Source organism: Pseudomonas sp. R3-41, from assembly GCF_054161485.1.
Window position 1 is genome coordinate 3215071 of the sequence record NZ_CP096421.1, and the last position, 461373, is coordinate 3676443.

Here is a 461373-nt window from a genome sequence, read left to right on the forward strand (position 1 = left end):
GGCTGCTCAATACCTGCTTGGCGGTCTCCACCACGATGCCTCGCTCGTTCGGGTCGCCCTGGAGCAGGGTCGAGGCAAACTTCTTCGCCTGTTCCAGCTTGATGTGCGGCGGTAGCGGCGGCACGTCGGGGTCGGTGCGAAATTCGATCAGCACCGGACGATCCGCCGCCAGCGCGGTTTCCCAGGCCGTGGCCACGTCGTCTTCGTGCAACACGAGGATGCCCTTCAAGCCAATGGATTCGGCGAACAGGTGGTAGGGCACGTCGGGAATGTCCTGGGAGGCTTCGAATTTTGGATCGCCCTCCATCACCCGTTGTTCCCATGTCACCTGGTTCAAGTCCCGATTGTTGAACACTGCACAGATCCAGGTGCCGTTGGCCCAGGTGCGCCAGTATTTGGCGACGGTGATCAGCTCGGCCATGTTGTTCATCTGCATGGCGCCATCGCCTACCAGGGCGATCACTGGGCGCTGCGGATGGCAGAACTTCGCCGCGATGGCGTAGGGCACGGCGGCGCCCATCGACGCCAGGCCACCCGACAGCGAACACATCATGCCGCGCCGGATCTTCAGGTCGCGGGCGTACCAATTGGCGCAGGAGCCGGAATCGCAGGTGATGATGGCGTGCTCTGGCAGTCGCGGCGACAGCTCGAAGGTGACTCGCTGCGGGTTGATCGGTTTGGCGGCTACCAAGGCGCGTTTTTCCAGCGTGCGCTCCCAGCGTTCCCGCCAATGCTCGATTTTCTTGCGCCAGGTGCGGTCGGTTTTTTCTTCGATCAGCGGCAGCAGGGCGCGCAAGGTATCGACGCTGTCGCCGTGCAGGCTGACTTCCATGGGATACCGCAGGCTGAGCATGTCCGCTTGAATGTCGATCTGCACGCCCCGGGCCTGGCCTTCAGGGGGCAGGAACTCGGCATAGGGGAAGCCGGAGCCGATCATCAGCAGCGTGTCGCAGCCGGCCATCAGGTTGTCGCTGGGCTCGGTGCCAAGCAGGCCGATGGTGCCGGTGACCCAGGGCAGGTCATCGGGCACGGCGGCCTTGCCCAGCAAAGCCTTGGCCACACCGGCACCGAGTTTCTCTGCGATGGCGATGACTTCGTCGGTGGCGTGCAGCGCGCCGGCACCGACCAGGATGGCGACTTTCTTGCCGGCATTGAGCACCTCGGCGGCTTTGCGCAAGTCCTCTTCGTAGGGGACGACGCTGGGCTTGCGGTAGCCGACGCCGGAGTGAACGGTCCCGTGCTTGTGGCGCGGCGCGGTGTATTCCATGTCCTGGAGGTCGTTCGGCAGGATCAGCGCCGTGACCCGGCGTTCGCCCACCGCCGTGCGTACGGCGCGGTCGAGCAGGTGACGCACCTGGGCGGGTACGCTGGCTTGCTGCACGAACGCCCCGGCCACGTCCTTGAACAGGCTCACCAGGTCCAGTTCCTGCTGGTAATGCCCGCCCAGCGCGGCGCGGGCCTGCTGGCCGCTGATGGCGAGCACCGGCATGTGGTCCATTCGGGCATCGTAGAGGCCGGTCACCAAGTGGGACGCGCCGGGTCCGGAAGTGGCGATGCAGACCCCCAGTTCGCCGGTGAACTTGGCGTGGGCGCAGGCCATGAACGCGGCCATTTCCTCGTGGCGCGCCTGGATGAAGCGGATTTTTCCCTGGGCACGGTTCAAGGCGCCAAACACGCCGTTGATGCCATCGCCCGGATAGCCATAGATGCGGCGAACCCCCCATTCATAAAGACGTTCCACCAGGAAATCACCGACGGTCATGCTCATGTCTGTCCCTCGTTTCGGGCCGCGGTCGCTCGGCGCGACGTGCAGCGGTTGACGTTCATACAGGACTTGACCGGTGCACGCCGTCCAAGGTTTCGATTTTTTCAACGCCAGGCGCGCGGCGTCAGCCTTGGGCCTGGCAATGTCAGGACGAACGACATCGCGGGCAAGCCTTGCTCCCACAGGGTTGATGCTCGAACTCAAAATACGCTGTTCACAGCTGATCCCTGTGGGAGCAAGGCTTGCCCGCGATGAGGGACGGCGTGTATCGCAGTGTGTACCGCGCAGGCCCGGATACATCTGCTTGACGAAGGACCGGGCCGGCGACACAGGCCGGATACACACCACCGATTAACTACGCCAGCCAGCCGGCCCCGAGCCTCGGTGCCGGTGACTGGCGGATTAATCGTCAATCGTCAGAGGAATACCTCATGCTCAACTTCTCCCGTCATTCATCCCTTGCACTTGGCCTGGCTTTGGTCGGTGGCCTGGGTCTCTCCACGGCGGCTTCGGCCTTGACCATGAACGACCTGGCCCAGGGCTACACCCTGGCGGCCGCCGATACGGTGAAGAAACCCGCCGAAGGCAAGTGCGGCGAAGACAAGTTCGCCAAGACCGATAAAAACCACGATGGCCAGGTCTCGCGCGACGAATTCATCGCCGCCGCACCGGAACGAGCCGCTGAGTTCGACAAGATCGACGCCAACCACGACGGCGGTATCTCGTTGCCGGAAGCCAAGCAATACCTGTCGGCCCAGGCGAAGACCGCGGAAGGCAAATGTGGCGAAGGCAAGTGCGGGGCGGCTATCGAGTCCTGATTCGCCCCCGGTGGTGAGCCTGATGCCTTGATGCCAGCCCACTGAAGCGGCGTCGAACAAAGGCCCCGTGGCGAGGGAGCTTGCTCCCGCTGGACCGGTCCGACGCTTCGGGCGCAGCAGGCCCAAAAAGCTGGGGCCGCTGCGCGACCCAGCGGGAGCAAGCTCCCTCGCCACGGGTGTTCGTCTTCCTGGCGTGCGATTGATGGTCTCATGAGGCTCACCACATCTCGTTTCCCCAGGAGATGTGTCATGTTGAATCTACCCCAACCCTCGGCAGGCCTTGGCCTGCGCCGGGCCTTGCTCGCTGAACTGCGCCAGGCACCGCCCGGGGATTTCGACTTTCTTGAAGTCGCTCCGGAAAACTGGATCGGCATCGGCGGCCCCCATGGCGCCGCCTTGCATTCGTTGGCCGAACGTTATCCGTTGACGTGCCACGGCCTGTCGTTGTCCCTCGGTGGGCCGGTGCCGCTGGACCTGGCGTTTCTCGGCCAGGTGCGTGCTTTCCTCGAGCGTTTCAAGGTGCCGGTGTACAGCGAGCACTTGAGCTACTGCGGCGACGAGGGGCATTTGTATGACCTCTTGCCGCTGCCCTTCACCGAAGAAGCGGTGCATCACGTGGCGGCGCGGATCCGTCAGGCCCAGGATGTGCTGGGACGCCGCCTGGCGGTGGAAAACGTCTCTTATTACGCCGCCCCCCAACAGGACATGAGCGAGCTGGAATTCACCCGGGCGGTGTTGCGCGAAGCCGATTGCGACCTGTTGCTGGACGTCAACAACGTCTACGTCAACTCGGTCAATCATGGCTTCGATCCCCAGGCATTCCTGGCGGGTCTTGAGCCGGGGCGGGTGGTCGCGATGCATGTGGCCGGGCACTATGACGAGTCCGACACGCTGAAAATCGACAGCCATGGCGCGCCCGTCAAGCCGGTGGTCTGGGCGCTGCTGGCCGAGGCTTATGCACGTTTCGGCGTACAGCCGACCTTGCTCGAACGGGACTTCAACTTCCCGCCTTACGCCGCCCTGGTGGCCGAACTGCAGACGATTCGCCAGTTACAGCACCAGGCCGTCACCTGGCAGGCGGTGACCCATGGCTGAGGCCCGGCAGACGCTGCATCAGCAGCAACAAGCGCTGACCCGCTACCTGCGCGACCCGGATCACTGCCCGATCCCGTCCGGCATGGACGCGGCGCGGGCCCAGGTGTATCGCGACCTGATCTTCGAGAATATGCGTGCGCTGCTCAGCGGCACCTTTCCCGTGTTGGTGAACCTGCTGGGACAGCACCCTTGGCGTGCCTGCGTGCGCCGATTCCTGCGGGAACATCGCTGTACCACGCCCAAGTTCGGTGAAATCGCCGGGGAATTCGTTGGCTACCTTGCAGACCATCCTTCGCCGGACTGGCCGCCGTTCGTGGCGGAGCTGGCGCACTACGAGTGGGTCGAGATGGCGCTGCTGCAATCCGAGGCCGAGCCGTTGCCGTCCCATGACGAGACGTCCTTGCTCGACTCGCCGCTGCGAGTCTCGCCCTTGGCCTGGCCGCTGGCGTACCAATGGCCGGTGCATCGCCTGGCGCCGAGTTATCAGCCCTCGGCACCACCGGCGCAACCGACGCTGCTGCTGGTGCGGCGAACGCCTGGTTTCGAGGTGCGTTTCTCCGAACTCAGCCCGTTGGCCTGGCGACTTTTGCAGCGCATCGAGGCCTATCCAGGGTTGACGGGGCGAGGGCAGTTGCTGGCGTTGGCGCGGGAGGCGGGGGTGGATTCGGCAGAATTCATGGACAACGCCGTGGCGCTGTTGCGGCGGATGCAGGAGGAAGGGGTTGTTGGCGTAGCGTTGTAATCTGCCATTGAAATGCTAACCCCTGTGTGGGCCTGCTGTGGGAGCAAAGCTTGCTCGCGATGGGTCGTCCTCGGTCTGACTGATTGACCGAGTCGTCTGTATCGCGGGCAAGCCTTGCTCCCACAGCAAGCTCGCTCCCACAAGGTTTTTTGTCAGGCCTTGTTTCGGCGATGCAGGCCAGCCCTCAGCACCGCATCCACACTCAACTTCCCAGCCCCTTGCAACAGCAACGGCAGCAAGGCCACCAGGTAGATCAGCGGCAGCTTGAAGTTGCCGTGTCCCTTGTTGGTAATCGCATAACCCTGGGCCAGTTCGCTCAAGCTCGACCAGTCCGCCGGCCAGTGCACGGCAGCGGTCGCCACCACGGTGACGACGATCAGCACCAGGGCCCAGAAGCGGGTACCCAGGCCGATCAACAGGGCGATGGCGCCGATCAGCTCGGCCCACATCGCCAGTTCCCAGTTCCATTGGGCCGGCACATGGTTGAACGGGAACGGGAAGGCAGACTGGATCTCGGCGAACCAGTTCGCGCCGTTCCATTTCTCCATGCCGGATTCGAAGAACTCCCAAGCCAGGAACAGGCGCAGGCCCAGCGGCGCCAGCCATGTCCCGAGGTTCTCGAGCGGCGTATGCAGTGTTTTCAAGGTATTTGCGTACATGATCGATCTCCCTGGGCTCAAGCCGCGTGTTGCGGCCGTTGGCGACGCTGGGTGGCCTGGGCCAGCTTGCCTACCAGGCGGACGGCGGTGGCGGCGCAGATCAGGCCGAAGGGCAGCACGTACCAGTCGCTCATGGGGATGCGTTTGAAGTTGGAATAGGCAAAGATCGCCGCCAGCACCCACATGCCGGTGACATGCAGGCGCTTCCAGGCCTTGAAACCGATCAGGCGCGTGGTGCTTTTGAACGAGGTCAGCGCCAGCAGCAGGATGAATACATACCCCACGGTGCCGGGCACGTTGCCGAGGGTGGTGCGGCCGGGCCAGAACTCGGTATTGAGCTGGCCGTAGGTGTAAATCAGCACGGCGTGGACCAGGTGGGAAAAGGCAAAGGCCAGTCCGATGAAGCGCCGTTCACGCACCAGCGCCCGGCTCAGGGGCGAGGGCACCAGCACCGCGAATGCCGAGGCGGTGAAGGCCAGCAGGAACAGGATGAACGACGAACGAGCCGTGGCGCGAATGGCGCTGCGCACGCCTTCGGTCAGGTCCGGGTTGAGTATCAGGATCAACCCGGTCATCAACAGCACCAGGGCGGCGAGCAGGCTGAACAGCGACCAGCCTTGGTAACGAAAGGGGGATGCGGTAGGGGTAGGCATTTGAAGGCTCCTTGGGTGTCGGGGGCCCGGTCGAGATAGTGCCGGGGTTGCGAGGGAGTCTTTCAAACCGGTGTAAGCGGGGTGTGTCCGCGGCGCAGCATTGTGCAAGTTCGTGTATGCCGATCATCCGCAGACACACTGGTATACAAACCGCTATCGCGAGCAAGCCCACAGGGGAGTTTGGGTAAGGCATCCCTATTTGCAACGTCACAGAACAGTGTGGGAGCGAGCCTGCTCGCGAATGCGTCAGGTCAGTTGAATGATGCTGGCTGACACACCGCTTTCGCGAGCAAGCCCGCTCCCACAGGGGGAGTTTGGGTAAGGCACCCCTATTTGCAGCGCTACAGAACAGTGTGGGAGCGAGCCTGCTCGCGAAGGCGTCAGGTCAGTTGAATGATGCTGGCTGACACACCGCTATCGCGAGCAGGCTCGCTCCCACAGGGGGAGTTTGGGTAAGGCATCCCTATTTGCAGCGCCACAGAACAGTGTGGGAGCGAGCCTGCTCGCGAAGGCGTCAGGTCAGTTGAATGATGCTGGCTGACACACCGCTATCGCGAGCAGGCTCGCTCCCACAGGGGGAGTTTGGGTAAGGCACCCTATTTGCAACGCCACAGAACAGTGTGGGAGCGAGCCTGCTCGCGAAGGCGTCAGGTCAGTTGAATGATGCTGGCTGACACACCGCTATCGCGAGCAGGCTCGCTCCCACAGGGGGAGTTTGGGTAAGGCACCCCTATTTGCAGCGCTACAGAACAGTGTGGGAGCGAGCCTGCTCGCGAAGGCGTCAGGTCAGTTGAATGATGCTGGCTGACACACCGCTATCGCGAGCAAGCTCGCTCCCACAGGGGGAGTTTGGGTAAGGCACCCTATTTGCAACGCCACAGAACAGTGTGGGAGCGAGCCTGCTCGCGAAGGCGTCAAGTCAGTTGAATGATGCTGGCTGACACACCGCTATCGCGAGCAGGCTCGCTCCCACAGGGGGAGTTTGGGTAAGGCACCCTATTTGCAACGCCACAGAACAGTGTGGGAGCGGGCTTGCTCGCGAAGGCGTCAGGTCAGTTGAATGGATGCTGGCTGATGCCCCGCTTTCGCGAGCCCGCTCCCACAGGGGTTGTGTCAGCTTGTGAGTGCCAGGCGCAATTCGGCGCAGAGCCCGCCGCCGTCGCGGTTGCTCAGGGTCAGTGAGCCACCCATGGCGATCGCCAGTTGCTGGGCGATGGCCAAGCCCAGGCCGGTGCCGCCGGTCTCCCGGTTGCGCGAGCTTTCCACCCGGTAGAACGGCTTGAGCACTTCGGCCAGTTCCTGCTCGCTGATCCCGGGGCCACGGTCCAGTACCTGGATCGCCAATTGCCCGTTGTCGGCCGGTTGCACCTGGATCTGCGCTGCGCCGCCGAATTTCAAGGCGTTGTCCACCAGGTTGATCAGTACCCGCCGCAGGGCATGGGGACGGGTGTCGATGACGGCGGCGTTTTTCCCGGACAGTTGTACGTCCTTGCCGGTGTCCTGGTAGTCGAACACCAGGCTGTCGAGGAACGCATCCAGGCTGATCCGGCAACTGGCCTCGGTGGCGCCGTGGATGCTGCGGGCATAGGCCACGCCTTCACGCACCAGGTGCTCCATTTCGCTCAAGTCGCTCCACAATTTGTCCCTTTCGATCCCTTCGTCCATGAATTCGGCGCGCAGCTTCATGCGCGTGATGGGGGTCTGCAAATCATGGGAAATCGCCGCCAGCAACTGCATGCGCTCCTTGAGGTAGGCGGCGATCCGGTCCTGCATGGCATTAAAGGCCTTGGCCGCATGCACCACTTCGGTCGGGCCTTTTTCGTCCAGGCGCACGCTATGGGCGTTCGGGTCGAGGGTTTCCACCGCCTGGGCCAGTCGGGTCAAGGGACCTACGGCGATGCGCACGGCCAGCCAGGTGCAGCCGATCAACAGGGCCAACTGCCCCAGCAACACCATTGGCAGCCAAGGGGAGAGGGGCGCCATTGCCGGGCGTACGTCGATGGTCAGCGGGCTGCCGTCCCCCAGGCGCAGGTGCGCCTGGTAATGCATGTTCGGCCCGGGAATCTGCTTGAAGGTCAGGCCATAGGCCTGGCCGATGGCTTCCTGGATCGAACTGACCGAGATCGGCGCGTCGGCCAAGTCCATCGGTTGGCCGGGCTGGCCCTCGTCGAGCAAATAGCCATAGTTGCGCCGGGCGAGTTTCGGCAGCCAGGCCTGGCGTTCGGCGGCAGGCAGGCGGTCGAGAATCGCCACGGAGGTCGAGACGTCGGTCTCCAGGTTGCCGAGCATGGTCGACTTGGCGCTCTGGTAGCGCTCGTAGTACTGGACGCCGAAAGACAGGCCCTGGGCCAGGATCAGGCCGATCAGGAAGATCAGCGACAGCCTCGAGGCCAGGGTCCGCGGCCAGCGAAGCGGCAGGTTCATACCGACGCCTCGAGGATCTCCACCGGCAGCGAGAACACGTAGCCTTCGCTGCGCACGGTCTTGATGTAGGCCGGTTCCCGGGCGTCGTCCAGCAGGCGCTGGCGCAGGCGGCTGACCAGTAGATCGATGGAGCGATCGAACAGGTCGGCGTCCCGGCCCTGGGTGAGGTTAAGCAACTGGTCGCGGTTGAGTACCCGTTGCGGATGATCGAGGAACACCCGCAACAACCGATACTCGGCGCCGCTCAAGGCAACCATGGTGCCGTCGGTGTCCAGCAGGTGGCGGGCGGTGGTGTCCAGGCGCCAGCGTCCGAACGCCAGCAGGCGACCGCTTTCGGTGACCACCAGATTGGGCGGCAACATGCGGGTACGGCGCAGCACGGCGTTGATCCGCGCCAGCAGCTCACGGGCGGCGAAAGGCTTGACCAGGTAATCGTCGGCGCCCATTTCGAGGCCGATGATGCGGTCGGTTTCGTCGTTGCGGGCGGTGAGCATCAGCACCGGCGTGGCCTTGTGCTTGCCGGCACGCAGTTCCCGGCACAGCACCAGGCCGTCATCGCCGGGCATCATGATGTCCAGCACGATCAGGTCCACCGGGGTGGTTTCCAGGAAGGCGCGCATCTGCCGGCCATCGGCGACAACGGTAGTGCGCAGGCCATTCTTCTTCAGGTAGTTGCCAACCAGCTCTCTGATCTCGCGATCGTCATCCACTATCAGCACGTGATCGACATGATCCATGGTGTCCCGCTCCTCGGCGTTTCGTTGTGAGCAGTCTACAGGCCCCGGCCAGCCCGGCTCGCGGCGGTTTGTATTGCAGTGTATCTGGCGCCTGACGGATACACAGCGATGCAAAAAGCCACCGGGCTCGATACAGACGCGATACCTGCGGGGCATTCAATGGCATCCATCGAGGCACACAACAGGCCTCGGCAGATAAAACCCCATTGAATCGAGGAATCGCCATGAACACCAAAGCCGTCTACGCCGCCTGCCTTTTTGCCGCGCTGAACATTTGCACCCTGTCGGCCCGGGCCGAAAGCAACGTGCAACCGCACACCTACACCTACGGCAGCCACCTGGACATCCAGAAGGTGCTTTCCCTCACCGAAGACACCGAGCCGACCTGCGGCGTGGTCAACGCCCACATGACCTACCTGGATTCGGCAGGCCACCAGCAGGCGCTGGACTACCGCAAGTTTTCCGATCACTGCAGCAACCAGAACTGACCTGCTTTTGTGGCGAGGGAGCTTGCTCCCGCTGGGCTGCGAAGCGGCCCCAAAAAAGCCGTGACAAACTCGGTGTGTCAGGCAAATACGGGGGGCTGCTGCGCAGCCCAGCGGGAGCAAGCTCCCTCGCCACAGGGGCTATGTAGGCCTTTTATTTTGAGGTGTTGCCATGCTTTTGATCGCTTTTCTCGGCGGGATCCTGACGATCCTCAGCCCCTGCATTCTTCCGGTGGTGCCGTTTCTGTTCGCCCGGGCCAATCGCTCCCGCAGCTCGGTGCTGCTGACCCTCGGCGGCATGGTATTGACGTTCGCCCTGGTCTCCAGCCTGGCGGTGGTCAGCAGCGAATGGGTGGTGCGCGCCAGCAGCGTCGGTCGGCAAGTCGCGTTGGTAGTGATGGGGGTGTTCGCCCTGTCGTTGATCTTCAGCCGGGTTGGTATCTGGCTGGCGCGGCCGCTGGTCAACTTGGGCAATCGCCTGGACGCTGGGGCCGGGCGGATGGCCGGGCCGGTGGGCTCGGTGCTGATCGGCGTTGCAACCGGGTTGCTCTGGGCTCCGTGCGCCGGGCCCATACTCGGGGTGATCCTGACCGGCGCCATGCTGCAAGGCGCCAGCGCGCAAACCAGCCTGTTGCTGCTCGCTTACGGCCTGGGCAGTGCCTTGTCCCTGGGCACGCTGATCCTGGCCGGGCGTGGTCTGGTCGGGCGCCTGAAGCTCTCGCTGCCGATGACCACCTGGCTGCGCCGTGGCACGGGGCTGGCGGTGTTACTGGCGGCCGTGGCGATCGGCACTGGGGCGGATGACCGCTTGTTGGCGGCGACTTCCTCCCAACAGTCCACCAGCCTGGAAAAAAGCCTGCTGGAGAACGTGCCCAAGGCCATCGACTACGTGGTGAGCAAGGCCGGCGCCAGTGCCATGCCGACCCTCGACGCCCAGGGCGCAATGCCTGCGCTGGACGGCGCGGTGCAATGGCTGAACTCGCCGCCGCTGAGCAGCGAGTCGCTGCGGGGCAAGGTGGTGCTGGTGGACTTCTGGACCTACGACTGCATCAACTGCCAGCACACCTTGCCCTATGTGAACGACTGGGCGAAAAAGTATGAAAAGGATGGGCTGGTGGTGATCGGTGTCCACACCCCGGAATACGGCTACGAGAAGATCATCGACAACGTCCGCGAGCAGGTGCGCAAGCTGGACATCCACTATCCGGTGGCGATCGACAATCAGTACGCGATCTGGCGCGCCTTCAACAATCAATACTGGCCGGCCCATTACTTCATCGATGCCAAGGGGCAGGTGCGCTACAGCCATTTTGGCGAAGGGCGTTATGGCGAGCAGGAGCAGGTGATCCAGCAGTTGTTGGAGGAGGCGAAGGCTAGCCGGATTGTTAACTAAACTCTTTAATTTCAATTGATTGAGATAATTTCTTCTGCTTGTTTCTAGTTTGGCGCGTCACTTGTGGACGAATGTCGCAGATGGCGAAGGCAAGCCGTCCCCGTGGCGAGGGAGCTTGCTCCCGCTGGGCTGCGAAGCGGCCCCAAAAAAGCCATGACAGACTCGGTGTGTCAGGCAAATACAGGGGGGCCGCTGCGCGGCCCAGCGGGAGCAAGCTCCCTCGCCACAGTGGGTTGCATGCGGATTCGATAATGGCCTGCAAATACTGGCCCCTTGCTCATCTGCAGAGAGGCAAACTTCTTTCCTTTCAGAAAGTTGGGCGACAAACCTATGCGTATTTCTATGTGGGTCGTAGCGACGTTTCTCTTGGCCGCCGTCTCGCTCGAGGCCCAGGCCAGGGCGCTGACGCAGAACCAGCAGTCAGTGTGCCGCTGGGGTTCGGACATCGCGGCGGGGGCGCAGGCGTCAAAGCTCTCTGGCGTCAGCCTGTACGGCGCACGCAAGAAGCTGCAGGTGCGCAAGTTTCCCCGGCCCTGGATGCGCATGACCGCCCTGGGCATTACCGAGCAGACCTACAACAGCGCTTCGCGTCTCAAACCCGCGGCGGTCAAGCAGACCTACTACGAGCAATGTGTCCGTCATGAGCTGGCGCGCCGCTAGGTGCTCAGGCGGGGCTGCGGCCTGGCATCTCGATGCCGTGCTGGTGTACCCGTCGATACAGGGTCGCCCGGGAAATGCCCAGGGCCCGGGCGGCGGCGGTGGGTTTCCAGCGGTGGCGCACCAAGGCATCGAGCAACGCCTGGCGTTCCGGGCTGGCGCTTGGCTCCGGCCCCTGATCGACGGCATGAGTGCAGTGCAACGACTCGGGCAGATGGCTGAGCTGGATCACGCTGGCTTCGCACACCGCGCAGGCATAGCGCAGCACATGGCGTAACTGGCGGACATTGCCCGGCCAGTGATAGCCGAGCAGGGATTCCAGGGCAGCGCCGCTCAACTGCACGGTTCCCCCGCACAGCGCGGACTCCTCGGCAAGAATCCGATTGATCAGCGCGAGCCGGTCGCTGCGGTCACGTAACGGCGGTAGCTGGAAACGCGCACCGCCGAGGCGGAAATACAAATCCTCGCGAAACTCGCCGGCGGCCACCAGCGTCTCCAGGTCGCGGTGGGTGGCGCAGATCACCTGAATGTCGACGGCCTTGCGGCGGGATGCGCCCAGCGGCGCCACTTCACCCTCGGCCAGTACCCGCAGCAGACGGGTCTGCAAGGCCAGCGGCATGTCGCCGATCTCATCCAGGAACAAGGTGCCGCCATCGGCCTGTTGCAACAGGCCCTGCATGCCTTTGGCCGAGGCGCCGGTGAACGCCCCGGCGACGTAGCCGAACAATTCGCTTTCGATCAGGCTTTCGGGAATGGCCGCGCAGTTCAGCGCCACGAAAGGGCGCTCGCGGCGCTGGCTGGCCTGGTGCAACTGGCGAGCGAAGACTTCCTTGCCGGCACCGGTTTCGCCCTGGATCAGCACCGGCAGGTTGCGATCCTTGACCCGCACCGCCAGGCGCAGGCTGTCGGCCAGGCGTGGATCGATTTCCAACGGGGTCATCGCCACCCGCGAACGTGAAACGGCCCGCTGGCGAGGCGCGCTCAAGCGTCCGTGCAGGGCGTGATCGAGCAAGCAGAGGCTTTCGTCCCGGGCACGGTGCAGCCGTTGCTGCTCGAACACCTGGCCGATGTGTTGCGGCACCTGCCCGTACTGTTGCAGCAGGTACTGGCGGGCAGCCGGGTTCAAGGCTTGCAGGCAACCGTCGTCATCCCAGGCGAACAGGAAGTCCGGCTGGCTGTCGACGTAGCCAGGGTTGCGATGGGCCCGCAGCACCCAATAGCCCTGGGCGCTGCTCATGAAAAACGCCTGTTCGATCTCCCGGGCGCTCTGCACCACCATTTGCCGGATCAGGTGCTGCGAGCGGCGATCATCCGGCGAGCGCACCGCCGAGACGTCCAGCACCCCGAGCAATTCACCCTGGGGGTCGAAGACCGGCGCGGCGGAACAGGTCAGGCCAATGAACGCCGCGCGGAAATGGTCGCGCTTGTGCACGGTCACCGGGGCCTTGGCCGTGAGCACCGCCGCCACGCCACACGTGCCTTCTTCGCCCTCCGACCAACAGGTGCCCAGGTACAGCCCGGCCTTGCGGCAGTCATTGCGGATCGAGGTTTCCACCCGGTAGTCGATGGTCTGGCCCTGGGCATCGGTCAGCAGTACGCAATAGTCGGCGTCGCGTACCCGGCCATGGAGGCGGGCCACTTCTTCGCTGGCGATGTTGAGGAACAGCTCGGAGCGCTCGCGGCATTGCTTGAGCACGTCCTGGGAGAGGATGCGCGGGCCCTGCAGCGAACCCGGGTCCAGGTGATGTTGCTCCAGGGAACGGCGCCAGGAGTCGAGGATCAGGTCCGGGACGGGCAATTGTGGCAATTGGCTCGCGTTTTTCACCACGCGGCTGACGCAATCCACGTGCGCCCGGGAGTGAGCGGAAAGCATGGGGCCTCCGATTCAGCTTCTTGTCGTTGTGCGCACATTAAGCGCCGTTCGCCGGGTGCAGACAAGCTCGACGGGTTGTCCGGGTGGCGTGAGACGCCACGTCTCAGTGTCTCGCCGCAACCTCGTGCAGGCTGACATGGGGCGTCTCACCGGGGCTCGGTCCGCTGCTTCGTCAATCACCTCGGGACCGCTCTGGTTCGGCCTTCTTGTAGGTTTTTCCCTCAACTGGCACCGCCCTTGCTCTGTCCCTGGAGCCCGCCCGACGGGCCTCCAATAATAACAACGAGGTGTCTATGTCTTCCTGCCCAGGCCGTTTGCCCGCACCGTCCACGGTGGCGCCATGAGCCGCCGACCCCTGACCGTGGGCATCATCGCCAACCCCGCCTCGGGCCGCGACGTGCGGCGCCTGACCGCCAACGCCGGGCTGTTTTCCAGTACCGACAAGGTTTCGGTGATCCAGCGCCTGCTGGCCGCGTTCGGCGCCACCGGCATCGAACAGGTGTTGATGCCCACCGACATGATCGGCATGGCCGCCGCCGTGCTGAAGAACAGCCATAGCCGCCAGGCCCGCAGCAGCCACTGGCCGGCCCTGGAATTCCTCGACCTGACCCTGCGCCAGACCGTCGAAGACACCCGCCGGGCCGCGCGCTTGATGGCCGAGCGCGAGGTGGCGCTGATCGCCGTGCTCGGCGGCGATGGCACCCACAAGGCGGTGGCCGCCGAAGTCGGCGACATCCCGTTGCTGACCCTGTCCACCGGCACCAACAACGCCTTTCCCGAGCTGCGCGAGGCCACCAGTGCCGGGCTGGCCGGTGGGTTGTACGCCAGCGGCCGGATCCCGGACGCGATCGGTTTGCGCCGCAACAAGCGCTTGCTGGTCTGCGACGCCGGACGTGGCTTGCGCGAAGTCGCCCTGGTGGACGTTGCCGTGTCGCCGCTGCGTTTTGTCGGCGCCCGGGCCATCAGCCGGGCCCAAGACCTGGCCGAAGTGTTCGTGACCTTCGCCGAACCGCAATCCATTGGCCTGTCGGCGTTGTGCGGCTTGTGGTTCCCGGTGTCCCGCCAGGCACCGGGCGGGGCCTGGATGCGCCTGGACCCGCAATCCCCCGAAGCGCTGCTGGTGCCGCTCGCCCCGGGCCTGTTGCAAGGCTGTGGGGTGCTCGCCGCCGGCCCTTTGGAACCCGGCGTCGCCCATGGCTTGTCGCTGTCCAGCGGCACCTTGGCCCTGGATGGCGAACGGGAAATCGAATTCAACGCCCACGACCGGCCCACGGTCACCCTCGATGCCGGCGGTCCGCTGAGCATCGACGTCAACGCGGTGCTGGCCTACGCCGCGCAACAACGCTTGTTGGCCATCGGCCGCGAGCACCCGCAACACCCTCTGAATCTTCAAGAAGACACCCCAGGAGAATAAAAATGTCGACACCGCTCACCCACGATCAACTGCTGCACGCCTACCAGGTGATGCGCACCATCCGCGCCTTTGAAGAGCGCCTGCACGTAGAGTTCGCCACCGGCGAGATCCCCGGTTTCGTCCACTTGTATGCCGGCGAAGAAGCGTCGGCCGCCGGCGTCATGGCCCACCTGGGCGATGACGATTGCATCGCGTCCAACCACCGTGGCCACGGCCATTGCATCGCCAAGGGCGTGGACGTCTACGGAATGATGGCCGAGATCTATGGCAAGAAAACCGGCGTCTGCCAAGGCAAGGGCGGCTCGATGCACATCGCCGATTTCGAGAAAGGCATGCTCGGTGCCAACGGCATCGTTGGCGCCGGTGCGCCACTGGTGGTCGGCGCGGCTTTGGCGGCCCGGCTCAAGGGCACCGACAGCGTCGCCGTGGTGTTTTTCGGCGACGGCGGCTCCAACGAGGGCGCGGTGTTCGAAGCCATGAACATGGCCTCGGTGTGGAACTTGCCGTGCCTGTTCATCGCCGAAAACAACGGCTACGCCGAGGCCACTGCTTCCAATTGGTCGGTGGCCTGCGATCACATCGCCGACCGCGCCGCCGGCTTCGGCATGCCCGGCGTGACGGTGGACGGCTTCGACTTCTTCGCCGTGCATGAAGCCGCCGGTGCCGCCGTCGAGCGCGCCCGTGCCGGGGAAGGACCGTCGCTGATCGAGGTCAAGCTGACCCGCTACTACGGCCACTTCGAAGGCGACGCCCAGACCTATCGCGCACCGGACGAGGTCAAGCATTTCCGCGAAAACCAGGACTGCCTGATGCAGTTCCGCGAACGCACCACCCGGGCCGGTTTGCTCACCGTCGAGCAGTTGGACCAGATCGACAAGGAAGTGGACCTGCTGATCGAAAACGCCGTGTACAAGGCCAAGTCCGATCCCAAGCCCTCTGCAGCGGACCTGCTGACCGACGTCTACGTCAGCTATCCCTGAACGCCCTCCTAAAACAAGAACAGAGAAATTCATCATGGCGAGAAAAATCAGCTATCAGCAGGCAATCAACGAAGCCCTGGCCCAGGAAATGCGCCGCGACGCCAGCGTGTTCATCATGGGGGAGGATGTGGCCGGTGGCGCCGGCGCCCCCGGTGAAAACGACGCCTGGGGCGGCGTACTTGGGGTGACCAAGGGCCTTTACGACCAGTTTCCCGGGCGCGTGCTGGACACGCCACTGTCGGAAATCGGTTACGTCGGCGCGGCGGTCGGTGCTGCCACCTGCGGCGTGCGCCCGGTGTGCGAACTGATGTTCGTCGACTTTGCCGGGTGCTGCCTGGACCAGATCCTCAACCAGGCGGCGAAGTTTCGCTACATGTTCGGCGGCAAGGCCTCCACACCCCTGGTGATCCGCACCATGGTCGGCGCCGGCCTGCGCGCCGCCGCCCAGCATTCACAGATGCTCACGTCGTTGTGGACGCACATCCCGGGGTTGAAAGTGGTCTGCCCATCATCGCCCTACGACGCCAAGGGCCTGCTGATCCAGGCGATCCGCGACAACGACCCGGTGATCTTCTGCGAGCACAAGTTGCTCTACAGCATGCAGGGCGAAGTGCCGGAAGAGCTCTACACCGTACCGTTCGGCGAGGCCAACTTCCTGCGCGACGGCAAGGACATCACCCTGGTGTCCTACGGGCGGCTGGTCAACACCGCGATGGACGCGGCGCGCAACCTGGCCGGGCGCGGCATCGACTGTGAAGTGATCGACCTGCGTACCACCAGCCCGCTGGACGAGGACAGCATCCTGGAAAGTGTCGAGAAGACCGGGCGCCTGGTGGTGATCGACGAGGCCAACCCACGCTGTTCCATGGCCACCGACATCTCGGCGCTGGTGGCGCAAAAAGCCTTTGGCGCACTCAAGGCCCCGATCGAAATGGTCACCGCGCCCCATACGCCGGTGCCGTTCTCCGATGCCCTGGAAGACCTGTACATCCCTGACGCGGCGAAAATCGAACAAGCCGTGCTCAACGTGATCGAGTGGAGCAAGCGCTGATGAGCCAGATTTTTACCCTGACCATGCCCAAGTGGGGCCTGTCGATGACCGAGGGCCGGGTCGATGCCTGGCTCAAGGAAGAGGGGCAGGCCATCACCAAGGGCGAGGAAGTGATGGACGTCGAGACGGACAAGATTTCCAGCAGCGTCGAGGCGCCGTTTTCCGGCATCCTGCGCCGGCAGATCGCCCGCCAGGACGAAACCCTGGCGGTTGGCGCCTTGCTCGGCATCGTCGTCGAAGGCGAGGCCAGCGACGCCGAGATCGACGCGGTCATCGAGCAGTTCCAATCCAACTTCGTGCCTGGCGACGCGGCTGATGAGGACAGTGGTCCGAAACCACAGAAAGTCGAGTTGGACGGCCGGGTGATCCGCTATTTCGAGCGCGGCGAGGGCGGTACGCCGCTGGTGCTGGTGCACGGTTTTGGCGGCGACTTGAACAACTGGCTGTTCAACCATGAAGCCCTGGCGGCCGGGCGACGGGTCATTGCCCTGGACCTGCCGGGCCACGGCGAATCGTCGAAGACCCTGCAACGCGGCGATTTGGACGAGCTGAGCGGCGTGGTGCTGGCCTTGCTCGATCACCTGGACATCAACGCCGTGCACCTGGTGGGACATTCCATGGGCGGGGCAGTATCGCTGAACGCTGCGCGCCTGATGCCCCAGCGGATACGCTCCCTGACCTTGATCGGCAGTGCCGGCCTGGGTGCGCAGATCAACGGCAGCTACCTGCAAGGGTTCGTCGAAGCGGCCAACCGCAACGCCCTCAAGCCGCAACTGGTGCAACTGTTCTCCAATGCCGAGCTGGTCAACCGCCAGATGCTCGACGACATGCTCAAGTACAAGCGCCTGGAAGGTGTGGACGCGGCGCTGCAGCAATTGTCAGCGACGTTGTTCGCCGACGGTCGCCAGCAGGCGGACCTGCGGGAAGTGGTGCAGGCCGGCCACGTGCCGACCCTGGTGATCTGGGGCAGCGACGACGCAATCATCCCGGCGTCTCACGCCGAAGGGTTATCAGCGCGGGTCGAGGTGCTGGCGGGCCAAGGCCACATGGTGCAGATGGAAGCGGCCGAGCAGGTCAATCGATTGGTTCTTGAGTTCGTCGGACAGCACTGACCAAGCGGGCGGCGCTTGCATCGTCGCCCTATAAAAATTCTGGAGGCAACGCTATGAACGTTTCTATCAAGCCGACCCGCAGCATGCGCGCCGCCGTCTGGCATGGCCGCAACGACATCCGCGTCGAAGACGTGCCCCTGCCGGTTTCGCCCCCCGCCGGTTGGGTGCAGATCCGCGTGCAATGGTGCGGCATCTGCGGCTCCGACTTGCACGAGTACGTGGCCGGGCCGGTGTTCATCCCGGTGGACGCGCCACACCCGCTGACCGGGATCAAAGGCCAGTGCATCCTTGGCCATGAGTTCTGCGGTGAGATCGTCGAACTGGGTGCAGGCGTCGAAGGTTTCAGTGTCGGCGAGCTGGTGGCGGCGGACGCCTGCCAGCACTGCGGCACTTGCTACTACTGCACCCATGGGCTCTACAACATTTGCGAGAACCTGGCGTTCACCGGGTTGATGAACAACGGTGCGTTCGCGGAGCTGGTCAACGTCCCGGCGAACCTGCTCTACAAACTACCGGCCGATTTCCCCGCCGAGGCTGGTGCGTTGATCGAGCCACTGGCGGTGGGCATGCATGCGGTGAAAAAGGCCGGCAGCCTGCTGGGCCAGAACGTTGTGGTGGTGGGCGCCGGGACCATCGGTTTGTGCACGATCATGTGCGCCAAGGCGGCTGGCGCAGCCCAGGTGATTGCCTTGGAAATGTCCGGTGCACGCAAGGCCAAGGCCCTGGAAGTCGGGGCCAGCCATGTGATCGATCCGAACGAGTGCGACGCCTTGGCCGAAGTCCGTCGCCTGACCGCTGGCCTGGGGGCCGATGTCAGCTTCGAGTGCATCGGCAACAAGCACACCGCCAAGCTGGCCATCGACCTGATCCGCAAGGCCGGCAAGTGCGTGTTGGTGGGGATTTTCGAGGAACCGAGCGAGTTCAACTTCTTTGAGCTGGTCTCCACGGAGAAGCAAGTGCTGGGCGCGCTGGCCTACAACGGTGAGTTCGCCGACGTGATTGCCTTCATTGCCGACGGACGCCTGGACATCTCGCCGCTGGTGACGGGGCGCATCCAGTTGGAAGAGATCGTCGGGCAGGGCTTCGAGGAGTTGGTCAACAACAAGGAGCACAACGTGAAGATCATCGTGTCTCCCGCACGGATCTGAGGGCGCCCGGGTGGGCGATTTGGCGATGGCCGGCAATGGCCATCGCTTCTTTTTCAGGTGTGGTTCAGGTGTAGGCCAGCAGGCGGCCGCAGAGTATGACCACGATCCATAGGACGATGGAGACCATTGCCTGGGCCTTGGCCAGGCCGGGTGCCTTATGGCCGGTGTTCCATTGCTGGACGGAGCGGTAGGTGCCAACGTGGAACAGCAGGGCGTTAAGGCCCGCTGCCGCGATCAGGTACAGCTTGAGGATGAAGACGTTGTTGCCGGCAAAGTCATGGGGATGAGCACTGAACATCAGCAACCCCGCAGGCACGATCAGCAGCAGGGCCGCAATCGCCCAGGGCAGCAAGTGGCGGGCCAGGGCGGTCACGGCGATGCCCTTGGACAGCCCGAGCACGCGCAGGTCGAACATCACCACCGCGCCCACCAATATCGAAAAGCCGATGATGTGCACCACTTCCACCAGCGGATAGAGCCACAGCTCGCTGCGCATGGCCAACGCCAGGGACGAATCGCCCAACTGGTCCATCCAGCCTTGGGGCGCGCCTGCCGGGGAGGCCTGCATCAGCGCAACTCGGTGGTCTTGCCGTTGATGGTGATGCGTTCGGCGCGCAATTCGTCGGGTTTGTTGCGGTTTGCATAGCCGACCACGGTGGCACTGTTACCTGCTTTGAGCATGTCCTTGCCCAGCCCGCGATTCTCCATGCGGGACGGCGGGGCCAGCACGACGGTCCAGGTTTTGTCGGTGGTTTGCAGGCGCACGTAGCCATGGGGATGGGAATAACCGGCTTCCTTTATCGTGCCGTCGAGCGTCAGGGGATTGCTGGCGTCGTATTCGCTCCAGCCGTGGTGGGCAAGGGCCGCCGTGGTGATCAGCATCAATGCCAAACCGATGCTACGAAGAATGAAATTCATGGCAAGGTCTCCTTTGAGGGGGGCGGATCAATCTGGCAGGTATTCGCGCCAGACCCGCCGTTCATCCAATTGAAGCAGTTGTTCCTCGTCGGTGCGAAACGGCCGGTCGCAGTCGAGAAAAAACTCATCGAGTTGTGGCGGCGCGACGTGGGTGGCGCTGAGCATGCCGTGGACCTGTCCACGATGATGGATCTGATGCTCGAACAGGTGCAACAGCAGCCGGTCGATTCGTTCACGCACTTGGCCGTCGGCTCGTACCAGGTCGACGGAGCGGGCCAGGTCTTTCTCTCGCAGGGCTTCGCAGAACGCCACCAGCCGCTGGTCGGTCTGGGTCTGGTTGTGCATCAGTTGGGTAAAGGCCAGGGTCTCGGAGAAGTCCTTGATCTGGCCGTCACGGTCGCCTTCCAGGGCGGTGAGGTAATAGCGGTCCACTTCCAGGATGTGGCAGAGCGTGGCTTGGATGGACGGGAAGAATCCCGTGCGCGGCGCCGCGTAGTCGGCCTCGCTCAACTGCGCGCAGGCGCCGAGCAGCCTGTGGTTGGCCCATCGATTGTTCAGGGCCTGGGCCAGGAAATAGTTCATGGGAACCTCCCTATCATCCGCCACAAACTCTGTGGGAGCGGGCTTGCTCGCGAAGACGGCGGTACATCCAGCATAGCCATGTCAGATAGACCGCTTTCGCGAGCAAGCCCGCTCCCACAGGTTGAGTCGCATGAGCTCACTATTGTGTATTCACCACAAGTCCCTGTGGGAGCGAGCTTGCTCGCGAAGACGGCGGTACATCCAGCATAGCCATGTCAGATAAACCGCTTTCGCGAGCAAGCCCGCTCCCACAGGGGGATCCTCAGATGCCTTGCGGGGTAGGTCAGGCCTTAAAGCCCCACATCCGGCAACACCGGCCGATTGGCCAGGGCCTTGGCCATGATCTGCTCCACATACACCCGGTCCGCGTCCGGCAGGGCCAGGCGCGGTGGGCGGGTGAGGGCGCTGCCGCGGCCGGCGATGGCTTCGCACAGTTTGATGCATTGCACCAGGTCGGCCCGGGCGTCCAGGTGCAGGATCGGCATCAGCCATTCGTAGATCGGCATCGCTTCGGCGAACCGTCCGGCGCGGGCCAGGCGGAAAATGGTCTCGCCTTCCTGGGGGAACACGTTGGACATGCCCGAAACCCAACCTTCGGCGCCCACGGCAAGGCTTTCCAGCACCACGTCGTCGAGACCGGCGAACAGCACGAAGCGATCGCCGACTTCATTGCGCACGTCGATGAAGCGCCGGGTGTCGCCGGAGGAGTCCTTGAAACACACGACGTTGTCGCAATCGGCCAGGGAAATCAAAATGTCCGGCGTCACGTCATTCTTGTAGATCGGCGGGTTGTTGTAGACCATCAGCGGTACGTCGGCATGGCGGGCCACGTAGCGGAAATGCTCGGCGGTCTCGAAGGGCTTGGAGCCGTAGACCAGCGCCGGCATCAGCATCACCCCGTCGACACCGACCTTGCGCACCGCGTTGGCAACCTTGGCGGCCTGCACGCTGGTGAACTCGGCCACGCCGCAAATCACCGGCACCCGGCCCTGGGAGGCGTCCACCGCGACTTCGGTCACGGCGATTTTTTCCTCGGCGCTCAGGGAGGTGTTTTCCCCCACCGACCCGCAGACCACCAGGCCGGAAACGCCATCGCGAATGACGTTGGAAATCACTTGGTGGGTTTTTTCCAGGTTGATGGAAAAGTCATCGTTGAATTGGGTGGTGACGGCAGGGAAGACGCCGCTCCAGTTGATGCGTTTGCTCATGGGTTGTCTCCGGTTATGGTATTTCATATACGTAGATAGAGTTGAGTCGATTACAGAGCTTTTGTGGCGAGGGAGCTTGCTCCCGCTGGGCTGCGAAGCGGCCCCAATGACTACCTGGCAACTCGGTGTGTCAGGCAAATCCAGAGGGCCGCTTCGCGCCCCAGCGGGAGCAAGCTCCCTCGCCACAGGGGGATGTGCAACGCTCAAGAAGTCATGCTCCGGGCCAGGTGTCCGAAAGCCGGTAGCCCTGGGGCCACGGATCGGCCGGGTCGAGCAGCAACTGATGGGTCCCGGTGATCCACGCTCGTCCGGCGATGCACGGGTAAATAGCCGGGCGTCCGGCCACCTCGGTCAGTGAGTCGATACGGCAATGGAATTCGGAACCGATGATCGAGCGGCCGATAAAACGCTCGCCTACCTGCATCAAGCCCTTGGCCTGCAACACCGCCATGCGCGCCGAGCAGCCGGTGCCGGTGGGGGAGCGGTCGATCTTGCCGGGCTGGATCACCACGGCGTTGGCGCCCGTGGCGATGCCGTCCTCACGGACAATGGGTGCGGCGATCTGGCAGAACGAGATGTGCGACCAGTCGGGGTTCAGCGGGTGCACGAAGCCCAGTTGTTCATTGGCGGCGCGGGTGATCTTCAAGCCCACGGCCACCAGTTCGGCGGCTTCATCGGGGCGGATGGCAAAACCCAGGCGCTGGGCATCGACGATGACAAAGCTGTCGCCGCCGTAGGCGGTGTCCACTTGCAACGAACCCAGGCCCTCGACTTCGATCCAGGCATCGAGGCGGTCGGCGAAGGAGGGTACGTTCTTGATCTCGACCCGTTGCACCTTGCCGTCGCGGCAGTCGGCCACGGCTTCGATCAGGCCGCCCGGGGCTTCCAGCACCAGGCGGGTCTGGGGTTCGGTCATTGGCAGGATGCCGCTGTCCAGCAACACGGTGGCGACGCACAGCGAGTTGGAACCGGACATCGGCGGCGTGTCGGCCGGTTCCATGATGATCCAGGCCATTTGCGCCCGCGGGTCCTTGGCCGGCACCAGCAGGTTGACGTGGCGGAACACCCCGCCGCGGGGCTCGTTGAGGACGAAGTTGCGCAGGGTCTGGTCCTGGGCGATCCAGCGTGACTGCTCCCACACCGTGGCGCCGGGGGGCGGCGCGACACCGCCGACGATCACATCGCCGACTTCGCCTTCGGCGTGGCAGCTGATGACATGGATGATTCTGGATGAGCGCATGGATCAAATCCTTGTGTTGTCTTGTAGGGCCTCATCGCGAGCAGGCTCGCTCCCACAGGGTTCTGTGGTGGACACTGATAGCAGGCCATTCCCATAGGAGAGGTGGCATACACAAAACCCATGTGGGAGCGAGCCTGCTCGCGATAGGGCCATCCGCTATTTCACCGACTTGAGGAACGCCGCCGTCTCCGGCTGCACCGGATTACCAATCACCTGGTCCGGCGGCCCGATCTCATGGACCCGGCCATTGCAAAAAAACGCCACGCGGTCGGACACGTCCCGGGCGAAGCGGATCTCGTGGGTCACCAGCACCATGGTCATGCCGTCTTCGGCGAGCATGCGCATGGTGTCCAGCACTTCGCCCACCAGTTGCGGGTCCAGCGCCGAGGTGGCTTCGTCGAAGAGCATGTAGTCCGGCGACATCGCCAATGCCCGGGCGATGGCCATGCGCTGTTGCTGGCCGCCGGAAAGCTTGCCGGGGAAGGCCTTGAGTTTGTCCCCCAGGCCCACGTGCTCAAGCTGTTTCACCGCCAGGGCCTCGGCGTCCTGTTTGCTTTTGCCCAACACCTTGCGCGGCGCCAGCATCACGTTTTCCAGCACGGTGAGGTGGGGGAAGGCGTTCCATTGCTGGAAGACGATGCCGATCTTTTGCCGCAGGCGATTGAGGTCGGTGGCGCGGTCATGGACCTCGATGCCGTCCACGCGGATGCTGCCTTTCTGGATCGGCTCCAGGCCGTTGATGCACATCAGCAGGGTCGACTTGCCAGAGCCGGAACCGCCGATGATCGACACCACTTCACCCTTGTCCACGGTCAGGCTCACACCCTTGACCACTTCCAGGTCACCGAAGGACTTGTGCACGTTCTCGATCTCAATCATTTTCCTGCCACCTTCTTTCCAGGCGTGCGCCGAGGCGGGCGACCACCAGGCTCATGACGTAGTAAATGAGGCCCGCGATGCACAGCACCAGCAGGGGTTCCTGAATGCGCGTGACGATGGTTTGCGAGGCCCGCAGCAATTCGACGATGCCGATCCACATCACCAGGGCAGTGTCCTTCATCACACCGAGCACGAGGTTCAGCCAGCCGGGAAACGCCACCCGCGTGGCAATCGGCAGGACGATGAAGCGCAGGTCCTGCCCATAGCTCAGGCCCAGCGATCGGCTGGCCCGGCGGGTGCTCAACGGCACCGCCAGCACGCCACCGCGGACGATCTCGGTGAAGTACGCGGCGGCGTAGATCCCCAGGACAATGCAGCCGACGGCAAACGCGCTGAGGTTCAGGCCGACGATGCTCTTGAGGGAGTTGAACAACACGAACTGGATCAGCAGCGGCACGCTGCGAAACACGTCCAGCAGCCAGGCCAGCGGCAGGCTGGCCCGGGGCAACAGCGCCCGCAACAGGCCGAACAGCAACCCGGCGAAGGTGCCCAGCAGGATCGACCACGCGGTCAATTGCACTGTGACCCAGGCCCCCTCAAGCAGATACAACACGTCGTTAACGGTAAGGCTTGTAGAAAACATGACCCGCCCTCAATAACGGAACAGCCGCCAGGACAACAGCCGGGCCAACCCGACGATCAGCTTGGCGATCAGGTAATACAGCAGCGCCGCGAGGGCGAAGTATTCGAAGGTGCGGAAGGTCTTGACGTTGTATTCCTGGGTCACGCCGGTGAGGTCGTTGTTCAGGCCGACCACCACCCCCAGGGACGTCATCAGCACCGCCCAGACCATCTGGTTGGTCAGCGGGTAGAAGACGATGCGCAACAATTGCGGGACGATGATCATCCGGTAGGCCTGGAAGGCGCTCATTCCCAAGGAGCGGGCGGCGCGCATTTGCGTACCGGGCACGGCCTTGAGGCCACCGCGAAAGTTTTCCGCCAGGTAGCCGGCGTTGTTGAAGGTGATTCCTGCCAGCAAGGCCAGCCAGGAACTGACGTGCAGCCCGAGGGAGCCGAGGCCGAAGTAGAGGATGTAGATCTGGAACAGCGAGGGCGTGTTGCGAGCGATGGACACCCAGCCATTGCCCACGCCCCGCAGCAGGCGATTCGGGGCCTGGCGCATCACCGTCAGCACCAAGGCGATCAGCACGCCGAAAATCATCGACAGCGCGGCGGTCTCGAAGGTCACCCAGGCCCCGGCGAGCATGTCGGGCAGGGCGCGCAAGGCCGGGCGCCATTGGAAGCTGTAGTCAAACATGGGTCGGACTCCCCGTGCGGGCAGTGGGTTGCAGCCACGTCGGCGGCTGGCCGTGGGTCGCGGCAGTGCAGGCGGCCTCGACGCAGTCGGCGAGGGCGGCAAAATGCACCCCGCGACCGACCAGGCCCGGTGCGTAGTGGGCGTATTTGCCGGAGTTGGTCATCAACGTGGTGGCGTGGGGCGGGATCACCGGCTCACCCAACATGCACCAGCAGGTGTCGGTCACCAGCACCGCGCCGAAGGCTTCGATGGCAGTCAGGTATCCGGCTTTGCGCGCTTGTTCCAGCACTGCTCGGCCGCAGGTGATGGCCAGTACCACATACGGATGCTTGATCCGGCCCGCACACAAGTTCGCGAGGGCGGCGAATTCGCTGAGGGAGAAATGCGGATTGCCCAGGGAGACCACGTCCACCCAGTTGTCCCGGGCGCTGTTGAGCTCGCGCCAACTGGCAAGCAGGCTTGCGGCATCGACGCTTTCCTGCGGCAAGGTAACGTCCTTCTCCAGGACATCGGCAGGGTCGAGGGCTTCCGGTGTGACCCCGGCGATGTGGAACAACGGTGCGGCGCTGGTGGTGGCGAACGCGGCGCCGAAGGCCTTGAGATCGTCCAGGGTGGGCGCGGCGTGTTCCAGCCCACGTATCAGCGGAATACGCCGGCCCGCCAGGTTGCCGATGTGATAGCCCAGCAGCGGATAGAAACTGTCATCGACCTGACCCAGCGTCGGCACGTCGACGATCAGATGGGCCTTGCGCGAGTCGTCGAGATGGCAGCCGATCAACGGTGCCCGTCCGCACAGGGCGATGCAGATGTCGAGGAAGTCCGGGTACTTTTGCGTGCGCGCCCCCAGCACGCTGTTGGCGTAGACCACCGCGTTGGACTCGGCCCAGACGATTTGCTCGCCGGCCTTTGGTGCGGTCTCCAGCAGGTAGGGGGCGCAGGTGAAACTCAGTTGCGCGCCCATCGCCATGTAGGCATCGCCCAAGGCACTGGCCGGTTCGCCCAAGGCCGGATCGAAGCCCAGTTCCCGCCAGCGCCGCTGGTCCACGGAAATGGCGTTGAGGGTGGTGGGGACGCGCACCTTCGCCCCCCACTGCACCAGTTGTTCGGCAAAGCGCAGGCTGGCCGGGCCGGTATAGATGCAACCGTCGATGTGAGCCTGGGTCACGTCCAGCAACTGCGTGGCGCCCTGGATCTCGGCCATGCGCAGCACGATGTGCATCGCCACTTGGGCCGCCTTGCCGTGGGTACCGTCGAGCAATGCCCGGTCCTGTTCGCTCAGGTCCAGGGTTGAAAAAGTGGGTGGCGCCGACGGTGCTTGCGAACCTTGCCATCCGTCGTTCGGGCGGCGCCCGGTGAGGGTCAGGACGTCGCCTTCGAGGCGGACAAAACCCTGGCCACGCAGCCCATTGAAGGCCTCGTGTCCCACGCACAACACCGGCAGGGACCGCTGGAAAATCACCTGCGCCACCAGCACGCCCAGGGTCAGGATTTCATCGGCTTCGGCCAACACCAGTGCGGCGGGTGCGTGGCCGTTGCTGATCAGTTCCATCAAGACGCTGCTGCCGGTGCAGGAGCCGCGTCCGCTGGGAATCGCCAAGACGCGCCCGGCCAGGCGCTCGCCGCTCAAGGGGTGGTGGCGGTCGATGACCTCGCCACTGGCCGGATCGACCCCGCCCCAGAAACTCAGGCCCACCTCGGCGAACAGCAGGGCGCCCTGGGCGGCACCCTCCACCAGGCTGCGGCCTTTCACACGGACAGGCGTGCTTGGCATGGGCCGATCCTCAGTAGTAGACCTGGGGAACGGTCAGGTTGGCCGGCGGGATGTCGGTGCCGACCCATTTGACGAACAGCTCGTTGTAGCGACCCGTGCGCACCTGCTGATTGACGAAGAGGTTGAGGTAGTTGAGCAGGCCGTACTCGCTGCGTTTGGCGCCGAGGGACACGTAGTCGATGACGTAGGGGGCGTCACCGGCAATTTTCAAGCCCTTGTATTTGCCCGACTTGAGGGTCGCGGCGGCGACGGTGTTGGTCACCACGGTGGCATCGATGTGTCCCTGGGCGACGGCCAGCAGGGTGTCGTTCTGCGATTGATAGGCGCGAAAGCTGCCGCTGCCCCAGCTCTTCTGGTCCTTCTCCAGGGCGATGGCTTCGTAGGTGCTGCTGGTGTTGCCCAGGGCTTTGCCCTTGAGGTCGGCGTAGCTGTTGATGCCGGTGTTGTCGCGGGTCAGCACCACCATTTGGAAGGCGAAGTAGGGCACGGTCAGGCCGACGGTCTTGGCCCGTTCCAAGGTGTCGGAGGTGGAGGCGACGATGACATCGGCGCGGCCGGACAGCAGTGCGGGGATGCGGTCGGAGAACGGGGTTTCCACCACTTCGGCATCGACACCGAGGACCTTCGCCAGGTCGTGGCAATAATCCACGTCGAACCCCGCCGGTTTGTTGCTTTCATCGCGAAAGCCCATGGGTGGGAAGTCCAGGGTCACGGCGCAACGTAGCTTGCCGGAGCCGATGATGTCGTCGAGCTTGTCGGCGTGGGCGGGGGCCATGAAAAGCGGGGTAAAGACAACGCTGAGGGCTACGGCCAATGCAGGGTTTTTCATAAATGCCTCGCTGTCGAATAAATGCGGTGAGATATCGTATTGAGGATTTCGTATACGATATTAGATAAGCAATCAGCATGCCTGTTTTGACGTGAGGCGCGGTAATGGCATTGGAGGGGTTGATCTAGAGGCGTTTTCGCCGAGCGGTGGTGCATCAGGGAAGGTTGCTACGTTGGCCTGGGGTGTTACAGATGGGAGCAGCCATGGGATCTGACGCCCCATCAGCGAACACGATCAGCGCTGATTTTCACGGTATTGGCTCGGCGACAGGCTGGTCAGGGCCCGGAACTGGCGGCTGAAGGCGCTGTGGTCGGTGTAGCCGCAGCGCAGGGCGATCTCGGTGATCGGCAGGTCGTGGTCGAGTAACAGTCGCGAGGCTTCCTCCAGGCGTGCCTTGTGGATCATCTGCCGAGGCGTGAGTTGGAAGATGCGTTTGCAGTGCCGCTCCAACTGCGCCACCGACAATTCAGCAATGGCGGTCAGCTCGGCAAGGCTGATGGAGCGGGCGAAGTGCTGCTTGATATGGGCGTCCACCGCCGCCAGTTTGTGAAACGCCGGGTGGCTCGATTGCGGCAGTTGCAGGTCGCGGGAAATGCCGGCCAAGCCGACGATCTGGCCGCTTGGGTCGTGCAGGGCGAGCTTGTGGGTCAGGCACCACACCGGTTGGTTGCCGTAATACAAATGCAGTTCGAGCTGGTCGGCCAACTCCCGCCCGCTGGCCAGCACCCGGCGATCCTGTTCGGTGTACAGCGGGCCGAACCGCTCGGGAAACACCTGCTCGGCAGTGAGACCGAGCAGGCCGCCACTGTGTTTGAAACCGCAGCGCCGGGCCAGGGTCTGGTTGACGAAGGCGTAGCGGGCCTGCCGGTCCTTGATGAAAAACACCACGTCGGCGAGGGTGTCCAGCAGCGGGGCGATGGGCTGCAGGCTGCGCAACAGGGTGTCGAGGTCGCAGGGGGCGAGGGAGGTGAGCGAGGGGTACATGGCGCCAGGTTCCTGAGGGGACTCAGGGATCATAGGGGCAAAGTCATCGAGGCAGGAAGCCCAGCTCCAACGCATTCTACTGTGGGAGCGGGCTTGCTCGCGAAAGCGGTGGATCAGTTAGCATCGATGCCGGATGTGCCGACGCATTCGCGAGCAAGCCCGCTCCCACATGGGGCCTGCGGGTGCCTGCAAAGTTGAAGTTCACCTCAAATCCCTGTGGGAGCGGGCTTGCTCGCGATGACGGCGGCACAGTCAACATCATCGCAAGCTGACTCACCGCTATCGCGAGCAAGCTCAGCTCCCACAGGGGATTTGTGGTGGGTGCAGGTCAGCGTGGGATATGTGTCGGGGTTGTCAGCTGGGAGGGGTTTCTTCCAGCTCCAGCAGGGTCTCGATTCGCGCCGGGCTGAAGGGCGGGCGAGGTGCCGGTGGTGTCCAGCCGAACAGGTGTTCCAGTGCGGCGCCGCACACTCGGCCTTGGCAGGCGCCCATGCCGCAGCGGCTGGCCAGTTTCGCTTCGCGCCAGTTTTCGTGGCCAACCAGTTCGCCATAAGGCACGTCTTCACAGCGGCAGACCAGGGTGTCGCCGCGGGCCAGGGACTTGAGCCGTGGATCGAGGGCGAAGGCCGTGTTCAAGGCCCGGGCGAAACCTTGCCAACGCGCGCGGCGAGGCCACAGCTGCTGGGCGGCTGCGCTATTGCCGACGGCGGCATGGCCGGCAATGGCGCCTTCCACCAGTGCCAGTTCGCTGCCGCCAAAACCGGTGCATTCGCCTGCCGCGTAATGTTCACGGCGAGTGGTCGCTTGCCAAGCGTCAACCGCCAGCGCCTGGTCTTCAACCGCGCAGCCCAGGGCCTGGCCTAATTGGGTATTGGGAATCAGCCCGAAGCCACAGGCGAGCCGGTCGCAGGCCAATTCAATCGTCTTGCCTTGCTGATGCAGGCGCACGCCCTCCAGCCGTTCCCGACCGAGCGCTTCCACCACATGGGTGTCGGTGCGGTAGTGCCGGTCGAACAGACTGAACGATTGGAACAACTTCCCCGGCCAGCGCGGCAGTTGCCCGGCGAAACCGGCGACGGCGCCGAAGCGGGCTTGCTCGGCGATGCGCAACACCTGTGCGCCTTGATGCTTCGCGGTGGCGGCGCTGGCCAGCAGCAAGGGGCCGCTGCCGGCGATGACCAGCCGTTCGCCGCGCACCGGCAAACCGCCCTTGATCAGCGCCTGCAAGCCGCCAGCACCGGTCACGCCGGGGAGGGTCCAGCCGGGGAACGGCAGCAGCAACTCACGGGCGCCGGTGCAGAGGATCACGCGTTCGTAGCGGATCTGCCAGCCTCGCTCGGCATCTTCCACCAGTAAGGTTTTATCCGCCGCGCAGGCGATTACGCGAGTGCCGGCATGGCAGCGGACGTTGGCACAGTTTCGCAGTTGATCGCGCAGGTGCCGGACTGCGCTGGGCAGGTTGGCCTGGGGACCGTCGCGCCAGATTTGCCCGCCCGGCAGTGGGTTGTCATCCAGCAACACGATGTGCGCGCCGCTGCTGGCCGCGGCGAGGGCGGCAGCCATGCCGGCGGGGCCGGCGCCGATGATCAGCAGGTCGGTGGTTTCGTTCATGGTCGGGTCTGCACCTGCATGCCATCGAGGCACAGGGTCTGGCAGGCCAGGCGGCGCCGGCCATCGATCAGCACCCGGCATTCCTGGCAGGTGCCCATGCCGCACAACGGCGCTCGACGCTGGCCGCTGACCGAGGTGCGACTGCAACCGTCCGCGCCCAACGCCAATGCCGCCGCGACGCTGGTGCCGTTGGCGACTGACAGCGGGCGGCCATCCAGGAACACTTCAGGCATGGGTCCAATCCTCCTTGGCTAAGCGAATGTCTTGAGCACACCCAATACCTGTGGCGAGGGAGCTTGCTCCCGCTCGATTGCGTAGCAATCGCAAAAATGTCGGGTCTGCTGCGCAGCCCAGCGGGAGCAAGCTCCCTCGCCACAGGGGGGCAACCCAATCCCCGGCGCAAACAGGTAACGTGTGTCGGGCTTCAGGCATGGGCGGGTTCCCCCAGGAAACGCTGCGGCAGGTAAGGCTGCGCGGCCAGTGGCGAGGTTTCGTCGAACAACTGCGCCACCAGCAGGTCGGCGGTCGCGGGTGCCGTGGTGACGCCCAACCCCTCGTGACCCACCGCCAGCCACAGCCCCTTGCGCTGCGGATGTTGGCCCACCAGCGGCAAGCCGTCGGGGCTCGCCGCGCGAAAACCGGTCCAGGCCCTGATGCCGTGCAGATGCGCCAACCCAGGCATGTAGTCGACGGCGCGCTTGAGCATCTTCGCCAGCATCCAGCCTTCCACCTGCGGGTCGACGGTGCCGAACTGTCGCGAGGCGCCGATGAATAATTGCCCGGTCGGGCGCGGCTGGATATTGCACGCCACCGACGGCCCGCTCGCGTTGTGGGCGCTGGTGACGTAGCCCAGCTCCACCAGGGTGTGGGTGACGGTGGCGGGGTAGCGGTCGGTGATCAGCAGGTGGCCCTTTTTCGGCTCGATGGGCAGTTCCGGGCACAACTCGGTGGCGTGGATACCATTGGCGAGCACCACCGCATCGGCGCTCAACCAACGCCCGTCGTCGAGGCGCACGCGAGTCCCGTCGACTTCGCTGACGTGTGCCCGCTGCTGGCGAATCCTGGGCGCGTCCAACATCCAGCGCGCGGCGGCCGGGGCGTAGAGGATGCCGTCGCCCTTGATCAGCAACCCGCCTTCCAGCCCTGGGCGCAGTTCGGGTTCACGCTGGCGCAGGGTGGCTTGGCCGATCAGTTCACAGGCTTCGCCATGGGCCAGCAGGTTCAGGTATTTGCTGTGGGCCACCGCCATTTCCTCGGCATTGGTCGCCAGCCACAAGGTGCCGTTATTGCGCCAGGCACAATCGGCGGGCAGGGCTGGCGCCAGTTCGCGCCAGCGCTGCAGGGAGTATTGGCTGAGGGCCAGTTCCGCCGGGTTGTCATCCAGCACCAACAAATGCCCCATGCCAGCCGCCGTGGCGCCGTGCCAACCGGCGTCCAGCACCAACACGTTGACGTTGCGCCGGGCCAATGCCTGGGCGCAAGCCGCACCGATGATGCCCGCACCGATGATGATCACGTCGGCGACATGGCCCTCGCTCACAGACGAATGCCCCAGGCGAACGGGTCATCCGCTTCGATGATCAGGGTGGTTTCGGCGCTGATGTAGGCGCGACCGCGAATGGTCGGCACGATGCGCTCGCCCGCCTGTTCGTAGGAGCCTTCGAACTCGCTGCCAATGACACTGGCCTGGCGCCAGATCTGCCCGGGTTGCAGTTTTCCATCGGCCGCCAGGCACGCCAGTTTGGCGCTGGTGCCGGTGCCGCACGGGGAGCGGTCATAGGCCTTGCCCGGGCAGAGCACGAAGTTTCGGCTGTCCGCTTGCGGGTCGTCGGCGAACAGTTCGATGTGGTCGATCAGGCCGCCGTCCTCGCCGCGAAAACCCTGTTGCTCCAAGGCTTGCTGCACGGCGTAGGTGTAGGCGGTCAACGCGTCGAGGTTATCGCCGGCGACACGCTGGCCATGCTCGGCGATCAGGAAAAACCAGTTGCCGCCCCAGGCCACGTCGCCCACCACCGGGCCGATGCCGGGCACCTCCAAGGCCAATGCCTGGCGGTAACGGTAGGCCGGCACGTTGCGCACGCTGACCGAGCGGTCTTCGTGCAACGTGGCCTGTACCGTGCCCACCGGGGTTTCGATGTTGTGCACGCCGGGGCCGATCCTGCCCAGGTGGGCCAGTGACGCCACCAGGCCGATGGTGCCGTGGCCGCACATGCCCAGGTAGCCGCTGTTGTTGAAAAAGATCACGCCGGCACAGGCGCTCGGGTCCACCGGCTCACAGAGCAGCGCCCCCACCAGCACATCGCTGCCCCGGGGTTCGAGCACGCAGGCGCTGCGCCAGGCGTCGAACTCCGTGGCCAGGCGTTGCTTGCGCTCGGCCATGCTGCCCTGGCCCAGGTCAGGAAAACCGTCGGTGACCAGGCGGGTCGGTTCGCCGCCGGTATGGGAATCGATCACGGTGATGCGTTTCATGGGAGGGCCACGTCCGTTCAGATGAGTGACGGTAAGCGTGGCCCGCGCCAGGGGATGACGGCTTGAGGGTTTTAACTATCGCCGATGACGAAATCGGCACAGTACCAATGCATCAATGGCTGGAAGGCAGGAACTTGAACAAGGTTTCGCAGACTCCGGCGATGTGTTCGTCCAGCAGCGCCACGGCGCGCTCGACATCACCGGCGCGGCAGGCCTTGATGATTTCCCGGTGCTCGTGATCGGCACGGTCCTTACCGGCCGACAGGCTCATCTGCATGCGCAAGTACCGCTCCAGCTTGTCGTGCACCGAGCGGATCAGGCTCACCATGAAAGGCCGTTGCGCTGGTTCGTAGAGGCAGGCGTGCAGTTGCCAGTTCAGTTCGGCCCAGCGCCCGACGTCGTCTTCACCGATGAACTCCTGGCAGATGCTTTCGGCGCGGGCGAAGGTGTCTTCGGTCATGTTGGGAATCGCCAGGCGCAGGACTTTGTCTTCCAGGAGCATGCGCACTTCGAACATCTGCGCCAGTTCCGCCTCGGAAATGCGCGTCACCATCGCCCCGCGATTGCGCTGGAACATCACTAGGCCCTCGGCCTCCAGACGCTTGAGGGCTTCGCGCACGGGAATCTTGCTGACGTTGAACTGCCGGGCGATGTCATCCTGGCGAATCGGCTCGTCCTCGGCAAAATGCCCGGCCACGATGGCATCGCGCAGGTGGCGGGTGATGATTTCCGAGGTGGACGGGGTGTTGCCCAGGTCAGGCAGGTTGAACTTGGATAAAGTCACGGCAGCGGGTCGTTCGGCTTAGGTGGGGATATGGTATACGACTTTGCCGGGTGCGGTGTCGAGCTGTCCCAGGCTCCCTCAATCCTCCAGCCAGCCCCCTGTGGCGAGGGAGCTTGCTCCCGCTGGGCTGCGCAGCAGACCCGGGATTTTGCGATTGCTGCGCAATCGAGCGGGAGCAAGCTCCCTCGCCACAACGGTTTTTTGTTCAGCCATGGGAAAAGTGGGCCATATCAGCCTCGGTCCGGACGATGCGCCATCCCGTGACAACCGCCCCCGCCAGCAGCGCCAGGCCGAACACGATCAACGCCACGTCAGCGCCAAAAGCGTCAGCCAGCAACCCGGTCACCACCACCGGGATGCTGAACCCGACATAGGCGAACAGGAAAAACCCGGCACTGACCCGGGCCTTCTGCGCTCCAGCCATGGCCGTGATGGCCGACAGCCCGCCCAGGTACAGGAAACCGTAGCAGGCGCTGCTGGCTCCCAATGCCCCCAGCAACACGGCGAACAGCGAGCCGACGCTCGCGCCCCAGGCCAGCAACGCGTAGCTCGCGGGCAGGATCAACAGGCCCAGGCACGTCGCCCTGGCCGGTTGCAGGCGGCGCACCCAAGGCTGGAAGAGCAAGCCGCAACTGATGACCGTGAAGGTCGACAGGCCAGACCAGCGCTGCAAATCGTGGGTCGCCAGCACGGACGGCAATAGGGCGATGACCAGGCCCGACGTCGCCCAGGCCAACAGCATGGAAAAACTGTAGGGCAGGCTGCCAGCGGGAAACAACGGCAGGCGCAGCAGCGGCGCGTCTTTGGTTTTCAGCGCCGGGTCCGGGAGTCGCCAGACCACGACGATCGCCAGGGCGGCCAACGCGAGCTGCAACCAGAAGCTGCCGGGCGTGGCACTGTGGTGGACGAACAGGAACAGGCTGGTCAATGCTGCCCCCAGGCCAAAGCCCAGGGAGGTGCTGGCGGTCACCCGGTTGGCCGGTGCGCGGGTATCGCGGGTTGCCATGAGCTCGGCCATATAGGCGGTCGACGTGGCCGAGGCCAGCCCGGTGCCGACCCCCATCATCAGGCGCGCCACGCCCAGCGCCACCAGGTTCGGCCAGAGCAGGGTCACCAGCGTCGCCAGCATCGACAGCCCGAGGGCAACCAGGATCAACGGTTTGCGGCCGACCCGGTCGGCCAGCCCGCCGAACGCCAGCAGCACCGGGAGCACGCCCAGCACATAACCGGAGAACGCCACCGCCGTGGCCCCGGCCCCATAGCCGGACAACTGCGCATAGGTGGTGTACAGCGGTGCCTGCAGGTTGACCGCGAGGGTGATCAGGCAAAGACCGAAGGCCAGCCCCCAGGAATGTCGATGCGATGGGTTCAAGGGTGTTCCTTAAAGGGGGTGCAAGAAGTCCCGGGGACTATCACTGCCGGGCACAACGCAAACAAGGAACAGCCGCCAGCCATTTGTGTTTAACTGTTTTTCGGAAAATCGAGAACACTTGACCAAGAGTGCCCACCGTGGACCTGAAGATTGATCGCAACGTTGCCGAGCCGGTGATCCGCCAGCTCGTGACGCACCTCACGGGTTGGATCGACGCCCATGGCATTCGCCCCGGCGCACGGATGCCGTCGATTCGCCAACTGGCCCGGGAAAATAGCCTGAGCCTGTCGAGCGTGATCAAGGCCTATGACCAACTGGTGGCCAGCGGGGTGCTGGAGTCTCGGCATGGCGCGGGCTTTTTTGTCGCGCAACAGTTGGCCCGGCCGGTGCAACCGCCACCTGATACGGATAACCCGTCGTGGCAGTTGTTCGACAATGAATCGACCCAGCTCAAGCTCGGTTGCGGCTGGCTGCCCGACGCCTGGCGCGACGACACCGACCTGGGCCAGGCGATCCGCCAAGTGGTGCGCAGCGACAACCACGCATTGTTCAACTACAGCACCCCGTTGGGCTCGCCTCATCTGCGCCTGCACCTGCAAAAGCGCCTGGGCCTGATCGACATTCACGTCGACCCGACACAGATCATCACCACCCAAGGCGCCAGCCAGGGCCTCGACCTGCTGGTGCGAACCCTGCTCAAGCCCGGTGACCTGGTGCTGGTGGAAAGCCCCGGCTACTACAACCTGTTCAATTTGCTGAAATTGCACGGGGTGAAGACCGTGGCCGTGCCGAGAACCGCCCAAGGCCCGGACATCGCCCGCCTGGAACAGTTACTCGGCGAGCACAAACCCTCGTACTTCTTCATCAACAGCATGTACCAGAACCCCACCGGCACCAGCCTGGCGCCGAGCGTGGCCTACCGCCTGCTGCAACTGGCGACGGCCCATGACTTTCGCCTCATCGAGGACGACATCTACGCCGATTTCCAGAATGGCCCGACGTCGCGCCTGGCTTCCCTGGACGCCCTGGACCGGGTGATCTACCTGGCGAGCTTTTCCAAGACGCTGTCCAGCTCGCTGCGCATCGGTTACGTGGTGGCCCAGCCCGACATCATCCAGCGCCTGGCCGAGGTCAAGATGGTGACCGGCATTGGTTGTTCATTGCTGGCGGAAAACGTAGTGGCGACGTTGCTGGCCAACGGTGCCTACCGCAAGCTGATCCAGCGCTTGCGCCAGCGCCTGAACAAGCAGATGGCAAGTACGCTGCGCCAACTGGACCCGGCCCACTGGGAGATCTTTGCCGAGCCGATGGGGGGCCTGTTCATCTGGGCCAGACCGCGCTGCCTGGCGGCGCAGCGGGTGCAGCAGATCGCCCGGGAACTGCACATCCAACTGTCCCAGGGCTCGACGTTCCTGCCGCAAGGGGAGGTGTGTGATTGGCTGCGGTTGAATGTGGCTTATACCCAGGATGTACGTGCGCAGAGGTTTTTCCAGCGGGTCGAGGAGGAGTCGATTGCGCTGGGTCAGTAGGGTTTTGGGGAGATTGTCCTGGCGCCATCGCGAGCAAGCTTTGCTCCCACAGCGCAGAGCAGGGGCCAATCCCAAGACTTGTATCCACTAAAGATCCCTGTGGGAGCAATGCTTGCTCGCGATGGCTGACTAAGCAGTCACAAAAACATCCGTCGTTAATGGGAATAGATATCAAACAACAATGAGTTACTGTATCTTTCGCGACACATTCTTGTCAGCCTCCCGATGTGGAGGCTTTTTTCCATTAGGATTGTGCATCGATGCGTCGGATTCTCGTTTCACTGTGTGTGCTCCAAGCTTATTCCATTCCCACCTGGGCCGAAGAGCCAATCCCTGCCAAGCCGGCCTCCCTGGAGTTGCAAGCCACCGATATCGTCGGCAATTCAGACTATGAAACGGCGCAGGGCCCGGTGAAGGGCTATCACGCCACCCGCTCGGCCAGTGCGACCCGTACCGACACGGCGATCCATGAAACCCCACAATCCATTTCCGTCGTTTCCCGCGATGTCGTTGAAGACCTCAGTGCCACGCGCCTGCAAGACGCCCTCGATTACGCCGGCGGTGTAGGCCGGGCGAACAACTTCGGCGGCCAGGGCCTGACCACCTTCACTGTCCGCGGTTTCACCACCGGCGAGTTCTACCGCAACGGTTTCCCGATCAACCGTGGCTACCCGAACATGCCGGACGCCAACACCATCGAGCGCCTGGAAGTCCTGCGTGGCCCGGCCACGATGCTCTATGGCCGCGGCGACCCGGGCGGTACCTTCAACGTGGTGTCCAAGCAGCCGTTGGCCGAGCGCACGGTGACCCTCGGCAGCCAGGTCAGCGACCAGGGGATGCGTCGCGGCACGCTCGATGCGTCCGGTCCGTTGGACGAAGAAGGGCGCCTGGCTTATCGCCTGAACGTGGTGGGTGAGGGCGGCGATACGTTCCGCGACCACGTCGAGACCGAGCGTTACGGCATCGCGCCGGTGGTGAGCTGGCAGGTCAACGACACCACGCGCCTGACCTTCGAAGGCGATTTCATGCGCAACAATGCGCCGCTGGACCGTGGCTTGACCCATTACGCCGGCCAGCGTGGCACCGCGTCGCGGGATACCTTCTTCGGCGAGAAAGACGTGGGCAAGCTGCACAACGACAACAACATGCTGCAGGTGCGTTTCGAGCACATGCTCAACGACGACTGGACCCTGGCCGGCGGCACCCAGTGGCTCGACGGCACCTTGCAGGGCAATGCCGTGGAGGGCAACAGCATCGGCGCCGATGGGCGTACCCTCAGTCGCAACTTCAACTACCGCAAGCTGGAATGGACCGACCGGGACACCCAGCTCAACCTCACCGGGCATTTTTCCACCGGCGGGTTCGAGCACACGTTGCTGACGGGGATCGAGTACGAAGACTACGATTACCAGTCGATCATTCAGCGCTCCTCTGGTGCCGCCGGTACCTACCCGATCGATATCTTCGATCCGGTGCATGGCCAGCCACGCCCGGCATTGACGCGCAAGCCCACCGATGACCAGGAAAATCTCAAGACGTTTGGTGTGTTTGTCCAGGAACAGGTGGCGTTGACTGAGCGCCTGAAGGTGTTGGCAGGGGCGCGTTTCGAACATTTCGAGCATGAGTACGAATCCTTCGTCCCTCAGACTCGGCCCGGTAGCCGTAACTGGGACAAGACTGAAAATGCCGTCACTCCACGCCTGGGGGTGATCTACGATCTGACCGATACCGTGGCGGTCTATGCCAATACCGCCCGCTCGTTCAAACCCAACACCGGTGCCGCCCTTCAAGGCGGGGGATTCAAGCCGGAAGAGGGCAAGTCCTACGAAATGGGCGTCAAGTGGGAAGCCCTGGATCGTCAGTTGAGCGTCGACGCGGCGGTCTACCAGATTGAAAAGCGCAATGTGCTCACGCCCGACCCGTTGGATCCCACCTTCAACCTGGCCGCCGGGGAAGTGCGCAGCCGTGGCTTTGACCTGAACGTGGCGGGCAACCTGACGCCAGAATGGCGCGTGATCGGCGGTTATGCGTATGTGGATGCCGAAGTGACCAAGGACATCAATATCCCGTCCGGCACCCGTTTGCTCAACGTGCCCAAGAACTCCTTCAGCCTGTTGAACGTCTACGAGTTCCAGGACGGCGGCCTCAAGGGCCTCGGCCTGGGCCTGGGCGCCAAGTACGTCGATGAGCGGGCCGGCAATACGGCGGCCAGCACCTTTACCATGGACAGCTACACCGTCGTCGACCTGCTCGGCTACTACAAGGTCAATGAGCGGATCCGCCTCAACCTGGACCTGAAGAACCTGTTTGACGCCGACTACGAAGAAGGTGCATTCGGAGGCGTCTACGCCTACCCAGGCGCACCGCGAACCGTGCAGGCTGGTATCTCCTACTCGCTCTGAATCCTTTGCGTCACGAAAACCCCGAAGGCCTGGCCTCCGGGGTTTTTGTTTTTTGACACTTGCCTGTTTACCACTTGCCTGTGCTCATCCCGCCGTCCACCGGCAGTATCGCGCCGGTCGTGAAATCAGCACCCGCCAGGTACAACACGGCCTCGGCAATTTCCTCGATGGTGCCCACACGACCGGCCGGGGCCAGGTGGTTGAGGAAGTCGCGGTGCGCCGGGTCGTGCATCGGGGTGTCGATAATGCCAGGTGCGACGGCGTTGACCTTGATGTTGTGGGGCGACAGTTCCAGGGCCAGGGCGCGGGTCATCTGGTTGACGCCGCCCTTGATCAGCACCGGCAGTGCTGCGGGCACCTGGATGTTCGGTTGCAGGGCCACGGCAGCTGAAATGTTGATGATGAAGCCTTGCTGGCGCCCGATCATGTGCGCGGCAGCGGCCTGGCTGGCAAAGACGAGCCCCTTGAGGTTGGTGTCCAGCAGCGCGTCCAGGTCTTGGGGGCTGTATTCGACGAAGGGTTTTGGCAGGAAAAAACCGGCGTTGTTCACCAGCCCGTCAACGGCGCCGAACGCCTCGACGGCTTGGCTGATGAGGGCGGTTGAGGTGGCCGGGTCGGAGATGTCGCCAGCCACGCCGAGGAAACCGGCCGGGTGACCGAGCTCGGCGGCGGCAGCGTCCAGGCCGGACGGGGAGCGGGCATTGCCCACCACGTTGTAGCCCCGAGCGAGGAATGCCTTGACCAAGCCCAGGCCGATACCACTGGAAGCGCCGGTGATGATGACGGTTTTGTTGAGGCTCATGATTGACTCCTGATCACATTGAGTTGAACCGGTGCGCCTGTGTTGGCGGTGGTTGAGCTCAGGGTATTGATGCGCCAGGGTTTGATAAATAAGGCGTCTGGTACTTGAGTTGATACGTCATGTAATCAATCTCGAGCACCCATAAATCCCTGTGGGAGCGGGCTTGCTCGCGAAGGCGGTGTGTCAGCTACAGAGTTCTGACTGAAACTCTGTCTTCGCGAGCAAGCCCGCTCCCACAATGTTCCCGGCTGATCGCAAAATCCGCGTTCGCCAGCAATCCCTTGTGGGAGCGAGCCTGCTCGCGATAGCGTCAGGCCAGTCAGTATTGATATTGACTGACACACCGCTATCGCGAGCAGGCTCGCTCCCACAGGGTTGACGGGTTGGCAGGCAGAAAAAAGCCCGGTCAATCGGACCGGGCTCGCAAAGGTGGGGCCTTACTCCTTGGGAAGACTTCGATACTCAGTCGTCGTCATCCCCGCATATCCCCAATTATCCGTGTCGACTTCTTCGATCACGATATGGGTCAAATGCGGGTCCTTGCCCAGCACGCGCTGGAGGGTTTCGGTGATTTCGGAAATCACCTGGGCTTTCTGTTCACGGGTAACGCCGTCTCGGGTAATTCGCACATTGACGAAAGGCATGGTGCACTCCAGCGGGTGGGAAATGGACGCGGGACAACGCCCGCGTATTGCAAGGCCACTGTATTTATACGCCACGGACTGATAAACAGGCATTTGGAAACTTCAGTTGATACGCGGTGTAACGAATCATGAAGCGTCATTTCGAAGACCTGCAGTTGGGCAGCATAGAACTGTTCTGCCTCGCGGCGGAGGCGGGCAGTTTCACCGCGGCGGCGGCGCAGTTGGCAGGCGTTACGCCTGCGGCGGTGAGCCGCTCGATCTTTCGCCTGGAAGAGCGCCTGGGCTCACGGCTTTTCGTGCGCACCACCCGCAGCATCCGCTTGACCGAAGCCGGCAGGACCTATTTCGAGCAATGCCGACAAGCGCTGACGCAACTGGTCGAGGCGCAACAGGAAATGATGGGCGCGCAATCGGTGCCGTCCGGGCAACTGCGCATCAGCCTGCCCACCACCTACGGTCACCATCGCATCCTGCCCTTGCTCCCGGCTTTTCGGGCGCTGTACCCGCAAGTGACGGTGGACCTGCACCTGAGCAATCGAAACATCGATTTTGTTGCCGAAGGGTATGACCTTGCCATCCGAGTGCGGGCCCAGCCCGACTCGTCGATGATCGCCCGGCTGCTGGAAGACGCGAAACTGGTGGTGGTCGCCTCCCCGGAGTATCTGCGCAAGGCTGGCACGCCGCAGGTGCTTGAAGACCTGGATGACCACGAGTGCATCCAGTTCGAACTGCCCAGCAGCGGGCGACGGATTTCCTGGCTATTCAATGTCGAGGGCAAGGAGAAGGAAGTGTTCGGGCAGGGCGGGTATTGCTGCTCGGATGATGTACTGGGCGGGGTGACGTTGGCCAAGCATGGCGCAGGATTGTTCCAGACCTACAAATTCATCGTGGAGCAGGAGTTGACCAGCGGGCAGTTGGTGGAGGTGCTAATGCCTTTCGCGGGACGTTCGCGTCCGTTCACCTTGTTGTATCCCCATGGGCGGTACGTGCCGCAGCGGGTGCGTGCGTTTGTGGATTTCCTGTTGCAGTACCGGGAGCAATGGGCCGCGACTTGAGGGAATACAAGCGGCGAGGGCAGCAATCCGTGGCGAGGGAGCTTGCTCCCGCTTGAGTGCGAAGCGCTCACAGAAAGGGCCGCTACGCAGCCCAGCGGGAGCAAGCTCCCTCGCCACGGGAATCACAGCAGCCTCAAGTGAACAGAGTTCCGCTTGCCACAGAGGTCTTCCCGGTCAACCCGCTATCAGAACCGAAACGCCTGACGCCCGATCAGCAGCCACTTGCCATTCTTCTGCTTCTGCCAGATCTGGAAGTTCTCGATTTCCGTCGGCACCACTTCAGTGCCCTTGAGCGCCTGGGCCGAGAAGTGATTGCGCACCAGCGCCACATCACCGGACAGAGTAATTTTCTGGTTCTTCATTTCCAGGGTCTTGAACGCACTCTTGCCCGTTTCGATGTCGGCGATGAAGGCTTTCTTGTCCTGAATGTTGCCGCTGGAGTGACCATAGGTCAGGTTCTCGGCGGCCAGTGCCTGGAGCTGGGGGATGTCTTTGTGCAGCATGGCTTGGGTCAGGTGGTCGACCGCCTGGGCCACTTCCTGCTCGGCCGACGAAGGGGCTGCCGCTGCGTAGCCGCTGAACAGGCACAAGAAGCTAATGACCAATGTCGCTTTTTTCATGGGATTTCCTTGTTGTTGTAGGTATTAGGAACGCGAGCGATGCGTGCTCGTCGGTCATCGTACAACTTGAAGTGAGGCGTTGGCAAACCAGCCGGTCGCACGGCTCAAGAGCGCTGACAATGTGGCGAGGGAGCTTGCTCCCGCTGGACTGCGCAGCAGCCCAAAAAACCTGCTCCCCATAAACCTGGCACACCTCGGTGTCAGCACCAGGGGCTGCTTCGCAGCCCAGCGGGAGCAAGCTCCCTCGCCACGGGTTTCACAGGCCACAGCTTTTGTGTAGGCCTTAAAGTCCTTCTCGAACCGCCCCCCGAATCCCTTCCAGCAACATGGTAAACGCCGGGTTGTCGTTATCCTCCCGCCACACCAGGTGCAACTCGCTCTGCACCCCTTCGCCCAAATCGATCTCGCGAAACACCACTTGCTTGAACACCACGCTGCTGGCGCAACGCGGTACCAGGGCCAGGCCCATGCCGGCGTTGACCAGGGCCAGGATGGTCAGCGACGACCCCAGCCATTGCACGAATTGCGGCGCGACCCGGGCCGAGCGGAGCATGCCGGTGAGCAGTTCGTTGAAGGGCGGGTAGGCGGCGTGGGAGTACATCAGGAACGGTTGCGCGTCCAAGTCGTGGACGCTGACGGATTCGGCGCTGGCCAGCGGATGACCGGCGGGCACCGCCAGCACGAAAGGTTCGCGCACCAGGCATTCGGTGGCGTAGCCGGTTTCCAGCAGCGGCGAGCGGACGATGCCCAGGTCGATGCGCCGGGCGCGCAGGGCTTCGTGCTGTTGGTAGGTGTTCATTTCCGCCAGGACGATTTTGACCTGGGGCTGTTTCAGCCGGGCCTCGGCAATCACCTTGGGCAGAAACTCGTACACCGCGCTGCCGACGAAGCTGATGGTCACCGAGCCGATGTCACCCTTGGCAAAACGTTTGGCGGCCTCGGCGGCCTGTTGCGCCTGTTCCAACAGGTTCTGCGCTTCGACGAAAAACGCCCGGCCGGCGGCGGTGAGCGCCACGCTGCGGGTGCTACGGGTGAACAGTTCGACCCCCAGGTGATGCTCCAGCAATTGGATCTGCCGGCTCAGCGGTGGCTGGGTCATGTTCAGGCGTTCGGCGGCACGCCGGAAGTTGAGTTCGGTCGCCACGGTGGTAAAGCAGCGCAACTGGGCCAGTTCAAACATTGATTCAATCCAGGTATCAATCAAGAGCCAAGTTAGATTAGACGGGAACAATTCGCCGCGTCCATCATCGTCCCTTTCCTCAACACTGATTGGGAGCCGCTATATGAAGATCAAACGCGTCACCGTCACCCCCATCGCTTTTCGCGACCCACCCTTGCTTAACGCCAGCGGTATCCATGAACCGTTCGCGCTGCGCTCGATCATCGAGATCGAGAGCGACAACGGCTATATCGGCCTGGGGGAGAGCTATGGCGATGCCCCGGCCCTGGCGATCCAGCAGCAATTGCAGAACCAGTTGATCGGCCTGGACCCGTTCAACCTCAACCAGTTGCGGGCCATCGTCCAGGCGACCGTCGCTGCGCAGAAGCCGGCCAGCGTCAGCGGTGCCGAACTGGCGCCGGGCTCCCACGCGAGCAAGGCGGTGAGCAATGCCTATTCGGCGTTCGAAGTGGCGTGCCTGGATTTGCAGGCCCATTACCTGAACGTGCCGTTGGTGGACCTGCTGGGCGGCGCGATTCGCGACGAGATTCCGTTCAGCGCGTACCTGTTTTTCAAGTACGCCGAGCACATTGATTCGCCGTACCCGGCCGACAATTGGGGCGAGGCGCTCAACGAAGAGCAGATCGTCGCCCAGGCCCGGCGGATGATCCAGGACTATGGTTTCAAGAGCATCAAGCTCAAGGCTGGCGCCCTCGATCCGGAGTATGAAGTCGCCTGCATCAAGGCGCTGAAACAGGCGTTTCCCGGCTACCCGTTGCGCATCGACCCCAATGGCAACTGGTCCCTGGAAACCTCGATTCGCATGGCCGAACTGCTGGGGGATGACCTGCAGTATTACGAAGACCCGACGCCGGGACTTGCGGGTATGTCCGAGCTGCACAAGCGCACGGGGTTGCCGCTGGCGACCAATATGGTGGTCACCGATTTCGATGAGTTCCGCCGCAGCGTGGCCCTGGACAGCGTGCAGATCGTATTGGCCGACCACCATTACTGGGGCGGCCTGCGGGACACCCAGGTGTTGGCGAAAATGTGCAGCACTTTCGGCCTGGGCGTGTCGATGCATTCCAACTCGCACCTGGGCATCAGCCTCATGGCCATGGCCCACGTCGCGGCCGCGGTGCCGAACCTCGACTATGCCTGCGACACCCATTATCCGTGGCAGGAGCCGGATGAAGAAGTGATCAAGGGCGGCAAGCTGCCGATTGTCGACGGCTGCGTGAAGATCACCCGGGCGCCTGGGCTTGGCTTGGAGCTGGACCGGGATCAGTTGGGTAAGCTGCATGAGCAATTTCTCAGTTGCGGCATTCGCCAGCGCGACGATGTGCGGCAGATGCAGCGTTACCGGCCGGATTGGAAGACCGTCAAGCCGCGGTTCTGAGCCGAAGGCGAGGGGCCTGCTGCGCAGGCCAGCGGGAGCAAGCTCCCTCGCCACAAAAGCAACACGGTGCAAACCCTGTAGGAGCAAGTTTCTTCATCACAAAAGCTGGATCTGACTTCAATTTTGAGTGTGGGTGCGACCCCTGTGGCGAGGGAGCTTGCTCCCGCTGGGCTGCGCAGCAGCCCCAAACCAGCCAACTCACTATGACTGCCCAATGGGTTGATCCCTCCCAAGCCACCTTGCGGCCCACACCCAAAGTACCGCACCCGCCAGCCTCGCCGTCTTACACCCAAACTGCCGCGCCGGGCCGGCGCTGCCAAAGCATCCGCCAATCGCTCCCAAGGCAGCGTATGACGCGCCCTGGCGCCTTTCGATAATCGCCTCCGACATCCCGTCCCCTGTTGCGGAGCGCGCCATGCACAACAATAAAAATACCCGCCAACGTTTTTTGCCTGCGGTCATCGTAGGTGTTTCGAGCCTGGGCCTGACGCCTTGGGCCAACGCCGAAATCATGCTGTACGACAAGGACCAGACCACCTTTTCCACCGACGGCTACATCAACGCCTTTTACGTCAACAGCGACGTCGACCGCGCGGGTGAGCAGTACGACCGTCGGCAGGCGCGGGTCAAGATGGGCTTTTTGCCCAACTACCTGGGTTTCAACATGGGCAAGCAGGTCGATGACCTCAAGCTCGGTGCCCGGGCCTCGTTCTGGGTAACCATCAACGACAGCGAAACCAACGGCACCGACACCGCCATCGACGTGCGCCAGTTCTACGGCACCGTGGCCAACCCGGAGTGGGGCGAAGTGCTGATCGGCAAGGACTTCGGTCTGTTTGCCCGCTCCAACATCCTGCTGGACGAGCTGCTCGCCGGTTATGGCCAGGTCAGCGACACCCTGGGGCTGGTGGACGGCGGTGGCGTGTCGTTCGGCAACATTGGCAGCGGCTATCCGTACCCGTTCCCGACCTCGCAGATTACCTACCGCACGCCAGTGATGGATGGGCTGCGGGTGGCGGTGGGGATCATGGACCCGGTGGACACCAACGACAACAGCGCCACCGGCAAGGCCTATCAGGAAAACCCGCGCACCGAGAGCGAGATCACCTACCAGTTCGACCTGGGCGGGGCGAAGATCTACAGCTGGCTCAACGGCAGCTACCAGACTTCGGACAACACCGATTCCACGGTCGAGTCAGTGACCTCCAAGGGCCTGGGCTACGGCGTGCAGGCCAAGATGGGCGGGCTGTCGCTCACCGGTTCGGGGTTCCAGGCCAAGGGCATCAACCCGTTCTTCACCAACAACGCCGGTGAAGCCACCCTGCGCAATGTCGACAGCAAGGGCTACCTGTTGCAGGGCTCCTACAAGCTGGGCAAGAACCGCTTGGCGCTGTCCTACGGCAAGACCGATGACGACGGCAACGGCGTGGTGGGCAGTGGTGCCGATTACGAAACCCGTGGCATTGCACTGTTCCATGACATCAACGACAACCTCAAGCTCGTGGCCGAGTACAACCAGTTCGAAATCAATGGCCACGATACGAGCGCCCAGAACGAAGACACCGACACGTTTGCGGTGGGGGCGGTGCTTACCTGGTGAGGGGAAAGTCCCTTTGGGCCTGGCACCGGGGTGGGTCAGGCCTGTTTTGGGGCTGCTGCGCAGCCCAGCGGGAGCAAGCTCCCTCGCCACAGGGTTGCGCTCGTACTCAAAAATGAAGTCGACCCCTGCTTTTGTGGCGAGGGAGCTTGCTCCCGCTGGGGCGCGTAGCGGCCCTGAGACCTGACACCCAGGTGTCTCAGAGCGGTTGATATTGGGGGCTGCGCATCAGCCCCTTTTTTTCAGTGCGACGTCCCCTCGGCAAACTCGATCTTGTTGCCGACGTTGTACTTGCCCGAAGGCTTGTTCATGGGCAGTCGCTTGATTTCCTTGAGTGTGTTGCTGTCGTAGACGATCAGCGCGCCATCGCTATCCCAGATGCTCAACAGCAAGTAGCGGCCATCGCGGGTGAACTCGACGTGGGCGGCGGTCTTGCCGGGCATGGGCCGCAGGGTGTGGGCGATTTCCAGGGTCTGTTTGTCGATCAGGTGGATGGCATCGTTGTCCGGGCCGAAGAACACATCGGTCCAGGCGTAGCGGGAGTTGGCGTGGCTGCGCAGGAAGAAACCCGGGCCCAGGGTGGGGATCTGCTTGATGACTTTCCAGGTGTCGAAATCGATCACCGAGATCAATCCCTTGCTGATGTTGGGCGTGGCGAACACCCAGTGCCCATCGCGTTTCCAATAGGTCCCCGAGCCCAGGTGCGGCATGCCCGGCAGCGCGATGTCAGTGACGATCCGCCCGGTGTCGAGGTCGATCACCTGGCCGCCCTGGGCCTTGCGGGAGGTGGCGAGCAACTGCCGGTAATCGGGCGAGAAGGAAAAATCATCGAGGTAATCCTCGGCCTCGATCCGTCGGGGCACGAAGTCCGGGTTCGGTCCGCTGGACAGTTCCCAGACCTCTTTCACGTCTTTCAAGGCCACGATGAAGCTGTTGCGCGGCGGCGCGGTATACACCGCACTGACCCGCGACGGCTGGCCGTTCAGGCCCACCGTTGCAACGGTCTTGACCAGTGACAGATCGCGGGCATCCAGCACCACCACATTGCCCGGCAGGGTGTTGCCCACCAGCACCCAGCGCCCGTCCTTGCTCACCGCCAGGTTGCGGGTATTGAGCCCGGCCCGCACCTCGGCGATCAGCGTGAGGTTGTGCAGGTCATACAGGCTGATCCAGCCGTCCCGGGAGGCGAAATAGACGAAGCGTCCGTCCGGGGAAAATTTCGGTCCGCCATGCAGCGCAAAGTGTGAAGCGAAGCGCGCCAGGACCTCGAAGCGATCACCGTCGACAATATCGACGTGATGATCGCCAGCCTCCACCACCACGAACAGGTTCAGCGGATCAGCGTGATGCTGGGGTTTATCGGGCAGGGTGGCGACATTCGCCAGCAAGCGATGACTGCGGCGGGTGTCGTCCTCGCTCCAGGTCGGTTCAACGGCGGGCGGACGTTGAAGGTAGTGGGTCAGGCCATCGATCTGCGCAGACGTCAGCACTGCGCCGAACGCCGCCATCTGGCTGGCCGGGCGTCCATGGGTGATCACCTGGCGGATTTCGTCGGGCTTGATCCGGCTCAGGCTTTGCGGCAACAGTGCCGGCCCGGCAGCACCGATGCGATTGACCCCGTGGCACTGCTGGCAGTGTTGCTGGTAGGTCTGTTCGGCAGACGCCAGGTCCGGTTCCGGCACCGTGGCGCCGTGGACAGTGCCGATCCACAGCAATGGGGCAAGCCAGCCGATTCTCATGAGGCGACCCTCGCGATATTTGGCTGGAGCGGTAGGGCCGGGTGCAGGCGGGCCGGATGCTCCAATACCTGATGGGCAAACAAGCCAACCACCTTGCCGATCACCGTCAAGGTCGGCAGGCCTTCGGCGCACGCCTGCGCCAGCTCCGGCAGTTGCTGGAGAGTACCGCGCAGGACCTGCTGGTCGGGGCGCGTGCCGTTGCTGATCAACGCCGCCGGCGTATCAGCCGCCAGGCCCGCCGCGATCAACTGCGTGGCAATGGTGCCGAGGTTCGACAAGCCCATGTAGAACACCAGGGTCTGGCTGTCATCCGCCAGGCTTTGCCAAGGCAAGTTCAAGTCGCCTTCGCGTTGCAAATGACCGGTGATGAAACGGCAGGAATTGACCAGGTCGCGATGGGTCAAGGGAATGCCGGCGTAAGTGCTGCACCCGGCAGCGGCGGTGATACCAGGCACGATTTGGCAATCGATACCCCGCGCCAGCAGATACTCCAGTTCCTCGGCGCCGCGACCGAAGATGAACGGATCGCCGCCCTTGAGCCGCACCACCCGTTGTCCCTGGTCGGCCAGGTCGGCCAGCAGTTCGTTGATCTGTGGTTGGGGCAGGCTGTGGCAGCCGGCCGCCTTGCCGACGTAATGCCGGGCGCACGTGAGTGGAATCAGACTGAGCAATTGCGCGCTGATCAAGCGGTCGTAGACCACCGCGTCGGCCTGCAGCAACAGGCTCCAGGCGCGCAAGGTCAACAGGCCCGGATCACCGGGGCCGGCGCCGACCAGGGCGACCTCGCCTGGTCTGAAGGGCGATTGCAGGGCAGCGGGCAAAACGATGGAGACAGGCATGGGACTTCCTTGGTTCGGTATCAGGTTCGCCGTCGGTTCATCAGGCGCAGGGCAGCGCAACGCTGGGGATCGGGTGCAGGCCAATTTCGTCATCGCTGAGGTGGCAGCCGGGGTCCTGGCCCCACAGGTCGCCGTCGGCCCAGGCGCGGGTGCGGGTATTGCCGTTGCAGATGTCCAGCCATCGGCATTGCCCGCAGCGGCCGCCCACGGCCCGGGGGTGTTCGCGCAGCTTCGAGAGCAGGGCATCGGGGCGCTCTGACCAGAGGGTCTTGAACGCTGTCTGGCGCACGTTGCCCACCGAGTGCTGCCACCAGTAGGTATCGGGGTGGACCTCGCCGGTATTGTCGATGTTGGCAATGCCGCTGCCCGAGGCATTGCCGCCCCAGGCCCGCAGCATCTGCTCCAGTGCGGCGTAGTGCTGGGGCAAGCGCCGGGATACCCAGTGCAGCAAGAGGATCGCATCGGCATCGTTGTTGCCACTGACGAAATCACTGTCGCGGCCCTGTTCGATGTCGCGCCAGGCCCGTTCGAAGATCAAGTCCATGGCCTCGCGGCTCATCTGCTGCTGGGCATCGAGCTTGCGACTGCGCTTGCCGCGGCCGCTGTAGTTGAGGTGCGACAGGTAGAATTTCTGTACGTCGTATTCATCCATCAAGTCCAGCAATCGTGGCAGCTGGGCATGGTTTTGCTGGGTGAGGGTGGTGCGCAACCCGACCCGGATCCCTTGTTCGCGGCAGAGCCGGATGGCCGCCATGGAACTGGCGAAACTGCCCTTGAGCTGGCGGAATTCATCGTGGGTCGCTTCCAGGCCATCGATGCTGATGCCGACGTAGTCGAAGTTCGCCGCGGCAATCAGTTCGATGTTGGTGGCGTCGATCAATGTGCCGTTGGTGGACAGGGCCAGGAAAAAACCTTTGTCGCGAGCATAGGCGCTGAGCTGGAACAGATCGTCGCGCAGCAGGGGTTCGCCGCCGGACAGGATCAGCACGCGCACACCGGCATCATGCAGGTCATCGATGACCTGGAGCGCCGCCGCTGTGTCCAGTTCATCGCGAAACACGCTGTCGGCGGATGTTGCGTAACAGTGCTTGCAGGTCAGGTTGCAACGCCTGAGCAAGTTCCAGATCACCACCGGCGGGCGCTGGCTGCCCGGTGGCGCGACGCGTGGGGCGGGGCAATGCCCGGCCAGGGCCCGCAGGTAGTGGCTGATCCTCAACATAAGTCGCTCCGTGGGAGCAAGGCTTGCCCGCGATGAAGCTGATGCCGCTCTTCAGAAACCGACGCCCCTGTTTCGCGAGCAAGCTTTGCTCCCACAGGCGACAGCCGCAGGCCGGTTTTTTTCAGGATACGGCTGCTCACCAGCATGTCGTCGGCGGCGCAGGCGTCCCCCAGCAAATAGCGCAGGTGTTCGCGGTAGCGGTCGATTTCGTCGCGGCTGCGGCCGTGGACCATGGCGAACAGGTTGTAGCGCCAACCGGGTCGGCGCGGGCGCCGATAGCAGTGGCTGACAAAGGGCTGTGCTCCCAGCAGGGCGCCGAGGCGTGCGATATCGGCATCGGCCACGTCCCACACCGTCATGCCGTTGTGGCGATAACCCAGGCGATAGTGATTGGGCACGGCGGCGATGCGCCGGATCGCGCCTTCGGCCTGCAGGCGCTTGAGCAGGTCGAGGGTGGATTCCACGCTCAAGCCCAGTTGTTCGGCCAGCCAGGCCCAGGGGTCTTCGAGCAAGGGCAGGCCGGCCTGGGTCAGTTCCACCAAACGCAGGGCCAAGGGCGTTTCATCCAGCCATGGCGGCGCTTGCCACAACGACTCAGACGGGGAAGTACAGGCCGACATGGTAGGTCTCCTCTTTGGGCAGGTTCAGCGGCACCAGGCCGGTCAGGTGCTCGATGCGCAGCAGGGTGTCGTTGATCGCCTGTTCGCTGGGGCAGGCGAGCACGAACCACATGTTCCAGATGTGTTCGCGGCGGTAGTTGTGGGCGACTTCGGGCATGTCCGCGAGCAGCTCGGCGATGGTTTCGAAGCGCGATTCGGGCACCGCCAGTGCCGCCAGGGTGAACGCACCGCCCAGGCGATCGATGTCGAACATCGGGCCGAAGCGGGTCAGCACGCCGTCGTTGAGCAGTTCATGCAGGCGGTCGAGCAGTTCGGTCGCATTGCTGTCCAGTTCCTCGGCCAGGGCCTGCCAAGGATGACGGACCAGTGGCAGGCCCAATTGCAGGCGATTGATCAGGCGCCGGTCGAGGTCATCCATCGCTGCGGGCTCCGACCGGTGCGGCGAAACGTCCGCCGCATTGCTTGAACAGGTGCGTGCTGAACAGCAGCTGGTGGGGCAGGTCGTCCAGCAGGTGTTCTTCCAGCAGCGCCTGGACCTGGGCCTCGACGCGGTCACGCTGGCGCCCGTGGATCATGCAGAACAGGTTGTATTGCCACTGGGGCAGGCGCCGTGGACGCTGGTAGCAAAGGCTGATGCCCGGGGCCTGGCCGAGGCGCCGACCGACTTCATCGACCAGGGCGTCCGGCACATCCAGCACCAGCATGGCGTTAGCGGCAAACCCCAAGGCGCGATGGTTGACCACCAGGCCGACACGACGGAACAGGCCCTGTTCATGCCAGCGCTGCACCTGTTCGAGCACTTGTGGCTCGCTGGCCTCGATCTGTTCGGCCAAGGCCTGGAAGGGACGAGATGTCAGGGGCAGGCCGGTTTCCAGCAGGCGGCGCAAGGCCAGTGACTGTTGTTCGCTCAGGGTGAGGTTCATGGGGTGGCCTCCAGGGCAAAGCCCAGGTCGATGCGGTAGGCGGTGAGCATGGGCAGGTCCAGGGGCGTGAGACCGGTGTCGTGTTCCAGTTCCTGGAGGATGTTGTCCAGGTGCGCCCGGTTGGGGCCGGTCAGCACGAACCAGAGGTTGTAGCGATGTTCCCGGGCATAGTTGTGATTGACTTCCGGGTATTGGCTGACGCGTGCCGCCACCTGGTGCAGGCGGTCTTCGGGCACGGCCAGGGCGACGAGGGTGCTGGCCCCGGCGCGGGTGTGTTCGAACACCGGGCCGACCCGCGATAAGGTCCCGGCCACGTGCAGGTGGTGCAGGCAATCGATGACCTGGGCTTCGCTGCAGCCCAGGGCCTCGGCCATGGCCCGATAGGGCTCGGCGCACAATGGCAGGCCATGCTGGAATCGATCGATCAGGCGCCGGGCCAGTGAGCTGGGTGTCATGGTCAGTACCCCGACTTGTGTGCGCGACTGCTGAAGAAAATGCCGCTCGGGCTCAGGGCCGGTAGGCTGCCCAGGCGTTCGAGCCGATACGGGTTCCAGACCTGGACCTCGCCACCGTCCCGGGCGGACAGCCACAACTGGTCACCCCGTGCGGTGAATTCCATGTGCAGCACCGCCGGGCCTGGCCGTAGGTCGGCGACGATGGCGTGGGTCTGGGTGTCGATGACCTGGACGCGGTCGTTGTCCGGATAAGCGAAGTTGACCCACAGTTGCCGGCCATCCGGTCGCGCCGTGACGAACACCGGTTGGCCGGCCACGGCGATGGCGTCGGTCTGCTGCCAGTCCTGGGCATTCATCACCAACACCTGGTGATGCCCGACGGCGGGTACGAAGGCTTGTTGGTCGGCCATGGCCCAGCCTTCCAGATGCGGCATCTTGTACACCGGCAACTTGTCCTGGCCGCGTCCGTAGTGCCCGAGCAGCCGTTTCACGCCGCGCTCCGGGTGCCAGAGGTCGAGCTGGGCCATGCCGTCCTCGCCGAACAGCCCGGCCATGTAATAACGCCCGTCGGGGGTGATCAGGGCGTCGTAGGGTTGCTGGCCGATGGCGGTGAAACGCTCGATGCGCGGGGTAAGGCCCTGGCTGAAGTCGGCGGTCCAGATCTCGCCGGTGTCGAACAGGCTGAACACGAAGCGTTGTCCCGGTGCATCCACCAAGCCGACCACGCGTGAACGTTTCTGGCCGCCGGGCAATGGCGTGGCCGGGATGTCGGCGACCTGTTCCAGGGTCTGGGCATCGAATACCTTGACGCCGCCGGGCTCGTAGTTGGAGACAGCGATCAGCTTGCCGTCCTGGCTGATTGCGCCGCCGATGCTGTTGCCGCCCTGGATGATCCGCCGCTCGATTTGTGCGCCCAGCAGGTCGACTTTGCTCAGGCCACCGTCGCGACCGAACACATAGGCGTAGCGCTGGTCGCGGGAGAACACCACCGAGGCGTGGGACAGGTCGCCTAGGCCTTCGACACGGCCCAGGGCGGTGCAGGTGTCACTTTCGATGATTTGCAGGCTGCCGCTGGCGCGTTCCACCACCACGCCCAAATCGCCGGTGCCGCGCAACGGTGTCTGGGCGCAACCGCAGAGCAGCAGGGCGATGGCCGTGGAGGACAGGAGAGAACGGATCATGGGGCGGGTTTTCCTTGAAGGAGCCGGTCCACCAGCCAGCGGATGTCGTCGGGTTCGAGCAGCGCGGCCCAACCGGGCATGGCGCTGCCGGGCCGGCCGAGGGTGACGGTGGCGATGAGGCTGTCGCGGGATTTTCCGGCCAGGGCTTCGTGGGTCAGGGGCGGGCCGAGGCCACCGGTCAGGTACAGGCCGTGGCAGGCGCCGCAATCCTGGTCCAGCAGGTGTTGCAGTTGGGCCTGGCGCTGGCTGTCGGGAGCGGCCAGCACACAGGCGGAGAAAACGAAGAGGAGGGCGGTTATCGAGGTGGTGAAGTGGTGTCGTTCCATGACGTCCTCCTGAACAAAATTGCACGGCTTTTGTGGCGAGGGAGCTTGCTCCCGCTGGGCTGCGCAGCAGCCCCTTGGGTTTGCCTGACACAGCGAGTCGTCAGGTTGCTATTTGGGGCCGCTTCGCAGCCCAGCGGGAGCAAGCTCCCTCGCCACAGGCATCAGGCAGATCCTGCCCAGTTATTTAAGGGTCAAGACCCACGCCGCGAGGATCTTGGCTTCTTCCTCTGTCACCGGGTTGGCCGGCATCGGCATCGGTCCCCAGTTGCCTTGCGTCCCTTCCTTGATGTGTTTGGCCAGTACCGCCTCGGCCCCCGCGACGCCGGCGTTTTTCGCCGCGACTTCCTTGAGCGCCGGGCCCACCACCTTGGTGTCGATGGAGTGACAGGCCGCGCAGGGCTTGCTCTTGAACAGGGTCGGGCCGTCTTGCGCCAAGGCCGGCAGGCTGTAGGCGGCGGTCAAGGCCAGTGCAATCAGAATAGGCTTCATGGTTTTTCCTCTTATTGATGGGGCTCAATAGATGTCGTGTTGGGTGTTGTAGACGTTGAATTTTCCGGTGGGGGTGATCAGGCGCTTGTCCTTGATCACGTTCTTGACCTTGAGGGTCTTGTCGTCGATCACCACCAGTGCCGACTCGTCTTCCTGGCCGCTCCAGACCGAGAACCAGACCTCGTCGCCGGCCTTGTTGTATTCCGGTTGCACCACGCGCAACGCGCCTTTCTTGATGCCGGCGTACTCGGCAATCGGCAGCACGGTGTAGCCGGCGTCAAGCTTGTCGATGTTGAACACCGCCACCGACTGGCTGAGCTTGGCGTCGGGGCTGAGGGTGGTGTCGACATACAGGTGGCGCGACGCGGGGTGGGTCTTGATGAACAGCGAACCGCCGCCTTGGCCTTGGAGCGAAGCGACCTGTTTCCAGGCGTATTGCGGATGCTTGACCGGGTCGGTGCCGATCAGCGAAACCCCGGCGTCACCCAAGTGACTGGTGGCCCACACCGGTCCATAGAGTGGATGGTTGAAGTTGGCGCCGCGGCCTGGGTGCGGGGTCTTGCCCACGTCCACCAGGGCGGTGAGCTTGCGTTCCTTGGAGTCGATCACCGCGACCTTGTTGGAATTGTTGGCGGCCGTCATGAAGTAGCGATGACTGCTGTCCCAACCGCCGTCATGGAGGAACGGTGCGGCGTCGATGCTGGTGATGGTGAGGTTCTTGATGTCCTGGTAGTTGACCAGCATCACCTTGCCGGTTTCCTTGACGTTGACGATGAACTCCGGCCACTCGTGGGAGGCGATGATCGCCGCGACGCGCGGCTCGGGATGGTATTGCTGGGTGTCGACGGTCATGCCCCGGGTCGAGACGATCTGCTTGGGCTCCAGGGTCTCGCCGTCCATGATGGTGAACTGCGGCGGCCAGTACGAACCGGCGACGGTGTACTTGTCCTCGTAGCCCTTGAATTTGGAGGTTTCCACCGAACGGGCCTCGATACCGACCTTGATTTCCGCGACCTTGGTCGGCTCTTTCGGCCACAGGTCGATCATGTCGATCTTGGCGTCCCGGCCGATCACCAGCAGGTAGCGCCCCGACGCCGAGATGCGCGAGATGTGCACCGCGTAACCGGTGTCGATCAGCTTGACGATTTTCTTGCTGTCACCGTCGATCAAGGCAATCTTGCCGTCGTCGCGCAGGGTGACTGAAAACAGGTTTTGCAGGTTGAGGTTGTTGAGCTGCTTGGTCGGGCGGTCCTCGGGTTTGACCAGGACCTTCCAGGTCTTGAGGGTTTCGGCCATGCCCCATTCCGGCGGCGTCGGCGGGGTGTGCTGGATGAATTTGGCCATCACCGTGATCTGGTCTTTGGTCAGGGCGTTGGAGGTGCCCCAGTTCGGCATGCCGGCGGGCGAGCCATAGGTGATCAGCGCTTCCAGGTAAGCCTGGCCGCGGGACTGGGTGATGTCGGGTGTCAGCGGCTTGCCGGTGGCGCCTTTGCGCAGGACCCCGTGGCAGCCGGCGCAGCGTTGGAAATAGATTTCCTTGGCCGAGTCGAAGTCGGCCTGGCTCAGGTCCGGCGCGCCTTCGGTCTTGACCACCCGGGGTGACTCCGGCGTGGTGGGTTGGTCGGCGAAGGCGTAGGGAGCAACCAGCGCTGTACACAGCGCCGTCACCCTCAGGGCCCACGTTTTTTTGTGGCTGATCAGCATTCCATTTCTCCTCAGGCATGACCCGCGCTGCGCTGTAAATGACGTTTGGCGCGCAGGTTCTTGGTGCGATGCAAGGCTATGCCCAGGGCGGTGGTGAGCCGCTTGACGGCGATCAAGTTTGCCGGCCGCCGCCCTTGCCAGGTTGTCGCAGGGCACCGTAGCGTGGCCGGCAATCGTGTTGTCTGATCAGGCCCTCGCCATGAACGCTATCCACACTTTGCAGCACCCCGACGAACCCTTTTATCAACCCCAGGACAACGAACAGGCGATGTTCGAACAAGCCTGGCATCACGGCATGCCGGTGCTGATCAAAGGCCCCACCGGCTGCGGCAAGACCCGTTTCGTCCAGCACATGGCCCACCGCCTGAAACTGCCGCTGTACACCGTCGCTTGCCACGATGACTTGAGTGCGGCCGACCTGGTGGGCCGTCACCTGATCGGCGCCCAAGGCACCTGGTGGCAGGACGGGCCCTTGACCCGGGCCGTGCGCGAGGGCGGCATCTGTTATCTGGATGAGGTGGTCGAGGCGCGCCAGGACACGGCGGTGGTGCTGCACCCCCTGGCCGATGATCGGCGTCAGTTGTACCTGGAGCGCACCGGCGAAGTGCTGCAGGCGCCGCCGTCGTTCATGCTGGTGGTGTCGTACAACCCCGGTTACCAGAACCTGCTCAAGGGCATGAAGCCCAGCACGCGCCAGCGTTTCGTGGCGATGCGCTTTGGCTATCCGGCGGTGGCCGATGAAGAACGCATCGTCGCCCGCGAGGCGGGGGTTGATCTGGCCCTGGCGGCCCAGGTGGTGCGATTGGGGCAAGCGCTGCGCCGGCTCGATCAGCATGACCTGGAGGAAGTCGCCTCGACGCGCCTGCTGATTTTCGCCGCGCGCATGATCGGCTCGGGCATGGACCCGCGCCAAGCCTGCCTGGCCTGCCTGGCCGAGCCGTTGAGTGACGACCCGCAGACCGTTGCCGCGTTGATGGATGTGGTCGATGTCCACTTCGGCTGAAACCGCTGGCGTGTTCCGGCGGTTGCCCGGGGATCTGGCGATGTGGTTTTTCATCCTCGCCGAGTTGTCGGTGTTCGCGCTGTTGATCCTGGCGTTCACCGTTGCCCAGGCGTTGCACCCGCAGATGTTCAGCGAGGGCCGGCAGTTGCTGGACCGGCCCACGGGCCTGGCGATGACCCTCAGCTTGCTCACCGCCGGCCTGTTCGCCGCCCTGGCCCAGGAGCAAGTCAGGCAGGACCGGCCGCGTCGAGCCGCGCTGTTGTTGTGCGGGGCGTTGTTGCTCGCTTGCGGTTATGTGGCGATCAAACTCACGGAGTATGCCCATCTCTTGGCGAACGGGCTGGGGATGGAGCACGACACGTTCTTCACCTTGTACTGGATCCTCACCGCGTTTCATTTCCTCCATGTGTTGCTGGGCATGGTGATTCTTGCCTGGCTGGCCGAGGGTTGCCTACGTCGGCGCTACGGTGCGCAGGAACACAGCGGGTTGGAGTCCGGCGTGTTGTATTGGCATATGGTCGATCTGGTCTGGGTGCTGTTGTTCCCAGTGGTCTACATCCTTGATTGAGCGGAGGTGCTCATGTCGGCTTCCCGTGTCTTGATCGCCTGCTGGATGGCGCTGGCTGTGCTGAGCAGCGGCACCGTCGCCCTCGGTCAGATCGCCGCCAGCGGGCTGGTGTCCATCGCCATCCTGGCGGTCGCGGTGACCAAGGCCTGGCTGATCGCCGACGGTTTCATGGAGCTGCGCCATGCGCCGCGGTTGTGGCGGTGGTTGGTGTTGAGCTGGGCGGTGGTGCTGGCGATTGCGATCTCGTTCGCGCTCTGACGCCCGACATTCCCCCCTGTGGCGAGGGAGCTTGCTCCCGCTGGGCTGCGAAGCGGCCCCAACAGCAACGACTCAATCCATCTGACACACCGCGCCAGCAGGTTTTAGGGTCGCTTCGCAACCCAGCGGGAGCAAGCTCCCTCGCCACAAAAGCTCATCTGCCTTTCTGGCAGTGTTGGAACACCCCAGCAAAACACAAAAGCTCACCCGCCTTTTCGGGCGGTGTTGGAACAACCCACCAAAACCATCGGAGATTCTTGATCGCCATCAAGCGGTTCCGGACCCCTGGCTTCCTAGAATGGTCACGCCAAGCAATGAGGAAGTGACCATGTCAGATACCTTCACCAAAGGCATGGCCAGGAATATTTACTTCGGGGGAAGCATCTTCTTCTTCCTGATATTCCTGGCCCTGACCTACCACACGGAACAGACCTTTCCCGAACGCAGCAACCAGGCGCAATTGACGGAATCGGTGATACGCGGCAAGGGCGTCTGGGAGCGCAACAACTGCATCGGCTGCCATACCCTGCTGGGCGAGGGCGCGTATTTCGCGCCGGAGCTGGGCAACGTGGTCAACCGGCGCGGTGGCGACGAGGCTTTCAAGCCATTCCTGCAGGCCTGGATGAAAATGCAGCCGCTGAACGTTCCGGGTCGTCGGGCCATGCCGCAGTTCAACCTGAGCGAGCAAGAGGTCGACGACATCGCCGAGTTCCTCAAGTGGAGCTCGAAAATCAACACCAATGGCTGGCCGCCAAACAAGGAGGGCTGAGAGATGAGCATGGCTAATCCGCATCTGAAATTCGCCTCGCAGGCCGTCGCCAAACCCTACTTCGTGTTTGCCCTGATGCTGTTCCTCGGGCAGGTGCTGTTCGGTTTGATCATGGGCTTGCAATACGTGGTCGGCGACTTCCTGTTCCCGCTGATCCCTTTCAACGTGGCCCGCATGGTCCACACCAACCTGCTGATCGTCTGGCTGCTGTTCGGCTTCATGGGCGCGGCGTATTACCTGATCCCGGAGGAGGCCGATCGCGAACTGCACAGCCCGAAACTGGCACTGTTGCTGTTCTGGGTATTCGCCGCCGCAGGCGTGGCGACGATCCTGGGCTACCTCTCGGTACCTTATGCGACGCTGGCGAAGTTCACCGGCAACGACTTGCTGCCGACCATGGGGCGGGAGTTCCTGGAGCAGCCGACGATCACCAAGATGGGCATCGTCGTGGTGTGCCTGGGGTTCCTCTACAACATCGGCATGACCTTGCTCAAAGGTCGCAAGACCACCGTCAGCATGGTGATGATGACCGGCCTGATCGGCCTGGCGGTGTTCTTCCTGTTCTCCTTCTACAACCCGGAAAACCTCGCCCGCGACAAGTTCTACTGGTGGTGGGTGGTGCATCTTTGGGTGGAAGGCGTCTGGGAATTGATCATGGGTTCGATGCTTGCCTTCGTCCTGATCAAGATCACCGGCGTGGACCGGGAAGTGGTGGAAAAATGGCTCTACGTGATCATCGCCATGGCACTGATCACCGGCATCATCGGCACCGGTCACCACTTCTTCTGGATCGGCGCGCCCGAGGTCTGGCTGTGGGTCGGTTCGATCTTCTCGGCGATGGAACCACTGCCGTTCCTGGCGATGGTGGTCTTCGCCTTCAGCATGGTGAAGAACCGCCGTCGGCATCACCCGAACCGCGCCGCGACCTTGTGGGCCAAGGGCACCACCGTCACCGCGTTCTTCGGCGCAGGGGTCTGGGGTTTCCTGCACACCCTGGCGCCGGTCAACTACTACACCCACGGTTCGCAACTGACCGCGGCCCACGGTCACCTGGCCTTCTACGGTGCCTACGCGATGATCGTGATGACGCTGATCAGCTACGCCATGCCACGCTTGCGCGGCTTGGGCGAAGCGGCGGACGAACGTTCCCAGCGGCTGGAGATCTGGGGCTTCTGGTTGATGACCCTGTCGATGGTGATGATCACCTTGTTCCTCACCGCGGCCGGTGTCGTCCAGGTCTGGTTGCAACGTTGGATGGAGGATGGCAGTGCCTTGCCGTTCATGGCGACGATGGATCATCTGAAGCCGCTGTTCTGGGCGCGACTGGTCAGCGGCGTCGGGTTCCTGGCCGGGCTGCTCTGCTACCTGTTCAGCTTCCGTCAACGTGGCCGCGCGGCCCTGCGTGCACCGGCGGCGGTGGTGCCTTCTTGAAAAGCCACCGCTGAACTCGTGGCGAGAGAGCTTTTGTGGCGAGGGAGCTTGCTCCCGCTGGGCTGCGCAGCAGACCCTTTTTGACGGGCGCTTCGCACCCAAGCGGGAGCAAGCTCCCTCGCCACAAAAGCAGTATGAGCCAGTCTCTTCACTGCAATGGGTTGATAGGAGAGTAACCATGGCATTCACCCTGGAGCTGGAAGAATGGGTCGGCAGTGTCTGGCACCGTTTCATCACCCGCCGGGCCAGTGCCGATTTTCCTGAAGCACGGGTCGAGCTAATCCCGCGGCAACGCTCGCTGCAGGTGCTGTTTCGCGCCACCGGCGGTGCCCCGCACCTGGGGCTGGAAGCGGTCAGTGACCGCGACCTGCTGCTGCGGCGCAACCTGATGCAGCAGATCGCCGGCACCTGCAAGCAAGTGCCCCTGGCCTGGTGCGACGGCGACAATCTGCGCTTGCCGGCGAGCCTGGCGGCGTTCCCCGATGTCGAGCTCAACCAAGAGTTGTATCGCTGGCTGGCCTTGCTGGCCGCGCAGTCGGGACCGATGAAGCATTGGGGTCGGGACAATCAGCGCTGGACCCTGGCGGTGTTGAAGCGCTACCCGGCGCTGCGCCCGCGCTACCGGCGACTGGTGGACGCGCACCTGTCCCTGCGCCCCGATCCGGCGACGCTCAACCCGGCCGAAGCCGCTTTGGAGCGGGCGTTGTGCCAAGCCTTGCGCGAACCGGGCAGCGTCGAACATTTTCCCCGCAGCGAGCGGGCCGCCTGGCCGTTGCCACTGTGGCTCTACCCACCCCAACACCTGGCCAATCCCCAGGCCGCCAACCTCGAGGAGTCCGAGCAATACCTGGCGACACCGCCCGGCGAACAACAGGGCGGCCGCAAGCGCGCCGAGCGAATCGATGACACCAGCCGTGACGGTGGCCTGCTGATCGTGCGCCTGGAAAACCTGTTCAGCTGGACCGAACATGTCGACCTGGATCGCTGGGCGGATGACCGCGAAGACCCGGACGCCGCTCGCGTCGCCGAGGACTTGGATCAGTTGACGCTTTCCCGCACCCGCGTGCGCAAGGGCGGTGGCTTGAAGCTGCACCTGGACCTGCCTCCGGCCGATGTGGACGACATCCCGTTGGGCGCGGGCATCCTGTTGCCGGAATGGGATTATCGCAAGCAACGCCTGCAGGACGACTTCGTCAGCCTGCAAACGTTCACCCCCCGCGATTGTCAGCCGCAGCCGCTGCCGGCACGCTTGCGAACCTCGGCCCAGCGCCTGCGTCGCCAGTTCGAACACTTGCGCAACGACCGCCAATGGTTGCGCCAGCAAACCCAAGGCTCGGAACTGGACCTGCAAGCCTGGCTGGATTTTCACGTCGAGCGCCAACATGGCCAATGCAGCGAACGCGGACTGTTCATGGACCAGCGCCAGACTCGCCGCGACCTGGCCTGCCTGCTGCTGGCCGACCTGTCGATGTCCACCGATGCCCACCTCAATGACGAGCACCGGGTGATCGACGTGATCCGCGACAGCCTGTTGCTGTTCGGTGAAACTCTGTCGGTGCTGGGGGATGACTTCGCGTTGTACGGGTTCTCGTCCCTGCGTCGCCAGCAGGTGCGCCTGCATGAACTCAAGGCCTTCAACCAGCGCTACGACGATCACACTCGCGGACGGATCCAGGGCCTCAAGCCCGGTTACTACACGCGCATGGGCGCAGCGATTCGCCAGGCCACGCAACGGCTGGCGGGCTGCAAGCGCCGGCGCAAATTGTTGTTGCTGCTCAGTGACGGCAAGCCCAACGACCTGGACCTTTACGAAGGACGCTACGGTGTGGAAGACACCCGCCAGGCAGTGCTGGAAGCCCGGCGCCAAGGGTTGACGCCGTTCTGCATCACCATCGACCGCGAAGCGGGGGATTACCTGCCGTACATGTTCGGGGCCAACGGCTACACCTTGATTCGCCAGCCCGAGCAACTGCCGCTGCGTCTACCGCAGTTGTACCGGCAATTGACTCAGGATTGAGGGTTCAGGCGATGCTGCGAGGCAGCCAGAAGAACATGACGATGCAGAAGATCGTCAAGCCGACACAGAACCAGGTGAAGCGCCGCAGCCGACGCTCGCCGGCCATCGCTGCTTCGGCGGGCAGGGGCATGCCGCACTGGCGACATTCGGTCGCATCGGCGGGATGGGCCTGTTGGCAATACAGGCAAGTGGGCTGCGTGCTCATTCGAATTGTTCCAGGCGCAGGCGATCGAGAATGGCGATCTGGCGACCGTCCTGGGTGATGATCTTTTCATCGATCAGGCGCCGGATGATCCGTGAAAAGGTTTCCGGCTGGATGGACAAGTGCCCGGCGATCAACTGCTTGGCCATCGGCAGTTCGAACTGACTGTCGACGGTTTGCAGGCGCACCAGTTGCGTCAACAGATAGCGCACCACGCGGTGCGTGGCGTTTTTCAGCGACAGGGTTTCAATCTCGTTGACCCGTTGGTGCAAACGCACGCAGAGCTTGCCGAGCAGGGCGAAGGTCAGCCGGCTGTTGCTTTGCAGCAGACGCATGTAGGTGGCGTTGGACAGCCGATATAGCTGGGTCGGGCCGACGGCTTCGGCGGACGCGACGTAGTTGGGCGTGTCCATCAACATCATGGCTTCGGCGAAGGTCTGGCGCTCGCCAATCACTTCGAAGACTTTTTCCTGGCCGTCCGGGGTTAGCCGGTAGATTTTCACCGCGCCGGAAATCACGAAGTAAAACGCCTGCGCCGGCTCTCCCTGACGGAACAGCGGATCGCCCCTGTCGATGCTCAGCAGTTGGCTGTTGCTCATCAATTCGTCGAGCTGTTCTTCGTTCAACGGCTCGAACAGATGATGGCTGCGCAGAATCTGGTGATGGACGCGGTGGAGCACCATGGCGTGGAATCCTTGTAAAGGCGAAAGAGGTGATCGGGGTCAGACCAGGCTCAGGGACAGGCCGCTGGCAAGCGCCACGACGCAGGTGAGCACGACGAACCAGGTGAGCGGCAGGACGACGGATTTCATGGAGGACCCCGGCAAAGAAAGGTGATGCCGTGCCTGAGCAAGAGCCGGGCCAGGCTTGGGGGCTTTGATTCATGGGGCGTTGGGGCTGGGTAGGGTAGAAATGACCCTGGGTCAATAGGGTAAAAATAACCGCGAAAGGGTCTTAAATACCCCGTTCAGCTACAGTCCCTGTGGGAGCACCATGCGGTACACATGAAAAATGATGGACCTGTGGCGAGGGAGCTTGCTCCCGCTCGGCTGCGAAGCAGTCGTAAATCGGCGGGTGCGGAGTGTCTGATGCTCTGCATTTGGCGGCTTTAGGGGCCGCTTCGCGGCCCAGCGGGAGCAAGCTCCCTCGCCACAGGTCTATTGAACAGCATTACTGAACTCCAACACTGACCCACTTCGGCAAGCCCCTTGCAAGTGCCTGTTCGAGACGGGAGGTCGCCGATGCGCTGGCTTGATCTGAGACAAGGCCGGCCGGCGTCGATAGCCGATCATTCGAACCCTGGTTTGTCGTCCCTCGCTGGCTGTCTGGCGAGGCAAAGGAGTGGTGTATGCAAGTGCTTGACCGTCGCAAGGCCATGGCCATCGCGCCGCTGTGGCGCCTGGCGTTTCGGCCGTTTTTTCTGGCCGGTTGTGTGTTGGCGTTGTTGGCCGTTCCTTTCTGGCTCGCGGCGTTTACCGGGCGGTTGTCGGCCTGGCAGCCGGCCGGCGGCTGGTTGGCCTGGCACCGGCATGAGCTGTTATTCGGTTTCGGCTTGGCGATCATCGCCGGGTTCCTGCTGACCGCGGTGCAAACCTGGACCGGCATCCCGGGGCTCAGCGGCAAGCGCCTGGCAACGCTGGCGTTGTTGTGGCTGGGCGCGCGGCTCGCCTGGCTGGTCGATGCGCCTTGGCCGTTGCTGGCGCTGCTGGAGTTGGGTTTTGCCCTGGCGGTCGCGGTGTTGATGGGCGTGATGTTGTGGCGCGTGCGGCAGAAGCGCAATTACCCGATTGTGCTGGTGTTGCTGCTGTTGGCCGCCGCCGACGGGTTATCCGTGTACGGCCTGGTGCAGCACAACGAGGGCTTGCAGCGCCAGAGCGTGCTCACCGGCCTGTGGCTGGTGGCGGCCATGATGGGCTTGATTGGCGGCCGCGTGATTCCATTCTTTACCCAGCGCGGCCTCGGTCGGGTCGAAGGCGTGGCCCCTTGGCCGTGGCTCGATCGCCTGTTGCTGGCGGGTGCGGCGCTGGTGGCGTTGTTGTATGCCTTCGGCCCGGCTCTGGCGGCCAGCGTCTGGGTTGGCCTGTTGTTCGCCGCGTTGGCGGTGGGGCACGGGATTCGACTGGTGCGTTGGCATGATCGGAATTTGTGGAGGGTGCCACTGCTGTGGTCGTTGCACCTGGCCTACGCTTGGCTGGCGGTGGCCTGCCTGGGCATGGCGCTGTGGCATTTCGGTGTGCCGGTGAGCCCGAGCCTGGCGGTGCACAGCCTGACCATCGGCGCCATGGCCGGTTTGATCCTGGCGATGATTGCCCGTGTCAGCCTGGGCCATACCGGGCGCCCCCTGGAGCCACCGGCGGGCATGACCCTGGCATTCATCCTGCTGAACCTGGCGTGCCTGAGCCGGGTGCTGTTGGTGTTGCTGTTGCCGTTGGCCGGGCTGTGGCTGGCGGCGCTGTGCTGGACACTGGCGTTTGGTTTATACGCCTGGCGCTATGGGCCGATGCTGCTCAAGGCCCGGGTGGATGGGCATCCGGGATGAGCCGGTTGGGCAGAGGGAATCGATAATGTACGGGGTCTTGCTTGTCACGCACCTGTTGGCGGCCATCGCCTTCATTGGCACGCTGTTTTTCGAGGTGTTCATCTGGCATGCCGCGCGCGGGCCTTTGACGCAGATCGTCAGGGACGGCGCTGACCAGGCGATCGCCCGGCGCTCGCGGCATGTGCTGCATGGCGTGGTGCTGGTGTTGTACGGCGCCGGCATGGCCCTGGCCTGGCAGCATCGCGGCGCATTGAGCCAGCCGTGGAGCAACAGCTTCGGTCTGTTGCTGAGCCTGAAGATTCTGTTGGCGCTGAGCATCATCGGGCATTACCTGTGGCTGGCGTACTGGCTCAAAAGCGGACACCTGACACCCAGCCGCGCCTGCTGGCTGCGGCGCAGTATCCTGGGGCACATGGTGCTGATCGTGGTGTTGGCGAAGGCGATGTTCTATTGGCAGTTTTGAGCAGAAGAGACAGCACTGAACCTCTGTGGGAGCGGGCTTGCTCGCGAAGACGGTGGATCAGTCAGTATTGATGTTGACTGACACGCCGCCTTCGCGAGCAAGCCCGCTCCCACAGGTGTGGTGTGCTGTTTGAGGTTAGTGAGCAGCCTTCATCGCATTGACGAACAACACATTGTTCTCCAGATGGATGTGCTGCATCAGGTCATCACGAAACTCCACCAGCCCGCGGTACAGGGCGCGCCAGGTGTTGCAGGCGTCGGAGGGTGGGGTGATCTGGTCGGTCAGGGCCAGCATGGTTTCCAGGGCGTCGCCGTGCTGGTCGTGTTCGTAGCGCAGTACCTGGATCGGCGCCGAGGCGCGTTCGCCCAGGCCTTGTTGCAGCATCGGGAACAGCACCTGTTCCTCCTTGAGCATGTGGCCTTCGAGTTCCTGATACATGTCCTGCAAGTGATCGGCCAGGCCGTTGGGGCAACTGGCCCGGGCGCCATGGACCGTCTCGACGCGCCGGGCCAGGCGGATCAGTTCCGGCAGTTGTTCGCGATGACGCGCGTGGTAGCGTTCCAGGATATGGGCGATCAACAATGCCTGGGGCTCGTTGCGCCAGTCATGGCCCAGCTCCCCGGCCGCTTGCAGGGTGCTGAGGGCGTCGGCGATCAGCAACGGATTCAAGCCTTTGCCCAGCGCCGCTTCGCGCAAGGATTTTTGCCCACCGCAACAGAAGTCGAGGTTGTAATGATGGAAGGTACGGGTTGCACCAGGAATGTCGCAGGCCAGTTGGCCGAGGCTTTGTTCCAGCAGATCGAGGTTCATCATGTTTCCTTGGGTTGAATCCCGGGAGGGACAGATGAGCGCTTCTTTGCAGCCGGCATGCCAGATTCAACTGATTGAAAACAAAGCACTAAATTATTGACAGGGTGATTGTCACCCTGACTGTGAAGGGTCAAACGAACCCTGGAGGGTCATCACTACCATGCTGCGTGAAAGCCTGGCCGCCGACCTGATCGTCGAGCTGCCCAATGCGGTGCGATTGCAGCGCCTGGTGCAGACCCTGCGCGAGTACTTCAACAGTGGCGCCGTGGGGCTGCTGCGCCTGGACGACGACAGCCTCAGGCCCGTGGCTACGGTGGGCCTGGTCCACGAAGCGCTGGGCCGGCGTTTCGTGATCGCCCAACATCCGCGCCTGGCGGCGATCATGGCCTCGCGCGAACCCACTTGGTTCGAGCCGGACAGCCGTTTGCCCGATCCGTATGACGGCTTGCTCGACCACCACGTCGGCGAGCCGCTGCCGGTGCATGACTGCATGGGCGTGAGCCTGTACGTGGAAGGCCGGCTCTGGGGCGCGATCACCCTGGATGCGCTGCACGCCGGCACCTTCGACAGCCGCGCCCGGGAGGAACTCAAGCGGTGTACGTTGCAGATCGAGGCGGCGGTGCGCGTCACCCGTCTCGAACAGGAAAACCGTAGCCTGCGGGCATCGCGCAGCGACCCGGCCGACTTGCGCCTGCCAGCCGAGGAGGGTGAGATCCTTGGGCGCAGCGAAGGCTTGCAGCAATTGCTCAACGAGCTGGATGTGCTGGCCGATTCCGAATTGCCGGTGCTGTTGCTGGGTGAGACTGGCGTGGGCAAGGAGTTGTTCGCCCGGCGGCTGCATCGCCTGTCCCGGCGCGGTCATAAGCCATTGGTGCAGGTCAACTGCGCGGCGTTGCCCGAGTCCCTGGCCGAAAGCGAGTTGTTCGGCCACGTCAAAGGCGCGTTTTCCGGGGCGACCACCGACCGCGCCGGACGCTTCGATGCGGCCAATGGCGGCACGCTGTTTCTCGATGAGGTCGGTGAGTTGCCGTTGAGCGTGCAGGCCAAGTTGCTGCGCACCTTGCAGAACGGCGAGATCCAGCGCCTGGGGGCGGACAAGCCGCTGCACGTCGATGTGCGGATCATCGCCGCCACCAACCGGCATTTGCCCGACAGCATTCGCGATGGGCTGTTTCGCGCCGACCTGTATCACCGGCTCTCGGTCTACCCGGTGCCGATCCCGCCGCTGCGTGAGCGCGGCCACGATGTGTTGATGCTGGCCGGGCACTTTCTCGAACTGAACCGCACGCGCCTGGGCTTGCGCGGCTTGCGCCTGTCACCGGCGGCCGAACAGGCGTTGCTGGCGTACAGCTGGCCTGGCAATGTGCGCGAGCTGGAGCATGTCATCAGCCGCGCGGCGTTGAAGCAACTGAGTCGTGGCGCCAGTCGCAGCCTGATCATGACCCTGGAGCCGCAGGTGCTGGACCTGGATGTCAATGCTAGCAGCAGCTCTGCACAGACGCTGCCGGAACAGGCCCTGCAAGCGTTGGAGGCGCCCGTGCAGCCCTTGAGCGAGGCGGTCGATGGTTGCCAGCGCCAGGCGATCCTCAAGGCCTTGGAACGTTGCGGGCAGAACTGGGCGGGGGCGGCGCGGTTGTTGGAGGTTGACCCGAGCAATCTGCATAAACTGGCGCGGCGGTTGGGGCTTAAGTAGCGGCAGACCGGATTGCCGCCTTCGCGAGCAAGCCCGCTCCCACATTGGATCTGTGATTGTCTTCAGTTTCCTGATCACCCCCAATCCCCTGTGGGAGCGGGCTTGCTCGCGAAGAGGCCGGCACATTCACCGCAAGAGCCCGCATTGACAACGATCAAGGCCAACCACCGCAGTCGACTCCACACTGGCCCAAACCCACAGTGGAGATCCCCCTCATGCCTCTTTCCCTGGCCAAGATGCGCCGCCAGTACACCCGCGATGGCCTGGACGAAGCCCAGGCACCAGACGATCCCCTGGCCCTGTTCGCGCTCTGGATGCAACAGGCCCGCGATACCGAAAGTCCGCCCGTGGAAGCCAACGCCATGGCCCTGGCGACGGTGGACGCCCAGGGCCGGCCTCACTGCCGGGTGTTGTTGCTCAAGGGGTTCGACGCCCAGGGCTTTTCGTTTTTCGGCAACTACGACAGCCTCAAGGGCCAGGACCTGGCGGCCAATCCCTGGGCCGCCATGACGTTTTTCTGGCCGGGGCTGGAACGGCAAGTACGCATCGAAGGACCGGTCCACAAGCTTGATCCTGCGCTGTCGGATGCCTATTTCGAATCCCGTTCCGTAGGCAGTCGCCTGGGGGCCTGGGCGTCGCCACAAAGCCGCCCATTGCCGGATCGGGCCGCGCTGGAAACCTTGCTCACGCAGACTGAACGACGCTTCGCCGATCAGCCTGTGCGGCGCCCTGGGCATTGGGGCGGCTATTGCCTGCAACCGCAGCGGCTGGAGTTCTGGCAGGGCCGCGCCGACCGTTTGCATGACCGTCTCGACTACCGCCTGCAGGATGGCGCCTGGCAGCGCAGCCGCCTGGCACCCTGAATAGGTGCCTTTGTAGGAGCTGCCGAAGGCTGCGATCTTTTGATCTTTCGCTTGAAACTCAAGCGGCCCGGGAAAGATCGCAGCCTCGCTTCGCTCGTCAGCTCCTACTGGGACAGGATCGTTCTTGCATGAGGTGCCAAGGGAGGTACCTCCAAGGAGGAATAGGCCCGGCAACGATTGCGGTTCAGGCTGGGCCATCTTTTCTGACAGGACGGCTGATCATGGCCCATCTGACGCAACGCCACTTTCAACCGCTGAACATCGCGGTCCTCACCATCAGCGACACCCGCACCTTTGACACTGACACCTCGGGCCAGACCCTGGCGGACCTGCTGCAAACCGCCGGGCACGCGCTCATTGACCGGGGGCTGGTGAAGGACGATATCTACCAGATCCGCGCCCAGGTCTCCCAATGGATCGCCGACCCCAAGGTCCAGGTGGTGTTGATGACTGGCGGCACCGGTTTCACCCCGCGGGACAACACGCCCCAGGCGGTGGCACCGTTGCTGGACAAACAGGTGGACGGTTTTGGCGAGTTGTTCCGCCAGGTGTCGCTGGCGGAGATCGGCATGTCCACACTGCAATCGCGCGCCTTGGCGGGCATGAGCAATGGGGTGCTGGTGTGCTGCTTGCCGGGTTCGCCGGGGGCGTGCCAGACCGGTTGGGAGCAGATCCTCGCCGGGCAATTGGATAGCCGCACCGGCCCATGCAATTTCACCCCGCACCTCAAGCCCCAGGACGGCATCGCCCCGACGGCGTGCGAGACGCGCTCGTGAGCGGCCGGGTGTGCGACAGCGGCGTGCTGATGCCGGTGGATGAAGCGATCCGGCATCTGCTCGACCAGGCGCCGCCGCCACCGCCCGTGCAACGGGTCGCCCTGGACCAGGCCCTGGCGCGTGTGCTGGCTGCTGACATTATCTGCCCGATGAACCTGCCGGCCTGGGACAACAGCGCGATGGACGGCTATGCCCTGCGGGCCGCTGACCTGCCGGTGGAGGGCGGCCACCTGCTGTTGGCCGGGCGCATCGCCGCCGGTGACCAGCCGGGCGAGACGTTGCAGGCCGGGCAGGCCGTGCGGATTTTTACCGGCGCGCCGCTGCCACCGGGTGCCGACACGGTGGTGCCACAGGAAAGCTGTCGCGTCGATGGCGAGCGGGTCTGGTTGCCGTCGGTCAATGGCGGCGACCATGTTCGCAAGGAAGGCGAGGAGCTGCGTCGAGGCGACCGGCTGCTCGAAGCCGGTACGCGCTTGCGCGCCCAGGAGTTGGGTTTGCTCGCCGGTGCCGGCGTCGGCCAGGTGGACGTTTATCGCCCCTTGCAAGTGGGCTTGCTCAGCAGCGGCGATGAGCTGCGCGAACCGGGCGAGCCATTGGCGCCAGGACAGATCTACAACAGCAATCGCCACAGCCTCGCCGCGCTGTTGCGCGGCTGGGGTGTCGAGGTGCATGACTTCGGGGTCATGCCCGATCGGCTATTGGCCAGTCGACAGGCATTGCGCCTGGCCGCAGCCGAATGCGATGTGCTGATCACCTCGGGTGGTGTCTCGGTGGGGGAAGAGGATCACCTCAAGCACGCTATCGAAACCTTGGGCAGCATCGACCTCTGGCGCCTGGCGATCCAGCCGGGCAAGCCCCTGGCCTTTGGCGATGTGGAAGGCAAGCCTTGGATCGGGCTGCCGGGCAACCCGTCGGCGGCGTTGATTACCGCGCTGATCGTCGTGCGGCCGTTCCTGTTCCGGGCCCAGGGCATGAACGATGTCCTGCCGGTGCTGTTGCAGGTACCGGCCGGGTTCGACTGGCTCAAGCGCAACCGTCGCCGGCAATACCTGCGAGCCCGATTGGTTGCAGGCATAGATGGCCAGTTGTGTGTCGAACTGCATCCCCAGCAAAGTTCAGCGATGCTGACCGCCGCCTGTTGGGCCGATGGCCTGGCTGTGGTCGAGCGTGAGGCGCTGGTGCACAAGCACGACCGGGTGCTGTACCTGCCGTTCGCGAGCCTGATGCATTGACGGCAATTGATTGCCGTCAAGGTCGCCGCCGGCTGGCTGGCTAGACTGGCGGCGCCCTTAGTTTTCTCACGAGGTTGCCCCATGCAACTGGTTTGCCCGGCAGGGAATCTGCCTGCCCTCAAAGCGGCGGTGCGCCAAGGCGCCGATGCCGTCTATGTTGGCTTTCGCGATGACACCAATGCCCGGCACTTCGCCGGGCTGAACATGGACGACAAACAGTTCGATGCGGCTGTCGCACATATCCGCCAGCACCAACGCAAGCTGTACGTGGCGGTCAATACCTACCCGCAACCCAAGGGCTGGGAGCGCTGGCAACGGGCCGTGGACCGTGCCGCCGATTTCGGCGTGGATGCCCTGATCGCCGCCGACCCCGGCGTGCTCAGCTACGCCAGCCAGCGCCATCCTCGGTTGGCGCTGCACCTTTCCGTACAGGGCTCGGCCACACACGCAGCCGCCCTGGCTTTTTACGCCCAGCGCTACGACATCCGCCGTGCGGTACTGCCGCGGGTGCTGTCCCTGGCCCAGGTGCGGCAGGTGGCGGCGGGCAGCCCAGTGCCGATCGAAGTCTTCGGTTTCGGCAGCCTGTGCATCATGGCCGAGGGCCGTTGTCATTTGTCTTCCTACATCACCGGCGAATCGCCGAACCTGTGCGGCGTCTGTTCGCCCGCCAAGGCCGTACGCTGGAGCGAAGACGCCCAAGGCTTGAGCGCGCGCTTGAGCGAAGTGCTGATCGACCGCTACACCCCTGAAGAACCGGCCGGTTATCCGACCCTGTGCAAAGGCCGCTTCCTGGTCGGCGGCAAGCGTTTCCACGCCCTGGAAGAACCCACCAGCCTCGACACCCTCGACCTGCTGCCGGAACTGACGGCCATCGGCGTCGAAGCGGTGAAGATCGAAGGGCGCCAACGCAGCCCGGCCTACGTCGAGCAAGTGACCCGGGTCTGGCGCGCCGCACTGGACGCCCACCAGGCCGCGCCGCAACGGTTCCGCGTGCGGGAAGAATGGCGCCAGGTGCTGGCCGGTTTGTCCGAAGGCAGCCAGACCACCCTGGGTGCCTACCATCGATCATGGCAATGAAGGAGGCCAGATGAAACTCAGCCTGGGACCGGTCCTGTTTTACTGGGACAAAGCGCAACTGGGGAATTTCTACGCCGAGATGTCGGCCTTGCCGCTGGACGTGATTTACCTGGGGGAAACCGTGTGTTCGAAACGCCGGGCGTTCTCCCTGGATCAGTGGCTGGGGTTGGCGCGCGAGCTGCAAGCGTGCGGCCAGGCACAGATTGTGTTGTCGAGCCTGACGCTGATCGAAGCGGCCTCGGAGCTTTCTTCGCTGCGACGCCTGTGTGACAACGGCCAATTGTTGGTGGAAGCCAACGACATGGGCGCGGTGCAGTTCATGGCCGAACGCAAGCTGCCTTTCGTTGGCGGCCCGGCGCTGAACTTGTACAACGGCCACGCCCTGGGGCAATTGCTCGACAGCGGCATGATCCGCTGGGTGCCGCCCGTGGAGTGCTCGGCGGCGCTGATCGGCGACGTGCTGGAGCAAGTGCGGGACATGGGCCGTGAAGTGCCCGAAGTGGAGATTTTTTCCTATGGTCATCTGCCCCTGGCGTACTCGGCGCGCTGCTTTACCGCCCGGGCCGAGAACCGACCCAAGGACGACTGCCAGTTCTGCTGCATCAACTACCCCGACGGCCTGGCATTGAGCAGCCAGGAAGGCCAACAGTTGTTCACCCTCAACGGCATCCAGACGATGTCCGGCGAGGTGACGAACCTGCTGGCCGATTACACCGCGCTGCAGGCCTGTGGTGCCGACGTTCTGCGCCTGAGCCCGCGCGCCCAGGGCATGGCCGAAGTGGTCACGGCTTTCGACAAGGTTCGCCAGGGCGAAGCACCACCGTTGTTCGTGGAAGGATGCAATGGTTACTGGCACGGCCATGCCGGCATGTTGAAGGTAGAGGAGGCGGGCTTGTGTTGAGTCCGAAGAAGTGGGTGCTCAAAGGTGCTGATCGCTTGCTGCCGCTGGTGGGCAAGGTGCCGTTCGTGGTGCAGCGACTGGCGTTGCAGCAGGCGCTCAATCGCTGCCTGGCCGAGCCGTTGCGCGACGGTGGTTTCGATGTACTGCGTGGGCGCTGGTTGTGCCTGCGCGTGCCTGACCTGAAGTTGTGCTGGTACCTGACCCTGGCCCGGGATGGGTTGCGCATCGCCGAACGGGCCGAGGCCCAGGTCACCATCAGCGGCAACTGGCGCGAGTTCCTGTTGCTGGCCAGCCGTCAGGAGGATCCGGATACGTTGTTCTTTCGTCGTCGGTTGGTGATAGAGGGGGACACCGAGTTGGGGCTGGCGTTGAAGAACTTGATCGACAGTCTTGATCCGGAGGTGTTGCCGCCGTGGCTTTGGCGCAATCTGGAAAGGGCGGGGAAGGGGTTGGCGGCGGTCTGAGAGGTTGAGTTGCTTTGATCGACGCAGATCCAGTGTATAGCTTGCCTGCGATATAGGTGGCCTCATAGCCGGCCTGGCTCTTGCGGATGTACCCCATCCATGTGGGAGCCGAGCTTGCTCGCGATGGCGGCCTGACAGCCGACCTGTCTCTTGCGGATGTACACAGATCTCCTGCGGAGCTGCGGCTGTGATCTTTTGATCTTGGTACGGCGAGGCACGTCAGTGCGCAAACGCTTTAGGGTATTTGTCCAAATAGGCATCATTGAGCTGCGTATCCTGGGAACGCATGAAAGTTTTAAAGTCGGGTACCAGAAAGACCAGCAAAGACAACAGCAGTACCATGGCGCCCAGCAGCGTGATTGTCAGTGCAACCCCCAAAGAGGCGATCAGGGTGTTCATCGCGAAACTGCCCAAGGGGCTGGCCGCCGCAGACAGAAATGAAACCGTTGCAAAAATCCGGTTGCGATGGAGCTTTGGCGTTGCCAGCAACCTCACAGCGGAAGTGGGGATGTTAATCAACATCAGGCCGACGCCGCCGCAGAAAAAGGCCGCGGGCACGATGAACGACGATGAAACGGTCCCGACCACTACAAGGTTGCACCCCAGCAATGCGAAACCTGCGGACACACACATGTCACGGGGGACCCGATCGGATAACCAGCCGATGATCTTGTAACTGCCCGCCAGAATGCCCAGCCCGAAGCACGAATCCAGAAGACCGATGTAAGTGACCGGGTACTGGATGACTTCCTTTACATACAGTGGGATCAGGATGGTGAAGAACGGAAACAGGGCAAAGTTGATCAGCATTGCAATGATGGCCAGGTAAAATTCGACTTTCACTCCGTAAACTACTTTGAAGCCGGAATAGATCATGCTAAAGCCGCTGGCACCCGGGGCTTTTTCGCCTTGGTCAGTGGCGCCGATGGGGCTCGGGATGGTCGCGATCAATGCCCCGGCGATGAGAATTGCAAAAAAATCGGCGGCAAAGGCGAACGTGATACCGAATCCGTAAATCAACCCGCTGGCCAGTACCGGTCCCAGCAGAATGGAAAAGGACGACATCACGCTTTTGGTCCGAAAGGCCAGGGAGACTTTATCGTCGTCTGCAAACAAAGGAATGATCGAAGCCTGGAGAGGGTCGCGTACGCCGACAATCGCACTGCTGATCATCATCAGCGCGCCAACCGTCCAGGGGTTGAACGACCCCGTGGCGGACAGCACCACCATCAACAGCGCTGCTAGCAGGCTGATCCATGAGGCCAGCTTGATGATCAGGATTTTGTTGTACTTGTCCCCCAGCCATCCCAGCAGGGGTTTGGCTAACACCTCCGTCGCGATGGAACAGGCAATCATGTTGGCGAAATAGAGCGCAGAGCCTGTTTCCTGCAAGGTCCACCAGGCCACCGCCAGTTGATTGCACCTTCCCCCGAGAACCATCAACAAAAAGCTGAACTGCACTTTCAGAAGACGCCGGTCGATGCCGGGAAAGCCCCACGTAATGCCTGAAAAATTTGCACTCATTGACGTACCTTTGATCCTCCGGAATTCCAATACGGTCCTACCAAGTTGTGTCTGTCACTCGGGTAATACCCAGGCGTGGGCTATATCGTTGACGATGATTTTTTGCAGGTGGTGGAGATCGCGCCAACTGAATATTACTTTCAAGATGTTGCGGCTTTACATCATCGCGAAGAGGTGGCGATTTTTCTGAAATGTTAGTCGTGCTGGTTGTGGGAATGAGCTTACTGATCCTTAGGAAAGGTATGTTGTTGTCGCAGGATGGATCTTGGAAGTTTCTGTAAGTTATTTCTGAAATATATTAAGTTCTTGGCGCGTTGTCTCAGACAAGATTAGGTTTGCAGTATCAGTTGAGCTGATTTCAAAAAATTGAATCAGCAAGTGCGTTCTAACTGACATACGGAGGCTACAGGTTTTAGGACCGCTCGCGGTCCAGCGGGAGCAAGCTCCCTCGCCACAGGTTTTGGTGTTCGACACTAGAACCTGTTCGCCTTCTCAAGCCGTCTCGGTGGCTTCGATCATCTGGCTTTCAATCAGCCGCTTGATCTCCTCGAACAACTCGTCACTCTGCTCCTCGGTACAATCCTCGCCGTTGCGTTTGCGCAAACCGTGGTGACTGAAGATCAGATGCACATCGGCGTGCAAGTCGTGCTGGTTCAGGCAGCTTTCGACGCATTGCAGCGGGCAGCCATCCAGCGCCAGGATTCGCCGTCCCGAGCGCGCTTTTTTGACCAGCGCTGCCACATGTCCGCCGACCCCGACGATGCAGGACATTTCGGCCAGGCCGCTGCGATCCAGGCGCAGGGCCAGGGTATTGGCCAACTGCGCGACATTCGAGCAGCCGGAGCAGGAGTAGACCAAGGGAAGGCTTGAATTGGACATGGGGGTTCTTCTCTGATAGACGCTGCCAGTGTGCGAGGCCGGCAATAGCACGCCTTGACCATGGTCAAATCTGAGACTGGCTCGGCTACTGTTGGTAAGCAGTCAGCTCTTCTTCAGCTAGGATACGAATGTTGCGCCGCTCCATAGCAATCAACCCCCCATCCACCAACCGATGAAGAATCCGCGAAAACGTTTCCGGCTGAATCCCCAGCTTGGAAGCCACCAGCCGCTTCGACACCTGCAACACCACCTGACCATCCCTTGGATCTCGCTCCTGCAACAGGAAATTGATCACCCGCCGACTGGCACTGGCCAAGGTCAAGTTATCGATATCCTTGAGCCGCTGGTGCAAATGGATACTCATGCTCGCCAGGATCGCCAGGCAAACCTTGGGCTGGTCCTCCAGGGCCTTGCGATAATGCGTGCCCTCGATACTCACCAGCACACTGTCCTTGATCGCCGACGCGCTGACCGGGTAGCAACGGGCCTGGCTGAACAGCAGGGCCTCGGCGAAGGTCTGGCCGGGCTGGATGATTTCCACCAGGTTTTCCTGGCCCTCGCCGGTGACCCGGAACAGCTTGATCTGGCCACTGACCAGCAAGAAAAAACGCTTGGCCGGATCGCCCTGGTGCATGAGCGTGCTGTTGCAGGCCAGGCGCTTGAGCACGGCCAGGTTGCAGACGTCCTCGAATACCCGCTCCGGCAATTGGCTGAACAGGTGATGACGACGCAACAGTAAAACGATGGAAGGGTGGGTCAGCATGGCGTACCTCCGCGTGCCGTCATGGTAGAGCCCAAATCGCAGTCGGCCTATGCCTCGGCAGGCCTACCTCGGAAGAGGGATGGGGAGCGGCCATGCCAGTCAAATCAATGCCTGCAGAACACAGATCCTGTGGCGAGGGAGCTTGCTCCCGCTGGGCTGCGTAGCAGGCCCCAAAAAAACAGGGCCGCTGCGCGCCCCAGCGGGAGCAAGCTCCCTCGCCACGGGTTGTGTGTTAATTCATGGGTTCCAGGGGGCTCAGCCCGCCCCGCGCAAATGCTCCATCGCCCACACCGCCGCTTCCACCCGCGAACGCAAGCCGAGCTTGTGCAGCAGGTTCTTCACATGGACCTTGACCGTGCCTTCGGTGATGCCCAGCTTGTGGCCGATGACCTTGTTGCTGTAGCCGCCGGCGATGGTCTTGAGGACCTGGCGTTCGCGTTCGGTCAGTTCCACATCGGCCTGGCGCGGTGGCGAGCGCAGGGCCTGGGCCATGACGCGGGTCAGGCCGGGGCTGATCACCAGGGCGCCGTTGAGGGCGTCGCGGATGTACTGGATCAGCAACTCAGGCTCCATGTCCTTGAGCAAGTAGCCGTTGGCGTCCAGGCGCAGGGCGTCGCGGATGTCGTCCTCGGCATCGGACACGGTGAACAGCAGCACCTTGCCGGTGTAGTGCATGGCGCGCAGGCGGCGCAGGGTCTCGATGCCGTTCATCTGCGGCATGTTGTTGTCCAGCAGCACCAGGTCGGGCTGGAGCGGTTCGATCAGGCTCAGGGCTTCTTCGCCGTGGCTGGCTTCGCCGACGATGTGCAAATCGTCTTCGAGCTCAAGCATCTGGCGGATCCCGCGACGCATCATCGGGTGATCGTCGACCAGGAGCAGGGTGTGGCGCAGGGGGGCGTTCATGTTGCGAGGCCTTCGGTGGGGTGGCCCAGGAATTCCGGTTGGAAATGCACCTGGATACGGGTGCCCTGGGGTGTACGTGAATGAATCTGCAGTTGGCCATGCAGGCTGCGGGCCCGTTCGTTCATGATGTTCAGGCCATGGTGCTCGCGCTGGTCGACCTCGCCGCTGAAACCACGGCCATCGTCTTCAATCGACAACCGCACGGTCTCGCCTTCCTGGCGCAGTTCGAGCCAGGCGTTTTCGGCATGGGCATGGCGCAGGCAGTTGGACAGGGCCTCGCGGGTGATCTGCAGGATGTGGATCTGTTCGCTGGCCGACAGCTCGAAGGCCAGGGTGTCGATGAACAGGTGCACCTGGAAATCCCCGCGGTTGGAGAATTCCTCGGCGGTGTCCTTGAGTTCCTGGACCAGGCCGTCATCACGGATCTGCAGGCGGAAGGTGGTGAGCAGCTCACGTAATTGCCGATAAGCGTTGTTCAGCCCCTCGCGCAGCTCGCCGGTGACAGTCTCCAGGGTCTGCACCGGTTCGCCGCGACGCATCAGGGTCTGCATGCGGCTGACTTGCAGTTTCATGTACGACAAGGCCTGGGCCAGGGAGTCGTGCAGCTCCCGGGCGATGATCGTGCGCTCGTCGAGCAGCAGCAGGCGATGGTCCTGTTCGCGCTGGCGCTTGAGGGACAGCGAGGTGCCGATCAGGTTGGCCAGGGCCTGGATCAACGCAGTTTCCCAGGGTTGCGCCGCGTGGCCATCGACGAAATGCGCCTTGAGCTCACCCAGTTCGGTACCCTGGTTGCTGATGCTGAAGGCCTGTGGGCGCGCGGCGTTGTGTTTGTGGCAACTGGCGCAATCGCTGCTGGCGCAAACCTGGCGGCTGGCGGCGCCGTGCAAGGCCAGCAGGTGCTTGGCCGGGGCCTGCAATTGCCCTTGCAGGCACAGCGTCAGGCGCAACCCCGGCAGGCGCTGCTGGAAGCGCCGGATCAACTCATCCAGGCCTTCGGCATTGGCCTGGCGCGTCGCCAGGCTGCGACTGCTCTGGTAGAGCAATTCGAGGGCGGCATTGGCCTGTTGCAGGTTCAGGGTCTTTTGTTGCACCTGGGCTTCCAGGGTGCGGTGGGACTGCTCGATGGTCTCGGCCATGGTGTTGAAACTGGTCGCCAACTGGCCCAGTTCATCCTCGGACTGATGGTTGACCCGCACCTGGAATTCGCCACGACGAAAGCGCTGGGTGGCGTCCACCAGTTCCTGCAAGGGCGTGACCACGCCGTACTGCAATTCATACAGGCCGATCAGCAGGATGATCATGGTGCTGAACAGCGCGATGCCCTGGATCGCCTGCTGCCAGCCTTGTTTGTGTTCGCTCTGGCGTTGCAGCAGGGTGACGAACTGGTCCAGCTGCTCCACGAAAGAGCTGGCGCTGCTTTGGAAAAACGCTGAATCGCCACGTTCGATGGCCGGACGCAAGGTCTGGTTCCAGCGCTGCATGAGGTCGCGATAGCTCTTGTGCAACGAGGTTTCCGGCCCGTCTTCCAGCACGGCGCGCAGGGCCGGGCTGTCGAGGCGTTGTTGCAGGCTGGCGATGATCGCCGGGATGTCGTCGTTGGCCCCAGCCGCCAGTTTCCAGCTCAGGTGGTAGGTTTCCATGCGCACGGAACCGGCGGTGTTGATGGCGGCAGCGTCGCCCTGGCTGAACCAGGCGATCAAGCCGGCGCTCAAGGAACTGGCCAGGGCCAGGATGGCGATCAGGATCACCGCCAGCCCGGCGCGAGCGGGCAGGGAACTGCGCAGCCAACGCATCATTGACGCGGGCCTGCGGGGCAAAACGTTGAAGCGAGCATAGCGGGCGCCCTGGACCTGGGATGTAGCAGCCGATCCTGGGCGCACTACCTCTAAAGAGTTGTCGGCCGTTCCGTTTCCATAAAAGCCTCGGCCAACGTCATCAAGATATTGATAAACAAAGGGTTTCATCGATATCAAGGACTACCTCCTTGGAGGTAGACGGGCCAAGCATAGGCCTGTACCGCCCCGGGGCACGTTGACCCAGGTCAAGTTTTCGCAGGGTTCGTATCACTAGGCTGCGCTCATCGAACTGACGGAGTGCCTCGTAATGCGAGCACAAGTGCAACAAGGGCTGGTACTAGGGATGAGTACCTTGGCCTTCACCGTGTGCTTCATGGTCTGGATGATGTTTGCCGTGCTCGGCGTTCCGATCAAGGAATTGCTGGCCCTCAACGAAACCCAATTTGGCCTGTTGGCCGCCACGCCGGTACTCACCGGTTCTCTGGTACGTTTGCCCCTGGGGCTTCTGACCGACCGCTTTGGCGGACGGATCGTGTTCTTCCTGCTGATGCTCGCCTGCGTGTTGCCGCTGTACCTGATCACCCTGGCCACGGCCTATTGGCAGTTCCTGGTGCTGGGTCTGTTCGTCGGCCTGGCCGGCGGCTCGTTCTCGGTGGGCATCGCCTACGTCGCCAAATGGTTCGACAAACAGAACCAGGGTTTCGCCATGGGCGTGTTCGGCGCCGGCAACGCCGGTGCGGCAGTGACCAAGTTCCTCGCCCCAGCCCTGATCGCGTTCGGCACCTGGCACCTGGTGCCGAAGGTGTTCAGCGCGATCCTGTTCATCACGGCATTACTGTTCTGGTTTCTCACCGCCGAGAAAAAAGAACACCAAAGTGCCGGCGGCGCCACGCTGCGTGAGCAACTCAAGTCACTGAAAGATCCTGCGGTGTGGCGCTACTGCCAGTACTACTCGATCGTGTTCGGCGGCTACGTGGCCCTGGCGTTGTGGATGACCAAGTACTACGTGCAGGAATACGGCTTCAGCCTGCAAAGCGCGGCGCTGTTGGCGGCGTGTTTTTCCTTGCCCGGTGGCGTGCTGCGGGCCGTCGGTGGCTGGATGTCCGACCGTTGGGGCGCCCAGAGCGTGACCTGGTGGGTGCTGTGGGTGAGTTGGATCTGCCTGTTCCTGCTGTCCTATCCGCAAACCCAGCTGCAAGTGCAAACCGTCAACGGCATCGTTGATTTTCACATCGGCCTCAACGCCACGCTGTTCACCGTGCTGCTGTTCGTGATGGGCATCGCCTTCGCGTTCGGCAAGGCCTCGGTCTTCAAGTACATCGCCAACGACTACCCGCAGAACATGGGCGCGGTGTCCGGCATCGTCGGCCTGGCCGGCGGCCTGGGTGGTTTCGTGCTGCCGATCATGTTTGGCGCCCTGGTGGACCTCACCGGCGTGCGCTCGTCCTGCTTCATGTTGCTGTACGGCGTGGTCTGGGTCTCGTTGATCTGGATGTACCTGAGCGAAGTGCGCAAGCGCCCGCTGCTGGGTAAACAACCGCCGGCCAGCCAATCCCCGTTTTCCAGCATTGCCCAAGGAGAAGAACATGTCCGTTCTGCAAACGCCTGAAAAGGGCCCGGTCATTCATGACTGGCGCCCGGAAGACCCGGCCTTCTGGGGCCGCAGCGGCAAACAGACCGCCCGGCGCAACCTGTGGATCTCCATCCCGGCGCTGCTGTTGGCCTTCGCCGTGTGGATGGTCTGGAGCACGGTGATCGTGCGCCTGAACGCCATCGGCTTCAGCTTCAGCACCGACCAGCTGTTCTGGCTGGCGGCGTTGCCGGGGCTGTCTGGCGCGACCTTGCGCATCTTCTACTCGTTCATGGTGCCGATCTTCGGTGGCCGTCGTTGGACCGCGCTGAGCACCGCATCGTTGCTGATACCGGCCTTGTGGATGGGCTTCGCGGTGCAGGATTCGGCCACGCCTTATAGCGTGTTCGTGCTGATCGCATTGCTCTGCGGTTTCGGCGGCGGCAACTTCGCCTCGAGCATGTCCAACATCAGCTTCTTCTACCCGAAATCCCAACAGGGCACCGCCCTGGGCCTGAACGCCGGGCTGGGCAACCTGGGTGTGTCGGTGATGCAGTTCAGCGTGCCGCTGGTGATTTCCTTCGGTGTGTTCGGCTTCATGGGCGGCCAACCCCAAGTGCTGGCCGATGGCAGCTCGCTGTGGTTGCAGAACGCCGGTTTCATCTGGGTGCCGTTCATCCTCGCCGTGACCGTGATTGCCTGGTTCGGCATGAACGATTTGTCCAGCGCCCGGGCTTCGTTCAGCGAACAGGCGGTGATTTTCAAGCGCAAGCACAACTGGCTGATGTGCTGGCTGTACCTGGCGACCTTCGGCTCCTTCATCGGTTTCTCTGCCGCGTTCCCGCTGCTGATCAAGACCTCGTTTCCTGAAGTGATCGCCCTGAAATTCGCCTTCCTCGGCCCGCTGGTAGGCGCCTTGGTGCGGCCGCTGGGCGGCTGGCTGGCGGACAAGCTCGGCGGTGCGAAAGTCACCCTGTGGAACTTCGTGTTGATGATCGTGATGGTGTTCGGCGTCTTGCACTTTCTGCCAAAAGGCGGCGAGGGCGGCAGCTTCTACGGCTTCCTGGGCATGTTCATGTTGCTGTTCATCACCACCGGCGTGGGCAACGGTTCGACCTTCCGCATGATCCCGGTGATCTTCCGCACCCTGCATGAGAAAGCCGCCCTGGGCAAAAAGCCCGAGCAGCGCGAGCAGGCCCTGAAGAATGCCGGCAAGGAATCGGCTGCCGTGCTGGGCTTCAGCTCGGCCATGGGCGCCTTCGGAGCCTTCTTCATCCCCAAATCCTTCGGCACTTCGATGGCCCTGACCGGCGGCCCGGAGATGGCCTTCTACATGTTCGTCGGCTTCTACCTGAGCTGCATCGTGGTGACCTGGTGGTGGTACGCCCGCAAAGGCGCGGCGACCCCCTGCTAGACGAATTCAACTATTGCGTGGGCGGGGCGCAGACCCCGCGGAGCAAGCCTGAGAGGAAGACATTGTGAGTCATTTACTGGATCAACTGCGGTTCTTCAACCGCAAGCAAGGCGAGTTTTCAGACGGCCACGGCGAGACCCGCAAGGAGTCCCGCGACTGGGAAAACGTCTACCGTTCCCGCTGGCAGTACGACAAGATCGTGCGTTCCACCCATGGAGTGAACTGCACCGGTTCGTGCTCGTGGAAAATCTACGTCAAGAACGGCCTGATCACCTGGGAAACCCAGCAGACCGACTACCCGCGCACCCGCAACGACTTGCCTAACCACGAGCCACGCGGCTGCCCTCGTGGCGCCAGCTACAGCTGGTACATCTACAGCGCCAATCGGCTCAAGTACCCGAAGATCCGCAAGCCGTTGCTCAAGCTCTGGCGCGAAGCCCGGCAGACCTTGTCGCCGGTGGAAGCCTGGGCCAGCATCGTCGAGAACAAGGCCAAGGCCGACTCGTACAAGAGCAAGCGCGGCATGGGCGGCTTCATTCGTTCCAACTGGGAAGAAGTCAACGAGATCATTGCCGCGGCCAACGTCTACACCGTCAAGGAACACGGCCCGGACCGGGTGGTGGGCTTCTCGCCGATCCCGGCCATGTCGATGGTCAGTTACGCCGCCGGCTCGCGCTACCTGTCGCTGATCGGTGGCGTGTGCCTGAGCTTCTACGACTGGTACTGCGACTTGCCGCCAGCGTCGCCGATGGTCTGGGGCGAGCAGACCGACGTGCCGGAATCGGCCGACTGGTACAACTCCAACTACATCATTGCCTGGGGCTCCAACGTCCCGCAGACCCGTACCCCCGACGCGCACTTCTTCACCGAGGTGCGCTACAAGGGCACCAAGACCGTGGCGATTACCCCGGACTATTCGGAAGTCGCCAAGCTCACCGACCTGTGGCTCAACCCCAAGCAGGGCACCGACGCCGCGCTGGCCCAGGCCTTTAACCATGTGATCTTCAAAGAATTCCACCTGGACAAGCCGAGCGCCTATTTCACCGAATACGCCAAGCGCTACACCGACCTGCCGGTGCTGGTGATGCTCAAGCCGATGCTCGGCGCAGCGCCGGGCGCCGGTTACCAGCCGGACCGTTTTCTGCGGGCCAGCGACCTGACCGACAACCTCGGCCAGGACAACAACCCGGAATGGAAAACCATCGCCCTGGATGCCGCCGGCGAACTGGTGTCGCCACAAGGCTCCATCGGTTATCGCTGGGGTGAGAAGGGCAAGTGGAACATCCTGCCCCGTGAAGGCGGTGAGGGACGTGAGATCGACCTCAAGCTGAGCTTGATCGGCGGCGACGTCGCCGAGGTGGCGTTCCCGTACTTCGCCGGCGAAGCCCAGGAGTACTTCCAACACGTGGCCGGCGACGCGGTGCAGTTCCGGCGGGTGCCGGTGCACAGCGTGGTGCTGGCCGATGGCAGCGTAGCGAAAGTCGCCACGGTGTTCGACCTGTCGGCGGCCAACCTGGCGATCGACCGTGGCCTGGGCGGCGCCAACGTTGCCAGGGACTATGACGACGCCTCGGTGCCCGGCACCCCGGCCTGGCAGGAGCAGATTACCGGTGTGAGCCGCGAGAAGGCGATCCAGATCGCCCGCGAGTTCGCCGACAACGCCGACAAGACCCGTGGACGCTCGATGATCATCGTCGGTGCGGCGATGAACCACTGGTACCACATGGACATGAATTACCGCGGGCTGATCAACATGCTCATGCTCTGCGGTTGCGTTGGCCAGACTGGCGGCGGCTGGGCCCACTACGTCGGCCAGGAAAAACTCCGTCCGCAATGCGGCTGGCTGCCCCTGGCCTTTGGCCTGGACTGGAACCGTCCGCCACGGCAGATGAACGGCACCAGCTTCTTCTACGGCCACAGTTCGCAATGGCGCCACGAGAAGATGAGCATGCACGATGTGCTCTCGCCTCTGGCCGATAAGTCGCAGTTCCCCGAGCACGCCCTGGACTACAACATCCGCGCCGAACGCGCCGGCTGGTTGCCCAGCGCGCCACAGCTCAACACCAACCCGCTGAACATCTGCCGCGATGCCGCCGCCGCTGGCCTTGATCCGAAAGACTACGTGGTCAAGTCGCTGCAGGACGGTTCACTGCGTTTTGCCTGCGAGCAGCCGGACAGCCCGGTGAACTTCCCGCGCAACATGTTCATCTGGCGTTCCAACCTGCTCGGGTCTTCGGGCAAGGGCCACGAGTACATGCTCAAGTACCTGCTCGGTACCAAGAACGGCGTGATGAACGAAGACATCGGTCATAGCACCGAGTGCAAGCCCACCGAAGCCGAATGGGTCGACGAGGGCGCCATTGGCAAGCTCGACCTGGTGACCACCCTGGACTTCCGCATGTCCTCGACCTGCGTGTATTCCGACATCGTCTTGCCGACCGCCACCTGGTACGAAAAAGACGACATGAACACCTCGGACATGCACCCGTTCATTCACCCACTGTCGGCCGCCATCGATCCGGCCTGGGAATCACGTTCGGACTGGGAAATCTACAAAGGCATCGCCAAGGCGTTCTCGGCCATGTCGGTCGGTCACCTCGGCGTCGAGAAAGACCTGGTCACCGTACCGTTGATGCACGACAGCGTCGGCGAACTGGCCCAGCCGTTTGGCGGCACCGACTGGAAGAGCGCCGGCGTGGCCCCGCAACCGGGCAAGAATGCGCCAAACCTGCAAGTGGTCGAGCGTGACTACCCGAACATCTACAAGCAGTTCACCTCCCTGGGCCCGATGCTGGAAAAACTCGGCAACGGCGGCAAGGGCATCAACTGGAACACCGACACCGAAGTGAAATTCCTCGGTGAGCTGAACCACAAGGAAGTCGACGCGGGCATCAGCCAAGGCCGGCCAAAAATCGACAGCGCCATCGACGCCGCCGAAGTGATCCTGTCCCTGGCCCCGGAAACCAACGGCCATGTCGCGGTGAAAGCCTGGGCAGCATTGTCGGAATTCACCGGCATCGACCACAGCCACCTGGCGGTGTCGAAGGAGCACGAGGCGATTCGCTTCCGTGACATCCAGGCCCAGCCGCGCAAGATCATCTCCAGCCCGACCTGGTCCGGCCTGGAAGACGATCACGTGAGCTACAACGCCGGCTACACCAACGTTCATGAGTCGATCCCATGGCGCACCATCACCGGCCGCCAGCAGTTCTACCAGGATCACCCGTGGATGCAGGCGTTCGGCGAGCAACTGATGAGTTACCGGCCGCCGGTCAACACCCGCACCATCGAAGGCGTGAAGGGCAAGCGCAGCAATGGCGAGACCGAGATCGTCCTGAACTGGATCACCCCGCACCAGAAGTGGGGCATCCACAGCACCTACAGCGACAACCTGTTGATGCTGACCTTGAGCCGTGGCGGACCGATTGTCTGGCTCTCGGAGATCGACGCCAAGCGCGCCGGGATCGAGGACAACGACTGGATCGAATGCTTCAACGCCAACGGCGCGCTGACCGCCCGGGCGGTGGTCAGCCAGCGGGTCAAGGAAGGCATGGTGATGATGTACCACGCCCAGGAACGGATCGTGAACGTGCCGGGTTCGGAAACCACCAAGACCCGTGGCGGCCACCACAACTCGGTGACCCGCGTGGTGCTCAAGCCCACCCACATGATCGGCGGCTACGCCCAACAGGCCTACGGCTTCAACTATTACGGCACGGTCGGTTGCAACCGCGACGAATTCGTCGTGGTGCGCAAGATGGTCAAGGTCGATTGGCTCGACGGTTCCAGTGGCGATGATTTGCCGCGTCCACTGCCGACTGATATCGAGGAGAACTGAGATGAAGATTCGCTCACAAATCGGCATGGTCCTGAACCTGGACAAATGCATCGGCTGCCACACCTGCTCGATTACCTGCAAGAACGTCTGGACCAGCCGTGAAGGCATGGAATACGCCTGGTTCAACAACGTCGAATCGAAGCCGGGCATCGGCTATCCCAAAGAGTGGGAAAACCAGGACAAGTGGAAGGGCGGCTGGGTGCGCAACGCCGACGGCTCGATCAACCCGCGCATCGGCGGCAAGTTCCGCGTGCTGGCGAACATCTTCGCCAACCCGGACCTGCCGAGCCTGGACGATTACTACGAGCCGTTCGACTTCGACTACCAGCACTTGCACACCGCACCGCTGGGCGAGCACCAACCCACCGCGCGCCCACGCTCGGTGGTGTCGGGCAAGCGCATGGAGAAGATCGAGTGGGGCCCGAACTGGGAGGAAATCCTCGGTACTGAATTCGCCAAGCGGCGCAAGGACAAGAACTTCGACAAGATCCAGGCGGACATCTACGGCGAGTACGAAAACACCTTCATGATGTACCTGCCGCGCCTGTGCGAGCACTGCCTGAACCCGGCGTGCGCGGCATCGTGCCCGAGCGGTGCGATCTACAAGCGCGAGGAGGACGGCATCGTCCTCATCGACCAGGAGAAATGCCGCGGCTGGCGCATGTGCATCAGCGGCTGCCCGTACAAGAAGATCTACTTCAACTGGAAGAGCGGCAAGTCGGAAAAATGCATCTTCTGCTACCCGCGCATCGAAGCCGGGATGCCGACCGTTTGCGCCGAAACCTGCGTCGGTCGGATTCGCTATCTCGGTGTGCTGCTGTATGACGCCGACCGCATCAGCGAAGTGGCGAGCACCGCCAACGAGCAGGACCTGTACGAGAAGCAACTGGAGATCTTCCTCGACCCGAACGACCCGGCGGTGATTCGCCAGGCCCTGGCCGATGGCGTGCCGCAGTCGGTGATCGATTCGGCCCAACGTTCGCCGGTCTACAAAATGGCCGTGGACTGGAAACTCGCACTGCCGCTGCACCCGGAATACCGCACCTTGCCGATGGTCTGGTACGTGCCGCCACTGTCGCCGATCCAGAACGCTGCCACGGCTGGCACGGTGGGTATGAACGGTGTGATCCCGGACGTCGACAGCCTGCGGATCCCGCTGCGCTACCTGGCGAACATGCTCACCGCCGGCGATGAAAAGCCGGTCAAGCTTGCGCTCAAACGCTTGCTGGCGATGCGCGCCTACAAACGGGCCGAGCAGGTCGACGGCGTGCAGGACCTGCAAGTGCTGGCTGACGTCGGCCTGAGCGTTAACCAGGTGGAAGAGATGTACCGCTACCTGGCCATCGCCAACTACGAAGACCGTTTCGTGGTGCCGAGTGCCCACCGCGAAGACGCCATGAGCGACGCGTTCGCCGAGCGCTCCGGTTGTGGTTTCAGTTTCGGCAGCGGTTGCAGCGGCAGCTCCGACACCAACATGTTCGGTGGCAAGAAAGCCAACCGCCGCGACGTGATCAAGACCGTACAGTTGTGGGAGGAATGAGCATGCGCATTCTCAAGGTGATTTCGTTGCTGCTCGATTACCCGACCGAGACCCTGGTGGCCGGTCGCGACGAGCTGGAGCAGGCCATCGTGCAGGCGCGGGAAATCAGTCCCGCCCAGCGTGCCGGTTTGTTCGAGTTGCTGGAGCTGGTCTGCGGCCAGGACCTGATGGATGGCCAGGAGCACTACGGTGCGCTGTTCGGCCGCGGTCGTTCACTGTCGCTGCTGCTGTTCGAACACGTCCATGGCGAGTCCCGCGACCGGGGCCAGGCCATGGTCGACATGATGGCCCAGTACGAAGAAGCCGGGTTCGCCATCGGCGTCAAGGAACTGCCCGACTACATCCCGCTGTACCTGGAGTTTCTCTCCACCCGCGAAGACTTGGAGGCCCGCGAGGGCCTGGCCGATGTGGCGCACCTGCTGGCCTTGCTCGCGGCGCGCCTGGAGGAGCGTGAAAGCGCCTACGCCAGTTGCTTCCGGGCCTTGTTGCAGATCGCCGGGACAGAACCCCAGGCGGCGGTGGCCGAGATGCTCGAACAGGTGAAGGCCGAGCATCGGGATGACTCCCTCGAAGCCCTGGACAAGGTCTGGGAAGAAGAGGCCGTGGATTTCATGAAGGCCGAGCAGCAGGACCGCTGCAGTTCGATGCCAAGCGCGCCGGGCAAGGCCCGGGACGAAAGTGCAGTGCCGCTGCACTGGGTGGATTTTCAGCATGAAGGGCGGGCCGCAGCGCCTGCCGGGGAGGTGGGCAATGTCTAAATGGGATCTGTTGTTGTTCGGGGTCTACCCCTATGTCGCTTTGGCGATTTGCCTGCTCGGCAGTTGGGCACGCTTTGATCTGTCCCAGTACACCTGGAAGGCCGGTTCGAGCCAGATGCTGAACAAGCGCGGCATGCGCGTGGCCAGCAACCTGTTTCACATCGGTGTGCTGTTCGTGCTGGCCGGGCATTTCGTCGGGTTGCTGACGCCTTCGGCGGTTTATCACCACTTCCTGAGTACCGAGAACAAGCAGTTGCTGGCGATGGTTTCCGGCGGTTTCTTCGGTGTGCTCGGCCTGATCGGTTTGCTGATGCTGCTCAACCGGCGCCTGACCGACCCACGGGTGCGCGCCACCTCCAATGTGTCGGACATCCTGGTGCTGGTGGTATTGCTGGTGCAGTTGGTGTTGGGGCTGATGACCATCGTCGCATCCACCGCCCATATGGACGGCTCGGTGATGGTGATGCTGGCCGACTGGGCCCAGAACACCGTGCTGTTGCGCCCGGTTGAAGCCGCGACCTCGATCGCGCCGGTGGGCCTGGTCTACAAGCTCCACGTGGTGCTGGGCCTGACGCTGTTCGTGCTGTTCCCGTTCACCCGTCTGGTCCACATCGTCAGTGCGCCGGTCTGGTACCTGGGGCGTCGTTATCAAATCGTTCGGCAGAAGTTCTGAGGAGAAGATCATGGCGAGTGGATGCGGATGTGGCGGTGGTAGCGGGGGCGGTGGTTGCGGTTCCTCGGCAAAAGTGCCGCCGGTGGTTGATGTGGAGCCGGTTGGGGCGGTGCAGTTCGAGCCGGCCCAGGCGGGGCCGGTGGCAGAGGATGAAGCGCCACAGCTGATCGCCAGCAGTGAGCAGGAGTGGCCGATCATCAGAGTCAACGGGGTGTCGATCGCCCCGCAGGCGATGGCCCAGGAGCTGCAATATCACCCGGCTGACAGTCGCGAGGAGGCGGTCTACCAGGCCGCTCGGGCGCTGGTGATTCGCGAATTGCTCCAGCAGCGCATCGCCGAGCTGGGCCTGGCGTTGCAGGTCGGTGCCGGAGAAAACGAAGAAGAAGCGGCGACGCGGCTGTTGCTGGAACGTGAGGTGCAGGTGCCGCAGTGCGACGAGGCCACCTGCCTGCGTTACTACGAAAGCAACCGCGCTCGCTTCCACAGCGCGCCATTGCTGGCGGTGCGGCACATCCTGCTCGAATGTGCGCCGGACGATGCCGAGGCCCGCAGCCTGGCCCATGTCCAGGCCGAGCTGCTGCTGGAACGGTTGGACCAGTTCCCGGGCAGCTTCGCCGAGCTGGCACTGAAGTATTCGGCGTGTCCATCCAAGGAGCAGGGCGGCTCGTTGGGGCAGATCAGCAAGGGCCAGACCGTGCCGGAGCTGGAGCGCCAGTTGTTCACCCTGCCGGCGGGCCTGGCCAGCAAACCGCTGGAAAGCCGTTATGGCTGGCACGTGATCAGCATCGACCAGCGCATCGATGGCCAACCATTGCCGTATGAGGCGGTGGCGACGGCGATTCGTACCCAGTTGCAGCAGGGCGTTTGGCAAAAGGCGCTGGTGCAGTACCTGCAAACCCTGATCGGTGCGGCGGACATTCGCGGCATTCACCTTCAGGGCGCCGACTCGCCGCTGGTGCAGTGAGCACGGGCTCAATCGGGAGATTTACATGAACGCGGTGTTGCAGGACGGGTTTGGGCGCCAGATCGATTATTTGCGGATGTCGGTGACCGATCGTTGTGATTTTCGCTGTGTGTATTGCATGGCGAAAAACATGACCTTCCTGCCGCGTCAGCAAGTGTTGACCCTGGAGGAATTGCAGCGCCTGGCGCGGCTGTTCGTCGGCCTGGGGGTAAAGAAAATCCGCCTGACCGGTGGCGAGCCGCTGATCCGTCCGGGCATCGTCGGGCTGTGTCGCGACATCGCGGCATTGCCCGGCCTGCGGGAACTGGTGATGACCAGCAATGGCTCGCAGCTGGGACGATTGGCCCAGCCCCTGGTGGACGCTGGGGTCAAACGCATGAACATCAGCCTCGACAGCCTGGACGGCGAGCGTTTTCGGGCGATCACCCGTAACGGCGATCTGGACCGGGTGCTGGCCGGCATCGACGCGGCGAAGGTCGCTGGGTTCGAGCGGATCAAGCTCAACTGCGTGGTCATGAAAGGGCGCAACTTCGATGAAGTCCCGGCGTTGGTGCAGTACGCCATCGATCAACGCATCGACATCAGCTTCATCGAGGAAATGCCGTTGGGTGAGGTGGGCCGTTCCCGAGGCGAGTCGTTCTGTTCCAGCGATGAGGTGCGGGCCGAGATAGCCCGTCATCATCGTTTGCTCGACAGCGCCGAGAGCAGCGGCGGACCGGCGCGTTATGTGCGCCTGGCGCATCATCCGCAGACCCGCATCGGTTTCATTTCGCCCAACACCCATAACTTCTGCGCCAGTTGCAATCGCGTGCGCATGACCGTCGAAGGGCGCTTGCTGCTGTGCCTGGGGCAAGAGGACTCCCTCGACCTGCGGGGCTTGCTGCGGCGTTATCCGCTGGACGATCAGCCGATCATTCAGTCGATCAAACAGGCACTCAAGGGCAAGCCCTTGCAGCATGACTTCAGCCCTGGCGGGGAAGTACAGATCGTCCGGTTCATGAACATGAGTGGTGGTTAGCAGAAGGGGGGCTGTTATGAATAGAAATCCCACAGTTACCCCGAAACTCCTGTGGGAGCGGGCTTGCTCGCGAAGGCGGTGGGTCAGCTTGCATGGATGTTGAATGTGCTGGCCTCTTCGCGAGCAAGCCCGCTCCCACAGGGGGATTTTGGGTGAATTCAGATCCTGCAGTCACTCCGAAACCAATGTGGGAGCGAGCTTGCTCGCGATGACGGCGGTCCAGTCAACATTGATGTCAACTGATCCACCGCTATCGCGAGCAGGCTCGCTCCCACAGGAGATTTTTGGTGCCCATAAAATGACCTTTCAAGGCTGATGGCAGTCGCTCCCGATTCTTGATGCCGATCAATTGCAACCCTGCGTTTTGTCCGTACTCTTCACTGCATATTGTGTTCATAGATCTCAAAAAACCTATATGTAGTGTCTGGAGCCAAAATGCAGAGCACGTTGATCTCAGTAGGCTGTAACCGCTTGCACAAGCGCGATGGCAGTGTGGTCGCCTTTGATGCGGACAAGATCCGCCAGGCGTTGATCGCCGCTGGCAAGGCTACCGGCGAATACGCCGAAGCCGAGGCCGAAGGCTTGCTTGAGGCGGTATTGGCGCGGTTGGAAGGGCAGACTCGGTTGAATGTCGAGCAGATCCAGGACCGGGTCGAGCGTGTGCTGATGGACGCCGGGTACTTCCTGTCCATGCGCGCCTACATCGTCTACCGCGAGCAGCACGGACGCCTGCGTCGGGATCGCCGTACGCTGGTGGAAGTCGCCACGTCGATGAACGAATACCTGGATCGTGAAGACTGGCGCGTGCAGGCCAACGCCAACCAGGGTTATTCCCTGGGCGGGCTGATCCTCAACGTGTCGGGCAAGGTCACCGCCAACTACTGGCTCGACGAAGTCTACAGCCAGGCCATCGGCGAGGCGCACCGCGAGGCAGACCTGCATATCCACGACCTGGACATGCTCGCCGGCTACTGTGCCGGTTGGTCCTTGCGCACCTTGCTGCACGAAGGTCTCAACGGCGTGCCCGGGCGGGTCGAGGCTGGGCCGCCCAAGCACTTGAGCAGTGCCCTGGGCCAGATGGTGAATTTCCTCGGCACCCTGCAAAACGAATGGGCCGGTGCCCAAGCGTTCAGCTCGTTCGATACCTACCTGGCGCCCTATGTGCGCAAGGATCAGCTCAGCTACGACGAGATTCGCCAGTCGTTGCAGGAGTTCATCTACAACCTCAACGTACCGTCGCGCTGGGGCACGCAAACCCCGTTCACCAACCTGACATTCGACTGGGTCTGTCCCCAGGACCTGCGTGAGCAGATCCCGATCATCGGCGGCGAAGAAATGCCGTTCGCCTACGGTGACCTGCAAGCGGAAATGGAGTTGATCAACCGCGCCTACATCGAGGTGATGCAGGCCGGCGATGCGAAAGGCCGGGTCTTCACTTTCCCGATCCCAACCTACAACATCACTCACGACTTCCCGTGGGACAGCGAGAACGCCGACCGGCTGTTCGAAATGACCGCCCGCTACGGCTTGCCGTATTTCCAGAACTTTCTCAATTCGGACATGCAACCCAACCAGGTGCGCTCGATGTGCTGCCGCCTGCAACTGGACGTGCGCGAGCTGCTCAAGCGCGGTGGCGGCTTGTTCGGCTCCGCGGAACAGACCGGCTCCCTGGGGGTGGTGACGATCAACTGCGCGCGCCTGGGCTACCTGTACAAAGGCAACACCAGTGGGTTGCTGCAACGCATCGATACCCTGATGGAACTGGCGAAAGAGAGCCTGGAGGTCAAGCGCAAGGTCATCCAGCATCACATGGATGCTGGCTTGTATCCCTACACCAAGCGCTACCTGGGCACGTTGCGCAATCACTTCTCCACCATTGGCGTGAATGGCCTTCACGAAATGCTGCGCAATTTCACCGATGACCAGGAGGGCCTGCACACCGAACAGGGCCGGGCCTTCGCCCTGAAACTGCTGGACCACGTGCGCGCCACATTGCTGCGTTTCCAAGAGGAAACCGGCCACCTCTACAACCTCGAGGCCACGCCCGCCGAAGGCACCACGTACCGCTTCGCCAAGGAAGACCTCAAGCGTTACCCGGATATTCTGCAGGCCGGCAGCTCGGTCGCACCGTACTACACCAACTCCTCGCAACTGCCGGTGGGCTTCACCGAGGATCCGTTCGAAGCCCTGGAGCTGCAAGACGAACTGCAATGCAAATACACCGGCGGCACCGTGTTGCACCTGTACATGGCCGAGCAGATTTCCTCCACCCAGGCCTGCAAGCAACTGGTGCGCAAGGCCCTGGGACGTTTCCGCCTGCCGTACCTGACCATCACGCCGACCTTTTCCATCTGCCCGGTGCACGGCTACTTGGCTGGCGAACACGAGTTCTGCCCGAAATGCGACGAGGCCTTGCTGCTGCAACAGCAGTCGGCAGGCAGCGTTCACTGATCCGATCCATCGACCGTTAGGAGCTTTACCCATGAGCGCAGTACAAACGACTCCACAGGCACAGCGTCAACGTTGCGAAGTCTGGACCCGGGTGATGGGTTATCACCGCCCGGTGGCGGCCTTCAACCCGGGCAAGCAGTCCGAGCACCGCGAGCGGGTGCACTTCACCGAACGCGCGGCCGGGCGTCCATGAGTCGAGTGCTACGGGTCGGGGGCATGGTGCCCCTGACCACCCTCGATTACCCGGGCCAACTGGCCTGCGTGCTGTTTTGCCAGGGGTGTGCCTGGCGTTGTCGTTATTGCCATAACCCGCAACTGATCCCGCCGCGCGGTAGCGAAGAGGTGGATTGGTGCCGGGTGTTGGCGTTTCTGCAACGCCGGCAGGATCTGCTCGACGCCGTGGTGTTCAGCGGCGGCGAGCCAACCTTGCAGGACGGCCTGGGGCCGGCCATGGAAGAAGTGCGGCAGATGGGTTTTCGCATCGGCCTGCACAGCGCTGGCATCAAGCCGGCGGCCTTCGCCAAGGTGGTTGGGCAAGCCGATTGGGTGGGCTTCGACGTCAAGGCCTTGCCCGAAGACGCCCTGGACGTGACTCGGGTCGAAGGCAGCGGCGCCGCCAACTGGCGCAGTCTTGATCATTTGCTGGACAGCGGCGTGGACTATGAATGTCGCACGACGGTGCACTGGCATCTGTTCGACCCCGAACGGTTGCTGACCCTGGCCCGGCGCCTGAACGAGCGTGGCGTCAGCCGCTTTGCCGTGCAACTGGTGCGCACTGCCCGGATGCTTGATCCCCATCTTTCCAGCGTCTCGGCGCAGGCCTTGCAGCCTGAGCTGTGGGCGGCCATGCGCGAGTTGTTTCCTTCGTTTGTGTTGCGCAGTTGAGTGGTGGATAGCGGTGGGTCTGCTGGCAGGGATGTCGTCTGACACGCCCCCTTCGCGAGCAAGCTCGCTCCCACAGGGATCTGTGGTGAATACAAATTCAACAATCACCCCGAAACCATTGTGGGAGCGGGCTTGCTCGCGAAGGCGGTTTGTCAGTCAATGTATATGTAGCTGACCCGACGCATTCGCGAGCAAGCCCGCTCCCACAGGGGAATTGTGGTGGGGATGGCTTTTGTGATCCCCCGCAATCCCTCGATCACCAACCCCAGAATTGCAACCACCAGCCATACCCCACCCAGCCGCTGGCCAGGACCAGGCAGGCCATGGCGGGCAAGCGTCGGATCGGCGATGCCACGCTTGCCTGCAGGCGCTTCCAGCCCAGCCACAGGCTCCAGGCGATCGCTGCCGTTAAAAGCGCGGCCCGGGCCGGCGTTACCCACTCCAGCAACAGGCCTTCATAGCGCAACAACTTGACCGTGGTTGCCGACAAACCGAGGAACAACCCGGCACCGCCAAGGGGCGTCAGGGTGAGGGCCAGGGGCTGGTAGTTTGTCGTGTCGCCTGAGAGCCATGCGGCCAGGCGCATGAGAAACAGCAACGAAGTGCCCATCAGCAGCGCACTCAGGCCCAGGTACGCGACGATGCAACAGCCGTCGAGCCAACTGAAACTGTCATTGAGGTGCGGGTAGTGGGTCAGCAACCACCAGGGCGCGTTGTCCTGGAGTGCCCAGAGCCAATCGTGACTCACCAGCCATTGGGCCAGGCTTTGCTTGAGGTTGATGAACCAAGGGCTGACGGTCCACTGGAACGCGCCCATGGCCAGGCCGATGACACCGAACAGCAGCAGGCGAGCGTCCCAGGGGGAAAGTGTGTTGGCCGTCGCCTGGAGAATTTCCGCGTTGCTGGAGCGGGCAATCAGCCGTACCGCGTCGCGCTGGCCGCTGCAACGACCACAGGCGTGGCAATCGGCTGCGCCGCGCAGGCGACGGATGTCCAGCAGCGGTGCGCAGTTGGGGGGCGGGCGCCGGGGCGGCGGGTTTTCCAGCCAGCGTTGTTCATCCACCTGAAAGTGCACCGGCGCCAGGCGAGCGAGCAGGGCAAACACACCGCTGACCGGGCACAGGTAACGGCACCACACCCGCTTGCCCCGGGCGAACAACAGGCCGACGATCACTGCGGCGACGGTCGAGCCGCCGAGGATCAACAGCGCTGCCTGGGCATAGTCGTACACGCTGATCAACTGGCCGTAGACCGTGGTCAGGCAGAACGCCAAAGTCGGCCAGCCAGCCCAGCGCACCCCGCGCGGCACCCCGAGGCCCTTGCCGTACTGGCTGGCCCATTCGCTCAAAGCGCCTTCCGGGCACAACACGCCACACCAGAGGCGACCGAACAGCACGATCGACAGCAACACGAACGGCCACCAGATGCCCCAGAACAGGAACTGCGCCAGCAGCGTCAGGTTGTCCAACAGCCGCGCCTGGCTATTGGGCAATGGCAACATGGCCGGCACCACCAACAGCACCGCGTAGAACAGCACCACCGCCCATTGCACCGCACGAATTGCCGAGCCATGGCGACGCATGCCGTCGCCCAGGCGTTGGAGCCAGGGGTTCAGGTCGGGCATGGCAGGGTTTCCGCCTTACGTGGTCGCAACCAACCCGCGACCACTCCCCAATAGCCCAGCCACACCAGCAACGTCATCGCACTCGGACTGGCGCGATACCCAGCGAAATCCGCCAGGAACCCACCCAAACCGTGGCCGTCGTCGAGGAGCGCACTGCTGTCCCACAGCGCGTCGCCAATGCCGCGATACACCGCCTCGGGCCAATCCATCGCCAGCAATTGCCCGCCGACCCGCTCGAAGGCGCTGACCAGCAGTGCCGCGCCCAACAGCAGCAGGATCGTTTCGCTGATGGCAAAAAAACGCGGCCACGAGATGAACCGGCGACTGCTGTGCAGCAGGGAGACGGTCAGCAGCGACAACACCAGCCCGGCCAGTGCGCCCACGGCGAACAAGCCCAATGGCGGCCCCTGCAGGCGCGCACCGGCGCCATACAGGAAGACCACGGTTTCACTGCCTTCGCGGCTGACGGCGAGCAAGGCCAGGACCAACAGGCCCAGGCCACCCTGGCGGCCCAGGCGCTGGTCGGCGTGGCGTGTCAGGTCATGCTTGAGCGTCCGTGCGTTTCGGTGCATCCAGCCGACCATCTGCACGATCAGCAAGCTGGCGACCAAGGCCAACGCCGCCTGGAACCATTCACTGGTGGTACCGCTCATGGCCTCGCCGGCGAGCAGGATCAGGCCGGCCAGCACGCCGGAAAGCAGCAAGCCCAACGCCGCGCCGGCCCATACATAACGTCGCAGTTGGCTGGCCTGTTGCTGCTGGCTGACCCAGGCCTGGAGAATCCCGATCACCAACAATGCCTCGACGCTTTCGCGCCAGACAATAAACATCGATTGAGTCATGCTAACGCCTCCTGCTGGCCGATTACCGGGCGAGAATCCCGCCCTCGGGCAGTTGCGGATTGAATTCGTCGAAAAACGGGTAGTGCCCAGGGCGCAGCGGATGAATGACCACGAACGTCGTAACACCGGGCGAGAGCACTTTCTCGACGCGCAATGGCGTGCTTTCGAACTCCGCCGGGCCCTGGCCGACATTTTTCAACACGATCTTGAAGCGTTGCCCGGCCGGTACTTCCAGTTGCGGCGGCGTAAAATGCCCGTCGCGGATGCTCAATTCATAAGTGGGCAGTTCGGCCTGGGCGATGGATGGCAGCAGCAGACCGACCAGCGTCAGCCAGGCTAGGCAGGACAGCCAGGATCGGTGGCTCATGTTCAGTACCCGCCTTTTTTACCGACCCCGGCGTAGACGAATTCGTAGTGCAGTTCGCAGCGTTCGAACCACGGCGCCACGCCGGTTTCCTTGTCGGTATGACGACCGAGGGAGGCGTGGCCGCCCGGTGGCAGGACGGTGAAGGTCAATTGATATTTGCCAGGGCCGAGCAGCTTGACGTTGTCGCCGTAGTGCGGCCCGTCGTTGGCGACCATGGCGTGGAAGTCGCCCTTGAGCGCGGTGTCGTTGCCTTGTTTCTTCAGTTGGAACGACACGTTCAGATAAGGCACGAAACTGCCTTCCTGGAAGCCTTGCTGGTTGTCCGCGGTGGCGCGGATGTCGGCTTCCAGGTGCACGTCGGACTCGGCCGTGGCGCGCATCATCCCGGCGGGGGCCATTTCGATCGGTTGCAGGTACACCGCGCCGACTTCCAGCCCCGGGCACAGTTGCGGTTCGCCGATGGGGTATTCCTTGGCCTGGGCTAATGTTGGCAGCAACAGCAGGGCGAGGGACAACGGAGCAAGGGTACGCATGATGACTTCCTGGTTGGCTAAAGGATGGCGCCGAGTCTAGGAAGCTTCGCTGCGAATAATAATGATTCTTGTCAATTTTCAGCGTGAATTTTTGATCGGTGAACGTCAGTTCGTTCCCGTGCGGCTGTTCTTGATCAGGATCAAGGGCGGCAGTGGCCCGCCGGAGTAGGGTACGGGTACACCCATTGGTTATGCGGGGGCCTCATGGCAAAGCCGTTTCCCATCAGTCCCAAGCATCCCGAGCGCATTTGCTGGGGGTGTGATCGTTACTGTCCGACCAGTGCGCTGGCCTGCGGCAACGGTGCCGATCGCACGATGCACCCGGCCGAGATGATCGGCGAGGACTGGTACCTGCATGGGGATTGGGGGCTGGAGTTGGTCGACGTTACCGCGAAGGTCATCGATCCAAGCGCTACTCACCTGAAGGAATAAGGTGAAGGAATAAGGGTAAACCTGTGGCCAGAGATTGCTCCCGCTGGACTGCGCAGCAGTCCCAAAAAACTTGCGGTCGCTGCGCAACCGAGCGGGAGCAAGCTCCCTCGCCACAATGATCACCCACAGGCCTTGATAACCGTCTCGCTCAGGGCCGATCAGAGCTTCGGCAACTGCCCGATCCGCCCCATCATCTCGGTCACGATCTGCAAGTCCAGCAGGAACTGCTCCACCGTCTTGAACTCATTGTCGTTGTGCCCGGTGTACTTGACGTTGGGCATCGCCAGGCCGAATTGCACGCCGTTGGGCAGGTCATGGACCGAGGTGGCGCCGGCGGAAGTGCCGAACGTGTGTTCCATGCCCAGGTTCTCCGTGGCGACGGCCAGTAGCGCCTTGACCCATTCACCTTCGGGATTTCGGTACATCGGTGCGTCGATAGTGTTGTCGAAGGCTACGGCGACCTGGGACTTCTTGGCCCAGGCGGAGAGCTTATCGTTGATTTCAGTCTTCAGCGTTTCGGTTGGCTTGCCCACCGGCACCCGCAGGTTGACCGCCAGCTTGAAGGTCTGCTCATCCATGCCGACGTAGGTCAGGGACGCGGTCAGCGGCCCCATGAATGCATCGGAGAAGCCAATCCCCAGCTTGTTGCCCAGATAGTCCAGCCCCCAGTTGTCGGCGGCGTAGCGGGCGGCGTCGGTGATGTGGTTGTGCTTGAGGGCGACCTTGCCGTCGAGACCGTTGATGAACACCAGCATTCTGGAGACCGGGTTGACGCCTGATTCGGGCTCGGAGGAGTGGGCCGAAACGCCAGTGAAGGTCAGCTTGACCGCGTTGTCGGCCACTGCGCTTTTTACCTCAAAGTCGCCGCCATTGGCCTTGGCGAATTCGGTGCCGGCCTTGAGCAGGTTCGCTGCCAGATCTGTGGGCTTGTCGGTCACGAAGGTCGCCACCGAGGTCGACGGGATCTGGTTGGTCGCCATGCCCCCCGTCAACGCGATGATTTCGGCGCCCTTGCCCTGGGCCGCGCGGCGAGGGAAGTTGGCCATGACCGTGCCGTAGCCTTTCTCGGCGATCACCACGGGGTAGCCGCCATCCAGCGCCAGGTTGTAATTGGGCGTCGGGTTGCGTTCGAAATAATAGGGGATGGCGTCGCCGGTGGTTTCTTCGGTGGTGTCGACCAGCAGCTTGAAGTTGCGCGCCAGCGGCAGTTTTTCTTCCTTGATGATTTTCATGGCGTAGAGCGTCACGACGATACCGTTCTTGTCGTCCTCGGTACCGCGGCCATACATGCGATCACCCACCAGGGTGACCTTGAACGGATCGAGGCGCGTACCGTCTTTCAACACCCAGTTCTCCGGCGTGACCGGGACCACGTCGGCATGGGCGTGGATGCCAACGACTTCATCGCCGCTGCCTTCTAGGGAAATCTCATAGACGCGGTTGTCGATGTTGCGGAAGTCCAGGTCGAAGGATTCGGCGAGGCGCTTGATCTCGTCGGCGATCTTGAGGAATTCCGGGTTCTCGTGCTGGGCAACGCCGTCCTTGCGATAGGTCGGGATGGCGACCAGTTCCTTCAGCGTCTCGGTGGCGGCTTCGCCGTATTTCACCCGAGCGTAAAGGCCCAGCAAGCGGTGGATTTCGTTCTGTTGTTCAGCGGTCAGCGTCTTGTTGTCTTGGAAGGCGCTGATGGCCGGGCCGAGGTCGGCGGTTTTGGCCAGGTCGCTCTTGGCGACCTCTCCAAGGAAGTGCCTGAAATCCTTGACGGAGGTGTCGGAGAAGGTTTTGACGATGGCCGCGCTTTGTTGTGCGGTGATGTTGGCGCTGGCCGACATCGCGAATGACGGCAGGCTGGACAGTATGAGGGTGGCAATGGCAAGACGCTTGAACGGGAAGTTCATGGTGGCAGGCATTCCTTTGCAGGGGAGAAGTGTCGTTTGATGGAAACAATCACTTACAACCTAACACCATGAGCGCGCGGCGGGGGAGCCCCTTGAACACGATTTGTCGCCCGGAAAAGCGAAAACGACGTAGAAATGAAACATCCATTCCAAGCACCGATACTCTGTGTGGGAGCGGGCTTGCTCGCGAAGAGGCCAGCACATTCAACATCATCGTTGACTGTTATGCCGCCTTCGCGAGCAAGCCCGCTCCCACAGGGACCTGTGGTGGATGCATGTTTTGTGAACGCCCGAAACCCAATGTGGGCGTGCTATTGCTTAATGCGGTGCGCGCGGGATCGTCTTGAGCAGGTCTTCCGGGCTGATATGGCCTACCACGGGCTGCGCCGTGCTGCCGGGCAATGGCAGGTCGAGGATGTGGCCCTTGATCTTGCCGACCACGTGCATCTCGCAAGGTTTGCAGTCGAACTTCAGCGTCAGCACTTCATCACCGTGGATCAGCTGCATCGGCGCGACCTTGGTGCGCACGCCGGTGACGCCCTTGGCCTGCTTGGGGCACAGGTTGAACGAGAAGCGCAGGCAGTGCTTGGTGATCATCACCGGCACTTCACCGGTTTCCTCGTGGGCCTCGAAGGCCGCGTCGATCAGCTTGACCCCGTGGCGATGGTAGAAGTCCCGGGCCTTCTGGTTGTAGACGTTGGCCAGGAACGACAGGTGCGACTCCGGGTACACCGGTGGCGGGCTGGTCTCGGCCTTGCGGCCACCGCGTGGGTGGGCCTTGATGCGGGCGGCGGTCAGGGCTTCGATGGCTTCGCGGCGCAACGCCTTGAGCTGCGAGTTGGGGATGAAGAACGCCTGGGGCGCATCCAGCTCGATGGCGGTGGCGTGGTATTCGGTGGTGCCCAGTTGACCGAGCAGGTCGTGCAGTTGCTCCAGGGCCTGTTCCGGCTTGTTCGCCAGGCCGAACGGCCCATCGAGGGCAACACTGGCGCTAATGCCTTCTTCGCTGGTGGCGGTCAGTTCCAGGCGTTCTTCACGCAGGCACGCCACCCAGGCCAGGCCGACCCGACGCTCGGAAGAGGTCTTGAGCAATGCTTGCTGCCAATTGTGGTCCAGGTTGCGGCTCAACGGATGGTTGGGGCGCAACTGGTACATACCGGCTGGCATCTCGTTGGGTTCGACGCGGTAGCGGTAACGCTTCTGGCCATCCTCTTCGAACTCACCCTTGGGCTCGGCGATGTTGGCGCGGAAACCGACGACTTCGCGCTTGACCAGCACGTTGAGGCCGTCGCCGTTGGACAGTGGATCGAAGGTCACCACTTGCAAGTCGCGCTTGCCGACTTTTTCCACCACGCCCACCGGCACGCCGGTGAAGGTCGGCGAGTCGAAGGCGCCGATGTCGATCTTGCGCTCGCTGACGAAATAGTCGGTGCTGCCACGGTGGAAGGTCTTGTCCGGGTCGGGAACGAAGAAGTGTGCGGTGCGGCCGCTGGACGCACGGGCCAGGTCCGGGCGGTCTTCAAGGACATCGTCCAGGCGCTGGCGGTAATAGGCGGTGATGTTCTTCACATAGCCCATGTCCTTGTAGCGCCCTTCGATCTTGAACGAACGCACGCCGGCTTCGACCAGGGCGCGGATGTTGGCGCTCTGGTTGTTGTCTTTCATCGACAGCAGGTGTTTTTCATAGGCGACCACCCGGCCCTGGTCGTCCTTCAAGGTGTAGGGCAGGCGACAGGCCTGGGAGCAGTCGCCACGGTTGGCGCTGCGGCCGTTCTGGGCGTGGGAGATGTTGCACTGGCCGGAAAAGGCCACGCACAACGCGCCGTGGATGAAGAACTCGATGGCCGCATCGGTCTCGTCGGCGATGGCGCGGATCTCCTGCAGGTTCAGCTCACGGGCCAGGACCAGTTGCGAGAAACCGGCCTGGTCGAGGAACTTGGCCCGGGCCAGGGTGCGGATGTCGGTCTGGGTGCTGGCGTGCAGCTCGATGGGCGGGATATCCAGCTCCATCACCCCCAGGTCCTGGACGATCAACGCGTCGACGCCGGCATCGTACAACTGGTGGATCAGCTGGCGGGCCGGCTCCAGTTCGTTGTCGTGCAGGATGGTGTTGATGGTCGTGAACACACGGGCGTGGTAGCGGTGGGCGAATTCCACCAGCCGGGCGATATCGCCCACCTCGTTGCAGGCGTTGTGACGTGCGCCGAAACTCGGGCCACCGATGTACACGGCGTCGGCGCCATGCAGGATGGCCTCGCGGGCGATGGTCACGTCGCGGGCGGGGCTGAGCAATTCCAGATGATGTTTGGGCAAGGACATTTGTTTTTAGTCAGGCTGGTCACGGTCGAAGCGCGCATTGTAGCCGCCAGGCGCCTCGCCGGCACCTGTGGACTTGGGTTTGCACGATTCTGACCGATGCGCGGCGCTCTCGCGGCGTTCACCCCGACGTCGTGCCAGCGCTGCACCAACGGTTTCGCCCGGTGTTTTTCGCCAGGTACAAGAAGGCGTCCGCGGCCTTGATCAGCACCGCCGGGGTTGCATCCTCGTCGCTCGGCTGGCTGGTGGTGATGCCGGCGCTGATGGTCACGATGCCCAGGGGATGATCGCCATGTTCAATGTTCAAGGCCCTGACGGCTTCGAGGATTTGCTGCGCGACCTTGGCCGCCCCGGCACTGTCGGTGTTGGGCAACAACACGGTGAACTCTTCACCGCCGTAGCGCACCGCGAGGTCGCCCGGCCGCTTGATGGTCTGCCCGATCGCGTCCGCAATCGCCCGCAGGCAATCGTCGCCGGCGGCATGGCCGTACCGGTCGTTGAAACGCTTGAAGTAATCCACATCCAGCATGATCAGGGCCAGGGATGAGCCCTGGCGCCTGGCCAGGCGTAGTTCATCGGCCAGGGCGATGTCCAGCCGCCGGCGGTTGCCCAGCCCGGTCAGGCTGTCGGTCAGCGCCATGTCGCGCATGGCCTGGTGGGCACTGCGAATCTGCTTTTCCATGGTCATGCGGTAGCGCAGCTGGCTCAACACGATGAGCCCGAAGCCCACCAGGATCGCAATGAGGAAAATCAGCACCAGGCCGGTCTTGAGCAGGTCCCGGCGCCAGGGCGCGATGATCGACTCGCGGGACAAGCCGGTTTCCACCACCAGCGGATACGTGGTCAAGGCCCGGTAGCCATACAGGCGCTCGGTATCGTCGACGACGGCCCTGGCTTCGGCAACCCCTTGGTTGGAGGTGGGTAAATGCTCCCTGAAGATCACGCTGTTGACGAGGCTCTTGCCAATCACCGAGGCGAGGAAGGGACGTCGGACCAGGATCGTTCCGCTGCGCTTGGCCAGGACCAGCGCGCCTTTGCCATCGATTTTGAAGTCGCCGTAGTAGTCGACGAAATAGCTGACCTTCACGGTCCCCAGCATTACGCCGGCAAACGAGCCATCGGGGTTGTTCAGGCGGCGGGAAATAGGAATGATCAGGTCGTGGGTGGAACGGCTCTGGACCACGTCACCGATGCGCACGCCTCGATCCTCATGGGTGCGATGGTATTGGAAGTAGTCACGGTCGGCGTTGTTCGCCATTTCCGGGATGACTTTCTTGTCCGTCACCAGCCATTGGCCGTCCGGGCCGTAGATAAATAGCCCGTGCAATTGCGGCATGATCGCGGCCTGTTGCACCAAGAGCTTATGGATGCGCGGGACGTCCATGTTCTGCAGGCCATCGCCCTCCACCCGTTCGGCGAGGGCGGCGGTGACCACATCCACTTGTCGAATGGTGTCTTCGGCGTGCTGGGCCGTCGCCCGTGCCAGGTTCGTCACCGAGTCCCGGGCAGACGCAAACGCGGCACGGTAATCGCGCCAGGTTCGCCAGCCTTCGACGGCCAGGAAGGCGATGACGACCACCAGCATGAAACTCACCGTCAGCCGAAATGCAGCTCCGGCCCGCACAGCCTGCTGGGAGAAGGCTTCATCCGGGCTTTCGATCTTGGGCTCTGGCTGCTTGCGTCCGAGCATTCACATATCCTTTCCACGACGGGTCTGCGCCTTTCCAGGCGTAGCCTATCCTATTCGATTTCAGCACGTTAGCTAACTGCGACGAGTCAGGTATAACCGGCGACACACGATCGAGGAGAAAGGTTTCGTGAAAATTGGCGTGATTTCGGACACCCACGGCCTGCTGCGCCCTGAAGCGCTTGCGGCGCTGCAAGGCTGTGAGCGGATCATTCATGCGGGTGATATCGGCAGCCCGGAAATCCTCGATGCCTTGGCTTCCATTGGCGAGCTGCAGGTGGTGCGTGGGAACAACGATCTGGACGCCGAATGGGCGGGACACCTTGCCGATTGCCTGCAATTCGACTTGGAGGGATGGCAGGTCCTATTGGTCCATGACATCGCGGACGTGCCGGCGCCACTCGACCCGGGCGTGCGGCTGGTGATCACCGGCCATTCCCATAAGCCGCTGATCGAGTGGCGTGGCGAGCGGCTCTATCTCAACCCAGGCAGCGCCGGCCGGCGACGGTTCAAGTTGCCGGTGACGCTGGCGCTGCTGGAGGTGAGCGAACAGGCGATCGAGCCGCGGATCGTGCCATTGCTCCCGTGACGGTCTACCTGAAGTACTTGTCCACGTAGGCCTGTATTTCCTTGCGCATGAAACGCCCGGATTCGTCCGCCCGTTCTTCCCAGCCGAACACGCATGCGGTGACGATGCCGTCGAAGCCAGTCTTGGCCAGTTCGCTGAAAAACAGGTCCCAGTCGATCTCGCCCTGGTGCATGTCCATGTGTTGGTGGACGGTGACCTTGGCGCCCGGGGGGTTGACGATGTAGCGCAGGCCGGACGAGGCCTTGTGGTTGTAGGTGTCGGCGATGTGGACATGGGCGATCATCGACCCGGCCTCGGCGATCATGGCTCGCATGTCGTCGCCGAAGTAGAAGGTGTGCGGCGTGCAGTACAGGAACTTGACGTTGTCCGAACCAATGGTCTTGAGCATGTCGAGGGCCGGGTGCAGGGTTTCGCACCAATCCTCCGGGTGAGGCTCGACGTTCAGCGTGACCCCCTCGCTTTCCAGGATCGGCACCAGTTCCTCCATCGAACGCCACCACGCCGCTTCGCTCGATTCGTGGCTGTGCACGCCACCGCAGCAACTGACTTTATGCCCACGATCAGGCGACGGCCCACGGCCAAACTCCGAATTCATCGTCGTGCAGCCCATGTCCACGGCGACCTGGATCGCCTCCTTCCAGTAGTTCACCGCTGCCCGGCGTTCGTCTTCATGGGGGCTGGCCCAGCGGTACATCGGCAGCAGCGAGGCCAATTGCAGGTCGTGGTCGCGCAGGGCTTTCTTGAACTCGGCGATGCGCTCCTTATGGGCGCGGGGGCGTACCCACCAGGGCAGGAAGTCCTCCCGTGGCGATAGTTCCAAGTACTCGAAGCCGAGCTCGGCGGTCTTGCGGCACAGGTCCGGCAGGCTCAGGTGGCGATGCATGTAGGGGTCGAGGGCGATTTTCATTGTTGTTCTCCATTGTGCAACGTTCATTACCTGTGGCGAGGGAGCTTGCTCCCGCTGGGGCGCGAAGCGGCCCCCTTTTTGGGACTGCTGCGCAGTCCAGCGGGAGCAAGCTCCCTCGCCACAGGGGTATTGCGTTGACTGAATTACCGGGATCAATACGCGACCCAGGCGGCATCGTTGTTGGCGGACTCCACACAGCGCTCGACCCAGCGCACACCTTCCACACCCGCATTGATGTCGGGGTAGCGCAGGGCGGCCAGCGTCTCGGCATCACCGCGGTTGGCTGCATCCATGGCCAGGGCGAAGCGGCGATAGAGGTTGGACCAGGCTTCGAACAGCCCTTCGGGATGGCCGCCACCGATGCGGTCGTCCTGCCGCGCGTCGGGGTGCAGGTAGCCCATGCCGCGCTCCAGGATCTGCGCGGGTTGGCCCTGGATCTCGACGCTCAGTTGGTTGGGCCGCTCGTCCCACCATTCCAGGCTGGCACGGGCGCCGATCACGCGGATCTTCTGCCCGTGCATCGAACCGGCATTCACCGCGCTGGACCAGACCATGCCCATGGCGCCGCCTTCGTATTCCATCAAGGTGTAGGCGTTGTCTTCCAACGGCGCGCGGCTGGCGACGAAGCTTTGCCGGCTGCACATCAAGCGTTTGATCTTCAGATCAGGCAGCATCACCTTGGACAAATACAACGGGTGCGTGCCGACGTCACCCAGTACGTAGCTGGGCCCGGCCTGGCGCGGGTCGACGCGCCACTGGGTCGCCTGGTTCCCGGCCTCCACCGGCGCGCTGTGAAAACCATGGGCGAACTGCATGTGCACCATGCGGATCTCGCCCAGCTCCTGGGCCGCGATCATCGCCCGGGCCTGTTCGATCAACTGGTGCCCGGCGTAGCCGTAGGTCAAGCCAACGATGCGCCCCTTGGCGTGCGCCAGGCTGCGCAGGGCCTCGGCCTGTTCGAGGGTAAAGCACAGCGGCTTTTCACAGACCACATGCAGCCCGGCTTCCAGGGCGGCGCGGGTGATGGCGTAGTGGGTGCCGTTGGGCGTGGCGATCGACACCGCTTCAATCCCATCGGGACGTTGCGCTTCCAACTCGAACAGGCTGAGGTAGTCCGGATAACAGCGTTCGGGGTCGATGCCCAATTGCTGGCCAAAGACTCGGCCCCGGGTGGGATCGATATCCAACGCCGCGGCGACCAATTCGAAGTTCCGGTCGCGCAGGGCGGCCGAGCGATGGATGTAGCCGATCTGGCTGTGTTCGCCGCCACCGACCATGGCCCAGCGGATGGGGCGCGTGAGGGTTTTGCTGCCGTTGATCATGTCGTTGTCCTTGTGTGATCAGAAACCAATGCCGGCCAGGTAGGCGCGGCTGGCGGCCACGTCGTCGAGGCTGCTCCCGGCGTTGCGTGGGTCGCGTTCCTGTTCGACGGTGATGCAGCCCACATAACCCAATTCATGCACGAGGCTGTGCAGCGCCTGGTAATCGATGACACCGCGCCCGATAGGGCACATCACGCCCCGGGCGCAGGCGGCGAAAAAACGGAGGTGTTCGTTCAGGACCTGATCGAACACCATAGGGTCGATGTCCTTGAAGTGCAGGTAATCCAGGCGATGGGCGTAGGTGCGCAGCGACGCGACCGGGTCCATGCCGGCGTAGTACAGATGCCCGGTGTCCAGGCACAGCCCGGCGACTTCATGGGGTATGTCGTCCACCAGGCGCGCCAACTCGTCGGCGAACTCGATGTATCCACCCGCGTGAGGATGGATGACGGCGCGAATGCCGTATTGATGCCAGGCGATGTCGGCGATGGCGCGGATGTGCGCCATCATTGCGTTCCAGCGTGCATCGTCCAGGCGCGGGGCGCGGTCCGAATGGCCGGCTGCGTAGTCGCGCACTTCGTGGCCCCAGTCGATGATCACCAGATAGGGCCCGGCATGGCGCTGGCCGGCTTGCTGTTCCATGGGCGGCAGTTGTTTGAGCAGCGTGCAGATTTCATGGGTCTGGCGCAGCAGTCCGGGCAGGTTGGCGGGGCTGACGAGGTCGTCGAAGATCGTCCCGGCGACCACCTGCAGACCCTGTTCGAACAAGGCGGGGCTGACGGTTTCGGCGTCTAGCGGCAGGTAACCGTACGGCCCCAGCTCGATCCCGCGATAGCCGGCCTCGGCCGCATCCCCAAGCACCCGCCGCCACGGAGGCAGGAAAGGGTTCTTGACGTCGTCGACGCCCCAGCAGCAGGGCGCGGTGCAGATATGGATCGTCATGGGGCACTCCGGCTGTGTTTGTTTTTATGTGCTTGGCCTGATGCTATTGAGTTGTCGGAAAGGGGGCCATGGGGCGATGGCTTAATCTGTCAAAACCCCTCATGATGCCGAACAGAGGTGTCAAAACATGTCAGAACGCCGCCGTAAACTGCGTCCCACCATGGCCGATGTCGCTCGGGAGGCGGGGGTCAGCCTGTCCACCGTCGACCGGGTGCTGAACCTTCGCGCCGATGTGCGTGCCGATACCGCCCAACGCATCGCCGCGGCTGCCGCGCGGTTGGGGTTCCATGCCAAGGGTGTGATCGAACAACGGGTGCTCAACGACCGCCCGACCTTGCGGCTTGGCTTCTTGTTGCAAAAAAGCGGCGTGCCTTTTTACCAGGGGCTCGCCCATGCGCTATCGAACGCCGCCGCGACCTGCACGCGAGCACGGATCCGCGTGGTCATTGGTTACCTGGACGATCTCGACCCGGTCATCGTCGCGCAACGCATCCTGGCCCTGCGTGATCAAGTGGACGGCCTGGGCGTGGTGGCAGTGGACCATCCACGGGTTCGGGAGGCGGTTGCGAAATTGCGCGAGACGGGCGTTTCGGTGGTGGCGTTGCTGTCGGAGCTGTCCAGCGCCAGCGGCACGGGGTACGTCGGGTTGGACAATCGACTCACCGGTCGCACGGCAGGCTGGTTCATCAGCCGCTTGGCGAATCGACCTGGCCCCGCGGCCGTCATGCTCAGCAGCCAGCGTTTCCAGTGCCAGGAACTCTGTGAGCTGAGCTTTCGCAGTTACCTGGCCGAGCATTCCAGCGAATGGGAGTTGCTCGCGTCGCGCTTGACCCTGGAGGACGATGAATTCGCGTATGGCAATACGCTGGATTTGCTGACAGCCGAGCCCGACCTGGCCGGGCTGTATGTGGCCGGTGGCGGCATCGCCGGCGTGTTGCGTGCCTTGCGCAGCCTCCAGGCGCAGCAGCTTCGCCTGCCCGTGGTGGTGTGCCACGACCTGACGCCGTTGACACGCGAGGCGTTGAAGACGGGGTTGGTTCAGGCGGTGCTGTCTCATCCTGTCGTGACCATGGCCGAACAGGCGGTAGAAGCACTGGTCGAGGCGGCGACAGCCACGCCACCAGGCTCGGCGCCGAGACGGGTGGTGCCGCTTCAGATTGATGTGTCGGAAAGCACTTGAGTGCCCGCTGCATTCTGAGCCGCCCCTATCTCAACATCATTGTTGACTGACATCCCGCTTTCGCGAGCAGGCTCGCTCCCACAGGGGATTGGTGGTGAATGCAGGTCTTGCGGTCAACCGGAGATCTTGTGGGAGCGAGCCTGCTCGCGAAGGCAATTCAAAATTCAACATAGTTGTTGGCTGACATTCCGCTTTCGCGAGCAAGCCCGCTCCCACAGGGGATGGGTGGTGAATGCAGGTCTTGCGGCCAACCGGAGATCTTGTGGGAGCGAGCTTGCTCGCGAAGGCAATATCAAATTCAACATCATTGTTGACTGACATCCCGCTTTCGCGAGCAAGCTCGCTCCCACAGGGGTTGGCGGTGAATGCAGGTCTTGCGGTCAACCGGAGATCTTGTGGGAGCGGGCTTGCTCGCGAAGGCAATATCAGATTCAACATCATCCTTGACTGACAATCCGCTTTCGCGAGCAAGCCCGCTCCCACAGGGGTTGGTGGTGAATGTAAATTCTGCGGTCAACCGGAGATCTTGTGGGAGCCTGCTCGCGAAGGCAATATCAGATTCAACATCATCCTTGACTGACAATCCGCTTTCGCGAGCAAGCTCGCTCCCACAGGGGATTGGTGGTGAATGTAAATTCTGCGGTCAACCGGAGCTCTTGTGGGAGCGAGCTTGCTCGCGAAGGCAATATCAGATTCAACATCATCCTTGACTGACAATCCGCTTTCGCGAGCAAGCTCGCTCCCACAGGTCTCGGGCATTACGCCTCTTGGCCTGCTTGAGCCCCGGCCAAAGTCGGATAGTCCGTATAACCACGCTCGTCGCCCTGATAGAACGTCGAGGCGTCAGGAGTGTTCAGCGCCTGGCCCTGTTTGAACCGTTCCACCAGGTCCGGGTTCGCCAGGAACGGCGTGCCGAACGCCACCAGGTCCGCTTCGCCACGGCTGATGGCCGTGGCGGCGCGTTCGGCGCTGTAGCCGCCATTGGCAATGTACGTCCCGCCGAAGCGACGCTTGAGTTCCAGGAAGTCGAACGAGCCTTCGCCCAATTCCACGATGTGCAGGTAGGCCAAGCCATAGCGGCTAAGCATCCTGGCCGTGTAGTCAAATGTTGCTTGCGGGTTGCTGTCGCTCATCGAGAAGTAACTGAAGATCGGCGACAGGCGTACGCCGACACGGCTGGCGCCGAAGACTTCGATCACCGACTCGACCACTTCCTTGAGGAAACGGGCGCGATGCTCGACCGAACCGCCGTAGGCATCGGTGCGTTGGTTGGTGCCGTCACGCAGGAACTGATCGATCAAATAGCCATTGGCGCCGTGGATCTCCACGCCGTCGAAACCGGCCAGCTTCGCGTTGACGGCGGCCTGGCGGAAGTCGGCGACCACGCCGGGGATTTCATCGAGTTCCAGCGCCCGTGGCAGTTCGTAGGGCTTGGGGCCTTCGGGGGTATAGATCTCGCCATCGGCCTTGATCGCCGAGGGGGCGACGGGTTGGGCGCCGTTGACTTGCACCAAAGGATGGGAAAGACGGCCCACATGCCAGAGCTGCAAAAAGATCTGCCCACCCTCGGCATGGACCGCATCGGTCACCTGTTTCCAGCCGGTGATCTGCTCAGGGGTAAAGATCCCCGGCGTTCTCAGGTAACCCTTGCCCTGGGCCGACACCTGGGAGCCTTCGCTGATGATCAGGCCGGCGCTGGCCCGTTGGCTGTAGTACTCGGCCATCAAGGGCGTGGCGGCATCGCCAGCGCCTGCGCGGCTGCGGGTCATCGGCGCCATGACCATGCGGTTTTTCAGGGGCAGCTTGCCGACTTGAGTACGGGACAACAGAAGATCGAGACCGATGTCAGTCATGATTCACCTCTAAGGGATCGGGTATGAATGAGGGATTGAGTCGAGGGTCGGTCAGGCCAACCGACCCTCTTGTTGCAAAAGGGCGCCGATGCGCTGGATTTCTTTCTCGCCTTTTTCCAGGGCGGCCTCGCTGGTGTGCACCGAGTAGTAGCCCATCACCAGGCCATGGGGATGCTTGACCGCCGAACCGAGCACAAAGGAAGTCGCGCCCCGGGCAACGATGTCGATGGCCGCGCCGGATTCTTCGAACACCACCATTTCCCCGGCATTGACCTTGCCGTTGGCGCTGAGGCCGCCGCTGTTGACCGCCAGCCAGGCGACGGTATGCCCGGCCGGCGGCGTGTAGCGCCAGTGCTCGTTGTCCTGCAACTGCACGGCGAGGTAATTCATGCCTGCCGGGGAGGCGACGCTGCTGCGGGCTGCGCCGTATTCGCCAAGCAACACCAGCGCCGGACCTTCACGGGGAATCTCGGAAGGGGCCAGGTAGACGCTGCGGGCCGGAGAATTTTCTTCTGCCGCCGGCAGCGCAACCCAGAGCTGGAAGCCTTGGATCGGCGAACCCGCAACCGGTCGAGCGGTGTGCCATACGCCGTTGCCGGCCTGCATCCACTCCATGCCGCCGCTGGGCAGGGTGCCGGACTGGCCGGTGGTGTCTTCGTAGATCACTTGGCCTTCGATCATGTAAGTCAGCGTGGCGATCCCGGAATGCGGATGCATGCCGAAACCTCTTTGCAGGGCATCGGCGTTGAAGGCGAAGTGATCGAGAAACACGAATGGCTTGCAGAGCTGGCCCAGGTCGCCGGGGCTCATGAGCCGGGTGATTGGCCCATGGCTGCTGCCAGCAGTGCGATGGACGATGGCGCGGGGTGGCGCTGCGACGATGCTGTTCATGGGATTTGCCTCCGAATCATGGGCGTTGGGCCTCGATGGGCGAAGGATAAGTGCCTGCCAATGGTTTGATTAGTCGATACAATCGGATTGAACTCATCCATAAATCGAAGGAATGTGCGCGCCATGCTCGATCTCAACGATGTTGCGCTGTTCGTCCAGGTGGTTCGCAGTGGCAGCTTCGCTGAAGCGGCCAGGCGGCTGGGCATGCCTTCGAACACGGTCAGCCGACGGGTCCAGCAGTTGGAGGCGCAGTTGGCGTCACGACTGCTGCAGCGCTCGACCCGTAAGCTCACGTTGACCCATGCGGGCCAGGGGTTCTATGAGCGTTGCGTGGACGCTGTGGACGGCTTGATGGACGCAGGGCAGGAACTGATGATGGGCGGCGAAGCGCCTAGTGGCCTGGTGCGCATTGCGGCGATGGCGGATTTCTTCGACTTTTTCCCAATGGAGTGGGTCGCCGACTTTTTAGCCGAGCATCCTCGGGTGCAGCTCGACTTCGTACTCAGCGATGCCCGGGTCGACCTGATTGCCGACCGCATCGACGTGGCCTTTCGCGGCGGTCCGTTGCAGGACTCCGGGTATGTCGGTCGCCAACTGCTCGGCAATGACGGCGACGGCATGGTTGCCAGTCCTGCCTACCTTGCCGCACGTGGCGCACCGCGTTCGCTGCAGGACCTGGCTCACCACGACGGCGTGAGCTTCGCCCAGCCCAGCGGCTTGACCGACTGGCGATTCGTCGGTCCGGGCGGCATCGAGGAGCACGTGCAGATCGCCAGCCGATTCCACGCCAACACCGCCCAAGCGTTGCGCCGGGCGACCGTCGCCGGCCTGGGCATCGCCGTGTTGCCGGGGGCGCTGAGCCGCCTCGACCTGGAAGCCGGAAGGCTGGTGCGGGTGCTGCCGCAATACCAACGCATCGGCTTCGGCCTGAATGTGCTCTATCCGAGCCGGCGGCAGTTGCCGCTGGCGGTTTCGGCATTCATCGGGTTAGTGATGGAAAAGCTGGAACTCAAGGCGTTTCCGGCGCGTATGCAGTGAGTGAGTCACTCAGGCCGGCGTCGTGGGGGGATAAGCCATTGTCTGCCGCACCGGAGTACCGTGGCGAGGGAGCTTGCTCCCGCTGGCTGCGCAGCAGCCTAAAAAAGCTGAACGCTATCCGCCTGACTGGCCGCGGTGACGGGTTTGGGGCCGCTGCGCAGCCCAGCGGGAGCAAGCTCCCTCGCCACAGGTTCCCGTTATCAAGTCCAAATGAGACGCGCCTTGTTGCCGTGACCATCCCACCCGCGCAGTAGCCCATTTTTTTCCTTCCCAGCAACGACAAAAACCCTCGTTTCGCAAATCCCCGCCTGCCAACACAATCGCCTCGACACCTCATCTCGATCATCGCAACCGCAGAACAACAAGAAAACCAAACCCGAGGCGGCGCCATGCCCGCCTGAATCAAACCTACTGCCGGAAGTGCACAGACATGCCCGATGAAACCCTACGTATCGATACGCTTGTGATAGGCGCCGGCCAGGCCGGCGTGGCCATGAGTGAGCACTTGAGCCGTCAAGGCGTGCCTCATCTCGTCGTGGAGCGAAGCCGCATTGCCGAGGCCTGGCGCACGGCGCGTTGGGATTCCCTGGTGGCCAACGGGCCGGCCTGGCATGACCGCTTCCCAGGGTTGGAATTCGAAGGGCTCGACCCGGATGCCTTCGCGACCAAGGACCAAGTGGCCGATTACTTCGAAGCCTATGCCCGTAAGTTCAACGCACCGATCCGTACCGGCGTGGAAGTCAGGGGCGTCGAGCGCAATGTCGGCCGGCCGGGCTTCACTGTCGAAACCTCCGAAGGCCAGATCGAAGCGATCCATGTGGTGGTCGCCACCGGGCCTTTCCAACGGCCGGTGATTCCACCGATTGCGCCGGATCTGACGTCGGTCACCCAGCTTCACTCGGCACAGTATCGCAACTCCCGGCAATTGCCCGAAGGGGCGGTGTTGGTGGTGGGTGCCGGGTCGTCCGGTGTGCAGATCGCCGATGAGCTGCAGCGCGCCGGCAAGCAAGTCTATCTCTCGGTGGGAGCCCATGACCGTCCGCCCCGGGCCTATCGCAACCGCGATTTCTGCTGGTGGCTGGGCGTGCTGGGCGAGTGGGATGCGGAGGCGGTCAAGCCGGGCAAGGAGCACGTCACCATTGCGGTGAGCGGTGCCCGTGGCGGCCATACCGTGGATTTTCGCCGGTTGGCCCACGAGGGCATCACCCTGGTGGGGCTGACCAAATCGTTCAACGGCAGCGTGGTGACCTTCGAACCGAATCTCGCCGAAAACATCGCTCGTGGCGACGAAAACTACCTGGCGCTGTTGGATGCCGCCGACGCCTACATTGCCCGCAACGGCCTGGACCTGCCCCTCGAACCTGAGGCCCGTCACTTGCTGCCCGACCCGCAATGCCTGACCCAGCCGATCCTGGAACTGGACCTGTTGGCCGCCGGCGTGACCAGCGTCATCTGGGCCACCGGCTACTCGGTGGATTACAGCTGGCTGAAGGTCGACGCCCTCGGCGCCAATGGCAAGCCTCGCCATCAACGCGGCGTTTCCAGCGAGCCGGGCCTGTATTTCGTCGGCTTGCCCTGGCTGTCACGTCGAGGCTCGGCGTTCATCTGGGGTGTCTGGCATGACGCCCGGCACATTGCCGACCACATCGTGAAGCAACGCATTTACCTCGCCTACCAAGATGCCGCCCAGCGCCAGGCCCCGGCACTCGGTAGTGATTCGCACCGTTCGAAAACCAGTCTCTCGGGAGTCCGCTGATGCCTACTCACACACGTATTCGCATGTTCAACACCAAGGACACCTACCCGAACCAGACGCTGGACAACGACCTGTGCCAGGCCGTGCGCGCCGGCAACACCGTCTACGTGCGCGGCCAGGTTGGCACCGACTTCAACGGTCAACTGGTGGGCCTTGGCGATCCCCGCGCCCAGGCCGAGCAGGCCATGCGCAACGTCAAGCAATTGCTGGAAGAGGCCGGCAGCGACCTGAGCCACATCGTCAAGACCACGACGTACCTGATCGATCCGCGTTATCGCGAGCCGGTGTACCAGGAGGTCGGCAAGTGGCTCAAGGGCGTGTTTCCGATTTCCACCGGGTTGGTGGTCAGCGCCTTGGGCCAGCCACAGTGGCTGATGGAAATCGACGTGATCGCGGTGATCCCTGAATAAGGAGCGGAGCATGACCTTTTCCATCGTTGGACGCTGTGCCGAAACCGGCCAGTTGGGCATCGCCATCAGCTCCTCAAGCATTGCCGTCGGCGCCCGGTGCCCCTGGTTGCGAGCGGGGGTCGGCGCGGTGTCGAGTCAGAACATTACCCTGCCGGCCCTGGGGCCGCAGGTGCTCGATGAACTGGCCGGTGGCCAGGTGGCGCAAGCGGCGCTGGAGCGGATCCTGGGGCGTAACGGCTACAGCCAATACCGCCAGGTGGCGGTAATCGATGCCGAGGGCCGCACGGCGATGTTCAGCGGCGAACATACCTTGGGCACTCACAACGCCGTGGCCGGTGAGCAATGCGTGGCGGCCGGCAATCTATTGGCCAACGCTGCGGTGATCGAGGCCATGGTCACCGCCTTCGAGCAGGGCGGTGGCTGCCTTGCATCACGCTTGATGAGTGCGTTACAGGCCGGGCAGGCGGCGGGCGGGGAGGCTGGGGCGGTGCATTCGGCAGCGCTGTCGGTGGTCGATGACCTGACGTGGCCCGTCGTCGATTTGCGGGTGGACTGGGCCGAGGAAAACCCCATCGGCGAGTTGGAAAAGCTCTGGCTCGCCTATCAGCCGCAACTGCAGGATTACCTGACCCGCGCGCTCAACCCGACCCTGGCGCCGAGTTATGGAGTGCCGGGTGATGAGTGAGCTGCGCAGCCGGGCGTTGCTCGAACGGTTGGTGGGCTTTGCCACGGTCAGCCGCGATTCGAACCTGGCCTTGATCGAGTTCGTGCGCGACTACTTGCAAGGGCTGGGCGTGGATAGCGAGCTGATCTACAACGCCGAGGGAACCAAGGCGAACTTGCTGGCGAGCATTGGCCCGTCGGTGCCCGGTGGCGTGGTGTTGTCCGGGCACACCGATGTGGTGCCGGTGGACGGGCAGGCCTGGACGGTCGATCCGTTCCGACTGACCGAGATAGACGGCAAATGGTTCGGGCGCGGTACGGCGGACATGAAGGGATATCTGGCTTCGGTGCTGGCGGCGGTGCCGATGTTTCTGTCCAGCCCGCTGAGCCGGCCGGTGCACCTGGCGTTTTCCTATGACGAAGAGATCGGTTGCCTGGGCGTGCGCAGCCTGTTGGAGGTGTTGCCACAACGCATCCCTCAACCGGCCTTGTGCCTGATCGGCGAACCCACCCAACTCCGACCGGTGTTGGGGCACAAAGGCAAGTTGGCGATGCGTTGCCATGTTCGAGGCGCGGCCTGCCATTCGGCCTATGCACCTTACGGTGTCAACGCCATCGAGCAGGCCGCGCGCCTGATAGGTCGACTGGGCGAGATCGGTGCAGAGCTGGCCGAGCCGTCACGGCACGACCCACGCTTCGACCCGGCGTTTTCCACGGTGCAGGTCGGGGTGATCCAGGGCGGTACGGCATTGAACATTGTTCCGGCCGATTGCCGTTTCGACTTCGAAGTGCGCGCCTTGCCGGATTTCAATCCGCACGTGGTGGTCGAGCAATTGCAAGGTTATGCGCGACAGACCCTGCTGCCGGCGATGCAGGCGGTGGCGGGGGATACGGCGATCCGTTTCGAGCCGCTGTCGGCCTACCCGGGCCTGGCCACTTCGCCTGAAAGCGCGGCCGCCCAACTGGTTGCGCGACTGTGCGGCAGCGACGCTTTCAGCACCGTCGCCTTTGGCACCGAAGGCGGCCTGTTTCACCAGGCCGGCGTGCCGACGGTGGTCTGTGGCCCCGGCAGCATGGACCAGGGGCACAAGCCCGACGAGTACGTGAGCGTTGAACAAATGGCTGCCTGCGATCGCTTGATGGATCGGTTGGCGAGCTATCTCAGTGAACCCAATGGTCCGTGACCAGGAGATGCCGAGGTGAACGATTTCCGTTGCAGGAAAATGCTGGCGGCCCGTCATGCCGCCATCAACGAATGGGCCGACCAGAGCCTTATTGCTGTAGACCACACCGCCCGCGCTTACGGCCACCCTTGAGTCCCGTCGCCGGCTCGTGCGGGCGAGCCGGCATTTTCGAGGAACCGCTCCATGTCCAGATCCTTGCGTTGCAATATTGCGTGTGCATTGGCGTTGTTGAGTTCCAGCGTCATGGCCGCGCCCCAGAGCTTGACCGTGATTTCCTTTGGCGGTGCCACCAAGCAGGCCCAGGACAAGGCCTACTTCCAACCCTTCAACGCCAGCGGTGCAGGAAGCATTGTGGCCGGCGAATACAACGGTGAGCTGTCGAAGATCAAGGCGATGGTCGCGGCCGGTCACACCAGTTGGGACGTGGTCGAAGTGGAAAGCCCGGAGCTGTTGCGGGGCTGTGAGGAAGGCTTGTTCGAAAAGCTCGACCTGACAGGCCTTGGCGACCCGGCGAACTATGTGCCGGGTGCGCTCAATGAGTGTGGTGTCGCCACCTATGTGTGGTCGATGGTCCTGGCCTATGACCAGACCAAGCTCGCCAAGGCACCCAGGTCCTGGGCGGATTTCTGGAACGTCGCCGAGTACCCGGGCAAGCGCGGCCTGCGCAAGGGGGCCAAGTACACCCTGGAGATCGCCTTGCTGGCCGATGGGGTCAAGTCCCAGGACTTGTACAAGGTGTTGAACACTCCCCAAGGCGTATCCCGGGCCTTCGCCAAACTGGACCAGATCAAGCCGAACATCCAGTGGTGGGAGGCCGGCGCGCAACCGGCGCAATGGCTGGTGGCGGGGGACGTGGCGATGAGTGCGGCCTACAACGGGCGTATCGCGTCGGCGCAGAAGGAAGGCATGAAGTTGAGCATTGTCTGGCCCCAGAGCCTGTACGACCCGGAGTACTGGGCCGTGGTCAAGGGCACCCCGAACAAGGCCCTGGCCGAGCAGTTCATTGCCTTTGCCAGCCAGCCGCAGGCCCAGAAGGTATTTTCGGAAAACATCCCTTATGGGCCGGTGCACCGCAAGACACTGGCGTTGTTGCCGACGGCGGTACAGGAACAGTTGCCCACCGCCGAGGCCAACCTGGCTGAAGCCCAAGCCGTGGACGCGGAATTCTGGGTCGATCATGGCGAGGAACTGGAACAACGGTTCAATGCCTGGGCGGCTCGCTAGACAGCGAACCGCGCTTTTGACGAGCCCCGCTTTGTGTATGGCGGGAGAGTGGGTGGGGCATTCAAACCCCATTCACTTGCAAAGACCGACCTGTGGCGAACACAGCCTTTTTGTGGCGAGGGAGCTTGCTCCCGCTGGGCTGCGCAGCAGCCCCAACGCGTTCACCGCGGTGTGCCAGGTTGATTGGGTCAGCTTGTTTTGGGGGCGCTTCGCACCCCAGCGGGAGCAAGCTCCCTCGCCACAGGGTCTAGTGTTTGACTGGGCGGTGGTGTGGGTTATTCAAAATCCATTATTGGCGACCACCAACCTGTGGCGAACCCCGTTTTTTTGTGGCGAGGGAGCTTGCTCCCGCTGGGCTGCGCAGCAGCCCCAGCGCGTTCACCGCGGGGGGGCAGGTTGATTGGGTCAGCTTGTTTTGGGGGCGCTTCGCCACCCCAGCGGGAGCAAGCTCCCTCGCCACAGGGTCTGGTGTTTGACTGGGCGGTGGTGTGGGGCATTCAAACCCCATTCACTTGCAAAGACCGAACCTGTGGCGAACACAGCCTTTTTGTGGCGAGGGAGCTTGCTCCCGCTGGGCTGCGCAGCAGCCCCAACGCGTTCACCGCGGTGTGCCAGGTTGATTGGGTCAGCTTGTTTTGGGGGCGCTTCGCAGCCCAGCGGGAGCAAGCTCCCTCGCCACAAGGATTAATGTCTGGCGGGGTGGTGGCATGGGCATCAGGCCAGCCATTGCTTGAACTGTTCTTTGCAGTAATCCACGAACAGTTGGGCCGGTTTGGTCAGGTGGGCGCGCTTGAGCCAGCCGGCCACCAGCGCCGAACCGGTCACGTCCTCGGCGATGTCGACGCACACCAGGTGCTGCCCGTCGTAGGTGCAGGTGGAGTGCGGGCGGGTCACCAGTACGGCGAAGCCGAAGGACTGGCCGACCATGCCTCGGACCATCTCGATGGACGGCGAGCTGAACACAATGTTGGGCGTCAGGCCCAGCTCTTCGAAGATGCTCACGAAGTAGGTGCGACTGGGCTGTACGTCCAGCAGGATCATCGGTTCGAGGGCCAGGTCACGCAGCGACACCTGGGCCTGATCGGCGAAGCGATGGCCCGCCGGCAACAGCGCATAGGGGCGTTGCGGTGCCGTCAGTGCTTCGGTCTCGATGGTGCTGTCGAGGTCGTGTTCATAGAAGATCGCCAGGTCGAAACGCCCCCCCGTCAGGCCTTGTACCAGCTCCTGTTGTTCGCCATCCTGTACGCGAATTTCCACCCCGGGAAAGCGCTCGCGGAAACCGGCGATCAGCCGCGGCAGGTAGAGCGGGGCGACGGTTTCGAAGCAGCCGATGTCGATCTGCCCGCTGACCACGTCGTTGTCGGCCAGCGCGTTCTGCTCGAACTCCCGGGCCATGCGCAACAGCTCCTGGGCCTTGCGGTAGAAACGCGCGCCACCGGGCGTCAACGATACGCCCTGGGCGTGATGACGAATGAGCAGTTGCACGCCGAAACTGTCTTCCAAGCCCTTGATGGCGGTGGCGATCGACGGTTGGGCGATGTACAGCTTGCGGGACGCTTCAGCGACGCTGCCACATTCGACGGTGGTGACGAAGTACTTCAGCTGACGCAAGGAATAGGACGCCACGGCACACCTCGATCCGGATGATTTCTGCCTACCTTACCTTGTGCACAAGGCGTAAGGGGCGGGCATTGCTACGGATTTTGCTGGGCAGTGACGATATTCAACCTGGCTTGGGGACGTGCGCCTAAAAAAAACGCCTGCCCAAGTATCGTTGGCAGGCGTCCGGGAAAGACCGGCGCAGAAAGGAGGGACTGGCCGGGGTCGGATACGGGGCTCAGGCCACCGGAATCGATGGGTCGGCCGCGGCCAGGGCGGCCGCGCGATCAGCCGCCGGCGGATAGATCCACACGGTGTTGATCTGGGTCTTGAGCTCCTTGGCTTCTTGCCCGACCAATTTGAGTTGGCGATCCCAGCCTTCGGTATACACCGCGCCCCAGGCACCGAGGTCCAGGCAGGTCACGTACTTGGGTTGGCTGTAGGCTATCGGCGCGACGCCCAGCAAGTCGGCCGCGACGTTATTGCCGGCATAGCGGCCCAGGGCGATGGCGTGCTGGCAGGACATCGCGGCGTAGTTGCCCAGGGTGTCGGTGGCGGCGTAGGCCACGTCACCGGTGGCAAATATGTCGTTCTGGCCCAGGACTTTCAGGTTGGCATCGACGTGCAGGCGACCCTGGCGATCACGGGTGCCGGGAACCTGCTGGGTCAGCGGACTGGCGCGGAACCCCACGGTCCAGATCACGGTATGGGACTCGATACGCTGGCCGCTCGACAGGGTAACGCCACCGGCATCCACCGACTCGACCGAGGCGTTGAGGACCCATTCGATACCCAGGTGCTCGGACGCTTCGACAATGGACGGACGAATACCGTCGCCCAACGCTGCGCCGATCTGCGGTCCGCGATCCACCACGATGACACGGATGTCCGCGTCCTCGCCGAGGACAGCGCGCAGGCGTGCGGGCATTTCGGTGGCGGTTTCGATCCCGGTAAAGCCGCCGCCAGCCACCACCACCGTGTTGCGGGCCGGGCTGTCTGGCAGATTTTTCAAGGATTTGAGGTGGGCCTCGAGACGGGTGGCCTGTTCGATTTCATCAACGTCGAAGGCGTGCTCGATCATGCCTTCGAGGTCAGGGCGAACCAGTTGGCTGCCCGCCGCGAGCACCAGGCGGTCGTAGCCCAGGGTGCCCTGGGTGCCGAACACATCCACGTAGCCAACCCGCTTATTGTCGACATCGATACTGCTCGCCGAGCCTTGGACGAATTTCACGCCCACCGCGTCGAACAGGTCACCCAGCGGTGCGGCCATGGTATGGACGTCTGGCTCGTAGAAGCGAGGTCGGATGCGCAGTTCAGCCTGGGGGGCCAGGACGCTGATCTGCACGTCATTGCGATCGTGTTGGTCCAGTAGGCGGGCGGCGCTCAATGCGCTCCAGACTCCGCCGAAACCTGCGCCAACAACCAGAATATGTTGTTTCATGATGAGCTCCCGAAGACAAAATCGATACGTTGATTTGTTTAACTGTTTCAGCGTGACCGTGTCGCGAACTACTCCAAAAATGCCGGGCTTCAATGAATTGATATCGAGCACATTCAGTTTCGGTTCGCTGTGGGAAAGCTTATTGGCAGGACCTGTGTTTAACACTTCTACATAAGGTCATCGGGGCTATGCCTGGGTAGGGGTGATCTATACGAAGGTATGAAGGGGCGCAGTGGTCAAGCAGACCGGGTGAGTACCGACTCGATGCAGGCGATCAACTCAGCGCAGTCAAAGGGTTTCGGGAAAAATGCCACTGGCTTGGGTGCAGCAACGCTGACACGAGGGGGGACGCCGGGATATCCAGTGATGAAGATGATCGGGATAAGAATGCCCAGGGTCGCCAATCGATCGTACATTTGAATACCGGTCATGCCGGGCATTTGAACATCCGATATCAGGCACGCCGTGCTTTCAAGTTCACCAAAAGATAGAAAATCCAAGGCGCTGGCGTATGTTTTAACTTGGTAACCATGGGAACGTAACAAGCCATCCAATGCAATTCGAACTGACTCATCGTCATCAATGATTGAAATAATTGCCGTGTTGGACATGTCGATACCTGGAGGTGATATCAGGTAGCCATAAAGGCGCCCGTGTCACTGCAAGATACGCCGTCCGATGGTTCCGCCAAGTATACGTGGGTATGAACTTTCTAATGCTTGCCGCGCAGTTCCAACACCTGGGCCATGCGCACCAGATCGGCGAACGAGCGCGCGCACATCTTGCGCATGGCCTGGCCGCGGTGAATTTTTACGGTGATTTCACTCAAGCCCAGTTCCCCGGCGATCTGCTTGTTCATCAGGCCCGACACCGCCAGCGCCATGACCTGCTGTTCCCGGGGCGTCAAGGTGGCGTGACGGTCAAGCACTTGCCGATGGCCGCGTTCGGACTCGCGCCGCTGGCGGTCCTGGTGATGGGCGGCGGTCACGGCGTCGATCAGGTCTTGTTCGCGGAACGGTTTGGCGAGGAAGTCCACGGCACCGGCTTTCATCGCCCGCACGGTCATGGCGATGTCACCGTGACCGGTCATGAACACGATCGGCAATAGAACATTGGCGGCGGCCAGCTGCCGTTGGCAATCCAGGCCGCTGGTACCTTGCAGCCGGACATCCAGCACCAGGCAACTGGGCACGTCTGGCCTGGGATGGCCCATGAACTGCGCGACCGAACCGAACAGATGGACCTGCAGGCCGATGGAGCGCAGCAGGCTACCAAGGGATTGGCGCAGCGGTGCGTCGTCGTCAACGATATAGACGATGGGGCCGTTGTCGATGACCGGGCTCGTTATGGCGTTCATTGGCTGCTTGCCGACAGAGCGGTGCAAGTGAGCCGTGGCAGCGCGAACCTGAACGAGGTGCCTTGGTCGGCCTCGCTGGTCGCCCAGATCCTGCCGTCATGGAAGTCGATGATGGAGCGGCAGATGGAGAGGCCCATCCCCAGGCCGTTTTCCTTGGTGGTAAAAAACGCATTGAACAATGACGGCAGGACCTCGGGCGCGATGCCGGTTCCGTGGTCGGTCACCTCCAGCAGCACTTCGTCATTCTCCGTCCAGGTGCGTATGTGCAGAGTTCGTTCGTGGACCTTGACCCCATCCATGGCGTGGCAGGCATTGATGATCAGGTTGATGATCACTTGCTGCAGTTGTACCCGGTCCGCGCTGATCCGGCCATCGGGCGCTGCCAGGTCCACCTTCGTCCGGACTTTATGATGCGCCATTTGCTGCTGGACCAGGTTCAGCGTCTCGCGAACGATGTCGTCCAGTCTCTCGGGTTGGCGCAACGGATCGCACTTGCGCGACAGCGCCCTGATACCGCTGATGACCTCGCTGGCGCGACAGCCGTTGGCGACGATCCGATCGAGACAATCCAAGGCTTCCCCAAGATCCGGCTCGGGACGTTCGAGCCACCGGCGGCAGGCCTCGCCGCTGCTGGTGATGGCCGTCAGCGGCTGGTTGACCTCGTGGGCAATGGACGCGGCCATTTCCCCCAGGGAGGTCAAGCGCGTGACGTGGGCCAGTTGGCTCTGGGCGCGGAACAGCGCTTCTTCGGCCTGCTTGCTGGCCGTCACGTCCATGAGTGCGCCGAGGTACTGGCATCGGCCGTGCTGGAGCAACAGGGGGCTGGCGATCATGTGGATGTGCTTGATGCGTCCATCCGGCATCAGCAGGCGTAGCTTGACCTCGATCTGCGGTTCGCCAGCGGCGGCCTGTAGGAAAACCCCACGAGCCAACTCCAGGTCTTCAGGGTGGGTGCGCTCGAGCATCATCGACACTGTCGGTGTCTTGTTGGGCGGGTACTCGAAGATCCTTGCCGACTCTAGCGACCAGGACAGCGCTTGCCGATCACCGCGAAAGCCCACGCTGCCGGTCTGGCTCAGGCGCTGGGCGCCGATCAGGTAGGCCTCGTTGTGCCGTAGATTGTCGCAAGCCCGCTTGCTGCGCAGGGCCAGGAAGGCGATCGCCGACAATGCAGTCAGGCAGCGGAAGAAGCCGGTGGTCGATTCCCAGCGGTGATAGCCGCCGTTGTACAAGAACATCGCGGTGAGCAGGCCCATGCACATCAGCGCGACGGTGATCACCAGGTTGATGGAAAACAGGTTGGCTGCCATTAACAACAAGGTGATGTACAGCAGGGTCGGGGCCAGGTCGGAATGGGTTTCGGAATTGATGATGAAAATCCCGCAGGCCACCACCAGGCCCACCGCCCAGCCCAGGGCATTGACCAGTGGGTGGGTGCTGATGCCCATCGACGGCCGAGACCCACCCTGGCTTGGCGTGTATCGCAGGCTGTCATAGACATGCTTGAGCATCGCGGAGGGTAGGGGCACGCTGGCAGACCTTCTGTTATTACATGGTCTCGCTCTGGGATGTCGGGGGCAGAGCATCGGTTCGTATCTTACGAAGCGCCGCTTTGCTTGAGGTAGGACATAAAACCCTGAAATCCCGCCAGGCCGTGACAAAGAGGGGGCCGCTGCGCGGCCCAGCGGGAGCAAGCTCCCTCGCCACAAAGTGCACTGTTCGCCACAGGTCGGGGGCGCAAATAATGGGATTTGAACAGTCCACGCCATCGGCCAACAAAACACAAACCTGTGGCGAGGGAGCTTGCTCCCGCTGGGGTGCGAAGCACCCCCAATCCAAGCGGACTGGATCAACCTGGCACACCGCGTTGACAGTGTTGGGGCTGCTGCGCAGCCCAGCGGGAGCAAGCTCCCTCGCCACAAAGGCAGGGGGCGTCCGGCGTGGGTGTATACCGAAGTATCAATGACGTGGCCCAAAGGGTGAGACGAGTGTCCCCACGTACAACAGACCGGGTGCGCCGCGGGGATTACGCTTTCAACACCTCGTCGCCGCAGGCCTTGATGGAGGACGCAGGCGATGAACGTGTCCACTCCTGACTCAATGGCCTGGTGCCTGGGGCGACGACTATGATGAACAGAAATGACCTGCGTCGTGCTGACATCAACCTGCTGGTGGTCTTCGAAACCATGATGCACGAGCGAAACGTGACCCGCGTCAGCGAAAAGCTGTTTCTCGGTCAGCCAACGATCAGCAGCGCCCTGGCGCGGCTGCGGTTGATGTTCGATGACCCCTTGTTCATCCGTTCCGGACGGTTGATGGAGCCGACCTCCCGGGCGCGGGAAATCTTCTCCAATCTGTCACCGGCCCTGGACGGCATCGCCGCTGCCTTGAGCCGTTGCCAGGCATTCGAGCCGGCCACCAGCGAGGCGACCTTCCATGTCGGCCTTTGCGATGACGTCGAGTACGCGTTGCTGCCGGAGCTGTTGCGCCGCCTGCGGGTCGAGGCACCTGGCACCACCTTGGTGGTGCGCCGGGCCGATCAATGGCAGGTATCCCAACTGTTGGCCAGCGGCGAGATTTCCCTGGGCATCAGCCCAACCCTGGAACTGCCGGCCAATGCCCGGCGCAAGACACTGCGGCCAATTCGGCCGATGCTGTTACGCGCCGACTCGCAGCCCGGCGAACTGACCTTGGACGAATTCTGCCGTCGGCCCCATGCCGTCGTGTCGTCCATGGGCAATGTCATCGATGATTCGGACCGCGCGTTATGCCTGATGGGCCGCCAGCGCCGGGTGGTCTTGACCGTGCCGCAGTTCAGCGCCTTGCCCATGCTGTTGGCCGAGAGCGATATGATCGCCATCGTGCCGGATTACGTTGCCCACGCCATGGCTGTGACGACCGGCATGCGCGCGCAAGCGGCCCCGATCTGCTTGCCCCAGCACGCGCTTTCCATGGTCTGGCGCGGCGCCTCGCACAATGATCCGGGGGAGCGTTGGTTGCGTTCCCGTTGCAGCGCGCTCCTGGCCGAGCAGGGCGAGTCGCAGGAGGGATCCAGGCAAGTGGCCTGACAGGACGACGCCGCAGGGCTCGCGCTCAGCGGGAAAACCGGTTGCGATACTCCCGGGGCGAAATCGACAGGTGGCGCTGGAAGGTGTGGCGCATTCGTTCCTCGTCCCCGAAGCCGCAGGCGCAGGCAATCTGGTCGATGTTTCGCTGGGAGTCTTCGAGCATTCGACGCGCGGCTTCAAGGCGGAACATTTCCACGGCTTTGGCCGGGGTTCGCCCGGTGTGGCGTTTGTAGACCCGGGCAAAATTGCGTGGGCTCATCCTGGCTTGGCGGGCCAACCGCTCGACGGTGAGGTCATTGTCGTCCAGGTGTTCGGAGATCCAGACGTGCAACTCGTCGAACCCGGCGCTCTCCTGCATCTGCAATTGCAACAGTTGGCTGAACTGCGCCTGCCCGCCGGGGCGCTTGAGAAACACCACCAGCTCACGGGCCACCTGCAAGGCCACGTCGCGACCGCAGTCGGCTTCGACCAATGCCAGGGCCATGTCGATGCCGGCGCTGACCCCGGCCGAGGTCCACACGTTGCCCTGCTGGATGAAGATCGCATCGAGGTCCACCTCGATCGACGGGAACCCACTCTTGAGCATCTCGCACATGGCCCAATGGGTGGCGGCCCGGCGTCCGTCCAACAACCCGGCCTGGGCCATGAGGAAGGTGCCACTGCACACCGATGCGGTGCGCCTGGCCTGGGCCGAAGCATCGCGCAGCCATTGCACCAGGTCGACACAGTCGATCATTGCCTGCCGTATGTCCGGTGCACCGGGGACGATCAGGGTGTCGATGAGCGTCCCATCAAGTTCATGCAGGGCACGGGTAGCCACGACCAGGCCCTCGGCGCTTTGCATCAACCCGCCTGCCAGGCTGGCGGTGTGCATGGCGTAGCCGGGCAGGCCGCGTTCGGTCATGGCTTTGGTGGCGGCCCAGAACACGGTCTGGGCGCCGGTCAGGTCCAGCAGGCCCATCTGCGGGTAGGCGAGGAATACCAAAGTGCGCGGTTGGCAAATGGACTCGGCGACGATGCCGATATCCAGGGTCATTTCGTTCATGATCGCTTCGCGCTGGATTTTTGTCAGGAGAGGTGAAGGAGTCTATCCGTTTTCGGCACAATTGAACGAGTGGCCTGCCAGGCGGAATGGAACTTGCCTGGGTTTGATCCATAAGCCCTGGAATCATCAAAGGTCGGGTCAATGAACAATGACAACATGGCGCAGCCCGTGGTCTCGTCGGATGGGTTGCCGATGCTGCCGATCAATCGGTTTCGCACCACGGACATCGACGAGCACGCCCGGAACATGGGCGGTTGGCAGGTTTGCTATGACCAGTTGACCCCCGGGCGCTTCGACGGTGAATTGATCGAGTTCCGCTCGGAGTGGATGCAGCTGGTGCGCGACCGCTCTAACCAGGCCCTGACCAAGCAAGGCATGGCCTGGGAGGGGTCCATCACTTTCAGCGTGCCGCTGAGTGCGGACGGGCCGGTCTTTTGCTCCGGGCACCCGATTGTCGAGTCCAGCCTGTTGGTTGCCCGTGGCCATAACCTGCCTGAGCTGCGCACGCCTCAACATCTGGACCTGCTCGGTGTCGCCATCGACGAGCAGGCGTTGGAGCATGTGCTGGAACGACAGGGCAGTCGCTTTCGAATTACCGATCTTCCCAAGTGTTACCGTCTCGGCAACTCGACGTTGCCCGCCGAGCTTACGGCGTTGTTCGATGAGCTTGAAGGCGGCGAGCAGGGGCGTGACTCGTTACTGGGTTACGAGTCGATCCGCCGTGGCCTGCGTGACACGGTGATGCTGCACATACTGGAACTGGTGGCACCGGATGAGGCGCCGCCGCTCAACCCCACGGCGCGCAAGCGCATGGTCGACCGCGCTCGGGAATATGCCTTGACCCATGTCGATGAGCCGCTGTCGATCCTCGACCTGTGCAACCACATCGGTGCCAGCCGGCGAAAACTGCAGTATTGCTTCCAGGAGACGCTGGGCATCAACCCCGTGGCCTATTTGCGGGCGTTGCGCCTCAATGCCGTGCGTCGTGAACTGCGCAGCGGCGGCCATGCCCAAGGTGTACAGGAGGTGGCGGCACGGTGGGGCTTCTGGCATTTGAGCCGGTTTTCCAGCGACTATCGAGTGCTGTTCGGCGAGACACCTTCACAAACCCTGCGTCGCACGCATCTGTGCTGAAAACGGATAACGGCTGACTGGCCGGCTCCCTAGGATGACCCCTACACCACATGGTCGGGAGGGGCATTCGATGAATCAGAAGAATAAAACCAACGTCTTGCGCTGTACTGGGTTAACCCTGGGATTGATCGCTGTCTGTAGCGCTGCCCATGGCACCGAAAACGGTGCGCCGACCACGGCGTTCGGGGTCTACGACTTCGGCGCGGGGATGATGCCGCCGGCCACGCCCTTTGGCACCGTCGGCCTGCGCACCGCGTTCTACTCGGCCAACGTGCAGAAGGATCGTCACGGTAAGTCCGTGGACAACAATTTGTCCCTGGATATCTTGTCCCTCGGCGTCGCCTACATGCACATGACCGATTACACCGTGCTGGGCGCCAAGTACGGCTTCGGCGCCGTCGTGCCGTTCTTCCAGATGGACGCCTCGGTACGGGTGCAGACACCCATCGGCCCGCTGGACCTGGAAGCCGATCCGTTCCGCATGGCCGATATACAGGTGCTGCCGGTGATCCTGCAGTGGACCTTGTCGCCGAACCTGTTCGTCAACGCCCAGTTCCAGATCCAGGCCCCCACGGGCGACTACGACAAGGATCGCTTGATCTCACCGGGTCTCAACCACTGGACCTTCTCACCGATCCTCAACGCCACGTACATCTCCGACAGCGGTTTCGAGGTGTCTTCGAGCTTCGAAGCCGACATCAATACGCGCAACCACGCCACCGACTACAAGAATGGCGTCGAGTACCGTCACGAATTCGCCGTGGGCCAACACGTCGGCCCATGGACCGTCGGCGTGGGCGGTTTTTACTACCGGCAATTCACCGACGACGATGCGCCGGGCCTGGAAGCGGGCAATCGCGCCCGGGTGTTGGCGGTCGGGCCGGCGGTTAGCTACTTCAAGCCCGGCATACCCCCGGTGTGGCTGCACGTCTACAAGGAGCTCGATGCGCGAAACCGCGCCGAGGGCTACACCACGGCGCTGCGTATTTCTCACAGTTTCTAAAAGAGGCTCGCCATGAACCAGTCAAATTCCGTTTCACCGGCGGCCACTCCGTCGCGCCAGGCCGGTTGGCGCGAAGGCGGGGTGCTGATGCTGGGCAGCAGCCTGACGATCATGGGCGCGGTGATGGTCACGCCCATCCTGCCCAGGTTGGGCGCCGAATTCGGCCCCTTGGAACCGCGGGCCGATCTGCTGGTGCCGTTGGCGATCACCGGCCCGGCCCTGGCGATTGCCGTGTGCGCGCCTTTGGCGGGCTGGTTGGCCGACCGGGTCGGGCGCAAGGCCTTGCTGGTGATTGCCACGGTGCTCTACGCCTTGCTCGGCGCGTTGCCGGCCATGCTCGAGAGCCTGCCTTCGATTGTGGGCGCGCGGCTGTTGTTCGGCTGCACGGAGGCGGCGGTGATGACCTGCTGCGCGACGCTGATCGCCGACTATTGGCAGGGTGAGGAGCGGCTGCGCTACGTCAATCGCCAGGTGGTGACCATCGGCCTGGTGGGCGCGCTGTTTTTCGTGGTGGGCGGTGTGCTCGGCGAGCATTCGTGGCGCGCGCCGTTCCTGCTGTATCTGCTGCCGTTGCTGCTGGTGCCGGCGATGCTGAAAGTGCTCTGGGAACCGCCGGTGGCGAAGCCACAACTGACCGAGCCGCGCGTCGACGCGTCGGGGCCGGCCAAGGTTGCCGTGCTGCCACTGCTGGCCGGCTACCTGATGATCCTGGGCGGCATGGTCCTGACGTTCGTCATGCCGATCCAGGCGCCGACGCTGTTGGTCAGCCTGGGCATCACCTCCAGCACCATGATCGGCCTGGCCGCGGGACTGAGCCTGCTGGCGACCTTGGGCGGTTCACTGATGTGGCCGTTGCTGCGCCGGCGTTTCGGCATTGCCGGTTGCAACGCGCTGCTGCTCGGCCTGATGGGGTTGGGGCTGTGGCTGCTGATGCGCGGGCAAAGCTACAACGACGTGCTGGTGGCGGTGTTCGTCCAGGGCCTGGGGGCGGGGTTGCTGGTGCCCAACGTGATGGCGCCGGTGATGAATGCCTTGACCGCCAGCACCCGCGGCCGGGGCATGGGCGGGTTTACCTCGTGCCTGTACATCGGCCAATTCGTCAGTCCGCTGGTGGTGGCCTTGGTAATTGTCTTCGCCGGCGACCTGCGTCATGCCATCCAGTGGCTGGCCCTGAGCAGTTTTGCCTTGGCGCTGCTCTGGGTCGTTGTCGGCCTGCGGAGAAGGGCTCAGGGACAAGCAAGCACCGTCGGCTCACATCAATCGTCGTGACATAAGGAACCTGAAACATGGGTATGCAAGACATTCACCAAATGATGGACAGTGAAGATGCCACGGCGCTGGCCGAGTGGGTCAGGCGTGGCGAAGTCCAGCCCGGCGAACTGCTGGAAACCGCCATCGAGCGCCTGGAACGGGTCGAGCCACAGCTTAATGCGGTGGCCGAGCGCTTGTACGATTCGGCCCGGCAGGCGGCGCGCACGCCACAGGTTGGCCAAGGCCTGCTGGCCGGTGTGCCGACCTTGATCAAGGATCTGTTCTCGCCGGTGCTTGGCGCGGCGATGACCAACGGTTCGCGCGCGCTGGGCGACTGTCGGGCGGATTTCGAATCGGAAGTCGTGACGCGTCTGCGCCGTGCCGGATGCCAGGTGATGGGCACCAGCACCTCGCCTGAGTTCGGCACGTCGTATTCCACCGAGTCCGCGCGCTTCGGTGCCACCCGCAACCCCTGGAGCCACGCACACAGTGCCGGTGGCTCCAGCGGCGGCGCTGCCGCGTTGGTGGCGGCCCGCGTGGTGCCGTTCGCCCATGGCAACGACGGCGGCGGTTCATTGCGCGTGCCGGCGTCCTGTTGTGGTGTGTTCGGGTTCAAGCCCAGCCGTGGCCTGATGCCGTCGGGGCCGGTAATGGGCGAGGGCTGGGCGGGGATGGGCACGCCGCATGCGATCACGCTGTCAGTACGCGACAGTGCGGCACTGCTGGATGCCACCGCCGGGATGGACCTGGGCGCGCCCTATGCCGCGCCGGTCCAGGCGTTGCCCTATGTGATGGCGGTGCAGGCGGATCCCAAGCCGCTGCGCATCGCCCTGGTCGAGCAGCTCGGGCCTTGGCCTACGTCACCACAGAGCCTTCAGGCAGTGGGCGAGGCGGCCCGGTTGTGCGAGGTGCTGGGGCATCGTGTCGAACCGGTGAGCCTGCCGGTGGGGTTGCTGGAGTTTTTCGACCATGTGTTCACCATCATTGGCGCGAGCTCTCGTCACTATGTCGATCTGCTGGGCCAGATGCGCGGGTTTGCCGTGCAGGCGGAAGAGCTGGAGGTGCGTACCCGGATCATCTTGCGGGACAAGGGCAACGTCAGCGGCGCCCAATATGCCGCGGCGGTGGGATGGATTCATGCCCTCGGCCGGCAGTTGGCGGTATTCATGCAGGATTACGACGTGATCCTGAGCCCGGTGCTGACCCGCGAGCCGGTGCGGATTGGCGAGCTGGACCTGCAGGATGTGTGCATGAGCCTGGACCAACTGATCGAGCGCTACCACAGTTATTCGCCATTCACTGCACTGTTCAATGCCAGCGGCCAACCGGCGATGTCGGTGCCCTTGTCCTGGAACGCCAATGGCTTGCCGATGGGCGCGCATTTTGCCGGGCGCTTTGGTGAAGAAAACACCTTGCTGGCCCTGGCCGCCCAACTGGAACGCGCCCAACCCTGGCGCGGCCGAGTGCCGCCGGTCAACGCCTGCCGGCGGTGAAACGGTGGGAGTGGGCTTGCTTGCTATGGCGTTGGGGCAGTGGGCTCATCATTGACTGACCCTCCGCTATCGCGAGCAAGCTCAGCTCCCACAGTGGTTCCGAGGCGTTCAAGAAATCGGAATCCACCGCCGACCCTTGTGGGAGCGAGCCTGCTCGCGATAGCGTTGGGTCAGTTTGCACTGGGATGGATTATGCCGCTTCTGCCGCCATCGCCGCCCGGACGCTGGGACGTGCCGCGATTCGGGCCATGAACGACGCCAGTACCGGCCAGTCGCCGATCGCGATGTTGAACAACGGCAACCAAGTCAAAACGGTGAATAGATACGCGTCGGCCAGGCCGAAGCGGCCCATCAGGTAATCCTGTTGCTCAAGGGCCTGGCTGAGGTAGTCCAGGCGCTTGAACAGTCTTGCCTTGAAGATTGCCTTGGTTGACTCGGCGATATCGGCATTGAACAGCGGGGCACAGCCGCTGTGGGTCTCGGTGCTGATGAAGTTCAACCATTCCTGCAGACGAACTCGCTCCCAAGTGCCATTGGCCGGCGCAAGTGTATTTCCGGGGACCCGATCGGCCAGATACTGGACGATGGCGGGCCCCTCGGTCAGGACCTCACCGTTATCCAGCACCAAGGCGGCCACGTAACCCTTGGGGTTGATGCCAAGGAAGTCGCGGCCGTCGGCGGTGCGCTTGGTCTTGTTGTCGACCCGGATCAATTCAAAGGGCAAGCCCAATTCCCGCAACACGATGTGCGGGGACAACGAGCAGGTCAGGGGCGCGAAGTACAGTTCCATGGTTTCCTCAAGAATGGGGGATATGCCGGCAGAATCCGTGAAGACCGGAACATTTTCAAAGGACATCTTCAGTGCTAGCGTATGACAAAATCTCATGAGTACGTCCCCTCGCCATGGCCGACAGAATCCCATCCTTGAACGGCCTGAAAGCCTTCGAATCGGCAGCTCGACACATGAGCTTTACCAAGGCTGCCGAAGAGCTGAACGTCACCCAGACAGCGATCAGTCATCAAATTCGTCGGCTCGAAGAGGAGCTGGGTGTGCGCTTGTTCTTGCGGCTCAAGGACGGTTTGGCCCTGACAAACGAAGGCCAGGCCTATTTCCCCGGCGTTCGTTCGGCCTTCCATGAGTTGCGCTATTGCACGGAGATGTTGCTGGAGAGCCGCAACAACAGTGTCTTGACGATCAGTACGCTGGTTTCATTTGCCTCCAAATGGCTGCTGCCGCGGCTGGCGTCGTTCCAGCAGGCGTGTCCCACTATCGATGTGCGCGTCACGGCGTCCACTGAACGGGTGGATTTGCGCAAGGGCGGCATCGATGCGGCCATCCGTTACGGTGTCGGCGACTGGAAGGGCGTGCGTGCCGACTGGCTGATGGCCGATGACATCTTCCCGGTGTGCAGCCCCAGGTTGCTGCACGGTCCGACCGCGTTGCGGACCCCGGACGACCTGGCCCAGCACACGTTGTTGCAAATCAGCGGGGTGACCAGCGGCGATTGGAGCGCGTGGCTGAGCGCCGCCGGCCAACCCACAAAACTGGCCGAAGGCAGCCGGCTGACATTCGACCTGGCCATGATGGCCGTACAGGCAGCAGTGGACGGCCTGGGTGTGTGCATCGGTCGCTCAACCTATGTCGAGGATGACCTGAGGGCTGGACGACTGGTAGCCCCCTTTGATCTGCGATTGAGGTCCGACCTGGGCTTCTATTTCGTCACCCCTCATGAACTGGCCGATTCGCCAAAAGTGCAGGCCTTTAGAAGCTGGTTGATGGATTCGGTGGGTTTTGGCGCCGAAACATAATTACGCCGTACCGTTCAGCCCCCAGCCAACCCGCCGATATGAATAGAAGGTCCGGTCACTTTCAGGGTTCACCGAGGGTACGTCATGTTTAATAAAACACTAAAAAACGAACTGACGGCTAGGACGGCCGAATTGACAACCTACAAAGGACTGGTCGGCGCCCTTGAACGGTCGATGGCGGTTATCGAATTCAGTCCAGACGGCAAGGTGCTGCGGGCGAACGAGAACTTTCTGAAAACCATGGGCTACCGTGCGGAGCAAGTGACCAGCCTGTCCCATCGGGATTTCTGCACCCCGGCGCTGGCGGGCAGCGCCGAATACCGTGAATTCTGGAACCAGTTGCGCGCCGGTCAATTCGTGTCCGGCACGTTTCAGCGCCGCAGTGCTTCAGGCCAGAACGTGTGGCTGGAAGCCAGCTATAACCCGGTACTCGATGAACAAGGCCGCGTCGCGAAAGTGGTCAAGTACGCACTCGATGTGACTGTCAAAGTGGCCACTGAGGCCGAAACCCGTGGCCGGCTGGCGGCCCTCGACCGGGCCATGGCGGTGATCGAATTCGACCTGGGCGGCAACATCCTGACCGCCAACGACAACTTCATGAATGTGATGAATTACTCACTGGCTGAGCTCAAGGGCAAGCACCACCGGATGTTTTGTGAACCGAGCCTGGTGGGCAGCTCGGAGTACAGCGATTTCTGGCGTCGTCTTAACGCCGGTGAGTTTTTCAGCGGTCAATTCAAGCGCCTCGGCAAGAACGGCAGAGTCGTCTGGCTGGAAGCCAGCTACAACCCGGTCTACGACGCCGAAGGCAAGTTGTGCAAAATCGCGAAGTTCGCCAGCGACATCACCGAGCGGGTGGAGAAATTCGAAGAGGATTCCCGCGGCGCGTCCCGGGCTTACCACATCTCCGCCGAGACCGAGCGCGTGGCTGAACAGGGCGCTCTGGTGATCCATCAAACCGCCAAGGAAATGCGCGAGATCGCCGACAACATCGGCGCCTCCGCGCGCCTGGTTGGGCAACTGGGAGCGCGTTCGGAAGAGATCACCGCCATCGTCAACACCATTCGCGGCATTGCCGACCAGACCAACCTGCTGGCCCTCAACGCGGCCATCGAGGCGGCCCGAGCCGGCGACCAGGGGAGGGGCTTCGCGGTGGTGGCCGACGAGGTCCGGCAACTGGCCGGGCGCACCAGTCGCTCCACGTCGGAGATTGCCGAAATGATCGGCATGATCCTCTCCGAAACCCGCGATGCCGTCGCGAGCATGAACGTCACCCATGAGGGCGCCTTGCGTGGCGTCACCCTGGCGGACCAGGCTGGATCGGTCATCGTGCAGATCCGGAACGGGACCACCGATGCCCTCGATGCGGTGAGTATGTTTGCGTCCAAGCTCGACGAGTCCGAGGTGATTCCCAAGACGGCTATCGGCTGGGTGGGTTGATGTGAGCTGAGTCCACGCCCTTGCGATCCATGCGCTTGACGAGCTCGAGCAATACCGCTCGCAGCTCCGGCGGCCGCACGGGCTTGGCCAGCACCGAGATGTTCAGGCTGTGCAGCGATTGACGTATCCGCTCGATCTCATGCCCGGTGATGACCAACGCCGGGACTTGCCAGCCGCGCTGCTCGCGTATCGCGGCAATGCACTCGGCGCCCGAGACTTTCGTGCCCAGGTCGAAATCGGCGATGACAATGTCGCCATCGCTGGTCAGTCCCTCGCCGTCGCTGTGGGTTTCAACCTCGCAACCCCATTTTTCCAGAAGTGCCGACGTCGCCATCAGAACGTTGGCGTCGTCCTCTACCAAGCACACCCGTAATCCGTCCAGACGATGCTGGACGGGCGTCACCTTGGGCTCCATGGCCCTTGGCGCCGCCAGCTCCAGGCCGCTGATCGCCACTTGGGTGCCTTGGCCGACCTTGGAGCGGATGTGTATATCGACGTCGAGTATCTGGCTGATGCGCTTGACGATGGACAGGCCCAGGCCAAGGCCCTCGACATCCTTGTCTCGGACATGGCGCACGCGGTAGAACTCCTTGAACACTTCGGGCAAATGTTCGGCGGCGATGCCACGGCCCTTGTCGTAGATCACCACGGCCAGGCGCTTGCCCCGGCGCCGTACGCCAATCAACACCGGCTGGCCAGGCGCGTATTTGAGGGCGTTGGACAGCAGGTTCTGGACCATTGTGGTCAGCATGCCTGGATTGACGTTGACCCAATGAGGGCAGGTGCGCAGGCGCAGTTCGACCCCGGCCCAGCGAGCTGCCTCGGTGTTCTGCTTGACCACTTCTTGCAATAGAGTCCCTAAGTGAATGGTGTCGGCCTGCGGTACGAGCTTGCCGTGGTCCAGGGTGTAGATATCGAGGATCGAACGGAACAACTGCGAGACGGTGTGCAGCGAGCGGTCGATATTGTCCACTAGCCGCAGTTCTTCCATGCCCAGCCTGGCGTCACGCAGGCAGGCGGTGAACAGGCCGATGGAGTGGATCGGTTGGCGCAGGTCGTGGCTGGCCTGGGCGAGGAAGCGCGACTTCTCCTGGTTCGCGGCAATCGCCTCTTCCGAAGCGATACGGGTACGGGTCAGTAGGATATGCGCATAGGCTGGCACCACGATGGTGGTGACGATCAGCATGAGGAACATGTAGGGCTGGGTACGCCAGAAGGGCTGAAGGCAGAAAATCACCACCAGGGTCGCCAGCGCGATAGCGGTTGCCAGCGCCAGGTAGCGCGAGCCGAAACGCATGCCATTACCCAAGGTTACCCAGAGCAGTGCTGCGTAGATCGGCAGTGCAGTTTCACCTCCCAGCACCATGGCGAACGCGATGCCCGTGTAGTCATGCAGCATCGTGAACAGGCGTCGCCAGAAGAAGTGTCCTGCCCAGCGCTTGATGATCATGCGCAGGAACACCGAGACGAAAATGAACGTGCCGATGTAAATAATGATGGGCACGTAGCTGGCGGCGTCTTCTGGATACAGGCCGGCCAGGATGCCGATATACACGAGCGCACAGGCGCTGACGGTCAGGCGTAACGTGGCCTGGTCGAGTTCACTGTTCTTTTCCACCGGCTTTGGCATCTCATGACTTTTGATGCCTCCAAGCGTAGCTGCTAGCCTCGGTGAAAGTTGGGGGCAGGCTGGCGCTGTCCCCAACGGATGGCGCCATTGCGTCAGTAGACCCTGTAGTACTTCACGACATCGTCGATGAAATAGATGGTCAATACCGAACCCTGGGTCTGGCTTTGGCCTGTTTTCGTGCCGGTCACGCTGCTGACGTCGTTGGCCACGGTTTGTGCCTTGGCCAGTTGTGCCGAGGTTTCATACATCTTCAGGCTCGTTTCGGTCGACACGTACTTATGGGCCAGCTTCATGTACTTATCGAGGCCCTCATCATTCTTTTCATAGGTCCAGTTCGACTCGTTGCTGGTGCTGGTCGAATTGAGTTCCTCGTTGGTCGGCGCACCGAACATCTGCGTGATCTGGCCTTTTGTCGTCTTGCCCGGAATGATCGTTTGCTTGAGGTAGGTGACGTCGTACTTCTGGGTTCCCTGGTTCAGGGTGTTCATCAACTTACCCAAGTCCCCGGTGTTTGCACAGCCGTTGAGTACGCCCGCCAGCACGCACAGTGCCAATCCATTTCCAAGTGTTTTTCCATAGTTGAAGGACATAATGACTTTCCTTGAGTTGATGTCAGGACCCTTCCACTTCAACCGGGCAGACGGTGAAGTTGATCCAGCATTGCGCCGCCGAGCGATTTATTTAATCCACGGGCTTGGCACGCCGTAACTTTTCAATAGGCACAGTGATACGGCACGGCGTCTGTATGGCGCGTTGGTTTTGTTTTATGTTTGGCTGTTCGAGCCGCTTTTTTCAGAGCGTCTTCAGCTTAGGGGGAGAGTACGGAGCGAAGCTATAGTACAAGTGTGCTATGGCCTTGGCGGCGGGCAGGGGGGATAACGCTCAATGATTATTCACGACGTCATACCTTCACGTCTGCGGTTTGCCCAACCATCGGCCATCGCCTGGAACGTTGGGAAATTGCGCCGCAGCCGCTGAACGTGTGGGAACACCCAGGGATTTGAGCAGGCTTGAGACATGGATGCGTACCGTGAAGGGGGAAATGCCCAGCGCCCGGGCTATTTCCTTGTTGGTCTTGCCGGCGGCGATCAAACCAAGCACTTGTCGCTGACGAGCGGTCAGTTGCGAAAGTGCATCATCGAGGATGGCGTTTTCCGCCTGATACTTGACCACTACTTCGCCTTCGCGAATCGCCATGATGGCGTCGGCGATATCGGCGGGGTCGATATTCTTACCGATGAAACCGTCGGCACCCAGCGCCATGACCTGGGAAATAACATCCCTGTCATCCACCATCGAAACCACAATGATCGAGGTGCGTTTGAATTCATGACGCAACTGGCTTATGACCTGCAGCGATTTAATACCGGGGAAGCGCAAATCCAGCACCAGGGAGTCCACTTCGATGCCGGACCGCGCCAGAGCCAGCACTTCGTCCAGGTTGCCAGCTTGTTCTATGGTGGCCGTCGGCAGAAGCCGTTCGATGGTTCTCAACATACCTTCACGAAACAAAGGATGGTCATCGGCCACAATAACTCGGCAGGTCATGCTTCAGATCCTTCTGAGTTCAAGTTCGCGCATCGTAACCTAAACTGCTCCCTCGGGTTTCAAGTTTGAAACAACCTTTCGTGTGGAATAATCCTGTGGTTATGACGGAAAAGAATAGCGAGCTTGATCAGGCGACGTTGAGGTTGACGGTCGGTGCCTGCACCGCGCTCTACATCATTGTGGTGGCCTGTCTGGCCAGTGATTTCGAAACTTATGTACCGATCCTGTGGTACATGGCCTTTTTCTTTGGTGCCGCGGTCCCGCTGCGGATGGCGATCAAGCGTTGGCCCGGGCACTTTTTCCTGCGTCGTCTTTTTGCGATGACCCTGGATTATGCAAGCCTCGCCTTCGCCTTGATCGTGGGTGGGGAGGGACTGCTACCGGTGTACGCTGCATTGCTCTGGGTCACGTTGGGCAATGGCATGCGTTTCGGCTCGCGCTACCTGGCGCTGGCAACCGCTATCGCCCTGGCGACCCTGGTGGTGATTTTCCTGCTCACGCCGTTCTGGCGTGGCCAGCCCTACCTGTTCCTGATGCTGATCGTCACCACCATTGTGGTGCCTGCCTACGCGCATATCCTGCTGACCCGTACCCGCATCGCTTCGGAAGAGGCGATTGCCGCGAACCAGGAAAGATCCCGCTTCCTGGCCCAGGCCAGCCATGACTTGCGCCAGCCGATTCACTCGATCGGTTTGTTTACCGCTTGCCTGCGCGATGCCCGGCTGGGGCAGGAAGAGTTGCGACTGGTAGACAATATCGACCGCTCGTTGCACATCGTGTCGCAGCTGTTTCGTTCGATCCTGGATACCTACACCCTCGATAACGGCCAACTTGAACCGCAGGCCGAACCCGTGCACCTGGGCACGTTGCTCCAGGACGTGGTCAAGCAGAACACCGAAGCCGCCCGCTGGGCCGGTGTCGAGTTGCGCCTGCGGCCTTGTCGACACTGGGTCAATGTCAACGCCGGGCTGTTGGCGACCATGGTGCAGAACCTGATCTCCAATACCCTCAAATACGCCCCCGGCCAACCGGTGTTGATCGGCGTGCGTCCCAGAGGCCGTGGCGTCGCCATTGTCATTTACGACAAGGGCCGGGGCATTGCCGCCGAGCATCTGCCCGAGGTATTCAAGGAGTTCTATCGGGTACGCCACGTCCGGGACAAGGACGTCGAAGGGCTGGGCCTGGGGTTGTCCATCGTCAAGCGCATCAGCCAGTTGATCAACCTGGACATCCGGCTGGACTCCCGGCTGGGCAAGGGTACACGCGCGATGATCCAGGGGCTGGAAACGGTCGCGCCAAGGGTCGCGGCACACAGGCCGGTGCCCACGCAAGGCCGTTTGCAAGGTTTGCGGGTGTGCCTGGTGGAGGACGACGCCAACGTGCTGATGGCAACGTCAGCGCTACTGGAAAAATGGGGCTGTGAAGTGGAAACCCACAGCGACGGGGTCGGGGTGACCAGTGACTGCGACATCATCATTGCCGACTTCGACCTGGGTACGAAGGTCTCCGGTTCCGAATGCATCGCCGCGATTCGGGAACAACGGGGCTGGGAAGTCCCCGCCATGATCATGACCGGCCATGAAATCGAAAGAATTCGTCATTCGTTGCACCATATGAACATTTCAATCCTGGCCAAGCCCGTGCGACCTCCGGAGTTGCGGGTGACCCTGCTCGAATTGACCAAGCATTTCGCCCGTGTCAGGACCTGAGCCCACCGTTCCATTTTATGAAACGGTGGATTGCAGTTTGTGCGTATTCCTGCGCAGCCGCTTTGGGCAGAAGATGACGCCAGCCACTTGCACGCCCGTGCAGAAGCTGGCGGAGAGTCCTTAACCATAGCGCACTGGCGCAGGCATTCATGCTGCGGGTGCGAGGAGTCGCTGATGGACGAAGTCGTGAAAGCCCAAACCTCGCCCTGGCACGAAGGCGAGCTGACCCTGCAGCGCGCCGTCGGGGCCGTCGACATGATGGCCAGTGTCGGCCAACGGCAACTGGCCCGCACGTGGATGCCGGACCAGCACCGGGCGTTCTACGCCCAGTTGCCTTTCGTGGTGCTGGGTGCGGTGGATCGCCAAGGCGATGTCTGGGCGACCCTGCGCGCAGGACAACCGGGCTTCATGAACTCGCCCGATCCGCAGACCCTGCACATCAACCTCGAGCCCGAGCCGAACGACCCGGCCCAGGAAGGCATGGGCGAGGGCGATGCCATCGGCATGCTGGGGATCGAATTGCACACCCGGCGACGTAATCGCATGAACGGCGTCGTGTGCCGTCAGCTTGCCCCAGGGCTGGAGATTGCCGTGAGCCAGGCCTACGGCAACTGCCCTCGCTACATCAATCTGCGTCAGTACCAATTTGTCGATGCGCAGGCTGTTGCGCCGCGTCAATTGACCGTCTCGGACCCGTTGGTGCGGCGCCTGGTGACGGCGGCCGATTCGTTTTATATCGCCACCTATGTGGTGCGTGACGGCGAGCGGCAGGTCGATGCCTCTCATCGCGGCGGCAAGCCGGGCTTCGTACGCATGGACGAAGACGGATCGCTGACCATCCCGGACTTTTCCGGCAATCTGTTCTTCAACACCCTGGGCAATATCCTGCTCAACCCACGGGCTGGGCTGGTGTTCGTCGATTTCCAGACCGGCGATCTGCTGCAAATGAGCGGTTCGGCGCAAGTGCTGCTGGACGATCCCGAGATCAGTGCCTTCCAGGGCGCCGAGCGGCTGCTGCGCTTCACGCCGCAGCGCATCGTCCATCGCCCGGCCGCCATCGCGCTGCGTTGGAAGGACCAGGACGAGGGCGACTCGCCCAATTCATTGATGACCGGCAGTTGGGAGCAGGCCGCCGAGCGCTTGCAGGCCGAGGCGCTGCGCAGCCGTTGGCGTTCGTTGCAAGTTGAGCGGGTGGTGGACGAGAGCCCCGACATTCGCTCGTTCTATCTACAGGCGAGCGATGGCTTGGGTTTGCCCCGGTTTGAAGCCGGGCAACATGTGCCCGTGCGGATTTTGTTGGAGGGGCACAAAACCCCGTCGATCCGGACCTATAGCGTCTCCAGCGCACCGTCGGATGATTTCCTGCGCATCAGCGTCAAGCGCGATGGATCGGTGTCGTCCCATCTGCATGAACAGGTGCGGGCGCTGCATGAGATCGAAGCGCGGGCGCCCCAGGGCCACTTCACGGTCCAGCCCACCGAGCGCCGTCCGTTGGTGTTGCTGGCTGCGGGGGTGGGCATCACGCCGCTGTTGTCGATGTTGCGCGAGGTGGTTTACCAGGGGCAGCGCATCAGCCGCATGCGCCCGGTCTGGCTGGTGCAAAGCGCCCGCTCGGTGGCCGACCTGGCGTTCCGTGAAGAGATCGACGAGCTGGCCGCCCGTGCCGGCGACAAGCTGCAGGTGCTGCGCATGGTCAGCCAACCGCCCACCGAGGCGGGGGCAGGTGAAGGCTACGATCTGGCAGGCCGGATCGATGTGGAACTGCTCAAGCGGCTGCTGCCGCTCAACGACTACGATTTCTATCTGTGCGGGCCGGGCAGCTTTACCCAGGCGCTGTATGACGGGCTGCGTAAATTGCGCATTCCTGACGACCGCATCCATGCGGAAACCTTCGGGCCCTCCACCCTTGTGCGGGATATCGAAGTCAGTGTCCCGGCGCCCCAGCAAGTACCGGCCGCGAGCGAGGCGGTGAAGGTCTTGTTCGCCAGTTCCGGCAAGGAAGCTCGTTGGGAGCCTGGCAGTGGAACGCTGTTGGAGCTGGCCGAAGCGCGCGGCCTGACCCCGGAATTCAGTTGCCGCGGCGGTTCCTGCGGCACCTGCAAAACCCGCTTGAGCCGTGGCCAGGTGCATTACCTGAGCCAGCCGGCCGAACCGGTGGGCGAAGGTGAAGTGCTGATCTGCTGCGCCGTGCCGGCCCAAGGGAGCGAGCCGTTGGTGCTTGAGGTTTAGATCCCTCGGCGCAACGAAGGCGGTGTGTCAGTTTGCGGTGATGTTGGATGGGCCGGCCTCTTCGCGAGCAGGCTCGCTCCCACATTGGATACTCAGTGAACACAAATCTTGTGCCCGACCCCAAATCCCTGTGGGAGCGAGCCTGCTCGCGAAGGCGGCGTGTCAGTTTGCGGTGATTTGGATGGGCCGGCCTCATCGCGAGCAGGCTCGCTCCCACATTGGATACTCAGTGAACACAAATCTTGTGCCCGACCCCAAATCCCTGTGGGAGCGAGCCTGCTCGCGAAGGCGGCGTGTCAGTTTGCGGTGATTTGGATGGGCCGGCCTCATCGCGAGCAGGCTCGCTCCCACATTGGATACTCAGTGAACACAAATCTTGTGCCCGATCCCAAATCCCTGTGGGAGCGAGCCTGCTCGCGAAGGCGGTGGTTCAGTCACCTGGATTTCACGCAGCAAGCTCCCCTCCTAAGCGGCTGGCCGACGCATTGCCAGGATGGCCGCGCCGAAGCCGATGAAGGTCGAGCCGACGAGCCGGCTGATCCACACGGAAAATTCGGGCCGTCTCAACACGCCTTTGGCCTGGGCGGCAATGGCTGCATACAGGCTCAAGGACACCAGCGACAAGCCGGCGAATATCGATGTCAGAATCAGGAACTGCGGCAGCAGCGCGGCGCTCTGGTCGATGAATTGCGGGAACAGGGCGGTGAAGAACATCGTCGCCTTTGGGTTGGTGATGGCCGTCAGGAACGCCGACTTGTACAGTTTTGAACGCGATGGCTTGCGGGTCGTGCCATCCACTTGCACATCCGGGGTGAGTATCGGGCTCTTCTTGAACAACTGCTTGGCACCCAGGTAGAACAGATAACCGGCCCCCAGGACTTTCACCGCATTGAACAGCCATTCGGAGCTGGCGAGCAACGCGCCGAGGCCCAGCATGGCGGCGGCCGACAGGCAGAACAGCCCGCTGGCGTTGCCCACCGATGACCACACCGCGTAGCGCGGGCCGTAGGCCAGGCTGTTATTGATCGCCATCAAGGTGGCAGGTCCAGGGCTGGCGATGGCGATGGCCGCGACCAGGGTAAAGGCGAGAATCGAGTGCAGTTCCATTGTTCACATTCGCGACTGATTGACAGGGTGAGCATCCTACAGGAGAACCTGGCGTCGCCGCTCCAGTCTTCCAACATGCCCTATAGGTCGTCCGCCATCGGTGCTACAGTCCAGCCTTTCAGGGAGAGCGAGCGTCATGCGGATCGTAATAATGACTTTGATCATGGCGCTGCTGGCAGGCTGTGCGACGGCCAACGAAACCTTTGGCATGGGGCAACTCTGCGGCCGCCAGCCATACTGCGGTGCGGCCACCGATATCGAGATCATCAAGGGCGCGACGAACGACAACGACGTTTACTCACGCGCGCTGGCGCCGTTTGCAATCATTGACCTGCCTTTCAGTATCATCGCCGATACGTTGATCCTGCCTTATACGATTTTTCATATGAGGCCTGCCGAGGAGTAGGTCTCTCCAAATGATTCGGACCCACTCCCTCGCGCCAGGGGATCAAACCCCGGCGACGGCCTCGCGAACGAAGTCTTCGTAGGTCCGCAACGGGCGTCCGAGGATCGCCTGCAATCGTTCCACGGTTCCTTCGGCCGCCTGCATGCCAAACGTCTGGATGCCAGCCATCATCAGGCGCATGTCATAAGCCAGCCACGCGGGACCGTACGCGGCCAATTGCGCTTCGAAGGCGGCCACATCGTCACCGCCATAGGCGACTTCGCGACCCAGGGCGGCACTCCAGATCTTCGCCACGGCGGCACCGGTCAGTACTTGCGGGCCGACCAGGTCCAGGGTGATCCGATCCAGGGCCGAAGGCGCCCTGTCGCGGCGCAGCAGCTCGGCGACGGCGATGTCGGCGATGTCGCGGGCATCGATCATCGACACGCCCACCGAGCCGATCGGCATCGGGTACACCGAATAGTCCCGGATCGTCTGCTGGACCATCGATTCGTTCTGCATGAAGTAAGCCGGCCGCAGGATGGTCGCCGGGATGTCGAGGCTTTCGATCATGCGCTCGACCGTGTGCTTGCCGGTGAAGTGCGGCACATAGGTGAACTTGTCGGCATGGATCACCGACAGGTAGACGATGCGCTCGATGCCGGCTTCGCGAGCGAGGTTCAAGGTGATGAGGGCTTGCGTCACCTCGTCGGGGGTCACGGCGTTGAGCAGGAACAGCGTCCGTGCCGACGCCAGTGCATTGCGCAACGAAGGGACGTCGGTGAGGTCGGCAACGACTTCAGCGACGCCCGCCGGGAACGTGCCTTTGCCGGGCTGGCGCACGAGGGCGTTGACCTCGGCGCCCGCACCGGCGAGGCGTTGAATGATGAGTGATCCGAGGGTGCCCGTGGCGCCGGTAACGAGAATGCTCATTTTGAATCTCCTGCAAAAGGGTAGGTGAGTCAGAGTCCGCTACGGCCTTGTCGGTCCGTGGCGATGGACAAACGATATTGTGTTGCAGGAGTAAAACGAAGACGCCAGGATGTAGACACTCCGTTGCATAAGTGGAACAGCATGAACCTGAACGCGTTGACCGATTTCACCCTCGTGGCCACCAACGAAGGGTTGGGCAAGGCCAGCCGTGCCAGCGGCATATCCAAGGCCACCTTGTCGCGTCGTATCGCCGACCTTGAGGAGCAATTGGGTGTCCGGCTGATCGAGCGCAGCGCCCGCGGCTTGAAGCTCACCGAGGCCGGCGCGCTGCTGCTGGCCCGGGCCGAGGGGCCATTGGCCGAAGTGGCGGAAGCCATGGCGGCGGCGAAGGAGGGCGTATCGACGCCGCGCGGACGCTTGCGTGTCGCTGCCCCGGTCCTGTTCTCGCAGCTCGCGATGGGACGCATCGGCGCCGAGTTTTGCGCGGCCTATCCTGACGTCACGATCGAGGCCATTGCCGAGGACCGTGTGGTTGATCTCGTCGAGGAACAATTTGACGTGGCGATCCGGATCAACCCGAGCCCGGACAGCGATCTGGTCGGCCGCTGCTTCGCCAAGGACCGGCTGGTCGTCGTGGCTGCGCCTGAAGTACCCAAGCCTGCGCCCGGCGCTCTCCGTTCGGTTCCCGGCATTGTGGTGTCGAGTTTCGAGCCTGCCCATTGGACACTCGATGGCGGTCACCTGGTCCTGGAGCCGATCCCCAGGCTGCGTTTCTCTTCGTTCCTGATGATCCGCGACGCGGCCATCGCCGGTGGTGGGGCGGCTCTTCTCCCACAGTCGATCGCTTGGAACCCGTTGGCCAGTGGCGAGTTGGTCCAGTGGGGCACGGTAACGGGCAAGGAAGCCGAACTCTGGGTCCTGCACACGTCCCGGCGGCTGGCTGCGCCGAAGGTGCGGGCCTTTGTCGAATTCATGTGTGCCAGGTATCCGGACCTGTCGCTGGTGTTGCAGGGATAAAAGCGCTCACGTTGGGTTGTCGGCCATGAGCCTCACCCTGTGACAGTCGGTCGGGCTGAGTTTCTGGCCACTTGAGGAACGAACCTCCATCGGCATGAGCGCCTGGCCGGAGGCGTTGTCCAGCAGCACGGAGCGCGTTTCTCCCGGCTCGAACAGGAAGCGTTCACCCCATTGCCGCAGGCTGACCACCACCGGAAAAATCTCCCGTCCTTTCTCTGTCAGGACGTATTCCTTGTAGGCGCTTCCATCCGAGGCGGGGCGAACGTCGAACACGCCGACCTCGACCAAGGCTTTGAGCCTCGATGCCAGGATGTTCTTGGCCACGCCCAGGCTTTTTTGGAATTCACTGAAGCGGCGGATGTCGTCGAAGGCGTCGCGGATGATCATCAGCGACCAACGATCGCCAATCACGCCGAGTGTCCTGGCGACCGGGCATTCGTTGTTTTGCGTTGAAGCGGTTTCCATTTTTTGACCCTTTGGAAAGCAATGCCAAGTTGGTCGGCATTTGTGGTTGCAAATAAAAACCTGATCGGGCAACAATTCAATCAGGTTTTTAATTGAAACTAGTTTAGCGCCAAGGAGACATGCATGACAGCAGAGGCCGATGGTTTCACCTCGCAGTCTTCGGAAGCCCAGCGTGGCGAGGGAGCTTGCTCCCGCTTGAGTGCGAAGCGCTCACAAAAGGGGCCGCTTCGCAGCCCAGCGGGAGCAAGCTCCCTCGCCACGGGTTCCTTGAGTGCGCAGCAGTGCCCGGGCCTTTCGCCGTCGCTCACGTTACTGTTCTCCGTGACCTGCGCACTGGCCGTCGCCAACGTCTACTTTGCCCAGCCCTTGCTCGCGTCGATGGCCGAGAGTCTGGGCGTCGCTTCAGGGTTGATCGGGGTCGTGGTGACGGCCACCCAGGTGGGTTACGCGCTGGGGTTGCTGTTCATCGTCCCGCTGGGGGACAAGGTCGACCGTAAACGGTTGGTGTTCGCCCAATTGGTGTTGTCTGCGATTGTGCTGGCGGCCGTCGGCGCAGCCCAGCATTGGTTGGCGTTGCTGGGCGCCCTGATTGTGATGGGGCTGCTGGCGGTGGTCGTCCAGGTGCTGGTGGCCTATGCCGCCGCGCTGTCCTCGCCCTCCCAACGGGGACAGGCCGTGGGAACCGTCACCAGTGGCGTCGTCCTGGGGATTCTCCTGGCGCGGTTCATCTCTGGAGTGATCGCCGATCTGGCGGGCTGGCGTGGGGTTTATTTCGTTTCCTCGGGCTTGATGCTGATCATCGCAGCGGTGTTCTGGGCCGTGGTGCCTGCCGCCGTGTCGCCCCGCAACCGGGAGCCCTATCTGGCGCTCATCCGTTCGCTGTTCATGCTGTTCGTGACCGAGCCGATGCTACGGACCAGGGGGCTGCTGGCCTTGCTGGTCTTTGCCGCTTTTTCGGTGTTATGGACGGCCATGGTGCTGCCGTTGAGCGCCGCGCCGCTGGCGCTTTCCCACACCACCATCGGCCTGTTCGGCCTGGCTGGCGTCGCAGGAGCCCTGGCGGCCAGAAGCGCCGGACGTTGGGCTGACCAAGGTTTTGGACAACGGGTGACCGGCTGGTCCCTGGGGCTCCTGACGCTTTCCTGGCTGCCCATCGGGTTGACCGAGACCTCCCTGATTGCGCTGGTCTGCGGTGTGGTGTTGCTCGACTTCGCGGTGCAAGCCGTGCACGTCACCAACCAGAGCCTGATTTTCGCTGCACGGCCTGACGCCCAAAGCCGCATGGTCGGCGCCTACATGTTTTTCTACTCGGTGGGCAGTGCACTGGGCGCGATGGCCGCGACCCAGGTCTATGCGCTGTGGGGCTGGATGGCGGTCAGCCTGCTGGGCGGCTCAATCAGCCTCGCCGCGCTGGTGGTGTGGCGGCTCTCGCTTCATTGCGGCCACTGTTCAAGCAGGATCGAGACGAATTTCTCCGCGGCCGGGGAGAGCGATGCGCCCCGGCGGTAGACCAGGCCCAGCGAGCGGTTTACCACCGGCTCGATCAGCGGCACGCTGACCAGCGTTGGATGGTCCCCGGCCGGCATCGCCAGGCTGGGCATCGCCGACACGCCCAGGCCAGCCTCCACCAATCCCAATGACGTGGACAAGTGCTGTACTTCGTAAAACCACTGGGGGCGCCAGCTCAGGCCCGACAGCGCGTGGTCCAGCAGCATGCGGTTGCCGCTCAGGCGGCCAACGCCGATCAACCGGTAATCGCTGAGTTCCGACCAGGTGACCGCGCTGCGTTCAGCCAACTCATGGTCGCGCCGGCAGGCCAGCACAAAGGGTTCGTTGACCAGGGGCACGAACTCGATGTCCGGGTGCTGGCCGCTCATCATGTTGATGCCGAAATCGGCTTCGCCGCGCAACACCGCTTCGAGCCCTTCATTGGCGCTGAGGTCGAGCAGGCGGATGCGGATTTTCGGGTAGCGCTCGTTGTAGAGGCGGATCACCGAAGGCAGGAAATAGAACGCCGCCGTGGGGATGCAGGCCAAGGTCACCCGGCCGATCTGTCGCTCCGCCAGCTCGCGGATATTGAGGATCGAGTCGTCGAAATCATCCAGCAGGCGTCGCGCCTTGGGCAGGAAGTCACGACCGACGCTCGTCAGACTGACCTTGCGGGTGGTGCGATCGAGCAAAGCGGTCCCCAAGCCTTCCTCGAGTTTCTTCATCCGCCGGCTCAAGGCGGGTTGGGACAGGTGCAATGCATCGGCGGCCTCGTGGAAACTGCCCAGTTCAGCGATTTTCACGAAAGATCGTATGTCCTGCAGTTCATATTCCATGTTTTCTCTCGCTGGGGAAGGGCGGTGAGCCCTGGGCGAATCCTAGAATAATTCTTTTGTGAAACGCAATAATGGCGACGATATTTGCATTGGAAACACTTTTTAAACCCTGCCACTCTTGTGTCCAGAACATCAATTATCCAGATTGATCAACAAGAGTTAATGTTCATGAAGCGAATTCCTTGTGTGCTGATGCGCGGCGGTACGTCAAAAGGCCCGGTGTTTCTCGCCTGGGATCTGCCGGTCGCCATCGCCGAACGTGACGAGCTGCTGATCAACCTGATGGGCTCCGGCCACGAACTGGAAATCGACGGCATCGGCGGCGGCAGCCCACAGACCAGCAAGGTGGCGATCGTCAGCCCATCGCTGCACCCGGAAGCCGACGTTGATTATCTGTTCGTTCAAGTCATGGTTTCCCAGCGTCGGGTCGACACCGCGCCCAACTGCGGCAACATGCTCTGCGCCGTCGGCCCGTTCGCCATCGAGCAGGGGCTGGTCAAGGCTACCGGCGAGCTGACCCGGGTGCGCATTCGCAACCTCAATACCGGGACTTTCGTGAATTCCGACGTGCAAACCCCGAAAGGCAAGGTCAGCTACGAAGGCGACACCGCCATCGATGGCGTGCCCGGCACGGCCGCCCCGGTGCAACTGACCTTCCTCGATGCCGCGGGCAGCAAGACGGGGAAGCTCTTCCCAACCGGGCAACCCCTGGACATGATCGACGGCATTGCGGTGACCTGCATCGACATGGCGATGCCGATGCTGATCGTCGAGGCCAGCCAACTGGGCAAGCGCGGTGACGAAGGCCCCGCTGAACTGGACGCCGACAAGGCCTTCATGCAGCGCCTGGAATCCTTGCGGCTCAAAGCCGGCCGGGCGATGGGCCTGGGTGACGTCAGCGACATGGTGATCCCCAAGCCAGTCCTGGTGTCGCCGGCCAAGTCTGGCGGGACCCTCCAGGTGCGCTACTTCATGCCCCACAGCTGTCACCGCGCCTTGGCAATCACCGGCTCCATCGGCCTGGCGACGGCTTGCGTGACCCACGGCAGTGTCGCGGCCAACCTGATCGGTGGCGGCAGCGAGCCTCGTTTGCAGCAGGTTCGCATCGAGCACCCTAGCGGCGGTATCGATGTCGTGTTGTCCTACACCGGCGAAACGGGTGAGACCATTCGAGCCTCGGTAGTACGCACCGCCCGCCGCCTTTTTTCAGGTTTTGTATACGCCACGGTTTCCCGGCGCCTGGCCGGTTAGCCAGGCAGACCTCGTCATTGCATCAGCGACTCAATAACAACAAGAGATCTGACATATGCTCGCTTTACTTGGCTTGGCCATGGTGGTGGTCTTCACCTTCCTGATAATGACCAAACGGCTGTCGCCCATCGTCGCCCTGACGGTGGTGCCGATCGTCTTTGCCGTGCTTGGCGGCTTTGGCGGGACCACCGGCAAGATGATGCTGGATGGCCTGAAGATGGTCGCGCCGTCAGCGGCACTGCTGTTGTTCGCGATCCTGTTTTTCGGCCTGATGATCGACGCCGGCCTGTTCGACCCGCTGATCCGCAAGATCCTCAAGCGGGTCAATGGCGACCCGATGAAAATCGCCGTTGGCACTGCGCTGCTGTCGCTATTGGTGGCGCTGGACGGTGACGGCACGACGACGTACATGATCACCTGTGCCGCGATGCTGCCGCTGTATAAGCGCATCGGCATGAACCCGATGATCCTGGCGACCGTTTCCATGCTCTCCTTGAGCATCATGAGCGGCATGACCCCTTGGGGCGGCCCGGCGACCCGTGCCATCGCAGCCCTGGGCCTGGATGCCGGTGAGTACTTCGTGCCGTTGCTGCCGACCATGATCGGTGGGGCCGCATGGGTGGTGTTCACGGCGTTCCTGTTGGGCCGTGCCGAGCGCAAGCGCATCGGCAATGTCCAGCTGCAAAGCGGCGGTGGTAATTGCTACATCAACGCGATCATGGAAGACACGCCACACAAACGTCCGAAACTGGCCTACGTCAACCTGCTGTTGGTGGTCGCGGTGATGGTCGCGCTGGTGATGGGGCTCATGCACTCGGCGATCCTGTTCCTGATCGGTTTTGTCCTGGCGCTGATGATCAACTATCCGCAGCTGGATATTCAGAAGGAACGCATTCTCGCCCATTCGGGCAACGCCATGACCGTGGTCCTGCTGGTGTTTGCCGCGGGCATTTTCGCCGGGATTTTCTCCGGGACGAAGATGGTCGATGCGTTGGCACAAACCCTGGTGGACTGGATTCCGCCGTCCTGGGGCCATCTGTTCCCGTTGGTGGTGGCGATTACCAGCATGCCGCTGACGTTCGTGTTGTCCAACGATGCCTACTACTTCGGTGTCGTGCCGATCCTGGCTAACGCCGCGGCGGCCTACGGGATCGATCCGGTGGAAATTGCCCGGGCGTCCATTCTTGGCCAGCCGGTGCACCTGATGAGTCCGCTGGTGGCCTCGACCCTGTTGCTGGTGGGCATGGTCGACCGCGACCTGGGCGACTTTCAGAAAGCCACCATCAAATGGGCGGTGCTCACCTCCCTGGTCATTACTGCATTGGCCCTGCTGACCGGGGCGCTGACGCTGTTCTCCTGATTCATCCGCCGCACTTTTAGCTGCCTGCCTGACACGCCCCGCAAGGGGGTGTGCGCCGGCCTGCACGCCCAATAACAACAACGAGTAGCTCGACATGACCACTTTGCTTACCCGCGGGGCTTTGTTTCCACTCCTTGGCCTGTTGCCCCTGGCCTCGGCCAGCGCCGAAGGTTTCATCGACGACAGCAAGCTCAAGCTGCAATTGCGCAACGTCTATTTCAACGAAAATTTCCGCGATGAGCACGGCATGAGCGCACGGGCGGCGAGGACGGCCAAGAGTGAGCGCACCGAATGGGCCCAGGGTTTCCTGCTGGATTACCAGTCAGGCTTTACGCCGGGCACGATCGGTTTCGGCGTCGATGCCCTGGGCCTGCTCGGGGTCAAGCTCGACTCCGGGCGCGGCCGCAGCGGCACCGGCCTGCTACCGGTGCATGACGACGGTCGCGCCGCCGACGAGTTCGCCAGCGCGGGCATGACCGCCAAGGCCCGGTTCGCGAAGACCACGCTCAAGCACGGCACCTTGCTGCCCAAGACCCCAGTGCTGATCTACAACGATGCGCGGCTGTTGCCCCAGACCTACCAAGGCACCCAGATCAGCAGCAGTGACATCGATAACCTCACCCTCACCGGCGGGCATCTGGAGCGTTTCAAACTGCGGGATTCGAGCGACAGCATGCCCATCGTGCCCGACGGCTACGGCGGCGATGAGTCCGGTGACTTCAGCTATGCCGGCGCCGACTACAAGCTGGGTAAAAATATCCGCCTGAGCTACTTCTATGGCGAGCTGGAGAATTTCTATCGACAGAATTTTGCTGGTATCCAGCATGATCTGCCCTTGGGTGCCGGGGTACTGACCAGCGACCTGCGCTATTTCAACAGCGTCGATTCGGGTTCGGCCTACGGCAGCAAGATCGACAACGACATGCTCAGCGGGTCGCTGTCCTACGCCGTTGTCGGCCATACGTTGAGTGCCGGTTACCAGACCCTCAGCGGCGAGGCGGGCCTGCCTTACATCAGTGGCGCCACGGTGTATTCCTTCAGTAACGTCGGGATCGGCAAGTTCATCGAGGAAGACGAGAAGACCTGGATGCTCGGTTACGGCTACGACTTCGCGCGCCTCGGTGTGCCGGGCCTGACGTTCTCCACCCGCTATCTGAGCGGTAACGACGGCAAGTCCGACACCACGGTCAAAGAGTGGGAACGTGACGCGGAGATCGCGTACGTGGTGCAGCAGGGTACGTTCAAGGGGCTGGGGGTGAAGGTGCGGAACTACGTCTATCGCTCGGACTTTTCACGGGGGCGTGACAGTAATCGGATCTACTTCACCTACGACATCGCGCTTTGGTAGGGCGTGCAGTTCATTTAAGAAACAACGACGGACCTGTGGCGAGGGAGCTTGCTCCCGCTCGGCTGCGAAGCGGTCGTGAGCCGGCGGGTGAGGTGTGTCTGTGTTACGCGTTCGGCAGGTTTTGGGGCCGCTTCGCGACCCAGCGGGAGCAAGCTCCCTCGCCACGGATTTATCAGCGCTCTTAAGTGAACAGTACACCCTTTTGGTAGGATGCTTTGCGCGCCCCGTCACGCAGCGTTGGTGACGCAGGGCGCAAACCGTCGTCTCGTGTGACCGTACACCTTGGCGCCAATCATCTTTGGGCAAAGCCCTCGTCGAGGCCGTTGTGGATTGCAACCGAGACCGACGTAACAACCTTTCCCTGGATGGCCTGAATTTTTTCCTCGCGGATGTCCGCGATGGTTTGGGCCCGTACCTGGCGATCTATCTGTTGGCGGTGCATCGCTGGGACCCGGCCAGCATTGGCGTGGTGATGACGGTGGCGGCGATGGCCGGGCTCGTTGCACAGGCGCCCGCCGGAGCGCTGATCGACCGGGTGCGCAGCAAACGTGCCGTGGTGGCTGTGGCCGCCTTGATGGTGACGCTGGGTTGCCTGGTGCTACCGTTCACGTCTTCGTTCGGCCTGGTGGCGCTGACCCAGGCGCTTGGCGCTGTGGCGGCCTCGGTCTTTGCGCCGGCTATTGCCGCCATCTCCCTGGGCATTACTGGCGCCAAGGCCTTTACGCGGCGCACTGGGCGCAACGAGACATTCAACCACGCGGGCAATGCCTGCGCAGCGCTGCTGGCGGGTGGGTTCGCCTGGCTGTTCGGTCCCATTGCGGTGTTCTACCTGATGGCCGCGATGGCCTTGGCTAGCATCGTGGCGGCCAGTTGCGTGTCCGCCGAGGCCATCGACCATGACGTGGCCCGAGGGCTGGAGGCGGGGCAGGTGGTCCACGGCCCGGTACCTTCGGCGTTGCGGGTGTTGCTGGATAACCGCACGCTGCTGTTGTTCGCCATGTGCTGCGGGCTGTTCCACCTGGCGAACGCGGCGATGCTCCCGCTGGTCAGCCAGAAGCTCGCCCAGGCCAACGTGCACCTGGCCACGCCGCTGACGTCGGCCTGTATCGTTGCGGCGCAGCTGGTCATGGTGCCCATGGCGTGGCTGGTGGGGGTCAAGGCCGATGCCTGGGGCCGCAAGCCGTTGTTGCTGGCCGGCTTCCTGATCCTGCCCATCCGCGGTGTGCTGTATGTGCTCTCGGACGACCCTTACTGGTTGGTGGCGGTGCAACTGCTGGACGGTATCGGCGCCGGACTGTTTGGCGCGCTGTTTCCCCTGGTGGTCAAGGACCTGACCCATGGCACCGGGCGTTTCAACGTCAGCCTCGGGGTGTTGTCGACAGTGTTCGGGCTGGGCGCCGCGTTGAGCAACAGCCTGGCCGGCTTCGTGGTGCAGGGGGCTGGCTACAGCGCCGCATTCCTGACCCTGGCAGCGATTGCCGCCTTGGCGTTCGGCCTGTTGCTGGCGATGCCCGAGACTTTCCGGCCAAGCCGCGCTCCACAGCCCGGCACGCTTGCGGTGCCTGACGGCGGGATTGCCTGAGGCGGCGTATCACCCCTGTGGGAGTGAGCTTGGCCCAGTCAAAGTGGATGCAAGCTGACCCACCGCTTTCGCGAGCAAGCCCGCTCCCACAGGAGGACTTGCTTACAACAGGGGAAATCGAAACGCCCGGCAATCAGAGCCTGGGTACCGGCCGTTCCACCACGCTCCAATAGGACGACGTGTCGATGAGGCTCAAGACGCGCCCTTGTTCCATGTCCTGGTTCAGCACGCCCCGGGTCAGATCGCCGGCCAACCAACTCGCCGTATTGGCGGCCAGTACTCGGCCCTCGGCATTGAGCAATAGTGCTTCATTGCTGACTCTCATCAGGCTGCGAACGAGCAAAGGTTCCAACGAGTGCAGGGAGATGTCGGCGGCGGCGACGCCAATGAAGCGATCATCGAAAAAAATCGGCACGGAAAAGGCGACGATGTACTGCTCGGTGCCGTACAAGTCGACGAAAGGACCGTCTATGGAAGGCTGGCGAGTCTGCTGCGGACGGGTGTACCACGGCATGTGCAAGTAATCGTAGAAACGATCGCTACGGCTATCGAGATTCAGCTGCAAAGGCTGGATGTGTTCGTTCTGGGTCCGGCACCACCACTGCAGGTGCATCTCGCAATCTTCCAGTTCACCGGGGGCGAAGACCACGCCGGCGCCATGAAACTTGAGGCTTTCGGAATCGAGAATCTGCCGGACGCCAGCCAGCAATGGCTTGAGGTCGCGTTGATTGGGTCGCTTGGTCTTGCTCCGTTGCCGTTCCCAAATGCTCGATACCTGGGCGCCCAGGTTGTTGAGACCCTTGAAGACGTTACCAATGGAAGCGTTGATCAACGTTGCGCATTGGGATAACCCATTTGCTGACATTTCGTTATCCATGGCTCTAACTCATGCCTCGGAAGGGACAGTGCGGTGTTTGCTGGCGACACGAACGGGCTGTCGGGCGGTGTTTGGAGTCAGTTGTTCAGCAAGTTCTGTTCCAGTCATCAGGCATCCTGCGCCATCTGCTGCAAGCGTATGGCGGTCAAGCGCCGGACGCCGCGAGCGACATGGGCTTCGGCCAGGGCCCCGGCCAGATTGGCATCGTTCGCAATAATGGCCTCCAGAATCGCCCGGTGTTCCCGCTCGATCACTTGGGGATCCGATTGCTCATCAAATGGCAACCATAACAACTCCCCCAGTTCCGCCTGCAAGCGGGCCTCGCTGTGGGTCAGCCGCACCGACTGCGACGCCACGGCAATTTCGATGTGGAACCTGGCGTCGGCACGTCGGCGCTCCAGCCGTTCTTGTGCCTTGGCCAGCGCATCGATGTAGCCACCCAGCCGCGCATGTTGCTCAGGGCCGGCACGTTGGGCTGCCAAGCGAGCGGCAGCGCCGGAAATGGCTGCGTGCTCGTCGGCCAGGTCACGCAATTCAAGCGTGCTCATTTCACGCAATTGGTCGAACAAGGCTTGATCGGTGGTTTGTGGGGCGGCGCAGATAAAGCTGCCGCCGTTGCGCCCACGGCGGGTTTCGATGACCCCGCGTTCTCGCAAGGCAGCCAACGCATCGCGCAGAGTGACCGTGGCGACGCCGAGTTGGGTGGCCAGGATACTTTCGCTGGGGAGCTGTTCACCTTCGACCAGCAACCCCAGGTCAATCATTTCAACCAGGCGGCGGGTGACCGATTCCGTTTTCCCTTCCTGATTGAGGCGTATGAGGCTCGATGTAGGACTCATGGTCGTTTCATTCATTGGCGGCGCCGTCGACGCCTGGATTCAAAAATTCTATTTCATAGTTCAAAGGCATTTTCAGGGGCCATTGGCGCGGAATTCTAGGGATGAAAAGGCGTTGAAGTCAAAACAACCTGGTTGAATTTGGTTTTCCTGGGGTTCTCATGGGTTAAAAGATATGGTTCCATATGTTTAAGCGAGCCGAGATCGCATTCATCCGAACCCAGGAGCACTTCAATCATGAGTCACTTGACCCGAGCAGAGTGGGAAGCCAGAGCCAAGGCGCTGGACATCGAGGGCCGTGCCTTTATCGACGGGCAATACAGGCCTGCCAGTTCAGGCGCTACCTTCGAATGCGTGAGTCCTGTGGATGGGCGATTGTTGGGCCTGGTTGCAAGTTGCGATGCCGCGGACGCCGAGCTGGCCGTGACCAGCGCCCGGGCGGCATTCGAGTCTGGCGTTTGGTCGCGTCAGGCACCGGCTGCGCGCAAGGCGGTCATGTTGCGTTTTTCCGACCTCTTGCAGTCCCATGTCGAAGAGCTGGCACTGCTGGAAACGCTGGACATGGGTAAACCGATCGCCGACTCGCTGGCGGTCGACCTGCCCGGCGCCATCGACAGCATTCGCTGGTGCGGTGAAGCCATCGACAAGATCTACGATGAAGTGGCCGCGACGGCTGTGGATCAGCTTGGGCTGGTGACGCGGGAGCCGGTCGGGGTGGTCGCTGCCATCGTGCCGTGGAATTTCCCGTTGATGATGGCGTCCTGGAAATTGGGGCCGGCATTGGCGAGCGGTAATTCGGTGATTCTCAAACCTTCGGAGCGTTCGCCGCTGACGGCCATTCGTATCGCACAACTTGCCCTGGAAGCAGGGTTGCCGGCCGGTGTGCTCAATGTGCTGCCAGGCTATGGGCACACGGTGGGCAAGGCCCTGGCCTTGCACGGTGACGTTGATGTGCTGGCGTTTACCGGTTCCACCCGAGTGGCCAAGCAACTTCTCGTGTATGCAGGCGAGTCGAACATGAAGCGGGTCTGGCTGGAGGCGGGGGGGAAGAGTCCGAACATTGTCTTCGCCGATGCCCCTGATCTTCAGGTAGCCGCCGAAGCGGCAGCGGCCGCCATAGCTTTCAATCAGGGCGAGGTGTGCACCGCCGGTTCACGTTTGCTCGTCCAGGCTTCCATCAAGGCGCGTTTCGTGCCGATGGTGGTCGAGGCCATGAAAAGCTGGAAGCCAGGCCATCCATTGGACCCCGACACCAATGTCGGTGCACTGGTGGATGCGCGTCACCTGGAAGGCGTGTTGCACCACATTCGGCAAGGACAGGATCAAGGCGCCCAGTTGTTGCTGGGAGGACACGTGGCGCTGGCGGACAGCGGTGGCAGCTACGTGGAGCCGACGCTATTCGATAACGTCAGCAATTCGATGAACATTGCCCGGGAAGAGATTTTTGGCCCGGTGCTGTCGGTGATCGAGTTCGACGAAGCCGAGGATGCGGTGCGCATCGCCAACGACACGCCTTATGGGCTGGCGGCAGCCGTCTGGACGGCCAACCTGTCGCGCGCCCACACCATGGCCCGGGCTCTTCGCGCCGGAAGTGTCTGGGTCAACCTGTATGACGGCGGCGACATGATGGCGCCGTTCGGTGGCTACAAACAGTCCGGCAATGGCCGCGACAAATCCCTGCATGCTTTTGATAAATACACCGAGATCAAGGCCACCTGGATTCAGCTCTGAGGCATTTCCGGTGAACCACGTTACGGGCGGGATGGCTCTGCCTGCTTGACGCTTACTCAAACGAATTCCTTTTTGAAGGATGGCGCAATGAACAGCTCGATAAGCTCCACGGCAGCCGTGGACCAGGACGCGGAGCAACTCCGTGCCCTGGGGTACACCTCGAATTTCGAACGTAGCATGAGCCTCTGGCAGAACTTTGCCCTCGGTTTTACTTACTTATCGCCAGTGGTCGGCGTCTATACGTTGTTCGGCCTGTGCCTGGCAGCGGGCGGGCCGCCGATGTTCTGGTCCTACCTGCTGGTGGGGTTCGGGCAAATGCTGGTGTGCCTGATTTTTTGCGAAGTGGTGTCCCAGTACCCCATTTCCGGCGGTGTCTATCCGTGGGCTCGCCGCCTGGTGGGGAAAAAATGGGCCTGGATGGTCGGCTGGATCTACGCCATCTCTTTGTGCGTGACCATTGCTGCCGTAGCCCTGGGCGCTGGCCCCTACATTGCCAACCTGCTGGGTTTCGAGTCGTCGCCGGTCACTAATACCTTGGTTGCGCTGGTCCTGACCGCCGCCGCGACGGTCCTGAACCTGAGCGGCACCAAGCTGCTGGCGCGGGTGGCGATGTTCGGTTTTCTGTGTGAGCTGGTCGGGGCTTTGTTGATCGGCGGCTATTTGCTGATTTTCGAGCGCCACCAGCCCTTGAGCGTGTTGTTCGACACGTTCGATATTTCCATCGATGGGGAATACTGGCCGGCCTTCCTGGCCGCGTCACTGGCGGGGATGTTCCTCTACTATGGTTTTGAAGCCTGCGGCGATGTCGCCGAGGAAACGCCCAATCCTAGCCGCCAGGTCCCCAAGGCCATGCGAATGACGATCTGGATCGGCGGTGCTGCTTCGATCTTCGCCGCCCTGGCCTTGATCCTGGCCGTGCCTGATATTGCCGCCGTTGTTTCCGGGCAGGACAAGGATCCCATGGCCACGATATTTGGCGCGGCGTTCGGTCCGGTCATGTCCCGTGTGGTCATGGCGGTGATCACAGTCTCGTTCGTTTCCTGTGTGCTGAGCTTGCAGGCATCCGCCAGCCGCTTGTTGTATGCCTACGCTCGAGACGAAATGCTCATGGGCAGTGGTGTGCTGAAGAAACTCTCCCCGACGACCCATGTGCCGACTGCCGCCCTGATGGTCTGCGGGGTGCTGCCGGCAATCATCGTGTGTGTCGGCTTTTATCTTCAGAACGCCATCGCGCTGGTGGTGAGTTTTGCCGCCATCGGTATCTACCTGGCGTTCCAGATGATTGTCGGGGGAGTGATGTATGCCCGTCTCCGGGGCTGGACACCCAAGGGCCAGTTCACCTTGGGACGTTGGGGCTGGCCGGTGAACATCGCTGCGCTCTGCTATGGCTTGTTCGCCATCGTCAATATGTCCTGGCCGCGTACGCCAGATGCGCCTTGGTACGTGAACTACGGCATCGTGTTGGTCGGCGCCATCGTGATTCTCGTCGGCCTCGTCTACATGGTCGTGTTTCGTCCCTACGAGAAGGGTACCGCTCCGGCGTCCGATGCCTGGAAAAAAGCCTAGGAACATGACGGCCTGCCGCCGGGCGCGGCAGGCAAATTCCTCTGATGAGAAAAGGTGAACATTTTATGACGTCTCGAATCCATTCGATGCTGTTTGGGTTGCTCCTGATTCTGGCCAGCCATGGGGTTTTGGCGGCCAGTCAAAACGATACCCTGGGCGTGATCCATGACTACATGAAGGCTTGGAACGCTCGTGATGCGGAGGCTGCGGCGAAGTACTTCGCCGAGAACGGTGAGTTTCTCGACGCCTCGGTGGGAACACCGCAGGTCGGCCGGGAAAATGCCAAGACCCAGGTGATCGAAGTGTTCATGCGCGCAGTGCCGGATCTGCAATGGACGATGCTGGGCGAGCCGATCATCAACGGTGACAGCATTGCCTTCGAATGGGAGTTCAAGGGGCACAATACCGGGCCTTGGAGCACCGAGACGCCGGCCACCCAGCGCCCCCTCAGCTTCAAGGGGGTGAGTTTCATCCGGCTCAAGGAGGGCAAGATTCTCACGCAGCACGACTACTATGACGCCCTGGGTTTCAACAAGCAGCTCGGCTGGTAGTTCCATGTTTGGATGCTTACCGTTATCTGTCGAAAACTTGATCCTGATCAAGGCAAATAAACATTCCCGCTTCATGACCGTTATAAGTGCCAAGCGGAGCAATAACAGGGGTGATGGCTATTTGGTATTGCGTTAAGATCGCCCCACGTCAGCGTGTATAACAACCCTCATACAACAAGTTCACGCGTCATTAATTCAATATGAAATGAGGCTTGAACGGAAATGCTCAGGAATGCACCGCTGCGTCTGAAACTTTTATTGATCCTGCTACTTCCCCTGTTGGGATTCTTGTCCTTGGCCGGCGTCTTTATCGTGGACAACTACAAGACCCTGCGCGATATGGACGCCACGGTCGCCGCCAGCGCCACGGCACAGAAGTTGAGTCAACTGATCACGGTATTGCAGCGCGAGCGCGGCGCCAGCGGGGTTTTCCTGGGCAGCGGCGGCAAGTCCATGGGCGAACGGATGGCCCAGGCGCGCCAGGACTCCAATGCCTCGGCCAAGGTAGTGCGTGGGTTGTCTGCGTCGGACAGTGCGCAATTGGACAATGTTCTCCAGGCATTGGACCAGTTGCCCGTCATTCGTGGGCAAGTGGATAAGTTGGGTATCAGCAGCACCGAGTCCGGTGTTCGTTATACCGAGATCATTCAAGCGCTCATGGGCTACACCCACTCTTTGGAAGCGACGATCAACAACGCCACCATTGTTCATGCGCTCAATGCCCTCAATCAGTTTATCGAGATGAAAGAACGGGCCGGACGCGAACGGCTCGTGCTGGGCCTGGTATTCAGCCAGGATCGTTTCGATGAGACCTTGTTGTCGCGCTTTAGCCGTAATCTTGGTGAGTTCTCTGCGTATTCCGACGCGTTCCGCCGCCAGGCCCAACCAGTCTTGCTTCAACAGTTCACCGAGCAGATGCTCAAGCCCGCTGCGGTCGAAGTCGGTAAGTTGCAGCGCCTGGCTTTCGAAGTGCCATTGGGCCAGTCGCTGGGCATCAAGCCAGAGGCCTGGTTTGAACTCTCCACTCAGCGCATCGATATGATGAGCCAGGTGGAAGACGCCCTCGGCCAAAGCATCAGCCGCCTGGCGATTCACGGCCGCGATGAAGCACACCGTGCGTTGTGGCTGACCGTCGCTGCGGTCGTCGTGGCGCTGCTGGCGGTGTCGGTGTTGTCGTATGTGATCATCCGCCTGATCGATCTGGCGGTGCGCGATGTGAATCAGGCCCTGAACGGCCTGGCACAGCGTGACCTCACCGCCAGGGCCACCTACGAAGGCCGCGATGAGTTCGGCCAGATCTCGCGCAACCTCAATCGCATGGCGCAGGAGATCAGCGAGATCGTGCAGGAAATCGGCAACGCCACGGCGCAAGTGGCGACCGCCGCGCAAGAGTCTTCCACGGTGACGGTCCAGACCAGCATGAGTGTCGAGCAACAGCGCCAAGGCACCGAGCTGGTGGCCACGGCGATCAATCAGATGAGTGCTACGGTGCGCGAGGTGGCGCAAAGCACCAACGATGCGGCGCACATGTCGCAACAGGTCAACCTCAGCACGGCCCAAGGGCGCGTGGAAATCGAAAGTACCATCGGGCTGATCCGCCAATTGTCCGGGCAGGCCGAGGAGACCGCGCAAATCATTGGTGACCTCAAGCTGGAAAGCGATGCCATTTCCTCGGTGCTCGATGTGATTCGCGGCATTGCCGAACAGACCAATCTATTGGCGCTCAATGCGGCGATTGAAGCGGCGCGGGCCGGTGACCATGGCCGCGGTTTTGCGGTGGTCGCCTCCGAAGTGCGCACCCTGGCACAAAAGACCCAGGAGTCCACGGGCAACATTCAACAGATGATCAGCAACCTGCAGGCCGGTTCGGATCGCGCGGCGCTGTCCATGCAGCAGACCCTGGACAAGGCCCAGGACGGGGCGAGCAAAGTCGAGCGCGCGGGGGAGTTGCTGGTGGAGATCGCCGAGGGGGTGGCGACGATCAGCGACCGTAACATCCAGATCGCCTCCGCGGCAGAAGAGCAGAGCGCGGTGTCCGAAGACATCAATCGCAACGTGAACGAGATCAACGACCTGGTGATCCAGGTGAGTGCCGGCGCCGAGCAGACGGCCATCACCAGCCAGGAACTGGCGCGCCTGGCCGAGCACCAGCAACAGTTGGTCAATCGCTTCAAGGTCGCCTAGGTCCTGCAACCTCGGGCCTTCGACGCAAGGCCCGGGTGTGCGCTCAGACGATATCGTCGATCAGGATATGGCGCTCGCCGCGGCTGCATTGCTCGATCCGCGCCTCGACCTTGTAGACCTTGCGCAGCATCGATTCGCTGATCACCTCGGCGCTTGGGCCGCTGCCCTGGGCGGTGCCGTCGGCGATGACCAGCACCTGGTCGGCAAAGCGTAGGGCCTGGTTCAGGTCATGGATGGCGATGAACACAATGACCTGGCGTTTGCGTGCCAGGGCCCGCATGAAGTTCAGCACCTGGACTTGCCGGTGCATGTCCAGGGCGCTGGTCGGTTCATCCATCAGCAGGATTTCCGGTTCGCGCACCAGGGTCTGGGCGATCGACACCAGTTGCTGCTGTCCGCCGCTGAGCTCGCCTAGATTACGGAACGACAGTTCGGTGATGCCCAGCGCGGCGAGAATGTCATCCACCAACTTCAGTTCATCGTCGTGGACGACCCAGCCCGGCGTGAGCTGCTTGCGCGCCAGCAACACCGACTCGTACACCGTCAACCGGGCGCTGGCGTTCAAGCCCTGGGGCATGTAGCTGATGCCCTGGGGTCCCTTTTTCGAGTCCTCCAATACCACTTGCCCGGGGCCGTCGATCAAGCCGGCCATGCGCTTGAACAAAGTGGATTTGCCCGCCGCGTTGGGGCCGACCACCGCCACCACCTGGCCGCCGATAAAGGCTGCCGTGGTCACGCCGTGAATGACCGTGCGCTGGCCGTAGCGTGCGCCGAGATTCTCCAGCCGGATCGTTACCATGAGTTTTTCTTTCCGCCGAGAATCAAGGATATGAAGAAGGGCACGCCGATCAGTGACGTCACCACGCCGATGGGGAAAATGGCCCCGGGGATCAGGGTCTTGCTGATCACCGAACTGGCGGACAGAATCAGTGCGCCGGTCAGCAGGGACGCCGGCAGGAAGAACCGCTGGTCTTCACCGATCAGCATTCGTGCGATGTGCGGTCCGACCAGGCCGATGAAGCCGATGGTGCCGACAAAGGCCACCGGGAACGAGGCAAGCAGGCTGACCATGATCAGCGTCTGAAAACGCAGGCTGCGCACGTTGATGCCGAAACTCGCGGCCTTGTCGTCCCCCAGGCGCAGGGCGGTCAAGGCCCAGGCACGCCGGGCGAAAATCGGCAGGGTGACCAGGATTACCAGGCAGATCACCCCGAGCTTGGGCCAGGTGGCTTTGGTCAGGCTGCCCATCGTCCAGAACACCACGGCGGCCACGGCTTGCTCGGTGGCAAAGAATTGCACCAGCGCCAGCAGCGCGTTGAAGGTGAACACCAGGGCGATGCCGAGCAGCACGATGGTCTCGGCGGTGACACCGCGTCGCAGGCTCAGGAAGTGGATCAGCAAGGCCGACAGCATGGCCATGATGAACGCGTTCAGCGGCACCATGTACTGCGCCGCCAACGGGAACAAGGCCACGCCAAACGCCAGGCCCATGGCCGCACCGAAACTGGCGGCGGCGGAAATGCCCAGGGTGAACGGACTGGCCAGCGGGTTGTTGAGGATCGTCTGCATCTGCGCGCCGGCCAGGGACAACGCCGCACCGACCGCAACGGCCATCAGCGCCACGGGCAGGCGGATATCCCACATCACCACGCGGACCTGGGGCGATGCGCTGTCCGGTGAAAACAGCGCGCCGAGCACTTCGTCGAGGCTGTAGCGCGCCGGCCCGAGGGCCAGGTCGAGCAGCACGCTGCAGATCAGCAACAGCGCGAGTCCGCCAAGGATAAGGCGCTTGCGCAGCACCAGGCGCCGGTAGGTGTCACGTTGCATCACCAGGGTTTCGTTCAGCGTGGTCATGGCTTGTCCTCGGCCCGGCGCAGGCTGACGGCGTAGCCCGGTTCATAAGGGACCGGCAGGAACTGCTCGTGCAATTGGCGGAACGAGGCGTCCGGGTCCAGGTCGGCAAACAACGTCGGGTGAAACCATTTGGCCAATTGCTGGATGGCGACGAACTGATAGGGGCTGTTGTAGAACTGGTGCCAGATGGCGTGGAACGCCTGGTCGTCCTGAGCCTTGATGCCGGCATAGGCCGGCCGCTGGGTGTACCACGCCAGTTTTTGCCTGGCTTGGGCCATGTCCGCCCCCGGGCCGACGCCGACCCAATGGCCGCCAGGGGCAAAGGCTTCCCAGTTGGCACTGGTGACCACCACCTGCGCCGGGTTGGCAACCACCACTTGCTCGGCGTTCAACTGGCCGAACGTGGTGGGGATGATGCCTTTGGCAATGTTGTCGCCACCGGCCATTTCGACGAACAGGCCGAAGTTCTCGTTGCCGAAGCTCAGGCAGCAATCATCGGTGTAGCCGCCGATGCGTTCGATGAAGACCTTTGGCCGGGCCGGGTGGCGCGCCTCGATGACGTCGGTGACGCGTCGAATCTGCTGGTTGCGAAAGTCGATGAACGCCTCGGCCCGGGCTTGCTTGCCGAACAATTGGCCGAACAGGCGCATGGTCGGCTCGGTGTTCTGCATCGGGTTGTTGCGAAAGTCGACATAGACCACCGGGATGCCCAAGGCGTCGAGCTTTTCGATGTAGCGCGCATCCTCGGTGGCGTGCTGGGCTTCGATATTGAGGATGATCACATCCGGACGCTGGGAAATCGCCTGCTCGATGTCAAAGGTGCCGTCCTCGAATCCACCGAAGGTCGGGATCTTGGCGATGTCGGGATATTTGCGCAGGTAGGCGCCGTAGGTGTCCGGATCGGACTGGATCAGGTCCTTGCGCCAACCAACGATGCGTTCGATGGGGTTTTGCGTGTCCAGCGCCGCCACCAGGTACAACTGGCGACCTTCGCCGAGGATCACCCGCCGGACCGGGAGGTGCACCTTGACCTGGCGCCCGAGCAGATCGGTCACGCTGCCCAGGGCCGGATCCGTCTCGGCGGCGACAGCGTTGCGTGGCGCCAGGGAAAACAACGACAAACCGAGCCACCCGGCGAGCAGCAGGGTGGCGAGCGTGTGATGACGCAAAACGGTAACCATGGTTCAGGCCTTTACAGAAGCCGACCGGGACAACGGCGCAAACCGCCAGCCCGGCCCGCGGGTTTCAGAAATCAACGGTGGCAGACAACAGCAGCGTGCGCGGTGCGCCTTGGGAAAACGCACCATAGGAGGCGACCCCCGACCAGTAGGCGCGGTCAAACACGTTCTGCACCGTGGCGCGAAAAGTCGTGGGCCGCTCGGCGATGCGCGTGGCATAGCGGGCGCCGACATCGAAGCGGGTCCAGGCATCCAGTGCCTGGGTGTTGGCCTGGTCGACGTACTGGCTGGCGGTGTAGATCGCGCCGCTGGTCAACGTCAGCCCGTCGATGCCCGGGGTGTCCCACTCGGCCCAGAGGTTGGCCTGGACCTTGGGGACGCCCACCGGTGTGTTGCCGCGATTGGCGGCCACGGCAGTGCGGGTCAACTCCCCATCGAGCAGCGTCACGCCACCGAGCAGGCGGGTGCCTCGGGCCACCTCGCCGGACAGGTTCAGTTCCATGCCACGGTTGCGTTGCTGGGCCTGGACCGAAAACACCCCGTTCGACAATTCACCGCTGGGTTTCTGGATCTGGAACAGCGCCAGCGTGGCCATGAAACGGTCGTAGTCGAGCTTGATGCCGATCTCCTGCTGGCGGGAGATGTAGGGTGAGAAAACCTCATCCGCGTTGGTTGCAGCGGACGGCGCAATGTCGCCCTTGCTCAGGCCTTCGATGTAGTTGTAGTACAGCGCGACATGGTCCCAGGGCTTGGCAACGATACCGAGCAGCGGCGTGGTTTTGCTTTTGTCGTAGGGCGCAACGGTGGTGCTGAAGTTTTCCGATTGGACGTTCTGCCTGCGCAGCCCGAGGGTGACTTGCAGGCGTTCATCGAGCACCGACAGGGTGTCGGCCAGGGCGACGCCGGACAATTGGCTCTCGGAGACTTTCGGGGTGTTGGGTTCGGCGAGGTTGGGCCGGGGCCGGTCGATCGGGTGATAGATGTTCGAGAGGATGGCGGGGCCGGAAATAATGCCCCGGGACAACTCGTCGCGATAACGGCTGACTTGCAACACCGCACGGTGGCTGACCGGCCCGGTGTCGAAGCCCTGGCGCGCGCCGGCGTCGACGGTGTAGCGCCGGACCTTGAATTGGTAATAGCCGGGATCTGATGACGTGTCGCCGGCCGCGTTGATGATGGTCGGGGTCTGGTCGGACATGCGCTCGACCTCGGATTTTCCGCCACCGGCGTGGGCAAACAGCGTCAGTTGGTCGCTGAGGTCATATTCGCCACTCAGCAACGCCGACTTGTCCCGGGCTTGGGAGCGGCCCCAATCCTGGCTGACACTGGTCCGGCCGTTGGCGGCCGAGGGAATCTGCACGCCGGGGGCGATCCTGAAGGGCCGCGATGCGGCGTCGAACGCTTCCTTTTGATTGATCAGGTCCAGGCTCGTGCGCAGGCGATCCCCTTGGTAATCCAGGGAGATGGCGCCGGTACCGACCTCTCGGGACTGCTTGTCGATGGCCGTGTCGCCCTGCTGCAGGCTGCCGTTGAACCTGATCCCGAACCGGCGCTCTTCACCAAAACGCCGGCTGACGTCGAGGTGGCCGCCCAGTTGCGAATCCGTGGCGTAGCGGCTGGTGAATCGGGTCAGGTCCTCGTCGAGGGCACGCTTGGGGACCACGTTGATCACGCCGCCCACTGCGCTGTTGGGTGACATGCCATACAGCAGGGCGGCAGGCCCCTTGACCAGTTCGATACGCTCGGCGTAATCGGTGAACACCCGGTAGTTGGACGCCACGCCATACACACCGTCGAACGCCAACTCCCCGAGATTGCCTTCCCCCAGCGGAAAACCGCGGATGAAGAATGAGTCGACGATGCCGCCCGCCTGGCCAGTGGCGCGCACCGAAGCATCGCGCTCCAGCAAATCGCCCACGGTGACCGCCTGTTGATCGTTGATCATCGTCGAGGTGTAGCTGCTGACGCTGAACGGCGCATCCATCACATCGGCGTTGCCCAGCAGACCGAGGCGTGCGCCGCGGGCGACCTGGCCGCTGGCGTCGGTGAGTGGCAAGTCGGTGCTGGGTCTGCCGGCGGCACCGACGTTGATCTCCGGCAGGGACACTTGGCGCAGCACCAGGGTATAGCTGCCATCGTCGCGGGCAATCATCTCCACACCGCTGTCACCCAGCAGGCGTGTGAGCGCTTGCGCTGCCGGATAAGTCCCGGACAGTCCCGGGCTGAGCAGCCCCTCGGTGATCGACGGCTGGAACGACAAGGCAATGCCAGCGGTGATCGCAAAGCTCGACAGGGCGGCGCCGAGCGGCCCGGGGGCGATGTCATAGGCCCGGGGGGCAATGGCTTCCAGTTGCGCGGGCACGGCGGCCAAGGCGAACGACCCGGTGACCGTGCCCAAGGCAAGGCTCAACAGCACACTGCGCATGACGAGCTTGGACGGACGATCCGAATGCAGGGGCCGTGCAACGAGCATGGATGGATGACCCTATGGACGAGATGAAATGGTTATTCCTTTCTTTGCCAGTTGAGATCAAAAAAAGTATCACCAAGGGCAGCAAATTTTTTTGTGGGGTCAGGCAGGGGAGAGCGTCACCCAATAACCGCTCAAATGGCCGCTGACCAGGATCGGGTAGGTTTGCGCCAGCATATTGAGCGTGCGCTGGGTATCGCTGATGGGAAAGGCGCCGGAAACCCGCAGTTCGGCAATGGCCGGGTCGCAACGCACGAAGCCCCGGCGATAGCGGGTCAGCTCGGCGACGAAGTCCGCCAGGCGCATCTTGTCGGCCATCAGCATGCCTTGGGTCCAGGCGCCGACGTTGCGGTCTGCCGGGCTCAACGGGCCGAAGGCCTGTGCCGAGAAGTCAGTGCGCTGCCCGGCGTTGACAACGAGCGGCGCGGCCTGGCGAGCATCGGCCAATTCAATCCGCACAGCGCCTTCGAGTACCGCCAGATGGGTGGTCGATGGCAGTTGGCGCACGGTGAACCGCGTGCCCAGGGCCTGCATCCGCCCCTCACGGGTACTGACCAGGAACGGTCGCGCCTGGGGTGAAGCATCCGGTGCGGTCTGCACCAGGATTTCCCCTTCACGCACCTGGATGAGCCGCTGCTGGGTGTCGAACCGCACGTCGATGGCCGTGTCGGTATTGAGGGTGATGTGGGAACCGTCGGCCAGGGTCAGCTCGCGACGCTCGCCCACGGCGGTGCGATAGTCGGCGGACCATTGCTGCGATTGCGCCAGTTTCCAACTGCCCCAACCGGCAGGCACCACGGCCAGCAGCAACGCCAGTTTGCCAAGGGCCGTGCGCCGTTCGGGGCTGCTCGGGCGATCCAGCGCCGACATCGCCAGCGAGCGTGGCAAACCGCCGAGCTTGCCTTGCAGCACTTGCGCACGGGACCAGGCCCGGCCGCGCTCGGGGCTGCTGGCCCTCCAGCATTCCCACTCGGCACGCTCGCTGTCGCTGAGGTCGCGCTCACTCAAGCGCATCAGCCACTCAGCGGCTTCTTCGAGGACCTTGGGATCGAGCGGCGGCTCATGACGTCGGGTGAGCATTCATTCCACCAGCATCAGGCACTGCACGAACGCCTGCTTCATGTAGCGCTTGACTGTGATCAGCGAGACGTCCAGCTGTTGGGCGATGTCGTCGTATTTCAGGCCGCCGATCTGCGACAGCAGGAAGGCCCGTTTGACCGGCGCCGGCAGCGTGTCGAGCATGGCGTCGATTTCGTGCAGGGTTTCCAGCACCAGGAAGCGCAATTCAGGAGACGGTACTTCCTGGGCCGGCAAATGCGCGAGCGCTTCCAGGTAGGCGCGTTCCAGGGCCTTGCGCTGATACCAGTTGATGAGAATGCCCTTGGCGACGCAGCTCAGGTAGGCCCGGGGCTGGTCAATGACGGTGACTTGGGAGGCGAGAATGCGGGTGAAGGTGTCTTGGGCCAGGTCTGCTGCATCCATGGCGTTGCCCAATTTCTTCTTCAACGTGGCGTACAGCCAGCCATGATGGCCGGCGTACAGCGCTTCGATCACGCGCAGATGATGGTCGTTGTTCGCGGGCAGGGTTTCGCTCATGGCTGCGTTTTTTTGCAATTGAGAAGTATTCCCAATGCTAAAGGACAACTTGTCCGGGACGCAAGCGGCATTCGACAACCCTGCTTCAGGTAGGCGACGGGTTTATCGGCCAGTATCGCAACGCGACGACGGGAATCAGTGCCAACCCATAAGCCAGGCAAACGAACAGGTAGGTGTACTGCAAGCCGTAGACCTGGCTGAGCAACCCCCCGGCGGAAATGCCCGCGATCGACGCAAATTGGGCGGTGCCCTGGGCAATGCCCAGCACGTGGCCTTGTCGCGAGCTGTCGGCGGATTTCGAGATCAGCGCCATCAGCACCGGCGTGGTGGCGCCCAGCAGCACCCCCCAGATGAAGTAGGCGACGACAAAAACGATGGCGTTGCGCGTAGTCCCTGCCAGGGCGGTCAGGGCGATGCACCCGAGCACGACGTAGAGGAGGCGATGCAAGGTGTCCTGCTGGGTACGGTGCTCGAAATAGCGCGACCAGGCCGTGGCCGAGAGAATGAAACCCAGCGCCAGCAAGCCGTAGCAGAGGCCGACCACCGAGTGGCTGACGTCGAACACCGAGCTTACGTACAAGGAGAATGACGTCTGCGGCAGCATCCGCGCCAACAGCAGGATGCCCATGACGCACAGCAACGACAGCAACGGTGTGCCTTGCCAGACGCTGTCGGTACGACGGGTCGCTGCCGGGGCTTGGCCGGTCGCGGATTTCGTCACCGGTGGCACGTCCGGCAAGGTCATCGCGGCGACCACCGTGCACACCGCGCACAAGGCCGAGGCGATGATGTTGATCCAGAAGAACGTGGCGTAGTCGAGGATCAGGCCGCCGACCACCGCGCCGAGCAATGAGCCGACGTTGGTGGATATCTGCAGGATCGCAAACAGCCGCGCTCGACGTGACGGGGCTTCGATGCTGACGCCGTAGGCCTGCGCCGGGGCGATGTAACCGGCAAAGGCGCCTTGCAGGAAACGCAGGATCAGGATGACCCAGATATCACTGCTCAGCGCCAGACCGAGCTGGGTCAGCGACAAGCCCGCCAGGGCGCGGATCATCATCAGCTTATGACCGTAGCGATCGCCGATACGGCCCCAGAACGCACTGGTCAAAATGATGCCCAGCATTGGCCCGACATACACGGCGATGCTGGCGAAGCTGAAAACCGACTCCGAAGACGTCAGCCCGCGCAGGTGCACCGGCCAGAACGGCCCGCTCATTTCCATCGCGCCCATGGAGATGAGCTGGATCGCGAACAGAAGGGAAACCAGGATTCTGACGTTCGAACCCTGGAGGGCACCTGCGTGGGACATGACTCGACCTCGGTGGTTGATCGCTGGCAAGCGGGTGGGTGTGCTGCGGGCGATGACTCGGTCGGCAAGATGCCCGGCTGCACGAAAGGTTGCAAGGCGTCGATAGCACTGCGGCGGTTGTGTGCCCGAGCGTTCGGGGGCTGCCTGAAAAAATAACCGCCGGGGGGTGATACTTTTCCGCAGGTCGACTGGCAATAGGAGTGATTACCATTTTCTCTCGTCGGAAAGGATCCTTAAGCCATGTCTGTTGCACGTCGACCTTGTGGTGAGTTTGCGTTATCCCTCGCGATTCGTACCGCCACCCTGAGTTTCATGCTGGTCGCAGGAAGCGCCACCACCTGGGCGGCAACCCCCGGGCAAAAGCCCGCCGCCGAGCAAACCTCGGATGTCCCTGCGGTCGACAACGGCCCAGGCTTGACCCTTGATGCCACCAACATCACCGGCACCCACGACAACCCGAGCGCACTGCCGGCCGAGCTGGCCGGTGGTCAAGTGGCCCGTGGCGCGCGCCTGGGGATGATGGGCAACAAGGACGTGATGGACACGCCATTCAGCGTGACCAGCTACACCGCCAAGACCCTGGCCGACCTGCAAACCGTGACCGCGGCCGATGCCTTGCAACGCGACCCTTCGGTGCGCTCGACGGGCCAGGTGGGCGGTATCGTCGATTCGTTTTTCATCCGTGGTTTTCCCATCGGCGAGGGCAACCTTGGCGAACTGGCCTACGACGGCGTCTACGGTGTGGCGCCCAACTACCGGGTGTTCACCGACTATGCCGAACGGATCGAAGTGCTCAAGGGACCGGGTGCGCTGATGTACGGCATGTCGCCCAACAGCGGCGTGGGCGGGGTGATCAATATCGTCCCCAAGCGGCCGCTGGACGAAGACCTGACGCGCTTTACCGGCAGCTATGCGTCTGATTCCTACGTGGGCGGGCACCTGGACGTCAGCCGCCGATTCGGCTCGGAAAACCAGTTCGGCGTGCGCTTCAACGGCAGCCTCCAGGGTGGCGACACGGCCGTCGATGATCAGGAGCGCGAGCTCAACATCGGCGCCATCGCCTTCGATTATCGCGGCGAGCGCCTGCGCTTGAACCTCGACTTCATCAGCCAGAAAGAAAGCTTCGAAGGTGCTTCGCGGCCCTTCACCGTCGCGCCTGGCGTGGAGATTCCATCGGCCCCCAACGGCCGCACCAACGCGTCGCAGAAATGGGGTTGGTCGGACACCAAGGAGCAGTCGGCATTGCTGGGTGGCGAATATGACCTGACGGACTCGGTCACGGTGTTCGCCCATGCCGGTGGCGGCCGGTCGGACGTCAAGCGGATGTCGGACCAGGTGCCGAGGATTCTTAACAGTGCCGGTGATATCAGCAACAGGCCGGGGTACTACAAATTCAACGTGGATCGTTCGACAGCCGACGTGGGGGTACGTGGTGTATTCGACACCGGCCCCGTCACTCACACGACGACGCTGATGGCGAGCACTTATCAGGATGAGCTGTCCCGGGGCATCACCAACGGGTCGGATGTCCCCTCGAACATCTATCACCCAGTGGACAGGCCCAAGCCCGCCATCAACGCGCCCAAGGTGTTGCGTGTTTCCGAGTCGCAGCTGTCCGGCTTCGCCTTGACCGACACCTTGTCGGCATTGGATGACCGTGTCCAACTGACCCTGGGTTTGCGCCGGCAAAACGTCAAGTCGGAAAACTACAACACCACCGTGATCACTCCGTCCTACGACAAAAGCAAAACCACGCCAATGTTCGGTGTCGTCGTCAAGCCCTGGGAAGACGTGTCGCTCTACTACAACTATGTCGAGGGCCTGAGTAAAGGTGACACCGCGCCCGCCAACGCGATCAATTCCAACCAAATGTTCGCACCTTATGAATCCAGGCAACACGAGATGGGCGTCAAGTATGAGCACGGCACGTTCATGACCACCCTGGCACTGTTCCAGATCGAGAAACCCAGTGGCGAGCTCGATGCGAACGATGTCTTCTCGGTGCAAGCCGAACAACGCAACCGCGGCGTGGAGTTGAGCGTATTCGGCGAAGTGGCCCCCGGAACCCGCTTGATGGGTGGCGTGACACTGCTCGACGGCGAACTGACGGATTCCGCCACCGCGGCCAACCGTGGCAATAAACCGGTGGGCGTGCCAGACGTCCAAGCCAACCTGTGGGCGGAATGGGACACCCCGTGGGTGGAAGGCTTTACCCTCACCAGCGGTGCGATCTACACCAGCAGCCAATACGTGAACCAGGCCAACACCCAGGAGCTGGATGCCTGGACCCGCTTTGACGCGGGTGCTCGCTACGCCACCAGGATCGAGGGTCGACCGACGACGTTCAGGGCGACGGTCCAGAACGTCTTTGACCGTGAATACTGGTCGGGCGTCGCTTCGTATGGTGCTTTCTCGCCAGGCTCTCCGCGTACCTTGCAGTTGTCGGCCACGGTGGATTTCTGAGGCGGGGCGAGGGGCTCAAGCACAGGACCAATCCTTTATATAGGAGGGTGCTATTCACTCAAGAAAAACGATGAACCTGTGGCGAGGGAGCTTGCTCCCGCTCGAGTGCGAAGCGCTCGCAAAAAGGGGCTGCTACGCAGCCCAGCGGGAGCAAGCTCCCTCGCCACAGGGGTTCAGGCAAGCCTTAAGTGAACAGCATCATTGTCTTTTGGCCGGCAGCCCCATCTTTTCCAGCGTCAGCGTTTCATCGGCGCGCCCCCAGCCACCGTCTGCCACCTCTTCCACCAAGACCATGGTGAACGGACGAACCCCTTCGCCGAAGTATTCGACGAACATCTCCGTGGTGCGGTGGATGATCTCTTCCTTGCGCGCGTGGTCCAGGATTCCTTCGGGAAATTTGTAGTTGGCAAATGGCATGGATCGACTCCGTGGGTGTGAAAAATTCGGCAGGGGCGAGGGCCCCTGGCGCGCATCTTTCTCCTTTCGGTCCGTGGAATAAATCCCTCTGGGTTGGCATCTGCATTCAACGTAACTGAACAATCGGCCACTCAGTGCGAATGACGCGGCTCACCACTACGAGCAATCACCCGCAGGTGCAACGTCGCCGGCTCCAGGCAACCCCCCGTGGAAAGCTGTCCCACCAATTGCCGATACAGTTCCTGCCAAGGGGTTTGCGACGGCGGGATGTTCGGCGTCCACGCGAGTCGGCGCCGGGCCATTTCTTCGTCGTCAATCAGCAGGTTCACCGTGCGGGTGTTCAGGTCCACTTTCAGCCGGTCGTTGGTTTGCAGCAACGCCAGGCCGCCACCGACGGCTGCTTCAGGCGACATATTGAGGATCGATGGGCTCGCCGAGGTGCCGCTCTGGCGACCGTCGCCCAGGCAGGGCAGGGAGTCGATGCCTTGTTTGATCAGTGCGGCTGGCGGGGCCATGTTCACCACCTCCGCGCTGCCGGGGTAGCCCACCGTGCCAACGCCGCGAATGACCAGGATGCAGCGCTCGTCGATGTCCAGCGCCGGGTCGTCGATGCGGGCGTGGTAATCCTCCGGTCCTTCGAAGACGATGGCCCGGGCTTCGAAACTGTTCTCGGCGCCCGGCTCAGACAGGTAGGTCTTGCGAAACGCCTCGCCCACCACCGACATCTTCATGATTGCGCTGTCGAAGAAATTGCCGCTGAGTACGATGAAACCGGCACGGTGCTTGAGCGGCGTCTCAAAGGGATGGATCACATCGGCGTTGCTGGTCAGGCTGTCGCTGACGATTTCGCCGATGGTCCTGCCGCTGACCGTGGCGCAGTCTTCGTGCAGGCGTCCGGCTTTTTGCAGTTCATGCATGACCGAGGGCACGCCGCCGGCACGATGGAACCCTTCGCCCAGGTACTTGCCCGCCGGCATGCAATTGACCAGCAGCGGCACGTCTTCGCCAATCCGTTGCCAGTCATCCAGGTTCAGTTCGACGCCCATGTGCCGGGCGATGGCGATCAGGTGCGGCGGGCAATTGCTCGAAGCGCCGAGGGCGGAGGCGACGGCGATGGCGTTCTCGAAGGCCTGGCGGGTCATGATCTGGGAAGGGCGCACGTCCTGGAGCACCAATTCGCAGATACGCTTGCCGGTGGCGTAGGCCATTTGCCCGCGCTCGCGATAGGGCGCCGGGATGCTCGCGCAACCGGGCAGCGACATGCCCAGGGCTTCGGCCAGGGCGTTCATCGACAAGGCGGTGCCCATGGTGTTGCAGTGACCCACCGAGGGCGAGGCCGCGGTGGTCATTTCCATGAAGCCTTCGTAGTCGATCTCGCCGGCGGCCATCAGGTTGCGCGCATGCCAGAGCACGGTGCCGGAGCCGATCAGTTCACCCTTGTGATGGCCGTCGAGCATCGGCCCGCCGGACAGGACAATGGCGGGCAGGTCGGTGGTCGCCGCCGCCATCAGGCAGGCGGGCGTGGTCTTGTCGCAGCCGGTGGTGAGCACCACACCGTCCAATGGGTAGCCGTGAAGGATTTCCACCAGCCCCAGGTAGGCCAGGTTGCGGTCCAGGGCAGCGGTGGGGCGTCGCGACTGTTCGGCGATCGGGTGCACCGGGAATTCCATGGGGATGCCGCCGGCATCGCGGATGCCGGCCTTGACCCGTTGGGCCAGTTCCAGGTGATGGCGGTTGCAGGGCGTCAGGTCGCTGCCGGTCTGGGCGATGCCGATGATCGGGCGTCCCGATTGCAGCTCTTCGCGGGTCATGCCGTAGTTCATGTAGCGTTCGACATACAGCGCGGTCATGTCCGCGTGGGCCGGGTCGTTGAACCATTGCTCGCTGCGCAGGCGGCGTTTAGGCGTGTCACTCATGATTCATGTCTCTCTTGTAATTGGATGAATCGGTCACGGTCGTGGTCTCAGCGGCCCAGCAGTCCTCGGGCGGCGAGGTTACGGATCAAGGCACTGACGCCGAAGGTCCAGGGGGCGGCGTCGCAACTGTGGGTGACCTGGTTATGCAGGCTGCCTAGCAAGGGGCTGCTGATGCTGACCACGTCCCCGCGCTTGTGGGTGAAACCGCTGCCGGGATGGTCGCGATCTTCGGTGGGGGCGAACAGGGTACCGAGAAACAGCACAAACCCGTCCGGATATTGGTGGTTGGCGTTGAGCGTCTGGCCCGCCAGGTCCTGCGGGTCACGGCTGATCTGGCTCATGGAACTCGAACCGTGCAGGCGGTAGCCATCTTCGCCTTGTACCTTGAGATCGACCACGCAAGCGCGAACGTCATCCAGGCTGAAGTGTGCGTCGAACAGGCGAATGAACGGGCCGATGGCGCAGGACGCGTTGTTATCCTTGGCCTTGCTCAGCAACAGCGCACTGCGGCCTTCGATGTCCCGCAGGTTGACGTCGTTGCCCAGGGTGGCGCCGTGGATCTGGCCACGGCTGTTCACCGCCAGCACCACTTCCGGTTCCGGGTTGTTCCATTGCGAGATCGGATGAATGCCAATGTGGCTGCCGCTGCCCACGGCGGCCAGGACCGGTGCCTTGGTGAAGATTTCCGCATCCGGGCCGATGCCGACTTCCAGGTATTGCGACCACATGCCCTGTTCAATGAGCAAGGCTTTCAGGCGCATGGCTTGCTCGGACCCCGGCACGATGGCCCGCAGGTTGTCGCCGATCACGCTGTGCACGGTGGCACGGACAGCCTCGGCCTTTGCCGCGTCACCGCCGGCCTGTTCCTCGATCACCCGTTCGATCATGCTGGCGGCGAAGGTCACGCCGGCGGCCTTGATCACTTGCAAGTCCAGGGGCGGCAAGAGGAACGGCTTGGTCGGGTCGGCATGAATGCCGGTATTGGCCAGCAACGCTTCGACGCTGGCGATGAAGGTACCGGGCGCCTGCCTGACAGCGGCCAGGGGGGATTCTGTTTCCAGCAAGTCGCTCAATGTCGCAAAACGCTCCGACAGGTCGAACACCCCATCACTGCGCAGCACCACGGGTGAAGGGCCAGCGATCCGGCCTGGCACCCAGGCACGACCAATCAGGGTGCCGGCGACGCCATCGACGGGCAGGGTGTTCTCGGGAGTCAGCATCAGCGACATGGGCAGTCTTCCTGGTGAGTAAAGCGTTCAAGCTAGGGCGCGCTGTTGATGAACTCCAATGAGATATATTCAGTATCTGATAACGTCCGGTTATTGCATCGTCGAGGATTGCCCATGTCCGACCTGTCTTTCTCCAGCTTCTGCGGCTGGCTCAAATTTCGCCATCTGCTGCTGATCGATACCTTGGGGCGCACCTGCAACATGCATCTGGCGGCCGAGCAGATGAACCTCAGCCAGCCGGCCGTGAGCAAGATGCTCAAGGAAATCGAAAGCCTGCTCGGCTTTGCCCTGTTCGAACGCCGCCCCCGGAGCATGCCGCCCACCGCACTGGGCGAACATGTGCTGCGTTACGCGCAGATCGCCTTGAACGACGCCCGTTCGTTCGTCGAGCAAATCAGCAGCCTGCGCGAAGGCGGCCATGGCTACCTCAAGGTCGGCGGTATCTTTGCCGCGACGGCGGTGGCCTTGCCCGAGGCGATCCTGCAGATCAAGCAACGCTGGCCCTTGCTGTCCATCGAGGTGGTGGAGCAGACCAGCAACCATCTGATGAAGATGCTTGAAGAAAAGAAACTTGACCTGGCCGTGGCGCGGTTTACCGAGCAAAGCCAGCAACAGCGCTACGATTTCCAGCCCCTGGCCCCAGAGCCGTTCTGCATCGTGGTCAACGACCGCCACCCCCTGGCGAACGCGGGGCCGACCTCCTTGCAGCAACTGGTGGACCAGCCGTGGATTCTCTACCCGGTCGGCACGCCGATCCGCGCCCGCATGGAACTGGCCTTCGCCGAAGCCGGGGTGGGAATGCCGCGCAACACCATCGACACCATTTCCATGCAGACCTTCCTCCAGGTCCTGCAACGCGGCCCCATGATCGGCATGCTGCCCAATGCCATGGTCGATCCGCTGCTCGAAAGCGGCCAGCTCAAGACCCTCGATACGCCGCTGCACCTGGTGCCGCAGGATTACGGGATCCTGACGCGAAAGGATGAGCCGTTGGTGGGCGCGGCGCTGGAGTTCGCCGAGATCCTCAAGGACAACGCCCGCCTGGCCGCAATACTGGACACTTAGGGGGCTCGCTGACTCCATCCTGCGGAGGGCTTAGGTTGGCAAGGTCGCTTTTGTGGCGAGGGAGCTTGCTCCCGCTGGGCTGCGTAGCAGACCCAAAGCTGTGAACTCAACTTGCCTGGTACACCGAGTTGCCTGGTTTCAGGGCCGCTGCGCGCCCCAGCGGGAGCAAGCTCCCTCGCCACAAAACTCATACAAACTTAAAGCATGCTGCCACGACCGGGGGGGGCGGCGGCATTGGAGAGAGCCGACGGCTATCTCGATAACGTCTCGTTATCAACTAATCCAAAAATGCCATTGGGAAAGAATCGATCCCCGACAGTAGAGTCCTCGTTCAATCGCCGGATGACTCGTTCATTCGACGTGACCCAATAAAAACAATCAGGGGTTACTTATGCAAACCATCTCCGAGCAGTTGCCCGCCCAGGCGCAAGCTGGCGAGCTCGACTTCGAAGACCGGACCTACCGCAAGGTCATCTGGCGCATCCTTCCCGTCCTGCTCCTGTGCTACATGGCGGCGTACCTCGATCGGGTGAACATCGGGTTCGCCAAGCTCGACATGCTCAACGAGCTGCAATTCAGCAACACCGTGTATGCCTTGGGCGCCAGTATGTTTTTCTGGGGCTATTTCCTCTTCGAAGTCCCCAGCAACCTGTTGCTGCATCGCTTTGGCGCGCGGTTCTGGATCGCCCGGATCATGCTCAGTTGGGCGGTGATCTCCATGGCCGTGGCCTACACCGTGCCGCTGGCGGCGTTCTTCCACCTCGAATCGAGCACGATGTTCTACGTGCTGCGTTTCCTGCTGGGGATCTGCGAAGCGGGCTTTTTTCCTGGCGTGATCCTCTACCTCAACTACTGGTTCCCGACCCACCGGCAGAGCCGGGTAATGTCCGGGTTCCTGCTGGCGTTGCCAGTCAGCCTGACCCTCGGTGGCATCCTCTCCGGCTGGCTGATGAACAGCATGCAGGGCGTCCACGGCATGTCCGGTTGGCAATGGATGCTGATCATCGAAGGCATTCCGTCGATCATCATGGCGTTCGTGGTGATCGTTTGCCTGGCCGACAACATCGACAAGGCCAAATGGCTCTCCGTCGCGGAAAAAGCCCTGCTCAAGGCCAATCTGCAAACCGACAACCAGGGCAAGGCCACGCGCTTGAGCGAGGTATTTTTCAACCCTCGGGTATGGTTGCTGGTGTTGATCCTGCTGACCTTCAACACCGGTTTCTATGGCCTGGCGTTCTGGATGCCGTCGATCATCAAGAGCACCGGCATCACCAATAGCCTGCATATCGGTTTGCTCACTGCCATTCCTTACTCGGTGGCGGTGGTGGCGATGCTGCTCAACGCCCGTCATTCCAACCGTACCGGCGAGCGGCGCCTGCATGCGGCGATCCCGGCCTTCATTGGCGGTGTCGGGCTGATCCTCAGCGCGTTTTTCGCCGATAACCTGGTGCTGTCGGTCCTGTTCCTCAGTGTCTCCGCCTCGGGGATCCTCAGCCTGATGCCGATTTTCTGGACCCTGCCGGGCACCGTGCTGTCGGGCGTTGCCGCCGCGGCCGGGATCGGCATGATCAACGCCTTCGGCAACCTGTCGGGCTTCACCGGTTCGATGATCACCGCCGTGGCGGAAACACTGACGGGTAATATCAATAACGGTACTTACGTGTTGGCCTTGTGTCTGTTGGTCAGCGGTGGATTGATCCTCGCGATCCCTGCCTCGATGCTCGGCAGGACGCCCAAGACCGCGCCCACGGCAGCGCAACTGGAGACCGCATGAGTCTGCAAAACAAGCGAGTCCTGGTGACGGCGGCCGGGCAAGGCATCGGCTTGGCTAGCGCGGTGGCCTTCGCCCAGGCCGGCGCCGAGGTGTTTGCCAGCGACATCGACATTCGCGCACTGGCGGGCATCGATGGGGTCACGCCGATGATCCTGGATGTCACCTCGGCCGATGCCATCGACGCTGCTCGCGACCACATCGGCGGGCTGGACGTGCTGTTCAACTGCGCCGGTTATGTGCACAGCGGTAACATCCTGGAATGCGATGAAGCGTCCTGGGCACGTTCGATGGACCTCAATGTCACGGCCATGTACCGCATGATCCGGGCGTTCCTGCCGGGCATGCTGGCCCGTGGCGGCGGCTCGATCATCAACATGTCGTCGGTCGCGTCCAGCATCAAGGGCGTGCCCAATCGTTTCGCCTATGCTGCCAGCAAGGCGGCGGTGGTGGGGCTGACCAAATCCGTCGCCATCGACTTTGTCGGCCAGGGCATTCGCTGCAACGCCATCTGCCCCGGCACGGTGGACTCGCCTTCGCTACGCCAGCGCATCGCCGACCAGGCTGCGCGACAAGGTGTCGAAGAAGCAGAGGTCTATCGGCAGTTTCTCGACCGCCAGCCCATGGGACGTATTGGCCACACCGAGGAAATCGCGCAATTGGCGTTGTACCTGGGCAGCGACGCGTCCGCCTACACCACCGGGACGGTGCATGTGATCGATGGCGGCATGAGCCTCTGAATTTTCACTTGAGCAGGAGCACTTCATGAAACTGTTGCGTTACGGCGAAAAAGGTTCGGAAAAACCCGGGCTGTTGGATGAAGACAAGCAGATCCGCGACCTGTCGGGCCACGTCGCGGACATCGCCGGGCAGGCCTTGGGCCCGGAAAGCCTGGCGCGACTTGCCGCCCTCGACCCCCGCAGCCTGCCGCTTGTTACCGGCCAGCCGCGCATCGGCGCCTGTGTCGGCCAGGTCGGCAAATTCATCTGCATCGGCCTGAACTACGCCGACCATGCCGCCGAGTCGAACATGGACGTGCCGAAAGAGCCGATCATTTTCAATAAATGGACCAGTGCCATTTGCGGGCCGAACGACGAAGTCCAGATCCCCCGTGGCTCGCTCAAGACCGATTGGGAAGTCGAGTTGGGCGTGGTCATCGGCAAGGGCGGGCGCTACATCGACGAAGCCAATGCCATGGAGCATGTCGCCGGTTATTGCGTCATCAACGATGTGTCGGAGCGTGAGTGGCAGCTGGAGCGCGGCGGCACCTGGGACAAGGGCAAGGGCTTCGACACCTTCGGCCCCCTTGGACCCTGGCTGGTGACCCGGGACGAAATCGCCGACCCCCATACGCTGGATCTGTGGCTGGAAGTCGACGGGCATCGCTATCAAAACGGCAATACCCGGACGCTGATCTTCAGCGTGCCGCAACTGATCGCCTACCTGAGCCGCTGCATGAGTCTGCAACCGGGGGATGTGATTTCCACCGGGACGCCCCCGGGTGTTGGGCTGGGCATCAAGCCCAACCCGGTGTTCCTGCGCCCGGGCCAGACCATGCGCTTGGGTATCGAAGGCTTGGGCGAACAGTGTCAGGTCACGGTGCAGGCGGACTGATCGTTGGGCTTGCGGCCGTCTTCGCGAGCAGGCTCGCTCCCACAGAAGGACTTCCGATACACGCGGATATTGTGCCTGCTGAAGATCCCCTGTGGGAGCGGGCTTGCTCGCGAAGGCGGCATCACAGTCAATAAAGATGTTGAATGTGCCGACCTCTTCGCGAGCAAGCCCGCTCCCACAGTTTGTCCCGGGCGATCGCCGGATAGGCGTTCAACTCAAATCCCTGTGGGAGCAAGCCTGCTCGCGAAGGCGGCGTCACAGTCAATAAAGATGTTGAATGTGCCGGCCTCTTCGCGAGCAAGCCCGCTCCCACAGTTTGTCCCGGGTGACCGCCGGATAGGCGTTCAACTCAAATCCCTGTGGGAGCGAGCCTGCTCGCGAAGGCGGCGACACAGTCAATAAAGATGTTGAATGTGCTGGCCTCTTCGCGAGCAAGCCCGCTCCCACAATTGTCCCGGGGTGATCGCCGGATAGGCGTTCAACTCAAATCCCTGTGGGAGCGAGCCTGCTCGCGAAGGCGGCGTCATCGTCAATAAAGATGGTGAATGTGCCGGCCTCTTCGCGAGCAAGCCCGCTCCCACAATTGTCCCGGGGTGATCGCCGGATAGGCGTTCAACTCAAATCCCTGTGGGAGCAAAGCTTGCTCGCGATAGCAGTGGCCCGGCCTGGCCTTATTTTGAATCAATACGCCTGACACGCTTCATCACCACCACGAAAAACACCGGCACGAACACCACCGCCAGGGTGGCGGTGATCATGCCGCCGATCACCCCGGTGCCGATGGCCTGCTGGCTCGCCGAGCTGGCACCGGTGGCGATTGCCAGCGGCACCACGCCGAGGATGAACGCCAGGGACGTCATGATGATCGGTCGCAGGCGCAGGCGGGCGGCCTGGAGCGTGGCGTCGATCAGGTCATGCCCATCGTCGTACAGGCTCTTGGCGAACTCGATGATCAGGATCGCGTTCTTTGCCGACAGGCCGATGATGGTGATCAGCCCGATCTTGAAGAACACATCGTTGGGCATGCCGCGCAACGACACGGCCAGCACCGCGCCGAGCACACCCAGCGGCACCACCAGCAGCACCGAGGTCGGGATCGACCAACTCTCGTACAGCGCCGCCAGGCACAGGAACACCACCAGCAGCGACAGGCCCAGCAGGATCGGCGCCTGACTGCCGGACAGACGTTCCTGCAAGGACAACCCGGTCCATTCCTGGCCCAGGCCCGTCGGCCCTTGGGCCACCAACCGTTCGATTTCAGCCATGGCTTGCCCGGTGCTGTAGCCCGGGGCCGGTTCGCCGGAAATGCTCACCGCCGGATAGCCGTTGTAGCGGGTCAATTGCGCTGGCCCCTGGGTCCAGCGGGCCTGGACGAAGGCCGACAACGGCACCATTTTCCCGCTGCTGTTACGCACGTGAATCTTCAACAAGTCCTCGACCTGGCTGCGCTGGTCGCCCTCGGCCTGCACCACCACCCGCTGCATCCGCCCTTGGTTGGGGAAGTCGTTGATGTAGGCCGAACCCACCGCCGTGGACAACACACCGCCGACATCGGCGAAGGAAATCCCCAGGGCATTGGCCTGCTTGCGGTCGACTTCAAGTTGCACTTGCGGCGCCTCCGCCAGGGCGCTTTCGCGGACATTGATCAGCATCGGGCTTTTTTCGGCGGCGGCGAGCAATTCGCTGCGGGCCTGCATCAGCGTGGCGTGGCCGAGGCCGCCACGGTCCTGCAAGCGGAACTCGAAACCGCTGGAGGTGCCCAGGCCGTCCACGGGCGGCGGCAACACCGAGAACGCCATGGCGTCCTTGATCTGACTCAGTGCCAGGTTCGCGCGGTCGGCGATGGATGCCGCCGAGTCCTCGGCGCCGCGTTGCGACCAGTCCTTGAGGGTGGTGAACGCAAGGGCCGCGTTCTGCCCGCTGCCGGAGAAACTGAAACCGAGGATGACCGTGCTGTCGCCGACCCCCGGCTCACCGGCGTTGTGCGCCTCGATCTGCTCCACCACCTGCACCGTCCGGTTTTTGCTCGCGCCCGGTGGCAGCTGGATGTCGGTGATGGTGTAGCCCTGGTCTTCCACCGGCAGGAACGAGGAGGGCAGGCGACTGAACAGCAGGCCCATGCCCACCAGCAGCACGCCGTAGATCAGCAGGTATCGGCCGCTGCGTTTCAGCGCGTAGGCCACCCATCCTTGATAGCGGTCGCCGAATCGGTCGAAACCACGGTTGAACCAGCCGAAGAAACCGTTTTTGCCGTGGTGATCACCTTGGGCGACCGGTTTGAGCAAGGTCGCGCAAAGTGCCGGGGTCAAGGTCAGGGCGAGAAAGGCCGAGAACAAAATCGACGTCGCCATCGACAGCGAGAACTGTTGGTAAATCACCCCCACCGAGCCCTGCATGAACGCCATGGGAATGAACACCGCCACCAACACCAGGGTAATGCCGATGATCGCACCGGTGATTTGCCCCATGGCCTTGCGCGTGGCTTCCTTGGGCGACAAGCCTTCCTGGGCCATGATTCGCTCGACGTTCTCCACCACCACGATGGCGTCGTCCACCAGGATGCCGATGGCCAGCACCATGCCGAACATGGTCAGCACGTTGATCGAGAACCCCAGCGCCAGCATCGTCGCGAAGGTGCCCATCAACGCCACCGGCACCACCAATGTCGGGATCAGCGTGTAGCGAATGTTCTGCAGGAACAGGAACATCACCGCGAACACCAGCAGCATCGCTTCGCCGAGGGTATAGATCACCTTGGTGATCGAGACTTTGACGAACGGCGAGGTGTCGTAGGGGATCTTGTATTCCACGCCGGCCGGGAAGTAGCGCGACAGCTCATCCATCTTGTTGCGCACCAGGGTCGCGGTGTTCAACGCGTTGGCGCCCGGTGAGAGTTGCACCGCCACGGCAGTGGATGGCTTGCCGTTCAGGCGCGTGGAAAACTGGTATTCCTGGCTGCCGATTTCCACCCGTGCCACGTCGGCGATGCGCACCGTCGAGCCATCGGGGTTGGCTTTGAGTACGATGTCGGCGAACTCTTGCGGCGTATTGAGCTGGCCTTTGACGACGATGGTCGCGGTGATTTCCTGGGTGCTGCGGCTCGGCAGATCCCCCAGGCTGCCGGCCGACACCTGGGCATTCTGCGCCACGATGGCGGCGTTGACGTCGGCGGGGGTCAGGTTGAAACCCACCAGTTTCCGGGGGTCGATCCAGATCCGCATGGCCCGCTCGGCGCCGTACAGCTGGGCCTTGCCGACACCGTCCAGGCGCTTGATCTCGTTCATCACGTTGCGCGCCAGGTAGTCGCTGAGGGCCACGTCGTCGAGCTTGCCGTCGTTGGAGGTGAGGGTGATCAGCAGCAGGAAGCCGGCGGAGACTTTGTCCACCTGCAAGCCTTGCTGCGTGACCGCTTGCGGCAGGCGCGACTCCACCGCCTTGAGGCGGTTCTGCACATCGACCTGGGCCAGTTCCGGGTTGGTCCCAGGCTGGAAGGTCGCGGTGATGGTCGCGCTGCCCAGGCTGCTTTGGGATTCGAAATACAGCAGGTTGTCGGCGCCGTTGAGTTCTTCCTCGATCAGGCTGACCACGCTTTCGTCCACGGTTTGCGCCGAAGCGCCCGGGTACACGGTGTAGATCTCGATTTGTGGCGGGGCCACGACCGGGTATTGGGCCACCGGCAGTTGTGGAATGGCCAGGACACCGGACAACAGAATGAACAAGGCGACGACCCAGGCGAACACCGGACGGTCGATGAAGAATTGCGGCATGGCTTAGTGTCCTGCCTGTGGCCCGGGAACCTGGGCGAGGGGAAGTGGGGAGTCGTCGACCCGGACTTGCTCGCCGGGACGGGCGTGTTGCAGGCCTTCGATGACGATGCGGTCGCCGGGTTTCAAGCCGTGGGTAACGACCCAGCGATCGTTTTGCGCGGCGCCCAGTTGCACCGGTTGCTGGCTGACCTTTTGCTCGGCGTCCAACAGCAACACCTGGGCGACCCCGGCGCTGTCACGCAGGATGGCCCGTTGCGGCACGGTGATGCCTTGGCTGTTGACCGCTTGTTCGAGACGCACGCGGATGAAACTGCCCGGCAGCAGGTCCAGGTCGGGGTTGGGAAATTCGCTGCGCAAGGTGATCTGGCCGGTGCTCGGGTCGACACTGAGGTCGGTGAACAGCAACTTGCCGGGCAACGGGTAAGGGCTGCCGTCGTCCTGGATCAAGGTGGCCTTGGCCTGGCCCTGGCCGACTGCTTGCAACTGACCTGCGCGAAAGGCGCGGCGCAGGTCGTTGAGTTCGCGGGTCGATTGCGTGAGGTCGGCGTGGATCGGGTCCAGTTGCTGGATCAGCGCCAACGGCGTGCTTTCGTTCTGCCCCACCAAGGCACCTTCCGTCACCAGGGCGCGGCCGATGCGCCCGGAAATCGGTGCGGTCACCGTGGCATACCCCAGGTTCAGTTTCGCCCGTTCCACCGCGGCCTTGCTGGCGGCGACGTCAGCGGCCGTCTGGCGCACGTTGGCCCGGGCGTTGTCGTAGTCCTGGCCACTGATCGCCTTGTCATCGATCAACTGGGCATAACGCTGGGCTTGCAAGCGGGCCTGGAACGCATTGGCCTCGGCCTTGCGCAACGCCGCCTCGGCACTGTCCAGGTCGGCCTTGAACGGCGCCGGATCGATGCGAAACAGCACCTCGCCCTGCTTGACGTCGCGGCCCTCATGGAACACTCGCTGCAAGACCACGCCGGCCACCCGCGCCCGGACTTCGGCGACCCGTGGCGCGGCGATCCGCCCGCTCAGTTCGTTGCTGATCGACAATGGCCGGGCCTGGACGGTTTCCACACGCACACTGGGCAGCGGGGCGGAGGCTTGCGGGTTCGAGGCGCTATCACAACCACTGAGCAGCAGCGCGCCGACCAACAGGCCCAGTGTGACGAAAGGAGTCTTGGACATGGTGCTTCCCCACGATTGAGCCGCCCATGGTAGGGACCGAGGCCTGCGGCAGGGGTGAAGCTTTGTAGGCGCTCTGTGAAATTGTGTAATCAGATCCGAAAATGCCCCACCAACTGCTGCTGGTGGTTGGCCATGGCATGCAACGAGTGGCTCGCCTGCGAGGCTTCCTCCATGCGGCTGGTCAAGGTTTCACTGATGCCGCGAATGTCACTGACGCGATGGCTGATGTCTTCCACGACAGCGCTTTGCTCCAGGGCCGCGCTGGCGATCTGCTGGTTCATGTGTTCGATCACTTCCACGGCATCGGTGATGCGCTGCAGCGCCGCCTGGGTCTTATCGACTTGAACGACGCTGTCCCTGGCCAGCTCGCGGCTCGACTGGGTGCTGTGCACGACGTCCTGGCTCAGTTGCTGCAACGCTTCGATCACCGAGCGTATTTGTTCGACCGAATTCTGCGTATTGCTCGCCAGATGCCGGACTTCGTCGGCCACCACCGCGAAGCCACGGCCCTGTTCGCCAGCGCGGGCGGCCTCGATGGCGGCATTCAATGCCAGCAGGTTGGTCTGCTGGGCAATCGCACAAATCACATCCAACACCTGGCCGATGTGCTGACTGTTGCCGGCCAGTGCCTGCACTTGCTCGAGGGTGGTTTCCAGGCAGCGGTCGAGGCTGTCGATGCTGTTGACCGCGTTGGCGAATAGTTCCCGCCCTGATCGGCTAGCGTTTTCGGCGACGGTGGCGGCATCGGCCGCCTGGTGGGAATGGCGCGCCACTTCCTGGGCGCTGGTGCTCATTTCATGCAAGGCGGTTGCCGCCAGTTCGACTTCCCGGTACTGCGTGTGCATGCCCGCGCTGACTTCCCGGGCCACCTGCGCCGAGGTGTCGGCGGTGTTGCGGGTGTCCAGGGAGGCTTGCTGGATATCGCGGATGATGGGCTGCAGTTTATCGAGAAAACGATTGAAGCCCTGGGCCAGATGGCCCAATTCATCGTGACGGTCGTCGGGCAGGCGCTGGGTGAGATCGCCGTCGCCGTCGACAATCGCATCGAGCATCTGCGCCACCCTCAGCAGTGGCCGGGTCACGCCGTAGGCGGTGAGCCAGATGAGTAACAGGCCCAAGCCGGCAGCCAGCAAGCCCAGGCTGAGATTGAACCAATTGGCCTGGCGATGCTTGTCGTCCAATTGGGCCTGCATGTGCAGGGCCGGCGCTTGTACCAGCGTTTCCGGCACGCGTATCTGCAATTGCCAAGGGGCGTTTGCCGGAGCGGTTTGCACGGCTTGCTGCACATCGACAGACGTACCCGCCACGGTGCCGCTGTGGCCAGCAATTTGCCCGGATGGGGAAAGGATATTGATTTCGCTGTGGCCGGGGTACAGGTCGTTGGCCAGGCTGGCGGCGAGCTGCTGGAGGGTATCGAGGCTGATGTCCATGCCGACGACACCGATGACTTTGCCCTGGTCCAGCAGCGGTATGGAGATGCTGCTCATCAACGTCTTCTGCCCTTCGACCTCGATCGCATAGGGCTCGGTCACGCAGGTGCGCCCTTGGGTCTGGGGGCAGACGTACCAGGCGTTGGCCGGCTCGCTGCCCGGTGGCGCGGTGTTGGCACTGATCTGGGCTTCGCTGAGCACTTCTTGCACCAGATGGCCGGGTTGGCTTTGCGACCAGTACAGGGCAAAGCGACCTGTTTCATTGCCGGCCAGATCCCGTTGGCCGGTGAAACCGGCATCTTCACCGACCAGCGCGTCGGGAAGCAGCACCACGTAGAAGCCCAGCACTTTTTCGCGGTTCTGAAGGGCCTGGCGGGTCGCGGCGATCAAGTCCCGACGCAGTTGCCCCGGTGTCAGTCGCCCGTTCCACGCCTGGGCGCGCAGTTGCAGGACTTGCTGGGCAAAACCTTCCCCATAGATCGCCGTTTCGCTGAAAAACCGTTCCACCCGCTGACCGTGGGCCAGACCCTGTGCCTGCAAACCTTCCAGGGCCGAGCGCCCCAGCAGTTGACTGCTTTGCTGCTTGAGCAGCGTTGCGCTTTGCTGGCTCTGATACAGCGAGGCACCGGTCAGTGCCCCGACGACGGCCAGCAGGCACAGGCCGCTCAGGAGCGTGATCCGCCATTGGATAGAGAGACGAGTGAAGGACATGCTGAGGTTTTCCTGCGTGAGGATTTTTATTGTTCTGTGCCCAGCACGGTTTGAGCGGTGGGCGAGGTTATCTTGCGGCAGGAGGCTCTTTCCCGTTATCCCGAATCGGCAGCGGTTGTGCTCCGGCATAGGGCAATGCGGCTCCGCCAAGAAGACACAAAACCTGTGGCGAGGGAGCTTGCTCCCGCTGGACTGCGCAGCAGGCCCAGAAAAGACGGGCCGCTTCGTGACCCAGCGGGAGCAAGCTCCCTCGCCACAGGGATGTCGTTGGTCCTAAGTGAATAGGATTACAGCTGGGTTGACCTGTTTTGGGGCAGCGCTTCGGATGCTGCCGTTTTGGGATAGCGAAGGGTTTTGGTCAGGGCCTAGCATCGAATCCAGCGTGCAAGCAGAACAATAAGCGCTTGAAAGTCGGCGAAGCTGGCGTCTGCGGTCCAGCAACAACTGCCTCATACAATAAGGTCAAGAACAATGAGCGTATCTTTCCCGATCAGCAGCTCGACGGAGTTGAAGCGCGGTGCCCTGGGTGTCGGCTTCATCATCTTCTTCGTGATTTCGGCGGCGAGCCCCTTGAGTGTCATCGCTGGTGGCTTCCCCATTGGCATCATGCTGGGCAACGGCGCCGGCACACCGGCGTTGCTGCTCCTGGCGCTGTTGGTGTTGTTGGCATTTTCGGCGGGCTACACCGCCATGTCCCGGCACATGACCAATGCCGGTGGTTTTTATGCGTTCACCTCTCGCGGCCTGGGGGGCTTGGCCGGAGGCGCGGCAGGGGTGCTGGCGATGTTTGCCTATAACATCCTGCAGATCGGCCTGTACGGCATGTTCGGCGGCGTGGTCAGCGGCACGATGGCCAGCGTCTTTGGCCTGGACTTGCCGTGGTGGACCTATTCGCTCCTGGCGATGGCGAGCATTGCGATTCTCGGCTATCGCAAGATCGACCTGTCGGCCCGGGTGCTGTCGGTGGTGGTCATTGCCGAATACCTGGCGATCCTGACGCTGGATTTCGCCATCCTCAAGACCGGTGGCGACAGCGGCATCAACCTCGATTCGTTCGATCGCAGCCATGTGTTCAGCGGTACGCCATCCATCGGCTTGCTGTTCTGCTTCGCGGCGTTCATTGGCTTCGAGGCCACCACCATCTACGGCGAGGAGGCCAGGAATCCGCACCGTACGATTCCCATCGCCACCTATAGCTCGGTGCTGTTGATCGGTGGTTTCTATGCCTTGTCGGTCTGGGCCATGGTGATTGGCGTAGGGGCGGACAAGATCGTGCCGACCCTGCAAGCGCTGCAGGATCCCACCACGTTCATCTACGGCATGTCCGACCACTTTGTCGGTCCGCACCTGACCCAGGTCATCCGCGTGCTGTTCATGGTCAGCATCTACGCCGGGCTGCTGGCGTTCCACAATGCCGCGGCCCGTTACTTCTATGCCATCGGGCGTGACGGTTTGCTGCACAGCCGCTTGGGCACCACCCATCGCGTGCATCAAAGCCCGCACATGGGCTCGGTCCTGCAAAGCCTGATCGCCGCGGTGGTGGTGCTGATCTTCGCCGCGCTGGATGCCGATCCGATCCTGCAACTGTTCGCCTGGTTTTCCAACCTGGCCACGCTGTGCGTGATCCTGCTCATGGCCCTGACCTCGGCGGCGGTATTGGTTTATTTCCGCGCGCACCCGGAGTTGAAGCTGGGGCTCTGGCGCGGTCGGATTCTTCCGGGCTTCTCGTGCCTGGCCTTGTTGGCGGTCCTGGCCCTTGCGGTGATTCATTTCGACGTGCTCACCGGCGCCAGCCAGCTTTTGTCCTACGGACTTTGTGCGGTGATTCCCGTCGCGCTGATCGTCGGCGTGTACCTCGCCGCCCGATTGCGCAAGGCCTCGCCCGAGCGGTTCATGGCGTTGGGCAGCCACAAGCTCTAGGGCACCGCGCGACCCCATCAATCTACCCAGACAATAAATCCGCTGCCGTTCGGGACGGTCCGGCAGCGCGCGAAAGGAAGGTGTCATGCACGATTATCAAATGCTCATCGATGGAACTCGGGTCGACGGCGAGAACGGCCACTTCGATGTGCTCAATCCAGCCACCGCCACGGTGTTCGCCCAGTGTCCGGCCGGTTCCCTGACCCAACTGGACCTTGCCGTCGAGGCGGCGCAAGCGGCCTTTGTCGAGTGGCGCCACAGCACCCATGAAGATCGCCGCCAACGCCTGTTGGACATCGCGGCGGACATCGAGCAGGACGCCGAGTCGTTGGCCCGGCTGATTGTCCTGGAGCAGGGAAAACCGCTGGAGCTGGCGTTTTCTGAAGTGATGGGGGCGGTGGCCTGGACGCGCTACGCCGCCGAGCAGCAGATCCCTGTGGAATTGGTGGAAGAAACCCCGAGCCAGCGCATTGAGCTGCACCGCAAGCCGTTGGGCGTCGTCGCGTCGATCACGCCCTGGAACTGGCCGTTCATGATCGCCGTCTGGCACATCATGCCAGCGTTGCGGGCCGGCAACTGTGTGATCAGCAAACCGTCAAGCCTGACGCCCCTGAGCACCCTGCGCCTGGTGGAGATCATCGCGCGCCATGTGCCTCGAGGGGTGATCAATAGCGTGACCGGCGAACAAGGTTTTGGCAGCGCGATCACGGCCCATGCCGGTATCCAGAAAATCGTCTTCACCGGTTCGACCGCCACCGGCCAAAGCGTGATGCGCGGTGCTGCCGGCAACCTCAAGCGCCTGACCCTGGAACTGGGCGGTAACGACGCGGCCATCGTGCTGCCCGGAACCCCGGTGGAGGCGGTGGCCGAAGACATTTTCCAGGCGGCTTTCCTGAACATGGGCCAGACCTGCGCGGCCCTCAAGCGTTTGTACATCCACCAATCCCAGTACGAAGCCTTTGCCCAGGCCCTGGCCCGGATCGCCCAGCGTCAGGTGGTGGGTGACGGCTTGGCGCCTGGGGTCACGTTTGGCCCGGTGCAGAACCTCGAACAGTTGAAGCTGGTTGAGGAGCTGGTGGCCGATGCCCGCGCCCATGGAGCGCGGGTGTTGTGCGGCGGTGCCCGTCTGGACCGCCCGGGCTTTTTCTACCCGCCGACGTTGGTCGCCGATGTGACCGACGGGCAGCGCCTGGTGGACGAGGAACAGTTCGGCCCGGTGTTGCCGCTGATCGCCTACCAGGATGTCGAGGACGTCCTGCGTCGCGCCAATGCCGGCGACATGGGCCTGGGTGGATCGGTCTGGGGCCGCGACAGCGAGCAGGCCCAGGCACTGGCCAGTCGCCTGGAATGCGGCATGGCCTGGGTCAACTGCCATGCGCAGATCCAGCCGAATACGCCGTTTGGCGGCAGCAAGATGTCCGGGTTCGGCGTCGAGTTCGGCCTTGAAGGGTTGCTGGAGTTTACCGGCCAGCAACTGCTGTACGTACGCAAGCGTGAAACAGAATGAGGACTGCAACCATGTACGAGCACTACAAGACAGCACAGAAGAAGTTCTGGCACCCGATGAGTTCTTCGGCGCCCGCCAACCGCTCCAAGACGTTGATCATCGCCCGGGGCGACGGCAACTACATCACCGATATCGAGGGGCATCGCATGCTCGACGGTGTCGGCGGCCTGTGGAACGTCAACGTGGGCCATAACCGGCCTTCGGTGAAGGCGGCCATCGCCGCGCAGATGGACGAACTGGCTTATTACCAGACCTTCGACGGCATTGCCCATCCACGGGTGTTCGACCTGGCCGAGCGGCTGACGTCGATGTTCGCCCAGGAAAACATGGCGCGGGTGCTGTTCAGTTCCGGTGGTTCCGATGCGGTCGAGACGGCCCTGAAAATGGCCCGCCAATACTGGATCGCCAGCGGCGAGCCAGGGCGCACGCGTTTCCTGTCGTTGCGCAATGGCTACCATGGCGTGCACATGGGCGGCACCTCAGTGGGTGGCAACGGCGTGTATCACTACAACCATGGGCCGCTGTTGGCCGGCTGTCATCTGCTCGATACGCCGTGGTTGTACCGCAACCCCTGGGACTGCCGCGATCCAGAGGAGTTGACCACTCACTGCATTCGCCAGTTGGAAGACCAGATCGCGCTGCTCGGCCCGCAGACCATTGCCGCGTTGATTGCCGAACCGGTGCAAGGCGCCGGTGGCGTGATCGTGCCGCCGGCGCATTACTGGAAGCGGCTGCGGGAAGTCTGCGACCGCCACGGCATCCTGTTGATCGCCGATGAGGTGGTCACCGGGTTCGGCCGCACCGGCTGCATGCTCGGCAGCCGGGGCTGGGGCGTCGCGCCCGACGTGCTGTGCCTGGCCAAGGGCATCACCGCCGGTTATATCCCCATGGGCGCCACGGTCTTCAACCAGCGCATCGTCGATGCCATCGAAAACGGTCCGGGTTTCAGCAACGTGATCATGCACGGCTACACCTACAGCGGACACCCGACGGCGTGTGCGGCGGCCCTGGCGGTGCTGGACATCGTCGAGGCCGAGGACTTGCCGGGCAATGCCGGGAAAGTCGGTGCCCAATTGCTGAAGCAATTGCAGCCGTTGACCGAACGTTACGCGGTGGTGGGCGAAGTGCGCGGCAAGGGCTTGATGATCGCCGTGGACCTGGTGGCGGACAAGGTCACCCGCGAGCCGCTTGACCCCGCTAACGGCCTGGCCTCGCGCATCGCCGAGCAAGCGCGTCGGGCCGGCGTATTGGTGCGCCCGATTGGCAACAAGATCGTGATGTCGCCGCCGCTGACCCTCACCAGCGACGAGGCCGCCCTGATGGTCGGTGCGTTGGACGGTGCGCTCGCCGACTGCCGCTAATTTGTAAGCCGGCGCGGTATGCCGTGCCGGCTCCCTGAATATAAAAACAGCCTTCAAAAGGCGCAGCACAAGGAGCTCCAGCCATGCGGAACCTATCGCGTATGGAAATTTTCGGCAGTGGCCTGGCCTGTACGCTGGCGCTTTGCGCCGCGACTCAGGTCCAGGCCTATGAGTTGTATGCCGATGACGACACGCATTTCAACGCCGACCTGCTGGCAGTGTTCGGCCATTTCAACAGTCGCAAGAACTACGACGGCAGGCCCGGCGGTTCAACCTGGCGCGAAGGTTTCATCAAGTATGGCGTCAGCGGCGACCAGGGCCTGGCCGGCCATGGCACCGCCTACGGTGCGTTCAGCCTGGTCAGTTCCGCCACCTGGGGCGATGGCGACGCGGCCGGCAATTCGCTGGGCAGCGAACGCACGACGAAGATCGAAGACGCGTACCTGGGGTGGCGCTCCGCCGACCTGTTCCCCGTGCTGGGGCAGGACGGTGTCGATATCTCCGGCGGGCGGCAGGTGGTCAAGCTGGGCAGGGGCTTTTTGATCAACGATGACGGGCCGAACCTGGGCAAAGGGCCTGCCGACGGTCGCTTGAATCGCGGTGGCGCCTATTACCTGGCGGCCCGGCACGCGTTCGATCAGACTGCCGTGTTGCGCCTGGGCGGGCAGGAGGGGCTGCATGGCAGCGTGGTGTGGCTCAAGTCCGACAACCGCGCCCAGGCCGAAACCGAACTGGCCGCCGGCACGCTGGACTACACCGCCAAGGCCGGGACCTTGGGGTTGACCTGGATCCACGGCCTGGATGTGAACGACCGGTGGGCCAGCGATTTCCAGCGGCAACGCAAGGGCATGGACGTCTACAGTATTCGCGGTGAAGGCGACGCCGGCATTGAAAATGCGAGCCTGGCGTTCGAATACGCTTGGCAAGACAAGGACGCCGGCCCGCAGAACGCCTGGTACGCCGAGGCCGGCTACACCTTTGCCGATCTCGCCTGGGCCCCCAAGCTGACGTACCGCTACACCCGCTATTCACAGAAGTGGGATTCGCTGTTCACCGGGCAGAGCACCGGTTATGGCACCTGGTTCCAGGGCGAAGTCGCGGGTAATTATGCCGGGCCCTTCAACAGCAACACGGGCATTCATCATGTCGGCCTGACAGCCAAGCCGTTGGAGAACCTGACCCTCGGTGCGCTGTACTTCGACTACAACACCGTGCGTAAAGACAACGCGCTGAACCTGGATGCCCGCGAGTTGGACCTGTACGTCGAATGGGCGGTGAACGAGCATTTGATCGTCACGCCGCTGATCGGCCTCTACAAGCCGGATCGGGACGCAACGACGGGGGGCAATCAAGTGAGCGGCAATGGCACCAACGTCTACAGCCAGGTGACGGTGGCTGTGCCGTTCTGAGGCCAGGGCTGTTCGATAAACCCTGTGGCGAGGGAGCTTGCTCCCGCTGGGTCGCGCAGCGGCCCCTCTTTTTTGGGCCTGCTACGCAGTCCAGCGGGAGCAAGCTCCCTCGCCACAGGGACAGTGTTTCTCTTGAATGAGCAGTGCCCCTGCTTTCTAGCAGATGGCAGGCGGATTCTGCATCCGCTCGGCAATCCGCCGGGTCGTGTCCATCACCATTTCAATCACGGTTTCCTGGCGCAGCAGCTTGAAGCTGTCGGTGCTGCCGACGGCCGACAGGCTGCCCACCACGTCGTCGAGTTCGGGGTTGACGATCGGCGCCGCGATACCGGTGAGCCCCAGGTTGAGTTCGTCGTGGGTCATGCAATAGCCGTCCTTGCGGATCTTTTTCGCGGCCTTGGAAAAGCTTGCCCAGTCATAGCTGCCGTGGGGGTCGTTGGCCAGGTGCTCTTCGAACAGGCGTTGCAGGCGTCGACCCTTCTGGAAAGCGATCAACACCTTGGATTGCGCACCGCGAAAGAACGGCAGCGGCTGGCCGCGGCCGAATGAGAACTGGTAGGTGTCGCTGGGTTCGGCGATGTAGGTGTTGATGATGCGGCCGTCGTAGAAAACGCTGGCAAACACCGCCAGGCCAGTGGCATCGGACAGCTCGTGCATCAACTCGCGGCCGGCCACGAGGATCGGGTCGTACTGCCGCATCATCCAGTCCAGCTCAATGATGCGTGGCCCCAGGCCGTAGCTGCCGGCATCCACCCGAACCAGCAGGCCGGCATCGCACAAATCCTTGACGTAGCGGTACACGGTCGCTCGTGACAGGCCCATGCGCTCGGCGATGGTATCGGGGTCGATCTTCAGCGTGGCCGGGCCGAAAAGGTCCAGCACGCTCAGCATTTTGCTCAGACTGCTCATTTCGCTCCTAAAGGGGGAATGGCGCGTAGGGGGGGCGTTGGGTGAGCACTATAGGTAGCCGCGGCGGTGATGAAAAGCCCGCGCATGCCCTCAGGAGCGCGTTGTCACGATAACCGAACGCGTGAGAAATGCAATCTTATTCCAGGTCGTTTTATCTTCAATAATACGCATTTATCTCAATATATGATTTAAATGCAGAAAAATAGCTTGTTTTGTCGATTAGGCTGTGTGATAAATCTCAGCCACTGCAAACGCTCGATGAAGAGGGCTGGAAATGAATGGTGCGCAACTGATAGTGAAGGCGGCGGTGGCAAGCGGAATCGAATACTGCTTCGCCAACCCCGGAACGACTGAAATCCCCCTGGTGGCAGCCATGGCCAGCGCGCCAGCCCTCAAGCCGGTACTGTCCTTGTTCGAAGGGGTATGCACCGGTGCAGCGGACGGCTACGGCCGGATTGCCGGCAAGCCGGCGATGACTTTGACGCACCTCGGTCCCGGCTTTGCCAATGGCATCGCCAACCTGCACAACGCCCGTCGCGCCAACACCCCGATCGTCAACGTCATCGGCGATCACGCGTCCTGGCACGTCAATTACGATCCGCCGTTGGCCAGTGATATCCAGGCCTTGGCCGGCAGCGTTTCCACGTGGGTACGTACCTCGCGCACGGCATCGGGCGTTGGTGAAGATTTCCAGGAGGCGGTGCGTGCCGCCTGGAAAGCCAACGGCCAGATCGCCAGCCTGATCCTGCCGATGGACCTGCAAGCCAACACGGTGCAGCACGAGAAAGCCTTCACCGCATTGCAGGCCCCGGTCCGGCGTTTTGCCGGTGACCGGATCGAGGCGGTCGCCCAGGCACTGCGCGACGGCCGGCGCCTGGTGTTTATCGTCGGCGACCAAGGCTTGTCCGTCGCCGGACTCGAAGCGGCGGGGCGTCTGGCCCGACTGCCGGGCGTGCGCCTGTTCGCCGAAACCTTTCCCCGCGTGAGTTATCGCGGTGGTGGCCTGCCGGACCTGGATCGCCTGCCTTACTTCCCTGAAGTGGCCATCGAGATCCTGGATCAATATGACGCGGTGGTCTGCGCCGGCGTCCCCGAACCCATCAGCTATTTCGGCTACGAAGGCATTGCCTCGCGGCTGGCCGAGCGCGAACGCCTGCTGTGCCTGGCTGAGGTGGGGGACGACGTTGCCGGGGCGCTCACTGCGCTGGCCGATGCCCTTGAAGCACCGGCTTATGTGCCCACGCCAAGCGGTATCGAACTGCCGCCAAGCGAAGCCACGTTGACGCCCCAATCCGTGGGCCAGGTGTTGGCCGCGTCGCTGCCGGACGACTGCATCGTGTCGGTGGAAGGCGGGACGTGCGGCTATCCGTTCTTCACTGCCTCGGCCCATGCCGCACGGCATCGGGTCTTGACCAATACCGGTGGGGCCATCGGCCAGGGCATCCCGGTGGGCTTTGGCGCCGCCATGGCCGAGCGTGGCAACAAGGTGTTCTGCCTGCAATCGGACGGCAGTGCCCAGTACACGATCCAGACCTTGTGGAGCATCGCCCGGGAGCAATTGCCGGTGGTGATCCTGATCGCGGCCAACCATCGCTACGCCATCCTGCAAAACGAACTGCGCCGCTTCGGCATGACCGAGCTGGGCCCCGAGGCCCTGAGCCTGACGGTACTGGACCGTCCTCGCATCGATTGGAAGGCCCTGGCCAAGGGATACGGCTTGCCGGCCAGCACCGTGCACACCAACGGCGAGTTGCAGCGCGCCCTGGCCAACGCCAAGGCCGATGGCGGCCCTTGCCTGATTGAAATGGCGCTGTGAAGGAGGGGATATGAACCAGATTCAATTGTTACCCGCGGTCGAGAAGTTCCTGTCGTTACCCGGGCGCCTGTTTATCGGCGGCACCTGGCAGGACGCCGCCGATGGTCGCCGGTTTGCCGTGGAAAACCCGGCCACTGAACACACCCTGGCCGAAGTCGCCGAAGGCGGCGAACGGGACGTGGATGCCGCCGTCGCTGCCGCCCGCGCGGCCTTCACCGGAGCTTGGGCGCAGCAGTCGCCGGCCCAGCGCGGGTTGCTGCTGTTTCGCCTGGCGGAACTGCTCGACCAGCATCGCGAAGAGCTGGCGCAATTGATCACCCTGGAAAACGGCAAGCCGATCGCAGCGGCTCGGGGCGAAGCGGCCAGCGCCGCGAATATCATTCGTTACTTCGCCGGTTGGCCAACCAAGATCGAAGGCAGCACGCTGCCGGTGTCGCCCGCCAGTGGCGCGCCGATGCTCAACTACACCTTGCGCGAGCCGGTGGGCGTCTGCGCGTTGATCGTGCCGTGGAATTTCCCGCTGACCATGTGCGTGTGGAAGCTCGGCCCGGTGCTGGCGACCGGTTGTGTTGCGGTGCTCAAGCCCGCCGAACAGACGCCCCTGGTTGCCATTCGCCTGGTGCAATTGATCGAGGCCGCCGGTTTCCCGGCCGGGGTGGTCAACCTGCTCACCGGCCTCGGCGCGCGCACTGGCGCACCGCTGGCCCAGCACCCGGACGTGGACAAGATCGCCTTCACCGGTTCGACCCAAGTGGGCCGGCTGATCGCCCAGGCGGCCACCGGCAACATGAAGAAGGTCTCCCTGGAGCTGGGTGGCAAGTCCCCCAACATCATCCTGCCGGACGCCGACATCGTCCGGGCCGCCAAAGGCGCCGCCGATGGCATTTTCTACAACCAGGGCCAGGTCTGCACCGCCGGTTCGCGTCTGTACGTGCACGCCAGTGTCCTCGACCAGGTGCTCGAAGAGCTCCAGCGCCACGCCGCCGCCCATGTGTTGGGGCCAGGCCTGGATCCGGCCAACAGCATGGGCCCGCTGGTCTCGGCCCGGCAATTGGGCACGGTGCGTGGCTACCTGCAACGGGGCCAGGAAGAGGGCGCCGAACTGATCTGCGGCGGTGATCGTCCCGACCATTTGGAGCGCGGCCACTTCATCCGCCCCAGCGTGTTTCTCGACCGCGCCGAGCGCGCCTGTGTCGCCCGGGAAGAAATCTTCGGCCCGGTGCTGACCGTCATGAGCTGGACCGAAATCGACGAGCTGGTGCTGCGTGCCAACGACTCGCCTTATGGCCTGGCGGCCGGACTGTGGACCCGTGACTTGCGCTCAGCCCATCGCGTGGCGGCGCAGTTGAAGGCCGGCTCGGTGTGGATCAACTGCTGGAACGTCGTCGACCCGGCCTCGCCCTTTGGTGGCTACAAGCAATCCGGCTGGGGTCGGGAAATGAGCAAGAACGTGATCGATGCCTACACCGAAACCAAAAGTGTCTTCGTCGATCTGGCCTGAGCCGAATAATCACAAGAGGAACTGCTATGGATCTGGAATTGCAAGGCCGCGTGGCGATCGTCACCGGCGGTGGTATGGGCATCGGCAAGGAAGTCGCGCGCTTTCTGTCCCAGGAAGGCTGCAAGGTGGTGATCTGCGCGCGGCGCATGGAATACCTCCAGCAGGCCGCCGAGGAAATCAGCGCAGAGACCGGCAACGAAGTGCTGCCACTGTTCTGTGACACCAACCAGATGTCGGCGGTGTCCGACATGGTCGAAGCGGCCCACAAGCACTTTGGCCGCATCGATATCCTGGTCAACGGCGCGGCGGCCCCGTCCGGCGTGGTGCGCAACGACATCGAACATGCCGGCGACGATGAACTGCTCTCGGACCTCAACACCAAGGTGATCGGCTATTTCCGTTGCGCCAAGGCCGTGACCCCGCACATGAAGGCCGGCGGTTTCGGTCGCATCATCAACATCGGTGGCCTGACCGGGCGTGGCAGCAAGGTGCTCTCGGGCATGCGCAACCTGGCCATCGCCCACATGACCAAGACCCTCTCCGACCAACTCGGCCCGTCCGGCATCACGGTCAACCTGATCCACCCCGGCGTGGTCGACACCCCGCACATCCAGGAGCTGTACGAGCGTGAAGGGGTCAAGCAGGGCAAGACGCCCGAGCAGGTGGAGCAGGGCTACATCGACGCGACGCCGATCCGACGCACCCTGGCCCCCATCGAAATGGGCTGGCTGATCGGTTTCCTCGCGTCCCCCAAGGCCGGTGCGGTGACCGGGGAATCGATTGGCATCGACGGCGGCTTGACCCGTGGCATCTTCATTTGAGGAGCAGCAGTGATGAGTAACGGAACCCTTTTGGTCGCCACCGTCGGGCAAGCGCTGATCCGCAGCGCCGACGATGGCCGTACCTGGCATCGCCTGGGCCTGGGCCAGGACCTGGAATTCGATGCGATCACCCGGTCCCTGAGTTTTCATCCGGGCACGCCCGAGGTGATCTACGCCGGCACCGAAGTTGGCCTGTGCGTCAGCCGTGACACTGGCGGCCACTGGCAGCGGGTGGATTCGCCGTTCAATGGGCAGACGGTCTGGAAGGTCGCGGTGGATCCCCAGGATGCGCAGCGGATTTTCGTCGGCACCGGCGCGCCGTCACGCGCCGTGCTGTGGCGCACCCTCGATGGTGGCCAGAGCTGGGATCGGGCCCCGGTGGAAATCCCGGAATTCTGCGACGGCGTCAGTCGTCCACGCTTGCTGGCCTTCGCCTACGACCCGACAGACCGCAACCAGCTCTGGTTCGGCCTGGAAGAGGGCGGGCTGTTCCACAGCCGTGACGGTGGCGACAGCTGGACCCGCGTCGACGATCGCTTGCTGTGGGACTACAACTCGGACGTGCACAACATCGTGGTCCTGCCCAATCACGGGCAAAAGGTCATCGTCGTGGTGTGCGTCAACGCCGTGTACCGCAGCCTCGACGAAGGGCAGACCTGGACTGGCATCGTCGCCCGGGAAACCTTCGGCCTGTACTACGTGCGCGCCATGAATGCGGCGTTGGGCAGCGAGGATACGCTGTACCTGAGTATCTCCGACGGCACCCCAGGCACCACCAGCAAGGTGCTGGTCTCCCGGGATGCCGCCGTCAGTTGGGAAGTGCTGCCACTGCCGCAACAACCCAACTCCTGTGTCTGGGCGATTGCCTTGAACCCTGCCGACCCTCGCCAGATCGTCGCCGGTACCAAGTACGGGCACCTGTTCACCTCCGAGAATGGCGGTGACGGCTGGCAGAAGCAGTGGCGCGAGTTCAGTGAAATCGCTGATGTGCTCTGGACGCCCGCCGTGGCGCAAATCAAGTCCGGGCATCAATCCATCATCAAGAAAAACTGAGGGACCGTGCGATGAAAGTCGAAGTCGTTCGTACTCACCTGTCGTTGTTCGTGCGCGACCCGGAAGTGTCGGCACGCTGGTACGCCGACGTGCTGGGCATGCATGAAAGCGCCCGGGGTGAAAGCTGGATCATGATGGCGTTTGGTGCCAAGCATCACGACATCGCGTTGCTCCGCGCCGAGCCTGGGGCCCACCAGGGCGGCCTGGGATTGCAGCACTACGGGCTGGAGATCGCGGGCGACATGACCACCCTGCGCAAGCTCTACGGCATGTTGCTGAACAAGGGCGTCGAGGTGGTGAAGATCACCGACCACGAGATCGGCAACGGCGTGTATTTCAACGACCCCGATGGCAATCGCATGGAATTTTTCCTCGAGTCCGAACACGACGACGCGCTCGGCAAGGCCCGCTTCAAGGCCGCTGGCGCCCCCAGCCGGCATTTCGATCTCGACCCACTTTGAATGAGACTGCTCTTATGAAAACCGCGAATTTCGCCAGTTATCACATCCGCAAATGGTACAGCTTCGTCGAGGAAACCCTGGCCAACGAAACCGGCCAGTTGGCCGATGGCGAGCCGTTGTTCAAGTACGCCATTGGCGCGGTGATCGCCAACCCTTACGCCGGCCGTTTCAGTGAAAGCCTGGCGGAGTTGATAGAACCGTCGCCCTTGCTGGGCCAGGAGTTTGGTCGGCGCATTCGCGTACTGGCGGGCCAGCGTGAGATCGTCAGTTATGGCAAGGCCTGCCTGGTAGGCAGCCAGGGCGAGTACGAGCACGGCAATGCGTTGCTGACCAACCCGGCGGCGGATCCGATCCGTGTCGCGTTGGGCGGCGGCAAGTCCTGGGTGCCTTCCACCGGCAAGCGCGGCGGGCCTGGCGTGACCATCGACGTGCCGCTGGCCCACAAGGACGCGCTGTATGTCCGTTCCCATTACGACAGCATTTCCCTGTCGTTCGGCGATGGTCCGGCGGCCGACGAGTTGATCATCATCTGGGCCTTCGCCACGCGCGGGCGTTTGCATGCGCGCCTGGGTGGTCTCCAGGCGGCTGACGTCAAGGGCAATGACGACCTGTATTGAGGGGCGCTGATCGTGGGAAGCCAACGAATGTCTGCAAACAGCCAGTTCTTCACCAATCGTTCGAGGATGCGCCTGCACTATCTGTCATGGGGCGATGCGTCAGGCATTCCCGTGCTGCTGCTCCATGGGCTGCGCTCCTATGCCCAGACCTGGGATGGCCTGGCCAATGCGTTGGGCGAGCGGTACTGCTGCTATGCCCTTGACCAGCGCGGTCGCGGCTACAGTGACTGGGCGGATGCCTCCAGTTACCGGACCGAGGTCTATGTCAACGATCTTGAAGACCTGGTGGCGCACCTGGGGCTGCAGCGTTTCGTCCTGGTGGGGCATTCTCTGGGTGGCACCAATGCACTGGAGTATGCGCGGCTCCATCCGGGACGACTGCAAGCACTGGTGATCGAGGACATCGGCCCGGGTTCTTCGGTCAGCGGTGACGGCGCCGCGCGGATTCGGCGCGAGATGAGCCAGACACCGCTGTTGTTTCCTGACTGGGAGAGCGCCGCCCAGTTCTGGCTGCAAGCGCGACCTGGTCTCTCTGAGGAGGGACTGGCCTCCAGGTTGATGTATTCGATGAAGGAAACCCCGGCTGGAATCGAATGGCGTCACGACCAGCAAGGCATTGCCCAGGCGCGCCTGAGCATTACCCCGACCGACTTGTGGCCGGCGGTGCGGGCGCTGGATTGCCCGACGCTGTTCATTCGTGGCGCCCGTTCCGACTTCCTGCCCCTGGCGACCCTCGAGTCGATAAAGCAGGCCAACAAGTGGGTGAACACAGAGGAAATCGCCGACGCCAGCCATTACGTTCATGATGACCAGAGCGCAATGTTCAACCTTGTCGTCATGGACTATTTGTACGACCAATGCCTAAAACCACAACAACAAAGCGGTGAATAGCGATGAAGCAGGAGAAAACCCAGGTAGTCATCGTGGGCGGTGGCCCGAACGGGATCACGGCCGCTCATTACATGGGGCTGTACGGCATCGACTGCATCGTCCTCGAGTTGGCTGACGGCGTCCTGCCGTATCCCCGTGCGGTGGGCATGGATGACGAGGCGCTGCGGGTGTTGCAGGGCATCGGCATCGCTGAGCTGGCCGCGCGCGACATGATCTGCAACGTGCCCCTGCGTTACTACAATGCGCGGGGCGTGTGTTTTGCCGAGGTCAAGCCGAGCACGGCGAACTATGGCTGGCCGATGCGCAACATCTTCATGCAGCAGTTGCTGGAAACGACGCTGCGCGAGCAGTTGGGCAAACACGCCAGTGTCGAGTTGCGCCAGGGCCATGAAATGCTCGATCTGGAGCAGGACGCCGAGGGCGTGACCTTGCAGGTGCGCGATGCCCAAGGGGAGCTGTATCAGTTGCAGGCGCAGTACGTGATCGGTGCCGATGGCGGACGTTCCAGCGTGCGCAAGAAACTCGGCATCGAACTGCTGGGGCTGACCCATCCGCGCAAATGGGTGGTGATCGACACGGCCAACGACTCCCTGGATGCACCGTACACCGCCCTGCATGCCGACCCTCAGCGACCCTTTGTCTGCATCTACCTGCCGTATCAGCAGCGGCGCTGGGAGTTCATGCTCCTGGAGGGCGAAGACGAGGGCAAGATGTGCGAAGAGGCGACGATTCGGGACTTGATCCGCGGGCATATCGGCGAGGCGGTCGATCAACTGGAGATCATCCGGATCCGCGCCTATACCCATAATTCCCGGGTCGCGGCGCGCTTTGTCCAGGGCCGTGTGGCACTGGTGGGGGATGCGGCGCATATTTCCCCGCCCTGGGCCGGGCAGGGGCTCAATTCGGGCCTGCGTGATGTCGCCAACGTCAGCTGGAAGCTCGCCGCGATTCTCCAGGGGCGGGCGGCGCCGGCGATTCTGGCCAGTTACGACCAGGAGCGCCGCGGGCACGCGACCGATCTCATCGCGTTGGCCGACAACATGGGCGCGGTCCTGGGGCTGACCAACCCGTTGATGGCCGGGGTGCGGGACTGGTTGTTCCAGGCAGTCAACAGCGTCGACAACCTGCGTTCGCATTTGCTGGAATTCAAGTTCAAACCCAAGGCGACCATCACCAAAGGCCTGGTGTATCACGAGCGTGCCGAGCTACATGAGGATGATCTGGTTGGACAGCTGTTCATCCAACCGTCCATCGAAGATGCCCAAGGCCAGCGTCGGCGCCTGGACGAGGTCCTGGGGCATTCCTATGCGGTGCTGGGGTATCGGGTCAATCCGAGCGAACAACTCAGCGAGCAGACCGCTGCTTATTGGGCGCGCTGGGACACGCGTTTCATCCAGATCAATCGCTCGCGCAGTGGCGTGGGGCGCAATCAACCCTTGTCGGCCAGCGGTGCCATTTGCGTCGAAGACGTCGATAACCGCCTGGGGGAATGGTTTGCCAAGGTGCGAGATTGCGTCGTGGTGGTGCGGCCGGATCGGTTCGTTGCGGCGATCACCACCCCCGAGCGACTCGAAGGCGTATTGCGCAAACTGGCGGAGCAACTGTCATGAGGCGCGAAGAGGATCTGCTGGTCCGGCTTCACGATGCCGGGCAGGCCATACACGCCTTGCCTTCGTTGGAACCCGAGGCCGTCGATTTGCCGACGGGCTACACCTTGCAGCGCGAGGCACTGCGTCGGCGCCAGGTCGGCGGTGAGCGGCTGACCGGATGGAAAGTGGCCTTCGCCGGCCGCGCCGCCCAGGATCGTTTCGGTATCGATGAGCCGGTGTTGGGGGCGCTGACCGATGCCATGGTCGTGGAACCTGGACGTACGGTATCCCTCGCACGGCTGATCCAGCCGAAGTTGGAAATCGAGCTGGCGTTTGTCCTGGGGCGCACGCTGGTGCCCGGTTTCTATAGCGACGAGGACATTCTCGCCGCCATTTCCGAGGTCGCGCCGGCGTTCGAGATCGCCGATTGCCGTTGGCAAGGCTGGCGTTTCGGCGTCGGCGCGTTTCTGGCCGACAATGCTGCCGCGGCGCTGTATTGCCTGGGGTCGCGGGTCAGGTTTCATCCGGGGCAACTGGCCCACGTGAACTATCGCCTGGAATGTGACGGGGTGCCCTGTGGCGAGGGCAATGCCCAGGCGCGGGAGGACACGCCCCAGGCCAACCTGTGCTGGCTGGTCCGGCGCTTGCTGGCCGATGGGCAGTGTGTCGAAGCGGGGCAGGTGGTGCTGTCCGGGGCTTTGTTGGCGCCTCTGGACATCAAGGCTGCCGAGTACCGGTTGCACATGCTTGGCATGGAACTGGCTTTGGATTTCCGGTAGTCAGCACTGTTCACCCAAATGAAATGATGAACCCGTGGCGAGGGAGCTTGCTCCCGCTGGGCTGCGCAGCAGACCCATTTTTGTGAGCGCTTCGCGCTGGAGCGCCAGCTCCGGTCAAGCGGGAGCAAGCTCCCTCGCCACGGGGCTACCGACTTGCTTGCATAACCGTACCAGGCAGTAAGCACAGCGCCACCGAGGAACAATGATCATGTTCGCCGAAGTCCGTACCTTCAATGATCCTCAGCAACACGCCGGCTCGATCCTGGGTTGGCAACAAGTCTATGACCAGCTCGGGCGCGGTTGCCTGTCCAGCGAGCTGCGGCAGGTGTGCGCCGAGCGTTTCCAGATTTTCCAGGAGGTGCTGGATAAACGCGTCGTGCAGCGCGGTTGCGCGCCAAAAGGACGCTTGTGCATTGCCATGTCCTTGGGTGGTGCGCCGGTGGTGCAGGGGCACCAGGTGGGCGCCCACAGCGTCGTGCTGTTGCGCGATGGAGAAGATTTCGTCCTGCACGCCCCGGAAGGCACGCATTTCTTCGCGGCCAATGTCGACACGGTGCGGTTTGCCAAGCTCGCGGCCTACGAACTGTCGAGCGAACAGCTCAAACGCTTGAAAAGCGTGTCCCAGGTCAGCGTGGATGAGGCGGTACTGCGCCGGGTGCAACAGCGGATCCACCCACTGTTTCGTCACCTTTTGGAACAGACCGATGCGGTCAATCCCGCCGCGGAGAAAATCCTCGAAGACGTTTTGCTCAACGCCTTCCTCGACCTGTTCAGCCACGCCACGGACGAGGTGCGCGGCCGGCGCGGCAATTTTGCCGTCAGCGCCTACCTGGTCAAGCGTTGCCAGGAACTGGTCGTGGCCAGCGCCGATGTGCCCTTGAGCATCCTCGATTTGTGCGAGCAATTGCGGGTCAGCCGCAGGACCCTGCAGAACAGTTTCCAGGCCGTCACCGGCATGCGTCCGGTGGAGTACCTGCGTAACCTGCGGCTCAATGCGGTGCGCCGCCGATTGATCACGACCCGTGCGGCCGCGCTGAACGTCAGTGAAATCGCGGTGGCGATGGGGTTTTTCCACCTGAGCCATTTTGCCGTCCATTACCGGGCGCTGTTTGGCGAGTCACCCTCGGACACACCCAGGGCATCGGCGTGATGAGTGGCCTCCTGCGGTGTTACCGAAGCGCCTTCCTGCACCGATAAAAGGCAGCCGCTGAGCTGTTTGGTAGCACACCCGTACCACCCTGGGCCAGAGACGGGCAGTCGTTCTCCTCGGCAACTTCCTTTAAATCAAACCCTTGCACGATAACGCGTGTGGTTGGCATACATTCTGCTTTTATGAATCCATGGATAATTGGATACAAAAATGCAGAAGGTGCTGCCATGCAATTTGCTCCGACGTACGCTGAACGCCCGCCCATGACGGCCGAGGAGGAGGCCTACAACTTCCTGCTCGATGCCATTTGTGGCGGTCGGTTACGCAAGGGCGAGCGGCTGATTGCCGAGGACATCGCCAACGAGATCGGCATGAGCCGCATGCCGGTGCGCGAAGCCTTTCGCCGTCTGGATGCCCAGGGCCTGGTGACCTTGCGGCCCAATCGCGGGGCGGTGGTCAGCGGCCTAGACATCGATGAGTTGCACGAAGTCTTCGAAATGCGCAGCGCCCTCGAAGGCCTGGCGGTGCGTGTCGCGACGGCGAAGATTGGTGAGCGCCAGCTGGCCGCCCTGGAGCGCTTGCTGGACGAGATGGACGATTACCGCGAGGAAAGCGCCGAGTGGGTCAGCCGCCATCGCGCCTTCCATGAATACCTGTGCAGCCTCAGCGGTCGCCCGCGATTGCTCAAGCAGATCAGCGCGCTTTACTCCCTGATCGAAGCGCCCATGCGCCTGTGGCTGCAGCATGTGGAAAAGCCCCTGAGTGCGCGTCAGGAGCACATGCTGATCCTCGACGCCCTGCGTGCGGGGGATGCCGAGAAGGCCGAGGCGGTGGTGCGTGCGCACATCGAAGGCACCGTCCCTGAATTGATCGAGTTCCTGCAATCGAAAAAATAACGAGAGCGGGTCACTTAGAGCCTGCCCCGTGTTTTGACTTTGAGTACTGCCCGTCATTAATGAACTGGAGTGTCTGGTCATGCATAAGCCTCGCCTGTTGGTTGCCGCTTTATCCTTGGGTTTCTGTGCGCAATGGGCGGTTGCCGCGCCCGTTGTCCCGGAGCGTTTGCTCAAGGCCGATAAACTCGTCTACTGCTCAGGCATGGATTCGCCGCCGCTGGTGTCCTTCGATGAGGCGCAGAAACCCAAGGGATTGACCGTGGACCTGGGGCTGGAAATCGCCAAGCGCCTGGGTGACAAAAAGGTGGAGTGGCGGGTGATCCCGTTTTCCGGATTGCTCCCGGCGCTGTTGGCCCAACAGTGCGACATGATCGTCGACCAGCTGTTCGACAAGCCCGAGCGCCGCGAGGTGATCGACATCGTCAACTACATGTATTCCAGCCAGGCGGTGGTGGTGCCCAAGGGCAATCCAAAGGGCCTCAAGACACTGCCGGATCTCTCTGGTCACAAGGTCGCGGTGCTCAACGGCTCCACCATCAAGACCCTGCTCGACGCCGAGAACGCAACCCTGGCCAAGGCCGGCAAGCCGCCCATGAAACTGGTGGTCTACAACTCCGACACCGATGCCTTCCAGGCCCTGCGCATCAGCCAGGTCGACGCCTACGGCACCACCGTGGAAACCGCCGGTTACTACGCCACCATGGCCCCCGACCTGTTCGAGGAAGGCGTGCCGGCCTTCAGCCGGATTCTCACCGGCCTGGGTATTCGCAAGGACGATCCGCAGCTGACCGCCGCCGTGCAGCAGGTGATCGGCGATATGCGCAGCGATGGCAGCTACAGCCAACTGCTCGGCAAATGGCATGTCTCCAGTGACACCCTTGATTGAGGTGAACCGTCGATGAATTTCAATTGGGATGTGTTCTGGCAGTACCTGCTCCAGCCCAGTGGCGTGTACCTCACCGGGCTCTGGCTGACCTGCCTGATCAGTGTGCTGGCGATGTTGCTGGGCTGCATGCTGGGGCTGGCCGCCGCGCTATTGCGGTTGTCGAAGAACCCGTTGCTGCATGTGCCGGTGCGCTTTTACGTGTGGCTGATGCGCGGCACGCCGTTGCTGGTGCAGATCGTCTTTCTCTACACCGCGCTGGCTGCCGGCGGGATTTTCCGCTTCGAAGACATCGACCTGTTTGGGCTGGTGATTCCCGGCAATATCCAGGCGGCGATCATCGCCCTGGGCCTCAACGAGGGCGCCTACATGGCCGAGATCATCCGCGCCGGCATCGGCGCGGTGGACAAGGGTCAATACGAGGCCGGACGCTCCCTGGGCATGACCTTCGCCAAACTGATGCGGCGCATTGTCTTGCCCCAGGCGTTTCGGGTCATCGTTCCGCCGTTGGGCAACGAGTTCAACGTGATGCTCAAGAACACCACGCTGGTCAGCGTGATCGGCGTGCAGGAATTGTTGCTCAGTACCCAAATGGTCACCTCGGCGACGTTCCGGGTGTTCGAGTTGTACCTGGTGGTGGCGATCTACTTTCTGTTGCTGACCACGCTGTGGGGCTTTTTCCAGCGCTGGCTGGAGGCCCGTTTCGGCCAGTCGGACCGGCCTTCGTCGCCACCGCCGGCGTCGACGCGGATGTTCGGCCGCAGCACCCTGAACCTGCTGAGGGCACGTTGACCATGGCGCATAAAAGCGAAGAGTTGATCATCGAGGCGCTGGACGTTCACAAGTCCTTCGGCGAGTTGCAGATTCTCAAGGGCATCTCGTTGCAAGTGCGGCGCGGCGAAGTGGTGGTGCTGATCGGTGCGTCGGGCTCGGGCAAGACCACGTTCATCCGTTGCATCAATCTGCTGGAAGACATCCAGGGCGGACGCATCCGCGTCAATGGCCAGCCCATGGGCTATCGCGAACGGGCCGATGGCAGCCTGGTTCGTGAGTCGGAGCGCAACATCGCCCGGCAGCGGCGGGACATAGGCATGGTGTTCCAGCGCTTCAACCTGTTTCCCCACATGACCGCCCTGGAAAACATCATCGAGGCGCCAATCCAGGTGCTCGGTGTGACTCGCGCCGCCGCGTTGGAACAGGCCCGCGGGTTGCTGGAGCGGGTCGGCCTGGCGGACAAGGCCGATCACTACCCATCGATGCTCTCCGGCGGCCAGCAACAGCGGGTGGCGATTGCCCGGGCCCTGGCCATGAAGCCCCAGGCCATGCTGTTCGATGAACCCACCAGCGCCCTCGACCCGGAAACCGTCGGCGAGGTGCTGCAAGTGATGAAGGAATTGGCCGAGGAGGGCATGACCATGGTCGTAGTGACCCACGAAATGGGCTTCGCCCGGGAAGTGGCGGACCGTGTGGTGGTGCTCGACCAGGGCGAGCTGATCGAGCAAGGGCCGCCGGAGCAGATTTTCTGTCATCCGATTCATCCGCGCACCCGGGCTTTTCTCAGCCGCGTGCTGTGACGTTTCCCGGCCACCGAATTCCTGTCTTGAAGAGTTTTTGCCATGCTTAAATTTTCTGCCCACGAGTACCCTTATCCGTCGCAGCGCCAGAGCGTCTTCGCCCGCCGGGGCATGGTCGCCGCGTCCCAGCCCCTGGCGGCCCAGGCGGGCATCGAGATCATGCAAAAAGGCGGCAATGCCATCGACGCTGCCATCGCCACGGCGGCCGCGCTGACGGTGGTGGAGCCCACGGGCTGCGGGATCGGCGGTGACGCCTTCGCGCTGGTCTGGTGCAAGGGCCAACTGCATGGCCTCAACGGCAACGGCCATGCGCCGGCGGCCTTGAGCATCGAGGCGGTCAAGGCCGCTGGCCATGAAAAAATGCCGGTCTATGGCTGGACGCCGGTGACGGTCCCGGGCTGCCCATCGGCCTGGGCCGAGCTGTCCCGACGCTTTGGCAAGCTGCCTTTCGCCGAGCTGCTGCAGCCGGCCATCAGCCTGGCCCGGGACGGCTTTGCGCTGTCGCCGGTGGTTGCCCATCAATGGCAGATAGCCGTGGACGAGTTCGCACCCCATCGCGATGCCGTCCTGGAGGCCTGGTTCGAGACGTTCCTGATCGACGGCCGGGCGCCACGGGCCGGGGAGATCTTTCGCAACCCGGCCCAGGCGCGCACGCTCCAGGAACTGGCCGACACCGCCTGCGAAAGCCTTTATCGCGGTGCCCTGGCTGAGCGCCTGGACGCTCACTCCCGGGCCAGCGGCGGCTACCTGCGCGCCTCGGACCTCAAGGATTATCGCGCCCAGTGGGTCGACCCTATTCACGTCAACTACCGAGGCGTGGATGTCTGGGAAATCCCGCCGAGCGGGCAGGGCCTGGTGGCCTTGATGGCCCTGAAGATTCTGGAAGGCTTCGACTTTGATCAGCGCGACAGCCAACAGACCTGGCATCGTCAATTGGAAGCGATGAAATTGGCCTACAGCGACGGCCTGCACTACATCACCGACCCCCTGCACATGCGCGTGGCGGTGGCTGACCTGCTCAGCGATGACTACAGCGCCCATCGCAGAGGGCAGATCGGCGAGCAGGCCCAACCGCCCGCGCCCGGCGACCCCCACGCCAGCGGCACGGTGTACCTGGCGACCGCGGATGGGGAGGGCAACATGGTCTCGTTCATCCAGAGCAACTACCACGGGTTTGGCTCTGGCGTGGTGCTGCCCAACAGCGGTATTGCCTTGCAGAATCGAGGGCAGGAATTCAGCCTCGATTCGACCCACGCCAACTGCCTGGCCCCAGGCAAGAAGACCTTCCATACCATCATTCCCGGTTTCCTCACCCGCAATGGCGAGGCCCTCGGCCCCTTCGGGGTGATGGGCGGCTACATGCAGCCCCAGGGACATGTGCAGATGGTCATGAACCTGGTGGATTTCGGCCTGAACCCGCAAGCGGCACTGGATGCACCGCGCTGGCAATGGCTGGGCGACATGAAGGTCGGGATCGAGCACGGGGCCTCACGGGACCTGGCCAATGCCCTGGCGCGCAGGGGGCATGAGGTTCAGATCGCCAGTGACCTGACCGACTATGGTCGCGGCCAGATCATCCTGCGCGACCCATTCAGCGGTGTGCTGTGCGGCGGGACCGAACCCCGGGCGGATTCGCACATTGCGGTGTGGTGATGAACGTAGGCTAACGGGTTTCACTCATCGGTCATTCCTGAGTGAATCCTGATGACGACCTTGCCTTTCGAACGACTTTGTTCGACATAACCCAAGGCATCGGCCGTCGCGTCGAAAGGGAAGGAACGGTCAATCACCGGCTTGAGGTTGCCGGCCTCGACGAGCGTGGTGATCTCGCGCAGTTGAGGACCACTGGCGCGCATGAACACGAAGGCGTAGCTCACGCCCTGTCGGCGGGCCTTGCGGCGGATGCCGCTGCTCAACAGGCCCATGATCAGCCGCAGCGGCCAGGAAAATCCCTGGGCCTGGGCGAACTGCGGGGAGGGTGGTCCGGAGATGGAGATGAGCTGGCCGCCGGGCTTTAGGATCTTCAGCGACTTCTCCAGTTCATCGGCGCCCAGGCTGTTCAACACGACGTCATAGTCCTGCAGGACGCTGGAGAAATCCTGCTGCTTGTAATCAATGACAACGTCGGCCCCCAGCGCTTTGACCCAAGGCACATTGGGGGTGCTGGTGGTGGTCGCAACGAAGGCGCCGAGGTGTTTGGCAAGCTGGATGGCGAGGGTGCCGACGCCCCCTGAACCGGCCTGGATAAAGACCTTTTGCCCTTTCTTCAATCCCGCGGTTTCCACCAATACCTGCCAGGCCGTCAGGGCGACCAAGGGCAGGGCGGCTGCGTGTTCCATGTTGAGGTTTGCCGGTTTCAGGGCCAGGGCATTTTCGTTCACTGCAATTTGCTCGGCAAAGGTGCCGATGTGCCCATCCGGGGCGCGGGCATAGACTTCATCGCCCGGCTTGAACTGTTGGACACGGGACCCCACCCGCATTACGACCCCGGCTACGTCATGCCCCAATGTCAACGGAAACGAGTAGGGCAGGATCAGTTTGAATTCGCCTTTGCGGATCTTCGAATCCAGGAGGTTGACGCTGGCGGCGTGGACGCGGACCAGAACGTCGTGGTCAGCCACTTCAGGGGCCGGTACCTCGCCGATACGGCCACTGTGCTTGCCGTAGCGGTCGATTAGAAATGCCTTCATGGTGCTTGGTTCTCATAAGGGGGCAGCAGGCTGGGCAGGCGTCGAGCCATCCGGCGCGTTCCTTCGCGCCGGCGCCCGCTAGACGTCGATCACGCCAGGTCTTGATAGCGCTCGGCAACCTGGGACTGCTTGATTTGCCCGAGCAGGCCCTGGCGCGCCGCCTGCAAGGCATCCCAGCGCGCCTCTTCCTGCAAGGGCGGGATGGTGACCGGCTCGCGACGATCGAAGCCGACCAGCGCGGCATCGACCAGGTCACTGACTTCCATGATTTCGTTCAAGGTGTTGATGTCGATGCCCGCGCGCTCCCAGATCTCGGTGCGAGTGGCCGCTGGCAGGACAGCTTGAACGTAGACGCCTTTCGGGGAGAGTTCCAGGCTGAGGCCCTGGGAGAGAAACAACACGAACGCCTTGGTCGCGCCGTAGACCGACATGCCGAACTCCGGTGCCAGGCCAACGACGGAGCCGATGTTGATGATCGCCCCGTCACCCGCCTGGACCAGGCGTGGGGCGATGGCGCTGGCCAGCCGGACCAGCGCGGTGGTGTTGAGCGACACGAGGTGCGCGACGCTGTCGGTCGACTGTTCGATGAAGCTGCCGGACTGGGCGGCACCGGCGTTGTTGATCAGGATGCCGATGCTGGCGTCGTCCCGTAGGCGGGCTTCGACGGTGGTCAGGTCGCTGATCTGGGTGAGGTCGGCCTGGAGAATGTCGATGGCAACGTTGTGTTCGCTGCGCAGCTTGACGGCCAGCGCTTCAAGGCGAGTGCTGTCGCGGGCCACCAGGACCAGATTGTGCCCGCGTTGGGCAAAGCGCTGGGCATAGACAGCGCCGATGCCGGTGGAGGCGCCAGTGATGAGAACGGTTGTGCGAGTGTTCATGGGTGATTCTCTTTTTCAGGGAACGTTAGCGCGCTGTTTTCCAGGTGCGCCGATGGGTTCTGGTCAGGATTACCGCGCGCTGGATTCAGCGAGCGTCGGGTAGTCGATGTAGCCCGCCGCACCGCCGCCGTAGAGCGTGGCGGGATTGAAGGCCGACAATGGCGAGCCGGTCTTGAGCCGTTCGACCAGGTCCGGGTTGCCAATGAACGGCCGGCCGAAAGCGATCAGGTCAGCCTGGTCTTCGACGAGCCGCGCGGTGGCCAGGTCCAGGTCGTAGCCGTTGTTGGCGATGTAGGTGTTCCTGAAGCGCTGGCGCAATGAGCCGAAGTCGAAGGGCGCAACGTCGCGCGGCCCGCCCGTCGCGCCTTCGACCACGTGCAGGTAAACGATGTCCAAGGCATTGAGCTGATCGACCAGGTAGTCGAACTGGGCCTGGGGCGCGCTGCTGGACACGCCATTGGCCGGCGAGACGGGCGAGATGCGCAGGCCGGTGCGTTCGGCCCCGATTTCTTCCACGACGGCCGCGGTCACTTCCAGCAGCAGGCGAGCGCGATTTTCAATCGAGCCGCCGTAGGCATCGGTGCGCACATTGGCGCCGTCCTTGAGGAACTGGTCCAGCAGATAGCCGTTCGCGCCGTGGATTTCTACGCCATCAAATCCCGCCGAGATGGCGTTCGCCGCCGCCTGGCGAAAATCGTTGACGATCCCCGGCAACTCGTCGATGTCCAGCGCTCGCGGTTCGCAAACGTCCTCGAAACGGTTGTTGACGAACACCTTGGTCGCCGGACGCAAAGCGGAGGGGGCCACAGGGGCGGCGCCGTTTTCTTGCAGGTCGACGTGGGAAACCCGACCGACATGCCACAGTTGCAGGAATATCCGCCCACCTTCGGCATGCACGGCCTCGGTGACTTTGCGCCAGCCGTCGATCTGCGCCGGCGTGTAGATCCCGGGCGTGTCCTGATAACCCTGGCCCTGCCGGGAAATCTGTGACGCCTCGGAGATCAGCAGGCCGGCGGACGCTCGCTGGCTGTAGTAAGTGGCCGCGAACTCGCTCGGTACAAAACCTTGCCCCGCACGGTTACGTGTCAGCGGTGCCAGGACCACTCGGTTGGACAGTGTGAGGTTACCCAGCGTGTAGGGCGTGAACAGGTTCTGGTCGGTCATGGTGTCTTGTTTCCGTATGTTTGGATAAACGTTGCGCACAGCCTGCCGACGTGAGCGGGCTTTTCATTAGGATGATGACCGAAATCTAAACTGTCAACGAATTTGATTATGCTCGACATCTATGTATGATGTGAGCATGATTTTGAGCAGCACGAGGGAGTGAAAAATGCGCGTAACCAAGGCCCAGGCCCAGGCCAATCGGGAGCACATCGTCGAGACGGCCTCTGTCTTGTTTCGTGAGCGAGGCTTTGACGGCGTGGGTGTGGCGGATCTGATGGCGGCCGCCGGGTTCACCCATGGCGGTTTCTACAAACATTTCGGCTCCAAGGCCGACCTGATGGCCGAAGCGGCCGCGAACGGCCTGGCGCAATCGCTGACCAACAATGTGGGTATCGGCGTGCCTGAGTTCGTCAATGTCTACGTGTCCAGGGAGCACCGTGACGCCCCTGGCGGCGGTTGCACCATGGCGGCGCTGTGCGGGGATGCTGCCCGTCAACCGCCCGAGCTGAAGGCGACCTTTGCCAACGGCATCGAAAACACCCTGGCGGCGCTTGAAAGCCAGTACGACACCGGGCAAGAGGCGCCGCAGCAAGAGGTGAGGGCGAAGATGCTCGACATGTTGGCCCATGCCGTCGGCGCGATCATGTTGTCGCGGTCCTGCCCGGACGATTCCGCCCTGGCGGATGAAATTCTCGAGGTGTGCCGCGCCCGGATCATCGCGTCGTTGCCGCCAGCACCCGCGCAGCAGCCTGCCGTGGACACCGAATCATAAGCACCCGAGATCAATGTGGGAGCCGAGCTTGCTCGCGATGACGGCGGCACATACAACTTCAATGCAGCCTGACCCACCGCTATCGCGAGCAAGCTCAGCTCCCACAGGGATTGGAGTGATCATGATGCTGTTCACTTAAGCAAAAAAAGGTGCATCTCTGGCCACAGGTTGCAGGCGGCCTTATAGCGATGCCCTGATCACCAGCGGGCAATCCACCGGTTGAGGGCCCGATACCTCAAGGGTCTCGATCAGGTGTCGGGCCGCCTGGCGACCGATCTCGTAGTAAGGCAGTTGCACCGTGGTCAATGGCGGCATGAACAGTTCGGCGATGCCGATCATGTTGTCATAGCCGAGCACCGCGACATCGCCGGGAATTTTCAAACCGCGGCCCAACAGCCATTGATAGGCACAAAAGGCGATGCGGTCGTTGCCGCAGACCAGGATGTCGAATTGCGGACGGCCGTCGACGATATGCCGGTCGAGAATGGCGGCGGTTTCACCGTAGGCATCGTGATCGGAAAGGTCGTATTGCAGGAGCGCATCCGGCGCCAGCCCGAAGGCCTGGCAGGCGCGTTGCAGGCCCTGCTGACGCAGGCGCCAGGCCACACTTTTCCTGGGCAGATTGATGCACAGCGGGCGCCGATAGCCTTGGCTCAACGCATGATGCACGGCGCGATACTGCCCGGCTTCATCATCCGGCACATAGCTGACCAACTGGTGGTCATCGGCCAGGCAATTGGCGAGCACCAGCGGTTTGCGCTTGAGTCGCTCGGGAATGCTCACCTGGCGCAAGCCCATGGCACTGAAGATCAAGCCATCGGGACGGTGCGACAGCATCAGGTCGATGTTCTGGTCGGTGGGCGGGTTGCTCAGCAGGTTGAGGATGAACACATTCCAGCCCGCCTGCTGCGCGGTCTGCTCGATGGACAGCAGCAACTCGACGGCGAACGGCGTGGTCGCGGTGTCCAGTGCGAACACCCCGATGGTGCGTGCTTGCAGGTTGTCGCCGCGCATCCGGCGCGCCGACAGGCTCGGTACGAATTGCAGTTCATCGATGGCGCGACGGACCCGCTCGAGGGTTTCGGGGCTCAGTTTTTCCGGCGTGTTGAGCGCTCGCGAAACCGTCATCAGGGATACGCCGGCCAGCTGTGCAACGTCTTTCACGGAAGTCATGCGAAGTGCGGCCAGTCAGGTTGACGCCGAATCATGCCACAGCGCCCGCGCTTCTCGCGACTCGGATGACGTGACTCATAGCCAACCCGAGCCCAGCGGCCAGGCGTTGGCAATGGCGACGCGCCCGCCAGTGCCGTTGGCCAACAGTTTCACCCCGAGGCTGTCGGGCCGGGGATAGAGGCGACTGCTGAGGCTGAAACGGCCATTGTCCTCGAACACCTCGATGGACGAGCGATCGAGAAACACCCGTAGGTGCAGTTGCGTTTGCGCCTGATCGATCGACACGCTGCGCTGACCGCTCACTTGCGCACCCGAGCGGCTGCGATCGAGCACCAAGCGTTGCAGGGTCGCGTCGTAGTAAAGCAGCGTCTGTTCCCGCTCATCGGCACTGCAGCGCAAGGCGATGCCCAGTTGGCCTTCGCTGCAACCGAGCAGATCCAGGTGCACATGGATTTCCAACCGGTCGCCTGTCACCTGCGGCACCCAGCGGCTGCCGGACTCAGCCCATGGCGCGACGCTCGGCAACGGCGCCTGGCGCAGCGCCGTCAGCTCTCGGGCCGGAAACACGCCAAGGCGATCGCCCTGCAATTCCAGCTCGCGGGGCAAACCGAGCATGCCGCACCAGTGATGGGCCTGGCTCGGCATCGGGCTTTCCCACATGTCCAGCCAGGCCCACACCAGGCGCCGACCATCGGCGGCCACCAGCGTTTGCGCGGCGTAGAAGTCGTGACCGTTATCCAGCTCGATGAACGGCCCGCCGCTGAAGTGCCAGTCGCTGTCGAGCTGGCCAATGCGATAACCGGTCTGGTACTTGTTGAGCCGTTCATAACCTTCGGGCTTCATGCCTTGCGGGGAATACAGCAGCACATCCCGTCCGTCCAGGCGAAACAGATCCGGGCATTCCCACATATAGCCATCGCCCTCATTGCCGCTGGACACGTAGTCGAGAAATTCCCAGGTGTGCAGATCGGCGGAGCGGTACAGCGGCAGCAGCGGCGTGTCGCCCAGGCGTGCGCCAGCAATCAGGTACCAATAACCGTCTTCCTGCCAGACCTTGGGGTCGCGAAAGTGCATGATTGCCGCTTGCGGTGCGTGCTCGATGACGGCGCCATGCTTGACGAACCGGACGCCGTCGACACTGGTGGCCAGGCACTGGACCTGGCGGATGAAGCGTTCGTCACCGACATCTCCCAACCAGGTGTGCCCGGTGTAGATCAGCGCCAAGGTGTCGCCACACACCACCGCGCTACCGGAAAAACAGCCGTCGCGGTCGAAGTCGTCGCCGGGTGCCAGGGCGATGGGCAGGTGCTGCCAATGGACCAGGTCGGCACTTTTGGCATGGCCCCAGTACATCGGGCCCCATTTGGCGTCGAAGGGGTGGTGTTGGTAGAACACGTGGTACTCGCCACGAAAGAACACCACCCCGTTAGGGTCGTTCATCCAACCCGTTGGCGGGGCCAGGTGATAGTCGGGTCGATAGTCATGGATCAGGTGAGGCAGGTTATCGATCAGGGCCTGCTGGGCCCTTTCGAGAGAGGCTGGCGTTGGGTTGTTCATGTTCTTCAAGGACAAGGTCATAGGGCGCCCGCAGATGCCGGGCGTGGAGCGACGCCAGCAGGCAGGCTGTCGATGGTGCGGCGCTTCAACGCCGTGCCGTGGGCGTCGAATACATGCAGGTTGTCGATATCCAGTTGCAGCTCGACCCGGTCACCCACCCGCCATCCGGCGTTGACCTCGCAACGACAGACCATGGGTTCGTCCTGGCCAGTGTCGAGGTGCACATAGGTTTCACTCCCCAGGTATTCGACCGCGCTCACCACGAGGCCGGTCGTTCCCTGTGCCGCCTTGAGGGAGAGATGTTCCGGGCGAATCCCCAGGCTCAGTTGGGTATTCGCCGCCAGGCCCGAGCTGTCGACGGGCAGGGACGTCATGCCCAGCACCAGGCTTTCCACCTGGCTGGTTTCGCCCGGCGTATGCAGGAACGCGGCAATGAAATTCATCCGGGGTGACCCGAGGAAGCCAGCGACAAAACGGCTGGCCGGACGCTCATAGAGTTCCCGTGGCGAGCCGACCTGCTCGATGCACCCGCCATTGAGCACGACAATCTTGTCGGCCAGGGTCATCGCTTCGACCTGGTCGTGGGTCACGTAGATCATCGTCGAACCGAGTCGCCCATGCAGGCGAGCGATTTCGTTGCGCATCTGCACGCGCAGGGAGGCGTCGAGGTTGGAGAGTGGCTCATCGAACAACAGAATGTCCGGTTCCCGCGCCATGGCCCGGCCCATGGCCACGCGCTGGCGCTGGCCGCCCGACAGTTCCCGTGGCTTGCGTTGCAGCAGCTTGTCCAACTGCAGGATTTGCGCGGTTTTCAGCACCCGCTCGCGCAGGCTGGTCTTTTCGGTCTTGGCCAACTTGAGGCCAAAGCTGATGTTGTCGTAGACGCTCATGTGCGGGTACAGCGCATAGGACTGGAACACCATGCCGACGCCACGCTCGCGCGGCTCCAGGTCGTTGACCCGGCGACCGTCGATCAGCAGGTCGCCGCCACAGATCGAATCCAGCCCGGCGATCAGGCGCAGCAGGGTCGACTTTCCGCAGCCCGAAGGGCCGACGAAGACCACGAACTCACCGGCCGAGATTTCCAGGCTGACGTCACGAAGAATGCGCGCGCCACCCAATTGTTTGTTCACGTTGTCCAGCTTCAACTTGATCACGATGCGGTTCCTTTCTTATTTGTGTTGGGCCTCAACCCTTTAACGCACCGGCAGTGAGGCCGGAAACGATGCGGCGCTGGAAGATCAGCACCAGAATCACCAAGGGCACCGTGACCAGCACCGACGCCGCCATCAACAGGCCCCAGGGCAACTCATGGGGGCTGCCGCCGGAAATCAGCGCGATGGCCACCGGGACCGTGCGTTGCGAGTCGGTCAGGGTGAAGGTCAGGGCAAACAGGAACTCGTTCCACGCGGCGATGAAGGCCAAGAGGCCAGTGGTGACTAGTGCCGGCCAGAGCAGCGGCAACAGCACCCGGGTCAGGGTGATCCAGGGTGAGGCACCGTCCATGATCGCGGCCTCTTCCAGCTCATGGGGCAGTTGCCCCATGAAGGTGGTCAGCACCCAGACGGTGAAGGGCAGGGTGAAAATCGTGTAGCTCAGGATCAACGCCCAAGAGGTGTTGTACAGGCCCAGGAAACGGATCACCTCGAACAGTCCCGACAGCACCGCGACTTGGGGAAACATCGAAACACCGAGGACCATCATCAACACCGGACCGCGCCCGCGAAACTTCACCCGACCCAAGGCATAAGCGGCGGTCAGGCTGAGGAACAGCGCCAGGGTGACCACGCACAGCGCCACCACCAGCGAGTTGCCGATGGCCCGCAGGAACGAGGCCTGGTTGAGCACGGCGGCATAGTTGGAAAAGTCGGGATTGTCGATCCAGTAGCTCACCTGGAACAGGGCACTGGACGGCTTCAGCGACGTCACGATGGCGTAGTAGAACGGGAAGACCGCATACACCAGCAAGATTCCGATCAGGCACCAGAATCCGAGGCGCAACAGGGCTTTTTTCAGCAGGCGCGGGCTCATGAGCGCACCTCCAGCTGACGGCGTCCGAGGTACAGATAAGCCATGGCAATCACCGCGACGACCAGGAACAGCAAGGTCGAGGCGGCGCTGCCGTAGCCGACGTCCTGGAATTCCACCAGGTGCTGGCGGGCATACACCGACATGCTCATGGTGCTCGACGAGTTCGAGGTCAACACATAGATAACGTCGAAGACCCGCAGGGAATCGAGGATGCGGAAGATCGCTGCCACCAACAACGCCGGCATCAGCAGCGGCAGGGTGACCCGCCAGAACACCCTGACCGGGTGAATGCCATCGACCCGGGCGGCTTCGTAGCAATCGCTGGGCAGCATTTGCAAGGCCGCCAACATCAGCAGGGTAACGAACGGCACGGTCTTCCAGACGTCGACGATGATCACCGCCCACATCGACAGGTCCGCGTCGGCGGTCCAGGCCAGGGGCGCGTCGATCAGGCCGAGGCCGAGCATCAGGTGATTGATGATGCCGAACTGGTCGTTGAGCATCCATGACCAGATTTTCGCCGAGACGATGGTCGGGATCGCCCAAGGGATCAGGATCAACGCCCGCACCAGGGCGCGTCCGTTGAACTGGACGTTGAGCAGCAGCGCCACCAGCAACCCCAAGACCATTTCCAATCCCACCGAGACCACGGTGAAATGCAAGGTGTTGCGCACCGCATTCCACCACTGTGGATCGACCAGGATGCCTGACCAGGCGGAACCGCTATAAAACAGGTAGTTGCTCAATCCGACAAAGGTCGCGTCGCCGGTGTCGGCCAGGCTGGCGTCGGTCAGGCTGAACCAGAACGTGCGCAACAGCGGCCAGGCCGCCACCAGGGCCAGGCACAGCAGCATCGGGGTCAGGAACAGCCAGGCAGCGCGAACGCGACGGCGTTGTACCGGCGTTTCCCGGGTGAGCAGGTACTCGTCGTCAGGGGCGAGTGTGGTGGAGGCAGACATGGTGATTTCCTTCCTTGTGGCTTACCAGTTCCGGCGTTTGATTCGTGTGAGTTCGCTTTCCAGCTCGGCCAGGGCCTGATCCACCGGCCGCTCGCCCGCCAGTACGCCATGCACTTGATCGAAGAACGCATTGGAGACCCGTGGATAGCGGTCGGCGGTGATCGAGGCGGGGCGCATGACCCCATCGTTGAGAATGCTGTGCAGTTGGCTGTAGTAAGGCATGGCCGCGAGCAACTCGGGATCTTGGTAGAGCGACTCGATCACTGGGTTATAGGCGCCTACCAGGGCGCGGTGTTTCTGCTGTTGGGCGCTGCTCAGGTAGCTCACCAGTTCGGCGGCGAGCTTGGGGTTGGCGCTGTAGCGCGACACCGCCAGGCCCCAGCCGCCGAGTGTGGATGCGTGGGTGCCCGTCGCGCCGCCGCGGGGCAGGGGCGCGACGCCGACCTTGTCCTTCACGGCGCTGTCCTGGCTTTGCACCAGGGCCCACACATACGGCCAGTTACGCATGAACAGCGCATTGCCCGACTGGAACACACCGCGTCCTTCTTCCTCGGTGTAATTGAGCACGCCACGGGGGGCGATGTCGCCGACCCAACTTTTGGCCAAGGTCAACGCCGCCCTTGAGGCCTGGCTGTTAACCACGATGTCGCCTTGGGCATTGACCAGGCCGCCTTGCGGTTGGCTGCTGATCCATTCCAGCGCATTACAGGTCAGGCCTTCATAGGCGCGCCCCTGGAACACATAACCCCAGGCGTTGGCGTTCCCGGCATCGCGCTCGGCTTGCTGGACAACCCTGGCGGTGGTGGTCATTTCTTCCCAGGTCTGGGGCACGGGCTTGTTGTATTTCTCGAGCAAGTCCTTGCGGTAATACAGCAGCCCCGAGTCGGTGAACCACGGCATGGTGACCAGGCGCCCGTTCACCGTGGCGTTGTCCACCTGGGCCTGGAAATAACCTTGGGTCGCATTGGCAGGCAGCACTTCGCGCAGGTCCATCAAGTGTTTGGCCAGCATGCCCGGCCACACCATGTCGATCTGGATGATGTCGATATCGCTGGATTGCGCGCTGAGGATCTGTTGGTAGAACGACAGCCGCTCGGTCGCCGAGTTAGGCGTGGATACTACCTCGACGCTGTTGCCGGTCTGCTTCGACCAGGCCTCGACAGCCTCCTTGCACAGTTGCAATTCCGCGCCCACGGCGCCGCAGGAAATCGTCAGGTTGGCGGCCATCGACAGGGTTGGAAACCCGACGCAAAGACCGAGCAACGCCGCTGGAAGGAACGATTTGAGCTGTTTCATAAAGCCCTCTTTATTTTTGTTTTTAGAAAAGTTAACGTTAACATCGCCAAATGTAGCAGTGTATTTGCGCTGAGGCATCCTTTTTTTCCTTCGGTTAGACAATTCATAACCTGGGCGAAAAAGGCCGTTCGCGGCAACAGAACAATAAAAACAAAACAGGGAAAATCCACATGCAGAAAGCATCAAGCTGGCTACTCGCAAGCGTGCTCGGCGTCTCGGCGACCACTTCTCAGGCCGCGACGCTGGAAGAGCGCATGGCCGCGTTCGAGGCCCGTGCCAGCGCAGCGGAAAAACGTGCCGCCGCCGCCGAACAGCAAACCCAGGCACTCGCCAGGGAATTGCAGCAGATCAAACTCGCCACGCCACCGGTTGTCGCCGCCGTTGCGACGCCAACGGTCGATGCCCGCCTGGCAAAACTCGAGGCCAGTCAGCAAGGCACGGAAAAGCCGGGCAGTGGCGCACACCTCACCGACGGCTTCAGCTTCAAGGGCTACGCCCGTTCCGGCTTGCTGATCAACGATGGGTTGGGCGGCGGTCGTGGCGGTCCTTACACCACCCCGGCCGGTTCTGTCGGCGGCGCCGTCGGGCGGCTCGGTAACGAGGACGACACCTACATGCGCATCGACCTGTCGAAAGAGCTGTATGCGCAGAACGGCACCCGCTCCAAATTCACGGTGTCCATCGCCGATGGCGTGGAGAGTTCCAACGACTGGACCGCCGAGGAAAGCAACCTGAACGTGCGCCAGGTATTCACCGAACTCGATCACCTGGCGGCATTCAAGGGCAATTCGATGTTCGAAAACGCCACCCTATGGGCCGGTAAGCGCTTCGACAGGGACAACTTCGACATTCACTGGCTGGACTCGGACGTGGTCTATCTGGCCGGCACTGGCGGCGGCATCTATGACATACAGATGACCAAGGACTGGCGCTCGAACTACTCGTTGATCGGTCGTAACTACGGGGATTTCAGCGAGGGCGGCGTCAATGCCGATGTGGAAAGCTACATCCTGACCTCCAATCAGTTTTTCGACGGCGGGCAGTGGCAGTGGATGTTCAACGCCATCGGCTCGAAGAAAAACGACGTCGGCACCCGCGTCAACGAAGCAGGGCTGACGCCGGCCGATTCCGGCTTGCACAGCATGGTTGCCAATCACCAGAAAAACTTCTTCGGTCGCGAAGGCTTCTTCAAGACGGCGCTGCTCTATGGCCAGGGGTTGGGGGCGGAGGTCAAGAATGTCGGCGCCGACGGCGAACTGATCGACGACGCCCGTGCGTTGCGTCTGGCGCTGTACGGCGAGACGCCGCTGGCGCCCAACTGGCGCATCGGCCCAAGCCTTCTGGCCGAGCAAAGCAAGGACCGCTACGTCAAGGGCGACGACTACCGCTGGATGACCCTGAACGTGCGGTTGGCCAACGAAATCAACAGCAATTTCGAGATGGCCTACGAGATGAGTTGGCAAACCATGCAGCTCGACCCCAAGGGCTACCTGCAACGTAATGCGGTCGACGGCAACTTCTGGAAATTCACGGTCGCTCCGACTTTCAAGCCCGACCTGGGCGATCTGCTCACCCGCCCTGAGCTGCGCCTGTTCGCCAGCGTCATGAACTGGTCGTCGGACCTGGACAGGTACAGCACCACGGACGCCTTCGGCAAGACCGACTTCAACGCCGGCGGCACCTGGCAGTACGGCATCCAGATGGAAACCTGGTTCTGAGGCCCGCCCAGTGAAACCTGCAAGCTGAATGCAAGGCTCATGAGCACCCCACATCCCTGTGGGAGCGAGCCTGCTCGCGAAAGCGGTGGATCAGATTGCAATGATGTTGGATGTGCCGACACCTTCGCGAGCAAGCCCGCTCCCACAGGTTTTGCGGTACACATGAATTTTGTGCCTGCTGAAGATCCATTGTGGGGCTTGCTCGCGAAAGCAGAGGGTCAGCTTGCAGTGATGTTGGATGTGCCGACGCCTTCGCGAGCAAGCCCGCTCCCACAGGTTTGCGGTACACATGAATTTTGAACCTGCTGAAGATCCATTGTGGGAGCGAGCCTGCTCGCGAAAGCGGTGGATCAGATTGCAATGATGTTGGATGTGCCGACGCCTTCGCGAGCAAGCCCGCTCCCACAGGTTTTGCGGTACATATGAACTTTGAGCCTGGTGAAGATCCATTGTGGGAGCGGGCTTGCTCGCGAAAGCGGAGTGTCAGCTTGCAATGATGTTGGATGTGCCGACGCCTTCGCGAGCAAGCCCGCTCCCACAGGTTTTGCGGTACACATGAATTTTGAACCTGCTGAAGATCCATTGTGGGGCTTGCTCGCGAAAGCAGAGGGTCAGCTTGCAGTGATGTTGGATGTGCCGACGCCTTCGCGAGCAAGCCCGCTCCCACAGGTTTTGCGGTACACATGAATTTTGTGCCTGCTGAAGATCCATTGTGGGAGCGGGCTTGCTCGCGAAAGCGGAGTGTCAGCTTGCATTGATGTTGGATGTGCTGACGCCTTCGCGAGCAGGCTCGCTCCCACAGGTTTTGCGGTACACATGAACTTTGAGCCTGGTGAAGATCCATTGTGGGACTTGCTCGCGAAAGCAGAGGGTCAGTTTGCAGTGATGTTGGATGTGCCGACGCCTTCGCGAGCAAGCCCGCTCCCACAGGTTTTGCGGTACACATGAATTTTGAACCTGCTGAAGATCCATTGTGGGAGCGGGCTTGCTCGCGAAAGCGGAGTGTCAGCTTGCATTGATGTTGGATGTGCTGAGGCCTTCGCGAGCAGGCTCGCTCCCACAGGTTTTTGCGGTACACATGAACTTTGAGCCTGGTGAAGATCCATTGTGGGAGCGGGCTTGCTCGCGAAAGCGGAGTGTCAGCTTGCATTGATGTTGGATGTGCTGACGCCTTCGCGAGCAGGCTCGCTCCCACAGGTTTTGCGGTACACATGAACTTTGAGCCTGGTGAAGATCCATTGTGGGAGCGGGCTTGCTCGCGAAAGCGGAGTGTCAGCTTGCATTGATGTTGGATGTGCTGACGCCTTCGCGAGCAAGCCCGCTCCCACAGGTATGCGGTTCACTTAAGAACAGCGACGGACCTGTGGCGAGGGCCATCAGTGCCCATGCCAACCCAACTGACTTGAAATCTGTTGGGTGGCCTGCATCAGTTGCTTGACGTAGTCCTGCTTCAACTCTTCCCGGAAGCGAAAGCACGGGAATGAAACGCTCATCCCGCCGATCACATGGCCGAAACGGTCGCGGATTGGCGCGGCCAGGCAACGCATGTTGTCTTCGAACTCTTCATGGTCCTCGGCATAGCCTTGCTGGCGAACGGTCTCCAATTCCAGCAGGTACGCCTCGACGCTGGTCAGGGTGTTGGCGGTACGGCGCTCGAAGCTTTCCAGCGCCAGGTGGGCAAGCAGTTCGTCTTCTTCGAGCCAGGCCATCAGCACCTTGCCGATGCCGGTGCAGTACAACGGCGCCCGCCGGCCGATCCGCGAGTACATGCGCAGGTTGTACTTGGAGTCGATCTTGTGCACGTAGACGATGCTGCCTTCGTCGAGAATCCCCAGGTGCACGGTCTCGCCCGTCAGCTCGTTGATCCTGCGCATCCCGGGCTCCGCTTCCCGGACGATGTCCAGGTGGGGCAGGGCCTGGGCGCCCAGTTCGAACAGCCGGACGCTGAGGCGATAACGGTCCTCGGCGTCCTGCACCACATACCCACGGGCCTTGAGCGACTGGAGGAAGCGATAGACCGTGGCCTTGGACATGTCCAGCTTGTTGGCGATTTCCGACACGCCGCTTTCTTCCGGATGCTCGGCCAGTGCCTCAAGCACGGCCATGGTCCGGCCCACCGCCGACACCAGATCGTTGTTTGGAATGACGCTGTTGTCCATGAAGGCTCCAACGTGAAAGTAAAACCCAAGGATATACGCTAGCAGAACAAAACGCTGTTTCATTTTTCCTTGACGAGGGCGGAAATCTGACTAGACTCGGGCCTTGAGATAAAAATGAAACGCCGTTTTAAAAATAAAGAAAAGGCGCGTAATGATGGATTTGACGCATAACCATGGCTCCGAGACCCGCTTCACTCGCCCGCTGAAGGTGGTGCTGGTGGGGGAATGCATGATCGAGATGCGCGGTGAGCCGGGTGCCGCGATCACCCAGACGTTCGGTGGCGATACGCTCAACACCGCGGTCTACCTGGCCCGATTGAATCCCCGTGGCGCTGTGGCCGTGGACTACATGACGGCCGTGGGCAACGATGCGTTCAGCGTCGCCATGGGCCGGTCCTGGCTGGCCGAAGGGATCGGTGACGCCCATGTCCGCGTGATCGAAGACGCGCTGCCCGGGCTGTATTTCATCCAGACCGATCCACACGGCGAGCGGCGTTTCCACTACTGGCGCGGGGAAGCAGCGGCGCGACGCATGTTCGAAGGTCCCGAGGCCGACACCATGCTCGAGGCACTGGCCGACTACGACTACGCCTACCTGAGCGGCATCAGCCTGGCGATCCTCACGCCAGCAGGGCGCCAACGCTTGATCGACGCCGTGCACCTGGCCCGCCGGGCCGGCACGCGCATCGTCTTCGACAACAACTACCGTCCCCATCTTTGGCCCGATCCTGAAACCGCCCGGCAGGCCTACCGCGACCTGTTGCACCTGACCGACCTGGCCCTGGTCACCTGGGAAGATGACGCGGCCCTGTTCGGCTATCGCGACCCGGAGGCCTTGTTCAGTGCCTATGCAGAGCTGGGCGTGCGCGAAGTCGCCCTCAAGCGTGGCGCCGCCAGTTGCTTGATCCAGTGCCCGACGGGGCGTTTCGACGTGCCCGCGCAAACCGTTTCCCATGTCGTCGACACCACCGCTGCCGGTGATTCGTTCAGCGCCGCCTACCTGGCCTGCCGCCTGCGCGGCGGCGATCCGGAGCAGGCCGCCCGCTGGGGTCATCGCCTGGCGGCCCAGGTCGTCCAATACCGGGGTGCGCTGATTCCCCACGCAGCGATGCCGAACATGGGCGCGTCCTCACTTCCTTCTGTTGCACAGGTCTGATTTATGAAAATCGTTGAAGCGCGCGTCATCGTCACCTGTCCGGGCCGCAACCTGGTCACTTTGAAGATCGTCACCGATGAAGGCATTTACGGCATCGGCGATGCCACCTTGAATGGCCGCGAACTGGCGGTGGTCGCTTACCTGGAAGAGCACGTCCTGCCCGCGTTGATCGGCCGCGATGCCCACCGCATCGAGGACATCTGGCAGTATCTGTATCGCGGCGCTTACTGGCGTCGGGGGCCGGTGACCATGACCGCTATCGCGGCCGTCGACGTGGCGCTGTGGGACATCAAGGCCAAGGCCGCGGATATGCCCTTGTACCAACTGCTCGGCGGCAAGAGCCGCGAGCGGGTGATGGTCTATGGGCACGCCACCGGCAAGGACATCGAAGGGTGCCTGGACGAAGTCGCCCGTCACATCGAGCTGGGCTATAAAGCCGTGCGTGTGCAATGCGGCGTGCCCGGCATTGCCACCACCTATGGGGTCGCCAAGCGCAGCGGCGAGCGTTATGAGCCCGCTGACAGCGACCTGCCTGCCGAGCACGTGTGGGACACCGCCAAATACCTCAACTACGTGCCCAAGCTGTTCGCCGCCGTGCGCGAACGCTTTGGTGAAGACCTGCACATTCTTCACGACGTGCACCACCGTCTGACCCCCATCGAGGCCGGGCGCCTGGGCAAGGCCGTGGAACCCTACAACCTGTTCTGGCTGGAAGACTGCACGCCAGCGGAGAACCAGCAGAGCTTCCGGCTGATTCGCCAGCACACCACCACGCCGTTGGCCGTGGGCGAGGTGTTCAATTCCATCCATGACTGCCGCGAGCTGATCCAGGAGCAGTTGATCGACTACATCCGCACGACCCTGGTGCATGCCGGCGGCATTACCCATGTGCGCCGTATTGCCGACTTCGCCGCGCTGTTCCAGGTGCGCACGGGCTTTCACGGCGCCACCGACCTGTCGCCGGTGTGCATGGGCGCGGCCCTGCATTTCGATACCTGGGTGCCGAACTTCGGCATCCAGGAACACATGCCTCATGAAGAACGCATCGATGAAGTGTTCCCCCATGCCTATCGCTTTGAGGACGGCCACTTCACTCCGGGCGAAACACCGGGGCATGGCGTCGACATCGATGAAGACCTTGCTCGCCAGTACCCCTACAAACGCGCCAGCCTGCCGGTCAACCGTCTCGAAGACGGCACGCTCTGGCATTGGTAAAGCAGTTCCAACCCTTTGAGGAAACGGGGCGAAAACGTCCCGCCAGGAGTGACCCGATGAAAGCGTTCCAGGTAAGAGCACCCTTCGAGTTCGGGCTGGCCCAGGTCGACCGACCCGAGGTCGCCCAAGGCGAGGTCCAGGTCGATGTGGCGTATGCCGGCATCTGTGGCTCGGACATGCACATCATTCATGGGCAGAACGCATTCGTGCGTTTCCCCCGGGTCACCGGTCATGAGTTCTCCGGGGTGATCCGGCAAGTCGGTGAAGGCGTCGAACACCTGCAGGTGGGCGACCGGGTGTGCATCGATCCGGTGATCAGTTGCGGCACCTGTTATCCCTGCCGCATTGGCCGGCCCAACGTCTGCACGCGGCTGCAAGTGATCGGCGTGCACCGCGACGGTGGCTTCAGCGAACAGGTCTGCGTACCAGCCGAGAACGCCCATCGCCTGCCCGATTCGATGTCCCTCAGCCACGGCGCCTTGGTCGAACCTTATTCCATTGCCTTGAACGTGCTCGATCGCATGCAGCCGCAACCGGGCGACAGCGTGTTGATCTACGGTGCCGGAGTAATCGGCCTGACCCTGGTGCAGATGGCCAAGGCGTTGGGATTGACCGACATCACCGTCACCGATGTCATCGACAGCCGCCTGGAGACGGCGCGAGCGCTGGGCGCCAGCCGGACCCTCAACGGCCAGCAAGTCGATGTCGAAGCGCTGATGCGTGAGCACACTCAAGGCGAAGGCGTGCCGTTGATTGTCGATGCCGCCTGCATACCGGCACTGATGCCGCAGATGGTGCGCCTGGCCTCGCCGGCCGGGCGTATCGGATTGCTGGGCTTCAATGCCACGCCCAGTGACCTGGTGCAGTTGGAAATGATCAAGAAGGAACTGACCCTGGTGGGCTCACGGCTGAACAATCGCAAATTCCCGCGGGTGATCGAACTGATCGCCAGTGGCAAGTTGCAGGTCCAGGACTTGATCAGCCATCGCGTCACCTTCGACGAAATGCCCGGCGCCATCGACCTGATCGAACAGCACCCCGAGCAAACCCGAAAAGTGCTGGTGGAGCTGACGAACGCCCATCACTGAGCCGTCGCTACCACCGGTTTCACCGTGCCTGTCATGGGCACCCTCACCGAATAAACACAACAAGCGGGAGGTTCCACCATGTTTGGTCAAGGACGTAGCTTAATCATCATCATGCTGTTCCTGGCCGGGGTCATCAATTACCTCGACCGGTCGGCATTGTCTGTGGCGGCGCCTTTCATCCAGAAGGACTACGGTCTGAGCACGGGTGAGATGGGCATGATCTTCAGCAGCTTCTTCGTCGGCTATGCCGCCTTCAACTTCATCGGTGGCTGGGCCGCCGACCGTTACGGCGCCAAGACCACGTTGCTGTTGGCCATGGTCTTGTGGTCATTGTTCAGCGGCCTTACGGTGCTGACGGTGGGCTTCGCTTCACTGGTGCTTATCCGGATTTTGTTCGGCATGGGCGAAGGACCGTTGAGCGTCACCACCAGCAAGATGGTGAACAACTGGTACACCCCCAAGCGCAGGGCGCGAGCCATCGGCGCATCGATGTCCGGTACGCCGCTGGGTGGCGCGATTTCCGGTCCGGTGGTGGGTTTTATCGCCGTCACCTACGGCTGGAAGGTGTCGTTCATTATCATCATGCTCGTCGGCCTGATCTGGGCGGCCGTGTGGTACAAGTTCGTCAAGGAGCGGCCAGAAGGCGAGGGCGCCGACGCTATTCTCCAGGCGGAGGGCCAAAGCGAGCTGGCGGCACAACCGGTGTTCCCGCTGCGGTTCTACCTCAAGCAGCCCACGGTGCTGTTCACCTCCCTGGCGTTCTTTTCCTATAACTACACCTTGTTCTTTTTCCTGACCTGGTTCCCCAGCTACCTGACCATGGCCCACGGCCTGAACGTCAAGGACATGAGCATCGCCACGGTCATTCCCTGGGTGCTGGGTTTCCTCGGCCTGGCCCTGGGCGGCTTCATCTCCGACTTCGTGTTCAAGAAAACCGGAAAAATGATGTTCTCCCGCAAAGTGGTGCTGGTGACCTGCCTGCTGGCTTGCGCCGTTTGCATCGCCTGTGCCGGGATGGTCAGTACCTTGTATCCGGCGGTGATTCTGGTCGCCTTGGCAGTGTTCTTCCTGTACCTCACCGGTGCCATCTACTGGGCGATCATCCAGGACACCGTCCCCGCTGCGCGAGTGGGTGGCGTCAGTGGTTTCATGCACTTCCTGGCGAACACCTCCGGCATTGTCGGCCCGACCCTGACGGGCTTCCTGGTGCAGTTCACCGGTTCGTTCACCAGTGCCTTCCTGCTGGCGGGGCTGTTGACCGTGATCGGTGCGGTGTGTGTGGCGCGCTACGTTAAACCGCTGTCGGTGGCGGATACCGGCCACGCGGCGGCGCAAAGCCCGCAACCCGCCTCGGCCCTGGGCCGTTCCTGAACAGAAGGAGTGAGTCGATGCCTGTTGTGAACCGTGTACCTAGCACCGGCACTGCAACGCAGATCGGTATCGTGCACTTGGGCCTGGGGGCGTTTCATCGCGCGCACCAGGCGGTCTACCTGCAACGCCATCTCAATCGCCATGGCGAAAGCGATTGGGGCGTGTGCAGCGCCAACCTGCGCTCCAATCGCATTTTGGTCGAGCAGTTGCGCACACAGGACGGTCGCTACCACGTGGCCGAGTACCGCGACCGCGAGCAGGTGACGCTGCGCGAGATCGGGGTGTTGCGCCAGGCCTTGTTCGTGGGCGAGGGCGGCCAGGAACTGGAGCAGTTGCTGCAACGCATGGCCGCGCCGCAAACGCGGATTGTCACGCTCACCGTCACCGAAAAAGGCTACTGCCTGAGCCCGTCATCCGGGCAATTGCGCCGGGAAGACCCGACGATTGCCCATGACATCGCCCATCCACACACGCCACGCTCGGCCCCCGGCATTGTCCTGGAAGCCCTGCGTCGCCGTCGCGCCGCAGGCGTCCCGGCCTTCACGGTGCTGTGCTGTGACAACATGCCCGACAACGGCCAGCGCACCCGCCAGGCGGTGAGCGCATTGGCGGCGTTGCAGGATGAGGCGCTGGCGCGGTGGATCGAGCAACAAGTGGCCTTTCCCAGTTGCATGGTCGACCGCATCGTGCCGGCCATGGACGACGAATCCTTCCGCCGGCTGGAACAGCAACTCGACTGTCACGACCGTGCGGCAGTCGTTTGCGAGCGCTTCAGCCAGTGGGTGATCGAGGACCACTTTCCCCTCGGCCGCCCGGACTGGGAAGTGGAAGGCGTGCAGATGGTGGACGACGTGGGCCCTTTTGAGACGATGAAGCTGCGCATGCTCAATGGCAGCCATTCGTTGCTGGCCTACGTGGGGCTGCTGGCCGGTCACGAGTCGGTCTTCGAGGCCGTCAACGACGGGAGGCTGGCGCGCCTGATCGAGCGCTACATGGCCGAGGAAGCCACGCCGACCCTGGACATGCCGGCCGGGATCGATCTTTCGGTCTATGCCAACGACCTTCTGGCGCGCTTTGCCAACGACAGCCTGCAACATCGCTTGCGCCAGATCGCCATGGACGGCTCGCAGAAACTGCCGCAACGCTGGCTACTTGGCGCACAGCAATTGCTCGACCAAGGGCGCGGCATCGACTGCACCGCCCTGGGCATCGCGGCCTGGATCCACTACTGCACGCAGCCGTTGCCCGGTCGTCCGGCCCACGTGGTTGACGACCCGCTGAGCGCGACCTTTGCCGACCTTGCGGGACGCCTCGAGGGCGCCTCGCGGGTGAATGCCGTCCTCGATCTGCAGGAAGTCTTCCCGCCGCCGCTCTCGGCTCGCCCAGCATTTCGCGACGCCGTGCACCGCGCCTACGACGCTCTGACGCGCGATGGCGTGGATAGCCTGTTGCACACCCTTGCCGCATCCAACTGATAAAAAGGAGAGAAACATGGAACAGACATGGCGTTGGTTTGGCCCCAAGGACCCGATCTCCCTGGCGGACATTCGCCAGACCGGTGCGACCGGCATCGTCACCGCGCTGCACGAAATCCCCAATGGCCAAGTGTGGCCGGTGGACGCCATCGCGGCGCGCAAGCAGATGATCGAAACGGCCGGCTTGAGCTGGTCGGTGGTGGAAAGCATTCCGGTGCACGAAGACATCAAGCGCGGCTGCGGACGGCGCGACGAATACATCGCCAACTACCAGCAAAGCGTGCGCAACCTGGCGAGCTGCGGCATCGATATCGTCTGCTATAACTTCATGCCGGTGCTGGACTGGACCCGTACCGACTTGTCCTTTGAGCTGGCGGATGGCGGCTGGGCCTTGCGTTTCGATCAAACCGCGTTTGCCGCCTTCGACCTGTTCATCCTCCAACGCCCGGGGGCGCAGGCCGAATACAGCGCCGAGGACACCCAGCAGGCCCAGGACTATTTCGAACAACTGACGCCAGCCCGGCGCGAAACCCTGGTCAACACCCTGATCGCGGGCTTGCCCGGCGCCGAGGAACACTACAGCCTGGACAACTTCCGGGACTTGCTGCGCACCTACGCCGACATCGACGAGGCCACGTTGCGCGAACACCTGGGGTATTTCCTGCGCGCGGTGATCCCGGTTGCCGAGGAGGTGGGCGTGCGCATGGCGATCCACCCGGACGACCCGCCCCGGGCATTGCTCGGCTTGCCGCGCATCCTCTCCACCGCCGAAGACGCCCAATGGCTGCTGGACGCCGCGCCCAGCCCGGCCAATGGCCTGACGTTCTGCACCGGCTCCTATGGCGTGCGTGAAGACAACGACCTGGTGGCGATGGCCAAGCACTTTGCGCCGCGCATTTACTTCACCCACCTGCGTTCAACCCGCCGGGAAAGCGACCCACGCAGCTTCCATGAAGCCCATCACCTGGACGGCGACGTCGACATGGTCGGAGTCATCAGCGCCTTGGTGGCCGAAGAGCGCCGACGCGAACGCGAAGGCGGTCCGCGCTTGCCGTTGCGCCCGGACCATGGGCATCAACTGCTCGACGACCAGCACCGCAAAAGCAACCCCGGCTACTCACTGATCGGCCGCCTCAAGGGCCTGGCGGAAATCCGCGGGGTTGAATTGGCCGTGCGCCGACAACTGGACCGAGTAGCACAGTAATCCTGTGGCGAGGGAGCTTGCTCCCGCTGGGCTGCGCAGCAGCCCTAAAACCCGGCACCTCGGTGCATCAGGTCGATCGCATTCAGGCGGTTTGGGGTCGCTACGCAACCCAGCGGGAGCAAGCTCCCTCGCCACGGGAGGTAAACTCCTGAGAAATGCTCGGGCTAACGCCGTTCCCCTGTGGGAGCGGGCTTGCTCGCGAAGACGGTTTAACATTCAGCAGTTAATGTGACTGACACTCCGCTTTCGCGAGCAAGCCCGCTCCCACAAAATGGCTCAGCCTTCGAGCCCGCGCCGCTCGATCACGCCGAACACATCCGCGACATCCTGCACCAGGATCCGCGCGACATTGGTGAGGGTGTTGAGGTCGCTGGCCGCTGAATCACGCAGGCTGCTGCAGGCCACCAAGGTCAGGTAATCGAGCGTGGCGTGCAGGCGCTCGCTGGCACAGGCATGGAGTTCGGGGAGTGGGGCTTGGGTGTCGATCAGCAGGACGGGATGGGTGGTGGCGGTTTGGGTCAGGGGGGTGAAGCGTTGATCCAAAGTATTCTGGCGCATAGTTATTCATTCCTCATATCAAGAAAGATAGCTACTGCAATTCGCTGCGAAACGAACGGGTGGTAGCTGCATGTGGGTTCGCAGACCGAGGATACGAGGAACTCGGCAGACCCGAAGATCTCCCACACACAGCCACCATAAGTGACGTTGAACGCCAAACGCGCCCATTGTTACTTTTATGATGCCTGGTTGCCAGCGTATCTATCGGGCTGCGAAACCCAGCCACCGGCCAAAGCCAGCGACGCCCCAACTATAGAAGCCGATCCCGGCACCCACAACCGACCTGTAGGACGCCCCCGCACCCTGTGGCGAGGGAGCTTGCTCCCGCTCGACTGCGCAGCAGTCGCAAAACCGGTGCCTGCGGTGTACCTGGCGAAAAGAGGCACCTGGTTCGGGGCCGCTTCGCGCCCCAGCGGGAGCAAGCTCCCTCGCCACGGGAAGTAAATTCCTACGAGATTTTCGGACCGCCTCTTGCCGCTACCCCTGAAGTGCGCGGATCTCTGTGGGAGCAAAGCTTGCTCGCGATGCAGGCGCCTCGTTTCCCCGGAAGACCGCGTTATCCTCATCGCGGGCAAGCCTTGCTCCCACAGATCAAAGCGGACACAGGGCTCGCTCAGTCAATGATCGGGTGGGCAAGTGATGGGCTGATGGACCTGATTCAACAACCAATCAACAAAAACCTGCGTCTCAGCCACCGCACTCCCGGAAACGCCGTAGTAATAACGAGCCAGCGGCATGCGCAACGCCGGCAGTGGGCAGGCCAAGCGCCCGTTGGACAAATCCCGACCCAACAGCGAAGCCGGACACAACGCCACGCCCAGGCCATCGACGGCCGCCTGCAGCACGAGGTGCATGTGATCGAATTGCAGGGTCGGCGGGTTGCTCAATGGATCGATCCCGGCGTGTTCCAGCCAATCTTGCCAATCGCTGCCGCGCGTCCTGCCCGTCAACAAGGTGTGCCGGACCAGGTCGTGGATGCCTTCCAATGGCACGCTTTGTAGCAACGACGGGGCGGCGACCAGTAGCAGGTCGTCTTCCAGCAACACGGTGGGCTGTACATCGGCCGACCAGCCAGCGTGCCCACGACGAATGACCACGTCGAACCTTTCCCGTGAGGGCTCCGGGGGCCGGGTGCTGGTGACGACGTCGGGCTTGATGTTCGGATGGCGCGCCATGAAGTCCGGCAGTCGAGGGATGAGCCAGCGCACTGCGAAGGAGGGGCGCACGTTGATGGTCACTTTGCGCTGGGCCGCATTGCGCGTCAGTGCGGTGGCGGCGTTGGCGATTTGCGTCAGGGCTTCGCTGACCTGCTCGTAGAAAACCCGACCCGCCGGGGTGAGCAAGGATTGCCGGGTTCGACGTTCGAACAGCAAAACGCCCAGGCGCTCTTCGAGCAACTTGACGTGACGGCTGACGGCGCTGTGGCTGACGTGCAGCTCTTCGGCGGCGCGACTGAAGCTCTGGTGGCGAGCGGCAGCGGCGAAGGCGCGGACGGCGTTCAACGGGGGGAGGTTGGCGATCATGTGTCTAATTTAGTCACATATGCGGCGCAATTAAAGCGTTTGTCAGTCCCCACGCGCCACGCCACCCTGAAGGCCACAGCAATTTGCCTTCAATGTGGAGTGATGCATGGCCGGTTACGGACTTTTTCTGATCCTGGCGACCCTGACGGTGCTCAGCCCGGGCCCAGGCGTGGTGCTGACGCTATCCAATGCTCTACGCCATGGCTGGCGCGGCGCGCTGCCGGGTATCTTCGGGATCGCGACGGGCGCGTTTATCGTGGCTGCTATTTGCGCCAGCAGCTTGGGGTTGATCCTGGCGGCCTCGGCGACGGCTTTCACGCTGCTCAAATACATCGGGGCGGCATACTTGCTGTTCCTGGGCATCAAGATGTGGCGTACACAGCGCTTTATTCCTGAACTCAAAACTACTTCGCAGCGCCCGTGGCGGCGATTTGGCGAGGCACTGTCGATCCAGTTGCTCAACCCCAAGGCCGGGTTCTTCTTTCTGGCCGTGTTCCCTCAGTTCATCAAGCCGGAGGGCGATTACTACCGCCAGTTTTTCTTGTTGGTGTCGTCCTATAGCGTGCTTGTAGTTCTGGTGCATTCCAGCTATGCGCTGATGGCCAATGGCGCCAGGGGCTGGCTCTCGTCGAGCCAGGGCGCCAGGGTTGTCGGCAAGCTGTCGGGCATCACGTTCCTGGGCTTTGGTGTGTTGATGGCGTCCGCCAGCAAATGACGGAGCCCATCACCGCCGCCCAGTGCGCGTACTCACATCCACCCACACCGCCAGCACCAGAATGCTGCCTTTGACGATCATCTGCCAATAACTGTCGACGTCGAGCATGGACATGCCATTGTCCAGGCTGGTGATCACCAGCGCACCGAGAAGAGCGCCGTAGACCGTGCCGGAACCGCCGCGCATGGAGGTGCCGCCGATGAAACACGCAGCGATGGCGTCGAGTTCGCCCATGTTGCCGGCCGAGGGTGAACCGGCGGCCAGGCGGGCGGTGTTAACCACGCCGGCGAGGGCGCACATCACGCCCATGATGCCGAAGATCCACAGCTTCACCGCTTGCACGTTGATGCCGGACAGGCGCGTGGCTTCCATGTTGCTGCCCACCGAGTAGACGCGGCGGCCGAACACGGTCTGGCTGGTGACGTAGCTGAACACCCCCAGCAGGATCAGCAGGAGCAGTACCGGCACCGGAATGCCGTCGTAACTGTTGAGGGTGTAGACGAAGCCGGCCAGCACCGCGCCGATCAATGCCACGCGCAACCCATCACGCACCAGGGAGTGGGCTGCCAGGCCATGGAGGGCGCGGTTGCGCCGCTGTTTCCAGGTGAGGAACAGGGTCAGGGCGAACAGCAGGATGCCGAGCCCGGTCCCGACCGTATGCGGCAAATAACCCTGGCCGACATAGACCAGCTCCGGTGACACCGGGGCAATGGTGGTGCCGCCCGTCACGCCCAGCAGGATGCCGCGAAACGCGAGCATGCCACCCAGCCCGACAATGAACGACGGGATGCGCAGGTAGGCGGTCATGTAGCCGTTGCCCAAGCCGATCACCAAGCCGCACAGAGCCACCAGGCTCAGGTTCGCCAGCAGCGGGATGTGATAGACCACATCGAGGATCGCCGCCAGCCCACCCAATAGCCCAAGCAACGAGCCCACCGACAAATCGATCTCGCCGCTGATGATCACCAGCACCATGCCGCAGGCCAGGATCCCGGTGATGGACATCTGCCGCAGCAGGTTGGACAGGTTGCGCGGGGTCAGGAACCCACCGTCGGTCTGCCAGCTGAAGAACAGCCAGATCAGCGCCACGGCGATCACCAGCGCGAGCATTTTGTAGCGGGAAAACAGCTGTTTGACCTGATTCATCTACGCGGACTTCCGATCATTATTGTTATGGCCATCGGGGTGGCTGAGCGCGGCGGCGAGCACCTGTTCCTGGGTGAGTTCGTGGTTGATGAAGTCGCCGCGCAACTGGCCTTCGCCGATCACCAGGACGCGGTCGGAAACCCCCAGGACTTCGGCGAGCTCCGAGGACACCATGATGATCGACACGCCTTCGGCTGCCAGCGCGCCCATCAATTTGTAGATCTCGTATTTGGCGCCGACGTCTACGCCGCGGGTGGGCTCATCGAGAATCAGCACCCGGGGTTTGGTCAGCAGCATCTTGGCCAGCACGGCTTTTTGCTGGTTACCGCCGGAGAGGCTGGTGATCGGCAGGAACGGGCTCGCGGTCTTGAGGTGCATGCGCGCGATTTCCTTGTCGATGCTGCCCAGTTCGGCTTCGGCGTCGATGCGGGTCAGTTTTGCGTAGTTGTCCAGCACCGCCAGGGTGATGTTCTGGCCCACCCCCAGGTCAGGAATGATGCCTTGGCGCTTGCGGTCTTCAGGGACCATGCACAGGCCGGCGCGGATCGACTTGAGCGGCGTGCGCGTATCGATGGGTTGGCCGCCCAGCCAGACTTCGCCTTCGTAGCGACCGGGGTAGGCGCCGAACAGCGCGGAAACCAGTTCCGTGCGACCGGCGCCGACCAGCCCGGCGATGCCGAGAATCTCCCCGCGTTTGAGAACGAATGAAATGTCGTCGACCCGCTTGCGCTTGGGGTTATCGACGTCGTAGCAGGTGACGTGGCGCGCCTCGAAAATCACCTCGCCGATGTCATGGGGTTCGGTGGGGTAGAGGTTGCTCATTTCCCGTCCGACCATCTGGGTGATGATCTTGGGAATGTCCATGTCCGCCATGGCGGTGGTGGCGATGTGTTTGCCGTCGCGTATCACCGAGATGGTGTCGCACACGGCGGCCACTTCATCGAGCTTGTGGGAGATGTATACGCAGGCCACGCCCTTGGCCTTGAGGTCGCGGATGATGTCCAGCAGCACCTCGATTTCCGAGCGAGTCAGGGCTGAAGAGGGCTCGTCGAGGATCAGCAGTCGCGCCTGCTTGTTCAGCGCCTTGGCGATTTCCACCAACTGCTGGTAGCCACCGCCGTACTGGGAAACCGGCAGCGAGACGTTCATGTCCGGCACCTTGAGTTCGCGCATCAGGGCCTCGGCGCGGTGGATCATCGCCGGGTAGTTCATGCGCCCGCCGGGCAGCGTCAGCTCGTGGCCCATGAAGATGTTTTCGGCCACCGACAGGTCGGGGACCAGGGTCAGTTCCTGATGAATGATGACGATCCCGGCGGCTTCGGTCTCGCTGATGGACTGCGCCTTGAGCGGCTGGCCGTCCCAAATGATCTCGCCTTCCCAAGTGCCGTAGGGATAGACCGCCGACAGCACTTTCATCAGGGTGGATTTGCCCGCGCCGTTTTCACCGCACAGGCCAACGCATTCCCCGGACCGGACCTTGATGTCGATGCCGTTCAGGGCTTTGACACCGCCAAAGGTTTTGACGATGCCGTTCATTTGCAGCAGGTAGTCGGACATGGCAAGGGCTCATGAAAAAGGGCTTACACATCGGCGGGGAGGAAACAGCCTCACCCTAATGCCAAGGTCAGGCTAAGTCCCTGTGGGAGCGGGCTTGCTCGCGAAGGCGGTATGTCAGGCACCATCAATGTTGACTGGTGCACCGCTTTCGCGAGCAAGCCCGCTCCCACAGGTCTCCCAGGGTTGCACTCAGATCACTGCCCGGCGATCTGCGCCTTGGTGTAGAACCCGTCCTTTTCCAGCAGGTCGATGTTGTCCTTGGTCAACGGCGTCGGGGTGAGCAGGATGGTGTCGACTTTCTTGCTGCCATTGTCGTACTGCGAGCTGAAGGTCGGTTTCTCGTTGCGGGCCAGTTGCACCGAGAGCTTGGCGGCTTCGGAGGCGATCAGCTTCAGCGGCTTGTAGACGGTCATGGTCTGGGTGCCATCGATCACGCGCTTGACCGCCGCGAGATCGGCGTCCTGGCCCGAGATCGGCACCTTGCCGGCCATTTTCTGCGCGGCCAGGGCCTGGATGGCGCCGCCGGCGGTGGCGTCGTTGGAAGCAACGATGCCATCGATCTTGTTGTTGTTCCGGGTCAGGGCGTTTTCCACGATGCTCAAGGCTTCGGTGGGGTTCCATTCCTTCACCCACTGCTGGCCGACAATCTTGATGTCACCCTTGTCGATGGCCGGTTGCAGCACTTTCATCTGGCCTTCGCGCAGAACCTTGGCGTTGTTGTCCGTGGGCGCGCCACCGAGCAGGAAGTAGTTGCCCTTGGGCGCGGCTTTCAGCACGCCGCTGGCCTGCATCTCGCCGACCTTTTCGTTATCGAAGGAAATGTAGGCGTCGATATCGGCGTTGAGGATCAGTCGGTCGTAGGAGACGACCTTGATCCCGGCCTTCTTGGCTTCGGCGACGGCGTTGGTCAGCACGGTGGCGTTGAACGGCACGATGACGATCACATCGACGCCACGGGAGATCAGGTTTTCAATCTGCGAGATCTGCTTCTGCTCGTTGGCATCGGCGGACTGGACGAAGACCTTGGCGTCGAGTTTTTCCGCCGCCGCGACGAAGTAGTCGCGATCCCGCGACCAGCGTTCCAGGCGCAGGTCATCGATGGAGAAACCGATTTTCGGATGGGTCGCATCGGCCATGACCGGAAGCGAGAGCAGGGCGAGGGCGCCGGCGAGCAGGGTACGTTTGAATCTTTTCATGTGGTGCGTCCTTTTATTGTTGTTTGAAAGACACTGCCTGACGATGAGCGTGATACCGGGTAGAACTGTAGAGCGTTGCAGGGCGCCGTGGGCACAGATTTGTCGCGAGAATGTAACAGCCGCTGTGCCCCCACTTTTGCCCGTTGTCAGGAGTAGATAAACCGATTGACCACGTTCTCGAGCATCTCCTGGCGACCGCTGACGGCCTGGGGATTCAGGTCGTTGGTAAAGGCGTGCTCGGCCAGCGATTCCAGGCTGAAGTCGCCGGCTAGGACCGCTTGGCCGAAGGGTTGTTGCCAGCCGGCGTAGCGCTGGTCCTTGAATGTCTGCAACTGATCGTTCTGCACCATGGCCGCCGCGCGTTCCAGGGCGAGGGCGAGCACGTCCATGGCGCCGACGTGGCCGTGGAACAGATCGATTTCGTCCAGGCTCTGGCGTCGGACCTTGGAATCGAAATTGAACCCGCCATTGCCGAAGCCACCGGCCTTGAGGATTTCATAGGTGGCCAGGGTCATTTCCTCGACGCTGTTGGGGAACTGGTCTGTGTCCCAGCCGTTTTGCGGATCGCCGCGGTTGGCGTCGATGCTGCCGAAAATCCCCAGGGAGACGGCCGTGGCGATCTCGTGGTGGAAACTGTGACCGGCCAGGGTCGCGTGGTTGGCTTCGATGTTGACCTTGATCTCGTTTTCCAGGCCGAACTGCTGCAGGAAGCCGAACACCGTGGCGCTGTCGTAATCGTACTGGTGCTTGGTCGGCTCCTGGGGCTTGGGTTCGATCAGCAGGTCGCCCTTGAAGCCGATCTTGTGCTTGTGCTCGACCACCATGCGCATGAAGCGGCCCAGCTGTTCGCGCTCGCGTTTCAAGTCGGTATTGAGCAGTGTTTCGTAGCCTTCACGACCGCCCCATAGCACGTAGTTGGAGCCTTTGAGGCGCTGGGTGGCGTTCATGGCGCTGAACACTTGGGCGGCGGCGCAGGCGAACACTTGCGGGTCCGGGTTGCTGGCGGCGCCGGCGGCAAAACGCGGGTTACTAAAGCAGTTGGCGGTGCCCCATAGCAGCTTGATCCCGGTTTGTTCCTGATGGCGTTCCAGGTGGTCGATCATCTGGGCGAAGTGGTTGCGGTACTCCTTGAGCGAATTGCCTTCCGGAGCGACATCGGTGTCGTGGAAGCAGTAGTAGTCGATGCCCAGCTTGGAGAAGAACTCGAAAGCCGCTTCGGCTTTGCCGATGGCCACTTCCATGGGATCCCCAGCGTGCTGCCACGGACGCTTGAACGTGCCGGCACCAAACACATCCGACCCGGGCCAGACGAAGGTGTGCCAGTAGCAGACCGCCATGCGCAGGTGCTCGCGCATGGGTTTGCCGAGCACCAGTTTGTTGGCGTCGTAGTGACGGAAGGCCAACGGCGAATCGCTGGCGGGGCCCTCGTAGCGAATCGTGTCGACACCGGGGAAGTAGGGCATGTGCAGGTTTCCTTTTTATTCTTGGCGGTGTCCCGATACTAACGCCGGCCCCGTGGCTGCTGATTATGAAAATCACCAACGGGCAGTTCGATTTTGAGTATTGAGATTCGCCGTGTGCGCGCCTAGTCTGTGTCGATCGGCACAGGGTTAAACCAATGAAAACCGTTCCGCCCGTTCACCGCATTGCGTTGCTGTTCAATGGCAGCAAGATCTACGACCGCGGCATCATCAGCGGCATCGGCAACTACCTGAGCAGCACGCGTGCGTCCTGGGACTTGTTTCTCGAGGAGGATTTTCTCTGCCGCTTGAAAGGCATCGAGCGCTGGCAGGGCGACGGCATCATTGCCGACTTCGACGATCCGCTGATCGGCGAGGCGCTGGCCGGGATCAAGCTGCCGGTGGTGGCGGTGGGCGGTTCCTATCAGGATGAGCGCGCCTACCCGAAGGGCATTCCCTACGTCGCCACTGACAATGATGCGTTGATGAGGTTGGCCTACGAGCACCTGATCGAAGCCGGGCTGACCCGCTTCGCCTGTTTCAGCCTGCCCGAGGCACAAGCCAATCGCTGGGCCCAGGAGCGGGAGAAGGCCTTCCGCCGGCTGCTGCAGCGCGATGGCCTGCACGCCGAGGTCTATCGCGGCATGGGCACCAGCGCACCGCTCTGGGACAGCGCCGTCGAACAGCAGATCGCCTGGCTGCAAAGCCTGCCCAAACCCATCGGTATCATCGCCGTCAGCGACGCCCGCGCCCGGCAACTGCTGCAAGCCTGCCTGACCGCCGGCATCGCCGTGCCGGAGCAAGTGGCGTTGATCGGCATCGACAACGACCCGCTCACCCGCAGCCTGACACGGGTGCCGCTGAGTTCGGTGATCCAGGGCACCGAAACCATGGGCCGCACCGCCGCGCGGCTGCTCCACCAGATGCTGCACGGCATGCCGTCCACGGGCACGCAAATCCTGGTCCCGCCTGATGCGATCAACGTACAGGTATCGAGCCTGCATCAACCGTTGGGCAATCCTTATGTCATGCAAGCCCTGCTCTTCATCCGCCAATACGCCTGCCAGGGCATCAAGACCGCCCAAGTGGCGGCTTATGTCGGGATATCGCGCTCATCGCTGGAAGCGCATTTTCGCAAGGAACGGGCCTGCAGCGTCCACGACGAAATCCTGCGCTTCAAACTCACCGCTGCCGCCAGCGGACTGGAAAACACCGACGCGCCGATTGCCGACATCGCCCAGAGCTGTGGCTTCAAATCGGCGCAATACCTGCACACCGTGTTCCGCCGCGAATTCGGCTGCACGCCACGGGAGTATCAGCAGGGGACAAATGCGACCACCCACTGACCCTCTGCCGAACCGCTCTTGATGAACTGACCCACCACCGAACCGCTCTTGTGGCGAGGGAGCTTGCTCCCGCTGGGGCGCGCAGCGGCCCCCAAAACCTGACACCCTGGTGTGCCAGGCTAATTGAATTGACGACATGGGTCTGCTGCGCAGCCCAGCGGGAGCAAGCTCCCTCGCCACAAAGGCAACAGCCTGCACCTGTTGAACTGCCCCACCACCGAACCGCTCTTGTGGTGAGGGACAGCCTGCACCTGTTGAACTGACCCACCACCGAATCGCTCTTGTGGCGAGGGAGCTTGCTCCCGCTGGGGCGCGAAGCGGCCCTGAAACCAGGCACCCTGGTGTGTCAGGCTAATTGAGTTGACGACATGGGTCTGCTGCGCAGCCCAGCGGGAGCAAGCTCCCTCGCCACAAAGGCAACATCCTGCGCCTGTTGAACTGCCCCACCACCGAACCGCTCTTGTGGTGAGGGACAGCCTGCACCTGTTGAACTGACCCACCACCGAATCGCTCTTGTGGCGAGGGAGCTTGCTCCCGCTGGGGCGCGAAGCGGCCCTGAAACCAGGCACCCTGGTGTGTCAGGCTAATTGAGTTGACGACATGGGTCTGCTGCGCAGCCCAGCGGGAGCAAGCTCCCTCGCCACAAAGGCAACATCCTGCGCCTGTTGAACTGCCCCACCACCGAACCGCTCTTGTGGTGAGGGACAGCCTGCACCTGTTGAACTGACCCACCACCGAATCGCTCTTGTGGCGAGGGAGCTTGCTCCCGCTGGGGCGCGAAGCGGCCCTGAAACCAGGCACCCTGGTGTGTCAGGCTAATTGAGTTGACGACATGGGTCTGCTGCGCAGCCCAGCGGGAGCAAGCTCCCTCGCCACAAAGGCAACATCCTGCGCCTGTTGAACTGCCCCACCACCGAACCGCTCTTGTGGTGAGGGACAGCCTGCACCTGTTGAACTGACCCACCACCGAATCGCTCTTGTGGCGAGGGAGCTTGCTCCCGCTGGGGCGCGAAGCGGCCCTGAAACCAGGCACCCTGGTGTGTCAGGCTAATTGAGTTGACGACATGGGTCTGCTGCGCAGCCAGCGGGAGCAAGCGCCCTCGCCACAAAGGGACAGTGACCCACCGCTGGGGGTACACCACCGAGTCTTTCTTGTGGCAAGGTGCTTGCCTCATCGAATATTTAGGGACGGATGGAATGACGCTCAGGGTCATGGTGGTCGGTGGGTATGGGAATTTCGGCAGTATCGTTTCCAGGCATCTGGTGGTGATGCCAGGCGTGCAATTGGTTATTTCCGGGCGTGACGCCCAAAAACTGCAGCGCAAAGTCGATGAGTTGAACACTCAATCGAACTCGGTGTGTGAAAGTTGGTGCGGCGACGCCATGGGGCCGGGCTTCAAATCCGTCCTTGGCTCGATGAACATCCAATGGGTCATTCATACCGGCGGCCCCTTTCAAGGGCAATCCTATGCAGTCGCCGAGAGCTGCATCGACGCGGGCGTGAACTACTGTGACCTGTCCGATTCAAGAGCCTTTGTCACCGGCATTGGCGCACTCGACGCCAGGGCAAAACAGGCAGGCGTGGCGATCCTCAGTGGTTGCAGCTCAGTGCCGACGCTCTCGGCCGCCCTTATCGATCAGCAGCGGTATCGATTTAAACGCATCGACACCATCGAACATGGCATTTCCTCTTCGGCCAAGATGCCGGGGTTGTCCACCGTCGAAGGCGTCCTCGCCTATGCGGGCAAGCCGATCAAGCAACTCAGGAATGGCCGGGTGCATGAGGTCCTGGGATGGCAGGATCTGACGCTTCGCAGATTGCGGCACATGGGGACCCGGGTATTGGCCAATGTCGACGTGCCGGACATGGATATCTTCGCCAGCCGCTATGGTGCCCGGAACCTGAGCTTCAAGGCCGGCGCAGGCCTGAAGCTAGGCGGCATCGCCAACTACCTGCTGGCCCAGGCAATGCGGATGGGGCTGGTGCGTGATCATGTTATTTGGGCCGCCAGGCTACATCGGTGGGGGCTCTGGTTCGAACGATTTGGCGATGGCAAAAGCGCAATGTACATCGACGTCCATGGCATGGGGGCCAATGGCGAACCGTTGTCGATGAACGTGCAACTCACCGCCATGAACGACAAGGGCCCGGAGATTCCCAGCTGTGCAGCCGTTGCGTTGGCGGCAAAAGTCGCCCAAGGGTATCTGCCCGAACCCGGTGCTAGGGCCTGCGTGGGTGAAATCAGTGTCGACGAATACATGGCCGCCATCAACGACCCCGAAAACTTGAGCCTGTCTGTACACTTCTCTGACGAGCAGGGCTGACAGATGCTCTATCTTTGCCTGAAGTACCTCCACATCATTGCTGCCGTTTTTCTCTTCGGCTTCGGCATGGGGTCCTATCTCTACCTGATCGCGGCCAGCCGCACCGCCAACCCTCAGGTCATTGCCCACGTGGCCAGGACGGTCGTTCAGTTCGACACTTGGATTACCACGCCCGCGGGCTTTATTCAGATAGGGACGGGCTACCTGCTGCTGAGGCTGGCCGGACTTCCCCTTACCACTGAATGGGTCATGACGTCGCTGATCATCTTTTTTTGCGTGGGCGCGCTCTGGCTTCCGGTACTGGTGCTTCAGAAGCGGCTACATGTGATGGCTTCGAACGCGGTTGGGGACGGGCGGGCGCTCGATGATCGATACTCATCCGTGTATCAAAAGTGGTTCTGGATGGGTGTTTTTGGATTTTTGGGAATGTTTGTCATTGTGCTGATCATGGTGACGAAGATGGCGCCACGTCAGTGGATCGAGCTATTGACGGGCTAAGTACCGATCCGTTCCACCGGATTGCTCTCAGGCGCGGGCGCCTTCAAAAACCGTCGCTCATGATCCGGATCCGGCAAAAGGCACACGTCGTACCTGCCAAACAGCCGGTATCGATTCAGGGCAATGCGATCGTAGGCCCAATCCCGAAACACGCGGGGGACGTAACGCAGCAGTTGCACCGGACGCCAAACCCAGGGCAGTAGGGCAACCACTTCAAGAATCGCCTCCGAGCGCACCCAGTAATGTTGGTCGCGGACCACGGCCATGGTGTCGAACTGCTGCAAGGGCAAGCCCGCCCAGGCCAGCAACGCTTGTCCTTCAGGCGACTGGACGGAGGCCAACCGCACGCGTCGGTCGCGGTCATGGCGGATCAGGAACTTCGCCCAGCCATTGCACAGTTTACAAACGCCGTCGAACAGGACCACTGTCTCGCCTGGCTTGAGCAAGGGCGCGGGTGAAGGGCGGGTCTGGGAGATGGGCATGATTGGGGGTCTACACGGCGCTTGGTTACCCGGATAATACGCCTGTTCCAGCGTCAAAGGGCGTCCCGAAGGGGCGCTCGACCATGATGATTTCAAGGGCATGATCCGATCCATGAGCGATGACATCTACAACCTGTTCACCCGCTTCCAGACCCCCGATCCTGGTATCGGCCCACGGGAGCGGGCGCCGATGCTGGCTCAGGAACTGGCCTGGGCGCACGAGCGTGCGACGATGCATCGCTTCAGTTGGGTCGTGGTGCTGGTGCCGCCGTTGTGCCTGGGCCCGGTGTTGCCGGGCATCGTGTTTCTGCTGGGGCTGCTGGCCTATCAGGGGTTATCCGCTCCAGGCGTTGACCTTGACCGGATCATCGGGGCCTCCTTTGGCTGGCTTGTGCTCGCCACCTTGCTGTTCATGGCGGCGTGGATCGTGCACAACGTCTGGCGTGATACGCGCGACCCGACCAAGCGTTATTGGGCGTCGATGCCCGATCAAGGGCTGGTCGAGCTCGAACACCATACCCTGGTTTCCGGCATCTGCCTGTGGTCCAACGACTATGACCCGGATTGCAACACCCTCATGCAATGGTCCGACGGCAAAGTGAAGTACGTGCAGGACAGCGGTGTGTCGCAATGGATCCTGGCCCGGACTGCGGCGGGGCATTGGCTGGTGCTCAAGGAGCAGTTTTCGGGCGACTTCAGCTACGGTCGGGTAGGGCAAATGCCGGCGTCGGACAAGCTGCTGCAACCCCGTCAGGAACTGGCGATCGCTCTCGCCCCCGGTACGAACCTGCCGCTGGGCCGGCGTTTCGACGGTGCGCCGATGCCATTGATGGATACGCCGTACTGGCTGTCTGCCGATGAACTCAAGCGCCTGGACGAGACCGCCCATCACTGGAATTTCTTACCGCCGAACCGCTATGGGGTGGTCAATGACCAGGATGCCGCGTGGGTGCAACGGCTGGTGGACAGGGTGCAAGCCAGTGTCGGGCCGAGGCGGCAAGAGGACTGCTGCGCAGTCCAGCGGGAGCAAGCTCCCTCGCCACAATGAATCGAGCACATTCCACGAAGGCCTGCCTGTCATTGGCCGGGCGCTAAAGCCACGTATCCACCACCCGCCGATCCAGCTCCTCCCAATCCGCCATGCCCAATACTCGCGTCGTGTTCAACCCGCGCAGATAGCCGCGCAGTTGATGGGCCGTGGCCTGCTTGAGCTCCGGGTCGGCTTCTGTATTGCTCAACAGCACGCTTTCGTACTGGCCCAGATAGTCCGCCACCCGCTCACGGAAGTCGGGCAATACCGCGTCGCGGATCAGATCAAACGTTCTCATGGATAGACCTCATCAATCTGTCTGGGCTTGCAACTATTGCTAGGAGTAATAGTGACCATTACCAAATGCAAGTTCTGCTTTGCCGGCAATCATTGGAAAATCAGCGCCATCGAACACGCAGCCCCGTATTTTTATTTTCAGGACCCTGACCCATGCGCCGTTTATTTTTGCTTTCCCTGGCGTTTTCCCCGTTGCTGCTGGCCGGTTGTGCCTCGGCACCGAATGACCCGACGCTGACCTTGCAGACCAGCAAGACGCCGGCCCAATACGCCGAGTGCGTCGTACCGAAGTTGCAAGGCAATGCCTTGAACCCGTTGGTCTCCCAGACCCAGCGCAGCTACCGCATCGTGGTGCCGAGCAAGGTGTCGGCGGACAACGTGCTGGAAGCCTACAAGGCAGGCAGCGGCGGCAAGGTGTTCATCTACGAGCGCCACCTGCTGGCTTCCAATCTCTTGCCTTCAAGTTTTGAACGCGCCGCACAGGAATGCATCTGACCGGCCCGTAAACGTTTTTCACCGTGCTCCTTTGGTTGGCCGCAACCAACCAATTCCCTTGCCCCGCACCGTCTTCGGTCGCGGGGCTTTTTTTTTGCCTGGCGGTTTCAGGTTAGCCAATTTTGCGCCCGGATGAATTCGATGAGCGCTTTCAGGGCCGGCGGCACATGGCGTCGGCTGGGGTAGTAGAGAAAAAACCGGCTTGGCGGCGCTTTCCATTGCGCAAGCAGTTCCGTGAGATGCCCGTTGCGCAGGTCATCGCACGCCAGCTCCTCGTACACGTAGGCAATGCCGGCGCCATCTTTTGCCGCCTGGATCATCAGCGCATCGTCTTCAAGGATGAGTGGACCGGTGACGGACAACCGGATCGGTTGCCCCTCGGCCTGATACTCCCAGGCGTAGAGCTTGCCACTGGGAAAACGCCGGGCGATGCAGGCATGGTCGAGCAAGTCCCGTGGCGCCTGAACGATCCCCTTCGCGGCCAGATAGGTTGGCGCCGCCACGGTCACGAACGATTGAGGGAGCCCGACAGGGACGGCGATCATGTCGCCGGCCAGGCTTTCGCCAAAGCGCACACCAGCGTCAAACCCGCCGCTGACGATATCGGTCAGGCCATCATCGGTGACCAGGTCCAGTTGAATGCGCGGGTACCGGGCCACGAATGGCCCGAGCACCTTGGCAAAGACCGCGCGCGCCGCCGGACGCGCTACGTTGAGGCGAAGCTTGCCGGCGGGCACGTCCTGCAGCGAGGTCAACTGCGCCAAGGCATCGGCAACCTGCTGCAGGGTCGGGGCCAGCGTTGCCAACAGCTGATGGCCGGCCTCGGTCGGGGTCACGCTGCGCGTGGTGCGGTTGAGCAGCCTGACACCCAGGCGTGCTTCCAATGCACGCATCGCGTGGCTCAATGCAGAAGCCGAAACGCCACGCTCGTCGGCGGCCTTGCGAAAGCTGCGATGGCGAGCGACGGCGGCGAAGGCATCCAGTTCGGACAGATCGGGGTGCTGACTCATGAATACCGTTCAGTAGTTCAGATACGATTACCCATCTTATCGTCATGAGATCCCTCGCGGATACTGGCCACATCATCTGTGGAGAACGCACTATGCAAAAGAATCGTCTTGGATCATCGGATTTGCTGATTTCGCCCATTGGTCTGGGAACCTGGGCCATCGCCGGCACCGGCTGGGCATACAGTTGGGGCGCGCAGGATGACGAGGACAGCCTTGGCGCCCTTGAATATGCCGTCGAGCGCGGGGTGAACTGGATCGACACGGCGGCGGTTTATGGCTTGGGCCATGCCGAGCAATTGGTCGGGCAGTTGTTGCGTCGGGTACCGGCTTCGCGGCGTCCGTTGGTGTTCACCAAGGGCAGCCTGGTGTGGGACCCGGTCAGCCAGTTGATCTCACACTCGCTGAAGCCTCAGTCGTTGCTCGCCGAGGTCGAGGCAAGCTTGCGTCGACTGCAAGTCGAAACCATTGACCTTTATCAGATCCACTGGCCGGCCTTTCCTGCCGACGGCAGCAGTGAAGGGATCGAGGAGGCACTTTCGGCCTTGGCCACTGCCCGCGAACAGGGAAAGATTCGCGCTATCGGCGTCTCCAATTTCGATGTTGCGCAACTCAAGCGGGCCCAGGCGGTGACCGAGATCGTCTCACTCCAGCCGCCGTATTCGGCCTTGATGCGAGACATCGAGGACGACGTCCTGCCATTTTGCGAGCAGGCGGGAATGGGGGTCCTGGCCTATTCCACCCTTCAATCGGGACTGCTTTCCGGCAGCATGACCCGCGAACGCATCGCCCAATTGCCCGACGACGATTGGCGCAAGGCGCGAAGCGCGGACTTCCAGGAGCCTCGCTTGAGCGCGAACCTGGCGCTGGTGGAGATCTTGGCCGGTATCGGCGAACGGCACGGGGTCAGCGCGGCGGCAGTCGCCATCGCCTGGGTGCTGCGCAAACCGGTGGTGACCGGCGCCATCGTCGGTGCCCGCCGGCCCGGCCAGGTCGATGGGTTGATTACCGGTTCACAGCTGCGCCTCAGCGCCGAGGAAATCGACGAGATCCAACCCTTCCTGCCATTGGGCATGGGCACCAATGTCCCTGGGGGCGCTTGACGTTTACCACGTGAGCGCTCGGGTTTGACGCTTCGCTGCATAACCGGCACTATTTGCTCGCTTGTGATAATTAGTGCTCGTTTATGCAGGTTGCAATGTCATGACAACTCCTCACGAAGCGTTCCCCGGTGAACGCCAGCAACTGATCAGCCAGCGTCTCGCCCGGTATGGCCGGGTGATCGCGGCTGACTTGGCCAGCGAATTCAAGGTTTCCGAACACTCGATCCGGCGTGACCTGGGCGCGTTGGCAGCGGCGGGGGTGTGCAAGCGCGTTTATGGTGGCGCGATTCTCGTGCCCGCGGCCGAAGGGTCGATGGAGGCGCGTGTGCGCAAAGACCCGGTGCGCAAGGGCAGCCTCGGCCAAGCCGCCGCTGCGCTGTTGCGCGCGGGCCAGCACGTGTTCATCGACGCCGGGTCGACCAACCTGGCGATTGCCTGCGCCATCGATCCGCACCTGCCATTGACCCTCACCACCAACTCGCCGTTGATTGCGGTCCAGTTGATGAAACTGCCCCGCGCCGAAGTCATCCTGCTGGGCGGCCGCTTGAACCCAGTCGCCGGTGGTGTGATCGGGTTGACGGCTGTCCAGCAATTGCGCCAGTTCAGTTTTGACCTGTGTTTCCTCGGCGCCTGCGCCATCGATCCCGATAATGGCGTTACGGCGTTCGGCCTGGATGACGCGGAGTTCAAGCGCGCGGTGGTCGCGGCCAGTGGACAGGTGATCGCGGCGGTGACCAATGAAAAGCTGTCCAGCGTTGCCCACTACCAGGTGGCCGCCTGCGAAGAAGTCGCCGCCCTGGTGGTGGAGCACGACGCGCCGCGTGAGCGACTCGAACCCTTCTTCGGCCGGGTGACCAACGTCGTGACGGCGGACCGTGCACAGCGACGGGCCTGAAGTATTTCCCCAACTGGGCGGGGCAATCGAATAGATACTGCACGACCCCCATTGTCCGCCAGGCGATTTGCGTCTAGTTTGCTGGCCGATCACAAGTACAAAAAATCAGGAGTCATCGATGCAACCGATTCGTCTCGGCCTGGTGGGCTACGGCAAGATTGCCCAGGATCAACACGTTCCAGCCATCCACGCCAACCCCGCGTTCCAATTGGTGGCGGTCGCCACGCAAGGACAGCCTTGCGCCGGGGTGGAGAACTTCCGCTCCCTGGGCGAGCTGCTGGAAAACGGTCCGCAGGTCGATGCGATTGCCTTTTGCACACCGCCGCAAGGTCGATTCGCACTGGTGCAACAGGCGCTGGCGGCCGGCAAGCACGTCCTGGTGGAAAAGCCGCCGTGCGCCACGTTGGGTGAAGCCATGGCCTTGGTGGAGCAGGTTCGCGAGCAAGGAGTCAGCGGCCTGTTCGCCTGGCATTCCCGTTACGCCCCGGGTATCGAAGCCGCCCGTGACTGGCTGGCCAGCCGCACCTTGCAAAGCGTGCAGATCGATTGGAAGGAAGACGTGCGCAAGTGGCACCCGGGCCAGGCGTGGATCTGGCAACCCGGTGGCCTGGGCGTGTTCGATCCGGGCATCAATGCCTTGTCGATCGCCACCCATCTGCTGGCACTGCCGTTGTTCGTGGAATCGGCCGAGTTGCGCGTGCCGGACAACTGCCAGTCGCCGATTGCCGCCAGCATCAAGATGGCCGACGCGCGTCACCTCGATATCCGTGCGGAGTTCGACTTCGACCATGGTCATGACGAGCTCTGGAGCATCGAGATTCGCTGCGCCGAAGGCGTGTTGCGCCTGGACAACGGCGGTGCGTTGTTGAGCATCGACGGCGTGCGCCAGGCGGTATCCGAGGAGGGCGAGTACGCGGCGGTGTACCGGCATTTTCAACAACTGATCAACGACAAAGCCAGCGACATGGACCTGCAGCCACTGCGCTTGGTCGCCGACAGCTTCTTTGTCGGCAGTCGGACGGCGGTCGAGCCGTTCTACGATTAACCCAGGGAATTGCAGTTGAACGAACACACATTGTCCATGCGCCTGGAGCGCGTGGCGGCGCACATGCCGGCGGGCGCGCACCTGGCCGATATCGGCTCGGATCACGCTTACCTGCCGGTGGCCTTGCTGCGCCGTGGCGTCATCGCGACGGCGGTGGCCGGTGAGGTGGCACTGACGCCATTGCGCGCCGCCGAACGCACGGTGGTCGAAAATGGCCTGGAGCAGCGGATCAGCGTGCGCCTGGCCAACGGCCTGGCGGCAATCGAGCCGGAGGACGGAATCACCGCGATCAGCCTCTGCGGCATGGGCGGCGAGACGATCCGCGACATCCTGGACAGTGGCAAAGCGCGGTTGAGCGGTCGGGAGCGCCTGATCCTGCAACCCAACGGCGGCGAACAACCGCTGCGCCAATGGCTGATGGAAAACCACTACCGCATCCTCTGCGAGGAAGTGCTGCGGGAAAACCGCTTCTACTACGAGATCATCGTGGCCGAGCGCGCCGGGCCGGTAGCGTACACCGCCGAGGAGCTGTATTTCGGCCCGCTGCAGTTGCAAGCCCGAACCCCGGTCTTCCTGGCCAAGTGGCAGCGCCTGTTGCGCCAGAAGCAGAAGACCCTCATCAGCTTGGCCAAGGCGCGGCAAGCCGTGCCCGAGGAGAAGCTGCAAGAGATTGCCCGGCAGGTTCGGTGGATCAGCGCGCTGCTGGCTTGAGTGGCATTGAGATTGGATGTGCCGACGTCATCGCGAGCAGTCATCTCACCAAATTGAGCAACGCCCCGGTCCGGTCGCCCGCTTATCGACCCACCACCGGGTAGTGCTTGATACGACACGCGTACGAATTACCGTCGCCTTTACAGATGCCATCCAGGTAACGGTAGTCCACCCGTACCGACTGCCCTTTCCCGGGCCATTGCCGGCGGGGGAGCGTAGCTTGGTAGTCCGGGGTTTCCGGGGTGAAGGTGAGCAACGAGCCTGGCTGCAGGCATTCCACCGAGGCGGATTTCGGCCTGACTTTTACCACCTGCGCCTGAAGCTGCGGATAGGGTCGTTTCAGCACCTCGACGACACGCAGCTCCATCTCACAGATCTGCCATGTGGAGGCCTGGACGGGCTCGCACAGCAAGGGAAGCGTCAGGGCAAGCAGTCCGAGGCATGTTGCGTGAGTGTTCATCGTTGCCCTTGTTTGAAATGCTGGTGTTCGCAAAATCATAGCGCGGCATGGCGCCTTCGCCTGACTCAACCGTAAAGCCCCATCAACGAGAAAGACTTGTCCGTGGTCAGTGCGACAATCTCGGCCAGCGAATGCAGGAGCACCGGCACCAGCAGGCCACCGCTGGCCACTCTGGCGACGGCGAATACGCCGCCACAGGCGAAGATCAGCACGACCGTCAGCCAGTTTCCGTATTGGATGTGCATGCCGGCGAAGATGGCCGACGTCACGATGATCGCGATCCATGTCCAGGCACGGCTGTTCTCGTAGGGAAACAGCCGGAGCATGTAGTGGCGGAAGAATAATTCTTCGGCGATGGGCGGCAGCACGATCAGCGAGGCGATCTTGATCGTGGCCTGCCAATTGTTGAGCCCGTCCAGAAGCTCGGCCATGAACACTTCACGCGGCAACCCGAGTACGAGGACGGCGACCCCGAAAAGCAGGTAGGCCCCGATGGTGCCCATCGCTCCCCATTGCAGGGGTTTGCGGATGGAGCGACCTCGCCACTGTGAACGTAAATCGGCGCGATATTGCAAGGCGAAAAGGACGAGGAGAAGGAGCGCGGTGATACCAGAGGTGGTCGTGAACGTCAGGTAGGCCTGCATGTCTGCCGGGACGAAAAGGACCTCGGGCATCGCCGCCAGGAAGACGACCACGGTGGCCAGCACAAACATCCCGAGCCGGGGAAAGAAGCGGTAAGGCGATAGAGTGGAGGCGGGTGCAAACTCAGGGGTGGCACTTAGATTCGTCACAGTCACTCCATGAGTGCAAGGAAAAAGGCATGATGCCAGTGTTTTGATCGGCTGGGATGAGTTCCTATCGGCTTTGTGAAAAAGTCGGCAATTGGATCTGGTGGATACATCTGGACCGCCGCTATCGCGAGTAAACTCGCTCCCACACTGGATCTTCAGCAGACACAAAACTCATGTACAACACAGAACCACTGTGGGAGCGGGCTTGCTCGCGAAGGGGCCAGCACATCCAACCTCACCGCAAACTGACACACCGCCTTCGCGAGCAAGCCCGCTCCCACACTGGATCTTCAGCAGACACAAAACTCATGTACAACACAGAACCACTGTGGGAGCGGGCTTGCTCGCGAAGGGGCCAGCACATCCAACCTCACCGCAAACTGACACACCGCCTTCGCGAGCAAGCCCGCTCCCACACTGGATCTTCAGCAGACACAAAACTCATGTACAACACAGAACCACTGTGGGAGCGGGCTTGCTCGCGAAGGGGCCAGCACATCCAACATCCATGTAACTGACCCACCGCCATCGCGAGCAAGCTCGCTCCCACACTGGATCTTCAGCAGACACGAAACTCATGTACAACACAGAACCACTGTGGGAGCGAGCCTGCTCGCGAGAGGCCAGCACATCCAACATCACTGCAAACTGACACACCGCCTTCGCGAGCAAGCCCGCTCCCACTGGAGGAGCGCGGTCTAAGCCGCCGTTACCGCAGCAACGGATATACACACGGACCCAAAGCACTCAGACCTGCTTCGCCCCCCCACCAATCTGCCAGACATACGGCGGTTCCGTCCCATTGATTTCCCAATCCCCAATAATCCGCTCCTTGTAGATCAACGGATTGTGCGAAGCGGCGGTACGGGCGTTGCGCCAGTGGCGGTCGAGGGCCTTGCTAGTGCTGGTGGCTGAGGCGCCGAGGGCATTGAACAGGTCGCTGGTGGCGCGTAGCACCAGGTCGGAGATCACCACCTGGGCCTGGGCGGACTCCAACTCGGCGGCAATGTTGGCGGTGTGTTCGGTCTCGGCGTTCTGGCTGAAGCGGCTTTCATAGGCGCGTTGGGAAGCGCTCGCGGCTCGCAGGGCAGTGGCCTCGGCGGCATAGACCTGGGCCGAGGCCCGGCCGACCACTTGCTGCACCTGCACGTCCTGGCTCACTTCGCTGGCATTGCCGGTGCTGAAGACCCGGGTGCGTTTGCGCACTTGCTCGGTGATGTCATGGACCGCGGCACGGCCGGCGCCGGTCAGCACGGCGAGCAAGACCAGTTGATAAAACGCGGTCTGGTATTTGAAGCGGGTGGAGAAGTCGATGAGGTTTTGGGCCTCGACCAATGCGTTCTCGAACAGCGATGTTCCGCTGCCGGTGGTGCGTTGGCCAAAACCGTCCCAGTCATCGCTTTGCTTGACGCCCGGCTGGTGCACGCGTACGGCGGCAATCACGTCGGCACCGTTGTCGTCACGCTGGGCATACACGTCGATCCAGTCGGCGAAAATACTGCCGGTGCTGTAGTACTTGGCGCCATTGACCACCCATTGATCGCCCTGGCGGGAAACCCGGGTGACGACCTCGCCGATTTTCACCGCGCCGACTTCCGTCCAGGCGTTGCCCACCAACTCACCCTCGACGAAGCGCTTGAACCAAATGTCCTGCGGGCTGCTGGCATGGGCATTGAGGCGGTCCTCGACGAATGCAAAGTGCCCGCGCAGGGCCTGGGGCAAGTTGGAATCGGCTTCGGCCAGTTCGATCAGCAGTTGCAATAGCTGCGGCAACGAGGCGCCGGCACCGCCATATTCGAGCGGTACGCGGATAGCGCCAAAGCCGGCTTCCTTCAGCCATTTCACCTGTTCAAAGGGCAGGCTGCGGGTCTGCTCCCGCTCCAGGGCGCCAGCCTGGATGCGCGCAAAGATCGGCCGGAAACGTTCGGCCAAGGGTTCGTAGTCGGTGCCAGTGGAAAGGATTGGCGGCAGGTGTTGTTGCTGTGCGGTCATGTTGATGTTCCTTCTTGATGGCGAGTAAGCGGGCAGGGGAAAAACCTGCCAGTGCCAAGGGCCTTTGCACAGTCCATGCCCGGCCCGCGACGTCCATGAATGCGGGGTCTGTACGACGCTCGTCGGTGATAGGGCTGTCCTGGCTGCGGACAATCTGTTGCGCAACTGTATGCCCGGCAACAGTTGTTGCGACAGGCATCGAAACGCAGGTGTTCACCAGGCAACAGTGGAACAACAGCTTGCCCGTCGAGCGACAGTGAAGTGATTAGGCGGTACTTCTAACGCATTGATTATTAAAGATATAGGAACGTGGCACGGTTGCTGCTCTACACCCTGTGCAGACGCTGAGGTGGCGTCTCCAGGCATGGGGTAAGTGATGAGCAAGCAATTCAAAGTGGTGGCGGTGTCAGGCAGCGTGCAGCACCCGTCACGCACCCTGGCCCTGCTCCAGGCGATAGTGGACAGGCTCGCGCAGCAACTGCCGATCGAGGTGCGCTTGATCGAACTGGCCAAGGTCGGTCCGCAGTTTGCCGGGGTGTTGCGTCGCGAGGCGTTGCCGGCTGCGGTACAGGACGACCTGCACGCCATCGAGTCGGCCGATCTGCTGATCGCCGCCAGCCCGGTCTATCGAGCCTCGTACACCGGCTTGTTCAAGCACCTGTTCGATTTCGTCCATCACGAAGCCCTCAAGAATGTTCCGGTGCTGCTCGCCGCGACAGGGGGCTCGGATCGCCATGCCTTGATCATCGATCACCAGTTGCGGCCGCTGTTCGGCTTCTTCCAGGCCCTCAGCCTGCCGGTGGGTGTCTATGCCAGCGAAACCGATTTCAGCCAATACCGCATTTCCAGCCCACAGGTGCTGGACCGTATCGAGCGCGCCGTCGAATCGGCGCTGCTGAGCCTGGTCCCGAGCGCCCGACGCGACGCCAGTGCCGCCTGATCCCTTTTCCCTTTCAAAACGAGCCGTGGAGTACATGCAATGAGCCAGGACACGATCAAATTTGCCTACTGGGTGCCCAACGTCAGCGGCGGACTGGTGGTCAGCAAAATCGAACAACGCACCGACTGGGGCATCGACTACAACCGCAAGCTGGCGCAGATCGCTGAAGCGGCCGGCTTCGATTACGCCTTGTCCCAGGTGCGCTTTACCGCTGGCTACGGCGCCGAATACCAGCACGAGTCCGTAGCGTTCAGTCATGCCTTGCTGGCCGCCACCACGCGCCTGAAAGTCATCGCCGCGGTGTTGCCGGGGCCGTGGACGCCGTCGGTGTTGGCCAAGCAGATCGCAACCATCGATCACCTGACGGGTGGCCGAGTGGCGGTCAACATCGTGTCGGGCTGGTTCAAGGGCGAGTTCACGGCCATTGGCGAGCCGTGGCTGGAGCACGACGAGCGTTATCGCCGTTCCGAAGAATTCATCACCGCCCTCAAGGGCATCTGGACCACCGACAACTTCACGTTGCGCGGTGACTTCTACCGCTTCCACGACTACACCCTCAAGCCAAAACCCCTGCAGCAGCATCCGGAAATTTTCCAGGGCGGCAGCTCACGTGCGGCTCGGGACATGGCCGCCCGGGTATCGGACTGGTACTTCACCAACGGCAATACCGTGGAAGGGGTCAAGGCGCAGATCGATGATCTCCAGGCAAAAGCCGCGGCCAACCACCACAAGGTCAAGGTTGGCGTGAATGCCTTTGTCATTGCCCGCGACACCGAAGAAGAGGCGCGGGCGGTCCTTGCCCAAATCATCGACCAGGCCGATCCCGAGGCCGTCAATGCCTTTGGCGACGCGGCGAAACAGGCCGGCAAGTCCAGCCCGGAAGGCGAAGGCAACTGGGCCAAGTCCAGCTTCGAAGACCTGGTGCAGTACAACGATGGCTTCAAGACCAACTTGATCGGTACCCCGCAGCAGATCGCCGAACGCATCGTCGCGCTCAAGGCCGTGGGTGTGGATCTGGTGCTTGCCGGGTTCTTGCACTTCCAGGAAGAAGTCGAGTATTTCGGCCGTAAGGTCCTGCCGTTGGTGCGTGAGCTGGAGCAACGCAAAGTGACGGCCAAAACGGCGGCGGTCGCCTAGGCGCGGGAGGCAGCAGGGCGGACGAGGGGCGAACAAGGTGCCGGGATTTAAGCACCGCGCCCCATGAATGGGCCATCGCCGAACCGCTTTTGTGGCGAGGGAGCTTGCTCCCGCTGGGCTGCGCAGCGGCCCCAAAGCCGTCACCGAGGTGTATCAGATGGATGTCATCCGCCTCAATGGGGGCGCTTCGCACCCCAGCGGGAGCAAGCTCCCTCGCCACAAAAGTCTGGGCGTCAGGTCGACAGGTTGACTACCCGGCCATCCCGAGTGTCCAGTGCCGGGCGGCGTCGATTGACCACCAACTCGCCAATCCTGATCAGCAACGTGCGGGTGACGTTGCGGCTCAGGCCCAGCAGGCTTGCGGTATGGACTTGATTGCAATTGGCGTATCGGTAGGCGGTGCGCAATAACTCGGCCTCGACCTTTTCATACACATCGCCATGCCCTTGCTCGAGCAGTTTCTCGAAGGCTTTCTGCAAGAGCGCCTCTGCACTTTGGGGTACAGGTTGCGGCAAGTTGTCCTGGCGTTCGATGCGCAAGTTCGACAGGTGCAGCTCCTGCTCACCAATCACTTTGTTACGGCAAATCAGCAGCGTGTGGTGAATGACGTTTTCCAGCTCGCGGATATTCCCCGGCCAGGAATAATCGAGCAACTTGCGCTGCGCCTGGGCATCCAGCGTCACCTCGCCGTGACCGAGCCTGTGGCTGTATTGCGCAATGAAATGGCGTATCAGCGGCAGAATGTCGCCGGGACGTTCGCGCAGCGGCTTGAGCAACAGGCTGACCACGTTCAAGCGGTAATAGAGGTCTTCGCGAAAATGCCCGGCATTGATGGCTCTTTCCAACTGTACGTTGGTGGCCGCCAGCACGCGGACATCGATCTTGATGCTTTTGCGCGAACCCAGCCGGACCACTTCGCGTTCCTGCAGTACCCGCAGCAACTTGACCTGGATCGGCAACGGTAAATCCCCGATTTCATCGAGGAACAGGGTGCCGCCGTCCGCTTCCTCGAACCAGCCGGCCTTGGCTGTCAACGCGCCGGTAAAAGCGCCTTTTTCATGTCCGAACAGCTCTGCCTCAACCAGGCTCTCGGAAAACGCCCCGCAGTTGACCGCGACGAAGGGCTTGTGGCGACGGGCGCTGAGGTTGTGGACGTGGCGCGCCACCAGTTCCTTGCCGGTCCCGGTCTGGCCGATGATCAATACGCTGGCTTCACTGGGCGCGACTTGTTGCAGGTGAGCCAGCAAGGCGCGGGAGGTGGGGTCTTCGAAGACTTGGGCGGTGGCACGGATCGAGGTGGCCAGGCCGGGGGAGGGAGGTAGTGTTAGAAGCTGCATGACGGTGGCCCGTTAATGTGATTGCCGTGACTGAAGGTGGATGAATGGCAACATTTCCTTGAAAGCATTTCCGCGAAGCCATTGGGCTTAAGGCTTAATCTAAATGATCTAAAAAACTGATAATAAATAACTTTAAGTTATTTGCTTAGGCGACTGTGGGAGCAAGCCTCGCTCCCACAGTTCGGGGCTTGGCATTTATCCATCAATGCGGATATGCGGGGTCACGGACATCCCCACTCGCAGTTTCGCCGCGGCGGGTTGGTCGGGGTCGATGCGAATGCGCACAGGCAAGCGCTGGACGATCTTGGTGAAGTTGCCAGTGGCGTTGTGCGGCGCAATGGCTGAATAGCTGACGCCGCTGGCAGGTCCCAGGCTTTGCACGGTGCCGAGCAGCGACTCGCCCGGCAACGCGTCGACCGTGATGTCCACAGCCTGACCCATCGCGACGCGCGCCAACTGCGTCTCGCGGAAGTTGGCGGTGATGTAGACGGCGTCGAGCGGCACAATCGCCAGCAACGGTTGCCCGGTATTCACGAATCCGCCGATGCGCACGGATTTCTGTCCGATGGTGCCGGCGATCGGTGCCGTGATGCGGGTATAGGACAGCTTCAGTTCCTCGATGGCCTGCGTGGCTTGGGCATGGGCGAGAGCGGCCTGGGCTTTTTCCAGATCGGCCCTGAGGACATCCACCTGCTGCCGGGCCGCCTGCAGACCCGCCTCACTCCTGTCCCGGCGCGCCCGTTGGATGCTCAATTGCGCTTCGGCCTGTTGTCGCGCTTGCACGGTGCCCGAGCCATCGTGGGCCAAATTGCGATACCGCGCTTGATTGGCACTGGCCAGTTTCAGCGCCGCCTCGTCCGCGGCCACCGCTGCTTGAGCCTGGCGAATGGCGGTTTGCTGCCGGCTCAGGTGCGCTTGCAGGCTGGCAATGCTGGCCCGGGCACTGGCGACCTGGGCGTTGGCCGCGTTCACGGCGGCGACGAAATCACGGTCATCCAGTGTCGCCAACACGTCGCCTTTCTCGACCCGCTGGTTGTCTTCGATCAACACCGTCTCGATCGTACCGGACACCTGCGGCGCGACTGTGGTGAAGTCCGCGTGGACATAAGCGTCATCCGTTGACTGCGTCGATGCGCTGGATTCAGGGCGATTGGCGTAGAGCACTCCGGCGACTGCCACGGCGAGCAGCACGACACTGATGATCTGGGCTTTCTTCGGTAAGGCCATGATGAATTACCCATGTGAGGATGAGGATGAGGCGGCCTGCCTGGCAGGTGCCGGGATGTAGGCCAGCCGCAGCACGAGGGGAATCAGCAGCAGTGCCAGCAGGCCCAACGCGCGATAGGCATCGGCGATCGACAACACCAGCGACTGCTGGCTGACGATGCCCAGCAGTTCTGAGGGGAGCGGCGCCGAGGCCAGGGTATTGCTTGCCAGGGCCGCCTGGTCCAGCAACATTTCCCCATGGAAGCGGCCGCGCACGACCACGAGCTGTCCGACCAGCGCCGCGCCGAACAACGACCCGAAGGCGCGCAGGGTATTGATGGTGCCGGACACATACGGACCCTCGACTGGCTGCACCACGCTGGTGATCAGAAACAGCATCGACACCACCGCCATCGGTTGTCCAAAGGCCTGTAGCGTTTGCGCCACGACGAACTGCTCGCGGTTCCAGTCGCTGGTCAATTGCGCGCCGCAAAGGCAGGCCAGGGCGATCAGGCACAGTCCCAACGCGAACATGAAGCGCGCATCAACCCATTTCTGGTACAGCAGCAGCGCCACCAGTGCCCCCAGGAGTAACTGCGGCAGCGCGACGATCAGCCCGATCGCGGCCATCTGCAACGGGCGATAGTCCTGCAGCGGCCCGAGGTAACTGGCCGGTAGCAACGAACTGGACAGCAGTACCACCAGCAACGAGACGAACAGGATGCAGCCCAGCCCCAGGTTGCGACGCCCGAGGATCTGCAACTTGATGAACGGCGAGGGATGAAACCATTCGGTCAACAGGTAGATCGCCAGCAAGGCCAGGCCCGCGAGCAGGGACGAGGTGATCAACGGTGAGTGAAACCAATCCAGTCGTATGCCTTGATCCAGGGCGACGGTCAGCAAACCAAGCGCCGGGACACCGCAGGCCATGCCGGCCCAATTGGCCTGGCGAAAACGTGGGAACTGGATCGGTTCCCGTGGCAGCCCCCAGGCGATCAAGCCGGCAGCGACCACGGCCAGAGGAACGATCTGCCAGTACACCCAGCGCCAGTCCTGCAGTTCGTCTGTCCAATGCCCCGCCAGCCAGATGGCCAGGTTGGGCGCGAAGGTCGCGGTCATCGCGTACATCGCCAGGCCGTACAACCGTATGGGTGGCGGCAGGAATTTCAGGGCCGCCATCATCAGCAACGGAATCGTCGTGCCGCTGGCGATGCCTTGCACAAAACGCAGGCCCAGGAGCAGATCGAGGTCATGGATGAACGGCAGGAGCAGTGCCAGCGACGTACACGTGGCGAGCGTCAACAGCTCAAGGCGCCGGAGCGAGAGCGTCAGGGCAAACCACGCGGCAAAGGGCATGGCAATCAGCTCCCCGGCGCTATACGCCGTGGTGAGCCAGGACGCATCGTCCAAGCCAAAGCCCAGTGCGCCTCTTACGTCCGCCAGCGCTAACGCGCCAACCCGGGTGTTCAGTCCCGCCATCATGGCCGCGAGGAAAATCCCGGCCAGACCGACCAGCTGGCGTTTCGACGACGTGGCCAAGGGGGCCGCGCGAGGTGCGACCTGGGTGGTCGACAACGCGATGCTGTTCATGGTTGCGGCTCCGGGTCCCAGCCGCCACCCAGGGACTTATAGAGATTGACCACGGTTAGCGTGGCGTTGGTGGCGCTGGCATTGAGACTGGTCTGGCTGGCGAGCAGGTTCAGTTGCGCCGTGAGAACGCTCAGGTAGTCGGCGGCACCTTGCTGATAGCCGCGTTCGGCCGCGTGCAATGCCTGCCGGTTCTGCTCATACGAAACCAGCAGCTCGTCGTGTTGGCGCTGTTGCGCGGCCCAGGCGTCCAGGGCATCGTCCACTTCGTGCCAGGCGCGCAATACGGTGTGCCGATAGGCCAGGGCGGCGGTCTTTTGCCGTGATTCGTTCAAGGCCAGGCGCTGTACCAGGCGCCCGCCCTGGAAGATTGGCAGGTAAACCGTCGGCCCGACGGAAAAGAAGCGAGCGTCCCAATTGGGCAGGTCGCCGCTGTCGAAGGCTTCCACACCGATTCGTCCTTTCAGGCCGATACGTGGGTAGAAGTCGGCCTTGGCTACGCCGATGGCTGCGGTCGCGGCGTGGAGCTGCGCTTCGGCGCGCAGGATGTCGGGACGTCGCTGGGCCAGTTCAGACGGGACCCCGACCGGCACCCGAGTGGGCAGCGAAGGCAGGGGCATGGCCTGGCGCAGTTGTGCGTCGAGGGTACGAGGTGGTTCGCCCATCAACAGCGCCAGGGCATTCATTTGGGCATTGCGACGCCGGGCCAGTTCGGGAAGCATGGCCTTGATCGTCGCCAGCTGCGCCCGTGCGGAGGAGGTTTCGAAGCGTGTCGCCACGCCATTGCGCTCGCGACTTTCGGCCAGGCCCAGGGTGCGCTCGGCGATCGTCAGGTTCTGTTGGGCGATGTCCAGTTGGGCCTGGGTGCCACGCAGTTGCAGGTAGGTCCGTGCCACTTCGGCGGACAGGGCCACCCGAGCGGCTTCGCGCTCATGGACCGTCGCCTCCAGCGTCGCCGCCGCACCTTCGCGCGCGCGGCGGGCCCGGCCCCACAGGTCGATTTCCCAACTGGCATCGAAACCCATTTGCCAGAAGTTGCTGGGGGCCGTCGGGGCGCCCAGCGCGGCGAACTTGCCATGTTCACTGAGCGCCTCCCGGGCGTAACTGGCATTGGCGCCGACGCTGGGCAGCAACTGCGAAGCGGTAATCCCCAGTTGCGCTCGGCTTTGATCGATGCGTTCGGCGGCTATCTGCAAATCAAGGTTGCCGGCATGTGCCTGTGATTGCAACTGAGTGAGCAGCGGGTCGTTGAATAGTTGCCACCATTGGCTGGGAACGGCGCCGGGGAGCAGGGAGGCGTCGCGTCCATGCTCGGGGCGGAGCGTCAGTTGCGCGGCGTCAAGTTCGTTCTTGGGTTCCATGAAATCGGGGCCCACCGCGCAGCCGGTGAGGGCCAGTGTTGTGAGCACGACCATGGGTTGCAAGCGGCGTTGAAGTAGTTCGAAAAAAGCCGGCATGGGCCGTTCCCCACAAGGTTGCAGCGCCGCTGCGCGAGCGTGCGCCTGGGCTTGTCGATCCTTGGATAGCGAGTCGTCCGCTGTGGGGTCATGGTATTGAGCGGTTGCGGCGAGGGCACTTCTACATCGGTTCAGCCAAGTCATACCTCGGTGGCGGGGGATGTATACGAAGGTATGTGTTGAGCCTGGGGGTATGGTTTCTTAGCTGGGGATGGGGTGTATATCCATCAGATCGGTGGGAGCAAAGCTTGCTCGCGATAGCGGTGGCTCAGTCAATGAAGATGTTGGATGTGCCGGCCTCTTCGCGAGCAAGCTTTGCTCCCACAGAGTCCTGCGGCGTATTCGCATTTTGTGGCTACCGAAAAGCCAGTGTGTCGGGCTTGCTCGCGAAGGCGGTGGCTCAATGTGCCGGACGCAAGGCCGTCTCGATGCACTCGAGCAGCTTGTCGGTATCACAAGGCTTGGGCAAACAGGCGACCAACCCCGGCGTATGCGCCCCCAGGTCCGGATAAGCGGTAATGAAGATAGTGGGAATCCGCAAGCCCATGGCTCCGAGCTGTTCATGCAGCTCCAGGCCACTCATGCCCGGCATCTGGATATCGGAAATCAGGCAATGGGTACTGGCCGGGGCATTGGCGTCCAGGAACTCGATGGCACTGCAATAAGTTCGAACCTTGTAGCCACTGGAACGCAACAGGCTATCCAGGGCTGTCCGAACGGATTCGTCATCGTCAACAACGGCGATAATCCTCGTGTTGCGTATCTGCGTGGCTTGCGTCATAGGGGTCGCTCGTAACAGCGCCTGTCGTGACTACACGATACGCGGTCTCATAGGGGGCAGAAGTATACCTGCGTATAACGGCCTAAGACCTAAGGGTCGGTGCCTTGTGCCTGGTGCAGCACCAGGCCATGAAAAAATTGTGAAGCGCTTTCGTGAGGCGCTAATCTAAAGAGCGCAACACACCCCGTCCTGGATCCCGGCACATGCTTCACCCTCAGGCATCCAGCGCAGCCACGGAAGTCGCCTCCTGGTGACGACATCGGCAAGTGCAACATGACACTGGACGACAGCCGACGGCAAAGTGCGGCAGACCAAACAAAATAGTGCTCCTGTGCCGATGGAATAACAGCATGCAAATATTATGGGACGATGGTGAGCGTATCTTCTGTCGGGAATTGCGCTCGGGTGTGGACGGCGACGATACGGTCCTGGTGGCCCGGCCCGCGACCGAACAGCCTCGCCCTGGTTGCCTTGACCGGCTCGTCCATGAGTTTGGCCTGAAGGATGAACTCGATGGCGCCTGGTCGGTACAACCCCTCGACATGGTGCGCGAAGGGCCCCAGGTGCAACTGGTGCTCGCGGATCCCGGCGGCGTGCCGCTCGTGCAACTGTTGATCGCACCGATGGAAACGACGACGTTCCTGCGCCTTGCGGTGAGCATTGCCGTGGCGCTGGGCAAGCTCCATCAGCGCGGCATCGTCCACAAGGACATCAAGCCCAGTCACATCCTGGTGAACTGCGACGATGGCCAGGCACGGCTCACCGGGTTCGGCCTGGCCTCGCGGCTGCCGCGCGAGCGCCAGGCCCCCGAGACCCTGGCCGGCACGCTCGCCTACATGGCCCCCGAGCAGACCGGCCGAATGAATCGCTCGATCGATTCGCGCAGTGACCTGTATTCCTTCGGCATAACGCTCTATCAGATGTTGACGGGATCGCTGCCGTTCACTGCGTCCGACCCGATAGAGTGGGTCCACTGCCATATCGCCAAAATGCCTTCGCCGCCCAGTGTGCGGCTCGAAACCATCCCCGAGATACTGTCCCAAATTGTCATGAAACTGCTCGCCAAGACCGCCGAGGAGCGCTACCAGACGGCCGCGAGTGTCGAACATGATCTGCGCCGTTGCCTGGCGCATTGGACACAATCGCGGCACATCGATGCCTTTGCCCTGGGCGAACAGGGCGCCTCCGATCAACTGTTGATCCCTGAGAAGCTCTACGGCCGTGAGCGTGAAGTCGAGACGCTGGTTACCGCGTTCGGTCGGGTGGTCGAAACCAGCGCGCCGGAACTGGTGCTGGTGACGGGCTACTCCGGTATCGGCAAGTCCTCGGTGGTCAATGAGCTGCACAAGGTCCTGGTTCCGCCGCGCGGCCTCTTCGCCAGTGGCAAATTCGACCAATACCGGCGAGACATTCCTTACTCGACCCTGGTGCAGGCCTTCCAGAGCCTGGTGCGCACGTTGCTGGGCAAAAGCGACACGGAACTGGCGCATTGGCGCGAGGCGTTGCTGGATGCGCTGGATGCCAATGCGCGGCTCATGACCGATCTGATTCCCGAACTCAAGCTCATCATCGGCGAGCCGCCAGCGGTCCTGGCACTTGACCCCCAACAGGAGCAACGCCGCTTCTTACTGATATTCAGGCGCTTCATCGGTGTGTTCGCCCGCGCCGACCATCCGCTCGCCCTGTTTCTTGACGACTTGCAGTGGCTGGACGCGGCGACGCTCGACCTGCTGGAGGATCTGCTGACCAGCGCCGATGTGCGCCACCTGATGCTGGTGGGGGCCTACCGCAGCAACGAGGTGGACGCCACGCACCCGTTGACGGGCAAGCTCAAGGCTATTCGGAGCGCTGGGGGCAAGATCAGCGAGATCACCCTGGCGCCCCTCGTCAAGGTGCACGTCGAGCAGTTGATCGCCGAAGCCCTGCATGACGCCCTTGATCGTGTCGAGCCGCTGGCGCAACTGGTGCTGGACAAGACCGCGGGCAACCCATTCTTCGTGATCCAATTCCTGCAGGCCCTCGCTGACGAGCGATTGCTGACTTTCGATCACGAGGCGCGGCAGTGGTGGTGGGATCCGCAGCGCATTCACGCCAAGGGCTACACCGACAACGTCGTCGACCTGATGGTTGGCAAATTGGTCCGCTTGCCCGCCGACACGCAGCAGGCATTGCAGCAACTGGCGTGCCTGGGCAACGTGGCTGGGCTCAAGGCGCTCTCCACCGTTCTGGACATCTCCCCGACTCAGGTCCGGGCGGTTATGTGGCAGGCGGTCCGCCAGGAACTGGTCGAGCGGCTGGACGATGCCTATGGATTCGTTCACGACCGCATTCATGAGGCTGCTTACTCGCTGATCCCCCAGGCTGCGCGTGCCGAGACGCACCTGCGCATTGGACGGTTGCTCGCGGCACAAACGGACGCCCAAGCGCTTGAAGAGGCGATCTTTGAAATTGCCGGCCAGCTCAATCGTGGCGCGGCATTGCTCACCGACCGGGCTGAGCGGGAGCAGTTGGCTGAATTCAACCTGCTGGCCGGCCAGCGGGCCAAGGCCTCGACGGCCTATGCTTCGGCACTCAACTACCTGGCCACCGGCGTGCAGTTGCTGGATGAGGACTGCTGGACAGGGCGTCATGACTTGATTTTCGGGTTGGAATTGAACCGGGCCGAATGCGAGTTCCTTACCGGACAACTCGGTGCCGCGGACGAACGCCTGAAGGCCTTGGCCGACCGCGCCGTGACGGTGATCGAGCGGGCCAACGTGGCGTGCCTGCTGATGGACGTCTACCTGCTCCTGGATCGCAGCGACGGTGCGGTGGCGGTCTGCCTCGACTACCTGCGCCATGTGGGGATCGAGTGGTCGGCCCACCCGAGCGACGACGATGTGCGTCACGAGTACGAGCGCATCGGGGAACTGCTTGAAGGCCGGGCCATCGAGGACTTCATCGATCTGCCGCTGATGGTGGACGCCACCTCCCTGGCGACGCTCAACGCACTGGGTAAGCTCTTTGCGCCGGCCTTGCAGAGTGAAGCGAACCTGGCGGACCTGTTGATCTGCAAGGCGGTCACCTTGAGCCTGGAGCAGGGCAACTGCGATGCGTCCTGCGTGCTCTACGCCAATCTGTTCCGAGTCGCCGGCCGGCGGTTCGGTGACTACCAGATGGGATTCCGCTTTGGCCAGCTTGGTTGCGACCTCATTGAAAAACGCGACCTGCGGCGATTCGAGGCCAGTACCTACCTCTGTTTTTCATGCTTTGCCGTGCGTTGGATGAAGCCCGTGGGGCAATGCCGGGACCTGTTGCGTCGTTCGTTTGCGGCGGCGAATCGGATCGGTGACCTGCCGTATGGAGCCTACGCCGGCAACAACCTCACCGCCGATCTGCTGTTCGCTGGCGAGCCGTTGATCGATGTACAAGAAGAAGCCGAGCGGGGCCTGGCCTACGCCAAGAGGGTGCACTTCGGGCTGGTGACCGATTTTATTATCGCCCAGCTGGCGCTGATCCGAATGCTTCGGGGCGTGACGCTGACGTTCGGCTGCCTGGACGACGGCCAGTTGAACGAGCCGGCCATCGAAACCCACTTGTCCGGCAACCCGGATCTGGTCCTGGCTGATTGTTTGTATTGGGTCCGCAAACTGCAGGCCCGCTACCTGGCCGACGATCCTGAAGCGGCCATGGCGGCCGCTGCCAAGGCCCAGGGTTTGCTCTGGGTTTGCCAGTCGTTCTTCGAGGAAGCCGAATACCATTTCTATGGCGCCCTGACGCGGGCCGCCTGCTGCGACCGTGTGCCGGTGGACGCGCGCGAACCTCACTGGGTGGAGTTGGCGGCCAATTACCGCCAGCTCCAGACATGGGCACAGCAGTGTCCAGAGAACTTCGCCAGCCGCACCGCGTTGGTGGGTGCCGAAATGGCCCGGGTCGAAGGGCGTGTGATCGATGCCGAGTCGCTGTACGAGCAAGCCATCCATGCCGCGCAGCAAAGCGGTTTTGTCCATATCGAGGCGCTGGCCAACGAGCTTGCAGCGCGCTTTTACGCTGCCCGTGGTTTCGACAAGATCGCCCGCGTCTATCTCCAGGATGCTCGTTACGCCTACCAGCGTTGGGGCGCTGAGGGCAAAGTGCGGCAGTTGGAGCAGACCTATCCATTGCTGAGGACCGAAGCGCCTGTGCCCGGACCAACGACGACGATGACGACGCCGGTCGAGCACTTGGACCTGGCCACCGTACTCAAGGTCTCCGAGGCGGTGTCGGGGGAAATCGTGCTGGATAAGCTGATCGACATGGTCATGTGCACGGCGATCGAACAGGCCGGCGCCGAACGCGGGTTATTGATCCTGTCCAGCGACGGCGAGTACCGAGTCGCGGCGCAGGTGACCACCGGCAACCACGTAACGCAAATCCACAATGCCCCGGTGAGCGCGGCACTGTTGCCGGAGTCGATTCTCTACCACGTCCTGCGCACCGGGGAGAGCGTTTTTCTTGACGATGCCCTGATCGCGGCGCCGTTTGCCGCGGACCCGTATATCCGCCAGCAGCGTGCCCGCTCGATTCTCTGCGTGCCGTTGCTGAACCAGGCCAAGCTCGTCGGCGCGCTCTATCTGGAAAACAATCTGGCTGCCCATGTGTTCAATCCGACCCGTATCGCCGTGTTGAAACTCTTGGCGTCCCGTGCGGCCATCTCTTTGGAAAATGCCCGCTTGTATCGCGAAGTCGCCGAGCGCGAAGCGAGGATCCGGCGCCTGGTGGACGCCAACATCATTGGCATTCTGTTTTGGAATGCCGATGGCGACATTATCGAAGCCAACGATGCCTTTCTGCGCATGGTCGGCTACGAGCGCGAAGACCTGGTCTTGGGCCGCCTGGGCTGGCGGGACCTGACGGTGCCGGAGTTCCGCGAACTGAGCGAACGCTCCCTGGCCCAGGCGTTGCTCACCGGGCACGCCCGGCCTTATGAAAAGGAATATTTTCGCAAGGATGGCAGCCGCCTGCCGGTCATCGTCGGCCTGGCGCTGTTCGAGGCCAATAGCAGGGAAGGGGTCGCCTTCGTGGTGGACCTGACCGAACGCCGGCAGGCGGAAGAAAAGATCCGCGAAAGCGAGCGACGTTATCGCGAGGTGCAAACCGAGCTGGCCCACGCCAACCGAGTCGCGACCATGGGGCAGTTGGTGGCTTCGATCGCCCATGAAGTCAACCAGCCGATTGCCGCGACGATCCTCAATGCCGATGCCGCCCTGCGTTGGCTGAACACCCAGCCACCCGAGATCGAGGAAGTCCGCCAGGTATTGGGGCGCCTCATCTACGACGCCAATCGGGCGGCGGACGTGTTGGGGCGGATCCGTGGGCATATCCGCAAGGCGCCGCCACAAAAAGGCCCGGTGGACATCAACATTGCCATTGGCGAAATGATCGAGTTTACCCGCGGCCAGATCATCAAGAGCGGCGTCTCGATCCAGACGCACCTGGCCGACGGTTTGCCGCTCATCCAAGGTGACCGGGTCGAGCTGCAACAAGTGCTGCTCAACCTGATCATGAATGCGCTCGAAGCGATGAGCTGCGTCAACGAGCGCGAACGGCAGTTGTGGATCTGCGCAACGTCAGAGGGGGCCGATTGGGTGCTGGTGAGTGTGAGCGATTCGGGGCCGGGGTTCGCCTCGGAAAACGTCGACCAGGTGTTCACGTCGTTCTACACCACCAAACCCACCGGGCTGGGCTTGGGGTTATCGATCTGTCGTTCGATCATCGAGTCCCACGGCGGTTGCCTGAAGGCCTGCGTCAATCAGCCTCGCGGCGCTACCGTTCAATTCACGTTGCCCATCGTCCAGGGGGAAACGCCTGCCTGAGGACTCGACAGCGTTCGATTCATACTTAGGTTTAAAGGCTGCATATCAATAGATCACCGATTCCACTCCCACGTACAAATGCAACGTCGCAACCCGGGCGATAGATTGGCCTCACGGGTTGCGGAGTGTGAGCCATGATCGATTTAACCCACCGGGCAATGGATGGACTTTCTGCGCTTCGTTCGGTCGCGCTGGTTTTGATGGCGCTCGTCACGGCGAGCGCTTTCTATCGCCTGGGTACGCCGATGCTGGACGGGCAGGGGTGCGCAGCGGCCCGCAATCGCGGTCTGTCTGATATCGCCTTGAAATGGGTGCATGTCGAACGGTCTGGGGCCACGTTGCCGATCGGCGCGCACCTGATCAGCCCACGGGGGTTCTATCTCCATCACGGGATCTACCTGGGCGACCTGAAAGTCGCCCACTACTCCGGCTTCAGCGGTTCGCTGAGATCCGGCCCCATCGAAGTGATCGACCTTGAACATTTCGCCCATGGCAAACCGGTCTGGATAGCACAGGAACCGTATGAATTTTCCAATGATGAAGTCGTCAGGCGGGCGCTTTCACGGCTCGGTGAGAACCGCTATCGGATTCTGTCCAACAACTGCGAACACTTTTGCAACTGGTGCATCAGCGGAAAACACTACAGCGCTCAGGTCGACGCTTATTTCCAGCGTCCCCGTGATCTATTCGCTTTGATTTCGACGCTGGAGCCGCAGCTGATTGCCTAGGTACAGCGCAGGCTGGACAAGGTCGCTGTGCTACACTTTTTTTTCGTTTCGCTCGCCGGAAGGGTCGTGAATGAACGGTAATGCTTCATCCAATGAGGCGGGTCTCAAAGGTTCTATTGTGTTCGTGGTGGATGACGATGCCTCCATGCGCGATGCGTTGAGCAACCTGCTGCGCTCGGTCGGGATCCGCGTCGAGACGTTCGCCTCCACGGCGGATTTTCTTCGGCAGCCGAAGACCGAGTGCCCCAGTTGCCTGGTCCTCGATGTACGGTTGCAAGGCGCCAGTGGCCTCGACTTCCAGGCGCAGTTGGCGGAGTCGAATACGAATATCCCGATCATCTTCATCACCGGCCACGGCGACATCGAAATGTCGGTCAAGGCGATGAAAGCCGGTGCCGTGGATTTCCTGGCGAAACCTTTCCGTGAACAGAACCTGTTGGATGCGGTGTCCGCCGCGCTTCAGGCGGATGTCCGGCGACGGCAGGTCGAACAACAGTTTGCCGATCTGCATGCCCGCTACCAGACGCTCACCGCCCGTGAAAAAGAGGTCATGGGTTTTGCGGTCACCGGGCTGATGAACAAGCAGATCGCCGGGCAAATGAACCTGAGCGAAATCACGGTGAAGATCCATCGCGCCCATGCGATGAAAAAAATGTGCGCCAGGTCGTTTGCGGACCTGGTCCGGATGGCCGAGGCGTTGGGCTCCGGGCAGAGTCGGTGAGCGTTCTCAACGGCTGCGCAGCCGAGCGGGAGCAAGCTCCCTCGCCACGGGGGCAGCGTTGTCTGGGCTGACGCCATCGCGAGCAAGTTCGCTCTCACAGGGGAGTTACCCTTGGAATGCAAAAAGCCCCGTCACAGTGGACGGGGCTTTTGACTTGCCGCTTGAAGCTTACAACTCGGGGCTGCCCTTAGAACACCACACCCTGGCTGCGCAGGTAGTCGTCGTAGGTGCCGCTGAAGTCGACCACGCCGTCGGCGCTCAGCTCGATGATGCGGGTGGCCAGAGACGATACGAACTCTCGGTCATGGCTGACGAAGATCAGCGTGCCTGGGTAGTTTTCCAGCGCCAGGTTCAGCGCTTCGATGGACTCCATGTCCAAGTGGTTGGTCGGTTCGTCCATCACCAGCACGTTCGGCTTTTGCAGGATCAGCTTGCCGAACAGCATGCGGCCTTGCTCACCACCGGAAATGACCTTGACCGACTTGAGGATCTCGTCGTTGGAAAACAGCATGCGGCCCAAGGTGCCACGCACCAGCTGCTCGCCACCCTGGGTCCACTGGCCCATCCAGTCGAACAGGTTGACGTCGTCTTCGAAGTCATGGGCATGGTCCTGGGCGTAGTACCCCAGTTCCGCGGCGTCGGTCCATTTCACCGTGCCGGCATCCGGTTCCAGTTCATTGACCAGGGTGCGCAGCAAGGTGGTCTTGCCGATACCGTTCGGGCCAATGATCGCCACGCGCTCGCCGGCTTCGACGGTGAAGCTGAAATCCTTGAACAGCGGCTTGCCGTCAAAGCCCTTGGCCATGCGTTCGACGATGACCGCCTGGCGGTGCAGTTTCTTGGTCTGCTCGAAGCGGATGAACGGGCTGACACGGCTCGATGGCTTGACCTCGGCCAGTTGGATCTTGTCTATCTGCTTGGCGCGGGAGGTGGCCTGCTTGGCTTTCGAGGCGTTGGCCGAGAAACGGCTGACGAACGATTGCAGTTCGGAGATCTGGGCTTTCTTCTTGGCGTTGTCCGACAGCAGTTGCTCGCGGGACTGGGTCGCCACGGTCATGTACTCGTCGTAGTTGCCTGGGAACAGGCGCAGCTCGCCGTAGTCCAGGTCCGCCATGTGGGTGCAGACACTGTTCAGGAAGTGACGGTCGTGGGAGATGATGATCATCAGGCTCGAACGCTGGGTCAGCACGTTTTCCAGCCAGCGGATGGTGTTGATATCCAGGTGGTTGGTCGGTTCGTCGAGCAGCAGCACTTCCGGGTCGGAGAACAGTGCCTGGGCCAGCAGTACACGCAGTTTCCAGCCAGGCGACACTTCACTCATCGGGCCGAAATGCTGTTCGATGCCAATCCCCAGGCCCAGCAGCAGTTCACCGGCGCGGGATTCGGCGGTGTAGCCGTCCATCTCGGCAAATTCGGTTTCGAGTTCGGCCACGGCCATGCCGTCTTCTTCGGTCATTTCTGGCAGCGAATAGATGCGATCGCGCTCGGCCTTGACCTTCCACAGCTCTTCGTGACCCATGATCACGGTGTCGATCACGGTGAATTCTTCGTAGGCGAACTGGTCCTGGCGAAGTTTACCCAGGCGCACGTTCGGCTCGAGCATGACCTGGCCACCGGACGGCTCGAGGTCGCCACCGAGGATTTTCATGAAGGTCGACTTGCCGCAACCGTTGGCGCCGATCAGACCGTAGCGGTTGCCCGCGCCGAATTTGACAGAGACGTTTTCGAACAGTGGCTTGGCGCCGAACTGCATCGTGATGTTAGCTGTAGAGATCAAAGGTTTATCCTGCGGAACATTCAGAGTAGCTAAGGGTGCGGCAGTACCTGTTCAGTACCTGTTTGCGCACGTCCCGACCGCGCAAAGGCGTCGCGGTCGCAAGCGCAAGGGTCCATCCGGCATAAGAGGACAGCAGCATACGGAGCGCCCGGCCCGGGTAGACGTGCGCCGAAGCCGCGGTTTGCGGCATCGGCCAAAGGGAGCGCGTGATAATTGGCGGCGATTGTACTGATCTGGCCGCATTAACGATAGGGTATTGCCCGGACAAGACAGTTTTTCACAACTTCAGGATAACTTTTGGTTACAAACTCTGGCTAAAATGCCACCTCACCCAATGCTATCTCCCTTGCCGCTTGGTTGGCCCGGAGACGCAGCCTGTTCACTCCCTGCATTGTGACGGACTTTCGTGAAGCTCATCATTGTCGCGATCTACCTCCTCTCCATCGGCTACGTTCACCTGCGTGGACGCGTGCGCCACAAGGTCGGACGCCAGTTGAGCGATCACTCGTCTTTTCTCGCACCGATCAATTGCCTGCTTTACCTGTGCTCGAAACTGCCCAACAGGCCTTTCCTGAGCCCGACGCAGTTCCCGGACCTGAGTCCGCTGCAGGCTCATTGGGAAGAAATCCGGGCCGAAGGCCAGAGCCTGCTGCGGGCGGGGGAGATCAAGCGTTCCAATCAGTACGACGACGTGGGCTTCAACTCATTCTTCAAGACCGGCTGGAAGCGCTTCTACCTGAAGTGGTACGGCGACAGCCATCCGTCGGCCATGAAATTGTGCCCACGCACCACCGAATTGGTGCAGAGCATCGGGTCGATCAAGGCGGCGATGTTTGCCGAGTTGCCGCCGGGGTCGAAGTTGGTCCGGCACCGCGACCCCTATGCCGGGTCCTATCGCTATCACTTGGGCCTGGAAACGCCCAACGATGCCGGCTGCTACATCAATGTCGATGGCGAGGCTTATCACTGGCGTGATGGCGAAGCGGTGATTTTTGACGAAACGTTCATTCATTATGCCGAGAACACCACCGACCAGAACCGCATCATCCTGTTCTGCGACGTGGAGCGGCCGATGAAGTTTCCCTGGGCCACGGCGTTCAACCGCTGGTTCAGCCGCACCGTGATGGCGGCGGCCGGCGCGCCCAACGACGCGGGCGACAGGACGGGCGGCCTGAACCGGGCATTCTCCAGGCTCTACAAGATACGTTTGCAAGGCAAGGCCCTGAAAAAGCGCAACCGCAGGTTGTACTACCTGCAGAAGTGGGCATTTTTCGGTGGATTACTGGCGATCTTCGTCTGGATCTGAGCGCGAGATTCGTCCTCATGCCTCGGGTTTTTGCGCATCCAGCTGCTCCCACATCCTGGCGGTAATCCGCTGGCGGTGGTTATAACCTTCCCAAGGATCGGCGCCCAAGCCCCTGGCCCGCTCCAGCGCGGTATAGATATCCCATTGCTGGGCGTTGCGCAGGGTCGACAGTTCGGCGCGGGCAATGGGCACCGAGACCGGCAGGCCTGGCCTGGCGCGCACTGAATAAGCAGTCACCGTGCTAGCCCCGCGGGCGTTGCGCAGGTAGTCGACGAATATTTTCCCGACGCGATTCTTCGGTCCCATGGTGGCGGTGATGCGCTCCGGCGCTTGCCGGGTCAGGAACTGGGAGATGGCCTTGGCAAACGCCTTGGTGGTGTCCCAGCCCTCGTTTCTCGCCAATGGCACGATCACGTGCATGCCTTTGCCACCGCTGGTCTTGAGGAAGGCCTGCAAACCCAGCTCGTCCAGCACCGCCAAGGTCATGCGGGTCGCCTCGATCATCGCGCTCCAGGGCAGTGACGGGTCCGGGTCCAGATCGAGGACAAACAGGTCAGGCGTCTCGATCCGGTCGTGGGTCGCGGTCCAGGTGTGCAGTTCCACCGCGCCCATCTGCGCCGCGCCCACCAGCGCGTGGACGTCGTCGATTTCCATCAGGGCGGCATGACCCGGGTCCAGATGCGGATCCAACTGTTTGATGTGGGGAATCTCCAGTCGATCGGCGTGTTTTTGAAAGAACAGGTCTTCACCGATACCGTCCGGTGCCCGCAGCAGCGCGACCGGACGCAGCTTGAGGTGCGGCAGGATCCAAGGGGCGATGTCCAGGTAATACTGGGCCAGCTCGGCCTTTTGCACGCCGCTGACACTGTCGATGACCCGATCAGGGTGGGTGATCGTCACACCGTCCACCTTGGCCGCGCTGGCTTTGTGACGACGCTGAGGTTTTGGCGCAGTGGGTTTTATCGGCAGGGGCTGCTCACGAACAACCTTGCTGGCGGGCGTATCGGGCGGCAAGCCCAGGAAAATAGCCTGCCGCACCTGGTTGTCGCGGGTCCACTCGGTGAATTCGATTTCGCAGGTCAGGGTCGGCTCGACCCATTGCACGCCGCGCCCCTGTGTACCGTTGAGCGGCTCAGCCAGTGGTGGAGTATCGCGCTGCTGGGTACACAGTTGCTCGTGCAATTGCTTGATCTGCGCCTGGCTGAACCCGGTGCCGACCCGGCCGGCGTATACCAGCCCCGTTGGCCCGTTGACGGCCAGCAACAACGCGCCGAAACCGCTGCGTTTGCCTTGGGGGCGGGTGAATCCGACGATGACAAAGGCTTGGCGCAGCCGACACTTGAGCTTTACCCAATCGTCGCTTCGCCTGGAAACGTAAGGACTGCCCAGGCGCTTGCCGACCACGCTGTCCAATGAGAGCGCGATGGCGCTTTCGAACATATCGTGTTGGCTGGCGGAAAATGATTCGGAGAAGCGCAGGCGCTTGCTGGCGTTGTTGCCGAGGGCTTTTTTCAGCGCCGCACGGCGTTCTTCCACCGGCGCCTGACGCAGGTCGACGCCATTGAGAAAGGGCGCATCGAACAGGAAATACACCATGTCGACGGTGCGGCTGATCTCGAAGGCCACGCGCAGGGCAGCAAAATCGGAATGGCCGGTCTCATCGAGCAGGACCAGTTCGCCGTCGAGCCAACTGTCCCCCAGGTTCAACCCGGCCAAGGCGTCGGCATGCAACTTCAGCCGATCGGTCCAGTCCTGATGATTGCGGTTGTATAACCGGACTTCGCCGTCTTCGATGCGGGTCAGCAATCGATAACCGTGGAATTGGACTTCGTAGCGCCATTCACCGGTGGGGGGCTCCTCCACGGGCGTGGCCAACTGCGGCGCCAGGCGTTCGGGCAGGGCTGTCGTTGCGCCTTGGCCAGGGTTGCGGGGCGTCGTTGCGTCCGACTCGGCATTGGACAAACGAGCAGATTCACTCTCGGCGTTGGCCATGACAGATTCCCTTGTATTGCACACGCCGGGGAGTTAACCCCGGGAGGCCTTGGTGGCTTTTTTGGCAGGAGCGGATTTGCGGGTTTTCGCAGGTTTTGCCGGGGCTTTCCCGGCTGATTTATCGGTAGCCTTGCCCTTGCCGCCGAGGCTGCGCTTGAGCAATTCGGTAAGGTCGATGACATCGGCGGTCTTGCGTTGTTCTTCGCCAGGATCGGTTTCCACCGCTTCGAGCCGCCCCTCGTTGGCCTTCTTCTCCACCAGTTCCATGATTTTGTCCTCGAAGCTGTCGCGGTAAGCCTGGGGCTCCCAGTCGCCGCTCATGTCTTCCACAAGGCGCTTGGCCATTTCCAGCTCGCCCTTGGCCAGGGTCGGGTTCGTCACCTCGTCGCCCAGCTCCAGGACATCCAGCTCGCGTACCTCGGCGGGCCAGCGCAGCATCACCAGCACCAGCGCCGTTTCCAGGGGCATGAGGGCGGCCAGGTGCTGGCGGGTATGCAGCACCACATGGGCCAGCGCTACTTTGTTGGTCTTGACCAGTGTTTCGCGCAGCAAGGCATAGACTTTGCCGCCGCGTTTGTCGGGCGCCAGGAAGTAGGGCTTGTCGATGTTTTGCAGGGGAATTTTTTCGCTGTCGACAAAGGAAAAGATGTCGATGGTCTGGGTGGACTTGGGGTGGGCGGCGCGGATCTCGTCTTCGCTGATGAGCACGTATTGGCCTTTCTGGTATTCCACGCCTTTGACGATATCTTCCTTGGTCACCTCCTTGCCGGTGACCTTGTTGACACGCTTGTAGCCCACCGGGTCCATGCTGCGCTTGTCCAACCAGTCGAAATCCACGCCTTGGGATGCGGTGGCCGATACCAGCGCCACGGGAATGTGGACCAGCCCGAAACTGATTGCGCCTTTCCAGATTGCCCGTGCCATGGAGGTGTTTTCCTTGCCGGTGAGTGTCTCTCTGGTGACCTTCGGGCCTTGGGAAAAGTTTCCCCTGTGGGAGCGAGCTTGCTCGCGATGACGCCGGTACAGGCGCCATTGATGCAAACTGACCCACCGCCATCGCGAGCAAGCTCGCTCCCACAATGGTTCGGAGACGCTTGGTTACATCTTCACCGGCACATTTCGCTTAACAGCGTCGAACCTGCGGCGTAGCGTGCTTTCGATATGCCAGAACTCAAGGAGGTCTGCGAATGAACAGGCTGATGATTGCCATCATGACGCTACTGCTGAGCGCCACTGCCCAGGCCGCCACGCCCAACGATGGCCCGATGGTCCTGGCCCAGAACCTGCCGGGCAACAACAATCCCTATAACAGCCCGACGCGTCGGGCCAATCCCAACAGCATGCAGGGCACCCGGCCCAACGTGCCGACGATTCATGACAATCCGACCGTGCCGGTGCCACGGCCTCCGACCCTGGAAAACGGCGGCATCGGCAATGGCTACCCCCGGTCCGGCCAGCCGTCGGGTTCGCCGCGGCCGACCATCGAGTCTCCCACGCCACCCCGCAACAGCCAGAATGGCAATCGCTAGGCGCTGGAGCTTTTCTTTCAACACCGCAGAAGGAAATGTGCATGTTGCGTAAAACACTCTTGGCCGCATTCTGCGCCAGTGCTGTCCTGACCCTTGCCTCGCCGGCCATCGCCGTGCCAACCCAGTCATTCAAAAGCGAAGAGGGCACCCTGGAAGTGACCACTGTGGTCAAGGGGCTGGAGCGCCCTTGGTCCGTTGCATTCCTGCCTGGCCAACAGGGCATGCTGGTGACGGAGCGAGAGGGCAACCTGCGCGTGGTCAGTCCCGACGGTAAGTTGTCCGCGCCCCTGAGCGGCGTGCCCGAGGTGTGGGCCAAGGGCCAGGGCGGCTTGCTGGACGTGGTGCTGTCGCCGGACTTCAAGCAGGACCGCACCGTCTACCTGTCCTATGCCGAGGCGGGCGCGGACGGCAAGGCCGGCACCGCCGTGGGACGCGGGCAATTGTCCGAAGACCTCAAGAGCCTGAAAAACTTCGATGTGGTCTTCCGCCAGCAACCCAAGTTGTCCACGGGCAACCACTTTGGCTCGCGACTGGTCTTCGACCGCGACGGCTATCTGTTCATCACCCTGGGGGAGAACAACGACCGACCCACCGCCCAAGACCTGGACAAGTTGCAAGGCAAGGTCGTGCGCATCTACCCCGACGGCAAGGTTCCCGACGATAATCCCTTCGTCGGCCAGAAAGGCGTCCGTCCCGAGATCTGGTCCTACGGCGTTCGCAACCCCCAGGGTGCTGCCCTCAATCCGTGGAACGGCACTCTGTGGGAGAACGAGCATGGGCCCCGGGGCGGTGATGAATTGAACCTCATCGAGCGTGGCAAGAACTACGGCTGGCCGTTGGCGACTCACGGCATCAATTATTCTGGCGCCCCGATTCCCGAAGCCCAGGGCAAGAGCATCGAAGGCGGCGTTGACCCCTTCCATGTCTGGCAGGTGTCTCCCGGGCTCAGCGGCATGGCATTCTACGACCATGAGCGCTTCAAGGCCTGGCAACACAGTGTGTTCATCGGGGCCCTGGTGTCCGGTGAACTGATCCGGCTGCAGTTGCAGGATGACAAGGTCGTTCATGAAGAGCGCCTGCTGGGCGAACTCAAGGCGCGAATCCGCGATGTGCGCCAGGGGCCGGATGGGTACCTGTATGTGCTCACTGATGAAGACGACGGGGCGTTGTACAAGGTCGGACTCAAGTAACGCAACGCCGGCGCTTTTGTGGCGAGGGAGCTTGCTCCCGCTGGGCTGCGCAGCGGCCCCCGGAATCTGTCGTCGCGGTATCAGGTTGATTGCCGTTAGCTTTGGGGTCGCTTCGCAACCCAGCGGGAGCAAGCTCCCTCGCCACAAGAGCGGATAGCATTTGATCTTTGCCATTGACTTGCCGCCAACGCACCGCTAATTTCCAGGCATGAATTCAACCGTACTGCGTAGCCAGCCAAGCATTATTACCGCCATTCCTTATTTGGCGGGCTAGCTGACGGCTGCACCGAACCCGCCCTGGAGGCGGGTTTTTTCTTTCTGTCTCCTAGGCTCCGACCGAACCAGGAGATCGCCATGACCGCAGTCCACACCGAGCAAGCCCTGCTTGAGCACTACGTCAAGAAAATCCTCGCCGCGCCGGTCTACGAACTGGCGGTGCGCACGCCGCTCCAAGCGGCACCTGCGCTGTCCGAGGCCCTGGGCAACCGGATCCTGCTCAAGCGCGAAGACCTGCAACCGACCTTTTCCTTCAAGATCCGCGGCGCCTACAACAAGCTTGTGCACCTTACTGCGGAGCAGCGGGCCCGTGGCGTCATCACTGCCTCTGCCGGCAATCATGCCCAGGGCGTCGCGCTGGCGGCACGGGAACTGGGTATTTCGGCCAGTATCGTCATGCCCAAGACCACCCCGCAGTTGAAAGTGCTGGGGGTGCGCAACCGCGGTGCCGAGGCGCTGCTGCACGGGGACAGTTTTCCGTTTGCGTTGGCCCATGCGCTGGACCTGGCCGAGCAGACCGGGCGGGAGTTCGTCTCGCCTTTCGATGACCCGGATGTGATTGCCGGGCAGGGCACAGTCGCCATGGAGATCCTGCGTCAGCATCCTGGCCGGCTGGACGCGATTTTCGTCCCGGTCGGCGGCGGGGGGCTGATCGCGGGCATCGCCGCCTACGTCAAATACCTGCGCCCGGAAGTTCGCATCATCGGTGTCGAGTCGCAGCACTCTGCCTGTCTCCAGGCCGCGCTGGCCGCTGGGGAGCGGGTCACCTTGCCCGAGGTGGGAACCTTCGCCGACGGCGTGGCCGTGGCCCAGATCGGCGCCCATGGCCTGGATATTTGCCGATTCTGTGTCGATGAGGTGATGACGGTGACCAACGACCAACTGTGCGCTGCGATCAAGGACATCTATGACGACACCCGTTCCATCACCGAACCCTCAGGCGCATTGGCGGTGGCCGGGATCAAGCAATACGTCGCGCGAACGGGCGTGCGAGGCGAGACCCTGGTGGCGATCGATTCCGGTGCCAACATCAACTTCGACAGTTTGCGCCATGTAGCGGAGCGGGCGGCAATAGGCGTAGCGGACAGTGCCGCTTGACCTACCGCCATCGCCAGCAGGCTCGCTCCCACAGGGCGCGGTGGCGAATCCAGATCCAATAGTCACCCCAAAACCAATGTGGGAGCCGAGCTTGCTCGCGATGGCGATGGTTCAGTTTGCATTGATGTTGAATGGGTTGGCCTCTTCGCGAGCAGGCTCGCTCCCACAGGGAGCGGTGGTAAATCCAAATCCAACAGTCACCCCAAAACCAATGTGGGAGCCGAGCTTGCTCGCGATGACGGCAGTCTATTCAACATCTATGCAAGCTGATCCACGGAGAGCACGAGCAAACCCGCTCGCGTCGAACATTTTTTGAACAAGGCGACGGGCGCCCGCCCAGGTGCCTGCAATTGAGGCTACTCTAGCTTTCGACACACTCATCACGATTGCACTTTGCATGGAAAAACCGCCGTTTCCTTGCATTTTGCACGAGGGGGGCCGCCAGGTATCGATGCTAAGTGATTGATTTGTATCAATCACCCATCTCGTCAAGACAGGCATATTTTTTGCGGGATTATCAGGGGTTTCAATCAGGAGTCCGTTTCACGAGCTCAATGATAGAAACGCCAAAAAAAGAACGAACGGCACGGTATTCGTAGTCCCAGTCCGCAGGGAAGAAAACGGACGAAAATACCGCCGTCGTGAACATAAGTTGGCCGCCTCAACAGGAGAGAGTCGCCATGTTTTTATCTGCCCTCGAAATGCGAAACATCATTGAAAGCAGCTTGCTGCCCAAGCGCTCGCAATGCACGTTGTCACCTGAGCTGACGATGACGATCAAGATCTTCGATGACCACAAGACCGATCACGTGGCCTTGGTCAAGACCGACATCGATGCCAGGAAACTCACCGGCTGCCGGGCCATCAACGACCTGATCGCCGAGTTGCGTACCGAGCTTGACCACAACCCTGCCGCTGGCAATCATTTTCATCAGCAACACCAGCGGATGACCGGGCGCTGAGTACGGCCTTGTCCTTGTCAGTCTGACGCCCGGGTCCGGCGATGTCCGAACCCGGCGTACAGTGCTCCAGCGGCCCTGCTTACCTCAGCCCAGTTGCTGTCGGTAAGGCAGGTCCGGACCGGTTTTGCTGCACGTCAGGGCGGCGGCTCGAATAGCGAACTCCAGCATTGCGCTGATCTGCTCCCGGGTCAGGGTGTGCAAGCCCTCCACGGAATCCAGTTGCTGTTCGGTCAGCCACGCAATCAGTGCGGCCTGGAAGGTGTCGCCCGCACCCACGGTGTCGGCTATTTTCACCGGGCACGCCGGCAGCGACCATGTACCGTGTTGGCGACTGAAGACCGTAGCCCCCTGGCCGCCACGGGTCAGGAAGACCATTTGGCAACGGTGCCCCAGCCAACCTTCGATGACCGCCTGGGGCTCGATGCCTGGATAAAGCAGGTCCAGATCTTCGTCACTGACCTTGATCAGGTCGGCGAATTGCACCAGTGTCGCGATTCGCGAGCGCCACAGCTCAATGTCTGGCTGCGGGTTGAGCCGCACGTTCGGGTCGAGGCTGATCAGGCGCCGGCCACTTTCCCGTTGCACCAGGGCCAGGAGCGTGTCCGCAATGGGCTGGACCACCAGCGAGAACGAGCCGACATGCAAGCCACGCACGTCAGGGCCGAGGTCCGGTAGATCGGCGAGGCTCAGTTGTCGGTCGGCACAGCCTTCGCCACGAAAGCTGTAGTGGGGCGAACCGTTGGCGCCTACGGCGACCATCGCCAGGGTGGTCGGCGCGTCGAAGTCCACCAGGTATCGAGCGCTGACTCCTTCGTTGAGCAGCACCTGCTGCAGGCGGCGGCCCAGGTAATCGGTGGACAGGCCGGCAAAGAGTGCCGATTCAATGCCCAGGCGGCGCAATCCCACCGCCACGTTGAACGGCGAGCCGCCGGCAATCGCCTTGTAGTTCACCTGCGAGGCAGGGCCATCCGCGTCGGTCCCACTGAAAAAATCAAACAGCGCTTCACCACACACCAGATACATAGTTGCCCGCTCTCAAAGGGTTGCGACGTGTTGTCGATAACGTTCATAAGCCTGCTGGGACGCCGCGACATGGGCGGCGACTGGCCGGGTTTCGCTGGCCGGGTCGAGCTTGACGCAGCGCTCGCACAGTTCGGCCAGGCTGTCTTGTTGGCCTGAATGGCACCACGCTGCCTGGATCGCCGCACCCAACGCCGCTGCTTCGCTTTGTTCGGTACAAATGACGGTGGTGTCCATGATGTCGGCGACGACCTGCCGCCACACCGGGCTCTTCGAGCCGCCGCCGATCAGGCGAATGCTCTGGGCCTTAAGCCCGTTGGCACGCAACAGGTCCAAGCCATAGCGCAAACCGAAGGTCGTGCCTTCGACCACGGCGCGGCACAGGTTGGCCCGGGTCAGGTTGGTGGTCGTCAGGCCCAGCAGGCTACCCGTGGCATGGGGCAGGGCAGGCACCCGCTCGCCGTTGAGGAACGGCAGCATCGACACACCTTCTGCGCCAATCGGGGCCTGGACCACCAAGGCGTTGAAGGCGTCGATGTCCAGGTCCAACAGTTCGCGGATCGCTCCGGTGGCGTTGGTCAGGTTCATGGTGCAGATCAGCGGCAGCCAGCCACCACTGGAAGAACAGAACGTCGCCACTGACGGTTGCGGGCTGACCGTGGGCTCGGCGGCATAGGCGTAGACCGTGCCGGAGGAACCGAGGCTCATGGTGATCACGCCGGGCTGGATATTGCCGGTGCCGATGGCGCCCATCATGTTGTCGCCGCCGCCACTGGCCACCACTGCGTCGGGGTTGATGCCCAGGTGCTGGGCAATGGCCGGCAAGATGCGTCCCACCGGCTGATGGGCCTCGATCAGCTCCGGCAGCGCCGCTTGCAAGCGTCCGCTGGGGTCGATGTGTTGCAGCAACGGCACGTCCCATTGGCGGGTGCGCACGTTGAAGTAGCCGGTCCCCGAGGCATCGCCGTATTCGCTGCAATGGCGACCGGTGAGCCAGTAATTGAGGAAGTCGTGGGGCAGCAGGACGCTGGCGATGCGTTCGAACACCTGAGGATGTTGCTCCCGGGTCCAGAGCAGCTTGGAAACCGTGTAGCCCGGCGCGATCACCACGCCGAGGCGTTCGAGGCTGCCGTCTTCGCCGCCGAGGTGGGTCAGGAGCCGATCGTTTTCCGGCGTCGTTTCGGTGTCGCACCACAGCTTGGCCGGGCGCAGGACCTGGCCCTGGTCGTCAAGCAACACTAGACCGTGTTGCTGGCCGGACACGCCGATGCCGAGGATCGCCTGGCCATCGACCCCGGCGGCGGCCAAGGCCTGGTGCGTCGCTTGGGTGAATGCATCGAGCCATTGCTGGGTGTCTTGTTCGCGGCGACCGTTGGCCCCGCTGATCATGCTGTGGGCAGCGGCGCCCTGGCCGAGCACCTGGCCGCTGAGCGCATCCAGGATCAGCGCCTTGGTGCCTTGGGTGCCGCAGTCGATGCCCAGGAACAGTTGTTGGTTTGCCATGGAAATCCTCGGTCGTCAGAACCAGCAGGTAATAGCAGTTTGGTCAGCAACCACACGATCTGTGGCGAGGGAGCTTGCTCCCGCTGGGCTGCGCAGCAGCCCCAAGTCCAGGCAACGCGGTGAGCCTGACATACCCTGGGGGTCGCTGCGCAACCCAGCGGGAGCAAGCTCCCTCGCCACAAAAAGCGGATCGCGCCGAGGGTTAGTTCGCCTCGGCCAGTACCCGCTCAAGTGTTCGCGTGACCCCGTGCTCGCGCAAGCTGTTGCAGCACCATTCAAATGCTGCCACGAATTCCGGGGAGCGGGGGATCGCGGTGCCAAAGATTTCCTCCACCTCCAGCACCCGCTGGGTCACCAGCGCATCGTCGGCCACCAAGGCCTGGCAGAACGCCGCCCGAGGGTCCGGGATCGAGTACGTCACGCCTTTCTCGTCCACGCCCTTCAAGTACACCGCCCAAGCCGCGACGACCAGCGCCGCACGGCGAGTTTCGCCGCCGTCGGCGATCAAGCGGTTGATGGTCGGGACGGTGAATTTTGGAAACTTCGACGAGCCGTCCGAACAGACCCGTTCCAACTGGTCGGCAATCGCCTGGTTGGAAAAACGCTCCACCAGGGTGTTCTTGTAGTCGGTCAGGTCGATGCCCGGTACTGGCGCCAGTTGCGGCGTCACGTCCAGGTCCATGTAGGCGCGCATGTAACGCACGAACAGCGGATCGTTCATGGTCTCGTGAACGAAGCGATAACCCTTGAGAAAGCCCAGGTAGGTCAGCGCCAGGTGACTGCCGTTGAGCAGCTTGATTTTCATTTCTTCATAGGGGGAAACGTCATCGGTGAACTGCACGCCGACCTTTTCCCAGGCCGGGCGGCCGCTCACGAATTTGTCTTCCAACACCCATTGCACGAACGGTTCGCAGACCACCGGCCAGGCGTCGTCGATGCCGTGTTCGTCATGCAGCTGCAAGCGATGGGCGCCGCTGGTCATCGGGGTAATGCGATCGACCATGGCGTTGGGAAAGCTCACGTTCCCGTCGATCCATTGGCCCAGTTCCGGGTCGCGCAGCGCGGCAAACGCCAGCAGTGCCTTGCGAGTGACGGCGCCGTTGTGGGGCAGGTTATCGCAGGACATCAGCGTGAACGCTGGCGTCCCCGCGGCGCGGCGCTTGGCCAGGGCGGCACAGAGGAAGCCGAAGACAGTCTTCGGTGCCTCGGGGTGGGCCAGGTCGTGCTGGATCTGCGGCAGGTGGGCCATGAACTCGCCATTGCTGTCGTCGATGCAATAGCCACCTTCGGTGATGGTCAGCGAGACGATGCGGATCTGCGGCTCGGCCAGTTTGTCGATCAGCGCCTGTGCACCATCTTCGGCCAGCAACATGTCATTGATCGCGCCGATCACGCGGACTTCGGTGTCATCGGTATCGCCCAGTTCGTACAGGGTGAACAGGTAGTCCTGGCTGGCCAAGTCATCCCGGGCACGCCGGTCCTCGGCCCGCAGGCCCACGCCGCAGATGGCCCAGTCCAGGTCAGTGCCGGTGTTCATCAGCGCATCGGTGTAGTACGCCTGGTGCGCTCGGTGGAAACCGCCGACGCCGATGTGGGCGATGCCCTGGCGGATATCGCTCAAGGGGTAGGCCGGCAGGGCGACTTCAGGGTTGAGGTTGTGCAGGTTTTGTCGGTTGAGTTTCATCGCAAGTCTCGGCAATCAGGCGGCGGCGCGCAGCGCGCGGTTCACCGCGACGCCCTCGGCATCGAATAAATGGCAGTGTTCAGCGTCCAGGTGCAGGCTCAACTGCTCGCCGAAACGGCTCGCCAGGTCGCCGCGGACGCGCATGGTCAAGGCTTCGCCGGAGGCCGTGACGACGTGGCAGAAGGTGTCGCTGCCCAGCCGCTCGCTGACGTCTGCGGTGACTTGCAACGTGCAATCGCCCGGTTGCGCCAGGTTCAGGTGTTCCGGGCGAATCCCGAGGGTCACCGCAGCGCCGACGCTCAGGTTGGCGCCGTTGCGCGGCAGATTGATGCGCGTACCGGCGTCCAACAGCACTTCGCAACCCTGGCTGTCCAGGGCGGTAACCTTGCCTTTGAGGAAGCCCATTTTCGGCGTGCCGAGGAACCCGGCGACAAACAGGTTGGCCGGCTGGTGATACAGCTCCAGCGGCGAGCCGACCTGCTCGATGCGCCCGCCGTTGAGCACCACCACCTTGTCAGCCAGGGTCATGGCTTCGACCTGGTCGTGGGTCACGTAGATCATGGTCGCCTGCAACTCTTTGTGCAGGCGCGCCAGTTCCAGGCGCATCTGCACCCGCAGGGCCGCGTCGAGGTTGGACAGCGGTTCGTCGAACAGGAAGATTTTCGGGTTGCGCACGATGGCCCGGCCGATCGCCACGCGCTGGCGCTGGCCGCCGGACAATTGCTTGGGCTTGCGCTCGAGCATCGGCCCCAGTTCGAGGATACGCGCCGCTTCGTTGACCTTCTTTTCGACTTCGGCTTTGGGCACTCCGGCCAGATCAAGGGCGAAGGACATGTTCTTGCGCACGCTCATGTGGGGGTACAGGGCGTAGGTCTGGAACACCATCGCCAGGTCGCGCTTGGCCGGGCTGACTTCGGTAATGTCCCGGCCATCCAGTTCGATGGTGCCGTCGCTGACCTCTTCCAGGCCGGCGATCAGTCGCAGCAGCGTGGACTTGCCGCAGCCCGACGGGCCGACGAAAACTACGAACTCGCGGTCGTTCACCTCAAGGTCGATGCCCTTGATGATGGAGAAGCCTTCGAAACCCTTTTGCAGATTCTTGATTTTCAGGTTGGCCATGATGATGGGCCTCCACTTCTGATTATTGTGTAGGGCGCGTTACTTCACCGCGCCGAAGGACAAACCACGCACCAGCTGTTTCTGGCTGATCCAGCCAAAAATCAGGATCGGCGCGCAGGCCAGGGTCGAGACGGCCGACAATTTGGCCCAGAACAAACCTTCCGGGCTGGAATAGGAGGCGATCAGCGCTGTCAGCGGGGCGGCCTTGGAGGAGGTGAGGTTCAGCGACCAGAACGCCTCGTTCCAGCACAGGATCAGCGACAGCAACACGGTGGACGCCAGGCCGCCCTTGGCGATGGGCAGCAGCACGCGGACCATTTCCTGCCAGAGCGTGGCGCCATCCAGACGTGCCGCTTCGAGGATGTCGCGAGGGATGTCCTTGAAGTAGGTGTAAATCATCCAGACCACGATAGGCAGGTTGATCAAGGTGTAGATAATGATCAGCGCGATCCGCGTGTCCAGCAGGCCAAATTGCTTGGCCAGCAGGTAGATCGGCATCAGCACACCCACCGGAGGCAACATTTTTGTAGAGAGCATCCACAGCAACGTGCCTTTGGTGCGCTGGGTTTCATAGAACGCCATGGAGTAGGCCGCCGGCACCGCGATCAGCAAGCACAGGGCGGTGGCACTGAAGGAAATCACCACCGAATTCCAGGCGAAGCTGAAGTAATTGCTGCGCTCGTTGATGTGCAGGTAATTCTCCAGGGTCGGCGCGAAGATGAACTGCGGCGGCGTGGCGAACGCGTCGATTTCGGTCTTGAAGCTGGTCAGCACCATCCAGAAGATCGGAAAGAAGATCACGATCGCGATGGCCCAGGCCAGCGTGCCCAGCAACAGGCTTTGCAGGCGACGGGATTGTTGAAGAGTCATGGCGACGGCCTCAATGCTTGTCGGTGAGGTTTTTGCCGATCATCCGGACCAGGATGATGGCGGCGATGTTGGCAATGACCACGGCAATCAGGCCACCGGCAGACGCCATGCCGACGTCGAACTGCACCAGCGCCTGGTTGTAGATCAGGTACGCCAGGTTGGTGGAGGCGTAGCCGGGGCCGCCGTTGGTGGTGGTGAAGATCTCGGCGAACACCGACAACAGGAAAATTGTCTCGATCATCAGCACCACGGCAATCGGCCGGGCCAGGTGCGGCAGGGTCAGGTGCCAGAAGATCGCGATGGGGCCGGCACCGTCCAGGCGGGCGGCTTCTTTCTGTTCCTGGTCCAGCGACTGCATGGCCGTCATCAGGATCAGGATCGCGAAGGGCAGCCATTGCCAGCTGACGATGATAATGATCGACAACAGCGGGTAATGGGCCAACCAATCCACCGGCTGGGCGCCGAACAGCTTCCAGACCGAGGCGAGGATGCCCGACACGGGGTGGAAGATCAGGTTTTTCCAGATCAGCGCACCGACCGTGGGCATGATGAAGAACGGCGAGATCAGCAGCACACGGACGATGCCGCGACCGAAAAACTCACTGGCCTCCAGCAGCGCGCTGATCAATACCCCTAGGACAATGCTGATCAACAGCACGCTGCCCACCAGCAGCAGGGTATTGGTGGCGCCGGGCATGAAACCCGAGTCGGTCAGGAAATAGGTGAAGTTCTCCAGCCCGACGAATTCGTTTTCGCCGGGGTAGAGCAGGTTGTAGCGGATCATCGAGAAGTAGACGGTCATGCCCAGCGGCACGATCATCCACAGCAGCAACAAGGCCACCGAAGGGCTGACCAGAAACCAGCCGGGGTTGGCCAGGCGGATCTTGCGCACCGGCGGCGGAGCGATCTCGATGGGGGCTTTGGCGGTTGTAGTTGAGCTATTCATGGCATTGAACCGATTTTTGCGGGGCCTACAGAAATCCCCTGTGGGAGCGGGCTTGCTCGCGAATAGGGCGGCACATCCAACATCAATGTGACTGACAGATCGCTTTCGCGAGCAAGCCCGCTCCCACAAAAGGGCAGAGCGGCGACGTGGATTACTTGGGATACCCAGCGCGTTTCATCTCGCGTTCGGTGGTGGACTGCGCGGCGGTCAACGCCTGGTCCACGGTCTGCTGGCCGGTCAGCGCGCCTGAGAAGAACTTGCCCACCTGGGTGCCGATGGCCTGGAATTCGGGGATGGTCACCAACTGAATGCCGATGTAGGGCACAGGCTTGAGGGTAGGGGCTTTCGGGTCGGCGAGTTTCAACGATTCCAGCGTCACTTTGGCAAACGGCGCGGCCTTCATGTATTCGTCGCTGTAGGTCGAAGTGCGGGTACCCGGTGGTACGTTGGCAATGCCGTCGGTCTTGGCGACCAATTGGTTGTACTCCTTGGACGTTGCCCAAGTGGTAAAGACCTTGGCCGCGTCCTTGGCTTTGGAGCTGGTCGGGATGGCCAGGGACCAGGAGTACATCCACGAGGTGCCTTTGTCGGTTTTCTCGTGGGGGGCGAAGGTGAATCCGACGTGATCGGCCACCTTGCTCTGGGTCTTGTCGGTCACGAACGAGCCGGCGACGCTGGCGTCCACCCAGATGGCGCACTTGCCGCTGTTGAACAGCGCCAGGTTTTCGTTGAAACCGTTGCTGGACGCACCCGGCGGGCCGGATTTCTTCATGTTGTCGACGTAGAAGTTCAGGGCATCCTTCCACTCCGGCCCGTTGAACTGCGGCTGCCACTTCTCATCGAACCAGCGCGCGCCAAAGCCGTTGGCCAGGGTCGTGACCAGCGCCATGTTCTCGCCCCACCCGGCCTTGCCCCGCAGGCACAGGCCATATTGCTCCTTGGATTTGTCGGTGAGCTTTTGCGCGAACTCACCGATCTGGGTCCAGGTCGGGTGTTCGGGCATGGTCAGCCCGGCGTTCTTGAACAGGTCCGTGCGGTAATAGGTGATCGAGCTTTCGGCATAGAAAGGCAGGGCGTACAGCGAGCCCTTGACCGACAAGCCATCGCGCACGGAAGGGAAGACGTCATCGAGGTCGTAGGAGGCCGGCAGGTCTTTCATCGGCTCCAGCCAACCCTTGGCACCCCAGAGTGCGGCTTCGTACATGCCAATGGTCAGCACGTCGAACTGTCCGCCTTGGGTGGCGATGTCGGTGGTCAGGCGTTGACGCAGGACGTTTTCTTCAAGCACCACCCAATTGAGCTTGATGTCCGGATGCTCGGCCTCGAAGGTTTTCGAGAGCTTTTGCATGCGGATCATGTCGCTGTTGTTGACGGTGGCAATGGTGAGGGTCTCTGCGCCGAAGCTGACGCTGCTGAGGGTCATGCAGGTGGAGACAAGCAGAACTTTTACCGAAGGTTTCATCGCGCACTCCTTTTCCGCGCCCGAAGGCTGCAGAAGGACAGTTATTGTTTTTGTGTCTTCCGGATGAAGGGAAGAATGTGCGCTGATTACAGCCTTCTATGGACGGCGTGACAAATCATCCGTCGCACTTTGACTGATACTATTTTGCACTGAAGAGGGTGAGGGGCAATCGAAGAACCCTGTGGCGAGGGTGCTTGCTCCCGCTGGGGCGCGTAGCGGCCCTTGTTTTTTAGGTCTGCTGCGCAGCCCAGCGGGAGCAAGCTCCCTCGCCACAGAGGCGGTGTGTCAGGGCAAAAAGGTCAGCCCTGATTCTGCTCGGTCAACCGCTGCACCGCCAGCCGCCGGTAGTGGGACGGGGTCATGCCCTTGAGCTGCTGGAAGCGCCGGTTGAAGTTGGAGATGTTGTTGAAGCCCGATTCAAAACACACGTCCGTCACCGGTTTGTCGCCGTCGGCCAGCAGTTCGCAGGATTTGCTGATGCGCAGGCGATTGACGAATTCGATGAAGCAGCGGCCAGTGGCCTGTTTGAACACCCGGCTGAAATAGGTGGGTTTCATGCCCAGGTGCTCGGCGACTTCTTCCAGGGGCAGTTCCCGGGCGTAATGGGCAAAGATGTAGTCCACCGCACGGTTGGTGCGGTCGATGCTGTGCTCGTCCGCCGTTTGCGGGGCGTTCGTGCCGGACAGCAGTTGGTAGTCATCCGTGGCGGCCAGCAGCTCCATCAGGATGAAAAAGTGCCCCAGGCGGCTCATGCCCTGGGAGTCGGCGATGCGCTGCATCAGGGTCATGGCCTGGCGGATGGTGCGCTTGCAACGGAACTCGATGCCGTATTGGGCACGTTCGAGCAACGGCGCGACCGTCTTGAGCTCGGCGAATACCTGATGGCCGCTTTCGAACAACTCGTCGGTGAAGTTCACCAGCATGTCGCGCTTGGGCACCACTTCGTCCTCGGCCACCTGGCTGATCCAGTTGTGGGGCAGGTTGGGGCCGGTGAGAAACAACGACTGGGGGTAGAAGTTGCCGATGTAGTCGCCAATGAACACCTTGCCGGAACTGGCGACGATCAGGTGCAGCTCGTATTCCTTGTGGAAATGCCAACGTACCAGCGGGCAGGGGAAACCGTGCTGGCGGTAGATGATGGACAGCCCGTTATGGTCGTCCATCAACTCGTAGGAAGGGTCGGTGACTCTGGCTGTTCGGGTCATGGGCCTGGCGCTTTTATTATTATCGCCGCTGAATAATGCCCCCTTCGCCAGGCAGGTGCCACCCTGGTGTCTAACCGTTGCGGTTTTTTTCTTCGATCCACTGGGACATGTATTGGGTGCTTTTGTGCTGGTGGTGACGCAGCATGCTGCCGGTGAAATTGTCCCGGCGTCGTTGCGCCAGGTCCGCCCGGCAAGCGTTGAGGCTGTCGATCAGCGCTGGCCCATGGACCTGTCGCCGGTAGCGGCTCGCCAACAGCGACAGGCCTGCGTCCCGAGCCTGAGCCCAGCGCTCCGGGTCGCTGTACAACTGCACGGCCTCGCGGGCGATGGCTTCGGCACTCTGGGCAATCGCCCCGGGCCAGGGCAGCTCGCCGTGCATGGCTTCGGCCCCCACGGGCGTGGTGACGTTGGGGGTGCCGCAGAGCATGGCGTCGATCAGCTTGCCTTTGATACCCGCGCCGAAACGTAATGGTGCCAGGCAGATGCGTGCGGCCGACATGACCTGCAAGGCGTCTTCGGCCCAGTTCATGATGTGAAAGCCTTGGGCCGGGTTGTGCAGCGCGGCGGCCTTCGGCGGGGTATAGGCGCCATACAGGTGCAGTTGCGCGCCGGGCAGTTGTTGGCGGATCAGCGGCCAGATGGCGTTTTTCATCCAGAGTACGGCGTCCCAGTTCGGCGCGTGGCGAAAGTTGCCAATGCTCAGGAAATGCGCCCGGTCCGCGAATGGCACCGGCGGGTCGCTGGGCAGGTCCAGCATCAACGGGCACCAATGCAGCAGGTTGCGGGGCAGCTTGAAGTGCTCCACCAACAGTTCGATTTCAACCTCGGACACCATCAGGTTGAGGTCGCAGCGGTACAGCGCGGCGATTTCCCGCTTGGCCAGGTCGGTATCGGCCATTCGTTGGAATTCCTCGTCCAGGGCCGGGGCGAAGAGGTCGCTGAAATTCTCGCTCGCGTCATCGCGCTTCAGGCGCTCCTTCAGGCGCTGATGCCGGGCGTGGCGCAGGCTTTGCAGGTCGGAGGTCTCCAGCACCCGCAGGGCACCGGGGCAGTGCTTCTCGACCCGCCAGCCGAATTGTTCTTCCATCATGAACTGGTCGAACAGCACGATGTCCGGCGCAAGAGTATGGATGAATTCGTCGAAGCTGCTGCTATTGAGTTCGATGGGCACTTCGCGGATGCCCAGCGCAACCAGGTCGGCACGCTGCTCGCCGGGGCCGGCCGGGCTGCTGAAGGTGATGTCCCAGCCTTGGCCAAGGAAGGTGTCGAGGATCTGCATGACGTGCCCACTGGCAGCCGATGAGCGTGGCTCGGGCCAGACATAGCCGATAACCAGGACCTTGGTGGCGGTGGGGTGATGCATGAGCGGGGAGTTCCTTGGTACAGATCAGGCGCCATCGGCGCGCGGGGCGCCGATAGTGACCAAGAATGCGTTCCGGCTCAAGAAAGAATGCGTTTGACCTTGTCCCGCAACTGATCGATGGAGAAGGGCTTGCCAATCACCGACATCCCTTCAGGTACATCGATGCTTTCGGCATAACCGCTGGCAAACAGCACCGGCAGTTTCGGCCGAACGAGTCGAGCCTGCTTGGCCAATTCCCGTCCGTCCATTACCGGCAGGCCGACGTCGGTCATCATCAGGGCGATATCCTGTTGGTCGTCGTTCAGAAACTCCAGCGCTTGCTCGCAACCGTCCGCCTCCAGCACCTGATATTCCAGCTCCTCCAGCACGTCGACGATTAACATCCGCACGATGTCGTCGTCTTCGACTACCAGGATGGTGGGCTGGGTGGCGGCATTGGCGGTGGACATAGATACATTCTCAAAAGATGGGAGCGGGAGGGGGCATAAAAAAAACGGCCTCTTTCATGAGCCTCTTTTATGAGTAAATGCCGAGGCAGCACAAGTTCCCTAGGTTGTACAAGAAAGGATCTATAGTACAAGAGCTGACAAGGATAGTCGCTTCCTTGCTACAAGGCAGGCCGTCGCGGGATCTGCGCCTTTGACTCGTCAGAAAATGTGGATCCAAGCGCGGTTTTTCGGGCAAACTCCACGGTTTTCAACTGTCCACCAAGGCCCTTTTCCATGACTCCTTCGTCTTCGGTTGACGAACAAAGTTTTCGCAAACTCCTGAGCCGCAATATCAGCCTGCCGCTGGGCATGGGCGCGCTCAGCGCGGTGTTTTTCATCATCCTTATCACGTACCTGCTGTCGGTGATCCAATGGGTCGGCCACACCGACAGGGTGATCAATAACGCCAACGAAGCGCTCAAGCTGAGCGTGGACCTGGAAACCGGCATGCGCGGCTACCTGTTGAGTGGGGACGAGCATTTCCTCGACCCCTACGAAGTGGCGAAGCCACGGATCGCAGTGGCACTGGACACTTTGCTGGAATTGACAGCCGACAACCCCGTCCAGGTCGACCGCCTGCACAAGATCCAGGCACTCCAGACGGAGTGGTCCAATTACGCCCAGGGCATGATCGACCTGCAGCGCAGCAGTGGCGATTACCGGGGCGCGGTGAAGGCCGGGCGCGGTAAGCGTCTGACTGACGAAATTCGTCAGTCCTTCGAAGAGGTCGTCGAGACCGAGCAGCAGTTGCGTGCGGCGCGTAACCAGGATGTGCGCACCACGACGGTCTGGAGCATTGCCCTTTACCTATTGTTTGTCGCGGCGGTCAGCGGATTGCTGGCCTACGTCGGTCGCCGGGACCTGTTGAACCTGTCCGAGAGCTACAGCGCCAGCCTGAAAGTCCAGCAGCGCAGCGCTTTGCACCTGGAGAAGCAAGCTTGGCTGCGTAATGGCCAGACGCAACTGGCCGAGCAAGTCCTGGGACAACTGTCGCTGAACCTGCTGGGTCGCAACATCCTGCAGTTCTGCGCGAAATACCTGGACGTCGCTGTCGCGGCGCTTTATGTGCGGGAAGAGAACGGTGTCCTCCGGCGCGTCGCCGCCTACGGCCTGTCCCGGGAGGATGAAGAACAGCAGCAGGTGATCGTCGCCGGTGAAGGCATCGCGGGCCAGGCCGTGCAACAGGGGCGCCTCATCCGCCTGGACGACGTGCCGGACGACTACCTGAAAGTCAGCTCTGGCTTGGGACAGGGCCTGCCCAACAGCGTGTTGGTGGTGCCTACAAGTGACGATGACCGGATCAACGGTGTCGTCGAACTGGGGTTCCTGCGGCCGTTGACCGAGCGGGACGTCGAGCTGCTGGAGCTGATCGCCGGCAATATTGGCACTTCCATCGAGGCCGCCCGTTATCGTCAACGCTTGCAGGAAGTGCTGGCCGAAACCCAGCAGTTGAACGAGGAACTGCAAGTCCAGCAGGAAGAACTCAAGACCGCTAACGAAGAGCTGGAAGAACAGTCGCGCATCCTCAAGGAATCCCAGGCCCACCTGGAAGCCCAGCAACAGGAGCTGGAGCAGACCAATGAGCAATTGGCCGAGCAACGCGACGCCATGGACCAGAAGAACAGCGAGCTGAACCTGGCCCAGATCCAATTGCAGGAGCGCGCCGAAGAGCTGCAGCGTTCGAGCAAGTACAAATCCGAATTCCTGGCCAACATGTCCCACGAGCTGCGCACGCCCCTCAACAGCTCGCTGATCCTGTCCAAGCTGCTGGCAGAGAATCCGCAACAAAACCTCAGCGAGGAGCAGGTCAAGTTTGCCGAGTCGATCTATTCCGCCGGCAACGACCTGCTGAACTTGATCAACGACATTCTCGACATCTCCAAGGTCGAGGCCGGAAAGCTGGAAGTGCGCCCGGAAAACACCAGCGTGCAGCGTCTGGTGGACGGGTTGCGGGATATGTTCGAGCCGTTGGCGGCTGACAAGGGCCTGGGTTTCGAGGTGCACGTGCAGCCTGATGCGCCGGCGATGCTCTACACCGACCGCCAGCGCTTGGAGCAGGTGATCAAGAACCTGCTGTCCAACGCTGTGAAGTTCACCGAGCAAGGCGCTGTCAGCCTGTCCGTGGCCGGTCAGCCGGGCTCTGGCATTGCTTTCATGGTGCGCGACTCTGGAATCGGGATCGCCGCCGACCAGCAGCAAAGCATCTTCGAAGCGTTCCGCCAGGCCGATGGCACCACCAACCGTCGCTACGGCGGCACGGGCCTGGGCTTGTCGATTTCCCGGGACCTGGCCACGCTGCTGGGCGGCTCGATCTCGGTTTCCAGCGAGCCGGGGCAGGGCAGCGTCTTTACCCTGGTATTGCCGGAACGTTACGTCGAGCCCGGGGACACGCCGCTGGAGCCGATGACCTTTACCCCGACAGCCACCGCGCCAGCGCCCGTTGCACCCAAGGCCGCCCCCGCGCCGCTGATTGCCGAGGTGGACACGCCGATTGCCCGATTCGCCGACGACCGTGACAAGGCACCGTTCGAAACCCGCTGCATCCTGGTGATCGAGGACGAGCCAAAGTTTGCCCGCATCCTGTTCGACCTGGCCCATGAACTCGGTTACCAATGCCTGGTGGCCCACGGTGCCGACGAAGGCTTTGACCTGGCGTTGCAACTGGCCCCCGACGCGATCCTGCTGGACATGCGCCTGCCGGACCATTCCGGGCTGACGGTGCTGCAGCGGCTCAAGGAACAGGCCCAGACCCGGCATATCCCGGTGCACGTGATTTCCGTCGAAGACCGGGTCGAAGCCGCCATGCACATGGGCGCCATCGGTTATGCCGTCAAGCCGACCACCCGCGAAGAACTCAAGGACGTGTTCGCCCGCCTGGAGGCCAAGCTGACCCAGAAGGTCAAGCGGGTGCTGCTGGTGGAGGATGATGACCTGCAACGCGACAGCATCACTCGCCTGATCGGCGACGATGACATCGAGATCACCGCCGTTGGCCTGGCTCAGCAAGCGCTGGACCTGCTGCGGACCAATGTCTACGACTGCATGATCATCGACCTCAAGTTGCCGGACATGCTCGGCAACGACCTGCTCAAGCGCATGTCCAGCGAAGACATCTGTTCGTTCCCGCCGGTGATCGTCTACACCGGGCGCAACCTGACCCGGGACGAAGAAGCCGAACTGCGCAAGTATTCCCGCTCGATCATCATCAAGGGCGCCCGTTCGCCAGAGCGCTTGCTGGACGAAGTGACACTCTTTCTGCACAAAGTCGAATCCCGGTTGTCCCATGAACGGCAGCGGATGCTCAAGACCGCCCGCAGCCGCGACAAGGTGTTCGAAGGCCGCAAGGTGCTGTTGGTGGATGACGATGTGCGCAACATCTTTGCCCTGACCAGCGCGCTGGAGGCGAAAGGGGCGATCGTGGTCATCGGCCGCAATGGTTTGGAGGCGATCGATCGCCTGAATGAGTTCGACGACATCGACCTGGTGCTGATGGATGTGATGATGCCGGAAATGGACGGTTTCGAAGCCACCGCGCTGATCCGCAAGGACCCGCGCTGGCGCAAGCTGCCCATCATCGCCGTGACGGCCAAGGCCATGAAGGATGATCAGGAGCGCTGCCTGGCGGCGGGTTCCAACGACTACCTGGCCAAGCCGATCGATCTGGATCGTCTGTTCTCGCTGATTCGCGTGTGGTTGCCGAATATGGAAAGAATTTAGTGGACCGTGACACTGACATTGAATTGCGTTTGTTGATCGAAGCGATCTACCTCAAGTACAGCTACGATTTTCGCGATTATTCCGGCGCTTCCATCAAGCGCCGGGTCCACCATGCGCTGAGCCAGTTCGAATGCAAGACCATTTCAGCCTTGCAGGAGCGCGTATTGCATGACCCGGGCGCGTTCATGCAGTTGCTGCAACTGCTGACGATCCCCGTCAGCGAGATGTTTCGCGACCCCTCGCATTTCCTGGCGATCCGCGAGGAAATCGTGCCGCTGCTCAGGACCTACCCTTCGATCAAGATCTGGATTGCCGGTTGCAGCACGGGGGAGGAGGTCTACTCCATGGCGATCCTCCTGCGCGAAGAAGGCCTGCTGGACCGCACGTTCATCTACGCCACCGACATCAACCCGCGCTCGCTGGAAAAAGCCAAGCAGGGGATCTTCTCCCTGGACAGCGTGCGCACCTATACCCAGAACTACCAGAACGCCGGTGGACGGCGGTCATTTGCCGATTACTACACCGCCGCCTACGATTATGCGATGTTCGACAAAACCCTGTGCGAGAACGTGACCTTTGCCGATCACAGCCTGGCGACTGACAGCGTTTTCTCAGAAACTCAATTAATTTCATGCCGCAATGTATTGATATATTTCAATAAAAAATTGCAAGATCGTGCGTTTGGACTGTTCCATGAGTCCCTTTGTCACCGTGGTTTCCTGGTGTTGGGCAGTAAGGAGACATTGGATTTTTCGGCTTACGGCCATCGATTCGAGCCGTTGGTCAAACAGGAACGGATCTATCGCAAGTTATGAACCAGACGAAGGACAGATCCAGGCCGGCCATCGAGGCCATTGTCGTCGGCGCATCGGCCGGCGGTGTCGAAGCATTGCTCAGGGTGTTTGGACACCTGCGCAAAGGTTTTGGCGTGCCCGTCCTGGTGGTGTTGCATTTGCCGGATGAGCGTGACAGCCAATTGGCCTCTGTGTTCGGCCATCGCCTGGCGGTGCCGGTAGAAGAAGCCCGGGACAAGCAGGACATCGCCCCGGGCACCTTGTACGTCGCCACGCCCGGTTATCACTTGTCGGTCGAGGCCGACCGCAGCCTGTCGTTGAGCCTGGAGGCCCCCGTACACCATTCGCGACCGTCCATCGACGTGCTGTTTGAATCGGCCGCCGATGTCTACGGCGAGACGTTGCTGGCCGTGGTGCTGACCGGTGCCAACGACGATGGCGCCCGGGGCCTGGCGAGGGTCAAGGCCCTGGGCGGGATCACGGTGGTCCAGGACCCCGTGGAAGCCCAGGTCTCGACCATGCCCGAAGCCGCGCTGGCCCTGCACGAGCCCGACCATATCCTTACTTTGCAAGGCATCGGCCAGTTGCTGGCCGGGCTGGAATGAACCACATGCCAAGAGATATTCAAGCCAAATTGCTGATCGTCGACGATCTGCCTGAGAATCTGTTGGCCCTGGAAGCATTGATCAGGGGAGACGACCGCGAGGTCTTCAAGGCCCTGTCGGCGGACGAAGCACTGTCCCTGCTGCTGCAACACGACTTCGCCCTGGCCATCATCGATGTGCAGATGCCGGAGATGAACGGTTTCGGGCTGGCCGAGCTGATGCGCGGCACGGAAAAGACCCGCAGCATCCCGATCATTTTCGTCAGCGCCGCCGGGCGTGAGCGCAACTATGCCTTCACCGGTTATGAAAATGGCGCGGTGGACTTCCTGCACAAGCCGCTGGACACCCAGGCCGTCAAGAGCAAGGTCAATGTGTTCGTCGAGCTGTATCGCCAACGAAAGGCCATGAAGGAACAAGTCGTGGCCCTCGAACAGAGTCGTCGCGAGCAGGAGGTCCTGTTGCAGCAGCTCGAGGCCACCCGTGGCGAGCTGGAACAGGCGGTGCGCATGCGAGACGATTTCATGTCCATCGTCGCCCACGAGGTGCGCACGCCCCTCAATGGCCTCATCCTCGAGACCCAACTGCGCAAGATGCACCTGGCCCGGGACAATGCCGCCGCCTTCAGCCTGGACAAGGTGCGCGCGATGGTCGAGCGCGACGAGCGCCAGATCAAGAGCCTGATCCGGCTGATCGAGGACATGCTGGATGTGTCGCGGATTCGTACCGGCAAGCTGTCGATCCGGCCGACCCGCTTCAACCTGACGGCATTGGTGGAAAACCTGCTGCGCAACTTCCAGCCGCAGATCGCCGTGGCCGAGTGTTCGTTGACGTGCATGGTCGAGCCGGCGGTGGAGGGGCTTTGGGACGAGTTTCGCATTGAGCAGGTGGTCTCGAACCTGTTGACCAATGCGCTGCGCTACGGCGGCAAGGGGCCGATCGAAGTGCGCGTCTACAAGACCTCCGATCACGCCTGCATCGAGGTCCAGGACCACGGCATCGGCATCAGCGAGGAGAACCAGGAACGTATCTTCCAGCAGTTCGAGCGCGTATCGTCCAAGGCCGCCGCCTCGGGGCTCGGGCTGGGGCTGTTCATTTCCGAGCAGATCGTCACGGCCCATGGCGGGACGATCACGGTGGACAGTCGGCTCAATGAAGGGGCGTTGTTTCGTGTTTGCCTGCCCTTGCAGAAAACTGTCTTGGACAAAACCGCCGAACAGACGCAACCTCTGAGAGACCCCAAGGTCGTATCAGCAGCTATTGATCGAACAAAGGCTTCTCATGAGTGAAGATGCGCAAGATGTTGTATTGATCGTCGAGGATGACCCGTCGATCCTGATGGTGCTGTCGGCCTACCTGTCGGGCGAGGGATACCGGGTGCTGCAAGCCGAAAGCGGCGCCCAGGCGTTCGAGATCCTGGCGAGCAAGCCGCATCTGGACATGATGATTACCGACTTCCGCCTGCCGGGCGGTATCTCTGGGGTGCAGATTGCCGAACCCGCGGTCAAGTTGCGCCCCGAGCTGAAGGTGATTTTCATCAGTGGCTACGCGCAGGAAGTGCGCGACACGGACAGTCCGATTACCCACAAGGCACCAATCCTGGAAAAGCCGTTCGACCTGGATGAACTGCAACGCATCATGCAGTCGATGTTGTCGTAGGCAGGAGACATCCCGGCAGATCAGGCGCCCCCCTGTGGCGAGGGAGCTTGCTCCCGCTGGGGTGCGGAGCGCCCCCAAAACCCGGCACCTCGATGTGTCAGGTTCATTGAGTCGACTTTATTGGGGCTGCTTCACAGCCCAGCGGGAGCAAGCTCCCTCGCCACACTGTGTTGTAATGCCCAAGCTCAAACAGCGCTCATCACCTCAAATCTGGATCATTTCCCGCACCTTCGCCGTCAACAAGTCAAACGTGAACGGCTTGGTGATCATCTGCATCCCCGGGTCAAGGAAGCCGCCGCGCACCGCCGCATGCTCGGCGTAGCCGGTGATGAACAGCACCCGCAGGTCCGGGCGGACCTGCCGGCCGATCTCCGCCAGTTGCCGACCATTCATGCCGGGCAGGCCAACGTCGCTGATCAGCAGGTCGATGCGCTGGCTTGACTGGAGGATCGGCAACGCGCCGTTGGCGTCGGCCGCCTCCACAAAGGCATAGCCCAATTCGCTTAATACCGCGCTCACCAACACCCGCACCGCCGGATCGTCCTCGACGATCAGCACGGTCTCGCCATCCTGCGCATACGGCGCGTGCTGGGTGGCAACCTGGGGCTCGTGGATTTCTTCACCGACGAAGCGTGGCAGGTAGAGGTTCACGGTGGTGCCTATGTCGACTTCGCTGTCGATGGTCACATGGCCACGGGATTGCTTGCTGAAGCCATAAATCATCGACAGGCCCAGCCCGGTGCCCTGGCCGATCGGCTTGGTGGTGAAGAACGGATCGAAAGCGCGACTGATCACCGCTTCGGGCATGCCGCAACCGGTGTCCTGCACACTCAGCACCACATAGTCACCGGGCGCGAGGTTGGAGTAGGCCTCGGTGAAGTCGGCATCCAAGTGCCGATTGCGAGTCTGCACCACCAGGTTGCCGCCGTTGGGCATGGCATCCCTGGCGTTGAGCACCAGGTTGAGCAGGGCGCTTTCCAGTTGGTTGGGATCGGCTTCGGCGACCCAGAGTTGTTCGTCCAGTTGCATGTCCAGGCGAATGCTTTCGTTGAGGCTGCGCTGCAACAATTCACCCATGGACAGCACCAGGGTATTCATCTGGACCGCCTTGGAGTCCAGCGATTGCCGGCGTGAGAACGCCAGCAGGCGATGGGTCAGGCCGGCGGCGCGGTTGGCCGAGGTCACGCCCAGGTCGATCAGGCTGTCCAGGTCCTCGGTACGGCCCCGGGCCAGGCGACGGCGCAACAGTTCGAGGCTGCCGATGATCCCGGTGAGCATGTTGTTGAAGTCATGGGCGATGCCGCCGGTCAGTTGGCCAACCGCTTCCATTTTCTGCGACTGGCGCAGGGCTTCTTCGTTGTGGCGCAACTGGGCGGTACGCTCCTCCACCTGCTGTTCGAGGGTTTCGAGGGTGGTTTGCAGGCGCAGTTCGCTGTTGCTGAGATCGATCAGGCGGTCGCGGGCTTCGTACTGCCTTCGACGCCCGCGCAGCGCGGTGGTGACCAGGCTGATCAGCGTAACGGGGTGGAAAGGACGCTCGAGGAACGTCACGTTGCCCAACTGCATGCCGATCCGCGCCGCCGGGTTCTGTTCCGGCCCACCGTGATGGGTCAGCAAGACAATGGGCAGGTCGGACCAGGCGGGCTGCTGCTCGATTTGCAGGAACAGCGTTTCCAGGTCAGGCCCGACCAAGGCCTCCGACGAGATCACCAGCAGGCCGGCACCGCTTTCCAGCTCTTCGCATAAATGACCCAGGTGGCGACAGATGAGGCCGGCAAAACCGGCTTCATTGAGGATCATCAGGGCAATCTGGCTGTCCCGTCCCAGCGGCGCGAGAATCAGCGCCCGCTCGGACAGGGGCTCGGCCAGCGTCACCGGTGTTCATCCTTGAGCAGCGGGTTGCTCTCGCCCATGTAGGTGGGGACCCCGCGCAAGACACCCTGGAATGCTTCCAGTGGTTCGCCAATGGTCATGCCCGAGCCGCTGATGCGGTATTCGCGGATGGTCGACTCGTGGCTGCCGGTGCGTTTCTTGATGATGGAAATGGCCCGGCGAACCTTGCCCAGTGCTTCGAAATAACGCAACAGAATCACCGTGTCGGCCAGGTAAGTAATGTCCACCGGGGCTTGCATGTCGCCGACCAGGCCGTGCTGGGCGACGGTCATGAAGGTTGCCGCGCCCTTGCGGTTGAGATAGAGCAGCAATTCATGCATGTGCAGTACCAGGGCGTTCTCTTCCGGCATCGCCGCCTGGTAGCCGTTGATGCTGTCGATGACCACGGTCTTGATGTCTCCTTCATCGACGCAGCGACGTACGCGGTGGGAGAACTCGCCGGGGGACAGCTCGGCGGCGTCCACCTGTTCGATCAGCAGGTTGCCGGTCTCCTGCAGGGCCTGCAGGTCGATGCCGATGTTTTTCATGCGCTCGAACAGCAAGCCCAACTCTTCGTCGAAGATAAACAGCGCGGCCTTCTCGCCACGCTGCACGGCGGCTGCGGCGAAAATCATCGCGATCAGCGACTTGCCAGTTCCCGCTGGCCCCAGGATCAACGTGCTGGAGCCGGTCTCGATACCACCGCCCAGCAGCAGGTCCATTTCGCCGATGCCGCTGGAGAGTTGTTGGCGCAGGTACTGGCCGCGGTGTTCGGCGGCCACCAGGCGCGGGAACACGTGCACGCCGTCGCCCATGATGGTGAAGTCATGGAAACCGCCGCGGTATTTCTGCCCGCGATACTTGACCACCCGGACCCGCCGCCGTTCGGCGCCATAGTTGGGGGTCAGTTCTTCCAGGCGCACCACGCCGTGGGCGACGCTGTGCACGGTTTTGTCCAGGGATTCGGTGGTCAAGTCGTCGAGCAACAGGACCGTGGCGTCGTAGCGCACGAAATAATGCTTGATCGCCAGGATCTGGCGACGGTAGCGCAGGGAGCTTTGCGCCAGCAGGCGGATCTCCGACAGGCTGTCGAGCACTACACGGGTCGGCTTGAACCGTTCGACCACTTCGAAGATCTGCCGGGTCGCTTCGCCCAGCTCCAGGTCCGAGGAATACAGCAGGCTTTGCTGGTGCTCGGCATTGAGCAGGCTTTCGGGCGGGGTCAGCTCGAAAATATGAATGTTCTCATCCAAGGTCCAGCCGTGGGAGGCCGCGCCCTGACGCAGTTCACGCTCGGTTTCCGAGAGCGTGATGTACAACGAGCGCTCGCCAGCCTTGGCGCCGGCCAACAGAAAATGCAGCGCGACCGTGGTCTTACCGGTCCCCGGTTCCCCTTCGAGCAGGAACACATGGCCGCGGGACAAACCACCGGAGAGGATATCGTCCAGACCCTCGATACCGGTGGCGGCTTTTGCACTGATCAACTCGTTAGATGTAGACAAAAATAGCCCTCTCATGACTAGGGAAGTAGGCAGCAGGCGGGGTAACGCCTGAAATCGACTGCCTGAACACTTGACCTTTGGCGGTGATGGCGGTTCCGCTTACATCGACAAAACGCGGGGTACTCCACAACTTTTCGGTATGCGACGACGGCCCACAGACCCATGCTAGTCAGCTAAGCGAAATGAAGCCGAGCAGTCATCCTGTGGCGAGGGAGCTTGCTCCCGCTGGGTCGCGAAGCGGCCCTGTCTTGGGGCTGCTGCGCAGCCCAGCGGGAGCAAGCTCCCTCGCCACGGATTGTGTGTTTACCCAAGGTTCCACTTAACGGCTAGTCCGCTTACAAACCCTGTTGCAGGGCCGGGTCATCGGGGTTCAGCTGTTCCAGTTGCGCCAACAGGATCTGAACGTTCTGCAACTGGCCGGTCTCCTTCCAATAGTTGATCAGCAACACCCGGGCCTTGCGGTCGGCGGGGTAGCGCTGGACGATTTCCTGCAACTGTTTCTGCGCGGCTTCCACTTCCTGTTCAGCATGCAGGGTGGTTGCCAGGTCATAGCGGTAATGCCGGTTTTCGGGTTCCAGTTCCACGGCTTTTGCCAGGCCGAGCACGGCATACTCGCTCTGGCCGTGTTGCAGCAGCCACATGCCCAGCGCATGTTGCAGATAAGCCGACGCTGGCTGGGTTTGCAACTGTCGGGCGAGTAATTGTCGGGCGGCATCGCCCTGGCCCTGTTTGTCCAGCACTTCGATCTGCATGACCAGCGCTGGCAGGTTGTCCGGTTGCAGGCGCAAGGCCTGCTCAAGGGCCAATTGGGCTTTCTTCAATTCGGCGTTGTGCAGGTGCAGCCGGGCGAGTTGGTAGTGGGACTCAGCGGTTTTCGGGCCGTCTTCGAGCATCTGCTCCCAAGTGTCGATGGCGATCTGCATCGCGCCGAAATACAAGCCGAGATCATCTGGCGACAGGCCCAGCAGCGCGTTCACGGCGGCGAACCGGACGTTCGGGTCGTCATCGTCCAGAAGCGGGCCGAGCAACAGGCTGCGTTGGCCTGTCGGGACCAGCCCGACGACGCTGCCAATGGCGGCCCGGCGCACGTCCGGCGACTCGCTGTGCAGGTCGGCGTCCGCCAGTTTCAGGGCTTGGGGGCTGGGGTAGTTGGGCAGTTCGGCGTGCAGCCACACGCGGCGCTTGGGCGAGAGATCCGGACGTCCCAGTTGCTGGTAAAGCATCCGCGCCGCCCCCGGCTGTCCGTTGCGGGCGCTTTCCAAGGCTTCGCTGTAGCCACGCTTGATTGCCTCGGGGATCTGCGGCGTGGTGCTGCGCAGCCACACCGCGACAAGACCGATCAACAACAGGACACAGAGGCTGAGGAGCAGATAGCGGCGGCGAGGCGAGGGCATGCAGGGAATCCATTACCAGAAGCGTGAAATGCCGCAAGCTTCGGTCAGGTGGCGGCCTGAGTCAAACCTTGTGAGTTATGCGCATTTAACCCTGTGGGAGCGGGCTTGCTCGCGAAGGCGGCTGCACCTTCGACATATCTTCAAGCTGATCCACCGCTTTCGCGAGCAAGCCCGCTCCCACAGTAGAGCAGCGGTGAACCTCTTGTTCAATGTCTCCCCAGGGGCCGGAACTAGTAACAGCCAAAAAAAAGCCCCGCGTCCAAATGAGAAGCGGGGCAAAAATTTGGCTGGTTGCGGCCAACCAAAGGAGCTCGGTTGAGCCGGGTGGGTCAATTGCTGGCGACGGTTTCCGGTTGCCAGCCGCCACCCAGGGCCTTGTAGATCGCGACGATGCCGCGGTACAGGTCCACTTCGGCCTGGGCCTGGGTGTCTTCGGCCGCCAGGCGTTCACGTTGGGCGTCGAGCAGCACGAGGAAATCCACGGTGCCTTCGCGGTAGCGAATCTCTGCCAGGTCGGCGGCGGCGCGGCTCGATTCGCTCTGGCGGATCAGCGAGATCAGCCGCTGCTGACGCTTGCCATAGTCACTGAAGGCATTTTCCGACTCTTCCAGGGCCAGCAGCACTTGCTGTTCGTAGTTCGCCAGGGCACCGTCCGCCTCGGCGTCGGCACCGCGCAAGCGCGCCCGCACGCTGCCCAGGTCGAAAGCGGCCCAGGTAATGCTTGGGCCCAGCGCCCAGGCGTTGGCGGCAGAGGAACCGATCTGCGAACCGCGTCCGGCGGTGAAACCGAGGAAACCGCTCAAGCTGACCCGTGGGAACAGGTCGGCCTTGGCCACGCCGATGCGCGCCGTGGCGGCGGCCAGTTGGCGTTCGGCACTGAGGATGTCCGGGCGCCGTTGCAGCAGTTCACCCGGGTCGCCGATGGGCAGGGCCTTGGCGATAGCCGGCAACTGTTTCGGGCTCAGGTCGACGCTGAGTTTGTCCGGGCGTTCGCCCAACAGCGTGGCGATACGATTGCGTTGGCGCGCCTGCTCGGCCTGCAGCTGTGGCACGCTGGCTTCCACCGAGGCCAGGCGCGCATCGGCACGGACCACGTCGAGCTGATCGCCGACGCCGGCATCACGCAGGCTTTCGGTGATCTTGCGCGAATCCTGCTGGTTCTTCAGGTTGGCCAGGGCGATCTTTTCCCGCAGTTGTGCGCCGCGCAGTTGACCATAGGCATCCACCAGCTCGGCGATCATCGTCACCTGCAACTGATAGAGATCGGCTTCGATGGCCTGTTGATCGGCATCGGTGGCTTCCAGGTTGCGCTGGATGCGCCCGAACAAATCCAGTTCCCAGGCCATGTCCAGGCCCAGGTCGTAACGCTCGGAGTTGACCCGCTCGTCAGTCTGCCCCATCGGGTTCTGGCCTTTGCCCAGTTCGCTGCTGGCACGGCTGGTAATGGTCGGCATGGCGTCATTGCTGGCGTCATCGCGAATCGCCCGTGCGGCCCGCAAGCGGGCGAAGGCCACGCGCAACTCGCGGTTGCCGTCCAGGGAACGGGTCACCAACGCGTTGAGGGTCGGGTCGTCGAACTGCTGCCACCAGACGCCTTCGAAACGGGCGCGGTCGAAGTTCTTCTGGCCGGCAGCGCCGTCGGTGGCGGTGGTGATATTCGCCGCCTCCGTTTGCGGTGCCTTGTAGTCAGGGCCTACGGCACAGGCACTCAATGCCAGGACCAGCAAGCTCGGCACGAACGCTTTCAAACTCATTGTTGCGCCTCCAGTTTCAAAGCCCGGGCCGCCTTGCGGGCCTCGCTGCGTTCGACGAAGTTGCGGATCAGTACATAGAAGACGGGGGTGAGCAGCAGGCCGAAGAAGGTCACGCCGAGCATCCCGGAGAACACCGCCACACCCATGGCATGGCGCATTTCCGCACCGGCGCCGCTGGAGAACACCAGGGGCACCACGCCCATGATGAAGGCGAAGGAGGTCATCAGGATCGGCCGCAGACGCAGGCGGCACGCTTCGAGGACCGCCGCCAGCGGGTTCATGCCTTCGAGCTGTTTATCCTTGGCGAACTCGACGATCAGAATCGCGTTCTTGCAGGCAAGCCCCACCAGTACGATCAAACCGATCTGGGTAAAGATGTTGTTGTCGCCACCGGAGAGGATCACCCCGGTAATCGCCGACAGCAGGGTCATCGGTACGATCAGGATCACCGCCAATGGCAGGCTCCAGCTTTCGTACTGTGCCGCGAGCACCAGGAACGCCAGCAGTACGCAGAGCGGGAACACGAACAGCGCGGTGTTGCCCGAGAGGATCTGCTGGTACGTCAGGTCGGTCCACTCGTACGTCATGCCGTTGGGCAGTTCGTCCTTGAGCAGTTTCTCGATGGCTTTCTCGGCCTGGCCGGAGCTGTAGCCCGGGGCGGCAGCACCGTTGATTTCAGCAGTGATGAAGCCGTTGTAGTGCATCACGCGGTCTGGGCCCGAGGTGTCGCTGACCTTGATGAAGGTCGCCAGCGGGATCATCTCGCCACGGTTGTTGCGCACCTTGAGCTGGCCGATCTGGTCCGACTCGAGACGGAACTGCTGCTCGGCCTGGACGTTGACCTGGTAAGTACGGCCGAAGCGGTTGAAGTCGTTGGCATACAGCGAACCCAGGTAAATCTGCAGGGTGTCGAAGATGTCGCTGACGGCCACGCCGTGGGTCTTGGCTTTTTCACGGTCGATGGCGGCATCGACCTGGGGTACGTTCACGGTGTAGCTGGTAAACAACCCGGCCAGTTCCGGCACGCTGCGGCTCTTGGTGATGATGTTCATGGTTTCTTTGTACAGCTCGTCGTAGCCCAGGTTGCCCCGGTCTTCGATCTGCAGGCGGAAACCACCGATCGTGCCCAGGCCCTGTACCGGCGGCGGCGGGAAGATCGCCATGTAGGCTTCCTGGATCTCCGAGTACTTGCCGTTCAAGGCACCGGCGATGGCGCTGGCCGACATGCTCGGGTCCTTGCGCTCATCGAAGGGCTTGAGGGTCACGAACACGATGCCGGCGTTCGGGCTGTTGGTGAAACCGTTGATCGACAGGCCCGGGAAGGCCACGGCGCTTTCAACGCCCGGTTGCTTGAGCGCCAGGTCGGACATGCGCTTGATCACATCTTCGGTGCGATCCAGGCTCGCGGCGTCCGGCAGTTGAGCGAAGGCCACCAGGTATTGCTTGTCCTGGCCGGGCACGAAGCCGGTCGGGGTAGTGGAAAAACCGAAGAACGTCAGCACCATCAGGCCTGCATAAAGTACCAGGGCGATGCCGCTGCTGCGGATAACCCGCGCGACGGTGCCCACGTAGCCATGGCTGGCGCGCTCGAAGAAGCGGTTGAATGGACGGAACAACCAGCCGCCGAAGAGCTTGTCGAGGAACTTGGAGAAACGGTCCTTGGGCGCGTCATGGCCTTTGAGCAATACGGCAGCCAGGGCAGGGGACAGGGTCAGGGAGTTGATCGCCGAGATCACCGTGGAGATGGCAATGGTCAGGGCGAACTGTTTATAGAACTGACCGGTCAAGCCACTGATGAACGCCGCAGGAACGAAGACCGCGCACAGCACCAGGGCGGTGGCGATGATCGGGCCGGTCACTTCGCCCATGGCGCGCTTCGTCGCCTCCACGGGGGTGAGGCCCAGTTCGATGTTTCGCTCGACGTTTTCCACCACCACGATGGCGTCGTCCACCACGATACCGATCGCCAGGACCAGGCCGAACAGTGACAGGGCATTCAACGAGAAGCCGAACAGGTGCATCACTGCGAACGTACCGATCAGCGAAACCGGCACCGCCACCAACGGAATGATCGAGGCGCGCCAGGTCTGCAGGAACAGGATTACCACCAGCACCACGAGGATCAAGGCTTCGAACAGGGTGTGGACCACCGCTTCGATGGAGCCGCGGACGAAGATCGTCGGGTCATAGACGATGCTGTAGTCCATCCCGGCCGGGAAGCCTTTCTTCAGCTCATCCATCTTCTCGCGAACGTCATTGGAGATCTGGATGGCGTTAGAGCCGGGACGCTGGAAGATCGGGATCGCCACCGCCGGTTGGTTGTCCAGCAGCGAACGCAAGGCGTACTGGCTGGAGCCCAGTTCGACCCGAGCGATGTCCTTCAGGCGAGTGATTTCACCGTTGGCGCCGGAACGAATGATGATGTTCTCGAACTCTTCCTCATTGACCAGGCGCCCCTGGGTGTTGATCGACAGCTGGAAGGCCTGGGCATTCGGCGCCGGCGGCGCACCCAGGGCACCGGCCGCCACTTGACGGTTCTGCTCACGGATCGCGGTGACCACGTCGGTGGCGGTCAGGTTGCGCGAGGCGGTCTTGTTCGGATCCAGCCAGACGCGCAGGGAATAGTCGCCCATGCCGAACAATTGCACATCACCCACGCCGCCCAGGCGCGCCAGCTCATCCTTGATGTTGAGCAGGGCGTAGTTGGACAGGTAGAGCATGTCGTAGCGTTGGTCCGGCGAGGTCAAGTGCACGACCATGGTCAGGTCGGGCGATGCCTTGTCCACCGTGATGCCGATCCGGGTCACTTCTTCCGGCAGCTTGGGCTCGGTCCGGGTGACGCGGTTCTGCACCTGCACCTGGGCGTTGTCCAGATCGGTGCCGAGGGCGAAAGTGATGGTCAGGGTAATCTTGCCGTCAGCGGTGGACTGCGAGGACATGTACAACATGTTCTCGACGCCGGTAATGGCCTGCTCCAGGGGCGCGGCCACGGTTTCGCCGATGACCTTGGGGTTGGCGCCCGGGAAGTTGGCGCGTACGACCACGGTCGGCGGCACGACTTCCGGGTATTCGCTGATCGGTAGCTGGAACAGCGAGATGGCGCCGGCGATCAGGATCAGCAGCGAAAGCACTGCTGCGAAGATCGGCCGCGAAATGAAGAACTGGGAAAATTTCATCTTGGATTCAGTCCCTTAGTCGCGTGGGGTCGCAGCGGCCAGTTTGCCTGCCGAGCCTGACGCCGCCTTGGAGGGCGCGACTTGGGGCAGGTTGCTGGCTTCGAGCGCTTTACGTTGTTGTGCCAGGGCGGCAATGGTTTCTTCGCTGGCCATCGGCACGGTTTCAGGCGTAACCGGTGCGCCCGGACGGGCGCGTTGCAGCCCCTTGACGATGATGGTGTCGTCCTTGTTCAGGCCGCTGCGCACGATGCGCAGGCCTTCGATCTTCGGCCCCAGCTCGACGGCGCGGTAGGCCGGCTTGTTTTCGGCGTCCATCACCAAGACGAATTTCTTGCCCAGGTCGGTGCCCACGGCTTCGTCGTTGATCAGCACGGCGGCGTAGGTGCCGCTGCCCACCAGCTTCAAGCGGGCGTACAGGCCTGGGGTGTAGGTGCCATCTTTGTTGTCGAACACCGCGCGGCCACGGATGGTGCCCGTCTGTGGGTTGACCTGGTTGTCGACGAAGTTCATCTGGCCCTGGTGCGGGTTGCCGTCCTCGTTGGACAGGCCCATGTAGACCGGCGTGGCCTGGCCGCGCTGGCCCTGGCGGGCGAGTTGGGTGTACTTGAGGAAGACCCGCTCGTCGGCGTCGAAGTAGGCGTAGACCTTGTCGGTGGACACGACGCTGGTCAGCGGCGTGACATCGGCGGTCACCAGGTTGCCGGCGGTGATTTCCGCCCGGCTGACGCGACCGCTGATGGGCGAGGTAACGCGGGTGAAGCTCAGGTTCAGTTTCGCCAGGTCCAACTGCGCCTGGATGGCTGCGGCGGCGGCACGGGCTTCCTGGGCGGCGCTGGTGCGCGAATCCGCCAGCTCGGCGGAAATGGCATTGCTCAAGCGCAGGCGTTCGCCACGTTGGGCTTCATTCTCGCTGCGGGTGGCGGTGGCGCGGGCCTGGGCCAGTTGCGCTTCGAGACGACGGACTTCAGCCTGGAAGGGGCGTGGGTCGATCTGGAACAACAGATCGCCCTTCTTGACCAACGCGCCTTCGGTGAAGGCCACTTCGTCGATCTGCCCGGAAACCCGCGGGCGGATCTCAACGGTTTCTGGCGCTTCGAGGCGACCGGTGAATTCATCCCATTCGTTGACAGGCTGCTCCAAGACCTTGGCAACACTGACTTTGGCCGGCGGCATGGACGCTGCCGTGTCGGGAGTCTTGCCGCAAGCGCTCATCACCAGCACCGCCAGCAGCGCGAGGGGAAAACGCAGTTTTGAAAGTGAATGTTCCATGGATAGCATCCGCCAATGTATTGAGAATGGGCGGATGATGCGTGGCGCAAGACACCGGAACGAATCGAATGAAGCAAAGGTAACTATCATTCAGAATGATATAAGCCATCAATGAGACCTCTAGTCCGGGTAATGCGCCGCATTTTTTGGGAACCGATGGGCCCGTGGCGAGGGAGCTTGCTCCCGCTGGGCTGCGCGGCAGCCCCAAAACCAAGCACCGCGTAGCGTCAGGCAGATCGCATGCAGCTTATTGGGGCCGCTTCGCGCCCCAGCGGGAGCAAGCTCCCTCGCCACGGGGTTGAGTGCTCGGCATCAAGTCTGGAAACACCCGAGTCCCCCTGTGGGAGCCGAGCTTGCTCGCGATGACGGCTGTCCAGCCGACATCACCGCCAACGGACCCACCGCTTTCGCGAGCAGGCTCGCTCCCACACGGAAATTGGCGGTGGACACAAACCTTGTGGTCACTCGAGAACCCAGTGGGAGGGCCATAGGGTTTTGTAGCCTCAACCAAACTGCCTTTGTGGCGAGGGAGCTTGCTCCCGCTGGGCTGCGCAGCAGCCCCAAAACCAAACACCGCGTGGCATCAGGCAGATCGCATGCAGCTTATTGGGGCCGCTTCGCGCCCCAGCGGGAGCAAGCTCCCTCGCCAGGGGGTTGAGTGCTCGGCATCAGGTCTGGAAACACCCGAGTCCCCCTGTGGGAGCCGAGCTTGCTCGCGATGACGGCTGTCCAGCCGACATCACCGCCAACGGACCCACCGCTTTCGCGAGCAGGCTCGCTCCCACACGGAAATTGGCGGTGGACACAAACCTTGTGGTCACTCGAGAACCCAGTGGGAGGGCCATAGGGTTTTGTAGCCTCAACCAAACTGCCTTTGTGGCGAGGGAGCTTGCTCCCGCTGGGCTGCGCAGCAGCCCCAAAACCAAACACCGCGTGGCATCAGGCAGATCGCATGCAGCTTATTGGGGCCGCTTCGCGCCCCAGCGGGAGCAAGCTCCCTCGCCAGGGGGTTGAGTGCTCGGCATCAGGTCTGGAAACACCCGAGACCCCCTGTGGGAGCCGAGCTTGCTCGCGATGACGGCTGTCCAGCCGACATCACCGCCAACGGACCCACCGCTTTCGCGAGCAGGCTCGCTCTCACATTGGTTTCGGCAAGTCTTGAGTGAGTGGGTTGCCCACGAGCGGGCTTTGCTTTCTTGTGATCAAACTTATTGATGGCCGCCGGGTGAGCTTGACTCAAGCCTAATGCGGCAGATACAGGTCATGGACACGCTTGACGGTCCCATCCGCGCGAAGCGCTTCAACCGCTTCGCGCAAATGCTCGACCATTTCTGGCGAGCATTGCTTCGAACAGGCCAGGTAAAGGTCGGCGCTGCTGCCGACCTTGCTCATGAGCAGTTTGCGCTTGGACACCTTCGGCCAGATGTATCGACTCTCCGGCACGCCGTTGAACCAGGCATCGATACGCCCCATCAACAGCATCTGGGCGGGATTGTCGCCAATGGCCAGCGGGTAGATCTGTTCATCGCTGAAGCCTTCGGTGCGCAGGATATCTTCCTGTGCACTGCCCAGGCCGACGCCGATCTTGCGGTAGGTTTCCTTGGCCTGGGCGAAGCTGCTCACCCGTCGTTCAAGGCTGAAAAAGGCGCGCTCCATGGGCATGATCGAGGCGATCCAGGTGAAATGATCCTCTCGGGTGGGAATGCGCGAAAGAGGCGCGATCAGGTGGTCATGCTCTTCACTGACATGTTTCTGCGCCCGGGCCCAGGGAAGCACATGGATCTTTACCGTGTAGCCAGCCTTGGTCATCGCTGCCGCTGCGACATCGCCCACGATGCCGTAGCCCCTGGGATCGTTGACGAACGTCAGCGGCGGTGCGTCGAGAATGTGCAGTTCAATTTCCAAGGCTTCAGCGCCGGCGTTGTGCACGACCAGCAACGGTATCAATAGACAAAGCCTGGATAGCGCCTTGGTGGGAACATTCAAAACGCGTTTGCTGAGGCTCATGGTCGGTACTTCAGGCATTGGACGGTGGGGCGCATTCTACGGGGCGGCGCCGGAAACAGCGTGTTGCAGGCCAGTTTTATGTGATGCGGTGCACCCAAAGCGGGTTCGCCACAGTCGTTTTGTCTGGACACGCCCGTCTGTTGCATTGGCCTGACTGCGTGTATCTGAAGGTATAGATCATTGCGTCGACAAAAGCCTTGAGTCTTGCAACTTGATGCCGGATCACGGTGGTTGATCCAAAGGCCCTGAATGCCCAGGCGGATGGTTGGACTGCCTGCCCGGATTATTTATCGGCAAACCGCTCAAGTAACGGAGGAGCGGGTCCGTTACCTCTGACGAGGGCGCTGTGGCGAGGTAGCTGCAAGCCGGTCCTGAGGCCAAGGGGGAATTCGAGCAGCGGCTGACGAACGTCATCGGCGCGGTGTAAAGGTCCCGAAATTCCAGTGCTTGGCGGCGTGTATCTGTGCGTGTATTTGGCGGTATAAAACATTCGTTCAGCAATATCTTGAACTTTGTCTTTTGTTATCGGTTCCCAGAATGAGATCGCAAACAACGTTTCATTGTATTTGGTTTTGTATCTGTAGTTTCTTTCCTACATATCCGAGGGCTCGACCATGCATTCGCATGGATGAGCGCCGTTGTAGGCGGTGTCTGTAAGCGTCCTACTTGCTCATTGTAGGCTTCTTCTTTTTTAACGACGGCCACCCACTTTAAACCTATCTGGCTCTCTACCGGGTCGCTTACAGTCGTACTAAATCTACGAGCAGGAAGCAGGGCAATAACGATGGTCGACGCTTGGTGGAAACAAAGTAATCCGCAGCCCAGCCTCCGACGAGCTTGCGCACAACGCCTGAGTGGCGTGCTGAAGGAGTACGGCATCCCTGCCTCGGGTTTTGCCGAGGTACTGCGTATAACCCCTCAATGTTTGTGCTACTGGAAAAGACGAGGCGTACCTCGGTTACGGGTGGAGCAGCTGGCGCGTTTGTTGAGTATCAGTGAGGTGTGGCTGGCGACTGGGGAGGGCGAGCGGGCAAGCGGGCTATATCGGCGGTGGGAGCAAGATCAAATAGACGGTGCATGAGCCGTCTCAGGTGCGGCAATGGCCGTTGAAACCAAGGAGCAAAGGACATGACTTCAAACAGTTTCCAAAACGAGGTGCCCAAGGCCCGGGTCAACATCAAACTCGACTTGCACACCGGTGGTGCGCAGAAACAAGTCGAGTTGCCACTAAAATTGATGGTGATGGGCGATTACAGTAACGGCAAGGAACATCGTTCATTGTCGGAACGGGGCAAGATTGATATCAACAAAAATAACTTTGATAACGTCTTGGGTGAGTTTTCTCCAGAGCTGAAACTTCAAACGCATAACACCTTGGCTGATGATAAGTCCGATGTGTCTGTGGAATTGAAGTTTCAAAGCATGAGGGACTTCGAGCCGGAGCAGGTAGCACGGCAGATTCCGCAATTGCGCGCACTGTTGGCGATGCGCAACCTGCTACGCGACCTGAAGTCGAACTTGTTGGATAACGTGACCTTTCGTCACGAATTGGAGCGCATCCTCAAGGATGATGCGCTCAGCGATGAGTTGCGAGCCGAGTTGGCGGCATTGGCGCCGTAAATCGTTCGCTAATTAAAGTTATCGCCAAGCCAGAAGAGAAAATTAACTATGTCTGTTGAGAGTTCTAACGTGCAATCGCGCGGCGCTACAGTATTGTCCGAAGATAATGGCGTCTACGCTGCGCTTTTCAGCAAGATCAATCTGAACCCTGTCGCAGCGTTGGCAGATATTGAAACTTTTCAGCACGCCGAGGCTTTGTCAGAGGCCTCGACTGATGAGCGGGTTACTGCCGCTGTCAGCGTGTTCTTGAAATTGCTCAAGCAGTCGTCGCAGAAAGTAGAACGACTGGACAAAGTACTGCTTGATGAACACATCGCTTCGCTGGACATGCAGATCAGTCGCCAACTCGATGCGGTGATGCATCATCCTGACTTTCAACGCGTCGAATCAACCTGGCGTGGCATTAAGTCACTGATAGAGCAGACAGATTTTCGTCAGAACGTGCGTATCGAATTGCTGGACATCAGCAAGGACGATCTGGTGCGAGATTTTGAAGACGCCCCCGAAATCGCCCAGAGCGGTTTGTACCTGCATACCTATACCCGGGAATACGATATGCCGGGTGGCGAGCCGATTGCAGCGGCTATTTCCAATTACGAGTTCGACCGCAGCCCACGGGACATCGCGTTGCTGCGCAACATCTCGAAAGTGTCGGCAGCGGCGCACATGCCGTTCATTGGTTCGGTGGGCCCGGCGTTCTTTGGCAAGAAATCCATGGAGGAAGTGGCGGCCATCAAGGACATCGGTAACTACTTCGATCGGGCCGAATACATCAAGTGGAAGGCATTTCGCGAAAGTGACGACGCGCGCTACATCGGCCTGACCATGCCCCGGGTGTTGGGTCGTTTGCCCTATGGGCCGGATACGATTCCCGTGCGCAGCTTCAACTACATCGAGAGCGTCAAGGGCCCGGACCACCACAAGTATCTTTGGACCAACGCGTCTTTTGCCTTCGCTGCCAACATGGTCAAGAGCTTTATTGCCAACGGCTGGTGCGTGCAGATTCGTGGGCCGCAGTCCGGCGGCGCGGTTACGGATTTGCCGATCCATTTGTACGACCTGGGTACCGGTAACCAAGTGAAGATTCCTTCGGAGGTGATGATTCCGGAAACCCGCGAATTCGAATTTGCCAATCTCGGTTTCATTCCGTTGTCGTATTACAAGAACCGTGACTACGCCTGCTTCTTCTCCGCCAGCTCCGCGCAAAAACCAGCGTTATACGACACGCCGGATGCCACCGCCAACAGCCGAATCAATGCACGCCTGCCTTATATCTTCCTGCTTTCGCGTATTGCCCATTATTTGAAACTGATCCAGCGCGAAAACATCGGCACCACCAAGGACCGTCGTTTATTGGAGTTGGAACTCAATAAGTGGATCGGCGGGTTGGTCACCGAGATGACCGACCCGGGCGATGACCTGCAGGCATCCCATCCGCTACGTGACGCGAAAGTGACCGTAGAAGACATTGAAGACAATCCCGGTTTCTTCCGCGTGAAGTTGTATGCGGTGCCGCACTTTCAAGTCGAGGGTATGGACGTCAATTTGTCATTGGTTTCGCAGATGCCCAAGGCAAAAGCCTGACTCACGCCCAAGGAAACGACGCCATGAAAATCGATCGTCCCTTGTGGACATCCGGCACCCTGTTGTCTGCGCAACAGTTCCAGCAGCAGGCGCGCTGGGAAGCCTGGGCCAACGAACAGCTTGCTCACCTGGCCTTGGCACACCCGTGGGGGGTGAAGGCTGTTGCGTTTGACCTGGACGCATTGCGCCTGGGCAAGCTCAAGGCAACCCGGCTGAGTGTGCGCATGCCCGACGGAACCCTGCTCGATAGCGAAAGGGTGGATCGCCTGCCACCGGGGCTGGAGTTGGCACGGCGGCTGCCTGAAGACATCCAGCAAACGCTCGTGCTGCTGGCTTTGCCCTTGGAGCAGGCCAACGGCAACAACTGCCTGTTGCAGGAAGGCCGGGCTGATCGGCCGACCCGGTATCGCCAGGACTGGCGAGCGGTACAGGATCTTTATGCCGACGAAGTGCAGTCGATCGGCGTACTGGAGCACGTGCTGAGTCTGCGCCTGGACAGGGACGACAATGGCGATTACCTGACTTGCCCCATCGCGCGCCTGGTGCGCGACGGGCAGGACGGGTGGAGCCTCGATCCGGCCTACGTGCCGCCGCTGCTCAGTTTTGCCGCGCATCCGAGGCTCCTGGCCCAGCTGGATAACCTGCTGACTCAGTTGTCCGCCAAGCGGCAGCGACTGATGGGCATGCGGCGGGAAAGCAATCAGCGCATGGCCGATTTTGCCGTGGCCGATGTGTCGTTGTTCTGGCTGCTCAATGCCTTGAATACCTACCAGCCGGTGCTGGCGGACCTCAAGGCATATCCGCAGCGGCCCCCCGAGCAGGTCTACCTGGAATTGATCAAGCTGGCCGGCAGCCTGCTGACGTTCTCGCTGGAACACGATATCGACAAAATTCCCGACTATCGGCATGAGCACCTGGAAACCGTGTTCTCACCGCTGATACGCACCATCTCCACCTTGCTGGAAGCCAGCCTGCCGTCGCGGGTCATTGCCTTGGTACTGGAGAAGAAGGGGACCAATCGCTGGGAGGTGAAGCTCAACGATGAGCGCCTGCGTGAAGCGGGCGGTGCGGACTTCTACCTGTCGGTTCGCAGCCCCTTGCCGGCGGCGCAATTGCAGGATCAGTTTCCACGCCTGTGCAAGGCCGGTGCGCCGGACGATGTCGATGCCCTGATCAACGCCGCACTCGACGGCATCCCACTCAAACCCCTCAGCCATGTGCCGGTGGCGATTCCTCTGCGCCTGGAGAACCAGTACTTCGCCCTAGACCTCGGTCATCCCAAGGGACAGGCCATGTTAGCCACGGGCACCTGTGCCTTCTACGTGCCCAGCACGCTGGCGGATGTGCAACTTGAACTGTTTGCGGTGCTGCGCACATGAATCTGATCACTTCGAAAAAACACAACGCAACGACGCTGGACATCGATGACCTGCTGCAGGGCACCTACCTGCTGGTGGTCGAGTTGCGCCAAGGCGCTTTGGTACTCGATAGCGAGGCATTGATAGACCGTTGCGTGGCCCAGGTCGAGCAAGTTCGACAACGGCTCGAACAGACGGGGTTGAGCCCGCGTAGCATCGATCACATCAACCATGCCCAATGCGCGCTGCTGGATGAGACAGTGCTCACTTGCGCAAAAGAGGGTGCACGTACCGATTGGGCCAGGGAGCCATTGCAGGCGAGGTTTTTCAATCGGCACCAGGCGGGTGAGTTTCTTTACGAGGATATGCGGGAGGTGTTGCGCGAAGCCGCGCCGGACCAGGCGGTGCTGACCGCGTTTCAACGGATACTGACGCTCGGTTTCCGGGGGCGTTACCAGGATCCATCCGATCCGGAGCGCGAGCAGATTCTGGCCGCCTTCAACGCACAGGTGGCGCCCTTGGCGCTCAATCAACGCCTGACTACGCAGGGGGCTGGTGGCGAGCTGATCGAAAGACTGCGTCGGTTCGGTTCGCCCTTGATGCATACCCTGGCGATTGTCCTGTTGTTCGCTGGGGTCTGGTGGGCAATGGACCATCTGTTGAACGGCGTGATCGCCTCACTTTTGCCCGATAGGGCGTGAGGCGCAAATGACGCTCAAACTGCAACGAGTTCTCTGGCTGTGGGCGGGCACGCTTGCGCTCGCCTTAATCCTCATCATTGCGCTTGCCACCTGGGCACGCGTCGTCGCGATGCTGGTGGTGGTGGGCTGTGTTTGGTTGGGCTGGATACTGTCCAGCCGCCGCGTTGCGCGCCGGCTTGGATCGGCGGGCCTGGCCGCAAACGCGTCCTTGCCCGCGGCTTCATTTCGTCGACCGGTCGTACTGGTTTGCGGCGATGACCAGGAGGCTTTGTTCGGCACCATTCCATTAGAGCAAACGGCCCTGCGCGTGAGTGCCCAAGGGTGCTACATCCGAGTGTCGGAACTGGAACAGTTACCGACCGTCACCGAAAGCATCCTGGCCTTGCGCCCGGATTGGGGCAGCCAACTCAGCGTGATGCTGGTCGTCAATTCCGGCTCGCACGCAGAGCCTGGCGTCCTGGCCGGGCACCTGCGCGCCTTCCGCTACCAATTCGCCCAGGCGCGAAACTACGGGGGCGCACTACCGCTGGTGCTGGTGAGCTATCTACAGACATCGCAAGGCGAAGATCCCTGGTTCTGTTGGGCAAACGGTCAGCCCAGTCCCCGGATCCGTAATGCCGGCGCCTGCGTCAGTGTGGCCGACTGGCAGTCGCAATCCGTTGATTCGTCGTTGCAAGCCATACGGGTCCACACCGTCGTGCAACTGCGCAGCGCTGCCGCCTGGCTGCATGAGGCGGTCCTGCCACACTTGCGGTTGGATGATGTTGTTGGCTCAGCATTTATTTGCGCTATCAAACCGGTACGGGCGTTGCCCCAACTCGTGGAAGAAAATTTGTGGCGGCAATGGCTACGCCACAAAGTAGCGCTGGAGGACAACAGGCAAGCATTGGCAGGTGCCCGGTTGCCGTTCCCGGACCCTGTATTGAACTTGATCCCACGGCGCGTCCAACGCCTGCAGACACAGCGCGCCACTGTCGCCGGCTTGTGGATGTTCGCGCTGACCGGCGTACTCGCGTTGTTCAATTCTGCGTGGCAGAACACCTTGTTGGCACGTCAAGTCAGTGATGACCTGCATCGCTACACGTCCCTCTCGGCGTTGGAACAACGTGATCAGCAGGCCGTTATCCGGCGTGAAGGCACAGCGCTGGTGCTCCGTCAGGCAGCTCAACGCCTGGACAGGTATTACCGACACGGCGAGCCGCTGTCGCTGGGCCTGGGCCTGTATCGCGGCGAACGCTGGCGCGCGCCGCTGTGGGCGGTGCTCACCAATCACCGCGAACCGCCGCTTTCAACGCCCCTGCAATCACCCAGGCCGGTACGCCTGGACAGCCTCTCGCTGTTCAGTCCGGGCAGCGCCCAACTCAAGCCGGACTCGACCAAGGTACTGATCGAGGCATTGGTCGGTATCAAGGCCCAACCCGGCTGGCTGATCGTGATCGCCGGGCACACCGATGCCACCGGCGATGAGTCCCGGAACCTGCGGCTGTCCCGCGCCCGGGCTGCCGCCGTGCATGACTGGATGCAACACATGGGCGGCCTGCCTGACAGTTGCTTCGCGGTGCAAGGGTTCGGCGCCAGCCAGCCGATCGCCAGTAATGACACCGAAGCAGGGCGCGCCGCCAATCGTCGTGTCGATATCCGTCTGGTACCTGAAGTGGGGGCTTGTGCCTTTCCCACCGCAGGTCCGGACACGCCACCCCCAGTCGCATCCCGCGACTATTAACGTTAAAAACAGGAGCTTCCCATGGCAATTCCCATTTATCTCTGGCTGCACAAGGACGCAAACGAGGCCATCAAGGGATCGGTCGATGTGCAGGAGCGCGAGGGCAGTATCGAGGTGCTCGCCCAAGACCACAGCCTTGCGATCCCCACGGATAACAACACCGGAAAATTGACCGGTGCGCGGATGCATGCACCGTTTGTGTTTACCAAGGAAATCGATGCTTCAACCCCTTATCTCTACAAGGCCGTGACGAGCGGGGAAACCCTGGAGAGTGCCGAATTCAAGTGGTACCGCATTAACGATGCCGGGCAGGAAGTCGTGTACTTCGTCACCCGCCTGGAAAAGGTCAAGGTGGTGAAAGTCGCGCCGAAAATGCACGACATCAAGGACCCAGGCAAGGAAAAGCACAATCACCTGGAAGAGATCGAGTTGCGCTACGAGAAGGTCACCTGGACCTACAAGGACGGCAACATCATCCATTCCGACGCCTGGAGCGAACGCCAGAGCGCCTGACACGTAAGTAGCGGTGTGTTGGGTTGAGCGTCCGTTCGCGGGCGCTCAGCCAAGCACATCTGCTCTCAATCCTCGCTTGCCCCAACACTGAAACCCGCACAAGGACGCCCCTCATGGCACAGAGCGCCACTCGTTTGCTTCGTCGTCTGAATCCCTACTGCGCCCAGGCACTGAGTGACGCGGCGTCGCTGTGTCAAAGCCGTGCCCACGGACATATCACCATCGAGCACTGGTTGCTCAAGTTGCTGGGGCAGGGCGAGGGCGACCTGACCGTCATCGCGCGCCGTTACGCGTGGGACCTGGAGGCGCTGTGGTGCGGCCTGCTCAACCACCTCGACAGCCTGCCGCGCAGCGTACAAGGCAAGCCGCAGTTGTCGGAGCCGTTGCAGGAACTGATCAGGAATGCCTGGTTGCGTGCTTCGCTGGATGACGACAACGACCGGCTGCGTTCCGCGCATCTATTGGGGGCGCTGATGGACGCGCCCGAACTGCTGGTTTGCGTAGAGGCCTGGCCATTGCTCAGCCTCAGCGAGACCCAATTGCAGCGTTTATTTGCCTTGCTGGATCAAACCTCCGAAGAGCGTCCCGAAGTGCAAGAGCACGTCGCGATGTGCGAGCCCACTGCCGTCCCCGAGAGTGCCAAACCCGATGCACGGCAGGCGCTGCTGGACAGATTCACCCAGGACCTGACCGCCCGGGCGCAGGAAGGGCAGATTGACCCGGTGTTCGGTCGCGACGATGAAATACGCCAAGTCATCGACATCCTCAGCCGTCGACGCAAGAACAACCCGATCCTGGTCGGCGAACCGGGCGTGGGTAAAACCGCGCTGGTGGAAGGCTTGGCGCTACGCATTGCCCAGGGCGACGTGCCCGACAGCCTCAAGTCGGTCAGCGTGCGGGCGCTGGACCTTGGCTTGCTGCAAGCCGGAGCCGGGGTCAAGGGTGAATTCGAACAGCGGCTGAAGAACGTCATCGAAGCCGTGCAGCAGTCCGAAACCCCGATCCTGCTTTTTATTGACGAAGCCCACACGCTGATCGGCGCCGGCAACCAGGCGGGCGGGACCGACGCGGCCAATCTGCTCAAGCCCGCACTGGCCCGTGGCGAACTGCGCACGATCGCCGCCACCACCTGGAGCGAATACAAACAATACTTCGAACGCGATGCGGCATTGGAGCGCCGTTTCCAAAAGGTCAAGGTCGACGAACCGGACGACGCCAACGCCTGCCTGATGTTGCGCGGCCTCAAGGCACGCTACGCCAGCCATCATGGCGTGCACATCCAGGATGGGGCGGTACGGGCGGCCGTCAGCCTGTCGCGGCGCTACCTCACCGGTCGCCAATTGCCGGACAAGGCGGTCGACCTGCTGGACACGGCCAGCGCACGGGTGCGCATGAGCGTGGATTGCGAGCCGCAGGCTTTGGTCCGCCTCAAGGCGCGGCAGGTTGCCCTGGAGCTGGAGCGCCAAGCGCTGGAAGAAGACCAGGGCCTTAGCGGCAACGTTGACACGGAGCGCCTGGCGCAAATCGCGGCGCAACACACTGAGTTGGAACATCAGCGAGTTGAGCGGGTGCGCGAATACATGCAGGTGCTCGATTTGTCCCAGCAACTGCTTGATGCCCGCGAGGCTGGAGTATCGCAGCAGCAAACGTGCGGGCAGTTGCAGCGACAGCTGGATGCAATCCAAGGCAATCGACCGCTGTTGTCCCTGGACGTCGACGCACGCAGCGTGGTTGAAGTGATTGCCGATTGGACCGGCGTACCCTTGGGCAGCCTGCTCAAGGATGAACAAGCCAACCTGCTGGAACTGGAACAGCAACTGGGCGAGCGCGTGATCGGCCAGGCCCCGGCACTTAATGCAATGGCCCAGCGCCTGCGTGCAGCCAAGGCCGGGCTTGCCGATGACAAGGGGCCCTTGGGTGTTTTCCTGTTGGTGGGCAGCAGCGGGGTCGGCAAGACCGAAACCGCCCTGGCCCTCGCCGACAGCCTGTTCGGTGGCGAAAAATCCCTTATCACCCTCAACCTTTCCGAGTACCAGGAAGCCCACACCGTCAGCCAACTCAAAGGCTCGCCACCGGGTTACGTCGGCTATGGGCAGGGCGGGGTGCTGACCGAAGCCGTGCGCCAGCGGCCCTATGGCGTCGTGCTGCTGGACGAGGTGGAAAAAGCCCACCGCGACGTTCTCAATCTGTTCTACCAAGTCTTCGATCGCGGCTTCATGCGTGATGGGGAAGGGCGCGAGATCGATTTTCGCAACACCGTCATCCTCATGACCTCCAACCTGGGCAGCGACCCATTGCAGGCCTGCTTGCAGGCGCAACCCGACGCGCCGGACAGCGTGCTGCATGAACTGATGCGACCGATCCTGCGTGAACATTTCCAGCCGGCCTTGCTGGCACGCTTCCAGACTCTCATCTACCGCCCCCTGCAAGAGGATGCCCTGCAACGCATCGTCGCGATCAAGCTGGGGCAGGTCGCCAAGCGTTTGCAGCGCCATTACGGTCTGGACTGCCAGATCGACGACGCTCTCAACCGGGCCCTGGTCGCCGCCTGCCTGCTGCCCGACACCGGGGCGCGCAACATCGACAGCCTGCTCAACGAACAGATCCTGCCGGTGCTGAGCCAACAGCTGCTGCAACGTCGGGCAGCGCAGTTGCGCACGCGGGGAGTGCACCTGGGTTATTGCCAGGAGGAGGGGATTACCCTGCGCTTCGTCGATGCTGCGGATGCCGCCGCCACGGAGGTCGCGCAATGAATACCGCCGTGCGCACCTTCTTCGACCACAGCCGCCACACCCTCAGCGTCTACGACCTCAAGGCCCGCCTCGACGTCCTGGCGTTCGTCGGCGAGGAGCACCTGAGCCGCCCCTACCATTACCGCATCGAGTTCACCTGCACCGAGCACGACCTGGTCCCCACCGACCTGCTCAAGCGGGACGCCCATTTCAGCCTGTACCCGATGCCGCCACCGCCGACACCGAAGGGCTTCAAGCCCCCGGTGATCAAGCCGCTGCGCACCTTCCACGGTGCGGTCACCGAGTTCAAGCGCCTGTCCGGTTCCCACGACGAAGCCCGCTACGAAATCACCCTGCAACCACGTTTCGCGCTGCTGGACCGGGGCAAACAGTTCCGCATCTACCAGTACCAGTCGGTGCCGGAGATCGTCGAACACATCCTGCGCACGCGCCACGATTTCCTCGGCCAGCACTTTTATTTCAATGTGGTGCGCAAATACCCTCGCCGCGAACAGGTCATGCAATACGACGAAAGCGACCTGGCGTTCATCGAGCGCCTGCTGGCCGAGGTCGGCATCTGGTATCGCATCGTCAGCGACGATCGCCTGGGCATCGACGTGGTGGAATTTCACGACGACCAGCGCCATTACCAACGCGGCGTCAAGTTGCCGTGTCGCCCTCCATCGGGTTTGACCAGCAACGGACAGGACGCGGTCTGGCAGCTGCAAACGGCCCACCAGGTGGTGGAAAAGAACATCAACTTTCGCGCCTATAACCACCGCGAGGCCTACGCGTTTCTGGACGGCGAAGTCGACCACACCCGAGGCGCCAAAGGCACCTACGGCGAGGCCTATCACTACGGCGAACCCTACACGGTGCTGGGCGAGCGCTACGCCCTGGACGAAGACCTGCAAAGCGAAAGCGGTTTTTTCTACGCCCGCCTGCGCCACGAACGCTACCTCAACGACCAGGTCCGCCTCAGCGGCACCACCACCAGCGCCACCCTGGCACCGGCGCAACTGCTCAAGATCACCGGCGGCGCACCCCAGGCCTTTGACCCCGGCGCGGTGATCGTCGGCCTGCGCACCGAAGCCGCCCGCGACCGCAGTTTCATCGCCACCTTCCAGGCCATTCCCTACTCGGAAACTGTGTGCTTTCGCCCAGCGCTGCTGCCCAAGCCACGCATCAGCGGCACCATTCCCGCCCGTATCAACCACCCGGAAACCAACCCGCCGTACGCCGACCTCGACTTCGAAGGCCGCTACAAGGTGCGCTTTCTGTTCGACCGCGACACCTGGGAATCCGCCCGCTCAAGCGCCTGGCTGCGCCTGGCCCGGCCCTATGGCGGCGATATCCACGGCCTGCATTTTCCGCTGCAGGCCGGCACCGAAGTGGCCGTCGCCTTCGAACAAGGCGACCCCGACCGCCCCTACATCGCCCACGCCCTGCACGACGACCGCCATCCAGACCTGGTCACTGCCCGCAACGAACGCCGCAACGTGCTGCGCACCCCGACCAACAACAAGTTGCGCATGGACGACACGCGGGGGCAGGAGCACGTCAAGCTCAGCACCGAGCACAGTGGCAAGAGCCAGTTGAACCTGGGGCATCTGGTGGATGCCGAGCGTAAGAAGCGGGGGGAAGGGTTTGAGTTGCGCACGGATGGCTGGGGGGCGATTCGTGCTGGCAAGGGGGTGTTTATCAGTGCGGATGAACAGGTCAAGGCCAAGGGCGACGTCCTGAGCATGGACCCGGCCAGCGCCCAGGTCGAAGGCGCCAAACAACAGATGGCCGACTGGCAAGACATCGCCCAGGCCCATCACAGCCGCAAGCCCGACCTGGGCGGCTTGCAGCAACTCCAGACCGACGCCAAAGACCTCAAGGCCGCCGCCATTTTGCTCAGCGCCCCCAAGGGCATCGGCGCGGTCACCCCGGCCAGCCTGCTGCTCAAAAGCGGTGACGCGTTCTACCTGCAAAGCCAGGACGAAATCAATCTCGCCGCCGCTAAACGTCTGTCGGCCCATGCCAACCAGGGGATTTCGCTGCTGGCCCAGCAGGAAGGCATGCGGCTGGTTTCGGGTAAGGGGCCGTTGGAAATCGAATCCCACGGTGATGTGTTGGATTTGAAAGCCCAGCAGGACATCAGCGTGCAGTCGGTGCAGGGGCATGTGCAGGTGACGGCCAAGAATGGGATCACCCTGGGGTGTGGGGGTGCCTATATCCGCATCACGCCTCAAGGCGAAATCCAGATCCATGGTCCTGGCCTGATCAGCATCAAAGGCAAGCACAGGCTCAACCGGCCAAGCAGCGAGACGTTCCCGCTGCCTGAGCTGCCCGGTTCAGTGTGCAAGGAGTGTTTGAAAAGGGCCCAAGCCGCCGCTCAAGGATTCATGCCCAGGGAGGTATCAGCATGACAACCATCCAACGCCATGCCTGGCTCGACTTGCTGGAGGTGTCTTGCGCCAAGGGCGGCATCAACCATCTCGACGTCATCGTGGATCAGGCCGCGAGCAACGCCCCGATATTACCCAGCGTGCTCAGCGTCGAGCCGCCGTTGCAGTGGCATTCGCTGTTCACCGGCCTGCCCGAGGAAGGCGCCGCCGAACTCGCGCCGCTGTTGCTGCGTGTCGAGCTGGCGCAGCCACTGCAACGGCAATGGCTGGGTGGCCTGATGCACGAGGCGCGCGGTCGTTCGCAACTGCTGGTGCTGGCCTCGCCCTGGCCGTTTCTGGCATTGGCCGAACACCTCGGCCGCTGCCTGGAAGCGACCAACGGTGGCTACACGGGGCTGCTGCGCTATTACGACCCGCGGCTGTTTGCGCTGCTGTTCAGCCATGTGCTGGAACCCGAACAGCAGCAGCTGTTGCTGCGTCCGGCGGTGTTCTGGAGTTGGCTGGATCGTGACGGCGTGCCTGGGCATTTGCCTGGCGTTCCGGGCGAGCCCTTGGACCCCGAGGACTTTTGCCTCTTGGACCTTAGCGACGACCAGTTGGAGGTTCTTGGCTGTGCCAGTGACGCGACCTTGGCAACGAGCAAGCTGCTTGCCGCACGTGCGCCGCATTGGGGTGCGGAAGAATATTTTCAACAGTGTTACGCCGCGATGCTCGCGGCCACCGAAGCGGGATTGCTTCTGGGGCCCGAGCGTGAGGCTTTTGTTCTTGAACGATTGCTGGCGCCTGAATGATGGGTCTTCAACGAAAGGGAAATGGCCTTATGCACACATTTTCGAGAGCCAGGCGGCCTGTTGCGATTGCCGCTGGCATGGCTGCAACTTTATTCGCTTCAGGTGCGCTGGCGAGCACCTTGGAAGCGATCAATCACACTCATTGGGCGATCAATCGTTTCAGTGTGGATGGTCGTTCGGGGGTCGACAGTATTGGGCCTTATCAGGGCGGAGGCGGAGGGTGTTGTTATGTCGCCCCTGCGCGTTGGCAGCCGGGTATGACAGTGCGGGTTGATTGGGAAACGGGAGTTGGTAGTTCAGCGGGGTATCCAGGTAGTGGCGATGAGGCCAAGTACGATGCCTGGTTTGACAATATCGATGCGCAAAAACGCCAGCACTCTAAACAAGTGGCTGTCCCGGACTACACCGGCAAAAAAGTCTGCGGCTTGACCGTGCATTTCCTCCCTTGCGACGACATCCGAGTCACCACGTCCTGCTACGCCTATGGCAGTCCGGAATACCCAATCAAGACCCCGCTTACTTTGCCGGAGCCTACGTCATGTCCGAAGTGAAACTATCCCATATTTACTACCCACCACCATTTCCGGTTAGAGACCGTTTGCCCAGCCGCGCCCAACAGGTTTATCAAAATATCAATCGCCAATGCGCCTTGGAGCAGGATTATCACGACGCCCTGTGCGTCGCCGCCGGGCGCAGGGTGATGCCGCCATGCTGCAAGACCGTGCACATCAGCCTGTTTTTCGACGGCACCGGCAATAACCTGAACAACGATTTGTACGAATCCGCGACGCCCCACCCGACCAACATTGCCCGGCTGTTTCGCGCCAGTATCGGCGCCGGCCATGCCGGCGGCACCGCCCACAGCGACCAGGCCGAACGCCTGGTCGACGCGGCGGGCACCGGCAACGGCCAGTATTTCAAGTACTACATGCCCGGCGTGGGCACCCCATCCCCAGAAGTCGGCGACCTCGATTACGGCGAAATGGGCTTGGCCACCGCCTGGTACGGCGAAGAGCGGATCAACTGGGGATTGATGATGCTCATCGATGCCCTGCGCCGCACGTTGGGCCAACCTCGCCTGGATAACACCGCGCTGCGAGCGTCGGTTAAAGCTATGGGCACGGCCCTGGGCCTGGGTTGGGGAACCGGTCACGCCAATCGCAGCCGCGAATTTCGCAAACAGCTGGAGGCATTGGCCAAACCCCTGCACCTGGCCCTGACCCAACCGCAGCCAGGCCAAGTCAAGCTGCTGGGGCTCAAGTTGTACGTTTATGGGTTTTCCCGTGGCGCGACGGCGGCGCGGGGTTTTGTCAGTTGGCTGGACCGATTGTTGTCCGACTCGGCGCTGACGCTGCCGATGTTGGATTTAAGGCTGCCCCTGAGCGTGGAATACCTGGGGTTGTTGGACACCGTGGCCTCGGTGGGCATCGCCGATATCATGCCCGGCGCACAGGGGCACATGAGCTGGGCCGATGGCAATCAACAACTGCCGGACAGCGGGCTGGTCAAGCGTTGCCTGCATCTGGTGGCGAGTCATGAGCAGCGGCTGTGTTTTCCGTTGGAATCCATTCGGCGTGAAAACGGTGAGTATCCGGCCAATAGCCAGGAGGTGCTGTATCCGGGTGTGCATTCGGATCAGGGTGGGGGGTATCCGCCGGGGGATCAGGGGAAGGCGATTGGTAGGGATGACCGTTTGCTACTGTCGCAGATTGCTCTAAACGATCTGTATGCCGATGCTTTTAATCACGGAGCTCCCTTGAAGGTTCCGGAGGATGCTCTACCGGTAGAGTTGCGTCATGAGCTCTGGCGTGCAATGTCCCCCGAAGTTGTTCGGGCGTTTGCAACGACGTCGACTCTCGCTGATCGCTTCAACGCTTGGCGCCAAGTCACCTTGGACCTGCCCGCTACAATCCAACCACTGCCCATCGAACAAATCGAAAACTATCAGCCTCTGCCAACCAACGTGAGCCTGGAAGAAGCCCTGTGCACGCAGTTGGACTGGATCACCGCCTGGCGCATCGACCGCTACGCCTTCGCCAGCCTCAAGCAGACACCCTTCTACCAACAAGCGAGCGATAAAGAAGCCGACCAAGCTGTTCGCCGTAAGGCGGAAGAAGATCGTGACAAACGACAACTGGCGATCGAACGAGAGCGCCTCCAGCAAAACGCCGCCGAACGCGTCCACCGTCTCCCAAAAAAACCGCTGAAACCCGGCGTCAAGGACTTCGACGCCGACATGGCGAAAACCCAGTTGCGCGAAGCGGCCGAAGAATTTGCGCAAGACTACCCGGGCGACGGTCGCCGGGCGCCGTTGGCCGTGCAGGTGCTGAGCCTGGCGCTGGTTGCCGACCAGGTGCTGTTCTGGGCCACCGCCCAGATCCGCGCCGAGCGTGAACGGATGAAAACCGCCGGCAAAAAGCTGGTCAGCCGGCTGTTCCCACCGCCCCAATCCCAGGTGAACCACCAGAACGAAACCTTTCGCGGCAACGTCGACGAAAGCCGCAACGCCAAGCAACCCGAAGGCTTATTGCGTGCGCTGTTCGACGACCACGTGCACGACTCACGTGCCTGGTTTCTCTATTCGTTCGGACGTGAACCCGGGGGCAGTTTCCTGCGCGACCGCATGGTGTTCTTTGGCGAAGCCAACAGCCGGGAAGTTGCGCTGTACAGCGAAAACCGCAAGGGCGAGTTGGCGCGGGTCACACCCCCCGCCAGCGACCCGGTGCCGTTGGTCATGGATGCCGAGCGCCTGGCACAAGCACAAAAGGACATCAACGAACTGTGGAAGGATTTTTATGCGCAGGCCAAGGAGACGAACGATGCGCCAAGCTGAACCTTTGCTTCGTCACGCTACACAAGGCGATTCTTCAGTGCCCCATTTCACTCCGAGGCATGCGCTGCTCGGCGCTTGTTGTGGCTTGCTCGTGGTGCTCGCATCCGGCGCCCAGGCCAGCACGCTCGAAGCCATCAATCACACCCATTGGGCGATCAATCGCTTCAGCGTTGATGGGCGCTCGGGAATCGACATCATCGGGCCCTATCAAGGGGGGGGGGGGCGGTTGCTGCTATAACGCGCCATCACGCTGGCAACCAGATATGACTGTGCGGATCGACTGGGAGACCGGTGTGGCTTATTCCTACGACAATCCTGGTCTTGCCGATGAAGCCAAATACGATGCCTGGCTCGACAAGATCGACGCGCAAAAGAAGCGGCACAGCAAACAAGTCCCCATCCCCGACTACACCCACCAAAAAGTCTGCGGCTTGACCGTGCACTTCCTGCCCTGCGACGACATCCAGGTCACCACGTCCTGCCACACCTACGGCAGCCCCGAATACCCGATCAAGATCCCGCTCAACCTGCCGGTGCCTACGTCGTGCCCGCAGTCCTGACCATTACAAGGAGTTGAAAACCATGAAAGCCATTATTCGCCAAGGCGACACCCTCAAGGAATATGGAGGCGAGGTTCTGGAAGGCCACTACCTGTGCGATGACCTGGCCATCGCCTGCCAGGGCGACGCCGTGCGTTGCAATCTGCATGGCCGGACCGAGATTGCCGAGGGCAGTGACCTGATGGAGATCGACGGGTTCCCGGTGGCACTGGATGGCCATCGCTGCGGTTGCGATTGCACCTTGGTCAGTTCCATGCCCGATACGCAGGTGGCCTCATGAACCCGGTGCCGGAGTTCAGGCTTTGCTCTGTCGCACAGCCCCCCATTTATTCGCGCTGGCTGGTTAGTGGGGGAGTGCTGCTGGCCTCTCTGATTAGTACCAACGCGTTTTTAATGCACAACTCCTGGGGTTGGCCGTCACTTTTCGTATTTGTCGGATCGTCGCTAGGGCTACTCGTTTGGTTTTTCGCACTGCTGTTGCGCGTGTTGTACTTCCGGCTCGGCCAGAGCAACGAGCACTACTATGCCAAGAGGGCGCATCAGATGCAGCATGCCTGGTGGGCACATCATCGAGAAAAAGCCGCGTTGGTCGAGACCGTCCTGCTCGGGCCCGCCTGCCAGACTCAGGAACACAGGCAGAATCTGTTCAACCCGGACCAACCGCCGCCCACACCGCAGGAAACGCCCGAAGGCAGGGTGCTTCGTCTACTCCAGGTACACGGTGATGAACTAGCCGAGCGCGAGCGGCAACTGGCCGTTTTACTTGCCCTGCAATGGCATGAGCAGCAAACCGAGCCCATCGTGTTGAAGCCAGTTCATTGCTATTGGCAGGGTTCACTTGAGTCCTGGACAGCCTTCGTCGAACAGATGGCTCAATCCTGCCCGAAGGTTGAGCTGCCGGAGCGACCTCAGTCCTGGCAGGGCATGCGCAGCCTGGACTCCATCATCGACCAGTTGCAGGGCGCCCCTTCGGATGCACGCATCCTCTGTGGCGGTTGCCAATCCTCGCCAGCACAAAAGGACAGCCGTCTGCCGGCGGGCGAGGCGGCGCTGCTCTGGCTGTTGGGCCCTGAGCAAGGCACGAGTGTCTTGCGGGGGGAATGGTTCAGCGATCAAGAATCGCTGATGAAGGTGGCCGAACGAGCGCTGCAACAAAGCGAACTGCACAAGCCTGCCCGAGTGTGCGTGTCGTTCTCCCAACCCGATGTAGCCGATCTGCCCGCCATTGGCTGGAACACTCGGCAAAACGTGCAAGACCTCAATTTCGGCGCGCTGGCAAATCTGCAGGCCATGGTCGCGCAGACCCTCGCCGCCTGGTACGCCGAACAACACGGTGAGCCCTGTGCCTGGTTGGCTTGCGATCCTCATTACACCTTGGCCCTTGGAATTGTGAAACCCCATGACTCAAGCAGATGAACCTCTGAAAATTTCTTCATGGTTTACGGCACTCCTGTTGGCGTTGATCGTGGCAGTGTTTGTTGCCTTGGCAGGCGTGGGCTGGTGGCTATGGGCTGGGCAACCCCTCGACCGCGTTGTGCTGTCGGACCTGCTGCTCAAGGCAGTGTTCTGCTGGGCGCTGTTGTTCGCTATGGCGATATTGATGTGGCAAGCCATGCAGAACGGGATCAGGGTTTTGGTGGGCGGCACCCAGGTGACCCCATCACGACCTGAAGCCAGGACACCTGAATCGATAATTGGCGCGGAGCTGCGCGAACACCTACGCTTCCAATACGGCCCCCTCTGGCGCCACAAAGTCCGTCTCCTGCTCATCGTCGGCGAACCCGCCCAAATCGCCGCCATCGCCCCGGAACTGGAAAAAAAGAAATGGCTCGAAGGCGAACGCACCGTGCTCCTGTGGGGCGGCGGCCTTCAAGAACCCCTCAACACCCCACTGCTGAACCAATGGCTCACCCTGCGCCGTAGGCGGGCCTTCGATGGGGTGGTCTGGGCGCTGGATAAACCGCAAAGCACCGACGACGCGGCGATGGCCAAGGCCCTGCGGCACTTGCACGACCTGGCGCGGCGGATGCGGCGGCAGTTACCCTTGCATGTGTGGCAGGTTTGCGAGAGCGCCTGGCCGCAGGACAAGCGCGAGACCCAGCCGGTGGGGTGTTTGTTGCCGGCGCGGGTCACGGCGCCGATGTTGGAGACGAGCCTGCGCAACCTGCTGGGCCCCTTGCGTCATGAGGGGCTGGAGCAGATGCAGGTCAACAAGCAGATGCACCACGATTTCCTGCTGCGCCTGTCCCGGGATCTGAAGGTCGATGGCATTGCCCATTGGCGTCAGGCGTTGGCACCGTTGTGGGGTGGGATGAACCCGGGCGTGCTGCTGCGCGGGCTGTGGTTCAGCCTGCCGCTGCCCGTGGCGCACAGCAGTGAAAACCTGCACTTCTGGTGGCCGGATCCGGCCTGGCATGGCGTGCAGCGCGACAAGGCGGTCGGCGCTCGCCTGGGCTGGGGCGTACCGCGAGTCGCTTATGCGCTGTTCATGGGCCTGGCATTGGTGGGCATCGCGGGGACGGTGCTGTCCTTCGTGAGTAATCGGGCGCAGATCGTCCAGGTGCAGTCCGTGTTGGCGACGTTGCAGCAATCGTCTCAGGGCGATGAACACCTGTTGGCACTCAATGAACTGGTGCACCAGTTGGCGCGCCTGGATCACCGCGTCGTGCACGGTGCGCCGTGGTACCAGCGCTTTGGTTTGAACCGCAATGAAACATTGCTCGAAGCGCTGTGGCCCCGTTACGTCGAAGCCAATAACCGCCTGGTCCGCGACCCGGCGGCGGCCCGTTTGCGCGAGCAATTGAGCGCGTTGGTCCAGCTCGCGCCAGGCAGCCCCGAACGCATCGAGCGCACCCGTGACGCCTACGATCAGCTCAAGGCGTACCTGATGATGGCGCGCCCGGAAAAAGCCGAGGTGGACCTGTTGGTCAAGACCCTGGGCCACGTCGATCCCACGCGTGACGGCATCTCTCCTGGTTTTTGGCAAACTTTCGCACCGAACCTGTGGCAGTTCTATGCCGAGCAATTGCCCGCGCACCCGGACTGGCGCATCGAGGCCGACCCACGTTTGGTGGCACAGGTGCGCCAGGTGTTGCTCGACCAGATGGGCCAACGCAACGCCGAGGCCGGCCTGTACAAACGCGTGCTCGACGAGGCCGCCCAGCATTATCCGGCCCTGGGCCTGCAACAGATGGTCGGCGACACCGAGGCCGCCGCGCTGTTTTCCAGCAAGGCCCGTGTGCCAGGTGTATTCACTCGCCAGGCCTGGGAGGGTCAGGTGCGCCGGGCCATCGATGAAATCGCCCAGGCGCGCCGTGAAGAAATCGACTGGGTGCTCAGCGACAAACCCGGCGATATTGATGACCGCTTGACCCCCGACGTGCTCAAGGCGCGCCTGACCGAGCGCTATTTTCAGGATTACGCCAGCGCCTGGCTGGGGTTTCTCAATAGCCTGCGTGCCAATCAAGCAAAAAGCCTGGATGGGGTGATCGACCAACTGACGCTGATGAGTGACGTGCGCCAATCGCCGCTGATCGCGCTGATCAACACCCTGGCCTACCAAGGGCAGGCCGGCACTCGCGGTCAGGCCTTGGGCGACTCGCTGATGAAGTCCGCGCAAAAGCTGATCGGACCGGACAAGGCGCCGGTGATCGATCAACTCGTGGATTTGCCGGGCGGCCCGCTGGATGCCACCTTCGGGCCGCTGCTGACACTGGTCAAGGGCGGCAATGACACTTTGAGCCTCCAGGCCTACCTCACCCAAGTAACCCGCGTGCGCCTGAAACTGCAACAAGTCAGCAGCGCCAGCGACCCGCTGGAAATGACCCAGGCCTTGGCCCAGACGGTGTTCCAGGGCCGGGGCATCGACCTGACCGACACCCAATCCTATGGCCGGCTGATGGCCGCCAGCCTCGGCGCGCAATGGGCCGGCATCGGCGAGACGCTGTTCGTGCAGCCGCTGGAACAGGCCTGGCAGCGCGTGCTGCAACCCTCGGCGGCAGGGCTCAACAGTCAGTGGCAGCGCTCGATCGTCGCGCATTGGAACACCGCCTTCACCGGCCGTTATCCGTTCGCCGCGACCGCCAGCGATGCCTCGTTGCCGATGCTGGGGCAGATGATCCGCGCCGACACGGGGCGCATCGAACGCTTCCTGCACAGCCAGTTGAGCGGCGTGCTGCGCAAGGAGGGCAACCGCTGGGTGGCCGATCCGCGCCATGGTCGAGGCTTGCGGGTCAATCCCAAGTTCCTCGCGGCAATCAACCAACTGAGCGACTTGGCCGACGTGCTCTTCACCGACGGCAACCTGGGATTGAGTTTTGAGCTGAGCGGCAAAGGCGTGCGCGATGTGGTGCAGACCACCTTCATCCTCAACGGTGAAAAACACGAGTACTTCAACCAGAAGGAACGCTGGCAGCGCTTCGGCTGGCCGGGACGCAGCGACTACCCCGGCGTGAGCCTGACCTGGACCAGCGTCCACACCGGCGAGCGGTTGTTTGCGGATTACGCCGGCACGTGGGGACTGATCCGCTTGCTTGAGCAGGCCACATTTACCGCATTGGATGACGGCGACAGCCGCTACCGAATGGTGCTCAAGGCCCCCGATGGGCTGGGCTTGACCTGGCACTTGCGCACCGAGCTGGACGCCGGGCCGATGGCGTTGCTCAGGCTGCGAGGGTTTACGTTGCCGGGGCAGGTGTTTCTCACCGAGGGCGGGGCAGCGGCGGGCTATGCGCGCAACGAGCGATTCGAATGAGCCTGCAGAGCTTGATCGCCCGCTGCCTGGGCAAGCGCGACCCACTGTCGATTGCCCGCGAGCAAATGTCCCGTTGGCAACCCTGGCTACAGCCCATCAGCGATGCGTCTCCCGTGGGCGACGACCCTGGTTACGACGATGACTTCCAGCACATGCGCGAAGAAGTCGACAAGTTGTCCGGTGCCGATGCCGAACGAGTGATCCAGCTGGCTGAAAAGCTACTGACCAAGTCCTGTAAGGATCTGCGCGTGGCCACTTATTACTTGTGGGCGCGTTTGCACAGGGACGGTGAGGCGGGGCTGGCCGATGGCCTGAGCCTGCTGGCGGCCCTGGTGGAGCGGTTCGCCGAGACGGTGCTGCCCGTACGGCCCAACAGTCGAAAGATGGCGTTGCAGTGGCTGGCCGGTAGCAAGGTGCTGGATACCTTATCGCTGTATCCGGAGGTGGTGAAGGCCGAAGCCGAGCGCACCGTCGCGGCGTTGGTCTGGCTGGAGCAGGGTCTCGGTTCATGGTCGCAAGATCAACGTCCGTGCCTGGGCCCTTTGTACGCCGCGCTCTCGGCCCGGCTGGCGCAGTCTGGAGGCATGGAGGCATTGGTCCCGCAAAACACGGCCAGCCAGGAATCGAATGGGGCGTCGCCCGCTACGACAATCAGATCAGGTCGGGACCTGCTGGACAACGGCCGGGCCTTGGCCGGTTATCTGCGCGATCAGCCCCAAGGATGGTTGGCAGCCCATCGACTGATGAAGAGCCTGCGCTGGGACACGATACATCAAGCGCCACCCCAGGCTGCCGATGGCAACACCCGTTTGGCGCCGCCGCGCGCAGACCATCGGGCGCAACTCAAGCGTTTGTATCTGCAACAAGGCTGGAGTGAGTTGCTCGATCAGGTGGAACGGATCTATGCCGAAGGCGTGAACCATTTCTGGCTGGACTTGCAGTGGTACGTGTACCAGGCGCTGAGCAAACAACCCGCGCCCCAGGATCGCTGGGCCGATATTACCCAGCGTGACCTGGGCATGCTCCTCGATCGGTTGCCGGGGCTGGAGCTGTTGTGCTGGAGCGACGGGACGCCCTTCGCCGATGAAACCACCCGTGAATGGATCGTCCAGCACGTCATCGGCAATCGTCCCCAACAATGGTTGCCTGCTCCATCGCCCGCACCGAGCATCGGCGATGCCGACATTTTATCGCTGCAAAGCGAAGCGTTGGCCCAGGCTGACAGGGAAGGGGTCGAGCAGGCATTGGCCTGGCTGGCGGCGCGCCCGGACATTCATAGCGCACGCCAACGCTGGTTGTTGCGCTTGTTGATGGCTCGGGTGGCCGAGCAGTTTGGCAAAACTGACTTGGCGATTCATTTGCTGGGGGAGTTGGATACCGCCGCACAGCACCACGACCTGCGCGTGTGGGAGCCCGAGTTGTATTTCGAGGTCAAGGCTCGCCTGCTCAAGTTGCTGCGCTTGAAAGCCCAGCGCAACGACGCTGATAAACCGGCATTGGCCCGACGCATGGAAGCCTTGTTGGCGGCCCTGGTGGCCATCGATCCGGTACGTGCCGCAGTGCTTTGCGGTTGACACCTATTGATCAGGATTCTTTATGGACATGGACAATCTGACACTGCGCTATTTCGACGCCGAAATGCGCTACCTGCGCGAAGCCGGCAAGGAGTTCGCCGAAGCGTTCCCGGACCGGGCGGCGCACCTCAACCTGGACAAACCGGGGGCGCAAGATCCTTATGTCGAGCGCTTGTTCGAGGGTTTTGCCTTTCTGATGGGGCGTCTGCGCGAAAAGCTCGACGATGATCTGCCCGAGCTGACCGAAGGCCTGGTCAGTCTGCTGTGGCCGCATTATTTGCGGACCATTCCGTCGCTATCGATCGTCGAGCTGGCGCCCGATCTCACGCAGATCAAGCGCAGTGAACGGATCGCCCAGGGCTTCGAGATCCTGTCGCAACCCATCGGGTCGCAGCGCACTTGCTGCCGCTACACCACCACGCAAGACCTGACGCTGCAGCCGCTGGCGCTGACCGCTGTAGAGCGTGCCCATGAACTCAATGGCCGCTCGCTGCTGCGCCTGCGGTTTGCCCGTAGCGCGTCCGTTGATTGGGCGCATATCGACCTGGGCCGCTTGCCGCTGTACCTGAACGCCGATGCACCGCTGGCCAGCGCCTTGCACCAAGCCCTGACCTTGAACCAGCAGGCGATGTATGTACGCTGGCCCGGCCAGTCGGCGCGAAAGCCTGTAGACGGGTATTTTGCGGCCAAGGGGTTTGCCGACGAAGATCGACTGTGGCCCAAGGGTGACAGCGCTTTCAGCGGCTATCAGCTGCTGCTGGAGTACTTCACGTTCCGTGAAAAATTCATGTTCGTCACCCTCTGCGGGTTGGATCAACTGGAGATCGAGCCCGGAGCCCCTTGGTTCGAGCTTGAAGTGGTGCTGCGTGAACCCTGGCCTCATACATTCGACCTGAGCACTGAACATATCCGCCTGCACGCGGTGCCGGTGATCAATCTGTTTGTGCTGGAATCCGATCCTATGGCGCTGGATCCTCTGCAAACCGATTACCTGCTGCGGCCCATGCGCTTGCAGGATGGTCATTTGGAAATCTATTCGGTGGACCAGGTCACCGCATCGAAGGGTGTCGAGCGCCTGGACTACGTGCCCTTCACCAGCTTTCGCCACAAGGGCGGGATGTTGCGTGATGAGGCACCGGAACGTTATTTCCATACTCGCTTGAAGCGGGCCGCCAATGGCTTGCATGACATGTGGCTGATCCTGGGCGGCGAAGGCTTCGATGAGGATCGACTGGGCACCGGTCAGTGCTTGTCGTTACGTTTGACCGGCACCCACGGTCAATTGCCTCGCAAAGCGTTGCAGAGCACGTTGCTCGACACGGTGGTGCAGTCCACCCAGTTCGGTCTACGGGTACGCAATCTCTGTGCACCGACGCTGCCGTGCTACCCGCCGAACCGCGACCGTTTTCACTGGCGCATCCTCAGCCACCTGGGCTCCAACTTCTTGCCAATGCTCGACAATGCCGAAGTGCTACGCGGAACGCTGGCGTTGTATGACTGGACGGGCAGCGAGCTGAATCGGCGTCGCCTGGCGGCGATCATCGAAGTGAGTCATCACCTGATCCAACGCTTCGAAAAAGGCTTTCTGCTGCGCGGCGTGGATATCGAAATCACCCTGGATGCCAATGGCTTTTCGGGGGAGGGCGATATCAACCTGTTCGGCGAAATGCTCAACCGCTTCTTTGCGCTCTACGCCGATATCCATTTGTTCACCCAGCTCACGCTGATTCTTCAACCTACTGGAGCGCGCCTGCGATGGAGCGAGAACCACAGTCAGCGGATTCCCGGTTGAACACCGATGGTTTGCTGAACAGATTGCAGGAGCGGGCAGCCGAGGCCAGCCTGTACCGGTTTTGCCAATTGCTGGAACAAGCATCGCCCGCGGACCCTCTCCTGGGCAGCACCGCTCGCCCGGCGGACGACCCGGTGCGCTTTCGGCCCGATCCGGGCATGGGCTTTCCCGCCGGCGAGCTGAAAGCGATCGAGTTCGATAGAGAGAATCCGCAACGCCCGGCGACGGTACGCACCCGCCTGCTGGGCTTGTACGGTGTCGACTCGCCGATGCCGACGGCATTTGTCGATGACATCGCTCAACATCGGGAAGGGCATGAGGCACTGGAGGCCTTCCTCGATATTTTCAATCACCGGATCTTTACCCAGTTCTACCGGATCTGGCGCAAGTATTCCTATCCGGCCACTTTCCAGGCAGGCGGCACGGACGAAACATCGCGATGCCTGTTGGGCTTGATCGGACTGGGTATTCCCGGAACCGCCCGACGTGTCGCGACCCCGATTTCGCGTTTCCTTGCGTTGCTCAGTGTCATGCGCTTACCGACTCGTAATGCCGAGGGCATCGAGGCGTTGGTCAAGCTGTTGGCCGCCAATACCCGGGTGCGGATTACCTCGCACTGTCCACAGGAAATTTCCTTGTCCCACCCGGCCAGCCTTTGCCCGACCCGCCCGGTGAACCTGTCCCAGGGCACGCCGCTGGGCAATGTCGGACGGGACGTCAACAGCCAGTTGCAACTGGTGCTATCCACCGATGACGAGCGAGAGGCCAACGGCTGGTTGCCCGGAGGCACGCTGCACAGCGACCTGCTGGTACTGCTGCGGGTGTACCTGGGTTGGCGTTGCAATGCAGTGCTGAAATTGACGCTCGCGGTGAACAGCTTGCCTGCCCCGGTATTGGGCAATGTCCCGATACGACTGGGCATGACCGGTGTTCTGGGCTTGGGTACTGACGCCTGGCAAGCGACGGAACACGACACTCTCACAATCAACCTGGGCCGCTACCAAGGCCTTTCGACCCATCCACGGATCAGGAAAACACAGCATGTCACGTACCGTTTTTAACGTGTTGATACTCACACTGTCCGCCGTATCGCTTGGCGGCTGTGGCTTGGCCCAGACCGTCAAGCAAGGTACCGCATCCACGGCCGGGACGATTTTCAATAAGCAGGTGAAAACCTTGCACCTGGATTTCAATGCTCGCGCGACGTTGAACACCGACACTGCGGACATGAATGCATTGTCGCTGCCGACCCTGGTGCGGGTGTATCAGCTGCGCGACAGCAAAGCGCTGGACCGAGCGACATACGAGGGGCTGGTGAGCGGTGACGAGGGCGTGCTCGAAGGGGCATTGCTGGACAAGCGCGCCGTGGTAGTGAAACCCGGAACAGGGGCGCAGTTGAGTGTGCCGATGGACCCGCAGGCACGGGTGGTCGCGCTGGTGGGTTTGTTTCGCAGCCCTGATGCTCAACTGGACACTTGGCGCCTGATGCTGACACGCGATGAATTGGACCCGGATCGGGCCCGGCTCATCGAGATGGGTGACAACCAATTGTCCTTGCGTCCCTTGGTGAAGGAGTGAGCCATGACCGATCCAAACCCCTCGCTCTACGAAATGCTGCTGCAGAACTTCAACGGTGACCTGGACCTGTATCGCGTCAGCGAGCAAGACCAGCACACGCTGTCGGTCCTGGACAACCTGCAACGTATCCTGAACAGTCGGGCAGGGGCGCTCAGTCATTTGCCGGATTACGGGCTGCCGGATATGGGGACCATTCTGCAGGGGCTGCCAGCGACTGCCCAGACCTTGATGGGAGCCATGACCGACACCTTGCTCAAATACGAACCACGGCTGATGGCGCTTGCCATCGAATTGTTGCCACAGGTGCTGCCGGGGCATTTGGAGTGTGTCCTGGACGTGCAATTGAAAGGAGGGCAACGGGTAAGGTTCGGGACGACCCTGAAGCCGCAAGGCAAAGCCCTGGTGCGTCACCTCGAGGAGCAACACTCCCTATCGGATAACGGAAGGGAAGCGGGATGAGCGCGCTGTTTGAAGTGCATGTTCGCATCGGCGGTGATCCGCGTGACTACGCTGAATTCGCCGCCCTGCGCGAGGAGTTGGCCAAGCTGGGCCATCGCGCCTGTCCCGATGTGGATTGGCAAAAAGTGGAGCAGTTGTGCCTTGTGCTATTGCAATTGAACGGGGCGGAACTGCAAACCGTGAGTTTCTATGCGCTGGCTCGTAGTCAGCGTCATGGTTTGGATGGCATGGTCCAAGGCGTGAGACTGCTCAAGACCCTCATTGGCCAATGGTCGAGTCTATGGCCGGCGTCGGTGTCAGTGCGCTTGGATATCCTCGGGTGGTTGTTTGCCCAACTGCATACGCTGCTGCGTAGCCTGGCATTGACGAACTGCAATCCGCGCACATTGCTGGAGTTGGACAATGCGTTGACATGCCTGAATGAGCGCTTGGTCAGCCACACAGCCACGCCGTTGATGACACTCCGGGCTTTGCAGCAGCAGGTCGATAGCCTGATCCAGCGTTTGACGCGGATCGATTTTGGCGTCGAAACGGCGTTGCTGCCCATCAGCGTATCGGCGCCGGCATTTGCGATGCCGATCATGATCCTGCCGCCGCCGGACATGAAAACCGGCAAGAGGCGTTTGATGCTGTGGCTGTGCATATCGGCGCTTCTGCTTGCCTTGGTCGTTGGGGGCGCCTGGCGCACAGGGTTATTGGAAGCGCAGAGAGATGTCGTCTTGCCCGATCCGGTGCGCCTGGACAGCCTGTCACTGTTCGACGCTGGCAGTGCGGAGCTTAAGCCTGGCTCGACCGACGTACTGGTCAAGGCTCTGGTCGATATCAAGGCCCAACCAGGCTGGCTGATCCTCATTGCCGGGCACACTGATGCGACAGGCTCGGTCGAGCAGAACCTGCAACTGTCATACGCCCGCGCTTCAGCCGTGCGCGAATGGATGCAACGTGTGGGGAGCATCGCCGCCGATTGCTTCGCCGTACAGGGTTTCGCCGCCAACCAACCGATTGCAGGTAACGACACCGAGGCCGGGCGGATCGCCAATCGGCGTGTTGATATTCGCCTGGTACCCCAAGCGGGGGCTTGTGAGCGTTCCGCAACCGCGCCTGCAGATGAAGCTCGTTCTATGTGAAGCAAGCTTTTGATGGCCGGAAAACAGGACGCGTTTTTTGTAAGGCATCAGCGTGAATTCCTACAAAAAACAACGGATAGCCCGTTTTATTGCGCTTATGCTAACGAGCCGTCATGCAAGGTTTCGCATAACCAAGGAGAACAGGAATGGGATGGAAGGGAACTGTGCGTTCGCTGCAGGCCTCGGCAAGACGAGCGGAGCGCAACGCCCATCGGCGGCAGCGGGAACTAGAGCGTCAAAGCAAGGAATACGCTCGCATGGAGGAGCTTGAGCAAGCGGCGTACGAAGTTGAGGTGTATGAAAATCACCTGGACGTTCTTCTTTCCGTGCACAAGGAGTGCAGTGAACCCATCCAATGGAAGCAGGTTCTCGCCAAGCCCGAGCCAGTGCAACCTCAGAAAAGCGACACGCTTGCCCTGGCCGCAATGCACGCATCAACCAGCTATCGCCCCGGATTTTGGGTTCGTTTGTTTAAACTTGAGGCCCGGCAGCGAGGAAACTTGATGGCGAAGATTGCGAACGCTCAGGTCGCAGACGAAAACCGGTTCCAGGCAGAGTTGGAGGTGTGGAAAGCAGCTCACGCCGACTGGAAAGAAGAACAAGATCTCGCCAAACGTATCCTCGAAGGTGATCGGCAGGCAAAGTTCGATGCTGTTGAAGTATTTGAGCCTTTTGCAGAAATTTCGTATCTCGGATCAGCCATTAAATTGGTCATTCAGGAGGATGGCATTCCCGAGGCTCGCCTGTCGATTCATGGCGCCCATGTTATTCCGACGGAGATCAAGGGCTTGCTCAAAAGTGGCAAATTGTCCACCAAGGTAATGCCCTTGGGGCGATTCAACGAGCTTCATCAGGATTACGTTTGTAGTTGCGCGCTGCGCGTTGGGCGAGAGCTCTTGGCCATCCTTCCAGATGACCTGATTCTCGTCACCGCGCTGGATAAGGTGCTCAACAGTTCAACAGGGTACCTGGAGGAACGACCGATTCTCAGTGCTGCTTTTTCGCGTGCTACTGTCGATACGCTCAATCTCGATGCAATCGATCCGTCTGATGCAATGAAAAATTTTGTGCATAACATGATTTTCAAAAAGAACGTCGGCTTTTCGCCGGTGGATGCATTGGATGCGACGCAATTTTCCGTAAATGCGTAGATGCCGGTAGCGAACCCCGAGAGATGCTAATTTGTGACCGTGTCGCGCCGTCGGTCACAAGTTGTCAACGATCTTCAGGATGCGTAAGCTGCCCCCATGAACCAGCCATCCCTACCTTCGCCCAGTACCCGCGGCCCAGTCGATCATGACATTCGCCACCAGATTGTCGCGGCGGCCAATGAGCATTTCAGTCAATACGGTTATGGCAAGACCACGGTGTCCGACCTGGCCAAGGCCATCGGTTTCTCCAAGGCCTACATCTACAAGTTCTTCGACTCCAAGCAGGCGATTGGCGAGGCCATCTGTAGCCAGTGCCTGGCCGAAATCGTCGCGGCGGTGGAGCAGGCCATCAGCGAAGAGGGGCTTTCGGCGACAGAGCGTTTTCGCCGCTTGGTCAAGGCCCTGATCACTACGGGTGTGAACCTGTTTTTCAATGATCGCAAGCTCTATGACATTGCGGCGTTTTCCGCGTCGGAGCGCTGGCCCAGTTCGCAAGTCTATAACGCACGGATCAAGAACTTCGTGCTGCAGATCGTGCGTGAGGGGCGGGAGCTTGGAGAGTTCGAGCGCAAGACGCCATTGGATGAGACGGTCGACGCGATCCATCTGGCGCTGCGGCCGTTCGTCAATCCTTTGCTGTTGCAACACAACCTCGATTACGTCGACGACGCCCCCACGCTTACCTGCAATCTCATCTTGCGTAGCCTCATGCCGTGAGCGTTGGCTGACGGTAACCGCGCATCAGTACCGGCTGTTACGGCTGCGCCTTTCTCTTGAGTGGATCCGCCATTTTTGTGACCAATCGCATAGTTGGTCATGAGGGTGGATTCAGTCAGCGAACCGCCACCGGCTGGCCTTCAGCAGGCTGCCAGCCACCACCCAGCGCCCTGAATGCCGCCACCGCGGCCCGTGCCGATTCTGTACGTGCTTGCGCCCGTGCGTCGGAGACCTGCAGCAGCGTCGCGTCGGCATTGAGGACGTCGATCAGGCTGGCGGTGCCTTTTTGATAAGCAATGAACGAAGATTGGCGGGCCTGTGTCAGCGAGGTTTCGCCCTGGGTGAGGGTGTTCGCCTGGGATTCTCGATTCACCAGCGCGGAGAAGGCGTTCTCGACGTCCTCGGTGGCGCGCAGTGCGGATTGGCGATAAGCCGCCAGCGCTTCGGCTTCCTGCCCCTTGGCCTGGTCGATTTGCGCATTGATGCGGCCAAAGTCGAAGAGTCTCCAGCGCAGCCCCAGCGCGCCCGCCGCCTGGCTGGCATCGCCGGTGAAAAGGTTGCCGGCGGAAACTGCCGTGGCACTGCCCAGCAACGCGCTAAGGGAAAATTTCGGGTAGTACTCGGCGATGGCCTCGCCGATACGCGCATTGGAGGCAGCCAAACGACGCTCGGCCACGATCAGGTCTGGCCGGCGGCGCAATAGATCGGCAGGGGCCCCCATGGTCGTTATCTGTGGCGCCAAAGGGATGCTCCGTCCATTTGCCAACTGCCCGCGATAGGTGCCGGGCGACGTGCCGAGCATGACATCCAGGGCGTTCATGGCCGCGTCCAGTCCTGTCTGCAGCACGGGCGTCGTCGCCTGGACCTGCGAGAGGGTGCCCTCGACCTGATGAACCTGATAGCTGGCCGCAAGGCCCTTGCTGTAGAGCAGTTGGACTTTCTCCAACAGGTCCTGCTGTGTCTTGACTTGTCGGTTGGCAATGTCCAGCCGCGCCTGCAATCCCCGGGCAGTGATGTAGAGGTCGGCAGTCTGTGCGGCGACGGCCAGGCGTGTGGCCGTGACACCTGCTTCGCTGGCCTGGTACTCGGCCAACGCCGCTTCGCGTCCGCGGCGCAGGCCGCCAAAGAGGTCCATTTCCCAACTGGCGCCCAGGTTGAGCTCGTAGGCGCTGCCGTAGCGATCGTAGCCTGGTGTCGAGTCCAGCACTTGGCCCAGTGGCGTTTCCACGGATTGATACGCGCGTGCAGCCTGGCCGTTGATGTTTCCAGAGGGCAATAACGCCGCATTGGCAGCCCCCAGGCCGGCCCGCGCCTGGATGACACGGGCCGATGCCTGCGCCAGGTCCAGGTTCTGCTCGAGCGCCTTGGCAATCAGGTCGCTGAGCACTGGATCGGCAAAACCTTCCCACCATGTAGCCAGGCTGGCCGGCGTCGCTGCGGCCCTTTGCTCGACAGAGGCCTGGCCCAGGTAGCGATGGGTGAGCGCAGTGTCTGGACGTTGATAATCCGGACCGACAGTGCAGCCTGCCATCATGCTGAAGCTCACCAACCAAGCAGCGGGGCGTAGGGGCGACATTGGGATTCCTGAAGTCGTGGATGATTTGTGACCATATTATATTGTGGTCACTTTCTGTCAATGAGCACTCAGGGAGCAAACTTTGTAATGTGACTGAATAAAGGTTACGGGGGAGATTGATTAGGGTGTGAATCGGATTGTGACCATTGACAGTAATGGTCACGAGACTGAGAATGCGGCTATCTGTCCTCATTTGCCAAAAAGGGAACCTATGCGCCGGCTCCGACCTGTCACCTTTGCCGCTTGCTTGTTGCCGCTCGTCCTGACGGCGTGTGGCGATTCCTCCACCACCCAAGACCCGCGCACACTTGCCCCGTTGGTGCGGGTCGCCCAAGTTCAGGGTTCGTCCGACGCCACGCGTTCTTTTACTGGCGTGGTGGCCGCTCGTGTCCAAAGTGACCTGGGCTTCCGGGTACCGGGAAAGGTGCTCGAACGTTTGGTCGATACCGGGCAGGCGGTAAAACGCGGTCAGCCGCTCATGCGCCTCGATCCCATCGACCTGGGGTTGCAAGCCCGAGCCCAGCAAGAAGCAGTCGCTGCCGCCCGGGCCCGGGCCAAGCAGACCGCCGATGACGAGGCGCGCTATCGCGATCTGGTCGCCGCAGGCGCTATTTCCGCATCGGGTTACGACCAGATCAAAGCCGCCGCCGACACCGCCAAGGCCCAACTCAGCGCCGCGCAGGCCCAGGCTGACGTCGCCCGGAACGCATCGGGTTATGCGGTGCTGCTCGCCGATGCCGACGGTGTCGTGATGGACACGCTGGCCGAACCCGGGCAAGTCGTCAGCCCCGGGCAAACCGTGGTTCGACTGGCGCGGGCCGGTCAGCGTGAAGCGGTTGTGCAGTTGCCTGAGACCCTGCGACCTGCCGCAGGCGCCACCGCCCAGGCGACGCTTTATGGCGCTAGCACGGGTGCCGTCACCGCAAAGCTGAGGCTGCTGTCGGATTCGGCCGACCGCGTGACGCGCACTTTCGAGGCCCGGTATGTGCTGGAGGGAGCGTTGGCGAATGCACCGCTGGGGGCGACCGTTACGCTGCGCATCGCTGAAGGCTCCGCGCAACGGCAGGCGCTGCAAGTGCCGATAGCCGCTATTTATGATTCGGGTAAAGGTACCGGCGTATGGAGCATTGACGGCGAACCGGCGAAAGTCATCTGGCGACCTGTGCAAGTCCTGGGTCTGAGCGACGACGCCGCGCGCGTCACCGGCGATCTCAACGTGGGCGAGCGCATTGTCGGGCTCGGCGCCCATCTGCTGCGCGAGGGTGAAGAAGTGCGGCTGGCGCAACCGGGTGACGTGAAGGTTGCCGGGGGCCGTCCATGAGCCTCAACCTGTCGGCGCTCGCCGTTCGCGAGCGATCCATTACCGTGTTTCTGATTTTCCTGATCGCCGTCGCGGGGACCTTGGCGTTCTTCCAGTTGGGGCGCGCCGAGGACCCACCGTTTACGGTCAAGCAGTTGACCGTCATCACCGCATGGCCGGGCGCAACCGCCCAGGAAATGCAGGACCAGGTCGCCGAGCCGCTTGAAAAACGCTTGCAGGAATTGAAGTGGTACGACCGCACGGAAACCTACACCCGTCCAGGCCTGGCCTTCACCATGGTGTCGCTGGTCGATCGCACGCCACCTTCCCAGGTACAAGAGGAGTTCTATCAGGCGCGCAAAAAGCTCCAGGACGAAGCGCTCAAGTTGCCGGCCGGCGTCATTGGGCCAATGGTCAATGACGAATTTTCCGATGTGACGTTCGCGCTGTTCGCCCTGAAAGCCAAGGGCGAGCCGCAGCGATTGCTGGTGCGTGATGCCGAAGCGTTGCGCCAGCGCCTGCTGCACGTGGCGGGGGTGAAAAAAGTCAACATCATCGGTGAGCGGGCCGAGCGTATCTTTATTTCCTTCTCCCATGATCGGCTGGCCACCCTGGGCGTCTCGCCCCAGGATATCTTCGCGGCATTGAACAGCCAGAACGCGCTCACGCCCGCCGGCTCGATCGAAACCAATGGACCGCAGGTCTTCCTTCGGGTCGACGGCGCGTTCGATAAATTAGCGAAAATTCGCGACACGCCCCTGGCGATTCAAGGGCGCACGCTCAAGCTCTCGGATGTGGCGACCGTCGAGCGTGGCTACGAGGATCCAGCCACGTTCCTGGTGCGCAACAACGGTGAAGACGCGCTGTTGCTGGGCGTCGTGATGCGTGAAGGCTGGAACGGCCTGGACCTGGGCAAGACCCTGGATGCGGAGACGACCAGGATCAACCAAGACATGCCCTTGGGCATGACCCTCACCAAAGTCACCGACCAGTCGGTGAACATCGACTCGGCCGTCGGCGAATTCATGGTCAAATTCTTCGTCGCGTTGCTGGTGGTGATGATCGTCTGCTTTCTCAGCATGGGTTGGCGTGTGGGGGTGGTGGTCGCGGCGGCGGTGCCATTGACGTTGGCCGTGGTGTTCGTGGTCATGGCGGCCACCGGCAAGAATTTTGACCGCATCACACTGGGGTCACTGATCCTGGCGCTCGGGTTGTTGGTGGATGATGCCATCATCGCCATCGAAATGATGGTGGTGAAGATGGAGGAGGGCTACGACCGAATCAAGGCCTCCGCCTATGCCTGGAGCCATACGGCCGCGCCGATGTTGTCCGGTACGTTGGTGACAGCGATCGGATTCATGCCCAACGGTTTCGCCCAATCGACCGCCGGCGAGTACACCAGCAACATGTTCTGGATCGTCGGTATCGCTCTGATCGCGTCCTGGGTGGTGGCGGTAGCGTTCACCCCTTACCTGGGGGTGAAGATGTTGCCGGACATCAAGCAGGTCGAGGGTGGCCACGCAGCCATCTATAACACTCGCCACTACAATCGTTTTCGCCAGGTCCTGACCCGGGTCATCGCGCGCAAATGGTGGGTGGCCGGCACAGTGGTCACGACATTCATCGTGGCGATTCTCGGCATGGGCCTGGTGAAGAAACAGTTCTTCCCGACCTCCGATCGCCCGGAGGTGCTGATCGAAGTGCAAATGCCTTATGGCACTTCCATCGAGCAGACCAGCGCCACCACCGCCAAGGTCGAGGCCTGGTTGCAAAAACAGGACGAGGCGAAAATTGTCACGGCCTACATCGGCCAGGGTGCGCCACGTTTCTACCTGGCGATGGCGCCGGAACTGCCCGATCCGTCATTCGCCAAGATCGTCGTGTTGACCGACAGCCAGGAAGCGCGCGAGACCCTCAAGTTCCGCCTTCGCGAGGCGGCAGCCGAGGGGCTTGCCCCGGAGGCGCGCATCCGCGTGACGCAACTGGTGTTCGGCCCGTATTCACCGTATCCGGTTGCCTACCGGGTGATGGGACCGGATCCGTCGAAGTTGCGCGAGATCGCGGCGCAGGTCCAGGGCGTCATGCAGGCGAGCCCGTTGATGCGGACCGTCAATACCGATTGGGGGCCACTGACGCCGACGTTGCATTTCACCCTGGACCAGGACCGCTTGCAGGCGGTAGGCCTGACGTCCAATGCGGTCGCGCAGCAATTGCAGTTCCTGCTGGCGGGGGTGCCGATCACGGCGGTTCGCGAGGACATCCGCTCGGTGCAGGTGGTCGGTCGCGCGGCCGGTGATATTCGCCTCGATCCGGCGAGGATCGAGGGCTTTACCCTGGTGGGTGCGGCGGGTCAGCGTATTCCGCTGTCCCAGGTGGGCGAGGTCGATGTGCGCATGGAGGATCCGATTCTTCGTCGTCGTGACCGCACCCCGACCATGACCGTGCGCGGCGACATTGCCGAAGGCTTGCAGCCACCGGACGTATCGAGCGCGATCATCAAGGCCCTGCAGCCGATCATCGACACCCTGCCGAGCGGCTATCGGATCGAGCAGGCAGGCGCCATCGAGGAGTCGGGCAAGGCCGGCAAGGCGATCGTGCCGCTGGTGCCAATCATGGTGGCCCTGACCCTGCTGATCATCATCGTGCAGGTGCGTTCGATCTCGGCCATGATTATGGTGTTCCTCACCGCGCCCCTGGGTTTGATTGGGGTGGTGCCGACGTTGCTGATCTTCCAGCAGCCGTTCGGGATCAACGCCCTGGTGGGCCTGATCGCGCTCTCGGGCATCCTGATGCGCAACACGCTGATCCTGATCGGGCAGATCCATCACAACAAACAAGAGGGGCTGGAACCCTTCCATGCGGTCATCGAAGCCACGGTGCAACGGGCGCGCCCGGTCCTGCTGACAGCGTTGGCGGCCATCCTGGCCTTTATCCCGCTAACGCACTCGGTGTTCTGGGGCACGTTGGCCTACACGCTGATCGGCGGCACGTTTGTCGGCACCGTCATGACGTTGGTGTTCCTGCCGGCGATGTACGCCATCTGGTTCAAGATCCGTCCTGACGCGCCAGCGCACACCCCGGCAGCACCGTTGGCGTAAGCCAGCCATTCAATGAACGTCGACTGAGCAAATGAAGAGGTTTCAAATGATGACTTCCCAAGGGCAAAAACGCATCGTCGTCACTGGCGTGGGCATTGTCGGCCCGCTGGGTTGTGGCGTGGAAGAAGTCTGGCCGCGCTTGCTGGCTGGGCGCTCCGGCATTCGTCTCCTGTCTGGCGATATCACCGAGGGGACGGGCGTGGCCGTGGGCGGCCAGGTGCCGTCGTTGGAAGAAGACCCCATCGCCGGCTACGACCCCGAGCGCATCATCCCCGCCAAGGATCGCAAGAAAATGGATCGCTTCATTGAGTTCGCCCTGGTGGCGGCCGAAGAAGCGTTGCAACAGGCGGGCTGGCAACCGACCGATGCCCACGACCAGGAGCGGACGGCGACGATCATTGCTTCGGGCGTGGGTGGCTTTGGCGCAATTGCCGGTGCGGTCCGCACCACTGATGAGCGAGGTCCGCGCCGATTGTCACCGTTCACTGCGCCGGCCTTTCTCGCCAACATGGCGGCCGGGCACGTGTCCATCCGTCACGGTTTCAAAGGCCCGCTCGGTGCGCCGGTCACCGCCTGTGCGGCGGGGGTGCAGGCCATTGGCGATGCGGCCAGGCTCATCCGCAGCGGCGAGGCGGATGTCGCCATATGCGGCGGGACGGAAGCCGCGATAGATCGAGTGACCCTGGGGTGTTTTGCCGCCGCTCGCGCGCTATCCACCGGTTTTGCCGAGCGCCCGCAGGAGGCCTCGCGGCCTTTCGATCGAGATCGCGACGGCTTTGTCATGGCCGAGGGGGCAGGGCTGCTGGTGATCGAGTCGCTGGAACACGCCCTTGCCCGCGGCGCCAAGCCGTTGGCGGAGTTGGTCGGTTACGGCACCAGCGCCGATGCCTACCACCTGACCGCCGGCCCGGAAGATGGCAACGGCGCCCGGCGCGCGATGGAGCAGGCGTTGCGCCAGGCCGGGGTCAGCCCCACAGACGTGCAGCATATCAATGCCCATGCGACGTCCACCCAGGTTGGCGACAATGGTGAGCTGGCGGCGATTCGCTCGGTGTTCGGGCGCGGCTCCGATGTGGCGATCACCTCCACCAAGTCGGCCACTGGGCATCTGTTGGGGGCGGCGGGTGGTATCGAGGCTATTTTTACGGTGTTGGCGCTTCGGGACCAGATTGTTCCGCCGACCTTGAACCTGGTTCATCCTGACGAGAGGGCTGCGGGGCTTGATCTGGTTGGTCTTTGTGCCAGGGAGATGCCGATTACCCATGCGCTTTCCAATGGGTTTGGGTTTGGTGGGGTTAATGCCAGCGTGTTGTTTCGTCGTTGGGAGGCGTGAGTTTGGGTAGTTAAGGTGGTGTGTATATCCGTTATTTAGGTAACGGCCGCTTGTGGTTCCGCCCTTACGGCGGGTCACTTTTGGAAGAGCGCCAAAAGTAACCAAAAGCGCTTTGCCCCACCACTCGGTGCCTCGCTAGGGCTCGGCATGCCCTCACTCCGGCATTGCTCCGTGGGCCGCCGCGAAGGGCCATCCATGGCCCAGCGCGGCTAACCCGGCATCCATGCCGGGTTGCCCACTCCACAATGCCTGCGTTCGGCCAGCGTGGTTTAACGGGGCGCTCAGATCAAGATCAAGATCAAAGTCCAAAGCAAAAGCAAGAACAAGAGCAGGGCACAGGCCGGCATCTATGTGGCTGGGCTACCGATATCGCGAGCAAGCTCGCTCCCACATCGGATTTTCGGCAGCCACAAAATGCACATGCGCCGCAGAACCCTGTGGGAGCTTGCTCGCGAAAAGGCCGGCACATCCAACATCACCGCGAACTGACACACCGCCTTCGCGAGCAAGCCCACACACTGGATTTTCGACAGTCACAAAATGCACATGCGCCGCAGAACCCTGTGGGAGCGAGCCTGCTCGCGAAGAGGCCGGCCCATCCAACATCACTGCAAACTGACACACCGCCTTCGCGTGCAAGCTCGCTCCCACAGGACAAACACAGTCCCATCAAGAACCAGGTCGGCTATCAGGCCGCCTCAGGGAGGACATTGATCTCGGGCGCCCACGCCGCACGGCCTACCCGCCAATTTTCCCTTAAGAACCACACAAGCATGCCGATACAACGCGGTAGATTCGATTGCGCGGGCGCCCTAGCGGGATCCCGCCGAAAGATATCCCAGGCGTTCGCACGCCTATGCCCATGTGATTTTTCAGGTTTGACCAGCATCGGACCTCAGGTGATAAACCATGTCAGCCCACGCCAGGACCGAACTGGAAGGCGCCCTTGCCGTCTGCAAGGGTAGTTTTCTTTCCGTTGGTTTTTTCAGTTTTTTCGTTAACTTGCTGATGCTCGTTCCTTCGTTCTACATGCTGCAGGTGTATGACCGCGCGGTAGGCAGCGCCAGCGTGTCGACGCTGTTGATGCTGACGCTGATCATGTTGCTGTTGATGATCACCATGGGGGGCTTGGAGTGGGTCCGTTCGCGGATCATGGTGCGGATCAGTACGCGTCTGGATACGCTGCTGAGCCAGCGTCTGTTCGATGCCAGTTTCAAGCAGGCGCTCAATACCAGTGGCCTGAATGCCACGGCCCAGCCTTTGAGCGACCTGAACGGCTTACGCCAGTTCCTGACGGGCAACGGCCTGTTCGCGTTTTTCGACGTGCCGTGGATTCCGATCTACCTCGCGGTCATGTTCATGTTCCATCCCTGGTACGGCTGGATGGGAATCGTCAGTGCCGTGTTGCTGGGGGCGCTGGCCTTCGCCAATGAAAAGCTCACCCATGCGCCGCTGCAGGCGGCCAACCGTGAACAGATGGCAGCCACTGCGCTCACCCACAAAAGCTTGCGCAATGCCGAAGTGGTGGAATCCATGGGCATGCTTGCCAGCCTGCGCCAGCACTGGAGCGGGCGAACCCATAAGATTCTTGCCCTGCAAAGCCTGGCCAGCGACCGCGCCGCGACCATGACCTCGGTGTCCAGGACGTTCCGGCAAATCGTTCAGTCGCTGGTGCTGGGCCTGGGCGCCTATTTGACGATCAATCACGAGATTTCGTCCGGACTGATGATTGCCGGCTCGATTCTGCTAGGGCGTGCGTTGGCGCCCATCGATCAGTTGATCGGCGTATGGAAAGGCTTCCTGGGCGCCCGTTCGCAATACGCCCGGTTGCACGAATTGCTGCTCAAGGTGGCCGCCGAGCCTGAGCGCATGCCGCTGCCGGCCCCTGAAGGGGCGATTCGCGTCGAGGGCCTCTCGGCGGGGGCCCCGGACGCGCGCAAACCGATTATTCGCGGCGTGAATTTCCAGGTGAGCGCAGGCGAGGTGGTGGGCATCATTGGTCCCAGCGGTGCGGGGAAGTCGACCCTCGCCAGGGCATTGCTGGGCGTTTGGCCAAGCCTGGCCGGCACCGTGCGCCTGGACGGTGCGGACATCAGCCAATGGCGTCGGGAGGAGTTGGGCCAGTACATCGGTTATCTGCCCCAGGACATCGAACTCTTCGAAGGCTCGATCAGCCAGAACATTTCCCGCTTTGGCACGGTGAACGCACCGGCCGTGGTCGCCGCCGCGCGCATGGCGGGAGTCCATGAGTTGATTCTGCAACTGCCCGATGGCTACGACACCTTGATCGGTGCCAATGGCGGTGGATTGTCCGGCGGCCAGCGACAACGTATCGGCCTGGCCCGCGCCTTGTACGGCGAACCGCGCCTGGTGGTGCTCGATGAGCCGAACTCCAACCTGGATGATGCCGGCGAAAAAATGCTCGCCGAGGCGCTGCAAAAGCTCAGGCAGAGCAGGGCCACGGTGTTTGTCATTACCCATCGATCCGGGGTGCTGGCGCAGGTGGACAAACTGCTGGTGCTCAATCAAGGCGAACTGAGTCTGTTCGGGCCGCGGGACCAGGTCCTGGCACGCCTGCGAGACGCAACACCCGCGGCCCGCCAGGCTGCCGCGATTCAACCGTAGGAAACGGATGAGCCATTTCATGCAAAACACTCAACACTCATCCGCCGCGTTGCCCGTCGATGACAGGCCGATACGCCGCGTCGGCTACCTCATGCTGCTGGTCACCTTTGGCCTGTTCGGTGGCTGGGCGGCGTTGGCCCCGCTCGACAGCTCGGCACTCGCGCCGGGCGTGGTCACGGTCAAAAGTTACCGCAAGACGGTGCAGCATCTGGAAGGTGGCATTGTGCGCGAACTGCGGGTGCACGACGGAGATCTGGTGAAAATCGGCGATGTGCTGTTGGTGCTCGACAATACCCAGGCACGTTCGGAAATGGAAACGACCCGCAGCCAGTTGATCGCCGCGCTCCAATTGCAGGCCCGGTTGGAGGCTGAACGTGACGCGCTGCCCGAACCTGTGGCGGTGCCGACCCTGGACCTCGCGGACCCGCGGGTACAAGAAGCCCGCGACAGTGAAGCGCGAATTTTCCAGACTCGACGGACCTCGTTGCTGGGCGAAATCGGCTTGCAAGAGACGACCATCGGACAAATCGAGGAACAGGTCCGCGGATTCAAGGCCATCATCGCCAGCAAACAGATGCTGGCCGCCTCCTATCAAGAGGAAATAGTCGACTTGCGGGCACTGCTTGCCGAAGGCTACGTGGACAAACAGCGCCTGCGCGAGCAGGAGCGCAGCCTCGCTCGCCTGCAAACCGAAATCGCTGAAAGCCAGTCCGAGATCGCGCAAGCGCGGGTCCATGTCGACGAGGCGAAGTTGAAGATCCTGCAGTTGAAGAAGGCCTTCGCCAGCGAGGTCGCCGGCCTGCTGGGTGATGCGCGGACCAAGGTGTACGAATTGCGCGAGCGATTGGCAACCCTGCAGGACCGCGACCAGCGTACCGATATTCTCGCGCCGGAGTCCGGAATGGTCATGGGCATGACCGTCCACACCCTGGGTGCCGTGGTCAGCCCGGGCACCGCGCTGCTGGACATCGTCCCGGCCAACGAGGAGCTGATCGTCGAGGCCCAAGTGTCGCCGATGGACATCGACCGCATTGCTTTGGGCAAGTTGGCGGACATTCGCTTCAGCGCATTCAAGAGCAGCACCACGCCCGTCATCGAGGGTCGGTTGGTGCAGATTTCCGCTGACCGCCTGATCAACAAGGACACTGGCGCAGCCTATTACCTGGCACGTGTGGCCCTGACGGACAAAGGGCGCCAGACGCTGGGCAACCTTACCCTGGTGCCGGGCATGCCGGTCGAAGTGCTGGTCAATACGGGCGCGCGGACGCTGTTGCAATATTTGATACAGCCGGCGAGCAACGTGTTCGCGCGTTCGTTGATCGAGGACTGAAATGAAGTGCTTGATCATGATGTGCCTGGCCCTCGTGCCGTTGGGAGTCCTCGCTGACGACACTTATGTCGACCTGTGGCAGTTGCACCAGGAAGCGCAGGGGGCCGATCCGCGCGTCCTGCGGGCACAAGCCCTGACCCGCAGCGGCGAGGGCAAGGAACGCGCAGCCTTTGGCCAATTGCTGCCGCAGCTAAATGCCAGCAGCAGCCTCAACCGCAGTCGGCGCGACGATGACCTGAACCGTATCCAGTACAACGGCAAGCGCATGGCCGTGGTGCTCAACCAGGTGATCTATGACCCGCAGGTCTGGCGCAGTTACCAGAAGTACATCGAGTTGACCCGGCAGAGTGGCTATGAGTCCGACGATACCCGGGTGCAGGCCAGCATTGATCTGTCCGAGCGCTACTTCGCCGTGCTTGCGGCGGAAGACGAATTGTCGCTGGTGCGCAGCGAACTGGAGGCGACCGAGCGTAACCTCAAGCGCGTCAAGGCCTTGTACGCCCGGCAGATGGCGATGGTCACCGACGCATTGGATCTTGAAGCGCGGGTGGACGCGCTCAAGGCTGACGAGATCGAAGCCAGCAACAAGGTCCTGGTCAGTCGTGAGGCCATCTCTGAACTGGTGGGGCGCGATGTCAGCGAGCGATTCAAGCGCATTGGCGACAATCCAGCCTTCAGTCTGCCGGCGCAAGCACAAGACGATTGGGTGCAGGCGGCGCTGGACAGCAACCCGGCGTTGCACGCCCGCGAGCACAGTGTCCGCGCCGCCGAGGCGGCTATAGCTGAAAACAAGGCGGGGCATCTGCCTCGGCTGGGGCTGAACTTGACGGCGCAACGCAGTGACATCGGCTATGAAGGCGCCGTGACGCCGCGCTCGGACAACCTCGTTGCTTCCCTGGACTTGCAAATGCCGCTCTACAGCGGCGGTTCTACCCGTGCACGGGTATCGAGTTCCGAAAGTGACAAGGAAGTCGCCCAGCAAGAACTGGAAGCCTTGCGACGCCAGGTCATCAAGGAAACCCGCACTGCTTATCTTGGCATGACGGCCGAACTCAGTCGGATCAAGGCAACGCGTCGCGCGCTGGAATCGGCTGGAAAGTCACGGATAGCCACGGAAAAAGCCTTCGGCTACGGCGTCAAGAATGCGGTCGATGTGCTCGATAGCATCAAGGAAGAGTTTCGTGCACGGCGTGATTTCTATCAGTCCCAATACAAGTTCGTGACCAGTTTGCTGGTATTGCATCGCTGGAGCGGGCGATTGGGAGATGGTGACATTCGCAAGGCCAATGAGTGGCTGGTTGCGCCAGCGTCGGTGGATTAAGAAAGAAAAAATAGTGGCCAAGTGATGTCATCTCCGCTGTTCTGATGCAAAATAACCTCTATGTAGCGGCCGCATCCAGGAAGGTCCGCAGATAGCTCACAGGAAACATACATGCCCAGTCCATTAGGTTACTCATCCATTTCGTACGCAAAGCTGACCGGCAACGCACAGGTCAATAGCTTGCTCTATGGCACTTTTTGGGCTGGCAGCTTGAGCACCACGTCCTTGACGTACAGCTTCCTGACCACGAGTTCATATTTCGCCAGCAACTACAGCAGCGACGATGAATACGAGGCTGGCTACGTCCTTTCGTCGGCGCAGAAGAATGGCATTGTCAGTGCGCTAGGCACATGGAGTTCGGTTGCCAACATCAAATTCCAGCAGGTGAGCGAGACGGCCAGCAACGTCGGTGATTTGCGGTTCGGCGGTTATCTGTACATGGACGATGACACCGCTGCCTGGGGCTATTTCCCGGGCAACACCCCCAGCGCGGGTGATGTCTGGCTGGGCCCCGTCACGAACAATCCGGCTCCCGCCAAGGGCACTTATGACTACCTGGTCTTTATGCATGAGATTGGCCACGCCCTGGGCCTCAAGCATCCGTTCTCGACAAGTGCGTCGAATTCCAGCGTGCTGGCCGCTCAGTTCGACGACGTCCGCTACACGATCATGAGTTACAACACCGCGTACGCCTACGAGCCCACCACGCCCATGTTGTTGGACATTGCCGCTATCCAGAGTCTCTATGGCGCTAACACCCAGTGGCAGACGGGTAATAACACCTACAGCTGGGCTGTCGGCCGATCGGTTTTCGAGACGATCTGGGACGCAGGCGGCGTTGACACGATCGATGCAAGCAATCAGTTGGCCGCGGTCCGCATCAACCTGAATGAAGGCCAGTTCAGCAAGATCGGCCAAGCGTTTCTAAACCTCAACACCCAGACGGCCTTCAACGAAGGCTTGGCGATCGCCTACGGTGCCAAAATTGAAAACGCAGTCGGCTCGGCCAATGACGACACGTTGATCGGCAACGCCTTGGCCAACGTTCTGAACGGTCGCGCGGGCAAGGATACGATGATCGGCGGGGCTGGCAACGACACTTATGTCGTCGAGAACATCGGTGACAGGGTGCAGGAAAGCAGCACGTTGGCCAGCGAAACCGATGCCGTCATCTCGTCGGTCAGTTATGTCCTGGGTGCCAATATCGAGACGTTGACGCTGGGCGCAAGCACCAATCTCAACGGTACGGGCAACTCGTTGAACAACCGCATAAACGGCAACGCCGGGGCCAATACCCTGGACGGCGGCAGCGGTATCGATACCTTGATGGGGGGCGCCGGTAATGACACTTACGTGGTCGACAACTTAAAGGATGTCGTCAGCGAAACCAGTGCCCTGGCCAGCGAAATCGACACCGTGCGTTCTTCGGTGAGCTGGACGCTGGGTGCCAACCTGGAGAACCTGATCCTGGCCGGTTCCGCCCACGTTAACGGCAATGGCAATGCCCTGGCCAATGTGCTGACCGGTAACGCCGGCAACAACGTGCTGAACGGTGGAGCCGGACGGGACACATTAATCGGTGGCGCGGGAAATGACATCTATGTGCTTGATCGGGTAGATGAACTGGCTTTGGTACAAGAGCGTGTCAGCCAGGGTAGCGACGGCTTGATCCTGACTTACGCCGCGAGTTCGTCGAGCAGCGTCCTTAACCTGAACCTGACCAATCTTCGCAACGTCGAAAATGTCGTCCTGAGCGGCACCGGGGCATTCACGGTGGTTGGCAACGACTTGAGCAACAGCCTGTTGGGCAACGCCTCCGTGAATAACCTTCAGGGCGGGGCGGGCAACGATGTCCTCAATGGTGGCGCGGGTACCGATACCTTGATTGGTGGTATTGGCAATGACACCTACGTGGTCGACAACCTCAAGGATGTCATCAGCGAAACCAGCACCCTGGCCGCTGAAATCGATACCGTGCGTTCCTCGCTGAATTGGAGCCTTGGCGCCAACCTGGAGAACCTCACGCTGGCTGGCAGCGCCCACCTCAATGGCAGCGGCAACGCCTTGAACAACGTGCTGACCGGCAACACCGGCAACAATGTGCTGAGCGGTGGGGCAGGCAGCGATACGTTGAACGGCAGCAGCGGTATCGACACCCTTGTTGGCGGCACTGGTAACGACACCTACGTGGTCGACAATCTCAAGGATATCGTCAGCGAAACCAGCACCCTGGCCGGAGAAATCGATACGGTGCGCTCCTCGGTGACCTGGACCTTGGGAGCGAATCTGGAAACTCTGATCCTGACCGGCTCGGCCCTGCTCAACGGCACCGGCAACGCCTTGGGCAACGTGCTGATCGGCAACGTCAGCAATAACGTGCTGAGCGGTGGGGCAGGCAGCGACACACTGGATGGCGGCAGCGGTATCGATACGCTTGTTGGCGGTACCGGCAACGACACTTACGTCGTCGACAACCTCAAGGATATCGTCAGTGAGACCACTGTCGTGGGCAGTGAAATCGACACCGTACGCGCCTCGTTGAACTGGGCCCTGGGCGCCAACCTGGAAAACCTTGTCCTGACCGGTTCCGCGCACCTCAATGGCACCGGCAATACCCTGAACAATGTGCTGACCGGTAACGCCGGCAACAACGTGCTCAACGGTGGAGCCGGGCGGGACACGCTGATCGGCGGTGCGGGGAATGACACCTACGTGCTCGATCGGGCCGATGAGTTGGCGTTGGTGCAAGAAAGTATCGATCCGGGCCGCGACAGCCTGACGCTCACCTATGCCGCGAGTTCGTCGAGCAGCATCGTCAACCTGAACCTGAGCAATCTGCGCAACGTCGAAAATGTCGTCCTTAGCGGCACCGGGGTATTCACGGTGGTTGGCAACGACCTGAGCAACAGTCTGGTGGGCAATGCCTCCGTGAATAACCTTCAGGGTGGGGCGGGCAACGATGCCCTTGATGGCGGTGCAGGTACCGACACGTTGATTGGCGGCCTTGGCAATGACACTTACGTGGTCGACAACCTCAAGGATGTCATCAGCGAAACCAGCCCCCTGGCCGGTGAAATCGACACCGTACGTTCCTCACTGAACTGGAGTCTGGGCGCCAATCTGGAGAACCTCACGCTGACCGGCAGCGCCCACCTTAATGGCAGCGGCAACGCCCTCAACAACGTGCTGATCGGCAACACCGGCAACAACGTATTGAGTGGCGGCGCAGGCAACGACAAACTGGATGGCAGCAGCGGTATCGATACGCTTGTTGGCGGTACCGGCAATGACATCTATGTGATTGACAACGCTCAGGATGTCGTTAGGGAAACCAGCACCCTGGTCAGCGAAATCGATACGGTGGTTTCGTCTGAGAGCTGGTTCCTGGGGGACAATCTGGAAAACCTCACGCTGACGGGTACTGCCTTCATGGGCATTGGCAACAACCTGGACAACGTGTTGATCGGCAACGCCAGAAATAACTCGCTGAGCGGTGGTGCAGGCAATGACACACTGATCGGCGGCCTGGGCGGTGACAACCTCAGCGGCGGAGCCGGAGCCGACCGATTTGTGTTCAACACGCTGAGCGATCTTGGCAATGATTTTGACCGTGACTACATTTCCGACTTCAGTAGCTTGCAGGGCGACAAGCTGGATCTGTCGAAACTGGATGCCAATCTCCTGACCGCGTTTGCCGACACGTTCAGCTTCATCGATTCGAATGGCTTCACCGCAGCAGGACAACTGCGCTTCGTCGACCAGGTGCTGTACGGCAACGTCAATGGTGATCTGGGCGCGGACTTTGAAATCCGGCTGGCGGGTGTCAATACCCTCAATGCCAACGATCTGATCGCTTGATGAAGCGGTTTCGGGCCCTGTGAAAAAGAGGGCCCTTGATCGCTGAGTGCGGCGCCTGATCTTATTAATGTCGACCAACATCAAAAACATTGACTGTTACGATGATGATCATCATCATAAGCCTGCCAGTCGATGAAGCGCGCTGATGTCGGATCCTTGGACACCACAGTTGCGATCTTCTGACCGGATACCTCGATAACCGGAAGGAAACTCATGATGATCAATAAACCCGTTGCGTTGGTGACTGGCGCTTCATCCGGCATCGGAGAAGCCATCGCCCATAAGCTCGTTGCGGCAGGCTACAACGTCTATGGCACCAGCCGGCGAGGCGCGCGTGCCGGCCACCAGGGCTTTCCACTGCTGATGCTGGACGTCACCGACGATGCCAGCGTCGAAGCGGCCATCCAGGAGCTGTTTCGATTGGAGGGGCGGATCGATCTGCTAGTCAACAACGCCGGCTTTGGCATTGCGCCCGCAGCGGCGGAAGAGAGCTCAATCGAGCAGGCCAAGGCCCTTTTCGATACCAACTTCCTCGGCATCGTACGCACGACTCGTGCGGTGGTGCCGCATATGCGACGCCAGGGTGTTGGACGCATCATCAACATTGGCTCCATCCTCGGCGTCGTGCCTGTTCCTTATGCCGCGCTCTATTCGGCCAGCAAGCACGCGGTGGAAGGTTATTCCCAGGCGCTGGATCACGAGTTGCGTACACACGGCATCAGGGTCACGGTGGTCGAGCCCGGCTATACCAAGACCCAATTCGAGAACAACAACCTCCAGCCCGACGCCAAGCTCGACGTGTACGCGGACATTCGGATAAAAGTGACCAAAGTGGTGAACCAGGCCATGGCGACCGCCGACGGTCCCGACGTGGTGGCCAATGTGGTGCTCCAGGCCGCGCGCGCCGCACGGCCGAAGTTGCGCTATACCGCTGGCAAGGCGGCTGGTCAGTTGCAGTTCCTGCGCAGCTTTGCTCCGGCGCGCTTGCTGGACTCGGGTATCCGCAAGGCGCTGCAGCTCGAAACCAAATGGCCGTCCCAGGCACACTGATGCTAACGGTTGTTGCTCCTGTTGCATTGCAGGGCAGCGCTGACGATCGGTTTGAACAACAGGATAAAAAACATGACATTCAAGGCGCTGCTCACGAGTAAGACCGGCGAAGCGATCTCGACGCAACTGGTCGACTTCAAAGACGAGGACCTGATGGCCGGTGACGTCACCGTTGCGATTGAGTTCTCGACCGTGAACTACAAGGACGCCATGGCCCTGAGCGGGCGCTCGCCGGTCATACGCCAGTTTCCACTGATTCCGGGCATCGACTTCGCCGGAATCGTCGAAACGTCCAGCCACCCGAGCTTCGAGGCTGGCGACCGCGTGCTGGTCAACGGTTGGGGGCTGAGCCAGACCCACCATGGCGGCTTTGCGCAGAGGGCACGGGTAAGCGGCGACTGGCTGGTGAAGATCCCGCAGGTATTCTCCACCCGCGAAGCCATGGCCATCGGCACCGCTGGCTACACGGCGATGCTCAGCGTGTTGGCGTTGGAGCAAGGCGGGCTGACCCCGGATCGGGGCGATATCCTGGTCACTGGCGCCAGCGGTGGCGCCGGCTCGGTGGCCATCGCGCTGCTGTCGGGCCTGGGTTATCGAGTGGTTGCCTCAACCGGGCGTCAAGAGGAAGCCGATTATTTGTACGGCCTCGGCGCGACGCAGGTCATCGACCGCAACACCTTGTCCCAGGCGGGGGCACCGATCGGCAAGGAACGCTGGGCCGGCGTCATTGATTCGGTGGGTAGCCACACCCTCGCCAATGCCCTGGCGCAAACCCAATACCGTGGCGTTGTCGCTGCCTTCGGCCTGGCCCAGGGCGCGGATCTGCCGGGCTCGGTGCTGCCATTTATCCTGCGCAACGTGACCCTGGCCGGTATCGATTCGGTCAATGCTCCACAAGCGGTGCGCTTGCGAGCCTGGTCGCGACTTGCCCAGGACCTGGATTTGAGCAAATTGGCCCGCACCACCCAAGTGGTTGGCCTGGCAGAGGTTCCGGCTGTTGCCGGTCGGGTGTTGGAAGGCAAGGTGCGCGGACGCACGGTTGTGGACGTCAACGCATGAACAACGCTTCCCGCGCTTTCCGTTACCTGGCGACCGTTTCGGCGCTGTTGTTTTTTGCCTTGGCGGCCATCTGGTTGTTCGCCCCGGCCACGTTGCTGGCCAACTGGGGCGTGGTCTTCGACGGCGGTGTCACGGGGTTGGTAGGCCGGCGCGCGGCACCGCTCTATGCAGGCATCGGGGTTGCGCTGCTGTTGGCGCGCAATGCGCCGCCCTCGCCAGGACGCACCGCCGTGGTGGCGGGGTTCGTCACCACGTGCCTGCTGCTTGCGCTGTTGGGGCTGGGCGAGTGGGCCGTGGGCCATGTCGAGGCGGGCATCTTGCCGGCGGTGCTGGTGGAAGTTGCCCTGGCGCTGGGATTCTTGTTCGTCGTTCGTGCCGAGGGCAGGGCGAAGGCTCATGGGTAAAACCCCTGCGGATGACGCTAAGCACCACAACGTACTGGCATCCTCTTCCAACGCCTCATCAAATCACAGCATGCGACGCAGGACATCGTTTCGAGGGTCGCGGTCATAAAACCGGTGCTTGAGGGCGCCGGCGACGTGCAACAGGATCAGGCCGAGCAGGGTATAGGCGAGCACTTTGTGCAGCCACTGGAAGACGACGAACCAGTCGTCATTCTTGCCCAGCAGCTCCGGAAGGTTCACCCCAAAGAAAAACACGCCGTCGCTCATCGTGTAGGTGCTCGACATCGAGTAGCCCATCAACGGCACGATCACCAGTAGCGCGTACAGCGTACGGTGCGCAAGTCGTGAGGAAACCCGCTCATAGCGCGCCAGCGTCTCCGGCGGTTGCGGCAGCCTGGCCGTTTTCACCCTCAGGGCGATCTGGACCAGGACCACCAGGAATGCCAGCACACCAAAGGATTTGTGCCACGGGTAGTAGAGTTCATATTTGCTCGCCACTTCGTCATCGAGCCCCGTCATGTGCCAGCCCGCCCAGAGGAGGCCGGCGATGAGCACGGCGCGCACCCAGTGCAAAATCCGCAGGGACGTCGGATACCGATCGATTATTGTTTGATTTGCCGGATTCATCGCGGTCTCTCCATCCATCATCAAGGCATCGAAAATGCGCGGTTGAACGGCCACCCTCTACGGCACAGCGGCTTGGAAGGTGGCCGGGTCAATGCGGGTTATTTTGAGCTGGGCAGCAGTACGGTAATGACCTTTTCCTCGGTGTAGGCCAGCGCGCCGCTGAATCCGCCTTCTCGGCCAATGCCGCTGGCCTTGACGCCGCCCCAGGGCAGGTTGGCGTCCAGTGGGCTCCAGCAGTTGATGCCTACGGCACCGGCCTTGATTGCCGCCGCGACGCGGTGCGCTCGCGCCAGGTCGCTGGTCCAGACCGTGGCCGCGAGGCCGTAGGAGGAGTCGTTGGCCAAGGAGATCGCCTCATCCTCGCTGTCGAACGTGATCACCGTGCCGACGGGGCCGAAGATCTCGTCCCGGGCGATCGCCATGTCATTGCGGGCGTTGGCGAAGATCGTCGGCCGGACAAACCAGCCTTGTTCGGGGTTCGATACACCGCCGGCCAGCAGGGTCGCACCTTGGTCGATGCCCAATTGGATGTAACGGTTGACGCGATCCAATTGCGCTTTCTTGGCCACCGGCCCCATCTGCACGCCCGCTTGGCGAGGGTCGCCCACCTTGACGGCGCGCGCGGCATCGGCCAGCGCGGCGGCGAAGCGATCGGCGAGATTGCGTTGGACCAGGATGCGCGAGCCGGCCGCGCAGACCTGGCCCTGGTTGGCGAACAGGCCGAGGGTGCAGCCGAACAGCGCGTCGTCGAAGGAGGCATCGTCGAAGACGATCTGCGGGCTCTTGCCGCCCAGCTCCAGGGCCACGCGCTTGAACAGCACGCCGGCGGTGCGCTGGATCTCGCGGCCGGCTTCAGGGCTGCCGGTGAAGCTGATCTTGTCGACATGGGGATGTTCGCACAGGGCACGACCCACCTCGTTGCCGTAGCCGGTCACGACGTTGATCACGCCGTCAGGGAAACCCGCTTCCTGGGCCAGCGTCGCCAGGTGCAAGGCCGACTGGGGTGTCTCTTCCGACGGTTTGATGACCACGGTGCAGCCCGCCGCGAGCAGAGCGGCGAGCTTCCAGACGGTGATCATCAGCGGTGAATTCCAGGGAACGATGGCGCCGACCACCCCCACGGGTTCCCGCACCGTGTATGAAAGGGACTGGGTGCCGAAGTAGCCGCCGGAGGGAATGGTCCGCCCCTCGAGCTGGTTGGCCCAGCCGGAGGAGGCGCGCAGGTTGGCGACCGCATTGGGCACGTCCAGCCGGCGTGGTTCGATCGGCGAGCGGCCGATGGCGTCGGCGTCCATATCGGCCAGCACGTCGGTGTCGCGCTCCACCAGATCCGCCAGTTTCGACAGCAGTCGAGCGCGCTGGGCGCCGTCAAACTGGCTCCAGGCGCCACGTTCGAGCTGGTTGCGTGCGGCCGCCACGGCACGGTCCACGTCTTCAGCGGTGCCTTGGGCGCAACTGCCGTAGACCTGTTCTGTGACCGGGTTGACAAGGTTGATGCGGCGCCCGTCAGAGGCTTCGAAGGACGTACCGGCGATGAAGTGTTTTAAATGCTTAGTCATTTTTGGAGTCCATGGGGTGATGGGCAGCGTCGAGACATCTCACGCCTCGAGGGCGTCCAGGGCGTCGCCGAAGATGTCCAGTGCCTTGAAGAACAGTGCCCGTGAAATCGTCAGCGAAGGCATGACCCGCATCACGTTGCTGTAGCGCCCGCAGGGAATCATCAGCACGCCGTGGCTGAGCAGGTAACCCATGAGCTGGCCGATCTTTTCCGGTGCCAGTGGCGCCTTGGTGGTCGGGTCCGAGACCAGCTCGATGCCGATCATCAGGCCGCGACCGCGGACCTCGCCGACCAACGGGCTGCCGAAGCCACGGATACGCTCCTGCGCTTCCAGCCCCAGTGTGTGAGCGCGGTTGAGCAGATCGAGCTCCGGGTCCTGGAGGATGCTGATGTTGGTCAATGCCACTGCAGCGGATAACGAGTTGGCGGCGAAGGTGTTGGGCATCGATCCGTCCGGAATCGCCGCCGCCAGGTCCGAACGCATGATCAGGCCGGCCATGGGCAAGTCGCTGCCGATACCCTTGCCGAACGTGAGCATGTCGGGCTTCACGCCGGAATGCTCGACCGCCCACATTTTGCCGGTACGCCCCGCACCGGACTGCACTTCATCGACGATCAGCAGTGCACCGCTGCGGTCGCAGGCCTTGCGCAGCAGTTGCAGGAATTCTGGCGAGGGGGGAACGTAGCCGCCTTCGCCTTGCACCGGCTCCACGATCACGGCAGCCACGTCGTCGGCGGCGGTGTAGGGGGTGTTCAGCAGGTAATCCACGTACTCACCGGCGATCTGCTCGGCGCTTTTGTGGGTGGTGTCGAAGGGGAAGCGATAGGCATAAGGGTAGGGCGCGTGAATGACGCCACCCATCTGGGCCCCGTAGCCCTTGCGGTAAGCCGTGCCTGTGGTGAGGGCGCCAGACGCGTTCCACACGCCGTGGTAGCCACCGTGGAAGGCGATGATCTGGTGCCGCCCGGTGACGCGCTTGGCAAACTTGATGGCCGCCTCCAGCGCATCGCTACCGCTTTGGGTGAAGAACGTGATGCAGTCGCCGCGCAAGCCGTCGGGTGCGATCTCGGAGAGCTTGGCGGCCAATTCGGTGCGCCGGGTGCTGTTGACTTCCAGGGCATGCATCAGCACTTCGGACTGTTCGCGAATGGCCTGCACCACCTTCGGGTGGCAGCGACCCACGCTGCTGACGCCCACGCCCGCGGACAGGTCGATGTAGGTGTTGCCATCGGCGTCCTTGAAGGTCGCGCCGAACGCCCGGTCCATGGCCACCGGCATGCGTCCGCCTCCGCGCGCCATCGACTCGGTACGCGCCGACAGCGCCAGGGCCTCGGTGGTCTTGGGGCCGGGAATGGTGGAGGTTATCCGCGGGGCGTCCGCGAAATGGAGGGATTCAAGTTTGGCTTCACTCATGACGGTCTCTCAGGATGTCGGTTTCAATGTCTCGATCATCCTCGTGGCCCGTTCCTGGCCGGTAGCCCGAATCGGCACATTGGGAGGCTGCCGCATCCCTTCCTTTCGAAGATCTGGCGGTCATAAAAGAAAATTTGCAGAATTCTCTTAATATGAGAATATCGGTCGTGAAGGCGATCTAAAAACAAGAATATTGGCCGAGGCTTTCGTCATCATGAAAAACCTGAACATCAGCCACTTCCACGACATCCATGTCCACGCAGCCACCGTCCAGGAGTGGAGCCAGGACTACAACCAGCTGACCGCTGGTTCGGCTGAGAGCTCACTGATCCAGTTGACGACGCCGCGCTGCCACGTCTTTCGCGAGCAGATCAACCAGCGTGTCGTGCAGCACGGCGTGGCTCCTCGGGGCAAGATGTGCTTCGCCGTACCGATCACGGTCCCGGGTACGATCCGGATGCAAGGGCGGGAAGTGGACGACAGCAGCCTGTTCTTTCTTCATGGTGGCGAGGAGTTCCTGTTCCACATGCCGATGGGCATGGAGCTGCTGGCGATCACCTTCGAGCGTGAGTTGTTCGAGCAAGCGTTGGCGCAAACCGCGTCGGCCAAGGAAATCGGTCAGTTGTTACGCCAGCCGGTGATCAGGCTTCCCACCCAACGCTACGCCGGGGCTCGCCGTCGAATGCTGGCGGCGTTCTCCCAGGCGCTCTTGAGCGAAGAACTCGACAACGCACAAGACCGGGAAATGGCACTGGAGCAGACCATGCTCGACGAATTGCTCCAGTTGATGACCGACCCCGCCTGCGACAAGCACCAGCGCGCGCCCAGCTCCACGCGCAGTTACATTGTCGAAAAATGTCACCGCCTGGCGACCGCGCAATCGAACAACGTGCCCAGCGTGGATGAGTTGTGCCAGCGACTCCAGGTGAGTCGCCGTACCGTGCAGAACAGCTTCCGTTCGGTGACCGAGACGACGCCGGTCAATTACCTGCGCTCTGTAAGGCTCAACGGTGTGCGCCGAACCTTGATGTCCACCCCAGCGGCGCATCTCTCCATTGGCGATGCCGCAGCCCAGTGGGGCTTCTTTCACCTCAGCCATTTTGCGGCCGAGTACCAGGCGCTGTTCGCCGAGCTGCCATCCCAGACCACGCGTGCTGCCATCGGCGGTTGTGCGCTTGCTTGAGCATTTGCCTGCACAAGGACGTAGAAAAGATGAATAGCCTTCGCCGCCTGCTCAGGGTCTTCGACTTGTTTCGCCCTGAACGGCCGGTCATCGATGTGGACGTCATTTGCCGGGAGCTCGGCTACACGCCTGCCACCGCCTATCGTTATCTACGCGAACTCGGCGACGCGGGTTTCTTGAAGCGATTACCGCGGGGCTATGCGCTCGGCCCACGTATCGTCACGCTGGAGCATCAGATGACCCACTACGATCCATTGCTGGCCTGCAGCCGGGGCCTGGTCGACAAACTGGTGGCCGACACCGGCCTGGATGCGCTGGTCAGCGAATGGCATGGCGACTCGGTGGTTAATGTGCTGATCCAGCGGGGCTCCGACGCTGGCCCGGAGGGGGGCGACCGAGGGCGGCCGATCGATCTTTTTCACAGCGCGACCGCTCGGGTCGTATTGGCCTATCTGCTGCCGCGTCAGATTCGCCGCATCTACGACTTCCACGCCAATCCCGCGCAAGTGCTGCATCAGGAACTGGAGTGGAAGCCGTTCACCAAAGGGCTGCTCGCCATCCGCAAACAGGGCTATTGCATCAGCGAAAGCGAGCTGCACCCGGGACGCAGTGGCGTCGCGGCACCGATCTTCGACGAAAAACGCCGAGTCCTCGGGAGCATGACCCTGGTGGGGCGCAGCGAGCGGTTCCGAGCGTTTCAGCAGGACTACCTGTGCGACTTGGTCACCGGCGCGGCGTCGCAACTGACGGCGCGTATTGCCCAGCAGTGAAGTGAGAGGGGCCACACGCCCTCATGTCTGTCAGTTAAGCGAAACAAAGGCGGGCAATAACCCTGTGGCGAGGGAGCTTGCTCCCGCTGGGTCGCGAAGCGTCCCTGTTTCTGGGGCTGCTACGCAGCCCAGCGGGAGCAAGCTCCCTCGCCACGGTTTGTGTGTCTGTCCGTGGTATCCACTTAACTAACTGGCATTAGCCCCACGCCAGGCTTTTTTGAGGCGAGCGCGGCGATTACCGATTTGGGCTAATGGGGCGTTCAGGGAGAGGCATAGGATCGAATCCAGCGTGCAACAAGAACAATAATGCTATCGGGTGACGGTGAGCATTTGACAGCACCGATCCTACAGCGCCTGCCTCATACAATAAGGTCAAGAAAACATGAGTGTACCTCTCCCGGTCAATAGCTCCACGGAGCTCAAGCGTGGGGCCTTGGGTGTCGGCTTCATCATCTTCTTCGTGGTGTCGGCGGCGAGCCCCTTGAGTGTCATCGCCGGCGGCTTCCCCATTGGCATCATGCTGGGCAACGGCGCCGGTACACCGGCGTTGCTGATCCTGGCCTTGCTGGTGTTGCTGGCGTTTTCGGTGGGCTATACCACCATGTCCCGGCATGTGACCAACGCCGGCGGTTTCTACGCGTTCACCTCCCGCGGTTTGGGTGGCTTGGCCGGTGGCGCAGCGGGAGTGTTGGCGATGTTTGCCTACAACATTCTCCAGGTCGGCTTGTACGGCATGTTCGGCGGCGTGGTCAGCGGCACGATGGCCAGCGTCTTTGGCCTGGACTTGCCATGGTGGACCTATTCACTCCTGGCGATGGCGAGCATCGCGATTCTTGGCTATCGCAAGATCGACCTGTCGGCCCGGGTGCTGTCGGTGATCGTGATCGCCGAATACCTGGCGATCCTGCTCCTGGATTTTGCGATCCTGAGGACCGGTGGCGACAGCGGCATCAACCTCGACGCGTTCGATCGCAGTCACGTGTTCAGCGGTACGCCGTCCATCGGCTTGCTGTTCTGCTTCGCGGCGTTCATCGGCTTCGAGGCCACCACCATCTACGGCGAAGAAGCCAAGAACCCGGAACGGACGATCCCGATTGCTACCTATTGTTCGGTATTGCTGATCGGTGGTTTCTACGCGCTGTCGGTCTGGTCGATGGTCATCGGTGTTGGGGCGGACAAGATCGTGTCCACGCTCCAGGCCTTGCAGGACCCGACGACGTTTATCTATGGCATGTCCGACCACTTTGTCGGTCCGCAGCTGACCCAGGTCATCCGCGTGCTGTTCATGGTCAGCATCTACGCCGGGCTGCTGGCGTTCCACAACGCCGCGGCCCGTTACTTCTACGCCATCGGACGTGACGGTTTGCTGCCCAGCCGCTTGGGCACTACCCACCGTGTCCACCAGAGCCCGCACATGGGCTCGGCGTTGCAGAGCTTGATTTCCGCCGTGGTGGTACTGATTTTCGCCGCCATGGATGCCGACCCGATCCTGCAACTGTTCGCCTGGCTGTCCAACCTGGCGACGTTGTGCGTGATTCTGCTGATGGCGCTGACTTCCGCCGCGGTCTGGGTCTTTGCCCAGCGCCACCCCGAACTCAAGCTGGGAATATGGCGTGGACGGATTTTGCCTGGTTTCTCTTGCGTGGCCCTGTTGGCGGTCCTGTTTATCGCGGTGGTGCATTTCGATGTGCTGACGGGTGCGAGCAAGGCTTTGTCATATGGCCTCTGCGCGATCATTCCGGCGGCGTTGCTGGTGGGTGTGTTCCTGGCGGCGCGACTGCGCAAGGTGGAGCCGCAGCGGTATTGGGTGTTGGGGAGCCATAAGCTCTAGGCGCCTGCACCGTATCGATGGCGCAAGCTCCGGTGAGCACTTACTGATGCATCTCCGTCACGGACATGGTGAATACCAACTTGGATTTGCCAGCGTTGGAGTAGGAATGGGGAACATCGGTCTTGGCCACTGCCGAGCTCCCCGCAGGGATGACCAACTCCGTTTCCCCTACCACGCATTTGAGCGTGCCTTTCTCCACATGAAAAAGTTCAAGCGTGCCTTGAGGGTGCCCAGGTGACGCGAAGGCCTCGCCTGGATGCATTTCCCAGCGCCACAGCTCGATCATATTGGGGCCGGACGTTCCTGCCAGAAGTCGCGCCGTCCCTCCCTGGTCCCCGGTCCAGAGCGTGGGGATGTCCTGGCTGTTGATGATATGGGCAGAGGGGGCTTCGGTCACATTGACGATGTCTGCAACGGACAAACCCAGCGCGGCTGCGATTTTGCATAGGATGCCAATGCTGGGGTTCGCCGTACATTTTTCAATTTCGACGACCATTCCCTTGCTTACCCCTGAGCGCCGGGATAGCTCATCCAGGGTGATCTTCTGTGCCTTGCGTGCCTGTTTGAGCGTGCGCGCGACGGCCAGGCTGACGGCTTGAGCATCAGCACCTGGGGCCGTCGACAGGCTGGTATTCATGGTCATTGATGAGGGTCATGCTGAGAAGAAAATGTGCCGGGATTCTCGGTCTATACGGATAGGCCCGTCAATCGACCCATTCGTTATAGTGGGTGATACTGGTCATTATATTGACTTTGCTGGTCGGCGCTGGATAGCATGAAATGACATTTGGATTCCTGGAGGTTTTTAATGCTGTCCGTCCTGCCGTTAATCGATCGAGCCGTTGCAGAGCTGGTCCCGGGGTTCAGGGCTCTGAGCATTGTGGTGCAAGCGGCGCCGCTGACCCATCCTGAGGTTGCTCAGGACGCGTTGGACCGGGCTTGCAAGGCAGTGCGGGAGGGTGGGCCAAGCTGGGGCGAAGCACATTTGGCAGCGTGGGCCGATACATTCCGAAAGTTTGGGGCCAAGCCGCAGCGCACGCCTTGTTCTGCCGAGGCGTTGCGTAAACGGGTGTTGCGCGACGGCAGCTTGCCTAGCCTGGATCCTATCGTCGATCTCTACAACGCCATCAGTCTTGAGTACGCCATCCCTGTTGGCGGGGAAAACATCGAAGCTTATGTGGGCTCCCCACGGTTGGTAGTCGCCGATGGCACCGAGCCCTTTGACACCCTGAAAGAAGGGGGGCCTGCTGTCGAGTATCCAGACGCCGGCGAAGTGGTCTGGCGCGACGACAAAGGCGTGACCTGCCGTCGCTGGAACTGGCGGCAAGGTGTCAGGACCCGTCTCGATGCGGATGCGAAGTGCATGTGGTTCATTCTGGAAAGTTTGCCGGCGATGCCGCTTGAAGCGTTGACGGAAGCGGGGGACAAACTGATCGAAGGTTTGCAACGAATGATGCCTGGCGTCCAGATCGAGAGTTCGCTGATAGGGGCTGGGGCTAAATAGTCGACAGATAATCCTGGGCAAGTGAACAGGCAAGTAAGCTAGGCTGTTCGCACGAAAGGCCGTCGGTATTCGACGGCCTGAAAACAAAGGCGCTATGAATGTCGAAGCATGTGCTGTTGGGCTGGACCCGTTCCTTGTGCGTGCTTGCTGTCTTGAGCGGCGCGGCCACCCTGGCAGTTGCTGCCTCGCCTGAACAAACCGCTACGGCGGCATCGGACACGCAATCGGTGTCCCTGGCAGGCGGCAAGCTGAAGTTCGTGCTCAACGGCGTCGAGACCCGTATCTTGAACAGCGAGAACGGCGGCACGATGTACTTCGATCCGAAAAGCGAGCGGGCCATCATTGTTACCGAAGGTCCGGCGCCGACTGCGGGCACTACCCCGGACGCTGCGTTTCGCCTTGCCGTGGATACCTTGAAGGAAAAGCAGCAGGCCGCGTCACCCAACTTTCGCATGACTAGCGAGAAGATCATTCAGGTGAACGGCTTGGAGATGCACCGCCTGGACGGCACCGACGATTTCAACGGCCTGCAACTACTGATGGCCTCGTTGATGACGATGAACGATCAGAAGATCACCATCATCGAAGTGATGTCCAGCGTAAACGACCCGGCCGGCCATACCGCTGCGTTGAAGAACATTCTGGGCGAGTAAAGTGGAACTCTATTACAGGCTATCGGGGTCCCCAAAAAACATCTGAATCCGCGATCGCAACCAGCGCTCCCCCGGATCATTGTCCTGGGAGCCGCGCCAGGCCATGTGCAGTTCGAAGCTGCGTACCGGTATGGGCGGGTCTTCGGCGCGTACGCCACCGGCGGCGGTCAGTGCGTCGGCGGTGTAGTCGGGCACGGTGGCGATGATGTCGGTACCCGCCAGCAGCGTGCTCAAGCCGTTGAACTGCGGCACGGCCAATACGACATGGCGCTTGCGGTCGAGTTTCGCCAATTCCTCATCAATGAAACCGCTCAAGTCCCCTGCGAAGGAAACCAGGGCGTGGGGGCGGGCGCAGAATTCGTCCAGGGTCAGTCGCCCCGGTGCGGTGTCGGCCCGCAGCACTTTGGGCATGCTGCGCCGCAAGACCTTGCGCTTGGCGTTGGCCGGCAGGTCGTCGGTGTAGCTGACACCGATGGAAATTTCACCGGAGGCCAACAAGCCCGGCATCAGAATGTAGTTGACCCGCCGCACCACTAGCACGATGCCTGGCGCTTCGGCCCGCAGGCGCTTGAGCAGCATCGGCAGCAGGGCGAATTCGGCGTCGTCCGACAGGCCGATGCGAAACACCGAGGTGCTGGTAGCCGGGTCGAACTCCGCAGCGCGGCTCACCGCCGTGGAAATCGAGTCCAGGGCTGGGGAGAGCAGGGCGAAGATCTCGACCGCCCGGGCCGAAGGCTCCATGCTGCGGCCGGTGCGCACGAACAGCGGGTCATCGAACAGGCTGCGCAGGCGCGACAGCGCTGCGCTGATGGCCGGCTGGCCGAGAAACAGCTTCTCGGCCGCGCGGGTCACGCTGCGTTCATGCATCAGTGTTTCGAACACGATCAACAGGTTCAGGTCGACACGCCGCAGGTCATTACGATTCATCTGGGGTCCTGGCAGGTTCAGCAAGCTTGACGTCGGCGGCCATATGGGAACAATGGCCGGCATGAATCTTACGGGGAAAGGCTGGTACTCTGCATCGGGTAAATGCATTTTCTTAGGGATAAGTCTTACAGGACTGATTCGGTTTTCTTGCTGCGGAATCAATGACAGGCATGTCGACTATTAATAGCCACTGATGGTCTTGGCTACAAAGCCCGGATAGAGTTCATGGCATTAGAGGTTACTTTGACGAGGTTTGCGATGTCCCGCACGATCCGTTTTCACAAGTTTGGTGGTGCCGAGGTGCTCAAATGCGAAGAGCATGCGGCGGCTCTTCCTGCGCCAGGAGAAGTGCAGGTCCGCGTCGAAGCGATCGGCATCAGTTGGTACGACACCTTGTGGCGCCAGAACCTGGCGTCGTCCCAGGCACGCCTGCCTTCGGGCCTGGGCCATGAGATGGCCGGCGTGGTCACGGCCGTCGGCGACGGCATCGATGACTTGGCCGTGGGCGATAAGGTCGCCAGTTTCCCGGCCGAGAGCCCGAATGATTATCCCGTGTACGGCGAAGTGATCGTGCTGCCGCGCACCGCTCTGACCCGTTATCCCGACGTGCTCAGCCCGATCGAAGCCGCCGTGCATTACACGCCGCTGCTGATCGCCTATTTCGCCTACATGGACCTGGCGCGGGTCAAGCCGGGGCAGTTCGCCTTGGTCACCGATGCCAGCCATTGTGCCGGCCCATCCTTTGTCCAACTGGGCAAGGCCCTGGGTGTGCGGGTGATTGCGGCGACCAAGACGGCTGACGAACGTGAATACCTGCTGTCGCTGGGTGCCGAGAAAGTCATCGTCACCGAAGAGCAGGACTTGCTGATGCAAATCAACAAGCTCACCGACAATCGTGGCGTCGATGTCGTGTTCGATGGCCTTGGCGGGCCGCAGATGTCGCTGTTGGGCGATGTGCTGGCACCCCGTGGCAGCCTGGTGTTGTACGGCTTGCAGGGCGGCAACCAGACACCGTTCCCGGCCTGCGCGGCGTTCCAGAAGAACATTCAGTTCTTCGTGCACTGCATCGGCAATTTCACCGGCAAACCGGAACTGGGCATCCTCCAGGACCAAGTGGCGTTGCAACGCGCATTGCGTGATATCAATCAACTGACCGCCGATCGCGTGCTGTTGCCCCTCAAGACGCGGGTCTTCCCGTTCTCCGAGTTTGTCGAAGCTCACCGGTACATGGGCGAATGCCCTTGCCGCGAGCGCGTTGCCCTTCAGGTCGTCGACCCCGCCTGATACCTGTCTTGCGCAAGAGTCATCGCCCGGGCTCTTGCGCCGCCTTCGGCTTGATCCCCGTTTTTCCTTTCCCCCTGCACCCGCTGGCTGGCGGCGGTGTGTACATGCCTTGCAGCACCCATCTGTGGCCTGTCCCGGTTCGCTCAGTTACCGAAACAGCCGAAAGGTCAACATCTGAACTGGTTTTTGCCCTCAATCTGTATCTTCTAATCATTATTTAAGTCCTGATAATTGAACGCTTGATTTCCATATCAAGGAAGAAGTCGTGGTGCGGTATAACTTTTTCGAAGGCCTTCATCCTTCAAGACACATTCAAGGTGCAACGAGCGTTTATTGGAGCGGGGCTATCTATCGAACCTGGGGAAAACAAGGTGGGGTAGAGGGTCTATTCAAGTTCGGCAAGTTCCTTATTTCGCGTACTCATTATCTGTGGGACGTTGTCGGAAATCTCCTAGGACATGCCCCTGGCTTGGCGAGGCCCCGTATTTACGCGGCCCGCGGCGGGGGAGCCAAGGAGTGTCGGGTGACTCTCTGCATATGTATCAAATAATTACGGCAAGCACCGCTTGAGCGTATTGCTAATACTCTTTGAGTACTAGAACGATCCATTCAGATCAACACGTCGCGCGGTCACGTTGGTGCGGGTGCGGCGCCGATAGTTGAATTTCAGGTAAATAGCTATGAGTGCAATTCATGAGCAGGCAATGACTCACGTGTATCAACAGATACTGCAACGCTTGTTGGGTTTTTATTCGAGGGCCGAACGGACCGCGTTGCAGCTTTTGATCCAACGATTGATTGTCGCCGCCGGAGGCATCGACCGGATTGGCGATTATCGGGTGTTGACGGTCCAGAACGGCAGCCGGGAGGGCTTTTACGTGCTGACCGCTTTGCGGGCCGCACAGCTCAGCATCGCGGGCCGGCATCCGGTGACCTTCGCTTTGCGCGTCGCCACGCCGCGCTTGAGCGAGACCACCCAGGCGACATTGGAGAACATCCATCGCTGCTACAGCGCGCTGTTTGTCTATGACGATCCCCGGGTCGAATTGCTGATGGCGGATAACCGCGAGGTGTTGCCGTTCAATCACCGGCAGCCCTTATCGGTGGCGGGGCACGAGGCCAATCGCATGGATCTGCTGGCGTTGGGACACCTTCGCTCGGTCGACGGCCCCCTTGAAATCGGGGGGGAAGGCTACCTGGCGATGACCGAGTTCTATCGGCACATGGCCCGCTGGGAGCCTGGCGTGGATTCGATGGTCAGCAGCGATACGCCGCGCCAGCAAAAACTGTTTATTTCGGGCCTGCGCCGCGCGGCCCGCAAGATCGGTTTGCCGATCGACAACATTGGCTGTTTCGACAGTCTCTTTGCGCACCTCGATACCTTGAACAACGATCTCTACGAACATTTCTACGGTCCCGAGCGCCTTGGCGCATGGAAACCCGAGGGGCATTACGAGGCCTGTCGGCGGATGAGCCACATTGGCATCGACGACCTGATCGTCGATCGCCAGGAAGGCACCAATTGGCCGCTATTCAACGAATTCCTGCGAGTACGGACCGACCACCTCATGCCCTCGGCGATCGAAAACGAATACCTCAGCCCGCTGCTGTCAGCTCATTTGCATGGGCTGCAGGCTTGCTACGTGCAGGGGCGCAGCTACGAAACGGGGTACGGCGACTACGTGCAGCGGGCGATCATGATCATGCATCGCAAGCAGTTGCCGGAACATGCCTGCGAGCAGGCTCGGGCGCTGTTCGGCTCACCTTCGTCGATTCCCGAGCGCCGCGCCTACGCGGCCCTTGATGCACAAAAAAAACTCGGCCTCAGCGAAACGCAACTGGTGTGCATGCTGTTCGCCCCGTTCGTGGGGCAGGGCGCGGGCCTGGAAGATTTCCTGCGTTGTTGCCACCCTGGCATGCTGGTGGCACTGCCGGACCTGCACAAGGCCATGCAGGGCGCGCCCGTTGCCGATCAGATCGCACATTGGATGGTCGACGTCAGTGGCCTGCCCGTCGGTGTCCTTGGCAAACTGTACCAAGCGAGCGTGGCATCGCCGGACCAACCGGAAACGGTTCCGGGCGGCGATCTGCAACAGGTCCTCGACGACATCGACACGGCAGAAGCCGGGCAGGCCGCCGATGAGCCGCACGAACACTCGGCAAGGCACTGAGGAACGCGGTTTGATGGAGTCGTCTACCTCCCGCCCGATCATGATGCCCGGCGTTGCGACCTGGCCGCCTGCAATCCGCTCTCCTGGCGTGATCCGATGAAAGGTTGCCGGGAGACAGACTTCGCCTACCAGGCGGTTTATCGCTACCTGACCACGCTGATCAACGAAATGGAGGTCGATGCGCGGGTGCGCCTGCCCTCGTTGCGGCAATTGGCCGAGCGTCTGAATGTGTCGATATCCACCATTCAGTACGCGTATTCATTACTGGAGAAGGAAGGGCGGGTCTATTCGATCGCCAAGTCCGGTTATTACGCACTGCCGGCACCCAGCACGACTACCCTGGACGGCGGCGGCGATTTACTTGAAACGTTGTATGTCAACGCCCGACGGCCAGGCATGCTGGTGCTCAGCGCGGATGAGCCGGCGTCGATGCAGCCATTGGACAGTCCGATGTTGTTGCTCGAGCGCGAGCTGCTGCGCCAGTATCCACGTTCCTCGCAGATGCCTTCGCAACCCTGGGGCGAGCTGGAACTGCGCACCGCGCTGGCGGCCCGCTACACGTCTTCGCCGGCCCGTTGCTGGAACGCCGATGACGTCTACATCGGTGCCGACCTGCGGGGTGTCCTGGAGATCCTGATTGGCGTACTGGCACTTCGGGGCGCCACCGTGCTGATCGAATCGCCTTGTGACTGGGTCGTGTTGCGCCTGCTCCAGGCCGCTGACATCAACCTCATCGAGTTGCCACTGCTGGCCGGCGGGGAAATCGATATCGAGCAGTTGGAACAACTATTGGAAAGCGAAACGGTACGTCTGGTGATGTTGTCGTCGCTCCTGAACATGCCAACGGGGTCGTTCGTTCCCGAGGAAAACCGTCGTGCCATCGCGCAGTTGCTGGAACGGCACGGCACGTGGGTGCTGGAGAACGACAGCCATACGGACTTGGCGTTCGAGGCCGGGGCGACGCCTTTTCGGGACTTGCTCGACCCGGATCGGCTGATCGTCTATTCCACATTCGAGAAGACCATCGGCCCAGAGGCGCCATACGGCTACGTGTTGTCGCGCCAGTTGACCCTGCAACTGCAGCGACATTTCCTGCTCCGTGCGTTTCGCCTGTCGCCGATTCGCCAGAAGGCCATCGCCCGGCTGTACAGCAACGGTCGGATTGACCAGCATTTGCTGGTGTTGCGGCGCCTGCTGCGCGAAAGTGCGGTTTCGACCACACAACTGCTGCGCGAGCGGCTGGAGGATAGCTTGCAATGGGTGGAACCCCAAGGTGGCGCGACGATCTGGATGCGCTCGACGCGAAGGGTCGACTTGCGGCGGGTGTTTCGTCGGCTCCTGGCCCAGCGAATCGTCATCGCGCCCGGAGAACTGTTCAGCCTTTATGGCCTGTATGGGCAACATATGCGCCTGACCCATGCGCTAAATGGGCCACAGGACCTGGACGCGGCACTCTGCGCGTTGACCGACGCCTTGAGGCTCGAGCAATCGTAATCGGCGGCGATGGATCGAACCCATCGCGCCATGGTCGAACTGTCAGTAAACTGCACCCCATTTCCCGAGCCATTCCACTCAGAGGTTTTGCATGACAGTCAGTCCATTTGCGGGCAAGCCGGCACCGGCAGAGTTGTTGATCGATATCCCGCGACTGGTGACGGCCTACTACACCGGCCGACCCGATGCCTCGGTTGCAACCCAGCGCGTGGCGTTCGGCACCTCCGGCCACCGCGGCAGCTCCTTTGACCTGGGCTTCAACGAGTGGCATGTATTGGCAATCAGCCAGGCGATCTGCCTGTACCGCGAAGCCCAGGGGATCAACGGACCGTTGTTCGTCGGTATCGACACTCACGCGCTGTCGACCCCGGCGGGCGCCAGCGCATTGGAAGTGTTCGCGGCCAACGGTGTGACCGTCATGATCGCCGAGGGGGATGAATACACCCCGACGCCAGCGGTTTCCCACGCCATTCTCTGCTACAACCGTGGCCGCACGTCGGGCCTGGCGGACGGTATCGTCATCACGCCGTCCCACAACCCGCCGCAAAGCGGTGGCTACAAGTACAACCCTACTAACGGTGGCCCGGCCGATACCCACATCACCAAGTGGATCGAAGCCAAGGCCAACGAACTGCTGGCCAACCAGCTCGCTGGCGTCAAGCGCGTCAGTTACGAGCAGGCCCTGAAGGCCGATACCACCCACCGCCATGACTACGTCAACACTTACGTGGCGGACCTGATCAATGTCATCGATTTCGATGCCATCCGCACTGCCGGGCTGCACCTGGGCGTCGACCCGTTGGGTGGCGCGGGCGTACGCTACTGGCCAGCCATTGCCGAGCATTACCGCTTGGACCTGGAGGTGGTGAATACCCACGTGGATTCCACCTTTCGTTTCATGACCGTCGACTGGGACGGGCAGATCCGCATGGACCCATCCTCCAGCCATGCCATGCAAGGGTTGATTGGCCTGAAGGAGCGTTTCGACGTGGCCTTCGCCTGCGACCCGGACCATGACCGCCATGGCATCGTGACGCCGTCCGGCGGCCTGTTGGCGCCGAACAATTACCTGGCAGTGTCGATCGACTATCTGTTCCAGAATCGCCCGCAATGGCGCGCCGATGCGGGCGTGGGCAAGACGGTGGTCAGCAGCGGCCTGATCGATCGCGTCGCCAAGCGCCTGGGGCGCCGTCTCTATGAAGTGCCGGTGGGCTTCAAATGGTTTGCCGATGGCCTGTTCGATGGCTCCCTGGGCTTTGGCGGTGAAGAAAGTGCCGGTGCTTCGTTCCTGCGCAAGGATGGCGGCGTCTGGAGTACCGACAAGGACGGCCTGATTCCGGCGTTGCTGGCGGCGGAGATGACGGCCCGCACCGGTCGCGATCCGAGCCAGGCCTACCGCGCCTTGACCGACGCGCTGGGCGAACCGTTCTCGGTTCGCGTCGATGCCAAGGCCAACCCGCAGCAGAAGGCGCTGCTGAGCAAGCTGTCGCCGGACCAGGTGACGTCTACGGAACTGGCTGGGGAGAAGATCCAGAGCATCCTCAGCCATGCGCCGGGCAATGACCAGGCCATCGGCGGCCTGAAGGTCATGACCGAAAACGGCTGGTTCGCGGCGCGTCCGTCCGGTACTGAAGATATCTACAAGATCTACGCTGAAAGCTTCATTGGCGATGCGCACCTCAAGCAATTGGTGGCTGAGGCACAAACGTTGGTGGATGGGGCTATCACTAGCAAGTAACGCCTGTGCAAGTGATGCCTGTGATGTGAACGTGTGGCGAGGGAGCTTGCTCCCGCTCGGTTGCGCAGCGACCGCCAAAAAAAGCGGGGCCGCTGCGCCCGAGGCGTCGGACCGGCCCAGCGGGAGCAAGCTCCCTCGCCACAAGAGCAGCAGGACAGCGCAGGGATCAAGCCAGGTCTACGAGCACGATTTCGCTGTCTTCGATCGCGGTCACTCGCAATACCTGTTCAGCTTCAATCGCAACACCGTCTCGAGCTTGTGCGCGTAATCCATTGATTTCTATCGATCCTGTGGCTGGCACAAGATAAGCTCGTCGCCCGGCGTCCAGCCGATACTCCGCACTTTCACCCGCCTTGAGGTTGGCCGCGACCAACCGCGCGTTGGCGCGAATGCGCAGGCTCTGGTCATCGCCGGCCTTGCCGCTGGCCAGGGTCACGAAGCCTTCGCGCGAGTCCTTGGGAAACGGTTTGGCGCCCCATGACGGTGCCAGGCCTTCTTCGTTGGGAATGATCCATATCTGGAAAATGCGCGTGGCCGTCGATTCCAGGTTGTACTCGCTGTGGGCAATTCCCGTGCCCGCGCTCATGACCTGTACGTCGCCAGCCTCCGTACGGCCCTTGTTGCCCAGGTTATCCTGATGACTGATGGCGCCTTCGCGAACATAGGTGATGATTTCCATGTCCCGGTGCGGATGTTGAGGAAAACCACTGCCGGGGGCAATGACATCATCGTTCCAGACGCGCAGATTGCCCCAATGCATGCGTTGCGGGTCGTAGTACTCGGCGAACGAGAAATGGTGGTGGGCATCCAACCAGCCGTGGTTGGCGGCACCCAAGGTGGCGAAGGGCCTGAGTTCGAGCATGTTCGTGTCCTTTTCGCTGAAGAGCGAAAGCGAGGGTTGATGGCGCTATTTTCGCCAAGGAAACCATCGATAAAAAGCGTAAAAAACGTTTCAATCCTATCGTTTATTTAGATATAAAATCGCGAGCCAACTTTCACTTCATCGCCTAAACCCATGACTTAAAAGCTTTTGGGTGGAATCTGGCGGCAAATACAGAGACCATAGCCGTCATGGTTCTTGAACACCGGAGTCCCACGTGTCGCAACACACTCCCGATCTTCCCCCCGAGCTGTTACCCCTGGCCCAGATGCCGTTGCTCAAGCGCCTGGCCGCTCGATTCTTCGGCCATGGCCTGACGCGCCTGCGTGCCCAGCACCGGGCGTCCTGGTTGCACGGCCAGGCCGATGGCTTTCGCAGCGGCCATACCGCCGGTTTCGACTATGGCTATAAGGAAGGCAGGGCCGAAGGGCTCGAAGAGGGCCGTCAGGTGCTGTTGATCCGCGATTCGCGTAGCACGGAGCACCCGGCACCCCAGGTGGATGATTTGTTGTTCGACGACTGGCGTCTGCCACTGACCGCCGATTTGAAGAAACGCATCAAAGCGGACGTTGCTCGATTGCTGCCGGCGCATGCGCAACCCAGTGCAGCGCAATGGAAGATGATTTTCAGCGACACACCGTCCACGTCGGTGGTCGCCGGGGCGGGTGCGGGCAAGTCCACGACCCTGGTGCTGCGCATCGTGCTGCTGTCCCACTACTTGGGCTTCGAACTGGATTCGATGACTGTGGTGACGTTTACCCGGGAGTCGCGCAAGGATTTCATTCGAAAGCTGATCGAAGTGTTCGGCCTGTGGGGGCGAACTGTCAGCCTGAAGGAAGCTCGCGATCTGGTTCGAACCTTCCATTCGCGTATCTTGCCCATGGTGCGCAGCTTGCCTGGGTTCGAGCGCCTCCAGGCCTTCGAGACCCTGAGTCATCGCGCCGAAGCGGACGACGCCCAAGACAATCCTTTTGACCTGCGCATCAATGACGTCCAGCGCCAGCAACTCAATGCCTGCTATTACAGCCTTTACCAGCGGGACGCGCGTTTCCGAGAGCTGATCCAGCCGTTGTCCCGCCATGCCCTGCAGCTCAAGGAACTGGAGCGCGATCACCCGGATGTGCAAAAACGGGTGGCCGTCACCGAACTGGCGGCCCAGCGCGACGAAGAATTGTGCGACGCCGTCGAAGACCTGTGGTTTCGCGCCGGTGCCTGGCCAATCAAGGGGATCGAGCCAAAGCGACAGACTTTTGAAATCAACGGTTCTCGATTCCATAGTCACGGCTACGCACCGTCACTCGATGCCTGGGTGATGCTGGGCTTCGATCCGCGGGAAGACGCGCGGCTCGGTCGTCCGGGCGCCAAGTTGAGTATCCGCGCGGAGTGGGCGGTAAAGCGTACCTTGTTTCAAGCTTTCTGCCGTAAGCCACTGATCTGGCTGGAAAGTTATGAGGCATCAAAGCGTGTGTTGGCCACAATGGCCGGGGATGCCAGCGCCGGGCCCGGGTTCGACTATAAGGTCAAGGGCGAGCTGGGTTCGGCACCATTGCTGGACTGTTTTGTCGCGGCGGCAGGCTTTATCGAGAACCTTGGGCTTGACGTCCCGGATGCCGTGGGCCGGATGTCCTTCGCCCAAGATGACCCTGATCGATATTTTTTCGAGGCGCTGAGTCGCTATTGGCGAGCCTTCGAAGACCATTTACTCGATCAATCTCCACCGATCATGACTTACAACCGCATGTTCGCGTTGTTTAGCGAACATTCGCCGGAAAACTTCAAGTTGCTGGGGGATGCCTTGCTCAGGCCGCTTTCGCATCTGATGATCGACGAATTCCAGGACGTGTCGCCGCAGATCGTCTCCTGGCTTCGCGCCAGTCTCCGCGAGGTCCGTAGCCGTGGCCCAGCGCTGCATGTGGGGCGCGGCGCCCAGCGCTCTTCCTTGCTGTGTGTCGGGGACGATTGGCAATCGATCTATGGCTGGCGCGGCAGTTCGCCGAGCTATTTCATGGCGTTCAACAAGCAATTCCCGTCACCCGCGACAACTCGGGTCATGCTTACCGACAACTACCGCAGCCATCAGCACATCATTGACGCGGCCGAGCACATCGTACGTGCCGCTGCGGCGATCCCTGGTAAAAAGGCCAAGGCCAGCGGCATGCCTCGTTCGCTGAGTCCGGTCAATGTGCTGGATCGAGACGATGAAGGCCTGGCCCTGCGATTGGAGGAGCATTATCGCAAGGGTGACTCCATCTTGATGTTGTATCGAAAAAGTAGCGACAAGCTATTGATAGAAAAGAATATTCAGTCAGTAGTTAATGTGGATTCTAGCTTGCCTTACGATGCTCGGCGGCTCAGGCAGATGACTTACCACAGTGCCAAGGGGCTCCAGGCTGATGCAGTGTTCTTGTTGGGTGACTGTCAGCACTTGAGCAGTTCACCCTACAAAAATCAGGTTTATCGAATGGCTGGGCTGGGGCAGGACGGGGATGCCGAGCCTTACGACACGGCGCAAAAAGATGAAATCTTGCGTTTGGCGTATGTGGGGATTACTCGTGCGGTGCAGCATTGCTACTGGTATGTCGATGGGCAGGATGGGCAGGCGGCCAATGGACCTAAGGCTTCGGATCGTGTTGCTGCGGATAAGCCTTTTTTTGTTGACCATCGGCGTGTTCGTAAGGGTTGAGGCTTCCGTGCTGGGATATGAGAGTGGTGTGTATATCCGTTATTTAGGTAACGGCGGCTTATGGTTCCGCTTTTACAGCGGGTCACTTTTGGAAGAGCCGGGAGCCGGACCAGCCAAAAGTAACCAAAAACGCTTTGCCCCACCACTCGGTGCCTCGCCTAGGCTCGGCATGCCCTCACTCCGGCATTGCTCCGTGGGCCCACTGCGCAATGCCTGCGTTCGGCCAGCGTGGTTTAACGGGGCGCCCAGATCAAGATCAAGATCCAAAGCAAAAGCGGTCGGGGCTGGCATTTATGTGTGCTGCACCACTGTAATCGCGAGCAGGCTCGCTCCCACAATGGGCCGGGCGGTGAACACAAAACTCATGAATACCCAGATCACCTGTGGGAGCGAGCCTGCTCGCGAAGGGGCCGGCCCATCCAATACCCTCATCGACTGTGAAACCGCCATCGCGAGCAAGCTTTGTCCTACAGATCTGATAAGTGTGCGACCTGAAGAGCCAGGTCGGCTCTCAGGCCGCCTTGCAATAGTGACCCGCTGTAAAGCGGAACCATAAGCCGCCGTTAGCGCAGCAACGGTTATGTACCTCAAAAAACGGCGCCTTCCCAAAAAGGGAGGCGCCGCTTATCTAGCATTAAAAAGAACCAACCCGATCAGGAAGCAAACCGCCGCAACCCAACCGGTGGCACAAAGGCTTCCAGCTCGGCCTCAACCGCCTCGATTATTCGTTCCACATCCGGTGCATTCATCACCGTCGCACAGGGGATCCCTGCAATGGCGATCATCGTCTCGCCGCTGGCACGATCAAACAACCGGGCAACCATGCTGCCCGGCGCATCCATGCTCGCTTCGAATCCCATGGGATGGAAGTGCCAGCGCATCAACTGGCAAGCGTTGGGGAACGTAACCTTGCTGAAAGATCCTTTATTCATGTGTTGCCCGCCTTCTTCAATCGAGCGCTTCCTTTTGCTCATGTCAGGAAGGAAGAGCCATCTTGGCTCTACCAGTGAGAACTAAAAATAGCACCTGAAAATGAAGCTCATGTGGATTTTTTCAGTCCGTTTTGCGATTGGTTCACTTTTTTTGATCTGGATCACGACTTAAACGGCAATGCTCAGAATGCCATCACGCTTGACCGGGGGTCTTCTCAGGTTCGCCCAACCGCTCTGGCACGCGGTATTTCAGGGCGATGATCAGGGCCAGGATCGCCATGCCCAAGGCAACGGCGAAGGTCGTGTGCAGACCGTTCGTCACCGCCTCGCGGCTGGCACGGGTGATGTCATTCGTCGCCGCTGCGGCCGCAAACACCGCACCGAGTACCGAGGCTCCGGTGAAGAAACCCAGGTTGCGCGACAGGTTGAGCAGCCCCGCGACGACGCCCCGCCTTTGGGCCGCCACATCGGCCATGACCGCCGTGTTGTTGGCCGTCTGGAAAAACGCGTAGCCCAGGGTCGTGACCACGATGGCCGGGAGGTAGCCGCCGATGCCAAGGGCGGGGGGTACCAATGACAGCATCAGGCAACCGAGGACCATGGTCGCCAGGCCGGTGAGCCGCATGGTTTGCACGCCGAACCGATCAGCCAGGCGTCCCGCAGGCACTCCGGCCAGCGCCGCGACGCATGGCCCAGCCGCCAGCACGAGCCCGACGAGGGCCGCCGGCAGCCCGAGGGCGATGGACAGGTAAAAAGGCCCGACCAGCAGCGTTGCCATCATGATGGTCGCGACCAGGGCGCTCGTCGCCAGGCCCGAGACCAATGACCTGTCGCGAAATAAAGTCAACGGAATCAGCGGCGACACGGCCCGGGATTGGGCTCGAATGAACAATCCGCCGCCCACGAGCGCGACCAGCAGCAGCGCGATATTCGACTCGCCAAAGGTCCCGCGCCCCGAGGTCATGGCCAAGGCATAGGCGGCGAGCGTCAACGCCAACAACACGGTGCCGATAATGTCGAAGCGGGCCGTTCCGGCCTTTGGCGGCACTTGCCGCACCGGCAGCGCGTACCAGGCCAGCCCTAAGGTCAACAGGCCAAGGGGGAGGTTGACCAGAAACAAGGCCTGCCAGCCGAACCCGCTGATCAGCAGGCCGCCGACGGAGGGACCCAGGGCCGTGCCCACCGCCGACAGCGTGGCCAGCAGGCCCATGGCACTGCCGGTTTTTTCCTGGGCGACCGTTTCGCCAACCAGGGCCAAGGTCAGGGTCATCATAATGGCGGCCCCCAGGCCTTGCAGCGCCCGACCTGCAATCAGCAACCAAAGCGAAGGCGCCAGGCCGCAAAGCAGCGAGGCCAAGGTGAACAAGGCGATGCCGGCCAAGAGCAGCTTGCGCCGGCCCATCAGGTCGCCCAGGCGGCCGACGCTGACGATCAGCGTGGTCATGGCGAGCAGATAGGCGAGCACCACCCATTGGACCTGCTGGAAAGAGGCATCAAGGGCCTGGGCCAGTGTCGGTAGCGCCACCGCGGCCACGCTGGCGCCGAGGGAGGCCAGCAGCGTCGAGAGCGCAAGGCTCGCCAAGGCCCAGCGAGGTGAAAAGGACTGGCTCGCGGGTGCGGTTGCCGGCTGGTTTGGTTGGGTAATGATGGGTTTCATCGTGTCACCTGTCTCCGCGCGCTCAATACGGCGCTGTTACAACGTTACCGCTGGGCATAACATGGCGGAAGACGCAGCGTTTGCAGGTTATAGCTGCACAAAGCGCCTTATATCCAATTCGAGATTGCGCCATGTCTTCGCCTGACCTAAACCTGCTTGTCACCCTCGATGTACTGCTCTGCGAAGGCAGCGTGGCCCAGGCCGCCCGGCGGCTGCGGCTCAGCCCGTCGGCCATGAGCCGGGCACTGGCGCGGCTGCGTGAAACCACTGGAGATCCGCTGTTGGTACGGGCCGGGCGAGGGCTGGTGCCGACACCCCGAGCGCTGGAGTTGCGCGAACAGGTCAGTCTCTTGGTGCAACAGGCCCAGGCGGTGTTGCGCCCAGTGACGATCCCGGACCTTGGGCGCTTGAATCGGACTTTCACGCTGCGCACCCGTGAGGGCTTCGTGGAAAACTTCGCCATCGACCTGATCGCCCGCATTCACGAACAAGCGCCCGGCGTGCGGCTGCGTTTCGTGGAAAAGACCGACCGGGACAGCACAGCGCTTCGCGAAGGGACCGTGGACCTGGAAACGGCCGTAGTGGACAAGGACACCAGCCCGGAACTGCGAACCCAGGCGTTGTTCAGCGACCGCCTGATCGGGGTGACGCGTGCCGGACACCCGTTGAGCCAGGCGGCGATGAGCGCTACCGGTTATGCAGCGGGCGGGCATATCGGGGTCTCGATGCGCGGCTTGGATCACGGCCTCATCGACCAGGCCCTGGCAGCGTTGGGCCTGTCCCGGGAAATCGTCACCAGCGTGCCAGGTTTTTCCTCGGCGTTGGGGCTGGCTCGGTCCAGCGACTTGATCGCCAGCGTGCCTGAGCGCTACACCACCAGCCTGCGGATCGGCCTCTACAGTTTTACGCTGCCGTTTCCGGTGCCGGAATTCACGATCGCCATGCTCTGGCATCCGCGAATGGACGCCGACCCGGTGCATCGCTGGCTTCGGGGCTGTCTGCGGGAAGTGTGTGCACGTAAACCTTGAGGTGACTTGGTAGGTATTAATTAATAGCACTTCGCTGGCACTTAGTTGTGAAAAGTGCGATGTCGTTCGCAAACAGCTAGTTATCGCTATTTAATATTTAAATATGGTTTTGTCCGACAATCCGCAGTTTCGGCAGTTGCACACGGAGACTAGCGAGGCCGAAGTCTACTGTTTAGGGGTGTTAAGGGGCAGGGCATGGAATTGAACGAAAAAAATGGCTGGACGTTTGATTTCCAATTGTGTCAGGTTTCTTACGTCCTCATTGGGCGAGTGATAGGACGATCTCGCCAGAGATCGTCTGTCTGACTAAAACTGTTCCATTTGCAAACAAGGAAGTGTGTTTATGTCGAAAGTCAAAAACAGCGCTATCGATTCTGCCGAGCAACTGCTCTGGGCGCCGCAACTGGCCGCTCCCAGTAATGCGTTCAACCAGATCAATAGTTTCAGTCATCAATACGACCGCGGCGGCAACCTGACCGTCAACGGCAAACCGTCGTACTCCGTCGACGAGGCGGCCACCCAGTTGCTGCGCGACGGCGCGGCTTACCAGGACCGGGACGGCAGCGGCAAGATCGAGCTGACCTACACCTTCCTGACGTCAGCCTCATCCAGCACCATGAACAAGCATGGGATCAGTGGCTTCAGCCAGTTCAGCGCCCAGCAGAAGGGCCAGGCCGCCCTGGCCATGCAATCCTGGGCGGACGTGGCCAATGTCACCTTCACCGAAAAGGCCAGCGGTGGCGACGGTCACATGACCTTCGGTAACTACAGCGGCGGCCAGGATGGCGCCGCGGCGTTCGCTTATCTGCCGGGGACTGGCGCCGGTTATGACGGCACGTCCTGGTACCTGATCAACAGCAGCTATACCCAGAACAAGAACCCGGACCTGAACAACTACGGCCGTCAGACCCTGACCCACGAAATCGGTCATACCCTCGGCCTGGCCCACCCAGGTGACTACAACGCCGGCGAAGGCAGCCCGACCTACGATGACGCCACCTATGGCCAGGACACCCGTGGCTACAGCCTCATGAGCTACTGGAGCGAAAGCAATACCGACCAGAACTTCAGCAAGGGCGGCGTCGAAGCCTACGCCTCGGGTCCGTTGATGGATGACATCGCGGCCATCCAGAAACTCTACGGTGCCAACACCACGACCCGTACCGGCGATTCGACCTACGGTTTCAACTCCAACACCGGTCGCGATTTCCTCAGTGCGTCTTCGTCGTCGGACAAAGTCGTGTTTTCGGTATGGGATGCGGGCGGCCGTGACACCCTGGATTTCTCTGGCTTTACCCAAAACCAGAAAATTAATCTCAATGACGCCTCGTTCTCCGATGTTGGCGGCATGGTCGGCAACGTGTCCATCGCCCAAGGCGCAACCATCGAAAACGCCATCGGCGGTTCGGGCAGCGATCTACTGATCGGCAACGCGGTGGCCAACGAGCTCAAGGGCAGCGCCGGCAACGATATCCTTTGGGGCGCCGGTGGTGCGGACAAGCTCTGGGGCGGCTCGGGTTCGGACACCTTCGTGTTCGCTGCCAGTTCCGATTCGCGGCCGGGAGCAACCGACCAGATCCTCGATTTCGTCAGTGGCCTGGACAAGATCGACCTGACCGGTATCACCAAGGGCGCGGGCCTGCATTTCGTCAGCGCCTTCACCGGTGCGGCGGGGGATGCGGTGCTGTCGACATCGGGTGGCAACAGCCTGCTGTCGGTGGACTTCTCCGGGCACGGCGTGGCTGACTTCCTGGTCAGCACTGTTGGCCAGGCGGCGGCCTCGGATATCGTGGCGTAATGCCGGTCCTCCTGTAGGAGCTGCCGAAGGCTGCGATCTTTTCGCTTGAGACTCAAGGAGTAAGGGAAAGATCGCAGCCTCGCTTCGCTCGACAGCTCCTACAGAACCCCGGCCAGGATCGAAGAAATGCGTAGAAAGTTCATGCCCTGTAGTGTTCAGGCGACCGCCGGGTTGCTCGCTACGCTGATGATGTTTTGTGGAGAAGTCGCCATGGCGCGCAGCCTGTTGTTAGCAGAACCCTCGCAGTTGGCCGGTCAGTGGCAGGCCGTTTTGTCGAGCCCGCAGGACACCACGCAAAGCCAGTCAATGCAGGACAAACCGTCCAACACCTGCCTGGTCGAACTCAAGGCGGACCAGACCCTCGGTGGCCAAACCGAGTGCCTTGGGCACTGGCTGGGAGATGAACCGGTTCGTTGGTTCACCGAACCCGATGGTCTATCCCTGATTGGCAGGCAAGACTCCAGGACTCACTTGGGGCTGCGCCGGAAACATCATTACCAGATGACCTTGAAGTCCGGTTTGATACTTAGGCTTGAACGAAATAAGTCTCAGAAAGCGGATTAACGAATTTGTACGGGTGTGGATGTCGGTGTGCACTGAACGAACATTTAAAGATTGGTAAGTTGAACTAACGGCCGGTTCACCGGCAAAGCCAACAGCAAGGAAGATCATGAATAGGGCAAGGAGCGCTGCCGCAGTGCCGCTGTTTAAAGCGCTGGGCGACTATAAAAACATTCTGATCAGTGTCGGTTGTTTTACCGCGCTGATTAACGTCCTGATGCTCGCGCCTTCGATTTATATGCTGCAAGTGTATGACCGCGGGCTGTCATCCCAGAACGAAACCACCCTGGTGATGCTGTCGCTGATGGTGGTGGGTTTCTTCGTGTTCATCGGGCTGCTGGAAATGGTCCGTAGCTTCGTGGTCATCCGCATCGGCAGCCAATTGGAACGGCGCTTCAATCTCCAGGTGTACCGGGCCGCGTTCGAGCGCAATCTGCGCCAGGGTGAAGGTAACGCCGGGCAATCCTTGGGCGACCTTACGCATATTCGTCAATTTCTTACCGGGCCGGCGTTGTTTGCCTTCTTCGACGCGCCGTGGTTTCCCATTTACTTGCTGGTCATCTATCTGTTCAACGTGTGGCTCGGCGTGTTCGCTTCCGTCGGTACGCTGCTGTTGATCGGCTTGGCGTGCCTGAACGAGGCCATGACCAAAAAAGCCTTGGGGCAGGCCAGCGTCTACTCGCAACAGTCCAGCCAATTGGCCACCAGCCACTTGCATAACGCCGAGACGATCCAGGCCATGGGCATGCTCGGAGCGCTGCGCAGCCGCTGGTTCGCCGTGCATTCGCGCTTTCTCGGCCTGCAAAACCAGGCCAGCGACACCGGCGCGGTGATCAGTTCGCTGAGCAAGACCCTGCGCCTGTGCCTGCAATCCTTGGTGCTGGGCCTGGGCGCGCTGCTGGTGATCAAGGGTGACATGACCGCCGGGATGATGATTGCCGGCTCGATCCTGATGGGACGGGTGCTGGGCCCCATCGACCAGTTGATTGCCGTGTGGAAGCAGTGGAGCGGCGCCAAGCTGGCTTATCGCCGTCTCGATGCGCTGTTGCAGGCGTTTGCGCCCCAGGATGACGGCATGACGCTGCCAGCGCCCAAGGGCCAGGTGAGCTTCGAGCAAGTGAGCGCAGGACCGCCGGGGCAACGCAACGCGACGTTGCAGCAGGTCAGTTTCAGCCTGGCCGCCGGGGAGGTGCTCGGCGTGCTGGGGGCGTCCGGTTCCGGCAAGTCGACCCTGGCCCGGGTCTTGGTCGGCGTGTGGCCAACCCTCGCCGGGACGGTGCGCCTCGACGGGGCTGACATCCATCGCTGGAATCGCGAGCAACTCGGCCCGCACATCGGCTATCTGCCCCAGGACATCGAGCTGTTCAGCGGCAGCATCGCCGAGAACATCGCCCGGTTTCGCCAAGCCGATCCGCAGAAAGTCGTCGCTGCCGCGCAACAGGCCGGGGTTCATGAACTGATCCTGCGCCTGCCCCAGGGCTACGACACGGTGCTGGGGGAGAATGGCGGGGGGTTGTCCGGCGGGCAGAAGCAACGGGTCGCCCTGGCGCGGGCGATGTACGACCGGCCGAGCCTGGTGGTGCTCGACGAACCCAACTCCAACCTCGACACAGTGGGTGAAGCGGCGCTCGCCAATGCCATTGCGCAGATGAAGGCCCAAGGCACCAGCGTCGTGCTGGTCACCCATCGCTCCTCGGCACTGGCCCAGGCCGACAAGCTACTGGTGCTCGATGACGGCCGGCTACAAGCCTTCGGTCCGAGCCAGCAAGTGCTGCGGGCGTTGTCCGGCCAGGCGGATTCACCGCGCCAATCACCGCCCAACAGCACCCAGAGTGCCCCGAATGGACTGAGCATGAGTCGCCAGTACCCATCCACCAGCAAGCCGGGTGGCGTATGAGCCAGGACCGCGATATGAACCTCGAGCATTCTCAGAACCTTGGGTGCCCGGAGCGCGACGCCCGTTTCTTCACCCGCATGGGCTGGGCACTGGCGCTCGTGGGCGCGGGCAGTTTTTTCACCTGGGCCAGCCTGGCGCCGTTGGACCAAGGGATTCCCGTACAAGGCACCGTGGTGGTTTCAGGCAAGCGCAAGGCCGTGCAATCGATGAGCAGCGGAGTGGTCAGCCGGATCCTGGTGCGCGAAGGCGAAGCGGTGAAGCAGGGCCAGCCGCTGTTCCGCCTGGACCAGACCCAGGCCGCAGCCGACGTGCAATCGCTGCAGGCGCAGTACCGGATGACCTGGGCCAGCCTGGCGCGCTGGCAAAGCGAGCGGGACAACCTGTTGCAGGTGAGTTTCCCGACCGAACTGAGCCACGATCCCGATCCACGCCTGGCCCTGGTGCTCGAAGGCCAGCGGCAACTGTTCAGCAGTCGCCGTGAAGCGTTCGCCCGGGAACAGGCGGCGCTGCGCGCCAGCATCGAGGGCGCCACGGCGCAACTGGCGGGCATGCGCCGGGCCCGCAGTGACTTGACTGCCCAGGCCGAATCCCTGCGCCTGCAACTGGGCAACCTGCAACCCTTGGCCGACAACGGCTACATCCCGCGCAACCGCCTGCTGGACTATCAGCGCCAGTTGTCGCAAGTGCAGCAGGAACTGGCGCAGAACAGCGGCGAAAGCGGGCGGGTGGAGCAGGGGATCGTCGAGTCGCGGCTGAAGCTCCAGCAGCACAACGAGGAATACCAGAAAGAGGTGCGCAGCCAGTTGGCCGACGCCCAACTCAAGAGCGAAACCCTGCAACAGCAACTGAAGTCCGCCGGGTTCGAGTTGCAACACAGCGAAATCCTCGCCACCGCCGACGGCATCGCCGTGAACCTGGGGGTTCACACCGAAGGCGCGGTGGTGCGCCAGGGCGACACCTTGTTGGAAATCGTGCCCCAGGGCACGCGGCTGGAGGTGGAAGGGCACCTGCCGGTGCACCTGATCGACAAGGTCGGCCCGCATTTACCGGTGGACATCCTGTTTACCGCCTTCAACCAGAACCGCACGCCACGAGTGCCGGGGGAAGTCAGCCTGATTTCCGCAGACCAGATGCTCGATGAAAAAACCGGCGCGCCGTATTACGTGCTGCGCAGCAGCGTCAGCGACGTGGCCATGGACAAGCTCAACGGCCTGGTGATCAAGCCCGGCATGCCGGCTGAGATGTTCGTGCGCACCGGCGAGCGCTCGTTGCTCAACTACCTGTTCAAACCGCTGCTCGACCGAGCCGGCTCTGCGTTGACCGAAGAATAAGGATGTCTGGCGGTATGAAGCGTTTTTATTGGATGGCCTTGCTGGCCTTTTCCGTGGGCAACAACGCCTGGGCCATGGGGCCGTTCGAGTTCTACGAGCAGGCCTTGCGCAATGACCCCGTCTACCTGGGCGCGATCAAGGAGCGCGATGCGGGCCTGGAGAATCGCGCTATTGGCCGTGCCGGGCTGTTGCCGCATTTGGGTTACAGCTACAACAAGGGGCGCAACCAATCCAAGGTCACGTACCTCAATGACCGTGGTGCCAGCCAGCACGACGATCGCAACTACAGCAGCTACGGCTCCAGCCTGACGCTGCAGCAACCCTTGCTGGACTATGAGGCGTACGCGGCTTACCGAAAGGGCGTGGCCCAGGCGCTGTTCGCCGACGAAAGCTTTCGGGAAAAGAGCCAGGCGCTGTTGGTGCGGGTACTGAGCCAGTACACCCAGGCCTTGTTCGCCCAGGACCAGATCGACATCGCCCAGGCCAAGAAAAAGGCGTTCGAGCAACAGTTCCAGCAGAACGAACATCTGTTTCGCCAGGGCGAAGGCACCCGCACCGACATCCTTGAGGCGCAGGCGCGCTATGAACTGGCAATCGCCGAGGAAATCGAGGCCCGGGACGAGCAGGATGCCGCCTTGCGTGAGCTCGGCTCGTTGATTGGCGTCCCGGCCCTGGACATCGGCGACCTGGCGCCCTTGCACGACACCTTCCAGGTCTTTGCCTTGCAACCGGCCAGTTTCGACACCTGGCATGAGCTGGCGGTGAGCAATAACCCCAGCCTGGCGTCCCAGCGCCAGGCGGTGGACGTGGCGCGCTTCGAGGTGGAGCGCAACCGTGCCGGGCACCTGCCCAAGGTCAATGCCTACGCTACGATGCGCCAGAACGAATCGGAAAGCGGCAACACCTACAACCAGCGCTACGACACTAACACCATCGGCCTGGAAGTCAGCGTGCCGCTGTATGCCGGCGGCGGGGTCTCGGCGTCGACCCGCCAGGCCAGCCGCAACATGGAACAAGCCGAATATGAGCTGGAGGCCAAGACCCGCGAGACGCTGATCGAGCTGCGCCGGCAGTTCAGCGCCTGCGTGTCGGGGGTGAACAAACTGCGGGCCTACCAGAAAGCCCTGAGCTCCGCCGAAGCGCTGGTGGTCTCGACCCGGCAAAGCATTCTTGGCGGCGAGCGGGTCAACCTCGACGCGCTCAACGCCGAGCAGCAGCTCTACACCACCCGCCGCGACCTGGCCCAGGCCCGCTACGACTACCTCATGGCCTGGACCAAGCTGCATTACTACGCCGGCACCCTCGGTGCGCAGGATTTGGCGAAGGTGGACGAGGCGTTTGTGTCCCGCGTGGACGCTCGATGACAGCGAGGGACGCCGTTGTGGCGAGGGAGCTTGCTCCCGCTCGAGTGCGAAGCGCTCGCAGGCATTTTGGGGCTGCTGCGCAGCCCAGCGGGAGCAAGCTCCCTCGCCACAAAAGCTGGGCAAGCCACAGAAGCTGGTTAAGCCACACAGGCTGGGTAAGCCACAGAAGCTGGTTAAGCCACACAGGCTGGGTAAGCCACAGAAGCCATGGCAAGCCACAAAGCCAGGAACACCACAGGATTTTTGCAACAACTAAGGATGGTTCGTGATGAAAATCGAAAACAAAAAACAACCCAGAGCGACAGGTCGCGTGTTTCTGCTCAAGACCCTCAATCGCGCCATGCTCTGCGCACTGGCGGCCTTGGGCACGGCCCAGGCGGCGCCTTATGTCGAGGGCGGCAGGGCGGGTGAGCCGGACAGCTGGCGCAGCAGCGAATTCAACGCCGAATGGGGCTTGGGTGCGATCAACGCGCAGCAGGCCTACGCCGCCGGGTACACCGGCAAGGGCGTCAAGCTGGGGATCTTCGACCAGCCGGTCTATGCGGCGCACCCCGAGTTCTCCGGCACTGACAAGGTCGTGACCTTGGTCACCAGCGGCATCCGCGAATACACCGACCCCTACATCCCGGTGAAAGCCGGCGATCCGTTTCGCTACGACGGCTCGCCGACCGTCGGCTCGGACGGCAAGCTGGGCTCCCATGGCACCCACGTCGGTGGGATCGCGGCCGGCAGTCGCGATGGCAGCCCGATGCACGGCGTGGCGTTCGATGCGCAGATCATCAGCGCCGACAACGGCGACCCGGGCCCCGAGGATGGCATCATCCGGGGCAACGATGGCGCGGTGTACAAGGCGGGCTGGGACGCGTTGATCGCCAGCGGCGCACGGATCATCAACAACAGCTGGGGTATCGGTATCACCGACCGCTTCGACCAGGGCGGCCGCGATCCGGCGTTCCCGCACTTCACCGTGCAGGATGCGCAGCTGCAATTCGATCAGATCCAGCCGTTGCTAGGCACCAAGCCCGGCGGTGCCTACGAAGGGGCCATCGCCGCGGCTCGCAGCGGGATCGTGACGATTTTCGCCGCCGGCAACGACTACAACCTCAATAACCCCGATGCCATCGCAGGCCTGGCGTATTTCGTCCCGGACATCGCGCCAAACTGGCTCACCGTGGCGGCGCTGCAAGTCAACCCGGACACCGCCAGCCCCGATCCGTACACCATCAGTACCTTCTCGTCGCGCTGCGGCTACACCGCCAGTTTCTGCGTGTCGGCACCGGGCACCCGGGTCTACAGCGCGGTGATCGGCGGCACCGGGGCCGACGATCTGACCGTGGGCTACGCCAACAAGAGCGGCACCTCCATGGCCGCGCCCCATGTCGCCGGCAGCGTGGCGGTGTTGATGGAGCGTTTCCCCTACATGACCGGTGCCCAAGTCGCCAGCGTGCTGCGCACCACCGCCACCGACATGGGCGCGCCGGGCGTCGATTCGTTGTATGGCTGGGGCATGATCAACCTGGGCAAGGCCATCAACGGCCCATCGATGCTGGTGACCGAACAGGACATTCCCGAGGAGTTTCGCATCGATGACGCCTACGGTTCAGGTCAGTTCGTGGCGGACCTGCCGGGCATCGGCGCGATCATCGATGCCGGAAAACCCACGGAGCGGGTGTGCAGCGGCATCCAATGCGGCCTGGACGTTTGGCGCAACGACATCGCCGGCCACGGCGGGTTGACCAAGGAAGGCATCGGCACCCTGGTGCTCACCGGCGAAAACACCTACAGCGGCCCGACCCTGGTCAATCAAGGACGACTGGCGATCAATGGTTCGCTGGTATCGGCCGTGACGGTCAACGACGGCGGCGTCCTGGGCGGCAACGGCCGGATCGCCAGCCTGACCGCCAACCGCGGCGGCAGCGTGGCGCCGGGCAACTCCATCGGCACCTTGCAGGTGGCCGGCGACGTGACGTTCCAACCCGGTTCGAACTACGCGGTGGAAGTCTCGCCCAGTTCCAGCGACCTGATCGTGGCTGGCGGCAAGGCGTCCATTGACGGGGCGACGGTGTCGCTGTCCCTGGAAAACAGCCCGACGCTGCTTACGGCCGGCGAAGTGAAAAGCCTGCTGGGTAGACAGTTCAACATCCTGCAGGCTGCCGGTGGCATTGATGGGCGTTTTGCCGAAGTGTTGCCCAACTACGCCTTCCTGGGGGGCGACCTGGCGTACGGCGCCAGCGGCATCCAACTGGCGGTCCAGCGTAACGACGCGTCATTTGCCAGCCTTGGCCTGACGCCCAACCAGCGCTCCGTGGCCACTGCCGCCGAGCAACTGGGCGCGGGCAACGGGCTGTACGAGGCGTTGTTGCTAGCACCCAGCGCCGCCGTGGCACAACAAGCGTTCCAGCAGTTGTCCGGCGAAATCCACCCGGCCATCGGCACGCAATTGATCAACGACAGTCGCCATTTGCGTGACGCCGTGGGCGATCGTCTGCGCCAGGACGCGCTCTACGAGGCCGGTACACCGACCGATGCCAGCAGCAATGCCTGGTTCAAGGTGCTGGGCGCTTGGGGCAAGAACGAGGGCGGGCATGATAGCGCCGGCACGACCAGCTCCATCGGCGGCTTGCTGGTCGGTGTCGATGGCCTGATCAGTGAGCAGACGCGACTGGGTTTCGTCACCGGCTACAGCGACACTTCGCTGGGCATGGGCGACGGTACCCATTCCTCGGCCAAGGCTGACAGCTATCACCTGGGTGTCTATCTGGGGCATGAGATCGATGCGCTGCGCCTGACCGTCGGCGGCGCCCACAGCTGGCACCGCATCGACGTCAAGCGCGACCTGCAATGGGGCGACGTCAGTGGCCGGGAGAAAGCCAAGCGTGATGCGCGGACCACCCAACTCTTCACTGAAGCGGCGTACCGCCTCGATGTGCAACCGGTGGCCCTGGAGCCGTTCGCCAACCTGGCCTATGTGCATCTGGACAGCGACAGCTTCCATGAGAAAGGCGACAACGCGGCCCTGCACGGTGATGACGACCGGCGCGATGCAGTGCTTTCGACTCTGGGCATACGGGCCAGCCACACCCTGGCGCTGTCGGATCAACAGCAACTGCAGCTGGCCGGCTCCATCGGCTGGCAGCACAACCTGAGCAGCACCTCGTCCGAACAGGATTTGGCCTTCGCCGGCAGCAGCAACACCTTCGCTGTGCAGAGCGTGTCGATGGACCGCAACGCCGCCGTGATCGGCGCCCGTGCCGGGCTCGCCGTCGCCAAGGATGTGCGGGTCAACCTGGACTACAACGGCCTGCTCGGCGCCCGGGATAAAACCCACGGCGTGGGCTTGACCCTGGATTGGCAGTTCTGACCAAGAGAAGGCGTTGAACAGGCACTTCTGCAGAAGGAGGGGCTGAACAGGTCCCTCTGTGGCGAGGGAGCTTGCTCCCGCTGGGGTGCGAAGCCCCCCCAAACAGGCTGACCGGATCAACCTGGCACACCGCGACAACCGTGTTGGGGCTGCTGCGCAGCCCAGCGGGAGCAAGCTCCCTCGCCACAATGATCCTCCATCAGATGGTTTTAGCATTCCAACAACAAAAAGAGAGCAACCACCATGGGTATCTACGACTACAAGAACTTCGGCACTACCGAATCCAAGGCACTGGTCAGCGACGCAATGGCGATCATGCTGTATTCCTACCACAACCTCGACCACGGCTTTGCCGCCGGGTACCAGCACAACGGCTTCGGTGCAGGCCTGCCGGCGACCCTGGTCACCGCGCTATTGGGGGGCGCTGATTCCCAAGGGGTGATTCCCGGCGTGCCGTGGAATCCCGATTCGGAAAAACTCGCCCTGGAAGCCGTTCAGAAAGCCGGTTGGACACCCATCAGCGCCGAGCAACTGGGCTACGCCGGCAAGGTGGATGCTCGCGGGACGTTCTTTGGCGAAAAGGCCGGCTACACCACCGCGCAGGTCGAGATCCTTGGCAAGTACGACGCAACGGGGCAGTTGCAGGAAATCGGCGTGTCGTTTCGCGGCACCAGTGGCCCTCGGGAAAACCTGATTGGCGATTCCATTGGCGACGTGATCAACGACCTGATGGCCGCGCTGGGCCCCAAGGATTATGCGAAAAACTACGCCGGCGAAGCCTTTGGCAGCCTGCTGGAGGACGTCGCGAAGTTTGCCCAGGCCCATGGGCTCACGGGCGCGGACGTGCTGGTCAGCGGCCACAGCCTGGGTGGGCTGGCGGTCAACAGCCTGGCGGACTTGAGCACCCAGCAATGGTCAGGCTTCTATGCCGATGCCAATTACATCGCCTACGCCTCGCCGACCCAGAGCAGTACCGACAAGGTCTTGAACATCGGCTACGAGAACGATCCGGTGTTCCGCGCCCTGGACGGCTCGACGTTCAACCTCGCCTCGGTGGGTGTGCACGATGGGCAACAGGAATCCGCCACCAACAACATCGTCAGTTTCAATGACCTCTACGCTTCGGCGGCCTGGAACGTGTTGCCGTTTTCCATCCTCAACATCCCCACCTGGGTTTCCCACCTGCCCAGCGGCTACAGCGATGGCCTGGGCCGGATCATGAACTCGGCGTTCTACGACCTCACCGAAAAAGACTCCACCCTCATTGTCGCCAACCTGTCGGACCCTGCGCGCGCCAACACCTGGGTGCAGGACCTCAACCGCAACGCTGAAACCCACACCGGCAGCACGTTCATCATCGGCAGCGATAGCAACGACCTGATCCAGGGCGGCCAGGGCAACGACTACCTGGAAGGTCGCGCCGGCAACGACACCTTTCGCGATGGCGGTGGCTACAACGTGATCGAGGGCGGGCAGGGCAGCAACAGTCTGCAGTTGCAGCAGTCGGTGAAGGATTTCAGTTTCGCCCATGACGGCGCCGGGACGCTGTACATGCGCGATGCCCATGGCGGGATCAGCGTCACCCGCGACATCGGCACCTTGGTCAGTAAAGAGTCCGGATTGTTCTGGGGGCTGCTCAAGGATGAGGTGAGCCACGGCGTCACCGCCAACGGCTTGGTGGCCGGCGCCAACCTGACGGCGTATGCGTCATCGGTCAAGGGCAGCGCGGCCAACGACACCCTGGTGGCGGGTGCGAAGGGGGACTGGCTGTTTGGCCTGGACGGCAACGACGTGCTGGTAGGTGGCGCGGGTCACGACACCTTTGTCGGCGGTGCGGGCAATGACCTGATGCAAGCGGGCGGTGGCGGTGACACCTTCCTGTTCAACGGCTCGTTCGGCCAGGACCGGATCACGGGGTATGAGGCAGGGGACAAACTGGTGTTCCTCGGTGTACCGGGCGCCGGGACAGGTCATGACGACAGCGAGTACCTGTCACAGGTGGGCAATGACACGCTGCTCAAGGTCGGTGATAGTTCCGTGACCCTGGTGGGGGTTGGTCTCGGTCAGGTTGGTGGCGACGGGATCGTGTTCGCTTGATACCGCTATCGCGAGCAGGCTCGCTCCCACAGGGGGGCGGGGGTATGCAGGATTTGTGTTCACCAGCGGCTCGTCTTGTGGGAGCGGGCTTGCTCGCGAAAGCGGTGTGTCAGTTGACGGTGATGTTGGATGTACAGGCCCCTTCGCGAGCAAGCCCGCTCCCACAGTGGCTTATGGGTGGATGCAGCATTTGTGGTCACCACCAGACCTGTGGGAGCGAGCCTGCTCGCGATGGCGGCCTACCAGGCGAATCACTGGAATCAGTCTTCCTTGCGAATGGTGGCCACATCATCGGCGCGGACCCGGACTTGTCTGCCGGAAATATCCTCGAACTCATAGAAACCATCGACGGTGCGGGTGTTGGGGGTGTCCTTGGTCAAATATTGGGTACCGTTCTGCAAAGTCACCACCGTGGGCGACGCGCAGCCAGCCAGCGCCATAAATGCCACGGCAACCAGGGGCAGGCCCACAAACTTCATGTTCATAACCATAACCTCTCAAATCCAAAGGACACGGAGCAGCTGATTCGACCGCGCCATCATCTTAGTCAACCGCCATTGGTCTCGCTTACCGTAGGAAAGTTCATCGCTAGCTGAAGGATTTCACCTTAAATATAGGAGACCGTTCATCTTTTGCGGTTGCCTGGCTGGTTTACAGCTGCTATCTGTATGCATAACCAGTACCTCGACATCCTTGGCGTTTCTTTCCGTGGCAGCCCGTTCTCTCGACGATCCGTTTTACTACCTGAACAACTTCCAGCAAGTGCTGGCGTGGTTGACCCAGCGTTATGCCGATGTGCTCAGCAGCGCAGAGCAGCGCTTCATCGACGATTTCGCGGCGTTACCCCGTGCCTCCCAAGGCTTGCTGGTGCGGATGGTGATGCGCAAAGGGTTACGGTTCCGTCATAACAAGCTCAACTACCCGGAAGTCGGCGACATTGGCGTCGCCGTCGAGCCATTGCTGGCGCTGGGTTGGGTCGAGGAACAGGCCCCGGTCGGGCTCGTCGAACTGTTCGAGGTGTTGCTCAAGGCGGAAATCCTCCAGTGCCTGGGCCACCTGATCGAGCACCCCAAGGGTAAAAAGACCGAATGGCTCCAGGCCCTGGAAGATCACTCCAGCCCACCTCAGCCGTTCCGTGCCTGGTGTCCGCAGCTCGATGATCGGCTGTACAGCCTGACGATCATGGACCTGTGCGACAGGCTGCGCTTGATGTTCTTTGGCAATCTTTACCAGGACTGGTCGGAATTCGTCCTGGCGGACCTGGGCATCTTCACCTACGAAACCGTCGAATTCAGCACCGAGTCACGGGGCTTGCGCAGCCGCGAAGACGTCGATGCCTGCCTGTTCCTGCACGACTGCCAGCTGCGCTTCGAAGCCGGCGAGCCCATGGAAGAGATCGTCGCCCAGATCAACGAACTGTCCCTGGATAATCCGTGGCTGGAACGGCGCCGGGGCAAGTTGTTGTTCCAGATCGGCCAGCACGGCGAGCGCATCGGCGATTTTGCCTTGGCCTTGTGCATCTATCGCGATTGCACTTACCCAGGCACGCGGCTGCGGATGGTCCGGGTGCTGGAGCGCATGGGCGAATACGCCTTGGCCCTTGAACTGGGTGAGGCGGCGGCGCAGGCACCGCAAAGCGCCGCCGAAACCCAGGCCTTGCTGCGGATCGTGCCTCGCCTGCGGCGCAAGCTGGGCGGCCCGCCAGTGCCACGCACAATCGCCCGGGAAGTGGAACGCCTGGACCTGCATCTGCCTCGCGTCGACCCAGGCTTGTCGGTGGAATACCACGTCCAGGCCCATCTGCATGACGAAACCGCACCGGTGCATTACGTCGAGAACAGCCTGATCAATTCGCTGTTCGGCCTGTTGTGCTGGCCGGCGATCTTCGCGCCGTTGCCGGGCGCGTTTTTCCATCCGTTCCAGCGCGGGCCGGTCGATCTGCTCAACGAGGACTTCCATGCCCGTCGCGCCGAGTTGTTCGCGGTCTGCCTGGCGGAGTTGGACGACGGTCGCTATCGACAGACCATCGGCCGCCGTTACGCCGAAAAGTGGGGCGTGCAATCGCCGTTCGTGTTCTGGGGCGCGTTGTCCGAACCGTTGCTGGAACAGGCCCTCGATTGCCTGCCGGCCGAACATCTCAAGCACTGGTTCCAGCGCCTGCTGCTGGACATCAAGGCCAACCGCGCCGGTATGCCGGACCTGATTCAGTTCTGGCCGCAGCTCAAGACCTACCGCATGATCGAAGTCAAAGGCCCCGGCGATCGCCTGCAAGACAACCAACTGCGCTGGCTGGAGTTCTGTCATGAGCACCAGATGCCCGTCGCTGTCTGTTATGTGCAATGGGCGGAGTCCGCCATCGCGAGCGAACTCGTCCCCACAGGGGGTGAACCTTGTGGGAATGAGCAGGGGGATGCACCACCGATCCCCTGTAGGAGCGAGCCTGCTCGCGATGGGGCCCCATGACTCCGGCGCAGAGCTACAGCATCGCCGTGCGAGCGCTGTGTGAGTTCACCGCCAAGGTGGGCGACCTGGACCTGCGCTTCACGCCGTCGCCCACGGCCCTGGAAGGCATTGCCGGCCACCGCACCGTCGCTTCGCGGCGCAGCGAGGGGTATCAAGCTGAAGTGGCGCTCGAAGGTCATTACCAGACACTGAAAGTCAAAGGCCGGGCCGACGGCTATGACCCGGCCCACCAGTGCCTTGAAGAAGTGAAGACCTACCGGGGCGACCTGAGCAAACAGCCGGCCAACCACCGCCAGTTGCATTGGGCCCAGGCAAAAATCTATGGCTGGCTGATGTGCCAGAAGCTGCAGTTGCCGCACATCGACGTGGCCCTGGTGTATTTCGACATCGTCAGCGAAAAGGAAACCCGCTTCGCGCAACGCTTCGAGGCACCACAGCTGCAAGCCTTTTTCGAGGAACAATGCGCGGCGTTCCTGGCCTGGGCCGAGCAGGAAATGGCCCATCGACAGGCGCGTAACCTCGGCGCCCAGGCGCTGGCATTTCCCCATGCGGGTTTCAGGCCGGGGCAACGGCACTTGGCCGAATCGGTATTCAAGGCGGTCAGCACCGGCCGCTGCCTGATGGCCCAGGCGCCCACCGGCATCGGCAAGACCGTTGGCACCTTGTTCCCGATGCTCAAGGCCCTGGCGCCGCAGCAATTGGACAAGGTCTACTTCCTCACGGCGAAAACCCCGGGACGCAAGCTGGCCCTGGACGCGGCGCGCGTGATCACCGACAGCGCGCCGTCGATGCCGTTGCGGGTGCTGGAAATGATCGCCCGGGACAAAGCCTGCGAACACCCGGACAAAGCCTGCCATGGCGAATCCTGCCCGCTGGCCCGTGGGTTTTATGACCGCCTGCCGGGCGCCCGGGCAGCGGCGAGTCGGGTCGCCATGCTCGATCAGGCGGCGTTGCGCGAAATTGCCCTGGCCCACGAGGTATGCCCGTATTACCTCAGCCAGGAAATGGCCCGTTGGACCGACGTGGTGGTCGCCGACTATAACTATTACTTCGACTTCAGTGCCTTGCTCTTTGGCCTGGCCCAGGCCAATAACTGGACCGTCGCGACCCTGGTGGACGAGGCCCATAACCTGGTGGAGCGTGGACGGCAGATGTATAGCGCGACCCTCGACCAGGCCACGCTGAGCGGTGTGCGCAAGACTGCCCCCGAAGCGCTGAAGAAATCCCTGGAACGGGTCAATCGCCAGTGGAACGCTTTGCATGCGCCCCAGGTGGCGGCCTACCAGGCCTATGAAAAACTTCCGGAAAAACTGCTCCAGGCCTTGGCCACCTGTACCACCGCCATTGGCGATTACCTCAACGATCATCCCCAGGGTCTGGACAGCGCACTGCAGGCGTTTTACTTCGACGCCTTGCAGTTCGGCCGGGTGGCGGAGACCTTCGACGAGCACTTCCTGTTCGACATCCACAAGCGTGAGCTCGGCCGCCAGCGCAGCCTGTCGACGCTGTGCCTGCGTAATGTGGTGCCGGCGGCGTTCCTGCGGCCCAGGCTGACGGCGGCCCGTAGCACCGTGCTGTTCTCGGCGACCCTGAGCCCTCGGCATTACTACGCGGATTTGCTGGGGACGCCAGGCGACACGGTGTGGATCGACGTGGAGTCGCCGTTCAAGGCCGAGCAGTTGGACGTACAGGTTGTCAGCCGTATTTCCACCCGTTTTGCCCATCGCCAGGCATCCCTGGAGCCGATCGTCACGTTGATGGCCCGCCAGTTCAGCGAGCGCCCGGGCAACTACCTGGCTTTTTTCAGCAGCTTCGATTACTTGCAGCAAGTGGCCGGGCTGTTTGCCGAGCGATACCCACGGATTGACCTCTGGACGCAATCGCGAGGCATGGGCGAAGCCCCTCGGCAGGCGTTTCTCGAGCGCTTCATGGAGCACAGCCAGGGCATTGGTTTTGCGGTGCTGGGCGGGGCGTTCGGGGAGGGCATCGACTTGCCGGGCTCACGCCTGATCGGCGCCTTCATTGCCACCTTGGGGCTGGCGCAGTTCAACCCGGTCAATGAGCAGATGAAACAGCGCATGGCGGCGATTTTTGGCGACGGCTACGATTACACCTACCTGTATCCGGGATTGCAAAAAGTCGTACAGGCGGCCGGCCGGGTCATCCGTACCCAGCAGGATCGCGGGGTAGTGATGCTGATCGACGATCGGTTTGGCGAGGCCAGGGTGCAGCAACTGTTGCCGCGCTGGTGGTCGGTCACCCCGGAAACACACAAATTCCCCTGTGGGAGCGGGCTTGCTCGCGAAGGCGTCGGTGCATTTGGCGTCAATGTAGACTGACCCACCGCTTTCGCGAGCAAGCCCGCTCCCACAGGCAACGCTGTTCACTTAAGACGGTCTGGATCCCGTGGCGAGGGAGCTTGCTCCCGCCGGGCTGCGTAGCGGCCCCTTCACCTCCTAGGCTCAATAGTTTTTCCTAACGCCAGACTTGCTCCATAATCCGCAAAAAATCCACACGGATGCCCCGGCCAGATGCTCGAGAATGACCCAAAGCCCCCGCTTATCAACGAGGAACAGCGCTTTCGCTTGCTCATCGACGCGGTGGTCGACTATGCCATCTACATGACCGACCCTTCGGGCATCATCACCAGCTGGAACTCCGGTGCCAGGCGTTTCAAGGGCTATGAGGAAGCCGAGATCCTTGGCCAGCATTTCTCCCGGTTCTACACCGACCAGGACCGCGCCGCCGGCCTGCCGCAACGGGCGCTGGACACGGCCGTGCGCGAGGGACGTTTCGAAGGCGAGGGCTGGCGGGTGCGCAAGGACGGCACGCTGTTCTGGTCCCATGTGGTGATCGATCCGATCATCGACAGCCAGAGCGGCGCCTTGCTCGGCTTCGCCAAGATCACTCGCGACCTGACCGACCGCAAGATGGCCGAGGAAACCCTCAAGCAAAGCGAGCAGCAGTTTCGCCTGCTGGTGCAAAGCGTCACCGATTACGCCATCTACATGCTCGACCCGGAAGGCCAGGTCACCAACTGGAACCAGGGGGCACAGCGGATCAAGGGCTATCTGCCGGTGGAAGCCATCGGCCGGCACTTCTCGATGTTCTACACCCCCGAGGATCGCGACGCCGGCGAGCCACAGCGGGCGTTGAGCATCGCTGCCAGCGAAGGACGCTTCGAGAAAAAAGGCTGGCGGATGCGCAAGGATGGCACGCGCTTCATGGCCCACGTGGTCATCGATGCGATTCGCAGCGACACCGGCACGTTGCTGGGCTTTGCCAAGATCACCCGCGACATCACCGATGCCACCCAAGCCCAGCAGGCCCTTGAACAGGCCCGCGAGGCGTTGTTTCAATCCCAGAAATTGCAAGCCATCGGCCAGCTCACCGGAGGCATTGCCCATGATTTCAATAACCTGTTGACGGTGATCCTTGGCAATCTGGAAATCGTCCGCAAGCGCATGCCCAGCGAGCCGAAACTCACCCAATTGCTGGAAAACGCGACCCAGGGCGCGCTGCGCGGGGTTTCGCTGACCCAACGCATGCTGGCGTTTGCCCGTCGGCAGAAACTGACCTACGAATCGGTCGAACTGTCGGCCCTGGTGCAGGGCATCAGCGGATTGCTGCAAAGCTCCCTGGGCCCGTCGATCCACATCCAGACCCGTTTCGACGAGGCGCTGTCGCCGGTGCTGGCGGATGTCAACCAATTGGAACTGGCGATTCTCAACCTGGCGACCAATGCCCGGGACGCCATGCCCCATGGCGGCCAGATCATCATCGCCGCCGATGAGCGGCAAGGGGCTGATGCCGCGCCGGACAAGCCGATGGCCCCCGGGCGCTACATTTGCCTGACGATAACCGATGAGGGCGAGGGCATGGACGAAGCCACGCTGGCTTCGGCCGTGGATCCGTTCTTCACCACCAAGGGCGTCGGCAAGGGCACCGGTCTCGGCTTGTCGATGGTGCATGGCTTGGCGGAACAGTTGGGTGGCCGCCTGACGCTCAAGAGCCAGAAAGGTGTCGGGACCACCGCCGAACTGTGGTTGCCAGTGGCCGGCGATTCGGCCCCTGGTAAAGCGGCGGTCGAGGACGCGGCACCGCCGGTCCATGAATTGAAGGTGCTGGTAGTCGACGATGACAGCCTGGTGCTGACCAGCACGCGCCTGTTGATCGAAGACCTGGGGCACCGAGTCCTTTGCGCGCCGTCGGGGGCCCAGGCGCTGGAACTGTATGAGCGCAACCTGGACATCGACCTGGTGATCACCGACATGGCCATGCCGCAGATGGACGGCGCGCAGTTGGCGAAATTGTTGCGCGACCGCCAACCGACCCTGCCTATCATCCTGGCCACCGGTTATGCCGAACGCCTGGAAGGTTTCGCCGCGCAACTGCCTCGGTTGATCAAGCCGTTCAAGCAGATCGATTTGATGCAGATCATTGGGCAGACGATGAAATAGCCAGGAAGGTATTCGTCTCCAGTGGCGAGGGAGCTTGCTCCCGCTGGGCTGCGAAGCGGCCCCAAAAGCAGGCGAGCGCTACGCGCCCGAGCGGGAGCAAGCTCCCTCGCCACAAGAGCAGCCGCCTTCGCCTATTCGGTGTTCTTTTTGAACCCACGCAAATTCATCGCACACAGGCAAAACTGCAACACGATCAATGCATACGCATCGGTATGCAGCCCCCAAATCACCCACAAAATATTGCTCGCGATAAAACAACTGAAGCCCGCCACCCGACGTCGGGGTTGGCGTGAGCCGATCAGCCAGGCGGCCAGCACCGTCACGAGCATCGCTGGCCATTGCACCCATCCAAGATAATCCACGCAAACCGTCCTCTTGCCCTTACGCCACTAGAGACCTTTGCCGTTGCGCAGCGTTTCCTCGGATTTCGCCGCACCTGTGGTCCATTGGCTTGAACTTGCCGCGCGCCGGGTTCTTCTAATGAGTCCGAATCATCACCGAGGCACAGCCTGCGCAATGCCCAGAATACTCACCGGCCCAACCCCCGAAGAAGAACTGACGGAACACAACGCCAAACTGTTCGGCTCGCCCAAGGAGCGGCTGGATTTCTACCGCCGGGAGATCCAATACGAAACCAGCATCCTGGCCAACCGAACCGATGCTTACCTGGCCGCCCAGTCCTTCCTGGTGATCGCCTTCGCCTCGTGCATGGCCAACCTGAACCCGGAGTGGGGCAAGTTGTTCACGCTGATCGTGCCGCCATTCCTGGCCTTGCTGGGGTTCCTGAGTTCGCTCAACGCCTGGCCGGGCATCAAGGCGGCCTACGAGATCATCGATCATTGGCATTTCAAGCAGAGCGAACTATTGCGCGCCGAGCCCCTGATGGGCCTGGCCTATGACGAATCGCCCTTGTTCAGCGAACGGGAATCGACCCACAAGGGGTACCGCAAGTCATTGCTGTTCTCGCTGCGTACACCGTGGATCTTCGCCACGTTCTGGGTGTTGCTGGGGGCGTATTCGGTTTATATCCAAGTAAGTGATCCAGGCGGTTGAAACACACCCTTTGAAGTCGGGCATCAGTGTGGCGAGGGAGCTTGCTCCCGCTCGGTTGCGCAGCGACCGCAAAGCTTGGGGCCGCTGCGCAGCCCAGCGGGAGCAAGCTCCCTCGCCACAACAGCGTTCATCTCCTGCCACAGTGGCTCAACGCGGATGCTTGCGGCGCTCGTACCATGCCAGGGTCGGCTGGGTCGTGACCCCATGAATCAAAATGCTCAAGGCCACCACCGACAGGGTGAGGTTGATGCACAGTTGCGCCACGTCTGGCGGCAGGTCATGGTTCAAGGCGAAAAACAGATAAAACAGGCTGCCGATCCCGCGAATGCCAAACCAGCCGATCAGCAGCCGTTGCGGTCCGTCGAGCAATCGCCGCCAAGGAATCACCAACACACTCAACGGGCGAATCACGACGAACAACAGGGCGCCGATCGCCAAGGCCCGCCACTCCCAATGGCTGGCCAGCACAACCCCCAGCAACGTCACCAGGAACACCTCCATCGAGCGTTCCACCAGACTGCCGAACGCCAGCATGTCGCTCATCATGACCCCGGCGGCCAGTTGACCATCGTCCAGCGACTCGGTATCGCCTGCGACGGCTTGCTGGGGATCGACGGTTTCGTGGCCCACCACCGGTTGCACCAGGTGCTCCGCCGGCGGTGCCGTTTCATCGGTGGATTTGACCTCGGCCTGACGCAGTCCCAGCCCGGCGGCGAACACCGAGAGAAAACCGTAGCCCTGGATCCACTCGGCCACGACGTAAGCCAGGGCAATCAGCGCCAGGGCCAGATAGTCGTTGGGCGACAAGGTGCTGTCGGCATTCCTGATGCGCATCGACAAGGTCAACTTGCCGATGCCACGGCCCATCCAGTAGCCGACCAGCAGACCGGCCGGCACGGCCCACAGGACGTTGCGCAGCAGCCATTCACCGAGAAAACCGCTGCCGTCTTCACGCAGCATCAACAGGCCGAGGATCACGAAGGGAAACGCCGTGCCGTCGTTCAGTCCCGCTTCGCCCGACAGGCCGAACCGCACCCGATCGTCATCCCGGGCGTCGTTGACCTGCACCAACGCCGCCAATACCGGGTCGGTGGGCGCCAGCATCGCGCCGATCAGCATCGACACGCCCCAGCTCAGGCCCAACAGATAGTGCAGCGCCAGGCACAGGCCGGCGATGCACAGGATCATCACCGGCCCGGCCAGCCCATAGGCCACGCGCCAGGTCCGGTCGTTGAGGGGCAGGCGCAACTTGAGGCCGCTGACGAACAGCGAAAACACCACCGCGACTTCCGTGAGGTGTTCCATCCACACCGACGAGTCGCTGATGTCCAGCCTCAGCACGCCCAACCCCAGCGGCCCGATGGCAACGCCCAGCACCAGGCACATCGCCGAGGTGGTGACCGGCATCCAGCGCAGATAAGAGGCCGTCAGGGCCAGGGTCAGCAACACCGCACCGAGCACCGCTACCCATACTGTGAACGTCATCGTTGCTCCTTGGATAACCCGGTGCCGACTAACCCGTGGCGAGGGAGCTTGCTCCCGCTCGAGTGCGAAGCGCTCGCGGCATTGGGGTCGCTTCGCGACCCAGCGGGAGCAAGCTCCCTCGCCACAACAGCGCTCTCGACATCTACAACTGGGTGGTTCTCAGCATTCGAGGGCTGAAGCGAAACGAGGGTTCCCATCATCTACGCATCGCCCCGTTTATCCGCCTGCCGTTCAACCCAATGGAATTTTTCGCCGTTCCCAGCGCTCTGCAACAAAAGAGACGTTCTGATTCAGCGTCCGCCGAGAACCCAAGAGGCCCTTATGACTGCGCTGACACCCCTCCAATCCCGGCCAGCCACCGTGCACCCTGTCACCCATGGGGGACAGGTGCGCCAATGCTATGAGCGGCTGTTCCAAGGCCCTGACGACGCGGACAAGCAAGCCGTCGCCCAAGCCTTCCTCCAGCAATGCATCGCGAAGGCTGCGGCTCTGCCCCAGGAGATGCCGGACGATCCCATGGCGCTGTCGGCCTGGGTCGAGCACCACAGCGCCGGCGTCGCCCGGCAATACGCGGATTACCTGGAACGGCGCAAAAGCGGCGGCCCGCGGGAGTTCTTCAGCAACAAGGCCCACGCCCTGTACTTCCTGCAAGCCGTTGCGCCGACCAAACGGGTGGACGGCGCCTGGCTGTATGGCGTGGTCAGGCATTGGCACGACCACCGTTTCGAAGGGTTGCTGTGCACCTACCTGGAAGAGCTGGGGGACGGTCATCCGTCACAGAACCACGTGGTGCTTTATCGCAAGCTGCTCGCCGAACACGACCTGTGTGACGCCCCGGACATCGACGACGACCTGTATCTGCAAGGGGCCGTGCAACTGGCCCTGGGTTATGCCGGCGACGAGTACCTGCCGGAGGTCATCGGCTACAACCTGGGCTACGAGCAATTGCCCCTGCATCTGCTGATCAGTGCTTATGAGCTGAGCGAGCTGGACATCGATCCGTACTATTTCACCCTCCACGTCACCATCGACAACGCCAGCACCGGCCACGCCCACAAGGCCGTGCAGTCGCTGTTGCAACTGATGCCGATGGAAGCCGACCGGGAGGCCTTCTGGCAGCGAGTCACGCTGGGTTATCGCCTCAATGACCTGGGGCAGGGCAGCCGGGCCATCATCGGCGCGTTCGACCTGGATCGCGAAGTGCTGGACATGCTCGAACGCAAACGCCCGTTCGGCCAGCACATGCACTCCGACTACTGCAAGTTCGAAGGCAAGACCGTCAACCAGTGGCTTTCGGAACCGGGCCAGTTGCAAGGGTTCCTGGCGGCGATGCAGAACAAAGGCTGGATCAAGCGTCATGAAGATCCGCAAAACAGCCGTTTCTGGACGCTGATCGATGGGCCAGGCGCGGCCATGTTCGGGGTGTTCAGCCCCTACGAAAAACAACTGCTGCACGACTGGATTGCCGGGGACTGGCGGGATGAGGGCGCAAAATCCGCTGCCCGGCGGGGTTCGGGCGCCGTGTGCGAGCCTGTGACACCGATGGACGATCCCGATGTGCAAAGCCTGGAGCAGGCGCTGCAAGGCCGCACGCCGGACGAGCAGATGCAGGCCCTGGTGCCCTGGCTTTGTGCCCGCTGCCACAGCCATCCGGCCGGACTGTTGGCGACTCGCCGGTTCATCGAACTCAAATCCGCACTTCGCTAGGGGAGCCCTGCATGACTGAGGAAGCACGCCTGTCCGAACCGGACCTTGCGCTGTTACAACTGGGCCGACGCCTGCAAGCCGACGGCTACCGTTTCATCACCCCGACGCCGCTGACCCACGAACGGGTCAACCAGCGGCCCGGCAATGAGCGTTCCAAGACCTTGCGGGACGTGTTCGGCTGGTCGCGGCCGTTTGCGCCGGGGCTGATCAGCGCCGATGAACAGCGGCAACTGCAAGACGCCCAGGTGCTGGAAGCACGCGATGGCTTGCTGTATAGCCGGGTGCGCTGGTCGAGCCTGGATGGCTTGCTGTTTGCCCATTCGCAATTTCCCACCCAGGCCAATGATGCGGTGTTTTTCGGCCCTGACAGCTACCGCTTCGCCCAACTGATCCATACTCATCTGCAGCAGAACTTCACCGCCGTGCAGCGCGCCGTGGACATCGGTTGCGGCGCCGGTGTCGGTGCCATCGTGATTGCCCGTGCCCGCCGTGAAGCGCAAGTGCTGGCCGTGGACATCAACCCTCAAGCCCTGCGCCTGTGCGCGGTGAACGCCGCGCTGGCGGAGGTGGCCAACGTCGAGGTCAGCCGCAGCGACGTGCTGCAAGACGTGGTCGGCGACTTCGACCTGATCGTCGCCAACCCGCCGTACATGGCCGATCCCTCCGAGCGCGCCTATCGCCACGGTGGCGGAACATTGGGCGCCGGGCTGTCGCTGCGCATCGTCGAGCAGGCCTTGCCCCGGCTCACACCAGGCGGCTCGCTGGTGCTCTACACCGGCGTGGCGATGGTGGACGGACGCGACCCGTTCCTGGAAGCGCTGGGGCAATGGCGTGACTCAGCGGATTTCGGCTGGACCTACAAGGAATTGGACCCGGACGTGTTCGGTGAGGAATTGCTCACGCCGGGTTATCAGGACGTGGAAAGGATCGCCGTGGTGGCGTTGGTTGTAACCCGCATTGGCGCAGGTCTCGGCGGGGCTATCGGAGGGACTATCGATGAACAGGCGCATGAAGTTCGGCGTTGAAGAGGAGTATTTCATCACTGATTTGCAAACCCGTTGCATGCCGGGTGCCCCCCCCGCGCAAGTGATCGCGGCTTGCCAGGCCGAGCTGGGCAAGCATTTCGCCCATGAAATGTTCCAATGCCAGGTGGAGATGGCCTCGCCCATCTTTCGCAGCCTGCCCGAAGCGGCCGATTACCTGGCCCAGGTGCGCAGCGGCCTGACCAAGCGCTTGGCCGAGCATGGCCTGGGCCTGCTCAGCGCGGGCTCGCATCCGATGGCCACCCAGGTGCTGCAGCCCACCGATGAGCTGCATTTCCAGCAATTGTTCGATGACTATCAGCGGGTGGCGCGGCGCAGCGTGCTTTCGGGCCTGCACGTCCACGTGGAAGTGCCCGCGACCCAGGACCGGGTGCGGGTGATGAATGAGATCCTGCCGTGGTTGCCAATGTTCTTGGCCCTGAGCGCCTCGTCGCCATTCTGGAACGGCGGCAATAGTGGTTTCAGCAGCTATCGACAAGTCGCTTGCGATGAATGGCCGCGCATGGGCGTACCGGAGTATTTCGAAGATGAGTCGGCGTTTGCCGGCTACGTGGACATGCTCATGCGCACCGGTTCCATTCGCCAGGCCAGCGATTGCTGGTGGGTGATACGACCTTCGTCACGTTATCCCACGCTGGAGCTGCGCATTTGCGATGCCTGCCCTCGGGCAGAGGACGTGCTGTGCCTGGTCTCGCTGTTTCGCCTGATGGTGGCCCATGCCGTCACGCTGCGCCGGCCCGGCGCCCACTACAGTCAGATGTCCCAGTGGATCCTCAAGGAAAACCGCTGGCGGGCCAAGCGCCACGGGATTCTCGCGGAGTTTATCGTCGAGGGGCAGGAGCAACCGATGCTGATCGGTGAATGGCTCACCCTGGCGGAGCAGACCTTCGGTGAAACCGCTGCCGAGTTGGGCGTCCAGGACGTGTTCAAGCAGGCCCGCCGGATCGTCCAGGAAGGCTCCAGCGCCGATCGGCAGATCGTGCTCTACGAACAAGGCCTGCTGCTGGGTGATTCGGTCGAACAGGCCTTGAGCCGCGTGGTCGATCAGTTACTCGCGGAAACCGCCGGGATGCCCGTCGCCGATCCTGCGTTGCAGCAAGTGGCAGGTGGTCCATGAGCAGCAAGACCCTGGATGACTACAACCGCATGCGCGATTTCGCCGCCACCCCGGAGCCGGCGGCGAAACGCTCACGAAAATCGGCAAAAAGCGCCCATGCCCTGCAGTTCTGCATTCAAAAGCACGATGCCACGCGGCTGCATTATGACTTCCGGCTGGAACTGGACGGCGCGCTCAAGAGCTGGGCAGTGCCCAAGGGGCCTTCCCTGGACCCAAAGGCCAAGCGCCTGGCCGTGCATGTCGAAGATCATCCGCTGGATTACGCGACGTTCGAGGGCAGCATCCCCGAAGGCCACTACGGCGCCGGTGACGTGATCGTCTGGGACCGGGGCGTCTGGATTCCCCAAGGGGACCCCCACGAGGCCTATGAAAAAGGCCGGCTCAAGTTCGAGCTGCAAGGCGAAAAACTCAGCGGCCTGTGGAACCTGGTGCGTACCCACATGCCCGGCAAGCAGGAGCAATGGTTTCTGATCAAGCATCAGGACTCGGCCGCCCGCCCCGAGAGCGAATACGATGTGGTCCAGGCCGAGCCGGACAGCGTGCTCAGCGACCGCACCATCGTGCCCAAGCGCCGAGGCAAGGCCGCGGCGGCCAGAGCGGTGAAAAAACCGGAAAAAGCCGCCCAGTCGAAATCACCGAAACGCACCTCGAAAACCACCCTCAGCGGTGCAGTCGCCGGGCCGCTGCCGGAAACCCTCAAGCCGGAACTGGCGACGCTGGTGGAAAGTGCGCCTGACGGTGAATGGTTGTATGAGATCAAGTTCGACGGTTACCGGGTCATGGCACGCATCGAGAACGGCGATGTCAGGCTGCTGACCCGCAACGGCCATGACTGGACCCACAAGTTGCCAAGACAGGCCGAAGCCTTGGCCGCGCTGGGGCTGGAATCGGCCTGGCTCGACGGCGAGATGGTGGTGGCCAACGAGGAGGGCGTGCCGGACTTCCAGGCCCTGCAAAACGCCTTCGAGGCCGGCAGCAGCGGCAAGATCGCCTATTACCTGTTCGACATGCCTTATCTCAATGGCATGGACTTGCGCAAAGTGCCGGTGCAAGAACGCCGGGCCGCGTTGGCCGCGGTACTGGAACGCAACGAAAGCCCCTTGCTGCGGTTCTCCGATGCGTTTGAGGAAACCCCCGATGCGCTGCTCAACAGCGCCTGCCAGATGAGGATGGAAGGGCTGATCGGCAAGCGCGTCGGCAGTGCCTATGTGTCCAGGCGCAGCAATGACTGGATCAAGCTCAAGTGCAAGAATCGCCAGGAATTCGTGGTGGTGGGCTTCAGCGATCCCAAGGGCGCGCGAAGTGCCTTTGGTGCCTTACTGCTGGGGCTGCATGATGCCGACAGCGGCCAGTTGCGCTACGCCGGCAAGGTCGGCACCGGGTTCAACGAAACCACCCTAAAAAGCATCTACCAGCAACTGTTGCCCCTGGAGACGAAAAAGCCCGCCGTGGTGAATCCGCCCACCGGCTACGAAGCCAAGGGCGTGCACTGGCTCGAACCGACGTTGTTGGCCGAAGTGGCTTTTGCCGAAATGACCAAGGAAGGCTCGGTGCGCCATGCGGTTTTTCATGGCTTGCGTGACGACAAGCCGGCCGAGGCCATTACCCAGGAGCTTGCCAAACCCGTGAAGAAAACCACCGCGAAGAAGAAAACCAGCACCCAGGACGCGCCTGAGGCGACGCCGGCCAAGGGCAAGTCGAAGACAAAAGCCAAGGCGCCGGCCATGGACGGCAAAGTTCGTATCACCCACCCGGACCGGGTCATCGACGCCAGCAGCGGCACCACCAAGCGGCAATTGGCCGAGTACTACGCCAGCGTGGCGGAATTTATCCTGCCGGAACTGGCGGAGCGCCCGGTGGCCCTGGTCCGGGCGCCGGAAGGCATCGCCGGCGAGCTGTTTTTCCAGAAGAACCCTGAGCGCCTGGCGATTCCCGGTATCACCAGCCTGGACAAGGACCTGACCGGGCAACCGGTGATGATCATCAACAACGCCGAAGCGCTGATCGGCGCGGTGCAGATGAGTACGGTGGAACTGCACACTTGGAATGCCACGTCCGTCGACCTGGACAAGCCCGACCGCTTCGTCCTCGACCTTGACCCGGACCCGGCGCTGCCCTGGAAAAGCATGGTCGAGGCGACGCAACTCACGTTAACGGTGCTCGATGAGCTGGGGCTCAAGGCGTTCCTCAAGACCAGCGGCGGCAAGGGCATCCATGTGGTGGTGCCGTTGACGCGCAAGCTGGGTTGGGATGAGGTGAAGGGCTTTAGCCATGCGATTGTCAGTCATATGGCCAAGTTATTGCCGGACCGGTTTTCGGCGGTCTCCGGGCCGAAGAACCGGGTAGGGCGGATCTTTATCGATTATCTGCGTAATGGGCTGGGGGCTACCACCATCTGCGCATATGCCGCTCGGACTCGGGAAGGGCTGCCGGTGTCGGTGCCGATTTTTCGAGAGGAGGTGGCTGAGCTCAAGGGGGCCAATCTTTGGAATGTGCACAATGTTCATGAGCGTCTGGCGGAGGTTGGGCACGAGCCTTGGGCTGGGCTCAAGAAGACCCGGCAGAGTATTACGGCGCAGATGCGTCGGCGTATTGGTATGCGCAAGACTTGAGGTTACGTGTTGGCGTGTATATCCGTTTCTTCGGCAACGGCTCCCGGTCGTACCCCCATCAGGTCTGTGGGAGCAAAGCTTGCTCGCGAGGCGGCCTTACAGCTGGCCTTGTTCATCAAGTACATATCCACTCCTGCGGTAACGGATATGTCCCAGTCAAAAAAACCGGCACCCGAGTCAACACCCGTTTCCTTGCCTCCCTCAAGAAAAAACGAACCCCGAACGCTTTATCCGGTTCTTAATCTATGTTCCGCGATAAACGGGGCGTCCGGCGGGGCTGCGGTCTTGCCCACCAAACACTGCGATCAAAGGAGGCGACATGCCCAACTCCTTCCCTTCGCCCTGGTGGAAGAACGCTGTGATCTACCAGGTTTATCCACGTTCCTTTGCCGATGCCAACGGCGACGGCATCGGCGATCTTTCCGGCTTGACCGCACGCCTGGATCATCTGCAACACCTGGGCGTCGATGCGTTGTGGCTGTCCCCGGTCTTTCGTTCCCCCATGTGCGACGCGGGCTACGACATTTGCGACTACACTGATGTCGACCCGCTGTTCGGCACCCTGGCTCACCTGGATGAATTGATCGCCCAAGCCCACGCGCGAGGCCTGAAGGTGTTGCTGGATTTCGTGCCCAACCACACTTCGGACCAACATCCCTGGTTCATCGAGTCGCGCGCAAGCCGCGACAACCCCAGGCGCGACTGGTACATCTGGCGCGACCAGCCAAACAACTGGCGTGCCTCGATCGATGGCGGCAGTGCCTGGACCTGGGACGAAACCAGCCAGCAGTACTACCTGCATTTTTTCCTGCCGCAACAACCCGACCTCAACTGGCACAACCCCGACGTGGTGGCGGCCATGCACCAGGTGTTGCATTTCTGGCTGGAGCGAGGCGTGGACGGGTTCCGTGTCGATGTCGTGCATTGCGTCGGCAAGGACCCGAGCTTTGCCGATGATCCGCGCTGCATGGCCGGTGAAACCATGGTCAAGATCAACGACCAGCCGTACAGCCATGAAGTGTTGCGCGGTTTGCGCCGGTTGGTGGACAGCTACCCCGGCGAGCGGGTGTTGATCGGCGAGGTGAACATTCGCTCCACGGCCCAGGTGGCGGCCTATTACGGTGCCAGTGACGAACTGCACATGTCGTTCAATTTCCCGCCTTTGGACGCCCCCTGGGACCCGGTGGTGTTCCGCATGTGCATACGCGAGGTGGAAAACGATCTTGGCCCGTTGCAGGCCTGGCCAACCTGGGTGCTGTCCAATCACGACAATAGCCGACACCGCAGCCGCTACGGCGGTTCGCTGCGCCGGGCCCAAGCCGCTGCGGTCCTGCTGCTGACACTGCGCGGCACGCCGTTTATCTATCAAGGCGAAGAACTGGGCCTGGAAGACACCGTGGTCACGGCCCAGACCCGCGTCGACCCGGGAGGCCGGGATGGCAGCCGGGCGCCGTTGCCCTGGACCGTCCAGGCGCCCCATGGCTGGGCCGGGGCCGCGCCGTGGTTGCCCTTTGCGCCGGATGCCGACGCGTTGGCCGTCGAGGCGCAGGAACGAACAGCCGATTCCACCCTGGCGCTGTACCGGCGCCTGCTGGCCTGTCGTCGCGCCAGCCTGGCGTTGCGCCTGGGCGCCTGGGAGGAACTGCCATCGCACCCACAAGTGCTGGCCTATCGTCGCCACTGTGAGGGCGATGAGCGACTGGTCTGCATCAACTTCGCCGACAGCGAACATACGTTCCCCCTGGCCGACGCCTGGCAGGTCGAAATCGCCAGCGATGGGGCGGGCGAAGGTCAAGTATTCAGTGGCCGACTGGCTGCCGAGCAGGCTGTGATCCTGTGCCGATGAGGAGTGACCGATGAAAGCCAACTGGCACCGAAAGACGCTGATTTACCAGATCGATCCGTCCTTGTTTTCCGACAGCAATGGCGACGGCCGCGGCGACCTGAACGGCATCATCCAGCGCTTGGATTATCTGAAGGCACTGGGCGTTGGTGCTCTCTGGCTGATGCCGGTGTACCGCTCGCCATTCAAGGACGCGGGTTATGACGTCAGCGATTTCATGGCCCTGGACCCACGCTTCGGCAGCGAAGAAGACCTGCGCCAGTTGATTGTCCAGGCCGGGGAGCGCGGCATGCGCGTCATCCTTGAACTGGTGGCGCAACACACCAGCGACCAACATCCCTGGTTCCAGAGGGCGCGGCGCGACAAGGACAGCGTCTACCGGGATTATTACGTGTGGTCCGACATGCCGGTGGACGACGGCAACCAACCGATCTTTCCGTCCGTGGAAGACAGCATCTGGCAATGGGACGAACAAGCCGGGCAGTACTACCGCCATCTGTTCTATCGCCATGAGCCGGACCTCAACCTGGCGAACCCGCGGGTGGTCGAGGAAATCGAGCGCATCATGGTCCACTGGCTCGAGCTCGGCATCGCCGGTTTTCGCCTGGATGCCGCTTCGCATCTGGTGGAACAGGCCGGTGGCGAAGATGAAGAGAAGGGCGTCTGGGTACTGGACCGGCTGTTCAAATGCATGACTGCCATCAATCCTGAAGGCGTGTTGCTGGGGGAGGTGGACGTCGAACCGGAGCGCTACAGCCATTATTTCGGGAACGGCGAGCGCTTGGGACTGGTGCTGGATTTCTGGGTCAACAACCATCTGTTCCTGGCGCTGGCCCGCGGCCAGGCCGAACCTTTGCAGCGCGCGATCACCCGCCGTCCCGCACCGCCGGACGGTGCCAGCTATGCGGTGTGGCTACGCAACCATGACGAACTCGACCTGGAGCGCTTGAGCGAAGAAGAACGTGAGGAAGTGATGCAAGTCTTCGCCCCGGACCCGGACATGCGCCTGTATGGCCGGGGCATTCGCCGACGCCTGGCGCCGATGCTGGACGGCGATGTGCGCCATCAGGCGCTGGCCCAGGCGCTATTGCTGTCGCTGCCCGGCACGCCCATCGTGCGTTACGGTGAGGAAATCGGCATGGGCGACGATTTGTCCCGTCCCGAGCGGCTCTCGGTGCGCACGCCCATGCAGTGGAGCAGCCAGGCCAACGCTGGCTTCTCATCGGCCCAACGCCTCGTCGCTCCGGTGATCGATCAAGGCGCCTTCGCCTACACCCAGCTCAATGTCGAGGACCAGCTGAATGCCCCGGAATCGTTGTTGGGCCGGGTGCGGCCATTGCTGTTGGCCCGTGCCGGCCTGCCTGAGGTGGGCGACGGCGAAGCCCGGCTGCTGACGGTCGATCACCCGGCGGTTTTCGCCGTGGCCCATGTGGGCGAGGCCACCTCGGTGATGTTGGCCAACCTGAGCAACGACACGCTGACCGTGAAGCTGGACGGCCTGGATTTGCACGGCTTCAAGGAAATCATTTCGGACAGCCGATACCCGGCCGCCTTGGATCGGCAACTGACCTTGAATGGCTATGGCTATCGTTGGTGGCGCCGCACCGGATCAGAACAATAACAACACCACCGCCAGCACTCCACCGGTTGCCAGCAACAGCGCCGACACTTGGGTGGAACTGAGGGCCAGCGCCGTATCCCGCGAACGACCGGAGAACCGCCCACGGGTGCGGTGCAGGGACTCCTGCGATTCGAACAGATTGTCCGGCCGTTGGCTGTTGTCATCTTCGTCGGTCATTTGTCCGGCATAGGCGCTGCGAGCCATCAGGCGGTCCAACAGCCCCGGCAACAGGCAAGTGCCGACGATGGCCTTCACGGAGGCGGCGCCGAGCCACAGTTCCCGGGGTGTGCGTTTGACCACGCTGAAAATCGCCCGGGCGGCGACGTCCGGGTCATGAATCGGCGGCACTGGCTGTACGCGCTTGCTCAACTTGTTGCGCGCCCAATCGAACTGCGGTGTGTTGATCGCCGGTAGTTGCACCATGCACACCCGGATGTCGCTGTGGTCGTGGAGCAGTTCGCAGCGCAGTGAATCGGTGAAGCCGCGCACCGCGAATTTGGCCGCGCAATACGCCGCTTGCAGCGGAATGGCACGGTAGGCCAGCGCGGAACCGACCTGGATGATCACCCCGCGATTACGCCGGGCCATGAGGTCCAGCGCCGCGAGGGTGCCATGCACCGTGCCCAGGTAGGTCACGTTCGTGACCCGGTGGATTTCTTCGGCACTTAGTTGGCGAATGGGAGAAAACACCGTGACCATCGCGCAATTGACCCAGACGCCGATCGGGCCGAGTTCTCGCTCCATTCGCTGGGCGGCGTCGGCTACCGCCTGGGCATCGGCCACGTCGACGCTGATTGTCAGGCAGGTCGCCCCCAATTGCGTCAACTCTTCTGCCGTGGCCGCCAGCGCCTGTTCGCCCCGGGCCAGCAGCCCGACCCGGTAGCCGGCGACGGCAAACCGATGCGCCGTGGCGCGGCCGACGCCGGCGGTGGAACCACAGATCACCACGACAGGTGGGCTTTGTTCCTCCATGGCGCTCGCTCCGCAGTTCCTTGGCTGAATCAGTGAGGTCGCGCAACGCCGCGCAGCAGGTTGGCGCTGAGCTTGTCGGCGTTGCAACTGGCGACATTGGCCAGCGAGACCATGCCCACCAGGCGCTTGTCGCGATTGACCACCGGCAGGCGGCGTTTTTCGATCTGGGCCATGTTCTTGGCCACATGGTCGATCTCTTCGTCGTCGAAGCAGTAGCGCACCTCATCGCTCATGATCCGGCTGACGGGCGTGTCCAGGTCCATGCCGTCGGCCATGGCCCGGACCACCAGGTCGCGGTCGGTGATCATCCCGGCCATGCGGTCGTCCTGGTTGATGATCAAGGCGCCGATGTCGGCCTGACGCATGATTTGCGCCACTTCGCTCAGGGGGGTATCGGGGGAGATCGTGCGTACTTCCCGACTCATGATTTCATTGATTTTCATCGTGGAATCTCCTTTCTCTCGGGTTTGACAGCAAGCCACGGCCCGGGCGTCGTGATTGGCTTTACAGCGACCGGACGGGCTCCTCACTTATTGTGAAAATCCGGGTTGGCGATGGTTCAGGATTTTTGCTGGAGGGGTTGAAAGGCTGCACTTTTATGAAGCCGCAGGCGGGGTGATCGCACCATCGCAAGGCAGTTATTGGCGCTTGCGAGACCGAAGCGAATACCGCTCGGCTTGCGGTGACTGGGCGGGCGTCTTCGCGGGCAAGCCCGCTCCCACAGGGGATTGTCGGTGGAGGGGAGAGCGTGGATAGGGTTGCCGACGAGGTTTGGCACGCTCGCTGCAAGAGGCTATCCAGGCCCGCCGTGAACACAGTCGAGTGGGCAGCCCCGTCGGTCAACGAAGATCGAGTGCCAACAGGTCGGGGGATAACGGTAGGTCGGGGCGCAGTCGCCGGGCCGATACCGCACAGAACAGGCAAAGACGCCTGGAACCGCAAGGTTTCAGGCGTCTTTTTTTTTGCTTTCAAAATCGTGATGGGCTTTTGTCGGGTGCTTTTTATGAATTCCAACGTTGCTTCTCTGAACAAGCTGCAAACGCTGATCGTGATCGGCAATGGCATGGTCGGCCATCACTGCGTCGAACAATTGATCGAGCGCGGTGCCCTCAATCATTACCGCGTGCATGTGTTCAGCGAAGAGCCGATGCGTGCCTATGACCGCGTGCATCTGTCCGAGTATTTCTCCGGGCGTGATGCCGAGTCCCTGGCCTTGGGCGAAGCGTCGTTGTACCAGACCCCGGGCGTCACGTTGCACCTGGGTGTACCGGTGCTGGAAATCGACCGCCAGGCCCGTGAAGTCGTGACAGCCGGCGAGCGTGTAAGCTACGACAAGCTGGTGCTCGCGACCGGTTCCTATCCCTTCGTGCCGCCGATCCAGGGCGCTGAAGGCGATTCGTGCCTGGTCTATCGCACCTTGGAAGACTTGGACGCGATCCGCGCCGCCGCCAGCAATGCCCGCCGTGGCGTGGTGGTGGGGGGTGGTTTGCTGGGCCTGGAAGCGGCCAACGCCCTCAAGACCCTCGGCCTGGAAGCCCATGTGGTGGAATTCGCCCCACGGCTGATGCCGGTGCAGTTGGATCCGCAGGGTGGCTTGGCCCTCAAGGCGCGCATCGAAAGCCTGGGCGTCGGCGTGCACCTGTCCAAGGGCACCCAGTCCATCAGCGCCGGTGAGCAGTACCGTTATCGGATGAATTTCGGTGACGACGATTTCCTGGAAACCGATCTCATTGTGTTCTCCGCAGGTATCCGCGCCCAGGATGCCCTGGCTCGCCAGAGCGACCTGCAGATCGGCCCACGCGGTGGCGTGGTGATCGATGATCATTGCCAGAGCAGCGATCCGGACATCTACGCCATCGGCGAGTGCGCGGCCTGGAACGGCAGCATTTTCGGCCTGGTCGCCCCCGGCTACCAGATGGCCCGCAATGTCGCGGCCACGCTGTGCGGCGAAAGCGCTGGAGCCTTCACCGGTGCCGACATGTCCACCAAGCTCAAGTTGCTCGGTGTGGACGTTGGCTCCATCGGCGATGCCCATGGCAACACGCCGGGTTCGCGCAGCTTCCAATTCATCGATGAAACCAGCGCCAGCTACCGGCGCCTGGTGGTGGACGCCGCCGGCAAGCGCGTGATCGGCGCAGTGCTGGTGGGTGACAACAGCTACTACGACACCTTGCTGCAATACATGCAGAACGGCATCGTCTTGCCCAAGGATGCCGCCAGCCTGATCCTGCCATCGTCCGAGGGCGCTCCGACCCTGGGCCCGGCGGCGCTGCCCGAAACCGCGACCATTTGCTCGTGCCACAACGTCACCAAGGGCTCGATCTGCTCGGCCATCGACGGCGGTTGCACGGATCTTGGCCAGCTCAAATGCGACACCAAGGCCGGCACCGGTTGCGGTGGCTGCGCGGCGCTGGTCAAGCAGGTGTTCGAGCATGAATTGATTGCCCGTGGCGTCAGCGTCGACAAGAGCCTGTGCGAGCATTTCGCCTACACCCGCCAGGAGCTGTATGCGCTGGTGCGGGTGGAAGGCATCATCAGTTTCGAAGAATTGTTGGCCAAGCACGGCCGTGGCCACACCGGCTGCGACCTGTGCAAACCGGCGGTGGGCTCGATCCTGGCGTCGTGCTGGAACCAGCCGATCATGGACCCGTCCCTGGTGCCGTTGCAGGACACCAACGACACCTTCATGGCTAACATGCAGAAAAACGGCACCTACTCAGTGGTACCGCGCATCGCCGGTGGGGAGATCACCGCTGACAAACTGATCGCCATCGGTGTGGTCGCCAAGAAATACGACCTCTACACCAAGATCACCGGCGGCCAGCGCATCGACCTGTTCGGCGCCCAGTTGCACCAGTTGCCGGACATCTGGTCCGAGCTGATCGAAGCCGGCTTCGAAACCGGTCACGCCTACGGCAAATCCACGCGCACGGTGAAATCCTGCGTGGGCAGCACCTGGTGCCGCTATGGCGTGCAAGACAGCGTGCAAATGGCGCTGACCCTCGAAGACCGCTACAAAGGCCTGCGCTCGCCGCACAAGCTCAAGTTCGCGGTGTCCGGTTGCACCCGCGAGTGTGCCGAGGCCCAGAGCAAGGACGTCGGCGTGATCGCCACGGAGAAGGGCTGGAACCTCTACGTGGCCGGCAACGGCGGCATGCGTCCACGCCATGCCGAACTGTTCGCCACGGACCTGGACGACGCCACGCTGATCCGCTACATCGACCGCTTCCTGATGTTCTACATCCGCACCGCCGACAAACTGCAACGCACCTCGGTCTGGCGCGAAAGCCTGGAGGGCGGCCTGGACTACCTCAAGGACGTCATCATCCACGACAGCCTGGGCCTGGGCGCCGAGCTCGAAGCGCAGATGCAACTGGTGGTCGACCGCTACGAATGCGAATGGGCCAATGCCCTGAAGGACCCGGAGAAGCTCAAGCGTTTCCGCACCTTCGTCAACGACAAGCGCGGCGATCCGGATGTTCATTTCGTCCGCGAGCGCGGCCAGCGTCGGCCAGTGCATGCCCATGAACTCCACCTGATTCCCGTTACCGAGGAGGTGCTCTGATGAGCCAGTCAAATGTCGTTCGTATCGCTCAAGAATCCCTGCAATGGCGCGCCCTGTGCAGCCGCGAGGATCTCGTGCCCAACTCCGGCGTGGTCGCCTGGCACGATGGCAGCCAAGTGGCGTTGCTCTATCTGCCGGAGCATGAGGACAAGCCGCTGTACGCCATCGACAACCGCGACCCAAAGTCCGGCGCGAACGTCATCGGCCGCGGACTGTTGGGCAGCATCAAGGGTGACCTGGTGATTGCCTCGCCGATGTACAAGCAGCATTTCCGTCTGGAAGACGGCCATTGCCTGGAATACCCGGAACAAAGCCTGCGGGTGTGGCCGGTGCGGCTCAACGGTGATGTGGTGGAGATTGGCGAAGACTGATCCGTGCTATGCCTGCTGTTGTGGTGCTCCTGCAGTGCTCTAGCAGTGCTCTTATGGTGCTCTAGCAGTGCAGTGCTCTTGTGGCGAGGGAGCTTGCTCCCGCTGGACCGCGCAGCGGTCCCAAAATCTTGCGGTCGCTGCGCAACCGAGCGGGAGCAAGCTCCCTCGCCACGAACAGCGGGTCACTTTTTACTGAAATTGGGGATGAACAATGAAAACCGCCGCCCAACTGGTCCGGCTCAAGAGCGTGCAGAACCAGCAGGTCCACAGCATCGCCCCCGAGCAGACGGTGCTCGAAGCCCTGCAAATCATGGCCGAGAAAAATGTCGGCGCATTACCCGTGATCGAGGACGGCCAGGTGGTAGGGGTGTTCAGCGAGCGGGACTATGCACGCAAGATGGTGCTCAAGGGACGCTCATCGGTGGGCACGACCGTTCGGACTATCATGAGCGCCCCGGTGATCACCGCCGACAGCCAGCAGAGCATCGACCGCTGCATGGAAGTCATGACCGACAGCCATTTGCGGCACCTGCCGGTGCTGGATAACGGGCAGTTGATCGGCCTGTTGTCCATCGGCGACTTGGTGAAAGAGGCGATTGTCGAGCAGGCGGACTTGATCCGGCAGTTGGAGCATTACATTCGCGGGCATTGATCCAATTCGTTGTCGCGGTGAATCGCACCGCTGTTGTGGCGAGGGAGCTTGCTCCCGCTGGGCCGGTCCGATGCTTCGGGCGCAGCGGCCCCAAGTTTTTGCGGTTGCTGCGCAACCGAGCGGGAGCAAGCTCCCTCGCCACAGCAGTTCACCGCAAGCTTACTTTGCATCCACCCGAATCCAGTGTGGGAGCTTGCTCGCGATGAGGCCTTTTTCAAGCTGCCCCCTTCAGCCCAACATCAGCAATTGCCGGATCAGATTCGGCGTACTGCCAGTCCAGCGCTTGAACGAGCGACGAAAGTTCGCCGTGTCGTTGAAGCGCAGGTACTGCGCCACTTCCTCGTTGCTGAACCCCTTGACTTGATACAGATACAAGGCCACATGGGTGTGCACCCGGTCCACCTGTTGCTGGAACCCGGTGTGGTGCTTGTGCAATTTGCGCTTGAGGGTCGCCGGGCTCATGGCGAAGGCCTGGGCGGTCTGTTCCAGGCTCGGCGTCTGCTGCACATGGGCGTGCAGGTAGTCGTAGAGGCAATCCAGGAAACTTGAGGCGAAACCCAGTTGATCGAGCTGGTCCCGGGCTTCGATCCGCGCCACCTGGCCGGCGGTGGCCGAGACGTTGGGCCAGGGCTGGGCGAGGCAGTGACGGGGAAGGCGCATCAGGTCCAGAGGGCGGTCGAATTGGGTGTGCTCACCCAGGTGCACCCAATATTGTTCGACGTAACGCGGCTCGCCGTGGCGAAAACTGCACTGCCAGGGCAAGCGTTCGCCGCTGAGCCAGGCACTCATCGCCACCATCGAGGTCATGCTCGCTTCCAGCACGAAGCGCCATTGTTCGTCGGCACCGCAGCTGTCTAGCCAATGGACGTAGGCGTAGTGCTCGTCCAGTAGCAGCCGAGGGGCCGCCAACGGGCTGAGCAGTGCCTGCTGGTCGATCAGGGTCTGCAGGGCCTGATGCAAGTTCTGCGCGTGACGCAAAGCGTGGCTCGCGGGGCCGTAATGCCCCGGCAACAGCCGCTGGCCAAACAAGAAACTGCTGTCGCTGGCATCCAGCAGGCGCCGGCTGTTGTCGATCAGGCCGAGGAACTGCTGCGGGCTGATGCGGCTCTGTCCGGCGAGGATATCGTCATGGAATAGCCCGGTGCCGCGTAGGAGGCGATGGCTGTCGATGTCCCGCGACAATGCCAGGTCGATCAGCGCCGCGGGTTGATAGTGTCCCGGAATGAAGCGGCTGTCGGTTTCGTACCAGCAGGTCTTGAGCGTCATGCGCTTTTCGCCAACAGGGTCCGGGACTGGGCGAGCGCCAGGTTCAGGCGTTTGAGCAAGGCGTCGGGGGATTCGTCGAACGCCATCACCACCGCTGTGCTGGCGGCCAGTTGGAGCCGCTCGCCGTGTTGTCGGGTCTTGTGAGCCAGGCTGCGCACCGCGATTTCCAGTTCCAGGGCCAGGCGTCGGGCCTGGCTTTCGCCGGTGTCGGGCAGCAGCACCACGAAGCGATCACCGGCCAGGCGGCACAGCAGGTCCTGGCGGCGCAGGTTCAAGACCAGTAACTGGCTGATCGCCTGCAATACCGCATCGCCTTCGCCGTGGCCGAAACGCTGGTTGATAGCGGTGAAGTTATCCAGGTCCAAGGCCAGCAGCGACAGCGGTTGTTGGCGACGACGACTGTCCTCCAGGCTGGCGGACAGCTCATGCTTGAGAAAGTCAGCGCCACCCAACGGTGTGAGCTTGTCGAACAGACGGTGCTCACGGAACAGTCGCTCGCGCTTCTCCATCTGACCATTGATTGCCAATTGTTCGCGGTGCCAGTGGTAGATGCCGAGGGTCAGCAGGATCATGCCCAGCGGCATCGGTCCGGATTCGAGCCAGTGATCCCAGGTGATGCTGTCGGGCAGGCGGATGAATTCGTCGAGGCTGTCGATCCACCAGGAAAAGAAGATGCAGCCCAGGCCCAGGACCAGGTAGTTGGTGACCCGGCCAGCCGGGCGGCTTTTGAGTACCAACCCCAGCCAGACCAACGCCAGCAGCGCCGAGCCACCTTCACCGAGGATATCCAGCCAGACCCATTCGGCGATGGGTTTGAGTTCGCCGCTGGCCAAGTGCAGGAGCACCCCGAAGTTGGCCGCCAGCAGGAGCAGGGCGAGTTTGAAACGGTGCGGGCGGAGCACGGAGAACATGGCCGGAATCCTTTGCCAGAAGCGGAATGCGGCCCAGCACAGCAGATGAATGTGACAGTGCGGTGACGGCGAGTGATGGGGTGGGGGAGGTCGAATCAGCTCATCGGTTATCCGGTTTTTTTGCCGCAATCCTTGTGGCGAGGGAGCTTGCTCCCGCTGGGGTGCGAAGCACCCCTCCAAAAAACCAAGCGCCACGATACTTACAGGCACGCCGCATCGTCCGATTTGCGGCTGCTGCGCAGCCGAGCGGGAGCAAGCTCCCTCGCCACGAGGAACACACCCGTCGTAAAAGAGGGTCGTATCAGCTCATTGTGTGCCACGAATCCACTCAAAACCTACCCGCTTGGCTTCTGCGGCCCCTGCCTGTCACAGAACCGTCATTCCCCACCCCTAGCGTGCCCTCCCAGTTGCCGGGCCATTGCCTGGCGGATTTCCGGATTCCTGGGGAGGATCACCATGTATCACCGCACAAGCACTGCCGGGCTCGTCGGTTTCACCATCACCGCGTTGGCCATGGCGATTGTCAGTGAGCGACTGAGCGCCGCGGAGCAGGCGGCCGGTGCCACGGAACACGTTGAAGTGGTCGGCCAGGCGGCCAGTATCGACCAGGCCCTCAAGGAGCAGCGCAGCGCCGACAGCATCAAGAGCGTGGTGCACGCTGACGGCGTGGCGCAATTGCCCGATGAAAACGTCGCCGAAGCGGTGCAGCGCCTGCCGGGTGTCAGCGTCGAGCGCGACCAGGGCGAAGGCCGGTTTGTCAGCGTGCGCGGCCTCGGGCCGGACCTCAACAGCGTGACAATCAACGGCACCCTGGTACCGGCGCCGGAAAGCGAGCGTCGCGCCGTTGCCCTGGACGTGTTGCCCTCGGAGCTGGTGCAGTCGTTGTCGGTGATCAAGACCCTGACGCCAGACATGGACGCCAACTCCCTGGGCGGAACGGTGGACGTCAAGAGCCTCTCGGCCTTCGATCACAAGGGCCTGTTCTATACCGGCAGCGGCGAAGCCAGCTACGACAAGAACACCGGCCAGACCAGCCCGAAATTTTCCGGCGCCATCAGCGACCGTTTCAGTCTTGGCGATGGCATCGACAACTTCGGCGTGGCCGCGGCACTGAGTTGGCAGAAACGTGACTTCGGCTCGGACAACGTCGAAACCGGCGGCGCCTGGGACTTCGAACAAGGCTCACGCCTCGAAGAGTTCGAACAGCGCGACTACGACATCCGTCGCGAGCGGGCCGGCGGCGGCTTGAACTTCGATTACAAGCCCGATGACGTCAGCAGCTATTACCTGCGCACGCTCTACAGTCGCTACAAGGACAGCGAAACCCGCAACGCCACCAGCATCGCTTTCGAAGACCCGCAGGCCGCCGGTGAACTGGGCGACGCCGAGGGCCAGCGCAGGCTCAAGCAACGGGAAGAAACCCAGGAAATCCAATCCTACGTGCTCGGCGGCGAGCGGATGTTCGGTCTGTGGACCCTGAGCGGCCAGGGTGGCTACAGCGAATCCAGCGAAGACAGCCCTGGCCACATTGCCGGCGCCACCTTCGAAGGTATCGATGGTTTCAACGGCGGTTTCCATGACAACGACAAGCCACGGCCGATCATAGGCGAAGGCTTCTACGATCCGACCAACTTCAGCCTCGACAAGGTGGACTGGGAAGAGCAAAAAACCACCGACACCGAGAAAAACCTGCGCCTGGACCTGGCCCGGGACTATGACCTCGGGGGGTATGCCTCCCAGGTCAAGTTCGGCGGCAAAGTCAGCCGGCGGGACAAGGACAACGACCTCGATGCCTGGGTCTACGAGGACTTCGACGACCTGGGTTTCACCGACGAGCAACTGAACCTTGGGCAGTTCCAGAAAGGCAACGTGGATTACCGCCTCGGGCGCTTCGGCCCGGGCATCAGCGCCGATGCCATCAAGCAGTTGTTGGGCGGCCTCAATCGCAATGATTTTTTTGACGAGCAAGAGTCGCGTGTCAACGACTTCAAGATGAGCGAGGACATCAACGCCGGCTACCTGATGAACACCGTCGACATCGATGACTGGCGTTTCATCGCCGGCATGCGCTACGAAGGCACCGAGTTCGAAGCCAAGGGCACCGGCGCCACCGACGGGGTATTTACCGATACCGAGACCCGACGCAAGTACCACCACTGGCTGCCGGGCCTGCATGCACGCTACCAACTGGACAAGAACACCCAGGTGCGTGCGGCGTGGACCAAATCCGTGGTGCGTCCGACCTTCGGGCAACTGGCGCCGGGTTTTGTCATCGACGATGACGAGGCCACTTTCGGCAATCCGGACCTCAAGCCGCTGGAATCGAGCAACCTGGACCTGGGCATCGAGCACTTCATGGGCCACGCCGGCACGGTCTCGGCCTTTGTGTTCTACAAGGACATCAAGAACTTCGTCTACAACACCGACCTGGCCGGCACTGGCGCCTGGACTGATTTCGCCGAGGCCCACAGTTACGCCAATGGCGACAGCGCCAAGCTGTATGGCCTGGAATTGGCCTACTCGCAAAAATTCGATTGGCTGCCGGCACCCTGGAACGGCCTGCTGCTCGGCGCCAACACCACCTTCAGCCGTTCAGATGCCGAGATCGAGGGTTTCGACCAGGCCAGTGGCACCCAGCGCAAGCGCAGCATCGACTTGCCGAACCAATCGGACACGGTCGGCAACCTGATGTTGGGTTGGGAAAACGACAAGCTGAGCCTGCGGCTGTCGGCCAACTACAAGTCCGCGTACCTGTTCGAGCTGGCATCCATCAGCGACCGCGACCATGACCTGCACGTCGATGCACAGACCTTCGTCGATTTCAGCGCGCGTTACTCCCTGACCAAGAACCTGCAAGTCAGCCTCGAGGCCCAGAACCTCACCGACGAATCGTATTTCGTCTACACCGGTCACCGCTCCTATAACGGCCAGTACGAAGAGTACGGCCCGACGTACAAGCTGGGGCTGACGTTTACCCATTTCTGACCACCGATGCCAATCCCTGTGGCGAGGGAGCTTGCTCCCGCTTGGGTGCGTAGCGCCCACAAGAAAGGTCTGCTGCGCAGCCCAGCGGGAGCAAGCTCCCTCGCCACAGAAAATGGCGAACCTGCGATTTCTGAGTTCGGCCCAACGACAAGGATTTTCCCGTTGAACACGATGTTGTCTTTACCCAAGCACTGCCTGCTGACAATGCTGATCAGCCTGGCATCGGTCACCGCCCTGGCCGCTTCCCCAGCGCCCAAGCTGAAGCTGCAACCCTGGCCCCAAGCCCAGCAACTGTCGCTCAATGCCCTGGGATTCTTGCCCGGCGCTGCAACGACCGAGCGGCTGGCCAGTGCCCGCGAAGGCTTGTTCTTGCTCGATGACCAAGGTCGCGAATTGACGCGCCTGAAAGGCGCCTTCGACGGCATCGACAGCCGTGCGCTTGGCGCGAACGTGCTGGTGGCCAGCCTCGACAGCACGCGCCAGCAAGCGTTGGTCGTCAGCCTCGATCCACACAACCGCCAGTGGGGTACGCCGTTGTACCTGCCCACGCGGGACTTCCCGGTAAACGGTCTGTGCCTGTACCGCGACGAAGCGAGCAACCTGTTTGTGTTCCTGGTGGGTGAGGAGGGCAAGGGTGAGCAATGGCTGGTGGGCGCTGGCGAGCAACTGGGCGCGACGGCCCAACGGGTGCGTGGCGTGCCGCTGCCGCCGGATGCGAAGACCTGCCAGGTGCAGGACGACAGCCAGCAATTGTTCGTCAACGAAGAACGGGTCGGCTGGTGGGCCTACCCGGCATCCTCCGAAGCCGAGACCGTGCGGTTGCCGGTGGCGATGCGTGCGCCGTTCGGTGATATCCAGCAGGCGGCCGGCGCCCTGGCCGTAGTGTCCGGCGTTGTAATGGGCCTTGACCCCAACGCCGCGCAGTTGCATCTGTATCAGCAGGACGGTGAACGCTGGGCACCACGCGCCAAGCTGTCGTTACCAGGCCTGAAGGAGCCGGAAAGCCTTGCGGCACGCCGGACGAAAACCGGTATCGAAGTGCTGCTGCGCGACGATGACGACGGGCACCTGTACCAAGGTGAACTCGGCTGGCAACCCAGCCCCGCGCCGTTGGCGCCGGTCCTGCCGAGTGTCGCCGCCATCGCCCAGAGTGAACCGGTGGCCCGTCAGGGGGATGCCGCGGATGACCCGGCGATCTGGATACATCCGACTACGCCCGGGTTGAGCCGGGTATTGGGTACCAACAAGAAGCAAGGCCTGCTGGCCTACGACCTGCAAGGCAAGTTGCTGCAAGAGCTGCCGGTCGGGCGCCTGAACAACGTCGATGTGCGGCCTGGCTTCAAGCTGGGCACGCAAACCGTCGACCTGGCGGTGGCCAGCAACCGTGATCGCAACAGCTTGAGCCTGTTCAGCATCGACCGTGCCAGCGGCGAGTTGCGTGAAGCGGGGGAGATTGCGACGTCCTTGAAGGAAATCTACGGCATCTGCCTGTTCCAACCGGCCGAAGGTGAACTGTATGCCTTCGCCAACGGCAAGGACGGGCGCTTCGAGCAGTACCGCCTCAGCGCGCCGGACGGCGTAGTGCGCGGTCAGTTGGTGCGCCAGTTCAGCGTCGCCAGCCAACCCGAAGGGTGCGTGGCCGATGAGCAGCGCCAGCGCTTGTTTCTGGGTGAGGAGGACGTGGGCGTCTGGACAGTGGATGCCCGGGCCGAACAGCCGGCCACGTTGAACAGTGTGATCAAGGTCGGCCCGCCGTTGCACGCCGACGTCGAAGGCATGGCCTTGTATCAGGCCAAGGACCGCGACTACCTGGTGATCTCCAGCCAGGGCAACGACAGCTACCTGGTGCTCGATGCCGAGCCGCCCTTCGCCGTGCGCGGCGCCTTCCGAGTCGGCCTGAACGCCGCCGCAGGAATTGATGGCGCGTCGGAAACCGATGGCCTGGAAGTGACCTCGGCGAACCTCGGCGGGCCGTGGAGCCAGGGGATGCTGGTGGTCCAGGACGGCCGCAAGCGCATGCCCGAGCAGACCCAGAACTTCAAGTTCGTGCCCTGGGCCGACGTCGCGAAAGCGCTCCATCTGCCTTGAGCGTCGCTGTCATCAACCGGTCACGAACATTTCATCGAATAACCGCCAGACAGGAGTTTCAACCATGCAAGCCACTTTGGAACACATGACGATCTGGGGCCTGATCAGTGAAGCGAGTCTGCTGGTCAAGGCGGTCATGCTCACGTTGCTGCTGGCCTCGTTATTGAGCTGGTACTTGATTATCCAGCGCAGCGCCGTGCTGCAGCGCTACGAGCGTCAGCTTAACGGTTTCATGCAGCGTTTTCGCGGCGCACAGGACCTGTTGCCCTTGTACCGGGAACACGCACAAGTGCGCGAAGAAGACGGTGGCGTCACGCCGATTTTCCAGGCGGGTTTGCTGGCTTTCACTCAGCTCAACCAGCCCTCCAGCACGCCCGAGGTGGTGCTGGAAGGCGTCGAGCGCTCGCTGCAGGTGGCGATCAGCGAACAGGAAGTCCACTTGGAGAAGGGGTTGCAGTTTCTGGCCACCGTCGGCTCGGTCAGTCCTTACATCGGCTTGTTCGGCACGGTATGGGGGATCATGAATGCGTTTATCGGCCTGTCCCAAGTGCAGCAGGCCAGTCTCTCCACGGTGGCTCCGGGCATCGCCGAGGCGTTGATCGCCACGGCCATCGGCTTGTTCGCCGCAATCCCGGCGGTGATTGCCTATAACCGTTTCGCGGCCCGTGGCCAGACGCTGCTGACCCGTTACTACGCGTTTGGCAACGAGCTGCAGGCGCGTCTGCACCGCAAGCTGCACGGTGCCCCGGCGAACATGGCCGCGGCCGCTTGAAAGGAGAGGGCAAATGCTCGTCAAGCCACAACGAAAGCACGGCCCCAAGGCCGAAATGAACGTGGTGCCGTACATCGACGTGATGTTGGTACTGCTGGTGATTTTCATGGTCACCGCGCCGATGCTGACCCAGGGTGTGAAGATCGAACTGCCCAAGGTCGCCAGCGAAGCGTTGGCCACCGACAGTCGCCAGCAAATCCTCACCCTGTCGGTCAAGGCCGAGGGCGGTTACTACTGGAACCTGGGCGGTGAACTGGACACCCATCACCAGACCGACAGTGCCGTTGACCTGGAGCAGATGCGCGCCAAGGTGGCGCAGGTCGTGGCCGAGCGCAGCGATACCCAGGTGTACATCCGTGCCGACGAGCATGCCGATTACGGCCGGGTCGTCGCGGCCATGGCCGCGTTGCAGCAGGGCGGCGTGAGCAACCTGGGACTGGTGACCGAGGCACCGCAATGACGGCGATGATCATGCACAGTCCTTCCTTGAGCGTCCCTGCCCTGGGTCGCAGCTTTTGGAAAAACAGTCTGGCGGCAGGGCTCGCCGTAGCTTTGCACGCCGCGATAGTCGGGTCGTTGGTGTTGGGATGGCGCGTGGAGAAACCCGCCGCCGAAACGCCGCAGGTGCTGCGCACGCAACTGGTGATGCTGCCGGCGGCAGCGGTACCCGAAGCGCTTGTACCGGCGGCTGTGACCCCTGTTGCACCCGCCGCGGTCGAATCTGTCCCGCCACCCATGGACGCGCCGCGCCCTGTCCCCACCAAGCCAGCGGTGGACCCGCGAGTCCAGGCGCAGAAGCTGGAACAGGCGACACTGGCCCGCAAACGGGTCGAGGAGCAAAGGCGCGAGCAACAAGCCCAACAGCAGCAGCGCGAACGCCAGGAAAGCGAACGACGCAGGCAAGACGCCGAGCGGCAGGCTGCCGAACAGCAGCATCAGGCCCGGCAAGCGCAGGAGCTTGCCCAACAACGCCACGCGGAGCAGGCGCGCCAGGCCGCCGCCGACAGCCGCAGCTACCAACCGCTGAGCAAGCAAGCCCCGGATTATCCGCAACGCGCGCTGGACAAGGGCCTGGAGGGCGATTGCGCGGTGGAATACAGCGTGATGCCGGATGGGCGGATCGACAGCCCCAAGGTCATCGACGGTTGCCATCCATTGTTCATCCGACCGTCCCTGGCCGCTGCCCAGGGGTTTCGTTATCAGCCACGAATCATCGATGGCAAGGCGGTGACGGTGCCAGCGGTGCGCAATACGTTTCACTACCGGATCAAGTAAGCGCCGTATCTCGACATCGGCCAAGAGCAACCCTGTGGCGAGGGAGCTTGCTCCCGCTCGGTTGCGCAGCGACCGCAAGACTTTGGGACCGCTGCGCGCTGGAGCGCCAGCCCGGTCCAGCGGGAGCAAGCTCCCTCGCCACAGGGGATGTGGTGGTCCTTACTTACGGTAATGACTCGGCGCCACGCCCACTTCGCGGCGGAAGATCTGCGAGAAGTGACTGGCGCTGCCATACCCGACTTCCAGGCCGATATCGATGACGCTGCGCTCGGTTTCCATCAGCAATTGGCGGGCCCGGGCCATTCTCAGCTGGATGAAGTACTGCGAGGGTGAGCGCCCGGTGGCGCGCTTGAACTGGCGGCTGAAGTGGTACTCGCTCAGGTCAATGGCCTGGGCCAGGTCAGCGAGGCAGAAAGGTTCGGCCAGACATTGCTCCATCAAGCCGATGACGCGCTTGAGCTTGAAGGCGGGCAGGGCGTTGCGGCCGGACATGTCCTCTGCCTCGGCATCGAGGTAATGCCGCGCCAAATGCACCGCCACACATTGCGCCACGCCCTGGATCAGCAAGGCACTGGGTTCACCGCGTCGGGTCAACTCTGCCCGAATTTGTTCGAGCAAGGCCGAAAGGACTTCGTCCTGCCCCCCAGAGACCTCCCGCAGCTGAATCGCACCGCTACCGCCGGCTTCGGCAATGGCGCGTTCCAGCAACGCCAGGCCCAAGTACACATGCATGACCACGAACGGCTCAGGGCTGGTCACTTGCCAGCGCATCTCATATGGATCAGGGGAGGTGGTCAGGAAAAAATCCGCGCGGCGCACCGTATTCGCTTCCCACTCGCCGTGGCCGGCGCGTTCCTCGACAATGGCCTCCCCGGATAACACCCAGACGAGCAACGGCTCGGCCACCGCCGGCACGACGACGTGGGCTTCGCTGCGCTCACGGACAAAGATCTCCACCAGGATCTCCTTGCTCGATACGCCGTCGGAAGTGGCCAGGCGTTCGCCGCGAATGTGCGCTTGCAGGCCGTTTGCCGATGTTCGTTCGGTGATTCCCATGCTTCGATGGCCTCGCTGAAACGGCCGCCAGGCTAGGCCGGGTCGGCGGCGGGACGGTGCTGGCGCAACAGTTCGATCTGCTGGGACGGGATCAACTCGCGCAACGCTTTATAGAGCGCGCGGGTTTCCAGCAGGTTCCAGATGCGCAGCATGGTTTCCAGCGCATCCAGGGGTTTGCTGATGAAATCCCGGGCACCGAGGGCCAGGGCCCGCAGGCGGGTGTCACGGGTCGCGTCGGCGGTGAGGACCAGGATCGGCAGGTAATCGTTGGCCGGGATGCGCCTGTTCAGTTGCTCCAGCACGGCAAATCCGTCGAACGCCGGCATGTGCAGGTCGAGGATGACCAGATCCGGCTCGAAGCTGTTGAACAGGTCCAGCGTGCGCAACGGTTCGGTGCTGCTCAGCACGTTGTGCAACCCTTCGCGGGCCAGCAGTTGCTCCATCAGGTCCAGGTTGGGGCGCTGATCGTCGACGATCAGAATGCGCAAGTCGCGATTCATGCGGGCTCCGGTAGATAGTGTTCGAGGTGGCCGAGGAAGGCCTGGATATGGATAGGTTTGGTCAGGATCGCCGTGGCCCCGGCGTCACGCAGGGCACGATGGGTCAGGTCGCTGGCATCGGCGGTGATCATCAGCACGGGCGTGGCCGCAGTGGCCGGGGACTGGCGCAGGCGCCGCAGAACTTCCAGGCCTTCCAGGTCCGGCAGGGTGACGTCCAGCAGGATCAGTTGCGGGCTGTGCTGGCGGGCCAGGTCCAGGCCCATCTGGCCTTGCATGCTCGACAATAACTGGATGCCGGGCCGACGCTGCATCAGGGTCTCGATCAATGCGAGGCTCGACAGGTTGTCTTCGATGCAGAGGATTTTGCCGTGATAGTCCACGGGGGCGCGCGTCACGGCCAAGGCGGCGATGGGTGGCAAGTGCGTGCCGATCACCTGGGTGGCGGGCAGTTGCAGGGTAAAGCAACAGCCGTGCCCGGGCTCACTGTGGACCTGCAGGTTGCCCAGCATCATCTCCAGCAGGTTCTTGCTCAAGGACAAGCCAAGTCCGGTGCCTTCGACCTGCGGATCGGCGCCCAGGCGTTCGAAGGGTTTGAACAGTTGGCCCAGCTGTTCCGGGGCGATGCCATGGCCGGTATCGTGGACGGCGATGCTCACCTGATGGGGCTGGACGCTCACTTCGATGCGCACCTCGCCGCCGGGTCGGTTGTACTTGATGGCGTTGGACAACAAATTGAGCAACACCTGTACCAGGCGCTGGCGGTCGGCAAGCACACCGCTGTCGTCGGGCAGTGCGGGTAGGTCGACCAAGTGGATTCCGGCGTCGGCGGCCATGGGTGAAACCAGCGTCAAGGCTTCGTGCAGCACCGTCGCCAGGGCGATCGGTTCGATGTTCAAGGGCAGGCGCCCGGCCTCGATCCGGGCGATGTCCAGCACCTCGTTGATCAACGCCAGCAAGTGCTGGCCGGCCCGCAGGATGTGGCTGACCTGGGGGCGTTGACCGGCGGTGGAATCCATGTCCAGCAGTTGCGCGAAACCGAGGATGGCGTTCAAGGGCGTGCGCAGCTCGTGGCTCATGCGCGACAGGAACTCGCTCTTGGCCCGGCTGGCGCTTTCCGCTTCCTCGCGGGCGGTGCGCAAGGCGATTTCGGCGGCGCGTCGGTCGGTGATGTCGCGGGTGATCTTGGAAAAACCGCGCAACGCGCCCGTGGCATCGTATTGGGCAGTGATGACCACGCTGGCCCAGAAGCGGCTGCCGTCCTTGCGACAACGCCAGCCTTCTTCCATGTAGTGGCCGTCGCGGGTGGCTTCGCGCAGGGCCAGGTCCGGGTGCGCCGGGCATTCCTCGGGCAAGTAGAACAGGGAGAAATGCTGGCCGAGGATTTCCTGCTCGGTGTAGCCTTTGATCCGCTGCGCGCCAGCGTTCCAGGTGGTGACGTAGCCTTGGGCATCCAGGGCGAAGATCCCGTAGTCCTTCACGCCGTCGATGATCAGCCGCAGGCGTTCTTCGTTATCGCGCAGGGCCCGCTCGCGTTCGGCGAGCAACTGCCCGGCCTCCACCAGGCGCGTGCCGAGTTGGCCGATTTCATCCTGCTCCGGCGGCTGTGGCAACAGGGGTTGACCCAAGGCCAGGCGCTGGGCGTTGCCTTGCACCTGCTGGACCCGGGCGACGATGCCCTTGGACAGGAACAGCACCGCAACGATGGCCCCCAGCAACCCGCACACCGCCGCCAGCAGCGTGGCGAACAACAGCCGCATGCGCGTGGCCGAGGCAGCGGCGCTGCGCTCGGCCAGCAGGCCATCCTCGCGTATGCGCATGGCGCTGATCTGCTCGCGCAGCACGTCCAACACCTGTTTGTTTTCGATCAGGATCGCGGTGATGGCCTCGGGGTCGTCGCGCTTGCCGTTGCGCAACGCGAGCAAACCGTCGAGCTTGTCGGCGATCAGCGGGGTGATAGTCTTGAGATGCTCGCGCATCCTGGCATCGCGAATGTTCTGGTCCAGGCGTTGCAACGCAGCCTGGATCAGCGGCGTGGCCTGCTCGTAGCTGGGCAGGAAGTCTTCGCGCCGGGTCAGCAGGTAACCACGCACGCTGGCCGCAGCCTCGGCCAGCAGGGTATGGACCGTCTGGATATCACCCTGGACCAGCAGCACCCGGCGCACGTCTTCTTCGGCCCGGGCGGTCTGGCGTTCGGTGATATAGATCAGCACCAACGACAGCAGCAGAACCACCAGGGGCAGGGAAATCACCACCAGGGCCTTGCCCCGCAACGGCAGGTCGGCCCAGCGGCGGGCGGCGAGAAACCTCATGGCCATTGCCCGGCGGGTTGCGCCACCAATCCGAGGGCCACGCCGCGCACGGCGGCCTGGGTCCGGTCGGCGGCGCCCAGCTTGCCGATGACGCGCTCGACATGGGCCTTGGCGGTGCCGGAAGCGATGCCCAGTTTTTCACCGATTTCACGATTGCTGAAACCGCTGGCCACCAACCCCAGTACCTGGCGCTCGCGGGCGGTCAGGGCCTGGACCTGTGGGGCGTTACCGGCACCGCGCTCGGCCATGCGGCGCAGCAGGCGCGCGCTGACCGAGCTGTTCAGCGCCTCGTCGCCTTGGGCGACCCGCTTGAGGGCGTCGAGCACTTCATCGCGACTGGCATCCTTGAGCAGGTAGCCGACCGCACCCGCACCGATGGCGGCTTCGAGGTGGTCGGGGCTGTCATCCATGGTGAAGATCACCACTTTGATCCCGGGCTGGCGCTGCTGCAGGATCCGCGCCGCGCCGAGGCCGTTGAGGACGGGCATGCGGATGTCCAGGATCGCGATGTCCGGTTGTAGCCGCTCGCACAGGTCAAGGGCCTCTTGACCGTCGCGGGCCTGGCCGACGACCTCGAATCCGGGGCTGTCGGCGAGCATGCTGATAAAACCGGTGCGGGTCACTTCGTGGTCATCGGCCAGCAGCAGGCGCAAAGGGCGGTTCATGGCTGTACTCCGGGGGACGGTAGCGGCACGCTGGCGAGCAAGCGAGTGCCACCGCCGGGTTGGCTGCAACAGGCTAGATGGCCCCCCAGCAAGTTGGCGCGCTCCTGCATGGCGGCCAACCCCAGGTGGCAGCTGCCGTTGGTCTCGACGGGTTGTTCCAGGGCAAAGCCACGCCCATCGTCGTCCACTCGCAGGCACGCGTGGCCCTCTTTCACCGCCAGCCCCAAGTGCACATGGCTGGCCTGGGCGTGCTTGAGGATGTTGTTGATACCCTCCTGGGCGATGCGAAACAGGGCGATCTCGGTGTTCCCCGGCAGGCGCGCGCTGCTGTGCTCGGCCCAGCTTACGCTCAGGCCCGCGTCGCGCAGGCGATCGGCTTCCTTGTCGACGGCTTTGTACAGGCCGAAATCATCCAGCACGTGAGGGCGCAGGCCCCCGATCAACTGCCGCCCCTCGCCGACGCAGCCCTGGGCCAGGTCGAGGATGGCCTGCAACTCGCTCGCCAGCGCCGGTGGCAGGGACGGACAGCGACCGGCGAAACCCTGCAAACGCTGGTGCAACCCGGCCAGGTTTTGCGCCAGGCCGTCGTGCAGGTCGTAGGCCACGCGCTTGCGTTCGTCTTCCTGGGCGCTGAACAAGCGGTGGACCAACTCGGACATGGTCCGCTCGCGGGCTTGCAGGGCTTCGACCAGACGACTGTTTTCCAGATGCGCCGCCAACAGCGTCGCCAGCAATTGCAGCGACTCGATGTCTTCGTTGTCTGGCGCGCCGAGGGCGACGCTGTTGCCCAGCAGCAAGGCCCCGAACGTCACGCCATCGGAGGTCCGCAATGGAATCCGCAGGACCTGGGGCAGGGGGCTGCCGGGGGATTCGAGCCAGTGCGGGCCGGGTGTCTGCGGCTGGGCCAGCTTGGCGAGCAGGTCGACGCGTTCCGCGCTGCCGTGGCTGGCGAGGGTGCGCAACGTGTTGTCCGGTGCCCACTCCAGCAGCAGGCCATGGTCCATCGCCATGAACGCGCACGCCCGTTGCAGTGCCCGCTGACGCATGGCCGGCAGCGGCAACTGCATCAGTTCATGGCCGGTGCCCAGCAACAGCCCCAGGCGCGCCGCGCGGCTTTGCGACTGGCGATACTGACTGCGGATGGCCAGGGCACTGCCGGGATCATGGGGTGGGCTTTGCATGGGGAACTCCAGCGTGAAAAAGATCGGACGGTTCGCGGTGGCGCCATTAAAACGTGTCACCGGCAACGGGCCTATCTGCCGAATGGCATAGGCGATTGGCACCGGTTGGCCGATGGCGAAGGTGGGGAAGGCCGGCAAAGTGGGCTCATTGAAACCCAAAGGAGCCTTCTGATGAAAATGAAAACCTGTGCCATCGCTGCTTTTTTCCTGCTGACCGCGCCGCTTGTCCAGGCTGTCGAGGCCACACCCTACGTGTATCGCACCGTGGCCGAACAGCCCAAGAACGTGAATGATCGGGAAATCGCCGCACTGTTCGACCGCTGGAACGCCGCGCTGCAAACCGGTAGCGCCACCGCCGTGACCGGTCTCTACGCCCCGGATGCGATTTTGCAACCGACCGTTTCCAACAAGGTGCGCAATACGCCGGCGCTGATCCAGGATTACTTCGAGCACTTCCTGGCGGGCAAGCCGGTGGGGCAAATCAACTACCGCGAGATCCGCCACCTGGGGCCTGACGCGGCGATGGACAGTGGTGTCTATACCTTCACCCTGACCCAGGCCGATGGTTCCAAGCGCGAAGTCCAGGCGCGCTACACCTTCCTTTACGAGCGCCTCGATGGCCAGTGGAAGATCATCAACCACCACTCTTCGGCCATGCCGGAAGTGCCGAAGACGTTGCATGCCAGTCACTGATGACACTGGCTCGCAAAAGACCTGCCTGCTCCCACAAAAACTCCCACAGGGCAGGGTGTTCCTGAATTCCCCTGTGGCAGGGAGCTTGCTCCCGCTGGGCTGCGTAGCCGCCCCAACAATCCCCTTTTAGACACACTTTGCATAAACAACTTGGATTCATGCGCGAACATTAATTAGAATCAGTCTCATTTAAGACCTTGCGCAGGCTTCTGGACATGTGTGATGCAGTTACGCCGACGGAGCAATCCTTCCATGCGTTGTACCGTGACCACGGGAGTTGGCTGGAAGGCTGGTTGCGACGGCGCATGGGCAATGCCTGGGATGCGGCGGACCTGCGCCAGGATACCTTCCTGCGGGTGCTTTCCAGCGCCCAGCCTTTGGCTGACTTGCAAGAACCCCGGGCTTACCTGCTGACTGTCGGCAAGCGCCTGCTGAGCAACTTCTACACCCGACGCAATCTGGAGCAGGCGTACCTCGACGCGTTGGCGAACCTGCCTGAAGCCTGCGCGCCGTCGCCGGAACAGCGTTGGCTGCTGCTGGAAACCCTGCAAGCCCTGGACGAATTGCTCGATGGCCTGCCGCCCTTGGTGCGGCGGGCTTTTTTATGGAGTCAGCTCGAAGGCCTGGGTTATCGCGAGATCGCCGAGCGCTTGCAAGTCTCCGAGCGCACCGTGAAGCGCTACATGGCCCAGGCCTACGAGCATTGCCTGTTGGTGGACTTCTGATGTCGTCGACGCCATCACCCGAGGCCCGTGAAGCGGCACGGGCGGCTGCCCGCTGGTTGACCCTGATGGAATTCGACGGGGATACGTTCGACTCGGCGGCCCTGCAACGCTGGCGCGACAGCAGCGCTCACCACGAGGCGGCGTGGCAGAAGGCCCAGCGATTGCGCCAGCGCTTTGCCGGGGTGCCAGCCTCTCTGGGCATGGCGACCCTGGACCGTCCGGCGCTGGCCCGGCGCGCGGTGCTCAAGCGTGCATTGGGCGTCGCTGCATTGGTCCCGGCTGCCTGGCTGTTGGGGCGAGAGCTGCCGTTGGAGGTCTGGCGCGCCGACTTGCACACCGCCACGGGGGAGCAACGGCGCTGGACGCTGGTCGATGGCAGTGCGCTGCAACTGAACACCGACAGCGCCGTCGACCTGGATCTCAACGCTCGGCGCCTGGTGTTGGTGCGCGGTGAAATGGCCCTCAAGCTCGCCGGGAGCATGCCGCTGTCCGTTCAGTCCCCCTATGGGCTCATCACCCTCAATCGTGGCGAAGTCTGCCTGCACTTGGGTGAGGGCGACTGCCGGGTGTCGGTGCTCAGCGGCTCGGCGCAACTGCAACCCTTGCGCGGGCCTTCGCTGAACTTGGAAGAGGGCCAGCAGGTCAACTTCCAGGCATCAGGCGCGGGGCCGGTGCGGGCGTTCGATGTGGCCCAGCTGGGTTGGCGTGACGGGGTACTGGTTGCGCAGGACCAGCCGCTAGGGCATTTCCTGCGGGAGCTGGACCGTTATCGTGCTGGCGTTTTGCGCTGGGACGAAACCCTGGAACCGCTGCGAATCACTGGCAGCTTCCGCCTGGACAACACTGATCGAATCCTCACGCTGCTTGCCGCCAGCCTGCCGTTGGACGTGCACATGCGTACTCGTTACTGGGTGACGTTGACGCCGCGCAAAAAAACTGGCCTGAGGCCGGTACGCAATAAAGACGAGTAGTCATACCCTTGTGGCGAGGGAGCTTGCTCCCGCTGGGTTGCGCAGCAACCCCAAACCAGCCCCCGTGGTGTGTCAGGTTGATGTTATTCGCTTCATTTTGGGGGCGCTTCGCACCCCAGCGGGAGCAAGCTCCCTCGCCACAGATGGGGGTGGCTTTGCACGTTTCGCCAGGAATCGAGCCTGAGGCCTGTCCCCTTTTTTTGTCTCGCTTGTCATTCAAGGCAACTGAACAAAAACGAGAGCGCTTTCCAATGTCCGCAGTTGTACCGTTGCGTTTGCGCCCGGCCTTTGCCGGCTGGCGTCCGCTGTTGAACCTGAGCCTCATGCTGAGCCTGGGTGCCAGCCCTTTTTTCATCTCATCGAGCCAGGCCGAAGAAGCCGTCCGGCGCAGTTACCAGGTGCCTGCTGGCAGCCTTAGCGCGGCGTTGACCCGGTTTGCCGGGCTGGTCGGGGTCAACCTCTCGGTGGACCCAGCCTTGGTGAGCGGGCGCAACAGCGCCGGGCTCTCGGGGGAGTTTGGTGTGGAAGAGGGGTTTGCCCGGCTGTTGCGAGGCTCGGGCCTGCAATTGCAGCCGGTGGGGGAGCAGGCGTACATCCTGATGCCAGCGCCGGAAGGCGGCAGCCTGCAACTGGCACCCACCTCGATTTTCGGCGCCGCGGCGTCGACGGACAGTCCGGTGTATGCCGGCGGCCAGGTGGCACGGCGCGGTTCCCAAGGCTTGCTGGGCTCGCGGGATTTCATGGAAACGCCGTTCAGCATGACCACCTACACCAGCACTACGGTCAAGAACCAGCAGGCGCGGACCCTGGGCGACCTGATCGCCAGCGATCCTTCGGTCCGCGCCACCAACCCGGCGGGCGGACGCTACGAGCAGTTCACCATTCGTGGGTTCAGCCTGTTCAACAGCGATGTCGCCTACAACGGCCTCTACGGCATCCTGCCGACCTACACCATCGATATGGAGATGGCCGAACGCGTCGATATCCTCAAGGGGCCGAGCCAGCTCATCAACGGTGTCTCGCCGCGGGGCAGCGTGGGGGGCGGGATCAACGTGGTGCCCAAGCGCGCCACCGACAAGCCCATCACCTCATTTACCGGTAGCTACGCCTCCAATAACCAGCTGGGCGGGGCGGTGGATGTCGGTCGGCGTTTGGTGAGGAGGACAAGTTCGGTATCCGCTTCAACGGCGTGAAGCAGGCGGGCGACACCGAATGGGATCACCAGAGCGTGGACCGCGAGATGGCGGTGCTGGGCCTGGATTTTCGCGGGGAACGCCTGCGACTGTCGACCGACATTGGCCACACCGAGCGTAACACCGACGCGCCCCAGGAACGTGTGCAGGTTGCCGACGTCGCGCCAGTGCCGCATGCCAGCGATGTAGATCGTAACTACGCGCAGCCTTGGAGCAAGGCGCGTACCAAAGATACCTTCGGCGCGGTGAATGCCGAATTCGATGTCAACGACACCGTCATGCTGTACGGCGGCGTGGGGGCGCGCAAAAGCAATCATGAGTTCCTTCGGCATGCCGTTTCGGTCCTCAATGAGGCTGGAGATTTTCGCGTCCAACCCCGAGATTTCACCCGCGACGAGAATGTCCGCACGGCCAATGCTGGGGCGCGAAACTGGTTTCATACGGGTCCGGTAAGCCATGAGGTCAACCTGGTCGCCAGCTATTTCTACATGGACTTCACCAATGGCGGCGCTCGCTATGGTCAGTCCAACAGCAATCTGTATGATCCAGTGGAAACACCGACTCCGAGTGTAATCACCCGGCCTGATCCCAAGGTCTATACCGAGAACCACTTCAGTGGAGTGGCGTTGTCGGACACATTGGGCTTCTTCGATGACCGACTGCTGCTGACCCTTGGTGCCCGCTGGCAGCGAGTCGAAGTTGACGACTGGTCGAACGGCGTCAAAGGCCGTACTGCCTACGACGAAGAAAAGGTTTCCCCGTCGGGCGGCATCCTGTTCAAGGCGACAGACAAGCTGTCGCTGTATGCCAACTACATGGAAGGTCTGAGCCAGGGCAAGGTCGCGCCGTCCACCTCGGTGAATGAGGATGAGATTTTCCCACCGTTCATCAGCCGTCAGGTCGAGGTGGGCGCCAAGTACGACGCCGGCCCGTTCGCCGTCACCGCCGCGGTGTTCCGGATCAAGCAACCGGCCTACGCGACTGACGCCACGACTCGCGTCTTCGGCCCCAACGGCAAGCGCGAAAACACCGGCGTCGAATTGAGCGTGTTCGGCGAACCGCTGAAGGGCACCCGCTTGCTCGGCGGTGTGATGTTCATCGACAGCGAACTGACCGACACCACCAATGGCGCATTCGATGGCAACCGTGCACCGGCCACGCCCAAGTACAACGTCAACCTCGGTGCCGAATGGGACGTGCCGACTGTCCAGGGCCTGACATTGACCAGCCGAGGCATCTACTCCAGCGCGCAGTACCTGGACCAGTCCAACACCAAGGAAATCGATGCCTGGACGCGTTTCGACGTGGGCGCTCGCTACGGCTTCAAGATCGACGAGAAGAACATCACCCTGCGGGCCAACATCGAAAACGTGGCCGACAAGCGCTATTGGAGCTCGGCCGGTGCGTCGGATGACAGTGAGCCTGGGCTGACGCTGTCGACCCCGCGCACCTACCTGCTGTCCGCGACGGTGGATTTCTAAGTCGACGTGCCGCTCCAGGGAGGGAGCTGCCCAGGTTCAGGTATCGCGAAACAGGTCGTGGGCATCCAGCAGTCGCCAGGCGATCTCGGGGCGTTTTTCCAGGCCGCGGCGGATGGCGGCAGGGATCGACTGGCGGATCTTGCGACACAGGCCGGGCTGGTCCTGGAATTCGATGGCGATGCCGCGCATGGTCCGCACTTCGTTGTAGCCGGGCTCGACGCTCAAGCGGATACCCAGGTTCTCGTACAAGCGATGTTGCAGGCGCTGGAGTTCATCGAGGCTCTGGATGTTCTCCAAGCGTTCGAGCAGGCGTTTTTCTTCCTGGCGGTTCAGGCACAGGATGCGCAGGTCGCTGCCGGGCGCTTGCAGCAACGCATCACGCCCGCAATCGCAGACGCCGGGCGGGCAGGGGGGACGGATCGGAATCGACGCGGTCATGGGCTCCACAAAAAATGCTGCACAACGAAACAGCAGGCTTATCGCCGACCCAGGCAATGTGATGCCTGGCGGCATGTGGGTCAAGCCTGTTGGAGCGGCCGCTGGTCTGGCGCTGCTGTGCACTCCACAGCGCTATTGTGGGAGCGGGCTTGCTCGCGAAAGCTGTGTATCAGTTTGCAGTGATGTTGGATGTGCCGGCCTCTTCGCGAGCAAGCCCGCTCCCACAGGGGATCCAAGTCGGACACAACAGGTGTGTTCGCAAAAATCCAAATTGTGGGAGCTTGCTCGCGATGGGTGGTTCAGTTGGCGACATGCCAGGGAACTACAACCCCAACTCAGACAACCCCGGATGATCATCCGGCCGGCGACCCAGGGGCCAATGGAACTTGCGCTCGCTTTCCTTGATCGGCATGTCGTTGATGCAGGCGTAGCGGTTGGACATCAGGCCTTGCTCGTCGAACTCCCAGTTTTCGTTGCCGTAGGAACGGAACCAGTTGCCCGAGTCGTCGTGCCATTCATAGGCGTAGCGCACGGCGATGCGGTTATCGGTGAAGGCCCAGAGCTCCTTGATCAGCCGATAATCCAACTCCTTGGCCCACTTGCGGGTCAGGAATGCCTTGGCTTCTTCGCGGTTATGGGCGAATTCGGCGCGGTTGCGCCATTGGGTATCCAGTGTGTAGGCCAGGGATACTTTTTGTGGGTCGCGAGCGTTCCAGCCATCTTCGGCCAGGCGAACTTTCTCGATCGCCGATTCACGGGTGAACGGCGGCAACGGCGGACGAACTTCAGAAGAGGCAGACATGGCGGATCTCCAGTGAGGTGATGAATTGCACAGGGCTTACGGGTCAGGCGTGTAACAACTTCTTCAACATGTCCTGGGCGTGGTCAGCCGCGCTGTGGTCGCCCATGACCAGCGCCACGGTAATCGCGCCATCGATCAGGATCAGCAGTTGGCGGGCCAGGGCATCCGGGCTCTCGACACCTTGTTCGACACACAGCCGGGTCACGTAGTCGAGCAACTTCTGTTTGTGCAACTTCGCCACCTGGCGGACCGGATCTTGCGGATCACCGGTTTCGCCGCTGGTATTGATGAAGGCACAGCCACGAAACCCCTCACTGTCAAACCAGCCCTTGAGCACGGTGAACAGGTTGAGCAGCCGTGCGGTGGGGGTGGGCGCCTTGTCCACCTCGGTGATGAACCATTGCATCCAGCGCTCGTCCCGTCGCTTGAGGGCGGCCACGGTCAGGTCGTCCTTGTTGGCGAAGTAGCGATAGACACTTTTCCTGGAGACGCCGGCGGTTTTCACCAGAAGGTCCATGCCGGTGGCAGCGATGCCACTTCTATAGATCAACTTTTCGGCGACATCGAGGATGATGTCTCGTGTTTCATTACCAGTGATATCGTTCATGAATTGAAAGTAGAATGATCGTTCTCCTTGGTCAAGTCTTTTTTTCTTGACGACAGGAAGACCCGAACCCATCCATGGTGTAAGCTCATCCGTTCTTCGGAATCGACCTTTTGCGAGCCCTATGCCGTCGCTCTTCAAACGCTCCCTGCTGCCCAAGCTGCGCAGCTTTGCACTGACCGCCGACGCGGTGACCATCCTCGATGGCGCTGCTCAATTCCGCCGTTGCCTGCTGGAGAAAATCGCCCAGGCCACCCAGCGCATCTACATCGTCGCCCTGTACCTGCAACAGGACGAGGCTGGCCAGGAAATCCTCGATGCCCTGCATGCCGCCAAAGCGGCGCGTCCGGAACTGGACGTGGTCGTGGTGGTGGACTGGCTGCGGGCCCAGCGCGGGCTGATCGGCGCCAAGAAGCAGCCGGGCAACTCGGCGTGGTACCAGGAGCAGACCCGCACCCATGCCAGCGAAGTGCCGATCTACGGCGTGCCGGTGCAGACCCGCGAGTTGTTCGGCGTGCTGCATCTGAAAGGTTTCGTGATCGATGACTGCGTGCTGTACAGCGGCGCCAGCCTGAACAACGTGTACCTGCACAAGTTCGACAAATACCGCTACGACCGCTATCACCTGTTGCAGAACACGGCATTGGCCGATTCGATGCACCACCTGGTGCAGCATGGCCTGGTCACTTCCCGGGCCGTGCATCGCCTGGACCTGCCGAACCTGCCCAGCACCCGCAGCTTGCGCAAGGACATCGGTGACCTGCGCAGTCGCTTGAAGTACGCGACCTATGACACCAGCGCCGGCAGCCTCGACAAAAGCGGCCTGTCAGTGAGCCCATTGCTGGGCGTGGGCAAGAACAATACCCTGAGCCGGGTGATCGGTGAGCTGATCGCCAGCAGCCGCCAGCAACTGACGATCTGCACCCCGTATTTCAACCTGCCCCTGGCCGTGACCCGGGAGCTCAACCGCGCCCTGGCCCGCGGGGTCAAGATCGACATCATCGTCGGTGACAAGACCGCCAACGACTTCTACATCCCGCCAAGCGAGCCGTTCAAGATCATCGCGGCGCTGCCCTACCTCTACGAAATCAGCCTGCGCCGCTTCGCCAAGCGGCATCAGCGGGCGATCGACAGCGGTCAATTGAACCTGCACTTGTGGCGCGACGGGGACAACACCTATCACCTCAAGGGCATGTGGGTCGACGAGCGCTACACCTTGCTGACCGGCAACAACCTCAACCCCCGGGCCTTTCGCCTGGACCTGGAAAACGCGCTGTTGCTGGACGACCCCAAGGGCGAGCTGCTTGCGCCGCGCCAGGCCGAACTCGAGCAGATATACCGCCACACCCAGCGGATAGAGCGTTACCTGGACCTGGAAACCCTGCCGGACTACCCCGAGGCCGTGGCCAGGTTCCTGAAAAGGGTCAGCCGGGTGCGGATCGAACGGCTGCTCTACCGGATCCTGTGAACATCCGCGCCATGTCGGAAAAAGACACCATTTCCATCCAGCTGGTACGGGAGGCGCTGCTGCAAAGCTGCGCCCCCGGAGCCGCTACCGATGAGGTCCTGAGCAAGGTCGGCATAGCCCCGGCGCTGCTCGACGATCCCCAGGCGCGGGTCCCGGCCCATGCCTATGCGCGGCTCTGGCGTTTACTGGCCCGGCGGTTGGATGACGAGTTTTTCGGCATGGACCCGCGCAAGCTCAAGTCCGGCAGCCTGGCGTTTCTCTGCCAGTGCGCCATGGCCCAGCCCACGCTGGCGACGAGTTTGACGGCGGGGCTGGGGTTTCTGTCGCTGATGCTCGAACACCTGCCGGCTCAATGGGTGCGCCAGCAAAGCCTGGCGGAGATCGTGCTGCTGGAAGATGACCAGGCGCCGCGCCGGGCCTTTACTTATTTCACCTACTGGATGATCGTCCATGGCGTGGCCTGTTGGCTGGCCGGGCGGCGTATTCCCATTCTGTCCGTCGAACTGCGCTGCCCGGCGCCGGATTTCTGCGACGACTACCGCGTGATGTTTTCCCAGAACCTGCGCTTTGACCGGCCACGCACGCGGATGATTTTCGCTGCAGAATGCCTCGACCTGCCTATCCGGCGCAACGCCGATGAGCTCAAGCGCTTCCTGGCCCAGGCCCCGGCCAACATCCTGGTCAAATACCGCAACCCGCAAAGCCTGGCCAGCCGCATCCGCCACGACCTGCGGCAACTGCCCGCCGACCAGTGGCCGGAAACCGAGGCCCTGGCCCATCAGTTGTGCGTGTCCGCCTCGACCCTGCGTCGACGCCTGGCGGAAGAGGGCCAGACCTACCAAGGGCTCAAGGACAGCGTGCGCAAGGACCTGGCGATCACCTGGCTGGCCGAGCCCTCCATCAGCTTCGTCGAAATCGCCTCACGCCTGGGTTTCGCCGATGCCAGTTCCTTCTACAAGGCGTTTCGCAAATGGTCCGGGTCCAACCCGGGGCATTATCGCAGCCTGATTCTCAACGAGACCGACTGACCTATTGCCGGGTCGCGCCGGATCCTGTGGGAGCGGGCTTGCTCGCGAAGAGGCCGGCAAATCCAACATCCTTGTGGCTGACACACCGCTTTCGCGAGCAAGCCCGCTCCCACACGGATATCAGGGTGGTCACAGAATCGAGGCTCCGCCATAAATCATTGTGGGAGCGAGCCTGCTCGCGATAGGGCCATTACAGGCAACACATCCCTCCAACCATGGCCAAACCAGTCAAGCAACTTGATGGCTTTGACCATTGCCGCCACCGCCCTTCGGCGCGAGTATTTACCCGCTCTTCAAGGTTCCCCCACCCAATAAAAAGTACAGAGGGATTCTGGTCATGCGCGATTATTCGTCCGCCACGTCGCAGTTCGATTACCTGCACACCGTCAACGCCGCACTGCACGGCTCGCTCGAGGCGCTCAATGCCTGCGTCGAGTGTTGCGATCGGCATGCGTTGCCGGGGCGCATCGCCTTGTTCTGGGAGGGCCGTGACGGCAGCGAGGCCACCTGGACGTACCGCGACCTGCAGGACAACGCCGCGCGGTTCGCCAATTTCCTGCGTGCCCAAGGCGTCGGCAAGGGTGACAAAGTGGCCGGCCTGCTGCCGCGCACCGCTGAACTGCTGATCGTGGTCCTCGCCACCTGGCGTATCGGCGCGGTGTATCAACCGTTGTTCACTGCGTTCGGCCCCAAGGCCATCGAGCACCGACTCGGCAGCTCGGGCGCGCGCGTGGTCGTCACCGATGCCGTCAACCGTCCCAAGCTCAACGAAGTCGCCGGTTGCCCCACCGTCGTGACGGTCGGCGGCGAAAAGGGCCAGGGCATCGTGCACGGCGACTACAGTTTCTGGGCCGAAGTGGCGAATCATTCCAGCCAATGCGAACCGCTGATGCTCACCGGTGAAGACCCGTTCCTGCTGATGTTCACCTCTGGCACCACGGGGCCTGCCAAAGCGCTGTCGGTGCCGCTCAAGGCCATCGTGGCGTTCCAAAGCTACATGCGTGACGCGGTGGACCTGCGCCCGGAAGACGCCTTCTGGAACGTCGCCGACCCGGGTTGGGCCTACGGCATCTATTTTGGCGTGACCGGACCGCTGGCCATGGGGCATCCGATCACCTTCTACGATGGCCCGTTCACCCTCGAAAGCACCTGCCGGATCATCAACAAATACGGCATCACCAACCTGACCGGCTCGCCCACGGCCTATCGCTTGTTGATCGCCGGCGGCGAGCAGTTCGCCCGCTCGATCAAGGGCAAGCTGCGCATCGTCAGCAGCGCCGGCGAGCCGTTGAACCCCGAGGTGATCCGGTGGTTTGCCGACAACCTCAGCGTGGTGATCCATGACCATTACGGCCAGACCGAACTGGGCATGGTGCTGTGCAATCACCATGGGCTGGAGCATGCCGTTCACCTGGGCGCCGCCGGTTTCGCCTCGCCGGGACATCGCATCGTCGTGCTGGATGAAAACCAGCGCGAACTGGGCGTAGGCCAGCCGGGCATTCTCGCGGTGGACCGCAGCCAGTCGCCCATGTGCTGGTTCGCCGGTTACGAAGGCGGACCGACCAGGGCTTTCGTCGGTGACTACTACCTCAGTGGCGACACCGTGGAGCTGAACCCGGACGGCAGCATCAGCTTCGTCGGCCGCAGCGACGACGTGATCACCACCTCCGGTTACCGGGTCGGTCCGTTCGATGTGGAAAGCGCGCTGATCGAACACCCAGCCGTCGTGGAAGCGGCGGTAATCGGCAAGCCGGACCCGGAGCGTACCGAGTTGGTGAAGGCCTTCGTGGTGCTCGGCGCCCAATACCGCGCCTCACCGGAGCTGGCCGAGGAGTTGCGCCTGCACGTGCGCCAGCGCTTGGCGGCCCATGCCTATCCCCGTGAAATCGAATTTGTCAGCGACTTGCCGAAAACCCCAAGCGGTAAGTTGCAGCGCTTTATCTTGCGCAACCAGGAAATCGCCAAGGTTCAAGAGACTTTGGCGCAGAACGTTTCAGCTTGAATCCAAGGAAACCATGATGCAGATCGACAACAAGATTTTCCTCGTCAGCGGCGGTGCTTCCGGCCTAGGCGCGGCCACCGGTGAAATGCTGGTCAAGGCCGGCGCCCAGGTGATGCTGGTGGACCTCAACGCCGACGCCGTAGCCGCCCAGGCGCAAAAACTGGGTTGCCAGAGCGTGGTGGCCGATATCAGCAACGAGGCGGCGGCTGAAGCGGCGGTCAAGGCCACGGTCGATGCGTTCGGTGGTCTGAATGGCTTGGTGAATTGCGCCGGTATCGTGCGCGGCGAGAAGATCCTCGGCAAGAACGGCCCCCACGCACTGGCCAGCTTCAGCCAGGTGATCAATGTCAACCTGATCGGCAGCTTCAACCTGCTGCGCCTGGCCGCCGCGGCCATTGCCGAAACCGAGGCCAACGCGGACGGCGAGCGCGGGGTGATCATCAACACCGCTTCCGTGGCGGCCTTCGACGGGCAGATCGGCCAGGCGGCTTACGCGGCCTCCAAAGGCGCCATCGCCAGCCTGACACTGCCGGCCGCTCGTGAGTTGGCGCGCTTCGGTATTCGGGTAATGACCATTGCGCCGGGAATTTTCGAAACCCCGATGATGGCCGGCATGACCCCGGAAGTGCGCGACTCCCTGGCCGCCGGCGTGCCGTTCCCACCGCGCCTGGGCAAACCTTCCGAGTACGCGGCGCTGGTCAGGCATATCATTGAAAACAGCATGCTCAACGGCGAGGTGATCCGTCTCGACGGCGCCTTGCGTATGGCAGCCAAATAAGTCAGGAGGATTCATGATGTCCAACGATCCTATTGTTATTGTCAGCGCCGTCCGCACCCCCATGGGCGGTTTCCAGGGCGAACTGAAAAGCCTCACCGCGCCACAACTGGGTGCCGCCGCCATCAAGGCCGCCGTGGAGCGTGCCGGTGTCGCGCCGGAGGCGGTTGAAGAGGTGCTGTTCGGTTGCGTGCTCGCCGCCGGCCAAGGCCAAGCCCCGGCGCGTCAAGCCGCGCTGGGCGCCGGGCTCGACAAGTCGACCCGCTGCACCACGCTCAACAAGATGTGCGGTTCGGGCATGGAAGCGGCAATCCTGGCCCATGACATGCTCATCGCCGGCAGTGCCGAGGTGGTGGTGGCCGGCGGCATGGAGAGCATGTCCAACGCGCCGTACCTGCTGGACCGTGCCCGCAGCGGTTACCGCATGGGCCATGGCCGGGTGCTTGACCACATGTTCCTCGACGGCCTGGAAGACGCCTACGACAAAGGTCGGCTGATGGGCACCTTCGCCGAAGATTGCGCCGAGGCCAACGGTTTCAGCCGCGAGGCCCAGGACGCCTTCGCCATTGCCTCCACCACCCGCGCCCAGCAGGCGATCAAGGACGGCAGTTTCGACGCCGAGATCGTGCCGTTGCAGGTCATGGTCGGCAAGGAACAAGTGACCATTCGCCACGACGAGCAGCCACCGAAAGCGCGGATCGACAAGATCGCCTCGCTCAAGCCGGCGTTCCGCGACGGCGGCACGGTGACTGCAGCCAACGCCAGTTCCATTTCCGATGGCGCCGCCGCCCTGGTGCTGATGCGCCAAAGCCAGGCAGCCGAGCGTGGCCTCAAGCCGTTGGCGGTGATCCACGGTCACGCGGCGTTCGCCGATACCCCGAGCCTGTTTCCCACTGCGCCGATTGGCGCCGTGAAGAAATTGATGCAAAAGACCGGATGGTCGCTGGATCAAGTCGATCTGTTTGAGGTCAACGAAGCCTTCGCCGTGGTGGGGCTGGTGATCATGGACAAGCTGGAAATCGCCCATGACAAGGTCAACGTCCACGGCGGTGCCTGTGCGTTGGGCCACCCGATTGGCGCGTCTGGCGCACGGATCCTGGTGACGCTGCTGTCGGCCCTGCGCCAGAAAGGCTTGAAGCGCGGCGTCGCGGCGATCTGCATCGGCGGCGGCGAAGCCACGGCCATGGCCGTCGAATGCTTGTATTAAGGAATCACCATGCTCCCGACTGAAGAACAGACCCAAATCCGTGACATGGCCCGGCAGTTCGCCGAGGAGCGGCTGAAACCGTTCGCTGCCGAATGGGACCGTGAACACCGTTTCCCCCGGGAAGCCATCGGCGAAATGGCCGAACTGGGCTTTTTCGGCATGCTGGTGCCGGAGCAGTGGGGCGGTTGTGACACCGGTTACCTGGCCTATGCCATGACCCTGGAGGAAATCGCCGCTGGCGATGGCGCATGCTCGACCATCATGAGCGTGCACAATTCGGTGGGCTGCGTGCCGATCCTCAAGTTCGGCACCGATGAGCAGAAGACGAAATTCCTCACGCCCCTGGCCAGCGGCGCGATGCTGGGCGCGTTCGCCCTGACCGAGCCCCAGGCCGGGTCGGACGCCAGCAGCCTGAAGACACGGGCGCGGCTGGAGGGTGATCATTACGTGCTCAACGGTTGCAAGCAGTTCATCACCTCCGGGCAGAACGCCGGGGTGGTGATCGTGTTCGCGGTGACCGATCCGAGCGCCGGCAAGCGGGGCATCAGTGCCTTCATCGTGCCGACCGATTCGCCGGGCTACAGCGTGGCGCGGGTGGAAGATAAACTCGGCCAGCACGCGTCCGACACCTGCCAGATTCTGTTCGAGGATGTGAAGGTGCCGGTGGGTAATCGCCTGGGTGAGGAGGGCGAGGGCTACAAGATCGCCCTGGCCAACCTGGAAGGCGGCCGGGTGGGCATCGCGGCGCAAGCGGTGGGCATGGCCCGGGCCGCGTTCGAAGCGGCGCGGGACTATGCGCGGGAACGCTCCAGTTTCGGCAAGCCGATCATCGAGCATCAGGCCGTGGCGTTCCGCCTGGCGGACATGGCGACCCAGATCGCCGTGGCCCGGCAAATGGTGCATTACGCCGCCGCCCTGCGGGACAACGGCCAGCCAGCATTGATGGAAGCGTCCATGGCCAAGCTGTTCGCCTCGGAAATGGCCGAGAAGGTCTGCTCCATGGCGTTGCAGACGCTGGGCGGTTACGGTTACCTCAATGATTTCCCGCTGGAGCGCATCTACCGCGACGTGCGGGTCTGCCAGATCTATGAAGGCACCAGCGACATTCAGCGCATGGTCATTTCGCGCAATCTTTGAACAGGAGTCCTGCATGAGCTACGAAACGATTTTATTGGAGATCAAGGACCGCGTCGGCCTGATCACCCTCAACCGTCCTCAGGCCTTGAACGCCTTGAATGCGCAGATCGTCAGCGAGCTGAACCAGGCGCTGGACAGCCTGGAGGCGGACCCGAAGATTGGCTGCATCGTGCTGACCGGTTCGAAAAAGGCCTTCGCCGCCGGGGCCGACATCAAGGAAATGGCTGAGCTGACCTACCCACAAATCTACCTGGACGACCTGTTCAGCGACAGCGACCGCGTGGCCAACCGCCGCAAGCCGATCATCGCCGCGGTGAACGGTTTTGCCTTGGGCGGTGGCTGCGAGCTGGCGTTGATGTGTGATTTCATTCTGGCCGGGGACAATGCCAAGTTCGGCCAGCCGGAAATCAACCTCGGCGTACTGCCGGGCATGGGCGGCACCCAGCGCCTGACCCGTGCGGTGGGCAAGGCCAAGGCCATGGAAATGTGCCTGACCGGACGTTTCATCGACGCGGTGGAAGCCGAGCGTTGCGGCATCGTCGCGCGGATCGTACCGGCCGATGAACTGCTGGACGATGCGCTGAAAACCGCAGCGTTGATCGCCTCCAAGTCGGTGCCCATTAGCATGATGGTCAAGGAAAGCGTCAACCGCGCCTTTGAAGTCAGCCTGTCTGAAGGCGTGCGTTTCGAACGCCGGGTATTCCATGCGGCGTTTGCGACGCAGGACCAGAAGGAAGGCATGGCGGCGTTCGTGGCCAAGCGTGCGGCGGAGTTTCAGGACAAGTAATGCGGCGTTGCTGTTGACGCTTTCGCGAGCAGGCTCGCTCCCACAGTGGATCGGTGGTGTACGCAGCATTGGTGCACGCCGTCAACCCCTGTGGGAGCTGGGCTTGCCCGCGATAGCGGCGGTACATTCGGCATTGTTGTGACAGATGCACCGCTTTCGCGAGCAAGCTCGCTCCCACAGTGGATCGGTGGTGTACGCAGCATTGGTGCACGCCACTAACCCCTGTGGGAGCGAGCCTGCTCGCGAAGACGACGGTACATACAGCACTGTTGTGACAGATGCACCGCTATCGCGAGCAGGCTCGCTCCCACAGTGGCTTTGGGGCGTACGCAGTATTTGCGTACGCCGCTGAACCCTGTGGGAGCGAGCTTGCTCGCGATGCTTTTCCTGCCGCTACACCAGGTAGTGTTTCAGTTCCCGGGCGATGACCATCCGCTGTATCTCGCTCGACCCTTCGTAGATCTGGGTAATCCGCGCGTCGCGGTAGTAGCGTTCTACTGGGTAATCCTCGAGATACCCGTACCCGCCGTGAATCTGTATGGCCGAGGAGCAAACCTTTTCGGCCATTTCCGAGGCGAACAGCTTGGCCTGGGAGGCTTCCGACAGGCACGGCTTGCCGGCGCTGCGCAGCCGGGCGGCGTGGAGAATGAGCAGGCGGGTGGCGTTGATGCGGGTGTGCATGTCGGCCAGCAGGTTGGCGATGCTCTGGTGCTCGATGATCGGCTTGTCGAACTGGACACGATCACGGGCGTAGGCCAGCGCCGCTTCAAACGCTGCGCGGGCGATGCCCAGGGCTTGCGCCGCGATGCCGATGCGGCCGCCTTCCAGGTTGGACAGGGCAATGGCCAAGCCCTTGCCACGCGCGCCCAGCAGATTGGCCTCGGGGATGGTGCAATTGTTCAAGGTAACCGCGCAGGTGTCCGAGGCGCGGATGCCCATCTTGTGTTCGGTGCGATCGACGATGAATCCCGGCGTATCGGTAGGCACCAGGAACGCCGAAATACCTTTTTTGCCCAGTTCCGGATCGGTCACGGCAAACACAATCGCCAGTTTCGCCCGCTTGCCGTTGCTGACGAACTGCTTGGCGCCATTGATCACCCACTGGCCATCGCGCAGTTCGGCCCGGGTGCGCAGGTTATGGGCTTCGGAACCGGCCTGGGGCTCGGTCAGGCAGAAGCAGCCAATGGCCTGGCCACTGGCGAGCTCCGCCAGCCACGTCTGCTTCTGTTCATCGGTGCCGAAATTCAGCACCGGCCCGCAACCCACCGAGTTGTGGATGCTCATCAGCGCCCCGGTGGCACCGTCGCCCGCGGAGATTTCCTCCACCGCCAGGGCATAGGCCACGTAGTCGACATAGGTGCCGCCCCATTCTTCCGGCACCACCATCCCCAACAGGCCCAGTTCGCCCATCTTCGCCACCAGGCCGTCGTCGATCCAGCCGGCTTTTTCCCAGGCCTGGGCATGGGGGGCGATTTCACCACGGGCGAAATCCCGGGCCATGTCGCGGATCATCACTTGTTCTTCGGTCAGTTCGAGGTCGTGCATGGCTCAGTTCCCGTGGTCGTCGAAGCCGTCGAAGAAACTCGCCACATGGTCGGCGTCCAGCGCCTCCAGGGTCGGCGGGTTCCAGCGCGGGTTCTTGTCTTTGTCGATCAGCAAGGCGCGCACGCCTTCGATCAGGTCTCCGCGTTCGAACCATTGCCGGTCCAGGTGCAGCTCCAGGGCAAAACAGTCTTCCAGGTTCAAATGCCGGCCGCGCCGCAGCATTTGCAGGGTCACGGCCATGGCCAGGGGCGAGCGGCTGTCCAGCAGGTCGGCGGTCTTCACCGCCCATTCATGACTGTTGGCGACGGTGACCTGGCGCAACTGCTCGACCATGCTCGGTACGTCGGGCAGGGCAAAGAAATGGTCGATGGCTGGGCGCAAGTCGGCCAGGGGCGGGGCAGGGAGCTGTTGCTGGCCGAGCTTGGCCAGCAGGCTTTGCAGATCCTTGAGCGGCGTGTCGTGCCATTCCAACCGATCGAGACGCTCGTCCAGCTGCTTAAGCTTGCGGCTGTCGAGGTACCAGTCGGCGAGCCCGCAGTACAACGCGTCGGCGGCGCGGATCTGTACGCCGCTGACCCCCAGGTAGATCCCCAGCTCACCGGGAATGCGCGACAGGAAATAACTGCCGCCGACGTCGGGGAAATAACCGATGGCGACTTCTGGCATGCCCAGGCGACTGCGTTCGGTCACGACCCGCAGGTCGGCGCCTTGCACCAGGCCCATGCCGCCGCCCAGCACGAAGCCGTCCATCAAGGCGAGGATCGGTTTGCGGTAGTGGTGGATCGTCAGGTCGAGGGCGTATTCCTCGACGAAGAAATCTTCGTGCAGGGTATCGCCTTGTTTGTGACTGTCGTATAGCGAGCGGATATCACCGCCGGCGCAGAACGCTTTGTCACCGGCGCCACGCAGTATTACGGCGCGGATCTGTGGGTCGAGTGCCCACGTATCGAGTTGTTGTTGCAAGCTGCGCACCATGCCCAGGGTCAGGGCATTGAGGCCGGCGGGGCGGTTCAGGGTCAAGTGGCCGACGTGATTGCGAACGTCGACCAGCACCTCATGGGCCACGACTTCGATGGTTTCCGCAGCTTGGGATGAAACCTGAGCTGTCATCGCTAACTCCCTGCTTTTATTGTTTTTTATGAATTGTGTCGCGCGTACCCGATCAGGATCGTACCAGTGCAAATTTGCCTTGCACAACCGGGATACGTGCAGGTCCTGTCTGCATATTTATAGCAGTCACAGGCTCAACCGCGACTTGAAAGGACCTCCGTGATGCTGCGGCGCTTGGCATTTCGCTCGCTGACGTGGATGAGTTGTTCCAGATCTTCCGGGGTGACGTCGAAGAATGCCTCCATTTCCGCCAAGGCCAATTTCAGGTCTTCGGCGGTGATGGCCTGGCGGTCGACGGGAGGGTGGTCAGCCGGTATGACGGCCACCGGTTCGCTGGCGCGCTTGGGATAGCGCACCCGCGTCAGGTTGTTGTAGGCCAGCGCAAAGATGAGCAACCCGGAGCCGGCCAGCATGGCCGCGCCGACCGCCTGCCAGTCCAGGGCAACGATAGACGGATCCGCCAGCACCAACGTCGCCGCCAGGGCACCGGCCGGCGGGTGCAGGCAACGCAGCCAGCACATCAGCACCAGCGCCATGCCGGCCGCCAGGCAGGCGCTGCCCAGCGTACGCCCCAGGACATGGGCCACCAGCAGCGCCACGACCGACGCGCACAGGTAACCCCCGACAATCGACCACGGCTGCGCGAGGGCGCCCGATGACACGGCAAACAACAGCACGGCCGAAGCACCGAGGGGCCCGATCAGGTGTTGTGCCACCTCCAGGCCAAAGACCTGGCCACATAACCAGACACTGAACAGGGTCCCCAATGCCATGCCGATGGCGGCGCGGCTCCATTCGGTGGGACGGGTATTGATAGCGGCGGGGATCCAGCGAGAAAACATTAAGCGAAAATCCAAAAAACGAACAAAAAAAGGGGCTTACGGGGAGGTCCCAGAAAGCCCTTTAAGTGTTCCAACAGTTGGGGGAGGAACGGTGCACAGTGTGCCGGTCACAACCCTCGCTTACAAATTCATATTAATGCTGTTTGAGTGCATTAATTTTGAGGTAACGATCTCGCTCAAGCACTTCTGGAGGCTGGGAACCAGGTCTGCTGGGCAATGGGCAGGCCGCGCGATTGCCCGCGGCCCATCGGGAAATAGGTGAAGCCCTTGTCGGCCATGCGCTCCGGGTCAAACAGGTTGCGACCGTCAAAAATCACCGGGGCCTTGAGCCGCTGCCGGAGCAGGTCGAAGTCCGGCGCCTTGAAGGGCTGCCATTCGGTGCAGATGACCAGCGCGTCGGCGCCCGGCAACACCGATTCCGGCGTGCCCATCAACATGAGTCGGGTCTCGTCGGGGTAGAGCAGTTGCGTCTGCTGCATCGCCTCCGGGTCATACGCACGGACGCTGGCCCCGGCGGCCCAGAGCGATTCCAGCAGGGTGCGGCTCGGTGCGTCACGCATGTCGTCGGTGTTGGGCTTGAAGGCCAGGCCCCACAGCGCGAACGTCTTGCCGCGCAGGTCGCCCTGGTAGAATGCGTTGATCCGTTCGAACAATTTGTGTTTCTGCCGCCCGTTGATGGCTTCCACCGCTTGCAGCAAGTCGCTGGAACAATGGGCCTGCTCGGCGGTGTGGATCAAGGCGCGCATGTCCTTGGGAAAGCACGAGCCGCCGTAGCCGCATCCCGGGTAGATGAAGTGGTAGCCGATGCGCGAGTCGGCGCCGATGCCCAGGCGCACGGACTCGATGTCGGCCCCCAGGTGTTCGGCCAGTTCGGCGATCTGGTTGATGAAGCTGATCTTGGTCGCGAGCATGCCGTTGGCGGCGTATTTGGTGAGTTCGGCGCTGCGCAGGTCCATGAACAGGATCCGGTCGTGGTTGCGGTTGAACGGTGCGTACAGATCACGCATGGTTTCGCGCACTTCATCGCGCTCGCAGCCGATCACGATGCGGTCCGGACGACGGCAATCGGCGACCGCCGAGCCTTCCTTGAGAAATTCCGGGTTGGAGACGATATCGAACTGCAGCAAGCGACTGGCCTTGAGCAGGCATTTGTCGATGTGCGCCCGCAGGACGTCGCCGGTGCCCACCGGCACGGTGGATTTCTCCACCACAATGAGCGGTTGCTCGCGGTAGCGGGCGACGGCCTCGCCAACGACCAGGACCTGGCTCAGATCTGCGCTGCCATCGTCCCGGGAGGGCGTGCCCACCGCAATAAACAGTACCTGGCCGTGTTGCACGGCAAGTTGTTCGTCACAGGTGAAGTGCAAGCGCCCGGCCTCCAGCCCTTCACGCACCAGCGCGGCCAGGCCGGGCTCGAAAATACTCACCTGGCCTTGCCGCAGGCTGTCGACCTTGCGCTCGTCGATGTCCATGCACACCACGTCATGGCCCACTTCGGCCAACACGGCGGCTTGCACCAACCCTACGTAACCACTTCCGAATACACTGATCTTCATGGCGGATTCCCTGGATCATTCCGAGTGGGCGACCTGCACAACCCGCGTTCGCCGCAGTGCGCTGGGCTCAGAATAAGTCGGGGATATTGCAGTTCACTGACAGTCCGCCGCCGCAGGTGCTTTCAGCGGTAGAAAGTAGGCGGCCCATCCGGCGGCCAGCAATGCCAGGTTTGCACCATCGCGTAGCAGCAGCCGGCCCGTCGCCTGTCGCAGTCGTTTGGCGCTGACACGGCCCCGGGCGATGTCCAGGCGAGCAAAACCAAACAGATGACGCAGGACATCGAACGCCATGAGCGCCGACGCTGCCAGAAAATAAAGAATGCGCTGCCAATAGGGGACACCCAGCGCCTGCAGCAGGTCGGTGGTGACGTGCTGATGGGCGACTTCCTCGGCGCAATGCCAGCGCCACAGGCGTGTTTGTGGCGAGACGCGGGTCGACAGCAGCCCACCGTCGCGCAAGGCGATCCGGGACGTGACCGCTGTCACGTGTTCAAACGCAGCGGCCAAGGACAACTGCGCATTGAGTGACAATTTGCTGCGCAAGGCATCGAGATCCTTTTCGATTCCGTGTTCGTATTTTCGGACCTCAAACCCCTGCTTTTCCAATTGCTGGTTGTACAACCGGTGCGCTCGCTGGTGGGCGCGTTCCTCGGTCACGAAGCGGCGCGATTGTTCAGCCAGCGTCGAGGTTGGTGGCAAGCGCAAGGCGGATGACTCAACCACCGATATCACGAACTGTTCGCCGGCGGGCAGCAGCACCGAGAACGCGTCAAACAGGTAGGTCTTGATCGGTGTGTCGTTCCAGAAGGGTTCAGGACGATCGGTGGCCTGCTGTCGGATGGAGTCCATCGGTCAGTTCCTCATGCGTGAGCTTACAGCGGTATAGGCAGCGACTTCGCGTATCAGCCCCGTGCAATAGCCTCGGGTGACGTGCGCTCGCTCGACGTACGCCGGGTCTTCCATGAGCGCCGCGTGCACCTGTGCCAGGCGAAAACCGGGTACGGCGGGATACCGATGGTGCTCGGCATGAAAGCCCACGCCATGAGGCGCAATCAATAGGCGCTCCCACCAAGGAGCAATGACGGTTCGAGAAACACCGTGGCCGGGTTGGGGCAATGCAAAGTGCTCGGCCACATCGCGCCAATACAACAGCACCATCAGTACCGTGAACATAGGAACCAGCCAGTACACCAGGGCCGCCAGCCATAAGTGGAACCCGGTGAGGAGCGCGGCCACCACGATTGCAAAGATCCATTGTCGGCATTGAGTAGAAGGGGGACATTGCGAGGCCATTTTCGATGTCACCAGGGCCGTTTTGAATTCGTGCAGGCTGTACAGGCCGCCGCAATGCTTGATCAGCAGGATGACCACATCGAAACTGGACTTGGGGAAGGTGAACCGATCCTGTCCTATGCACGATACCCAGTTGGGATCACGCTCGGTGGCCGTATGAAGGTGGTGGGCGGCGTGGTCTCGCCGGAAGCCGAACAAGGTGATGGTAAAAGGAAGCGCCGTCAGGAGATCCCCCAGCGTGTCGTTGAGTACCGGGCGGGTCCGGCTGAATTGGCGGTGTGAAAACTCGTGCATGAGAATGAGCAACGCATGTTGCCGGGTGCCGATGAGCACGACGGCCGGCACCGTGGCGAAAATCGACTCCGCCTGGATAGCCAGGCCAGCCGCCCCCACAATGAGCACCCATTCGAAAACCGTGCAGGCAAGCAGGCGCAACGGGGCGGGGCGTCCCCACTCCAGCAACCGGGCGCGTTCAACGCTAGGCTCGGGCCGCGAGGCTTGGACAGGTTCATGGGTTTGGTTAAACATCCGAGAGCCTCCTCAGGCCTGACCCGAAATAGGAGAAAAACACGACCGCCAGGAGTAGGGCGCCAGTGACCAGGAACAGGATCTCGATGGACACCCATTGCAAGACCCAACCCGATATCGCCGCCGAGACGGGTGCCAACCCAAAAAACACCAGCATGAACAGGCTCATGCCGCGCCCAAGCAAATGTGCTGGCAAGGCCCGCTGTAGCCAGGTGAACGCCATGACCTGCACGAAGCCGCCAAAGACGCCAATGGCAAACAGCAAGGCCACCCCTTGCCAAAGGGCATGGATCCACCCCAGTGGCATTACCAGCAAGGCGATGGCGGCGTCGACAGCGAGTAGCGTGACACCCAGGTTGACGATTCGCAGTTTTGGGCTGGCGGTAAACATCAGCATGCCGAGCAGCGTGCCGGCCCCTTGGGCGCCGAACAGCCACCCCAATGCGGTGGCCTCAGGCGTGAAGCGTGCGTGAGCCAGCAATGGCAAGGCGACCTGCACCGGCCCGCTCATGAGCAGTGTCATGGCTGCCATGTAGCTCAGGTACGTGCGCAGAGGGCGATTGTGAAAGAAATAACGCAAGCCATCCGTGGTGCTATGGCGGCTTGTTTCGGCACCAGGAATCAGACGGATAGGCAAGGTTCGCAACCCGAATGCGGACAGCGCGAAGGTCAGCGCATCGAGGGCAAACGCGATGACATAACCGTCCAGGGCAGCGTTGGCCGCCGGTCTCGTGCCAAGGGGTAGAAAGGCATGGGCGATGAGCCCGCCGGCGGCGACCGGTCCGATGGCGATGGTCAACTGCCTGAGGGCCAGGAAAATGCCGTTGGCCCGTTCCAGGTCGCGCGGGTCGACAATACCAGGCACCAGCGCACTGCCCGCCGGCAGCGTGAGCGCGCTGAACAGCCCCAACAGTGCCGCCGCCCCATAGATGATCGGTAACGTGGCATGGCCGGTGTAGAGCGCCCAGGCCAGGCCGACCAGGGTCAGCGCACTGCCGTAGCAGCCAGACATCCAGATCGAACGGGCACCAAACCGGTCGACCAGCGAGCCGCCCGTCAACAGGAACAGGGCCCGCGGCAGAGCCAGCGCGGCGAATGCCCAGCCAAGCGTCATGGGCTCTGGCGATATCGCCATGATGAGCAAGGGAAAGGCGACCAGGGTGAATTGATCGCCCACCATCGATGCCACGGCGCACGCCAGCAAACGGCGGAAATTGCGATCGTGAGCCAGTGGTCGCGCCTGGCCCTCCAGCGCAAGGGAGGTATTCACAAGCACACGAAGAACAATTTTTTCATGCGCTGCAACCAGCTCAGCGGGAGCCTTTTCCAGATGAAAGAAAGCCCCGACAGCGGCACCTTGCCCTGGATCAGCACGCCGACGTCCAATGAGGGCTCATGGGGAAAGTAGTTGTCCCGGATCGCGACAATTCGCCGAAATCCCTTTTTAAAGTAATAGCGCAGTTGGGGATCCAGTGGCAGCCCCTGGCGCTGGCTTTGCACGTAGCGGGTGACCGGGGTATCGGGATTCTTCGACAGCCAGTCCCGCAGGCCCGGAACGGGGGAGCCAAGGTAGACGTCCGACCAGCCCTGTTTCAGGGCGTAGGGCCAGAAAAACTCGAAAACGGCGTTCGCGGCCTTGGGGTCGACACTGCTCAGGCTGATGCCAAACAGCGCGCCAGTCCTGGCGGATTCATCGCCGTGCTGTTTCCTGGCGCAGTCGGCCCAGGTCGAGCATTGGCGAATGTGATCGTGCCGGGTCGGCTTCATGAACAACGACGCCCGCGCCGTGCCGCTGCGTGCGCAAAACGCACCGACACTCAGGGCCGGGAATGCGGCGATCCGCGATGCAAGCATGGCGGCATCGGCTCGTTGATCGTCCGTCCATTTCTTTTGTTCGAGCTCCAGCAAGGAAGGGATGTCTGCGCATGACAGGAACCGAACGCAGACCTCCTCCTCACGGGGCATCTCGCCGCGCCGCGCGTCATGTCGGCGTGGCGGGTGATTCGGGG

The 461373-nt window shown here is 62.2% G+C and carries 370 protein-coding genes and 8 pseudogenes (1 of these 378 only partly in view); 209 read left to right on the forward strand and 169 right to left on the reverse strand.

Annotated features, from left to right (window positions below):
- A protein-coding gene (locus tag M1D99_RS14335) for a thiamine pyrophosphate-requiring protein (RefSeq protein WP_186704922.1) crosses the window boundary here: on the reverse strand, nucleotides 1-1768 show its 5' portion. 32 nt of this gene lie to the left of the window's left edge; 1768 of the gene's 1800 nt are visible here — the first part of the coding sequence; its start codon is at nucleotides 1766-1768; its stop codon lies beyond the left edge, outside the window.
- A 428-nt stretch (nucleotides 1769-2196) separates the two neighbouring features.
- On the opposite strand from M1D99_RS14335, the gene M1D99_RS14340 reads away from it, so the two are divergent.
- The 3 genes from M1D99_RS14340 (at nucleotide 2197) to M1D99_RS14350 (ending at nucleotide 4420) form a co-directional block, all read left to right on the forward strand.
- Complete coding sequence (locus tag M1D99_RS14340; protein ID WP_072404447.1) at nucleotides 2197-2583, forward strand: HvfA family oxazolone/thioamide-modified RiPP metallophore; 387 nt, start codon at nucleotides 2197-2199, stop codon at nucleotides 2581-2583.
- A gap of 249 nt (nucleotides 2584-2832) precedes the next feature.
- Nucleotides 2833-3678, forward strand: a complete 846-nt coding sequence (locus M1D99_RS14345; RefSeq protein ID WP_434576056.1) for an HvfB family MNIO-type RiPP peptide maturase — start codon at nucleotides 2833-2835, stop codon at nucleotides 3676-3678.
- Nucleotides 3671-4420, forward strand: a complete 750-nt coding sequence (locus M1D99_RS14350; protein WP_434576058.1) for an HvfC family RiPP maturation protein — start codon at nucleotides 3671-3673, stop codon at nucleotides 4418-4420. The genes M1D99_RS14345 and M1D99_RS14350 overlap by 8 nt, the downstream gene beginning before the upstream one ends.
- A gap of 152 nt (nucleotides 4421-4572) precedes the next feature.
- On the opposite strand, the gene M1D99_RS14355 is transcribed toward M1D99_RS14350, so the two are convergent.
- From M1D99_RS14355 to M1D99_RS14370, 4 genes are all read right to left on the reverse strand, one after another.
- Nucleotides 4573-5079 (reverse strand): HvfX family Cu-binding RiPP maturation protein, encoded by a 507-nt coding sequence (locus M1D99_RS14355; protein ID WP_434576060.1) that lies wholly within the window; start codon nucleotides 5077-5079, stop codon nucleotides 4573-4575.
- A 17-nt stretch (nucleotides 5080-5096) separates the two neighbouring features.
- Nucleotides 5097-5732, reverse strand: coding sequence for a ferric reductase-like transmembrane domain-containing protein (locus tag M1D99_RS14360; RefSeq protein WP_207965207.1), 636 nt, complete (start codon nucleotides 5730-5732; stop codon nucleotides 5097-5099).
- Between the two features lie 1113 nt (nucleotides 5733-6845).
- The gene (locus M1D99_RS14365; protein ID WP_411387406.1) at nucleotides 6846-8156 is read right to left on the reverse strand and encodes an ATP-binding protein; all 1311 of its coding nucleotides are present in this window, start codon (nucleotides 8154-8156) and stop codon (nucleotides 6846-6848) included.
- Nucleotides 8153-8893: a response regulator gene (locus M1D99_RS14370; protein WP_003202589.1), complete on the reverse strand. Its 741-nt coding sequence runs from the start codon at nucleotides 8891-8893 to the stop codon at nucleotides 8153-8155. The genes M1D99_RS14365 and M1D99_RS14370 overlap by 4 nt, the downstream gene beginning before the upstream one ends.
- Before the next feature lie 224 nt (nucleotides 8894-9117).
- Here M1D99_RS14370 and M1D99_RS14375 point away from each other — a divergent pair, with 224 nt between their 5' ends.
- From M1D99_RS14375 to M1D99_RS14385, 3 genes are all read left to right on the forward strand, one after another.
- Complete coding sequence (locus M1D99_RS14375; RefSeq protein ID WP_186728570.1) at nucleotides 9118-9381, forward strand: DUF2790 domain-containing protein; 264 nt, start codon at nucleotides 9118-9120, stop codon at nucleotides 9379-9381.
- Between the two features lie 169 nt (nucleotides 9382-9550).
- Complete coding sequence (locus M1D99_RS14380) at nucleotides 9551-10771, forward strand: cytochrome c biogenesis protein DipZ (RefSeq protein ID WP_434576061.1); 1221 nt, start codon at nucleotides 9551-9553, stop codon at nucleotides 10769-10771.
- 330 nt (nucleotides 10772-11101) lie between these two features.
- Complete coding sequence (locus tag M1D99_RS14385) at nucleotides 11102-11431, forward strand: hypothetical protein (protein ID WP_053119980.1); 330 nt, start codon at nucleotides 11102-11104, stop codon at nucleotides 11429-11431.
- Nucleotides 11432-11435: 4 nt separating this feature from the next.
- Here M1D99_RS14385 and M1D99_RS14390 read toward each other — a convergent pair whose 3' ends face one another.
- Nucleotides 11436-13301 carry a sigma-54-dependent Fis family transcriptional regulator gene (locus M1D99_RS14390; protein ID WP_434576063.1) on the reverse strand — a complete coding sequence of 622 codons (1866 nt, stop codon included), beginning with the start codon at nucleotides 13299-13301 and terminating at the stop codon, nucleotides 11436-11438.
- A 340-nt stretch (nucleotides 13302-13641) separates the two neighbouring features.
- Here M1D99_RS14390 and M1D99_RS14395 point away from each other — a divergent pair, with 340 nt between their 5' ends.
- From M1D99_RS14395 to M1D99_RS14415, 5 genes are all read left to right on the forward strand, one after another.
- On the forward strand, nucleotides 13642-14715 hold the full coding sequence (locus M1D99_RS14395) for an ATP-NAD kinase family protein (protein WP_411387409.1): 1074 nt from the start codon (nucleotides 13642-13644) through the stop codon (nucleotides 14713-14715).
- Between the two features lie 2 nt (nucleotides 14716-14717).
- Nucleotides 14718-15695 carry a thiamine pyrophosphate-dependent dehydrogenase E1 component subunit alpha gene (locus tag M1D99_RS14400; RefSeq protein WP_053119650.1) on the forward strand — a complete coding sequence of 326 codons (978 nt, stop codon included), beginning with the start codon at nucleotides 14718-14720 and terminating at the stop codon, nucleotides 15693-15695.
- Nucleotides 15696-15729: 34 nt separating this feature from the next.
- The gene (locus tag M1D99_RS14405) at nucleotides 15730-16746 is read left to right on the forward strand and encodes an alpha-ketoacid dehydrogenase subunit beta (RefSeq protein WP_186704933.1); all 1017 of its coding nucleotides are present in this window, start codon (nucleotides 15730-15732) and stop codon (nucleotides 16744-16746) included.
- Nucleotides 16746-17858, forward strand: a complete 1113-nt coding sequence (locus M1D99_RS14410; protein WP_434576066.1) for an acetoin dehydrogenase dihydrolipoyllysine-residue acetyltransferase subunit — start codon at nucleotides 16746-16748, stop codon at nucleotides 17856-17858. The genes M1D99_RS14405 and M1D99_RS14410 overlap by 1 nt, the downstream gene beginning before the upstream one ends.
- An 83-nt stretch (nucleotides 17859-17941) precedes the next feature.
- Nucleotides 17942-19006, forward strand: a complete 1065-nt coding sequence (locus M1D99_RS14415; protein ID WP_458132141.1) for a 2,3-butanediol dehydrogenase — start codon at nucleotides 17942-17944, stop codon at nucleotides 19004-19006.
- Nucleotides 19007-19070: 64 nt separating this feature from the next.
- Here M1D99_RS14415 and M1D99_RS14420 read toward each other — a convergent pair whose 3' ends face one another.
- From M1D99_RS14420 to M1D99_RS14500, 17 genes are all read right to left on the reverse strand, one after another.
- Nucleotides 19071-19574, reverse strand: coding sequence for a DUF6644 family protein (locus tag M1D99_RS14420; RefSeq protein WP_458132062.1), 504 nt, complete (start codon nucleotides 19572-19574; stop codon nucleotides 19071-19073).
- On the reverse strand, nucleotides 19574-19924 hold the full coding sequence (locus tag M1D99_RS14425; protein WP_186704935.1) for a DUF6152 family protein: 351 nt from the start codon (nucleotides 19922-19924) through the stop codon (nucleotides 19574-19576). The genes M1D99_RS14420 and M1D99_RS14425 overlap by 1 nt, the downstream gene beginning before the upstream one ends.
- Nucleotides 19925-19951: 27 nt before the next feature.
- Nucleotides 19952-20506, reverse strand: a complete 555-nt coding sequence (locus M1D99_RS14430) for a DinB family protein (protein ID WP_434576070.1) — start codon at nucleotides 20504-20506, stop codon at nucleotides 19952-19954.
- Between the two features lie 290 nt (nucleotides 20507-20796).
- A complete protein-coding gene (locus M1D99_RS14435) occupies nucleotides 20797-21714 on the reverse strand; it encodes a dihydrodipicolinate synthase family protein (protein ID WP_458132063.1) in 918 nt (305 codons plus the stop codon).
- Between the two features lie 211 nt (nucleotides 21715-21925).
- Nucleotides 21926-22954 carry a trans-3-hydroxy-L-proline dehydratase gene (locus M1D99_RS14440; protein WP_434576074.1) on the reverse strand — a complete coding sequence of 343 codons (1029 nt, stop codon included), beginning with the start codon at nucleotides 22952-22954 and terminating at the stop codon, nucleotides 21926-21928.
- Nucleotides 22955-23110: 156 nt separating this feature from the next.
- On the reverse strand, nucleotides 23111-23833 hold the full coding sequence (locus M1D99_RS14445; RefSeq protein ID WP_092172955.1) for an amino acid ABC transporter ATP-binding protein: 723 nt from the start codon (nucleotides 23831-23833) through the stop codon (nucleotides 23111-23113).
- Nucleotides 23826-24476 carry an amino acid ABC transporter permease gene (locus M1D99_RS14450; RefSeq protein WP_186704939.1) on the reverse strand — a complete coding sequence of 217 codons (651 nt, stop codon included), beginning with the start codon at nucleotides 24474-24476 and terminating at the stop codon, nucleotides 23826-23828. The genes M1D99_RS14445 and M1D99_RS14450 overlap by 8 nt, the downstream gene beginning before the upstream one ends.
- Nucleotides 24477-24485: 9 nt before the next feature.
- A complete protein-coding gene (locus M1D99_RS14455) occupies nucleotides 24486-25151 on the reverse strand; it encodes an amino acid ABC transporter permease (protein WP_057452167.1) in 666 nt (221 codons plus the stop codon).
- Complete coding sequence (lhpI, locus tag M1D99_RS14460) at nucleotides 25144-26922, reverse strand: cis-3-hydroxy-L-proline dehydratase (RefSeq protein WP_434576077.1); 1779 nt, start codon at nucleotides 26920-26922, stop codon at nucleotides 25144-25146. Before lhpI ends, M1D99_RS14455 begins: the two co-directional genes overlap by 8 nt.
- 10 nt (nucleotides 26923-26932) lie before the next feature.
- Nucleotides 26933-27751, reverse strand: a complete 819-nt coding sequence (locus M1D99_RS14465) for an ABC transporter substrate-binding protein (RefSeq protein WP_458132064.1) — start codon at nucleotides 27749-27751, stop codon at nucleotides 26933-26935.
- Between the two features lie 234 nt (nucleotides 27752-27985).
- Nucleotides 27986-28735 (reverse strand): helix-turn-helix domain-containing protein, encoded by a 750-nt coding sequence (locus M1D99_RS14470; RefSeq protein WP_458132065.1) that lies wholly within the window; start codon nucleotides 28733-28735, stop codon nucleotides 27986-27988.
- 354 nt (nucleotides 28736-29089) lie between these two features.
- Complete coding sequence (locus tag M1D99_RS14475; RefSeq protein ID WP_458132066.1) at nucleotides 29090-30346, reverse strand: FAD-dependent oxidoreductase; 1257 nt, start codon at nucleotides 30344-30346, stop codon at nucleotides 29090-29092.
- A complete protein-coding gene (locus M1D99_RS14480; RefSeq protein ID WP_446534101.1) occupies nucleotides 30343-30579 on the reverse strand; it encodes a 2Fe-2S iron-sulfur cluster-binding protein in 237 nt (78 codons plus the stop codon). Before M1D99_RS14480 ends, M1D99_RS14475 begins: the two co-directional genes overlap by 4 nt.
- Before the next feature lie 191 nt (nucleotides 30580-30770).
- Nucleotides 30771-31886, reverse strand: coding sequence for an NAD(P)/FAD-dependent oxidoreductase (locus M1D99_RS14485; RefSeq protein WP_458132067.1), 1116 nt, complete (start codon nucleotides 31884-31886; stop codon nucleotides 30771-30773).
- A complete protein-coding gene (locus M1D99_RS14490) occupies nucleotides 31883-32815 on the reverse strand; it encodes a 4-hydroxyproline epimerase (protein WP_186704946.1) in 933 nt (310 codons plus the stop codon). The genes M1D99_RS14485 and M1D99_RS14490 overlap by 4 nt, the downstream gene beginning before the upstream one ends.
- Before the next feature lie 112 nt (nucleotides 32816-32927).
- Nucleotides 32928-33599, reverse strand: a complete 672-nt coding sequence (locus M1D99_RS14495; protein WP_186704947.1) for an FCD domain-containing protein — start codon at nucleotides 33597-33599, stop codon at nucleotides 32928-32930.
- 205 nt (nucleotides 33600-33804) lie between these two features.
- Complete coding sequence (locus M1D99_RS14500; protein WP_458132068.1) at nucleotides 33805-34971, reverse strand: MFS transporter; 1167 nt, start codon at nucleotides 34969-34971, stop codon at nucleotides 33805-33807.
- Nucleotides 34972-35108: 137 nt separating this feature from the next.
- Between M1D99_RS14500 and M1D99_RS14505 the strand changes: the two genes are divergently transcribed.
- Together M1D99_RS14505 and M1D99_RS14510 are read left to right on the forward strand one after the other, a co-directional pair.
- Nucleotides 35109-36500 carry an aminotransferase-like domain-containing protein gene (locus M1D99_RS14505; protein ID WP_458132069.1) on the forward strand — a complete coding sequence of 464 codons (1392 nt, stop codon included), beginning with the start codon at nucleotides 35109-35111 and terminating at the stop codon, nucleotides 36498-36500.
- Nucleotides 36501-36760: 260 nt separating this feature from the next.
- Nucleotides 36761-38902, forward strand: coding sequence for a TonB-dependent siderophore receptor (locus M1D99_RS14510; protein ID WP_458132070.1), 2142 nt, complete (start codon nucleotides 36761-36763; stop codon nucleotides 38900-38902).
- Between the two features lie 67 nt (nucleotides 38903-38969).
- Here the strand turns inward: M1D99_RS14510 and M1D99_RS14515 are convergent, their stop codons facing one another.
- Entirely contained in the window at nucleotides 38970-39704 is a 735-nt protein-coding gene (locus tag M1D99_RS14515; protein ID WP_186728586.1) for an SDR family NAD(P)-dependent oxidoreductase, read from the reverse strand.
- 437 nt (nucleotides 39705-40141) lie between these two features.
- Nucleotides 40142-40348: a tautomerase family protein gene (locus M1D99_RS14520; protein WP_025213530.1), complete on the reverse strand. Its 207-nt coding sequence runs from the start codon at nucleotides 40346-40348 to the stop codon at nucleotides 40142-40144.
- A 128-nt stretch (nucleotides 40349-40476) separates the two neighbouring features.
- Between M1D99_RS14520 and M1D99_RS14525 the strand changes: the two genes are divergently transcribed.
- Nucleotides 40477-41403: a LysR substrate-binding domain-containing protein gene (locus tag M1D99_RS14525; RefSeq protein WP_458132071.1), complete on the forward strand. Its 927-nt coding sequence runs from the start codon at nucleotides 40477-40479 to the stop codon at nucleotides 41401-41403.
- Nucleotides 41404-41588: 185 nt separating this feature from the next.
- Here M1D99_RS14525 and M1D99_RS14530 read toward each other — a convergent pair whose 3' ends face one another.
- Nucleotides 41589-42023: a nuclear transport factor 2 family protein gene (locus M1D99_RS14530; protein ID WP_434576094.1), complete on the reverse strand. Its 435-nt coding sequence runs from the start codon at nucleotides 42021-42023 to the stop codon at nucleotides 41589-41591.
- Between the two features lie 283 nt (nucleotides 42024-42306).
- On the reverse strand, nucleotides 42307-43203 hold the full coding sequence (locus M1D99_RS14535) for a LysR family transcriptional regulator (RefSeq protein ID WP_434576096.1): 897 nt from the start codon (nucleotides 43201-43203) through the stop codon (nucleotides 42307-42309).
- 103 nt (nucleotides 43204-43306) lie between these two features.
- Between M1D99_RS14535 and M1D99_RS14540 the strand changes: the two genes are divergently transcribed.
- Nucleotides 43307-44581, forward strand: a complete 1275-nt coding sequence (locus M1D99_RS14540; protein ID WP_434576098.1) for a glucarate dehydratase family protein — start codon at nucleotides 43307-43309, stop codon at nucleotides 44579-44581.
- Nucleotides 44582-44996: 415 nt separating this feature from the next.
- Nucleotides 44997-46181 (forward strand): porin, encoded by a 1185-nt coding sequence (locus M1D99_RS14545; RefSeq protein ID WP_434576100.1) that lies wholly within the window; start codon nucleotides 44997-44999, stop codon nucleotides 46179-46181.
- Nucleotides 46182-46420: 239 nt separating this feature from the next.
- Here M1D99_RS14545 and M1D99_RS14550 read toward each other — a convergent pair whose 3' ends face one another.
- The 11 genes from M1D99_RS14550 to nirS all read right to left on the reverse strand — a co-directional run bounded on the left by M1D99_RS14550 (nucleotide 46421) and on the right by nirS (nucleotide 55673).
- A complete protein-coding gene (locus M1D99_RS14550) occupies nucleotides 46421-47917 on the reverse strand; it encodes a cytochrome D1 domain-containing protein (protein WP_458132072.1) in 1497 nt (498 codons plus the stop codon).
- Nucleotides 47914-48756, reverse strand: a complete 843-nt coding sequence (cobA, locus tag M1D99_RS14555) for a uroporphyrinogen-III C-methyltransferase (protein WP_434576104.1) — start codon at nucleotides 48754-48756, stop codon at nucleotides 47914-47916. The genes M1D99_RS14550 and cobA overlap by 4 nt, the downstream gene beginning before the upstream one ends.
- A 40-nt stretch (nucleotides 48757-48796) precedes the next feature.
- On the reverse strand, nucleotides 48797-49975 hold the full coding sequence (gene nirJ / locus M1D99_RS14560) for a heme d1 biosynthesis radical SAM protein NirJ (protein WP_434576106.1): 1179 nt from the start codon (nucleotides 49973-49975) through the stop codon (nucleotides 48797-48799).
- Entirely contained in the window at nucleotides 49969-50595 is a 627-nt protein-coding gene (ahbB, locus tag M1D99_RS14565) for a siroheme decarboxylase subunit beta (RefSeq protein WP_411387432.1), read from the reverse strand. Before ahbB (M1D99_RS14565) ends, nirJ begins: the two co-directional genes overlap by 7 nt.
- Nucleotides 50570-51013, reverse strand: coding sequence for an Lrp/AsnC family transcriptional regulator (locus M1D99_RS14570; RefSeq protein ID WP_434576108.1), 444 nt, complete (start codon nucleotides 51011-51013; stop codon nucleotides 50570-50572). The genes ahbB (M1D99_RS14565) and M1D99_RS14570 overlap by 26 nt, the downstream gene beginning before the upstream one ends.
- Complete coding sequence (gene ahbB, locus M1D99_RS14575; protein WP_434576109.1) at nucleotides 51006-51518, reverse strand: siroheme decarboxylase subunit beta; 513 nt, start codon at nucleotides 51516-51518, stop codon at nucleotides 51006-51008. The genes M1D99_RS14570 and ahbB (M1D99_RS14575) overlap by 8 nt, the downstream gene beginning before the upstream one ends.
- Nucleotides 51515-51973, reverse strand: a complete 459-nt coding sequence (locus tag M1D99_RS14580) for an Lrp/AsnC family transcriptional regulator (RefSeq protein WP_434576111.1) — start codon at nucleotides 51971-51973, stop codon at nucleotides 51515-51517. The genes ahbB (M1D99_RS14575) and M1D99_RS14580 overlap by 4 nt, the downstream gene beginning before the upstream one ends.
- A 2-nt stretch (nucleotides 51974-51975) precedes the next feature.
- A complete protein-coding gene (locus M1D99_RS14585; RefSeq protein ID WP_434576113.1) occupies nucleotides 51976-53154 on the reverse strand; it encodes a cytochrome D1 domain-containing protein in 1179 nt (392 codons plus the stop codon).
- Nucleotides 53151-53480, reverse strand: a complete 330-nt coding sequence (locus M1D99_RS14590) for a c-type cytochrome (RefSeq protein ID WP_434576115.1) — start codon at nucleotides 53478-53480, stop codon at nucleotides 53151-53153. Before M1D99_RS14590 ends, M1D99_RS14585 begins: the two co-directional genes overlap by 4 nt.
- A 180-nt stretch (nucleotides 53481-53660) precedes the next feature.
- Nucleotides 53661-53969: a c-type cytochrome gene (locus M1D99_RS14595; RefSeq protein WP_186632792.1), complete on the reverse strand. Its 309-nt coding sequence runs from the start codon at nucleotides 53967-53969 to the stop codon at nucleotides 53661-53663.
- Nucleotides 53970-53993: 24 nt separating this feature from the next.
- Entirely contained in the window at nucleotides 53994-55673 is a 1680-nt protein-coding gene (gene nirS, locus M1D99_RS14600) for a nitrite reductase (protein ID WP_186704968.1), read from the reverse strand.
- 268 nt (nucleotides 55674-55941) lie between these two features.
- Between nirS and M1D99_RS14605 the strand changes: the two genes are divergently transcribed.
- From M1D99_RS14605 to M1D99_RS14630, 6 genes are all read left to right on the forward strand, one after another.
- Entirely contained in the window at nucleotides 55942-56676 is a 735-nt protein-coding gene (locus M1D99_RS14605; protein ID WP_371856181.1) for a CbbQ/NirQ/NorQ/GpvN family protein, read from the forward strand.
- Entirely contained in the window at nucleotides 56660-57244 is a 585-nt protein-coding gene (locus M1D99_RS14610; RefSeq protein WP_458132073.1) for a cytochrome c oxidase subunit 3 family protein, read from the forward strand. Before M1D99_RS14605 ends, M1D99_RS14610 begins: the two co-directional genes overlap by 17 nt.
- 12 nt (nucleotides 57245-57256) lie before the next feature.
- Nucleotides 57257-57502: a cytochrome C oxidase subunit IV family protein gene (locus tag M1D99_RS14615; protein WP_186704970.1), complete on the forward strand. Its 246-nt coding sequence runs from the start codon at nucleotides 57257-57259 to the stop codon at nucleotides 57500-57502.
- 328 nt (nucleotides 57503-57830) lie between these two features.
- Nucleotides 57831-58271, forward strand: coding sequence for a c-type cytochrome (locus tag M1D99_RS14620; protein ID WP_003202495.1), 441 nt, complete (start codon nucleotides 57831-57833; stop codon nucleotides 58269-58271).
- A gap of 3 nt (nucleotides 58272-58274) precedes the next feature.
- A complete protein-coding gene (locus M1D99_RS14625) occupies nucleotides 58275-59702 on the forward strand; it encodes a cbb3-type cytochrome c oxidase subunit I (protein WP_186705766.1) in 1428 nt (475 codons plus the stop codon).
- A gap of 178 nt (nucleotides 59703-59880) precedes the next feature.
- On the forward strand, nucleotides 59881-61719 hold the full coding sequence (locus tag M1D99_RS14630; RefSeq protein ID WP_434576118.1) for a nitric oxide reductase activation protein NorD: 1839 nt from the start codon (nucleotides 59881-59883) through the stop codon (nucleotides 61717-61719).
- Between the two features lie 4 nt (nucleotides 61720-61723).
- Here M1D99_RS14630 and M1D99_RS14635 read toward each other — a convergent pair whose 3' ends face one another.
- Complete coding sequence (locus tag M1D99_RS14635) at nucleotides 61724-61924, reverse strand: protein DnrP (protein WP_186729263.1); 201 nt, start codon at nucleotides 61922-61924, stop codon at nucleotides 61724-61726.
- The gene (locus M1D99_RS14640; protein WP_186705769.1) at nucleotides 61921-62604 is read right to left on the reverse strand and encodes a Crp/Fnr family transcriptional regulator; all 684 of its coding nucleotides are present in this window, start codon (nucleotides 62602-62604) and stop codon (nucleotides 61921-61923) included. The genes M1D99_RS14635 and M1D99_RS14640 overlap by 4 nt, the downstream gene beginning before the upstream one ends.
- A 665-nt stretch (nucleotides 62605-63269) precedes the next feature.
- Here M1D99_RS14640 and M1D99_RS14645 point away from each other — a divergent pair.
- Both M1D99_RS14645 and M1D99_RS14650 read left to right on the forward strand, forming a co-directional pair.
- Nucleotides 63270-64460 carry an NnrS family protein gene (locus tag M1D99_RS14645; protein ID WP_434576121.1) on the forward strand — a complete coding sequence of 397 codons (1191 nt, stop codon included), beginning with the start codon at nucleotides 63270-63272 and terminating at the stop codon, nucleotides 64458-64460.
- 25 nt (nucleotides 64461-64485) lie between these two features.
- The gene (locus M1D99_RS14650) at nucleotides 64486-64923 is read left to right on the forward strand and encodes a hypothetical protein (protein WP_434576123.1); all 438 of its coding nucleotides are present in this window, start codon (nucleotides 64486-64488) and stop codon (nucleotides 64921-64923) included.
- Between the two features lie 135 nt (nucleotides 64924-65058).
- Here the strand turns inward: M1D99_RS14650 and ytfE are convergent, their stop codons facing one another.
- Complete coding sequence (gene ytfE / locus M1D99_RS14655; protein WP_186705772.1) at nucleotides 65059-65733, reverse strand: iron-sulfur cluster repair protein YtfE; 675 nt, start codon at nucleotides 65731-65733, stop codon at nucleotides 65059-65061.
- A 160-nt stretch (nucleotides 65734-65893) separates the two neighbouring features.
- Between ytfE and norR the strand changes: the two genes are divergently transcribed.
- The 7 genes from norR (at nucleotide 65894) to ubiT (ending at nucleotide 72739) form a co-directional block, all read left to right on the forward strand.
- Nucleotides 65894-67426: a nitric oxide reductase transcriptional regulator NorR gene (norR, locus tag M1D99_RS14660; RefSeq protein ID WP_186705773.1), complete on the forward strand. Its 1533-nt coding sequence runs from the start codon at nucleotides 65894-65896 to the stop codon at nucleotides 67424-67426.
- A gap of 215 nt (nucleotides 67427-67641) precedes the next feature.
- Nucleotides 67642-68289 carry a pyridoxamine 5'-phosphate oxidase gene (pdxH, locus tag M1D99_RS14665; protein WP_434576125.1) on the forward strand — a complete coding sequence of 216 codons (648 nt, stop codon included), beginning with the start codon at nucleotides 67642-67644 and terminating at the stop codon, nucleotides 68287-68289.
- A 221-nt stretch (nucleotides 68290-68510) separates the two neighbouring features.
- On the forward strand, nucleotides 68511-69065 hold the full coding sequence (gene moaB / locus M1D99_RS14670) for a molybdenum cofactor biosynthesis protein B (protein WP_434576127.1): 555 nt from the start codon (nucleotides 68511-68513) through the stop codon (nucleotides 69063-69065).
- Nucleotides 69062-70297: a molybdopterin molybdotransferase MoeA gene (locus tag M1D99_RS14675; protein ID WP_434576129.1), complete on the forward strand. Its 1236-nt coding sequence runs from the start codon at nucleotides 69062-69064 to the stop codon at nucleotides 70295-70297. The genes moaB and M1D99_RS14675 overlap by 4 nt, the downstream gene beginning before the upstream one ends.
- Before the next feature lie 81 nt (nucleotides 70298-70378).
- The gene (gene ubiU / locus M1D99_RS14680) at nucleotides 70379-71374 is read left to right on the forward strand and encodes a ubiquinone anaerobic biosynthesis protein UbiU (RefSeq protein WP_053119545.1); all 996 of its coding nucleotides are present in this window, start codon (nucleotides 70379-70381) and stop codon (nucleotides 71372-71374) included.
- A gap of 10 nt (nucleotides 71375-71384) precedes the next feature.
- Nucleotides 71385-72275, forward strand: coding sequence for a U32 family peptidase (locus tag M1D99_RS14685; protein WP_186705777.1), 891 nt, complete (start codon nucleotides 71385-71387; stop codon nucleotides 72273-72275).
- A complete protein-coding gene (gene ubiT / locus M1D99_RS14690) occupies nucleotides 72269-72739 on the forward strand; it encodes a ubiquinone anaerobic biosynthesis accessory factor UbiT (RefSeq protein ID WP_092347921.1) in 471 nt (156 codons plus the stop codon). The genes M1D99_RS14685 and ubiT overlap by 7 nt, the downstream gene beginning before the upstream one ends.
- Before the next feature lie 219 nt (nucleotides 72740-72958).
- Here the strand turns inward: ubiT and M1D99_RS14695 are convergent, their stop codons facing one another.
- The 5 genes from M1D99_RS14695 to M1D99_RS14715 form a co-directional block, all read right to left on the reverse strand.
- The gene (locus M1D99_RS14695; protein ID WP_458132074.1) at nucleotides 72959-74263 is read right to left on the reverse strand and encodes an MFS transporter; all 1305 of its coding nucleotides are present in this window, start codon (nucleotides 74261-74263) and stop codon (nucleotides 72959-72961) included.
- Between the two features lie 492 nt (nucleotides 74264-74755).
- A complete protein-coding gene (locus M1D99_RS14700) occupies nucleotides 74756-75142 on the reverse strand; it encodes a putative zinc-binding protein (RefSeq protein ID WP_434576134.1) in 387 nt (128 codons plus the stop codon).
- 85 nt (nucleotides 75143-75227) lie between these two features.
- Complete coding sequence (locus M1D99_RS14705) at nucleotides 75228-75905, reverse strand: Crp/Fnr family transcriptional regulator (RefSeq protein ID WP_186729269.1); 678 nt, start codon at nucleotides 75903-75905, stop codon at nucleotides 75228-75230.
- A gap of 255 nt (nucleotides 75906-76160) precedes the next feature.
- On the reverse strand, nucleotides 76161-76808 hold the full coding sequence (gene narL, locus M1D99_RS14710) for a two-component system response regulator NarL (protein ID WP_186705780.1): 648 nt from the start codon (nucleotides 76806-76808) through the stop codon (nucleotides 76161-76163).
- On the reverse strand, nucleotides 76805-78604 hold the full coding sequence (locus tag M1D99_RS14715) for a HAMP domain-containing protein (protein WP_186705781.1): 1800 nt from the start codon (nucleotides 78602-78604) through the stop codon (nucleotides 76805-76807). The genes narL and M1D99_RS14715 overlap by 4 nt, the downstream gene beginning before the upstream one ends.
- A gap of 307 nt (nucleotides 78605-78911) precedes the next feature.
- On the opposite strand from M1D99_RS14715, the gene M1D99_RS14720 reads away from it, so the two are divergent.
- The 11 genes from M1D99_RS14720 (at nucleotide 78912) to M1D99_RS14770 (ending at nucleotide 93715) form a co-directional block, all read left to right on the forward strand.
- Nucleotides 78912-80213: an MFS transporter gene (locus tag M1D99_RS14720; protein WP_434576137.1), complete on the forward strand. Its 1302-nt coding sequence runs from the start codon at nucleotides 78912-78914 to the stop codon at nucleotides 80211-80213.
- Nucleotides 80191-81588: a NarK family nitrate/nitrite MFS transporter gene (locus tag M1D99_RS14725; RefSeq protein ID WP_434576139.1), complete on the forward strand. Its 1398-nt coding sequence runs from the start codon at nucleotides 80191-80193 to the stop codon at nucleotides 81586-81588. The genes M1D99_RS14720 and M1D99_RS14725 overlap by 23 nt, the downstream gene beginning before the upstream one ends.
- A gap of 64 nt (nucleotides 81589-81652) precedes the next feature.
- Nucleotides 81653-85426: a nitrate reductase subunit alpha gene (locus M1D99_RS14730; RefSeq protein WP_434576141.1), complete on the forward strand. Its 3774-nt coding sequence runs from the start codon at nucleotides 81653-81655 to the stop codon at nucleotides 85424-85426.
- A gap of 1 nt (nucleotide 85427) precedes the next feature.
- Nucleotides 85428-86966, forward strand: a complete 1539-nt coding sequence (gene narH, locus M1D99_RS14735; protein ID WP_186705785.1) for a nitrate reductase subunit beta — start codon at nucleotides 85428-85430, stop codon at nucleotides 86964-86966.
- Nucleotides 86967-86968: 2 nt separating this feature from the next.
- Nucleotides 86969-87724, forward strand: coding sequence for a nitrate reductase molybdenum cofactor assembly chaperone (narJ, locus tag M1D99_RS14740; RefSeq protein ID WP_186705786.1), 756 nt, complete (start codon nucleotides 86969-86971; stop codon nucleotides 87722-87724).
- Nucleotides 87717-88397, forward strand: a complete 681-nt coding sequence (gene narI / locus M1D99_RS14745; RefSeq protein WP_186705787.1) for a respiratory nitrate reductase subunit gamma — start codon at nucleotides 87717-87719, stop codon at nucleotides 88395-88397. The genes narJ and narI overlap by 8 nt, the downstream gene beginning before the upstream one ends.
- A gap of 10 nt (nucleotides 88398-88407) precedes the next feature.
- Nucleotides 88408-89361 carry a peptidylprolyl isomerase gene (locus M1D99_RS14750; protein WP_458132075.1) on the forward strand — a complete coding sequence of 318 codons (954 nt, stop codon included), beginning with the start codon at nucleotides 88408-88410 and terminating at the stop codon, nucleotides 89359-89361.
- 25 nt (nucleotides 89362-89386) lie between these two features.
- Nucleotides 89387-90379: a GTP 3',8-cyclase MoaA gene (gene moaA, locus M1D99_RS14755; RefSeq protein ID WP_186705789.1), complete on the forward strand. Its 993-nt coding sequence runs from the start codon at nucleotides 89387-89389 to the stop codon at nucleotides 90377-90379.
- Nucleotides 90380-90814: 435 nt separating this feature from the next.
- Nucleotides 90815-92830, forward strand: coding sequence for a ribonucleoside triphosphate reductase (locus M1D99_RS14760; RefSeq protein ID WP_434576147.1), 2016 nt, complete (start codon nucleotides 90815-90817; stop codon nucleotides 92828-92830).
- 31 nt (nucleotides 92831-92861) lie between these two features.
- On the forward strand, nucleotides 92862-93023 hold the full coding sequence (nrdD, locus tag M1D99_RS14765) for an anaerobic ribonucleoside-triphosphate reductase (RefSeq protein ID WP_186729275.1): 162 nt from the start codon (nucleotides 92862-92864) through the stop codon (nucleotides 93021-93023).
- The gene (locus M1D99_RS14770; protein ID WP_225917587.1) at nucleotides 93020-93715 is read left to right on the forward strand and encodes an anaerobic ribonucleoside-triphosphate reductase activating protein; all 696 of its coding nucleotides are present in this window, start codon (nucleotides 93020-93022) and stop codon (nucleotides 93713-93715) included. The genes nrdD and M1D99_RS14770 overlap by 4 nt, the downstream gene beginning before the upstream one ends.
- Before the next feature lie 256 nt (nucleotides 93716-93971).
- On the opposite strand, the gene M1D99_RS14775 is transcribed toward M1D99_RS14770, so the two are convergent.
- Genes M1D99_RS14775 through M1D99_RS14790 form a run of 4 tightly spaced genes read right to left on the reverse strand, consistent with a single transcriptional unit; the run spans nucleotide 93972 to nucleotide 97081 of the window.
- Nucleotides 93972-95339 carry a 4Fe-4S binding protein gene (locus M1D99_RS14775; RefSeq protein WP_458132076.1) on the reverse strand — a complete coding sequence of 456 codons (1368 nt, stop codon included), beginning with the start codon at nucleotides 95337-95339 and terminating at the stop codon, nucleotides 93972-93974.
- Nucleotides 95327-96181 carry an FTR1 family iron permease gene (locus M1D99_RS14780; protein WP_434576152.1) on the reverse strand — a complete coding sequence of 285 codons (855 nt, stop codon included), beginning with the start codon at nucleotides 96179-96181 and terminating at the stop codon, nucleotides 95327-95329. Before M1D99_RS14780 ends, M1D99_RS14775 begins: the two co-directional genes overlap by 13 nt.
- Before the next feature lie 22 nt (nucleotides 96182-96203).
- A complete protein-coding gene (locus M1D99_RS14785) occupies nucleotides 96204-96548 on the reverse strand; it encodes a cupredoxin domain-containing protein (protein WP_186705793.1) in 345 nt (114 codons plus the stop codon).
- A gap of 2 nt (nucleotides 96549-96550) precedes the next feature.
- Nucleotides 96551-97081, reverse strand: coding sequence for an iron transporter (locus M1D99_RS14790; protein WP_434576156.1), 531 nt, complete (start codon nucleotides 97079-97081; stop codon nucleotides 96551-96553).
- A 204-nt stretch (nucleotides 97082-97285) separates the two neighbouring features.
- On the opposite strand from M1D99_RS14790, the gene M1D99_RS14795 reads away from it, so the two are divergent.
- Nucleotides 97286-97513: a DUF3079 domain-containing protein gene (locus M1D99_RS14795; RefSeq protein ID WP_186705795.1), complete on the forward strand. Its 228-nt coding sequence runs from the start codon at nucleotides 97286-97288 to the stop codon at nucleotides 97511-97513.
- Nucleotides 97514-97671: 158 nt separating this feature from the next.
- On the opposite strand, the gene M1D99_RS14800 is transcribed toward M1D99_RS14795, so the two are convergent.
- From M1D99_RS14800 to M1D99_RS14810, 3 genes are all read right to left on the reverse strand, one after another.
- A complete protein-coding gene (locus M1D99_RS14800) occupies nucleotides 97672-99411 on the reverse strand; it encodes a dipeptidase (RefSeq protein WP_458132077.1) in 1740 nt (579 codons plus the stop codon).
- Nucleotides 99412-99729: 318 nt separating this feature from the next.
- Nucleotides 99730-101730, reverse strand: coding sequence for a peptidase U32 family protein (locus tag M1D99_RS14805; RefSeq protein ID WP_434576160.1), 2001 nt, complete (start codon nucleotides 101728-101730; stop codon nucleotides 99730-99732).
- A gap of 118 nt (nucleotides 101731-101848) precedes the next feature.
- Nucleotides 101849-103417 carry a sensor domain-containing diguanylate cyclase gene (locus tag M1D99_RS14810; RefSeq protein WP_434576162.1) on the reverse strand — a complete coding sequence of 523 codons (1569 nt, stop codon included), beginning with the start codon at nucleotides 103415-103417 and terminating at the stop codon, nucleotides 101849-101851.
- A gap of 127 nt (nucleotides 103418-103544) precedes the next feature.
- Here M1D99_RS14810 and M1D99_RS14815 point away from each other — a divergent pair, with 127 nt between their 5' ends.
- Complete coding sequence (locus M1D99_RS14815) at nucleotides 103545-104003, forward strand: metallophosphoesterase family protein (protein ID WP_434576164.1); 459 nt, start codon at nucleotides 103545-103547, stop codon at nucleotides 104001-104003.
- 4 nt (nucleotides 104004-104007) lie between these two features.
- Here M1D99_RS14815 and M1D99_RS14820 read toward each other — a convergent pair whose 3' ends face one another.
- The 3 genes from M1D99_RS14820 to M1D99_RS14830 all read right to left on the reverse strand — a co-directional run bounded on the left by M1D99_RS14820 (nucleotide 104008) and on the right by M1D99_RS14830 (nucleotide 107174).
- Nucleotides 104008-104910, reverse strand: coding sequence for a sugar phosphate isomerase/epimerase family protein (locus M1D99_RS14820; protein WP_434576166.1), 903 nt, complete (start codon nucleotides 104908-104910; stop codon nucleotides 104008-104010).
- A 152-nt stretch (nucleotides 104911-105062) separates the two neighbouring features.
- Entirely contained in the window at nucleotides 105063-106232 is a 1170-nt protein-coding gene (locus tag M1D99_RS14825) for a Gfo/Idh/MocA family protein (RefSeq protein WP_458132078.1), read from the reverse strand.
- Between the two features lie 18 nt (nucleotides 106233-106250).
- A complete protein-coding gene (locus M1D99_RS14830) occupies nucleotides 106251-107174 on the reverse strand; it encodes a TIM barrel protein (RefSeq protein WP_458132079.1) in 924 nt (307 codons plus the stop codon).
- Between the two features lie 127 nt (nucleotides 107175-107301).
- Here M1D99_RS14830 and M1D99_RS14835 point away from each other — a divergent pair, with 127 nt between their 5' ends.
- The gene (locus M1D99_RS14835) at nucleotides 107302-108354 is read left to right on the forward strand and encodes a LacI family DNA-binding transcriptional regulator (protein WP_434576172.1); all 1053 of its coding nucleotides are present in this window, start codon (nucleotides 107302-107304) and stop codon (nucleotides 108352-108354) included.
- A 44-nt stretch (nucleotides 108355-108398) separates the two neighbouring features.
- On the opposite strand, the pseudogene M1D99_RS14840 reads toward M1D99_RS14835, so the two are convergent.
- The 3 genes and pseudogenes from M1D99_RS14840 to M1D99_RS14850 all read right to left on the reverse strand — a co-directional run.
- A pseudogene (locus M1D99_RS14840) lies at nucleotides 108399-109134 on the reverse strand (hypothetical protein); the annotation flags it as partial.
- Complete coding sequence (locus M1D99_RS14845) at nucleotides 109113-110207, reverse strand: alkene reductase (protein ID WP_458132080.1); 1095 nt, start codon at nucleotides 110205-110207, stop codon at nucleotides 109113-109115. The gene M1D99_RS14845 and the pseudogene M1D99_RS14840, both read right to left, overlap by 22 nt.
- A gap of 51 nt (nucleotides 110208-110258) precedes the next feature.
- Entirely contained in the window at nucleotides 110259-111098 is an 840-nt protein-coding gene (locus M1D99_RS14850; RefSeq protein ID WP_186705805.1) for a pirin family protein, read from the reverse strand.
- Nucleotides 111099-111221: 123 nt separating this feature from the next.
- Between M1D99_RS14850 and M1D99_RS14855 the strand changes: the two genes are divergently transcribed.
- From M1D99_RS14855 to M1D99_RS14880, 6 genes are all read left to right on the forward strand, one after another.
- Nucleotides 111222-112136 (forward strand): LysR family transcriptional regulator, encoded by a 915-nt coding sequence (locus M1D99_RS14855; protein ID WP_458132081.1) that lies wholly within the window; start codon nucleotides 111222-111224, stop codon nucleotides 112134-112136.
- A gap of 430 nt (nucleotides 112137-112566) precedes the next feature.
- A complete protein-coding gene (locus tag M1D99_RS14860; RefSeq protein WP_458132082.1) occupies nucleotides 112567-113892 on the forward strand; it encodes a flavin-containing monooxygenase in 1326 nt (441 codons plus the stop codon).
- Nucleotides 113892-114302, forward strand: coding sequence for a RidA family protein (locus tag M1D99_RS14865; protein ID WP_003201555.1), 411 nt, complete (start codon nucleotides 113892-113894; stop codon nucleotides 114300-114302). The genes M1D99_RS14860 and M1D99_RS14865 overlap by 1 nt, the downstream gene beginning before the upstream one ends.
- 10 nt (nucleotides 114303-114312) lie before the next feature.
- Complete coding sequence (locus M1D99_RS14870) at nucleotides 114313-114987, forward strand: DUF1028 domain-containing protein (protein WP_186729291.1); 675 nt, start codon at nucleotides 114313-114315, stop codon at nucleotides 114985-114987.
- Complete coding sequence (gene argE, locus M1D99_RS14875; protein WP_434576181.1) at nucleotides 114980-116149, forward strand: acetylornithine deacetylase; 1170 nt, start codon at nucleotides 114980-114982, stop codon at nucleotides 116147-116149. The genes M1D99_RS14870 and argE overlap by 8 nt, the downstream gene beginning before the upstream one ends.
- Nucleotides 116150-116392: 243 nt before the next feature.
- Nucleotides 116393-117373: an ABC transporter substrate-binding protein gene (locus tag M1D99_RS14880; RefSeq protein ID WP_434576468.1), complete on the forward strand. Its 981-nt coding sequence runs from the start codon at nucleotides 116393-116395 to the stop codon at nucleotides 117371-117373.
- Between the two features lie 714 nt (nucleotides 117374-118087).
- Here M1D99_RS14880 and M1D99_RS14885 read toward each other — a convergent pair.
- The 5 genes from M1D99_RS14885 to M1D99_RS14905 form a co-directional block, all read right to left on the reverse strand.
- Nucleotides 118088-118999 carry a LysR substrate-binding domain-containing protein gene (locus M1D99_RS14885; protein WP_186705812.1) on the reverse strand — a complete coding sequence of 304 codons (912 nt, stop codon included), beginning with the start codon at nucleotides 118997-118999 and terminating at the stop codon, nucleotides 118088-118090.
- Nucleotides 119000-119210: 211 nt separating this feature from the next.
- Nucleotides 119211-120413: an NAD(P)/FAD-dependent oxidoreductase gene (locus M1D99_RS14890; protein ID WP_434576183.1), complete on the reverse strand. Its 1203-nt coding sequence runs from the start codon at nucleotides 120411-120413 to the stop codon at nucleotides 119211-119213.
- Nucleotides 120414-120649: 236 nt separating this feature from the next.
- Nucleotides 120650-121024, reverse strand: coding sequence for a response regulator transcription factor (locus tag M1D99_RS14895; RefSeq protein WP_186705814.1), 375 nt, complete (start codon nucleotides 121022-121024; stop codon nucleotides 120650-120652).
- A gap of 101 nt (nucleotides 121025-121125) precedes the next feature.
- Nucleotides 121126-121770, reverse strand: coding sequence for a response regulator transcription factor (locus M1D99_RS14900; protein WP_434576185.1), 645 nt, complete (start codon nucleotides 121768-121770; stop codon nucleotides 121126-121128).
- Nucleotides 121767-123218 carry a sensor histidine kinase gene (locus M1D99_RS14905; RefSeq protein ID WP_458132142.1) on the reverse strand — a complete coding sequence of 484 codons (1452 nt, stop codon included), beginning with the start codon at nucleotides 123216-123218 and terminating at the stop codon, nucleotides 121767-121769. Before M1D99_RS14905 ends, M1D99_RS14900 begins: the two co-directional genes overlap by 4 nt.
- Nucleotides 123219-123896: 678 nt before the next feature.
- Between M1D99_RS14905 and M1D99_RS14910 the strand changes: the two genes are divergently transcribed.
- Nucleotides 123897-124838 carry a LysR family transcriptional regulator gene (locus M1D99_RS14910; protein ID WP_434576187.1) on the forward strand — a complete coding sequence of 314 codons (942 nt, stop codon included), beginning with the start codon at nucleotides 123897-123899 and terminating at the stop codon, nucleotides 124836-124838.
- 25 nt (nucleotides 124839-124863) lie between these two features.
- Here the strand turns inward: M1D99_RS14910 and M1D99_RS14915 are convergent, their stop codons facing one another.
- Nucleotides 124864-125874 (reverse strand): GlxA family transcriptional regulator, encoded by a 1011-nt coding sequence (locus M1D99_RS14915; protein ID WP_434576473.1) that lies wholly within the window; start codon nucleotides 125872-125874, stop codon nucleotides 124864-124866.
- A gap of 150 nt (nucleotides 125875-126024) precedes the next feature.
- Between M1D99_RS14915 and M1D99_RS14920 the strand changes: the two genes are divergently transcribed.
- From M1D99_RS14920 to M1D99_RS14935, 4 genes are all read left to right on the forward strand, one after another.
- Nucleotides 126025-127017 carry a helix-turn-helix domain-containing protein gene (locus tag M1D99_RS14920; protein ID WP_186729295.1) on the forward strand — a complete coding sequence of 331 codons (993 nt, stop codon included), beginning with the start codon at nucleotides 126025-126027 and terminating at the stop codon, nucleotides 127015-127017.
- A 70-nt stretch (nucleotides 127018-127087) separates the two neighbouring features.
- On the forward strand, nucleotides 127088-128020 hold the full coding sequence (locus tag M1D99_RS14925; protein WP_186705817.1) for a SphA family protein: 933 nt from the start codon (nucleotides 127088-127090) through the stop codon (nucleotides 128018-128020).
- A gap of 12 nt (nucleotides 128021-128032) precedes the next feature.
- Nucleotides 128033-129289, forward strand: a complete 1257-nt coding sequence (locus M1D99_RS14930) for an MFS transporter (RefSeq protein ID WP_434576189.1) — start codon at nucleotides 128033-128035, stop codon at nucleotides 129287-129289.
- Nucleotides 129290-129306: 17 nt separating this feature from the next.
- Complete coding sequence (locus M1D99_RS14935) at nucleotides 129307-130764, forward strand: amidase (RefSeq protein ID WP_434576191.1); 1458 nt, start codon at nucleotides 129307-129309, stop codon at nucleotides 130762-130764.
- A gap of 190 nt (nucleotides 130765-130954) precedes the next feature.
- Here M1D99_RS14935 and gstA read toward each other — a convergent pair whose 3' ends face one another.
- Nucleotides 130955-131554, reverse strand: coding sequence for a glutathione transferase GstA (gstA, locus tag M1D99_RS14940; RefSeq protein WP_458132083.1), 600 nt, complete (start codon nucleotides 131552-131554; stop codon nucleotides 130955-130957).
- Nucleotides 131555-131667: 113 nt separating this feature from the next.
- On the opposite strand from gstA, the gene M1D99_RS14945 reads away from it, so the two are divergent.
- The 3 genes and pseudogenes from M1D99_RS14945 to M1D99_RS14955 all read left to right on the forward strand — a co-directional run.
- Nucleotides 131668-132573 (forward strand): transcriptional regulator GcvA, encoded by a 906-nt coding sequence (locus M1D99_RS14945; RefSeq protein WP_434576195.1) that lies wholly within the window; start codon nucleotides 131668-131670, stop codon nucleotides 132571-132573.
- A gap of 174 nt (nucleotides 132574-132747) precedes the next feature.
- A pseudogene (locus M1D99_RS14950) lies at nucleotides 132748-133425 on the forward strand (PAS domain-containing protein); the annotation flags it as partial.
- 114 nt (nucleotides 133426-133539) lie between these two features.
- Nucleotides 133540-134013 (forward strand): annotated as a pseudogene (locus tag M1D99_RS14955) (methyl-accepting chemotaxis protein); the annotation flags it as partial.
- Here M1D99_RS14955 and M1D99_RS14960 read toward each other — a convergent pair.
- From M1D99_RS14960 to M1D99_RS14970, 3 genes are all read right to left on the reverse strand, one after another.
- Complete coding sequence (locus M1D99_RS14960; protein ID WP_458132084.1) at nucleotides 133994-135643, reverse strand: ATP-binding response regulator; 1650 nt, start codon at nucleotides 135641-135643, stop codon at nucleotides 133994-133996. The pseudogene M1D99_RS14955 and the gene M1D99_RS14960 overlap by 20 nt on opposite strands.
- A gap of 92 nt (nucleotides 135644-135735) precedes the next feature.
- On the reverse strand, nucleotides 135736-136233 hold the full coding sequence (locus M1D99_RS14965; protein WP_250963690.1) for a hypothetical protein: 498 nt from the start codon (nucleotides 136231-136233) through the stop codon (nucleotides 135736-135738).
- 319 nt (nucleotides 136234-136552) lie between these two features.
- The gene (locus tag M1D99_RS14970; protein WP_434576198.1) at nucleotides 136553-137191 is read right to left on the reverse strand and encodes a response regulator; all 639 of its coding nucleotides are present in this window, start codon (nucleotides 137189-137191) and stop codon (nucleotides 136553-136555) included.
- A gap of 101 nt (nucleotides 137192-137292) precedes the next feature.
- Between M1D99_RS14970 and M1D99_RS14975 the strand changes: the two genes are divergently transcribed.
- Nucleotides 137293-138900 carry an ATP-binding response regulator gene (locus tag M1D99_RS14975; protein WP_458132085.1) on the forward strand — a complete coding sequence of 536 codons (1608 nt, stop codon included), beginning with the start codon at nucleotides 137293-137295 and terminating at the stop codon, nucleotides 138898-138900.
- Nucleotides 138901-139074: 174 nt separating this feature from the next.
- The gene (locus M1D99_RS14980; RefSeq protein ID WP_458132086.1) at nucleotides 139075-141129 is read left to right on the forward strand and encodes a 2Fe-2S iron-sulfur cluster-binding protein; all 2055 of its coding nucleotides are present in this window, start codon (nucleotides 139075-139077) and stop codon (nucleotides 141127-141129) included.
- 465 nt (nucleotides 141130-141594) lie between these two features.
- On the opposite strand, the gene M1D99_RS14985 is transcribed toward M1D99_RS14980, so the two are convergent.
- A complete protein-coding gene (locus M1D99_RS14985; RefSeq protein ID WP_458132087.1) occupies nucleotides 141595-142236 on the reverse strand; it encodes a LysE family translocator in 642 nt (213 codons plus the stop codon).
- Nucleotides 142237-142387: 151 nt separating this feature from the next.
- On the opposite strand from M1D99_RS14985, the gene M1D99_RS14990 reads away from it, so the two are divergent.
- Complete coding sequence (locus M1D99_RS14990) at nucleotides 142388-142642, forward strand: YceK/YidQ family lipoprotein (protein WP_434576204.1); 255 nt, start codon at nucleotides 142388-142390, stop codon at nucleotides 142640-142642.
- Nucleotides 142643-142684: 42 nt separating this feature from the next.
- Here M1D99_RS14990 and M1D99_RS14995 read toward each other — a convergent pair whose 3' ends face one another.
- Nucleotides 142685-143554 carry an SDR family oxidoreductase gene (locus M1D99_RS14995; RefSeq protein WP_458132088.1) on the reverse strand — a complete coding sequence of 290 codons (870 nt, stop codon included), beginning with the start codon at nucleotides 143552-143554 and terminating at the stop codon, nucleotides 142685-142687.
- 141 nt (nucleotides 143555-143695) lie between these two features.
- Between M1D99_RS14995 and M1D99_RS15000 the strand changes: the two genes are divergently transcribed.
- Complete coding sequence (locus M1D99_RS15000) at nucleotides 143696-144571, forward strand: LysR family transcriptional regulator (RefSeq protein WP_434576475.1); 876 nt, start codon at nucleotides 143696-143698, stop codon at nucleotides 144569-144571.
- Nucleotides 144572-144577: 6 nt separating this feature from the next.
- On the opposite strand, the gene M1D99_RS15005 is transcribed toward M1D99_RS15000, so the two are convergent.
- A complete protein-coding gene (locus M1D99_RS15005) occupies nucleotides 144578-145036 on the reverse strand; it encodes a winged helix-turn-helix transcriptional regulator (protein WP_434576208.1) in 459 nt (152 codons plus the stop codon).
- A 267-nt stretch (nucleotides 145037-145303) separates the two neighbouring features.
- Between M1D99_RS15005 and M1D99_RS15010 the strand changes: the two genes are divergently transcribed.
- Nucleotides 145304-146545: an MFS transporter gene (locus tag M1D99_RS15010; RefSeq protein WP_434576210.1), complete on the forward strand. Its 1242-nt coding sequence runs from the start codon at nucleotides 145304-145306 to the stop codon at nucleotides 146543-146545.
- On the opposite strand, the gene M1D99_RS15015 is transcribed toward M1D99_RS15010, so the two are convergent.
- Nucleotides 146470-147360 carry a LysR family transcriptional regulator gene (locus M1D99_RS15015; protein WP_003200706.1) on the reverse strand — a complete coding sequence of 297 codons (891 nt, stop codon included), beginning with the start codon at nucleotides 147358-147360 and terminating at the stop codon, nucleotides 146470-146472. The genes M1D99_RS15010 and M1D99_RS15015 overlap by 76 nt on opposite strands.
- Before the next feature lie 168 nt (nucleotides 147361-147528).
- Here M1D99_RS15015 and M1D99_RS15020 point away from each other — a divergent pair, with 168 nt between their 5' ends.
- The 4 genes from M1D99_RS15020 (at nucleotide 147529) to M1D99_RS15035 (ending at nucleotide 152901) form a co-directional block, all read left to right on the forward strand.
- The gene (locus M1D99_RS15020; RefSeq protein ID WP_434576212.1) at nucleotides 147529-148611 is read left to right on the forward strand and encodes a 4-oxalomesaconate tautomerase; all 1083 of its coding nucleotides are present in this window, start codon (nucleotides 147529-147531) and stop codon (nucleotides 148609-148611) included.
- A gap of 55 nt (nucleotides 148612-148666) precedes the next feature.
- A complete protein-coding gene (locus M1D99_RS15025) occupies nucleotides 148667-149971 on the forward strand; it encodes a CitMHS family transporter (RefSeq protein ID WP_186705833.1) in 1305 nt (434 codons plus the stop codon).
- Between the two features lie 94 nt (nucleotides 149972-150065).
- Nucleotides 150066-151319 carry an OprD family porin gene (locus tag M1D99_RS15030; protein WP_434576215.1) on the forward strand — a complete coding sequence of 418 codons (1254 nt, stop codon included), beginning with the start codon at nucleotides 150066-150068 and terminating at the stop codon, nucleotides 151317-151319.
- 325 nt (nucleotides 151320-151644) lie between these two features.
- The gene (locus M1D99_RS15035; RefSeq protein WP_434576217.1) at nucleotides 151645-152901 is read left to right on the forward strand and encodes an MFS transporter; all 1257 of its coding nucleotides are present in this window, start codon (nucleotides 151645-151647) and stop codon (nucleotides 152899-152901) included.
- 133 nt (nucleotides 152902-153034) lie between these two features.
- Here M1D99_RS15035 and M1D99_RS15040 read toward each other — a convergent pair whose 3' ends face one another.
- Together M1D99_RS15040 and M1D99_RS15045 are read right to left on the reverse strand one after the other, a co-directional pair.
- Entirely contained in the window at nucleotides 153035-153778 is a 744-nt protein-coding gene (locus tag M1D99_RS15040) for a PDC sensor domain-containing protein (protein ID WP_186729311.1), read from the reverse strand.
- Between the two features lie 107 nt (nucleotides 153779-153885).
- Nucleotides 153886-154617 carry a FadR/GntR family transcriptional regulator gene (locus M1D99_RS15045; protein WP_458132089.1) on the reverse strand — a complete coding sequence of 244 codons (732 nt, stop codon included), beginning with the start codon at nucleotides 154615-154617 and terminating at the stop codon, nucleotides 153886-153888.
- 234 nt (nucleotides 154618-154851) lie between these two features.
- On the opposite strand from M1D99_RS15045, the gene M1D99_RS15050 reads away from it, so the two are divergent.
- From M1D99_RS15050 to M1D99_RS15065, 4 genes are all read left to right on the forward strand, one after another.
- Nucleotides 154852-156345: an aldehyde dehydrogenase gene (locus tag M1D99_RS15050; RefSeq protein ID WP_458132090.1), complete on the forward strand. Its 1494-nt coding sequence runs from the start codon at nucleotides 154852-154854 to the stop codon at nucleotides 156343-156345.
- An 87-nt stretch (nucleotides 156346-156432) separates the two neighbouring features.
- Nucleotides 156433-157911: an APC family permease gene (locus tag M1D99_RS15055; RefSeq protein WP_434576224.1), complete on the forward strand. Its 1479-nt coding sequence runs from the start codon at nucleotides 156433-156435 to the stop codon at nucleotides 157909-157911.
- Nucleotides 157912-157976: 65 nt separating this feature from the next.
- The gene (locus M1D99_RS15060) at nucleotides 157977-158462 is read left to right on the forward strand and encodes an ester cyclase (protein WP_458132091.1); all 486 of its coding nucleotides are present in this window, start codon (nucleotides 157977-157979) and stop codon (nucleotides 158460-158462) included.
- 222 nt (nucleotides 158463-158684) lie between these two features.
- On the forward strand, nucleotides 158685-160646 hold the full coding sequence (locus M1D99_RS15065) for a methyl-accepting chemotaxis protein (protein WP_458132092.1): 1962 nt from the start codon (nucleotides 158685-158687) through the stop codon (nucleotides 160644-160646).
- Between the two features lie 43 nt (nucleotides 160647-160689).
- On the opposite strand, the gene M1D99_RS15070 is transcribed toward M1D99_RS15065, so the two are convergent.
- The 7 genes from M1D99_RS15070 to M1D99_RS15100 all read right to left on the reverse strand — a co-directional run bounded on the left by M1D99_RS15070 (nucleotide 160690) and on the right by M1D99_RS15100 (nucleotide 169056).
- The gene (locus M1D99_RS15070; RefSeq protein WP_186705844.1) at nucleotides 160690-161445 is read right to left on the reverse strand and encodes an ABC transporter ATP-binding protein; all 756 of its coding nucleotides are present in this window, start codon (nucleotides 161443-161445) and stop codon (nucleotides 160690-160692) included.
- Nucleotides 161439-162500 carry a FecCD family ABC transporter permease gene (locus tag M1D99_RS15075; protein ID WP_411384946.1) on the reverse strand — a complete coding sequence of 354 codons (1062 nt, stop codon included), beginning with the start codon at nucleotides 162498-162500 and terminating at the stop codon, nucleotides 161439-161441. Before M1D99_RS15075 ends, M1D99_RS15070 begins: the two co-directional genes overlap by 7 nt.
- Nucleotides 162497-163681 (reverse strand): ABC transporter substrate-binding protein, encoded by a 1185-nt coding sequence (locus M1D99_RS15080; protein WP_434576230.1) that lies wholly within the window; start codon nucleotides 163679-163681, stop codon nucleotides 162497-162499. The genes M1D99_RS15075 and M1D99_RS15080 overlap by 4 nt, the downstream gene beginning before the upstream one ends.
- Nucleotides 163682-163745: 64 nt before the next feature.
- Entirely contained in the window at nucleotides 163746-166151 is a 2406-nt protein-coding gene (locus M1D99_RS15085) for a TonB-dependent siderophore receptor (RefSeq protein WP_458132093.1), read from the reverse strand.
- A 99-nt stretch (nucleotides 166152-166250) separates the two neighbouring features.
- Nucleotides 166251-167228 carry a FecR domain-containing protein gene (locus tag M1D99_RS15090; protein ID WP_434576234.1) on the reverse strand — a complete coding sequence of 326 codons (978 nt, stop codon included), beginning with the start codon at nucleotides 167226-167228 and terminating at the stop codon, nucleotides 166251-166253.
- Entirely contained in the window at nucleotides 167229-167744 is a 516-nt protein-coding gene (locus tag M1D99_RS15095; protein ID WP_186705849.1) for a sigma-70 family RNA polymerase sigma factor, read from the reverse strand.
- An 85-nt stretch (nucleotides 167745-167829) separates the two neighbouring features.
- Nucleotides 167830-169056, reverse strand: coding sequence for an MFS transporter (locus tag M1D99_RS15100; RefSeq protein WP_186729319.1), 1227 nt, complete (start codon nucleotides 169054-169056; stop codon nucleotides 167830-167832).
- A gap of 240 nt (nucleotides 169057-169296) precedes the next feature.
- Between M1D99_RS15100 and M1D99_RS15105 the strand changes: the two genes are divergently transcribed.
- Entirely contained in the window at nucleotides 169297-171519 is a 2223-nt protein-coding gene (locus M1D99_RS15105; RefSeq protein WP_458132094.1) for a TonB-dependent receptor, read from the forward strand.
- A 198-nt stretch (nucleotides 171520-171717) separates the two neighbouring features.
- Here the strand turns inward: M1D99_RS15105 and M1D99_RS15110 are convergent, their stop codons facing one another.
- From M1D99_RS15110 to M1D99_RS15120, 3 genes are all read right to left on the reverse strand, one after another.
- Complete coding sequence (locus M1D99_RS15110; protein ID WP_434576240.1) at nucleotides 171718-171936, reverse strand: tautomerase family protein; 219 nt, start codon at nucleotides 171934-171936, stop codon at nucleotides 171718-171720.
- 131 nt (nucleotides 171937-172067) lie between these two features.
- Complete coding sequence (locus M1D99_RS15115; RefSeq protein WP_458132095.1) at nucleotides 172068-173852, reverse strand: IlvD/Edd family dehydratase; 1785 nt, start codon at nucleotides 173850-173852, stop codon at nucleotides 172068-172070.
- A gap of 47 nt (nucleotides 173853-173899) precedes the next feature.
- Entirely contained in the window at nucleotides 173900-175081 is a 1182-nt protein-coding gene (locus M1D99_RS15120; protein WP_458132096.1) for a fumarylacetoacetate hydrolase family protein, read from the reverse strand.
- 114 nt (nucleotides 175082-175195) lie between these two features.
- Here M1D99_RS15120 and M1D99_RS15125 point away from each other — a divergent pair, with 114 nt between their 5' ends.
- From M1D99_RS15125 to M1D99_RS15140, 4 genes are all read left to right on the forward strand, one after another.
- Nucleotides 175196-176146, forward strand: coding sequence for a LysR family transcriptional regulator (locus M1D99_RS15125; RefSeq protein ID WP_186705855.1), 951 nt, complete (start codon nucleotides 175196-175198; stop codon nucleotides 176144-176146).
- A gap of 391 nt (nucleotides 176147-176537) precedes the next feature.
- Entirely contained in the window at nucleotides 176538-177920 is a 1383-nt protein-coding gene (locus M1D99_RS15130; RefSeq protein ID WP_458132097.1) for an MFS transporter, read from the forward strand.
- Nucleotides 177917-178657, forward strand: coding sequence for an SDR family oxidoreductase (locus M1D99_RS15135; protein WP_458132098.1), 741 nt, complete (start codon nucleotides 177917-177919; stop codon nucleotides 178655-178657). Before M1D99_RS15130 ends, M1D99_RS15135 begins: the two co-directional genes overlap by 4 nt.
- Before the next feature lie 25 nt (nucleotides 178658-178682).
- Entirely contained in the window at nucleotides 178683-179531 is an 849-nt protein-coding gene (locus M1D99_RS15140) for an ureidoglycolate lyase (protein WP_458132099.1), read from the forward strand.
- 671 nt (nucleotides 179532-180202) lie between these two features.
- Here M1D99_RS15140 and M1D99_RS15145 read toward each other — a convergent pair.
- The 4 genes and pseudogenes from M1D99_RS15145 to M1D99_RS15160 form a co-directional block, all read right to left on the reverse strand.
- On the reverse strand, nucleotides 180203-183298 hold the full coding sequence (locus M1D99_RS15145; RefSeq protein WP_434576250.1) for a multidrug efflux RND transporter permease subunit: 3096 nt from the start codon (nucleotides 183296-183298) through the stop codon (nucleotides 180203-180205).
- Nucleotides 183299-183301: 3 nt separating this feature from the next.
- Nucleotides 183302-184471 carry an efflux RND transporter periplasmic adaptor subunit gene (locus tag M1D99_RS15150; RefSeq protein ID WP_186705860.1) on the reverse strand — a complete coding sequence of 390 codons (1170 nt, stop codon included), beginning with the start codon at nucleotides 184469-184471 and terminating at the stop codon, nucleotides 183302-183304.
- Nucleotides 184472-184560: 89 nt separating this feature from the next.
- Nucleotides 184561-185316 carry a methyl-accepting chemotaxis protein gene (locus M1D99_RS15155; protein ID WP_458132143.1) on the reverse strand — a complete coding sequence of 252 codons (756 nt, stop codon included), beginning with the start codon at nucleotides 185314-185316 and terminating at the stop codon, nucleotides 184561-184563.
- Nucleotides 185317-185418: 102 nt separating this feature from the next.
- Nucleotides 185419-186741 (reverse strand): annotated as a pseudogene (locus M1D99_RS15160) (PDC sensor domain-containing protein); the annotation flags it as partial.
- Nucleotides 186742-187083: 342 nt separating this feature from the next.
- Here M1D99_RS15160 and M1D99_RS15165 point away from each other — a divergent pair.
- The 4 genes from M1D99_RS15165 to M1D99_RS15180 all read left to right on the forward strand — a co-directional run bounded on the left by M1D99_RS15165 (nucleotide 187084) and on the right by M1D99_RS15180 (nucleotide 192809).
- Nucleotides 187084-188532, forward strand: a complete 1449-nt coding sequence (locus tag M1D99_RS15165; RefSeq protein ID WP_434576252.1) for an APC family permease — start codon at nucleotides 187084-187086, stop codon at nucleotides 188530-188532.
- An 85-nt stretch (nucleotides 188533-188617) separates the two neighbouring features.
- Entirely contained in the window at nucleotides 188618-190039 is a 1422-nt protein-coding gene (locus tag M1D99_RS15170) for an aldehyde dehydrogenase family protein (RefSeq protein ID WP_434576254.1), read from the forward strand.
- 11 nt (nucleotides 190040-190050) lie between these two features.
- On the forward strand, nucleotides 190051-191400 hold the full coding sequence (locus M1D99_RS15175; RefSeq protein ID WP_458132100.1) for an aminotransferase class III-fold pyridoxal phosphate-dependent enzyme: 1350 nt from the start codon (nucleotides 190051-190053) through the stop codon (nucleotides 191398-191400).
- 83 nt (nucleotides 191401-191483) lie between these two features.
- A complete protein-coding gene (locus M1D99_RS15180) occupies nucleotides 191484-192809 on the forward strand; it encodes a hypothetical protein (RefSeq protein ID WP_458132101.1) in 1326 nt (441 codons plus the stop codon).
- A gap of 156 nt (nucleotides 192810-192965) precedes the next feature.
- Here M1D99_RS15180 and M1D99_RS15185 read toward each other — a convergent pair whose 3' ends face one another.
- Nucleotides 192966-193718 carry an IclR family transcriptional regulator gene (locus M1D99_RS15185; protein ID WP_434576259.1) on the reverse strand — a complete coding sequence of 251 codons (753 nt, stop codon included), beginning with the start codon at nucleotides 193716-193718 and terminating at the stop codon, nucleotides 192966-192968.
- A gap of 274 nt (nucleotides 193719-193992) precedes the next feature.
- Between M1D99_RS15185 and M1D99_RS15190 the strand changes: the two genes are divergently transcribed.
- From M1D99_RS15190 to M1D99_RS15260, 15 genes are all read left to right on the forward strand, one after another.
- Entirely contained in the window at nucleotides 193993-195534 is a 1542-nt protein-coding gene (locus M1D99_RS15190) for an acetolactate synthase large subunit (protein WP_458132102.1), read from the forward strand.
- Nucleotides 195535-195544: 10 nt separating this feature from the next.
- A complete protein-coding gene (locus M1D99_RS15195; protein ID WP_434576262.1) occupies nucleotides 195545-197035 on the forward strand; it encodes an aldehyde dehydrogenase family protein in 1491 nt (496 codons plus the stop codon).
- Nucleotides 197036-197061: 26 nt separating this feature from the next.
- Nucleotides 197062-197856, forward strand: coding sequence for an SDR family NAD(P)-dependent oxidoreductase (locus M1D99_RS15200; RefSeq protein WP_186705869.1), 795 nt, complete (start codon nucleotides 197062-197064; stop codon nucleotides 197854-197856).
- Between the two features lie 12 nt (nucleotides 197857-197868).
- On the forward strand, nucleotides 197869-198909 hold the full coding sequence (locus M1D99_RS15205; protein ID WP_434576264.1) for a VPS10 domain-containing protein: 1041 nt from the start codon (nucleotides 197869-197871) through the stop codon (nucleotides 198907-198909).
- Between the two features lie 11 nt (nucleotides 198910-198920).
- Nucleotides 198921-199370: a VOC family protein gene (locus tag M1D99_RS15210; protein WP_053122009.1), complete on the forward strand. Its 450-nt coding sequence runs from the start codon at nucleotides 198921-198923 to the stop codon at nucleotides 199368-199370.
- A gap of 14 nt (nucleotides 199371-199384) precedes the next feature.
- Nucleotides 199385-199987, forward strand: a complete 603-nt coding sequence (locus M1D99_RS15215; protein ID WP_458132103.1) for an amino acid synthesis family protein — start codon at nucleotides 199385-199387, stop codon at nucleotides 199985-199987.
- A 27-nt stretch (nucleotides 199988-200014) separates the two neighbouring features.
- On the forward strand, nucleotides 200015-200878 hold the full coding sequence (locus M1D99_RS15220) for an alpha/beta fold hydrolase (protein ID WP_458132104.1): 864 nt from the start codon (nucleotides 200015-200017) through the stop codon (nucleotides 200876-200878).
- A gap of 2 nt (nucleotides 200879-200880) precedes the next feature.
- Nucleotides 200881-202488, forward strand: coding sequence for a bifunctional 3-(3-hydroxy-phenyl)propionate/3-hydroxycinnamic acid hydroxylase (locus M1D99_RS15225; RefSeq protein WP_434576270.1), 1608 nt, complete (start codon nucleotides 200881-200883; stop codon nucleotides 202486-202488).
- On the forward strand, nucleotides 202485-203246 hold the full coding sequence (locus M1D99_RS15230) for a 2-keto-4-pentenoate hydratase (RefSeq protein WP_458132105.1): 762 nt from the start codon (nucleotides 202485-202487) through the stop codon (nucleotides 203244-203246). Before M1D99_RS15225 ends, M1D99_RS15230 begins: the two co-directional genes overlap by 4 nt.
- Nucleotides 203247-203454: 208 nt before the next feature.
- Nucleotides 203455-204396: a helix-turn-helix domain-containing protein gene (locus M1D99_RS15235; protein ID WP_434576273.1), complete on the forward strand. Its 942-nt coding sequence runs from the start codon at nucleotides 203455-203457 to the stop codon at nucleotides 204394-204396.
- A 227-nt stretch (nucleotides 204397-204623) separates the two neighbouring features.
- A complete protein-coding gene (locus tag M1D99_RS15240; protein ID WP_434576275.1) occupies nucleotides 204624-205292 on the forward strand; it encodes a GntR family transcriptional regulator in 669 nt (222 codons plus the stop codon).
- Between the two features lie 79 nt (nucleotides 205293-205371).
- The gene (locus M1D99_RS15245; protein WP_207962209.1) at nucleotides 205372-206178 is read left to right on the forward strand and encodes an ABC transporter substrate-binding protein; all 807 of its coding nucleotides are present in this window, start codon (nucleotides 205372-205374) and stop codon (nucleotides 206176-206178) included.
- 12 nt (nucleotides 206179-206190) lie between these two features.
- Nucleotides 206191-206967, forward strand: a complete 777-nt coding sequence (locus M1D99_RS15250; protein WP_250964382.1) for an amino acid ABC transporter permease — start codon at nucleotides 206191-206193, stop codon at nucleotides 206965-206967.
- Nucleotides 206968-206969: 2 nt separating this feature from the next.
- Nucleotides 206970-207749, forward strand: coding sequence for an amino acid ABC transporter ATP-binding protein (locus tag M1D99_RS15255; protein WP_053184086.1), 780 nt, complete (start codon nucleotides 206970-206972; stop codon nucleotides 207747-207749).
- A 42-nt stretch (nucleotides 207750-207791) separates the two neighbouring features.
- A complete protein-coding gene (locus M1D99_RS15260) occupies nucleotides 207792-209402 on the forward strand; it encodes a gamma-glutamyltransferase family protein (RefSeq protein ID WP_458132106.1) in 1611 nt (536 codons plus the stop codon).
- Between the two features lie 20 nt (nucleotides 209403-209422).
- Here the strand turns inward: M1D99_RS15260 and M1D99_RS15265 are convergent, their stop codons facing one another.
- The 3 genes from M1D99_RS15265 to M1D99_RS15275 all read right to left on the reverse strand — a co-directional run bounded on the left by M1D99_RS15265 (nucleotide 209423) and on the right by M1D99_RS15275 (nucleotide 212481).
- On the reverse strand, nucleotides 209423-210439 hold the full coding sequence (locus M1D99_RS15265) for an NADP-dependent oxidoreductase (RefSeq protein ID WP_434576281.1): 1017 nt from the start codon (nucleotides 210437-210439) through the stop codon (nucleotides 209423-209425).
- Nucleotides 210440-210528: 89 nt separating this feature from the next.
- The gene (locus tag M1D99_RS15270) at nucleotides 210529-211317 is read right to left on the reverse strand and encodes an SDR family NAD(P)-dependent oxidoreductase (protein ID WP_458132107.1); all 789 of its coding nucleotides are present in this window, start codon (nucleotides 211315-211317) and stop codon (nucleotides 210529-210531) included.
- Between the two features lie 69 nt (nucleotides 211318-211386).
- Nucleotides 211387-212481, reverse strand: a complete 1095-nt coding sequence (locus M1D99_RS15275) for an alkene reductase (RefSeq protein WP_458132108.1) — start codon at nucleotides 212479-212481, stop codon at nucleotides 211387-211389.
- 166 nt (nucleotides 212482-212647) lie between these two features.
- Here M1D99_RS15275 and M1D99_RS15280 point away from each other — a divergent pair, with 166 nt between their 5' ends.
- Nucleotides 212648-213253 (forward strand): TetR/AcrR family transcriptional regulator, encoded by a 606-nt coding sequence (locus M1D99_RS15280; RefSeq protein ID WP_186705884.1) that lies wholly within the window; start codon nucleotides 212648-212650, stop codon nucleotides 213251-213253.
- A 180-nt stretch (nucleotides 213254-213433) separates the two neighbouring features.
- On the opposite strand, the gene M1D99_RS15285 is transcribed toward M1D99_RS15280, so the two are convergent.
- From M1D99_RS15285 to M1D99_RS15310, 6 genes are all read right to left on the reverse strand, one after another.
- A complete protein-coding gene (locus M1D99_RS15285) occupies nucleotides 213434-214426 on the reverse strand; it encodes a LacI family DNA-binding transcriptional regulator (protein WP_458132109.1) in 993 nt (330 codons plus the stop codon).
- A gap of 75 nt (nucleotides 214427-214501) precedes the next feature.
- Complete coding sequence (locus M1D99_RS15290) at nucleotides 214502-216004, reverse strand: glycoside hydrolase family 32 protein (RefSeq protein WP_458132110.1); 1503 nt, start codon at nucleotides 216002-216004, stop codon at nucleotides 214502-214504.
- Entirely contained in the window at nucleotides 216001-217140 is a 1140-nt protein-coding gene (locus M1D99_RS15295) for an ABC transporter ATP-binding protein (RefSeq protein WP_458132111.1), read from the reverse strand. The genes M1D99_RS15290 and M1D99_RS15295 overlap by 4 nt, the downstream gene beginning before the upstream one ends.
- 31 nt (nucleotides 217141-217171) lie before the next feature.
- A complete protein-coding gene (locus tag M1D99_RS15300) occupies nucleotides 217172-218014 on the reverse strand; it encodes a carbohydrate ABC transporter permease (protein ID WP_186705888.1) in 843 nt (280 codons plus the stop codon).
- Nucleotides 218011-218973 (reverse strand): carbohydrate ABC transporter permease, encoded by a 963-nt coding sequence (locus M1D99_RS15305; RefSeq protein ID WP_458130387.1) that lies wholly within the window; start codon nucleotides 218971-218973, stop codon nucleotides 218011-218013. The genes M1D99_RS15300 and M1D99_RS15305 overlap by 4 nt, the downstream gene beginning before the upstream one ends.
- Nucleotides 218974-218994: 21 nt before the next feature.
- Complete coding sequence (locus M1D99_RS15310) at nucleotides 218995-220269, reverse strand: ABC transporter substrate-binding protein (protein WP_458130388.1); 1275 nt, start codon at nucleotides 220267-220269, stop codon at nucleotides 218995-218997.
- 170 nt (nucleotides 220270-220439) lie between these two features.
- Here M1D99_RS15310 and M1D99_RS15315 point away from each other — a divergent pair, with 170 nt between their 5' ends.
- Entirely contained in the window at nucleotides 220440-221987 is a 1548-nt protein-coding gene (locus M1D99_RS15315) for a carbohydrate porin (RefSeq protein WP_186705891.1), read from the forward strand.
- A 1376-nt stretch (nucleotides 221988-223363) separates the two neighbouring features.
- On the opposite strand, the gene kdgR is transcribed toward M1D99_RS15315, so the two are convergent.
- Complete coding sequence (gene kdgR, locus M1D99_RS15320) at nucleotides 223364-224146, reverse strand: DNA-binding transcriptional regulator KdgR (RefSeq protein ID WP_186705892.1); 783 nt, start codon at nucleotides 224144-224146, stop codon at nucleotides 223364-223366.
- A 154-nt stretch (nucleotides 224147-224300) separates the two neighbouring features.
- Here kdgR and M1D99_RS15325 point away from each other — a divergent pair, with 154 nt between their 5' ends.
- From M1D99_RS15325 to uxuA, 6 genes are all read left to right on the forward strand, one after another.
- Entirely contained in the window at nucleotides 224301-225302 is a 1002-nt protein-coding gene (locus M1D99_RS15325) for a sugar kinase (RefSeq protein WP_458132144.1), read from the forward strand.
- A gap of 3 nt (nucleotides 225303-225305) precedes the next feature.
- A complete protein-coding gene (manD, locus tag M1D99_RS15330) occupies nucleotides 225306-226517 on the forward strand; it encodes a D-mannonate dehydratase ManD (RefSeq protein ID WP_458130389.1) in 1212 nt (403 codons plus the stop codon).
- Between the two features lie 56 nt (nucleotides 226518-226573).
- Nucleotides 226574-227605: a Zn-dependent oxidoreductase gene (locus M1D99_RS15335; protein WP_186705895.1), complete on the forward strand. Its 1032-nt coding sequence runs from the start codon at nucleotides 226574-226576 to the stop codon at nucleotides 227603-227605.
- Between the two features lie 78 nt (nucleotides 227606-227683).
- The gene (locus M1D99_RS15340; RefSeq protein ID WP_186705896.1) at nucleotides 227684-228976 is read left to right on the forward strand and encodes an MFS transporter; all 1293 of its coding nucleotides are present in this window, start codon (nucleotides 227684-227686) and stop codon (nucleotides 228974-228976) included.
- Between the two features lie 17 nt (nucleotides 228977-228993).
- Nucleotides 228994-230451 carry a mannitol dehydrogenase family protein gene (locus M1D99_RS15345; protein WP_458130390.1) on the forward strand — a complete coding sequence of 486 codons (1458 nt, stop codon included), beginning with the start codon at nucleotides 228994-228996 and terminating at the stop codon, nucleotides 230449-230451.
- A gap of 16 nt (nucleotides 230452-230467) precedes the next feature.
- Nucleotides 230468-231655: a mannonate dehydratase gene (gene uxuA, locus M1D99_RS15350; RefSeq protein WP_434576303.1), complete on the forward strand. Its 1188-nt coding sequence runs from the start codon at nucleotides 230468-230470 to the stop codon at nucleotides 231653-231655.
- Nucleotides 231656-231931: 276 nt separating this feature from the next.
- Here uxuA and M1D99_RS15355 read toward each other — a convergent pair whose 3' ends face one another.
- Both M1D99_RS15355 and M1D99_RS15360 read right to left on the reverse strand, forming a co-directional pair.
- Nucleotides 231932-232213 (reverse strand): fructose-bisphosphate aldolase, encoded by a 282-nt coding sequence (locus M1D99_RS15355; RefSeq protein WP_434576304.1) that lies wholly within the window; start codon nucleotides 232211-232213, stop codon nucleotides 231932-231934.
- Nucleotides 232214-232830: 617 nt separating this feature from the next.
- Complete coding sequence (locus tag M1D99_RS15360; protein WP_434576306.1) at nucleotides 232831-233736, reverse strand: LysR substrate-binding domain-containing protein; 906 nt, start codon at nucleotides 233734-233736, stop codon at nucleotides 232831-232833.
- A gap of 106 nt (nucleotides 233737-233842) precedes the next feature.
- Here M1D99_RS15360 and M1D99_RS15365 point away from each other — a divergent pair, with 106 nt between their 5' ends.
- A complete protein-coding gene (locus M1D99_RS15365; RefSeq protein WP_434576308.1) occupies nucleotides 233843-234451 on the forward strand; it encodes a LysE family translocator in 609 nt (202 codons plus the stop codon).
- A 9-nt stretch (nucleotides 234452-234460) separates the two neighbouring features.
- On the opposite strand, the gene M1D99_RS15370 is transcribed toward M1D99_RS15365, so the two are convergent.
- The 4 genes from M1D99_RS15370 to xylA all read right to left on the reverse strand — a co-directional run bounded on the left by M1D99_RS15370 (nucleotide 234461) and on the right by xylA (nucleotide 239813).
- Complete coding sequence (locus M1D99_RS15370) at nucleotides 234461-235597, reverse strand: sugar ABC transporter permease (RefSeq protein WP_186705902.1); 1137 nt, start codon at nucleotides 235595-235597, stop codon at nucleotides 234461-234463.
- Nucleotides 235598-237154: a D-xylose ABC transporter ATP-binding protein gene (gene xylG, locus M1D99_RS15375; RefSeq protein WP_186705903.1), complete on the reverse strand. Its 1557-nt coding sequence runs from the start codon at nucleotides 237152-237154 to the stop codon at nucleotides 235598-235600.
- 194 nt (nucleotides 237155-237348) lie between these two features.
- Nucleotides 237349-238350, reverse strand: a complete 1002-nt coding sequence (gene xylF / locus M1D99_RS15380) for a D-xylose ABC transporter substrate-binding protein (protein WP_053119915.1) — start codon at nucleotides 238348-238350, stop codon at nucleotides 237349-237351.
- A 146-nt stretch (nucleotides 238351-238496) separates the two neighbouring features.
- Nucleotides 238497-239813, reverse strand: a complete 1317-nt coding sequence (gene xylA, locus M1D99_RS15385; protein WP_434576311.1) for a xylose isomerase — start codon at nucleotides 239811-239813, stop codon at nucleotides 238497-238499.
- Between the two features lie 155 nt (nucleotides 239814-239968).
- Here xylA and M1D99_RS15390 point away from each other — a divergent pair, with 155 nt between their 5' ends.
- The 3 genes from M1D99_RS15390 (at nucleotide 239969) to M1D99_RS15400 (ending at nucleotide 243979) form a co-directional block, all read left to right on the forward strand.
- On the forward strand, nucleotides 239969-241156 hold the full coding sequence (locus M1D99_RS15390) for a XylR family transcriptional regulator (RefSeq protein ID WP_434576312.1): 1188 nt from the start codon (nucleotides 239969-239971) through the stop codon (nucleotides 241154-241156).
- 1197 nt (nucleotides 241157-242353) lie between these two features.
- Nucleotides 242354-243481, forward strand: coding sequence for a saccharopine dehydrogenase NADP-binding domain-containing protein (locus M1D99_RS15395; RefSeq protein WP_458130391.1), 1128 nt, complete (start codon nucleotides 242354-242356; stop codon nucleotides 243479-243481).
- A 3-nt stretch (nucleotides 243482-243484) separates the two neighbouring features.
- Nucleotides 243485-243979 carry a DUF2269 family protein gene (locus M1D99_RS15400; RefSeq protein ID WP_458130392.1) on the forward strand — a complete coding sequence of 165 codons (495 nt, stop codon included), beginning with the start codon at nucleotides 243485-243487 and terminating at the stop codon, nucleotides 243977-243979.
- On the opposite strand, the gene M1D99_RS15405 is transcribed toward M1D99_RS15400, so the two are convergent.
- Entirely contained in the window at nucleotides 243976-244461 is a 486-nt protein-coding gene (locus tag M1D99_RS15405; RefSeq protein WP_434576317.1) for a thiol-disulfide oxidoreductase DCC family protein, read from the reverse strand. The genes M1D99_RS15400 and M1D99_RS15405 overlap by 4 nt on opposite strands.
- Nucleotides 244462-244573: 112 nt before the next feature.
- Here M1D99_RS15405 and M1D99_RS15410 point away from each other — a divergent pair, with 112 nt between their 5' ends.
- Nucleotides 244574-245509, forward strand: a complete 936-nt coding sequence (locus M1D99_RS15410; RefSeq protein WP_458130393.1) for a hypothetical protein — start codon at nucleotides 244574-244576, stop codon at nucleotides 245507-245509.
- Nucleotides 245510-245552: 43 nt separating this feature from the next.
- Here M1D99_RS15410 and M1D99_RS15415 read toward each other — a convergent pair whose 3' ends face one another.
- Nucleotides 245553-245789 (reverse strand): hypothetical protein, encoded by a 237-nt coding sequence (locus M1D99_RS15415; protein ID WP_458130394.1) that lies wholly within the window; start codon nucleotides 245787-245789, stop codon nucleotides 245553-245555.
- 152 nt (nucleotides 245790-245941) lie between these two features.
- Between M1D99_RS15415 and M1D99_RS15420 the strand changes: the two genes are divergently transcribed.
- A complete protein-coding gene (locus M1D99_RS15420) occupies nucleotides 245942-246283 on the forward strand; it encodes a YajG family lipoprotein (RefSeq protein ID WP_207962284.1) in 342 nt (113 codons plus the stop codon).
- 107 nt (nucleotides 246284-246390) lie between these two features.
- Here the strand turns inward: M1D99_RS15420 and M1D99_RS15425 are convergent, their stop codons facing one another.
- Nucleotides 246391-247293 carry a LysR family transcriptional regulator gene (locus M1D99_RS15425; protein ID WP_458130395.1) on the reverse strand — a complete coding sequence of 301 codons (903 nt, stop codon included), beginning with the start codon at nucleotides 247291-247293 and terminating at the stop codon, nucleotides 246391-246393.
- A gap of 92 nt (nucleotides 247294-247385) precedes the next feature.
- Here M1D99_RS15425 and M1D99_RS15430 point away from each other — a divergent pair, with 92 nt between their 5' ends.
- From M1D99_RS15430 to M1D99_RS15445, 4 genes are all read left to right on the forward strand, one after another.
- Nucleotides 247386-248393, forward strand: coding sequence for an aldo/keto reductase (locus M1D99_RS15430; RefSeq protein WP_458130396.1), 1008 nt, complete (start codon nucleotides 247386-247388; stop codon nucleotides 248391-248393).
- A 100-nt stretch (nucleotides 248394-248493) separates the two neighbouring features.
- Entirely contained in the window at nucleotides 248494-249288 is a 795-nt protein-coding gene (locus M1D99_RS15435; protein ID WP_186705912.1) for a DeoR/GlpR family DNA-binding transcription regulator, read from the forward strand.
- Between the two features lie 118 nt (nucleotides 249289-249406).
- Nucleotides 249407-250333 carry a Gfo/Idh/MocA family protein gene (locus tag M1D99_RS15440; RefSeq protein ID WP_434576323.1) on the forward strand — a complete coding sequence of 309 codons (927 nt, stop codon included), beginning with the start codon at nucleotides 249407-249409 and terminating at the stop codon, nucleotides 250331-250333.
- Nucleotides 250334-250348: 15 nt separating this feature from the next.
- Nucleotides 250349-251044: a tRNA (adenine(22)-N(1))-methyltransferase gene (locus M1D99_RS15445; protein ID WP_458130397.1), complete on the forward strand. Its 696-nt coding sequence runs from the start codon at nucleotides 250349-250351 to the stop codon at nucleotides 251042-251044.
- Nucleotides 251045-251126: 82 nt separating this feature from the next.
- On the opposite strand, the gene M1D99_RS15450 is transcribed toward M1D99_RS15445, so the two are convergent.
- The 3 genes from M1D99_RS15450 to M1D99_RS15460 all read right to left on the reverse strand — a co-directional run bounded on the left by M1D99_RS15450 (nucleotide 251127) and on the right by M1D99_RS15460 (nucleotide 254287).
- Entirely contained in the window at nucleotides 251127-251504 is a 378-nt protein-coding gene (locus tag M1D99_RS15450) for a hypothetical protein (RefSeq protein WP_434576325.1), read from the reverse strand.
- A 65-nt stretch (nucleotides 251505-251569) separates the two neighbouring features.
- Nucleotides 251570-252295: a CPBP family intramembrane glutamic endopeptidase gene (locus M1D99_RS15455; RefSeq protein WP_367617200.1), complete on the reverse strand. Its 726-nt coding sequence runs from the start codon at nucleotides 252293-252295 to the stop codon at nucleotides 251570-251572.
- Nucleotides 252296-253042: 747 nt separating this feature from the next.
- Nucleotides 253043-254287 carry an acyl-CoA dehydrogenase family protein gene (locus M1D99_RS15460; RefSeq protein WP_186709419.1) on the reverse strand — a complete coding sequence of 415 codons (1245 nt, stop codon included), beginning with the start codon at nucleotides 254285-254287 and terminating at the stop codon, nucleotides 253043-253045.
- Between the two features lie 376 nt (nucleotides 254288-254663).
- Here M1D99_RS15460 and msuE point away from each other — a divergent pair, with 376 nt between their 5' ends.
- Together msuE and sfnG are read left to right on the forward strand one after the other, a co-directional pair.
- Nucleotides 254664-255227: an FMN reductase gene (gene msuE, locus M1D99_RS15465; RefSeq protein WP_434576326.1), complete on the forward strand. Its 564-nt coding sequence runs from the start codon at nucleotides 254664-254666 to the stop codon at nucleotides 255225-255227.
- Nucleotides 255228-255266: 39 nt separating this feature from the next.
- Nucleotides 255267-256364: a dimethylsulfone monooxygenase SfnG gene (gene sfnG, locus M1D99_RS15470; protein ID WP_186709414.1), complete on the forward strand. Its 1098-nt coding sequence runs from the start codon at nucleotides 255267-255269 to the stop codon at nucleotides 256362-256364.
- 233 nt (nucleotides 256365-256597) lie between these two features.
- Here sfnG and M1D99_RS15475 read toward each other — a convergent pair whose 3' ends face one another.
- The 5 genes from M1D99_RS15475 to M1D99_RS15495 form a co-directional block, all read right to left on the reverse strand.
- Nucleotides 256598-257701: a sigma-54 interaction domain-containing protein gene (locus M1D99_RS15475; RefSeq protein ID WP_434576327.1), complete on the reverse strand. Its 1104-nt coding sequence runs from the start codon at nucleotides 257699-257701 to the stop codon at nucleotides 256598-256600.
- A 195-nt stretch (nucleotides 257702-257896) separates the two neighbouring features.
- The gene (locus M1D99_RS15480) at nucleotides 257897-258928 is read right to left on the reverse strand and encodes an HlyD family secretion protein (protein WP_458130398.1); all 1032 of its coding nucleotides are present in this window, start codon (nucleotides 258926-258928) and stop codon (nucleotides 257897-257899) included.
- A 6-nt stretch (nucleotides 258929-258934) separates the two neighbouring features.
- Nucleotides 258935-260497 (reverse strand): MFS transporter, encoded by a 1563-nt coding sequence (locus M1D99_RS15485; RefSeq protein ID WP_458130399.1) that lies wholly within the window; start codon nucleotides 260495-260497, stop codon nucleotides 258935-258937.
- Complete coding sequence (locus tag M1D99_RS15490; protein WP_458130400.1) at nucleotides 260494-261951, reverse strand: efflux transporter outer membrane subunit; 1458 nt, start codon at nucleotides 261949-261951, stop codon at nucleotides 260494-260496. The genes M1D99_RS15485 and M1D99_RS15490 overlap by 4 nt, the downstream gene beginning before the upstream one ends.
- Before the next feature lie 400 nt (nucleotides 261952-262351).
- Complete coding sequence (locus M1D99_RS15495; protein ID WP_434576333.1) at nucleotides 262352-262732, reverse strand: response regulator transcription factor; 381 nt, start codon at nucleotides 262730-262732, stop codon at nucleotides 262352-262354.
- A gap of 350 nt (nucleotides 262733-263082) precedes the next feature.
- Between M1D99_RS15495 and M1D99_RS15500 the strand changes: the two genes are divergently transcribed.
- From M1D99_RS15500 to M1D99_RS15510, 3 genes are all read left to right on the forward strand, one after another.
- Nucleotides 263083-268566 (forward strand): trifunctional serine/threonine-protein kinase/ATP-binding protein/sensor histidine kinase, encoded by a 5484-nt coding sequence (locus M1D99_RS15500; protein WP_458130401.1) that lies wholly within the window; start codon nucleotides 263083-263085, stop codon nucleotides 268564-268566.
- A 134-nt stretch (nucleotides 268567-268700) separates the two neighbouring features.
- Nucleotides 268701-269294, forward strand: a complete 594-nt coding sequence (locus M1D99_RS15505; protein WP_186709399.1) for a lecithin retinol acyltransferase family protein — start codon at nucleotides 268701-268703, stop codon at nucleotides 269292-269294.
- A gap of 70 nt (nucleotides 269295-269364) precedes the next feature.
- Nucleotides 269365-270015, forward strand: coding sequence for a response regulator transcription factor (locus M1D99_RS15510; protein WP_186709398.1), 651 nt, complete (start codon nucleotides 269365-269367; stop codon nucleotides 270013-270015).
- A 187-nt stretch (nucleotides 270016-270202) separates the two neighbouring features.
- On the opposite strand, the gene M1D99_RS15515 is transcribed toward M1D99_RS15510, so the two are convergent.
- Entirely contained in the window at nucleotides 270203-271792 is a 1590-nt protein-coding gene (locus tag M1D99_RS15515) for an ABC-F family ATPase (protein WP_003181279.1), read from the reverse strand.
- 406 nt (nucleotides 271793-272198) lie between these two features.
- Here M1D99_RS15515 and lpxO point away from each other — a divergent pair, with 406 nt between their 5' ends.
- Nucleotides 272199-273098: a lipid A hydroxylase LpxO gene (gene lpxO, locus M1D99_RS15520; protein WP_186709397.1), complete on the forward strand. Its 900-nt coding sequence runs from the start codon at nucleotides 272199-272201 to the stop codon at nucleotides 273096-273098.
- 15 nt (nucleotides 273099-273113) lie between these two features.
- Here the strand turns inward: lpxO and ligD (M1D99_RS15525) are convergent, their stop codons facing one another.
- The gene (gene ligD / locus M1D99_RS15525; RefSeq protein WP_458130402.1) at nucleotides 273114-275090 is read right to left on the reverse strand and encodes a DNA ligase D; all 1977 of its coding nucleotides are present in this window, start codon (nucleotides 275088-275090) and stop codon (nucleotides 273114-273116) included.
- Nucleotides 275091-275123: 33 nt separating this feature from the next.
- On the reverse strand, nucleotides 275124-276014 hold the full coding sequence (gene ku / locus M1D99_RS15530; protein ID WP_434570022.1) for a non-homologous end joining protein Ku: 891 nt from the start codon (nucleotides 276012-276014) through the stop codon (nucleotides 275124-275126).
- A gap of 263 nt (nucleotides 276015-276277) precedes the next feature.
- Between ku and M1D99_RS15535 the strand changes: the two genes are divergently transcribed.
- The 4 genes and pseudogenes from M1D99_RS15535 to M1D99_RS15550 all read left to right on the forward strand — a co-directional run bounded on the left by M1D99_RS15535 (nucleotide 276278) and on the right by M1D99_RS15550 (nucleotide 280145).
- Nucleotides 276278-276619, forward strand: coding sequence for a hypothetical protein (locus M1D99_RS15535; RefSeq protein WP_186730713.1), 342 nt, complete (start codon nucleotides 276278-276280; stop codon nucleotides 276617-276619).
- Between the two features lie 41 nt (nucleotides 276620-276660).
- The gene (locus tag M1D99_RS15540) at nucleotides 276661-277809 is read left to right on the forward strand and encodes a PQQ-dependent sugar dehydrogenase (protein ID WP_434570024.1); all 1149 of its coding nucleotides are present in this window, start codon (nucleotides 276661-276663) and stop codon (nucleotides 277807-277809) included.
- 354 nt (nucleotides 277810-278163) lie between these two features.
- A pseudogene (gene ilvA / locus M1D99_RS15545) lies at nucleotides 278164-279162 on the forward strand (threonine ammonia-lyase, biosynthetic); the annotation flags it as partial.
- Between the two features lie 701 nt (nucleotides 279163-279863).
- Complete coding sequence (locus tag M1D99_RS15550; protein WP_053119524.1) at nucleotides 279864-280145, forward strand: DUF1652 domain-containing protein; 282 nt, start codon at nucleotides 279864-279866, stop codon at nucleotides 280143-280145.
- A gap of 84 nt (nucleotides 280146-280229) precedes the next feature.
- On the opposite strand, the gene M1D99_RS15555 is transcribed toward M1D99_RS15550, so the two are convergent.
- The 10 genes and pseudogenes from M1D99_RS15555 to M1D99_RS15600 form a co-directional block, all read right to left on the reverse strand.
- Complete coding sequence (locus M1D99_RS15555) at nucleotides 280230-281168, reverse strand: carbohydrate kinase family protein (protein ID WP_458130403.1); 939 nt, start codon at nucleotides 281166-281168, stop codon at nucleotides 280230-280232.
- A gap of 12 nt (nucleotides 281169-281180) precedes the next feature.
- Nucleotides 281181-282668: a xylulokinase gene (gene xylB / locus M1D99_RS15560; RefSeq protein ID WP_434570028.1), complete on the reverse strand. Its 1488-nt coding sequence runs from the start codon at nucleotides 282666-282668 to the stop codon at nucleotides 281181-281183.
- 202 nt (nucleotides 282669-282870) lie between these two features.
- Entirely contained in the window at nucleotides 282871-284352 is a 1482-nt protein-coding gene (locus tag M1D99_RS15565; protein ID WP_434570030.1) for a mannitol dehydrogenase family protein, read from the reverse strand.
- Nucleotides 284353-284367: 15 nt separating this feature from the next.
- The gene (locus M1D99_RS15570) at nucleotides 284368-285471 is read right to left on the reverse strand and encodes an ABC transporter ATP-binding protein (RefSeq protein WP_458130404.1); all 1104 of its coding nucleotides are present in this window, start codon (nucleotides 285469-285471) and stop codon (nucleotides 284368-284370) included.
- A 39-nt stretch (nucleotides 285472-285510) separates the two neighbouring features.
- A complete protein-coding gene (locus tag M1D99_RS15575) occupies nucleotides 285511-286341 on the reverse strand; it encodes a carbohydrate ABC transporter permease (protein WP_030142681.1) in 831 nt (276 codons plus the stop codon).
- Between the two features lie 10 nt (nucleotides 286342-286351).
- Nucleotides 286352-287283: pseudogene (locus M1D99_RS15580) on the reverse strand (carbohydrate ABC transporter permease).
- Between the two features lie 155 nt (nucleotides 287284-287438).
- Nucleotides 287439-288749 carry an ABC transporter substrate-binding protein gene (locus M1D99_RS15585; RefSeq protein ID WP_434570035.1) on the reverse strand — a complete coding sequence of 437 codons (1311 nt, stop codon included), beginning with the start codon at nucleotides 288747-288749 and terminating at the stop codon, nucleotides 287439-287441.
- A gap of 299 nt (nucleotides 288750-289048) precedes the next feature.
- Nucleotides 289049-289954, reverse strand: coding sequence for an AraC family transcriptional regulator (locus tag M1D99_RS15590; protein WP_186709372.1), 906 nt, complete (start codon nucleotides 289952-289954; stop codon nucleotides 289049-289051).
- Nucleotides 289955-290024: 70 nt separating this feature from the next.
- Nucleotides 290025-291317: a glycosyltransferase gene (locus tag M1D99_RS15595; RefSeq protein WP_458130405.1), complete on the reverse strand. Its 1293-nt coding sequence runs from the start codon at nucleotides 291315-291317 to the stop codon at nucleotides 290025-290027.
- A gap of 77 nt (nucleotides 291318-291394) precedes the next feature.
- The gene (locus tag M1D99_RS15600) at nucleotides 291395-291766 is read right to left on the reverse strand and encodes a response regulator (protein WP_434570039.1); all 372 of its coding nucleotides are present in this window, start codon (nucleotides 291764-291766) and stop codon (nucleotides 291395-291397) included.
- A 273-nt stretch (nucleotides 291767-292039) separates the two neighbouring features.
- On the opposite strand from M1D99_RS15600, the gene M1D99_RS15605 reads away from it, so the two are divergent.
- The 5 genes from M1D99_RS15605 to M1D99_RS15625 are packed head-to-tail and all read left to right on the forward strand — an operon-like array spanning nucleotide 292040 to nucleotide 298577.
- Nucleotides 292040-295522 carry a response regulator gene (locus tag M1D99_RS15605; protein ID WP_458130406.1) on the forward strand — a complete coding sequence of 1161 codons (3483 nt, stop codon included), beginning with the start codon at nucleotides 292040-292042 and terminating at the stop codon, nucleotides 295520-295522.
- Nucleotides 295522-296337, forward strand: coding sequence for a CheR family methyltransferase (locus tag M1D99_RS15610; protein ID WP_186709366.1), 816 nt, complete (start codon nucleotides 295522-295524; stop codon nucleotides 296335-296337). Before M1D99_RS15605 ends, M1D99_RS15610 begins: the two co-directional genes overlap by 1 nt.
- Nucleotides 296334-296921, forward strand: a complete 588-nt coding sequence (locus M1D99_RS15615) for a chemotaxis protein CheB (protein ID WP_186709365.1) — start codon at nucleotides 296334-296336, stop codon at nucleotides 296919-296921. Before M1D99_RS15610 ends, M1D99_RS15615 begins: the two co-directional genes overlap by 4 nt.
- A 5-nt stretch (nucleotides 296922-296926) precedes the next feature.
- The gene (locus M1D99_RS15620; protein WP_186709364.1) at nucleotides 296927-298207 is read left to right on the forward strand and encodes a hybrid sensor histidine kinase/response regulator; all 1281 of its coding nucleotides are present in this window, start codon (nucleotides 296927-296929) and stop codon (nucleotides 298205-298207) included.
- Nucleotides 298200-298577, forward strand: a complete 378-nt coding sequence (locus tag M1D99_RS15625; protein WP_186709363.1) for a response regulator — start codon at nucleotides 298200-298202, stop codon at nucleotides 298575-298577. Before M1D99_RS15620 ends, M1D99_RS15625 begins: the two co-directional genes overlap by 8 nt.
- A 204-nt stretch (nucleotides 298578-298781) precedes the next feature.
- On the opposite strand, the gene M1D99_RS15630 is transcribed toward M1D99_RS15625, so the two are convergent.
- The 7 genes from M1D99_RS15630 to M1D99_RS15660 all read right to left on the reverse strand — a co-directional run bounded on the left by M1D99_RS15630 (nucleotide 298782) and on the right by M1D99_RS15660 (nucleotide 311551).
- Nucleotides 298782-300452 (reverse strand): response regulator, encoded by a 1671-nt coding sequence (locus M1D99_RS15630; protein ID WP_434570046.1) that lies wholly within the window; start codon nucleotides 300450-300452, stop codon nucleotides 298782-298784.
- Nucleotides 300449-301951, reverse strand: a complete 1503-nt coding sequence (locus M1D99_RS15635) for an ATPase domain-containing protein (RefSeq protein ID WP_458130407.1) — start codon at nucleotides 301949-301951, stop codon at nucleotides 300449-300451. Before M1D99_RS15635 ends, M1D99_RS15630 begins: the two co-directional genes overlap by 4 nt.
- Before the next feature lie 335 nt (nucleotides 301952-302286).
- Complete coding sequence (locus M1D99_RS15640) at nucleotides 302287-303345, reverse strand: tetratricopeptide repeat protein (protein WP_434570050.1); 1059 nt, start codon at nucleotides 303343-303345, stop codon at nucleotides 302287-302289.
- A gap of 329 nt (nucleotides 303346-303674) precedes the next feature.
- Nucleotides 303675-305099, reverse strand: a complete 1425-nt coding sequence (locus tag M1D99_RS15645; RefSeq protein ID WP_434570052.1) for an efflux transporter outer membrane subunit — start codon at nucleotides 305097-305099, stop codon at nucleotides 303675-303677.
- Nucleotides 305096-308275, reverse strand: a complete 3180-nt coding sequence (locus tag M1D99_RS15650; RefSeq protein WP_458130408.1) for an efflux RND transporter permease subunit — start codon at nucleotides 308273-308275, stop codon at nucleotides 305096-305098. Before M1D99_RS15650 ends, M1D99_RS15645 begins: the two co-directional genes overlap by 4 nt.
- Before the next feature lie 15 nt (nucleotides 308276-308290).
- Nucleotides 308291-309544, reverse strand: coding sequence for a multidrug efflux RND transporter periplasmic adaptor subunit MexE (gene mexE / locus M1D99_RS15655; RefSeq protein WP_186709350.1), 1254 nt, complete (start codon nucleotides 309542-309544; stop codon nucleotides 308291-308293).
- A gap of 1242 nt (nucleotides 309545-310786) precedes the next feature.
- A complete protein-coding gene (locus M1D99_RS15660) occupies nucleotides 310787-311551 on the reverse strand; it encodes a substrate-binding periplasmic protein (protein ID WP_458130409.1) in 765 nt (254 codons plus the stop codon).
- Between the two features lie 1128 nt (nucleotides 311552-312679).
- Here M1D99_RS15660 and tssB point away from each other — a divergent pair.
- The 23 genes and pseudogenes from tssB (at nucleotide 312680) to M1D99_RS15775 (ending at nucleotide 341510) form a co-directional block, all read left to right on the forward strand.
- On the forward strand, nucleotides 312680-313171 hold the full coding sequence (gene tssB, locus M1D99_RS15665; RefSeq protein WP_434570058.1) for a type VI secretion system contractile sheath small subunit: 492 nt from the start codon (nucleotides 312680-312682) through the stop codon (nucleotides 313169-313171).
- A gap of 48 nt (nucleotides 313172-313219) precedes the next feature.
- The gene (gene tssC, locus M1D99_RS15670) at nucleotides 313220-314755 is read left to right on the forward strand and encodes a type VI secretion system contractile sheath large subunit (RefSeq protein ID WP_434570060.1); all 1536 of its coding nucleotides are present in this window, start codon (nucleotides 313220-313222) and stop codon (nucleotides 314753-314755) included.
- A gap of 23 nt (nucleotides 314756-314778) precedes the next feature.
- Entirely contained in the window at nucleotides 314779-316134 is a 1356-nt protein-coding gene (gene tssK / locus M1D99_RS15675) for a type VI secretion system baseplate subunit TssK (protein WP_434570062.1), read from the forward strand.
- Nucleotides 316131-316814 carry a type VI secretion system protein TssL, short form gene (gene tssL, locus M1D99_RS15680; protein WP_458130410.1) on the forward strand — a complete coding sequence of 228 codons (684 nt, stop codon included), beginning with the start codon at nucleotides 316131-316133 and terminating at the stop codon, nucleotides 316812-316814. The genes tssK and tssL overlap by 4 nt, the downstream gene beginning before the upstream one ends.
- 7 nt (nucleotides 316815-316821) lie before the next feature.
- Nucleotides 316822-318537: an OmpA family protein gene (locus tag M1D99_RS15685; RefSeq protein ID WP_434570066.1), complete on the forward strand. Its 1716-nt coding sequence runs from the start codon at nucleotides 316822-316824 to the stop codon at nucleotides 318535-318537.
- A 21-nt stretch (nucleotides 318538-318558) separates the two neighbouring features.
- The gene (locus M1D99_RS15690; protein ID WP_434570068.1) at nucleotides 318559-319050 is read left to right on the forward strand and encodes an Hcp family type VI secretion system effector; all 492 of its coding nucleotides are present in this window, start codon (nucleotides 318559-318561) and stop codon (nucleotides 319048-319050) included.
- Between the two features lie 113 nt (nucleotides 319051-319163).
- The gene (gene tssH, locus M1D99_RS15695; protein WP_434570070.1) at nucleotides 319164-321803 is read left to right on the forward strand and encodes a type VI secretion system ATPase TssH; all 2640 of its coding nucleotides are present in this window, start codon (nucleotides 319164-319166) and stop codon (nucleotides 321801-321803) included.
- Nucleotides 321800-324196, forward strand: a complete 2397-nt coding sequence (locus M1D99_RS15700) for a type VI secretion system Vgr family protein (protein WP_434570072.1) — start codon at nucleotides 321800-321802, stop codon at nucleotides 324194-324196. The genes tssH and M1D99_RS15700 overlap by 4 nt, the downstream gene beginning before the upstream one ends.
- Nucleotides 324193-324966: a DUF4123 domain-containing protein gene (locus M1D99_RS15705; RefSeq protein ID WP_434570074.1), complete on the forward strand. Its 774-nt coding sequence runs from the start codon at nucleotides 324193-324195 to the stop codon at nucleotides 324964-324966. Before M1D99_RS15700 ends, M1D99_RS15705 begins: the two co-directional genes overlap by 4 nt.
- A 77-nt stretch (nucleotides 324967-325043) precedes the next feature.
- Nucleotides 325044-325517, forward strand: a complete 474-nt coding sequence (locus M1D99_RS15710) for a DUF3304 domain-containing protein (RefSeq protein WP_434576481.1) — start codon at nucleotides 325044-325046, stop codon at nucleotides 325515-325517.
- Nucleotides 325505-327799, forward strand: coding sequence for a T6SS phospholipase effector Tle1-like catalytic domain-containing protein (locus tag M1D99_RS15715; protein ID WP_458130411.1), 2295 nt, complete (start codon nucleotides 325505-325507; stop codon nucleotides 327797-327799). Before M1D99_RS15710 ends, M1D99_RS15715 begins: the two co-directional genes overlap by 13 nt.
- Nucleotides 327786-328359: pseudogene (locus M1D99_RS15720) on the forward strand (DUF3304 domain-containing protein). Before M1D99_RS15715 ends, M1D99_RS15720 begins: the two are co-directional and overlap by 14 nt.
- Nucleotides 328360-328381: 22 nt before the next feature.
- A complete protein-coding gene (locus M1D99_RS15725) occupies nucleotides 328382-328639 on the forward strand; it encodes a PAAR domain-containing protein (RefSeq protein ID WP_434570080.1) in 258 nt (85 codons plus the stop codon).
- Nucleotides 328636-329775: a hypothetical protein gene (locus M1D99_RS15730; RefSeq protein ID WP_434570082.1), complete on the forward strand. Its 1140-nt coding sequence runs from the start codon at nucleotides 328636-328638 to the stop codon at nucleotides 329773-329775. The genes M1D99_RS15725 and M1D99_RS15730 overlap by 4 nt, the downstream gene beginning before the upstream one ends.
- Nucleotides 329759-333112 carry an ImcF-related family protein gene (locus M1D99_RS15735; RefSeq protein WP_434570084.1) on the forward strand — a complete coding sequence of 1118 codons (3354 nt, stop codon included), beginning with the start codon at nucleotides 329759-329761 and terminating at the stop codon, nucleotides 333110-333112. The genes M1D99_RS15730 and M1D99_RS15735 overlap by 17 nt, the downstream gene beginning before the upstream one ends.
- Nucleotides 333109-334686 (forward strand): type VI secretion system protein TssA, encoded by a 1578-nt coding sequence (gene tssA / locus M1D99_RS15740; protein ID WP_434570086.1) that lies wholly within the window; start codon nucleotides 333109-333111, stop codon nucleotides 334684-334686. Before M1D99_RS15735 ends, tssA begins: the two co-directional genes overlap by 4 nt.
- A 22-nt stretch (nucleotides 334687-334708) precedes the next feature.
- The gene (gene tssF / locus M1D99_RS15745; RefSeq protein WP_458130412.1) at nucleotides 334709-336478 is read left to right on the forward strand and encodes a type VI secretion system baseplate subunit TssF; all 1770 of its coding nucleotides are present in this window, start codon (nucleotides 334709-334711) and stop codon (nucleotides 336476-336478) included.
- On the forward strand, nucleotides 336442-337539 hold the full coding sequence (tssG, locus tag M1D99_RS15750) for a type VI secretion system baseplate subunit TssG (protein ID WP_434570089.1): 1098 nt from the start codon (nucleotides 336442-336444) through the stop codon (nucleotides 337537-337539). Before tssF ends, tssG begins: the two co-directional genes overlap by 37 nt.
- Nucleotides 337520-338056: a type VI secretion system lipoprotein TssJ gene (gene tssJ, locus M1D99_RS15755; RefSeq protein ID WP_434570091.1), complete on the forward strand. Its 537-nt coding sequence runs from the start codon at nucleotides 337520-337522 to the stop codon at nucleotides 338054-338056. The genes tssG and tssJ overlap by 20 nt, the downstream gene beginning before the upstream one ends.
- Nucleotides 338057-338059: 3 nt before the next feature.
- On the forward strand, nucleotides 338060-338515 hold the full coding sequence (tssE, locus tag M1D99_RS15760; RefSeq protein ID WP_434570093.1) for a type VI secretion system baseplate subunit TssE: 456 nt from the start codon (nucleotides 338060-338062) through the stop codon (nucleotides 338513-338515).
- The gene (locus M1D99_RS15765; protein WP_458130413.1) at nucleotides 338512-339642 is read left to right on the forward strand and encodes an OmpA family protein; all 1131 of its coding nucleotides are present in this window, start codon (nucleotides 338512-338514) and stop codon (nucleotides 339640-339642) included. Before tssE ends, M1D99_RS15765 begins: the two co-directional genes overlap by 4 nt.
- Before the next feature lie 146 nt (nucleotides 339643-339788).
- The gene (locus M1D99_RS15770; RefSeq protein ID WP_434570099.1) at nucleotides 339789-340793 is read left to right on the forward strand and encodes a hypothetical protein; all 1005 of its coding nucleotides are present in this window, start codon (nucleotides 339789-339791) and stop codon (nucleotides 340791-340793) included.
- A gap of 96 nt (nucleotides 340794-340889) precedes the next feature.
- Nucleotides 340890-341510 carry a TetR/AcrR family transcriptional regulator gene (locus M1D99_RS15775; protein WP_186706707.1) on the forward strand — a complete coding sequence of 207 codons (621 nt, stop codon included), beginning with the start codon at nucleotides 340890-340892 and terminating at the stop codon, nucleotides 341508-341510.
- Nucleotides 341511-341625: 115 nt separating this feature from the next.
- Here the strand turns inward: M1D99_RS15775 and M1D99_RS15780 are convergent, their stop codons facing one another.
- Entirely contained in the window at nucleotides 341626-343086 is a 1461-nt protein-coding gene (locus M1D99_RS15780) for an efflux transporter outer membrane subunit (protein WP_434570101.1), read from the reverse strand.
- 211 nt (nucleotides 343087-343297) lie between these two features.
- Between M1D99_RS15780 and M1D99_RS15785 the strand changes: the two genes are divergently transcribed.
- From M1D99_RS15785 to M1D99_RS15830, 10 genes are all read left to right on the forward strand, one after another.
- A complete protein-coding gene (locus M1D99_RS15785) occupies nucleotides 343298-344407 on the forward strand; it encodes an efflux RND transporter periplasmic adaptor subunit (RefSeq protein ID WP_434570103.1) in 1110 nt (369 codons plus the stop codon).
- Nucleotides 344404-347484 carry an efflux RND transporter permease subunit gene (locus M1D99_RS15790; RefSeq protein ID WP_434570105.1) on the forward strand — a complete coding sequence of 1027 codons (3081 nt, stop codon included), beginning with the start codon at nucleotides 344404-344406 and terminating at the stop codon, nucleotides 347482-347484. The genes M1D99_RS15785 and M1D99_RS15790 overlap by 4 nt, the downstream gene beginning before the upstream one ends.
- A gap of 46 nt (nucleotides 347485-347530) precedes the next feature.
- Nucleotides 347531-348817 (forward strand): beta-ketoacyl-ACP synthase II, encoded by a 1287-nt coding sequence (gene fabF, locus M1D99_RS15795; RefSeq protein ID WP_458130414.1) that lies wholly within the window; start codon nucleotides 347531-347533, stop codon nucleotides 348815-348817.
- 909 nt (nucleotides 348818-349726) lie between these two features.
- Nucleotides 349727-351442 (forward strand): type I secretion system permease/ATPase, encoded by a 1716-nt coding sequence (locus M1D99_RS15800; protein ID WP_434570109.1) that lies wholly within the window; start codon nucleotides 349727-349729, stop codon nucleotides 351440-351442.
- Between the two features lie 19 nt (nucleotides 351443-351461).
- Nucleotides 351462-352772 carry an HlyD family type I secretion periplasmic adaptor subunit gene (locus M1D99_RS15805; protein WP_434570111.1) on the forward strand — a complete coding sequence of 437 codons (1311 nt, stop codon included), beginning with the start codon at nucleotides 351462-351464 and terminating at the stop codon, nucleotides 352770-352772.
- A 1-nt stretch (nucleotide 352773) separates the two neighbouring features.
- Nucleotides 352774-354093, forward strand: coding sequence for a TolC family protein (locus tag M1D99_RS15810; protein ID WP_434570113.1), 1320 nt, complete (start codon nucleotides 352774-352776; stop codon nucleotides 354091-354093).
- Between the two features lie 111 nt (nucleotides 354094-354204).
- Nucleotides 354205-357951 carry a M10 family metallopeptidase C-terminal domain-containing protein gene (locus M1D99_RS15815; protein WP_434570115.1) on the forward strand — a complete coding sequence of 1249 codons (3747 nt, stop codon included), beginning with the start codon at nucleotides 354205-354207 and terminating at the stop codon, nucleotides 357949-357951.
- Nucleotides 357952-358167: 216 nt separating this feature from the next.
- Nucleotides 358168-359001 (forward strand): oxidoreductase, encoded by an 834-nt coding sequence (locus tag M1D99_RS15820; RefSeq protein ID WP_434576484.1) that lies wholly within the window; start codon nucleotides 358168-358170, stop codon nucleotides 358999-359001.
- Between the two features lie 72 nt (nucleotides 359002-359073).
- Complete coding sequence (acuI, locus tag M1D99_RS15825; protein WP_434570117.1) at nucleotides 359074-360060, forward strand: acrylyl-CoA reductase (NADPH); 987 nt, start codon at nucleotides 359074-359076, stop codon at nucleotides 360058-360060.
- The gene (locus M1D99_RS15830; protein WP_434570119.1) at nucleotides 360057-360464 is read left to right on the forward strand and encodes a hypothetical protein; all 408 of its coding nucleotides are present in this window, start codon (nucleotides 360057-360059) and stop codon (nucleotides 360462-360464) included. The genes acuI and M1D99_RS15830 overlap by 4 nt, the downstream gene beginning before the upstream one ends.
- A gap of 63 nt (nucleotides 360465-360527) precedes the next feature.
- Here the strand turns inward: M1D99_RS15830 and M1D99_RS15835 are convergent, their stop codons facing one another.
- The 3 genes from M1D99_RS15835 to M1D99_RS15845 form a co-directional block, all read right to left on the reverse strand.
- A complete protein-coding gene (locus M1D99_RS15835) occupies nucleotides 360528-361091 on the reverse strand; it encodes a cytochrome b (RefSeq protein ID WP_434570121.1) in 564 nt (187 codons plus the stop codon).
- A 98-nt stretch (nucleotides 361092-361189) separates the two neighbouring features.
- Complete coding sequence (locus M1D99_RS15840) at nucleotides 361190-362650, reverse strand: aldehyde dehydrogenase family protein (protein WP_434570123.1); 1461 nt, start codon at nucleotides 362648-362650, stop codon at nucleotides 361190-361192.
- A gap of 39 nt (nucleotides 362651-362689) precedes the next feature.
- Nucleotides 362690-364063 (reverse strand): aspartate aminotransferase family protein, encoded by a 1374-nt coding sequence (locus tag M1D99_RS15845; RefSeq protein WP_186706735.1) that lies wholly within the window; start codon nucleotides 364061-364063, stop codon nucleotides 362690-362692.
- 214 nt (nucleotides 364064-364277) lie between these two features.
- Here M1D99_RS15845 and M1D99_RS15850 point away from each other — a divergent pair, with 214 nt between their 5' ends.
- From M1D99_RS15850 to M1D99_RS15860, 3 genes are all read left to right on the forward strand, one after another.
- Nucleotides 364278-365246 carry a helix-turn-helix domain-containing protein gene (locus M1D99_RS15850; protein ID WP_434570126.1) on the forward strand — a complete coding sequence of 323 codons (969 nt, stop codon included), beginning with the start codon at nucleotides 364278-364280 and terminating at the stop codon, nucleotides 365244-365246.
- A 29-nt stretch (nucleotides 365247-365275) separates the two neighbouring features.
- The gene (locus M1D99_RS15855) at nucleotides 365276-366016 is read left to right on the forward strand and encodes an IclR family transcriptional regulator (RefSeq protein ID WP_250965290.1); all 741 of its coding nucleotides are present in this window, start codon (nucleotides 365276-365278) and stop codon (nucleotides 366014-366016) included.
- 382 nt (nucleotides 366017-366398) lie between these two features.
- Entirely contained in the window at nucleotides 366399-367847 is a 1449-nt protein-coding gene (locus tag M1D99_RS15860) for an APC family permease (protein WP_434570128.1), read from the forward strand.
- Nucleotides 367848-367887: 40 nt separating this feature from the next.
- Here the strand turns inward: M1D99_RS15860 and M1D99_RS15865 are convergent, their stop codons facing one another.
- Complete coding sequence (locus M1D99_RS15865) at nucleotides 367888-368490, reverse strand: XRE family transcriptional regulator (RefSeq protein WP_434570130.1); 603 nt, start codon at nucleotides 368488-368490, stop codon at nucleotides 367888-367890.
- Nucleotides 368491-368655: 165 nt separating this feature from the next.
- On the opposite strand from M1D99_RS15865, the gene M1D99_RS15870 reads away from it, so the two are divergent.
- On the forward strand, nucleotides 368656-369351 hold the full coding sequence (locus M1D99_RS15870) for a B3/B4 domain-containing protein (protein ID WP_434570132.1): 696 nt from the start codon (nucleotides 368656-368658) through the stop codon (nucleotides 369349-369351).
- Between the two features lie 98 nt (nucleotides 369352-369449).
- Nucleotides 369450-370004: a DcrB/PsbP domain-containing protein gene (locus tag M1D99_RS15875; protein ID WP_434570134.1), complete on the forward strand. Its 555-nt coding sequence runs from the start codon at nucleotides 369450-369452 to the stop codon at nucleotides 370002-370004.
- Between the two features lie 12 nt (nucleotides 370005-370016).
- Here the strand turns inward: M1D99_RS15875 and M1D99_RS15880 are convergent, their stop codons facing one another.
- Nucleotides 370017-370931, reverse strand: a complete 915-nt coding sequence (locus tag M1D99_RS15880) for a LysR family transcriptional regulator (RefSeq protein ID WP_053187697.1) — start codon at nucleotides 370929-370931, stop codon at nucleotides 370017-370019.
- Between the two features lie 258 nt (nucleotides 370932-371189).
- On the opposite strand from M1D99_RS15880, the gene M1D99_RS15885 reads away from it, so the two are divergent.
- The 4 genes from M1D99_RS15885 to pgm all read left to right on the forward strand — a co-directional run bounded on the left by M1D99_RS15885 (nucleotide 371190) and on the right by pgm (nucleotide 377618).
- A complete protein-coding gene (locus M1D99_RS15885) occupies nucleotides 371190-372215 on the forward strand; it encodes a zinc-dependent alcohol dehydrogenase family protein (RefSeq protein ID WP_053119386.1) in 1026 nt (341 codons plus the stop codon).
- A gap of 680 nt (nucleotides 372216-372895) precedes the next feature.
- Nucleotides 372896-374386 carry a hypothetical protein gene (locus M1D99_RS15890; RefSeq protein WP_434570137.1) on the forward strand — a complete coding sequence of 497 codons (1491 nt, stop codon included), beginning with the start codon at nucleotides 372896-372898 and terminating at the stop codon, nucleotides 374384-374386.
- Between the two features lie 96 nt (nucleotides 374387-374482).
- Complete coding sequence (locus tag M1D99_RS15895; RefSeq protein WP_434570139.1) at nucleotides 374483-375880, forward strand: aminotransferase-like domain-containing protein; 1398 nt, start codon at nucleotides 374483-374485, stop codon at nucleotides 375878-375880.
- Nucleotides 375881-375971: 91 nt separating this feature from the next.
- Complete coding sequence (pgm, locus tag M1D99_RS15900; protein ID WP_186706754.1) at nucleotides 375972-377618, forward strand: phosphoglucomutase (alpha-D-glucose-1,6-bisphosphate-dependent); 1647 nt, start codon at nucleotides 375972-375974, stop codon at nucleotides 377616-377618.
- A gap of 166 nt (nucleotides 377619-377784) precedes the next feature.
- Here pgm and M1D99_RS15905 read toward each other — a convergent pair whose 3' ends face one another.
- Nucleotides 377785-378480: a pirin family protein gene (locus M1D99_RS15905; protein ID WP_186706756.1), complete on the reverse strand. Its 696-nt coding sequence runs from the start codon at nucleotides 378478-378480 to the stop codon at nucleotides 377785-377787.
- 235 nt (nucleotides 378481-378715) lie between these two features.
- Between M1D99_RS15905 and M1D99_RS15910 the strand changes: the two genes are divergently transcribed.
- Nucleotides 378716-381181, forward strand: coding sequence for a UvrD-helicase domain-containing protein (locus tag M1D99_RS15910; RefSeq protein ID WP_434570142.1), 2466 nt, complete (start codon nucleotides 378716-378718; stop codon nucleotides 381179-381181).
- Nucleotides 381182-381834: 653 nt separating this feature from the next.
- Here the strand turns inward: M1D99_RS15910 and M1D99_RS15915 are convergent.
- Together M1D99_RS15915 and M1D99_RS15920 are read right to left on the reverse strand one after the other, a co-directional pair.
- Nucleotides 381835-382113, reverse strand: coding sequence for a DUF1652 domain-containing protein (locus M1D99_RS15915; protein ID WP_003201764.1), 279 nt, complete (start codon nucleotides 382111-382113; stop codon nucleotides 381835-381837).
- Between the two features lie 193 nt (nucleotides 382114-382306).
- Nucleotides 382307-383770, reverse strand: a complete 1464-nt coding sequence (locus tag M1D99_RS15920; RefSeq protein ID WP_434570144.1) for an MFS transporter — start codon at nucleotides 383768-383770, stop codon at nucleotides 382307-382309.
- A gap of 131 nt (nucleotides 383771-383901) precedes the next feature.
- On the opposite strand from M1D99_RS15920, the gene M1D99_RS15925 reads away from it, so the two are divergent.
- The 8 genes from M1D99_RS15925 (at nucleotide 383902) to M1D99_RS15960 (ending at nucleotide 397207) form a co-directional block, all read left to right on the forward strand.
- A complete protein-coding gene (locus M1D99_RS15925) occupies nucleotides 383902-384798 on the forward strand; it encodes a LysR family transcriptional regulator (protein ID WP_458130415.1) in 897 nt (298 codons plus the stop codon).
- Between the two features lie 343 nt (nucleotides 384799-385141).
- Nucleotides 385142-386596, forward strand: a complete 1455-nt coding sequence (locus tag M1D99_RS15930; RefSeq protein WP_186706761.1) for a serralysin family metalloprotease — start codon at nucleotides 385142-385144, stop codon at nucleotides 386594-386596.
- 126 nt (nucleotides 386597-386722) lie between these two features.
- Nucleotides 386723-387160: an AprI/Inh family metalloprotease inhibitor gene (locus tag M1D99_RS15935; RefSeq protein WP_458130416.1), complete on the forward strand. Its 438-nt coding sequence runs from the start codon at nucleotides 386723-386725 to the stop codon at nucleotides 387158-387160.
- Nucleotides 387161-387266: 106 nt separating this feature from the next.
- On the forward strand, nucleotides 387267-389054 hold the full coding sequence (locus M1D99_RS15940) for a type I secretion system permease/ATPase (RefSeq protein WP_458130417.1): 1788 nt from the start codon (nucleotides 387267-387269) through the stop codon (nucleotides 389052-389054).
- A complete protein-coding gene (locus M1D99_RS15945) occupies nucleotides 389051-390385 on the forward strand; it encodes an HlyD family type I secretion periplasmic adaptor subunit (RefSeq protein WP_458130418.1) in 1335 nt (444 codons plus the stop codon). The genes M1D99_RS15940 and M1D99_RS15945 overlap by 4 nt, the downstream gene beginning before the upstream one ends.
- Nucleotides 390386-390399: 14 nt before the next feature.
- A complete protein-coding gene (locus M1D99_RS15950; protein ID WP_434570152.1) occupies nucleotides 390400-391749 on the forward strand; it encodes a TolC family outer membrane protein in 1350 nt (449 codons plus the stop codon).
- 340 nt (nucleotides 391750-392089) lie between these two features.
- Nucleotides 392090-395110, forward strand: coding sequence for an autotransporter domain-containing protein (locus M1D99_RS15955; RefSeq protein ID WP_458132145.1), 3021 nt, complete (start codon nucleotides 392090-392092; stop codon nucleotides 395108-395110).
- 243 nt (nucleotides 395111-395353) lie between these two features.
- Nucleotides 395354-397207, forward strand: coding sequence for a polyurethane esterase (locus M1D99_RS15960; RefSeq protein ID WP_458130419.1), 1854 nt, complete (start codon nucleotides 395354-395356; stop codon nucleotides 397205-397207).
- A 260-nt stretch (nucleotides 397208-397467) separates the two neighbouring features.
- Here the strand turns inward: M1D99_RS15960 and M1D99_RS15965 are convergent, their stop codons facing one another.
- Nucleotides 397468-397692, reverse strand: a complete 225-nt coding sequence (locus tag M1D99_RS15965) for a YgdI/YgdR family lipoprotein (RefSeq protein ID WP_186706770.1) — start codon at nucleotides 397690-397692, stop codon at nucleotides 397468-397470.
- Nucleotides 397693-397915: 223 nt separating this feature from the next.
- Here M1D99_RS15965 and M1D99_RS15970 point away from each other — a divergent pair, with 223 nt between their 5' ends.
- The 3 genes from M1D99_RS15970 (at nucleotide 397916) to M1D99_RS15980 (ending at nucleotide 404130) form a co-directional block, all read left to right on the forward strand.
- The gene (locus tag M1D99_RS15970; RefSeq protein ID WP_458130420.1) at nucleotides 397916-399670 is read left to right on the forward strand and encodes a VRR-NUC domain-containing protein; all 1755 of its coding nucleotides are present in this window, start codon (nucleotides 397916-397918) and stop codon (nucleotides 399668-399670) included.
- The gene (locus tag M1D99_RS15975) at nucleotides 399667-402009 is read left to right on the forward strand and encodes an ATP-dependent DNA helicase (protein WP_458130421.1); all 2343 of its coding nucleotides are present in this window, start codon (nucleotides 399667-399669) and stop codon (nucleotides 402007-402009) included. Before M1D99_RS15970 ends, M1D99_RS15975 begins: the two co-directional genes overlap by 4 nt.
- Nucleotides 402010-402201: 192 nt before the next feature.
- Entirely contained in the window at nucleotides 402202-404130 is a 1929-nt protein-coding gene (locus M1D99_RS15980) for a PAS domain S-box protein (protein ID WP_458130422.1), read from the forward strand.
- Nucleotides 404131-404261: 131 nt separating this feature from the next.
- On the opposite strand, the gene M1D99_RS15985 is transcribed toward M1D99_RS15980, so the two are convergent.
- Nucleotides 404262-404492 carry a hypothetical protein gene (locus M1D99_RS15985; protein WP_186706776.1) on the reverse strand — a complete coding sequence of 77 codons (231 nt, stop codon included), beginning with the start codon at nucleotides 404490-404492 and terminating at the stop codon, nucleotides 404262-404264.
- 154 nt (nucleotides 404493-404646) lie between these two features.
- Here M1D99_RS15985 and M1D99_RS15990 point away from each other — a divergent pair, with 154 nt between their 5' ends.
- Complete coding sequence (locus M1D99_RS15990) at nucleotides 404647-405183, forward strand: hypothetical protein (protein WP_411384714.1); 537 nt, start codon at nucleotides 404647-404649, stop codon at nucleotides 405181-405183.
- Nucleotides 405184-405330: 147 nt separating this feature from the next.
- On the opposite strand, the gene M1D99_RS15995 is transcribed toward M1D99_RS15990, so the two are convergent.
- Nucleotides 405331-406668, reverse strand: coding sequence for a cation:proton antiporter (locus M1D99_RS15995; RefSeq protein ID WP_434570163.1), 1338 nt, complete (start codon nucleotides 406666-406668; stop codon nucleotides 405331-405333).
- Nucleotides 406669-406989: 321 nt separating this feature from the next.
- On the opposite strand from M1D99_RS15995, the gene M1D99_RS16000 reads away from it, so the two are divergent.
- From M1D99_RS16000 to M1D99_RS16025, 6 genes are all read left to right on the forward strand, one after another.
- Nucleotides 406990-408375: an iron-containing redox enzyme family protein gene (locus M1D99_RS16000; protein WP_434570164.1), complete on the forward strand. Its 1386-nt coding sequence runs from the start codon at nucleotides 406990-406992 to the stop codon at nucleotides 408373-408375.
- 11 nt (nucleotides 408376-408386) lie between these two features.
- The gene (locus M1D99_RS16005; RefSeq protein WP_434570166.1) at nucleotides 408387-409400 is read left to right on the forward strand and encodes a methyltransferase; all 1014 of its coding nucleotides are present in this window, start codon (nucleotides 408387-408389) and stop codon (nucleotides 409398-409400) included.
- Complete coding sequence (locus tag M1D99_RS16010; protein ID WP_458130423.1) at nucleotides 409372-410535, forward strand: carboxylate-amine ligase; 1164 nt, start codon at nucleotides 409372-409374, stop codon at nucleotides 410533-410535. The genes M1D99_RS16005 and M1D99_RS16010 overlap by 29 nt, the downstream gene beginning before the upstream one ends.
- Nucleotides 410532-413147, forward strand: a complete 2616-nt coding sequence (gene ligD, locus M1D99_RS16015; RefSeq protein ID WP_458130424.1) for a DNA ligase D — start codon at nucleotides 410532-410534, stop codon at nucleotides 413145-413147. Before M1D99_RS16010 ends, ligD (M1D99_RS16015) begins: the two co-directional genes overlap by 4 nt.
- Nucleotides 413148-413466: 319 nt before the next feature.
- Nucleotides 413467-414993 carry an alpha-amylase family glycosyl hydrolase gene (locus M1D99_RS16020; RefSeq protein ID WP_458130425.1) on the forward strand — a complete coding sequence of 509 codons (1527 nt, stop codon included), beginning with the start codon at nucleotides 413467-413469 and terminating at the stop codon, nucleotides 414991-414993.
- A gap of 10 nt (nucleotides 414994-415003) precedes the next feature.
- Nucleotides 415004-416611, forward strand: a complete 1608-nt coding sequence (locus tag M1D99_RS16025) for an alpha-amylase family protein (RefSeq protein ID WP_458130426.1) — start codon at nucleotides 415004-415006, stop codon at nucleotides 416609-416611.
- On the opposite strand, the gene M1D99_RS16030 is transcribed toward M1D99_RS16025, so the two are convergent.
- A complete protein-coding gene (locus tag M1D99_RS16030; protein ID WP_458130427.1) occupies nucleotides 416600-417583 on the reverse strand; it encodes an SDR family oxidoreductase in 984 nt (327 codons plus the stop codon). The two genes, M1D99_RS16025 and M1D99_RS16030, sit on opposite strands and share 12 nt — an antisense overlap.
- 29 nt (nucleotides 417584-417612) lie before the next feature.
- Nucleotides 417613-418026 (reverse strand): CBS domain-containing protein, encoded by a 414-nt coding sequence (locus tag M1D99_RS16035; protein ID WP_053119301.1) that lies wholly within the window; start codon nucleotides 418024-418026, stop codon nucleotides 417613-417615.
- A 560-nt stretch (nucleotides 418027-418586) separates the two neighbouring features.
- On the opposite strand from M1D99_RS16035, the gene nirB reads away from it, so the two are divergent.
- The 3 genes from nirB (at nucleotide 418587) to M1D99_RS16050 (ending at nucleotide 422171) form a co-directional block, all read left to right on the forward strand.
- Entirely contained in the window at nucleotides 418587-421148 is a 2562-nt protein-coding gene (gene nirB / locus M1D99_RS16040) for a nitrite reductase large subunit NirB (RefSeq protein ID WP_458130428.1), read from the forward strand.
- On the forward strand, nucleotides 421148-421519 hold the full coding sequence (gene nirD, locus M1D99_RS16045) for a nitrite reductase small subunit NirD (RefSeq protein ID WP_186706795.1): 372 nt from the start codon (nucleotides 421148-421150) through the stop codon (nucleotides 421517-421519). The genes nirB and nirD overlap by 1 nt, the downstream gene beginning before the upstream one ends.
- Before the next feature lie 211 nt (nucleotides 421520-421730).
- Nucleotides 421731-422171: a CBS domain-containing protein gene (locus tag M1D99_RS16050; RefSeq protein WP_018610425.1), complete on the forward strand. Its 441-nt coding sequence runs from the start codon at nucleotides 421731-421733 to the stop codon at nucleotides 422169-422171.
- A 228-nt stretch (nucleotides 422172-422399) separates the two neighbouring features.
- Here the strand turns inward: M1D99_RS16050 and M1D99_RS16055 are convergent, their stop codons facing one another.
- Together M1D99_RS16055 and M1D99_RS16060 are read right to left on the reverse strand one after the other, a co-directional pair.
- Nucleotides 422400-423437: an AraC family transcriptional regulator gene (locus M1D99_RS16055; RefSeq protein ID WP_186706796.1), complete on the reverse strand. Its 1038-nt coding sequence runs from the start codon at nucleotides 423435-423437 to the stop codon at nucleotides 422400-422402.
- On the reverse strand, nucleotides 423434-424348 hold the full coding sequence (locus M1D99_RS16060) for a GGDEF domain-containing protein (protein ID WP_458130429.1): 915 nt from the start codon (nucleotides 424346-424348) through the stop codon (nucleotides 423434-423436). Before M1D99_RS16060 ends, M1D99_RS16055 begins: the two co-directional genes overlap by 4 nt.
- 456 nt (nucleotides 424349-424804) lie before the next feature.
- Here M1D99_RS16060 and M1D99_RS16065 point away from each other — a divergent pair, with 456 nt between their 5' ends.
- The 5 genes from M1D99_RS16065 to M1D99_RS16085 all read left to right on the forward strand — a co-directional run bounded on the left by M1D99_RS16065 (nucleotide 424805) and on the right by M1D99_RS16085 (nucleotide 431468).
- Complete coding sequence (locus M1D99_RS16065) at nucleotides 424805-427333, forward strand: TonB-dependent receptor (protein WP_458130430.1); 2529 nt, start codon at nucleotides 424805-424807, stop codon at nucleotides 427331-427333.
- Between the two features lie 171 nt (nucleotides 427334-427504).
- Entirely contained in the window at nucleotides 427505-429421 is a 1917-nt protein-coding gene (locus M1D99_RS16070) for a phytase (RefSeq protein ID WP_458132146.1), read from the forward strand.
- Nucleotides 429422-429485: 64 nt separating this feature from the next.
- Nucleotides 429486-430193 (forward strand): protein TolQ, encoded by a 708-nt coding sequence (gene tolQ, locus M1D99_RS16075; RefSeq protein ID WP_434570183.1) that lies wholly within the window; start codon nucleotides 429486-429488, stop codon nucleotides 430191-430193.
- 13 nt (nucleotides 430194-430206) lie between these two features.
- Nucleotides 430207-430653 carry a protein TolR gene (gene tolR / locus M1D99_RS16080; RefSeq protein ID WP_186706804.1) on the forward strand — a complete coding sequence of 149 codons (447 nt, stop codon included), beginning with the start codon at nucleotides 430207-430209 and terminating at the stop codon, nucleotides 430651-430653.
- Nucleotides 430650-431468, forward strand: coding sequence for an energy transducer TonB (locus tag M1D99_RS16085; RefSeq protein WP_458130431.1), 819 nt, complete (start codon nucleotides 430650-430652; stop codon nucleotides 431466-431468). The genes tolR and M1D99_RS16085 overlap by 4 nt, the downstream gene beginning before the upstream one ends.
- A gap of 159 nt (nucleotides 431469-431627) precedes the next feature.
- Here the strand turns inward: M1D99_RS16085 and M1D99_RS16090 are convergent, their stop codons facing one another.
- From M1D99_RS16090 to M1D99_RS16110, 5 genes are read right to left on the reverse strand one after another with little or no spacing between them, the layout of a single operon-like run.
- Nucleotides 431628-432524, reverse strand: a complete 897-nt coding sequence (locus M1D99_RS16090) for a helix-turn-helix domain-containing protein (RefSeq protein WP_186706807.1) — start codon at nucleotides 432522-432524, stop codon at nucleotides 431628-431630.
- Nucleotides 432525-432556: 32 nt separating this feature from the next.
- Nucleotides 432557-433024, reverse strand: a complete 468-nt coding sequence (locus M1D99_RS16095; RefSeq protein ID WP_053187808.1) for a response regulator — start codon at nucleotides 433022-433024, stop codon at nucleotides 432557-432559.
- Entirely contained in the window at nucleotides 433021-435333 is a 2313-nt protein-coding gene (locus M1D99_RS16100; protein ID WP_434570188.1) for an ATP-binding protein, read from the reverse strand. Before M1D99_RS16100 ends, M1D99_RS16095 begins: the two co-directional genes overlap by 4 nt.
- The gene (locus M1D99_RS16105) at nucleotides 435330-435998 is read right to left on the reverse strand and encodes a response regulator (RefSeq protein WP_458130432.1); all 669 of its coding nucleotides are present in this window, start codon (nucleotides 435996-435998) and stop codon (nucleotides 435330-435332) included. Before M1D99_RS16105 ends, M1D99_RS16100 begins: the two co-directional genes overlap by 4 nt.
- The gene (locus tag M1D99_RS16110) at nucleotides 435995-437179 is read right to left on the reverse strand and encodes a sensor histidine kinase (RefSeq protein WP_458132147.1); all 1185 of its coding nucleotides are present in this window, start codon (nucleotides 437177-437179) and stop codon (nucleotides 435995-435997) included. The genes M1D99_RS16105 and M1D99_RS16110 overlap by 4 nt, the downstream gene beginning before the upstream one ends.
- A gap of 171 nt (nucleotides 437180-437350) precedes the next feature.
- Between M1D99_RS16110 and M1D99_RS16115 the strand changes: the two genes are divergently transcribed.
- The 4 genes and pseudogenes from M1D99_RS16115 to M1D99_RS16130 all read left to right on the forward strand — a co-directional run bounded on the left by M1D99_RS16115 (nucleotide 437351) and on the right by M1D99_RS16130 (nucleotide 442242).
- Nucleotides 437351-437872 (forward strand): SgcJ/EcaC family oxidoreductase, encoded by a 522-nt coding sequence (locus M1D99_RS16115; protein ID WP_186706812.1) that lies wholly within the window; start codon nucleotides 437351-437353, stop codon nucleotides 437870-437872.
- Nucleotides 437873-438087: 215 nt separating this feature from the next.
- A complete protein-coding gene (locus M1D99_RS16120; RefSeq protein ID WP_434570191.1) occupies nucleotides 438088-438597 on the forward strand; it encodes a sigma-70 family RNA polymerase sigma factor in 510 nt (169 codons plus the stop codon).
- Entirely contained in the window at nucleotides 438597-439568 is a 972-nt protein-coding gene (locus M1D99_RS16125) for a FecR domain-containing protein (protein WP_458130433.1), read from the forward strand. Before M1D99_RS16120 ends, M1D99_RS16125 begins: the two co-directional genes overlap by 1 nt.
- A gap of 251 nt (nucleotides 439569-439819) precedes the next feature.
- Nucleotides 439820-442242 (forward strand): annotated as a pseudogene (locus M1D99_RS16130) (TonB-dependent siderophore receptor).
- 36 nt (nucleotides 442243-442278) lie between these two features.
- On the opposite strand, the gene M1D99_RS16135 reads toward M1D99_RS16130, so the two are convergent.
- From M1D99_RS16135 to M1D99_RS16145, 3 genes are all read right to left on the reverse strand, one after another.
- Nucleotides 442279-442680: a hypothetical protein gene (locus M1D99_RS16135; protein ID WP_434570196.1), complete on the reverse strand. Its 402-nt coding sequence runs from the start codon at nucleotides 442678-442680 to the stop codon at nucleotides 442279-442281.
- Between the two features lie 322 nt (nucleotides 442681-443002).
- On the reverse strand, nucleotides 443003-443482 hold the full coding sequence (locus tag M1D99_RS16140; RefSeq protein ID WP_434570198.1) for a nuclear transport factor 2 family protein: 480 nt from the start codon (nucleotides 443480-443482) through the stop codon (nucleotides 443003-443005).
- A 43-nt stretch (nucleotides 443483-443525) separates the two neighbouring features.
- Nucleotides 443526-444089 carry a TetR/AcrR family transcriptional regulator gene (locus M1D99_RS16145; RefSeq protein WP_434570200.1) on the reverse strand — a complete coding sequence of 188 codons (564 nt, stop codon included), beginning with the start codon at nucleotides 444087-444089 and terminating at the stop codon, nucleotides 443526-443528.
- A gap of 121 nt (nucleotides 444090-444210) precedes the next feature.
- On the opposite strand from M1D99_RS16145, the gene pssA reads away from it, so the two are divergent.
- The 7 genes from pssA to M1D99_RS16180 all read left to right on the forward strand — a co-directional run bounded on the left by pssA (nucleotide 444211) and on the right by M1D99_RS16180 (nucleotide 452490).
- Nucleotides 444211-445554: a CDP-diacylglycerol--serine O-phosphatidyltransferase gene (gene pssA / locus M1D99_RS16150; RefSeq protein ID WP_434570202.1), complete on the forward strand. Its 1344-nt coding sequence runs from the start codon at nucleotides 444211-444213 to the stop codon at nucleotides 445552-445554.
- A gap of 11 nt (nucleotides 445555-445565) precedes the next feature.
- Nucleotides 445566-446582 carry an AraC family transcriptional regulator gene (locus M1D99_RS16155; RefSeq protein WP_434570204.1) on the forward strand — a complete coding sequence of 339 codons (1017 nt, stop codon included), beginning with the start codon at nucleotides 445566-445568 and terminating at the stop codon, nucleotides 446580-446582.
- 337 nt (nucleotides 446583-446919) lie between these two features.
- Nucleotides 446920-448584, forward strand: a complete 1665-nt coding sequence (locus M1D99_RS16160; protein WP_434570206.1) for an AMP-binding protein — start codon at nucleotides 446920-446922, stop codon at nucleotides 448582-448584.
- 16 nt (nucleotides 448585-448600) lie between these two features.
- A complete protein-coding gene (locus M1D99_RS16165) occupies nucleotides 448601-449362 on the forward strand; it encodes an SDR family NAD(P)-dependent oxidoreductase (protein ID WP_186705581.1) in 762 nt (253 codons plus the stop codon).
- A 13-nt stretch (nucleotides 449363-449375) separates the two neighbouring features.
- On the forward strand, nucleotides 449376-450566 hold the full coding sequence (locus M1D99_RS16170) for an acetyl-CoA C-acyltransferase (protein ID WP_434570208.1): 1191 nt from the start codon (nucleotides 449376-449378) through the stop codon (nucleotides 450564-450566).
- Nucleotides 450567-450575: 9 nt separating this feature from the next.
- Nucleotides 450576-451703 carry an acyl-CoA dehydrogenase gene (locus M1D99_RS16175; protein WP_434570209.1) on the forward strand — a complete coding sequence of 376 codons (1128 nt, stop codon included), beginning with the start codon at nucleotides 450576-450578 and terminating at the stop codon, nucleotides 451701-451703.
- A gap of 13 nt (nucleotides 451704-451716) precedes the next feature.
- Nucleotides 451717-452490 (forward strand): enoyl-CoA hydratase, encoded by a 774-nt coding sequence (locus tag M1D99_RS16180; RefSeq protein WP_024617255.1) that lies wholly within the window; start codon nucleotides 451717-451719, stop codon nucleotides 452488-452490.
- A gap of 393 nt (nucleotides 452491-452883) precedes the next feature.
- Here the strand turns inward: M1D99_RS16180 and M1D99_RS16185 are convergent, their stop codons facing one another.
- The 8 genes from M1D99_RS16185 to M1D99_RS16220 form a co-directional block, all read right to left on the reverse strand.
- Nucleotides 452884-454035: an acyl-CoA dehydrogenase family protein gene (locus M1D99_RS16185; RefSeq protein ID WP_411384632.1), complete on the reverse strand. Its 1152-nt coding sequence runs from the start codon at nucleotides 454033-454035 to the stop codon at nucleotides 452884-452886.
- Nucleotides 454036-454038: 3 nt separating this feature from the next.
- Nucleotides 454039-455145, reverse strand: coding sequence for an enoyl-CoA hydratase/isomerase family protein (locus M1D99_RS16190; protein WP_434570212.1), 1107 nt, complete (start codon nucleotides 455143-455145; stop codon nucleotides 454039-454041).
- A 134-nt stretch (nucleotides 455146-455279) separates the two neighbouring features.
- A complete protein-coding gene (locus tag M1D99_RS16195; protein ID WP_434570214.1) occupies nucleotides 455280-455987 on the reverse strand; it encodes an HPP family protein in 708 nt (235 codons plus the stop codon).
- 176 nt (nucleotides 455988-456163) lie between these two features.
- On the reverse strand, nucleotides 456164-457543 hold the full coding sequence (locus M1D99_RS16200) for a UDP-glucose dehydrogenase family protein (RefSeq protein ID WP_434570216.1): 1380 nt from the start codon (nucleotides 457541-457543) through the stop codon (nucleotides 456164-456166).
- A gap of 93 nt (nucleotides 457544-457636) precedes the next feature.
- Nucleotides 457637-458392: a metal-dependent hydrolase gene (locus tag M1D99_RS16205; RefSeq protein WP_434570218.1), complete on the reverse strand. Its 756-nt coding sequence runs from the start codon at nucleotides 458390-458392 to the stop codon at nucleotides 457637-457639.
- A 3-nt stretch (nucleotides 458393-458395) separates the two neighbouring features.
- Nucleotides 458396-459364: a fatty acid desaturase family protein gene (locus M1D99_RS16210; protein ID WP_434570220.1), complete on the reverse strand. Its 969-nt coding sequence runs from the start codon at nucleotides 459362-459364 to the stop codon at nucleotides 458396-458398.
- Complete coding sequence (locus tag M1D99_RS16215; protein ID WP_434570222.1) at nucleotides 459357-460634, reverse strand: MFS transporter; 1278 nt, start codon at nucleotides 460632-460634, stop codon at nucleotides 459357-459359. The genes M1D99_RS16210 and M1D99_RS16215 overlap by 8 nt, the downstream gene beginning before the upstream one ends.
- Entirely contained in the window at nucleotides 460631-461218 is a 588-nt protein-coding gene (locus tag M1D99_RS16220; protein WP_225917576.1) for a hypothetical protein, read from the reverse strand. The genes M1D99_RS16215 and M1D99_RS16220 overlap by 4 nt, the downstream gene beginning before the upstream one ends.
- Nucleotides 461219-461373 lie beyond the last annotated feature (155 nt).

Bases quoted from the DNA above. Each gene is read 5' to 3' on its own strand.
- M1D99_RS14340 (WP_072404447.1), top strand. From the start codon at position 2,197: ATGCTCAACTTCTCCCGTCATTCATCCCTTGCACTTGGCCTGGCTTTG.
- M1D99_RS14345 (WP_434576056.1), top strand. From the start codon at position 2,833: ATGTTGAATCTACCCCAACCCTCGGCAGGCCTTGGCCTGCGCCGGGCC.
- M1D99_RS14350 (WP_434576058.1), top strand. From the start codon at position 3,671: ATGGCTGAGGCCCGGCAGACGCTGCATCAGCAGCAACAAGCGCTGACC.
- M1D99_RS14355 (WP_434576060.1), bottom strand. From the start codon at position 5,079: ATGTACGCAAATACCTTGAAAACACTGCATACGCCGCTCGAGAACCTC.
- M1D99_RS14360 (WP_207965207.1), bottom strand. From the start codon at position 5,732: ATGCCTACCCCTACCGCATCCCCCTTTCGTTACCAAGGCTGGTCGCTG.
- M1D99_RS14365 (WP_411387406.1), bottom strand. From the start codon at position 8,156: ATGAACCTGCCGCTTCGCTGGCCGCGGACCCTGGCCTCGAGGCTGTCG.
- M1D99_RS14370 (WP_003202589.1), bottom strand. From the start codon at position 8,893: ATGGATCATGTCGATCACGTGCTGATAGTGGATGACGATCGCGAGATC.
- M1D99_RS14375 (WP_186728570.1), top strand. From the start codon at position 9,118: ATGAACACCAAAGCCGTCTACGCCGCCTGCCTTTTTGCCGCGCTGAAC.
- M1D99_RS14380 (WP_434576061.1), top strand. From the start codon at position 9,551: ATGCTTTTGATCGCTTTTCTCGGCGGGATCCTGACGATCCTCAGCCCC.
- M1D99_RS14385 (WP_053119980.1), top strand. From the start codon at position 11,102: ATGCGTATTTCTATGTGGGTCGTAGCGACGTTTCTCTTGGCCGCCGTC.
- M1D99_RS14390 (WP_434576063.1), bottom strand. From the start codon at position 13,301: ATGCTTTCCGCTCACTCCCGGGCGCACGTGGATTGCGTCAGCCGCGTG.
- M1D99_RS14395 (WP_411387409.1), top strand. From the start codon at position 13,642: ATGAGCCGCCGACCCCTGACCGTGGGCATCATCGCCAACCCCGCCTCG.
- M1D99_RS14400 (WP_053119650.1), top strand. From the start codon at position 14,718: ATGTCGACACCGCTCACCCACGATCAACTGCTGCACGCCTACCAGGTG.
- M1D99_RS14405 (WP_186704933.1), top strand. From the start codon at position 15,730: ATGGCGAGAAAAATCAGCTATCAGCAGGCAATCAACGAAGCCCTGGCC.
- M1D99_RS14410 (WP_434576066.1), top strand. From the start codon at position 16,746: ATGAGCCAGATTTTTACCCTGACCATGCCCAAGTGGGGCCTGTCGATG.
- M1D99_RS14415 (WP_458132141.1), top strand. From the start codon at position 17,942: ATGCGCGCCGCCGTCTGGCATGGCCGCAACGACATCCGCGTCGAAGAC.
- M1D99_RS14420 (WP_458132062.1), bottom strand. From the start codon at position 19,574: ATGCAGGCCTCCCCGGCAGGCGCGCCCCAAGGCTGGATGGACCAGTTG.
- M1D99_RS14425 (WP_186704935.1), bottom strand. From the start codon at position 19,924: ATGAATTTCATTCTTCGTAGCATCGGTTTGGCATTGATGCTGATCACC.
- M1D99_RS14430 (WP_434576070.1), bottom strand. From the start codon at position 20,506: ATGAACTATTTCCTGGCCCAGGCCCTGAACAATCGATGGGCCAACCAC.
- M1D99_RS14435 (WP_458132063.1), bottom strand. From the start codon at position 21,714: ATGAGCAAACGCATCAACTGGAGCGGCGTCTTCCCTGCCGTCACCACC.
- M1D99_RS14440 (WP_434576074.1), bottom strand. From the start codon at position 22,954: ATGCGCTCATCCAGAATCATCCATGTCATCAGCTGCCACGCCGAAGGC.
- M1D99_RS14445 (WP_092172955.1), bottom strand. From the start codon at position 23,833: ATGATTGAGATCGAGAACGTGCACAAGTCCTTCGGTGACCTGGAAGTG.
- M1D99_RS14450 (WP_186704939.1), bottom strand. From the start codon at position 24,476: ATGTTTTCTACAAGCCTTACCGTTAACGACGTGTTGTATCTGCTTGAG.
- M1D99_RS14455 (WP_057452167.1), bottom strand. From the start codon at position 25,151: ATGTTTGACTACAGCTTCCAATGGCGCCCGGCCTTGCGCGCCCTGCCC.
- lhpI (WP_434576077.1), bottom strand. From the start codon at position 26,922: ATGCCAAGCACGCCTGTCCGTGTGAAAGGCCGCAGCCTGGTGGAGGGT.
- M1D99_RS14465 (WP_458132064.1), bottom strand. From the start codon at position 27,751: ATGAAAAACCCTGCATTGGCCGTAGCCCTCAGCGTTGTCTTTACCCCG.
- M1D99_RS14470 (WP_458132065.1), bottom strand. From the start codon at position 28,735: ATGTACCCCTCGCTCACCTCCCTCGCCCCCTGCGACCTCGACACCCTG.
- M1D99_RS14475 (WP_458132066.1), bottom strand. From the start codon at position 30,346: ATGAACGAAACCACCGACCTGCTGATCATCGGCGCCGGCCCCGCCGGC.
- M1D99_RS14480 (WP_446534101.1), bottom strand. From the start codon at position 30,579: ATGCCTGAAGTGTTCCTGGATGGCCGCCCGCTGTCAGTCGCCAACGGC.
- M1D99_RS14490 (WP_186704946.1), bottom strand. From the start codon at position 32,815: ATGAAACGCATCACCGTGATCGATTCCCATACCGGCGGCGAACCGACC.
- M1D99_RS14510 (WP_458132070.1), top strand. From the start codon at position 36,761: ATGCGTCGGATTCTCGTTTCACTGTGTGTGCTCCAAGCTTATTCCATT.
- M1D99_RS14515 (WP_186728586.1), bottom strand. From the start codon at position 39,704: ATGAGCCTCAACAAAACCGTCATCATCACCGGCGCTTCCAGTGGTATC.
- M1D99_RS14520 (WP_025213530.1), bottom strand. From the start codon at position 40,348: ATGCCTTTCGTCAATGTGCGAATTACCCGAGACGGCGTTACCCGTGAA.
- M1D99_RS14525 (WP_458132071.1), top strand. From the start codon at position 40,477: ATGAAGCGTCATTTCGAAGACCTGCAGTTGGGCAGCATAGAACTGTTC.
- M1D99_RS14530 (WP_434576094.1), bottom strand. From the start codon at position 42,023: ATGAAAAAAGCGACATTGGTCATTAGCTTCTTGTGCCTGTTCAGCGGC.
- M1D99_RS14535 (WP_434576096.1), bottom strand. From the start codon at position 43,203: ATGTTTGAACTGGCCCAGTTGCGCTGCTTTACCACCGTGGCGACCGAA.
- M1D99_RS14540 (WP_434576098.1), top strand. From the start codon at position 43,307: ATGAAGATCAAACGCGTCACCGTCACCCCCATCGCTTTTCGCGACCCA.
- M1D99_RS14545 (WP_434576100.1), top strand. From the start codon at position 44,997: ATGCACAACAATAAAAATACCCGCCAACGTTTTTTGCCTGCGGTCATC.
- M1D99_RS14550 (WP_458132072.1), bottom strand. From the start codon at position 47,917: ATGAGAATCGGCTGGCTTGCCCCATTGCTGTGGATCGGCACTGTCCAC.
- cobA (WP_434576104.1), bottom strand. From the start codon at position 48,756: ATGCCTGTCTCCATCGTTTTGCCCGCTGCCCTGCAATCGCCCTTCAGA.
- nirJ (WP_434576106.1), bottom strand. From the start codon at position 49,975: ATGTTGAGGATCAGCCACTACCTGCGGGCCCTGGCCGGGCATTGCCCC.
- ahbB (WP_411387432.1), bottom strand. From the start codon at position 50,595: ATGTCGGCCTGTACTTCCCCGTCTGAGTCGTTGTGGCAAGCGCCGCCA.
- M1D99_RS14570 (WP_434576108.1), bottom strand. From the start codon at position 51,013: ATGGATGACCTCGACCGGCGCCTGATCAATCGCCTGCAATTGGGCCTG.
- ahbB (WP_434576109.1), bottom strand. From the start codon at position 51,518: ATGAACCTCACCCTGAGCGAACAACAGTCACTGGCCTTGCGCCGCCTG.
- M1D99_RS14580 (WP_434576111.1), bottom strand. From the start codon at position 51,973: ATGACACCCAGCTCACTGGCCCGGCGCCTGATCGATCGATTCCAGCAT.
- M1D99_RS14585 (WP_434576113.1), bottom strand. From the start codon at position 53,154: ATGATCCGTTCTCTCCTGTCCTCCACGGCCATCGCCCTGCTGCTCTGC.
- M1D99_RS14590 (WP_434576115.1), bottom strand. From the start codon at position 53,480: ATGGAACGACACCACTTCACCACCTCGATAACCGCCCTCCTCTTCGTT.
- M1D99_RS14595 (WP_186632792.1), bottom strand. From the start codon at position 53,969: ATGAAGCCTATTCTGATTGCACTGGCCTTGACCGCCGCCTACAGCCTG.
- nirS (WP_186704968.1), bottom strand. From the start codon at position 55,673: ATGCTGATCAGCCACAAAAAAACGTGGGCCCTGAGGGTGACGGCGCTG.
- M1D99_RS14605 (WP_371856181.1), top strand. From the start codon at position 55,942: ATGTTCGAACAAGCCTGGCATCACGGCATGCCGGTGCTGATCAAAGGC.
- M1D99_RS14610 (WP_458132073.1), top strand. From the start codon at position 56,660: ATGTCCACTTCGGCTGAAACCGCTGGCGTGTTCCGGCGGTTGCCCGGG.
- M1D99_RS14615 (WP_186704970.1), top strand. From the start codon at position 57,257: ATGTCGGCTTCCCGTGTCTTGATCGCCTGCTGGATGGCGCTGGCTGTG.
- M1D99_RS14620 (WP_003202495.1), top strand. From the start codon at position 57,831: ATGTCAGATACCTTCACCAAAGGCATGGCCAGGAATATTTACTTCGGG.
- M1D99_RS14625 (WP_186705766.1), top strand. From the start codon at position 58,275: ATGAGCATGGCTAATCCGCATCTGAAATTCGCCTCGCAGGCCGTCGCC.
- M1D99_RS14630 (WP_434576118.1), top strand. From the start codon at position 59,881: ATGGCATTCACCCTGGAGCTGGAAGAATGGGTCGGCAGTGTCTGGCAC.
- M1D99_RS14635 (WP_186729263.1), bottom strand. From the start codon at position 61,924: ATGAGCACGCAGCCCACTTGCCTGTATTGCCAACAGGCCCATCCCGCC.
- M1D99_RS14640 (WP_186705769.1), bottom strand. From the start codon at position 62,604: ATGGTGCTCCACCGCGTCCATCACCAGATTCTGCGCAGCCATCATCTG.
- M1D99_RS14645 (WP_434576121.1), top strand. From the start codon at position 63,270: ATGCAAGTGCTTGACCGTCGCAAGGCCATGGCCATCGCGCCGCTGTGG.
- M1D99_RS14650 (WP_434576123.1), top strand. From the start codon at position 64,486: ATGTACGGGGTCTTGCTTGTCACGCACCTGTTGGCGGCCATCGCCTTC.
- ytfE (WP_186705772.1), bottom strand. From the start codon at position 65,733: ATGAACCTCGATCTGCTGGAACAAAGCCTCGGCCAACTGGCCTGCGAC.
- norR (WP_186705773.1), top strand. From the start codon at position 65,894: ATGCTGCGTGAAAGCCTGGCCGCCGACCTGATCGTCGAGCTGCCCAAT.
- pdxH (WP_434576125.1), top strand. From the start codon at position 67,642: ATGCCTCTTTCCCTGGCCAAGATGCGCCGCCAGTACACCCGCGATGGC.
- moaB (WP_434576127.1), top strand. From the start codon at position 68,511: ATGGCCCATCTGACGCAACGCCACTTTCAACCGCTGAACATCGCGGTC.
- ubiU (WP_053119545.1), top strand. From the start codon at position 70,379: ATGCAACTGGTTTGCCCGGCAGGGAATCTGCCTGCCCTCAAAGCGGCG.
- M1D99_RS14685 (WP_186705777.1), top strand. From the start codon at position 71,385: ATGAAACTCAGCCTGGGACCGGTCCTGTTTTACTGGGACAAAGCGCAA.
- M1D99_RS14695 (WP_458132074.1), bottom strand. From the start codon at position 74,263: ATGAGTGCAAATTTTTCAGGCATTACGTGGGGCTTTCCCGGCATCGAC.
- M1D99_RS14700 (WP_434576134.1), bottom strand. From the start codon at position 75,142: ATGTCCAATTCAAGCCTTCCCTTGGTCTACTCCTGCTCCGGCTGCTCG.
- M1D99_RS14705 (WP_186729269.1), bottom strand. From the start codon at position 75,905: ATGCTGACCCACCCTTCCATCGTTTTACTGTTGCGTCGTCATCACCTG.
- narL (WP_186705780.1), bottom strand. From the start codon at position 76,808: ATGAACGCCCCCCTGCGCCACACCCTGCTCCTGGTCGACGATCACCCG.
- M1D99_RS14715 (WP_186705781.1), bottom strand. From the start codon at position 78,604: ATGATGCGTTGGCTGCGCAGTTCCCTGCCCGCTCGCGCCGGGCTGGCG.
- M1D99_RS14720 (WP_434576137.1), top strand. From the start codon at position 78,912: ATGCGAGCACAAGTGCAACAAGGGCTGGTACTAGGGATGAGTACCTTG.
- M1D99_RS14725 (WP_434576139.1), top strand. From the start codon at position 80,191: ATGTCCGTTCTGCAAACGCCTGAAAAGGGCCCGGTCATTCATGACTGG.
- narH (WP_186705785.1), top strand. From the start codon at position 85,428: ATGAAGATTCGCTCACAAATCGGCATGGTCCTGAACCTGGACAAATGC.
- narJ (WP_186705786.1), top strand. From the start codon at position 86,969: ATGCGCATTCTCAAGGTGATTTCGTTGCTGCTCGATTACCCGACCGAG.
- narI (WP_186705787.1), top strand. From the start codon at position 87,717: ATGTCTAAATGGGATCTGTTGTTGTTCGGGGTCTACCCCTATGTCGCT.
- M1D99_RS14750 (WP_458132075.1), top strand. From the start codon at position 88,408: ATGGCGAGTGGATGCGGATGTGGCGGTGGTAGCGGGGGCGGTGGTTGC.
- moaA (WP_186705789.1), top strand. From the start codon at position 89,387: ATGAACGCGGTGTTGCAGGACGGGTTTGGGCGCCAGATCGATTATTTG.
- M1D99_RS14760 (WP_434576147.1), top strand. From the start codon at position 90,815: ATGCAGAGCACGTTGATCTCAGTAGGCTGTAACCGCTTGCACAAGCGC.
- nrdD (WP_186729275.1), top strand. From the start codon at position 92,862: ATGAGCGCAGTACAAACGACTCCACAGGCACAGCGTCAACGTTGCGAA.
- M1D99_RS14770 (WP_225917587.1), top strand. From the start codon at position 93,020: ATGAGTCGAGTGCTACGGGTCGGGGGCATGGTGCCCCTGACCACCCTC.
- M1D99_RS14775 (WP_458132076.1), bottom strand. From the start codon at position 95,339: ATGCCCGACCTGAACCCCTGGCTCCAACGCCTGGGCGACGGCATGCGT.
- M1D99_RS14780 (WP_434576152.1), bottom strand. From the start codon at position 96,181: ATGACTCAATCGATGTTTATTGTCTGGCGCGAAAGCGTCGAGGCATTG.
- M1D99_RS14785 (WP_186705793.1), bottom strand. From the start codon at position 96,548: ATGAGCCACCGATCCTGGCTGTCCTGCCTAGCCTGGCTGACGCTGGTC.
- M1D99_RS14790 (WP_434576156.1), bottom strand. From the start codon at position 97,081: ATGCGTACCCTTGCTCCGTTGTCCCTCGCCCTGCTGTTGCTGCCAACA.
- M1D99_RS14795 (WP_186705795.1), top strand. From the start codon at position 97,286: ATGGCAAAGCCGTTTCCCATCAGTCCCAAGCATCCCGAGCGCATTTGC.
- M1D99_RS14800 (WP_458132077.1), bottom strand. From the start codon at position 99,411: ATGAACTTCCCGTTCAAGCGTCTTGCCATTGCCACCCTCATACTGTCC.
- M1D99_RS14805 (WP_434576160.1), bottom strand. From the start codon at position 101,730: ATGTCCTTGCCCAAACATCATCTGGAATTGCTCAGCCCCGCCCGCGAC.
- M1D99_RS14810 (WP_434576162.1), bottom strand. From the start codon at position 103,417: ATGCTCGGACGCAAGCAGCCAGAGCCCAAGATCGAAAGCCCGGATGAA.
- M1D99_RS14820 (WP_434576166.1), bottom strand. From the start codon at position 104,910: ATGAAAATCGCCCTCGACCCCTACATGCATCGCCACCTGAGCCTGCCG.
- M1D99_RS14825 (WP_458132078.1), bottom strand. From the start codon at position 106,232: ATGATCAACGGCAGCAAAACCCTCACGCGCCCCATCCGCTGGGCCATG.
- M1D99_RS14830 (WP_458132079.1), bottom strand. From the start codon at position 107,174: ATGACGATCCATATCTGCACCGCGCCCTGCTGCTGGGGCGTCGACGAC.
- M1D99_RS14835 (WP_434576172.1), top strand. From the start codon at position 107,302: ATGTCAGAACGCCGCCGTAAACTGCGTCCCACCATGGCCGATGTCGCT.
- M1D99_RS14845 (WP_458132080.1), bottom strand. From the start codon at position 110,207: ATGACTGACATCGGTCTCGATCTTCTGTTGTCCCGTACTCAAGTCGGC.
- M1D99_RS14850 (WP_186705805.1), bottom strand. From the start codon at position 111,098: ATGAACAGCATCGTCGCAGCGCCACCCCGCGCCATCGTCCATCGCACT.
- M1D99_RS14855 (WP_458132081.1), top strand. From the start codon at position 111,222: ATGCTCGATCTCAACGATGTTGCGCTGTTCGTCCAGGTGGTTCGCAGT.
- M1D99_RS14860 (WP_458132082.1), top strand. From the start codon at position 112,567: ATGCCCGATGAAACCCTACGTATCGATACGCTTGTGATAGGCGCCGGC.
- M1D99_RS14865 (WP_003201555.1), top strand. From the start codon at position 113,892: ATGCCTACTCACACACGTATTCGCATGTTCAACACCAAGGACACCTAC.
- M1D99_RS14870 (WP_186729291.1), top strand. From the start codon at position 114,313: ATGACCTTTTCCATCGTTGGACGCTGTGCCGAAACCGGCCAGTTGGGC.
- argE (WP_434576181.1), top strand. From the start codon at position 114,980: ATGAGTGAGCTGCGCAGCCGGGCGTTGCTCGAACGGTTGGTGGGCTTT.
- M1D99_RS14880 (WP_434576468.1), top strand. From the start codon at position 116,393: ATGGCCGCGCCCCAGAGCTTGACCGTGATTTCCTTTGGCGGTGCCACC.
- M1D99_RS14890 (WP_434576183.1), bottom strand. From the start codon at position 120,413: ATGAAACAACATATTCTGGTTGTTGGCGCAGGTTTCGGCGGAGTCTGG.
- M1D99_RS14895 (WP_186705814.1), bottom strand. From the start codon at position 121,024: ATGTCCAACACGGCAATTATTTCAATCATTGATGACGATGAGTCAGTT.
- M1D99_RS14900 (WP_434576185.1), bottom strand. From the start codon at position 121,770: ATGAACGCCATAACGAGCCCGGTCATCGACAACGGCCCCATCGTCTAT.
- M1D99_RS14905 (WP_458132142.1), bottom strand. From the start codon at position 123,218: ATGGGCATCAGCACCCACCCACTGGTCAATGCCCTGGGCTGGGCGGTG.
- M1D99_RS14910 (WP_434576187.1), top strand. From the start codon at position 123,897: ATGATGAACAGAAATGACCTGCGTCGTGCTGACATCAACCTGCTGGTG.
- M1D99_RS14915 (WP_434576473.1), bottom strand. From the start codon at position 125,874: ATGACCCTGGATATCGGCATCGTCGCCGAGTCCATTTGCCAACCGCGC.
- M1D99_RS14920 (WP_186729295.1), top strand. From the start codon at position 126,025: ATGAACAATGACAACATGGCGCAGCCCGTGGTCTCGTCGGATGGGTTG.
- M1D99_RS14925 (WP_186705817.1), top strand. From the start codon at position 127,088: ATGAATCAGAAGAATAAAACCAACGTCTTGCGCTGTACTGGGTTAACC.
- M1D99_RS14930 (WP_434576189.1), top strand. From the start codon at position 128,033: ATGAACCAGTCAAATTCCGTTTCACCGGCGGCCACTCCGTCGCGCCAG.
- M1D99_RS14935 (WP_434576191.1), top strand. From the start codon at position 129,307: ATGGGTATGCAAGACATTCACCAAATGATGGACAGTGAAGATGCCACG.
- gstA (WP_458132083.1), bottom strand. From the start codon at position 131,554: ATGGAACTGTACTTCGCGCCCCTGACCTGCTCGTTGTCCCCGCACATC.
- M1D99_RS14945 (WP_434576195.1), top strand. From the start codon at position 131,668: ATGGCCGACAGAATCCCATCCTTGAACGGCCTGAAAGCCTTCGAATCG.
- M1D99_RS14960 (WP_458132084.1), bottom strand. From the start codon at position 135,643: ATGCCAAAGCCGGTGGAAAAGAACAGTGAACTCGACCAGGCCACGTTA.
- M1D99_RS14965 (WP_250963690.1), bottom strand. From the start codon at position 136,233: ATGTCCTTCAACTATGGAAAAACACTTGGAAATGGATTGGCACTGTGC.
- M1D99_RS14970 (WP_434576198.1), bottom strand. From the start codon at position 137,191: ATGACCTGCCGAGTTATTGTGGCCGATGACCATCCTTTGTTTCGTGAA.
- M1D99_RS14975 (WP_458132085.1), top strand. From the start codon at position 137,293: ATGACGGAAAAGAATAGCGAGCTTGATCAGGCGACGTTGAGGTTGACG.
- M1D99_RS14980 (WP_458132086.1), top strand. From the start codon at position 139,075: ATGGACGAAGTCGTGAAAGCCCAAACCTCGCCCTGGCACGAAGGCGAG.
- M1D99_RS14985 (WP_458132087.1), bottom strand. From the start codon at position 142,236: ATGGAACTGCACTCGATTCTCGCCTTTACCCTGGTCGCGGCCATCGCC.
- M1D99_RS14990 (WP_434576204.1), top strand. From the start codon at position 142,388: ATGACTTTGATCATGGCGCTGCTGGCAGGCTGTGCGACGGCCAACGAA.
- M1D99_RS14995 (WP_458132088.1), bottom strand. From the start codon at position 143,554: ATGAGCATTCTCGTTACCGGCGCCACGGGCACCCTCGGATCACTCATC.
- M1D99_RS15000 (WP_434576475.1), top strand. From the start codon at position 143,696: ATGAACCTGAACGCGTTGACCGATTTCACCCTCGTGGCCACCAACGAA.
- M1D99_RS15005 (WP_434576208.1), bottom strand. From the start codon at position 145,036: ATGGAAACCGCTTCAACGCAAAACAACGAATGCCCGGTCGCCAGGACA.
- M1D99_RS15015 (WP_003200706.1), bottom strand. From the start codon at position 147,360: ATGGAATATGAACTGCAGGACATACGATCTTTCGTGAAAATCGCTGAA.
- M1D99_RS15020 (WP_434576212.1), top strand. From the start codon at position 147,529: ATGAAGCGAATTCCTTGTGTGCTGATGCGCGGCGGTACGTCAAAAGGC.
- M1D99_RS15025 (WP_186705833.1), top strand. From the start codon at position 148,667: ATGCTCGCTTTACTTGGCTTGGCCATGGTGGTGGTCTTCACCTTCCTG.
- M1D99_RS15030 (WP_434576215.1), top strand. From the start codon at position 150,066: ATGACCACTTTGCTTACCCGCGGGGCTTTGTTTCCACTCCTTGGCCTG.
- M1D99_RS15040 (WP_186729311.1), bottom strand. From the start codon at position 153,778: ATGGATAACGAAATGTCAGCAAATGGGTTATCCCAATGCGCAACGTTG.
- M1D99_RS15045 (WP_458132089.1), bottom strand. From the start codon at position 154,617: ATGAGTCCTACATCGAGCCTCATACGCCTCAATCAGGAAGGGAAAACG.
- M1D99_RS15050 (WP_458132090.1), top strand. From the start codon at position 154,852: ATGAGTCACTTGACCCGAGCAGAGTGGGAAGCCAGAGCCAAGGCGCTG.
- M1D99_RS15055 (WP_434576224.1), top strand. From the start codon at position 156,433: ATGAACAGCTCGATAAGCTCCACGGCAGCCGTGGACCAGGACGCGGAG.
- M1D99_RS15060 (WP_458132091.1), top strand. From the start codon at position 157,977: ATGACGTCTCGAATCCATTCGATGCTGTTTGGGTTGCTCCTGATTCTG.
- M1D99_RS15065 (WP_458132092.1), top strand. From the start codon at position 158,685: ATGCTCAGGAATGCACCGCTGCGTCTGAAACTTTTATTGATCCTGCTA.
- M1D99_RS15070 (WP_186705844.1), bottom strand. From the start codon at position 161,445: ATGGTAACGATCCGGCTGGAGAATCTCGGCGCACGCTACGGCCAGCGC.
- M1D99_RS15075 (WP_411384946.1), bottom strand. From the start codon at position 162,500: ATGACCACGCTGAACGAAACCCTGGTGATGCAACGTGACACCTACCGG.
- M1D99_RS15080 (WP_434576230.1), bottom strand. From the start codon at position 163,681: ATGGTTACCGTTTTGCGTCATCACACGCTCGCCACCCTGCTGCTCGCC.
- M1D99_RS15085 (WP_458132093.1), bottom strand. From the start codon at position 166,151: ATGCTCGTTGCACGGCCCCTGCATTCGGATCGTCCGTCCAAGCTCGTC.
- M1D99_RS15090 (WP_434576234.1), bottom strand. From the start codon at position 167,228: ATGCTCACCCGACGTCATGAGCCGCCGCTCGATCCCAAGGTCCTCGAA.
- M1D99_RS15095 (WP_186705849.1), bottom strand. From the start codon at position 167,744: ATGAGCGAAACCCTGCCCGCGAACAACGACCATCATCTGCGCGTGATC.
- M1D99_RS15100 (WP_186729319.1), bottom strand. From the start codon at position 169,056: ATGTCCCACGCAGGTGCCCTCCAGGGTTCGAACGTCAGAATCCTGGTT.
- M1D99_RS15105 (WP_458132094.1), top strand. From the start codon at position 169,297: ATGTCTGTTGCACGTCGACCTTGTGGTGAGTTTGCGTTATCCCTCGCG.
- M1D99_RS15110 (WP_434576240.1), bottom strand. From the start codon at position 171,936: ATGCCATTTGCCAACTACAAATTTCCCGAAGGAATCCTGGACCACGCG.
- M1D99_RS15115 (WP_458132095.1), bottom strand. From the start codon at position 173,852: ATGAGTGACACGCCTAAACGCCGCCTGCGCAGCGAGCAATGGTTCAAC.
- M1D99_RS15120 (WP_458132096.1), bottom strand. From the start codon at position 175,081: ATGTCGCTGATGCTGACTCCCGAGAACACCCTGCCCGTCGATGGCGTC.
- M1D99_RS15125 (WP_186705855.1), top strand. From the start codon at position 175,196: ATGTCCGACCTGTCTTTCTCCAGCTTCTGCGGCTGGCTCAAATTTCGC.
- M1D99_RS15130 (WP_458132097.1), top strand. From the start codon at position 176,538: ATGCAAACCATCTCCGAGCAGTTGCCCGCCCAGGCGCAAGCTGGCGAG.
- M1D99_RS15135 (WP_458132098.1), top strand. From the start codon at position 177,917: ATGAGTCTGCAAAACAAGCGAGTCCTGGTGACGGCGGCCGGGCAAGGC.
- M1D99_RS15140 (WP_458132099.1), top strand. From the start codon at position 178,683: ATGAAACTGTTGCGTTACGGCGAAAAAGGTTCGGAAAAACCCGGGCTG.
- M1D99_RS15145 (WP_434576250.1), bottom strand. From the start codon at position 183,298: ATGCCGCAATTCTTCATCGACCGTCCGGTGTTCGCCTGGGTCGTCGCC.
- M1D99_RS15150 (WP_186705860.1), bottom strand. From the start codon at position 184,471: ATGTCCAAGACTCCTTTCGTCACACTGGGCCTGTTGGTCGGCGCGCTG.
- M1D99_RS15155 (WP_458132143.1), bottom strand. From the start codon at position 185,316: ATGCACACGCAGTACCGGGAAGTCGAACTGGCGGCAACCGCCTTGCAT.
- M1D99_RS15165 (WP_434576252.1), top strand. From the start codon at position 187,084: ATGAGCGTATCTTTCCCGATCAGCAGCTCGACGGAGTTGAAGCGCGGT.
- M1D99_RS15170 (WP_434576254.1), top strand. From the start codon at position 188,618: ATGCACGATTATCAAATGCTCATCGATGGAACTCGGGTCGACGGCGAG.
- M1D99_RS15175 (WP_458132100.1), top strand. From the start codon at position 190,051: ATGTACGAGCACTACAAGACAGCACAGAAGAAGTTCTGGCACCCGATG.
- M1D99_RS15180 (WP_458132101.1), top strand. From the start codon at position 191,484: ATGCGGAACCTATCGCGTATGGAAATTTTCGGCAGTGGCCTGGCCTGT.
- M1D99_RS15185 (WP_434576259.1), bottom strand. From the start codon at position 193,718: ATGAGCAGTCTGAGCAAAATGCTGAGCGTGCTGGACCTTTTCGGCCCG.
- M1D99_RS15190 (WP_458132102.1), top strand. From the start codon at position 193,993: ATGAATGGTGCGCAACTGATAGTGAAGGCGGCGGTGGCAAGCGGAATC.
- M1D99_RS15195 (WP_434576262.1), top strand. From the start codon at position 195,545: ATGAACCAGATTCAATTGTTACCCGCGGTCGAGAAGTTCCTGTCGTTA.
- M1D99_RS15200 (WP_186705869.1), top strand. From the start codon at position 197,062: ATGGATCTGGAATTGCAAGGCCGCGTGGCGATCGTCACCGGCGGTGGT.
- M1D99_RS15205 (WP_434576264.1), top strand. From the start codon at position 197,869: ATGAGTAACGGAACCCTTTTGGTCGCCACCGTCGGGCAAGCGCTGATC.
- M1D99_RS15210 (WP_053122009.1), top strand. From the start codon at position 198,921: ATGAAAGTCGAAGTCGTTCGTACTCACCTGTCGTTGTTCGTGCGCGAC.
- M1D99_RS15215 (WP_458132103.1), top strand. From the start codon at position 199,385: ATGAAAACCGCGAATTTCGCCAGTTATCACATCCGCAAATGGTACAGC.
- M1D99_RS15220 (WP_458132104.1), top strand. From the start codon at position 200,015: ATGTCTGCAAACAGCCAGTTCTTCACCAATCGTTCGAGGATGCGCCTG.
- M1D99_RS15225 (WP_434576270.1), top strand. From the start codon at position 200,881: ATGAAGCAGGAGAAAACCCAGGTAGTCATCGTGGGCGGTGGCCCGAAC.
- M1D99_RS15230 (WP_458132105.1), top strand. From the start codon at position 202,485: ATGAGGCGCGAAGAGGATCTGCTGGTCCGGCTTCACGATGCCGGGCAG.
- M1D99_RS15235 (WP_434576273.1), top strand. From the start codon at position 203,455: ATGTTCGCCGAAGTCCGTACCTTCAATGATCCTCAGCAACACGCCGGC.
- M1D99_RS15240 (WP_434576275.1), top strand. From the start codon at position 204,624: ATGCAATTTGCTCCGACGTACGCTGAACGCCCGCCCATGACGGCCGAG.
- M1D99_RS15245 (WP_207962209.1), top strand. From the start codon at position 205,372: ATGCATAAGCCTCGCCTGTTGGTTGCCGCTTTATCCTTGGGTTTCTGT.
- M1D99_RS15250 (WP_250964382.1), top strand. From the start codon at position 206,191: ATGAATTTCAATTGGGATGTGTTCTGGCAGTACCTGCTCCAGCCCAGT.
- M1D99_RS15255 (WP_053184086.1), top strand. From the start codon at position 206,970: ATGGCGCATAAAAGCGAAGAGTTGATCATCGAGGCGCTGGACGTTCAC.
- M1D99_RS15260 (WP_458132106.1), top strand. From the start codon at position 207,792: ATGCTTAAATTTTCTGCCCACGAGTACCCTTATCCGTCGCAGCGCCAG.
- M1D99_RS15265 (WP_434576281.1), bottom strand. From the start codon at position 210,439: ATGAAGGCATTTCTAATCGACCGCTACGGCAAGCACAGTGGCCGTATC.
- M1D99_RS15270 (WP_458132107.1), bottom strand. From the start codon at position 211,317: ATGAACACTCGCACAACCGTTCTCATCACTGGCGCCTCCACCGGCATC.
- M1D99_RS15275 (WP_458132108.1), bottom strand. From the start codon at position 212,481: ATGACCGACCAGAACCTGTTCACGCCCTACACGCTGGGTAACCTCACA.
- M1D99_RS15280 (WP_186705884.1), top strand. From the start codon at position 212,648: ATGCGCGTAACCAAGGCCCAGGCCCAGGCCAATCGGGAGCACATCGTC.
- M1D99_RS15285 (WP_458132109.1), bottom strand. From the start codon at position 214,426: ATGACTTCCGTGAAAGACGTTGCACAGCTGGCCGGCGTATCCCTGATG.
- M1D99_RS15290 (WP_458132110.1), bottom strand. From the start codon at position 216,004: ATGACCTTGTCCTTGAAGAACATGAACAACCCAACGCCAGCCTCTCTC.
- M1D99_RS15300 (WP_186705888.1), bottom strand. From the start codon at position 218,014: ATGAGCCCGCGCCTGCTGAAAAAAGCCCTGTTGCGCCTCGGATTCTGG.
- M1D99_RS15305 (WP_458130387.1), bottom strand. From the start codon at position 218,973: ATGTCTGCCTCCACCACACTCGCCCCTGACGACGAGTACCTGCTCACC.
- M1D99_RS15310 (WP_458130388.1), bottom strand. From the start codon at position 220,269: ATGAAACAGCTCAAATCGTTCCTTCCAGCGGCGTTGCTCGGTCTTTGC.
- M1D99_RS15315 (WP_186705891.1), top strand. From the start codon at position 220,440: ATGCAGAAAGCATCAAGCTGGCTACTCGCAAGCGTGCTCGGCGTCTCG.
- kdgR (WP_186705892.1), bottom strand. From the start codon at position 224,146: ATGGACAACAGCGTCATTCCAAACAACGATCTGGTGTCGGCGGTGGGC.
- M1D99_RS15325 (WP_458132144.1), top strand. From the start codon at position 224,301: ATGGATTTGACGCATAACCATGGCTCCGAGACCCGCTTCACTCGCCCG.
- manD (WP_458130389.1), top strand. From the start codon at position 225,306: ATGAAAATCGTTGAAGCGCGCGTCATCGTCACCTGTCCGGGCCGCAAC.
- M1D99_RS15335 (WP_186705895.1), top strand. From the start codon at position 226,574: ATGAAAGCGTTCCAGGTAAGAGCACCCTTCGAGTTCGGGCTGGCCCAG.
- M1D99_RS15340 (WP_186705896.1), top strand. From the start codon at position 227,684: ATGTTTGGTCAAGGACGTAGCTTAATCATCATCATGCTGTTCCTGGCC.
- M1D99_RS15345 (WP_458130390.1), top strand. From the start codon at position 228,994: ATGCCTGTTGTGAACCGTGTACCTAGCACCGGCACTGCAACGCAGATC.
- uxuA (WP_434576303.1), top strand. From the start codon at position 230,468: ATGGAACAGACATGGCGTTGGTTTGGCCCCAAGGACCCGATCTCCCTG.
- M1D99_RS15355 (WP_434576304.1), bottom strand. From the start codon at position 232,213: ATGCGCCAGAATACTTTGGATCAACGCTTCACCCCCCTGACCCAAACC.
- M1D99_RS15360 (WP_434576306.1), bottom strand. From the start codon at position 233,736: ATGATCGCCAACCTCCCCCCGTTGAACGCCGTCCGCGCCTTCGCCGCT.
- M1D99_RS15365 (WP_434576308.1), top strand. From the start codon at position 233,843: ATGGCCGGTTACGGACTTTTTCTGATCCTGGCGACCCTGACGGTGCTC.
- M1D99_RS15370 (WP_186705902.1), bottom strand. From the start codon at position 235,597: ATGAATCAGGTCAAACAGCTGTTTTCCCGCTACAAAATGCTCGCGCTG.
- xylG (WP_186705903.1), bottom strand. From the start codon at position 237,154: ATGTCCGACTACCTGCTGCAAATGAACGGCATCGTCAAAACCTTTGGC.
- xylF (WP_053119915.1), bottom strand. From the start codon at position 238,350: ATGAAAAGATTCAAACGTACCCTGCTCGCCGGCGCCCTCGCCCTGCTC.
- xylA (WP_434576311.1), bottom strand. From the start codon at position 239,813: ATGCCCTACTTCCCCGGTGTCGACACGATTCGCTACGAGGGCCCCGCC.
- M1D99_RS15390 (WP_434576312.1), top strand. From the start codon at position 239,969: ATGAAAACCGTTCCGCCCGTTCACCGCATTGCGTTGCTGTTCAATGGC.
- M1D99_RS15395 (WP_458130391.1), top strand. From the start codon at position 242,354: ATGACGCTCAGGGTCATGGTGGTCGGTGGGTATGGGAATTTCGGCAGT.
- M1D99_RS15400 (WP_458130392.1), top strand. From the start codon at position 243,485: ATGCTCTATCTTTGCCTGAAGTACCTCCACATCATTGCTGCCGTTTTT.
- M1D99_RS15405 (WP_434576317.1), bottom strand. From the start codon at position 244,461: ATGCCCATCTCCCAGACCCGCCCTTCACCCGCGCCCTTGCTCAAGCCA.
- M1D99_RS15410 (WP_458130393.1), top strand. From the start codon at position 244,574: ATGAGCGATGACATCTACAACCTGTTCACCCGCTTCCAGACCCCCGAT.
- M1D99_RS15415 (WP_458130394.1), bottom strand. From the start codon at position 245,789: ATGAGAACGTTTGATCTGATCCGCGACGCGGTATTGCCCGACTTCCGT.
- M1D99_RS15420 (WP_207962284.1), top strand. From the start codon at position 245,942: ATGCGCCGTTTATTTTTGCTTTCCCTGGCGTTTTCCCCGTTGCTGCTG.
- M1D99_RS15425 (WP_458130395.1), bottom strand. From the start codon at position 247,293: ATGAGTCAGCACCCCGATCTGTCCGAACTGGATGCCTTCGCCGCCGTC.
- M1D99_RS15430 (WP_458130396.1), top strand. From the start codon at position 247,386: ATGCAAAAGAATCGTCTTGGATCATCGGATTTGCTGATTTCGCCCATT.
- M1D99_RS15435 (WP_186705912.1), top strand. From the start codon at position 248,494: ATGACAACTCCTCACGAAGCGTTCCCCGGTGAACGCCAGCAACTGATC.
- M1D99_RS15440 (WP_434576323.1), top strand. From the start codon at position 249,407: ATGCAACCGATTCGTCTCGGCCTGGTGGGCTACGGCAAGATTGCCCAG.
- M1D99_RS15450 (WP_434576325.1), bottom strand. From the start codon at position 251,504: ATGAACACTCACGCAACATGCCTCGGACTGCTTGCCCTGACGCTTCCC.
- M1D99_RS15460 (WP_186709419.1), bottom strand. From the start codon at position 254,287: ATGACCGCACAGCAACAACACCTGCCGCCAATCCTTTCCACTGGCACC.
- msuE (WP_434576326.1), top strand. From the start codon at position 254,664: ATGAGCAAGCAATTCAAAGTGGTGGCGGTGTCAGGCAGCGTGCAGCAC.
- sfnG (WP_186709414.1), top strand. From the start codon at position 255,267: ATGAGCCAGGACACGATCAAATTTGCCTACTGGGTGCCCAACGTCAGC.
- M1D99_RS15475 (WP_434576327.1), bottom strand. From the start codon at position 257,701: ATGCAGCTTCTAACACTACCTCCCTCCCCCGGCCTGGCCACCTCGATC.
- M1D99_RS15480 (WP_458130398.1), bottom strand. From the start codon at position 258,928: ATGGCCTTACCGAAGAAAGCCCAGATCATCAGTGTCGTGCTGCTCGCC.
- M1D99_RS15485 (WP_458130399.1), bottom strand. From the start codon at position 260,497: ATGAACAGCATCGCGTTGTCGACCACCCAGGTCGCACCTCGCGCGGCC.
- M1D99_RS15490 (WP_458130400.1), bottom strand. From the start codon at position 261,951: ATGCCGGCTTTTTTCGAACTACTTCAACGCCGCTTGCAACCCATGGTC.
- M1D99_RS15495 (WP_434576333.1), bottom strand. From the start codon at position 262,732: ATGACGCAAGCCACGCAGATACGCAACACGAGGATTATCGCCGTTGTT.
- M1D99_RS15500 (WP_458130401.1), top strand. From the start codon at position 263,083: ATGCAAATATTATGGGACGATGGTGAGCGTATCTTCTGTCGGGAATTG.
- M1D99_RS15505 (WP_186709399.1), top strand. From the start codon at position 268,701: ATGATCGATTTAACCCACCGGGCAATGGATGGACTTTCTGCGCTTCGT.
- M1D99_RS15510 (WP_186709398.1), top strand. From the start codon at position 269,365: ATGAACGGTAATGCTTCATCCAATGAGGCGGGTCTCAAAGGTTCTATT.
- ligD (WP_458130402.1), bottom strand. From the start codon at position 275,090: ATGGCCAACGCCGAGAGTGAATCTGCTCGTTTGTCCAATGCCGAGTCG.
- ku (WP_434570022.1), bottom strand. From the start codon at position 276,014: ATGGCACGGGCAATCTGGAAAGGCGCAATCAGTTTCGGGCTGGTCCAC.
- M1D99_RS15535 (WP_186730713.1), top strand. From the start codon at position 276,278: ATGAACAGGCTGATGATTGCCATCATGACGCTACTGCTGAGCGCCACT.
- M1D99_RS15540 (WP_434570024.1), top strand. From the start codon at position 276,661: ATGTTGCGTAAAACACTCTTGGCCGCATTCTGCGCCAGTGCTGTCCTG.
- M1D99_RS15550 (WP_053119524.1), top strand. From the start codon at position 279,864: ATGTTTTTATCTGCCCTCGAAATGCGAAACATCATTGAAAGCAGCTTG.
- M1D99_RS15555 (WP_458130403.1), bottom strand. From the start codon at position 281,168: ATGTATCTGGTGTGTGGTGAAGCGCTGTTTGATTTTTTCAGTGGGACC.
- xylB (WP_434570028.1), bottom strand. From the start codon at position 282,668: ATGGCAAACCAACAACTGTTCCTGGGCATCGACTGCGGCACCCAAGGC.
- M1D99_RS15565 (WP_434570030.1), bottom strand. From the start codon at position 284,352: ATGAAACTCAACCGACAAAACCTGCACAACCTCAACCCTGAAGTCGCC.
- M1D99_RS15570 (WP_458130404.1), bottom strand. From the start codon at position 285,471: ATGGCCAACCTGAAAATCAAGAATCTGCAAAAGGGTTTCGAAGGCTTC.
- M1D99_RS15575 (WP_030142681.1), bottom strand. From the start codon at position 286,341: ATGACTCTTCAACAATCCCGTCGCCTGCAAAGCCTGTTGCTGGGCACG.
- M1D99_RS15585 (WP_434570035.1), bottom strand. From the start codon at position 288,749: ATGAAACCTTCGGTAAAAGTTCTGCTTGTCTCCACCTGCATGACCCTC.
- M1D99_RS15590 (WP_186709372.1), bottom strand. From the start codon at position 289,954: ATGACCCGAACAGCCAGAGTCACCGACCCTTCCTACGAGTTGATGGAC.
- M1D99_RS15595 (WP_458130405.1), bottom strand. From the start codon at position 291,317: ATGCATCACCCCACCGCCACCAAGGTCCTGGTTATCGGCTATGTCTGG.
- M1D99_RS15600 (WP_434570039.1), bottom strand. From the start codon at position 291,766: ATGTCCACCGCCAATGCCGCCACCCAGCCCACCATCCTGGTAGTCGAA.
- M1D99_RS15605 (WP_458130406.1), top strand. From the start codon at position 292,040: ATGACTCCTTCGTCTTCGGTTGACGAACAAAGTTTTCGCAAACTCCTG.
- M1D99_RS15615 (WP_186709365.1), top strand. From the start codon at position 296,334: ATGAACCAGACGAAGGACAGATCCAGGCCGGCCATCGAGGCCATTGTC.
- M1D99_RS15620 (WP_186709364.1), top strand. From the start codon at position 296,927: ATGCCAAGAGATATTCAAGCCAAATTGCTGATCGTCGACGATCTGCCT.
- M1D99_RS15625 (WP_186709363.1), top strand. From the start codon at position 298,200: ATGAGTGAAGATGCGCAAGATGTTGTATTGATCGTCGAGGATGACCCG.
- M1D99_RS15640 (WP_434570050.1), bottom strand. From the start codon at position 303,345: ATGCCCTCGCCTCGCCGCCGCTATCTGCTCCTCAGCCTCTGTGTCCTG.
- M1D99_RS15645 (WP_434570052.1), bottom strand. From the start codon at position 305,099: ATGAGTTTGAAAGCGTTCGTGCCGAGCTTGCTGGTCCTGGCATTGAGT.
- M1D99_RS15650 (WP_458130408.1), bottom strand. From the start codon at position 308,275: ATGAAATTTTCCCAGTTCTTCATTTCGCGGCCGATCTTCGCAGCAGTG.
- mexE (WP_186709350.1), bottom strand. From the start codon at position 309,544: ATGGAACATTCACTTTCAAAACTGCGTTTTCCCCTCGCGCTGCTGGCG.
- M1D99_RS15660 (WP_458130409.1), bottom strand. From the start codon at position 311,551: ATGAGCCTCAGCAAACGCGTTTTGAATGTTCCCACCAAGGCGCTATCC.
- tssB (WP_434570058.1), top strand. From the start codon at position 312,680: ATGACTTCAAACAGTTTCCAAAACGAGGTGCCCAAGGCCCGGGTCAAC.
- tssC (WP_434570060.1), top strand. From the start codon at position 313,220: ATGTCTGTTGAGAGTTCTAACGTGCAATCGCGCGGCGCTACAGTATTG.
- tssK (WP_434570062.1), top strand. From the start codon at position 314,779: ATGAAAATCGATCGTCCCTTGTGGACATCCGGCACCCTGTTGTCTGCG.
- tssL (WP_458130410.1), top strand. From the start codon at position 316,131: ATGAATCTGATCACTTCGAAAAAACACAACGCAACGACGCTGGACATC.
- M1D99_RS15685 (WP_434570066.1), top strand. From the start codon at position 316,822: ATGACGCTCAAACTGCAACGAGTTCTCTGGCTGTGGGCGGGCACGCTT.
- M1D99_RS15690 (WP_434570068.1), top strand. From the start codon at position 318,559: ATGGCAATTCCCATTTATCTCTGGCTGCACAAGGACGCAAACGAGGCC.
- tssH (WP_434570070.1), top strand. From the start codon at position 319,164: ATGGCACAGAGCGCCACTCGTTTGCTTCGTCGTCTGAATCCCTACTGC.
- M1D99_RS15700 (WP_434570072.1), top strand. From the start codon at position 321,800: ATGAATACCGCCGTGCGCACCTTCTTCGACCACAGCCGCCACACCCTC.
- M1D99_RS15705 (WP_434570074.1), top strand. From the start codon at position 324,193: ATGACAACCATCCAACGCCATGCCTGGCTCGACTTGCTGGAGGTGTCT.
- M1D99_RS15710 (WP_434576481.1), top strand. From the start codon at position 325,044: ATGGCTGCAACTTTATTCGCTTCAGGTGCGCTGGCGAGCACCTTGGAA.
- M1D99_RS15715 (WP_458130411.1), top strand. From the start codon at position 325,505: ATGTCCGAAGTGAAACTATCCCATATTTACTACCCACCACCATTTCCG.
- M1D99_RS15725 (WP_434570080.1), top strand. From the start codon at position 328,382: ATGAAAGCCATTATTCGCCAAGGCGACACCCTCAAGGAATATGGAGGC.
- M1D99_RS15730 (WP_434570082.1), top strand. From the start codon at position 328,636: ATGAACCCGGTGCCGGAGTTCAGGCTTTGCTCTGTCGCACAGCCCCCC.
- M1D99_RS15735 (WP_434570084.1), top strand. From the start codon at position 329,759: ATGACTCAAGCAGATGAACCTCTGAAAATTTCTTCATGGTTTACGGCA.
- tssA (WP_434570086.1), top strand. From the start codon at position 333,109: ATGAGCCTGCAGAGCTTGATCGCCCGCTGCCTGGGCAAGCGCGACCCA.
- tssF (WP_458130412.1), top strand. From the start codon at position 334,709: ATGGACATGGACAATCTGACACTGCGCTATTTCGACGCCGAAATGCGC.
- tssG (WP_434570089.1), top strand. From the start codon at position 336,442: ATGGAGCGAGAACCACAGTCAGCGGATTCCCGGTTGAACACCGATGGT.
- tssJ (WP_434570091.1), top strand. From the start codon at position 337,520: ATGTCACGTACCGTTTTTAACGTGTTGATACTCACACTGTCCGCCGTA.
- tssE (WP_434570093.1), top strand. From the start codon at position 338,060: ATGACCGATCCAAACCCCTCGCTCTACGAAATGCTGCTGCAGAACTTC.
- M1D99_RS15765 (WP_458130413.1), top strand. From the start codon at position 338,512: ATGAGCGCGCTGTTTGAAGTGCATGTTCGCATCGGCGGTGATCCGCGT.
- M1D99_RS15770 (WP_434570099.1), top strand. From the start codon at position 339,789: ATGGGATGGAAGGGAACTGTGCGTTCGCTGCAGGCCTCGGCAAGACGA.
- M1D99_RS15775 (WP_186706707.1), top strand. From the start codon at position 340,890: ATGAACCAGCCATCCCTACCTTCGCCCAGTACCCGCGGCCCAGTCGAT.
- M1D99_RS15780 (WP_434570101.1), bottom strand. From the start codon at position 343,086: ATGTCGCCCCTACGCCCCGCTGCTTGGTTGGTGAGCTTCAGCATGATG.
- M1D99_RS15785 (WP_434570103.1), top strand. From the start codon at position 343,298: ATGCGCCGGCTCCGACCTGTCACCTTTGCCGCTTGCTTGTTGCCGCTC.
- M1D99_RS15790 (WP_434570105.1), top strand. From the start codon at position 344,404: ATGAGCCTCAACCTGTCGGCGCTCGCCGTTCGCGAGCGATCCATTACC.
- fabF (WP_458130414.1), top strand. From the start codon at position 347,531: ATGATGACTTCCCAAGGGCAAAAACGCATCGTCGTCACTGGCGTGGGC.
- M1D99_RS15800 (WP_434570109.1), top strand. From the start codon at position 349,727: ATGTCAGCCCACGCCAGGACCGAACTGGAAGGCGCCCTTGCCGTCTGC.
- M1D99_RS15805 (WP_434570111.1), top strand. From the start codon at position 351,462: ATGCAAAACACTCAACACTCATCCGCCGCGTTGCCCGTCGATGACAGG.
- M1D99_RS15810 (WP_434570113.1), top strand. From the start codon at position 352,774: ATGAAGTGCTTGATCATGATGTGCCTGGCCCTCGTGCCGTTGGGAGTC.
- M1D99_RS15815 (WP_434570115.1), top strand. From the start codon at position 354,205: ATGCCCAGTCCATTAGGTTACTCATCCATTTCGTACGCAAAGCTGACC.
- M1D99_RS15820 (WP_434576484.1), top strand. From the start codon at position 358,168: ATGATCAATAAACCCGTTGCGTTGGTGACTGGCGCTTCATCCGGCATC.
- acuI (WP_434570117.1), top strand. From the start codon at position 359,074: ATGACATTCAAGGCGCTGCTCACGAGTAAGACCGGCGAAGCGATCTCG.
- M1D99_RS15830 (WP_434570119.1), top strand. From the start codon at position 360,057: ATGAACAACGCTTCCCGCGCTTTCCGTTACCTGGCGACCGTTTCGGCG.
- M1D99_RS15835 (WP_434570121.1), bottom strand. From the start codon at position 361,091: ATGAATCCGGCAAATCAAACAATAATCGATCGGTATCCGACGTCCCTG.
- M1D99_RS15840 (WP_434570123.1), bottom strand. From the start codon at position 362,650: ATGACTAAGCATTTAAAACACTTCATCGCCGGTACGTCCTTCGAAGCC.
- M1D99_RS15845 (WP_186706735.1), bottom strand. From the start codon at position 364,063: ATGAGTGAAGCCAAACTTGAATCCCTCCATTTCGCGGACGCCCCGCGG.
- M1D99_RS15850 (WP_434570126.1), top strand. From the start codon at position 364,278: ATGAAAAACCTGAACATCAGCCACTTCCACGACATCCATGTCCACGCA.
- M1D99_RS15855 (WP_250965290.1), top strand. From the start codon at position 365,276: ATGAATAGCCTTCGCCGCCTGCTCAGGGTCTTCGACTTGTTTCGCCCT.
- M1D99_RS15860 (WP_434570128.1), top strand. From the start codon at position 366,399: ATGAGTGTACCTCTCCCGGTCAATAGCTCCACGGAGCTCAAGCGTGGG.
- M1D99_RS15865 (WP_434570130.1), bottom strand. From the start codon at position 368,490: ATGACCATGAATACCAGCCTGTCGACGGCCCCAGGTGCTGATGCTCAA.
- M1D99_RS15870 (WP_434570132.1), top strand. From the start codon at position 368,656: ATGCTGTCCGTCCTGCCGTTAATCGATCGAGCCGTTGCAGAGCTGGTC.
- M1D99_RS15875 (WP_434570134.1), top strand. From the start codon at position 369,450: ATGTCGAAGCATGTGCTGTTGGGCTGGACCCGTTCCTTGTGCGTGCTT.
- M1D99_RS15880 (WP_053187697.1), bottom strand. From the start codon at position 370,931: ATGAATCGTAATGACCTGCGGCGTGTCGACCTGAACCTGTTGATCGTG.
- M1D99_RS15885 (WP_053119386.1), top strand. From the start codon at position 371,190: ATGTCCCGCACGATCCGTTTTCACAAGTTTGGTGGTGCCGAGGTGCTC.
- M1D99_RS15890 (WP_434570137.1), top strand. From the start codon at position 372,896: ATGAGTGCAATTCATGAGCAGGCAATGACTCACGTGTATCAACAGATA.
- M1D99_RS15895 (WP_434570139.1), top strand. From the start codon at position 374,483: ATGAAAGGTTGCCGGGAGACAGACTTCGCCTACCAGGCGGTTTATCGC.
- pgm (WP_186706754.1), top strand. From the start codon at position 375,972: ATGACAGTCAGTCCATTTGCGGGCAAGCCGGCACCGGCAGAGTTGTTG.
- M1D99_RS15905 (WP_186706756.1), bottom strand. From the start codon at position 378,480: ATGCTCGAACTCAGGCCCTTCGCCACCTTGGGTGCCGCCAACCACGGC.
- M1D99_RS15915 (WP_003201764.1), bottom strand. From the start codon at position 382,113: ATGAATAAAGGATCTTTCAGCAAGGTTACGTTCCCCAACGCTTGCCAG.
- M1D99_RS15920 (WP_434570144.1), bottom strand. From the start codon at position 383,770: ATGAAACCCATCATTACCCAACCAAACCAGCCGGCAACCGCACCCGCG.
- M1D99_RS15925 (WP_458130415.1), top strand. From the start codon at position 383,902: ATGTCTTCGCCTGACCTAAACCTGCTTGTCACCCTCGATGTACTGCTC.
- M1D99_RS15930 (WP_186706761.1), top strand. From the start codon at position 385,142: ATGTCGAAAGTCAAAAACAGCGCTATCGATTCTGCCGAGCAACTGCTC.
- M1D99_RS15935 (WP_458130416.1), top strand. From the start codon at position 386,723: ATGCGTAGAAAGTTCATGCCCTGTAGTGTTCAGGCGACCGCCGGGTTG.
- M1D99_RS15940 (WP_458130417.1), top strand. From the start codon at position 387,267: ATGAATAGGGCAAGGAGCGCTGCCGCAGTGCCGCTGTTTAAAGCGCTG.
- M1D99_RS15945 (WP_458130418.1), top strand. From the start codon at position 389,051: ATGAGCCAGGACCGCGATATGAACCTCGAGCATTCTCAGAACCTTGGG.
- M1D99_RS15950 (WP_434570152.1), top strand. From the start codon at position 390,400: ATGAAGCGTTTTTATTGGATGGCCTTGCTGGCCTTTTCCGTGGGCAAC.
- M1D99_RS15955 (WP_458132145.1), top strand. From the start codon at position 392,090: ATGCTCTGCGCACTGGCGGCCTTGGGCACGGCCCAGGCGGCGCCTTAT.
- M1D99_RS15960 (WP_458130419.1), top strand. From the start codon at position 395,354: ATGGGTATCTACGACTACAAGAACTTCGGCACTACCGAATCCAAGGCA.
- M1D99_RS15965 (WP_186706770.1), bottom strand. From the start codon at position 397,692: ATGAACATGAAGTTTGTGGGCCTGCCCCTGGTTGCCGTGGCATTTATG.
- M1D99_RS15975 (WP_458130421.1), top strand. From the start codon at position 399,667: ATGACTCCGGCGCAGAGCTACAGCATCGCCGTGCGAGCGCTGTGTGAG.
- M1D99_RS15980 (WP_458130422.1), top strand. From the start codon at position 402,202: ATGCTCGAGAATGACCCAAAGCCCCCGCTTATCAACGAGGAACAGCGC.
- M1D99_RS15990 (WP_411384714.1), top strand. From the start codon at position 404,647: ATGCCCAGAATACTCACCGGCCCAACCCCCGAAGAAGAACTGACGGAA.
- M1D99_RS15995 (WP_434570163.1), bottom strand. From the start codon at position 406,668: ATGACGTTCACAGTATGGGTAGCGGTGCTCGGTGCGGTGTTGCTGACC.
- M1D99_RS16000 (WP_434570164.1), top strand. From the start codon at position 406,990: ATGACTGCGCTGACACCCCTCCAATCCCGGCCAGCCACCGTGCACCCT.
- M1D99_RS16005 (WP_434570166.1), top strand. From the start codon at position 408,387: ATGACTGAGGAAGCACGCCTGTCCGAACCGGACCTTGCGCTGTTACAA.
- M1D99_RS16010 (WP_458130423.1), top strand. From the start codon at position 409,372: ATGAACAGGCGCATGAAGTTCGGCGTTGAAGAGGAGTATTTCATCACT.
- ligD (WP_458130424.1), top strand. From the start codon at position 410,532: ATGAGCAGCAAGACCCTGGATGACTACAACCGCATGCGCGATTTCGCC.
- M1D99_RS16020 (WP_458130425.1), top strand. From the start codon at position 413,467: ATGCCCAACTCCTTCCCTTCGCCCTGGTGGAAGAACGCTGTGATCTAC.
- M1D99_RS16025 (WP_458130426.1), top strand. From the start codon at position 415,004: ATGAAAGCCAACTGGCACCGAAAGACGCTGATTTACCAGATCGATCCG.
- M1D99_RS16030 (WP_458130427.1), bottom strand. From the start codon at position 417,583: ATGGAGGAACAAAGCCCACCTGTCGTGGTGATCTGTGGTTCCACCGCC.
- M1D99_RS16035 (WP_053119301.1), bottom strand. From the start codon at position 418,026: ATGAAAATCAATGAAATCATGAGTCGGGAAGTACGCACGATCTCCCCC.
- nirB (WP_458130428.1), top strand. From the start codon at position 418,587: ATGAATTCCAACGTTGCTTCTCTGAACAAGCTGCAAACGCTGATCGTG.
- nirD (WP_186706795.1), top strand. From the start codon at position 421,148: ATGAGCCAGTCAAATGTCGTTCGTATCGCTCAAGAATCCCTGCAATGG.
- M1D99_RS16050 (WP_018610425.1), top strand. From the start codon at position 421,731: ATGAAAACCGCCGCCCAACTGGTCCGGCTCAAGAGCGTGCAGAACCAG.
- M1D99_RS16055 (WP_186706796.1), bottom strand. From the start codon at position 423,437: ATGACGCTCAAGACCTGCTGGTACGAAACCGACAGCCGCTTCATTCCG.
- M1D99_RS16060 (WP_458130429.1), bottom strand. From the start codon at position 424,348: ATGTTCTCCGTGCTCCGCCCGCACCGTTTCAAACTCGCCCTGCTCCTG.
- M1D99_RS16065 (WP_458130430.1), top strand. From the start codon at position 424,805: ATGTATCACCGCACAAGCACTGCCGGGCTCGTCGGTTTCACCATCACC.
- M1D99_RS16070 (WP_458132146.1), top strand. From the start codon at position 427,505: ATGTTGTCTTTACCCAAGCACTGCCTGCTGACAATGCTGATCAGCCTG.
- tolQ (WP_434570183.1), top strand. From the start codon at position 429,486: ATGCAAGCCACTTTGGAACACATGACGATCTGGGGCCTGATCAGTGAA.
- tolR (WP_186706804.1), top strand. From the start codon at position 430,207: ATGCTCGTCAAGCCACAACGAAAGCACGGCCCCAAGGCCGAAATGAAC.
- M1D99_RS16085 (WP_458130431.1), top strand. From the start codon at position 430,650: ATGACGGCGATGATCATGCACAGTCCTTCCTTGAGCGTCCCTGCCCTG.
- M1D99_RS16090 (WP_186706807.1), bottom strand. From the start codon at position 432,524: ATGGGAATCACCGAACGAACATCGGCAAACGGCCTGCAAGCGCACATT.
- M1D99_RS16095 (WP_053187808.1), bottom strand. From the start codon at position 433,024: ATGAATCGCGACTTGCGCATTCTGATCGTCGACGATCAGCGCCCCAAC.
- M1D99_RS16100 (WP_434570188.1), bottom strand. From the start codon at position 435,333: ATGAGGTTTCTCGCCGCCCGCCGCTGGGCCGACCTGCCGTTGCGGGGC.
- M1D99_RS16105 (WP_458130432.1), bottom strand. From the start codon at position 435,998: ATGAACCGCCCTTTGCGCCTGCTGCTGGCCGATGACCACGAAGTGACC.
- M1D99_RS16110 (WP_458132147.1), bottom strand. From the start codon at position 437,179: ATGCAAAGCCCACCCCATGATCCCGGCAGTGCCCTGGCCATCCGCAGT.
- M1D99_RS16115 (WP_186706812.1), top strand. From the start codon at position 437,351: ATGAAAATGAAAACCTGTGCCATCGCTGCTTTTTTCCTGCTGACCGCG.
- M1D99_RS16120 (WP_434570191.1), top strand. From the start codon at position 438,088: ATGTGTGATGCAGTTACGCCGACGGAGCAATCCTTCCATGCGTTGTAC.
- M1D99_RS16125 (WP_458130433.1), top strand. From the start codon at position 438,597: ATGTCGTCGACGCCATCACCCGAGGCCCGTGAAGCGGCACGGGCGGCT.
- M1D99_RS16135 (WP_434570196.1), bottom strand. From the start codon at position 442,680: ATGACCGCGTCGATTCCGATCCGTCCCCCCTGCCCGCCCGGCGTCTGC.
- M1D99_RS16140 (WP_434570198.1), bottom strand. From the start codon at position 443,482: ATGTCTGCCTCTTCTGAAGTTCGTCCGCCGTTGCCGCCGTTCACCCGT.
- M1D99_RS16145 (WP_434570200.1), bottom strand. From the start codon at position 444,089: ATGAACGATATCACTGGTAATGAAACACGAGACATCATCCTCGATGTC.
- pssA (WP_434570202.1), top strand. From the start codon at position 444,211: ATGCCGTCGCTCTTCAAACGCTCCCTGCTGCCCAAGCTGCGCAGCTTT.
- M1D99_RS16155 (WP_434570204.1), top strand. From the start codon at position 445,566: ATGTCGGAAAAAGACACCATTTCCATCCAGCTGGTACGGGAGGCGCTG.
- M1D99_RS16160 (WP_434570206.1), top strand. From the start codon at position 446,920: ATGCGCGATTATTCGTCCGCCACGTCGCAGTTCGATTACCTGCACACC.
- M1D99_RS16165 (WP_186705581.1), top strand. From the start codon at position 448,601: ATGCAGATCGACAACAAGATTTTCCTCGTCAGCGGCGGTGCTTCCGGC.
- M1D99_RS16170 (WP_434570208.1), top strand. From the start codon at position 449,376: ATGATGTCCAACGATCCTATTGTTATTGTCAGCGCCGTCCGCACCCCC.
- M1D99_RS16175 (WP_434570209.1), top strand. From the start codon at position 450,576: ATGCTCCCGACTGAAGAACAGACCCAAATCCGTGACATGGCCCGGCAG.
- M1D99_RS16180 (WP_024617255.1), top strand. From the start codon at position 451,717: ATGAGCTACGAAACGATTTTATTGGAGATCAAGGACCGCGTCGGCCTG.
- M1D99_RS16185 (WP_411384632.1), bottom strand. From the start codon at position 454,035: ATGCACGACCTCGAACTGACCGAAGAACAAGTGATGATCCGCGACATG.
- M1D99_RS16190 (WP_434570212.1), bottom strand. From the start codon at position 455,145: ATGACAGCTCAGGTTTCATCCCAAGCTGCGGAAACCATCGAAGTCGTG.
- M1D99_RS16195 (WP_434570214.1), bottom strand. From the start codon at position 455,987: ATGTTTTCTCGCTGGATCCCCGCCGCTATCAATACCCGTCCCACCGAA.
- M1D99_RS16200 (WP_434570216.1), bottom strand. From the start codon at position 457,543: ATGAAGATCAGTGTATTCGGAAGTGGTTACGTAGGGTTGGTGCAAGCC.
- M1D99_RS16205 (WP_434570218.1), bottom strand. From the start codon at position 458,392: ATGGACTCCATCCGACAGCAGGCCACCGATCGTCCTGAACCCTTCTGG.
- M1D99_RS16210 (WP_434570220.1), bottom strand. From the start codon at position 459,364: ATGTTTAACCAAACCCATGAACCTGTCCAAGCCTCGCGGCCCGAGCCT.
- M1D99_RS16220 (WP_225917576.1), bottom strand. From the start codon at position 461,218: ATGCTTGCATCGCGGATCGCCGCATTCCCGGCCCTGAGTGTCGGTGCG.